The following is a 459,354-nucleotide window of genomic DNA, read 5'->3' on the forward strand; positions in this document are numbered from 1 at the left end:
AGACCAACCTGCTGGCGCTGAACGCCTCCATCGAGGCGGCCCGCGCCGGCGACGCAGGAAAGGGGTTCGCCGTGGTGGCCAGCGAGGTCAAGGGGTTGGCCGAGAAGACCACCCGATCCACCCGGGAGATCGAGAGGGTGGTGGGCAACATCCAGCAGGCCAGCCGGAAGGCCGCCGCCATGATCGTCACGGAAACCGGCCTCGTCCAGACCGGCCTCACCAAGGCCGAGGAGGCTCGCCAGCGCCTTGAGAACATCAAGAGCCATGCCGTCGAATCGCGCACCATGATCGAACAGATTGCCACCGCCTCCGAGCAGCAGAGCGCCACGACCCAGGAGATTTCGGAGAAGATCCAGAGCGTTTCCACCACGGCGAACGAAACGTTTGAGCTGACCCAGGCGACCAACGAGGCGTTTGGGACCTTTTCGGACCTGGTGGAGCAGATCTACGGCACTGTGGGCAAATTCTCGGTCGGTAATTACCACGACACCGTCAAATCCCATATCCGCGGGATGGAAGGGGAGGTGCTGGAGGCGGTCGAGGCGGCGCTGCGCGACCGGACGATCACCCTGGAGGCGCTCTTCGACAGGAACTATGTCCCCATCCCCAATACCGAGCCGCAAAAGTACACGACCAAATTCGACGCCTTCTTCGACCGCGTGATCTCCTCCTTCCAGGAGAAGGCGGTGGGCAAGGACAGCAAGCTCCTGTACGCCATCTGCGTGGACAACAACGGTTATTGCCCGTGTCACAACCTGCGCTACACCAAGCCGCTGACCGGAGACCCGGGGGTGGACAAGAACAATAACCGCACCAAGCGGATCTTCAACGACCGCACCGGCATCCGCTGCGCCCGCAACACCGACGGCTTCCTGCTCCAGACCTACCGCCGCGATACGGGAGAGATCCTCAACGACATGTCGCTGCCGCTCCTGATCAACGGCAGGCATTGGGGCGGCATCCGCATCGGCTATCTGTCGCCGTGCGAGCTGGTCATCAAGCTGGACAGGAAAACCGCGGGCACCTGATTGACAGGCGCCTGGATCACCGACCATGTGAAAAGCCTTGTACGCCGTACGGGGCTTTTTGCGTTGTGCGGCATGGCACCGGCCGGATTGTCGTGGCCGGGGGAGGGGGACGAAGAACATTCGGGGCGATGGAGCGTTTTTTGCAATAATAACAATCAGGTTATATCCGCCATACCGCGTTCCACCGGGGAAGATATTTTATCTAGCTGATTTTGAACGCAAACTCGGGAACAGGACTCCGGAATGACGCGGCCATTTGTGCCGATGAACCGTTTTTTAACCATATCGGCAAGTTATATGAAGGATATCGTAGCCTTTTGACTGGACCGGGTTTTGTATCCGCAACATTCATCCCGAAGGAGACACAGTGAACATGTCGAAGGATTTATTGCTGCAAGCCATAAAACGGAGACTCTCGTGCGGTATGCTGCTGGCAGGACTGCTCTCGGTGGTATTCGCCCTTGCAAACCCTGCGGCGGCAATCTCCGCAACCGGTTTCCAGGGGACGGTGACCAACGCCTCGGGCGGCCTGGGCAGCGTGGAGGTCGCGGTTTTTTACAATACCGGCGATCCGGTTCCCAGCGTGACATCGGTTACCACCGCTGCCGACGGCACGTATACCTTCAGCGGGCTCACCGCCGGGAGCTACCTGGTGTCGTTCACGAGCGGTTCTTCGACGCTGTGGTACAAAAACAAGCTGTCCTATGCCCAGGGAGACCTGGTCACGGTGGTGGATGGCGCACTGACCCCCGACATCAATGCCTACTTCGGGACCTGGGGGAATATCTCCGGCCGGGTGACCAATGCGTCGAACACCGGCATAGCCGGGATACAGGTGACGGTCTGCGATGGGAGCGGCACGGCCATCTCCACGATACCCCCGGTCACCACCGCCAGTGACGGCAGCTATACGATCAGTGTCGTCCCGGTCGGCAGCAGCTACACGATCAAGTTCAGCGACAGCAGCAACACCTACGTGGACGAGTGGTATGACAATCACCTCAATTCAGGTTATACGGCAAGCGGTTTTGCTGCAACCCGCGTGACGGTCAGCGACGGCGAAACCACCCCTCTGGCGACGGCGGTTCTGGTGACGCCGAGCATCTCGGGGAAGGTGAGCAACCTGGCGGGAACGGCCCTGTCGGGGATTACCATCGATATATTCGATGCCTCCACATTCAATGCGGTAACGGACACCAACGGCGAGCTGATCACAACGGTTCAAACCCGTGCCGACGGAACCTACCTGTTGGGCGGGGTTCCGGCCGGGAGTTACAAGATCATTTTCAATTCCGCCGCGACGAACGGTTATGCCAAGCAATACTACAATAACAAGACGACCTCCCTGAGCTCGGCGGACACGGTTGTCGTCACGAGCAACGCGACGACAACCGCCATCAATGCCACACTAAAATCCACCACCGCCCCCACGGTCAGCACCTTCACCGTGCCGGCGACCTCCAATTCCCTGACCATTTCCGGCATCACCCTGACGGCCACCGGCCTCAACGGGGTCACGGGATACCTGATCACCGAAAGCTCGACGGTGCCGCTTGCCGCCGCCAGCGGCTGGACGGCCGCCGCGCCCACCAGTTATACCGCCTCCACCAGCGGCAGCGTCACCCTGTACCCCTGGGCAAAGGATGCCAACAGCCTGGTTTCGGCGGTCTACGGGAGCCCCCAGACCGTGACGATAGCCCTGCCGGTCAATGGCGCCTGCGGCACGGCCAACGGCGGCAGCTTCTATGTCGCCCCCACTGCCAACCTCTGCTCGACGGGAACGGCTTCAACGGTGAGCGGCACCGGCCCCTGGAGCTGGACCTGTTCCGGCACCAACGGCGGTACCGCGGCGAACTGTTCGGCCACGCTCCTGGCCGGCAGCGACACCACACCGCCGACCCTGGCCGTTTCCACCCTGGCCGACGGCGCCACCACGAACAATCAGGTATTGAACGTCAGCGGCACGGTGACCGATGCCGGGAGCGGCATCCAGAGCCTGACGGTCAAGGGGCAGGCTGCAACGGTCGCTTCCGACGGCTCCTTCAGCAGCGCGGTCAGCCTGGCAAGCGGCAGCAACACCATCGCCGTCGTTGCCACCGATGGCTCCGGCAACTCCACCACCGTCATCCGTACCATCACCTTCACCGCCAGCGCCCCCCTGTTGACCGTCACGTCACCGGCGGACAACAGCGCCAGCAATCAGTCATCCCTGACGGTCAGCGGTACTGTGGACAGTACCGCCACTGGCCTGACCGTCAACGGGACGAGCGTCGCGATCAGCGGTGGGGCGTATTCCACGTCGGTCAGTCTGGCAGCGGGCCTCAATACGATCAGCATCGTCGCCACTGCGCCTGGCGGAACGACCACCGCCAAACGTACCGTCAGCTACGACAGCAGCCGTTCGAGCCTGGCGGTCACATTCCCGAAACGTGATATCGCCACCACCCAGACCGGCATCACCCTCCTGGGCACGGTCAGCAGCGACGTCACCGCGGTGACCATCACCATGAACGGCCAGACCTATACCCCGGCCATCTCCAGCAGCAGTTTCCAGCAGGCGCTCGCCTTCAGCACGGCCGGCACCTATGCCATAACCGTCAGCGCGGCCGGACAGAACAGCACGACCACCACGGTCCAGCGCAACGTCATCTTCTCCACCACGGCGGTCAAGGCCGGCGACTGCGACGCTAGCGGAACAGTCACCATCGCCGAGGTGCAGAGCGCCATCAACATGTACCTGGGACTGAAGCAGGTCCAGGTATGCGTGGATCTGGACAACAGCGACGCGGTCAGCATTTCGGAGGTTCAAAAGGCGATCAATGCCTACCTTGGCTTGTAGTACGCGATGAAACAGCGTAGGCTGTTGAGGATTACGGACACAATTAACCGTCGAGGCGTTTGCGAAAAACGAAAGAATCAGGTTCGAGGAGGAAGTATGAGGTGCAGGATCAGCCTATTGATAGTGACCATAGTATTGGCGTGTGCCTTTCCCCTGGCAGCCGGCGCCGCGACCCTTGATCTCGGGAGTGCCAGCGGTACCGCCGGAACGACGGTTTCCATTCCGATTACCCTGACCAACAGCGGCGCCAGCATCGCAGCCGTCGGCATTGACATCGGTTATGATGCCACGCTGTTGTCCAGCCCGACGGCCGTCATCGGCGCGGCAGGCACCGCTGCGGGCAAGTCGGTATCAACGAGTACCCCGTCAACGGGGGTATTCAGGATTGGCGTAGCCGCCCTGAACACCACCGCGATCGGCGACGGCGTGGTTGCCACCGTATCCTTCACCATCTCCTCCTCCGCGCCGGCCGGTGCCCTGACTCTCACCAACACCCCATCAGCATCGGACCCGAGCGGCACTGATGTCACCATCACCGGTGCCAACGGGACGATTACCGTATCGGCCGCGCCGGACACCACCGCCCCGACGGTCACCGCCTTTGCCGTCACCACCCCGATCAACAGCCTGACCGTGCCGGTGACCAGCTTCACAGCAACGGATAGCGTGGGCGTTACCGGCTACCTCATCACCGAAAGCAGCACGGCGCCCGCCTCCAGCGCCACCGGGTGGACGGCTGCCGCGCCAAGCAGCTATACCGCCGCCAGCTCCGGCTCCAAAACCCTCTACGCCTGGGCCAAGGATGCGGCGGGCAACGTCTCGGCAAGCAGGAGCGCCACCGTACTCATCGACACGACCGCCCCGACGGTCTCGGCCTTTACCATGCCCTCGACCGCCACAACCCTTGCCGTGGCTGTTTCCAGTTTCTCCGCAACGGATACCGGCGGCAGCGGCGTAGCCGGGTACCTGATTACCGAAAGCGCCACGGCTCCTGCCGCCAGCGCCAGCGGGTGGAGCTCCAGCATACCCACCAGCTTCACCGCCACCAGCGGCGGCAGCAAGACCTTCTACGCCTGGGCCAAGGATGCGGCGGGCAACGTCTCGGCAGGCAAGAGCGCCAGCGTGACCATCACCCTGTCCGGCCCGACCTTGACGGTAAGCACCCTGCCCGACGGCACCAGCACCAAGAACCCGACCCTCAACATCACCGGTACGGTTACGGCCGGGGGCAGTGCGGTGTCGGGCCTGACCATCGCGCTCAACGGCGGCACGCCTGTTCCGGTTACTTTCGATGGCAGCGGCAATTTCAATACCGCCATTACGCTGACGAACGGAGCGAATGTCATTGTCGTTACCGCGACCGACGCCGGTAGCAACACCAGCACCAATACGCGTACTATTACGTTGGACCCGAACCTGGCCGACCTGACAATAACCCAACCGGCTACGAGCTCAAGTTTTACCCAGCAGAATTTTTACAATATCGTCGGTACTGTAGGTGCCCCGCAAACAACCAGTTCTGTGACCATCCAGGTCAACAGCGACACACCGGCTACAGCCGTACTGGATGGCGCGAATTTCTCGCTCACGGTCAGCCTTGCCTCCGGTCGTAATGACATCACCATTACGGCTACAGATTCCGTTAGCGGAACCCATACTGAACTCAGAACCATTACCTCTGACAGCAATGCACCGGTTTTGGCAGTAACCAGTCCAGCTCAGGACGTTACGATCCATGAAGCAAGCATAACACTGAGCGGCACGGTTACGGATGCCGTTACCAGCGCCGTGATCACCATCGCAGCAAACGGCGTGACCTATACCCCCACTGTTGGGACTGACGGCAGCTTCAGCCAGGTTATCCCGCTCCCCACGTACAAAACCTATGCAATCGATGTCACCGCCACGGATCAGGCGGCAAATACCGCCACTATTCGGCGCAATGTGATCAGGGCATACCCCACGGGTGCGTTGGATGGTACCTCGATACCGACCATTGCCGATGCCATAAAGGTACTGCGCTTTTCCTTGGGTTTGGACACGCCGACCGCTACCCAGTTGATCAACTGCGACGTCGGTCCCCTGGACAGCAACAAAAAGCCGTTGCCGGATGGCGTGATCGATATCCGCGATGTTCTGTTGGTCCTTGAGAGGGCTGTTGGAACGATTACTTGGTAAGTGTGCAAACAACCATTACGGAGAGATAGATATGAACGTTATAAAAGGCTTGGTTTTGCTTGGCATGGTACTCGCGCTTTCCGCTTGCGGCAGCGGCGATTACGGTAGTTCCTCATCTACTGTCGTCAGCGGCGTGGCCTCCGCCGGGATCATCTCGGGGGGCACGGTCAAGGCGTTTGTAGCCTACAGCAGTGCCAACGAGGTTAAAAAACAGCTCGGCAGCACCGGGACAACTGATGCAAATGGTGTTTATAAGATCGACATCGGCTCCTATGCCGGGCCAGTGATCGTCGAGGTTACGGGGGGGAGCTACACCGACGAAGCCACCGGCAACACCGGACAAAGCATCCCGACCGCCGCCCCCCTGCGCGCGGCAGTGAACGCGTCCAGCGGCGCCCTCAGCGTTGCGGTCACCCCCCTGACCGAACTTGCCCTCAGATTGGCGAAAACCGCTGGCAACAAGCTGACCAAGACAAATATCGATGCGGCCAACAGCATGATATCGCAACTGTTCAAGATGGACATCATTGCCACATTACCGGTTGCTCCTACGGCAACCGCGTTCAGTGCAGCCACCCAGGCCCAGAAGGACTACGCCCTGGCCCTGGCGGCCATTTCTCAATTTATGAAAACCAATTCTTCCACAGACCTATCGGCTCAACTTGAAGTCTTAATTGGGGGAATTAGCCTGACCTCCGGCATGTCAACAGGGACAACCTCTAATCTAACAACCGCGCTCAGCGCATTCCTTGCCGCCGATACCACCCTTAATCAAACCGGTGTTACAAGCCTTTACGACACAGGTCTGCAAAACATGGGTACCACTACCATGACATTGACCCTTGCTTTGAGCGGGACCAACGTTGCTTCGGTCAAGGCGATTCAAGCGACAATCAACCTGCCAACCGGGATCAAAGTCCGCGCTCACGCCATTACCAGTGGCGAACCTCTGGACGGCGTTCTTACCCCACTTGCGGGGGGTACGTCGCCATTGCTTAACGGGAGCTATACTTCTTCCACCACCCCAGCCACACTCAAGTTGAACTTTGCCACAACAGCTAACTTGGTTGCAGGCAATATCATCAGTGTGACCTTTGACGTTACACCGGGGACAGCAACCCCGTCAGCATCTGATTTTAGCTTGACTGGCATCGTTCTGATTGATGCCACCGCCGCGGATGTGAGTGGCGCGACGTTAAGCGTGTCGAAACTAGCCGCGCCGTAGGTCTGGCCGCGCCGGGCCCGCTGATTATGGGGGTCTGTCCGGCCGCCACACGCTGAGAGGTAAAAGAAAGAGCCGGGGCGCATAGTTGCCCCGGCTCTCGCTATCTGGTTCCTGACGTGCCTTGTTTCGCGGGTTCAGGGGATGAGAGGCGTAAAACGCTCCGCGTAGCGTTCCACCAAGCCCCGGGCCGTCTTCTTCATGCCGTTCTTGTAGGGCCCAACGGCCACCAGGTTGAGGTTTTGCGGCGCAAAAAGGGCGCGGGCCGCCTCCTGCAGCATCTCCGCCGTGATGCGGCGCGCCTCTTCCTGATCCTCCTCGATACTCCGTTTGACCCCCACCAGCTCTCCCCAGCCGTAGCGCACCCCCATCTCGTACGCCGAGTCGCGGCTGTATTCCAGATCGAAGATGTAGGACTGGCGGACCCGGTCCAGTTCCGCCGCGGTGATCGGTTCGTCCGCCATGCGCCGGAGTTCGTCCAGGGTGACCTCGATCGCCTGGGGCAGGTTCTCGGGGGCGGTGGAGAGGTCGAAGGTCAGGCATCCGGTTTCGTCATAGGCCCCCACGGCCCCCTCCACGGAGTAGATGATCCCCAGTTCCTCCCGCAGGCGCAGGTGCAGGCGCGAACTGCCGCCCCCCGCCAGAATCCGGCGCAAAAGGCGGACGGCCATGAAGTGGCGGTCGCTGCGGGGGAACCCCAGAAAGGCAAGTTGCAGATTCACCTGGCTGTCGGAATCGCGTACGAAGCGAATCTGGGGGGTGGTGTTGCGTTTCGTGACCATGGGGGTCGGCGGCGGAGTCCCGCCCCACCAGCCGTCAAAGACCTCGCCGGCAGCGGCGAAGACCTCGTGGCTGCGCACCGGGCCGGCAACCACGACCACCGTGGAACTGGGGACATAGTAGCGGTGCAGGTGCGCCGCCAGGTCGTCGCGGCCGATGGCGGCAATACTCTCCAGGGTGCCGATGGTCGGCATGCCCAGGGGATGGCGCGGCCAGAGGAGGCGGCTGGTGATGGTGTCGGGGTTGACCTCGTCCCCCTGCTCGTTCAGGTCCTCCCGCGCCTCCTCCGCGATGATGCGTTGTTCGACCTCGATCCCCTCCAGAAGCGGCCGCAGCAGCATGGAGGCGAAGATCTCCATGCCGTGGCGCACATGGGCCGGGTGGACACGGGAATAGTAACAGGTGGATTCGGCGTCGGTGGCGGCGTTGGGGGCCCCGCCGACGGCCTCGAAGGCGGTCTCGATGGCGAGCGACGAGGCGTAATCGGCCGTGCCGCGGAAGAGGATGTGCTCCAGGAAGTGGGAGAGCCCCTCCCTGCCGGGCGGGTCGTTGCGCCCCCCTACCTTGACGTAGATTGCCAGCTCTGCCGCGTGCAGATGGGGCATTTCCACGCACACGATCCGCAGGCCGTTGTTCTGGGTGTGGAGAAAGGGGCGGATCATGCCAGCGCCTCCCGTATCCGCTCGATGGTGCGGCGGTACGCTTCCGGCGTCAGAAGCGCCTCGTCATGGGGTTCGGACCAGATCGGGCGCGGCCAGAGCCGGTCCGACGCGAAGCGGGGCACCAGGTGCCAGTGCATGTGGGGGACCATGTTGCCCAGGAGTTCGTAGTTGATCTTGGCCGGCCGGAAGGCGTCGAACAGCGCCGCGGCCACCCGGCTGATCTCTTCCGTCAGCTCGCTCCGCACCCCGTGGTCCAGGTGGAACAGCTCGGTCACATGGGTCTTGGTGAACAGCAGCGTGTAGCCGGGAAAGAACTGGTCGCGGTTGAGGATGACATAGGAGTGCTCGAGTTCGGCGATGCGTAGGTCGGCGTCGCTCTCCCAACGGCCGCACATGGGGCAGGGTGACAGGGTCATGGATGGCTCCGGTACGTTCTCATTTTTTCCAGCGGGTGCGCAGGCGCGCCAGTTCCCTGCCGTCCCGCCGGCTGGCGATCTGGTGCAGGCAGCAGGTTGCCGGTTCCGTGTCCGTGACGGCGCAGCGGGATACGATGTCCTCGCCGCGGCGGACCTCGGCCCGGAAGGTGATCTCCAGTTCGGTCAGGCTGCCCGTGGCCACGGCATCGGGCACCGCCTCCAGCGCCCATCCTGCATAGATGGTGTTGTTGACGTGGTGATTCATGTCCAGGTCGCTGCGCAGCACCCGGAACCCCATCTCCGTGGCGGCGCTCTCGGGAAAGGGGGGCAGCGACTCGAAGTCGTCGTCGATCGACCGTTCGGGCACCAGCGGATAGGGGGGGAGATTCCCCTCCAACCGGACCGGGCGGCGGGTGGCGACGTTCATCACCGCCCACGACGTGGTCGCCCGCGCCACACGGACACCGTGGTGATCGCACAGTTCGAACTCGCGGCAGGTGAAGAGCCCCTGGCGGGTCGCCGGCCAGGTGCGGATCGTCACGGTTTCCCGGGCGCGGGGATAGCGCTCCACCAGCAGGTGGATGCGCGAGAGCACCCAGGTCAGCCCGAGCTCCCGCAGGTCGGCCAGGGAGACGCCCAGCAGGGCCGCATGCATCCCTGCCGTGTCCTGCAGGTAGTTGAGCAGGGTGGCCACCCGCAGGTTGCCGCAACTGTCCAGCTCATGGTAGCGAACCGGGAAATCTTTTATGAAAATATTAGGTTCCATTGGCGGTTACTCGTAGCGCAGGGCGTCGATGGGATTGAGCCCGGCCGCCTTGCGGGCCGGGTAGAAGCCGAAGAAGATACCCACCGCGCCGGAAAAGAAGAAGGCGATGCTGATGGATTCGATGGAGATGAGCGTCGGCCACGACAGGATCCGGGAAACGATCATGGCTCCTGCGCCCCCCAGACAGATGCCGATCAGGCCGCCGATCATGGTCAGGAGCACCGCCTCGGTCATGAACTGGAGGAGGATGTCGTTCCTGCGCGCGCCGATGGCCATACGGATGCCGATCTCCCTCGTCCGCTCGGTAACGGACACCAGCATGATGTTCATGATGCCGATGCCGCCGACCAAGAGGGAGATGGAGGCGACCGCGCCCAAGAGCAGGGACATGGCCTTGGAGGACTGCTCGGCCACGGCCAGGATCTCGGAGAGATTGCGGGTGGAAAAGTCCGGTTCCTTGCTGCCGGTGATGCGGTGCCGCTGCTTGAGGAGTTCGTTGGCCTCGTCTTCGGCCTTGCTCAGGAGGGCTTCGCTCCTGGCCTTTATCATGACCGCCCCTACGGTGTTGGGGAACTGGGAGCCGACCAGTTTGCGCTGGGCCGTGCGCAGCGGCACGAAGATCACATCGTCCTGGTCGGTCCCCTGGGGGGATTGCCCCTTGCGCTCCAGAAGGCCGACCACGGTGAAGGGGACCTTTTTGATGCGCACCATCTTGCCCACCGGATCGGTGGAGCCGAACAGGTTTTCGGCCACGGTCTGGCCCAGCAGGCAGACCTTGGCGGCGCCGTCCACGTCCTGCTGGCCGAGGCTGCGGCCGCTGGTTGCCGGCCATTCGCGGATGTCGAACATCTCCGGCGTGGTCCCGATGATGATGGTGGACCAGTTCATGTTGCCGTAGACCACCTGGGCCGTGCTGCGCACCGTGGGGGCGGCGGTCTCCACCGAGGGGCATTCGGCCATGATGGCCTTGACGTCGTCGCTGGTCAGGGTCTGGCTGGCGCCGCTGCCGATGCGGATGCCGCCGCTGGTGGTGGAGCCGGGGATGACCAGGATGATGTTGCTGCCGATGCTGGCGATCTGCTGGGAGATGACGTGGCGCGCCCCGGCCCCCACGGCCATCATGGCGATCACGGCCGCGATGCCGATGATGATCCCCAGCATGGTCAGAAATGAGCGCATCTTGTTGGTGCGCAGGGCCCGCAGGGCTATTTTCAGGGTTTGGAGAAGGTCCACGTATGCATTATCCCGCTCGCGGGAATCCCAATCCTACGGATTCGCCTTGGTATCGCCGATGATCGTACCGTCGCGGAAGGTGATCCTGCGTCCGGCATAGGCGGCCACATCCGGCTCGTGGGTGACCATGATGATGGTGATGCCGCGCCTGTTCAGGGCGGTGAACAATTCCATTATCTCCTCGCTGGTGGCACTGTCCAGGTTGCCGGTCGGTTCGTCGGCCAGAATCACCGCCGGGGCGTTGACCAGGGCCCGGGCGATGGCCACCCGCTGTTGCTGCCCCCCGGAGAGCTGGCTGGGGTGGTTGTTTTCCTTGCCCCCGAGGCCGACCTGTTCCAGGGCCGCCAGCGCCTTTGGGCGGCGTTCCTTCGTGGACAGGCCGGCATAAACCAGGGGCAGCTCCACGTTTTCCACCGCCGGGGTACGGGCCAGCAGGTTGAACCCCTGGAAGACAAAGCCCAGCTTCCTGTTGCGGATGGCGGCCAGCCGGTTGGGATCCATGCCCGCCACATCGAGGCCGTCCAGCAGGTAATTTCCCGAACTGGGGCGGTCGAGGCACCCCAGGATGTTCATGCAGGTGGACTTGCCGCTGCCCGATGCGCCCATGATGGCCACGAACTCACCCTCGGCCACACCGAAGGAAATGCCCCGCAGCGCCTCGAACTGCTGGTCGCCCATGGTGAACACGCGGCGGATATCCCTGAGGGAGATGACCTCGCCCATGGTTTAGAAACGCGGTCCCATGGGAGAGCCGCCGCTCTTCTTCCTGGTATCGCCCCCCACCTGTTCGACGATGACCGCGTCGCCCTCCTTCAGCCCCCCTCCCGTCAGCTCGATGCTGCCGGCGTCGGAGATACCGGTAGTGACCTTGACGGGAACCGGCTTGTTTTCCTTGAGGAGATAGACCTGTTGCCCCCTGTCCCGGCGTTGCCCCTTACCCCCTTCCGCCGGTGTGGGGCGTTCGCCCCGGGCATCGCCTTCCTTCGTCTTCGGCTTGAAGCGCAGGGCGGCCGGGGGGAGTTTGAGGATGTTGTCCTTGCGGGCCACCTCGATGGAGACGTTGGCGGTCATGCCCGGCTTGAGCTTCAGGTCGCCGTTGTCCACATTGACCACCACGACGTAGGTGACCACGTTCTGGGTGATGACCGGGGCGCTGCGGATCTGGACCACCTTCCCCCTGAAGGTCTGCTCCGGGTAGGAATCCACCGTAAAGGAGGCGTGCTGGCCGAGGGTAATGCGGCTGATGTCGGCCTCGTCCACGCTGACCTCGATCTGCATCTTGGTCAGGTCCTGGGCGATGGTGAAGAGGGTCGGGGTCTGGAAGGAGGCCGCCACGGTCTGCCCCACATCCACCGCGCGGGAGATGACGGTGCCCTCCACCGGCGAGCGGATGACCGAGTAGTTCAGGTTGGTGCGGGCCTGCATGAGCGCCCCGCGGGTCTGGACCACACTCCCCTCGGCCGCCTTGATCCCGGCCTTGGCCGATTGCCATGCGGTCTCGGCCACATCGTAATCGCTCTGGGAGATGATACCGTCGGCCAACAGCTTGTTGTTGCGCTTCATGGTCCGTTCCGCGTCGGCCAGCGTGACCCGCGCCTTCATCAGACTGGCCTCGGCGTTGCGGTAATTCCCCGCGGCCTGCTCCACCGCGGCCCTGAAGAGCGACGGGTCGATCTCGGCAATCGGCTGTCCCTTTTTGACCCGCGAATTGTAATCCACGTAGAGTTTCTGAATGGTGCCCGACACCTGGGTGCCGACCTGGACGGTGATGACGGCGCTCAGGTTGCCGGTGGCCGACACGGCTGCAACGATGGCTCCCCGTTCGACCCTGGCGGTTCGGTAGCCGATCTCGGGCGTACGCTTGAGAAAAAAGAAGGTCGCGATACCGGCCGCGAGCAGGATGGCCGCCAGGATGAGGAGATATTTTTTCATGCCGGTCTCTTTCGCTTTGCAGGCAGCAAGCCGGGGTGAAATGCCGTTGGTGCTCGAACCGGCATCATAGCAGATTACCTCCAAAAGAAAAGCCCCCTGTCCACAGGGGGCAGGGGGCTTTTCGGAAACGCCCGCCGCGGGTCACGCGGCGGGCCGGCTAGGGCAACCCTCTTTGCAGTGGGATACCGGGCGAATCCTGAATCGTGCAGTCCACATAATCGGATTCTCCTTTCATATACGGGTAACAGGACTAATTTTATCTTATACGGCGTCGTAAAAATGTCAACTCAAAAATTATTTGCGGTGGCAACTGCGGCAGAGCGATGAATCCTTTTGTCGCGAATAAACAAAGTAGTTGTAGGAGTTGTTCGCGTCAGAAACGTTTTTTGTGTTGTGCATATCGTGGCAGGTGGCGCAGGTAACGTACTTTCCCTCGAACAGGCCGCTTGCCACGGTAGTGGTGCCGTTGCCATCCTGCCAGAGCTCATTGGGAGGCTTGTAGTCATTCGGCTTTTCTTGGACGATTTTCAGATAATTGAAACCGATCGGGTGGTCGTTGCCGAGGTTGCTGCCAATCCCGACGCCTGTTCCGCCAAAGAGATCCGATTTCAAATTGGGATGGGTGTCGCTGGCGATAACCCCGTCATGGCAGGAAAGGCAGATCTTCGTGGGGCCGACAACGAGGTCTTCGATGACGGCATCGAATGTGGGACTTACATAGGGGATGAAGCTCTTGTTTTGCGTCCCGGCCCAGAGCGCCGGAGGCGTCAGCGTGGTGCCGACCTCGGCATGGTGGGGCACATGGCAGTAGACGCAGATGCGTTCTTGGGCATCCTGCTGGGCCGAGTACATGTTCAGGTCATGTTTTGACCCTTTAACGCCCGTCCCGGCCGCTTCTCCGCAAAAGGCCGCCCTGTCGTTCAGACATGCAAGGATTGACACGCATATAATGATGGTGATGGCTCTTTTCATGACATCCGTGACGGCCTTTGGGAAGTTGCTGCTCATCTGCAAGAGGCGGGCCGTTGGTGGCAAAGAATGCGGCTGCCCGGGCATATTCCATTAACCTGTCAGAAGCCATGGACCTTTCCCCCTACGTGGGTGGCCCTGATCTGTTCAAAGTCTGTTCTCCCGTTGCGCATGCAGTCATATCACCGGCATCCTGGTGGGGAGACACCCGCCAAATAACCAACCGACCTTGACATGCCGCCGGTTTCGGATTACAGAAATGAATAGCTGCTATTACAACCGCGATGGTTCTCAGGAGTACAAGGCATGTCACCACAGGTTTCTTTCGTCGGCGCGGGACCGGGGGCCGCCGACCTCATCACCATCCGCGGGGCGCGGCTCTTGCGCCATGCCGACGTGGTCGTCTATGCCGGCAGCCTGGTGGACCGGGAACTGGTCCGCCGCTATGCCGCCACGGCGGATGTGTACGATTCGGCCGGCATGACCCTCGACCAGGTCGTTGCCGTGATCATGGAGGCGGTCGCGGCGGGCAGGAGCGTGGTGCGGCTTCACACCGGCGACCCGTCGATCTACGGTGCCATCCAGGAGCAGATGGAGGCCCTGGATCACCTGGGGGTGGCGTACCTGGTGGTGCCCGGCGTGACCAGCGCCTTTGCCGCCGCCGCCGCCCTCAAACAGGAACTGACCCTTCCGGAGGTGTCCCAGACGGTGATCTTCACCCGCATGGAGGGGCGCACGCCGGTGCCGGAACGGGAACGCCTCAGCCGGATCGCCGGCATCGGTGCCACGCTGGTGATCTATCTCTCGGTGGGCATGATCGATCGGGTGGTGGAAGAGCTTCTGGCCGGGGCCTACACCCCGGAGACCGCCGCCGCCGTGGTCTGCCGCGCCTCCTGGGAGGACGAACTGGTCATCGAGGGCACCCTGGCCGATATCGCCGCCAGGGTCCGGGAGGCGGGCATCGACCGCCAGGCCCTGATCATTGTCGGCGATGTGCTGGCGGCGCGCCGCGAAGGGCTCAAGGCAAAGTCGCTGCTCTACGATGACGGCTTCTCCCACGGTTTTCGCGGCAGCGCCATAGGGTGACATGCGCGTCGCCGTGATCGCCATAACCCGCAACGGGGCGCAGTTGGGGCAACGGTTGCGGGGGGGGCTGCCCGCAGCGGAACTGCATGTTTCCAGCCGCTATGCCGGGCAGGCCGGAACGGTCAGGCGATTGTTCGACCCTGCCGACCTGAAGGCGCTGGCCGCCTCACTCTGGAAGGAGTACGACGGGTTCGTCTTCATCATGGCCGCCGGCATCGTGGTGCGCATGATCGCGCCGCTTCTGGAGTCCAAGGAAACCGACCCGGCCGTGGTGGTGATGGACGACGCGGGCAAATTCGCCATCTCGCTCATCGCTGGCCATCTGGGCGGCGCCAACGAACTTGCCGAGCGCTGCGCCTTCATCGCCGGGGCCCGGCCGGTCATCACCACCGCCACCGACGTCAATGGTCTCCCCTCCTTCGACCTTCTGGCCAAGGAACAGGGGTGGGTGATCGACGACATCGGCCGGGTCAAGGTGCTCAACCGGCTGCTCCTGGACGGCGAGGAGATCGCCGTCGTCGATCCCACGGGGAAGACGCGCTGCTGGTTGTGCGGCCGTGGCAAGGCCTCCTTTCACGACACCTTTGCCGAGGCCATGGACAGCCCGGCCCGGGGCTTCCTGTTCGTAACCAACCGACACCTCCCGCCCCAGACCCAGCCCGGCAACCTGCTGATCCTCCGCCCCAGCAATCTGGTGCTGGGCATCGGCTGCAACCGCGGCACCTCGGTGGATGACATCGACGCTTTCGTTACGGCCCAGCTCAAGCGGATCTTCCTCTCCCGCAAGAGCGTGCGGCTGGTGGCCACGGTAGCGGTCAAACGCGACGAGGAGGGGCTCATCGCCTTTGCCGAGCGCCTGGGGGTTCCCCTGGCATTTTTCGGGAGCGACGAATTGAATGCCGTTGCCGTCCCGTCGCCCCCCTCGCCCCATGCCATGGCGGCCGTCGGTGCCTCGGGGGTGGCGGAACCGGCGGCCATACTCGGTTCGGGCGGAGGCCGGCTGCTGCTGAAGAAGGTCAAGTCGGAGAACGTCACCCTGGCGGTGGCCGAGATGGAGGAGGGGGAACCCCATGTCTGAAAAAGCCCTGATAGCGATCACCATGGGTGATCCCTGTGCCATCGGGCCGGAGATCATCGTCAAGGCGCTGGATAATCCCGGGATTGCCGCGGGGTGCACGCCCCTGGTCGTCGGCGACAGGACCGCCCTTGACCGGGCGGTGCAGGTCTGCGGTTCACGGCTGGAGATCGTCGAAATCGCGGAGCCCGAGGAGGCGCGCCGGGTGCCGGAGGGGGCTGTGCCCCTCATGCCGGTTTCCCGCCTGCCCGAGGGCGATGTGCAGTACGGCAAGCCCACGTTGGCCGCGGGCGATGCCGTCTACCGCTATATCTGCACGGCGGCGCGCCTTTGCCTGGCGGGCCGGGTGGCGGCCATGGCCACGGCCCCCATCAACAAGGAGGCCATGAACCGCGCCGGCCATGCGTATCATGGCCACACCGAACTTTTGGCCGAACTGTGCGGGGTTGACGATTACGTGATGATGCTGGCGGGGGATGTGCTCCGGGTCAGCCTGGTGACGATCCATGAGGCGCTTCGTGCCGTTCCGGCCCTGGTTACCAGGGACCGGGTGCTGAAGACGATCCGGGTTACGGCGGACGGGGTGCGGCGCCTGACCGGCAAGGCGGCCCCGCGCCTGGCGGTGCTGGCGCTCAACCCCCACTGCGGCGAGGGGGGGATGTTCGGCAACGAGGAGGATACCGCCATCACGCCGGCCATCGAAGCCGCCAACCTCGAAGGTATCGATGCCCAGGGGCCTCTTGCGGCGGATACCCTCTTCCATTTCGCGCAGCAGGGCCTGTACGACGGGGTGGTGGCCATGTACCACGACCAGGGCTTGATCCCGCTCAAGATGCTCCATTTCGACGACGGGGTAAACATCACGCTGGGATTGCCGATCATTCGCACGTCGGTGGACCACGGCACGGCTTATGGTCTGGCGGGGACCGGTACGGCCTCGGAGATGAGCCTTGTGGCGGCTGTCAGGATGGCTATGGAGATGGTAAAGGAATGAAGGTGGGGGATCGAAGGGGAACCGTAACGCAAAAACCCCGCCGGCACCGGTGGGGTTTTTGCGTCAGTCCGTAAAGACGTTCAGCATCTTGGCGGCCACATCCTTGCCGCTGATATTGTAGGTGCCGGCCGCCAACTGGTCCCTGATGGAGGTGACCTTTTCCCAGCGGATCGTCTCTTCGGCAGGAGCGGCGGACAACAGCTTCCCCGTGGTGGCCGACAGTTCGACGCTGAAAGCGTCTCCCTCGTCCTGCGGCGAGGTGGCGTCGGCGCTCTTCTGTGAAGATACACCCTTCAGATTTTTACTCTGCGGCCTGGCCAGGGCTTGAACACCGGTTTCGATTTTCATGCGGCCTCCTCAACACATACTCTTCTGCTCTTATTAGATTACATCGGCAGAGGAGGGGCAAAGCTTTAGTCCAATTTGGCCCCCACCGCGGTTGCCCGGACAAAACTCCCGTATTTCTGGTCGGTTCCCCTGATATGGGTGATCGTCCAATCGACCAGGAAGTCCAGGGTCTTGACACTCAACTCCTCCCCGCACGTGATGCCGGTATGCAGGTCCTTGAGCCGGGAAACGAAAAAGTCGTGTTCCCGGCGGTGGTCCGCAAAGCCGGGAAAGTTATGGGCGAGCATCAGGCGTTCCTCGGCGGAGAAGTGTTCGTGCACGTAGTTGATCAGGTGCTGCAGGACATCGTCGATGATCCGGGCGCCTTCTTCCTTCTGCACCGCGTCGCCCAGCGCCTTGATCCAGGCGAGCAGTTGTTTGTGCTGAGTGTCGATGGCGGGAAGATGCAGCGCCATGTTTTCGTTCCATTCAGGAAGTGCCATAGTTCCTCTCTCCCTTATTTCTCAGGCTGCTGCCTGAGGTCCAGTTCGCGGACGACGCCGAAGGCGGCCAGCGGTTTGTCGAATTGGGCGGCATCGCCCACCACCACCAGCTTGAACGCCTCGGGTTTCAGGTGCCTCCGGGCGGCAGCCAGCACATCCTCCTTCGTCACCCGGGCGATGTTATCCCGGTAGCCTTCCAGATAACCGGGAGAATAGCCGTAGAACTCCAGCCGTGCCCGTTGGGTCACGACGGAGGCCGGGCTGGTGAAGCCGAACATGAAGGAGTTGATGATATATTCCTTGGCCGCCTGCAATTCCTGGTCGGTCACCGGCTCCCTGGTCATGCCGGCGATGATCTTCTCCATCAGGGAGATGGCCTTGCCGGTGGAGCCGGCCTTGGTCTCCGTCTCGGCGATGAAGGTGCCGGTGAAGCGCCGGCCCACGTCGAAACGGCTGTCCACGTTGTAGGCCAGCCCCTGGTTGGTGCGGACCTCCATGGTCAGGCGCGAGGTGAAGCTCCCCCCCAGGATATAATCCATGACGCGCAGGGCGTAGATATCGGGATCGGCCTTGGTGATCCCCAGGTGTCCCATGCGGATCACGGTCTGATTGACCTCCTTTTTGCCGTAGATCACCTCGGGCCGGAACTCGGCCTTCGGCTGGGCGACCTCCGGCAGCGTCGCCGGAGGGGTTGTGGCCGGTTTGCCGAAAACGGCGTTCAACTCCCTGAGCAGGGACTCACGGTCGAAATCGCCCGAAACCGCCAGGATCACCCTGTCCGGCCGGAAGAAGCGGCGGTGGAAATCCACCATGTCCTGGCGCGTGATGGCGTTGGCCGACGCAAAGGTGGGTACCGTGCCCAGGGGGTGCCCGGCGTAGATGGCCCGGTTGAGTTCCCGTCCGGCGATCTCCTTAGGATCGTCGTTCTGCCTCCGCAAGCCCTCGATCAGGTGCTTGCGGGCGATATCGACCCGCTTCTGGCTGAAATCGGGGCGCAGCAGCACGTCGCTGAAGATGCGCAGGGTCCGGCTGAAGTTCCTGGTGAGGGATGTCAGGGAAACCGTGCCCATGTCGGGGCCGATGCCGCTTTCCACCGCCGAAGCCATGAACTCCAGTTCGTCGTCCATCTGTTCCGGCGAGAGCCCGCCGGCGCCGCCGCTGCGCATCACGCTGCCGGTCAGGGCGGCCAGGCCGGCCTGGCCGGCCGGCTCGTAGACCGATCCGGTGCGGACCAGGGCCGTGATGTTGATGATGGGCAGTTCCGTGTCCCGCAGCAGGTAGACCGGCATGCCGCACTCCAGCACCACCCGTTCGGCGGTGGGGATCTGGAAGCTCAGTTCGGGGAAATTCATGGTGCGGGGGTCGGCCTTTCCGCCATCGGCGGCTGCTACCGTCGTCCATGCCGCAACAAGGAGCACGAGGGAGAGGATCAGTCGTTTCATTTGCCGTCACCCCCCTTTTTGGTAAGGAATCCAACCATGCGGTTCTCCTCGGTGAAGTACTGTCTGGCCACCCGCTGGATATCGGCGGCGGTGACCGACGCCACCTTGCGGCGGTACTCGGTCATGTAGCGCCAGGTGCCGGCGACCGCCTCGTACTCGGTCAGGTTGCGGGCCAGGCCGCCGTTGGTGCCCATCCGGCGGGCATCTTCGTACTCGATCTTGTTGAGGACGCGCTGCAGGTCGCGTTCGGCAACCGGTTCGGTCTTGAGCAGTTCCAGCTCATGGAGGATGGCCTCCTCCACCTCCCGGGTGGTATGGGGGGCGCGGGGATTGGCGTTGACGAGGAAGAGGTTGGGGTAGCGGCTGCCCGGGGCATCGAAGACCCCCACCTCCGTGGCGATCTGTTTTTCGATGACCAGCTTTTTGTACAGGCGCGAGGTCCGGCCGTTGCCCAGGATCATGCTGATCACGTCGAAGACGTAGTCGTCGGCCGCATTGATGGCCGGCTTGTGGAACCCGACCATCATGGTCGGTTCGGCCTCGGCCACCAGTTCGACGCGCCGTTCCCCCTCCTGCTTCGGTTCCTCGGCCGTGACCGGCGCCGGGAGTTTTCCGGGCTCGATGGCGCCGAAATAACGTTCCACCAGGGCGATGGTCGCCGTGGCGTCGATGTCGCCCACGATGGCCACGATGGCGCTCTGGGGGCCGTAGTAGGAGTGGAAGAAGCGCTCGGCCTTGGTGCGGGTCAGGTTCTCGATATCCGACATCCAGCCGATGGTGGGGTGGGCGTAGGGGTGGACCAGAAAGCCGGAGGCGACGAAGGTCTCCCACAGCTTGTTCTCCGGGTCGGCGTCGGTGGAACGGCGGCGCTCCTCCATCACCACGGCCCGCTCCGAATAGAACTCGCGCAGCACGGCGTTCTGCATGCGGTCGGATTCGATGGCCGCCCACAGCTCCAGCTTGTTGGCCGGCAGGTTGATCAGGTAGGTGGTGCCGTCCCGGCTGGTGAAGGCGTTGTACCCCACTCCGCCGTTTTTGGCGTAGAGTTCGAAGAATTCATCCTTGATGACATACCGGGACGCCTCCGTCTCCAGGGCCGCCAGCTGCTTCTCCAGTTCGGCCGTCTTCGCCCTGTCTCCCTTGTCCCCTTTGGCCTTCTCCGCGATCATCGCCTGGGCGGTCTGCTCGATCTTGTCCAAAAGCGGTTTTTCCGCGGCATAGTTCTTTGTTCCCAGGGTGGTGGTGCCTTTGAAGAGCATATGCTCCAGCATGTGGGCGATACCCTGTTCGTCGCTCCGTTCGTCCACGCTCCCCACCCGGAACCGGATCCAGGCCGCCACGGTCGGCGAGGTATGGCGCTCCACCAGCAGAAGTTTCATGCCGTTCTTCATGGTATGCTCGACGACCTTGTCTTCCAGCCCGGCGGCAAAGAGGCTGGTTGAGCACAGGCAGAGCGCTATGAGAAACAACCATATCCGTTTCATAGATTTTCACCTCTGGTTTTTCTTTTCGTTGGACAGGGTGCCGGCATCCGGCCGGCACCCTGTTTAATAATGGTAAGATGACGGGCGATTTAAAACAATGAGAATTTGATGTATTTGCGGGGATGCTCCTTGAAATCCTTCACCAGGGCGTCCAGGTTGTCCACCATGCGGTTCATGCGCTCGTACAGCTCCTTGTCGGTCACCAGCTTGCCGGCCGTCCCCTCGCCGCTCTTGATCCTGGCGGTGACCTCCTCGATGGACCTGACCGAATTGTCGGCCCGGCTCAGGAGCGACAAGCCCTTGTCGTAGAACTCCCGGTCGTTGATCAACAGGCCGAGGGTGCTGTCCTTGGAGGTGATTTTCTTGTTCAGTTCCCGCACGTAGTCGGCGGCGTCGTTGCTCTTTTCCGCCAGGGTGACCAATTTGTCGTAGAGCGCCTTGTCGTAGATCAGCTTGTTCAGGGTGCCGTCGGACTCCTGGATGTCCCGGAGCGTCTGGTCGGCCCGGTTGAGGATGCTGACCAGCCTGTTGTAGGGTTCGGGGTTGCGGTTCAGCTTGCCCAGGGTCCCTTCGCCGCGGTTGATGGTGATCGCCAGGGCGTGGAGCTCGCCGGTCAGGCTGACGATGTTGGTGTAGAGGCTGGCATCGGTGGTCAGTTTGCCCAGGGTCCCCTTGCCCTGGGTGATATTGTCCACGATCGTGTTCAGGCGGTCGAAGGTGGCGCCGGCCTTCTGCACCACGTCGTCCAGCTTCACGACCGGCGTGCCGCGCAGAACGGCGGCCGGTTTTTCGAAATATTGTTGCGACGGGGTGATGTCCACGTATTTTTCCCCCATCAGGCCGCGGGTCTTGATGGTGATCTTCGAATCGGCGCCGATCTTCTTCAGGGCCTCGTCATCGATCTCCAGGCGGATATCCACCTCGTTGGTCTTCTTGGGATCGGCAAAACGGATATCGGTCACGACCCCCACGTCCACCCCGGCCAGCCAGACCGGAGCGCCTTCCTTGAGGCCGGCCACATCGTCCATCACCACCTGCAGTTTCCCCTTGGGGACGAACATCTTGGTTTTCTGCCCCATCAGCAGCACCCCGCCGGCAACACATACCATCGCCACGAAGATGAACACGCCGGCGCGTACCTGGGCCCAGCCTATCTTGTTGCTCCGTTCCATATCTCATCCCACCTGTTTTGGTTCAAAGTATGAACTAAAAAACAATTTGCCACAGAGCCACAGAGGCACGGAGAAAGTCCTTTAATCAGGGCGTCGGACTATGGGGAAACTCTGTGATCCCTCCGCGTCCCCGTGGCTCTGTGGCAAAAATGCCGTATTTATACGAACAGCGACTCTTTCGTCGGCTGCAAAAATTCCCGTACCTCCGGGATCGTGCTGGCCCGCATCTCGGCCTCGGTCCCCTCGAAGATCATCCGCGCCTGGTGCAGAAAGGTGAAGCGCTCCGAGGTGGCGAAGGCCGTCGCCAGGTCGTGGGTCACCATGAGGGTGGTCTTCCCCTCGGCCTGCAGGCGCTGCATCAGGTTGCAGATGTTGTAGACCCCGATGGGGTCGAGGCCGGTGGTCGGCTCGTCGAAGAAGATGAAATCCGGGTTGGCCGCCAGGGCGCGGGCAATGGCGACCCGTTTCTTCATGCCGCCCGACAGTTCGGCCGGGTAGAGGTTCACGGCCTGCTCCACCCCCACGAAGGAGAGCTTTTCCAGCACGATCCGCTCGATTTCCCCCTCGGAGAGCCGCCCCTCCTCGAAGAGGCGGTAGCCCACGTTCTCCCCCACGGTCATGGAATCGAACAGCGCCCCTCCCTGGAAGACGATGGCGATGCGCTTGCGTTGTTCGCTGAAGGTTGACTCCGGTTGGCCGGTGATGCAGACGTTGCCGATGCAGACCCGCCCCGATTGGGGGGGGAGCAGGCCCAGGAGCAGCTTGAGGATGGTAGTCTTGCCGGCGCCGCTTACCCCCAGGATGGTGCGGTTGACGCCCCGATCGAGGCAGAAGTCGAAATCTTCCAGAATCTTCCGGCCCCCCACCGAGTAGGACAGTTTCTCCATGCGGATGGAATCGCTGCCGTTCATGGGGCCTCCGCTCCGCCCATGATCAGAATGGTTCGCCACTCCTCGGCCGTAACCGGCTGGATCGAGAGGCGGCTGCGTTTGACCAGCGGCATTTCGGCCAGGAGGGGGTTGGCCTTGATCTGTTCCAGGGAAACCGGCCGGGGCAGCGGCTCGCCGTAGCGTACGTCCACCATGTACCAGATAGGATTGTCGGGTGACGCCTTGGGGTCGAAATGTTCGCCGGCGGGATTCATGGCCGTGGAATCGGGGTACCCCTCCCGCACGACCTCGGCAATGCCGACAACGGCCGGCTCGGGGATGTTGCTGTGGTAGAACAGCACCCGGTCGCCCGGCTTGATGCGGTCCCGCAGGAAATTGCGCGCCTGGTAGTTGCGCACCCCGTCCCACGGTTCGGTCATGTTCGGGCGCGCCTTCAGGTCGGCGAAGGAAAAACAGCCCGGTTCGGTTTTGAAAAGCCAGAACGCCATGGTTACCCTATCCCCTGAAGACCACGAAGATCTTGGTCAGAAAGAAATCGAACATCAGGATCAGCACCGACGAAACCACCACCGCCTGTTTGGCCGAATTGCCCACCCCTTCGGCGCCGCCGCGGGTGTTGAGCCCCACGTAACAGCCGGTCATGGCAATCAGAAAGCCAAAGACGGCCGGTTTGACCAACCCCTCGATCAGGTCCTGAAAGACCATGAACTGGGGAATGCCCTTGAGGTACATGGTGGGGTTGATGCCATAGCCAGAGGCCATGATATAGCCGCCCAGGAGCGAGACGGCGTCGGCCACCGCGGTCAAAAGCGGTAGTGCCAGGAGCATGGCCTTCAGCCGCGGGGCCACCAGCCGTTTGACGATGTCGGTCCCCTCCACCCGCATGGCGTCCACCTGCTCGGTGACCACCATGGTGCCCAATTCCGCGGTAATGGCGGAGCCGACCCGGCCGGCCACCATGAGGGAGGCCAGCACCGGCCCCAACTCCTTGATCATGGTCACCGCCACCATGCCTCCCACATAGCTGGTGGCGGCAAAGGGCTTGAGCTGCACCAGTGCCTGCAGGGCCATGACCATGCCGGTGAACAGGCCGGTCAGCATGCAGATGAACAGGGAGGAAAAGCCGAGCTTGTCGAACTGCACGGCGAATTCGCGGTAATAGTAGGGGCGGCGGAACATGCGTGCGAAGCTCGTGGCCGCCAGGGCAAACCACCCCTGAAGCTCGGCGAAGAAACGCAGCATAACCCGGTCGATGACGGCGATGTTCATTCAAGTACCTTCTGAGAGGTTGTTGAAAAACAGCCATATCGCCGCCGTCCTCGAAAGCCCTTTTGTGCGGCGTAGCGCCCGGCCTTCGCAGCCAAGGCTGCTTCGGCGGAGTAGGCCTGCTACGCCTCCGCAGGGCTTGTCGAGCGGGTGCGACGATCTGACTATTTTTGAACAACCTGAGTGTTTCTACAGCCTGTTACAGCGCCACGGCCAGCGCCTCGGCGGCTTCGTGGATGAAGGTGAACTCCAGTTCCGTGCGCACGTTCTCGGGGATGTCCTCCAGGTCGTCGCGGTTGCGGTCCGGGGCGATGATCTTCCTGACCCCGGCCCGGTGGGCGGCCAGCACCTTCTCCTTGAGGCCGCCGATGGCCAGGACCCTGCCGGTCAGGGTGATCTCGCCGGTCATGGCCACATTGCGCCTGGCCGGCCTGTCCGTCAGGAGCGACACCAGGGCCGTGACCATGGTCACGCCGGCGGATGGGCCGTCCTTGGGGATGGCGCCCGACGGGACGTGGATGTGAATGACCCTGTTTTCGAAAGCGTCCGAGGCGATGCCGAAATCGCCGTAATGCGCCTCCACGTAGGAGAGCGCGGCCCGGGGATCGGGTCGAGCTGGTTGGCGGTGGTGATGAACATGACCTTGGACAGATCAAAGGGGACGTCCAGGTAATGGTCGTTGAAGGAGAAGTTCTGCTCCGGGTCCAGCACCTCCAGCAGCGCCGAGGCGGGGTCGCCGCGGAAGTCCAGCCCCAGCTTGTCGATCTCGTCCAGCATGAAGACCGGATTGTTGCTGCCGCAACGGAAGAGTTCCTTGATGATCCGGCCGGGCAGGGCCCCGATGTAGGTGCGGCGGTGGCCGCGGATCTCGGCCTCGTCCCGCACGCCGCCCAGGGAGATGCGTACGAACTTGCGCCCCAGGGAGCGGGCGATGGATTTGCCCAGGCTGGTCTTGCCCACGCCGGGAGGGCCGACGAAACAGAGCACCGGCCCCTTCATGTTCTCCTTCAGGGAGCGCACCGCCAGGAACTCCATAATGCGTTCCTTGACCTTTTTCAGGTCGTAATGGTCCTCGTTGAGGATCTCCTCGGCCCGGACCATGTCCAGGCTGTCTTCCGTGCTCTTGTTCCAGGGCATGCCGGCCAGGTAGTCCAGGTAGGTGCGGGACACGGTGTACTCGGGGGATGCCGGGTTAATCCGCTCCAGCCGTTTGAGTTCCTTGTCGGCGATCTTGCGGACCTCTTCCGGCAGGCCGGCATCCTCGACCAGCCGCCGCAACTCGTTCATGTCCGAGGCGCGGGGGTCCTCCTCGCCCAACTCTTCCTGGATATGCTTCATCTGCTCGCGCAGGATGTATTCCTTCTGGTTCTTGCCGACCCGGCGGGTGACCTCGCTGGAGACCTCGTTTTTGATCTGCATGCGCTGGACCTCGTTGGTCAGGTGCACATAGACCTTTTTGAGACGGTCCAGGGGATCGACGGTTTCCAGCAACTCCTGCAGATCGGCGGCCGGCAGGTTGACGTACAGTGCCACCAGGTCGGACAGGCGTGCCGGGTTGTCGATGTAGTCGATCATCTTCATGACATCATCCGGCAACGGCTTGCCGTGGGACAGGGAGATCTTCAACAGGGCGTTCAGGCTCTGCACCAGCGCCTCGGAGACCAGGCTCTTCTCCACGAATTCCCGCACCAGTTCGCAGGTGGCCAGCATGACCGGGGTGGTCTGTTCGATGCCCAGGATGCGCAGCCGGGCCATCCCTTCCAGGGTCACCTTGAACCTGCCGTCGCCCAGTTTTTTGATCTGGTTGACGCGGCACAGGGTCCCGATCTCGTTCATATCGGCCAGGGTGCCGGTGCCGGCGGCCTCGGGGCGGAGCAGCACGATGGCCACGTATTTATCGTAATTGTCCGCTTCGGAGAAGGCCCGCAGTTCGCGCTCGTCCACGTAGAGCGGGAAGATCATGTAGGGAAAGGGCACCATCTCCTTCTGGGGGTAGAGCGGCAGCCTTTCCGGTATCTCGATATTGGTATGGGGCATGGAGAGCGGTTCCTTGTCTGAAGAGATGATCAGCAGCGCCTTATTCTTTTAACATATTTTCGGGGCTTATTCAAAAATCTAAACCCGGAAATGACGACCCCCGTCGCTTTTTGCCGGTTAATCGCAGCAAAATCAAACTGTTGTCGTGTCGCGGCGGTATGCTTTCGGCCGCGCTCCCGGGCGCTGCGGCGCGCCTAAATCGGCTGCCCGTCCCGCACCTTGACGCCGACCACCCGAACGCGGGCGCCCGGCCCGGCCAGATCCCGATAGAGCAGCGCCAGGAAGCGAACCGTCACCAGCCGGTGGATGGCCGCCTGGGAAAGGCGGTAGAGCAGGCGGCGGAAGCTTGAAGGTGCGGGGCTGCCCAGGAGCAGCGGGCAATATTCCGAGAGTTCCAGCGAGACGCGGATGCCGTCCGGCAGCTCCGTGACGCCGAAGCGCAGTTCGCCCCGCTCGCACTGCCCCGGCTGCACCAGCATGCCGCCGCAGATACGCAACACGACGGCATGGCGCTCCGCCACCGGGGGAAGAAAGCTGATCAGGCTCCAGCGGCTGGCGAACAGGCGGAACTGAATGCCCGGGGCGGAGCAATGGGGGCGGATGACGGTGGCGGTGCAGCGGCGGATGTAGGCCAGGTAGCGGTCCAGGAGTATCCCGGGCGTGAGTGGTGCCGCAAGGGTGGCCGGGAAGACGCTCCACTGGATGGAGAAGACCGACGAGTCGTCCATCAGGACCTGCTGACAGGCGATCTCCTGGTCGCGTGACAGAGACACCGCCTACTCCCGGGTCAAGCGCCTGATGAGCGCTGCGTGCTGGGGGAAGAGTCCGGTCAGGTCGGCCTGGCCGGCCAGTTCGAAATCGCTGAAATCGAAGCCGGGCGCCACGGTGCACCCCACCAGGGCAAAATCACCGGGCCCGGCTGCTACCTCGGCCCCAAACCAGCAACCAGCCGGTGCCACGGCCTGGAACCGCTCCCCCTTTTCCGGGTCGCGCCCCAGCCGAAGGGGGCGGTACTGGCCGTCCGGCGTCATGAGGTGCACCGTCAGCGGCCCGCCGTCATAGAAGTGCCACACCTCGTCGGACTTCAGACGGTGCAGCGCCGAGAAGTCATCCCGCTCCAGCAGAAAGTGGATGGCGGTGGAGAAGGCCCGTTCGCCCTGGAACCGGGTCGGCAGGCCGGCCTCGGGGATGGTTTCGGCGGCGCGGTAGGTCTCGCGGAACCACCCCCCCTCGGGGTGGCGGAGGAGGTCCAGCTTTTCGGCCCAGTATGCGGCGGTGTGGCTGTGCATGGTCGTTGCCCCGTTCTTTGCCGGGATTGATGCCGGCGGTTGGCCGCGCATACGCCGCAGGCCCCGGAGAGGGGGGAGCGGGATCGGCCGTGCCCCATTCTGCCATCGGCAGGGGATAATGCAATCATTTTTCAGGGGGGAGGTGTCGGAATTTGGTATTGCAAACACCCCGGCGCTGTGGCACCGTGCGCTGAAGTCTACCGTGAGGTGTCGGGAATGCCGCACAAGCCACGCCTGTTCGCCATCGGCGATATCAATGCCTTTTTCGGCCTGATGCTGGACAACATGTCGGGCCTGGTCGTCATGAGCGCCATCCTGACCGGCGCCTTCGGCATGCCGCGGGAGATCGTGCTCTACCGCATGCTGCCCGGCAGCGCCATGGGGGTCCTGGTGGGCGACCTCCTGTACTCCTTCATGGCGTGGCGCCTGGCCCGGCGCACCGGACGGTCGGACGTGACCGCCATGCCCCTGGGGCTGGATACTCCGTCCACCTTCGGCCTGGCCTTTGGCGTCATCGGCCCCTGCTACCTGGCCAGCAGGGATGCCTCTTTCACCTGGCAGGTGGCCATGGGGGTCATCGTCCTGATGGGAATCTTCAAGATTGCGGTTTCCTTTTGCGGGCCGGCCCTGCGCCGCGCCATTCCCCGGGCCGGCCTGCTGGGGAGCATCGCCGCCGTGGCGCTGCTTTTGATCGCCTACCTGCCGTTTCTCAAGCTGTTCGCCTCGCCGGTGGTCGGTTTCCTCTCCCTCGGGATCGTTTTCATCTCGCTTCTGGCCCGGTTCCGGCTCCCACTGCGCATGCCGGGAGCGCTGGCGGGCATCCTGTGCGGCACGGTTGCCTATTATCTTCTGGGCGCCTTTGATCTGCTCCCCGGTGCGGGCCAGGCCATCCTCCCGCCGTTTGACCCCTCCTTTCACCTGCCGTTGCCGACCCTGGCATTCGTACCCGGCCTGACGCAGGCCCTGGCCTACTTGCCGCTGGCGATCCCCTTTGCCCTCGCCACGGTGGTCGGCGGGGTGGATGTCGCGGAGAGCGCGGCCGTGGCCGGCGACGACTACAATACCCGGGACGTGCTCCTGGTGGAAGGGATTGCCACCCTGGTGGCCGGCGTCTGCGGCGGCGTGATCCAGTCCTGCCCCTATATCGGCCATCCGGCCTACAAGGAGATGGGCGGGCGCTCCGGCTACACCATCGCCACGGCACTGTTCATCGGCCTGGGGGGGATCGTGGGCTACCTGTCGTTCTTCGTTAATCTTCTGCCCGAGGCGGCGGTGGCGCCGATCCTGATCTTCATCGGGGTCGAGATCACCGCCCAGGCCTTTGAGGCCACCCCGCACCGGCACTACCGGGCCATTGCCATCTCCTTTGTCCCGGCAATCGCCTGTCTCGTGTCGATCCAGTACGGCCGGATGCTGGGCGGGCTGGGCAAGAGCGGCGCCGATCTGTCGGGGGACCTGCTGGCGACCTATACCGCCACGACCCTTTTGGGGAACGGTTTTATCGTCACGTCGTTGCTCTGGGGGGCCGCCTTTTCCCATGTCCTGGACCATCGGCCGGGTCGGGCAGCGCTCTATCTCGTCGTCTGCGCCCTCTGCTCCCTGTGCGGGGTGATCCACTCGCCGCTCGCTTCGGGGGCGCTCTTTTCGCCCCTGTCGCCCCCTGCGCCGATCGTCTGGCATCTGGCCGCCGGTTACGGGGCGATGGCCCTGGCCTTCGGGGTGCTGGAATGGGTGCGCAAACCCCACCCCTTGCCATCCGGTGAAGTTGTGTCACAATAATCTCCTCATGGAGATCCAGCACAATGTCGTCCTCATAACCGGTGCGACCGGATTCATCGGTCGCCGGCTTTCCAGGAGCCTGCTTGAGCGGGGCTGCAATGTGCGCTGCATGGTGCGGGGGGCCGTCGCGGGCATTCCCGACGCCGCCGAGGTCGTGCGGGCCGACATGCTGGCGCCGTCGTCGCTGGCGCGGGCCCTGGAAGGGATCGACAGCGTCTATTACCTGGTGCATTCCATGGCGGGAGGGCGCGCCGGCTTCGAGCGCCGGGACCGGGAGGCGGCCGGCAATTTTGTGCGGGCCGCCGACAAGGCTGGGGTGCGGCGGGTGATCTATCTGGGGGGGTTGGGGGAAACCGGCGATACCCTGTCGGAACATCTCAAGAGCCGCCGGGAAGTAGCCGGGATTCTGGCCTCCGGGCATTTTGCCATGACCTTTCTGCGGGCCGCGGTAATTATCGGAGCGGGCGGGGCCTCGTTCGAAATGGTCCGGGCGCTGGTGAACCGCTTGCCGGTGATGATTACCCCGCGTTGGGTTTCGACCCGTTGCCAGCCTATCGCCGTGGATGACGTGATCGCCTATCTGGGTGGCTGTCTGGCGGATGAACGCACCGCCGGGCGAACCTTCGACATCGGCGGTCCAGAGGTGCTGACCTACCGGGAGATGATGGAGCGCTTTGCCCGCATGGCGGGGCGAACCATCCATATTCTGCCGGTGCCGGTGCTCACCCCGAAACTTTCGTCCTACTGGGTCGGACTGATTACGCCGGTACCCCCCTCGGTCTCCATGCCGCTCATCGAAGGGTTGGGCAACGAGGTGGTCTGCCGCGAAGACGCCATCCGCGAACTGATTCCGCTGCCCCTTACCTCCTACGACGAGGCGGTGCGCCGGGCGTTGGCCGAAAACAAGCGATAGGGGTGGGTTCGTGCGGTGCCCGTGATCAAATGCTGCCGCTCGAGCCATCAGGCCGTTGAAACCATAATCACGAAGGAGGAAGTGCTATGAAAAAGATCGGTGTGGTGCTTTCGGGATGCGGCGTGCGCGACGGCAGCGAGATCCATGAGGCGGTCTTTGCCCTCCTGGCCATTGACCGGAACGGGGCCGAGGCGGTCTGCATGGCGCCCAATGCCGATTTCCCCGAAACCAATCACCTGACCATGCAGGAAACCGGGAACAAGCGCAACGCGCTGGTGGAGGCCGCCCGCATTGCCCGCGGCAATATCCGCGACATCGGCGAGATACGAGCCGCCGACCTGGACGCCGTGGTCCTTCCCGGCGGGTTCGGGGCGGTCAAGAACCTGTGCGACTTTGCCGCCAAGGGGGCGGGGGCCACGGTCCACCCCGAGGTGGCCCGCCTGCTCCGGGAGATGGCGGCGGCGGGCAAGCCGATCGGCGCCATCTGCATCGCCCCGGCCGTTGTGGCGGCGGTGCTGGGCAAGGACAAGGCGCCGACCCTGACCATCGGCAATGATGCGGGCACTGCTGCAGAGATCGAAAAGACCGGCGCCCGGCACCAGGAGTGCCCGGTCACCGAATTCGTCGTGGACCGCACGAACAGGATCGTGTCCACCCCGGCCTACATGCTGGCCCGGCGTATCTCGGAGACGTACGAGGGGATCGACAAATGCGTCAAGGAAGTGATTGCATTGCTGTGACGATGTGAGATATGGTTCTCCCCCTCTGGAGAAGCCTGCCAGTCCATACTCGACCATATGCAAAGAAGGCACGGGGTACTCTCCGTGCCTTCTTTACGGTCCGGAAACGAAAGAAGGAAGCCCACCGATGAAATTGGCCCTGTTCATCCTGTTCGCCCTGGTCACCGCTTTCACCTACTGGTTGCGTCACATCAACCTGCGTCACCTGAGGCGGTACGGCTCGGCCGTGCCCGAGGGGTTCGAGGGGGATATCGACGGGGACAAACTGCGGGCCAGCACCGCCTATACTCTCGACAGCAGCCGGCTTGGGCTGTGGGAGTCGCTGTTCGACAATGGGCTTGTGCTCCTGTTCCTGTTTGGCGGCCTGATCGTGACGTATGACCGATTGGTCATGGGTTTCGGCGGGGGCGCCATCACCTCGGCCATCCTCTATTTTCTTCTCCTGACCTGGCTCCAGACCCTGCTGGGCATCCCGTTCGACCTGTTCGGCACCTTCCGTATCGAGACCCGTTACGGTTTCAATACGACTACGCCGCGGTTGTGGCTTATGGATTTTTTCAAGTCCCAGGCCATTGGCGCCCTCCTGTTGACCGTGCTGGTCGCCGTGGCCTTCCGGCTGATCCAATGGAGTCCGCACCGCTGGTGGATCTGGGTGTGGGCCTTCATGGCCCTGTTCAGCCTGTTCATGATGTTTATCTCCCCCTATGTGATCGAACCGCTGTTCAACAAGTTCGAGCCGGTCACCGAGGAGGGGTTGGAGGCGGAGATCCGTGCCATGATGGAGAAAGCGGGACTTAGGGTGGGGCGGGTGATGCAGATGGACGCCTCCCGGCGCAGCAGGCATTCCAACGCCTACTTTACCGGCATCGGCAAGGTCAAGCGCATCGTGCTGTTCGACACGCTCATCAAACAGATGACCCACGGCGAGATCGTGGCGGTGCTGGCCCACGAAATCGGCCACTGGAAGAAGGGGCATATCTGGAAACGGCTGGTGACGGCGGAACTGCTGGCCCTTGGCGGGGCATGGATCAGTTTCAGGCTGCTCACCTGGCCCCCCCTGCCCGGCCTCCTGGGGTTTGATGGCGACCTTTCCCTGCCGTCCCGCATGGTCATCGTGGGCTTTATCGGTTCATTGGCGCTGTTCCCCGTGACCCCGCTTTCGGCGTGGCGCTCCCGGTGCCACGAACGGGAAGCTGACCGCTTCGCCACCGACCTGACCGGCCGTCCCCAGGACCTGGCCTCGGCCTTGGTCAAGTTGTCGGCCGAGAATCTCTCCAACCTTTTCCCTCATCCCTGGTATGCCGCGTTCTACTATTCCCATCCGCCGGCCGTGGAACGGGTCCGGACGCTGCGGAACGCAATCCCCGGGGCCGGCAGCGGAGACCGGGCCCCCTGACACGGGGGAGGTCCGGTCTCCGCTGCGGCCGCTCCCGTTGTTTTCTTATGCCCGCACAAAAAAATCTTGACAGGGCGGATTCGGAATCCTATTCTGAATGAGTGATCATTCAGAATGGAGAAAAAAATGTCCTGCAAGCGTGACGACATTTTTAATGCAGCACGAAAGCTCATCGTCGAATGCGGCTTCCATGGGGCCTCGGTATCCCTGATCGCGGACCGGGCCGGGGTCGGCGCCGGCACGATCTATCTCTACTTCAAGAGCAAAGACATCCTCATCAACGAGCTTTACCGGGATATCGAGCAACGGGTGTCGGCCTTCATCCTCAAGAGCTATCCGGAACGGGGCCCCATCAGGGAGCGGTTCATCCATCTCGGGATGCGGCTCATGACGTACTTTATCGCCAATCCCCTCGATTTTCGCTACGGGGAGCAATATTACAACTCTCCCTACGGCATGGCCTATCGGCGGGACAGAATAATGGGCGAGCCGGGCAAGCGTACCATATATAACGAATTGTTCGAACAGGGCATTGCCCAGCAGGTCCTGAAAGACCTGCCGTTCTTTGTCATCGATTCGCTGGCGTTCGGTCCGCTGCTCGCGGTGATGCGCGACCATATCCTCGGGTTTATCGACCTGGACGGGCACCTCATAGAGGAGGTCGTCGCCGCAAGTTGGGATTCCGTACGGCGTTAGCCGTACAGCGGCGGAGCGGTTGCCGCTACGTCGTATTTTTTTTTGCTCCCGGGCTTGAATGAGTGTTCATTCTAAGGGAATTTTAAGGTGATTTCACTATGGTTGCCCCGCAGGGCGTAACCATTCAGGCGCCGCAGGCGTCTGCCGTTGCACGATACAAACAACACGATTCGCCTCAACGCTGTGGTTGAGCCGGAAATTATTCGATCAGAGGTGTTCCATGCAAAACAATGTAAGAATCATGCTGATTACCCTCATGGGGGTTTTGGTTGGCGGGCTGCTGCTGACGGGCTGCGGGAAAAAGCAGGCTGCCGGTGGTGCGGCAGCAGCACAGGCCGCTCCCCCCGAAGTGGGTGTGGTGAACATTCAACCGCAGCATGTTGCCCTGACCACGGAATTGCCGGGGCGTACCGCGGCCACCCTGGTTGCCGAAGTCCGCCCCCAGGTCAACGGGATCATTCAGAAACGGATTTTTACCGAGGGGAGCGATGTCAAGGCCGGCCAGGTACTCTACCAGATCGACCCGGCGACCTATCAGGCGGCCTACGCCAGCGCCAAGGCGGCGCTTGCCAAGGCGGAAGCCAGCCTCGTGAGCGTCCGGCTGAAGGCGGAACGCTATAAGGAACTGGTCAAGATCAAGGCGGTCAGCCAGCAGGACTACGATGACGCCGATGCCGCGCTCAGGCAGGGAGAGGCCGATGTGGCCGCCAACAAGGCCGCGGTGGAAACCGCCCGCATCAATCTGGCCTATACCAAGGTGACGGCCCCCATCTCCGGGCGCATCGGCCGCTCCAGCGTGACCGCCGGGACGCTGGTGACCGCAAATCAGACCACGGCACTGGCCACCGTCCAGCAGTTGAGCACCATGTATGTGGACGTAACCCAGTCCAGCGCCGACCTGCTGCGCCTGAAACAGAGCCTGGCCAGCGGCATCCTGAAAAGCAACACGGCAACCCAGGCCCGGGTCAAACTGATGATGGAGGACGGCAGCGCCTACCCGTTGCCCGGCACCCTGAAATTTTCGGAAGTCACCGTAGACCAGAGCACCGGCTCCGTCACCTTGCGGGCGGTCTTCCCGAACCCGAAACAGACGCTGCTGCCGGGCATGTTTGTCCGCGCCATCCTGGAGGAAGGGATCAACGAAAACGCCATCCTGGTCCCGCAACGCGGCGTGACCCGCAATCAGAAGGGCGAAGCCACGGTCATGGCCGTTGGAGCGGGAGAAAAGGTGGAGCAGCGGGTCATCAAGGTCGCCCGGACCGTCGGCGAGAACTGGCTGGTCAGCGATGGTCTCAAGGCGGGTGACCGCGTCATTCTGGAAGGGCTGCAGAAGGCGCGTCCGGGAACACCGGTCAAGGCCGTTCCCTTCGGCAGCACGCCGGCCGCGGCCCCCGCCGGAGCGCCCCAACCCGCCGCAGCAAAAAAATAAAGGAGATCCTCCATGCCTCGTTTTTTCATCAATCGCCCGATCTTTGCCTGGGTGATCGCCATCATGATCATGCTGGCGGGCCTCCTGGCAATCAAGATGTTGCCGGTCTCCCAGTATCCGCCGATTGCGCCGCCGCAGATCACCATCAACGCCACCTACCCGGGGGCCTCGGCCCAGACGGTGCAGGATACGGTTACCCAGGTCGTCGAACAGAAGCTGAACGGCATCGACAACCTGATCTATATGTCGTCCACCAGCGACTCCGCCGGAGCCGTCGCCATCAACCTGACCTTCAAGGCCGGCACCGACCCGAATATCGCCCAGGTGCAGGTGCAGAACAAGCTGCAACTGGCCACCCCGCTTCTGCCCCAGGTCGTGCAAAAACAGGGGATTTCGGTGGTCAAGTCCACGAGGAACTACCTGATTCTGGTCGGGCTTACCACCGAGGACGGCTCCATGGACCGCTACGCCCTGACCGACTACCTGGTGTCCAATGTGCAGGATATCGTCAGCCGGCTCGAGGGGGTGGGTGAATTGCAGGTGTTCGGTTCCCAGAACGCCATGCGCATCTGGCTGAACCCGGCCAAGCTGAACAACTACAAGCTGACCTCCACTGATGTGAGCAACGCGGTCACGGCCCAGAACGCCCAGGTTTCGGCCGGGCAGTTCGGCGGCACCCCCTCCGTGCAGGGGCAGCAGTTGAACGCCACCATCACCGCCCGGACCCTGCTCCAGACCCCGGAGCAGTTCGGGGAGATCATCCTGCGCACCAACAGCGACGGTTCCACGGTCAAGCTGAAGGACGTGGCCGAGTGCAAGATCGGCACGGAAAGCTATGATATCAACGGTTTCTACAAAGGAAAGCCGGTAGGCATGATGGCCATCAGGCTGGCCGCCGGCGCCAACGCGCTGGACACGGCCACCCGCATCAAGACGAAGATGGAGGAGCTGTCCAAGTTTTTCCCCGCCGGCGTCAAGGTGGTGTACCCTTACGACACCACCCCCTTTGTGAAGATTTCCATCGAAGAGGTGGTCAAGACCCTGGTTGAAGCGGTCTTCCTGGTCTTCGTCATCATGTTCATCTTCCTGCAGAACATCCGGGCGACGCTGATCCCCACCATCGCGGTGCCGGTAGTGCTCCTGGGTACCTTCGGGGTGCTGGCGGTCTGCGGTTTCTCCATCAACACCCTCACCATGTTCGCCCTGGTCATTGTCATCGGCCTTCTGGTGGACGACGCCATCGTCGTGGTCGAGAACGTGGAACGCATCATGAGCGAAGAGGGGTTGTCTCCCAAGGAGGCGACCATCAAGTCCATGGGGCAGATCACCGGCGCCCTCTGGGGGATCGTCACCGTGCTGACGGCGGTCTTTACGCCCATGGCCTTTTTCGGCGGCTCCACCGGCGTCATCTACCGCCAGTTCTCCATTACCATCGTCTCCGCCATGCTCCTCTCGGTGCTGCTGGCCATGACCCTCACCCCGGCCCTCTGCGCCACCCTGCTCAAGCCGGTGGCGAAGGGACATAGCGCGGGCGAATCCGGCTGGTTCAAGGGGTTCTTCCGCCTGTTCAACAGCTGGTTTGACCGCCGCAGGGAACAGTACGAGGGGATCGTGGGCCGCTCCTTCGGCAAGCCGGTGCGCTATCTGCTGGTGTACGGTGCGATCGTCGCCTGCATGGTCGTCCTCTTCCTGCGCCTGCCGACCGCCTTCCTGCCGGATGAGGACCAGGGGTTCATCATCTGCCAGATTCAGTTGCCGGCGGGTGCTACGGAGGAGCGGACCATCCAGGTCATACGGCAGATCGAAAAGCACTTCAATGACGTAGAACAGAAGACGGTGGAGTCGGTGGTTACGGTGGCGGGCATCAGCTTTGCCGGCCGCGGCCAGAATATGGGACTTGCCTTCGTGAAGCTCAAGGACTGGAAGCTCCGTCAGTCCCCCGACCTGAAGGCGCCGGCCATTGCGGGGCGGGCCATGGGGGCCTTCTCCCAGATCAAGGACGGCCTGGCGTTTGCCATCTCCCCTCCCGCGGTTATCGAGCTGGGACAGGCCAACGGTTTCGACTTCATGCTCCAGGACCGTAGCGGGGTGGGCCACGAAAAGCTGATGGAGGCCCGGAACCAGCTTTTGGGCATGGCCGCGAAGAACCCGAAACTGGTCGCGGTGCGCCCCAACGGCCAGGACGACTCCCCCCAGTTCAAGCTGGATATCGACGACGTGCGGGCCGGGGCCCTGGGGATTGCCCTCACCGATGTGAACAGCGTGCTGTCCACCGCCTGGGGTAGTTCCTACGTGAACGATTTCATTGAAAACGGGCGGGTCAAGAAGGTCTACCTCCAGTCCGATGCCAGATACCGCATGGTGCCCGAGGACATCAACACCTGGTATGTCACCAACAAAAACGGCGAGATGGTGCCCTTCTCGGCCTTCGCCACCGCCCGCTGGCAGTACGGTTCGCCACGCCTGGAACGGTATAACGGTATTTCCTCCGTGGAGATCCAGGGGAACGCCGCGACCGGGGTGAGCACGGGGACGGCAATGGCCGAGATGGAGAAGATGGCCGCCAAGCTGCCTCCGGGGATCGGCTATGAGTGGACCGGCCTCTCCTACGAGGAGAAGCAGGCGGGTGCCCAGGCGCCGGCGCTTTACGCCATCTCGCTGCTCGTGGTGTTCCTCAGCGTGGCGGCACTGTATGAAAGCTGGACCATCCCGTTCGTCAACCTGCTGATGCTGCCGCTCGGCCTGGTGGGTGCGGTGACGGCGGTCAGCCTGCGGGTGCTCCCCAACGACATCTATCTCCAGATCGGCCTGCTCACCACCGTGGGGCTTTCCACGAAGAACGCCATCCTGATCATCCAGTTCATCAAGAGCGAGATGCACCAGGGGCTGGGATTGGTCGAGGCCACCCTGGCGGCGGTGAAGATCCGGCTCAGGCCGGTCCTCATGACGTCACTGGCGTTCTTTTTCGGCACCCTGCCGCTGGCCCTCACCAAGGGGGCGGGAGCCGGGGCCCAGAACGCCATCGGCACCGCCGTCACCGGCGGGCTTCTTTCGGCAACCTTCATCGACCTGATCTTTATTCCGTTTTTCTTTGTCCTGGTTTCCCGCCTGTTCGGGAAGAAGCAGTACCACCTCCCCTCCCCAGAACCGGACGTTGCCGCCAAACCTTCGGAGGTGAACTGATATGAGAGAGAGCAACTACACAACGACCGTACGCTGCCTTGCTGTGGGACTGTTCCTCGGCCTGGCCGGCTGCTCGACCATGGCGCCCACCTACACGCGTCCCGAATCTCCCGCCCCGGCCGCCTGGCCGAGCGGCCCGGCCTACAAGAACAACGAGGCCAAGCCGGGCGAGCGGGCGGCTGCCGACATCCCCTGGAAGGATTTTTTCCAGGACGGCAACCTGCGGAAGGTCATCGACCTGACCCTGGCCAATAACCGCGACCTGCGGGTGGCCACGCTCACCATCGAGAAGTACCAGGCCATGTACCAGATCCAGCGGGCCGAACTGTTTCCCACGGTCAACGCCTCCGGCAGCGGGACGGTCCAGCGCTACCCGGCCAGCGTTTCCAGCAGCGGCAATGCCTATATTGCCCGCTCCTACAGCGCCAACCTGGGCTTCAGCTCCTATGAACTGGACTTCTTCGGCCGGGTGCGGAGCCTCAAGGACCAGGCGCTGGAGCAATTCCTGGCCACGGAACAGGCGCGGATCAGTACCCAGATCTCCCTGGTGGCCCAGGTCGCCACCAGCTACCTGACCCTGGCCGCGGACCGGGAGCGCCTGCAACTGGCCAAGGATACGCTCGCCAGCCAACAGGCTTCCTACGACCTGACCAAGCGTCGCTACGAACTGGGGGCCTCTTCGGAACTCGACCTGCGCCAGGCCCAGACCAGCGTCGATACGGCGCGGGGGGATATCGCGAAGTATACCAGCCAGGTGGCCCAGGACGAGAACGGCCTGACCCTGCTGGTCGGTTCGCCGGTCCCGGCGGAATTGCTCCCCGCAAAGCTCGGCACGACGGCCATGGTGAAGGAAATCGGCCCGGGGGTCCCCTCCGAGGTGCTGCAACGCCGTCCCGACATCCTCCAGGCCGAGAGCCTGCTCAAGGGGGCCAACGCCAACATCGGGGCTGCCCGCGCCGCCTTTTTCCCGCGCATCTCCCTGACCGCCTCCGCCGGCACCACCAGCGACCAGCTTGCCAACCTCTTCGCACCCGGTTCGGCCGCCTGGGCGTTTGCTCCCCAGATATCCCTGCCGATCTTCGATGGCGGGGCAAACCGCGCCAATCTGAACGTGGCTAAGGTGGACCGGGATATTTACGTGGCCCAGTATGAAAAGGCGATCCAGACCGCGTTCAAGGAGGTGGCCGACGCCCTTGCGGAGCGCGGGACCCTGGGCGACCAATTGGCGGCCCAGCAGTCGCTGGTCGAGGCCACTACCGTGAGTTACAACCTGTCCGATGCGCGTTACCGCAACGGGGTCGAAAACTATCTGAGTGTGTTGGATTCCCAGCGCTCCCTGTACTCGGCCCAGCAAAACCTGATCAGCGTGAGCCTTTCGCGGCTGACCAACCTGGTGACGCTCTACAAGGTGCTTGGCGGCGGGGGGATGTAGCAGCCGCGCCCCGCTTCTCCGGCAGCAAGCCGAATGGGCCGGGAACGGGGTACCGGGGACGGACCATGCAACCTCGCAAAGATGTGATATATACATAAAGTAGTGTGAAAAAAACGACAGTGTCCGGCCGGCAATTGCAGAGAAGCAGTTTGCCAGTGCCGGGCACTGTTGCCGTACCAGGGGCGTTGTCATGAAAGATCTCAAGGCCTATTTCTTCCCCCGCCACTATCCGGCACTGCGCGACATACTGATACTGGTGATCCTGTTCGGCGGGGCCTTCTTCCTCTTTCTCGGCAACGCCGGACTGATCGAGCCGGACGAGGGGCGTTACGCGGAAATCCCCCGCGAGATGCTGGAACGGGGCGATTTCGTCACCCCGACGCTCAATTATGTCGCCTATTTCGAAAAACCGCCCCTGCACTACTGGCTGAACGCCATCTCTTTCAAGCTCTTCGGGCTCAACGAATTTGCCGCCCGGTTTGCCGGTACGCTGGCGGGGCTTTTGACCGTGCTGCTGGTCTACCACACCGGCCGCAAACTGTTCGGCAGGCGCGAGGGGGTGTTCTCCGCCTTCATCCTGGGCACCTCCACCGGGTTCGTCGCCCAGTCCCGCATCAATCTGACCGACATGACGTTGACCTTGTGCCTGTCGGCGGCCCTCTGCTGCTTTATCCTCGCCGCCGATGACCGGGAACGGCACAAAGGGCGCTACTACTATGCGATGTACCTTTTCTCGGCCCTTGCCGTGCTCGCCAAGGGGGTGGTCGGCCTGTTCTTCCCCGCGGGCATCATCGCCGTCTACCTCGCAACGACCCGCCGCTGGCATCTGCTGAAGGAGATGCGCCTTGCCGGCGGCTGTACGCTCTTCCTGGCGGTGGCGGCCCCCTGGTTCGTGCTGGTCTCCCTGCGCAATCCGGAATTCGCCCGCTTCTTCTTCATCCACGAGCACCTGGAGCGCTTCCTCACCACGGCCCACGGCCGTTATCAACCGTTCTGGTTCTTTGTCCCCATCCTGCTTTTGACCATGTTCCCCTGGTCGTTATACGGCGTGCGGGCCATTGCGCGGGCGTGGGCCGAACGGCGCAGCCCAAACGGGGAACGTCTGTCGTTCCTGCTCGCCTGGGCCGTTTTCGTCTTCCTCTTTTTCTCCGCGTCCCACTCCAAGCTGATCCCCTATATCCTCCCCATGTTCCCCCCCCTGGCGCTGCTGACCGGAAAGATGTTCTCCGACCTTGTGGAGCGGGAGGAACAGCGGGCATTGGGGCGGGAAAAGGTCTTCCTGGGGGTGCTCCTGGCCGTGATGACCGTAGCGGCCCTCATCTATCCCCACGTGCGGGAGCTTGCCCCGGTCCTGACCGGGGCCGGGCTGGTGCGGCCCGGCGCTTCGCTTGTGACGAAACCGCCGATCCTGTCGCCGGTGGGGGGCGTTGTCGTCGCCTGCCTGTCGTTGCTCATGGCGGCGGCGGTGTGGCTGGCCGGCCGGAAAAGGGACCTGCTGATCCTCTTCGCCGGGCTCTGCCTCAGTTCATACTTTCTTGAAACCATGGGGCTGCAACTGTTCCTGGAGAGGATCGAGCTCAAGAAGTCGTCGAAAGAGCTGGCCCTTTTGGGGCGGCAGGCCACCTCCCGGGGGGGCAGCCTGGTTTCGTTCGGCTACGAGCAGTCGCTGCCGTTTTATGCCGAAAAGCGGGTGGTGGTCGTGGGGGGAAGGGTGAGCTGGAGTTCGGGAGCAGGCAGGGCGACCAGTCGGCCTGGTTTGTGGAGGATGTGGATTTCCTGCGGCTGTGGCAGGGGGAGCGGCCGGTTGCCGCACTGCTCAAGCGGGCCGACTACGAGCGGATTGCCCCCCGGCTCGTCCCTGCGCCCGCCGTTCTGGGCACCAAGGGCAAAAAGATGCTGATCTGCAACCGGAGCGCAGCAACGGTCTCGGAGGGTGCGCAGAGCGCCTCCGGGGAGCGGCGGGCGGCCGACGACTAGGAAGCGGGGGCGGGCGGCGATGCGTCCTCCTCCGTCCCGGCGTCAATCCTTGGTATAGAGCACCGCCACCGCCTTGGCTTTTTCCTCGCCCACGGCCACCCAGCCGTGGGGCTGGCTGGAGTCGTAATAGATGCTGTCGCCGGCGCGCAGGCGGATGATCTCGTTGTTGTAGTGGAGGTCCAGTTCCCCTGCCACGATGTAGAGAAACTCCTCATCCCCCTCGTGCTTGAAGAAGAGCCGTTCGTCCCAGGGGCAGGTATCGAACTCCACCACAAAGGGTTCCATATGCTTGTGCCGCATCCCCTGGGCCAGGGAATGGTAGACATAGGGGCGTGAAACATCGTTGACGACCGGCCGCTGAACCGCTTCGAACTCCCGGAGCGTCTCCCGTCTGGTCAGGACGTATTTCTGGCGGTTGCTCTCGTCCTCGAAGAAGAAATGGATGCCGACCTTGAGTCCTTTGGCGATCTTGAGCAGCGTTGCCAGGGGGGGACGACCTGCTCGTTTTCGATCTGGGACAGAAGCGGCTTGGAGAGGGTGGTCAGGTCGGACAACTCCTGGAGGGTAAGCCGTTTCTGCTGCCTGAGTCCCCTGATCTTCTGGCCGATGCGGAATTCCTTGATCTGTTCCTTGATGTCGGTCATGTGCCCCTCCGAATGTTTGGGTGTATGAAATTATTTTTACACAAAACCCGTACTGTTTACAATAACATTATTATATCAGGTAAAACATGGAGTGAGGGCACTCCTGCCGCCCTTGAATTCCGTTGACATACGACTTATACTTGAACAATAGTTTTTAAGCCGAATCCAATGAGGGAGTGCATACGAGAGCCCTATGAAACTGAAAACCTGTTCCCACGTAGTGCTGTCCGCCGTCATCGGTGCGCTGTTTCTCGGCGGCCTGGCGGCCTGCAGCGGCAAGAGCGATTCACCCCTGTTCCTCGAATCGAAACGCAAGGCGGGCGAGGCGGAGGCGCCGGTCAAGGATGTCCCCGCGGATATCCTCTCCACCCAGAAGGCCTTCAGCACGGTGGCCAAGAAGGTTACCCCTTCCGTGGTCAACATCTCCACCATCAGCAAGAAGAAGGTGCAGCCGTTCTTCCAGATGTCGCCCTTTTTCGACGACTTCTTCGGGGATGGCGCACAACCCCAGTACCGCCGCGACAAGAGCCTGGGGTCCGGGTTCATCATCAGCAAGGATGGCTACATCGTGACCAATGACCATGTGGTGCGCGATGCCGAGTCGGTCCAGGTCAAGCTTTCCAACGACAAGGTCTACGATGCCAAGGTCGTCGGTGGGGATCAGAAGACCGACATTGCCGTGATCAAGATCAATGCCACCGACCTGCCCACCGCGGTTTTGGGCGATTCCGACAAGCTTGAGGTCGGCCAGTGGGCCATCGCCATCGGCAACCCCTTCGGCCTGGACCGGACCATGACGGTCGGCGTCATTTCCGCTACGGGACGGTCCAACGTGGGCATCGAAACCTACGAAAATTTCATCCAGACCGACGCCTCCATCAACCCGGGCAATTCAGGCGGACCGCTGCTCAACATCTACGGTGAGGTCATCGGCATCAACACCGCCATCGTGGCCGCCGGGCAGGGGATCGGTTTCGCCATCCCCGCGAACATGGCCAAGCCGATCTTCAGCCAGCTTATCCAGAAGGGGAATGTGAGCCGCGGCTGGATGGGGGTGACGATCCAGCCGGTCACCGAAGAACTGGCCAAGTCCTTCGGCCTGAAGCAGACCAGGGGAGCCCTGATCAACGACATCATGAAGGGGAGCCCGGCGGAGAAGGCCGGCATTCGGCAGGGAGACGTGATCGTCGCCTTTGGCGGCACCGACGTCAAGGACCCGTCGCACCTGCAGCGCCTGGTGGCCGAGTCCGGGATCGGCAAGCCGGTCAAGGTGACGGTCTTCAGGGACGGCAAGGCGCTGGAGGTGACCATGACCCTGACCAGTTCCGACATGGCGGCCAAGCAGCGCCGCGGAACGGGCGGCGAATCCCAGGGGCGGGGCGATCTGCTCGGCCTTGCGGTGGACGACTCGGAGGAGGGTGACGGTGCGGTGGTCGTTGACGTGGCCCGGGGCGGGGCGGCCGCCGAGGCCGGCATGCGGCGCGGCGACGTGATCATCTCCGTCAACCGCACGAGGGTGACGGGCAGTGCCGATTACCAGCGCGCCATCCGGCAGGTGCGGCCGGGGAGCACCCTGACCATCCTGGTGCGGCGCGGCGACGCCAACATCTACTTTGCCTTGCGCCCAAGGTAGCGGCGCTGGTATAGTCTGTCATGTTTCTGGAGTTTTGTTCCGATGTGTGGGAGTATGAGCATATAAATTTCGACAAACGGGGAAAGAACGCTCATGAACATGATTGACAATCCCGATCAGGCCAAGCGGCTGGCACGGGCCATCATCTCCGATGTGGCCATGTACAACAGCGAAAAGGTGGAGAGCGGCATCAAGAACGACAATATCTTCGATGTCCTCCGGGAGGAGCTGGAAGAGGGGCGCCAGCATTTCTTTTCCCGGGTCTCCCCCGAACTCGGCCCCGAAGGGATCTACGACATCGCCGTGGTGGACGTGCTCATCAAGCGGGCCGGCAAGATCGAGTCGAACATCTGGTAGGCTCCCGGCCACGGCAGCGGTTCTTTTCCGGAGGCGCGCCCCTGTTCAGGGGATGCGCCTCTGCTTTTTTGACACCCAGGGAGTGCAAACGCTTATGAATCAGACCATCATCATCTGTCCGCCGGACACGGAGCCCCTGCGGCTCGACCTCTACATCTGCCGGGAGTTGGGGGGGAGACCCGCGCCACGGTCCAGCGCCTGATCGAGGCGGGCAATGTGCTGGTTGACGGCAGGACGGCCCGGCCGTCCCTGAAACTCAAGGGGGGGGAGCGTATCCAGGTGGAGATCCCGCCGCCCCAGCCCGCCGAGCCGCAGCCCGAGGCGATCCCGCTGGAGGTGCTCTACGAGGATGCCGATCTGATCGTCATCAACAAGGCAGCCGGGATGGTGGTGCACCCGGGGGCGGGCAACAGCACCGGGACCCTGGTGAACGCGCTCTTGGCCCACTGCCGCGACCTGTCGGGCATCGGCGGCGAACTGCGTCCCGGCATCGTCCATCGTCTGGACAAGGATACCTCGGGGGTGCTGGTGGCCGCCAAGAACGACCGCGCCCACCAGGCGCTTTCCAACCAGTTCAGCGTCCATTCCGTCAAGCGCATCTACCAGGCCCTGATCTACGGGAGCCCCAAGGAGGATACGGGCAAGATCGAGGGGATCATCGGCCGCCATCCCACCGAGCGGGTGCGCCTGTCGGGCAAGGCCAAGAGCGGCAGGCACGCGGTGACCCGCTGGCGGGTGAAGGAGCGCTACGCCCGCGTATCCCTGGTGGAGCTGCGCCTGGAGACCGGACGCACCCACCAGATCAGGGTCCACCTTTCCGAGGCCGGCTTTCCCCTCCTGGGGACCCGCTCTATTCCGACGGGGGACGCTTCAACAACCTCGCCGATGCGCAACTGCGCAAATTGATCACGGCCCTGGGACGCCAGGCGCTGCACGCCCATACCCTGGGGTTCATCCACCCCGCCACGGGCGACTATCTGGAGTTCACCACCGAACCGCCTGAGGACATGGCGGCGGTGATCGACTATCTCCGCAAGAGTTCCGCCTGAGGGGACTCCCCTTCGCGGCATCCCCCTGGCGTCGACTCCGTGCGACGCCATTTTTCATGTAACGCGCCCCCATTTTTATCGTCCCCGCCCATTGCGCCACGGTATTTCCCCCGGGACGCCCCCTTCACCAAACGGCAACGACCATTCATGCGCGAAAACATGCCGCTCGGGCGGCGTATACGGCCATTCGGCATATTTTTATTATGGGGTCGCCCCGGCCGGATTACATTTGTGCCCACACCGAACAGGTGGCAATCATCAGGAGGTTTCATGACGGTAGCAAACAAGCTTTTGTTTCTCATGGTGGGCAGTCTGGCGGTACTGGTTTTTGTCGCGGCGCTCTCCTGGTCAACGGCCAGTTTCATAGAGGGGAGCTACGATGAAATGTTCCGCAGCGATTATCGTCAGGCCCAACTCTCCATGGATGCGCTGGACCGCATGGGCATGGCGATGCGGGCTTACAAGAATTATCTGATCCGGGGCAAGGCCAAGCACGTGGAGGAGTTCCGGGCGGAAACCGGAGCCATCGAGAACGATCTCAAGGAGTTCCTCAAGCTTTCGGATGAAGATGACCGGAAAGGCGCGGAGCAGGCGTTGCAGCTCCTTGGCGGCTACCGGGCCAGCATGGACAAGCTGGTCGGCCTCCGGGAGGCCAACGCGAACGCCACCGAGGTTGACACGCAACTGGGGCATGGCTTCGACATGGAGGTGCGAAAGGCGCTGGTCGTCTTGGCGGACACCAACAAGAAGGCCATGGAGAAGACGCGCGAAACGGTGCGGGCGCGGGCGCAGCAGCGGGTCTACGTACAGATGGCATGCGCGGGCGGCGCGGCCGTTGTTCTTCTGGTCTTCAGCACGCTGCTGGGGCGGGGGATCAGGAAGGGCCTCGCCGATTTTTCGGCAGTCATAGACCGGGTCGCCGATAACGACCTTACGGTACAAGCGGCGGTGAACGACCGCGACGAGTTTGGTCAGATGGGCATCCGGCTGAACGCCATGCTCGGCGGTCTGCGCAGGATCATCCACTCCATGAATGAAAGCGCCCTCCAGGTTTCCGCCGCTTCGTCCCAGCTTTCGGCGAGTTCGGTGCGGATCGCCACGGGTGCCGAAGAGGTCGCGGCCCAGGCCAATGCCGTGGCTACCGCCAGCGAGGAGATGGCCGCCACCAGCGGCGAGATCGCCCAGAACTGCGGCCGCGTGGCGGATGGCGCCCGCCAGGCCAGCGACTCTGCGCGGGATGGCGTCCAGGTGGTGGAGTCGACCATCTGCGGCATGAGCCGTATCAGCGACAAGGTCTCCGAATCGGCGCGCACGGTGGAGGCGCTGGGAAAACGCTCCGACCAGATAGGTGAAATCGTCAGCACCATCGAGGATATCGCCGATCAGACCAATCTGCTGGCCCTGAACGCCGCCATCGAGGCGGCCCGCGCCGGCGAGCAGGGGCGTGGCTTCGCCGTTGTGGCCGACGAGGTGCGGGCGCTTGCCGAACGCACCACCAAGGCTACCCGCGAGATCGGCGAGATGATCAAGGCCATCCAGGTGGAAACCCGCGGTGCCGTTGCCATAATGGAAGAAGGGGTGCGTGAGGTTGAGCGGGGAAGCGAGGGGGCGGCCAGTTCCGGACAGGCCCTGCATGTGATCCTCGACAAGATCAGCGAGGTAGCCATGGAGGTGAACCAGATCGCCACGGCCGCGGAGCAGCAGACGGCCACCACCCATGAGATTGCCGGCAATATCCAGCAAATGGGCCATGTGGTGGACGACACCGCCCACGGCGCCCAGGAGTCGGCCCAGGCCGCGGCGAATCTCGCCCGCCTGGCGGCAACACTGCAGGAGGAGGTCCGAAGGTTCCGCCTTGCCTAGAACGTGTGGAGTACAATGAGGATAACAACGAGGCCCGCCAAAAGCGGGCCTCGTTACTTGTGCCCTGGCCCGCTAGCCCCGCAACTCCTCCAGTTTTTCCGTGATCACCCGCAGGTGCTCGACCTCCTCGTTCCTGAGGGTCTCCAGCATCGCCCTGCCGTCCGGGTCGCCGGTTTTGGCGATCAACTCCTCATAATAGGCCATGCCGCGCTGCTCGATCTTCTGGGCGATCTTCAGGGCCTCCAGGTCGTCGGTGTCGAAGCCGACCTGCTGCTCATGGCCGTCGGCCGGCTCCAGCTCGAAGCCCGAGCCGCCGTAAAACACCCAGCGGCCGCTTTCGTGCAGGGAGTGGTACAACTCGGTCAGCTTCATGTAGTGCTCTTCCTCGGTCTTGGCCAGCCACTTGAAGAACCGCTTTCCGGCCGGGTTGAAGGTCTTGTGCTCGGCCTTCACGTACAGGTCGAAGGTCTCTTTTTCAAGCTCGATGGCGCGCATGACGGCGTCGAGCATTTCCTTGCTTTGGGTCATGGGTTTGCCTCCTTTGTCGTTGCGGCCCGGGGAGGGCCAGGGGGTGTCATTGCAGCAAATCCTCCAGCCGCAGCAGCTGTTCGATGCTCTGGCTGAGATAGACCGGGCAGCCGCGCTGCTCGGGCAGCCGCAGGTCCACATCGTAGCGGTCTCCGACGAAGAGCGCCTCGGCGGGGGACAGCCCGAGGCGGCCCAGCACGTGATCCAGCAGGGTGTCGTCCGGCTTGGCGAGCCACCGGTCGTCGATGGCGAAGGTCTGCCGGAAAAAGCCGTCCAGCCCCAGGTAGCCGGTTATGCGGGCCGCCAGGGCGCGGTTGTTGTTGGTGAAAAGGGCGAGTTCAAAACGCCGGGCCAGGCGTTCCAGCAGGGCAATGACCCGCTCATCCCGCACCAAATATGATTCCGGCCGCAGCCGGGCCTCGAAAATTGCGTGCAGCTCCCGGATGCTGCCGCCCAGTTCGGTGCAGACCGCCGAGAGGGTCGGGGTAATGTCGTACACTTCGGCAAGCCGTGAGCGGGTGGCGGCCATGAGGGCGCCGGCCTCATGGCCGCTGATCCCCTTGAGAGCCGCGATGTAGCCGGCCGCCGTTTCCTGGATGGTGGCCGCAAACGGGTCCGACACGTACAGGGTGCCGTCCAGGTCGAAGATGATGCCGCGGATGGCGGCCAGGTCGGGGGCCGGCATTCAGCCTCCTATCCGGCGCTGGCAGAGCAGGCGGGGGTTTTCAACCCCCTTGGCCTGGATCAGGACCCGGAAGGTATCGCCCATGCCCCCCTCGGGCATGATCAGCTTTTTCAGGGCCAGGCGTACCTTGAGCTTTTCTTCTTCGGACGCCGCCGAACGTTCGGATTCCTCGATTTCCTCGACAATGCCGGCCGAGAGCAGGAAGCGGCACTGCTCCCCGAACCAGACCGGCTCCAGGCCCACCTCTTCGCCCCGGCGCATCAGGCTGGTGAAGTCCACATGGGAGGTGATGTCCTGTCTCCCCAGGCGGATATAGGGGTCATCCTCCACCTGGTGGCGATAATAGCAGAGAAGCGTCCCCCGCTTGCGCTGGGGAGCATAGAGCTCCTCCGCCGGGTAGCCGTAGTCGATGGTCAGGACAAAACCGCGCTTGAGCGACCGGGCAGCCGCAGCCAGCCACTCCGGGGCGGCCAGGTTGACCTCGGCCTGCTGGCCCGGCAGCAGCGTGACCTTGATGCGTTCCAGGTGGGCGGCGATGGCCGGCGTGGACAGTTCTCCCGTTTCCTCGGCGAGCCGCCCCTCCCGGAGCGTGACATAGATCTCCCGCAGTCCCTCGGTGGTCATCACCACCCGGTGCACCGGCAGGGCGTCGATCAACTCGTTGGAGTAGAGGCAGCCGCTGAAGCTGAAGCCGTCCGTGCCGAAGGCCTCGGGCGGAAGCCAGCGGAGCCTGTCCCGATGGCGGGCCAGAAGCTCGGCCTGGGCGGTCTGGAGGGAGGGCTCCCGCTCCACCAGCACCAACTCCAGGCCGGCGTACATCTCCGGCTCCCGCTCGGCCAGGTAGTCCATGATATCGCACGCCAGGCGGCCGTTGCCGGCGCCGCACTCCACCAGGGTGAACGGGGCGGGCGAACCGAGGCCGCGCCACATCTGGGCGGTTTCCCGGGCGATGACCCGGCCGAAGGCGGCGTGCACCGAGATGCTGGTGTAGAAATCCCCCTCGGCGCCCACCTTGCGTCCCGGCGAGGTGTAGTAGCCCAGTCCCGGTTCGTAGAGGCAGGCCTCCATGAAGGCGGCAAAGGTAATCCTGCCCATTGCCGCCAGGCGTTGGATGAGTATGTCGTGAAGCTGGGTGTCGTCTGCCATCGGTTCCGGCCCGTGTCTCTGAATACAAGTTATTTTTTGCAGTGTTGTGGTTATAATTCACGCAACCGGCAAAGTCAAACGGGCCGTTTGTCGCCCTTCTCCGGTTTTTTCTCCTTGCTGCGGTAGTACTGGCGCATCTCGCGCACCTGGCGCTTCACCTCCCGCCGCAGCTCGGGCGGGTCGAGCACCTCGGCATGCATGCCGTAGGAGAGTATCCAGGAGACCAGTTCCATCTCCCCGGCGGCCTCGAATTCGAGGGTCAGCCGGCCGTCCTTGTCGGTCCTCATCCTCTGGTCCGGCATCCAGATGCGTTCCTTTACGGCATGGGCCACCTCCGGCGAGAAGCGGACCCTGACCTGCATGGGGGTGTCGCTGACCAGGCCGAAGGCGCTTTTGAAATTGGCCTCCGGCTGGTAACCCTCGGGGATCTCGAACCGCTGCCGGGTGACCTCGATCCCCCGGACCCGTTCCAGGGCGAACAGGCGCATGGCCTTGCGGTTGTGGGCATATCCCAAGAGATAGATGCCTCCCTTGTGGAACACCAGGGTATAGGGATCGACTTCGTACTCCTCATGTTCGCCCCGTCCCTTTTTGGCATAGCTCAGGCGGACCCGGTACTGGTGCAGCAGGGCGCGCTGCAGTTCCTCGAAATGGCCGGCTGCGGCGGAGTAGTCCCTGGCTCCGTGGAGAATCGGCAGGGACACCCGCGCGATCCGTTCCAGGTGGGCCGCGTAGCGGTCGGGCAGGACCGAGGTGATGGCGCGGAACAACTCTTCGATTTCGGCCTGGAAGGGGGTGCCTGCCAGGTAGACCCCCAGGGAGCGCAGCAGGTAGAGAGACATCAGCTGGGGGAGGGTAAAGGTGATGGGGGGGATGTTGCGGGATTTGGTCAGGAAGCTGTAGACCTTTTTGCCCCCCTGCCACTCGGAGGTGAGGGTGTAGCCCGCCTCCTCCACGGCATTCAGGTCGCGGTGAATGGTGCGCCGATCGACGCCGCATTCCTCCGCCAGGTCGTCCAGGGTCATGCCCCGCCGGGCCTCGAACAGCCGGATAATGCTGTGCAGACGGCCCGCCTGGGAATACTTCTTGGCCGGTTTTCCTTTCTGCATGCTTCCCCCCTTGCCGAATTCTGAATAATCGCTACAATGTGATCACGGATACGGAATGGAACGGGAGAATATTGTAAACGATTGAGCCATTTTGACAATACATTTCTGACATATACTGTCATGGCGCGCGACTGGCTCAATCAGCCGGGATATATGGCCCTTTTCACCTTGAGCTTCCTGGCTTCGACCCTTGTACCGCTCGGTTCGGAGTGGCTGCTGGTGCTGATGCTCACCAGGGGGTATGAGCCGCTGGCGACGGTGGCGGCGGCCACTGCCGGCAATTATCTGGGGGCGGTGACGACCTGGTTGATCGGCATGTATGGCGGACGCTGGCTGATCGAGAGGGTCCTGCGCGTGTCTCCGGAACAGGAGGAGCGTGCCCGCAGCCACTACCGCCGGTACGGGGCCTTTTCCCTGCTCTTCTCCTGGCTGCCGGTCATCGGCGACCCGCTCTGCATGGTGGGAGGGATGATGCGCATCAACTTCGGGCTCTTTTCGGTCCTGGTGGCTTCGGGAAAATTGCTGCGCTACGCGGTGACCGCCTGGATAACCTTACGGATAGCCGGCTGACGGGGATTCCGGCCGGGGGCGGCTTATGGACGAAATTCACGAGACTGAACACTACCCAAGCTTCCGCCAGCGTTATGCGGGGTACGACCGCATCATGGGCAATATCTCCTGGCTTTTGATCGCCCTGGTGACGCTGGACATCAAGCTGATGCCCACCGAGAGCGCCAGCCTGGTCTTTCTGGCGGCCTTCTGCGTGCTGCTGTTTTTTTACAACATCAACGCCCGCTACGGCGCTCTCTCCCGCACGTACAGCCCCTTCAAGACCTTCGTGGACCTCATGGTCTTCCTGGCGTTCATCGTGGCGGTATGCTGGTACACCGGCCGCATCACCAGCCCTTTCATGTCGCTCATCTATCTTATCCTGATGGCCACTTCCCTGACCCAGGGCAGGCGGGTGACCTACTTCATGGCCGTCCTGGCCATCAGTTCCTATATTCTTCTGGCTTCGGAGGAGTTCAAGGGGATCAACGATTTTTTAACCCATACCCTGGAACTGTTCCCGTTCATGCTCATCGCCCACCTGGGGGCCATGCTGGCCGGCGAGACGGAGAGCGCCCGCCGCGAGGTGGAGCGGCTTTCCCTGACCGACGAGGTGACCGGCATCAACAACATGCGCAATTTCTTCATCCTGGCCGACGCCCAGGAACGGCTCGCCAGGCGCTACATACGCCCCTATGCGATCTGCATGATCGACGCCGACAACCTCAAGAAGGTCAACGACCGGCACGGCCATCTGGCCGGAACCGAGCTGATCCGCCAGGTGGCCGCCACGATCACCTCCTCGGTCCGCGGTTCCGACATCTGCGCCCGCTATGGCGGCGACGAGTACGTCATCATGTTCAACGAGGCCGCGAAGCAGGACGTGATCCCGGTCGTCGAGCGCATCGTCTCCCGCATGGCGGCGACCCCCTTCGAGTTCGAGGGGGTGACGCTCTCCACGACCCTTTCGGCCGGCCTGGCCGGGTACCCCGAGGATGGCGGCGACGTGCGCACGGTCATGGCCAATGCCGACGAGGCCATGTACATCAGCAAGCGTACCGGCAAGAACCGCCTGACGGTCTTCAACGGCACGACGTCTGAAACCTCCTTCGGGAAACAGGATACGGGACAAGCGCCCCCATGACCGAAAGCCTTCAACTGACGTGCCTGGACCGGCACTTTGCGGATTTCATCCAGCGCATCGACCCCTGCCCCTGCGAAGAGCTCTGGCTGGCCGCCGCCCTGACGAGCAACGCAACCTGCCGGGGGCACATCTGCCTCGATCCGGCTGGGCTTCGCGGGACGGAGATCGTGTCGCAGCCCCCTGCCGACCGGCAATGGCGCATATCTGACCCCTCCCAGTGGTTGAAGGCGCTCGAACCGTGCGCAACGGTCGGCCGGCCGGGGGATTATGCGCCCCTGGTGGTGGATGACGGCCGCCTCTACCTGCACCGTAGTTGGGACAATGAGCGGCAGGTGGCCGACGGCCTCCTGGTGCGCAGCGTGGTGCGCACGGTGGACGAGAGCCTTCTGGCAGCCGCCCTGGAGCGCTATTTCCCTTCCGCAAACGACGGTGAACCGGATCAGCAGCGGGAGGCCGCCCGGTTGGCCCTGACCCGGGGGGTTGCCGTCGTGTCCGGCGGCCCCGGCACCGGCAAGACCGCCACCGTGGCCCGGATCCTGGCCCTGGTCGCCGAACTGGCCCCCCAGCCGCCGCGCATCGTCCTGGCGACCCCCACCGGCAAGGCCGCCATGCGCCTGAAGCGCTCCATCATGCAGGCCGTGGAGCACCTGCCGATCCCGGGGAGCCTGCGGCAGATGCTGCCGACGGAGGTGGTCACCATCCACCGCCTGCTGGGGGCTGTGCCGGGGAAGGCCTCCTATCGCCACAACCGGGAAAACCGGCTGGCCTGTGACGTGCTGGTGGTGGACGAAGCCTCCATGGTCGATCTGCCGCTCATGGCCCGGCTGCTGGAAGCATTGCCCGACAACGCCCGCATGGTCCTGTTGGGCGACCGGGATCAGCTCGCCTCGGTGGAGGCGGGCGCCGTGCTGGCCGACATCTGCTCGGGATCGTCCGCTCCCGGCCCGATGGAGCCGGGCCGCCCTGCGGTGGTCCAACTGTCCAGGAGTTACCGTTTTGGCCGCGACAGCGGTATCGGCAACCTGAGCCGCCTGGTCAATGCGGGTGACGGCACAACGGCCCTGGAACTGCTCACGTCCGGGGAGTACGGCGATGTGGCCTGGCGTCCCTTGCCATCTGGCCCCGCCTTTGGTCCGGCCTTCAGGGAACGCGTACAACTCGGCTACAGCGTCTACCGCCGCGCCCGGACCCCTGCGGAGGCCCTGGATGAGTTGGACCGCTTCCGGGTCCTCGCCCCCCATCGTGAAGGGGCCTGGGGGGTGGAGAACCTGAACCGGCTCTGCCGGGAAGCCCTGGGCCTGCACGGCCGGGATGACCGGTTGCTGCCGGTCATGGTGACGGGCAATACCTACGAGCTGGGCCTGTTCAACGGCGACACCGGCGTGCTGATGGACGACCCGGTTTCCGGCGACCTGGCCGCCTGGTTCAACGATCCGGAGGGGGCGCTCCGCCGCCTTTCCCCCCTGCGCCTGCCGCCCCATGAAAGCGCGTTTGCCCTGACCGTCCACAAGAGCCAGGGGTCGGAGTTCGACCGGGTCCTCCTGATCCTGCCGGAGCGCGTTTCGGAAACGCTGAGCCGCGAACTGCTCTATACCGCGGTTACGCGGGCCAGGTCCCATGTGGAGATCTGGGGGGGCGAAGAGGTCTTTCTCCGCGCGGTGGAGCGGCGCACCGTCAGGAGTTCGGGGCTTCGGGAGCGACTGTGGGGCGAAAAAACACCCCGGTAGCGGTTTGAGCCCCGCCGGGCAGCGGAGTCGCGCGCTCCGATATGCCGGCAGTTTGGTATCTTTGCGCGGTTGTCCGCCCAGGGGCGGGGGGGGGCAGCGCAGGGCTCGGGAGGGCGCCATGAGGGTATTCATCGCAGGTGGAACCGGTTTTGTCGGCGAACATGTGTCCCGTGAACTGCTCCGGCGGGGGCATCAACTGCGCCTGCTGATGCACCGGCGCGGCGCGGTCTCCGCGGGGGTCGAGCAGGTGGAGGGGGACGTCACCCGGCCGGATACGTTCGAGCAGGCCATGGGCGGATGCGACGCCGTGATGAATCTGGTGGGCATCATCCGCGAGTTCCCCGGCAAGGGGGTGACCTTCGAACGGCTGCATGTGCAGGCCACGGCCAACATGCTGGCTGCCGCCAGCCGGGCCGGCATCCGGCGCTATGTGCAGATGTCGGCCCTGGGGACGAGGCCGGATGCCGTTTCGGCGTACCACCGGACCAAGTTCCGGGCCGAGGAGCTGGTGCGCGCCAGCGGCCTGGACTGGACCATCCTGCGCCCCTCCCTGATCTTCGGCCCCAAGGACGCCTTTGTCGGCATGCTTGCCCGCCAGGTGCGCCTGGCGCCGGTGGTGCCGGTCATCGGCAGCGGGGCCTACCGCCTCCAGCCGATCCATGGCGACGACGTGGCCCGCTGCTTCGCCCTGGCCCTGGAGCTGCCCGCGACCATCGGCCAGTGCTTCGAGCTGTGCGGCAACGACCGCCTGAGGTATGTGGATCTGCTGGATGCGGTCGCCGCTGCCCTGGGCAAGCCGGCACCGTTCAAGCCGCGCCTCCCCCTGGGGCTGATGAAGCTGGCCATTCCGGTCCTGCAGGGCATTCCCCAATTCCCCCTCACCATGGACCAGTTGCAGATGCTGGTGGAGGAGAACATTTGCGACGGCCGCTGGAAGCAGACCTTCGGTTTTGAGCCCAAGGGGTTCAGGGAGGGGATTGGCGAATACCTCGTCACGTAGTCCCCGGACGTGCGGCTGACAGCGGTTTTGCCCCGGACTTGACACGGCGATTGTTTTATTGTATAAAACGTCGTACGGAGATTTCGCTATGACGGGACGCCCAACCATATATATCTTTGCCGCCCTGATCGCGCTGCTGGTCACCTGTGCCGCCGCCACGCCTTCCGTGGCCGCCGGGACGGAGCCGGCCAAGCTGGAGGAGGTGCTCGAGGGGCTGATCCTGAAGAGCAGCCCGCTGGAGCCGATGGAAGGGTTCGCCTCCTACTACGCCAAGCGCTTCGAGGGGCGCAGGACCACGTCGGGCCACCGCTATCAGCCCGACAAGCTGACCGCCGCCCATGAGAGCCTCCCCTTGGGCACCGTGGTGCGGGTCGTCAACCCGGCCACCCATCAGGAAGTGCATGTTACGATCACCGACCGCTGTGCCAGAAAGGCTTTCCACTTCATCGACCTGTCCCGCGCGGCGGCCAAGAAGATCGGTTTGTGGGGCAAGGGCAAGATCAAGGTCGTGATCATCCCCCTCTTGCAGGAAAAACTGGAACGGCCCACCTAGTCTCCCTTTTTTCATCCCTGTTCCGTTATCTCCCCTTACTGTCCGCCCGGCCGGGCCGGTGAAATCGTTTTGACAAAGCCGGGGCGACATGGTACGCTGATACTCCTTTTATTGCTGGAAAACGCCGCGTTCTGCCAACTCCCCGTTTGCAGGCGGCTATGATAGCCGGGCCCCACGCAACGGTACGCCGTGAACTCCGCCAGGTCCGGAAGGAAGCAACGGCAGCGGCTTCCCCGTGTGCCGTGGGCAAGCCCGGCTATCATAACCGCCTGCAAGCAGGTTTGTGAAGGCGTTGCATCCCCGGGCCGGCTTGCAGCGAGAGTCGCGCCCTGTCGGCACCGCACCTGGTTTCATGACCTCCGAACGCAGCCCTTGTGAGGTAACGCCCCTTTGTCCTACGTTGTTCTCGCCCGCAAATATCGCCCCCAGACCTTCTCAGAGCTGACCGGCCAGGAGCATGTCAGCCGTACGCTGCAAAACGCCATCGACACCGGCCGGGTGGCCCACGCCTTCCTGTTCACCGGCGCCCGCGGCGTCGGCAAAACCAGCTCGGCCCGCATCCTGGCCAAGGCGCTCAACTGCGAGCAGGGGATGACCACCGAGCCGTGCAACGCCTGCCCGGTCTGCAAGGAGATCACCGAGGGCACCTCCACCGATGTCTTCGAGATCGACGGCGCCTCCAATACGGGCGTGGACGACGTGCGCGACCTGCGCGACAACATCAAGTATCTCCCCTCCCACAGCCGGTACAAGATCTTCATCATCGACGAAGTCCACATGCTCTCCACCAGCGCCTTCAATGCCCTGCTGAAGACCCTGGAGGAGCCGCCGGCCCACGTCAAGTTCATCTTTGCCACCACCGAGCCCCACAAGGTCCCGGTCACCATCCTCTCCCGCTGCCAGCGCTTCGATTTCAAGCGCATCCTCCTGCCGAAGCTGATCGAGCGCCTGCGCTTCATCGCCGGCGCGGAGGGCATCGCCATCAGCGACGCCGCCCTGGCCATGATCGCCCGCAAGGGCGACGGCAGCATGCGCGACTCCCTGTCGGTCTTCGATCAGGTGCTGGCCTTCTGCGGCAACAGCGTGAGCGACGAGGATGTGGCCACCATGATCGGCGCCGTGGATCGTCGCCTGCTGGCCGAGATCTCCGCTGCGGTCTTTGCCGGCGATACCCAGGGGGTGCTGGCCGGCGTGAAGCGGGTGGACGGGGTCGGCTACAATATGCGCCAGTTCTGCCAGGAACTGATCGACCATTTCCGCAATCTCCTGGTGATCCGCTCGGTGAAGAACCCCGAGGAGATCCTCGACCTGGCCGAGGCTGAGTTTGAAGAGTTGCGCCGCCAGGCGGGGGGCTTTTCGGCCCAGGAGATCCAGCGCCGCCTGACCCTGCTCCTGAAGGCGGAAGCCGAGATGGCGTACGCCACGTTCCCCCGCCTGATCCTGGAGATCGCCCTGCTCAAGGCGGCCACCCTCGTTCCGGTCATCCCGATCCAGGAGCTCTTGGAAAAGGTCAAGGGGCTTGAAACCGGGGCGGTCCACACCCCTGCGCTCCCCTGGGATGCCGCCCGGCCGGCCGCTGCCGTCCCTGCCGTCCCTGCCGCGCCGTCGCCCCGCGCGGAGGCGCCCCGTGGCGAGCAGACGCCGTCCCCGTCCTCCACCCCCGTCGCCCCCCGCCCCCCTCGTCTCCGCCACCGCGGGGGGGTACGCCGACTGGGAGCGGTTCGTGGCGTTCAGCGTCGAAAAGCGCCCGGCCCGCGCATCGGTACTGGAGTACGGCAGCCCGCTCAAGCTGGAGCCGGGGCAGATGGAGATCGGCTTCCCCCCCGGCTACTATCTGGACATGGCCCAGGACGCCGATTTCATCGCCGAGATCACCACCCTGGCCCGGGAGTTTACGGGGCATGAGACGGCGATCAGGATCAAGGCGATCAGGCCCGAAACCGGCGAGACCCCCCGGTCGCTGGCCGAAAAAAAAAAGAGCGATGACGAACGCCTGATGGCGGACCTGAAGCGGGAGGTCGCGGAACATCCGGTGATCAATGAGGCGGCGCGGATCTTCGGCGGCACCGTGATGGATATTCGCAAAGCGTAACGCCCCGGCGGGGAAACAATCAATATAACCAGGTTTTAGAGGTATTTCACACCCAGGAGGGACAGATGTCAAAAGGTTTGGCAAGCATCATGAAACAGGCCCAGATGATCCAGCAGAAGATGGCGAAGCTCCAGGAAGAGGCGAGCCAGCGGACGGCCGAAGCATCTTCGGGCGGCGGCGCGGTGAACGTCCAGGTCAACGGCAAGAACGAAATAGTTTCACTTTCGATAAAAAAGGAAGCCGTCGATCCGAACGACGTGGAGATGCTGCAAGACCTTATTATCGCTGCGGTAAACGAGGCCATGAAAAACGTCCACAGCGAAATCTCCGAGGAGATGTCCAAGATCACCGGCGGCATGAGCATCCCGGGCCTCTTCTAGCTTTCGCGGGCGGCAGGCTGCCGTTGCCGCCATCGCGGCGGCAGCCGGTATTTTTAATTTGACTAAAAATTTTAGTTCGGCTAATAGTCAGTAGCGTATACGGCAAAGTCCGTTACCGTCCTACTGCGGGCATAAAAGTCATTAATACGTGCTCCTCCAGGGTGTTCGGTCGTCTGCCGGCCCGTTTCGCGCCGGGGGAGCATATTTTTTATCCATGCTATAATTTTAAAAAAATGTTTTATTTGTGTCGGGAAATATGCTAACAAAATCTTCCTCATTGATGCGTCTGGTTGGAGAACTGAAGAAGCTGCCCGGTATCGGCGAGCGTACGGCCCTGCGGCTGGCGTTCCATCTTCTCAAATCTCCCCATAACATGACGGCGCTGGCGGAATCCCTGCAGGAGGTCCGCACCAGGGTTCACGCCTGTTCCAACTGCTTTGCCGTTACCGAGGATGACCCCTGCGCCATCTGTACCGGCAACCGGGATGCCGGCACGATCTGCGTGGTGGAGAACTCCCAGGATCTGATGGCCCTGGAACGGAGCAACGCCTACCAGGGGATGTACCATGTCCTCGAGGGGGCGATCTCGCCCCTGGGGGGCGTCGGCCCCTCCGATCTGCGCATCGCCGAATTGCTGGAGCGGATCGGGCGCGGCGGGGTCAACGAGGTGGTCATCGCCACCAATTTTACGGTGGAGGGGGAGGCGACGGCCCTCTATCTCACCAAGGCGCTCAAACCGTACGGGGTGAAGGTTACCCGCCTGGCCCACGGCATCCCGCTGGGAAGCGATATAGAATTCGTCGATGCGGCCACGGTGCAATGGGCGCTCCAGGGGAGAAACGAGCTGTAGCAGAGCAGGTTGTTGAAAAACAGCCATCAGGCCTTCGTCCTCGAAAGCCCTTTCGTGCGGCGTAGCGCCCGGCCTTCGCAGCCAAAGCTGCTTCGGCGGAGTAGGCCTGCTACGCCTCCTCGGGACTTCCTGCGGGTGCGACGATCTGACAGTTTTTGAACAACCTGAGTTTTTCAACAGCTTATAAAGCCGTAAAGGCATGGTAAAATATATCGATAACACCTCGAATTGAACGAATAGCCAGGATAATCACAAACAGGAGGAACCCATGAGCAGAAAAATGGTAACCATCGACGGCAATACCGCTGCTGCCCACGTGGCGCACGCCACCAACGAGGTCATTGCCATCTATCCGATCACTCCGTCATCGGTGATGGGTGAGATATCCGACGCCAAGAGCGCCGCCGGCGAGAAGAACATCTGGGGCAACATCCCCACCGTGGTGGAGATGCAGTCCGAGGGGGGGCCGCCGGTGCGGTCCACGGCGCGTTGCAGGCCGGGGCGCTGACCACCACCTTCACCGCCAGCCAGGGGCTTCTGCTCATGATCCCCAACATGTTCAAGATCGCCGGGGAGTTGACCTCCACCGTGTTCCACGTCTCGGCCCGGGCCATCGCGGCCCAGGCCCTGTCCATCTTCGGCGACCACTCGGACGTCATGTCCTGCCGCTCCACCGGCTGGGCCATGCTCTGTTCCAACAACGTGCAGGAGACCATGGACTTCGCCATGATTGCCCAGTCCGCCACCCTGCGCGCCAGGGTGCCGTTCCTGCACTTCTTCGACGGCTTCCGCACCTCCCACGAGGTCCTCAAGGTCGAGGAGCTTACCTTCGACGACATGCGGGCCATGCTGGACGACAAGCTCATTGCCGAGCACAAGGGGCGCGGGCTCTGCCCCGACCGTCCGGTGATGCGCGGCACGGCCCAGAATCCCGACGTGTACTTCCAGGGACGTGAGACGGTCAACCCCTACTACCCCAAGTGTATTGACATCGTCACCGAGGAAATGGCCAAATTCGCCAAGCTGACCGGCCGCAAGTACAAGCTGGTGGATTACGTGGGGGCCAAGGACGCGGACCGGGTGGTGGTGGTGATGGGCTCGGGCGCCGACGTGGTGCAGGAGACCGTGGAGAACCTGGTCAAAAAGGGGGAAAAGGTTGGTGTGGTCAAGATCCATCTCTACCGCCCCTTCCCGTTGGACGCCTTCATCAAGGCGTTGCCCAAGACCGTCAGGAAGATTGCCGTGCTCGACCGCACCAAGGAGCCGGGCTCCCTGGGCGAACCGCTCTACCTGGATGTGCGTACCGCCATCGGCGAGGCCATGGCCGAGAAGAAGTTCTCCTTCGATGGCTACCCGGTCATCGTCGGCGGCCGCTACGGCCTGGGCTCCAAGGAATTCAACCCGGCCATGGCCAAAGCCGTGCTCGACAACCTCAAGGTCAAGGCCCCCAGGAACCACTACGTGGTCGGCATCGAGGAGGATGTCACCAAGTGCAGCCTGAAGGTTGACCCGGACTACAAAAACCCCATGGACGGGGTCTACCAGGCCATGTTCTACGGCTTGGGCTCGGACGGCACCGTGGGCGCCAACAAGAACTCCATCAAGATCATCGGCGAGGAGACCAAGAACAACGCCCAGGCCTACTTCGTCTACGACTCCAAGAAGGCCGGCTCCATGACCACGTCACACCTGCGCTTCGGCAAGAAGCCGATCCGCGCCCCCTACCTGGTCCAGGAGGCCGATTTCGTGGCGTGCCACAATTTCTCTTTCCTGGAGAAGTACGACATGCTCTCCAAGGCCAAGAAAGGGGCCACCTTCCTGCTCAACGCCCCCTTCGACCACGACGAGGTGTGGGACCGCATACCGAAAGAGGTGCAGCAGCAGATCATCGGCAAGAAGCTCAAGTTCTACGTGATCGACGGCGTCAAGCTGGGCAACGAGATCGGCCTGGGACCCCGCATCAACGTGATCATGCAGACCTCCTTCTTCAAGATCTCCAACATCATTCCGCTCAAGACCGCCGTGGCCTCCATCAAGAGCGCCATCAAGAAGTCCTACGGCAAGGCCGGCGAGAAGGTGCTGGAGATGAACTACCAGGCGGTGGACGCCGGCCTGAACAACCTGTACGAGGTCAAGGTCCCGGCCAAGGCCACCAGCAAGCTGAAGATGGCCGCCGCCGTCTCCGCCAAGGCGCCCAAGTTCGTCAAGGAGGTCACCGGCGTGATCGTGGCCGGCCTGGGCGACGACCTGCCGGTGTCCAAGATGCCTGCCGACGGCACCTTCCCCACCGCCACCTCCCAATACGAGAAGCGCAATATCGCCATCGACATCCCGGTGTGGGACGAGAAACTCTGCATCCAGTGCGGCATCTGCTCGTTCGTCTGCCCCCACGCCGTGGTGCGCATGAAGGCCTATGACGCCAAGCTGCTCAAGGGGGCCCCGGCCAGCTTCAAGTCCGCGGATTGCAAGATCCCCGAGATGGCCGGCAAGAAGCTCACCGTCCAGGTGGCACCGGAGGACTGCACCGGCTGCGGCGCCTGCGCCCACAACTGCCCGGCCAAGGACCGGCAGAATCCGGATCACAAGGCGCTGGACATGCACTTCCAGCCCCCCCTGCGCGCCCAGGAGGCTGAGAACTTCGAGTTCTTCCTCTCGCTGCCCGATGTGGACCCGACCCAGGTGAAACTGGAAACCCTGCGCAGCAACCAGCTGGTGCGCCCGCTGTTCGAGTTCTCCGGCGCCTGCGCCGGCTGTGGCGAGACCCCGTACCTGAAGCTGCTCTCCCAGCTCTTCGGCGACCGGATGCTGATCGCCAACGCCACCGGCTGTACCTCCATCTACGGCGGCAACCTCCCCACCACCCCCTGGGCCCAGCGGGCCGACGGCCGCGGGCCGGCCTGGTCCAACTCCCTGTTCGAGGACAATGCCGAGTTCGGCTTCGGCATGCGCCTCACCGTGGACCAGTTCAACAAATCGGCCCTGGAGTATCTGCACGAGCTTGCCGGCAACAAGGCCTTTGCCGCCAGCGCCAAGCTGTTCAAGGAGATCATCGGCGCGGACCAGTCCACCCAGGCCGGCATCGAGGCGCAGCGCGGCCGCATCGACAAGTTGAAGGCGGCGCTGAAGGGCAGCAAGGACCAGACCGCGCGGCTATTGGTTCCCATCGCCGACTACCTGGTGAAGAAATCGGTGTGGTGCGTCGGCGGCGACGGCTGGGCCTACGATATCGGCTACGGCGGCCTGGACCACGTCATCGCCTCGGGCAAGAACATCAACCTGATCGTGCTGGACACGGAGGTCTACTCCAACACCGGCGGCCAGGCATCCAAGTCCACCCCGCTGGGCGCCGTGGCCCAGTTCGCGGCCGGCGGCAAGTCGGTGGCCAAGAAGGACCTGGGCATGATGGCCATGGCCTACGGCTCGGTCTACGTGGCCACGGTGTCCCTCTCCAACCCGGCACAGTGCGTCAAGGCCATGCTGGAGGCCGAGGCCTACGACGGCCCGTCCCTGATCATCGCGTATGCCCACTGCATTGCCCACGGCATCAACATGACCACCGCCGTGGATGAGCAGAAGAAGGCGGTGCAATCCGGCTACTGGCCGCTCTACCGCTACAACCCGGCCCTGGCCGCCGAGAGCAAAAATCCGTTGCAACTGGACAGCAAGGCGCCGACCATCACCCTTGAAGAGTACGCCTACGGGGAGAATCGCTGGAAGGTGCTCCAGAAAAGCAACCCCGACGCCGCGGCCAAGCTGATGAAGCAGGCCAGCGCCTTCACCGCCAGCCGCTTCGCCTATTTCCAGAAGTTGGCGGCGCTTACCTACGACGAACCGAAATAGGGGTGTCATAACCGCCCGCATCACAACGAGGCCCCGTGGCATGCGCACGGGGCCTTTTTCCTGCTAACGCTATTGGCGGACTGCTATAGTGAGGCCGCGAGGGGCGTGATGATCTCTGTGGGACGCCGACATTGCATGATCCGCATGGCAGGGTGGCATCTGCTCACGCTGCTCGCGGTCTGGGGCGGGAACGCCTGGGGCGGGGAGCCTGCTGCACCCCGCTATGCCACACCCCTGGCGGGGGACGCCGGTTCGGTGGACCTCTTGGGACAGCAGGTCCGGATTCCGGCCCGGGACCGGGGCAACACCCTGGCGCTGACCCTGGGAGGGACGCTCTTTGCGCCGGCCCTGGGCAGCGCGGACGCCCTCCCGGTCGCCGCGCTCTATGGGAGGCGGGAAACCCCCCACTCCCGGAGCCGCCTGGTGTTCGGCGTCTTTGTCAACGAGCTGGACCACGCCCATAAATTCGACAATTTCGAAATCCTGGCACATCTGGAGAATACGACCGTTCCCTTCCCGGCGACGGAGATCGTGGGGGGAAGGGAGGTCAGGGCCAGCAGCGTCGTCTGGGGGCAGGCGGCCGCCTGGGTAGGGGCGGGCTACCGCCTGCCGGTCGCTCCCTTGCAGGTGGATAACGACCTGCGGCTGCAACTGTTCTACGAAGGGGGCTACCTCTACTCGTCACGCACCGTGGACAGCGGCGCCGATGTCAGGCTGCCGCCCGACACCGTCACCCACGGCGTACGCCTGCGCGGCCGCTACGACGGCATGCGCCGCAATATCATGGAATTGCTGCACCAGGGGGTGGCGGGGGGGCTGGACGTGGAGTGGCAGCGGCGGGCCCATTGGGCCGATGCCAACTACGGCGGGGCCGACTATAGGAAGGATGAGACCCAGGAGTTCGTCAAGCTGTCGGGCTACCTCATGGCTGCCGCGCCGGTGCCGGGGCTTTCGGAGCGCGACCGGCTGATCTTCAGCGTCTACGGCGGCACCACGGCGGAAAACGACCTGGACCGGTTTTCGGCGTTCCACATCGGGGGAGGGCCGTTTCCCTGCGAGAGCGACGATCTGGCCCGTATCCCCTATCCCGGCGCGGAGTTCAACCAGTTCCCGGTGTCGGATTACATTGTCGGGACGGCCGAGTACCGGCGGGAGCTCTTGTTCTTTCTCTACCTGCATCTGCGGGGCACCTTTGCCTGGGCCAACCGGGACGTGCTCTCCACCCATCCCCTGCGGTTCCACGAGAGCCGTGGCCAGGCGCTTTCCGTGGGGCTTACCAGCGGACTTCCCTGGGATTCGACGCTCTACCTGGAATACTCCTACGACAGCGGCATACTCAGGAACGGGGTCTCCGGGAGCAGCCTGTCCCTGCTCTGGTCGAAGTCGCTGTGAAGCGTAATGTGACGATCTGACTATTTTGGGACAACCTGGATTTTTCAAAAGCCTAAAAATGCGAGGAACCATGAAGAGCATGTTCATAGCCGGTTGCGGCTACATCGGCCGGCGCGTCGCCCGCCTGGCGCGGGACGCGGGATACGAACCGACCTGCCTGGTCAGGTCGGCGGAGCATGGCGCGGCCTTGGAACAGACGGGTTTCGGGACGGTCATCGCCGCGCTGGACGACCCGGCCGGGATACCGGTGCCGGAGACGGCGGCCGGCGGGGTGGTGCTGTACTGCGTGCCGCCGCCCGGGGGCGGGCTTTCCGACACCCGGGCCAGGAACTTCTGCGCCGCCCTGGCCGCCCTGTCGCCGCCTCCCGCCGTGATCGTCTACCTGGGCGCCACCTCGGTCTACAGCGAGACTCGCGGCGGCGTGGTGACGGAGGATTCCCCCACCGCCCCGGCCTCGGCCATGGGCAAGCGTCGCCTCGATGCCGAGGCCGCCTTCCGGGAATTCGGGGCGGCTCACGGCACGGCGGTGGTCATCCTGCGCATCAGCGGCATCTACGGCCCCGGCCGCCTGCCGCTGATGCAGATCAGCCAGGGGCAGCCGCTTCTCAAGGAAGCGGAGTCAGGCCCCAGCAACCGCATCCACGCCGACGACTTGGCGCAGGTCTGCCTGGCGGCGGTGGAGAAGGGGGAGGATGGCGATGTCTTCAACGTAAGCGACGGCCATCCCGCCAGCATGACCAGCTACTTCAACGCCGCCGCCGACGCCCTGGGCATGCCCCGCCAGCCCCAGGTGACGCTGGAGGAAGCGCGCCAAGCCATGTCCCCCCTGATGTTCTCCTACGTGAGCGAGTCGCGGGTGGTGGACAATTCCCGCATGTTGGAGAAGCTGGGCGTCAGGTTGCGCTACCCCACCATGGCCCAGGGGCTGCCCGCCTCGATCGAGGCGGCATGAAGGCCCTGACCACGGCATCACTCTCCCCCACCGGCGAACGGCTCAAGACGGTTTTCCTCCACCTGCTGGAACGCTTCGGCCCCCGCTTCTGGTGGCCGGCCGAGACCCCCTTTGAGGTCTGCATCGGGGCGATCCTGACCCAGAACACGGCCTGGACCAATGTGGAAAAGGCCATCAGCGCCCTGAAAGGTGCCGATGTCCTGACCATGGAGGGGATTGAGGCTCTGGAGGCGGGCCGCCTGGCGGAGCTGATCCGGCCGGCGGGCTACTACAATGTCAAGAGCGCCAGGATCAAGGAGTTTGTGGGGTGGCTCCGGGAGCGCCACGGCGGCTCCCTGGATGTGCTGTTCAGCGGAGCGTGGCGCGAGGTGCGCCGGGAACTGCTCAAGGTGCGCGGCATCGGCCCGGAAACCTGCGATGCGATCCTGCTCTACGCCGGCAACAAGCCAACCTTTGTGGTGGATGCCTACACCCGGCGCCTCTTCCACCGCCTGGGCCTCGTGCCGGCCGATGCGGGCTACGACGAGACCCGCCTGCTGTTCATGACGCACCTGCCCGGCGATGTCCCGCTGTTCAACGAGTACCACGCCCTGATCGTGGAACAGTGCAAGGTCTTCTGCCGCGCCCGCCCCCTGTGCACCGGCTGCCCCCTGGCGCCACAGTGTCCCACCTCCCGCTCCGGCGGCCACACCTGACCCTGACCGATCTGCTGGGCTTTCCCGCCATTTACACGTAATACCGAATTGTTAGGCATTTTTTCCCGCTTGCCAGGGTAGGGGGCGTCTGGTAAAATATAATCACAGAAAACATTGCGAGGGTTCCCTAAGAACCCTCATTTGCCCTGGTGACTTTCCCTCCTAGTTGCCGGGGTGTTTTTTGCCGCCGCCCTGAAATCTCCGTTCCCCGCATCATTGTCAAACGGCCCGCGGCCATCAGGGGAAACCTGATGGCCGCGGAGTGAAGCTTGCACTGTGTTGACCAGCGTCCTGCCGGAATCACCCTACTGATAGACAATCTGTGCCGTTACGCTGGTGGTATTGCCGGCCTGATCCTGGGCGCTGACGGTAATGTTGTTTGCCCCGGCCGCGAGGGAACTTACCGGGCAACTCCAGGTGGTGGCGTCCGGGTAGGTGACCCCGCCGATGACGGCCGCAGTATCGGCACTGAGCGAGACGATGGTTCCCGTCTCTCTTGTGCCGGTCAGCACGGCGCTGGCCTGGCTGGTCGGGCTGGTAACCGGGTCGATGGTCAGGCCCGGCTTGGTGACATCGTACACCACATTACGCTGTGCACTAGTGCTGACGCCTGCTTCGTTGGTGGCGGTGACCACGATGGCGTAGCTCTTTTCAGTGGTAAAGGTGACGGCCTGTTCAAACTGCCCGTTAACTACGGCAGGGGTGTAGGTCTGGCCGTCCATGGCAATGCTGACGGTCACATCGGTGTAGGGATCGGAGACGGTCCCGCGGATGGTAAGATTGGCTTGGTTGGTGCGGCTGTCCTGGGATGGTATGGTGATCGCCAGGTTTGGACTCTGGTCGTCGTAGATGACGGTCCGCTTCAGGGCGTTGGTTTTGCCGGCCAGATCGGTGGCGGTTACTACGATGGTGTTGATGCCGGGGACAAGCGTCACATAGGCGGTGTAGCTTGTGCCGTTCATGGCGGCGTTTATGATTTCGCTGCCCAGTTTTACGGCTACGGAGGAGTTTTCATCCACGGTGCCGTTGACGGTGGCCAGGGCCGTGGCGGTCTTGCTGTTGTCGGCCGGAGCCGCGATCAACAGGTTGGGTGCGGTCAAGTCCAGGGTAATGGTCCGGCTGTCTGTTGAGGTGTTACCGGCCGAGTCGCTGGCAACAATTTTGATGGTATTTGCTCCGCTGTCAAGGATTGCTCCCAGATTGAAACCGCCGTCGGAGTCCACCGGAATCTGAACGAGATTGACCTTGAGCCACTTGACGCTAACATCGTCGGTGACCGTGCCGGTGATGTTGAGCATTTCGTTGTTGGTGACGCTGCCGTCGGGCAGGGTGGAGATAGTGAGCACCGGCGCCGTTTTGTCAACGATCTTGAACGTGCCGCTGGCCGTGCCTTGGTAGTTGGCATCGCTGATTGTGGCAACGACAGTGTAGGTGCCGACATTGATCGGTATCACGACGCTGCCGTTATAGGTATAGGTGAAGGTGACGGCCAGTCCGGTCGGATTGGTGATGGCCGTGGCCGATTTTGCCGTGCCGTCGTGGGTGGCTGTCAGGTCGCTCAGGGTGATGGCGGCGGTGGCTTTGCCAATGACCAGCGTGCCGCTGGCCGTACCCTGATAGTTGGTATCGCTGATGGTAGCGACGACATCGTAGCTGCCGGCATTGGTTGGCGCTGTAGTACTGCCGTTGTAGGTGACGATGACGGCCTTACCCGCCGGATTGGTGGTGACGGTGACGGCCTTGGGGGTCCCGTCGTAGGTGGCGGTCAGGTTGCTCAGGGTGACGGTGGCTGCGGCTTTGTTGATGACCAGCGTACCGCTGGCCGTTCCCTGATAGTTGAAATCGTTTATTGTGGCAACAACAGTATAGCTACCGGCATTGGTCGGCGCTGTACTGCTGTCGTTGTAGGTGATACCGACGGCCAGTCCTGCCGGGTCGGTGGTGACGGTGGCAGCTTTGGGTGTACCGTCGTAGGTGGCGTTAAGGTCACCTAGGGTGATGGTGACGGTGGTCTTGGAAAGCTGATAGGCGTAGGCGGCACCCGCTGCGGAGGGGGTACCTGCCGCCGATGAGTTTTTTCCACGAGCCCCGACCAAGGCCCCGGTGCCGTCGCCGCTCAGAGCTGTGGACCAGCCGAAATTGTCATATGCCGCAGCATCCGTGGCGGCCAGTTTCTGTTGCTGGCTCCATGCCGCTCCGCTCTTTGTAAAGACATAAGCAGAACCTGCATAGGAGGCACCTGCTGCGGAACTCTTATTATAAGCGCCAATCAGTATCGTGGAACTGTCACTGCTCAGGGAAACAGAAAAGCCGAATTGATCGGCTGCCGTCGAGTCTGAGGCGGTCAGTTTCTGTTGCTGGCTCCATACTGTTTCGCTTTTCGTAAAAACATAGGCTGCACCGCTTGATGAGCTTTTGTAACGAGCTCCGACCAGGGCCGTATTGCCGTCTCCACCTAGGGACACGGAAATGCCAAACTGGTCGGATGTTGCAGCATCAGAAGCGGTCAGTTTCTGCTGCTGGCTCCACATCGTTTCGCCCTTCGTAAAGACATAGGCTGCGCCCATGGATGAATTTTTTAAATTAGCCCCGATTAGGGCCGTGGTGCCATCACGGCTCATGGATACGGACCAACCAAAATAGTCGCCTGTCGCAGGGTCAGAAGCGGTCAGTTTCTGCTGCTGACTCCACGTCGTTCCGCTTCTTGTAAAGACATAAGCTGCGCCGTATGCGCTGGTAGACGATGAGTTTGCCCTGGATGCACATGCCCCGATCAAGGCGGTGATGCCGTCACCGCTCAGGGCCACGGAAATACCGAATCGATCATTACCGAGGGCATCCGAGGCGGTTAGTATTTGTTGTTGCCCCCACGTTCCTCCGCTTTTTGCAAAGACATAGGCCACTCCCTTGGTGGAGTTTTTCCCTACTGCCCCGATCAGGGCCGTGGTGCCATCGCTGCTCAGGGAGACTGACCAGCCGAATTGGTCGCTTGCCGCAGCGTCCGAGGCGGTCAGCTTCTGTAGCTGGTTCCACGTTCCTCCGCTTTTTGCAAAAACATAGGCTGCTCCCTTGGCGGAGTTTTTATTATACGCCCCAATTAGGGCCGTGGTGCCGTCGCCGCTCAGAGCAACGGAAGCACCGAACCAGTCGGATACCGCAGGGTCAGATGCGGTTAGTTCCTGCTGCTGAACCAAGGGATCTATGGTGATCGGATACTGGGCCCCACTGTCGTCCACCCGGATCTGCAAGCCGCTCCGCCCGGTTTCGAACCAGGCCCGGAGGCTTTTGCCCGTGGCGTCCCAAGCGGCAAGTTTGCCGTAGCTGAGTGACGATGCGTCCCCCTGGCCAATCATTGAAACATCGGTCTTGTTCTCTGCTACGCGGGCCTGCATCTTGTCCGGCAGTTGCAGGGCGAGGGATAGTGTCCCTGCCCCCCTGCTTTCCGGTGCGCGGCTGAGGGTGAAGCCTTGCTCGAGCCCCAACGGGCCGTTGACATACCACTCCGTGACATCGCCACGGCGGTATTCGACCCGGTTGGCCTTCGCCTCCGGCGAGGCCGATGGAAGAGCCTGCCGCTCATCGCCACGGCCTATGCCGCACAGGGAAAGCCGCCATCCGGAGACGACGGCGCCGTCAGCCCGGAACTGGGCCGCCAACTCTTGCTTGACGCTTTTGAGTTGATAGCCGCCCACGATCTTCGTTGCATGATAGGCTGCATTGTCACGGCCCACTGCCTCCGACACCGCCGCCTGGGCCGCCTCCGGCAGATCGGCGACCGTTTTTCCTCCCTGCTGTACCGCCACGGAGGCGATATCGCCGGCATTATGAGAGAATGCCGGCGACGGTCCCGCCATGAAGGTCACGACAACCACTGCACACAGCGCCATCAACCTCACAAGTGCCCGCATAAACCATCTACACCTACGTAGAGCTTCCATACGATCCCCCCTGTTTTTTGGCAGTACAAAGTTATAAACCGCATGCAGGTGAAACTTGGGCCGTGCACCATTTGGCGCGTATTTTTCTCATTAAATACACGGTATAAAAAATCAAATCAACAGAAAAGTGGGAAAATATTATTATAAAACAATACGATAACCATGGAGGGGCGTTAATTTTTTTAACACTTTGCTAATTAATGAGTGATCACGGTGAGATGTAACCGGCAATTTTCGCGTCGAAATGAGAAATAAACCGGAATGGACGTGGAGATGGGAGAATTTAAACCACAAGGTAACAATCGGCTTTCGGGCTTACGTTAGTTAATCCGTAACCGCCCGGGGACAGACCCCGGCGATGGCGCACTCCAGGCAGCGGAGGGGATCGTTGCCGGTGCAGCCTTCGCTGATGCCCAGGTGAGCCAGGGAGAAGTCGTATTTGACCGGATCCGCGGGATCGAGCAGGCGCAGGCTGGCGGTGATCTCTTGGGCCATGCGCCAGTCGGCGGTCTTTCTGTGGGTAAAGCCCAGGTAGGAACAGATGCGGCTGATGTGGGTATCCACCGGGATGACGAGCTGTGCGGGCGAGATCCCCTGCCAGAGCCCCAGGTCGATGCCGTCGGCCGGGCGGACCATCCAGCGCAGGAACATGCAGAGCCGCTTGCAGGCGCTGCCCGAGGCGGGAGCGGGGAAGAAAAAGGGGAAATAGGAGCCGGCGGGGATGGCTGCCGTGCCGAACACGGGGCGGTAGTCCAGGCCTCGCACGGCCGAGGCATAGCCGTTGAGGGCGGCCGTCACATCCTCGGCCCCGCTAGGGTGAAAGCGCGCAAAGAAGGCGTTGATGCTGCCGCTCTCCTCGATCATCAACCGGCAGGACCACAAAAGGGCGCACAGGTCGCGGTCGTCGTTGAAGCGGTGCTTGAAGCCGCTGAACGTCCGCACTCCCCGCTTCGGATCGAAACCCTCCACGAACCGGCGCGGCGACGGGCCCAGTTCGGCAAAGACCCTCCCCAGGGTGCGCAGGATGATCTTGACCCCGCCATAGGCGAAGGAGGAGGCGATGACGGCGGCCACCTCCCGATCGGCCGGTTCCTTGTAGCGGTGGCAGAAGGAGAGCGGGTCGTTGGCCAGATGCGCCGCTGAGCGGGCGGCGTACAGATCGTCCAGGACGGTTTTCAGGTCAGGGGTTCGTGGCATTGGGGCTCGGGGTAGAGTAGTAATCATGACGGTTTCCCGGCCCGCTCCCTGTGACGGGAGGCGGGCCGGGAATTGCGGCGGTTCGCCACGGGCGGCGACGAGACGTTACTCCTCCACCACCTGGAGCACCATGTCGCCGTACTGGTCGGAAACCGGCTCCTTGACCCGCAGCAGTTGATACCATTTGACAAAGGCGGCGATGAAGACGATCGCCATGAGGACCATCAGGATCACCGAGAGGACCGCCAGCAGGGTCAGCCCCTTGGGCAGGTAGTTCTTGGTGATGTTGAGGTAGCCGGCGGACATGGTGACCGGGATCATGAAGATGCCCGGGATGGCGGTGACCCAGGCGTATTTGGCCTTGCCGAGCCGGATCAGCATGGTGGTGCCGATGATCAGGCCGCTGGTGGCCAAAAGCTGGTTGCTCATGCCGAACAGGGGCCAGATGGTGGTGATGTCCCCGGTATAGACCAGATAGCCCCAGGAAGCGGTGAAGAGGAAGCTGGTGATGGCGATGCCCGGCTTCCAGGTGAAGTCGCCGAATTTCGGGGCTACCTTGCTCAGCATTTCCTGGAGCAGATAACGGCCCACGCGGGTGCCGGCATCCACGGCGGTGAGGATGAAGACCGCCTCGAACATGATGGCAAAGTGGTACCAGTAGGCCATCATGCCCTTCATGAAGGGTACGGCGGAGAAGATGTAGGCCATGCCGACCGCCAGGGAAACGGCGCCGCCCGGCCGCCCCTGCACCTGTTCGCCGACCTCGGCAGCCAGTTCGGGCAGGTGCACCGGCACCATGCCAAGGGCCTGGAAGGCCTTGGGGGCGGCATTGATGGCGAAGTAGTCGGCCGGGACCAGCACACAGGCGGCGATGAGGGCCATGATCGCCACAAAACCCTCGGTCAGCATGGCGCCGTAGCCGACAAAGAGGATCTCCTTCTCGTTGCCGATCATCTTGGGGGTGGTGCCGGTGCCGATGATGGCATGGAATCCGGAGAGGGCGCCGCAGGCGATGGTGATGAAGATGAAGGGGAAGACCGCGCCCGGGATGATCGGGCCGCCGCCGGAGATGTATTTGGTTACCGGCTCCATGGAGAGGTTCGGGTGGACGACCACGATCCCCAGGGTCAGCATGACGATGGTGCCGATCTTCAGATAGGTGGAGAGGTAGTCCCGCGGGGTGAGGAGCAGCCAGACCGGCAGGACCGAGGCAAAGAAGCCGTAGATCGGGATGAACAGGGCGATTTGTTTTTTGCTGAAGGTGAACAGCCCGGCCAGGACCGGATCCTGGGCAATGAACGGGCCGGTGACGATGGCGAAGAAGAGCAGCACCACGCCGATCACGCTGGCCCCCTTCACGTCGCCGGGCCGGATCTTCTGGAGGTAGATGCCCATGAGGATGGCGATGGGGATGGTGCAGAAGACGGTGTAGGTCCCCCAGGGGCTGGAGAACATGGCGTTGACCACCGCGATGGAGAGCCCGGCCAGGGTCAGGATCAGGATGAAGAGCACGGCAAAGGAGGCCACAGTGCCGGTGGTCTTGCCGATTTCGTACTCGGCGATGCGGGCCAGGCTCTTGCCCTTGTGGCGCACCGAGGCAAACAGCACGATGGTGTCGTGGACCGCGCCGGCCAGCACACAGCCGACGATGATCCAGAGCGCGCCGGGGAGAAAGCCGAACTGGGCCGCCAGCACCGGCCCCAGGAGCGGTCCGGCCGCGGCGATGGCCGCGAAATGGTGGCCGAAGAGGATGAACTTGTTGGTCTTGACATAGTCGTGGCCGTCGGCCATGGTCACGGCGGGAGTTTCCCGGTCTTCCTTGAGTTCGAGCACCCTTTTTGCGATGAACAGGCCATAGAAACGGTAGGCGATGGCAAAGATGCAGAGGGCGGCGAAGACCAGGGTGAGTGCGTTCATAACGAATCCTCCTGAGAGTGGGGTCGCGGCGTGTTATTCCCGCGCGATTCTCATTTCAATATGCCGATTACGCCATGCTGTCAACGTTGTTTACGGGGCGTTGCGTCATACGTCCGCTTCCCGCAGGAAGCTGGCCGCATCCTCGGGCGACGTGGGATTGATGTAGAACCCGGTGCCCCATTCGAAACCGGCAACCTGGGTCAGGCGGGGCACCAGTTCGATATGCCAGTGGTAATCCTGTTCCAGCGAGTTCCAGTGGGTCGGTTTTCCGGGCCGCCGGTGCATGGGGGGCGCGGTGTGGAGGATGAAGTTGTAGGGCGCATCCCGCAGCACGTTCTTGATCCTGAGCAGCATATCCTTCATGGCCACGGCCAACTCGGCCAGTTGGGCGTCGTTCATCAGGGCGAAGTCGTGGCTGTGGCGTTTGGGATACAGCCGCACTTCGAACGGGGAACTGGAGGCGTAGGGGGTGAGGGTGACGAAGTTGGAGAACTCCCGCACCACCCGTTCGTTGCTGCTCAGTTCGAACGCAATGAGATCGCAGAAGATGCAGCGCTCCTTGGTGTCGAAATAGTTGCGCGCCACCTTGAGCTGGGTGGCGGCCACCGGCGGCAAAAGCGGCACGGCGATCAACTGGCTGTGGGAGTGGTGCAGGGTCGCCCCGGCACGGAGCCCGTGATTCTTGAAGAGCACCATGTAGCGGAAGCGGAAATCCTTGCGCAGGTCCAGATAGCGGGCGCGGTAGGCGGTCAGGACGTCGGTGATCTCGTGGATGGTGAGATCGGCCATGCTGCGGTTGTGGTCGGGGGTCTCGATGATCACCTCGTGGGCGCCGATGCCGTTCATCACGTCGTACAGCCCGTAGCCGCGGTTGTTCAGCTCCCCCTCCACCCTGAGCGCCGGGTATTTGTTGGGGATCACCCGCACCCGCCAGTTGGCCGCGTTGGGCATGCCGCTGGGGCGGATGGCGAAGATCTCGGGCGGCGTCTTATCCTCGTTGCCGTAGCAGAAGGGGCAGGCGGTCATGCCATCCCCCTCCGGCTCCACGTGGAAATCCCGCGGCCGCCGGCCGCGCTCGGTGGCGATGATAACCCAGTGCAGCTTTATGGGGTCCCAGCGAAGTTCTGACATGGTAGGCTCCTTCACCCGTGTATCGTAGTAAATTCCAGCAAAGCGGCCCAAAGGCCCCAATACCATCTGCCTGTACGTGCCACGTTCGGCAACGTCAGATTTGAGATGATGACGGTGGCGGCGAGGAGGAAGCGACAGGGGCATAGCAGCGCTATGCCGACAAGCTTTCGACGAGCCAACGCCGTCAGCGCTCAAATATGGCGTTGCCCTATATGAGCCAGTTGTCCAGCTCGATCTCCTGCCCCGCATAATAGATCATCAAAGGCGCGTCCGTGGGCCAGCGGCCGATCTCCTCGTTGTCGCGCACCAGGGTCACCGAGGCGAACAGCTTGCTCTTGGGGGCCGGCTTGATGGCCTCCAGCGGGACGCTGACCTCGCAGGTCTTGGCGATCTTCCAGCGGCAATGGCCCCGGGTCGGCACCCAGACGTTGTTTTCCCTGACCTGCAACAGCCCCTCGTCGGTGCGCATCTGGAGGGGGAGCCGGTATTCCCGGTCGTAGATCAGGTGCAGGTTGAGCACGTCGATCTCCCGCAGCATGCGGGAGAGCTCCTGGATGCCGTCGATGCGGAAGAACAGGTGGTCCCTGTTGTAGCCGTAATAGAAGCTCTGCAGCATGCGGTCCGAGGAGTGCATGGCCGACCCCTGGCGGGTCAGGTCGTAGAGGCCGGCGGCCAGCCATTCGAAATAGTCGCTGATCTTGCCGTTGATCTCGGGATCGATGAAGCCGGCCGGCTCCCGGATCAGCCCGGCCGGGCTCTTCTTCTTGATCGCTTCCAGGAGCTCGAGCGGCGTGTCGATCCCCAGCAGGCGGTAGACGTTCATCAGGTGCTGGCGGAACAGCCGGTCAAAACGGTCGCTGTGAGGCGAAAAATGGTCGTCGCCGTACCACCAGAACCAGTCGCTCCCCTCGGCGGCGTAGAGCGAACGGCAGACGGTTTCCACTGCGGCATCCGCAGCCGGTTTTCCGCTCTCCAGCGCTTCGGCCACGGACGGGCTATGGGAGACGGCGGCGTTCCGCGCCGCGGCCAGCAGGTCCCAGGCCCGGTTTTCCTCCGGGTGGCCGATCCAGATGCCGTAATTGGCGTTGATCCACGAGCCGGGATGGATGCCGTGCAGGCGGCCGTCGAAGCTGCTGCGGGCCAGGACGTCGGAGCAGACGGTCAGGTTGAGGGCCGGGGAGCCGGCGATGCCCCGGTACAGCCCCTGGAGGAAGTCGTAGGCGTTGTTGGGGTAATATTCCCAGGCGTTCTCCCCGTCCAGGCAGATGGGGATCACCCGCCCCTCGCCGCTGGCGCGCCCCTTGATGGCGTGCAGCCGTCCGCAGAAGTCCGCCACGGCCCTGCCCGCATCCCACTGGGAGTAAGTGAAGCCGACCAGGTCGGAGAGCTGGTGGTCACGGAAAAAGGCGCCGATCTCGCCATGCCGGCAGGCGAAGCGCCAGGGGCGGTAGAGGCGTTCCTTGTGGTCTCCCAGGCCCCCTTCGAGGCTTTTGACCAGGATGTCTTCATCCGTGGCGATCCAGCCGATGCCGTTGTCGGCGATGATCTCCAGCGCCTCGTTGCTGACCGATCCCTCCGACGGCCACATGCCGGTGGGGGTAAAGCCGAAGACCTGCCGGAAGTAGTCGATGCCGCGCCGGATCTGGGCGCGGGCGTCTTCGGGATGGCGGAACACGGCCGTGGGCAGCGTGACGCGCGGCATGGCGGTCCGGGCACTGCCCACATCGCACAACAGCGGCAGGATGGGATGGTAGTAGGGGGAAACGGCCAGTTCCGCCCGTCCGTCCCGGTGCAGGCGCTGGTAGCACGGGATGATGGCCTGCAGCAGTTCCCGCTGGGTGGCGAAGAGCAGCTCCTTGTCGGCAGCGGTGAACTCCTCGCCCTTGGCGGCCAGTTCGGCAAAGGCCGGATAGCGCCGGCGGGACGCCTCACCGGTCCAGGCCAGGAAGAACAGGACCTGGAGGTCCAGCAGGTCCTGGTCGCTGAAGTGGCGCACCCGGTCCCGGGCGCTCCCCGGCTTCCCCTCGCCGGCCATGTAGAGCAGTTCCAGGTAGCGCCGCGACGGCTCGATCATGCGCTGCCGGTTGGCGGAAAAGAAATTTTCCAGCAGGAAGATGCGGTCGTCCTCCTCCAGGTCGGCGGGGGCCGCCTTACCCCGCTCCAAGAAGGGATCGACGGCGGTGCCGGCGGCATAGTCCAGGATCTGCTCGATCAGGGAGGGAACCAGGTTGAAGACCGCCCGTGCCCCCGGGGTATCCTCCACAATGGCCGGCATGTCGAAATAATCCTTGATGCCGTGCAGATAGGTCCAGGGGAGCGCGTACTCGTTCTTGAGCGGATCCTTGTAGTATGGCTGGTGCATGTGCCATATGACGACCACATCGAGCGGAATCGGCATCTCAGGCGGCTCCTTGTCTCTTGGCAGGTTGTTGAAGAACAGCCATCAGGCCTTCGCCCTCAAAAGCCCTTTCGTGCTGCGTAGCGCCCCTCATCCTATCCTTCTCCCAACGGGAGAAGGGATACTGTTAGCCTCTCCCTCCGGGAGAGGGTGGCCAAAGGCCGGGTGAGGGCCTCCGCGGGGCTTGTCGAGCGGGTGCGACGATCTGACTATTTTTGAACAACCTGAGTTTTTCAACAACCGCTTAGATCGCAGGTGTCCTGACGGGAAAGACATCACTCCAACTCCTTCTTCCACCCTTCCACCTTTTTCTGGTACTCCGTCAACAGCCTCTGGGCCGCCTTCAGGTCCTTGGCCTCGGCCACGATGTGGGTATGGGGGGTGTGCTGGTCCGGCAGCACCAGCACCCATTCGTCGCCGAAATGCACCTTGATGCCGTCGATGAAGGTTGCCTCCTTGTCCAGGCTGTCCTCGCTCATCTTGCGCATGATGCCCCCCTTCATCTCCCAGGCGCAGGGCACACTGGCCTGGAGGAACGCCTTCGACGGCACGTCCGCCAGGACGCTGGAAAAGGGGACGGCGCCGGCGGCACCCAGTTCCACCAGCTTGGCGATGGCGAACATGCCGTCGAAGGATGCCTGGAAACGGGGAAAGGCGAAACGGCCGTCAATGGTGCCGGCCAGGATGGCTTCGGAGGAGTTGGCCGCCTCCAGCATGGCGCGCTCGCTGCTCTTGGTGCGGGTGACCTGGCAGCGTTTCTGGTTGGCCAGCTGTTCGATGGTGGAGGGGGCCTGGACCGGTACGGCGATGACCCCTTTCTGGCCGCTGTTCAGAACGAGCGCCGTCATCAGGGAGAGCAACTCCACGCCGCTTAGGATGCGGCCGTCCTCGTCCAGAAGGGCGATGGCCTCGGCCGTGGGGTCGAGCCAGAAGCCGGCCTGCGCCCCCAGCGAGACGACGATCTTGGAGAGCTGGCCCATTCCGGCCTGCTTGTCCATGGCCCTCTTGCCGCCGCGCCCCTCGTCCACATAGGCGTTCAGGGCGATCACGTTGCACCCCAGTTCGTTGAGGATCAGGGGCAGGATCTGGCTGGCCGGCGAGAAATTGAAGTCCACCACCACGGTCCAGGCCGCCCTTTTGACCATCTCCCGGTCCATGGCCCGCAGGAAACCCTCGCGGTAGAATTCGACCACGTTGTTGATTTCGATGATGGCGCCCGGCTCGCTGTGGTGAGCGCGGCGGAAGTTTTCCTTGTAGTAGATGCGCTCCACGTTCTTGGCCATGCCGCTGGAGAAATCCAGGCCGTCGCCGTCCAGAAAGACGATCTCCAGGGCGGCCGGGTCGTCCAGCGCCTGGCGCAGGTAGAACCCCCCCACCTCGCCGAAGGTCTTCAGCTTGTAGCGCAGGATCGGCAGGGGGGTCATCTTCATGTCGCGCACATTGACCCCCGCCGAGAGGATGCCCCCCACAAAGCAGCGCTTGAGCATGCGCGAGGAGAGGTTGCAGTCCCGCCCCCCCAGGACGTAGCTCCCCTTGGGCAGGGTCGTGCCGTAGGCGCAGCCCAGTTTCGCCACGAATTCGGGCGTCAGCTCCACGTTGGAGAGCCCGGAGATCATGGCCCCCTCGAAGAGCGCCTTTTTCCACTTCTCGCCCCAGATCAGGTTGGCGGTGACGATGGCGCCGGCCTCGATCATCTTGCGCGGCCAGATCTTGACCTCGCTCTTGATGACCGCCTCGTCGCCGATGGAGGTCTCGTCGGCGACGATGACCCCCTCCTCCAGTACGGCCCCCTGGCCGACCCGCACGTTGGAGCAGATCACGCTGTCGCTGATCCTGGCCCCCTTCTTGACGTAGGAGTTGTCCCAGAGCACGCAGCGGTTGAGTTTGACCCCGGCCTCGACGGTGCAGTTGCGGCCGATGACCGAATCCTTGATCCGCACGTCGCCCAGGATCTGGCTGTTGTCGCCGACGACCACCGTCCCCTCGAGGCCGGTGGGGTACTCCAGGGTCACGTCGGCACCGATGCGCAGGTCCTTGCCCAGGAAGTCCTGCTTGGGCTCGTCGATCTTCAGGTTGATCCTCCCCTTGAAGATGTCGTGGTAGGCCTCGCGGTAGGAGTCGGTGTTGCCGATGTCGCGCCAGTACCCCTTGGCCGGGAAGCCGAACAGGGCCTCCTTGTTTTTCAGCATGGCCGGGAAGAGGTCCTGGGAGAAATCGAAGTTTTCCCCGTCGGGGATGCTTGCCAGGATCTCCGGTTCCAGCACGTAGATGCCGGTATTGATGGTGTCGGAGATGACTTCGCCCCATCCCGGCTTCTCCAGGAACTGGGTGATGCGCCTTTCCTTGTCGGTGATGACCACCCCGAACTGGAGCGGATCCTTGACCGAGGTCAGGGTGATGGTGGCCTTGGCCCTGCTGTCGGTGTGGAAATCGATGATCTTCCTGAGGTTGAAGTCCGTCAAAAGGTCGCCGCTGATGACCAGAAAGCGCTCGTCCAGGTACTTTTCGGCCGCCTTGACCGCCCCGGCCGTGCCCATATCCTGCAAGGGGGTCACGTAGGTGATCCTGACCCCGAAATCGGCGCCGTCGCGGAAGAAGTTCTTGATGACGAACGGCTGATGGTAGAGCAGCATCACCAGATCGGTGATATCGTGCTTTTTCAGCAATTCCACGATATGGAGCATGATCGGGCGGTTGAAGAGGGGGATCATCGGCTTGGGAATGCTGCTGGTGAGCGGCTGGATGCGGGTTCCGAATCCGCCGGCCATGATGACGGCTTTCATACGGTGGGCTCCTTGCGTGAAATAATGATCTCGTACCGCTTTGTAACGAGGGGGGGCAGGCATCCGTGGGCGATCCCGTCCCTCTGCGGCAACGGAGGGGATTTACAGGCCGGCCCTCTGCCGTTGGGCCTTCTTGGCCAGGACCCGGGCGATCTCCTGCTTCAGTTCGCTCAGGTCGCCGGATTTGACCACGTAGCCGTCCGCCAGCCACGCGGAGAAGTCGTCCTTGTAACAGGAAAAGGCCGAACAGAGGATGACCGGCATGTCGTGGCGCTCCTTGACCAGTTTCTGCAGCAGGTCGATGCCGCTCTCGTTCTTGAGTTTTATGTCCAGCACCACCAGGTCGAAGGCCGCCTCCCGGAGTTTTTCCACCGCCTCGGCGGTTCCGGCCGCCGTCACCACTTCATACCCCTCGTCCGCCAGCTCCTCGGCATACAACAGCCGGATGTTGGCTTCATCGTCCACCACAAGTAACCTGTTCATTTACTGTTCCTCCTTCCGGATGGGAAGTACGATCGTGAAGAAAATGCCGTTTTCGGGCACTGATTGGGCATTCAGAGGGATTCCCTGCTTTTCCAGCATGGTCTTGCACAGGGCCAGCCCCAGGCTGGCCCCCATCTCCTGGGTGGATGAAAAGGGCATCATGATGGTGTCCAGCTCCGCCTGGGGGAGGTACCGGCCGTGGTCCTGGATGCGGATGACGATGGCGTCGCCTTCCCGGTGGGTGCGGATGTGCATGACCCGCCGGCGTCCGGTGCCGTTCAGGTCGCATTGGATGATGGTACGCAGGCAGTAGGACACCTGCTTGAAGTCGATATAGGCCGGCGGCAGCTCGCTTCCTGCCGAAAACGTGCTCTCGTAGCCCCGGGCGTGCAAGGCGTCGGCCGAGTCGCGGAGCGCGGTTTCCACCAGTTGGTTCACGTCCCAGAAATCCTTGGTCGGGTAGAGGGAGTCGGAGTAGTTGAGGATCTCGTCCAGCACCCCCTCAAGCTGGCGGGCCTCGCTGACGATGGATTCGATGAAGTTGCGCTTGGGATCGCCGGCCGGGGTGTTTTTCAACATGGAGCGTGCGAACCCGCCGATGATCATCAGGGGGTTGCGGATGGAATGGGCGATGCTGGAGGTGATCCGTCCGACGAGGGCCATCTTTTCCATCCTGACGATCAGTTCCTGCTGTTCCTTCAGCTTGGTATGGGCTTCCGTGACCCGGTTGAGCTCCTCCTGGAGCCGCTCGTAGAGGGAGGCGCGCTCTATGGCGAAGGCCACGGGGAAGGTGAAGGTCTCCAGGGAGTGCATGTCCTCCGCCGTGATGCGGCGATGGGTGATGCAGTTGTCGGCGATGATCATGCCCACCCGGCGGTTGCGGGAGACGAGCGGCATGAGCAGGAAGGTATCGACCCCCAGCAGCCGGGCAAAAGCCGGGTCCACGTCGGGATGGTGGTAGGCGTCCTCGATCAAAAGCGGCTGTTTCCCGTCCAGGGCCTTGATGAGGATATGGTCGGTATTGGCGAGCGGAACCGAGATCTGCTCCAGGATGTCGTGGAATTTTGCCCGTTCGGCGGAGAGTTTGTTCTTGCGGAAGCTCTGGGCCAGGGTCTGCAGGTCCATGTCGTTGCTGGCGATCTCGTCCCAGACCTGATGGGCCTCCTCGAAGTTGCGCGGCCCGATGGCCAGGTATCCCTGAAGGTGATCCCGCTGGTGATCGGTCATCAGCAGAAAGGCCCGGTTCATGCCGAACCCCCTCCCGGCGGTGATGGCCGTCAGGGCCACCGACAGTACCTCCTCCAGGTCTACGGAACTCTGCAGGACGGAACCGAGTTCGTGGAAGAAGCGGATTTCGAGGCTCTTGCTGTCCAGGAAGCTGAGCAGGGACTGGATGTGGATCTTCTGGCGGCGATATTCGTCGTGGATCAGGGAGAAAACCGGCCCCAGAGGGTGGCCGCTGGTTTGGAAGCGCTCCAGGTCGCGCCTGAAGTTGGGACAGTCGCAGCATTTCTCCAGGATGCGCCGCCGCGGGGACTCCAGCAGGTCTTCATCGCCCTCGCGGATGTTCGGGCAATCGCCCAAGGCGACCACATCTCTGTCCCAGCAGCACTCCCAGTCCACGCGATCCCTCGTTTATGCCACGTACGTTCAAGATAAAGCGTAACTAATTATACCAGGAGACCGGCACTCTTCAAGTGACGACGGACAAATTCGCGGCGGGGCGCGCTACCGTATCTTCCAGGTGGTGCCCTGGGCGGAATCGAGCAACTGTATCCCCTTTTCCAGGAGCAGGTCGCGGATCTCGTCGCTTCGCTTGAAATTCTTGGTTTTGCGGGCTTCGGCCCGTTCTGCGATCAGTCCCTCGATCTCCGCCGGGGAGATGTGGATCTGATCCGCCTTGGCGCTCTTGACCCCCTCCAGCCACGTCGCCGGGCGGCTGCCGAACAGGCCCAGAACCCGCCCCACCTCGGTAAAACGGTCGCGCGTCCGGGCGATGAGCGCCAGGCCGGCCGGCTCGGGTTCGCCCATTTCCGCGAGGAAACGGTTGGCGGCGCGCACGGCGTCGAACAGCACGCCCAGGGCCTGGGCGGTGTTGAAATCGTCATCCATGGCCTCGCAGAAACGGGGGATGAGGTTCTCCTGCCGGTCCTGCAGTTCCAGTCCGGCCCCCGCCGGCGGCTCCCCTGCCGGCACGCCGGCAGGGACGGGATGTGCCGTCAGGACTTCGTCCAGGGCCGCCAGGCAGGAGTAGATCCGTTCCAGGCCCGCCTGGGCCTCGTCCAGGTTCTGGTCGGAAAAGTCGATGGGTGAGCGGTAGTGGGCCGACAGGATGAAGAAGCGCAGGGTCTCCGGGTCGAACTTCTCCAGCACCTGACGGATGGTGAAGAAGTTGCCCAGGGATTTGCTCATCTTCTCCGAGTTGATGTTGACGAAGCCGTTGTGCAGCCAGTAGCGGACGAACTGGCAGCCGTTGGCCGCCTCGGACTGGGCGATCTCGTTTTCGTGATGGGGGAAGACCAGGTCCTTGCCACCGCCGTGAAAATCGAAGGTCGCCCCCAAAAATTCCATGCTCATGGCGGAACACTCGATATGCCAGCCGGGGCGCCCCTTGCCCCACGGCGACTGCCACCACGGTTCCCCGGGCTTGGACCCCTTCCAGAGGGCGAAGTCCATGGGGTGGCGCTTTTTGTCCCCCACCTCAACCCGCGCCCCGGCCTTCATCTCGTCCAGGTTGCGCTTGGAAAGCTTGAGGTAGTCGGGGAAGGTCTCCACGGCATAATACACGTCACCCTCCGACTCGTAGGCGTGTCCCTTGGCGATCAGGGCCTCGATGATGGCGATGATGCCGCCGATGTGGTCGGTGGCCTTGGGCTCCACCGTCGGCTTGGCCAGCCCCAGACGTTCCATGTCCTCGTCGAAGGCCTGGATGTAGCGGTCGCTGATGGTGCGGTAGTCCACCCCTTCCCGATTGGCGCGGTTGATGATCTTGTCGTCGATGTCGGTGTAGTTGCGCACATAGGTGACATCGTAGCCGGCATACCCCAGGTAGCGGTAGATGACGTCAAAGACCACGTTGGCCCGCGCATGGCCGATGTGGCAGTAATCGTAGACCGTTACCCCGCAGACGTACATTCCGGCCCTGCCGGGCGTGATGGGTACGAAGACTTCCTTTTCACCGGAAAGGGTGTTGTAGACGCGCAGTGCCATGGTACGGCTCCCATAAGAAAATTTGTTGTTCGTTTTCGTGCTGCGGCCCGGCACCGGAGGGGCGATATCCGCCCCGCGCCGTCGTATGCCGGAACTCCCGGCGCAGGCCGGGGAAAGGGTTACTTCACCACGCTGGGGCCCTGGGCCGTGAGGGTTACCACGGTTACGCCCCGGCGGTTCTTGCGGCGGCCCTCGGCCGTCTTGTTGCTGGCGACGGGGATGGAGCAGCCATAGGCGTTGATGCTGATCCGCTCGGGATCGACGTCCCCGTTGTGCAGGATCTGGTTCTTGATATTGACGGCCCTGACCCGGGAAAGGGTCATGTTGTAATCGAACGGCCCCGTGTAATCGGCATGCCCTTCCACATGGGCGGATACCTGGGGATTCTTCTTCATGAACTCGGCGATCTCCCTGATCTTCGCGTAATATTTCGGGTTGATGTCGGCTTTGTCCACCTTGAAGTTGATGACCAGCTTCATCAGCGGTTTTTCGTCGTACACGATCCTGCTGTCGGGGACGGCGGGGCAGTTGTCCGTGGCGGCGGTAAAATAGCCTGCGCTGGACATGCCTTTTCGCGGCAGGAGCGGCTTTACGGGAACCTCGATCAGTATGGGCGTCCGCTCCGGGGGTGCGGGCGCCGCTTCCGGTTCCGGCTTTTTGGGTGCCGGCGCGGCAGGGATTGCCGCCGCGGGCGGCGTCGGCCGTACGGGTGCCGTGGCCCGTGGCGGCTCCGGGACCGCCGGGACGGCAGCGGCCGGGACCGGGACCGGGACCGGAGCGGGAGCCGCCGGAGCACGGGGGGACGGAGCAGGCTGAGCCTGAGCCGCAGGTGCCTTCGCGGCTCCGGCGGGCGCAGCGGGAGCGCTCCCCGTCGGGCAGCCGTCCTTGTCCACCGGGGTTCCCCAGGGGGTTCCGGGGCATTTGTCCAGATAGTTGGGCACCCCGTCGCAGTCGGAATCCAAAAGGGTTACGCCATTGAGTCTGGCGATGCAATCCGTCGTGGCTGTCCCGGGGGGAGGTTCTTTCCGGGCCGCGGCGGCTGGCGGCTCGACCACGGGTGCCGCGGCTTTTGGTTTTTCCTGGCCGGCCTCCGCCCCTGCCGGGGGCGCGGCGGTTTCTGCCGGTTCCGTGGACCTGGCCGGGCAGCCGTCCTTATCGACCTTGGTATTTTCCGGCGTTCCGGGGCACTTGTCCAGGTAGTCGGGCACGCCGTCGCCGTCGCTGTCCAGGGGGCAACCGTTCTGGTCAACCTTGACCCCCGGCGGCGTTCCGGGGCATTTGTCCAGGTAGTCGGGCACACCGTCGCCGTCGCTGTCCACGGGGCAGCCGTCCCGGTCCACCTTGATCCCTTTCGGGGTTTCCGGACATTTGTCCAGATAGTCGGGCACGCCGTCCTTATCCGTATCCACCGGCGGCACCCGTCTCAGGTTCTTGTCATAGCCCAGAAGAAACGACAGGCCGAGGGTCGACTCGAAGTTGCTGCGGGCGGCCATGTCCCGGTACACGAAGATGTGGCGCAGGTCCATCCGCAGCGCCAGATAATCCTTGAGGAAGTATTTGACACTGGCACCGTAGTCGAAAAAAGCGCTCGTGGAAGAGGGACTGCCGTCGCCGTTCACGTACATGCCGCCGACGCCGACGGCAAGAGAGGGGACGAACCGCTCCCGGGGCAGCAGGGAGTAGAGCGCCTCGGTACGCAGGAGATAGGCGGTTGCGGAGTTTTTGTTCGATTTCAGGCGGGTCATGGCCACGTCGAGCCCGGCTTCGACCGCCAGGCTGTCGATGGCGTTGCGGCCGATTATGTCGTATCCCAGGCGGATGCCGTAGCTGGGGCTTGCCTCCAGGTTGCTGTGGCCGTCGAATACGAGCACGCCGACCGCCGGGGTAAGGGAGAGTGAAGGGGTGACGGCGGCGGATTGGCGGGGTGCGCGAAAATCCACGACCGCCAGGCAATCCCTGTGTGCGGACACGAACGCGATGCCGAGGAGTATGGATACGATGAACCTGCGCAACGATTTCTCCGCCCACAGTTAGAGATTCAAACTGTTACCATATACTACGTATAGCCACCTACTTTCAACCAAAACCGCTAGTTCGCGCGGTTCGGTTGTCAATTGAAAAAATGTGCGGCCGGAGTTCCCGCCGGTTTGCAGGCCGCGGCTGGCGACGCATGGACACCCGTTTAAGAATTTGACACCGTACCCCCTTTTTGATATAGACCATAGAAGGTTCAAGTATTTAAGTACTGTGCCACCACCTATTCAGCGGGGAGTCGCAGATGATTATCCAGTGTGAACAGTGCTCCACGAAATTCAGGCTCGATGAGGCCAAAGTCAAGGATAAGGGCGTCAAGGTCCGTTGTGCCAAGTGCCGGCATGTCTTCACCGTCACGAAACAGCAGGATCTGGAATCCGCGGGCGGCGCCCTGGCCGGCCTTGATCAGCCGTTTGCGCCCGGGCTGGATGACGCTTCGACTCCTGGTGCCGCCGTTCGGGAGGAGGGGCCGGCCAGCCAGCCGTTTGCCGCTGGAGACCCTGATGATGTCTCATTCGCTCCGCCGGCGGTAGAACCGCCCCCGGCTCCGGCAGGGGCGGCCGATTTCGGTTTTTCCTTTTCGGATGAAGCGGCTGATGCCGCCGCCGGTCATGAGAAAGCCGCGGCTGCCGCCAACGAGGCCGATTTTTCCGATTTCGATTTCGGGGACGTGGCTGCGGCCACGGCACCGGTGAGTACGCCTCAGGCCCTTGATTTCAGCGGGGGAGAGCTTTCTGCCGCGGCGCCGGCATCTGCACCGGATGCCGCCGGTTTCGACTTCGGCGATGAAAACCTGTTCGGCGATGCCGTTGCCCCCCCCGCACACGAAGAGCCTGCCGAACCGATCTCCTTCGATTTTTCGGTCGATGACTTTGCCGATTCCCTGGGGGCGTCGGAAAAGGCGCCGGCAGGGAAGGAAGCAGCGAGCGGCAGTGCTGCGGCCAAGGCCGACGAACCCTTCAGCCTGGGGGAAATCGATTTCGGCGACGAGTTGACCTCGGTAGCCGTGCAGCATGTCAATCCCGAGGAACTCAAGCCGGCTCAGGAGCTGCTTTTTGCCCCCCTGGCCGAAGCGCAGGAAAAGAAAGGCCCCGCCGTGGGAGAGGGACCAGACGCAGCGGCCTTTTTGTCTACGCAGGATGAAGAGCTGCCGCCGCTTTCCATCTCCTCCCGCCGCAAACAGAGCCCCGTCTTCATGGGGGTGGCCGCTGCGCTTGCCGTGGCTGCCGTGGCACTGCTGGGTTATGCGGGGTACTCGATGTTCGGCGGGGAAAAGGTGGCAAAGGAGAGCGGGCGCATTACGGTGCGTGGTATCAACGCCGCTTTCGTCAAGAACAGCACCGCTGGTGAGCTCGTCGTGATCAGCGGCGAGGCGGTCAACGAATTTGCGGGTCCGCGGGCCGCCATACAGGTGAAGGGGATGATCTACGGCCCGAACGGGCAGGTGCTGGCAAGCAAGAGCGCCTTTTGCGGCAACCCGCTGACCAGGGAGCAGTTGGCCGGCATGCCGCTGGACAAGATAGAGGCGGCCATGGCCAACCAGTTTGGCGATTCGCTGGACAACCTGGAGGTGTCGCCGGGGAAGGCGATCCCCTTCGTCATCGTGATTGCCAAGGCACCGGCGGACGCCAGGGACTACGGCGTGCAGCCGGCCGGTTCCACGGTGGCCACGGAGAAACAGAAGTAACCGTCCCCCACATGGGCGGAGGAAAGAAAAATGGCCGTGGAGCAATTCCACGGCCATTTCTTCTTTTCGGGGAGGCGAAAAACCCTAGAGTATCTCCACCAGCTTGATGTCAAAGGTCAGGTCCTGCCCGGCCAGCGGATGGTTGGCGTCGAGGGTGATGGTGGTGTCGGTCACCTCGGTTACCATGACCGGCATCGTCGAGCCGTCCTGGAGAACGACCTCCATATGCTGCCCCGGCTCCGGGTTGATGTCGCCCGGGATCTCGCTGCGCTCGATTACGGCCACCAACTCCTCGGCCCGGGCCCCGTAGGCCTCCGCCGAGGCTATGGCGACCTGGACCCGCTGGCCCGGTTCAAGGCCGATCACGGCCGCTTCGAATTTTGGGATCAGGTGCCCCTCGCCGATGACGAATTCCATCGGCGCGCCGGCCTGGCCGCCGCATCCGCACGCGTCGTCGCTGCATTCGTCGGCGCCTTTTTCCGAGCTGTCGAATATGGAGCCATCCTCAAGCGTGCCGGTATAGTGCACGCGAACCTTGTCGCCGTTTTTTGCCTGTGCCATGTGTGTTTTCCTTTCGTTGTTTGATTCAGCCATCTGACAGATAGGTGGGGAACAGGCATAATCCGTAAGGGCCGATGCATGTATGATGTGTTCGGTCAACGCTGCTGCGAGATCAGTTCTTCCAGCGTTCTTCTGAGCAGTGCGGGCTCCTTGCCGCCGATCTTGACGCGCTTGTGGCGCGAGGTTTCGCCGGAAACGATCTCCACCGCCGATTTGGCGACATGGAACCGCTCGGCCAGGAATTCCCGACAAAGCTTGTTGGCGGCGCCATCCACGGGCGGCGAGGTCAGGCGGATCTTCAGGGCGTTGTCCTGGATGCCGCATACCTCGTTTTTGGATGCCCGGGGCTGGATGTGAAGGGTGATGATGATGCCTCCGTCCGTATCGGTACAGAGGGGCGGGTCAGCTTTGCTCATCGCCGGAGAGCTGACGGGCATGGCTGTCCAGGAGGGCTTTGAGGCTTATCTCGAACTGAACCTTCTGGCGGCGGACCTCTTCGATGCGGGCCTTGAGGTCGCCCAACTGGCGTTCGGCGTCCATCACGATCCGTTCGGCCTTGAGCTCGGCCTCGGAAACGATCAGCGCCGCCTCTTTCTGGGCATTGGCTTTCATCTCCTCGGTGATCCGCTGGGCGGCCAGCATGGTTTCGCGGAGGTCTTTCTCCTTCTCGCCCATCTCGGCCATCTCCCGGTTGTGCCGGGCCTGCTGCTCCTTGAGTTCGTTGTTTTCGCGGATCAGGCTTTCCATTTCCGAGGCGATGGATTGCAGGAAGGCGTCCACATCTTCCGGGTCAAGGCCTCCCAGCATCTTGCCTTTGAACTGCTGCTGCTGGATGTCGAGCGGGGTGATCTTCATCGCTGGTTAACCTCTCAATTTGAGTGACATGCTGGCCGTCATGAGGTACTGGTAGGCGGTATCGAACACCACGATCTGCAGCACGTAGATCAGGGCAAAGGCCACCAGGGGGGACAGGTCGAGCATGCCGGTGTCGGGCATGTGGCGTCTGATCCTGCGCAGGAGCGGGTCGGTGACGCGGTAGATGAAGTTGACGATCGGGTTGTAGGGGTCGGCGTTCACCCACGAGATGATTACGCTGGCCAGCAGGATATACTTGTAGATGGTCAAAAGGCCGTTGCCCAGTTCCACGATCTTGGCCAGCGCCAGGAGTATGTTCGCAAAGAGTACCACGTCTGATCGCTCCGTATGGTGCCCGGTCGGCATGATTTTATACGATAAACGGGCTAGAATATGCCTCAAAGTAGGTGTAATGTCAAAGCAGAAAGACAGATGCTTGTCAGGGAACCGCGAGTCTGGTATAAACGGTCCGGCAAAGGCGGCGCATCCGGGCCGCCTTCTTTTTATGGCGAGGTGTGACGATGAACGAGTACCGGCAGTACCTTGATTGCGCCGTGACGGCGGCCCTGGCGGCGGGAAGCTTTCAGCGCCACCGTTTCGCATCCCGTCTGGAGATCGACCTGAAGGGGGACAAGAACCTGGTGACCGAGGTGGACCGAGAGGCCGAGCGGCTGATCGTGGAACACCTCCTGGACCGCTTTCCGGGCCACACCGTTATTGCGGAAGAGGGGGAGTATCCGCCGGGGGACCCGCAGTTCCGCTGGATCATCGACCCCGTGGACGGCACCACCAATTACGCCCACGGCTTCCCCTGGTTCTGCGTCTCCATCGCCCTGGAGGCGCAGGGGGAACTGGCGGCCGGGGTGATCTACAACCCCATGTCCGACGAACTCTTTACGGCCACCCGGGGGGGCGGCGCCTATTTGAATGGCCGCCGGTTACGGGTTTCCGCCAATTCACCCATCAGGAACACCCTCCTGGGCACCGGTTTCCCCTACGACTGCGCCACCGACCCGGCCAACAACTTCGCCAGCTTCATCGCCTTCCAGAAGGCGGCCCGCGGCATCCGCCGGGCCGGCGCCGCCGCCCTGGACCTGGCCTTTGTGGCCGCCGGCCGCCTGGACGGTTTCTGGGAGCTGAAGCTCAAACCGTGGGACGTGGCCGCCGGGGTCCTGCTGGTCCGTGAAGCGGGGGGGACGGTGACCACCTTCGACGGCTCGGCCTATGACGTCTTCAACGACCGCATCCTGGCCACGAACGGCCTGATCCACGACGACATGACGGCCTTGCTTGCCGCAACCGCCGCGGGAGCCGCCCCATGACGCGCAAACGGACGGCACTCCTGCTCTCCGCCTTTGTCCTGCCCGGCCTGGGCCAGCTCTACCTTGGCCGCAAGGTGGCGGGCATCGCCATCATCATGGTGCTCAACCTGCTGCTGCTCCTGGCGCTGTTCGTGGTGCTGAAGGGGCTCGGGCCGGTGATTGCCGCCAAGATGGCCGCCGGTGCGGTTACGGTCTCGCCCGGCGAGGTGATGGCGGCCCTGGAGGGGGCCTCCGGTTTCGGCAAGGGGCTCTTGGCCGCGTTTGCCCTGGTGTGGGCTTGTTCCGTTGCCGATGTCCTGCGCTGCCGCGACGGGGAATGATTGCCGGGCGTCCTGTCTTTGAACTGTGTCGTTTACACAACATTCCGATTGACAAACAGTGTTATTTTGTGAGAAATTCAGAAAACTTTACTATTGCGGAGAGCAATTGCACGGCACGTGCAACAGCGGGGATATCATGATTCATTCGCAGGTCATCGGCAGCGGAGCGTATTCACCGGAACGGGTGGTCAAAAACGAGTTTTTCGAAGATCTGGTGGCGAACGCCGACGAATGGGTGTTTTCCCGCACCGGCATCCGCGAGCGCCGGTTTGCCCGGGAGGACCAGGCGACCTCCGACCTGGCGACCATTGCCGCAAAGCAGGCCCTGGAGGCGGCCGGCATCGACGCCTCCGAGATCGACTGCCTTGTGGTGGGTACCTCGACGCCGGACATGATCCTGCCGGCAACGGCCTGCATCGTCCAGCACAACATCGGCGCCGCCAACGCCTTCGCCTTTGACGTCAATTCGGTGTGCAGCAGTTTCGTCTATGCCATGGAAGTGGCCGACAACTTCATCAAATGCGGCAAGTACAAGACGGTGATGGCCATCGGCGCGGACACCTACTCCAAGATCCTCGATTTCGAGGACAAGTCCACCTGCCCGCTGTTCGGCGATGGCGCCGGGGCGGCGATCCTGAGGGCCACCGAGGAGGACAGGGGGGTGCTCTGCACCTACATGCGCAGCGACGGCAGCGGCTGGCCGCTGATCCAGGTACCCTCCTCCGGGTCGCGCAAGCCGGTCACCGCCGAAACCATCGCCGCCCGCGAGAATACCTTCAAGATGGCCGGCAAACAGGTCTATATCTTCGCCACCGAGGTGATCCCCGAGATCATCGTGGAGATCTGCCGGAAAGGGGGCATCCAGACCTCGGATCTGGACTATATCATCCCGCATCAGGCCAACGTGCGCATGATCGACTTCATCGCCAAGAAGTTCGGCTATCCCAAGGAACGCTTTCTCCTGAACCTGGACCGGTGCGGCAACACCTCGGCCGCCTCGGTGGCCCTGGTGCTCGACGAAAACCTGCGTAACGGCACCATCAAACCGGGCAACCTGGTCCTGACCATGGGCTTTGGCGGCGGCCTCTCCTGGGGCGGGCTGCTGATCAGGTTCTGATGCCGGCCAGACAGGCCCTCTGACGCCATCCGCACCGGGCAAGGCCACCATCGTTATGGTGGCTTTGCTTTTTTACCCCCCATGGTGTAACCTTCTGGGTGCCCCCGTCGTCTAATATGCAGAAAAAGCGCATGGACGGACAGGGATGACGCCAGGGGGACGCCCCCGTACACCCTCTCACCACGCGCCATGACCAGGGATATTTCAACGATTGTGACCAGTGTGCCAGAGCAGACTTCCGACGAAAGCCTGATCAGCGCTACCCTTGCGGGTGACGATGGGGCCTACGCACGGCTGGTAACCCGCTACAAGCGGCGCATCTTCGCCCTGACCGCGCGTTTTGCCCGCGACAGCGACGAGCTCGAGGACATTTGCCAGGAGGTATTCATCAAGGCCTTTGAAAACCTGGCGTCATTCCGGCATGATGCCCCCTTTGAGCACTGGCTGACGCGCATTGCCGTGCGGGCGAGCCACGATGCGCTCCGCCGGCGGCGGCGTGAAAAGGGGCAAAGCGGTTTTGACGACTATGTTTTCGAGGTGCGGGACTCCGCCGAGGAGGCGCACCGGGAGGCGCGCGAAGCCCGTGAAGTGCTGAAGTGGGCGTTTACGCGCCTCAAGGCGGACGAGCGGATCGTCATTACCCTGCTGGAACTGGAGGGGCATTCGGTACGGGAGATTTCGGCATTGACCGGGTGGAGCGAGACAAACGTGAAGGTTCGTGCCCATCGGGCGCGTCAGGTGTTGAAGCGGGTACTGGAGGAGAGCGATGAACGATAACGCGGATGAAAGATTGGACCGGCTTTTTGCGGCGACGCGTACCGTACCGGTGGACACCTCCGCCCTGGAGGAGCATTTTGAAACCAGGCTGATGGCCAGGCTGGCGGAACGGCGCAGGAACGCCATCCCGTGGTATGTCATGATGTGGCGCATGGTGCCGCTGTTTGCCGTCCTGGTGGCCGTCATCGCGGTGTACGGCACCAGTTTCAGTTCGTCGCCTTCCGATGACCTGTTTGCCGCCATCAGCACCGGTCAGGAAGAGTATCTGGCGCAGAACATCCTGACGGGGGAATGATATGAAGAACTTCAAGGCGATAGCGGGAATCCTGCTGGTGTTCCTCATGGGCGCCGCAGGCGGGGCCTTGGTAACCCACATGGTCCAGAAGGCCCATTTTGAGCAGTCCATCCTTGCCAATCGCAAGATGAGGGAAGAGGTGATCGTCGAGCGGCTCACCAGGGAGCTCGGCCTGGACGGCAGCCAACAGGAGCAGGTCAAGGCCATTACCCATGAAACCCATGAAGGGATCGGCAGGCTGAAAAAACAGATCCATCCCCAGATCGAGGCCCTGCTCGCAACGGGGCAGCAGCGCATGGAAGCGGTGCTGCGGCCGGACCAGCGGGAAAAGTTCAAGAAGCTCGTCGCCGAACGGCGGGCGGACAAACACCAGAAGGATGATGACCGGGGCCGCAAGTGAGACGACGCTAGCGCTTCACCCCCCCAACCCCTGCGCCGGCCACGATGGGGGCGAGCCCGGCAGAAGTTAACAATGCCTGCACCTCATGGTGCGGGCATTGCTGTTTCCACCCCCCGTGGAAGCTGTCGGCCGCCAGCAGGATTCCACTCGGCCCGAGGAGCGCCACCAGATTTTCCACAACCCGCCTGACGTCACCCCGTTTGTTGATGATTGGCCCCCCCAGAAGTCCGTTGCAGAGGATCAGTCCGAAGGGGCGCTGCTCTCCGGACATGGCCAGGAGGTCGGCCTGCCGGAAGGAAATGGCCCGCTCCGCGCCGGCGGCGAATACCGGCGCCACCCACTCCCTGAAGGCTGCCTGCCGCGCCGGGTCGTGGGGAAAGGTGGCATGGGCCGCCGCCCACACCTCCAGCGGATCGATCGTCCAGCCCTCGATCTGGAAATTCCCAGGTGGTATGCCATGTGCGAGCAGCAGGCGCGCCAGGCCATAGGTCGCGGCGCCGTCTCCGCAGGCGGCATCCAGGCAGCGCAGCGGTTGTCCCGTTGCCGTGCGTTGTTCCAGCCACAGCCGGATGCTCTCGGTCTGGTGCGGATAACGGTCCATGGCCCCGCCGTAGAACCGTTTCGGCATGCCGGACCAGAAGAGATAGCACCGGCGCGCCTCCCCATCGGCTAGCAGCCGGTGCAGCAGACGCGCCGGGGTCGTGCAGGCGGACAGGGCCGGCGGCAGGGCCGCCGCCACGCCGGCCCAACTGGCCGCGTCGCCGAAGGCCCCGGCCGTAGCCGCCGGGCACGTGAGGGCTGCCCGCTGGAAGCGGTTGAATACCGGCCGCACCTCGGCCAGGGGGAACCAGAGCTCGCTCTGGTAATGGGTCTCAGGGGTCGGGCAGAGGCCGGGGGCGGGCCAGGGGGGTGGACAAAAGGCGGCACAGGCGGCTGACATGCGCCTGAGCCGTTCAAGATCGGCTTGGAATGGGGCAACGTCCAGCCGGGACGGGATGAGTTCTTCGAGACGGCACTCCGCATCCCCGGGGGCGAGGGACGGGGTGAAGCGGATCATGGGAAGCTGGCGATGGGCCGGTAGAGGGTATCCCGCTCCACGGGGGTCCGGCCGGCCTTGCCGATCATGCGGATGATCCCCTCCTTGGTCAGGGCCTGGGGGCTCCGGGCCCCGGCGTCGTGGCCGATCTTTTCCTCCACCACGGTGCCGTCCAGGTCGTTGACCCCGAAGGCCAGCGCCACCTGGGCGATCTTTTCCCCCAGCATGACCCAGTAGGCCTTGATATGGTTGAAGTTGTCCAGGAAGATGCGGGCAACGGCCAGGGTTTTCAGATCGTCCAGGCCCGAGGTCCCCTTGATGTCCAGTTTCAGGTCCGAGTTCTCCGGCTGGAAGGCCAGGGGGATGAAGGCCTGGAAGCCGCCGGTGCGGTCCTGCAGGTCCCGCAGCAGCTCCATGTGCCTGACCCGGTCGGCCGGGCTTTCCACGTGGCCGTAGAGCATGGTGGCGTTGGTCTTCAGCCCGGCCTGGTGGGCCAGGCGGATAATCTCCAGCCAGCGGGCCCCGGAGATCTTCTCCGGGCAGATCCTGTGGCGCACCTCCTCCACCAGGATCTCGGCGCCGCCCCCCGGCATGGAGCCGAGCCCGGCAGCCTTGAGCCGTTCGAAGACCTGTTCGATGGCCAGCCCGGAGATGCGCCCGAAATAGTCGATCTCCACGGCGGTAAAGGCCTTGATGTGCAGGCTTGGCGCGGTCTGGCGGATGGCGGTCAGGACGCGTTCGTAGTGCTCGAAGGGGAGGTCGGGGTGGAGCCCGCCGACGATATGCACCTCGGTGGCGCCCTCCTCTTCGGCCTGCCTGGCCTTGCGGCACACGTCGTCCAGGGCCAGGGTATAGGCACCGTCGTCCCCCGGGGTGCGGGAGAAGGCGCAGAAGGCGCAGCGGTTGACGCAGATGTTGGTCGGGTTGATGTGGCGGTTGACGTTGAAGAAGACGTTTTTGCCGTTCTTGCGTTCATTGGCCAGGGCCGCCAACTCGCCGATGGCCAAGAGGTCGGTGGAGTTGAACAGGAAGAGCGCCTCGTCGGCGTCGATGCGCTGGCCGGCGCGGACTTTTGCGGCTATGCTTTCAAAGTTGCTCATGGGAAAACCTTCGCGTGGGTTACGGGGAGACCGGCCGGGCCGGCATTATCCCTTGGGTTCCAGGAGTGCCACGGCATGGGCGGAAATCCCCTCGCCGGTTCCGGTGAAGCCGAGCCCCTCCTCGGTGGTGGCCTTGACATTGACCTGTTCCAGGCCGGCGTGGAGCACGCGGGCGATGTTCTCCCGCATTCCGGGGATGTGGGGTGCCATCTTGGGGCGCTGGGCGATGATAGTGGCGTCCAGGTTGCCGAGCCGGTAGCCGCGGCGGTCGGCGACCGTCATGACGTGCTCCAGCAGTTTAAGGCTGTCGGCCCCCTCGAAGGCAGGGTCGGTGTCCGGGAAGTGCTTGCCGATATCACCCTCGCCGATGGCGCCCAGAATGGCGTCGGCAATGGCGTGCAGCAGGACGTCGGCATCGGAATGCCCCAGGAGTCCCTTTTCCCAGGGGATCTCCACCCCCCCCACGATCAGTTTTCTTCCCTCCACCAGGCGGTGGACGTCGTAGCCGTGCCCTATGCGCATACATCCAAACCTTTCCACAGCTTATTCTAGAAAAAAACATTTGCCACAGAACCACTGAGATAAACATTTCAGTGAGTTAGACAATATTTAGGTCAAATTTTTCTTTACCATTTAAGGATTTGTGAATATTTGAAAGAACTCTGTGATTTTTCTCTGTGTCTCTGCGTCTCTGTGGCAGAAGTGCCTTTTTAGGTTTATTCAGCCTTCAGATCCCGCGCCATCAGTTCCGTAACCGCCTGGCGGGCGGGTTTGTCCTCGTGGAGGATCTGGTAGGTCTTCTCGACGATCGGCATCTCCACACCAAGGCGCAGGGCGAGCTGATGGACCGACTCCGCCGTTTTGACCCCCTCCGCCACCATGCGCATCTCCCCCAGGATATGGGCCAGGCGCATTCCCTGGCCGAGCTTGAAGCCGACGGTGCGGTTGCGCGAGAGGTCGCCGGTGCAGGTCAGGACCAGGTCGCCCATGCCGGCCAGGCCGGCGAAGGTCGCCGGCTGCGCCCCCATGGCGCGCCCCAGGCGGTTCATTTCCGCCAGGCCGCGGGTGATCAGGGCTGCCCGGGCGTTATGGCCGAAACCGAGGCCGTCGCAGATGCCGGCGGCGATGGCGATCACGTTTTTGACCGCCCCTCCCAGCTCCACGCCGATCACGTCGTTGTTGGTATAGACCCGGAACTGGGGGCTGCTGAAGGCCTCCTGCATGCGCCGGGCGTTGGCCTCGACGCGGGATGCGGCTACGATCAGCGAAGGGAGTTCCTGGGCCACCTCACGGGCAAAGGTCGGCCCCGACAGGGCCACATAGCCCTCGGCCGCCTCCGGCGGCAGCAGGTGGCCGCAGATCTGGGAGACGGTCTGGAGCGTCTCCAGTTCGATCCCCTTGGAGGCGTTGGCGATGACGGTCCCCGCCCCGATGGCGGGGGCGATCTGCTTCAGCACCCCCCGCATGACCTGCACGGGGGTCACCAGCAGGATGATGCCGCGGCCGTCGATGGCCCCGCGGAGATCTCCGGTTGCCACCAGCCCAGGCTGCAACGGGATGCCGGAAAGATACAGGGAGTTGGTGTGGGCGGTGTTGATCTCCCGGACCAACTCGTCCTCGTAGGCCCACAGGAGGACGTCATGACCGTTGGCGACCAGGCGGTTGGCCAGCGCCGTCCCCCAACTCCCCCCGCCGATGACGGCTATCTGTTCGCTCTTACTCTTCATCGTTGTTATAACCTTCCTCCAGTCGCAGGTCGTACCCTTCGGCCAGGGCCTGGCGGGCGGTGTCCACGCTGTCCAGCACCAGGCGCCGGATAAAGGGGTGGCGGCTCTCGGGCAGGAAGCCTCCCACTAGGCTTAAGGCCGTGGCCAGGGTGCGTTGGACCGCATCGTCCCCGCTGCCGGTCTGTTGCATGTAATCGGCGGTCAAGAGCAGCCGCTTGATGATCTCGGCCCGGCGCGGGATGATCATCTCGTCGCAGAACAGGTTGATCTCGGCCTCCAGCGCCTCCGCCGTCACCCCATCCACGCCGTCCTTCTCCTCCAGGGCCATGAAGCGTTCGGCGGCGTCGTAGACGGCCGGTTCGGACAGGATCCATCCCTCCAGGCTCGGGTCGTCCAGCAGTTCGTTGCTGGTCATGACGTAGCCGGGGATCTTCTCGACGATGCCGTCCAGGTGGTTCAGGCTGAAACGGGGGATGTAGGCCTCGGGCTTGAGGGAATCGGGCCGAAACAGGCGCATGTCCACGTAAAAGTCGGGCGGCAGGTAGAAGCCCTGCTCGCGGCTGCGGTGGAGGGCTTCCCGCAGGGAGGCCAGGGCATAGGCGGGTGCGACCGGGAGCAGCATCTCGCCGTTGATCAGGTCCTTGAGGACGAGGTTGTATTCCTTCTCGTCCCGCATGCGGTAGCTGACCGCATTCAGAAGCCCGTCGGACTCTCCCGTCAGGAGCAGCAGGGCGGCAAAGGCGGAATCGTCCAGCTTCCAGGCGAACCAGAGGGAACGGGCGCCATAGAAGTCGATGGGGCCGGCCTGCACCTCGTGGAACGGGAGCGGCGCGGGGAATGACTGGGGGAGTTCCGTCGGTTCCCTGATGCCCATGAAGGAGAGTCGCCGGATGCTGCGCCGGATCAGGTCGGCTGCAGCGCCCTCGTGGCGCCGCTCGGCCCTGGTCAGCACGTCCAGCGCGCAGCCGCTCTTGATCCGACCCAGGGCCAGGATGGCCTCTTTGACGATCTCGGGCCGCTCGAAGGAGAGCAGGATCTCCAGAAGCGCCACGGCGTCGGGAGAATCGAGTTCGGACAGCCGGTGGATCATCCGCTCGCGAAATTCGTCGGCGACGTCCAGAAAATTGTCGATGAAGCGCACCAGGCCCCGTTCGCCGTCCTTGAGGCAGTCGTCGATGAACCCGTCCAGGGATGCGGCGCCGTATCCGGTCAGGGAGGCGAAGGGGGGGGCGGTTACGTCGATGCCGCTGTCGTGCAGGAGGTCCAGGAGGGCCAGCTTGCCGTCCTCTTCCAAATCCTTGCGCTGGATGGTGATCTGGATCAATTGGTCCATCCAGGCCGATGCGTCGAAAAAGTCCAGCATGCAGGTGTAGCGGTAGATGGCGGTGCCGTTGTGTTCCTGCCACAGCTTGCGGACCAGCGGGTTGAGTGCGCGTTTGCCCGATTTCTGCAGGCGCCGGCCGATGCGCTCCATCTGGTCGCCGGTCAGGTCGTCCCGTTTGAGGAAATCCAGAAGACGCATGATGCGCCGCCGTTCCCGCAGGGATCTGTCAATTTTCAAAGCTCTGGTCATAATGATCTTTTTTACCACGGAGGACACGGAGGGACAATCTGGGGAAAGCAAAAAAAGAAGAAAGGTTCTTATTTTTTTGTTAACGCTCTTTGCACTCCTCCGTGTACCTCTGTGTCCTCAATGGTGAATGCTTTTCAGCTTTTCAGCCGTTACTCGGTTTCTTCGCCGCTTTCGTCCGTCCCGTCGTCGAGGTCGTCCTCTTCCTTCTCGGCCAGCTTGGCCACGGCCACCACCTTCTCCTTCTCCTCGGTGGTGATCAGGCGTACCCCCTGGGTATTGCGGCCGATCACCGAGAAGCCGGAGACCGGCACCCGCAGGATCTTGCCGTTGTCGGTGATCACCATGAGGTCGTTGTCGTCGGCCACCTGCATGACGTTGACCACGCTGCCGTTGCGCTCGGTGGTCTTGATGGTGATGATCCCCTTGCCGCCGCGGCTCTGATCGCGGTATTCGTCCAGATCGGTGCGCTTGCCGTAGCCGTTCTCGCAGACCGTGAAGATGGTGGAGCCGACGGCGGTGTTGTCAACGATCTCCATGCCGATCACCTGGTCGTCGTCGGACAGGTTCATGCCGCGCACGCCGCGGGTGACGCGTCCCATGGAACGGGCGTCCCCTTCGTTGAAGCGGATGGCCTTGCCGTTCTTGGAGGCCAGGAAGACGTCCTTTGTACCGTCGGTCAGGGCCACGGAGATCAGGCGGTCGCCGTCGTCCAGCTTGACGGCGATGATGCCGCCGCTGCGCACGTTGGAGTATTCCACCAGCGGCGTCTTCTTGACCACGCCGTTACGGGTGGCCATGAACAGGAAGGTGTCCTCGCTGAACTCCTTGACCGGCAGGATGGTGGTGATCTTTTCGTCCATGGCCACGTTGACCAGGTTGACCACCGCCTTGCCCTTGGTGGTGCGGCTTCCTTCGGGGATCTCGTAGACCTTGAGCCAGTACATGCGGCCGGCGTCGGTAAAGCAGAGCAGGTAGTCCTTGGTGGAGGCGATGAAGAGCTGTTCGACGAAATCCTCTTCCTTGGTCTTCATGCCGGTCTTGCCCTTGCCGCCGCGCCGCTGGGAACGGTATAGATCCACGGCGCTGCGTTTGATGTAGCCGGTGTGGGAGATGGTCACCACCATATCCTCGTCCTCGATGGTGTCTTCGAGCGTGATGTCGGCGGTCTTGTCCACGATCTCGGAGCGGCGCTTGTCGCCGAACTTGTCGCGGACCTCGGTCAGTTCGGCCACGATGATCTTGAGGATCTCGGCGTCGGAAGCCAGGATCTCCCGCAGCCGGGCGATGAAGGCCAGCACATCCTCATATTCGGCGACGATCTTGTCCCGCTCCAGGCCGGTCAGGCGTTGCAGGCGCATCTCCAGGATGGCCTGGGCCTGGATCTCGGTCAATTGCACCGCAGTTTCGTAGCCGGCAGGGCGGGGCAGGTCGAGGCGCTTCAGGTATTCCGGGTCGGCGAACCGCCCTTCCATCAGCCCCTGCTTGGCCTCGGGGGGGTCTTGGACTCGCGGATCAGCTCGATGACCGCATCCAGCCAGTCCAGGGCGATCTTGAGACCTTCCAGGATATGGGCCCGGGCCAGAGCCTTCTTCAGTTCGAAGTTGGTGCGGCGGGTGACCACCTCGCGGCGGTGATCGACGAAGCAGTCCATCATCTCCCGCAGGGTCAGCACCCGAGGGCGGTTGTGGACGATGGCGATCATGATGATGCCGAAGGAGGTCTGCAACTGGGTATGCTTGTAGAGCTGGTTGAGCAGCACCTCGGCGTTCTCGTCGCGCTTGACCTCGATGACGATCCGCATCCCCTCCCGGTCCGACTCGTCGCGGAGGTCGGTGATCCCCTCGATCTTCTTCTCCTTGACCAGGTCAGCGATGCTGGAAACCAGCTTGGACTTGTTGACCTGGTAGGGGATCTCGGTGATGATGATGGATTGGCGCTCCGATTTTTTCTGGACCTCCACGTGGGCCTTGGCGCGGATCTGGATGATGCCGCGGCCGGTGGTATAGGCGTCCCTGATCCCCTGGCGGCCGTAGATGGTGGCGCCGGTGGGGAAGTCGGGGCCGGGCACCAGTTCCAGCAATTCCTCGAAGCCGATCTCGGGGTTATGAATCACGGCGATGATGCCGTCGATGACCTCCACCAGGTTGTGCGGCGGTATATTGGTGGCCATGCCGACGGCGATGCCGGCGGAACCGTTGACCAGCAGGTTGGGGAATTTGGAGGGGAGGACCGACGGCTCCAGCAACTCGTCGTTGTAGTTGGGCGTCATGTTGACGGTTTCTTTGTCCAGGTCGGCCAGAAGCTCGTGGGTAAGCTGGCGCATGCGGATCTCGGTATACCGCATGGCTGCCGGCGAATCGCCGTCCACCGAACCGAAGTTCCCCTGGCCGTCCACCAGCGTGTAGCGCAGCGAAAAGTCCTGGGCCATGCGCACGATGGTGTCGTAGGCCGCCGTATCGCCGTGGGGGTGGTATTTGCCGATCACGTCGCCGACCACGCGGGCCGATTTCTTGTAGGGCTTGTTGTAGTCGTTGCCCATGTCGTACATGGCGTACAGGCAGCGCCGGTGCACCGGCTTGAGTCCGTCGCGCACGTCCGGCAGCGCGCGGCCGATGATGACCGACATGGCGTAATCCATGTAGGAGCGTTTCATTTCGTCTTCGATATTGACGGATATCTTGTTGTGCGGCGTGGTGGGAGCGTTAATCATCGATTCCTCTTTCAGTGGCTTCTGTTCCGGCGGTCCGGCGCTTTCCGCCGTGGGTGCCGCTTTTTCGACCAACGGCGAATCCTATCACATTATTCGCGATTTGTCTCTAGTTCATGATGCGGGGGGCGTGGGGGGATTTTTGCGGAGGGGAGGGATCAATACCGGTAGCGCAGTTCCATCTTGAACAGCTGGTTCGTCCGCTGCGCCCCGTCCACCAGGTTCAGGTTGCTGATCTTCTCGACCCCGTATTCCACCTGGGCGTCCACGTCGCCGTGGACCGGGACGGTCCAGAAGATGCGTCCGGCGTGCTTCGATTCCATGACTTGGCCGGGCACGCGATTGGTCCGCCCCCGTTCGGTGTAGAAATATTCCAGGGCCACGTTGTTGCGTACGCCGAACCAGTGGGAGTAGCGGCCGAAGAATTCCTGGGCGTTGGTGCCTTGCGAGTGGCCGGGGGTCATGTTGTGATAGACGTAGCCGGCCGGAAATTTCCAGTCGCCATACAGCATGACGCTGCCCAGGAAATATTCGAAGCGAAAATCGTCCCGGCCGGACGACGTGAGTGTGGGAATGAAGATGCCGGCCACATAGCTCTCGACGATCGGCCAGACTTTGCCGGCGTTGTCCTCGCCCGAATACTCGGCATAAAATTCGGTATTGCGCAATTGGGGAACCCGGAACCGGAGGTCGAAGCCGGCTATGGAATTGTTGTGGTTGGTATAACCCCCGCCGAAGATGTCATCAGTGAGGCTCGCCTTGCTGGTGAAGCCGGGACCTCCCTGCTGGCGGATGAAATTGATGCCGTATTCGAACCAGTCTCTCGGCTTGACCGCCAGCTTGAATCCTATGAAATAAGGTCGCCGCAAGGTATCGCCGCTTCCGGTCTGGTCGAAACGCGAAACGATCAGCGCATATTTCAGGTCACCCAGCCAGCGCTTGACCCAAGCCACATCCAGGGGTTCGGGGCTGGACAGCTTTATCTGGTCGAAATTCTGGGCATTGTTGGTGAGAACCGTGGACCCGCGATAACCTGGGCCGAACCAGTTTTCGTCGCGTCCGGCCAAAAGTTCCAGCCCGCCTCCGCCAAGCTTGATGTAGCCCCGGTTCAGGCGCAGCGTGATGTCATCCTGTGAAGCGAGGAGTGATGGCTCCAGCAGGCCGGTCACCTTGTCGCTGAGATACCCCTCGGCCGCCCAGCGCAGTTCACCGCTATTGCCTTTGGGGTGGATCACGCCGTTATTGTTTTCCAGGAGCGGGGTCCCCTCGGTGCCGGTGGTGTGCACGATGCTGGAAGACAATGGCCGCAGGTCGCCGCCGATGAAGCCGAAGGCCGATTGATGCCCGGGATCGAGGGAGTCGCGGTTGTAATCGCGCGGCAGGCCATCCAGGTAGACGTATCGTAATCGGATGGATGACACGGGATTATAGTCGATAAACGCCGGCTTTTTGCCGGGCCGTTCCCGCAGGGACACCTCACGGGGTAGCAGGTCCCTGACCCGGCTGATCAACTCTTGGGCAAATGTCGGGGCGGCCAGGTCCTGCGCGGCCAGGTTTTTCTCCGCCTCCACTACCAGCCGGGCCGCTTCGGCCTTGGAATATGGTCGCAGCCCGTGGACATCGGACCTGACAAGGCCCATTCCGGCCAGTTTGTCAAGATAGCTGTAGATTGGGCTGTCCAGGGGGACGTTGGCGGAGGAGAGAGCCCAGAGTTGCGTTACGTCGAACGCCAGCAAAATCAGAACGACAATTACAATTTTTTGCATGATATCCTGCTTTTTGGGGCCTTATTCATGATTATAAAGATACATGATCAACGCGCCCCTCGCCCGGCTATGACCACCCAAATTGTTTTGAAGAGCAGCTTGATATCAAGCCACAATGACCATTGCTCGATATAGCGGATATCAAGCCGAACCACCTCATCAAAATCCTGTATCTGATTTCGTCCGCTCACCTGCCACAAACCGGTAATGCCCGGTTTGATACAAATACGTTTGCGCTGCCAGTTTTCGTAGGTTGCGACCTCATCGGGCGTTGGCGGCCGGGTACCCACCAGGCTCATCTCACCCTTGAACACATTCCAGAACTGGGGTAGCTCATCAATGCTCGTCTTACGGATGAACCGACCCACTCTGGTTACCCGGGGGTCGTTCTCCATCTTGAACATGGCACCATGCATTTCGTTGCAGTCAAGCAACTCATTCTTGTGCTCTTCCGCGTCTACGGTCATCGATCGAAACTTCCAGCACCTGAAAGTGCGGCCATTTTTCCCCACTCGTTTCTGTCCAAAAAAGAGCGGACCCGGCGAATCGAGCCGAATAGCCAGTGCTATGAAAGGAAGCAGCACCCCCGTGATGAGCAGGCCAACAAGCGAACCGAAAATATCCAGGCACCGTTTAAGAAAGAGTTGGCTGGCGTCAAACGCCTTGCTGTAGTAGGTCAGCATGGGGATTTCGTTATGGAACATCGAGAGTTCTTTGATTGAGGTGGGGGCGTCATACAGGTCGATTACCATGCGCACGGTGATCCCCATCTCCTGCAGTGGCCCCAAATAGTCGTCCACTTCGTCAAGGTGTTCCCGCGGTAACGAAAATACAACCTCATCGACCTGATTCTGTTTGCAGATATCTATCAGGTCATTCACATTGCCGAGGTTCGTACAGCCTTGCACATCTTTATCGTCAGCCTCACCGCAAAAGCGCACCACGCCTGAAATAACCAACCCCCATGCAGCGTGCCGGCGGCAGAGACTAATAAATCTGAAGACTTTATCGCCAGACCCGACGATCAAAATGTGCCTGACGTTGTATCCTTTACGCCGGAGGTAATGGAGCAATAGCTTAATACTGCCCTTGACCGTAACGATTAACACCAGCGAGATGATGGCGAAGCTCCCCAGCAAAAGTCTACTGAAGCCCTTGGGGTCGATGAGGTAGATACATGATGCGGTAATGACGACGCCGATGATGTGAACTTTGACGAGGCTGCCAAACGTTTTTGAGAGTGCTTTGGTGCGCATGGAGGCGTAAAGGCCGGAATGGGCCAGCAGAAAGAGCCAAACGGGCACAATAACCATAAGTACCCAGCTGTATTTATGGAAGTTGCCGAGGCGGCCATCAAATTGCTGGATGAGATTATATGCCAGCACGAATGCCGTTATAATTGCCGCGGTATCAGCTACCGCCGCAAGTTTTGTAAATAATTGTGCTTGTTGTTTGAGCATCCAGTGGTTTCGCTTTGTGTATAAGGAGAGAAAATATTACTATTTTAACAGTATAGCATGAACCCTCTGGAAGGCAAGGAAAGCAAAAGGTTAGCCAAGCCCCGGAGCGTTCACCGGCCATCGCTGCAGAAAATGCAATTCTTAGGCAAACGGTTTGATGCCGGTCAGAGTCCCGTGATCAATCATGCCCAAATAATTCCGGCACGGAAAACTGGTTGACATAGGAGGTATAAATGCCCCGCCCCCCCTGTTCTTGTACCTTTTTAGCAATAAAAGGATCATTTATCGGATGTGTAAATACGGAAATTTTCTCAGAAAACTTTCCCTCATGATTAAAAAAACGTTGCGTTGTGAGTGTTACGGCGCGAACGTCGTATGTTTTTGCTGCATCAAAAATCTGGCGATTGGTTAACGCACTGCGATAGGAAGTGAATATCTCGCCGGCAAAAAAATTGCCCTTCCGAATATCAGGTAGTTGCTCGAAGTCGTATACTTGGGGGATGAATGACTTGCCTAAGCTTGGGTCGCCGATTTCGTGCCTGGCCATAGCATAGGCATCATAAAATCGATTTTTGACATCAAGGACGAACCGTGTTTCGGGATGTTGGCGAGCGTAGCCGACAATATCGGAAAAGCGGCATGGTTGGTGACCTTCTGCTTTCATTCTTTTAAGATAGTCAGCATAAGATGTCTTGTCGATTTCTCGCTCCTCGCCGCCATGATAACAGACTAGATGGTTATCTGAGGTAACGGACAAATCAACCTCAAAGATGCGGAATCCCCTTTCCCAACCTTTTTCGAGCGTTTTTAAAGTGTTTTCACCACCATATAGCTTTGGCCCCAAGCCATGGCCTATAACAAGAAACGGTTCAGCATCGAGCCAGGAATAATCATTTGCGGCGTGTGCTGTTATGGATGCCATATTGTTGCGGGGCATTTGTTGGTGATGTCGCCACCGACGTAACGCACCGTTGAAAAGTACTGCATCTGAACGAAGCAGAAACTGTTTTACTGTGGCCCGGTTTTCTGGTTGTAGCAGGCCGAGAATTATAATTGCAAACTGAACAATAATCAGTGTGCTTACGAAATATAACCTCATCGTTTGCTTTCCAGTACCTTGGGAATAATCTCAACCATCGGGACAAATTGTCTGTTGTACAGTCCTTCTTTTGAGCGCATCAGGAAAGGGGGGCTGTGGTCTCCGACGATAATAAACCGCGTCGGTGGAATATCGGGATCGGCAATCAGGCTTCCAAGCGCTGAAAACGTTGAGTAGAGTGTCCCGGAAAGATTGCATACATCCTGATATCGAGAAGAGAGATCAAATGATTGACATGCGAAGGAGGACGGGTGATCGGGGACAGCATAGGGATAATGCGAATTGAGCGTCAGCCAGTATATAAATTTGGGAACAGTTGGAGTGGCTCCCTCTGACGATATGAGCAGTTGTTTAATGAGTGATGGCATTTTGTCGTCGCAGATACCCCGGAAATTAGCGGATCCACAGCGTTCATGGGAGGGCAGCAGCTTATCAATGTCATCAATAAACAGGCTGCTACGAAACCCGGCCTGAGGATACCACTCGTTTCTGCCAAAAAACATCGACATAAATCCGTGAAGTGAAATGGTTTCATAGCTTTTTGCTGCAAGCAGCGCTGGGAGGGACGATTCTGATAGGACATCATCCGGGTCCGAAGCCTGACGTGCATACAGTTCACGGAGTTCGGCCGATACCGTTGCTCCATGGAAGGGTATCGTAGTATGACGCACCTGATAGCGTGATGACAGCTTGGGGTCGATAAGCGGCGCAACTAAGGCTTGGTTAAGGGCGGGATCACTGGAGAGCCCCCATGACTCCACAATCACCAAAACAATATGCTGCGGCTTCAAGGTGTCTGCAATGAGATCGGCATGCACGCCAGACGTCGCATATTCCATTTGACCAAGTTTTTTGGGTGGTATTTTTTGTCTCGTAAGGGTTGCCTTTACGTCCCGGCTCACTTTCACCAAGGCCGACCCTGCAATATTATAGCTGAAATGGGTTACATCACCCCAGCGTACAAGACCATTCGAACCATTCATTATGTCCAAAAGAATGAAGCATATGGGGACAATCACTAAAACGCTTCGGCCACGAAAGCTGGCTTTGGGTGGAGAGGCTGTCTCTCTTTTGAAAGTGAGGTACCACATACCCAAAAGGGGGGCGACTACGAGAACCAAAAGCAATGCAAGGGCTGCTGGTTTGAATGCAGACAACTCGCGAAAGATTGTCAAAATTATCATCGGTCTTAGATGATAGGTGGGGGCAAACGCGGCCAGTAGATCAAGGATAAAAAAAACGAGATACATGGCCGCAGCCCAGTACCTGCCAATAATGGGCGAGCAGAGTCCGACCAGGCAATAGTCAAGATTGATCAGGGCGCGCGAGGATGTTGCGATGGCACTGAAGATGCCGAATATGAGATTTGGTACTAGAATGTAGCGAAAAAAATAGCTCATCTATATTAATTTTCCTATAATATAAAAATTTTCACAATTATACCACTGTCAAGTAGACGCTTTCTGTCTGTTGGGCAATCACATCCCAGTTGAATTCGTGCTCAATTCGCCGTCGTGCGGCAGCTGCTTTGCATGGCGCTGCCACCATTTGTTCAAGTCTCTGCGAGAGTATAGAAACATCGCTGACGGGAAACGTTTCACTTGCCTCGGCAAGTTCTAAATTTGCTGGAATATCACTTGCGAGAATTGGCAAATTATAGCTAATGGCTTCCAGCAATGCGATCGGCAGGCCCTCATGATAGGAGGGTAGTACAAACAAGCCGGCATTTGAGAATATTTCCGCAAGCTCCTTGCCACGAATAAAGCCGGTCATAACGATACGAGAATCGAGTGCAGCCTGCCGCTTCAACTCGCGGCTATAATGGTCTTCGTGGTCAGCATCCCCGGCAATTACCAGTTTCCAGTCAGTTTTGCACTTCGAAAAAGCCCCTATCAGGTCATGAAAGCCCTTTTCTGGCACAAAGCGACCAACCGCTAGAATGTATTTTTGCGGCTCAAGCTGATGGCTGGCAATCATGGCCTCAGGCGGTATAACCGGTGGCAAGTTAACACCATTAGGAATATACGGCGCCTTCCGATGAAAACGGATTTCAATAATCGTGGCAATATGACGGGACACAGCAATAACTGTATCTGCAAAATGACAACCTGCCACTTCACCCATGCGCAGCACGGACTTCGCAATCCATCCCCATTTTCCGCGATTATAGTCAGGGCCGTGGTGAGTCATTACAACCGGAATGCCACATAATTTTGCAAAAGGGATCAGTAGCGAGGGACCTACGGCATGGATATGGAGCAGATCAAACTTTTTGCGGTTTACGGCAACTTGCAGAATACCTAAAAACGTCTGAAGAATGGCTTCAAGACTCTTCTTTTTGGGAGCCCAGAGCGGAACAATAGAAATTCCAAGGTATTCATATGGCGTTTTGCTGTTAAGATAAGGGGCTCTTCCAAACAAAGTGACATGGTGGCCGAAAGCAGCCAACCGTGGGTACAACTCCTGACAGTGCGTTTCTATCCCGCCCATTACGCCGGGGATTCCCCTTGTTCCCAATACGGCGATCCGCAAAAATTTCTTATTTGCTGGCATCGTTCCTGCCTCTGCACAGCTTCTGCTTGATAATCCACTTGAGTGGTGTCAGTTTGTCTTTTCTCATCGCTGGTGCGACACTGCCAATCATCCAACAGTTTTTTTTGCAAGCTTTTACGGATTCTCGCACCTTGCGTGCCTGCTCACTTTGCCAAATCTCTTCAAAAGTCTGAGTTGTTAGATCTCCCATCGGCATTTCAGTATCCGTTCCGTTGCAGGGCATTACTTTTCCGCAAGGATCGACAAAAAACATATCTGTTCCCACCTCACAAGGTAGCAAACGTTTACCGCCACGAACGTAATTAGCCATGCCGTAGTTAAAATAAGCACGGAACCAGTTTTTTATTCGTTTCGTTTTTAGTAGCTCCCGTGACAAACGTTCAAATTCTTGAGCCACCATTTCGGGATCGCTAAAAACATTGTCAGCTTTATGAAAATAATAGGAATTATGTGTTGAGGCAGTGGCGAACTCCAAGTCCATGGCATCAGCTAAGCGGTACAACTCGATCATGTCTCTTGCATTAATATCAGAAACAGTAATCCCGAACCCAATATCTTTCAATCCTAGGGCCTTTAATTCAAGTAGTGAGCGTAGGCCTCGATCAAAGCCCTCAGATATTCCGCGCAGTTTATCGTTAGTCGCGGGTAATCCCTCGATGGAGATACGTATGCCAATGTTTGGAAACTGTTTGGCCAAGGCAACCATTCGGTCAGTAAAGTAGCCATTGCTAGAAATGACCAGGCGCTTTGTCTTGGTAAGAGCTATAGCGACAATCTCCGCCAAGTCTTGGCGAAGGAACGGCTCTCCGCCGGTTATGTTAATAAAATCGAGCGTGTTCGGAAGTTTTTTTATGATATCCGGCCCTATTTCCATTGCCGGTTTTGTTGGATATTGCCACGTGTTGCACATGTGGCATTTGGCGTTGCAGCGATAAGTGACGATGATGCAGGCTTCCATGTCAATCCTTTATTTAGTAGAATAATAGCGATTATACACGTTTTTGAAGACCTCGACAGACTTCCGTGCGGAGTCTTCCCACGAAAAGCGGGAAAGGTTCCTGTACCCACTCTGTATCAGCTTCGTTCTCAATAATGGCTCATGCACGATATGGGCTATTCCTTCTGCCATTGCCTCTATGTCATCTGGATCGCATATAATCGCAGCATCACCCGCAACCTCGGGAAGAGATGACTTGTCAGACGTAATTACCGGGAGACCGTATCGCATAGCCTCCAGTACCGGGAGCCCGAATCCTTCATATCGAGAGGTGAAAATGAATAGTTGAGCACAGGCGTAAAGCCGGAAAAGCTCGGCATCGGTTACATACCCTTTGTATATGATATCTGAAGCAAAAGGCGAACTTTTCGTCGCCCCGGCTACCGTCTCAAAACCTTTCCCAGGCATGCCACATATCACAAGTTTCAGGCTATCATCATATTTGTTTTTGTATCGTTCAAAAGCCTTTATCGTGTTAAAGACGTTTTTACCGGGGTGGTCGACCGTGCCAACATAGAGGATGTACTTTGAATCAACAGGTGAAACGACCTCCTTCTCATGGCTGAACTTCCCGGATACTGCACAATAGGCAACGGTAATTTTTTTTTCATCTACACGAAATAATTCAATAATATCGCGCTTTGAGCTTTCCGATATGGTGATTATGTGGTCGGAGAGCTTTGCCATGCGCGGCACTATAAACTGGCGGTATAATGTCCGAAGCTTTGAAAACTTATTGTGAAGTTTGAACTCGATTGTATCATAGATCACTGATACCGTTGGCCTTACTTTGAACAGCAATGGCGAGAAATTGGGAATGTAGACTATGTCGGCCCTTTCCCGCAAGATAATCAGGGGGAACATAAATCCATTGAAGAGGAGATTAGCGACAGGTCGCATTTTCGATATGCCGTAGGGTCTAATGGATATATTGGGATTGTTGAAATTATATTCAAGCAGCTCAAAATTATCCACATTGGTATAAATGACAAATTCGATACTTGGATCAATTTTAGAGATTGCATCGACAATCTCAAGAAAATACCTGCCAATGCCGGTCATCTTTTTTCCCAGATAAGCATTAGCGATGATTCGCATTTGCTGTCAGCCCCTCTAGCGTTGTCAATATTGTTTCCATCATTTTATCCCAATCGTATTTTTTGATATTTTCATAGCCTCTCTGGATAAGGCAAGCGCGCAGTTCCGCATCGGAGAGAACCCGTGTGAGTGCCGCGGTAATCTGCTCTTGGTCAGCCGGGTCAACAAGTAGTGCCGCATCTCCGGCCACATCCTTAAGCGATGAGTTATTGGAGGTTATGACCGGACAACCGCACCCCATCGCTTCGACGACGGTCAGGCCAAACCCTTCGTAGAACGAGGGATAAACATAAGCTAATGCAATCCGATAAAAGCTTGCAAGGCGTTCATCGTCAAGATAACCGACAATGTGAACGTAATCTTGGGCCCCTTCCTTCTCGGCAGTCTGCATGATTTGCTCTTCGCAATGATCATTTTTCCCCGCTACAACAAGATGAAATTCTTGGCCGAGAAAGGTGTTGGCTGCGGCAAGGGCCTTGATGACCGAATCCAGATTTCTGCGTGGTTCGGCGTTACCGACAAACATGATGTACTGCAAGTCCTGCGGGAGCTGGTGCTCTGCAAGAAACTCGCGATTTGCACCGTTCGCATTAAACACAGTTCGATCATATCCAAGCACGATTTCTGTGATAGGTATATCGGTATTAAATGACGGTATATAACGTGGGATATCGCAAGCGGTGTTCGCAGATATCGAAAAGAGTTGCACATTTTTGTTAATGGAGTAAGGAAGCAGAAAACGCCATAACCGCCCCCAAAGCCCTGTCCATTCTGGATACACAAAGAAAATAAGATCATGGACAATAACGATGCATTTACTACCAAAGACCGTATTTATGGGGTCAAGCGAAAAGGTGTAATCGCATTTATGCCATATCGCCAAGAGGCGGATGTGAACGGTCTTCCACCACAAAAACTCAATAAGCCTTCCTGGTTTGGTGTTGAAAAGCCTGGATTGACTGGGCCTTGCCACAATAAATTCGATATCGGTGTCAGCGGTATCTAGCCGTGAAATTATTTTCCTGGCAACAACACCAATTCCGGACTTGTTTCTTACCGCTTCTCTTGCATCAATTAATATTTTCAAAGCTTACCTTCCGAAAATGTATGCATGCTACTGGCTATGACAGCGTTCGTATTCCATAAGTATATTTGTTATACACATATCCTATGTATATCCAGCTCATATATGAATCAATTATCGTATAGTTTTCGCGCGAGAATAAAGAACCAAGTAGGTTGAAAACAAGTAAACATAAGGCAATCTGACTCTCGATACGATTATTTGATAAACAAAATGCCTTAATTTTTTTGAATTGTATGAAGAAAAGAAAAACAAACACCATGAATCCAAAAATTCCAATCCTTGCAAAGACGTCGACAAGGAAGCTTTCACCGCTACTAAATCCCATTCCATAACCAAAAATTTTGTTTATTATTATATCGTATAATACAAGAATGCTGACAAGGTGAGCGGCAGATGATTGGTCAACACCGGTAAAATCGAATGCCGAAGTCTTGCCCTCCATGAAGTAACCAATAAGAATACTCTTAAATACAAGCAGTGAGGCCAACAGGCTTAGTAAAAGTATGCTGGCCGCAACAATTTTTGCCATTTTTCTTTTTGATATGAGATACCATACAAAAATAGGAGAGATTATTAAGAGTATCCATACGCCTCTAGTAATAGTAGCTATGATTGTGGCAAGTATTACAATCATGTAGGTGCGTTTTTTTCTATAAAAAGCAATAATAAAACCTATTGATGAAAAGTAAGCCATCCCGATTCCAGAATAAAATATTGAAAAAAACCTTTTTATATATCCTAATGTGTCTCGAAGAATAAAACTATAACTAGATGCCGCAATTTCTCCTATAAATTGGCTTTCATTCATACCTACTGATTCGATTGAATATGCTTTTGGTGATAGGTAATAAGTATTTAATTTGTCGAATACAAAATACATCGCGATGCCGACAATAATAACTATAATACACAATCTGAGGTAAATTATTTCCAGTGTCTCAATCTTGATTTTTGCCAGATAAACTAATTTGCCTAGAATAAGATAGATCGCAAAAGGCACCATCTGCATGTAGTTTGCCATTTTGGTGCCTTCTACGTCATCACCTACAAAATAATAAACAGTACAAAAAAATAAATATACTAAGATAGTGTAATCAAATATATCAAATTTATATTTTTTAAAATTATTTATTAGTAAGACTGTTACAGGAACAATAATAAAACATAGTAACTTTATGGCGGCAATTAATTTGAAGTTATTTAAAAATAATTGCGTATTATAAAGAAATACTGTAATTATGTAGGTAAAAGGTGTAGCTATTACAACAAAGTATATGTATAATTTCGGCTGTAGAGCTGAAAAGCAAGCTAGTGGTAATATTATTAACAACGATAAGAACAGTGCATCATTTTTTATTAAAGAAGCAAGAAACAATAGAAATAATGATATGGATGCAATTATAGAATATTTATCATTATATTTGAAATTTAATAGCTTTGATTGCATATTTCGAGGCACTCACTAAACAAATCATCAATACTGATATCCATAATGCAATTCATTCTGTCACAGCCTTTGGCCTCATAACAAGGGAAACAATCATCAGACTTATATATGACCCTGGCATTCTTTCCGAGTGGCCGCCAATGTTGTATATTATTTATCCCTGTCATGAGTGTTATTGATGGAGTATCAAATGAAGCGGCAACATGGCCTCCTGCTGAGTCAACGCCAATATATAATCGAGCGCCAGCAACTAAAGATACGAATTCTTTCCAATTGAGTTTATTGCAGAGATTCTGGCAATTTTTGACGTCAAGGCCGATTTTTTCGTTAATGGCATATTCCCTCGCACCATGGCCAGTGAGCATTACGGAGTAGCCGTTCTCTGCCAATTTCTGTACCAATTGACGCCATTTCAGGCTATCCCATTCTTTGTTTCGTTCTCCCGCACCCGGATGCACAACAATATACTTTCCAGCAGTTTTGTCTCCTGTGCTCTGCTGAGAATTGGAATGAAGATGATAATGTAGAGGTCTATGATAGTCTGCAACTTTTGGAAGCAGGCACGCCAAGGCGTAATGATATTCCGCAATATGCTGATCGCGCATTTGCCAATTCAAGCGCTTTGTCAGTAGAGGGCCGTACCCGCCGCTATCATAGCCAATGGTTGTTGGTATTTTCGCTTGCTTTAGCAGAATTATGCTATTCGTGAAATATGGACTCAACTCTATGGCAATATCATAATCCAATTTGCGAATTTCGTGTAATGAGTGCCACCATGATTTCAGGTGAATCGAAAATTTTTTAAACCTGTTGATTTGAGCCCTATTTAGTTGTCTCACATCATTGTGGTGAATCCAGGAAATGTCCGGATGTCCTTCCAAAACACAATGTGCCCAGCTTCCAATAAGAAAACCTATTTTACAATTCGGGTAAACATCTTTAAGTACGGGAATCAAGGCTGTTGAAATAATTATATCACCAAGGTGTCCACTGTTTGAAATAAGTATTCTTGCTGGTGTCCTTAACTCCACTTGTCTTTCTTTGGTAATTACTCCAAGTATTTTATCTATAAAAACCTGGAGATAATATCTGTTGCTATTGATCAAATAGCCTTTGTTAAGCGGTGTGGCAGCCAAAGGAATGCCCTCTATACTTTTTTATCAGTTTTTTCATGGTCAATCGGTAAGCCTTGCGAGCAGCGCGGAAAGCCAAACTGGGAACAGCAAAGACGGGGACAGTTATCAGCCAGAATTTCGGCAACATCCAATATGTTCGCAAACACATACTAAAGGCCTTCATGAAAAAAACGACCGGTAAACCATCCAGTTTCGCCCCCATGACGGCGTAGCGGACATGTACGGTTGAGACTGTCGACAATAGCGCGCCATAAGGCCGGCTGAACTTGCCGAAGAGTGCAGCGGCGATCTTTTCATATCCCTCAACATCAATTCTTAGTCTTCTCAACCGCCCCTCAGTTAGGAATGAGTCATTTCCACTTCGCCACCCCACACACTTGTCATGGACATAAAGCCAGCACGGTTTTTTTTGTAACATCCGGCCTATAACATAAATGTGAATATATGCGTTATAAAAAGATGACAGTTCATATTCAGTAATAATTTCATCCCAGAGCGATTTGTTTACAACTTGACCTGCAATATATCCAAAATAATCTCCCAGTATTGAGAATATTTCTTCGCACCCATTAAGTAACACAGTCGATTTTAGTTTGCCACCAGTAATAGGTCTTGTAACAATTCTATGAGACATGTCAGGGGAATACCCATAAATATTTAGGCTCATTCCTGCGATATTCTCAAATTTCTTCAAAGAAGCAAGAATTTGTATGACTGCCCCTTGCTCTGCAATGTCATCGCTCCCCATAAACCAACAATATTCTCCCTTGGCTAGTTCCACTACCTTGAGAAAATTTCTATCTGCCCCCATGTTTTCAGGCCACCGAAAATAGGTTATCCGCGGGAAACGATCACGAAAAGATTCAACGATCTGCCGTGTGTCGTCCTGCGAAGCATTATCGCTGACGACGATTTCGACTTCGTCAGTTGCTTGGCTGATGACACTCTCCAATGTCTCGCCAATAAAGGCTCCGCGATTATAAGTCGGTATACAAATTGATAAAAGGGGCTTCATTCAAGACTCCGCATGCTTGGCTCTGATACGCTTGACAGCCAAAGGAAGCAGCCAGGCAACCGTGAAAAGGTAGGACAATATCAAGCCGATAAGTACACCGTATTTCCCGTAATAACGTGAAAATACAAATTGACATATGATACTGAGTACGGCTTGAATGGGCACGATGATGATAAACGGCCTGATTATGCTCATACTCTGCAAAATCATAGCATATGTATCAGCCCAGACTCTGAGGCAGAAATAGAGGCCGAAAACCCCAAGGAATGCAACGGGCACGACAATTTTTTCTCGTGTTGAAAGGAGACCTACCACCTGTGGCATTGCTGCCATTAACAACAATGTGGCGCTGACGACAATAGCAAAGCCAGCCATCAATGCTTTTGCGACTATAGCGTCGACTGTTTTCCAATCTTTTGCGGCAAGGCTCTCGGAACATGATGGCCAGATCGCGAGGATAATAGCGTTATAGATGAAGAAAACTATCCCGAATACTTTCGACGCGATGTTGTACTCTACGATGTCTTTGGTCGTTAACACCTGAGAAATAATAATATAGTCAACCTGGAGCGTTAAGGATGCCATGATCCCAAAGAAGAAAAATCTGCTGGATCGCTTTAGTATGGGCTTAAGTAATGCTTTTTCAAACCTTCCGCCGTTATTGTAAGAGGTACGATAAATCGTAAGCAACGCAATCGCCGGAAATAACGCTTGTGGAATAAATTGAGAAAAAACGGAAAGTTGCAGGCGCATGTCCCCCGCATAAAGCTACAGAGCCAAACCAGAATTAGGCCTGCAATTGACGAGGCTGCCAAAACCATATTTGCCCAGTACCCTTTTTGTTTACCATACCATATACGTACTGCCATCCCACCAACGCCGGCAATAGTCGATATTACAACCGTAAACGTAAAGAGAGCGCCGGAAAGCTGCGCAGAAACATTACCGATGTCTTTTAGGTACAAAGGAGCTAGAATACTAGCGCTTGATACAAAAATAAGCAGAATCAATAAACCAAAAGACGCTGCAGCAATGGTTCCAGTTACTACGAGGGAATCGTAATCGTCTCCCGTTGCACGGCGTTCAGAAATGAAGTTTTGAAGACTCACCCCCAACCCAAAGTCGCTTAGCTGGAACCAGGGAATAATTGCAGCCAGCAGCACATAAAAGGCATACTGATTTGTTCCTAGGTTTCCTATCAGTATGCGGATGGCAATAAGCTGACATATGGCAATAACAACCCTGCTACCCCAGGCGCTGGCGGCAACAAGCAAATGAGTCGGGATGCGACGAGCGAACCTTGGTTCAGGCAAGTGCTAACACCCATTCCAGCATCCGTTTTACCCCATCCCGCGCGGATACTTTGGGCTCCCATCCGAGGAGCCTCAGGCATTTAGCAATATCTGCCACAAACACCCGTTGATCACTTTCACGCGGGGCGAGCTTGGTATAGGTAAGCTTTACATCGCTGAATTCCTCCAACAACGCAAAGAGTTCGAGTAATGACAGGCTATTGGTAATGCCACCACCTACATTGAAAGCGTTTCCCTGTGCTGCTTGTATATTCTTCAACGCAGCAAAATAGAGGGTAATCATGTCATCCGCATGCAACACATCTCGTACCTGCTTGCCGTTGCCGGAGATGGTGAAAGGCTCTTTGAGCAATCCTTTTTGAGTTGCGGCAGCTTGCTGGCAAAACCAACCCACCCACCCCTGGTCATAGGTAGCGAACTGCCGGCCGCCGTACATGGATGAATGGCGGAACACGACGGTTTTAAGGCCAAAAATACGGGCGTAATCAAGCATATATTGGTCTGCAGCACCTTTCGAACAACCGTAGGGAGAATGAAAATCCAATGGTGTGGTTTCGTCAAATCCGTCAGGCCTATCAGTGCACTCATAGCGCGTTTCTGTCTCGCGATAGGCGTATTGTTCCAGATCTCCATAAACCTTATTCGTTGACGAATAGATGACTACTGCTTCTGGGTTGTAAAGGCGTACTGCTTCGAGAAGATTGTGGGTTCCCAGTGTGTTAATCTCAAAATCCATGCGAGGGTTCGCAATGGAGGTAGTCATGGCTACTTGGCCAGCAAGATGAAAAACGGCATCCGGACGATTTTCTGCAATTAACCTGGCAACATCATTGGCATTGCGAATATCGCCATGGATAAAGTTGAATCTGCCTTGCGACTTGAGCCAGTTCAAATTTTCGCGCGAACCCTCGCGGTAGAGATTGTCAAATACCGTCAGTTCGTATCCGGTTGTCAGTGCGTGGGCAGCCAGATTGCTCCCGAGGAATCCACATCCACCTGTAATCAGGATTTTCATGAGTTCTTACCCTTCACTTGCTTTTCCTGCTGGATAGTCATTTCTAGACCTTTCCTCAGAGGATAGTGACACTGCCACCCGAGCTGTTTCATTGCACTCGTGTCTGCCACTGATGCCATTACCTCATTGTCCCGGTAGGGGACAGCGCCAAAAAAAAGCTGTGTATTGGAGTTAGTCAACTGGTGAACTGTTTGCACAAATTCTCTGATAGTAACGGCGTTGCCACTGCCTAATGCGTAATTTTGGTAATATTGTCCGCATGTCGCTGAATTGAGCAATAGTGAAAAAGCGGCACTTACATCATCAATGTGGATAAAATCGCGGTATTGTTCGCCAGATGTCAACTTGAGTTCCGGAATATTCGTAAGACAACTTCGGATGACGTATGAGGTAAACTTGGAATCGTCATCGCCGGCGCCATAAAAATGCTCAAGTTTAACGTTGAGCAACCTGATCCGCTCTTGGTGAGCAAAAAGAATACCCCATTCCTGGAATTGTTTTTTCGAGAGTGAGTACCCGTTGAGCATGCGCGGCAGGCTTGTGTCAGCATTAATAAATGTTTCTACACCGTTACGAATTGCTGATTCAAGGAGGGCAAGAGGGAAAAGTGTATTACCTTTGCAAAGGTCCGCCATGCTTTCGTTGTGCCGCCCGTATGTGGTGGCAGCGTGTACCACAACGTTGATTCCAGGTTGTTCAACAAATAGCTCGTCCAGTTTAACCAGGTTGCTATCATAACAAGTAACCTGGGGCATTATGTCATTAATTCTGTGGCAGTCCGAAGTAATGCGTTTCAGAAGTACCAACTCATGTCCTTCGGTAAGAAGCCTGTGGGCCAGGTGGCTGCCAAGAAAACCGGTTGCACCGGTAATAAGTATTTTCACTTTTCCGCAAGCTCCAATATGGTCGTGAGCATATGCTCCACAATCTCCTCCGTCATTCCTGGATACACCCCCACCCAGAATGTATCACGCATGATACGGTCTGTCGTTGCCAGGGTCCCCACAACGCGGAACCCTTTTCTTTCCTTGCGCATCTCATCAAAACAGGGATGTTTGATCAGGTTGCCGGCAAAGAGCATGCGGGTCTGGATGCCCTTACTTTCAAGCTGGTTGACGATGCGTTCACGGCTGAGGCCGTTCTTCCCATCACGTACGGTCAACAAGAACCCGAACCAAGAAGGATCGGAGTTTTCCGTCGCCTCAGGCAAGATGAATCTGTCTTCCAGACCTGCCAGCCCATCACGCAGAAGTTTCCAGTTTTTTTGCCGGGCCGCGATAAAATCGGGCAGTTTCACGAGTTGGGCACAGCCGATGGCGGCCTGCATGTCGGTGACCTTGAGGTTGTAGCCGAAATGGGAATAAACGTATTTGTGGTCGTAGCCGAAGGGGAGTTCACCAAACTGCTGACCGAAGCGGTTGCCACAAGTATTGTCTCTGCCGGACGGGCACCAGCAGTCGCGCCCCCAGTCGCGGAATGATTCCACGAGTCTCTTGAGTAGCGTATCGTTTGTGTAGACTGCGCCACCTTCTCCCATGGTCATATGATGGGGTGGGTAGAAGCTGGATGTGCCGATATGGCCGACAGTGCCGGTATAGCGCCATTGACCGTTCAGGAGGTAGCGGGAGCCAAGGGCGTCGCAGTTATCTTCGATCAGCCAGAGGTTGTGCTTGTCGCAAAACGCCTTGACCGTTGCCAAATCAAAGGGGTTACCCAAAGTGTGGGCAACCATGACGGCCCTGGTCCGGTCGGAAAGGGCAGCAGCCAGTTGGGTAACATCCACATTATAGGTGGGCAGCGATACGTCTACAAAGACCGGTAGTGCACCGTACTGGATGATGGGGGCGACCGTCGTGGGGAAACCGGCGGCGACCGTAATGACCTCGTCGCCCGGCCTGATTCTGCGTTCACCAAGCTTGGGTGATGTCAGCGCCATGAAGGCCAACAGATTGGCGGAGGAACCTGAATTGGTAAGGGAACAGTGCTGTACGCTGAGGAATTCGGCAAACTCCTTTTCGAAGCGCTCGGCATAGCGGCCGGTGGTCAGCCAGAAGTCGAGGGACGAATCGACCAGATTGCTTATTTCCAGTTCGTCAAACACGCGGCCTGCGTAGGGAATACGGTCGCCGGCGGCAAAGACTTTTTTTCCGGCGTGGGCATGGCGGTAATATGTGATCGCAGCCTCGATGGCCTGCTTGCGTAATTGAGCTTCCAGTTCGTTGTCCACGTTTACTCCAGTATCTGATTTTCATAACGTTCAATTTGTTCCAGACAAACTGTGCGTAGGTCTGAACCAGCGCGATAGGCTTGGGTCCATTCCACAATGGAGTCAAGCGAGTTCGCTAAATCCCAGCGTGGTCTCCAACCAAGGCGCATACGTGCTTTTGAACAATCCAGCTTGAGATAATTGGCTTCATGGGGGTGATCACCCTCATTGATAGCATAGCCGGCATTATCACCCCAGAGAGCGCACATCTGCTTGACAATCCACTCCACCGGTTTTGCATCCTCATCGGCGGGCCCGAAGTTCCACCCTTCGGCATAGTCGCAGCCATGCTCATACAGATGACGGGCCAAGGCCAGATAGCCTGAAAGCGGTTCTAGTACGTGCTGCCAGGGGCGGATGGCATGGGGATTGCGGATGGGGATGGTTTCGCCCGCCAGCAGTGCCCTGATGCAATCCGGTATCAAGCGATCCGTTGCCCAATCGCCACCGCCTATAACGTTGCCGGCGCGCGCCGAAGCGAGCCCTACGCCATGTTCTACATGATGTTGGGGATGAAAAAAAGAAGTCCGATAAGCAGCAGTCACCAACTCGGAGCAGGCCTTGCTGTTGGAATAGGGATCAAAACCGCCCATGGGCTCGTTTTCCCGGTAGCCCCAGACCCATTCTCGGTTTTCGTAACACTTGTCGGTAGTGACATTGACAACCGCTTTGACCGACGGGCAGCTACGCACCGCCTCAAGAAGATGCACGGTGCCCATGACGTTGGTTGCGTAGGTCTCCACCGGAATGCGGTAAGAATCTCGCACCAATGGCTGGGCTGCCATGTGAATGACGACTTCCGGCTGTGCCTCTTTCAAAGTGCGGAGCAACAATCCACTGTCCCGCACATCGGCGATGCGGGAATCGACCAATTCCTTTACGTGGGTCAATTCAAAGAGGCTGGGGGTTGTCGGCGGAGCGAGGGCATATCCGGTGACGCGGGCTCCCAGGCGGTTCAGCCAGAGGCAGAGCCATGACCCCTTGAACCCGGTGTGGCCGGTGAGAAACACCTTTCTGTTGTGCCAAAACGCCGTACTCTTCACACAATCACCCCTCACCACAGCTTCCACGGAGCGGCCCCGGATTTCCACAACTCTTCCAGGTGATTTTTGTCGCGCAAGGTGTCCATGGGCTGCCAGAAGCCAGGGTGCTTGTAGGCCGTCAGCTGTCCCTCGCGGGCCAGCCTTTCCAATGGGCTACGCTCAAGGATTGTGTCGTCACCCTCTAGGTAGTTGAATACCTCAGGTTGCAACACAAAGAAACCGGCGTTGATCCAAGCACCATCCCCTTTGGGCTTTTCCTGGAAACCGAGCACGTGGTTGCTGTTATCGAGGTTAAGGGCGCCGAAGCGGCCTCCCGGTTGGGTTGCGGTCACCGTGGCCAGTTTGCCGTGGTTGTTGTGGTAGGCCACCAGTTGGGCGATATTCACGTCGCCCACACCATCACCATAGGTCAGCAGGAACGGTTCGTCTCCAACATAGGGCTGGACGCGCTTGACCCGCCCGCCGGTCATGGTTTCAAGGCCGGTATTGACCAGAGTAACCGTCCAGGGCTCGGCTGAATGGTGATGGATCATACGCTGGTTCTGGTTCCTGAAATCAAAGGTGACATCGGCTTCATGGAGGAAATAATGAGCGAAATAATCCTTGATGCAGTACCCCTTGTAGCCGACGCAGATGATGAAGTCATTGAATCCATAACTCGAATATATCTTCATTATATGCCAAAGGATCGGGCGTTGGCCTATTTCAATCATTGGTTTTGGTTTCAGGTGTGATTCTTCGCTGATACGGGTGCCGAAACCACCTGCTAGTATGACAACTTTCATGTTTCAATCTCTCCACGTAATCTTGATTATGCCATTGCCACTATTTGCGGTCATGCCAAGTATCAGGTATTACAGCCCGTAATACCCCCGATACCACTCCACAAACCGTCCAATCCCCTCTTCAATGGAGGTGGCCGGCTTGAATCCCACATCCTGCATCAGATCATCCACATCGGCATAGGTTGCCGGCACGTCGCCTGCCTGGATCGGCAGCAGGTTCTTCTCCGCCTTTTTGCCCAGGCATTGCTCCAGCGTCTCGATAAAGCGCATCAGCTCCACCGGGTTGTTATTGCCGATGTTGTAGATCCGGTAGGGGGCGTAACTGGTGCCGGGGTCGGGCTGGCCGCCGCTCCAGGATGAATTTGCCGTGGCCACATGGTCCGTCACCCTGACAACCCCCTCCACGATGTCGTCGATGAAGGTGAAGTCCCGCTGCATCCTGCCGTGGTTGAAGACGTCGATCGGTTTGCCTTCAAGGATCGCCTTGGTGAAGAGAAACAGGGCCATGTCCGGCCGCCCCCAGGGGCCGTAGACGGTGAAAAAACGCAGGCCGGTGGTGGGGATGCCGTAGAGGCTGGAATAGGTGTGGGCCATCAGTTCGTTGGCCTTCTTCGTGGCGGCATACAGGGACACCGGATGGTCCACGTTGTGGTGCACGGAGAAGGGCATCCGGGTATTGGCGCCGTAGACCGAGCTGGAAGAGGCGTAAACGAGGTGCCCCACGTCGGTGTGGCGGCACCCTTCCAGGATGTTCGTGAAGCCGACGATGTTGCTGTCGATATAGGCGTGGGGATTTTGGAGGGAGTAGCGCACCCCGGCCTGGGCGGCCAGGTTCACGACCTTGTCGAACCGCTCTTGGGAAAAGAGGCGGGCCATGGTCTCCCGATCCTCAAGGGAGGCCCTGACGAACCGGAAGCCGGGCCGCTCCTCCAACTGCTTGAGCCGGTCATGCTTGAGCCGGACATCGTAGTAGTCGTTCAGGTTGTCGAGGCCGATGACCTCGTCTCCCCTCTCCAGGAGACGCATGCTGAGATGAAAGCCGATAAAACCGGCAGCGCCGGTCACGAGAATCTTAGTCATGGTTTTCCTTTTTACCCAGTGGGCAATCCGCGTCGCCCAGGTACGACGGGCCGGAGGCAGCTTAGCCGTCGGCCCGTTTTTCCCTCTCCGCCTGCTTCAGATCACTGTCCACCATCATGTTTACCAGTTGATCGAAGCTTGTTTTCAGTTCCCAGCCCAGCTGGCGTTTCGCCTTGGAGGGATCCCCCAGCAGCAGGTCAACCTCTGCCGGGCGGAAGTATTTGGGGTCAATCCTGATGACGACCTTGCCGCTCGCCGTGTCGATCCCCTGTTCATCAGTGCCGGTTCCCCGCCACGTTAACGGCATGCCGAGCCGCTCGAAGACCTTTTCGGCAAAGGTGCGCACCGACCAGGTTTCACCGGTGGCTATAACGTAGTCGTCGGCCTGGTCCTGCTGCATCATGAGCCACATGGCCTCAACGTAGTCGCCGGCAAAGCCCCAGTCGCGCTTGGCATCCAGGTTGCCCAGGTAGAGACACTCCTGTACCCCCAGTTTGATGCGGGCCGCGGCGCGGGTAATCTTGCGGGTGACGAAGGTTTCGCCCCGGCGGGGCGATTCGTGGTTGAAGAGGATGCCGTTGCAGGCATACATGTTGTAGCTTTCGCGGTAATTCATCGTGATGTAAAAGGCGTAGGCCTTGGCGCAGGCATAGGGCGAACGCGGGTAGAACGGCGTGGTTTCCTTCTGGGGCGTTTCCACCACCTTGCCGTAGAGTTCCGAGGACGATGCCTGGTAGAATCGCGTATTCAGGCCGGTCTCGCGGATGCCCTCCAGGATGCGCACCGCGCCCAAGGCATCCACCTCGCCGGTGTATTCCGGGACATCGAACGACACCCTGACGTGGCTCTGGGCGCCCAGGTTGTAGATTTCGTCCGGCTGGATCGAGCGCAGCAGGGTGTTGATGGAGCTGGCATCGTTCAGGTCGCCGTAGTGCAGGAACAGGCGGACATCCTTTTCGTGCGGGTCGCGGTAGATGTGGTTGATGCGGCCGGTATTGAAGGATGAGGAACGCCGGATCATGCCGTGGACCTCGTATCCTTTTCCCAACAGCAGTTCAGCCAGATATGAACCGTCCTGACCGGTGATGCCGGTGATGAGTGCCCGTTTCATTCTTTACTCCCAATAGTAAAATGGTGTGTGTCGTGCCTGCGCGAAGCGGTCCATCCATATTTGAATTTTACCATATACCATACTGGTGTGAAGGATTACAAAGCAAAATTGATTAAATGTCGTGAATTTACTGGGTTATGAACAGAATTTTCCCGTGTGCCCCCCAGGACCTCTACAGGTAGGGCGAAAAGAGCCGCGCGCAGTTGTCCCTGAGCCTGATGGGCAGGGAGCGGCCGTCGATCTCCTCCTGGGTCACTTCGTGGGAGGTGGCGAAGGCCCGTTCGAAGTGCCGTTTGAGGCTGGCGGCAAAGGACTCGTCGAAGACGCTCAGGTTGAGTTCGAAATTGAGGCGCAGGCTGCGATGGTCGAGGTTGGCCGAGCCGACCAGAGCCCAGACGTCGTCTACCAGAAACAGTTTGGTATGGACAAAGGGGGGCGGCTGGTAGAAGACCCTGATGCCGTTTGCCAGGAGTTCCCACAAGAGCCCGCGGGTCGCCCAGTGAACAAAGGGGAGGTTGTTCACGCCGGGCAGGACGATGCGCACGTCCACCCCGCGCAGGGCGGTGGTGATCAGTGCCGCGATCATCGGCCGGTCGGGGATGAAGTAGGGGGTCATGATGCACACGGACTTCCTGGCGCAGGAGAGCACCCCCATCATGATGTGCTCGAGCTTGCGGAAATCCTTGTCCGGTCCGTCGCTGATGGCCCGGGCCAGGGCGCTGCCCCGGGGGGCGAGGGGGGGAAGAAGGAAGGGGTGTCCAACCGCTCGCCGGTAACAAAATACCAGTCTTCCAGAAAGGTCCTTTGCAGGTCGGCCACCACCGGACCCTGAACGAAAAAGTGCATGTCCCGGATGCCGGTGCATCTGTCGGCGGAGGCCGGCTGGTGGCGGCTACGGATGTTCATGCCGCCGGTAAAGGCCTCGCGGCCGTCGATGATCAATAATTTACGGTGATTGCGCAGGTTGATGTAGGCGCCCCGACTCAGGGGGAGGTAGCGGACCAGGCGCACCTTGGTGCCTGCCAGGGCCGTGCGGGGAAGGTGGCGACTATACTTCTCCCCCAGGGCGTCGATGATAATCCGCACCTCGACGCCCCGGGCGGCCGCCTCCCTGAGCTGATCGACGAATTGGGCGCCGATGCCGTCGGCATCGAAGATATAACTGCTCAGGTTGATGCTTTCCCCGGCCCGTTTGATGGCCGCCAGCATGGCCGGGTAGGCCTCCTCCCCATCCACCAGCGGCATGATGCGGTTTCCCTCCCGCAGCCTGGTGCGCACCACCCGGTCGCCCAATACCCGCAGGTCATCCAGGTGCGCCGCTGCCGGAGGAAGCCGCAGAGCCGCGCCGCTCTCCTCCTCGAAGGGGTGTATCTCGCCTCCGCTGAGCCTGCGGCCGCTTTCCTGCCAGCGCCGTGCCCGGCGGGAGATGCGGTTGACCCCCAGGCACCAGTACAGGAATGGGCCGAGCAGCGGCAACGTCAGGCTGATGCTCAGCCAGCCCAGGGCCGAGCGGGAATCGCGTTTGTGGAGCAGGGCGTGCCCCGCCGTGGCCAGCGAGAGCAGGCAGGTGCAGAGGGCAAACAGGGCGATGAAGACATGATCCATGGAGCGGTCTATGCCGGATCGATGAGGATGGCGTCTCCGCTGATCTGGACGGGAAAGGTCTTCAGGGTGAACTCGGGGTGGTCCGCGCATGTGCCGTCGGTCAGGCTGAAACGGTAACCGTGGCGCGGGCAGGCGATATACCCCTCCTTCACGATGGCTGCGTTCATGGGGCTCCCCTGGTGGGGGCATTCGTTCTCGCAGGCGTAGATGGTCCCTTTCACGTTGACCAGGAGAACCTCCCGGCCCGAGGCGGAAACGACCTTCTTGCCGAAGTTGGGAACCTCGCCGACCTTTGCCACCGGTGTCATGGGAGCACCTCCTTGAAGGGATGAATTTGGCTAACCTACCTTAAAAAGGCTAAAAAGACAAGGAACATCACATGGTTTAAGGTCTGTAGCTACAGGGAAAACCTGACGCGGCGAAAAAAGTGCCGGCGGTGCACAGTGCCGGGTCCGTTGGTCACGGCACAAAAAAAAATCATGGGGCAAAAAACTGATCAAAAAACAGGCAATTTGAAGGGTCGTTCGGTAGGTAAAAGAGCAGTGGTCTATGGTCGATGTGCTGCATGTATTTGATATTGTTGTTAAATACAATGTGGCATGCTCTGTGCTAAAGAGATTTCCATAAAGCGAGGTGCAGCGGACAAGACAAATACATATATTCACGCATTCTACTCTACAGAACGTGCATCGATGAAACCAATGTCGCTTTCATCCAATCACCGTTCAAAATCAACGATGAAAAGGAGAGGAAAGATGAGGATTGGTAACGTAGTAGCAACAACAATGGCAGCACTGGCCCTTGCCTGTGGTACGGCACTGGCTACCCCTTCAACACAGATTTGGATCCCTTCCCCCGATGTCAAAGGCTTCAAAGAGATTCACGTCGATATCGACAATTATACCCGTTTTTCCGGAAAAACCGAAAATGGCTTCAACCCCAATCTGTACAATATCGGCCTGAGCGCCGGCGTACTGCCGTCGGAAAACGTCAAGCTGGAGGTCGGGGTTGACTTTCTCAAGTCGGGTTACCAGAACGATGCCATTTACGGCTATGACCGGGCCCCCTTCTATTTCAACGCAAAACTGGGTACGCCCGAAGATGCATTCGGCGTCAAGGGGCTGCCCCAGTTCGCCATAGGCGCATATAATCTCGGCACCTACGAAAAGCTGGAGAAAGGGCTCTCCACCCGGCAGAATATCGTGTATGGCCTGGTCGGGAAAACCCTGCCGGTCGTAGGCCGCTTCTCCGCGGGTGGCTACTACGGCTCCGAGCGGGCTCTCGGCAAGGGTGCCAACAGCGGCGTGATGGCGTCCTGGGACCGCACCATGAGCGAGATCTCCGACAAGCTCTGGCTGGCGGTCGATTACATGGGTGGCAACAACGCCAACGGCGAGGTTTCGGTGGGCGGTTCGTGGGCCTTTTCCAAACAGGTCTCGTTGATCGTCGGCGTTGTCTTTTTCAACCCGTTCTACACCACATCGGCTGCCGACCCCAGCAACGGCAACGGGGGCAATATCAACCCCGGCGGCAAGCCGGCCTTGACCACCCAACTGGATATCGCATTCTAAGCTGTCCCTCCTTACAATTCGGGGGCGGCTGCCCGCGCCCCCGCCTTTTTCCAGGAGTGGCCCATATACGCGAAAACAAAGGAGGCAGACGCAATGAAACTCATCGAAGCCATCATAAAACCATTCAAATTGGACGAAGTTAAGGATGCCCTCAATGAAATCGGCATCGAAGGTATAACGGTCAGCGAGGTCAAGGGATTCGGCCGGCAGAAAGGGCACACCGAACTCTACCGCGGCGCAGAGTATGTGGTTGATTTCATCCCCAAGATCAAGATCGAGATCGCGGTGAGCGACGATCTGGTCACCAAGGTGGTGGAGACGATTCAGAATACGGCCAAGACCGGCAGGATCGGCGACGGCAAGATCTTTATCATCTCGCTCGAAGAGGCCGTAAGGATCAGGACCGGTGAAAAAGGTACGGACGCGATCTAACAACCATATCCGGATATAACCACTTACCTACGGAGGACTATCATGAAGCTCAAACTGTATTTTGCCGCAATAATGCTCGTCATCCTGGCCGGTCTGCTACCGATCTGCGCCATGGCCGAAGAGAAGCAAGATGCCGCCCCGGCCGCCGCACCTGCTGCAACCGCTCCTGCCGCGGCACCTGCCGCCGCCCCGGCAGCAGCGCCTGCTCCGGCTCCGGCAGCCGCCGCTCCGGCCACGCCACCTGACGTCAAGCCGGTGCTCAATACCGGCGACACCGCCTGGATGCTGGTTTCCGCAGCCCTGGTACTGCTGATGATCCCCGGCCTGGCCCTGTTCTACGGCGGTATGGTCCGTCAGAAGAACGTGCTCTCCACCATGATGCATTCGTTCGTGGCCATGGGTATCGTCGGCGTGCAGTGGGCCGTTATCGGCTACTCCCTCGCTTTTGCCCCCGACCTTGGCGGTGGCCTCCTGGGCAACTTCAGCAAGTTCATGCTGAACGGCCTGATCATCATGAAGGATGCGGCCAGCGGCACAGTGGACTGGGCCCTGTTCCAGAACTACGCCAAGGAGCCCGGCGCGATCCCCGAAATAGTCTTCGCCATGTACCAGGCCATGTTCGCCATGATCACCGTGGCCCTCATCTCCGGCGCCCTGGCGGAGCGCGTCAAGTTCTCGGCCTACTGCCTGTTCGTCCTGCTCTGGACCACCCTGGTGTATGACCCCCTGGCCCACTGGGTCTGGATGACCGACGGCTGGCTGTTCAAAAAAGGCGCCCTGGACTTTGCCGGCGGCACCGTCGTCCACCTCTCCTCCGGTATCTCGGCCCTGGCGTTCCTGGTCTTTCTCGGCAAGCGTCACGGCTTCCCCACCGAGCGCATGGCTCCCCATAACCTGCCGCTGACCCTGCTGGGCGTCGGTCTGCTCTGGTTCGGCTGGTTCGGGTTCAACGCCGGTTCCGCGGTTGTCGGCGTCAACACCTCCGATGCCGCCGGCGGCCTGGCCGGCCTGGCCTTCGCCACCACCACCATCGCCCCGGCTGCCGCCGGCCTTTCCTGGATGTTCGCCGAGTGGTTCCATGCCGGCAAACCCAGCGCCCTCGGCTTCGGTTCGGGCGTCGTGGCCGGCCTGGTCGTCATCACCCCGGCAGCCGGTTTCGTACAGCCTGGCGCGGCCCTGATCATGGGCATCGCGGCTGGTATCGTCTGCTACCTGGGCGTGCTGCTGAAAGCCAAGCTGAAATACGACGACTCCCTGGATGCCTTTGGCGTACACGGCATCGGCGGCACCTTCGGCGCCATCGTGACCGGCATCTTTGCCACCGTCGGTGCAACCGGCCTTCTGGCCGGCAATGCCAAGCAGCTCATGATCCAGTTGATCGCCGTTCTGGCTGCCGGCGCCTACGCCTTCATCGTCACCCTGATCATCTCCTTTGTCCTCGACAAGACCATCGGCCTGCGCGTGGAGAAGGAAGACGAGATCATGGGCCTCGACCAGACGCAGCATTCCGAGTCCGGCTACAATATGTAACAGTCCTTTCAACCTCAGCATCAACCAAGAAGCGGAAGCCGTCCCCCGGGGCGGCTTCCGCACCTGTCACTCACTCTGACGAATCCTCCCGGAGATCAGTATGGAAACCCCGGCAGACAGGCATATCGACGGAGCCATCAGTCAAGAGCTTCTCAAACAATTGGCATACAACGAGAAGATGTCTGAACTCGGTAGGATCTCCGCCGGCGTGGTGCATGAACTGAACGCGCCGCTTTCAGTCATCATCTCGGCCTCCCAGTTGATCATGCGGGAAGCCGACGTGCCGGAATTCGTGCGGGAGATGGTCGCCCGGATCAGTTCCGAGGCCATGCGCCTTTCCCACATGACGCGGGGGCTGCTCAATTTCAGCAGCCAGGAGGAAGCGGAATCGGGCGGGGAGGCGGACGTCAATCTTACGGTGGAGTTCGTGCTGGACTTTCTCGATTACGAGGCGGCGCGGCGCGGCGTAACCCTTTTGCGCAAGCTGGACTACCATCTGCCGGTGGTGGAGGTCGGCGCCAACCTCTTGAAGCAGGTCCTGCTCAACATCATCATGAATGCCCTGCAGGCCATGGAAGAGCTGGAGGGAGGGAGCCTGATGGTCGAAACCGTGGAGCCGGAGCCGGGAAAGGTGAGCATCGTCATCACCGATACCGGGCCCGGAATCCCGGCCGCAGCGCTGACCAGGATCTTCGACCCCTATTTCACCACCAAAAAGCCGGGTGAAGGTACCGGGCTCGGGCTGTTCGTCACCAGGACGCTTGTGGAAAATCTGGGGGGGAGCATCGGAGTGCGGAGCACGGAAGGTGAGGGGACGACCTTTACCGTGACCTTCGCCGCTGAAGAGTCCTGAGGCGTCTTGCCGCCCACCCTGCCGTCCAACCGTTGTCCTACAGGCCGTGTTCGGCCAATTCCTCCACCAGCCTTTTCTGCTCCGCACTCAGAGAGCCCGGCACCTGGATGGTGACCTTCACGTAAAGATCCCCCTTGGTGTTCGATCCCAGCGGTTTTACGCCGCACCCCTTCAGACGGATCTTCGTACCGGCCTGAATGCCTGCCGGCACCTTGATGCGCTTATCCCCCTCCAGGGTGGGCACATCCAGCGATGTCCCCAGGCAAGCCGCACTGAACGGTATGGAGCGCTCCACGAACAGGTCGCCTCCCTCGCGGGTAAAGACCGGGTCGGCCAGCACGCGGATGATCAGGTAGAGGTCGCCCGGCTGCCCGCCGCTCTCCCCCGGCCCCCCCTTGCCGGCAATGCGGATCTTGCTGCCGTTTTCCACGCCTGCGGGGATTTTAACCTTGAGCTCCTCGCGGTTGCCGTTCCTGCGGAAAGCCACCAGCTTTTCAGAGCCCTGGGCGGCATCGCGGAAGCTGACGTCGGTTTCCATTTCATGGTCGGCGCCTTTTTGGGGCGCCGCCCGGAAGCCGCTCCGCCCGCCGCGGCCAAAGGCCCCCCCGAACAGGCGGGAAAAGATGTCCTCTCCTCCCCCCGCCCCCATATCCTTGTAGGCGTTGCCGAAGTCGAAACCGCGGAAGATGTCCTCCTGGCTGTACTGGCGATGAAAACCGCTGGAGCCGAAGGTGTCGTACTCTTCCTTCTTCTTGGAATCGGAGAGCACGGCATAGGCCTCGTTGATCTCCTTGAATTTATCCTCCGAGGCCTTGTCCCCCGGGTTGCGGTCGGGGTGATACTTGACCGCCAGCTTGCGGAAGGCTTTCTTGATCTCCTCCGGGGTGGCGTTCTTATCGACTCCCAGCGCTTTGTAATAGTCTGTCTGTGCCATGGTTTCCATCCTTTATCATGCGTCGCTCTCAGCAAAATGTAATTGCTGGGCGCGCTCCTGTCAATGAATCCCTTTGCACGAGGCTGCACATCTTGCCGCCCATCCGGGGAAAGTTTGCACACTCTTAACCGGACCTTAACACCATCATCAGGGATTGTCTGGTAGTAACACATATCTCGGTTAGGGACGCATCCAGGCCTTTTGCCCCCTGGATGTCGCCCGCAGACACGGGGCAAAAACATTACATGAAGGAGGAGATGAACGTATGTCGCAGAACAATGACAAAAACGGTGAACTGGAGAATTCCCCGATAAAGGGTATCGACCGGCGCGAATTCATCAAGCGTACCGCAGCCGGCGCCGGTGCCGTCGCGGTGGGCATGGTCATGGGGGGCTGCGGGACATCGTCGTCTGCCGCCACGGCCAGTACGGTCGCGGCAGTGGTGCCGTCCAAGAGCGCCTGGAAGTTCGCCGTCATGAACGATACCCAGTGGACCCAGACCGATGACGGCTACAACCCCGACGGCACGCCGGTGGGCATCATCGCCAAGTTGAACCAGGAGTTCATCAACAAGGGGGTCAAGTTCGTGGTGCAGACCGGCGACCTGACGGAAAAGGCCAGCTCGACCGGCACCACCACCGCCACCAAGACGGTCAACGGCACGACCACGACCTACACCTACTCCAATACCGCCGCCGAGGACATGCGGGCGCTCTTTGCCCAGACCCTGTACAATGCCGGGATCGGTTTCTTCCCCCTGCGCGGCAACCATGACAGCGCGGCAACCACGGCCACCGAGTTCCAGCGGGCCTTCCCCCAGGCCCAGAACGGCCAGATGAACACGACGCCGGCGGACGTCTTAAGCCTCACCAATCCCGATGCCGATCTCCAGCCCTCCCCCGTCAAAACCGGTTCCGCCTTCACCGTCGGTTCCAACTTCAGCAGCCCCAGCAGCAGCGTGAACAACCTGAAGGGGCTCTCCTACTCCTTCGATTACAACAACGCCCGCTTCGTGCTGCTCGACCAGTTCAACACCGTCGATGGCTTCAACGCCGACGGGACCACCGCCTACGCCGTCGGCACGACCATCGCGGGACAGCAGAGCTGGATCGACACCGCCCTGGCCGGCAAGCCCAGCAGCGGTCACGCCTTTGTCTTCAGCCACAAGGGGATGATCACCGAAGACCACGTGGACGTGCTCTTCGGCTCCGACCCGTCGGCCACCAACTCTCCGGGACTGGACGCCTTCATCACCAGCCTGAAGAACAACAACGTCGGGTATCACTTCTGCGGCCACGACCACATGTACGACCGCAGCCTGGTGGCGACCTCCGACGGCACGACCGCCAAGGTGATGCAGATCGTGGGCGCCTCCAACAGCAGCAAGTTCTACTACCCCGCCAGCCCCTCCAACGACGTGACCTACTGCAGCGGCAAACGCCAGACCCTGGTCAAGCAGGAGTTGAACACCATCGGTTATTGCCTGGTGACCGTTGACGGCTCCCACGTGACGGTGGAGTACTACTCCGCCCCCGCCTATCCCGCACCGGTCAACGGCGGGGTGATCGCCACCACGCCGACCCTCACCTTCACCAAGCGGGAGACCTTCGGGTACAGCCTGAACGGCACCCAGTTCGTGGTGGCGGCCGGTTCCGCCTATACCACGGTACAGGATACGAGCACGGCGGGCAGCGGCACGGTCGCCAAGGTCCTGGCCGGTTCCAACGGCTACACGGTGACCGATCCCTCGGGACGCTTCTTCAGCGCCGTGGTCACCACCGGCTGGTACGCGGCCAACGCCACCGCCAGTGACATCCTGTTCCTGCGGGGCATGTCGGCCTCCCTGGGGAGCAGCCAGACCGACATCTTCGCCCTCTCCCTGACCTACGACAAGACCAAGGTGACCGACGCCCAGATCCAGGCCGGCTCCTTCGCCCTGGCCGCGCCGGACGACAGCGGCAACTGGACCAACGCCGTGAACAAAAGCACCGGCGGCACGAAGAAGTTCGTGCTCGGCGCCTGGAAATCCAGCTACCCCCTGGGTACCTACGGCGTGGATACGACGAGCGGCACCGTCTGGGCGGTCGTCAACTACAACGGCTACTTTGCCGCCGTGGCCGGCGTCTAGGACGCGGAAAGGGACACCATGTTCGGATTCGGCGTACCGGAACTGCTCATCGTCCTCGCCATCGTCGTGGTGGTCTTCGGCGCCGGCCGCCTGCCGGAGCTCGGCGGTGCCCTAGGCAAGACCATCCGCAATTTCAGGAAGGCGTCCGAAGGCAGGGACGAGATCGAGATCAAGGCGAAAGAAGCATAGCGATCGCCACTGCCTTTAACGGCAAAGGCCCGCGCATGGTCATCATGTGCGGGCCTTTTTAATGGGACGCGCTGACCTCTGTATGTTTATGTTGGCTGAATAAGCTGCTAAAGGCTCGGAGAAGGGGGCGACCTGCGAGCTTGGGTTTTATGTTTGACGTAAAGCGTAAAGCGGGCTACATTGATTACCATGATCCGGTCATTCGCCTGCAAGCAAACTGAAAAGTTCTATCACGGCGAACGCGTCCCGCGTTTTCAGGCTTTTGCCCAACAGGCTGAAAAAAGACTGCAAATTCTCGAAAGCGCCACCTGCGTGGAAGATTTGATGAACCTGCCAAGCAACCGCTTCGAGGCTTTGGGTGGCGACCGGAAGGGCCGGCAAAGCATACGCATCAACCAGCAATGGCGGATCTGCTTCGAGTGGCGGGAGGATGGCCCGTACAACGTGGAGATTGTCGATTATCATTGAAAGGGAAAATCTTTATGAATGCCATGCGCCCCATACACCCCGGCGAAATCCTGAAGGATGAACTTGCCGAGATCGACATGACGGCCAACGCCTTTGCGCACGCCCTGCATGTGCCCGCAAACCGGATTACGGCCATCCTGAACGGCACCCGTTCCATCACTGCCGACACCGCGCTGCGCATCTCCCGTTATTTCGGCACGACGCCGGAATTTTGGCTGAACCTCCAGACGGCATACGACCTGAAGGTTGCCCGGCAGACCGTTGGCGACAAGATTGAGCTGAGTGTAACCCCGATGAAGCAGGCGGCGTGAGGGGGATCGTAGAATTATGACATTACCATTATTTATTCCCAGTAACGTCTGTCATGGTTCCCCACGGTAGCTCAAAATCCTTTTTTCGAGGGCAGCCCCCACAGTCCTGCATGGATACCACGCTTATTTAGGTGATAGAAAGAACCACACGACGACCAAGCTAAGCCCACATATATCTCCCGCCACTGTACTCCATGGGTTTCCAAACTGATCTGCTAGCCACTGTTTTCCGGTGACCTGGGACTCCGTTCGCATTTTTGCGCATTCCCGCGAATGTCGGAAATCTTTGGATATTGAAACGATCAATAACAACACGGATGCGAGAAGCGGCACAATAGTAAATGACCCAGGGCCAACGACCCAATTAAAGATACACCATCCAAAAGCGACCGCAGCCGCTACTCCTCCGACACTTCCAATAAAGCCAGCGACAGTGGAACGCAGCCAAACGGATGCTTTAGTGAGTGCAAAAGCAATTGGAGCACCAGCTACAAGCGCCCCCAACCTGGACATTACGAGTGATAGCGGCAGTACAATGATGTAGGCCAGTATAGTTCGCATTTACATTCCTCTTCTTGAAAAACTCCCGAAAGGATTTGGTCGACAATTTCCATCTTGTGTGGAAAAAATGAAAAATGGAGGGGACACCCACCCGATCAAAACGGGATATGTAGGCGCGGCCCCATAAATATTTCCTACCCTTGCTCAACTTCCGCCTTGCTATTTCTTTCCCTCTTGAAATTCCCATCATCCTGACACCATGCCAAGGCGTCAAAAATGACCTCCGACAACCGCATGATACTTTCCGGCTTATCCAGAACAACACTGTTGCCGCCTGTCCCAAGCACAAGCCCTCTCTTGGCGATTCCCGCCTTGTGCAATTCAGTCAACTCAATGGGAAAATACGCCAGTGGTTTGGCGCGGTCGCCCAGATAGCGTACAATCCAGCGGTTGACCTTGCCCTGATATAGTACGGTGTAGTATGATTCCGTATCTTTTCCAACAACTTCGTCCGTGTTGACCACTCCGTTCAACATGTCTTTCAAAATAGACAATAATTTCAACTCTGCAGCGGTTGTAATTATTCTGGGGTTGCTTGGATCGGCAACACTCTCCTGGGAGTCCTCGGGGACTGGTGCTAGTTCCGGCGCTGTATTGAATGGTACCGGCGGCGCGGAAAGTCCGGTAACGACCATTTTGCTGATGGCATCGGCAACTGCTCGCTTGATCAAGGGGGTTATGGTGTCCAGTACCCTTGGTGTGAGCTTTGCGACGAGTTTTGCACGGTTGGCCACGAAGCGGACGAATTCTTGATCCACATCGCGTAGGCAGCTTTCAATTACTTCCTGGAACTGTTCCTGATAGACTCTTTCTTCGGCGAAGGTTCGCAGTTGATCGGGCCGAAAACACCCATAACGGAATTGGGCAAGTTGCTCCATATCTGATTCTGACAAGGCATCAAAATTTACTTTCAGGAACGGGCTTTCATCCATCACGTTGGGTAGTTTCAAATCAGTGAAGAAGCGCCATTCACGGCCATTAGTGATCGCAGCGACGGAGACACCGGGGGTGGAGTTAAAGTAACGGGCGAGTTGTCCGGCATGGTTGGTCAGTTTTTCATTGAAAGATTTGGCTTCGACAAACATGACCGGATTGCCGTCGGAGAAGAGAGCATAATCTACTCGTTCATTGGCCTTTACTCCCGGCAGGTTTGCACCGTATTCGGCTTTCACTTTTTGTGGATCAAAAGGACTGAAGTCGAGGATGTTGAGGAAGGGGAGTATCAAGGCCTGTTTGGTGGTTTCCTCCGTCGAGCAGTGGGGGCCAACCGTCTTAATGTGCTCCACATGGGCCAGCAGTTTTTCCTTGAACTCTTGCATGATCCCCCCTCCGTTGATTGGAATTCATAGGCTAGTGTTTCAGAAAAACTTTATCTGTTGCTACTCGTCGTCTTGTTTTGTACCCCCTCTTATTAAGGCAAATCCACTTGTACTCCCTGTAAACGCAAATTTCAATCGCAAAATCAGTATGTTAAAACAATTGACACTCTTCCGAAAATGTTAAAAAAATTAACATAAAAAGACTGTTTTAGCCGCCTTCTTCAAACTGCCTGTTATCATTCAAAAAAAACTCCAGTAACCTCCAGAAACCCCTCTTTGTGTCATTTTGACCCATGCCCCCATCCCCCGGATTCCCGAGGTGGCGGGCGGCCAGCTCGGATCAAGGCGTAAATCCGTAGCACCCCGCCGCCCGTTTTTCCTGCTTGACAATCACACTTAATAAAACTAACATTTAGTTATCCGAACAATTCGGGTAGCTATTTTTAACCGCAGGACGGATTATGGAACAGATCGAGCGCATAGCCCAGCTCTACCCGGTCATCATGCGGGTCATGGGGAGGATCAGGAGCATCGTCCACGAGGGGATGGACCTGACCTACAACCAGTACAAGATGCTCTTGACCATCTACGACCGGGGCAACTGCACCCTGAACGTGCTGGCCAAGGAACTCCAGATCGCCATGAGCTCGGCCAGCGAGATGGTGGACCGGCTGGTCAACCTGGGATTCGTGTACCGCACCGTGGATGAGGACAATCGCCGCCAGGTGATGATCTACACCACGGAAAAGGGCGAGGAACTGATCCGTGAGCTGCGCCGGGGGATCGTGGAGAATTACCGCACCCTGCTGGATCGGCTGCCGCCCCGGGACCAGGAACGGCTGGTGGTTGCCTTTGAAAGTCTGGCGGAGATTCTCGGAAAGCTGGAATAGGGCAGGTACCGACTTTGACGGCAAGAAGGAGGCTGTGATGAAAAAGGTGATCGTGGTTGGCGGCGGCATTTCGGGGTTGGCGACGGCCTGGCTGCTCAGGGACAAGGCGCGCGCGGCGGGGGTGGAACTGGAGCTGACCCTGTTGGAGAAGGAAGAGCGGGTCGGCGGCAAGATCTGGAGCATCAAGGCCGACGGCTATACCTGCGAATGGGGCCCCAACGGCTTTCTTGACAGCAAGCCCCAGACCCTGGAACTCTGCTCGGCCATCGGCGTCAACGGCAATCTGCACCGCAGCAACGACAACGCCCGCAAACGCTTTATCTTCTCCGGGGGGGAGCTGCACCGCCTGCCGGAGAACGGCCCCTCCTTCCTGAAGAGCCGGCTGATCTCCTGGCCCGGCAAACTGCGCCTGGCCCTGGAACCGACGCCGTTCATCGCCAGGGCCCCCGAGGGGGTGGACGAGACCCTGGCCGCATTCGGCCGCCGCAGGCTGGGCAAGGAGGCGCTGGACAAGCTGATCGCCCCCATGGTGTCGGGCATCTTTGCCGGCGACCCGGAGACCATGTCGCTCGTCTCCTGTTTCCCGCGCATTGCGGAACTGGAGCGGGAGTACGGCGGGCTGGTCCGGGCCATGGTCATGCTGGCCAAAAAGAAAAAGCGGGAACGGGCCGAGGGCAAGGCGGTCTCCAGCGCCGCCGGGCCGGGCGGCGTCCTGACCTCGTTCCGCGAGGGCATCCAGTACCTGACCGACGCCCTGGCCGCATCCCTGGGAGACATCGTGAAGCCGTCCAGCCCGGTGGTGGCCGTGGAGAAGGGGGAGAGCGTCCCCTACCGCGTGCGCTGCGCCGACGGCAGCGAGCAGGAGGCGGACGTGGTCATCGTCGCCGCCCCCGCCTTTGCCACGGCCGAGATGCTTGCCGGCCTGGACGCGGGGATTTCCGGGGTATTGCGCCAGATACCCTATGCCACCATGACCGTGATCTGCTTCGGCTACGAGCGCGACCGCATCGCCCACCCCCTGGACGGCTTCGGCTATCTGGTCCCCAAGAAGGAGGGGCGCAGCATCCTGGGCACCCTGTGGGATTCCAGCATGTTCGAGAACCGCGCGCCCGAGGGGAAGGTGCTCCTGCGCAGCATGATGGGCGGTGCCTGTTTTCCGGAGTACATCAACCTGAGCGACGACGAGGTGGCGGCGCGGGTCAAGCGTGACCTCAAGGATATGATGGGGATCGACACCGACCCGTCGTTCGTGCGGATCTTCCGCCACGAACAGGCCATCCCCCAGTACACGGCGGGGCACGGCAAACGCCTGGAGGCGCTGGGGGCGGGGCTTGCGGCCCATCCCGGCCTGATCCTGACCGGCAACTCCTACCGGGGCATCGGCTTGAACGACTGCGTGGCCGCGGCCCAGCGGGCCTCGGACGAGGCGCTGGGACTGGCGTAACTCGTACGCGCACCATCATTGACCACGGAAAGGGCCCTGCTACGGGCCCTTTTCTTATGCGGCCAATCTCCCGAGAGCCGTTATTGCTGCGGGGACCGGCGCGCCCGCTGGTTGGAACCGTAGATGGTGTCCCGCTCCGGCGCGGTCCCGGTTGCGACGGCGTCAAGCCACTCCCCGGTCGTCATCACCGCCGCGAAGCGCGACTGCATGACCACCAGGGTCACCCGGTGGATCTCCTCGGCGCTGGCGCTCCCCACGCGGTTGGCATAGGGGAGCGAGCCGGTGGCGTCGGAGAGGAACTCGACGCCGAACCCGGCGTGCACTGCCTGCACCGCGGTGGAGAGATCGCAGTTGTGGGTCATGTAGCCGGCGATGACGACGGTATCGACCCCCCGTTCCCGCAGCCACGCTTCCAGGCCGGTGCCGGTGAAGGCGCCGGGCATGTTCTTCCTTATAGAGTGGTCCCAGCCGCGCGAGGCGACCACCTCGTGCAGCTCGGCACCGGGCGTCCCTTCGGCCATGAACGGCGCCTGCGCCGGATTCACGTTCTGCACCGCCACGACCGGGATGCCCGCCGCCTTGGCGGCATCCATGGCTCGGCCGATATTGGCCAGGGACAGCTCGACCGGCGGATATTCTATGGGCAGGTTGCCTCCTGCATAGTCGTTTTGCACATCGATCACGATCAAGGCACGGCTCGGTTTGTTTGTCATGGTGGTTCTCCTTTCCCTTGGCTTTTAAGAGGATTATTCATCATTTTCTCCTTGAAAAGAAGTGGCCTGAATGACAATATTCGATTGAATCGGGCCAAATGCGTGCCCCACCGCCGGGAGGTGCCATGGACGCAACAACCATCGCCGTCATCGCATTCGACGAGATCAGTCCCTTTCATTTGTCCGTGCCCTGCATGGTTTTCGGTGAAGAGCGGGATACCCCGGACGGGCCGCGCTTCAATCTGCTGGTCTGTGCCGCCGGGAGGCGGGTGCTGCGCAGCAGTGCGGGCTTTGAGATTCGGGCGCAGCATACCCTCCGGGATGCCGAACAGGCGGACATCGTGATCGTGCCCAGTTGGCGCGACACGGACGAGCTTCCCCCGGAACGCCTTCTGCACTTCCTCGCCGGGGCTCACCAGCACGGCGCGACCGTGGTGGGGCTGTGTCTCGGCACGTTCGTCCTGGCCGCCGCCGGACTGCTGGATAACCGGCCGGCCACCACCCACTGGGGATGGGCGGACGACCTGGCGCGCCGCTACCCGTCGATAGTGGTCAAACCCGACGTGCTCTATGTGGACGACGGCGACGTGATCACCTCGGCCGGCGCGGCTGCGGGCATCGACTGCTGTCTCCATATCCTGCGCCGGTTGCACGGCGCCGAGGCGGCCGGCCGGGTGGCGCGCCGCATGGTGGTGCCGCCGCACCGGCAGGGGGGGCAGGCCCAATACATCGAGATGCCCATCAGCGTCACATCCGGCGAAGACCGGTTTTCCCGCAACCTGGAATGGGTGCAGAGGCATCTGGACCAGGCCCACAGCATCGACACGCTGGCGGATCGTTTCATGATGAGCCGCCGCAGCTTTACCCGGCGCTTCCGCCGGATGACCGGAACCACCGTGGGTGCCTGGCTGCTCGGCCAACGCCTGGCCCTGGCGCAACGCCTCCTGGAGGCCACCTCCACACCCATCGCCATGATCGCGCAACAGGCCGGCTTCGGCTCCGAGGCCTCGTTGCGCCAGCATTTCAGCAGGGAGCTGCAGACATCGCCGTTCCGCTACCGCCGGGAGTTCCGGGGGCGTGACAGCACCCGAACCGCATCTTTCCTGCGTAAATGCGGCGCTCCTTGACAGCCGGCCCCATCTGGCGTACTTTGTGGGCAGTTGCGTTACGATTCGCTCGCATGGGGTGAGGAGATGGTTTCACGGGATGAAGCCCTATAGGCCGGATGAAAAGCCGCTCGGGTCAGCATATATGCTGGTCGGGCGGCTTTTTTATTGGCCGGGCGCTCCCCGCTCCCGATCTTTTTTCCCCAGGTTCCCCACCGTTAGCCATAACAACCCCGCAAGCCGCAAAGGAGGCTTCCCATGTACAGCTCTGACAACGTCGGCAGGAACACGATCGCAATGGTACTGGCCGGGGGGAGGGGAGAGCGGCTCAGCCCGCTGACCATGCGCCGGGCAAAGCCGAGCGTCTCCTTCGGCGGCAAATACAAGATCATCGATTTCGTGCTCTCCAACCTGTTCAACTCGGGCATCAAGAAGGTCTACATCCTGACCCAGTACCGGGCCTATTCGCTCAACAAACATATCCGGGAGTCCTGGGGCAAGTGGACCGGCCTGGGGGAGTTCTACGTGGCCATCTCGCCGGAAACCAGCAGCGAGAGCGAGGAGTGGTTCAAGGGGACCGCCGACGCCATCCTCCAGTACCTGCGGTTCGTGGAGTCCTCGGATGCGGATTACGTGGCCGTGTTCGGCGGCGACCACATCTACAAGATGGATATCGGCCAGATGATCAACTACCACCGCATGAACCGGGCCGATATCACCATCGCCGCCCTTGAGGTGCCGGTGGAGGAGGCCAAACGCTTCGGCGTCTTTTCCGTGGACGACGATTCCCGGGTGACCGCCTTTGCGGAAAAACCGGACAGCCCGGAAACCATCCCCGGGCGGGAGACCTGCTTTGCCTCCATGGGCAACTACATCTTTCCCACCAAGAAGCTGATCGAGGTGCTGCTGGAAGGGAAGAAGCAGCACGAAGACCTGGATTTCGGCAAGCACGTGATCCCCATGATGCTGGAAAAGGGGGACAGGGTGTTCGCCTATAATTTCAACGACAACCTGATTCCCGGCATGAAGGCCGAAGAGCGGGGGTACTGGAAGGATGTGGGCACCATCGACTCCTACTACGAGGCCAACATGGACCTGATCCATGTATCGCCCCAGCTCAATCTCTACAACTACAAATGGCCGATCCTCACCAACCAGGGCAACCTGCCGCCGGCCAAGACGGTCTTCGACGACGACGACCGCCGGGGCCAGAACATCGACTCGTACGTCTGCGCGGGTTGCATCACCAGCGGCGGCACGGTCCGCAGGTCGATCATCGGGCCCTTGTGCAAGATCAACAGCTACAGCCTGGTGGAGGATTCGATCCTGTTCGAAAACGTGAACGTCGGGCGGTATGCCAAAATCAGACGGACGATCATCGACAAGGGGGTGGTCATCCCGGACGGGACGATCATCGGCTACGACCGTAAGGAGGACCTGCGCCGGGGCTATACCGTGACCGAATCCGGCATCGTGGTGGTGCCGCGGAAGGACCGGTAATCGGGTGAAAACGGGGGCCTGGCCCCCAGGACCGCCGCGCGGCTTGTCCGCTCCCCGGACGGGAACCGCGCGTCAGGCCAGGCGTGGTTTATCCATCCATAAAACAAATGCAAACAGCAAATGTCATTCATTATACCAATTTGCCTTTTGTGCATACTTCTCTTACCCTTCATGCTGGTTTCCGAGAACCAACGACCCGACAACAGATAGAGGAGGAAGTATGATGAAGGACATCAGGCTTTTTTGTTCCATGGCGGCACTCTTCCTGGCAATGGCTACGGCGGCCCTGGGCGCGGAACAACCGGTAGCCGGCGCGAAGACCATTTCGACGGAGCAACTGAAGCTGCTCCTTGAAACGGCCAAGCCGAAACCGCTGCTCATCGACGCGCGCAACCCGGAAGAGTACGAAGAGGTGCACATCAAGGACGCGGTCAACATCCCCATCGCCAAGCTGGAAAAGGACCCGTCCCTCCTGCCGGCGGACCGGGCACGCAAGCTGGTCTTCTACTGCAACGGCGTCAAGTGCGGCAAAAGCAAGAAGGCGGCCACACTGGCCGTTGCGCACGGCTATGGCGACGTGTTCATCTATGCCGAGGGGATGCCGGTCTGGGAAGAGAAGGGGATGCCGATCTTCGCCGGCGCCAGCTATGAAAAGAGGGTGGAAACGAGCAAACTTTCTCCCCGGGAGCTGAAAGCGCTCATGGACGCGAAGCCGGGGAGCCTGGTGATCGTGGACGTGCGTGACAAAAACGAATATGCCGCGGGGCACATCCCGGGTGCGATCAACATCCCGGTCACGGCTTTTGCCGCCGGTTCGGGCGTACTTGAAAAAGAGAAGCGGATCGTCGTCTACTGCAATTCCGGCGGCAGGAGCTACAACGCCTACCGCAAGCTGCAGAAGCTGGCCTACCCCACCATCAGCCAGGCCATTTTCGCCGACTGGGAGTTCGAGGGGCTGCCGGTGGAAAAATAGCCGCTCCCCGGCGATGGCATCAAGCCCCGGGCATGATGAGTGTCCGGGGCTTAGCCGTTCAGTTCCCGCCAGCGGAAGCAGTCCACGGTATGGTCGTTGACCATGCCGACCGCCTGCATGTGGGCGTAGCAGATGGTGGTGCCGACAAAGCGGAAACCGCGCCGTTTCAGGTCGCGGCTCAGGGCGTCGGACACCGGCGTGCTGGCCGGAACCTCCTTGATGCTCCCCCAGCCATTCCGTACCGGCCTGCCGTCCACGAAGCCCCACTGGTAGGCCGCGAAGGAGCCGAACTCCTCCTGGACCTTCAGGAAGGCGCGGGCATTGGTGATGGTGGATTCCACCTTCAGGCGGTTGCGGACGATGCCGGGGTTGGCCAGCAACTCCGCCACCTTGTTCTCGTCGAACCGGGCCACCGCCTCGGGATCGAAACCGGCAAAGGCGGCCCGGTAAGCCTCCCGCTTGCGCAGAATGGTGATCCAGGAAAGCCCGGCTTGGGCGCCTTCCAGCGTCAGGAACTCGAACAGCACCCGGTCGTCACGCACCGGCACGCCCCATTCCCGGTCGTGGTAGGCTTGGTAGAGCGGGTCGCTGCCGGCCCAGGCGCAGCGGATCACGGCACCGGCCCCCGGTGCACTCTGGCCCGCTGCCGCTTGGGCGGTTTCGTTCGTTTCCATGCCTTTTCCCTCCCCGGCCATTCTCTTTTTTCCTTCGCGGCGTCTCTCGCCGCTACAAAAGTCCCCGCTCCACGAAACTCACGTACTCGCCGTCGCCGATGACGATATGGTCCAGCACCCTGATCCCCATGATGTCGCCGGCCTCGCGCAGGCGGCGGGTGACGGCCACGTCCTCGGTGCTGGGGGCCGGATCGCCGGTGGGGTGGTTGTGGACCAGGATCAGGGCTGCGGCGGATTCCTTGACGGCCGGGCTGAAGACCTCGCGGGGGTGGACGATGCTCTGGTTGAGGGAGCCCTCCGAGATCTGGACGCGGCGGATGATGCGGTTCTTGCCGTCCAGGAGCAGCGCCAGGAAATATTCCTTGCGGCTATCGCGGAATTCATGGTGAAAGTAGTCGAAGACCTGCCGGGGCGAGGTGAAGCGGTCGAAACTCTCCAGCTTGCGGGCCTGAAAACGCGAAGCCAGGGTGAAGGCGGCCTTGACGCCGGCCGCCTTGGCCAGTCCCATGCCTTTGATGGCGGTGATCTCGGTGAGGTCGGCGCTGCCCAGTTCCCGCAGGTTGCTGCCGAAGTGGCCGATCAGCGTGCGCCCCAGGTCTATGGCGCTCTGGCCGGTGGCCGGGTCGCCGCTCCTGACGATGAGGGCCAAAAGCTCGGCGTCGGTCAGGCCTGCCGCCCCCTGTCTGAGCATCTTCTCCCGAGGACGTTCATCCCGGGGCCACTCCTTGATCCCGCCGCTCATGACCACCTCCCGCAGTTGGATGTGCCACGCTCCCTTCCGGGAAGGGATTATCCTGCCATGACGAGGGCGATCACCGCGGCGCCGACCAGCAGGCGGTACCAGACGAACGGCGCGATACTCCGTTTCTGGACCATGCGCAACAGGAAGGCCACGCTGATGTAACCGGTGATCGCCGAGACCGCAATGCCCACCAGCATGGGAAGGCCTTCGCCGGCCGGGATGCCGTGCCTGGCCACGTGCAGGGTTTTGAGCAGGGCCGCTCCGGCCACGATGGGGAGCGAGAGCAGGAAGGAGAAGCGGGCCGCGCTCTCGCGGGTGAAGCCCAGCATCAGGCCGGCGGTGATGGTGATGCCCGAACGGGAGACGCCCGGGATCAGCGCCAGGCACTGGAACAGGCCGATGGTCAGGGCGTTGCCCGTTTTGACGTCGCTCAGGCCGTAGCGTTTGCGCCCCCAGCGGTCGGCCAGGCCCAGGATGACGCCGAAGACGATCAGGAAGGCGGCGATCAGCAGGGGGCTCTCGCGGAAGACCTCCTCCATGGTCTGTTCGAAAAGCTTGCCGACCACGGCGGCAGGCACCGTGGCCGCCAGGATCAGAAACGGCAGCCGTTTGGCCGGCGTGTCCAGGGAGCGTGTCGCCACGGCGTCAAGGGCGGCCACCACCAGTTGGACGATATCCCGGCGGAAATAGACCGCCAGGGCGATCAGTGTGCCAAGATGCAGGGCCACGTCGAAGGTCAGGCCCGATTCGGGCCATTTCAGAAACCAGGGCACCAGGATCAGGTGGGCGGAACTGCTGATGGGGAGTACTTCGCAAAATCCCTGGAGAGCGCCGAGGACGACGGCGTGCAACATGTTCATGAACGATTCCTTTCTGGCAGGGGAACGGCTATGGCAGGCTGCCCCGCTCCCCTTGAAACGGGCAGAATACTGCAAGACCGCCCCAAAGGCAACCGCCTAAACCGCCCCACGGCAATACCGTGACGCATCCGTGACATTTCTGTGGGAAGCGGAACAAAAACATGGTATATATGATAGGTTTTTATATTAAACGTAGCGGCTCTACAAGGACGGGAGGCGGAATGTTCGGATTGATCCCCAAGGAAGAGAAGTTCTTCCAGCTTTTCAAACAGATGACGGAAAATACCATCGTGGGGGCCAAGGCCCTCAAGGATATGCTCGACAATTTCGAGAACCCCGCCGCCAGCCAGCGCAGCATCAAGGATATCGAACACAACGGCGACTCGCTGACCCACGAGATCATCCAGAAGCTGAACAAAACCTTCGTCACCCCCTTCGACCGGGAGGACATCTACGCCCTCTCCAGCGCCCTGGACGACATCCTCGACCTGATCGACGCCTCGGCCCAGCGGATCATCATGTACAACGTGGAGACCATCCCCCACGAGGCCAAGTCCCTGGGCTTCATCATCCTCCAGTCCTGCCATGCCGTGGACAAGGCGGTTGCCATGCTGGGCAAGCAGTCCAACGAGCACATCTTCGAGGCGTGCGTGGAGATCAACGCCCTGGAGAACGAGGCCGACCGGGTATCCCGCGAGGCCATCAGCCGTCTGTTCGACGAGGAGAAGGACCCGATCCAGTTGATCAAATGGAAGGAGATCTTCGAAACGCTGGAAAAGGCCACCGACAAGTGCGAGGACGCAGCCAACATCCTGGAGAGCGTGGTGGTGAAAAATGCTTGACCCGGTTCTGGTGATGCTCTGCCTGGTCATCCTGGCGGCGCTGCTGTTCGACTACATCAACGGCTTCCACGATACGGCCAACGCCATCGCCACCTGCGTTTCGACCCGGGCGCTCTCGGTCAAGGCCGCCATCTGCATGGCCGCGCTCCTCAACTTCGCCGGCGCCATGATCTCCACCAAGGTGGCCTCCACCATCGGCAAGGGGATCGTGGACAGCTCCAACATCACCCAGATGGTGGTCCTGGCCGGCATCGCCGGTGCGATCATCTGGAACCTGATCACCTGGTACTACGGGCTTCCCTCCTCGTCCTCCCACGCCATCATCGGCGGCCTCATGGGCTCGGTGTACGCCCATGCCGGTCTCGGTGCCCTCAAGTGGTCCGGGCTGGAAAAGATCGTCCTCGCCCTGCTGATTTCTCCCGTCTTGGGGACCATCGTCGGCTTTATCTTCATGCTGATCCTCTACCGCCTGTTCCACAACAGCGCCCCCAGCGGGCTCAACAAGCATTTCCGCCGCTTGCAGGTCCTCTCGGCGGCCTTCATGGCCTTTTCCCATGGGACGGCCGATGCCCAGAAGTCCATGGGGGTCATCACCATGGCGCTGGTCAGCTACGGTTTCCTGAAAACCTTCGAGGTCCCCTGGGAGGTGATGGTGGCCTGCGCCACCGCCATGGCCTGTGGAACGGCCGTCGGAGGGTGGCGCATCATCAAGACCGTCGGCCGGGATTTCGTCAAGCTCCAGCCGGTGCACGGCTTCTGCGTGGAAACCGCCTCGGCCGGCGTTATCCTGGGGGCATCGGCCCTGGGCATGCCCACCAGCACGACCCATGTCATCACGTCCACTATCCTGGGGGTCGGGCTTTCCAAACGGCTCACGGCGGTCAACTGGAAGGTGGCCCAGCGCATCGTGCTGGCCTGGGTGCTGACCATCCCGGCTTCAGGGCTGGTGGCCTATCTGACCTATCAGGTGCTGAGCCCGCTGCTCGGCAGGTAGAGGCCGCTTTCCGCGCCGCATGCACACAAAAAAGGCGGGCCATCTGCCCGCCTGCTCACCCTATTCCAGATCTTCCCCCACCTCTTCCATCTCCCTCGTTATCTCGGTCATCGATGCATCCCGGCGTCGGAAGACGACCACCAGCCAATAGCAGAGAAAATAGGCCGCCACAGCCGAAATGAACCCGATGATCGAGCAACCCAGCAGCAGGGATTTGGCGTAGGGCTTGATATACTGCCATTCCAGCCCCTTGAGCGCCAACTCGTTCACCGGCTTGCCCCGCAGGAACCTGCCGAGCTTGTAGCTGACCGCCAGGGCGGGCACCACGGTAAGCGGCGTGTTGACCCAGGCGCCGCTGATGCAACTGAGCTTGTTGAGGCGGAAGATGAAGGCAAGGGCGATGGCCAGGGGGGTGTGGAGGCCGAAGAAGGGGGTGAAGCTGATGAAGACGCCGACGGCAAAACCGGCCGCAATGTGGCCGGGATGGCCGTCCAGGGAGAGGATGGCCTTGAAGCGTTGTATGAGTTTTTCCTTATTGAACATTATTACTCCAAGCGCATGTAACTCTAAAGCCTCCATGTCGCTCTTGTCAACTTTTCCGGCCTTGTGGGGCCAAAATAGTTGACGTACACATTTTTTTCATATTATCCTACTTACCGATAGGTAGATAACCGTAAAGGCGCAGTGCCATGGCACAACAGCATGACATAACCTCTCCGCAGCCGGAGACCCGCGGGCGGTTGCTGCGGGCCGCGCTCGACCTCTTCACCCAGCGCGGCTACAGCGCCACGTCGGTACGCGAGATATGCGCCGCAGCCGGGGTGACCAAGCCGGTGCTCTATTACCATTTCAAGAGCAAGGAAGGGATGTACCGCGCCCTGCTGGAGGAACCCTTTTGCCGCTTCGGGGCCATTCTGGCGACCTTTTCCCATCCGGAAGGAAGTGCTGCCCAGCAGGTGCTGGACCTGTGCGACCGCATATTCACCCTCTTCAGCGAGCATCTCAACGTTGCGCGACTGATGCATGTCATCTATTATGGCCCTCCGCAGGGGGCGCCTTTTTTCGATTTTGAGGTGTTTCACCGCAAGCTGCACGATCTGGTGAAGGAACTGGTTGCCGCCGGCATCCACAAGGGTGAACTGCGCCCGGGCAATGTGGAGGACATGAGCTGGGTACTCATCGGCACCCTCAATGTGGCGCTGGAAGAACAGCTTTGCCAGCGGCGGCCGCGCCTTGACCGGGCCGGGCTCGGGCGGCTCATTCGGCTGGTCGTGCAGGGCTTCGCTGCCATGGGGCACGCGGACGCCAGGCCGGGCGATGAACCGCGGGATGGCGGCCGCGCAGTTTCAGGGGCGGGGACCTGGGGGCCCGGCGCGGCATAACGAAGGCGAGGTGACAAACGGTGGGTAATCTTTTTCTTGTCGTTCTGATGGTGTGCGGCGGCGTGGCGGTTGCGGTACAGCCATCCATCAATGCCCGGCTGGCCCAGAAGGTCGGCAGCTACGAGAGTTCCATGATCTCGTTTGCCGTGGGAACGCTGGCCCTGCTGGCGGTGGTCATGCTCACCGGTCGCGGGACGTGGCGGGGCGTCACCACCGCCGCGTGGTGGGAGCTGACCGGCGGCCTCCTGGGCGCCTTTTTCGTCACCCTGACCATCATCACCGTGCCACGCCTGGGCACGGCGGCGGTCATGGCCGCGATCATCACCGGGCAATTGGCCACCGGGGCGCTTTTGGACCACTTCGGGCTGTTCGGGTTGCGCCACCTGCCGCTTACCCCCCTGCGCTGTCTCGGCGTCGCCCTTTTGGCGGCCGGGGCCGCATTGGTCATCAGGCGCTAAGGCCTTGGCGTTTCCATAATCTGAACCGGGAAAGGAATGGTAGGAACGACATCATGAAGCAGAGCATACTGACGAAATGGCTGCCCAAGTCCATCCTGGCGCTCAAGGGATATACGAAGGGCGATCTTGCGGCCGACACGACCAGCGGCATCACGGTCGGCCTGGTGGCGCTGCCGTTGGCCATGGCCTTCGGCATCTCCTCCGGCGTCACGCCCCAGGCAGGCATCTATACGGCGATCATCGCCGGCTTCCTGATTTCGGCCCTGGGCGGCTCGCGGACCCAGATCGGCGGCCCGACCGGGGCGTTCGTGGTGGTTATTGCCGCCATCATCGCCCGGCATGGCCTTTCGGGCCTGCTGATGGTCACCATGATGGCCGGCATGATCCTGATCTTCCTGGGGCTGACCGGCCTGGGGAATGCGGTCAAATTCATCCCCCGGCCGGTTGTCATCGGTTTCACCAACGGTATCGCCATCCTCATCGCCTCCACCCAGTTCAAGGATTTCCTCGGGCTGCGGGTGGACGCCGCGGTGCCCAGCGAATTCTTGGAGCGGATGGGCTTCATCGCCCAGAACCTGGGCCGGGCGGACTTGGCCGCCATCGTGCTGGCCGTGGCCTCCCTGGCCGTCATCCTGGTCGTGCCGCGTTTTACCCGTCGCATACCGGGCTCGATCGTCGCCCTGGTGGGAGCCACGGCCTGCGTCGCCCTCCTGGACCTCCCCGTGGCGACCATCGGCAGCAAATTCGGCGGCATCCCCACCGGCCTGCCCCACCTGCAGATCCCCGAGTTCCACCGGGAACTGATTATCCCGTTGCTCCCCTCGGCGCTTACCGTGGCGCTCCTGGCGGCCATCGAGAGCCTGCTCTCGGCGGTGGTGGCCGATTCCATGAGCGGCGACCGCCACAACTCCAACGTGGAGCTGGTGGCCCAGGGGGTCGCCAACCTGACGGTGCCGCTGTTCGGCGGCATCCCGGTCACCGGCGCCATCGCCCGCACCGCCACCAACATCCGCTCCGGGGCGCGCTCGCCCCTTTCCGGCATCGTCCACGCCCTGACCCTGCTCTGCATCGTCATGTTCGCCGCGCCGCTGGCCCGCTTCATCCCGCTGTCCACCCTGGCGGCGGTGCTGTTCGTCGTGGCCTACAACATGGGAGAGTGGCGCGAGATACCCATGATCCTCCGCCTCAACCGGAAAGAGATCGCCGTCTGGCTGATCACCTTCCTCCTCACCGTGGTGGCCGACCTGACCATTGCCGTGGAAGTGGGCATGACCCTGGCGGCGCTTCTCTACATCTACCAGGTCTCGAGCACCACCGTGGTGGCGCCCCTGACGGCCGAGGCCATCGAAAAGGCCAAGGCCCACATCGTGCAGGATCACAGCATCCCCCACTACATCAGCATGTTCCACGTGCAGGGGCCGCTTTTGTTCGGCGCGGCGGAAAAACTGGCCCGCATGTCCCATTCGGTGGAGCGCCTGCAACCGATCGTCATCCTGCGGCTGCGCTACATGACCGCCATCGACGCCACCGGCTTGTACGCCATCGAGCAGTTCCACCAGAAGCTCCACGAGTCGGGCAGGGCGCTGATCCTGTGCGGCACGCGGGGCCAGCCCAAGAAGCTGATCTACACCTCGAACCTGCCCCATCTGCTGGGGGCGCGCAATATCCTGCCCAACATCCGGTCGGCCCTCCACCGGGCGGAGGATATCCACGGGCAGTTCGGCGGCATCGGCGAGGAGGCGGCCGCCGGGTTGGCGGAAGCCCCGGTATAGTGAGTGACCAGCGGCCGAGAACGGCCGTCAAGAAAGGAGCGAGAGTATGAAGACTCGATTCGTGACGATCACCCTGATTGCGTTGTGGGGGGCAGTGGTTGCCGGCACCTGCCGGGCCGATGACTATGCCGGCGTTACGTCCCGCAAATTGCTGAGTACCGCCACGGCCAGCAACGGCCAGAAGATCTCCTACCTGGCCACCGACCGGCCGGAGGTCACGGCGATGGTCGTGGAGCTCCAACCCGGCGGCGAGACCGGCTGGCACCTGCACAACGCGCCGGTCTACGCCTACGTGCTGTCCGGTTCCCTGGATGTGGAGATGGCCGATGGCAGGAGCTATGTCTTCAAGCAGGGGGACGCCATCGTGGAGGTGCAGAACCTTGCCCACAACGGCCGGACCGTCGGCAACGGCCCGGCCCGGCTGGTGGTTTTCTATGCCGGCGAGCAGGACCGCCCCAATGTGGTGAAGGTGGAGCGGCCGAAGCGGGGTCTTGAATAGCCGGGGATACCGTCCGGGACCATAAACACAACCCGCACCTGCCTGCCGGGAGGCCCGCTGTCGCTCCCGGTTCAGGCGCGCGCCCTGACGCGCACAAGGCCGGCCCTCCATTGAGGGCCGGCCTTGTACGTGGGGAACGGAACCGGGGCGGATCAGAACTTTATCTGTACCCGCTTTTTGCCGGCGCCCTCATCTTTGACCCAGAGAAGGGTCTTCTTCGAACGGTTGCACCATTCACGGACGTCGTTTTCGAACGTGGAGCAGTCCGCGACGACCTCCAGGATATCGCCCGGTTTCATCTTCGTCGCCAGGATGCTGACCTTCAGGGTCGGCTGCGGGCATTTCATGCCCAGGCAGTCAAGAACTTGTGTAGCCATTGTGAACCTCCCTCTGTGTGATGTTGTACCAAACCCCATTCAAACGGGATGTGTGGATGCGTCTGCGAAGCCGCTCATGGTGGACTCCCTTTCCTTACCGTCCTGAATCCGTGCCGGCCAACCCGCGAACGGCAGCGACGAAGTCGTTCGTCACCTGGGAAAACTTCTCCGCTTCTGCCGCGGAAACGTAATCGAAATAGAAACGCGCCGGATCGACGCCGAGTTGGGGCATCATCCGTTCCAGCAGTTCGGCGCGGCAGAAGGCCCGCAGGTTGCCTTCCTTGTAGTGGCAGTCGCCCGGGTGGCAGGCCAGCACCATCACCCCGTCGGCCCCTTTCTGGAACGTCTCCAGGATCAGGGTCGGTTCGACCCGGCCGGAGCACATGACGCGCACGACCGACACTTCGGCAGGGACCGGCAGCTGGTTCATGCCGGTCTTGTCCGCCCCGGCATAGGAGCACCAGTTGCAGAGGAAGGCCACGATCCTGACCTCGCCCGGGGCGGAGGCGGCCACCATCTCCGCGGCGGGGTGCGGTGCAACGTTCGGCATGGTGCGGCAGCTCATGATAACACCCCCTCGATCTCGGCGCGGAGCATGGCGCGGGAAAAGCCCTGGGCCGTTATGGCGCCCGCCGGACAAACCGCCACGCAGGTCCCGCAGCCCCGGCAGAGAATATCGGAAATATCGGCCGTCTTGGTGGCATCATCCCAGGATATGGCCTTGTAGGGGCAGACCCTGATGCAGCTTTTGCAGCCGGCGCACTGTTCCGCAGCCACGACGGCCACCTGGGGATCGACCGTCAGGTCGCGCCCCTCCACCAGTTCCGAGAGCGCAACGCCGGCCGCCGCGGTACCCGAGGCAAAGGCCTCGCGGATGTCCCCCGGCCCGCGGCAGGTGCCGGCCAGATAGACCCCCTTGAGCGGGCTGAGAAAGGAGCCGGAGAGGGCATGGATGGGGGCGATGAAACCGGCGTCGTCCACCCCGAGTTCCAGGAGGCGGGCCGTTTGCGTGGTCCCCTGGCCGGGAACCGTGGGTCCGCAGAGCACGATCATGTCGGCGGGAACCTCGGCGCCGTTCGACCCGCAGACGATAACGCGGCCGCGGTCCGTTTCGGCCACGGTCAGGTCCCCGAGCCCGCCGTAGCGGACCACCTGGCTGTGGTCATGACTGAAGAGCCGGGCGGCGTTGACCCCGGCAACCACTTGCTCCCTGACGAGACGGGTGACGGTCAGCCCCTCCTGTTTCGCGGCGGCGATATGGGCATATTTCAGGGCCGCCTGGCAGCAGGTGCCGGAACAGTAGGTGACGGCATCATCGAACGAACCCGCGCACTGCACGATGGCGAGGGAGGCGGGGGCGGCACCGTCCCCTTTGACCAGTTCGCCGCCGGAGGGGCCGGTCATGGCCAGCAGCCGCTCGAAGGAGTAGGCGGAGAAGACGTTGTCCTTACCCGCGAAAGCGGGCGGGGCGACCGGCAATTCCTCCGCCCCGGTGGCCACGATGATGGCGCCGGCTTCCACCACACTATCCCGGATTGTGTCGCCGAAGTCAAGGGCGCCCTCCACCGGGCATTCGGCCAGACAGGCACCGCACTCCTGACCGTTTAATTTCAGGCAGCGGGCGGCGTCCACATGGGGCAGGTTGGGGAGCGCGCCGACAAACGGGCCATCCACGGCGGCCAGTTCGCCGCCGCAGTTCCAGGGGTTTTCCCGGCGTTCCGGGCAGACGGCGGCGCAGACCATGCAGCCGATGCAGAGTTCGGGATTCACGTACCGGGGCTGCTGACGCAGGGAGAGCTGCCAATTGCCGAAGCTCCCCTTGACCTCGGTCACCTCCGTCAGGGTGAGGAGTTCGATATGTTCGCTTTCCGGGCCGTGGAGCAATTCGCCCATGCCCGGCTCAAGCAGACAGGGGCCGCATTCCAGGTTGGGGAACAGCTCTTCGAAGCGTACCGGCATGCCGCCGAAGAACGGTTCCTTTTCGATCAGCGTCACCCTGCGGCCGGCCCGGGCCAGGGTCAGGGCGGCCTGGATGCCGGCCGGGCCGGCGCCGATGACTGCCACGTCGGTCCGCACCGGGACGTGGCGTTCCACAAGCGGCTGGTGGTGCCGGACCCGCTTCAGGGCCGCGCCGATGAGACGCGCGGCCTTGCGCGTCGCCTCGCCGGGGTCGGCGGTAACCCAGGCCACCTGCTCGCGGACGTTGATCATCTGGAGGTAGTAGGGGTTGATGCCGGCCGAGGCCAGGAGGCCGCGAAAGGTCCGCTCGTGCTCCCGCGGCGAACAGGCCGCCACCACGACCCGCTCCGGCTGGTGTTCCTTCAGCCAGGCGGCCAGCTTTTCCAGGTTTTCGGCACCGCAGGCCAACTCGTCGGTCGTGACGACCGGCTTGTCCGGGTGCTCGGCCAATTGGGCCTGCACCGCGTCCCAATCGATCTTCTCGCTGATGATGCCGCTACAGGTACAGAGGATGACGGCGGTTCTGGGTTGCTTGTTCATGGCGCCTCCGCGGGTGAGCCCGCATTTTTCCGGGCGAGGATGGAACGGACGGCGGTGCAGGCACGCGGCACGGCTGCTTCAACCTCGGGAGTAAGATCTTCGCTGAATGTGGTCACATCCCTGGCGACCACGGCCACCAGGCTGATGTCCGAGTTGTCGGGAAGCGGCATCCCCATGGCGCGGCCGATGTCGAGCGCCTCGGGAAGGCCGCAGTCGTGGCTGCATGCCGCGTTGTGGGATGCCCCCTGGATACCGCTTACGACCACCTGGCCCGGGGGGAGGCTCTCGTCGAGCAGCGCATCGATGATGATGGCGTTCCGGGTGCCGGACAACTCCTCCAGGAGCAGCAGGCCGCCGGCATGTGCCTCCACGAAACGGACGCCGGGATACCCCTCGCCGGCAAGTTCGCGGACGATCCGGGGGCCGACGCTGTCATCCGTGAGAAACGGCGATCCCAGGCCGATGACCACCATCAAAGGCCCCGGCTGATCCGGTCGAGAATGGTCCCGTCGCCGGAGCGGCGGACCGTGACTTCCAGGGGCGCGGTGCCGATGGCGTGGGTCGCGCAGGAACAGCAGGGATCGTACAGGCGGAACGCCATCTCGACCCGGTTGAGGATGCCGTCGCTGACCACGCCCTTATGGATCAGCCCTTTGGCAGCCTTGGCGATGGACATGCCGATGGGTGCGTTGTTGTTGGTCGTCCCGACCAGCAGGTTGACGCTGGTGAGGATGCCGCGTTCGTCGCAGGTGAAATGGTGCGTCAGGGTCCCCCGGGGGGCCTCCACGGAACCGATGCCGACGCCGGCGCGGCAGGATACGGCCTGCCGCACCTCCGGGTCGCACAGCTCCGGGTGGTCGGCCAGTTCCTGCATCCGTTCCGCCGCAGAGAGCAGCTCGATCAGGCGCGCCCAGTGGGTGGCGAGCCGATGGTGAACCGGGCGATTGCGGCCGCCCGGGCCGTTGCCGCGGCAGCCGAAGGCGTCGAAGAACCGTTCGAACTCGGCCTGGGCGCGGGGGGTCGCCATCCGGTCGGCCACGTTGAGCCGCGCCAGGGGGGTCGCCTGGTAGACGCCGCTCTCGGGGCCGTCCACGAACCCTTTCCAGCCGATGTTCTTCAGGTAGGGGAACTTGACGTAGCTCCAGGGTTCCACATGCTCCGCGACATGGTCCAGGTACTCCTGGGGACGGTAGCGGACAAACTCGTTGCCCGCCGGGTCCACGACCCGGATGGTGCCGTCGTAGAAGTTCGGGGCGTTATGCGCGTCCACGGTGCCCATGGAATAGGTCTGGTGGGCGTAGAGGTCGCCCAGCACCAGGTCGCGGTAGGCCTCGTTGCCCAGGACGATCCGATGGAAGGTTTCCAGGGAAAACTGGGCGAATTCGATGTTCTGCCGGGCGATCTCCCGGGCTTCCCGGGCGATCTCAGGGGTGACCGCCATGCTCCAGCCGCCGGGGAGGGCGCCGCAGAGATGAACGCCCCGGCCGCCCAGCTTCTTGATCAGTTCGTGGTTGCGCGCCCGGCAGGCGATGACCGCCTTGCCCGCATCCAGGCCGACCTTGCGGATCACGCCGAGGATATTGCGCTCTTCCTTGGGGGCGTCGGGTCCCACGATGAAATCGGGGCCGCCGAGGCAGTAGAAATGGGTGGTGTGATCGGTGACGAAAAACGCGCTGTAAATCAGTTCCCTGATCCGGGCCGCCGCGGGGAGGCAGGGGGCTCCGAACAGTTCGTCCAGGGCCTTGGCCGCGGCAATGTGATGGGCTTCGGGACAGACCCCGCAGATGCGGTTGGTGATATTGGGCATCTCCTCGGCCTGGCGGCCGACGCAGAACGACTCGAAGCCGCGCAGCTCGGGAACCTGGAAATAGGCGGAAACCACCTCGCCGGCGTCGTCCAGGAAGATCTCGATCCTGCCGTGCCCTTCCAGGCGGGTGATGGGGTCGATGGTGATGCGTTGGTTCATGGTTCAACCTCCGGGCTACGGTCGGCAACCACGGTCGCTGCCAGGTTGTAGCGGTAAAAGGTGCCGAGCGGATCGGCGACGCCGGCCAGGGCGCTGCGCAGGCGGGCGTGGATGTCGGCCTCCGCCTTGCCGCCGGATTCTCCGGGATCGACCACCGCGGCAAGGGCCGACAGGGCGGCGGCACCGGGGTCGGCGTTCCGGTCGAGGGCACCGTAGCAACCGGTGCAGGGCATGGCGACGGCAGGGCAGAGGGCGCCGCAGCCGCCATGGGTGGCGGTGCCGATGCAGGGGAAACCCTGTTCGGCCAGGCACCAGCCCGCCTCGGGAACCGCCTCAAAGGGGCGTGCCAGGCGGGCGGCCAGGGAGCCGCGCTTCTCGCGGCCGCATTGGTCGCAGACGGCCCGTGCCGTGCAGCCGAGCAGCGTGCCGTTCTCCGGCAGCGGATTACCCGAGGCCACGTGGCGGATGACGGCGACGATCTGTTCCGGTTCGGGGGGGCAGCCCGGCATGGTGTAGTCCACCGTCACGGCTTCGTGCACGGCCAGCACCCGTTGGAGAAACGCCGGCAGTTCCAGTTCGCCGCCCGGTACGGGTGAACTCCCTCCCGGGATCGGGCCCGCGGCGTTATCGACGCTTGCCGAGGAACGGAAAACGGTTTCGAGCACATGGCCGATGCCGTGCTGGTTGGCCAGGGCCGGAATGCCGCCGCTGGCGGCGCAGGCTCCGAAGGCGACGAACAGTTGGGATTTGCGGCGCAGCAGTTCGGCCATTTCCAGGTTTTCCTCGGTCCGCAGGGCGCCATTGAACAGCGTCAGGAAGATCGCCCCGTCGGGCAGCGCCTCGATGTCTGCCCGCTTGGTGTCCAGAAGGCAGGGGCAGAACATGAAGTCGAAATAGGCATCGACCTCGAGGAGCGCCTCGTTGATGTTTGCCAGGGCGATCTCGCAGCCGCCGCAGGATGCGGCCCAGTACATGGCGAGTTTTGGTTTGAGGGTCGGCATGGCGCCTCCTTTGTGTGGTGGTCAGAGCCGGGCGGCGCTGCCGCATGCCTCATCGGCGGCTGCGGCGGGATAGACGGATATGCCCGCACGTGCCGGGGCCGGGGTGAAGGGAAAGACGTGGGAAAGACGGCGGGCCGTCGCAACGGTGGCGCTGCCGGAACTCCCTGTGAGGGGGGAGGGCGTGGAACCAGTTAAAGCCATGATCGGAGGTTGCTCCTTTCACTTGGACTGAAACGTATGAGTGCTCGTGCCGCCAGGACCCGGTGCCGACTGCCCGCCCGCCGGCCACCGCTTGGGGCGCCCGCCGCAGAATACGTGGGTATCCTAACACGGGCAGGAGCGTGTATTGCCTGTTGTCTGCGGCGGGTTGCATGAATTTAACCCGGCGGCGGCCACTCCGCCGAGTTAACGATCAACGCTTTTCAACGGGGGTGCCTGAGGCCGCAATCTCGGCGACCACCAGTTCGGCCAGTCCCGGAAGCTTGCCGGCCAGCAGGGGCGACAGCTCGGCTCCCGTGTCATAGGTAGTGGGGATGATGCCGAACAGGGTGATCTTCTTGGGGCAGCGATCGCGGATCTCGGAGAGTGCCAGCACCTCCTGGATGCCGATCTGGTGGGGCGACATCTTGATGGGCAGCTTGCCCAGCATAAAGTCGTCCTTCTCGTAGCGATAGACGTCTCCCGGCTCGCCCTTGGCCTCGATGGTATCCACCAGAAAGACCTGGTCGGCGTCCTCCAGCATATGGGAGACCATGATGCCGAGGGTACCGCCGTCGTACAGGGTGACGTCGGCGGGAAAGGTGTAGTGCTTCTGCAGGTACTGAATAAAGTGGACCCCAAAGCCTTCATCGGAGAAGAGCAGGTTGCCGGCGCCGAAGATAAGAGTTTTCATCGTAGTGTCCTTTTCCATCACTAAAAGGTCGCAGCAATCCACCGGGGGGTGTGCGCGCGGGCCATGCCGGCACGCACCACCTTACGGCAGCCCGCCAAAGACACAAAGAGCACAAAGGGAACTGACAACAGGAACATGTGACTCGGTTGCTCTAAGTCTCTTCACTGTTGTCAGCGCCCATTGTGCTTTTGTTGTGAGAGTTGCTCTGTAGCTGCTACATTACCTTGACGTTCGTGATCTCTTTCCCTTCCGGATCGATGGTATGCACCGCGCAGGCGATGCAGGGGTCGAAGGAGTGGATGGTCCGCAGCACTTCCAGCGGCTTGTCGGCCTGTGCCACGGGGTTGCCGACCAGGGACGCTTCGTACGGGCCGAGCACGCCCTTGTCGTCGCGCGGCGAGGCGTTCCAGGTGGAGGGAACGACAGCCTGGTAGTTCTTGATCTTGCGGTTTTCGATCACGATCCAGTGGGACAGGGTGCCGCGCGGTGCTTCGTGGAAGCCGACGCCCTTGTATTCCCCCTTGGGGATCTCGGTGGGGTTGGCGTAGACCTTGTCGCCTTTGCCCACGTTTTCCACCAGTTTGTCGAGGAACTCCAGGGAGTAGTCGGCCATCAGGTGGGCGCGGATGGCGCGGGCGCCGAGACGGCCCATGGTGGAGTGCAGGTCGTTCACGCCGACGCCGATTTTGGCGCAGCTTGCGTCAACCAGCTTCCGGACCTTTTCGTTGCCGCCGGCATAGGCGGCAAACAGTTGTGCCGGCGGACCGACCTGGACCGGTTTGCCGTCCAGGCGGGGAGCCTTGCACCAGGTGTATTTGCCGTTGTCCTGGAATTCGGTGTAGCTCGGTTTGGTTTCGCCGTCCCAGGGGTGCAGGGTGCCGTTTCCTTCGTACCAGGCGTGGGACACGTTTTCCTTGATGTTGGCGATCAGGTCCAGGTCCTGGTGGTTGGTGACGATGCGGGCCTTCTTGATGTCGCCGCCGCTGATGATGGCACCCGGCAGGGCGAACTTGGTGTTCTTGGTGTCTTCGGGCATCTCCGGCACGGCCAGGTAGTTGACCACGCCGCGGCCGTATTTGAACCAGTCCTTGTAGATGGAGGCGATGGCCACCATGTCCGGATAGTAGACCTGCTGGACGAATTCGCGGGTCTCCGCCATCAGGGTCTTCAGGGCGGCGATCTTCTCCATGTTGAGGGTGGCCAGGTTTTCCATGTTGATGGCGGTAGCGACGCCGCCGACGCACAGGTTCTGGATGTGGGGGTTCTTGCCCCCCAGGATGGCAATCGCCTGGGCTGCCTTGCGCTGGTAGTCAAGGGCGCTGAGATAATGGGCAACCGCCATGAGGTTGGCTTCGGGCGGCAGTTTCATGGCCGGGTGGCCCCAGTAGCCGGAGGCGAAGATGCCGAGGCGGCCGGTTTCCACGAAGGATTTCAGCTTCTGCTGGACAGCCTTGAATTCGGTTTCGCTGTTGCCCGGCCAGTTGGAGATGGACTGGGCCAGTTGCGCGGTCTTCTTGGGGTCGGCCTTGAGGGCCGAGACCACATCCACCCAGTCCAGGGCGGACAGGTGGTAGAAGTGGACGATATGGTCCTGCACCGAATGCTGGGCCATGATGATGTTCCTGATGTACTGGGCGTTCAGCGGGACATCGACCTTGAGGGCGTGTTCCACCGAACGGATCGAGGAGATGGCGTGGACCGTGGTGCACACGCCGCAGAAACGCTGGGCGTAGATCCAGGCATCCTGGGGGGGACGGTCTTTCAGGATGGTTTCGATGCCGCGCCACATCTGGGCGGACGACCAGGCGTTGGTGACAACGCCACCGTTTACTTCTGCATCAATTCTCAGGTGACCTTCGATGCGGGTGATCGGGTCAAGGGTAATGCGGGCCATGTATTTCCTCCGTTATCGGTTTTTATGTGTAGAATCCATCAACATGGAACGTGTGTATCTCGGTTTACGCCTTTTCTCCCATGGGGTGGGCCGCCGTGTGCTGATCACGGGTGTGCAGCTTCGGCAGGACCGGCAGTATCTTGACCAGCACCTGGTAGCCCAGAATCTCGAAGGCGACGATGCCGACCGTGATCATCAACTCGGCCAGGGAGGGGAAGTAGTGCCACCCCTTGCCGGGGTTGAAGCCGATCAGGTAGACGTTGAAGCGGTACAGCGCCCCGCCCAGCACGATCAGGGCGGCGGAGCTGAACAGCCAGCGGATGGACTCCCTCCGGCGCTTGCTGAACAGAATCAGGGAACCGCTGGCGATCAGGCAGAACTCGAGCAGGAAGAAGCAGGAGTAGAAGTCGAAGGAAAGCGCCTTGCCCAGTTGCCCGCGCCAGGCCAGGTCGCCGATGACGACGCAGAGCCAGATGACCGTCAGAAAGGGGATGATGCGTGCCAGCCCGGAAAGCTCCTTGGTTTCGAAGGGCCGTTTGAAGGCGTAGCACGAGATGACCGACTCCAGGATGGCGATGGAGTAGCCGATATACATGCAGTTGATCAGAAACAGCAGCGGCAGGAAGCCGGTATGCCACAGCGGGTGCAGCTTGGTCGATGCGATCAGAAGGAGCGAGCCCAGGGACGACTGGTGCATGGTCGGCAGGGTGATGCCCAGGACGATGATGAAGATCAGAACCTTGTCAAGCCGGGGACGGGCCCAGGCCGCCAGTTCCTTGACCTTGTCGAGCCGGTCGCCGATCCGTTCGGGGCGTTCCATGCCGAGACGGCCGTAGATCAGATCCAGCATATGCTGCAAGGTCTTCCATTCGGTTTTTTCCAGCGTCGTCAGGATGGCGGGCAGGAACTCCATGATCAGAACCGTGGTGTAGGCCATGACGCAGACGGCGACTTCGAACATGGCGGAGTTTACCTGCCATTTGGACGGAACGAAGAAGTTGTAGGCGTTCCAGGGACGTCCCACGTCCACCATGACCGAAAAGCCGGCCAGCCCGTATCCGAACATACTGGTCAGGATGGCGGAACGGATCATGGGGTGGTAGTGCATGCGGTTGCGGATGTAGATCAGGATCGCCATGGCGTAGCCGCCGCAGGCGATGGCCGTGCCGGTGGCGACGTCGTAGGTGATCCAGATGCCCCAGGGGTAGCCGTCGCTCATGTTGGATACGGCGCCGATCCCCTTGATGAAACGGAGTGCGATCAGGGCGAACCCGATCAGGGTCAGGGTCAGAAGAACTATGAACGAGGGGGTCAAGATCTTCGCTTCATGTACCTGGTACTCATCGTGTCCCATCAGTGATGGCCCCCCTTGTCGGTATTGGTGTCATGCCCGCCCTCTTCGCCGCCGTGTTTCTTCATGTTTTTCAACGCGATGAAGCAGAGCGTGCTGTAGAGCGCCACCGGGGCGATGAAACCCTTGTAGATGGTGTGCTGGATCTTTTCCGAAAATTCGGCGGGCGCCGCATCCTTGAGCGTCGGCAGGCCCAGTTTGTTGAACTGCATGCTGGCGAGATAGATGTGGTTGGTGCCGCCGAGTTCGTTTGCGCCATAAATGTGGTTGATGTACTTGCCCGGATTCTCCCGCAGCCGTTTTTCCGCCTCTTCCAGGAGGTCCTTGCGTTTGCCGAACATGATCGCACCGGCCGGACAGACTTCGGCGCAGGCGCTGATGCCTTTCTTCGGCAGGTTGGTGTTCTTGCACAGGTCGCATTTGACGATCTGGGGGAGTGCGCGGTCCCACTGGAACTTGGGGATGTTGAAGGCGCAGGCCACCTGACAGTAGCGGCAGCCGATACAGGTATTCTTGTTGTAGTCCACGATGCCGGTTTCCGGGTCGCGCGTCATGGCGGCAACCGGGCAGACCGAAACGCAGGACGGCTTCTGGCAGTGCATGCAGGAGTATTTGACGTAGGACCACTCCTGTTCGGACTGCTTGAAGAGCTTGATCAGGGTGCGGGTGCTGCCCGACAGGTCTTCGGGGGCATCCCACAGACCGTCGGTATCGAATTTGGCGCGCTCGTAGGAGAGGCTGCCGTAATCGCCGTTAACCCGCTTGCAGGCGGACATGCAGGCCTTGCAGCCGACGCACTTGGTGGCGTCGTACAGCATGCCGATGGTTTCATTGTTGATCTTGTGCCCCTCATTGGCCTTTGCCTGTTTGCCGGCCAAGAGGGCTGCGCCGGTGGCGCCCATGATCTTGAGGAACTGGCGTCTACTCGGTTTTCCCATGGTCATCTCCCTTCTCCGGACCGTCCGGCAGCTTCTTGGCCATCATGACACCCGCACCGATGGCGGCGCCGGCAGCAAGACCGATGACGCCGGTGGTCAGAGGATCAGGACCCTTGCCTTTTTCCTTCAGGTCGATCGGAGCATAACTATCGAACGGCGTCGGCTCGTGAATCTGAACCTTGTCGGCGATGGCGGTTTTGAAAAGCAGGTCCGGCTCGGTGCAGCCGATGCAGGGGTGCCCCACGGAAACCGGCCAGACCGCCACATCGTTGAAGCGCAGCACGGAACAGTTGGCATAGGTGGCCGGTCCCTTGCAGCCCAGCTTGTAGAGGCAGTACCCCTGGCTGTGCCCCTCGTCGCCGTAGGCGCGGGCGAAACGGCCGGCGTCGAAATGGGGGCGGCGTTCGCAGTGCTCGTGGATGCGGCGGCCGAAAGCAAATTTGGGGCGGCCCATCTGATCCAGTTCGGGCAGCTTTTTGAACGTTACGTAGTAGAGAACGGTCGAAAGGAAGTTGTAAGGGTTGGGCGGGCAGCCGGGGATGTTGATGATCGGCTTGTCCTTGACGATGTCGCGTACCCCTACGGCTCCGGTGGGGTTGGGGCCGACGGAAGGGATGCCGCCGTAACTGGCGCAGGTACCCATGGAGATGATGGCGGCAGCGCCCTCGGCGGCATGTTTCAGGGTATCCAGGGACGTTTTGCCGGAGACCTTGCAGTAGATGCCGTTGTCTTTGGTGGGGATGGCGCCTTCAACGACCAGGATATAATTCCCTTTGTTGGCCAGCATGGAGTCGTGGAGGGACTTTTCGGCCTGATGTCCCGAGCCGACCATGAGGGTCTCATGGTAGTCCAGGGAGATCATGTCGAGGATCAGGCTGGAGACGGTCGGATGCGTCGAACGCAGCAGCGATTCCGAGCAACCGGTACACTCTTGGAAATGGAGCCAGATTACTGCAGGCCTGTTGTCGCTCTTCTGGGCCGCTTGGGCAACTTTGGTAACCATCCCGTAGGGAAGCCCCAGCATGGCTGATACGGTCATGCAGGTCTTCATGAAGTCTCGACGGGTAACGCCGGGGAAAAGGCCCTCTTTTGTCATTGCATCCTCCGCTGTCATGTACTTGAGTATGTGGCTGGTTAAAAACCTTGTAGTATACGGCAACAGGCGTGCCAATCTTGCTTTTTGGGGCTATTTGTTACAACTATGTATAATTGCAGGATTTGTTGCGTTTACGGTCAGGCGGGTGAGCGTCAAAACAAAACAACGGTTGCGTCTTTTTGTCTCATGATGTATCTTTTTGTCCAGGCAGACCCCTCCTGCCCCCCTCTGTTTTCACGAGGGGAAAAACAGACCCTCCATCAAATATAACCAAGAGATTGCGAGCGTGTCTGCCCGCCGGTCTCCCAGGGGACCAGAGGAGGAGTGGTGCCACCGGTGTGAATAAGGAGCATGTCCTATGCCAACTGTGTTTGTTTGTGATGACGAAGCGGATATCCTCCGCTATCTTGATAAGCTCCTGAGTGCCAACGGTTATCAGGTGGAAACCTTTCTGCGCGGCAACGAGCTTCTGAAGCGGGTAAAGGCCCCGGATGCCCCGGAGTGCGACGTGATCCTCCAGGATGTGCGCATGCCCGACATGGACGGCCTCCAGGTCCTCAAGCACCTGCGCAACGAACGCCCGGAAGTTCCGGTGGTCATCATGACGGCCCACGGCACGATCGACGATGCGGTTCAGGCCATCAAGCTGGGGGCCTACGACTATATCACCAAACCGTTTCCCAAAGAGAAGCTGCTGACGGTACTGGACCGGATGCTCGACCATCACCGGCTGGCCAATGAGAACCTCCTGCTGCGCAAGGAGCTGCAGCGGGGAACCGGCCGTTCCGAAACAATGGTTTTCCGGAGCGCCCGCTTTCGCGAGGTGTACGACCTTACCCTCCAGGTCGCCTCCAGCGATGCCAACATCCTGGTCCTGGGAGAATCGGGCACCGGCAAGGAACTGATCGCCAGCACCATCCACGCCAACAGCCCGCGCGCCGGCAAACCGTACGTCTCCCTCAACTGCGCCGCCCTCTCGGATACCCTCTTGGAAAGCCAGCTCTTCGGGCACGTGCGCGGTGCCTTTACCGGTGCCGTGATCAACCAGAAGGGGCTGGTGGAGGAGGCGGACGGCGGGACGCTCTTTCTCGACGAGATCGGCGACGTCAGCCCGACGGTGCAGGCCAAGCTGCTGCGGGTCATCCAGGAAAAGGATTTCATCGCCGTCGGCTCGACCCGCCCCCGCAAGGTGGATGTGCGCTTTGTCGCCGCCACCAACAAGGACCTGGCCAACGAGGTCCGGGACGGCCGTTTCCGCGAGGATCTCTATTACCGCCTGAACGTCATCACCATCAATCTCCCCTCCCTGCGCGAGCGGCGCGAGGACATCGAGCCGCTCGCGCGCCACTTCCTGGAGATCTACACCACCAAGATGAAGAAAGAGGTGCACGATTTCGAGGACGAGGCCCTGGCCATGCTGCGGGACTACGACTGGCCCGGCAACGTGCGCGAGTTGGAGAACGTCATGGAGCGCGCCGTGATCCTGGCCCGCTCCAAGGCCATCACCGCCGCCCTGCTCCCCATCGGGCGGCGGCGCGAAACCGCGGCCGTCCCCCACGGGGCGGCCCCCTGGTGGCGCTGGACGAGGTGGAGCGGCAGCATATCAAGGCGGTCTTGAAGCGCACCGGTTTTCACAAGAGCCGCACGGCCGAGATCCTCGGCATCTCGCGCAAGACCCTGGACCGCAAGATCGTCGAATTCGGCCTCAATATCGGCCGGGCCGAGTAATGGCGGAGAGCGGTCCCCCGGGGCGTGAGACGGCATGAAATTCCTGCGGACCTCCATACGCTTCAAGCTGACGGTGGGCACCATGGTGCCGCTGATGGCGGCCATCGCCGCCTGCTGGGTCATCGGTTCCTCGATCATCATCACGCGCTTCATCAGCGAGGCGCAGCAGACGGTGGAGAGCAATCTCAGCTCGGCCAACGAGATCTTCCTGGGGGAACTGGCGCGCCTGAGCGACGTCATCCGGCTGGCCGGCCTCTCCCCGGAGCTGTCGGCCGCCCTGCGCGACAACAGGAATCTGCCGGCCGCCATCCCGCTCCAGTCCATACTCAGGAACGACCGTCTCAGCTTCCTGACCCTGGTGGACCGCTACGGTTTTGTCCGCTACCGGGCCGCCAACCCCGGCAGCACGGGCGATACGCTCCGTTCGGAGAAGATCGTCGCCGATGCCGCCAAGGGGATCGTCTGCAGCGGCATCTCCCAGTTGCGGCCCGAGCAGGTTGTCCGTGAAAATCCCCAGCTGCCCTCGCTGATGAATATCCCCCTCAAGCCGACCCCCCTTGCCAGGATCTATACGAAACAGGTGGAAAACCGCGGGCTGTTCCTGGTGGCCGCCGCCCCGGTCATCGCAGCCGACGGCACCGTTGCCGGCGTGATCTACGGGGGCATGCTGCTCAATGGCGAAAACAGGCTCGTCGACCGCATCACGCGGGTCATTTTCCAGCCCCGGGAAAACGCCGGCCAGCCGGCGGGCAGCGCGACGATATTCCTGGATGACGTGCGCATCGCCACCAGCGTGATGGACGAGCGGGGCGAGCGGGCCGCCGGAAGCACCATGTCCGCCGAGGTGTACAACGCCGTCAGCCGGGGGGAAAAATGGAACGGCAAGGCATTCGTTGTGGACAGGTGGAACTTCACCGCCTACGAGCCGCTCAGGGATTACCGGGGAGCCGTGGTCGGCGCGCTCTATGTGGGGATGCCGGAACAGCCCTATGCAGAGCTGCGTTCCCAGATCAACATGATCTTTTCCGGTGTTCTGATCTTCGTTACCCTGTTCGGCGTCCCGCTTTCCGCCTGGCTCGGCTCCAACATGGCCCGGCCGATCAAGGCGCTGGAAGAGGGGGCCCGGAGGATCGCCGCCGGCGAGCAGCAGTCCGACATCACGGTGGACAGCCATGACGAGATCGCCTCGCTGGCCGGCGAGTTCAACATCATGAAGCTCCGCCTGAAGGAACGGGAGCGGGAGATCCTGTCCCTCAACCACACCCTGGAAGAAAAGGTGACGGAACGCACCACCCAGCTGGAGGAAAAGAACGAGCAGCTGCTGCTCGCCCAAAAGGAACTGGCCCAGGCGGAACGCCTGGCGGCCATCGGACTCCTGGCTTCCGGCGTGGCCCACGAGATCAACAATCCCCTGGCCATCATCCGGGGCAACGTGGAACTGTTGGAGATGGGCAACGGTGCCGGCGATCACGGCCCCGAAGAGCTGGACACCATCATGCGCCAGGTGGCGCGGATCGAGCGGATCGTCAAAAACCTGCGGACCTTCTCGCGCAGCAGCGCCAAGCAACTGAGCCGTTTTTCCCTGGCGGAGGTCCTGGAGGACATCCTGGACCAGGTGGGGCACCAGGTGCTGCTCGATCCCTATACCGTCACCCGGCATTACCGCGGCAAGAAGATCATGATCGAGGCGGACGAAGACCAGTTGCGGCAGGTCTTCACCAACCTGATCGTGAACGGACTGCAGGCCATGGACGGGGGGGGGACGCTCTTCGTGGACATCGGCGCCGACCCGGAGGCGGGGCTGTGCCGGGTAGCGGTTGCGGATACCGGGCCCGGCATCAGCGAAGAGCAGGTGGAGAAACTGTTCACCCCCTTCTATACCACCAAGCCCCATGGGACCGGCCTGGGGCTGGCGGTGTCCTACGGCATCGTCAGGGACCACGGCGGCGAGATCGAGGTGTTGAGCGAGCCGGGTCAGGGCACGATCTTCAGCGTCATCCTGCCGCTCACACAACCCCACGAAGAGCCTGCGGCACAGGGGTAAAGACATCATCGCACAAGGAGCGCCATCCCATGCATGACCTGTTACCGGACGGAGAAGAACTGCGGCGCGCCATCAAGTGGATCGCCGGCCACCTCCAGGAAAATCCCGGCCAGCCCGTAGGACCGCTCGTCCAGGAGGCGGTCTTCAAATTCGACCTCTCCCCCCGGGATGCCGATTTTCTGATCGACTTCTACCGCAAGGCAAAAGAGGCACAGTAGCGGGCGGGGACCCGCCGGAGGAGACTGACATGCAGGAGATCCTGCCCGTGCTCGGCATTTCGGGCGCCATTGCCATCGGCGCAATGAGCCCCGGCCCGAGCTTTTTGATGGTTGCCCGCACCGCCGTGGCCGCTTCGCGTCCTGCCGGCCTGGCGGCCGCCCTGGGCATGGGGGTAGGCGGCGCCCTGTTCGCCGTTGCCGCCCTGGCGGGCCTCCAGGCGGTTTTTGCGGCGGTGCCCGGTCTGTATCTGGCATTGAAGGTCGTGGGTGGGCTCTATCTCGTCTACCTGGGGCAGCGGATCTGGCGGGGGGCCGGCCAGCCGCTTGCGCTCCGGCCGGAAACCGCCGAATCCGCACAACAGGGCGCCGGGCGCGCTTTCCTCTTGGCCTTGGGCACCCAGGTCAGCAACCCGAAGGCGGCGATCGTGTATGGGAGCGTCTTTGCCGCGTTCCTGCCCCGGGATTTTCCGTTGTTCCTCGCCGTGATCACGGTGGCGGTCATCTTCATGATCGAGGCGGGCTGGTACGCTCTGGTTGCCCTCGTCCTTTCGGCCGCCGGCCCGCGCGCGGCCTACCTGCGGTACAAAGTCTGGATAGACCGCTCGGCGGGCGGCGTCATGGCCGTTCTGGGAATCAAGCTGGTCGCCTCCGCCCGCCAGGTTTAGCGTCCGGTGCGGCTGCTCATCGGCCCGCCCCCTATCCCACCGTCTTTTTGAAGCGCCCCACCGCCACCATGAGCACCACGACGCCGATGGCCCCCAGGGCCGCCAACTCCCGCCAGAGCACCTCGATCCCCACCCCCTTGAGAAAGATGGAACGCAGGATGATCATATAATAGCGCAGGGGATTGACCAGGGTGATATACTGCACCGCAACCGGCATGTTCTCGATGGGGAAGGAGAAACCGGAGAGCAGCATGCAGGGAAAGATGACGAAGAAGGCGGTCATCATGGCCTGCTGCTGGGTGCTGCTGACGGTGGAGATCAAGAGCCCGGCTCCCAGGGAACTCATGAGGAACAGGCCGGTGCAGAAGGCCAGAAGCCCCAGGCTCCCCCGGATGGGGATGTCGAACCAGCGCACCGCCACGAAGGCCACGATGATCACATTGGCGTAGCCCATGAGGATGAAGGGGATCGTCTTGCCGAGGATGAACTCCCCTTTGGTGATGGGGGTGACCACCACCTGCTCGATGGTGCCGATCTCCTTCTCCCGCACCACGGCCATGCTGGAGAGGAGCATGGTCACCACCATCACCAGCATGGCGATGACCGCCGGCACGAAATAGACCCGGCTCTCCAGGTTGGGGTTGAACCAGGCCCGGGAGCGGAGCGTCACCCCCTCCGGCGGGACGACAACCCCGGTGCGGGCCAGCCGGCCGGCCAGTTCCTCGGCATTGTAGGCGCCGATGATCGAGGAGGCGTAGCCCAGCACGATCCCGGCCGAGTTGGCATCGCTGCCGTCCAGGATCAGGGCCAGGGGGGCCGCGCCCTCCTTTTTCAGCCGCCCCTGGAAACCGTGGTCGAAGACCAGGGCCGCCCGTATCCGGCCCCGGTCCAGGAGGTAGCGGATACGGCGCTCGTCCGCGACCCGCTCGGTGATGTCGAAGTACCCGGAGCGTTGGAACCGTTCCACGATCGCCCGGCTCTCGCGGCTGTTGTCCCGGTCCAGTATGGCGGTGCGGCTGTTGCGCACGTCGGTGTTGACCGCATAGCCGAAGACCACTACCTGGAACACCGGGAAGACGAAGATCACGAACCGGGTGCGCGGGTCCCGCAGCACCTGGATGAACTCCTTTATGAGCATGGCTTTCAGCCGTTCGAACATGCGACGTTCCCTTGCAGGTTGTTGAAAAACAGCCACCTCGCCGCATCCTCGAAAACCACTTCGTGCGACGTAGCGCTGCTACGCCTCCTCGTGGTTTTCTGCGGGTGTGGCGATCTGACTATTTTTGAACAACCTGAAAAATGAACCGATCTTTCTCCTAAAGATTCTCAACGCCAGCGTCTCTCATCCCACAACTTTTTCAATCGATCTTCTTCCTGAACTTCTTCACCGCCAACGCCAGCACCGCCGCGCCGAAGAGGGCCAGCACCAGCACCTGGGGTGCCAACTCCCCCAGGCCCGCGTCCTTGAGATAGATGCCGCGCAGGATGTGGACGAAATGGCGCGCCGTGACCACGTTGGTGACGACCTGGATCACCTGGGGCATGTTGTCGATGGGGAACATGAACCCGGAGAGCAGGAAAGCCGGCAGCATGGTGGTTACCAGGGCGAACTGGCTGGCCAGGAGCTGGCTCTTGACCAGGATGCTGATCAGGATCCCCAGGGCCAGCGCCCCCACCAGGAAGACCAGCGACAGGGCGAACAACAGCGCCAGATTCCCCCGGAACGGCACGCCGAAGACAAAGTACCCCACCAGCACGCACAGGACCAGGTCGATGATCCCGATCATGAAGTAGGGGATGAGCTTGCCGGCAACGATCTCCCCGCCGGTGAGCGGCGTGGCGATGAGCTGCTCCATGGTGCCGGTCTCCCATTCCCGCGCCACGGTCAGGGAGGTGAGCAGGGCCGCGATGACCATCATGATCACCGCGATCAGGCCGGGAAATATGTAGTAGCGGGACACCAGGTCGGTGTTGAACCAGACCCGGGGCCGCAGGTCCACCGGCGGCGGCGTGGGCGACCGGCCGGCCCGGCTGAGGCGCTGCACCATGACCCCGGTCGAGAAGGTGCGGGCCACCGTTTCCGCATAGGCCAGCACGAGGGTGGCGGTGTTGGCGTCGCTGCCGTCCAGGATGGCCTGCACCTCGGCCCGGCCGTGTCCTTCCAGGGTGCGGCTGAAGCCCTCCGGCACCACCAGGGCGATAATGGCGCGGCGGCTGTCGATGGCCCGCTCGATCTCCCCGTAGGACGAGGCGCGCTCCACCAGGTGGAAGTAGCGCGATGAGGCGAAGCGGGCGATGAAGTCCCGGCTGGCCACCGTGTCGCTCCGGTCCCAGACCGCCAGTTGGACCTTTTCGATGTCCAGATTGAGGGCGTAGCCGAACAGGAACAGCATCAGCATGGGGATGGCCAGGCCCATGATCAGGCTGCGGGGGTCGCGCAGCAGGTGCAGGCTCTCCTTGCGGGCCACGGCCCAGGTGCGGCGCAGTTTTATGGCGATGGGGCCCGTCATGGGTTCTCTCTTTGCACCCGGCTCGATCCCTCGGCCCGGTCCCGCGCCTCGATCAGGGAAACGAACACATCCTCCAGGGAGGGGAGCACCCGGCGCAGACGCACCTGTTTGGCCAGGGGCGAGGCGGCCAGGGCCGTTTCGGTGGCGGCGCCGTCTTCGGTCACCACGTGGGCGCCGCGGCCGAACAGGGCCGCATGACGCACGCCGGGGAGCCGTTCCAGTTCTTCCAGCAGGTCCTGGGGGCGTTCGCAGGCCGCTTCCAGAACCTCTTCGGCCATATGCCCCTGTTTCAGTTCCGACGGGCTCCCCAGGGCCACCAGCTCCCCCCGGTAGATCATGGCCAGTCGGTCGCAGTATTCGGCCTCGTCCATGTAATGGGTGGTGACGAACACGGTCACGCCGCCGGCGGCCAGGCGGTTGATCAGGTCCCAGAAGGAGCGGCGGCTGATGGGGTCCACCCCCGAGGTCGGCTCGTCCAGGAAGATCACCGGCGGCTCGTGCAGCATGGCGCATCCCAGGGCCAGCCGCTGCTTCCAGCCGCCGGACAACTCGCCCGCCTTGGAGCGGCGCCGCTCTTCCAGGCCGGCCATGGTGATCACCCATTCCGCACGCCGGGCCAGCTTTTCCGCGGGAATACGGTAGATACCGCCGTAGAAGGCGATGTTCTCCTCCACGGTCAGGTCCTCGTACAGGGAGAATTTCTGGCTCATGTAGCCGATGCGCGTCTTGATCTGTTCCGGCTGGCGCATAACGTCGCATCCCGCCACCCGGCCTTCGCCGGCGGAGGGTTCCAGGATGCCGCACAGCATGCGGATGGTGGTGGATTTACCGGCGCCGTTGGGGCCCAAAAAGCCGAAGATCTCACCCTGGGCCACCTCCAGGTCGATGGCGTTGACGGCAATGAAGTCGCCGAAGCGGCGGGTCAGGCCCCGCACCGACACGGCCGGTTCCCCGGTGGGAGGTTGTTGAAAAACAGCCATCTCGCCGCCATCCTCGAACGCCCTTTCGTGCGGCGTAGCGTCCGGCCTTCGCAGCCAAAGCTGCTTCGGCGGAGTAGGCCTGCTACGCCTCCTCAGGGCATTCTGCGGGTGCGACGATCTGGCTATTTTTGAACAACCTGAATTTTCCGAAAACCTGGTAGGGGGGGAAGACGACGGCTCCTGCTGCCTGTCCGCTTCGCCGATCATGGCGACGAAGCAGTCCTCCAGGGACGGTTCGACCGGTTCCAGGGCCTGCAACTCCATGCCGGCGCGCCGGAACAGTTCCCGCACCTCCCGGTCGGAGCGCTCCGGCGTCTCGCTGGTCAGGTGGAGCCGGTCGCCGAACAGAGCGACGCCCAGGTCGGGGCGCTCCCGCCGCAGCATCTGGGCCGCCCCACGCGCATTGGGGGTGACCAGTTCCAGCACGTTCCCGCCGGCCAGATGCCGCAGGGCAACCGGTTTGTCGCAGGCCAAAAGCCGCCCCTTGTGGATCAGGCCGACCCGGTGGCAGCGGTCCGCCTCGTCCAGGTAGGCGGTGGCCACGAAGATGGTCACCCCTTCCCGCAAGAGGCCGTAGAGGATGCGCCAGAAGTCCCGGCGCGAGACCGGATCGACCCCGTTGGTCGGCTCGTCCAGGAACAGGACCTTGGGGGTGTGGATCAGGGCGCAGGCCAGCCCCAGCTTCTGTTTCATGCCGCCGGAAAGGTTGGCGGCCTTGCGGTCACGGAACGGGGCCAGGTTGCTGAAGGCGAGCAGGTGTTCGGTCCGCTCCCGGCGCTCGCGGCGCGCCACGCCGAAGATGTCGGCATAGAACCGGATGTTCTCGGCCACGGTCAGGTCCGGGTACAGGCCGAAGCGCTGGCTCATGTAGCCGATATCGCCCCGGACCGGTTCCAGGTCGCGGCAGGGGCAGCCCAAGACCCGGGCATCGCCGCCGGTCGGGTCCATCACGCCGGTCAGCATGCGGATGGTGGTGGTCTTGCCCGCGCCGTCGGAGCCCACCAGTCCGAACAGTTCGCCGGGGGGCACGGACAGGGTCAGGCCGTCCACGGCGGTCAGACCGCCGAAGCGACGGGTAAGATCGGTGGCTACAATGGCCATGCAGGTTCGCCTTCTTTAACAGATTGTTGAAAAATAGCCATCAGGCCTTCGTCCTCGAAAGCCCTTTTGTGCGGCGTAGCGCCCGGCCTTCGCAGCCAAAGCTGCTTCGGCGGAGTAGGCCTGCCACGCCTCCGCGGGGCCTTCTGCGGGTGCGACGATCTGACTATTTTTGAACAACCTGAGTTTTTCAACAACCTGTCAATAGGGGAAAGGTGTGCGGCAAACAGGCCCGGCGTCAACGGTTGGCCCCCTGGGGTGCGTCCTTCCGGCTTCCGGTCTCGATCACCGCATCGGCCGGCATGCCCGGCTTCAGTTCCATCCTGGGGTTGGCCATGGTGATCTTGATGCGGTAGACCAGCTTGACCCGCTCCTTTTCGGTCTGGACGTTCTTGGGGGTGAACTCCGCCTCGGGCGAGATGAAAGATACGGTTCCCGCAAAGGCCCTGCCCGGCCAGGTATCCACCGTGACCCGCGCCGGCTGCCCCACCTTGACCCGCCCCATCTCGGCTTCCGGGATATAGGCCTTGAGCCAGACTTCGTCCATCTTGCCGATGGTGACCACCGGGGCGCCCACGGCCAGCATCTCCCCCTGCTCGGCGTGTTTTGCCAGGACCAGCCCCGTCAGGGGGGCGGTGAGCATGCTCTGGGAAAGGCGCGTTTCACTCAGGGCCAGCCCGGCCTCGGTGGCTTCTACATGCGACTTTGCCTGTCGCACTGCGTCGGGCCGGGGACCGATGCGCAGCAGCCTTACGCGCTGTTCGGCCTCGCGTACCGCGGCGGCCGAGGCGTCGCGCCCGGCCCGGGCGGCATCCAGGTCTTTCAGGGGGATCACCTCGCGCTTGAAGAGCGCCTCCGACCGGAGGGCATCCTTCCTCAAACGTTCGGCATCGGCCCGCAGCCGCGCCAGGACCGCCTCGGCCTGGGCGATCTCCTCCCGGCGGCTGCCGGCCTGCAGGTCGGCCAGGGCAGCCTGGGCGGCCCGTTTTTCGGCAGCCCGGGCGTTTTTGTCCTCTTTCAGCTCGTCATCCTCCAGGCGCGCTACCAATTGGCCGGCCGTGACCATCTCCCCCTCGTCCACCAGGCGTTGGGCCAGGCGGCCGCCGACCTTGAACGACAGCTCGACCGAGGTGACCTCTATGGTGCCGGAAACCTTGAGCGTATCCGACTCCGCCGGCTGGCGGCGCATGACGAAAAATACCGTCATTGCCACTAGGGCGACAATGACGGCGGCGATAATCATCTTCTTCCCGTGCATCAAAGGCCTCCCCGGGTGTTCAGTTCAATGCCAGACGGGCTGGAAAATCCTTCTGTACCGTCGCCGCAGCGGGATAGAGAGGGCTGCCGCCATCATCAGGGCAGCGGCCATGGCTACGGGGTGGACAACGGCCATGACAACCGGCGTCAGAACCAGCCGTGCCGCCCAGCGCAGGGTTTCGTGGCGGGCAATGACGTCGGCCAGCGGCGGGCTGAGGCGGTAATAGAGCCCCACAAAGGCCCGGCCGGGGGCGTTGGTCAGCAGGTAACGGTCGCGGAACTCGCGAAGTATCCGGACCTGGGGGTGGAGGTAGCTGCCGTAGGCGGCCGTGGCGATGAAGCAGCCGCCCCCGCCACCGCCGGAGGATGTGGCGGGGGGCGTCGAAACCGTCACGCTTGCCACCTGGGAAGCGGGACCAGTGAGCCCCGCCGTCGTGGCGGGCAGTACTGCGTAATAATAGGTGTGGTCGACGACCACGTCGCTGTCGGTAAACGAGGTTGCCGATGTTTCCTTGTAAAGGGCCAGGGAGGTGGAAGAGCTGGACGAGCGGTAGATCCGGTAGCTCGTCGCCCCGGTCACCGCGGCCCATGAGAGGGTAACGGCCGCCGGGGCCGTGGCGGCGGTGGCCGACAGGATGGTCGTTCCCGGCAGGGCGTAGGTGATTTGCGTCCCGTCGCTGCTGAATCCGGCAAAGAGGTTGTCGCTGCCGGTGGTGTTTGCCAAAAGGAGCACGACCTCGGTAGCCGTGCCGAAACCGGGTATGGTTATCACGTTGCTGCCGCTGCCGGGGGTGAACGAGGCGATGCTGCTCCCTGTTTTGCGGAACGCAACCGCCGAAATGCCGGCATCGGCGGTGAGGGTGATGGTCAGTGTGGCCGGCGAGGTTGCCGACGGCACCATGCGGAAGAAAGCGAACGAGTAATGGGGCAGGGTTATGGATGGGGAGGGAACGGAGGTAACCGTCACCGGGTAGGAGGTGAAGGTTCCCGTCATGGTCGGTGTCGGGATCAACCGCACCTCCGACGGGTGGGTGCTCCAGGCGCCGGTGTACAGCTTGCCGGCATACCCGAGGAAATCCGTGGCCAGGCTTGAGCCGCTGGCCTGCAACGAGGTGTCGATTATGGCTGCCATGGGGATATCGCTCTGGCCGGCCGGCGTCGTTGCCGCCAGGCGCTCCCAGATGCCGCGCACCATGCTCTGCCCCCCATGGGCCTCGGCAAGATGTCGGTTGAACAGCCAGCGGCCGTACCCGCCCCCCGTGGTGGTGTCGGCGGCGATGTCGAGGCTCAGGTTCGTGTTCAGCAGTGTCGCGTCGAGATAGGCGTAAAGCTGGTTCACGTTGTCGTACAGTTCATCCTCGTACCAGGTGGAGGTCGCCTCGGCGTACCAGATATCGAAGAAGAAGTTGTAGCCGTACTGGATGGCGTGGTGATACTCGTGGGCCGCGGTGATCTGGAGGCTCTGCAGGGGCGTGTAGACCAGGGGGTGAAAGACCGAACTGGTGAAATCCTTGTCGATCTCGATGTAGCTGCCGTAGGCATAGGCAAAGCCGGTGGCGGGCGACGAAGAGGTCGAGGTGGTCTGCCCGTAGATCCGCAGCGCGGCCAGGCTGCGCAGGTAGATGTGGTACGGGGTGCCCGGCGGCGGGTGGTAGCCGTCGGTGGTCATGTAGACTGCGTAGACGTTCTCGAAGGTGTCGGCCACGGCCTGCACCCAGGATGTGATGGTATACCCGGTGGCCGGTGTCGGGACATCGCTGCCCGATGTGGCATAGTGGATCAGGAAGTGCCCGCCGCTGGAAAGGATGGTCGCCTCGCCCGTCAGCGTCGGCGCGGCCAGTTGTTTGGCCAGGACCTGCCGGGTTGCCGACTCCAGCAGGTTCCAGTCCCGGCTGAGTCCATGTTTGAGCGGCGTCCCGCACTGGACGGCCCCGGCTGTTTCCGTCGCCGTGGACAGGATGGCCTTTTCCAGGGCGCTGCTGCTCTGTTCGTTGAATGCGGCCAGGTAATAGTCGTCAAGCTGTCCGGCCAATCCCGGCAGGGAGAGGCCAAGCACGCAGGCAAACGCCACTGCAAGCCTCGAGAGCGCCATTTTCATCAGTCCACCATCCTTTTGCCCACCCGTACCGCCATGAGCGTCGTTTGATCGTTTTCCACCCGCACTTCACTGGCCAGTGGGCCTTCCCCCACCAGATACCGCCCTGCCGGGAGCACGGCGATGAAATATCCCTGTTCGTCGGCCTGCACCGTCGTCACGACGTTGTTGCCCGCTGAGACCGGCAGGCGCATGGCAGGGGCGGCCAGGTAGCCGGTCCCGCCGGCCAGCTTGCCGCCCGCGCTCTGGATGTAACAGATGCCGGCCACGGCCCCGGTGCCTGCCGGCAGGCGGACCGCCTCGATCTTTGCCTCGGGAGGCGCCACCACCGGGCGGACCCCGGCCCGCACCGCCACGACGCGCTTCCCGCCTGCCGCCTGGCCGGCGACAAAGCCGTTTCCGTCGAAATGGTAATAATTCCAGAGGGCCGCCGGCCGTTTCGAGGCCGCAATGGCCGCACCCCCCAGGAGCAGGCAGACGATCACGGCGGACATGAGGGTGCAAGCGGTGGGCATGGGACGGCTCCGAAAGGGCGGTAATTCCCGAAATCCGTGCTATTGTGCAGTAAGTTGCGGGTGCGAGTCAAACGGAATGAAATCCGACTATCTTTGCTTGACAAATCAGACACATATTTATAAATTAACAGGTTCATTCTGCATATTTTATTTTGGGCGCCGATTCGATCGGTTCCAGGGTCTTATAGAGCAAATCATCGTCACCAGAGAGGAGTCCCGCTTCATGTCCGAAAAATTCATATTCACCTCAGAGTCGGTATCCGAAGGCCATCCCGACAAGGTCGCCGATCAGGTCTCCGATTCCATCCTCGATGCCATTCTCGCCCAGGACAAAACGGCCCGCGTGGCCTGCGAAACTCTGGTGACCACCGGCATGGCGGTCATCGCCGGAGAGATCACCACCAACGCCGTCATCAACTATTCCGAGATCGTGCGCAACACCATCAAGGAGATCGGCTACACCGACTCCGAGATGGGCTTCGACGCCGACACCTGCGCGGTGCTGGTTTCCGTCGACCGGCAGTCGCCCGACATCGCCCAGGGGGTCAACGAGGGTGACGGCCTGCACAAGGAGCAGGGCGCCGGGGACCAGGGGCTCATGTTCGGCTACGCCTGCAACGAAACCCCGGAACTCATGCCGATGCCGATCCAGCTGGCCCACGAACTGGTGGCCAAGCTGGCCGAGGTGCGCAAATCCGGCCAGTTGAGCTTCCTCCGCCCCGACTCCAAGTCCCAGGTTTCCGTCGAATACGTGGACGGCAAGCCGAGCCGCATCGACACGGTGGTCATCTCCACCCAGCATACCCCCGACGTGACCCACAAGGAGATCGAGGAGCGGGTGATCGCCGAGGTGGTCAAGAAGGTCATCCCGGCCGAGCTGCTGGATGCCGATACCCGTTACTTCATCAACCCCACCGGCCGTTTCGTGGTGGGCGGCCCCATGGGCGACTGCGGCCTGACCGGCCGCAAGATCATCGTCGATACCTACGGCGGCATGGGCCGTCACGGCGGCGGCGCCTTCTCCGGCAAGGACCCCTCCAAGGTGGACCGCTCGGCGGCCTACATGGGGCGCTATGTGGCCAAGAACCTGGTGGCCGCCGGCCTGTGCGAGCGGTGCGAGGTGCAGGTGGCCTATGCCATCGGCGTGGCCCAGCCGGTTTCCATCATGGTGCATACCTTCGGCACCGGCAAGGTGAGCGAAGACCGTCTGGCGGAACTGGTGCGCGAGGTATTCGACATGCGTCCCCGCGCCATCATCGAACAGCTCGACCTGCTCCGTCCGATCTACAAAAAGACCGCCGCCTACGGCCACTTCGGCCGTGAGCTGCCCGAATTCAGCTGGGAGAAGACCGACAAGGCGGCGATTCTCAAGACCAAGGCGGGTATCTAAGCGCCCCAGCCGCACAGCATTGCATACATCCTGCCGAATGGATGGCCAAGGCCGGGGCGGTTGCGAAACCGCCCCGGCCTTGTTTTCCGGTACGATACCCGCTGTTGACAAAACAGGGGTATAGAAATTAGTATACCACGAGGAACGATAGAGGAGATTTACATGGCACAGGCGTATAAGATAGCGGTTCTGCCGGGCGACGGCATCGGACCGGAGGTGATGGCCGAGGCGTTGCGGGTGCTGGACGCCATTGAAACGAAATATCAGGTGACCTTCGAGCGGACCCACGCCAATGTGGGCGGGGCCGGCATCGACAACGAGGGCAGGGCTCTGCCCGAGACGACGGTGAATATCTGCCGGGCCAGCGACGCCATCCTGTTCGGCTCGGTGGGCGGGCCGAAGTGGGAGACCCTTCCGCCCGACGAGCAGCCGGAGCGGGGAGCGCTGCTCCCCCTGCGCAAGATCTTCGGCCTCTACGCCAACCTGCGGCCGGCCATCATTTTTCCGTCCCTGACCGGCGCCTCGTCGCTCAAGGAGGAGGTCATCGCAGGCGGCTTCAACGTCCTGGTCATCCGCGAGTTGACCGGCGGCATCTACTTCTCCCAGCCCAAGGGCATCGAGGGGAACGGCCGGGACCGGATCGGCGTGGATACCATGCGCTACTCCGTGCCGGAGATCGAGCGCATTACCCACGTGGCCTTCCAGGCGGCCCGCAAGCGGGGCAAAAAGGTCTGCTCCATCGACAAGGCCAATGTCCTCTCCAGTTCGGTCTTGTGGCGCGAGATCGTCACCACGATTGCCAAGGAGTACCCGGACGTGGAGCTGTCCCACATGTACGTGGACAACGCCGCCATGCAACTGGTGCGCTGGCCCAAGCAGTTCGACGTGATCCTGTGCGAGAACATGTTCGGCGACATCCTCTCCGACGAGGCCGCCATGCTGACCGGCTCCCTGGGCATGCTGCCGTCCGCGTCCCTGGCCGAGGGGACCTTCGGCATGTACGAACCGTCCGGCGGCTCGGCCCCGGATATTGCCGGCCAGGGGATCGCCAACCCCATCGCCCAGATTCTTTCGGCGGGCATGATGCTCCGTTTTTCCTTCGGCATGATCGAAGCGGCCGACGCCATCGACAACGCCGTGGCCAAAGTCCTGGACCAGGGCTTCCGCACCCGCGACATCTACCAGAAGAAGGAAGGCGAAAAATTGGTGAACACGAAAGAGATCGGCGACGCCATCATCGCGGCGCTGTAACCTGAATCCGTGGCGCCTGAACGGCTCCTTTCGCTTACCATGCCTCAGTCCCGGCATTGCCGGCCGTGTCTCCACCGTTGCGGAGGACGCACGGCAAAGCCGGCATGATGCTGAATGGGCGGCGTTGGACTCCGGCATGTCGCTCGTTCCGCCGTTCACTCGTCACGGAGTCAGGTGTAACTAATCACATATTCGGGAAAAGGAACAGACTATGAAAGTCGGAATCGTCGGTTGGCGCGGTATGGTCGGCTCGGTCCTCATGCAGCGGATGCAGGAGGAGGGTGATTTTGCTACCGGTATCGAGCCGGTATTCTTCTCCACGTCCCAGGCCGGGCAGCCTGCCCCCATGAACGCCGGCACCCTCAAGAGCGCCGACGATCTCGCCGAGTTGAAGAAGCTCGACGTCATCCTCACCTGTCAGGGGGGCGACTACACCAAGGCCATCCACCCGGCACTGCGCAAAGAGGGGTGGAACGGCTACTGGATCGACGCGGCCAGCACCCTGCGCATGGAGCCGGAGGCGGTCATCATCCTCGACCCGGTCAACCGCAACGTCATCGATAGTGCCCTGGCCAAAGGACAGAAGGACTTCATCGGCGGCAACTGCACCGTATCCCTGATGCTGATGGGCCTGGGCGGGCTGTTCCGGGCCGGGCTGGTGGAATGGCTCACCTCCATGACCTACCAGGCGGCCTCCGGCGCCGGCGCCCCCAACATGCGCGAACTCCTGGCCCAGAAAGGGGTCCTCCACGACTCGGTCGCGCACCTGCTCAAGGACCCCTCGTCGGCCATTCTGGAGATCGACCGGAAGGTGACCGCCACCCTGCGCAGCGATGTCATGCCCAAGAAGGAGTTCGGCTACCCCCTGGCCGGGAGCGTGCTCCCCTGGATCGACCGGGAGGTGGAGGACGGCCAGAGCCGCGAGGAGTGGAAAGGGTTTGCCGAAACCAACAAGATCCTGGGCACGGCGACGCCGATCCCGGTGGACGGCATTTGCGTGCGGGTCGGCGCCATGCGCTGCCACAGCCAGGGGTTGACCATCAAGCTCACCAAGGATGTGCCGCTGGCCGACATCGAGCAGTTGATCGCCAACGACAACCAATGGGCCAAACTGGTGCCCAACACCAAGGCCGACACCCTGGCCCAACTCACCCCGGCGGTGGTGTCCGGCACCCTGACGGTTCCGGTCGGCCGGGTGCGCAAGATGAAGATGGGACCCCACTACCTGCAGGCCTTCACCTGCGGCGACCAGCTCCTGTGGGGTGCGGCGGAGCCGCTGCGGCGCATGTTGCGTATCCTTGTCGAGAAGTAATGAATGAGAACGTGCCTTTTGCGCAAGCTCCGCGTAAGTCTTCGGGCTCCCGCCTGCAACGTAGCGCTGCTCCGTCTCGGCGTGCCCCCTCGACAGCCTTGACCTTGCGCAAAAATCACGTTCTTTAGGTAATATCCGAGCGCCCCTCTCGTGGGGGCGCTTTCGCTTTTGCAAAGGTTGCCATGAACTCAGTAGTGAACAAACCCGAACTCCTGGCCCCGGCCGGGTCGCTGGAGTCCTTCTTCGCCGCCATGGAAAAGGGGGCCGACGCGGTCTATGCCGGCATGCGCGATTTCTCCGCCCGGGCCCGGGCCAAGAACTTCACCCTGGCCCAGATGGAACGGATGCTGGCCTACGCCCATGGCCACGGCCGGCGAATCTATATCACTCTCAACACCCTGGTCAATGAGAAGGAACTGCCCCAACTGGTGGAGACCCTGGCCGCCCTGGCGGGGATGCGGGTGGATGGGGTGATCCTCCAGGATCTGGCCGTGGCCCGGCTGATCCGCCGTCACTTCCCCACCATCCCGCTCCACGCCTCGACCCAGATGACCATCCACAACACGGCCGGTGTCAAGATGCTGGAGGAGATGGGGTTTCAGCGGGCGGTCCTGGCCCGGGAACTGGCCCTGGACGAGGTGGCGGCCATTGCCGCGGCCACGCCGGTGGAGATCGAGACCTTTGTCCACGGCGCCCTCTGTTTCTCGGTCTCGGGGCAGTGCTTCTTCTCCTCCTACCTGGGGGGGCACAGCGGCAACCGTGGGCGTTGCGCCCAGCCCTGCCGCCGCCTCTACAACCATCGCGGCAAAGAGGGTCATTATTTTTCCACCAGCGACCTGTCGGCCATCGACATGCTGCCGGAACTGGCCCGGGCCGGGGTGAAGTCCCTCAAGATCGAGGGGCGCATGAAATCGGCCGAGTACGTGGCCAGCGTGGTCGAGGCCTACCGCCTGGTCCTGGATGCGCCGGAACGGTCCCGCAAGGAGGCGCTGGCCGCCGCCAAGGAGATCCTGAAATATTCCTTCGGCCGTACCCCGACCAAGGGTTTTCTGGCCTCACAGCAGCCGGACGATATCGCCAACCCCTGGCAAAAGGGGGGGACCGGGCGTTTCGTCGGCCAGATCAGGGGAGTCAAGGGCAACCGCCTGACCTTCGAGAGCCGGGACGCCCTGTATGTGGGGGATCGGCTGCGGGCCCAGCCCAAGAGCGATATGGCCGGCCAGGCCTGGACCGTGCGCGAGTTGTTCGTGGGGCGCAAAAAGGTGATGGAAGCCCGGGCGGGGAGCGTGGTGGAGGTGGAGACCCCCTTCCGTTTCAGCGTCGGGGACTCGGTCTACAAGGTCTCTTCCCGCGAAGCCTTCACCCTGAGCGAGAACGCCTGCCTGCGGCGGTTGGAGTCGGTGCAGCGGGACAAGGTGCCGTGCCGGTTGCGGGCCGCCCTGCGCGACAACGTCATGCATCTGGAGGCCGAGGTCGGCGGCGTGCCGCACACCTTCCAGTTTCCCCTCGGCCCGCTGGAGCCGGCCCGCAGCGGCGACATGCAGGCGGTGCTCCAGGGGCAGTTCGCCAGGACCGGCGAGACCCCCTTCCTGCTGGAATCTCTGGAGGCTCCGGACTTTCCGGCGGTGCTCATACCGTCGGCCATCTTCAAGGAGGTGCGGCGGCAGTTCTACCGGCAACTGGACGAGGCACTTGCCACGGGGTTCCGGGAGCGGATCGCCGCGGCCCGGAGTGCGGCCCTGCGCGATGTGGCCACATTTCGCGCAGGGCCACCCCATGCCGCTCCCAAGGAGGCCCTGGCGGTGGTCATGGACCAGCCAAAGGAGTGGCGCTTCCCGTTGCAAAGCGGTGCCGACGCCACGATCCTGCCGCTTTCCCGGGCGGGCATCCACCAGCTCCCCGGGGTAATCCCCCGCATGCGCGGCCTGGAGGAGCGCATGATCTGGCAGCTCCCCTTCATGATCTTCGACCGGGACATGCCGCTGTACCGCGACACCCTGCGTCAACTGCACCAGGCCGGATTCCGGCGCTTCGAGGCGGCCAACCTCTCCCACTTCCATCTGTTCAAGGGACTGGCGGACCTGCGCATCTCCACCTGGCACCGCTGCTTTTCCCTCAACAGCCAGGCCCTTGCCGCCTGGCAGGAGTTGGGGGCCGAGACCTGCACCCTGTATATCGAGGACGACGCCGCCAACCTGGCGGAGCTTCTGGCCGCAGGGATCGACGTGGAACGGCGGGTGATCGCCTATGCGCCATTGCCGGTCATGACCACCAAGATCCGTATCAAGGACGTGCACAGCAACATTCCGCTTCACTCGGACCGGGGAGAGGCGTACAGTGTCACCAGCCGGGATGGCCTCCAGACCATCTCCGCCGCCACCCCCTATTCCCTGACCGCCCGTCACGGCGAGCTGCGCCGGGCGGGGTGCGGCTCCTATGTGATCGACCTGCGCCAGGCCCCCCGGGAGAGTTGGAACGGCATCCTGGCGGCCTTCAAGGCGGGGCGCGAGATTCCCGGTACGACGGAATTCAACTACGCTGCGGAACTGGTGTGATTGCCATGAAGATATTTTTCGTCGCCCTTGCGCTGTTCCTGGCCCTTGGTGCCGATGCCCACGCGGGGCGCATCATCGGCGGGATGGTGCGGGCGGTCTACGATGGCGACACGGTTTTGGTGGCTACCCGGGACGACAGCCGGCTCAAGGTGCGCCTGTACGGTATCGATGCCCCTGAAACCACCAAGCCGGACAGCCCGGGACAACCCTTCGGGGAGATCTCCCGACGGACCCTGATGTACAAGATCATGGGGCGCCAGGTCTCCGTGGAGGTCATGGATGTGGACCAGTATCACCGCACGGTGGCGGTCATCCGCCATGCCGGCCGCGACGTCAACCGGGACATGGTGGCGGAGGGCATGGCCTGGGCCTACCGCCAGTACCTGCAGGGGCCGTACGCCTCGGAGTATATCGGCGTGGAGGAGTTGGCCCGCGCCCGGCACAAAGGCCTGTGGCGGGACGCCAATCCGCAGCCGCCCTGGGAGTTCCGCCATGCCCAGGAGGGAAGCGGCAAGCGCCGCGGCCGCCGTTAGCCCGCATCACAACGGGAAGCTGCCTGCGCGGCCCCTAACAGGCTGTTTTTCAACAACCTGCTAATACTTGGCTTCCAGCACCTTGACATGAATCCTGCCGATGATGGTGACGATCGGCGCCATATCCTCCGGCAGATGCCCTTCCAGCAGTTTCAGGTGGGTCGGGTCGGCCGGCATCTGGTCGTAGGTCGGGTCGATGGCCACCCAGCGTCCGTTCAGCAGGCTCTCGGCCCAGCTGTGGTAGAGGAAGCCCTTGCCGTCCAGGTAGACCAGCCCCGAAACGAATCGGGTCGGGATGCCGGCCGCCCGGGCCAGGGCCGTATAGAGGCGCGCATGGGTCTGGCAGTTGCCGCTGCGGGATTTGAAGCTGGCAAGTGCCCCCCCGCCGTCTTCCACCGTGTCGCGCAGCCAGTCGGAGGTCCATGAGGCCAGGGCCTTGGCGACCTCCTGCGGCTCCTTCCTGCCTGCCGCAAGTTCCTTGGCCTTGGCCGTGATCTCCGGCGCATCGGATTCGATCTTGTCGGCCGGTTTCAGGTCGCTCTCCCGGGCTGTCGCCGCTTTGTCCTGGAGTGCCGTCTCCGGAACGGCCCGCCCGGTTTTGATGGCGATCCGCCCCTCGCCGCTTTTCTCAACCGTCTGACCCCCATCCCGCCGGAGCGGCAGATTGTCGTTCCAGCCGCTGATTTCCACACTGAGGCCGGTCAGTTTCTTGGAATCCTTGATGGGCGGTTCGGCCCGCACCAGGCTGAAATCATAGATCAGATCCTTCTTGGCCAAGGCCACCCCACCCACAAACGAACCGAGCTGCGTGGGCTCTTCGGCCCTGGTGATCACCAGGCCGTCCCGTACCGACTCCAGGAGAGTGTTCCCCTGGTCGTCCACCCAGATGTCGTTGTTGACGAAGGGATACAGGTTGTTGCGCAACTTGATGGCCGGTTGGGAGCTTGGCGTATTCTCCTGTCCCAGAACGCTGATCTTGACCTCCTTGACCTTGAGCTCCTCCGGATCAAAGGTCAGGGTGGTGTAGGATTTGCCGGGGGAAAGGTCGCGCATCAGGGGGTAGAGGTTGAGCGCCGGCCCGGGATAGACCTCGCCTTTATATTTGAGCTGTTTCTCCGTTTTTTTGCCGTTGGCCACGCTTGTGATGCGTATGATGTTGCCCCCCACCTTGCCGGAGATGCGCGAGGCGCTGCCGTTGATGGCCTGCTCCACCTCGAAGGAGCGCAGGGCGAGGCCTTTGCCCACCAGATAGGTTTCGCGCATGGACGATTCCTTGGAAAATCCCATGACCTTCATGCGTACGCTGCCGTCGCCCTCGATCCGGTAGCCGTCCGGGGCCTCGGAGATCGCCTGGCGATAGAAACCGACCCGCTCATTGTCCACGTAGATTCCGAACCAGCGTTCCGAAAGCGGCGGTTTGTCCAGCTTTTTGAATTGGGCGGCCGTGGCGGGGAATACGGCGGTCAGGGTGAGGGCCAGGGCAATGAGGACGCGGATGGCTATTTTCATGAATGCTCCTTTTTTCAAGAAGGGGTGCGGCAGATGGTGCTGTTGGGGCTGCCGATGCTGCGCCACAGGTGACGACCGCCTGCGGCGGACGCAGTAGTCGCAGGGAATGCAGGAAAGACGGAAGAGATTGGCATTCGGTTACAGAAGATCCGCAGGTCGCCTGGATACTATTCGGTAAAAAAGGGCGTTTTCTCCGCTTCCGGATGTGGCTCGGCACTCTTCAGCCGGCACTGATTCGTTGCCGTGTCGTTCTCGCCGTTCGTTTCGGTTCCGGCCTGGCGCAGCAGCGCCGCTGCGTAGGCCAGCAGGTCGTCCCTGCCCGTGGCGGTCAATCTCCGGTATTCGGCAATCAGTCGCTGTTCGTCGAGGGTCAGATCCATATTCAGCTCTCCTTCCGGTCGTAGGGGACGTGCCGCCTGGGGTACCGCGCTTGGCGTGCCGTGCCGCGGCATCGATCACGCACGGCACGGCCGAAGTCTGCTCAGGGGGTGTTGGTAAGGTATTCCACCCGGTTCCTGCCGTTGGCCTTGGCCCGGTAGAGGGCGTCGTCGGCCATCTTGATGAAGTTGTCAACCGTTGCGCCTTCGGGTGTCGGCAGCGTGGCGATCCCCATGCTGACGGTGATCGCCAGGGAAGCGAGCGCCCCGTTGAATTTGGTCCCCTGGACCGCCTGGCGGACCCGCTCGGCAACGAACAGCGCCTCCTTGAGCATGGCGTCCGGCAGGAGGGCGACGAACTCCTCGCCGCCGTAGCGGGCGGCGATGTCGTAACTGCGGAGTTCCTTCTGGAGTTGGAGCGCCACCTTGTTCAGCACGATGTCGCCCTGCAGGTGGCCGTAGGTGTCGTTGACCTTTTTGAAGTGGTCGATGTCGAGGATGATCAGGGAGAGGTTGCCCCCCTTGCGGAGGCTGCGCTGGAACTCTTTCTCCAGCGCCTCCATCAGGTAGCGACGGTTGAAGAGGCCGGTCAGGTGGTCGGTATTGGACAGCTCCAGAAGGAGCTCGTTGGTGCGCTTCAGGTCGTCCTGGAGGTGTTTGATCTTGAGGTGCACCTTGACCCGCGCCACCAGTTCCTCGGGATCGAAGGGCTTGGTGATGTAATCGCTGGCGCCCTGTTCGAGCCCCTTGAGCTTCAACTCCCGATCGTTCATTCCGGTCAGGATGATGACCGGCACGTCCTGCAGGTCGGGGCGCGCCTTGATCATATTCAGGAATTTGAAGCCGTCGATGCGGGGCATTTCCAGATCGCAGAGAATGACGTCCACGGGGGAGGAGAGCAGCTTCTTGAAGCCCTCCAGGCCATCGTCCGCCTCGTGGTAGCGGGAGAACAGCTCATACGACTCCAGCGTATGGATGATCCGTTCGCGAACGGTATCCGAATCGTCTATGATCAGAACGCTGTTGGACATGCGGGTATATTTACTCCAATTTACCATCAAACACAATTTCTAAAAACTGGGCCAGAATGGCTGCGGTCAGGCCCCAGATGTCGTCCCCGCGAAAATCGTAGTGGCGCACCATGAGGGACTTTCCCTGCCACTGGCGCGGCTCCATGCGCAGGACCGCGGGGTCGAGGAAATGGGTGATCGGCGCTTCGATGATGCGCTCGATCTCGTCCCGGTTGACGGCGTAGGGATAGTCTCCCGGGATGACCCCCACGAGAGGGGTCACCAGATAATGGTGGATGGAGTAGAAATCGTCCAGGGTTCCCAGGATCTCCACGTGGGAGGGATGGATGCCGACCTCCTCCCAGGTCTCGCGCAGGGCCCCCTGCTCCGGCTCTTCCTCCGGGTTGAGGGCGCCGCCGGGAAAGGAGATCTCCCCGCTGTGGTGCAGCAGGTGGTCGGTCCGTTTGGTGAAGAGCAGGTGGTAGTCGCCGTTGCGCAGGAAAAGCGGCAGCAGCACGGCGGCCGGTACCGGCCCCGCCTCCATGGTCCTGCGGCTCCGGGCCGCCAGGGCTGCGCGGGCGCGCTCCGGCAGGTTCAGAGCATCGTCTCCCTGGTCAGGCGCTTCATTTCGGCGATGGTGGCGGCGTAGTCCGGGCTGCCGAAGACGGCGCTGCCGGCCACGAAGACATCCGCGCCGGCATGGGCGATGCGGGCGATATTGGCGGTCTTGACGCCGCCGTCCACCTCCAGTTCCGCCTCGCCGCCGCGCCGGTCGAGCATGGCGCGCAGGGCCTGGATCTTGGGCAGGCACGCCTCGATGAAGCTCTGGCCGCCGAAGCCGGGGTTCACGGTCATCAGCAGCACCAGGTCCAGATCGGCGAGCACGTACTCCAGGGCGTTGAGGGGGGTCGCCGGGTTGAGGGATACGCCGGCCCTCTTGCCCAGGGAGCGGATCAGCTGCACGGTGCGGTGCAGGTGGTGGACCGCCTCGGCATGCACCACGATGATGTCGGCCCCGGCGGCGGCAAAGTCCGGAATGTAGCGGTCGGGGTTTTCGATCATCAGGTGCACGTCCAGCGGCAGGCTGGTCACCCGGCGAGCCGCCTCCACGATCAGCGGGCCGATGGTGATGTTGGGGACAAAGTGGCCGTCCATGACGTCGATGTGGATGTAATCGGCGCCGGCGGCCTCCACGGCGCGGATCTCGTCGCCGAGGCGGGAAAAGTCGGCCGAGAGGATGGAGGGGGCGATTTTTTTCATGGGAAAACTCCAGATTCGTTTTTGCCACGGAGCCACAGAGGCACGAGAAATCAAAACAAGGTCAAAATCTGCCACAGAGACACAGAGGTACTCGGAGAACGGCAGAAAAAACAGAGAGGCCACCTTCATCCGGAATTGCCGTATTGTGTTTGTCTTTCTCCTGGGTTTCCTCTGTGTCTCCGTGTCTCTGTGGCAGGTGTGCCTACAGCCTTCTCAGCCGCGCCGCGAAGAAGCCGTCCATGCCGTGGCGGTGGGGCCAGGCCCGGAACATCCCCTCGGCCGTGAAAAGTTCCCGGTTGTTCGGGAAGAGTTCATTCAGGTTTTCTAGCACATAATCGGGGTGGCGCGAAAGAAAATCCTGCACCACCTGTTCGTTCTCCTCCCGGGAGGTGGAACAGGTGGAATAGACGAGAATGCCGCCGCTTTTCACCAGGGCTGCGGCGTTGGCGCACATGACCTTCTGGGCGGCGGCCAGGCGCAGGATATCGTTCGGCGTGAGCCGCCACTTTGCCTCCGGGTTGCGGCGGATGACCCCCAGGCCGGAACAGGGGGCGTCCAGGAGAACCCGGTCGAAGGCCCCTGCCGGAAGCGTCTCGGGGCGGTGCAGGTCGGCGGTGGCGACGGTGAGGCAGGCGATGCCGAGCCGCAGGGCCGCCTCCCGGATCACCGGCAGCTTGGTGCGGGAGATGTCCGTGGCCAGCAGTTCGCCGCGGTTCGCCATCAACTGCGCCAGGTGGGTCGCCTTGCCCCCCGGCGCGGCGCAGCAGTCCAGCACCCGTTCCCCCGGCTGCGGGTCCAGGAACAGGGCGACCATCTGGGATGCCTCGTCCTGCACGCAGAACAGACCCTCCCGGTAGCCGGGCAGAGTGGGGATCTGGTGCCGCCCCTCTACCAGGATGCCGTGGGGGGAGTGGCAACAGGGGGCCGCGGACACGTCGTTCTCGGTGAAAAGGCCCAGCAGTTCGTCCCGCGTCGTCCGCAGGGTGTTGGCGCGCAGGGTGAGGGGCGGTTGTCGTGACGACGCCTCGGCCAGGGTCTCCGCTTCCGGGCGATCGAGCTGGTCGAGCCACTGGGCCACGAGCCATTCCGGCTGGGAGTGGCGGGCGGCAATGGCGGCGGCCGGATTGGCGACGGGATCGGGAAAGGTGAGGCCGTCCCTGCGGCGCAGGTAAGTGCGCAGCACGGCGTTGACCAGGCCGCCGGCGCGGGGCACCATCTCCTTGGCCAGGTTGACCGATTCGTTGACGGCGGCGGATTCGGGAATCCGGTCCAGATAGGCCAGTTGGTACAGTCCCAGGCGCAGGATCGTCAGGGCCGGGGGCTGGAGCGTATCGAGCGGTTTGTCCAGGAGTTGCGCCAGGATGTGGTCGAGGCTGCCCCGGCGGCGGAGCACGCCGAAGACCAGCTCCGGGAACAACCCCCGGTCCGGTCCGATCAGGTGTCCCTTCTCAAGTTCGTGGTCGATGAGCCGGTCGGCGAAGCCTCCCTCCTTGGCGATGCGGAGCAGGACCCGGCAGGCGGCCAGGCGGGGGTTGGCGGTGATGGGGGCCTGGCCGCTCAATAGCTGTGCGTCCGCGACATGTCCTGCAGACGCGCCACCCGCTCGAGGATGGGAGGGTGGGTGGAGAAGAGGGTCATCAGGCCGCCGCCGGTCAGGGGATTGACGATGAACATATGGGCCGTGGCCGTATTTGCCTCCATGGGGAGGCGCTGGTTGGCCATCTCCAGTTTCTGCAGGGCGTTGGCCAGGGAGAGCGGATTGCCGGAGATGCTGGCCCCGCCGGCATCGGCGCCGAATTCCCGCGAACGGGAGATGGCCATCTGCACCAGCATGGCGGCGATGGGGGCCAGGATGGCCATGAGGATCATGCCGAAGACGCCGCCCCCCTCGTCGTCGTCGCGCCGGCTGCCGCCGAAGATGGCGGCCCATTGGGCCATGTGGGCCAGGTAGGTGATCGCCCCGGCAAAGGTGGCGGCGATGGTGGAGATGAGGATGTCCCGGTTCTTGACGTGGGCCAGTTCATGGGCCATGACCCCCGCCAGTTCGTCATCGCCCAGGATGCGCATGATGCCGGTGGTGGCCGCCACGGCGGCATGCTCCGGGTTGCGGCCGGTGGCAAAGGCGTTGGGGGTGTCGGAGTCGATCAGGTACACCTTGGGCATGGGGAGGCCGGCCCGTTGGGCCAGGCGGCGCACGATCCCGTAAAAGCGCGGGTCGTCCGCCTCCTCGATCTGGCGGGCGCCGTACATGGAGAGGACCACCTTGTCCGAGAACCAGTAGGAGAAGAAGTTCATCCCCGCGGCCAGCAGAAAGGCCATGGTCATGCCCCCCTTGCCGCCAAGGGCGGCCCCGATGGTCACCAGAAGGACGGTCAGGAGTCCCATGAGCAGTGTTGTCTTCAGCATATTCATCAGAGTACCTCGCAACGTTCAAAATAAGCAGAGCAGATCTGTCCCCATCATAATAATCATTGCCGCTGAAAAGCGCAAGGGGAGGGCGGGCGTGGATGGCCTAACCGGCTAAATAAACTTGACAAGTGTCCGTGGCGATGCTATGTAACTCGATCACATTTTGAGACTATTGGAGGAAACAATGGAACGTACATTCGCCATCATCAAGCCGGACGCCGTCGAGCGCAAGCTGGCCGGAAAGATTCTGGACAGGATCGAGGCCAACGGCTTCGCCATTCGCGGCATGAAGAAGATCAAGCTGACCAGGGAGCAGGCCGAAGGTTTCTACTACGTGCACAAGGAGCGCCCCTTCTTCAACGATCTGTGCGCCTTCATGTCCCGCAGCCCGGTGATCGTGCTCTGCCTGGAGAAGGAAAACGCCATCGCCGACTGGCGCACCCTGATGGGCGCCACCAACCCGGCCAATGCCGAGGCGGGCACCATCCGCAAGGATTTCGCCATCAACATCGAGGAAAACTCGGCCCACGGTTCCGATGCTCCCGAAACGGCCGCTTTCGAGATCCCCTACTTCTTCAACGCCTTCGAACTGGTGTAGTCCCTTTTTTCCTGAAACCGACCGGAAAAGGCCCTTCGTTTGGAGGGCCTTTTTTTTATGGCGAAAATCGTTTCGTTCCTCATGGTCCGGTCCTGATGATCCGCCGCGCCTCCGCCAGCGGATCCCCCGCCCCGTCCACCCAGTGGATGGCCACCCCGTTTTTCTCCATCCTGCGGAACCAGGTCTCCTGGCGCTTGGCAAAGTCGTGGATGGCGCTGTTCAGTTTCTGGAACATGTCGTTGCGCGTCAGTTCTCCCCGCACCAGCATCCCCGCGTAACGGTACTCCAGGCCATAGTAATCCAGGCGCTCCCAGGCGATCCCCCGGTCGTGGAGCCCCCGGACCTCCTCGATCATGCCGCTGCCCAGTCTCTGCCGCAGGCGTTCCGTAATCCTGCGTCGCAGTTCGGTCCGTTCCCAGCGGATGCCGATCACCAGGGGGCGGATGGCGGGGAGCGGCTCCGCCGCCGTTGTCCGGCTCCGTTCGTGGCGGGCGATCTCGATGGCGCGAATGGTGCGCCGCCGGTCCGCCAGATCGGTGCCGTTGTGCTGCTCCGGCCGCAATTCCCGCAGCATGGCCGCCAGTTCGGCGTCGCTCTGCGGGGCCAGCTCCGCCCGCAGGGCCGGGTCCTCGGGCACTTCCGCCAGCCGGTAGCCGCGCAGGGCCGCGTCCAGGTACATGCCGGTGCCGCCGCACAGAAGCGGCAGGCGGCCGCGGGCGGTGATCGACTCGAACGCCTCGATGAACAGGCGCTGGAAGGCGAAGACGCTGAATTCCCCGCCGGCGTCCAGGATGTCGATCAGGTGAAAGGGGATCGTGCCGTACTCGTGCAGGTCCTTGCCGGAGCCGATGTCCATGCCCCGGAATACCTGACGCGAATCGGCCGAGATGATCTCGCCGTTCAGTTCCCCCGCCAGGGCCACGGCCAGGCGGGTCTTGCCGGAGGCGGTCGGGCCAAGTACGGTAAGGAGGTTAAAGGCAGGTTGTTCAAAAACAGCCGTCTCGCCGCCATCCTCGAGCGCCCTCTCGTGCGGCGTAGCGCTGCGGTCCCTCACCCAATCCCTCTCCCCGGAGGGAGAGGGCACGGCATGCTCTCCCCCTCTGGGGGAGAGATAGAGAGGGGGCTGCCTCCTCGGGGCATTCTCCGGGTGCGACGATCCGGCTATTTTTGAACAACCTGGGTTTTTCGACAGGTTCCTGGGGAAGGGGGCGTCAGTCATTGGGCGGGTCCTCCCCGTGCAGCCCGGCGAAGACCGTGGCGGCGATGGTTGGGTTCATCCCCGCCACCGCGGCGATCTCCTCCACGCTTGCTTCCTTCAGCCGTTGCAGGCTGCCGAAGTGTCTGAGCAGGGCGGTGCGCCGTTTGGCGCCGATGCCGGGGATCTGCTCGATGCCCGAGGCGGTCCCCTCCTTGCCGCGCAGGGTGCGGTGATAGCCGATGGCAAAGCGGTGGGCCTCGTCGCGGATGGCCGCCAAGAGGAGCAGCGGTGCCGAGTTCTGGCGCAGCACCACCGGGTTCTTGCGTCCCGGCAGGAAGACCCGCTCGTCGCTCTTGCTGATGGTGGCCGCTGCCGCATCCCGGGCCGTACGGCTCTTAGCCAGGGATACCAGGTCGAAGCGCCCGGTCAGCCCCAGGCCGGCGACGATCTCCTGGGCCGCGTTCAACTGGCCGATGCCGCCGTCCACCACCACCAGGTCCGGGAGCCCTGCCTCCGCCACCTTCTCTTCGCGGAAGCGGCGGGAAAAAACCTCGGCCAGCATGGCGAAATCGTCCTGCCCCTGCACGTCACGGATGCGGTACCGGCGGTAGCGGGCCTTGTCCGGCCGGGCATCGGTGAAGGCGACGCCGCTCCCCACGGAGTGGCGCCCCTGGATGGTGGAGATGTCGTAGCATTCGATCCGGTGGGGGAGCCGCGTCAGGTGGAGCCGCTGCCGCAACTCCTCCAGCACCGCTTCCGCCGACGCGGCGGCCTCGTCCCGCTCGCGCAGGGCGGCCGCGGCGTTTTTGCCGGCCAAGTCCACCAATTCCCGCTTGAGGCCGCGCACGGGGCGGGCTATGGCGACCTTTTTCCCCCTGGCCTCACCCAGCAGTTCGGCCAGCGCCCCGGCCTCCTCGATTTCCAGGGGGAGCAGAATCTCCTCGGGGATGAAGGTTTCGCCGCCATAGAACTGGTGCAGGAACGAGGCTACCCCCTCGGCATCGTCCAGTTCCCAGGTCAGGCTGAACAGGCGGCTGCCGCTCAGCACCCCGCCCCGGATGAACAGGAGCGCCACCTCCAGGCGCGTCCCGTCGCGGAAATACCCCACAACGTCGCTGTCCCCGCCCCCCCGCATGACCACCTTCTGCTTTTCCACCGTGACCTCGATGGAGCGGAGCAGGTTGCGCCAGCGGGCCGCCTCCTCGTAGCGCAGCGCCTCGGCCGCCTCGGCCATGCGCCGCCTGAACTCCGTCACCAGTTGTTTGCTCTTCCCCTCCAGAAACAGGGCGGCGCCCTCCGCCAGGGCGGCATAGTCGGCCGCGGAGATCAGGCCGTGGCAGGGAGCGCTGCATTGGCCGATCTGGTGGTAGAGGCAGGGGCGCTTGCGGGCCATGCAGGCCTTGAGCGGGTAGTGGCGCAACGGGAACATGCGGGTGATCTGGCGGAGCACCTCCCGCGCCGCCGAGGCCGATGCGTAGGGGCCGAAGTAACGGGCGCCGTCGCGTGGCACCTTGCGCACGATGGAAAAGCGGGGAAACTCCTCCCGCGGGTCGAGGCGCAGGGAAAAATAGGTCTTGTCGTCCTTCAGGTCCAGGTTGTAACGGGGATGGTGCTGCTTGATGAGGGTGTTCTCCAGGAGCAGCGCCTCTTTTTCCGTGTCGGTGAGCATCACCTCGATGTCGGCCACCTTGGCCACCAGGAACTTGACGTGGTAGCGGCCGTCGCCGGTCGCGCCGAAATAGGTGCGCACCCGCTGGCGCAGGTTGCGGGCCTTGCCGATATAGATGATCGCGCCCTTCCCGTCGCGCATCAGGTACACGCCGGGAGAGGTGGGCAGCTGCCGTATTTTGTCCTCAAGGCTCATGGCGCAATAGTACCGGCTTCTGCCCGGAATGAAAAGCCAATCGTTCGACAGGTTTTTGCATAAATATTGTGCATGCGCCCATTAAATAGGCATGGTGCGGGACCTGATACAAGTGCAAAACACATAATTACAGTATGTTGCCCAATCGATACGACATGGAAACCATTTTGCATGCACCAGACAATTTGCCCAACGGCGGGCATATTTCACGAATACCAATGGGGGTAGTCGAGCATGGAGACCATGTCAACGGTGACTGGCTTGAAGAGTAGCGGCGATGTACTTTTTCTGATGTTGGGGGCGGTGATGGTCTTTGCCATGCATGCCGGGTTTGCCTTCCTCGAGGTGGGCACGGTGCGCAAAAAGAACCAGGTCAACGCCTTTGTCAAGATCCTCACCGACTGGTCGGTTTCCACGATCGTCTATTTCGTGATCGGCTTTCCGATCGCCTACGGCATCTCCTTTCTGAAGCCGGCTGAAGAGCTGCTGGGCAAGACCCAGGGGTACGACCTGGTGCATTACTTCTTCCTGCTCTGTTTCGCCGCCTGCATCCCGGCCATCATCTCCGGCGGCATTGCGGAGCGGGCCAAGTTCTGGCCCCAGGTGACCGCCGGCGCCGTCTTCGCCGGGCTTTCCTATCCCCTGTTCGAGTCGTTCATCTGGGGCAAAAACAGCTCCCTGCTGCAGGGGATCTTCAAGGGCATCGGCGGGGCCGAATTCCACGATTATGCCGGATCGGTGGTGGTGCACTCCATCGGCGGCTGGATCGCCCTGCCGGCCGTACTCGTCCTCGGCCCGCGCATGGGGCGCTACATCCAGGGCAAGTCCCATCCTCTGCCCATCAGCAACATTCCCTTTCTGGCGCTCGGCTCCTGGATACTGGCTGTCGGGTGGTTCGGCTTCAACGTCATGAGCGCCGGCAATCTGGAAAAGATCTCCGGCCTGGTGGCGGTCAATTCCCTGCTGGCCATGGTGGGAGGGGTGCTGGCGGCCCTGGTGGCGGGCAAGAACGACCCGGGCTTCGTCCATAACGGCGCCCTGGCCGGCCTGATCGCCGTCTGTGCCGGCAGCGACATCATGCACCCCCTGGCCGCCTTCGTGGTGGGGGGCGTCGCCTCGGTCATCTTTGTCTACGGTTTCCACTACGAGCAGGAAGTCCTGAAGATCGACGACGTTCTGGGGGTCTGGCCGCTGCACGGCGTGATCGGCTCGTGGGGCGGCATCGCCGCCGGCATCTTCGGGCAGAAGGCCCTGGGCGGCATGGGCGGGGTCACCTTCGTCTCCCAGCTTGCCGGCAGCCTTTCGGCCATCGTCTTCGCCCTGGCCAGCGGTTTTGTGGTCTACGGCATCCTCGGCAAGACTGTGGGTATCCGGCTTGACGCGGAGCAGGAATACGCCGGGGCCGACCTGTCCATCCACAGTATCGGCGCCTATCCGGAGGAGCATGTCCGGTGACCGTCGGAACGCGTCCGGCTTTCCGGCGCACGGAGTTGCCTAACACATGGAAATAACCTTTTCTTTCGTTGACAAGGCCACGGAGAGATGCTATCTAAAAGGCATTTTACCTGACATTTCGCAGATCTCCGTGCGCCATTGCGCCGCGTGCTGGCCAAGAAGAGGTTACGTGCCGTGATTTTAATGAAATTTTGCCGCAATATTCTGTGTCGGCTTTTCCTCGTAGTGGCAATAATTTCAACGCTCATTGTCCCTCCCGGGTTCTGTCAGGAAACGGAAGACTCCCAGATTTTCATGTCTGGCTTCAACGCCTACCAGCAGAAAAACTATCCCGCCGCCATCAAAAGGATGAACGAGGTGCTGCAGAAGTACCCCGACTCCCCCCTGCGCGACATGGCCATCTTCTGGCTCTCCCGCTCCTACTACAAGAACGGCAATCTTCAGGATGCCGCCCGCTACATGTCCCGGTTCGCCAAAGAGTACCCCGATAATCCCCTGAGGGCGACCGTGGAGGACGAACTCCTCGCCTTGACGGCGCGCTATGACAAAGGGGAAACGATACCGGCCGGCGAGGCGCCCGTGAAACAGGTGCAGGCGCCGAAGGTGAAACCGGAAGCCGCCCCGGCTGAAAAGGAGCGCCAGGCCGCCGAGAAGACGGAGCGGGAACAGCAGGGGAAAGAGCAAGCGGCCAAGGCCGAGCTTGCCAGGCAGCAGGCCGAGAAGGAACGCCTTGCCAGGCTGAAGGCCGATGAGGAGCGCCAGGCCGCCGAGAAGACGGAGCAGGAGCAACTGGCGAAAGAACAAGCGGCCAAGGCCGACCTTGCCAAGCAGCAGGCCGAACAGGAACGCCTTGCCAAGCTGAAGGCCGAGCAGGAGCGCATGGTCGCCGAAAAGGCCGAACAGGAGCGTTTGGCCAAGGAACAGGCGGCCAGGGAGCAACTCGCCCGGCAGCAAGCGGAAAAGGAACGTCTCGCCAAGCAGCAGGCCGATCAGGAACGCCAGGCTGCCGAGAAGGTGGAGCAGGAACGGCTGGCCAAGGAACAGGCTGCCAAGGCCGAGCTTGCCAAACAGCAGGCTGAAAAGGAACGCCTCGCCAGGCTGAAGGCCGAACAGGAGCGCCTGACCGCCGAGAGGGCCGAGCAGGAACGTTTGGCCAAGGAGCAGACTGCCAGGGAACAGCTCGCCAAGCAGCAGGCCGGAATGGAACGCCTTGCCAAGCAGAAGGCCGACCAGGAACGCATGGCGATCGAAAAGGCCGAAGAGGAAAAGCTGGCGCAGGAAAAGAGTGTTCAGGCCCGGGCCGTTCAGGAAAAACAGGCCGCCGAACAGGCTGAAATAATGCGCCTTGCCCGGGAAAAGGCAGAACAGAAGCGCCAGGCGGTCCAGAAGGCGGAGGAAGAGCGCACGAGCGCCGAACAGGCCGCCCGGCAGCGTCAGGCTGCGGTACAGGCCGAACGCGAACTGCTGGCGGCGAAGAAGGCGGGGGAAGAACGGGCTGCCGCCGAGGCCGCCCGAACCGGACAGCAGGCCGCCGCCAGGGCGGAAGAGCAGCGCCAGGCACAAAATCGCCAGGCCGAGGAGCGGGCGCGTGCCGAAAAGGCGCTCCTGCGTGAAAAGGCCATTGCCCAGTACAAATCCATCATCGAAACCTACCCCGGCAGCAGCGCGGCCGTCACGGCAGCCGCCAAGCTGAAGGGATTGGGGGTTGCGGTCGCCCTGCCCCCCCAGGCCGCTGCGGTTGAGCGCCAGGAAAACGCCCAGGTCCTGAAGTTCGAAGTGGGACAGTACGTCGGCTTCGAGTTCAACCTGCTGGCTCAGCCCAAGGCCTACGAGGTCGCGCACCGGACCAGCATCCCGTTCGAGGTCATCAACCGGGGCAACGGTAGCGATTCCTTTGCGCTGGAATCGGCTTTCCCGGCCGAATTCAAGGCCGAGTTCGCGGCCGCCGGAGCACCTGAAAAGAATATCAGGGAAACGCCGAAGCTGGCTCCGGGCGAGGTGTTCCGGGGGGCGGTGAGCTTCGAGATCCCCGCCGCCAGCATCGATGGCCTGAAGATCACGCATCCCGTCAAGGCCGCCTCCACCCTCATGGCCGAGGCGAGCCAGTCGCGCGAGATCGCCATGACCGCCTCGGCCCCGCTTCTGCGGGCCGTGCTGAAAGCGGATAAAACGCACCTCCTGCCAGGCGGGCAGGTCGCCTACCGGATCGTCGTCCTCAACATCGGCACCATGGCCGCCAAGGATGTCACCCTCAACCTGAATTATCCCCCGCAGCTTGAGCCGCTCGATTATTCCGCCACCGGCTTCAAGCAGGGGATGAAGTCCGTGATGATCACCGACGGGCTGCAGATCAAGTCCGGGGAAAGTCGGGAGTTCAGCGTCGCTTTCCGCCTGAAGGACGATTCCCTGGCCGGCCAGGAGTTGATCACCCGTGCGGAATTGGTGAACAACCCGCTCCAGACCACGGCGGTTTTCGTTTCCAATCTGGCCTCCGTCGATCCGCAGCATGGCGTCAAGGTGCGCACCGCTTCCGAGCGGCTGGTGGTCATCCCGGGCCAGACCACGACGATTCCGTTCGTGGTGGCCAATACCGGCAACGTGGGCGAGAAATACCGCATAGCCTCGAACCTGAAGTCGGCCCCGGACATGGTCATCTACCACGACATCAACCGCGACGGCATCCGCCAGGCGAATGAGCCGGCCATCACCGAGATCGGCCCGCTGGCGCCCAAGGAAGAGGCCGCCATCATTGTGGAGATCAAAACCCCGCGGAGCATCGGCGACGGGACGGAAGACAACGTGCAACTCACCTTCACGCCCGAAGGGGATGCGGCCCGGCCGGCCGTGGCCTCCGCCCACCTGTTCTACTCGCGTCCGGTGCTGAAGCTGGCTATCGCCGCCCGGGACGGCCGGCTCAAGCCGGGCGAGGTGGCGTCCTTCGACTTGGTCATCACCAATGGCGGCTCCAACCTGGCCCGGATCGTGGAACTTCAGAGCGCCTGGCCCGAACAGCTTGAACTGGTCGGCGCCGACCCCGCCAACAGTTCCGTCGCCAACGGGAATATCCTCTGGAAGTTCAAGGAACTGGGCGCCGGAGAGAAGAAGGCCATCAAGGTCTCGTTCAGGGTCAAGCACGGCATCGGGGTCGGTACGAATATCCAGGTCAAGAACATCATGACCTATGAAGATCAACTGGGGAACAGGTACTGATATGGCGCGACGCCCATGGGGAACTGCTGTAGCAGCGCTGATTCTTTCACTTGCCGTCATTCCGGCCTGGGGTGAGCAGCAGTACCTCTACACGCCCAAGCCGGCCGGCCCGGAGGAACAGGGGCAGGCAAAGGACGGTATCCTGGTCCGCGAGGTGCCGGTGGAGAAGGGGGACACGCTCTCCGGCATCTCCCGCAGGTTCAGCGGCCACGGTTCCTACTATCCCCAGATACTGCTCTTCAATGATGTGAAAAACCCGAACCTCATCTACGCCGGCTCGACCCTCAGGGTCCCGGTGAGCGCGGGACAGGCGGCGGAAACTTCCGAGGCAAAACCGGCCCCCACGGCCGGGAAAAAGAGCGTCCGGCATGCCGGGAAAAAGGCTTCCCGCGCGGTTTTGCCCCCGTCCGCCGCGGTGCCGGCCAAGCGCAGGGCCACCGGCAAGGCCCCCGCGGGCGACCAGTCCATGGAGCTGTCCCCCAGCGACTTGAAACGGCTGGACAACGGAGCGGAGAAGAAGGCGGAGGCGCGGAAAAAGGCCGTGCCCGAGACGCGCAAGCGTGCCGGGGAGGCGGTGCGGCAGAAGGCCGGGCAGCCGGTTGGCGGGGAGCGGGTGACCACGAACGCCCCATCTGTTCCGGCGGCCACGGGCGAGGATGCCAGCCAGAAACTCTTTTCCCAGGCGGTCAAGGCCTACCGCCAGGACGACTGCCGCGCGGCTCTGGAACTGTTCGACCGCTTCCTGACGACGAACCCCAACTCCCCCTTGGCTGCCGACGCCAGTCTCTACAAGGCGGAGTGTTATCTGAAGCTCTCCAACTAGCACCAGCGCCGCCTTTGGAACAAACACAAACCGCCGCCGGCTTCCCTGCCGGCGGCGGTTCTTTTTGCACACCCTATCCCATCCCTTCCCGGTGGACTAACGCACGCCCCCTTACTGCCACGTCATGACAAAGGCGCGCAGGCGGCCCCCCTGCTCGTCCCGGTAATAGACCACCTTGAGGTTGTCGGCTATGCGGCCGCGCTGGATCTCGTAGCCATCCTTTTTCTCGGTCGCTTCGAGGACAAAGGCCGGTTTTTTCACCACCTGGCGGAGCACGCCCTTCATGAACGATTCGGGCACCCCCTGGCCGCCGCGGTCGATCACCTGGATGGCCTTGATGGATTCCTTTTCCCGGAACACCTTGAACTCGGTAACCTGCCCCTTGTAGCGCTCCCATCCCGGATTGGCGGCGCCGTAGCTCTTGTCCGCGCCGTAGCGGGGGATGAAATCCGGCAATCTGCTGGGGCGCGCACCCACTTGGGCCGGAGTGGGCCGGTTCCCGGCGATGTCGGACAGGACGGCCTTGTCGCTCAATTGGGGCGTGGCCTCGCCGCCCGCCGCGGGAGGAACGGCGGCAACCGGGGGGGCGGGAGCAGCGGCCAGCTTCCGGGCCGCCGTGACCGGAGGCTGCGCCGGGGCGGCCGGTTGGGCGGCCGGCTTCACCTGCTGCGCCGGCGGCTCGGCGGTGATTGCGACCGGTTTCTGCTCCTCCGGTTTGCGGTTCTGGATCACCGTGACGACCACGGCGACGATCAGGACCGGCGCCAGCCAGAGCAGGAAGGAGGAGGCCCGGGAGAGCTTCCTCTCCGGTTCGATGGTTTCCGGCTGCTCCACATTCCACCCGGAGAAATGCTGCCGCGCCGCTTCAACAGGCGGTTCCGGTTCCTGCATGCTCTCCACGGCACTGTCGAAGGAGCTGGTAAACTCCGAGTAGACCTTGACCCGTGAGCGGGGGGCATAGGTGATGCCCCGCTCCTCCAGGGACGGTTCGGGCGGGACGGCCAGGGGGGCGGCGAGGGCCAGGATGTCGCGGCTGGCCGGTGCGGCGGCCGGTTCCTGTTCCGGTTCGGCAGCGGCCGGCTCCGGAGCGGGCGCCGGTTGCACCGCGGCCGAGGTCGAAACGATGTCCTCCACCGCCAGGGCCGCCTCCACCCCGCTCTGTCCTTTCCGGGAGGCGGGGGTGGCGACCGTGCTCCGGATAGCGTCCAACAGCGCCTTTTCGTCCAGCGAGGTATCGATATGCCCCTGGTAGAGCTTGATGGTTTCGGCGCTGACCTGGGTGGGGGTGCTGAGCAGCACGAAGCGGCTGCGCTTCCTGCCGAGCTGTTTTTTGAGATGCATCAGCAGGATGTCGGCGGAAAGCCCGGAGAGATGGGTCTGGACAAAAACCATGGCCGGTTTCCTGGCGATCAGCTCCTCCACCCCTTTTTCGAGGCTGGATGCCGTACGCAGCGTGATGCCCTTGTCGTCCGCGAGCCGGTTGAAAATCTTTCTGAGGCGCGGTACATCGGTTATCAGCAGCAGGTCGGTCACGTGGTTTTCCTCCAATAACGGTAAATAGAATCCATTCTACGGCATGAACTATGCGTAATCAACATGATTGTTGGTCGCTGCGCCGCAAATGTGCCTTGCGCCGGACCGGGATAATCATGTATCGTAGACCCCGGACGGAAACTAACTGGAAAGGTATGCCGATGCTCGATTCACGGATTCTCGGCGAACTCGCCGCCATCGTCGGGACTGACAACGTCCTGACCGAAAAACAGGATATGCTCTGCTACTCCTATGATGCCACCCAGATGGAGTTTCTCCCTGCCGCCGTTGTCCACCCCGCGAACGCCCAGGAGGTGTCCGCGGTGCTCAAGCTGGCCAACCGCGAAGGCTTCCCCGTATTCCCCCGCGGCGCCGGCAGCGGTTTTTCGGGCGGCGCGCTTCCCAAGGCGGGCGGCATCGTGCTGGTCACTACCCGCATGAACCGCATCCTGCGCATCGATACGGAGAACCTGATTGCCGAGGTGGAGCCGGGGGTGGTCACGGAGCTGTTCCAGCAGGAGGTGGAAAAGCTGGGCCTGTTCTATCCGCCCGACCCGGCCTCCCTCAAGTTCTCCACCCTGGGGGGGAACGTGGCCGAGAACGCCGGCGGTCCCCGGGCCGTGAAATACGGCTGCACCAAAGATTTCGTCATGGGGCTGGAGGTGGTCCTGCCGAGCGGCGCCATCATCCGTACCGGCGGCGAGACCTACAAGGGGGTGGTGGGCTACGATCTGACCAAGCTCCTGTGCGGCAGCGAAGGGACCCTGGGGATCATCACCCGCATCATCTTCAAGCTGCTCCCCTATCCCGACGCCAAGAAGACGATGCTGACCATCTTCGACTCCATCGACGGGGCGGCCAAGGCGGTTTCGGCCATCATCGGCGGCAAGATCATCCCCACCACGCTGGAGTTCATGGACTACTCCACCCTCCAGTGCGTCGAGCGCCGCTTCAACCTGGGCATTCCCGCCGAGGGGCGCGCCGTGCTCCTGATCGAGGTGGACGGCGACCGTGACCTGATCGAGAAGCAGGCCGGGCAGATCCATGCGATCATCGAGCCGCTGGGGCTGGTCCAGTTCCGCGCCGCCGCCAACGCCGCCGAGTCGGAGCAGCTCTGGAAGGTGCGCCGGCTGGTGTCGCCGTCCCTGCGGGACATCAATCCGGACAAAACCAACGAGGACATCGTGGTGCCCCGCAGCAAGGTGCCGGATGTGATCAGACGGATCGAGGCCATCCAGCGGAAGTTCGACGTGCCCATCGTCAATTTCGGCCATGCCGGCGACGGCAACATCCACGTCAACGTGATGATCGACAAGCAGATCCCCGGCATGTCCGAGCGGGCCGAGGGGGCGGTGAAGGAGATCTTCCAGGCCGCCCTGGACCTGGGGGGGACCATGTCGGGAGAGCATGGCGTGGGGCTTTCCAAGGCACCCTATATCGAGCTGGAACTGACCCCGGACCAGATCGGGACCATGAAGGCCGTCAAGCACGCCCTGGATCCGAACAATATCCTGAATCCGGGCAAGATGTTCCCCGGGGAGGGGGAAAGCCATGCCGCAGGATAGCGGTAAGAGCCGTCAGGAGATCTCGCTCGTCGGGCGGATACTGTCCCTGGAGACCATGCTGCTCCTCATGGGGGTGGCATCGCTCGTCTACGGCATCGTCAACGGCGCGGAGACCAGCATCCTCTGGGGGATCATCATCATCCCCGGGGTTTTCATCCTGATGAAGGTGCGCAGGAAAGACTGGCAAAAACACTGGCAGGATCTGGAAGCGGAGCGGAAGGCCCACGACGGACGGAAAACTCCCCCTCCGGACACGCCCCCGGAGAAGTGACCCGTATGAACCATGGAACTATCGTTTTGGCCTCAGCCTCGCCGCGCCGCACCGAACTGATGGCCCTGGCAGGCATCGAATTCACGGTGGTTGCGGCGGATATCTGCGAAGATGCCCTGCCCGGCGAGAAGCCGTCCGAGCATGTCATCCGCCTGTCGCGGGAGAAGGCCGACGCCGTGGCGCGGACAACGGCCGGCCGCTTCTTCATCGGTGCCGACACCGTGGTGGTCCTGGACGACACCATCATGGGGAAGCCCGCCGATGACGATGATGCCTTCCGCATGCTGACCGCCCTGTCCGGCAGGAACCACGAGGTCATCACCGGCTTTACGGTCTTCGACGCGGTGAGCGGCATCCATCTCAGCCGGAGCGTGCATACGGAGGTCACCTTCCGCACCGTGGGCGAACACGAGATCCGGAACTACATCGCCAGCGGCTGCCCCAGGGACAAGGCCGGGGCCTACGCCATCCAGGGGGGCGCCGTCCATTTCGTCCGCTCCATCTCCGGTTCGTACACCAATGTGGTCGGACTGCCCATGGCGGAGCTGTACGAGGTGTTGCAGACGGTGGAGGCGCTTCCCTGATCGCGTCCGTCTTGGAGCACCTTTCCCCGTCCCTCAATCGTAAAATCCTCGACGTAGCCGGGCTACGCCTGCGGTTTAACTCAATCGGGCCAGGAAAATCTCCCCCAAAGCCGGGCGCGATACCTGAACAAAATCAGTTGCGAACACGTTGTTGATATTTTTTGATTCCGGCGGTGACACGCCGTCCGAAACGGGAAGAGCCATGTCGATTGCACAACGCCTCGAACAGATCCGGTCGCGGATCGCCGCGGCGGCCGCCAGGGCCGGTCGTGATCCACGCACGGTGCGCCTGGTGGCGGTCTCCAAGGTCCGCCCCCCGGAGGATCTGGTGGCGGCCTACCGGGCGGGACAGGTCGTCTTCGGCGAGAACTACGTCCAGGAGCTGACGGCCAAGGCGGCCGAAATAACCGAGCCGTTGGAATGGCACTTCATCGGCCACCTCCAGAGCAACAAGGTCAAATACCTGGCCGGGCTGGTGACGCTCATCCACTCGGTGGACCGCCTCTCCCTGGCCGAGGAGATCAGCCGCCAGTGGGGGAGGCTGGGCCGCTCGTGCGACATCCTGGTGCAGGTGAACATCGCCGGCGAGGCCACGAAGTCCGGCACGACCGAGGCCGGGGCGCTCAGCCTGGTGCGCGCCATTGCCCAACTCCCCAACGTCAGGGTACGCGGCTTGATGACCATGCCCCCTTTTTTCGACGACCCCGAGGGGGCCCGCCCCTATTTCGCCGAACTGAAACGGCTGTCGGAGCTGATCGCCGCCGCAGCCATACCGGAGGTGGAGATGGCGGAGCTTTCCATGGGCATGTCCGGCGACTTCGAGGCCGCCATCCGGGAGGGGGCGACCCTGGTGCGGGTCGGCACCGCCATCTTCGGTGAACGCTGATGTCCGCCCCGGCGCCCCGAACCGTCTCGACGAAAGCCCTGCGGATCATCCTTTTGTCGTTGGCGTCGCTCCTCCTCGGCGCTGTTACCCTTACCCCGTTTTTTTCCTCCTTTGAACTGAAATCCTACGACCTGCTGTCGCGCCTGCTCAACCGGGACCGGGGGAGCTCGGATATCGTCATCGTCCAGGTGGATCAGCCGAGCCTGGACGCCCTGGCCGCCGAGGGGGTTACCTGGCCCTGGCCGCGCCAGGTCTATGCCCCGGTCTTTGAACGGCTTGCCCAGGCCGACGCGGTCTTCGTGGATATCCTGTTCACCGAGCCCTCCTCCTACGGCGAAGAGGACGACCGGATTCTGGCCGCCGCCGTGGCCAGGGCCGGCAACGTCGTTCTGCCGGTCTTCGCCACCGCCAACCAGCGGGAAAACGACGCCGCGGGGCAGCAGTTCCTCGACCGCATGGCCGTCAGGGGGGTGCCCGCCCCCGCCCCGGCCCTGCCGTCGGCCATCACTCCCATCGCGCCCCTGGCCCGTGGCGCCCACGGCGGCGGCAACGTCATGATCAAGCCGGACCGGGACGGCGTCTACCGCCGCCTGCCGCTCCTGTTCCAGGCCGCCGGCCGCACCCTGCCGCACCTCGTGCTGGGACATCTCCTGGAACGCCGGGTCATTGCCGTACGCGACGGCCGCCTGGCGCGCGGCACCGAGCCGCTCCCCCTGGCCGGCGGCGCCCTGCTGCCCCGTTTCCCCCGCGGCGCGCAGCCGTACCAGGTCGTATCGATCCGGGAGCTGATTCGCGACGATGGCCGAACCCCCTATCCGGCTCCCTGGTTCAAGGGGAAAAAGGTCTTTCTCGGGCTGACCGCCGCCGGCCTCTATGACTTGAAGCCCACGGCCGTATCGGCGGTGACCTCCGGCGTGCAGGTCCACGCCGCCACTCTGGACGCCCTGCTGCACGGCACGTTTCTCAAACGGGTGCCGGACGCCCTCGCCATCGTTTTCATGGCCGCCATCGCCGTGACCGCCTGCGCCTTTATTCTGACCCACACCTCCATCGCCGCGAACCTGGCGCTCTTGGCCGGCCTGCTGCTGGCCTCCCTGGGGGTGCCGGCGCTTTCCTTCAGTCTGGGGTGGTATCTGCCGCTCATCCCCCCCTTGGCCGCCCTGGCGGTCGCCTTTGCCGCCGCCTCCACCTACAGTTATGCCACCGAGGGGCGGGAACGCCGCTTCGTGCGGCGCGCCTTCTCCCAGTACATGGACGAGACCGTCGTGGCCCACCTGCTGAAGCACCCCGACCTGATCAAGCCGGGGGGGCAGCGCCGGCGGGTGACGGTCTTCTTTGCCGACATCGCCGGCTTTACCACCATCGCCGAACAGTTTCCACCGGAGGAAACGGCCCTCATGCTCCATGACGTGCTGAACGCGGTGAGCGAAGAGGTCATCGGCCACCAGGGGGTGATCGACAAGTACATCGGCGACTGCGTGATGGCCTTCTGGGGAGCCCCACTGGCCCGGCCGGATGCGGGAAGCAACGCCTGCCGCGCGGCCCTGGCCGCCCTGGCCGCATTGGAACGGGTCAACGCCGATTTCAAGGCCCGCGGCCTGGGGACGATCTCCCTGCGCATCGGACTCCATACGGGGGACGCCATCGTGGGCAACCTGGGGAGCGACCGGCTCTTCGACTATACCGTGGTGGGGGACACGGTCAACCTGGCTTCCCGGCTGGAATCGGCCAACAAGTTCTTTGCCACGCGCATCATGGTCAGCGATGCGACGCTGCAGGAGGCCGGCGACGGCTTCCTGGTCCGGGAGTTGGGGCTGATCGCCGTCAAGGGGAAAGAGTTGCCGGTGCGCATCCATGAACTGCTGGCGGAGCGTGCCGGCGCACCGCCGGAACTGGCGGCGTGGGCCGCCCTGTACGGCCGGGGGGGCGATGCCTTTCACCGCCGGGAGTGGCAGGCTGCCGAGGCGCTCTTCGACGAAGCCCTCAGCCAGCGGCCCCAGGACGGCCCGGCCCTCTTTTACCGGGACTGGTGCCGGCGCTGCCGGGAAACTCCCCCGTTGACTGATGACTGGAATGTGATACATATGAAGGAGAAATGAAAACAATCACCCGTTGCATACTGTTCGTCTGGCTGCTGTCGGCCGTGGCTGCTGCCGCCGCCGGGACGGTGAGCGTCGTCACCCGGGACAACGCCATCCGCTCCGAGAGCCGTTTCTTTGCCCCGGTCAAGGCCAAGGTGCGCTACGGCGACCGTCTGACCGTCATCGGCCGCAAAGGGGACTGGTACCAGGTGAGCGCCAAGGGGGTGAGCGGCTGGGTCCACAAGAGCGCCGTTGAATCCCGCTCCTACTCGGTATCCGGGCGGGGGGGCGCCGCGGGCGGCGTGTCGGCCGACGAGGTCTCCCTGGCCGGCAAGGGGTTCAATCCCCAGGTGGAGGCGGGGTACCGCAACGCCAACAAGAACCTGAACTACGGCGCGGTGGACGAGATCGAGCGTCTCGTCGTGGGCGAGAAGAGCCTGGAGACGTTCATCCAGCAGGGAGGTCTGATCCAGCCATGACGCTCCCGTTGCCATCAATTGCCCGCCGTATGGCCTTTCTGCTGCTGGCCGGCTTCTCCCTGGCCGGTTGCCGGCTGGAGGACCTCACCCCCCAGCAGATCGGCATGATCGCCTCGTCGGTGCAGACCATCGGCAAGGCTGCGCGTCCCGTGTCCGATGAGGAGGAGTACTACATCGGCCGGGCCGTGGCGGCCCGGCTCACCGCCACCTATCCCCTCTACCGCAACAAGCGGCTTACCGAGTACCTGAACCTGGTGGGGCAGACGCTGGCGCTCCACACCGAACAGCCCGCCACCTTCGGCGGCTACCATTTCGCCGTTCTGGACACCCCGGAGATCAACGCCTTCGCCTGCCCCGGCGGCACCGTCCTGATCACCCGGGGGATGGTCGCCTCGGTGAAGAACGAGGATGAACTGGCCGCCGTACTGGCCCACGAATTGGGCCATGTCATCCATCGCGACGGCGTTGCGGCCATCCAGTCCTCCCGCTGGAGCCAGGCGCTGCTCATCATCGGCAGCCAGGCGGCCCGGGAGTTCAGTTCCAAGGAGACCGCGCAGTTGGTTTCCCTGTTCCAGGGCTCCATCGATGATGTGGTCAAGACCCTCGTGGTAAACGGCTACGGCCGGGAGCAGGAGAAAAACGCCGACCGGGCGGCCCTCGGGTATCTTGCCGCAGCCGGTTACGACCCCCAGGGGCTGGTGGGGTATCTGGAGCGGCTTCAGGAGGCGGGGAGAGGGTCCAAGGGGGGCATTCTGGCCACCCATCCCGGCACTGATGAACGCCTCGCGAATGTTCGCGAGGCGGGCGTCCCGGCCGCGGACCGTGCCGGGGTGCCCCGGCGCAGCAAACGTTTCGCGGAAACGGTTCCCTGATGCCCGGCGGATGGTGATGATCCCGCAGAACGGACAAAGGCCCTGGAGTATCTCTCCAGGGCCTTTGTCGTGTTGTCAGCCGCGCCGGCCGGGCCTTACATCTCGGGCGTCACCGGCACAAAAGCGCTCAACTCCGGCCGGTCCAGGTCTTCCAGGTATTTCAGCACGAAACGCTGCGCCGCTTCCGCAGCCCGCGGGATGTCCCAGGCGCTCATGTCGCGGTCGAGCACCAGGTTGCTAATGCCGCGGATCTCCAGGCAGTCCACGCCTGCCCGCAGGCACACCTGGGCCACGGCCGCCCCTTCCATGCTTTCGGCTATGGCGTTGAAGTGCCGCGCCAGGGCCTCGCCGCGCTGGCGCGTCCCGCTGCAGGTCGAAACGGTCACGAACCGCCCCCGCATCAGGAACACTCCGTAGTAGTCGGCAAGCTGCATGGCCTTTTCGGCGGCGTGCTTGGACAGGGGAATCTCGTTGTGATAGGCCCGTTTGCCCTGCACGAGGGATGGCAGCCCCATGAAGCGCAGATCCTTCCACCCGTCCGTTGTCTGCACCCCTTCATCCCCCAGGATTTCATTGCTGGCCACGGCCAGGCTGCCGACGGAAAGCCCGCTGCCCGGATAGGCGCCGGCGCAGCCGGTATTGATCACCAGGCGCGGCCGGCTCCGCTCGATCAGGGTGGCCGTGGCGGCGGCGGCGTTGACCTTGCCGGCCCCGCCTGCGCAGAGCGTTACGGGCAGCGTGCCGATGGTCCCCTCGGCATACTCGAACGTGGTTGCCGTCTGTCGGACGGTGTTGGTCAGGGCGTGCTCCAGCAGGGCCATTTCCTGGGGCACTGCCGCGATGATGAGAATCGGTTTCATGTCTACGGGAAAGCCTTTCTTGTGTGGCGGCCTAGCGGTTTTCAAGCCATTTGCTCAGGACCGCTTCCAGGTCCTGGACCAGCACCGGTTTTGAGAGGTAATCGTTCATGCCCGCTTCGATGCATTTGTCCCGCTCTCCGGCCATGGCGTTGGCCGTCAGGGCTATCACCGGCGTTTCATGGTCGAGAACGCTGGATTCGGGGTCGCGGATGATGGCGGTGGCGTCGTAGCCGTTCATCTCCGGCATCTGGCAGTCCATCAGCACCAGGTCGTAGGAGGCGCTTTCCAGGGCCTTGACCGCGTCGAGGCCGTTGGCCACGGCGTCGGCCTCGTAGCCCAGCTTGTTGAGCATCATCCTGATCACCCGCCGGTTGGTCGTATGGTCTTCGGCCAGCAGGATGCGGGCGCGCTGGGGGGCGTCGGCGTCACGGTTGAAGAAGATGGCCTGGTTGCCGCTTTCCCGTTTTTCCATAGGGCTGTACTCCTGTTTTTCGAACGGCAGGGCGATGCGGAAGGTCGAACCCGAGCCCACGCCGCTCACCACGTCGATGGACCCGCCCATGAGCTCGGCCAGTTGGCTGCTGATGGCCAACCCCAGTCCCGTGCCGCCGTATTTGCGCGTGCTCGAGCCGTCAACCTGAACGAACGGGGTGAAGATGCGGTCCAGGTACTCCGGGGGGATGCCGATGCCGGTATCGGTTACGGCAAACTGGAGGGTCACCTGCCCTCCATCTTCGGCCACGCGTGATACGTGGACCATCACCCCTCCCTGCCGGGTAAATTTGATGCCGTTGCCTACGATATTCCTGATGATCTGGGCCAGGCGCCCCGGATCGCCCCTGAGGTGCAGCGGCGCATCCGGTTCCACCGCCCAGTCCAGGCGCAGGTTTTTCTCCTCGGCCTGCAGCGAGAGTATCTGCATGGTGTCCTTCAGGACGGTCTTGAGGTTGAAGTCGCTTTTCTCGAACATGAGCTTCCCGGCTTCGATGCGGGCGAAGTCGAGAAGTTCATCGATGAGGTCCAGCAGGTCCTTGCTGCTTTTAAGGGCGATTCCGGCATACTCGAGCTGCTCGGAGGTCAGGTCCGTATCCATCAGAAGTCCGCTCATGCCGATGATGCCGTTCAAGGGCGTGCGGAGCTCGTGGCTCATGTTGGCCAGAAACTGGCTCTTGGCGGCATTGGCCGCGTCGGCGGCGTCCTTGGCCGAGATAAGGGCCTGTTCCGTCTGTTTCCGTTCGGTAATGTTCTGAAAGAACCCAATATAGCGGTCGTGGCCAAGCTTGACGGCCTGGAGGGAGACCCAGAGCAGGCTCCCGTCTTTTCGCACCAGGAGCGACTCCCGGCTGGCAGACCCCTCTTCCTTCAGCTTTTCGAAATTTTGCAGCCCCGTTTGCCGGTAGTCCGGGGGCAGCATATCCGTAATGGACATGCCGATGAGTTCGGCTTCCGAGTACCCCAGCATCTCGGCTCCAGTGCGGTTGGTCTCCACGTAGCGCCCCAAACTGTCGACAACGAATGCGCCGACGGGCGCAAACTCGATGTAGGAACGGAACTTGGCCTCGCTTTCCCGCAGGGAGTCGGTCATCTTCCGGCGTTCGGTGATGTCGAACATCAACCCGCGCAGGATCGGAGGGCGCCCCTCCTCAACAATCACCGAGACGGCATTGCGCAGCCACAGGGTGGTGCCGTCGGCAGCGATCATGCGGAACTCGAACTGCCGGGACGCGCCCTCGCACCCCATGCTTCGGCAGATATCCAGTACCCGGTCGCGGTCTTCCGGGTGGATATGAGCGTGGCAGAAGTCCGGGTCGGACAGCCAGGCCGACGCCGGGTAGCCCAGCAGCCGTTCGGCCTGGGCGCTGACGAACGTGAAACGGAGTGTATCCGCGGCCGCCTCCCAGACGATTCCCTCGATCGTATCCACCAGTCTCTGGTAGCGTTCCTGGGTGCGGAGCGCCTCCCGTTCCGTCGTCAGGTGATGCTCCCACAGCTCGCGGCCGTAGATATAGCCGAAGAGCGGGATGGCGAACATGTGCAGGCCGTGGCGGATCGGTCCGAGAACGGCGATGGTCTTTGCGGACGAGATGGCGCTTGCCAGGCCCAGGGCATCGTCGAGGAAGAAACCGCCGAAGGCGATCGACAACGCCGTTCTGCGCCATCCCGGAACGCGTCGCAATAAGACGAGAGCGGCGGCCAGCACGATGGCCCCGGCAAGGTGGAACGTCACGCCATACCGGCCGGCATGGAAGTTTGCCTCCGGAAACCTGCTGCTGAATGAGGCCCAGCCCCAGAAGGTTGCCAGATAGGCGGCAACCAGGCAGGCCACCCCACCTTTGAGGTACCGCCCCGCCAGGCGCGGGTCCAGCAGGCTGTCCAGATAGGCCGTTGCGATCCAGACCAGGGAGACGCCGGTCAGAAGCTGCTCCACCGGCTTGGTGAAGGGCTGCATGAGCGCATTCGGCACCGTGTTGCTGAAGGAGAGGAACAAAACGACGAACATGAAGAGTTCGCGCACCAGGCCGAGGGTGAAGCCGATCAGCAGCAGCCTGTTCCGCTGCGGGGTGTGGCGGCGCTGGCGCACGGCCGTCCAGATGAGCAGGGACCAGAACAGGGCGGCCGTGCCGAGGCGGACGAAGTGGTCGGGCGCGAAGTCGCCGCCGGCAAACTCGACCAATATTGCCATCAGATAGTCGGACATAGCGTCGCACTTCCTTTCAGGCGTTGCGCCGCGGCCAGGGTCTGGGGCGCCGTCTCCCGCGACGGCCGCTCCTGAAACGCCTCCAGGTCCTCACACGTATCGATATCCCGCCACGGCGGCAGGAGGGCGGTTCTGAGCCCGCAGAACCGGGCCCGTTCCTGGCTGGTCTGCAAAACCTCCGCACTGCTCCAGACGATATCCTCGAACAACTGCCGCTGGAAGCGCCGGAGGCCGAGCAGATAGTATCCCCCATCCTCGGCCGGACCGAAGACGACCTCTGCCTCTGCCCGCTCCAGGAGGGCAAAAGCCCGTCGGATGTACTCCAGGGGGAGATCGGGCGCATCGCTGCCGATGATGCAGCACGTCTCGCAACCACTGGCAAAGGCCGTTTCAAAGGCATTTGCCATGCGTGCCCCCAGGTCGTGCCCCTGCTGCTCGAACATCGTCGCTCGGGGCGGGACCGGAACAGCGGGGATGGCCCCGTTTTTCAGCGCCCAGAAGAGCAGCAGGCGGGTGTCGTCCAGGGTGGCGGCGGCGGCCAGCACATCGGCCAGCATGGCGGCATACAGCTCCGTTGCGAGACGATGGCTGCCCAGACCCTGGGCCAGCCGGGTCTTTACCGTGCCGACGAGCGGTTCCCGGGCAAAGATGATCAGTCCCCTGGTCATGCCCGGCGGTCGAGCTCCACGGCCGCATAGGCCGAATGATTGTGGATCGACTCGAAGTTTTCCGCTTCCACCGAGAACCAGACGATGTTGTCCACGGCCGCCAGCCGGGAATAGGCCTCCCGGACCATGTCCTCCACAAAGCGCGGATTGTCGTAGGCTTGCTCGGTGACGTACTTTTCGTCCTCGCGCTTGAGCAGCGAATAGAGCGGGCTGCTGCCGCACTGCTCGATCAACTCCACCAGGTCCTCGATCCAGATGAATTCCCGGTAGCGCACCCGCACGGTCATGACGCTGCGCTGGTTGTGGGCGCCGGCCCGGGAGAGCTCCTTGCTGCACGGGCAGAGCGAGGTGAGCGGCACCCGCACCACCAGCACGAAATCCAGGATGTCGCTCATGGACGCCTTGAACTCGCAACTGTATTCCATCAGGCTTCTGGCGCCCGAGACCGGAGCCCTTTTCTCGATGAAGTAGGGAAACTGGATCTCCATGTGGGCGCTGGTGGAGCCGAGCCGGGCCTTCACCTCGTCCAGGATCGGCTCCAGCTTGTCCAGGCCGATATGCTCGCGGTGGCGGTTGAGGATCTCCACGAAGCGGCTCATGTGGGTGCCCTTGAAGTGGTGAGGCAGGTCCACATACATGTTGATCCGCGCCACGGTGTGCTGCAGCGAATGGTTCTTGTCCATCACCACGATGGGGTAGGAGATGTCCTTGACGCCGACCTTGGCGATGGGTATCCTGCGGTGGTCGGGGCGTTTCTGCATGTCCGGCATGGCTGTTTTGTCCGCTGCCGTTTTCGTTGGTTGGTGCGCCATGGGATTGTCCTGTGGGTCGATTGGGATCTGTTCCGTATCCAAGGGGGATACCGTATGAATATCAGGGTTTCCGTCACGGTTTTCGGCCGCGTCCAGGGGGTGGCCTTTCGTCACTACACCAGCCGCCGCGCTGTGGAGCTTGGCGTCAGCGGTTGGGTCGGGAACCTGCCGGACGGCTCGGTTGCCGGTGTGTTCGAGGGCGATGAGAATGGGGTGAATGCCCTGGTTGAGTGGTGCCGTCAGGGGCCGCCCGCCGCCGCGGTGGAACGGCTCGACCTGCGCCGTGAGACCTGCACCGGGGAGTTCACGGGGTTCTCCATCAGGTCGTGACGTTCTCCAGCCCCGCCGCTTCCGCGATCACCCGCCATATCCCCTCGCGCCCGGCCTTGGACAGGGCCGAGAAGGGGAGGAGATCCTCCCGGTTGCGGCCGATGGCCGCCGCGATCACCCCGGCCTGGCGGGCCTGTTCGTTCTTCGACAGCTTGTCGCACTTGGTCAGCACGATGATCGGCGGGATGCCGTAGGTTTCCAGCCAGCGCAGCATCTGCAGGTCCCCATCCGCGGGGGTGCGGCGGATATCCAGGATCAGGACCACCGCCCGCAGGTTCTCGCGCCTGGCCAGGTAGGTCTCGATCATCGGCTGCCACTGTTTGCGCAGCTCGGGCGGCGCCTTGGCGTAGCCGTAGCCGGGGAGGTCCACCAGGACCAGGCGGCCGTTGACGTCGAAGAAGTTGATCAACTGGGTCCTGCCGGGGGTGGAACTGGTGCGCACCAGGCTTTTGCGGTTGACCAGCACATTGATCAGCGACGACTTACCCACGTTGGAGCGGCCCACGAAGGCCACCTCGGGCAGGATAGTTTCCGGGTAGTCTTTCGGTTTTACAGCACTTTTTATGAATTCCGCCTGGTGTACATCCATGTCAACGCTCTCCTTGGCGAGCGTATTATAGTGCGCCGCGTCATGGCTGTTCAAGCGCTTATTTCCCCCGTGCCGACAATTTGGAATTTATTCCCGCCTGCGCCCTCTCCTTTATGGGACGCCCGCGCCCGGCCCTCGGGCGCGAACCCGTGATGCGGCCATGCTCGGGCACTGTTTTTTCGACAGCTTCGGCCCGGAGATTTAATTTTCCCCCCGGAATTAGTCGGTGGCGTTCGATACGCTTTTGTGCTATATGAATAGCATTCCGTTGGTGTCCTCTTACATGCTCCCGACCAGGTTCCAATGACGGCATCCACTGTGGACATAGCGCTGTTTGCGGCAAAGCTGGGGATGATATTCTTCGTGATCCTCACCCTGGCCGCCTACTTGGTATTCGCCGAACGGAAGGTCCTGGCCTGGATTCAGGATCGCAAGGGGCCCAATCGCGTCGGCCCCTTCGGACTTCTCCAACCCCTCGCAGACCTGATCAAACTCCTCACCAAAGAAGATTTTTGCCCGCTGGCCGCCGATAAATGGCTGTTCTATCTTGCCCCGGCCATGGCCGCTATTCCGGCGATCCTGACCTTTGCCGTCATCCCTTTCGGCGCGCCGGTGACCATTGCCGGCCGCCGGGTGCCGATGCTGGTGGCAGACCTGAACGTCGGTCTGCTGTTCTTCCTGGCGCTCTCCTCCATCGCGGTGTACGGGGTTGCCATCGGCGGCTGGGCCTCCAACTCCAAGTATTCCCTGCTGGGGGGCATCCGCGGCCTGGCCCAGTTGATCTCCTACGAACTCTCCATGGGGTTGTCCCTGGTGCCGGTGGTCATGCTGGCCCGTTCCTTCAGCCTGGCCGACATCGTGGCCGCCCAGTCCCCCATCCCGTTCATCGTCTACCAGCCCCTGGCCTTTCTCATCTTTCTGGTCAGCATCACGGCGGAGTGCAAGCGCATCCCCTTCGACATCCCCGAGGCCGAGGGGGAGCTGGTTGCCGGTTTCCACACCGAATACTCCGGCATGCGCTTCGGCCTGTTCTTTGTGGGGGAATACATCAACATCATCGTGCTGGGAGGGCTGGCCACGACCTTCTTCCTGGGGGGCTGGCACGGTCCCTTCCTGGCGCCGGTGATCTGGTTCTCCCTCAAGACCCTGGCGTTTGCCTTTTTCTTCATCTGGATGCGCGGGACCCTGCCCCGCCTGCGTTACGATCAGCTCATGCACCTGGGGTGGAAGGTCTTGACGCCCCTGGCCCTGGCGAATATCCTGGTCACCGGTTGGTGGCTGGCGCTGCGGGGGACGGTATTGCCATAATGACGCTACGGACATCGACGTCCGGAACATAAACCAACCACGGGAGGAGTCGAACATGGAAAGTGTGAATGCCAAAGACCGTCACGGCCACACCCCTCTGATCAATGCCGCGAAAGAGGGGCAGAAGGACTTTGTTCAGGACCTGCTGCACCGGGGCGCGGACTTGACCGCCAGCAGCGACAAAGGTAAAACGGCCCTCCACTACGCCGCCGCCAACGGCCACACCGAGATCGTCAGGATGCTGCTCGACAAGGGCGCCGACGTTGACGTCCGCGACCGGGAAGGGCATACTCCCCTGATGCTGGCCGCCATCTATGGCTGCAACCTGACCGTGCAGGCCCTGCTGGACGGCGGCGCCGATGCGGGGCTCAAGACGCCCACCGGCAACACCGCCAGCCGTTATGCCGACAACAACAGTCACCCCCTGGCCTCGGCACTGCTCAAGAAGGCCGAACGGGCCAAACACGGTAACGCATAATATTCCATAACTCCCGAGCCGAGACGCCCCGTCGGGGCGTCTCTCATTTTGAGAAGAACGATTTTATGCCGATACTCTCCGACATACGAGCCATCCTGGGCGGTTTCCGTATCACCCTGGCGCACATGCTGCGCCGGTCGGTCACCATCCAGTATCCCGAGGAAAAACGCACCCCGTACCCGCGTTACCGGGCGCGAATCGTGTTGACCCGCGATCCGGACGGCGGCGAGCGCTGCGTGGCCTGCTACCTCTGCTCGGCGGCCTGCCCGGTGGACTGCATCTCCATGCAGGCCGCCGAAGGGGCGGATGGCCGCCGCTATGCCGCATGGTTCCGGATCAACTTCTCCCGCTGCATCTTCTGCGGCCTGTGCGCCGAGGCCTGCCCGACCCTGGCCATCCAGATGACCCCCGATTTCGAGATCTGCAAGCGGGACATCATGGACCTGGTCTATGAAAAGGAGGACCTGCTGATCAACGGCTGCGGCAAGGACGCTTCCTACAACTTCTACCGCCACGCCGGCATCGCCGTGACCCAGCCCCGGGGCGAAGGGCTGGAGGAAGAGCGGCCGGTGGATGCCAGGTCGTTGCTGCCGTAGCGGCAAAGCATCCACCACGGAGGACACGGAGGGAAACCTGAGGAAAGCAAAAACCATTGTTACCAGCGATATATTGGGAACCGGTTTGTGAGTATGAATAAATATCTTCAGGTCTCCTCCGTGCTCCTCGGTGTCCTCCGTGGTGCATGCTTTCAGGATTTTTAGAGAACTTATGGAACAAATCATTTTCTACATATTGGCCGGGGTAGCCGTTATCGGCACGATCCTGGCCATTACCGAGAAACACCCGGTGCACGCCATCCTGTACCTGGTCACCTCCCTGTTCTCCATCGCGGTGATCTTTTACCTGCTGATGGCGCCGCTGGTGGCGGCCTTCGAGGTGATCCTCTACGCCGGCGCCATCATGGTGCTGTTCCTGTTCGTGATCATGATGCTCGATCTGGGGCACCCGGAAAAGGGGGTGGCGCCCCAGTGGCGCCAGTGGCTGCCGGCCCTGGTGCTGGCCGGGGTGAGTATCGCCTGCCTGACGGTCGTCATCGTCTCCCGCCATGCCTCCCCGGCCGCACCACCAGCCCCGGCCCTGCCGATCCGCGTGGTGGCCCGCTGCCTGTTCAAGGATCATGGCCTGGCGGTGGAGCTGATCTCGCTGCAACTGCTGTTTGCCTTGGTCGGCGCACTCTATCTGGGTCGGCAAGGTGCTCCCTCACCCGGCCTTCGGCCACCCTCTCCCCAGGGGAGAGGGGCTGGGGGGGAGGGGGGACCGTCATGATCGTTCCGCTGGGACATATCCTCATCCTGGCCGGCCTGCTCTTCTTCCTGGGGATGGGGGGGCTTCTGGCCTGGCGGGCCAATCTGATCATGATGCTGGTCTGCATCGAGGTCATGCTGAATGCCGTCATGCTGGTCTTCGTGGGGGGCTCGGCCCGCTGGGGCACAGCGGACGGCCAACTGTTCGCCATCTTCATCATGGCCCTCACCTCGGCCGAGGTCTCCCTGGCCCTGGCCATGGTGGTCTACCTGCACCGGCGGCGCAAGACCGTGGATACGGACCGGTTCGGCGAGATGAAGGGGTAACTATCCGGTGTAAAAGCATTCACCACGGAGGACACGGAGAAAAGGCGGAGGAAATCAGACTACACAGCGGACCTCAAAATCTTTTGTTTTGGTCTCCTCTGTGTACCTCCGTGTCCTCCGTGGTAATGCTTTGTGATGTCAGAAGTTTTTTTAAACCCATCGATTTCGATGGGTTAAGCACTGATAAGGAAGGGTGGCGAGTCCGTATCTGAGTGCATACAGATGCTCAAAAGATTTACTATCGACGGGACAATGGCTATTCATACCAGCCTTGAAACATTGAGGATGTTTTAACCGAAAGAACCCATGAAACTTTACCTTGCCCTCATACTCCTTTTGCCGCTCATGGGCGGCCTCTGCAACGCCCTGCTGGGGCGGCTGCTGCCGCGTCGTGTGGGCGAGTCGGTGGCCTGCGGGGTGATCTGGGGGGCGTTCGCCTGCGCCGTAGTGGCGTTTGCCGGCTTCACCGGGCCGGTCAGGGTGGAATTGGGCTCCTGGCTGGCCGCATTCACCTTCCAGGCCCCCATCGCCCTGTACCTGGACCAGCTTTCCCTCAGCCTGACCCTGATGATCACCTTCGTGTGCGGCCTGATCCACCTCTACTCCGTGGGCTACCTGCAGGACGACCCGGCCTGGGCTCGCTACTTCGCCCTGCTGAATATCTTCGTTTTCGCCATGCTGACCCTGGTGCTGGCCGAGAACCTGCCGCTCCTCTACCTGGGGTGGGAGGGGGTCGGCTTCTGCTCCTACGCCCTGATCGGCTTCTGGTACACGGAGGAGAAGAACGCCACCGCCGGGCGCAAGGCGTTCATCACCACCCGCATCGGCGACACCGCTTTCGGCATCGCCATCGTCTGGATGTACCAGCTCTCCGGCTCCGTCTCCATCACCCACCTGAACAGCATGGGCGCGCTGATCCCCGTCGCCGTCGTGACGACCATAGGCCTTTTGCTCCTGGCCGGGGCTGCCGGGAAGTCGGCCCAGGTGCCGCTGTCGGTCTGGCTGCCGGATGCCATGGCCGGCCCCACGCCGGTGTCGGCCCAGATCCACGCCGCCACCATGGTCACGGCCGGGGTTTACCTGCTGGCGCGCATGTTCCCCCTGATCGGCTCCTCGGAGACGGTGCGGGCCGCCATCGCCCTGACCGGCGGCGTCACCGCCTTCTATGCCGCCACCTGCGCCTGCACCCAACGGGACCTGAAACGCATTCTGGCCTACTCCACCATCAGCCAGATCGGCTACATGGTGCTCGGCGTGGGGGCCGGAGCCTTGACCGGCGCGACCTTCCACCTGCTGACCCACGCCTTCTTCAAGGCGCTCCTGTTCCTGGGGGCGGGATGCGTCATCACCGCCCTGCACCACCAGCAGGACATCTTCCGCATGGGTGGGCTCAGAGCAAAGCTAGCCGCGGTCTACTGGCCGTTTCTGGCCGGGGCGCTCTGCCTGGCCGGGTTTCCCCTGACCGGGGGCTTTTTCAGCAAGGACGCCATCCTGGGTGGGTTGGCCGCCCAGGGCGGTCCCCTGTACGGCGGGCTGCTGCTCCTCGGCCTCCTTACGGCGCTTCTGACCTCCTTCTACACCTTCCGCATGGTCTTCGTGGTCTTTCATGGTGGGGAAGAGGCCCACATCGGCCCCCTCCCGCGGGTCATGACCCTGACCCTCATTCCCCTGGCCCTGCTCGGCCTGTGCGGCGGCCTGTTCAACCTGCCCGCCTACCTGGGCCATCAGGGGGTTCTGGACGGCTTCCTTGGTTCGATCCCCGGTTTTAGGGGTGTTGAGCAGACCCCCCATGCCGACGAGATCGCCCTGCAGATCGTCGCCGCCACCTTGAGCCTCACGGGTCTGGGCCTGGCCTGGTCCCGCTACACCGGCAGCCGCCGGGCCGCCGCCCTGGCCCGCGAGGACGCCGGCCGGCCGGGTGCCCGGTTCCTGCTGAACGGCTGGTACCTGGACAGCCTCTATTGGTCGCTGGTCGTCAACCCGTTCAACCACCTGGCGCGTTTCCTCTGGAAACGGTGGGACGAGGCGGGTATCGACGGCACCCTGGACGGCCTGGCCCGCCTTACCGCCCGCCTGGGCGGCCTGCCCGCCGCCTGGAGCACCGGCCGGGTGGCCACCTCCCTGTTCGGCCTGGCGGCCGGGGTCTGCGTAGTGCTCGCCTACCTTGTGTGGGTGGTGCTGCCATGATGGCCGATCTGCATCTTTTGACCATCCTGGTCTTCTTCCCCCTGGCGGGCTGCCTGCTGATGCTGCCGGTCTGGAAGCGTCCTGCGGCTGCGCGGCCTCTGGCCCTGGGGGTGATGACCGGAGAACTGTTGCTGGCGCTCTGGCTGTACGCCTCGTGGCACGGGCTGGCGGCGCTGCACCCGGCTTTGCCCGGTTACCTGCTGGTGGAGGACGCCCCCTGGATCAGGGACTTCGGCATCCGCTACACCCTGGGGCTGGACGGCATCTCGCTGCTCATGGTCATGCTGACCGCCTTCAGCTTCTGCGTGGCCCTGGCGGTGTCGTGGCGGGCCGTGGGCGAGAAGGTCGGCCTGTTCCTGGCGCTGCTTTTGGCCATGGAAACCGGCATCATGGGGGTCTTTCTGGCCCTGGACCTGGCACTGTTCTACCTGTTCTGGGAGGTGATGCTGATCCCCATGTTCTTCCTGATCGGCATCTGGGGCCATGGGCGGCGCATCTACTCCACGGTCAAGTTCTTCCTCTTCACCATGTTCGGCTCGCTCCTCATGCTCCTGGCGATCATCGCCCTGCACCTGCTCCATGCCCAAAAGAGCGGCGTTGCCACCTTCGGGCTGCACGAGCTTATCGCAACCCCCCTGCCGGCCGGTACCCAGCTCTGGCTGTTCGGCGCCTTTTTCCTGGCCTTTGCCATCAAGTTCCCCCTCTTCCCCCTGCACACCTGGCTGCCGGACGCCCATACCGACGCCCCCACCGCGGGGAGCGTGATCCTGGCCGGGCTGCTGCTCAAGACCGGCAGCTACGGCCTGCTCCGCTTCGGCTACCCGCTCTTCCCCCAGGCGGCCCATACGTTGACCCCCCTGTTCTATACCCTGGCCATCGCCGGCATCGTCTACGCCTCGCTGGTGGCCTTTGCCCAGGAGGACATGAAACGCCTCATCGCCTACTCCAGCATCGGCCACATGGGGTACGTGGCCATCGGCATCGCCGCCTGGCAACCGGTGGCCCTGTCCGGCTCCATCGTCCAGATGGCCAACCACGGCGTGACCACCGGCGCCCTGTTCGCCATGGTGGGCATGCTGGACGAACGGGCGCACACCCGGGAGATCGGCGCCTTCGGCGGACTATGGGGCAAGATCCCGCTCTGGTCGTTCTTCTTCCTGCTCTTCTCCATGGCCTCGGCCGGCCTGCCGGGGCTGAACAACTTCGTGGGCGAGTTCCTGGTGCTGTCCGGCACCTTCACCAAGTCGCCCCTGGCGGCGGGACTGGCCTTCACCGGCATCGTCCTGACCCTGGTCTACACCGTGCGCCTGGTGCAGGAGGTGATCTTTCAGACGGAACGCACGCCCTTGCCGCTGGCGGACCTGGAGCGCCGTGAAATCTGCCTTCTGGCCGTGCTGGCCCTGCTGGTGGTCTGGATGGGCGTGCACCCGGCGCCGCTGCTGGATCTGATCCACGGGCCGGTGCAACTCCTGACCGGGGGTGCGCCGTGACAAATGCCGACCTGATGGCACTCATGCCTTTGATCATCCCGGCCCTCGGCAGCGTGCTGGTACTGCTCATTGGCGCGGTACGCCCCGGCGGCTACCTGTACGGGGTGGCCGGGGCGCTGGTTGCGGCTTCCCTGCTGTGGGCCCTGTGCCTCCCGGCCAGCGCCCTCATGCCGGGTCTTGCCGTCACCCCCTTCTCCCGGTTCTTCGTTCTGTTCCTCGGCGGCACCTGCCTGGTGGCCCTGCTGCTGGCCGCCGGCTACAACAAACGGCGCGGCATCGTGGGGGAGGAGTACCCGGCAACGCTGCTCTTCGCCCTGGCCGGCATGGGGGCGGCCTGCGCCGCCACCGACCTGTTGATGCTGTTCCTCGGTCTGGAGGCCTTTACCTTTGCCTTCTACATCCTGGTGGCCGTGGAACGGGATTCGCCCCGGGGGGGCGAGGCGGGGCTGAAGTACCTGCTCAACGGCACCCTGGCGGCGGCCGTTCTGGCCATGGGGATCGCCCTGGTCTATTGCAGCCGCGGCACGCTCAAGCTGGCCGAACTGGCCCTGCAACCGGCCGCGCCCGAGCCGCTGTTCCTGGCCGGCGTCTGCATGATCCTTCTGGGGGTGGCCTTCAAGCTCTCCTTCGTCCCCGCCCATCTCTGGACCCCGGACGTATACCAGGGAGCCCCGGCCCCGGTGACGGCGCTCCTCTCCACCGCCTCCAAGGGGGCCTCGGCGGCGGCCCTGTTCCTCGTGCTACCGCTGGCCGCCGCATGGCGCGGCGGTCACGACATCCTCTGGTGCCTGGCGCTCGCCACTATGGCCTGCGGCAATCTGGCGGCCCTGGTGCAGACCAGCATCAAGCGCCTGCTGGCGTGGTCGTCCGTGGCCCAGATGGGGTATGTGGCCCTGGCTTTTGTGGCCCTGCCCGCCGGTGGGGCGCGGGCCGCGCTCTTCTACATGGTGGCTTACGGGGCGGCCGGACTGGCCTCCTTCGGCGCCGTGTCCGTCCTGTCCGATGGCTCGGACCGGGATGCCATCGAGCAATACCGCGGCCTGGGCTACCGCAATCCCCTGGCCGGTGCGGCCCTGGCCGTGGCGCTGTTCTCCCTGGCCGGGATCCCCCCGGCGGCCGGGTTCATGGCCAAGTTCGCGGTCTTCAGCGCCGCGCTGCGGGCCGGCGAAACCGCCCTGGCCGTGGCCGGCGTCCTCATGGCGCTCGTGGGGGTCTTCTTCTACCTGCGAGTGGTGGTTGCCCTTTATATGCGGCCTGCCGACGGAGGGGAAGCGCCGGTACGCCCCCTGTCCCTCTCCGAGGGCCTGGCACTGGCCCTCCCCACCGCCGCCATCCTCTTCCTTGGGCTCTATCCTTCCCCGCTGCTGGATCTGCTGGCCCATATCGTGAAATTTCCGTGAGGAGGTTTTCCTGATGCCCGGACGAATTGCGGCAATATTCTGCCTGGCCTTTGCCCTGGCCGCGTGCAGCACCGTTCCCATCACCGGGCGCTCGCAGCTCAACCTGATCCCCGGTTCGTCCATGATCTCCATGAGCCTGCAAGAGTACGATCAGTTCCTGAAGGAGCACAAGGTCAGCACCAACCAGGAACAGACCGGGATGGTCAAACGGGTGGGGGCACGGGTCCAGGACGCGGTGGAACGATATTTTGTCGCCAGCGGCCTGAGCGGGCATCTGGCCAGCTATAAATGGGAGTTCAACCTGGTGGAGGACAAACAGGTCAATGCCTGGTGCATGCCGGGCGGGAAGGTGGTTGTTTATACCGGCATCCTGCCGGTCGCCCGGGGGATGCGGGGCTGGCCGTGGTGATGGGGCATGAGATCGCCCATGCCATTGCGGAGCACGGCAACGAACGCATGAGCCAGGGGTTGATCACGCAACTGGGCGGAGTGGCGCTCTCCACAGCGCTTTCCACGAAGTCGGCCGCCACGCGGCAACTCTGGATGTCGGTGTACGGCGTCGGGGCCCAATACGGGGCCATCCTCCCCTACAGCAGATTGCAGGAGAGCGAGGCCGACCACCTGGGTCTGATCTTCATGGCCATGGCCGGTTACGACCCCAATGAGGCGGTTGTCTTCTGGCGGCGCATGGCCGCGCAGAAGGCGGGCCAGGCCCCCCCGGAGTTCCTCAGCACCCATCCGTCCGATGCCACCCGGGTCGCGGAGCTGGAACGCCTGATGCCGGAGGCCATGTCATACTACCGCAAATGAACGCGAAAAAGGCCGCCCGGGGATCGGACGGCCTTTTCGTATCGGGCGGCGGGAGCTTGCTCAGTAAAAGAGCAGCCAGGCATCCAGGAAGAAGAACAGCCACCCCAGGTTGCACCCCATGGCGATGTACCAGAGATAGTGGCGTTTGGTCAGGCTGGCCAGGGACGAGAGCATGATGGCGATCTGGAGGAAGATGAGGGCATAGGCGAAGTTCCCCCCCATCTCCTGGGCCTTGAGCTTGGTCTTGGCGATCGTCTCGGCCTTGTCCTTGATCTCCTTTTTGTCGCCATCGTAGCGCTTGATCTCCTCGCCGTATTTGGCCAGGGTCTTCTCGTACTCGGCGGCCACTGCGGGCGGCAGCCCCTTCTGGGCATGGTACTGCAACTCCAGCGCCTTCCTGCTCATTTCAAAGTTGTGCTGCTTGATGCTTTTGGCCTGATAATAGGCCCACTGGTCGCTCTCCTGCCCCTGGGCCATGATGGCGCGGGACGAGAATTTTCCCATGTAGAGCGTGGTCAGGGCGGCCAGGACCGCCACGATGGCCGTGGAAAGCGCCAGCCATCCCTGCCATTTTTCCTTCTCTTCCGACATGCAGAGTCCTCCTGAACAATGATGATGTGAGAATGCAGGATAAGCATCCCCCCGTGCTTTGTAAAGGGGGCTGAATCAGATGAAGAGCGCCGCCGCGGAGGCCGGGACGATGCCCGCCTTTTCGGCCCGCTCCATGAGGCAGTGAATGGCCCTCACCCCTTCGTCCCCCAGATCGTTGGAGAAGTCGTTGACATACAGGCCGATGTGGGCCGAGCAGACCTCCTCGTTCATCTCCTGGGCGTGTTCGTGGATGTAATGGGCCGCAGAGGCGGGATTGGCCCGGGAGTAGGCGACGCCGTCCTTTAGTGCGCCCTCGATGGCGGCGATGGTGTCGGCGCCGAGGGAGCGCCTGGCGACGATGCCCCCCAGGGGGATCGGCAGACCGCTTTCCCGCTCCCACCACTCCCCCAGGTCGAGCATCTTGTGCAGGCCGAACCCCTGGTAGGTGAAGCGGGATTCGTGGATGATCACGCCGGCATCCACGTTGCCGCTCAGGACGGCGTCCATGATCTCGTTGAAGGGCATGACCAGGAAGTTTTTCAGGGTGGGGTCGAACAGGCGCAGCAGGAGCAGCGCCGTGGTAAGGCGTCCCGGAACGGCGATGGTCTTGCCGCGCAGATCAGAGGGGTCGAGAGGGGCCTTTGCCACCAGGAGCGGCCCGCAGCCCCGTCCCAGGGCGCTGCCGGAGCGGAGCAGGGCGTACTCGTCGCGGATATGTCCCAGGGCGTGGTAGGAAACCTTGGTGACGTCCAGCTCATTCCTGAGGGCCAACCGGTTGAGGGTCTCCACGTCCTCCAACCGCTCGCGGTAGGAGATGCCGCGGGTGTCCACCAGGCCGTGGACGAGTGGGTAGAACATGAAGGTATCGTTGGGACAGGGGGAAAAACCGAGGGTGAGAGAATGATTCATGACAACTCCGTTCCGGGATCAGGGATCGGGTCCGTCTGCTCTGCCGCGTCTCGCGCGCCCGGCATGCGAACCCTCTATGACATCGTTTGGCTGGTGCGGGGGCATGCGGACTCCATCCGTTTGCCCGGATCGCTTTCAGCGGCGGTTAAACCAGCATCGTGCCGTCATCGATAATGACCCGTTCGCTTCCGTCGGCCATGATGGCCGTCAGGGTCGGGCGGTAGAAGACGTAATCCTCGTGGAACGGGGCGCTGACCCGGCCGCCGAAGCCCGAGTTGTCCCCCAGGGCGATGTGGATGGTGCCGAGAATCTTCTCGGCCTCCAGCACATTGTCCGGGCGGCTGGCCTTGTCGTTGGTGCCGATGCCCAGCTCGGCGATGTTCCGGCAGTTGGCGTTCTCGGCGAATTTGGCCTCAAGCTTGGCGCGGTGCGGGTCCGTTCCCTCCATCCGTGCCACAGTGCCGTTCTCCACGGTAAGCCGCAGCGGCTCGTCCAGTTTGCGGGTTGGCGCCCACTCGATCACCATGGTGCCGTGGCTCTTCCCCTCCAGCGGCGCAAGATACCCTTCGCCGGCCGGAAGATTGCCGAAGCAGCCGGGCGCGGTCAGCAGGCCGTCGTCCCCCCCGGCGTCGCGCCCCTGTTTGCAGATCATCATGTCGGTGCCGTTGGGGCAGGTGACCCGGACCCACTCCGCCCGGTTGACCGCAGCCACCAGTCGGGCGGTGCGCTCGGCCAGGGCCTGCCAGTCCACGGTCATGGAACTGTGGAACATGTCCGGGTCGAAGTGGGGCAGGCTGGCGAAGCGTGTGCCGGCGGCGCAGGCCAGGGCGCGGTAGCGGGTATGGCTGGTGGAATTGTTGGCAAGGGCGATGATGACGTCGGCCACGGCGTGCCGGTGGGTCAGGACCACCTCCCGGGCGGCGGCGATCTCGTCGGGCGAGGCCTGTTTTGCCAGGAGCTTTGCCAAGAGTCCCGATTGGTCCAGTTCGGCGATGGCGTCTGCGCCGAAGGTCGCCAGCCAGAGTTCCCGGGGCGGCTCGGCGCCCGAGGCGGGGGTGGCGGGGAACTCCACGAAGCCGCCGCTGCCGTAGGTCCGTGCGGCGAATGCCGCCGCCATGCGGGCGGTGGCGCTCAGGCGCACGCGCCGGTCCCGGTCGCCGGCGGAGACCGTTTCGTCGGTCCGGATCGTATCGGTGAACACCAGGACCCGTTCGTTGGCGCCGATACCCATATTGGTTTCAAAGAGTGAGCGAAATGCTCCGTCGAGAGAGGGCATGGCCATATCCTTCCGTTGCGTGGGGTGCTTCTGCCACCTTTTTATAGCACAGAAAGGTGCAAAGGTGAAACTGCTTGAAACCTGCGCCCGTGACGCCGGAATGCCGCAGTGGCTGGAAGAGCCGGTGCCCGGCCGCCGCAAACCGCTTATCATGCCGGTCCTCCGCCGTCCGGCTCGGTTGTCTCCACGACAACGGGGGAGAGGTCTTCCGGGCAAACGGGGGGGGTAGGCAGGCGTCACGGACGCGGGTGAAAGGCAAGGGGAGGCAAAGATTTTTTTCCCTTGATTTCTGGAACATTATTATGCTACTCATGCATACTGTATACACTTTATTTGTGTAGATTTAAACAATAATTGCAGCAGCTTAACACCTTGGTTCCCAGGGGCCGGTTTTCGGAGGTTCGAGTGTCTTCAGTACTCTTTTCCACATGGGGCAGGAACGTCGTTGACAACAGGAATGTTTCCGGTGAACCGCAGTCGGTCGCCTTCAAGCTGCCGGCGGCCTTTGACGGCGAACGTCCGTTGCGCGCGTTCATGGGGTGGGATGGTCTCATTCTGTTCGACAGGACAGTGGACGTGCCGGCCATGACGGCCGAGTACATGAAGCGCGTCCAGACCCTGTACTGCTGCGGCAAGTGCACACCGGGCAAGAAAGGCACCAAGGTGCTGATGGACCTGCTCAAGGGGGTGCTGGACGGTACGGCGCAGGAGAACGACCTGGACAAGGTCGGCGACCTGACGGAACTGCTCAAAAATTGCAAGTGCACCCTCTGTCAGAGCGCCACGGTCCCGGTCTTCGATGCGGTGCAGCACTACCGCGCCGATTTCGTCGCCCGCCTCCACGAGCGGCGCGCGGTCAACAGCGCCGATGCGTACCTCCACAAGATCACCGCCCCCTGCATGGACAAATGCCCGTCCCATATCGACATCCCCAAATATATCGAGGATATCAAGAATCTCCGTTTTTCCGATTCCCTGGCCACCATCCGCGAGAACATGCCGCTTCCAGCCGTCTGCGGGCGGGTCTGCCCGCACCCCTGCGAGAGCGCCTGCCGCCGCAAGAACGTGGACGATGCCATCAATATCATGGTGCTGAAACGGTCGGCCTCGGATTACGAGCGGCTGCACAAGCTGGCGCCTCCCATGCGGCCCAAGGCGCGGAAGAACAAGACGGTCGGCATCGTGGGCGCCGGCCCGGCCGGCCTGGCCGCCGCCTATTACCTGGCCCTGGAAGGGTACCCCTGCACCATCTACGAGGCGCTGCCGGAAGGGTACGGGGGCGGCATGATCGCGGTCGGCATCCCGGCGTACCGCATGCCGCGCACGATCCTGCAGCGCGACATCGATATCATCCAGTCCCTGGGGGTCGAGATCGTCTACAACTGCCGCGTCGGCACGGACATCTCCCTGGCGGACCTGAAGAAGAAACATGACTCGGTGTTCATCGCCCCCGGCGCCCACCGTTCCAAACCCATGGGGGTGGAAGGGGAGGACAAGGGGTACAAGGGCTTTCTCAAGGGGGGGATCGACTTCCTGCGCGAGGCCTACATGGGCAAGCCGACCGGCATGGGCGGGAAGGTCGTGGTGGTCGGGGGGGCAATACCGCCATCGACTGCGTCCGGGTGGCCCTGCGCGAGGGTGCCCAGGACTCCTACCTGGTCTACCGCCGCTCCCGCAAGGAGATGCCGGCCGATGTGTGGGAGGTGGATGGTGCCGACGAGGAGGGGGTCACGTTCGAGTTCCAGGTGCTCCCCACCCGGATCATCGCCAACGACCAGCACGAGGTGATCGGCGTGGAGTGCGTCCGCATGGAGTTGGGAGAGCCCGACGCCTCCGGTCGCCGTCGCCCCGAACCGATGGCGGGCAGCGAGTTCGTCATCGAGTGCGACACGGTCATCCCGGCCATCGGCCAGGACGCCGACCTGGGGTTCATCCCGCCCGACATGGGGATCGACATCAGCAAGTGGAACACGGTGGTAACCAGGCATCTGCCCCTCAAGGATGCGGCCGGAAAGGACCTCAAGGACGGCATGGGCAACCCGCTTTCCCGCTCCCTCATGACCGACTGCGACGGGGTCTTTGCCGGCGGCGACGCCGAGATCGGCCCCCTGACCGTGGTGGCCTGCGTGGGCAACGCCCATCGCGCCGCCCGGGTGATCCAGCGCTGGCTGGAGGAAGGCAAGGCCTATCTCACCGAGGACGACATCTTCGACGACCTCCTGACCTATCTGGGGGTGTACGACAAGGGAGAGAAGGTCGCCTGGCTCGATGCCGCAGGGCGTGCCAATCAGAAAGAGGTCCACGGCAAAGAGCGGGCCGGCCTCAAAAACTACAACGAGGTCGAACTCGGCTTCAGCGACAGCACGGCCCAGGCCGAGGCCGACCGGTGCCTGCGCTGCTACCGCATGGCCATGGCGGTGGTCTAACAGGTTGTTGAAAAACAGCCATCTCGCCGCCGTCCTCGAAAGCCCCTTTGTGCGGCGTAGCGTTGCTACGCCTCCGCGGGGCTTCCTGCTGGTGCGACGATCTGACTATTTTTGAACAACCTGGGTTTCCTCCGGTATCCCGGCAGGTGTGAACTCTTATATTAATCGCATTCAAACTTTGGAGTTGTGTATGGTTACGCTGACGATTGACGGCAGGCAGATACAGGCCCCCGCGGGGACGACTATCCTGGATGCGGCCGCCGAGCTGGGGATCAAAATTCCCACGCTCTGCTGGCTGAAGAAGGTTTCCACCACCGGGGCCTGCCGCATCTGCGTGGTGGAGATCGAGGGGGTTGACCGGTTCATGACCGCCTGTAACACCCCGGTCAAGGAAGGCATCGTTGTCACCACCACGTCGCCGAAGCTGGAGAAGGCCCGCCAGAAGACGCTGGAGCTGATGCTGGTCAACCACCCCTTGGACTGCCCGGTGTGCGATGCCGGGGGCGAATGCGACCTGCAGGACACCTGCTTTGCCCTCAAGGTGGACCGGAACGAGTACGCCGCCGAGCGGGAACCGCTCCCCATCATCTACGACTGGCCCCTGATCGAGAATTGCTCCACCCGCTGCATCCTGTGCGAGAAGTGCGTCAAGGTCTGCCACGAGATCGTGGGGGCCGACGCCATCGAGGTCAAGAACTGCGGCGACCGCTCCCTGATCGGCACCGTGGACGGGAAGCCGCTCAATTGCGATTTCTGCGGCAACTGCATCAACGCCTGCCCCACCGGCACGCTCATCAGCAAGCCCTTCAAATTCCGCGGCCGCCCCTGGACCTTCGACGTGACCAAAAGCGTCTGTGCCTTCTGCTCCTCCGGTTGCCAGATCGAATACCATTCCCGCGATGGCCGTGTGGAGCGGGTCACCAGTTCCGACGACGGCTTCAACCGCGGCAACCTTTGCGTCAACGGCCGTTTCGGCTATGCCGCCTTCAACTCCTCCGGCAGGTTGACCGAGCCGCTCCTCAGGGACAGCGCCGGCAAACAGCAGGAGACCGTTTGGGACCAGGCCTTGGGTACGGTGGCGGCCCGGCTGAAGGATATCGTCTCCGAGAGCGGCGGGGCCAGCGTGGCCGGTATCGGGTCGCCCCGGGCAACCAACGAGGAGAGCTATCTCTTCCAGAAGTTCCTGCGTGCCGCCGTGGGTACCAACAACATCGACTCCGAGGCGCGCCTCGGCTATTTCCCGGCCCAGCTCATCCAGTGGCGGATGCTGGGCTACAGCGGCGGGACCACCGCCATGGACGCCATCGAGCAGGCCACGGCGGTCGTGGTCCTGGGGAGCGACCTCAAGGCCGAATCGGCCGGTTTCGCCTACCGGACGATCCAGGCCGCCACCAAAAACGACGCCCGGCTGGTCGTGGCCGGTGCGCGCGCCAGTTGGCTCACGCCGTTCGCCAACGCGTTTCTCCACTATCGTCCCGGCGGCGAAGCTTGGCTGGTGGCGGGCCTCAACAAGGCCATCCTGGCGGAAGGGCTTGAAAACAAGACATTCATCGACACCCATACCACGGAGTTCGCCGCGTTCACTGCGGCCCTCGACGGGATTTCCTTCGAGCGGATCGACGAGGCGAGCGGCGTGGGCGAGGCAGAGCTGCGCGAAGCGGCCCGCCTCATCGGCGCCAACGGCCGCGTGGCCGTCATCTACGGCGCCGGGATCATGCGTGCCGCCGATGCCGCCGCTGCGGTGACCGGCGTGGTCAACCTGGCGCTGGTGACCGGGGCGGCCGGCACGGACGGGGCCGGCATCTACCCTCTGGACGAGAAGAACAATACCCAGGGGATGCTGGATATGGGGGTCTGCCCCGAGTATCTGCCCGGCTATCACGGCTACGACCATGCCGCCGCCCGTTTCGGCGCGGAGTGGAAAGCCACCGTTCCCGGCACGGCCGGCAAGGATCTCTTCCAGATCGTCGAGGGGATCGAAAAGGGCGAAATACGCGCGTTGTACGTCATGGGGAGCGACCCGCTGCACTTCATGCCGGACCGCGGCCGCATCCTGAAGGCCCTGCAGAAGCTGGACCTGCTGGTGGTGCAGGACCTGTTCCTGACCGACACCGCCCGTCTGGCCCACGTCGTGCTGCCCGCCGCCAGCGGGGCCGAGAAGTCCGGTTCCTTCACCACCGTGGACAACCGGGTACAGTGCTTCCCCCGGGCCGTGGCCCCGGCCGGCGAAGCCCGCACCGACGGCGAGATTTTGGCGAAGCTGTACGACTTGGTGGCGCCCGTAACCAATATCGCGGCCGTGTCGGCGGAAGAGCTGCACCACGAGATCGCCCGGCTGACCGGTCTCTACAGTGAGCAGTGCGATCACGAAGGGTGCCGCATGGGGCGGGTCAAGAACCGTCCGGCTTTCAGCGGCCAGCCGGCAACCTTTGGGCCGGTGACGCCCGCCCCCCCGGTCCGGCGGGATGGGGCCCACCCCCTGAACCTGATCATCGGACCGGTGCTGCACCATAACGGCACCTTCTCCACCTGGTCGGACAACAACATGGCCGTTGCCGGAGAGGCGTATGTGGAGGTGGCATCCCCGGACGCGCACAAGGCCGGCGTCGTCACCGGAAACGTGGTGAAGATCTCCTCGCCCCGGGGGAGCATCATCCTCACGGCCAGGGTCCTTGACGAAGCCCCGGAGGGCACGCTGTTCGTCCCGTCCCATTTCAGGGAGGCCCAGGTGAACCTGTTGACCCAGGGAGCGGGCGCCACGGTGGGGGTCAAGCTGGAAAAGGCCTGATCAGGGAGGTTGTTGAAAAACGGCCATCTCGCCGTCGTCCTCGAAAGCCCTTTCGTGCGGCGTAGCGCTGCTACGCCTCCTCAGGGCTCCCTGCGGGGACGACGATCTGACCATTTTTGAACAACCTGGATTTTCAGCAGTCTGAAGCGCCGTTTCCCACGGCGCTTTTTGTTTGCCTGTTCCCGAGCTGCGCCTGTATACTCCCCCCATGACCTGGAAGATCAGACAAAAACTGCGCGCCCTGCTGGATGCCGAGACCAGCCTCCGCCCCCATATGCGGGGCAGGGGCGGGCAATTGGCCGTCTGCCTCGTCTACCCCAATTCCTACCAAACCGCCATGAGCAGCCTGGGCTTTCAGACGGTCTTCGGGCTCCTGGCGGAATCGGCCGACATCCTGTGCGAGCGGGCCTTTCTGCCCGACCGGGAGGAGTTGGAGGAACACCGGCGCAGCGGCACGCCGCTCCTTTCTCTGGAGAGCCAGCGCCCCCTGGCGGATTTCGACGTCGTCGCCTTTTCCACCTCCTTCGAGCCGGACTACCTCCATATCCCCCTCATGCTGGAACTGGCGCGCATCCCGATTCTGGTCGCAGAGCGCACCGGCGGAGATCCCCTGGTCATTGCGGGGGGGGCGGCGTTTTTCATCAACCCCGAACCGGTGGCCGACTTCCTCGACGTGGTCTGTATCGGCGAGGGGGAGGAACTCGTGCCCGCCCTGGTGTCGTGCCTGATGTCGCCCCGGCAGGGGGGGAGGGGAGGATTGTTGTCCGTCCTTGCCGCCCTGCCCGGTTTCTATGTCCCGAGCCTCTACCAACCGCAGTACGATGCCGATGGCCGCCTGACCGGCTTTGAGGGGGCTCCGGGCGCCCCGCTGCCGGTGGTGCGCGCCTGCCCAGCCCTGGAACAATACCGTCCGGCAGCCTCCCTGATCCTGACCGACAACACGGAATTCGGCGACATGTTCCTGGTGGAGGTGAGCCGGGGGTGTCCGCGCGGCTGCCGTTTCTGTAGCGCTGGCTTCATCTACGGCCCGTTTCGCCAGCAGCCCTTCGCGCACCTCACGGCCGCGGTGGACGAGGGGCTCGGGCACCGCTCCAAGGTCGGACTGGTGGGGGCGGCGGTGTCCGACTATCGGGAGATCGGCCGCCTGTGCGCTTACATCGTGGGGAAGGGGGCCAAGGTCTCGGTCTCGTCCCTGCGCATCGACCGGCTGGACGGCGCCATGCTGGACGCCCTGACGCTGAGCGGCCACAAGACCATCTCCCTGGCGCCGGAGGGTGGCTCCCAGCGGCTGCGGGACCTGATCCGCAAAAACCTGAGCGAGGGGCAGATCCTGGACGCCTGCGACCTGCTGATCTCCCGGGACATCCTCAACCTGAAGCTGTACTTCATCATCGGCCTGCCGACGGAGACGGAGGCGGACCTGGATGAACTGCTCCGGCTCGTGGCGGCCATCCGCGAGCGGGTGCTGGAGCGGGCGCGAAGCAACAAGCGGATCGGCGAGATCATCCTGTCGGTGAACCCCTTCATCCCCAAGCCGTTCACCCCCTTTCAGTGGTGCGGCATGGAGCCCATCGCCTCGTTGGAGCGCAAGGTGAAGCTGCTGGAGGCGGCCGTGCGGGGCATGCCCAACGTGCGCCTCAAGGTGGAGAGCCTGCGGGAGTCCTATCTCCAGGCCCTGCTGTCCCGGGGGGACCGGCGGCTTTCGGGCCTGGTGGCCGCCATGGCGGCGGGGAGTTCCCTCAAGAAGGCGGCCAAACAGCGCGGGATCGATACGGACAGGTATGTGTGCCGCGAGATCCCCGGAGACGCCATCCTCCCCTGGAGTGTCATCGGCACGGCGGACCCGGGGCACCTGAGGAAAGAATACGAACGGGCCATGGGGGAAGGGGAGAGGCAGCCATGAAGCGATGCAGCATCTGCACGAAGGAGTTTGACGAGACCGCCGAGCGTTCGGACTATGCCCAGGCTGGGGAATGGCTGGCGGGGGAGGTGTGGCAGGACGCCGGGGAACTGTGCCCGCTCTGTCTGGAAAACCGGGCCAGGCTGGTGATGATGTACTGCCCGGAGTATAATTCGTAAAGCCGTTTATCTTTCTTCCTGAGTCCCTCTAATCATACACCTTCACATGGCAGCCGGCGCAATGGTAGGGCCCCGTATTCAGCTCCCCGTGGCACCCCTTGCAGTTTTTGTGCGCCCACTCCTTGCCGAAACCCGTGATTTTGCCCGGCCCTGCCTCGTGACAGTGCCTGCACGTGTGGGCGGCGACCATGTGGGCCTTGTGCCGGAACGTGACCCCGTTTTTCATGGGGATGATTTCTGGGATGGCACAGGCCGGGCCTGCCAGCAGCGCCATGGCCACGATGCTGGTGGCAGCGCACATAATGTTTCGGCCTGATGCGGTTCTGCTCCAATCCATGTGCGTCAACCTTTGTGCTCCGGGACATTGCAATGAAGGATTTTGGGGTACAAAAAACCCGGTTCTTCTGGAATGGCGCGAAGAAACCGGGTAGAAAGGAAGGGAGGCGTCGCTGCCTCCCTTCCTGGTATTGGTCTTGTTAATCCACTGACTTCCGCAGGAAGGTCGGGATGTCGTACTGGTCCTCGTCGTCCTCGATAAAGGAGACGGCCGGCCTGATGCGGGTGGTGCTCTCCGTCTGCTGACGGTCGCGGATATGGGTGGGGATGTCCAGCCACTTCTTGTTGGCCGGGGAGCTTTTCTCGCCCAACTGGGTGACGTTGTGCCGCAGGTCGCGGCCCCGTTCCATGTCGAAGCGGTCGCCGAAGCCGGTGACGATGGCGGTGACCTTGATCTCGTCGCCCAGGCTCTCGTCGATGACCACGCCGATGATGATGTTGGCGTCTTCGTGGACCTTCTCGTGGACGGTCTTGTTGACCGCGTCGAAGTCGTCCATGGTCATGGTGGCCGAGCCGGTGATGTTGACCAGCACGCCCTTGGCGCCGGAAACGTCGATATCTTCCAACAGCGGGCTCGAGATGGCACATTTGGCCGCTTCCACGGCGCGGTTTTCGCCGCTGGCGATGCCGATCCCCATCATGGCCATGCCGCGCTCGCTCATGATGGACTTGACATCGGCAAAGTCCACGTTGATGAAGCCGGAGGTGGTGATCAGGTCGGAAATGCCCTGCACAGCCTGGCGCAGGACGTCGTCGGACGGTTTGAAGGCGTCCAGGATGCCCAGGGAGCGGGGGGCGATATTGAGCAGGCGATCATTGGGGATGATGATCAGGGAGTCCACATGCTTCTTCAGCTCGCGGATGCCCTCTTCGGCCTTTGCCATGCGCTGCTTGCCCTCGCGGGAGAACGGCTTGGTGACGATGCCGACGGTCAGCGCCCCGGCTTCCTTGGCCGCTTCGGCGATGACCGGCGCCGCGCCGGTCCCGGTGCCGCCGCCCATGCCGGCGGCGATGAAGATCATGTCGGCGCCTTTGAGCATTTCGGTCATCTTCTCCCGGTCTTCAAGGGCCGCATCGCGCCCGATGTTGGGATTGGCACCGGCCCCGAGCCCCTTGGTCAGCTGTCCGCCCAACTGCAGCTTGACCGGTGCCTTGGAGTGGCGCAACGCCTGGGCGTCGGTATTGGCAACGATAAAATCGACTTTATGTATGTTATTGGCGATCATGGTGTTGACGGCATTGCCGCCGCCGCCGCCCACGCCGATCACCTTGATTACGGCACTTTGTTCAATCGTTTCATCAAATTCGAACATTGTGGTCCCCCCTTAATAAATGGCAGATGCTTCTTGTCCCGTTGACACTGAAATGTAACCGCAATTGGCGCAAGAATCAAAGGAAAAATCATTAAAATCTTCGTAAAAATGGGGTGCCGTCAAATTCGGTTTGTCAGGCTCTGCAAGGGGTGGCTGCCCACGCCGGGCAGATCTCGGAGGGCATCGCGGGATCGGACGGAGACGAGAGAAAAGGCGCATGGAGACTGTTGTCTGCAACGGTTGACGAACGGCCATCGTAACCCCTCGTTCGACAATATGATTCTGGGTTGCCGGGTTAACGGCGGCCTGTCAGAAAAACTCCCTGAACCATGTTTTCATCCGACGCACGGCGTTGCTGAAGATGCTGTCCTCCGACTTGCTGGTGGGGAATTCCCGGGCGCCGAAGTTGCGGCTGCCGTAGACGATGAGGCCGACGCCGGTGGCATAGACCGGCGAGTTGACCACGTCCACCAGGCCGCCGATCCGCTGGGGCAGGCCGCGGCGCACCGGCAGATTGAAGATCTGCTCGGCCAGTTCGGGCATCCCTTCCAGGATGCTGGAACCGCCGGTGATGACCACGCCCGAGGCGATGGAATCCTCCAGGCCGGATTTGATGATCTCCCGGTTCACCAGGGTGAACATCTCCTCCACGCGGGGGCCCAGGATCTCGCACAGCACGTTGCGGGACAGCTCCCGCGGCTTGCGGCCGCCGACGCTGGGCACTTCGATCTTGTCGTCCTTGCCCACCAGCGCCGAGAGACAGCAGCCGTACTTCTGCTTGATCTTTTCCGCCTCGGCCATGGGGGTGCGCAGGCCGACGGCGATGTCGTTGGTCAGGTGGTTGCCGCCGAGGGAAAGCACGGAGGTATATTTGATGGCCCCTTCGGAGAAGATGGCGATGTCGGTGGTGCCGCCGCCGATATCCACCAGGCAGACCCCCAGTTCCTTCTCGTCGGCCGACAGGACGGCTTCGGAGGAGGCCAACTGCTCCAGCACGATGTCGGCCACGTCCAGGCCGGCCCGGTTGCAGGACTTGACGATGTTCTGGGCACTGGCCACGGCGCCGGTGACGATGTGCACCTTGGCCTCCAGGCGGACGCCGCTCATGCCGAGCGGCTCGCGGATGCCGTCCTGTTCGTCGATGATGAATTCCTGCGGCAGGATGTGGATCACCTCGCGGTCCATGGGGATGGCGATGGCCTTGGCGGCGTCGATCACCCGGCGCACGTCTTCCTGGGCCACCTCGCGATTCTTGATGGCGATCACCCCCTGGGAGTTGATCCCCTTGATGTGGCCGCCGGCGATACCGGCATACACCGACTTGATCTCGCAGCCGGCCATCAGTTCGGCCTCGTCGATGGCCTTGCGGATGGAGGCAACCGTGCTTTCGATATTGATCACCACCCCTTTGCGCAAGCCGCTGGACGGGCTGGTGCCGATGCCGACGATGTCGATGCCGTCCTCCGTGACATTACCTACAATGGCACAGATTTTGGTGGTGCCGATATCGAGACCGACAATCAGATTATCTCTTTTGGTTGCTGACATGCGCCCCCCTGCCTCATATGAAAATAGTAGTCGTTACCCTTTTTTTACCACGATCTTGTCGTTGTAATCGAGATCGATGTAGTGCAGCGTGGCTCGCTGGGCCATGAGCTCGCGGTAGATGCGGGCGAACCGGTCGACCTTGGCGGCGAAGTCGCCGGAACCGATCTTCACCGGGAGTGCACCGGAAGAGGTAAACATGGTGAATCCGTAGCCCTTATCGTAATGAATCTCCGATACATCTGCAAGGATAAATGCGCCTTTTTCCCGCAAAATCGTGAGCAGGTCGCAGGTCGCTTTCAGGGCTTCCCGGGTCCCGGCCGGGTCGGTGTTCAGGTCCTCTTCGCTGAAGCCGGTGATCACCGGATAGTCCAGGCGGTCCCCCTGGTTGAGCACCTTGAAGATGTTGCCCTTGGTGTCCAGGTAGTAGATGAACCCCATGTTGACCACGGCCAGCGGCTCGCGCTCGGTGACGGCGATGGAAAGGCCGTCCGGGAGGTAGCGCCTGATGCGGACCGACTCGATCCAGGGGTTGCGCATGAGGTGCTCGCCCATGAGTTTCAGATTCATGCGCAGCAGGTCGCGCCCCGGTTCGGCGCCGGCGATGGCCAGGATCTCCTCCCGGGTCAGGCGCCGGGAATTGGAAACCTCCACGTTCTTGAGCCGGAAAAAGGTTGCGGAGGAAAAGGCCCGATAGATGCCGAAGCATACCGCGCAGACCAACGCCACACCGCTCAGGCCAAGGGCAACCTTGCCCAGGGGGCGCAGGTATTTCTTCAGGTCCAGCGGTTGGCGCTGGATCTTGACCTTGTTGGCGGCCACCTTTTTGCGGTGGTATGGCGAGGCTGCGAAATCGCGCATCTTCAGTCTGCCTTGATGGAGAGTGTTGCCGAATCGATGATGCGTGCCACCAGCGTCTCGAAGGAAAGCCCGGCGCCCTTGGCGGCGATCTCCGGCAAAAGCGACAGGGCGGTCATGCCGGGCAGGGTGTTGACCTCCAGGACGTAGCACTCCCCTGCCGCGGTGACCAACAGGTCAACCCGGCTGTAGCCGCTGCATCCCAGGGAACGGTGGGCCGCCAGACCGGTCAGCAGCGCCTTTTCGTACAGCTGTTTGTCCAGGCGCGCCGGAAAGATGTGCTCCGCCATGCCGTCGGTGTACTTGGCCTCGTAATCGTAGAATTCACCCTTGGGTACGATCTCGATGGCGCCCACGGGGCGGTCTTCCAGGATGCCGACCTGCACCTCCTGTCCCTTGATGTACTGCTCCACCAGGATCTCGTTGTCGTGGCGGAAGGCCAGCTCAAGGGCCGGCGCCAGCTGCTCCTCCTCCTTGACGATGGAGATCCCCACCGACGAGCCCTCCTGCACCGGTTTCACCACCAGGGGGAGGCCGAAGGGAAGCTCGGGGAGCCGCACCGCCTCGCCCCGGCGGAAATGGCGGAAAGGGGCCGTCAGGATGCCGTTCGCCGCGAAGGTCTGCTTGCTGAAGAGCTTGTGCATGGCCAGGGCGCTGGCCAGGACCCCGGAGCCGGTATAGGGGATCTGCAGCAGCTCCAGAAGCCCCTGGATGCAGCCGTCCTCGCCATAGCGGCCGTGCAGGGCGATGAAGGCCGCCTGGACCCCCTCCCGTTCAAGCACCGCCGCCAAGTCGCGGCCCACGTCGATGGCCACGGCGTCGTACCCCTGGGCGAGCAGGGCCCGGTGCACGGCCGCGCCGCTGTTCAGCGACACCTCCCGCTCCGCCGAGAGCCCACCCATCAGTACGCCGATTCTTTTGTCTCTCATGGTTCCTCTCCTACGATCCTGACCTCTTCTTCGAGCTGTACGCCGGATGCCGCCAGCACCGCCTCCTTGACCTTTTCGGCCAGTGCCAGGAAGTCGGCCGCCGTGGCCCCGCCGCGGTTGATCAGGAAATTGCTGTGCACTTCCGACACCTGGGCTCCCCCCACCGCGAGGCCGCGCAGGCCGGCCCCGTCGATCAGCCGCCAGGCGGCCTGGCCGGCGGGGTTCTTGAAGAACGACCCGGCGCTGGGAAAGCCCACGTTGTGCTTTGTGCGCCGCAGCTCCGTATCCTTGCGGATCTCCTCCTCGGTCTGCTGAGGGTTGCATGCCACGAGCCGGAACTGGGCTGCCAGCACGATCGCCCCTGCCGGCAGCGTCAGGCGGCGGTAACCGTAATCCAACTCCTCCCGGCGGTACTCGGCAACCGCGTCCCCCTCCAGGAGCGTCAGGGATTCCAGTCGTTCCAGTACCCCCGAACCGTAGGCCCCGGCATTCATTTTGACCGCCCCCCCCACCGTCCCGGGGATGCCGGAGATGTAGCCGATGCCCCCCAGGCCCCGCTCCTGGGCGAAGCGCACCAGCGCCAGGTTTTCCGCCCCGGCCTCGGCCCGCACCAGCCGTTCCCCCGCCTCGCTGATCCGGTTGAAGCGCGCCAGGGAGATCACCGCTCCCCGGATGCCGCCGTCCCGCACCAGCAGGTTGTAGCCCCGGCCGATGGCCAGCCAGGGTGCGCGCCGCTCTTTCAGGGCGCGCACCAGGGCCAGCAGGTCGTCCGCGTCCTCCGGCTCGGCGTACAGGTCGGCTGGTCCTCCCACCTTGAGGGAGGTATGCCGGCTCATGGGCTCGTTATGGAGCAGCAGGCCCCGTATGCTGACGTTCTCCAGGTTCAGGTCATGCCTCCAGCCGTTTGACCAGCGCCTCGCCCTGCTGCCAGATGCTCCCGGCCCCGAGGGTGATGACGATGTCCCCTTCCCTGACGATCCCGGCCAGGTGTTCGGGGAGCAGTTCCCGGTCGGCGATGTAGGTCACGTCCTTCTGGCCGTGGCGCCGGATCTCTTGGGAGAGCCGTTCGGCGTTCGCCCCCTCGATGGGCTGTTCGCCGGCGGCGTACACGTCGGTCAGGATCAGGACGTCGGCGTCGTAGAAGGCGGTGACGAACTCGTTGAACAGCTCGTGGGTGCGGCTGTAGCGATGGGGCTGGAAGGCCGCGATGATGCGCCGCTCCGGCCACCCCTGGCGCGCCGCCGCCAGGGTCGCCTTGATCTCGGCCGGATGGTGGCCGTAGTCGTCCACCACCATGATCCCGCGGGGTTCCCCCTTGACCGTGAAGCGCCGGCCCACCCCCCCGAAGGCGGCGAATCCCTCCTGGATGGCGGTGAACGGTATGTCCAGTTCCAGGGCCACCGCGATGCAGGCCATGGCGTTGAGCACGTTGTGTGAGCCGGGCATGGGAAAGGTGATCTCGCCCAGCCGGTACCCCTTGTAGTGGGCCACGAAGGAGGTGCTGAAGCCGTCGTGCCTGACATGGGTGGCGCGGATGTCGGCCTGGGAGGAGAGGCCGTAGGTCATGTAGCGCTTCTTCACCCGGGGCAGGATCTCCCGGATGTTCCTGTCGTCCAGGCAGAGCACGGCCAGGCCGTAAAACGGCACCTTGTTGATGAACTCCACGAAGGTGTCCTTGATCTCGTCGATGCCGCCGGCATAGTGGTCCAGGTGGTCGGCGTCGATATTGGTCACCACGGCGATGGTGGGGGAGAGCACCAGGAAGGAGCCGTCCGATTCGTCGGCCTCGGCCACCAGGAACTGCCCCTGTCCGAGCCGGGCGTTGGTGCCGATGGCGTTCAGCTTGCCGCCGATGACGATGGTCGGGTCGATGCCGGCATGGCCCAGGATGGAGGCGGCCATGGAGGTGGTGGTGGTCTTGCCGTGGGTGCCGGCGATGGCGATGCCGTATTTCATGCGCATCAGTTCCGCCAGCATCTCGGCCCGGGGGATGACCGGCACGTGCAGGCGCTTGGCCTCCACCACCTCGGGGTTGTCGTCGTGCACGGCAGAGGAGATCACCACCACGTCGCTGCTCTTCAGGTTTTCGGCCTTATGGCCGATGCCGATCTCGGCCCCCAGGGAGGCGAGGCGTTCCGTGGTGTCGGAGCTGCGCAGGTCGGAGCCGGACACCTTGTATCCCAGGTTGATGAGCACCTCGGCGATGCCGCTCATGCCGATGCCGCCGATGCCGACGAAGTGGATTCTTTCTATTTTACCGTACATGGGGGACACCTTCTTTGCCACAGAGCCACAGAGACACCGAGAACATCTGAAACAAATCATTCTTTTGGATAAACCCTAATCCCTTACTCATCAGGTTTCCTCTGTGTCTCCGTGGCTCTGTGGCAGATTTTGAATTTACTCAGCAGCAGATTTAAAGTTCTTTTATAGTCTCTTCATCATTTCATCCACGATGATCCGGGCCGCGTCCAGGCGGGCCAGCCCGAAGGCCAGTGCCCCGGCGCGCTGCACCGTTTCCGGGTTTTCGGCCAGTTCGTGGATGATCCCGGCCAAACGCTCGCCCGACAGCTCCCGCTCCAGCAGCATGAAACCGGCCCCCTTCTTGAGGAACGCCTCGGCATTCCTGCGCTGGTGGTCGTCCACCGCAAAGGGGAAGGGGATGAACAGGCAGGCCTTGCCGCAGGCGGTTACCTCGGCGATGGTGGTGGCCCCGGCGCGGCAGATCACCAGATCGGCCTGACGGTAGGCCGCGGCCATGTCCTGGATGAACGGCATGACGCTGGCGGTGAAGCCGTGGTCGCGGTAGGCCCGGGCCACCTCGGGCGCGTCCTTCTCGCCGGTCTGGTGGGTGATCTCCAGCCGGGCGGCGTAGCGTTCCAGATGGGGCAGCGCCCCCAACATGGCCATGTTGATGGCGTGAGCCCCCTGGCTGCCGCCGAAGATGAAGAGGCGGAAGGGGCCTGCCTCGCCGTTCCCGTTCAGTTGTCGGGGCATCTCCGCCAGGGAGGGGGGAGTCTGTTCCGCCACCACCTCCAGGATTTGCCGCCGCAACGGATTCCCGGTCAGGAGCGTCTTCCCCTTGGGGAAAAAATGGGCCGACTCGTCCAGGGTGATGAACACCCGGTCGGCAAACCGCGCCAGCAGGCGGTTGGTGAGGCCGGGGATGGCGTTCTGCTCGTGGATGAAGCAGGGGAGCCGCATGCCGCGGGCCGCCAGCACCATGGGCAGCGAGGCGTACCCCCCCACGCCCATCACCATGTCCGGGCGCCAGGCCTTCAGTATCTTGCGGGACTGGGCGTAGCCGTACAGCATCATGGCCGTCCCCCTGAGCTGGCTCATGCCCCCCTTGCCGCGGATGCCGGCCGCCGAGATCAGCTCCAGCCGGTAGCCGGCCGCCGGGACGGCGCGGGCCTCGATGCCCCGTTCGGTGCCGACGAACAGCACCTCGTTGGCCGGGTCCCGGGCCAGGAACTCCTCGGCTACGGCGATGCCGGGAAAGAGGTGGCCGCCGGTGCCGCCGCCGGCAATCAGCAGTCTCATGGTTCCTCCTTCAGGCTGATGGGTGCAATCTTCAGCCCCGAGGAGATATTGAGCAGGATGCCCACGGCGAACAGGCTGATCAGCAGCGAACTGCCGCCGTAGCTGATAAAGGGGAGCGCCAGCCCCTTGGTGGGGAGCAGGCCGGTCACGACCCCCATGTTGACCGTGGCCTCGATGCCGAACAGCACGGCGATCCCCAGGGCCAGAAAACGGCCGAAGATGTCGGGCGCGGCCACGGCGATGCGCATGGCGCGCTGCACCAGCAGGAAGAACATGCCGATGATCACCACCACCCCCAGAAACCCCAGCTCCTCCCCCACCACGGAGAGGATGAAGTCGGTGTGGGCCTCGGGGAGGTAGAAGAGTTTCTGTTTCCCCTCGCCCAGTCCCTGGCCGAAGACCCCGCCGGTCCCCAGGGCCAGCCAGGACTGGATGATCTGGAAGCCTTTCCCCTCGGGGTCGCTCCAGGGGTTGAGGAAGGCCTCCATGCGTCCCTTGTGGTAGCCCCGGCTCAGTTTGTACACCAGAAAGGGGAGGGCCAGGAGCAGCATGGAGAAGATGTACACCAGCCGCGTCCCCGCCGCGAAGAGCATGACCATGGCCACGAACGCCAGGGTGAGCGCCCCCCCCAGGTCCGGTTGGAGGACCAAAAAGCCGATGAGGAACATGAGCACGATCATGTAGGGGATGAAGCCGGCGGTCAGGGATTTGACCTTGTCCTGCTTCTTGTCCAGGGAATAGGCCATGTACATGATCAGGGCCAGCTTGGCCATCTCCGACGGCTGTAGGTTGAAGCCGGGCAGCTTGATCCAGCGGGACGAGCCGCCGGCCTTGCCGCCGATGCCCGGTATCAGCACCAGGACGAGCAGCACCAGGCAGAGCAGGAGCCCCGGCACGGCCACCCGCTTCCAGGTGTGGTAATCGACCCGCATCACCAGCAGCATGATGCCGAAGCCCAACAGGGCGAACAGCCCCTGGCGCTTGAGGAAGAAGAAGCCGTCGTGGAAGCGTTTGGCGGCCATGACCGACGACGCCGAATAGACCATCACCACCCCGAAGCAGGTCAGGGCAATGGCCATGAGCATGATCACCAGATCGTATTCGTCGAGTTTTTTGAACATGGTGCTGTTTCCCGTGGGCCCCCCTGCGGGGGCACCCTCCCCCCTGCTAGAGCGCCTGTACCGCTGCAATATACCGCTGAGCCCGTTCTTCATAGCCGCTGAACATGTCGAAGCTGGAGCAGGCCGGCGACATGAGGACGGTCCCCCCCGGTTCCGTGATCCGGGCCGCCAGGGCGACCGCCTCTTCCAGGGTCGCAGCCAGGCGGGTGTCGGTGAGCGCCCCCAGCTCGGCCTGCATGCGGCCGGCCGCTTCGCCGATCAGGACCAGGTGCCGCACCCGCTCCCGCACCAGGGGCGCCAGGGGGGCATAGGAGCCGCCCTTGTCCTTGCCCCCGGCGATCAGAGTGATGGTGTCGAAGCTCTCCAGCGCCTTTTCCACGCTCCCCACATTGGTGGCCTTGCTGTCTTCGTAATAGCGGACGCCGTTCTTCTCGGCCACGAACTCCATGCGGTGGTGCAGCGCCCCGAATCCGCTGACGGCCCGGAAACTGTCGTCCGGGCGGCAGCCCAAGAGCAGGCCGCAGGCCAGGGCGGCCATGATGTTCTCCAGGTTATGCACCCCCTGGAGGCGGATATCCCCGGCGGGGAAACGCTCCTCCCGGCCGTTGTGGCGGCAGACGATCACGCCGTCACGGTGGAAGATCCCCTCCGTCAACTCCTGCCTGCGGCTGAAGGGGAACAGGTGCGCCCGCAGCCCCTGGGCGTAGCGCCACACCAGCGCGTCGTCCCGGTTGACCACGGCAAAGTCCGTGGCTTCCTGGTTCTCGAAGATGCGCAGCTTGGCGTCGATATATTCCTGGTAGGTGGCATAGCGGTCCAGGTGGTCCTCGCTCAGGTTCAGCAGGGCCGCCACCCGGGGCCGGAAGGTGCCGATCCACTCCAGCTGGAACGAACTGATCTCCGCAACCACCCGGTCCACCGCTTCGCCCGATTCCACCAGTTCGATCAGCGGATTGCCGATGTTGCCCCCCACAAAGGTGCGATAGCCATTGGCTTTAAATATCTCGCCGGCCAGGGTGGTGGTGGTGGTCTTGCCGTTGGTGCCGGTGATGGCCACGAGCGGTGCGTCGATGAAGCGCGCAGCCAGTTCGATCTCGCTGACGATCTCCCGGTCGGCGGCCGCGGCCTTTACCAGCAGGGGGTGGTCTTGGGGCACGCCGGGCGAGACCACGACCAGGTCGGCACCGGTGAAGTCCCGCTCGTCGTGGCGGCCCAGCACCTTCCGGATGTCGCAGGCCGCCAGTTCCGCCAGTTGGGTCGCCAGGGCCGCTTCGTCGCGCATGTCGGTCACGGTGACGCGGGCGCCCCGCGCGGCCAGGAAGCGGGCGCAGGCGACGCCGGTCTTGGCCAGGCCCACGACGAGGATGTTTTTATTGCTCAGTTCCATAGGAATACCTTTATTTTTGCCACGGAGCCACAGCGGCCCGGAGAACATCTTTGCAAACCATTCAGACGTCTCTATTCTTCTTGCCCTTTACCTGCGGGATAGTAATTCATCCCTTTCGCAAAAAAACATCATGCGTCCAATAGAGGGATTTTCTCCAGCCTTTCTCCGCGTCTCTGTGGTTCCGTGGCAGATCGAATCTAGCGCATCTTCAACGTCGAGATCGCCACCAGAGCCAGGATGATCGTGATGATCCAGAAGCGCACGATGATCTTGGGTTCCGCCACCCCCTTCAGTTCGAAGTGGTGGTGGATCGGCGCCATGCGGAAGATGCGTTTGCCCCGGTACTTGTAGGAGCCCACCTGGAAGATGACGGACAGCGCCTCGACCACGAACACCCCGCCCACGATCACCAGGAGGATCTCCTGTTTGGTCAGAACGGCGATGACGCCCAGGGTGCCCCCCAGGGAGAGGGAACCCACGTCCCCCATGAAAACCTCGGCCGGGTAGGAATTGTACCAGAGAAACCCCAGCCCGGCGCCAACCATGGCGCCGCACATGACGGCCAGTTCGCCGGCCCCCGGCACCCGGGGAACCTGCAGGTAGGCCGACAGGGTGGCGTGACCGGCAATGTAGGCAAAGAGCATATAGGTGGCGGCATTGATGGCCACCGGGCCGATGGCCAGTCCGTCCAGGCCGTCGGTCAGGTTGACGGCATTGCTGGCGCCCACGATCACGATGGCCACGAACGGGATGAAGTATATCCACAGGTCGGGGTGGAAGCGTTTGAAGAAGGGGAAGTAGAGTTCCTCGCTGAAACCGGGCTTGAGGAACAGGAACACCGCCACCGCCACCGCCAGAAGCAGTTGCCAGAACATCTTCTGGCGCGCCGAGAGCCCCTTGGTGTTCTTCTCCACTACCTTCTTGTAATCGTCCACGAACCCGATCAGGCCGTAGCCGATGGTGATGAAGAGCGCCGTCCAGACATACTGGTTGGAGAGGTCGGCCCACAGGAGCGTGGGAATGACGATGGCGGACAGGATCATCACCCCGCCCATGGTGGGGGTGCCCTGCTTCTGCAGGTGCGATTCCGGGCCGTCGGTACGGATCACCTGGCGGGCCTGGAGGCTCTCCAGCTTGCGGATGATCCAGGGGCCGAGCACGAAGCAGACCACGAGCGCCGTAATCATGGCGTAGATGGTCCTGAAGGTCAGATACTTGAAGATATTGAATAATTTTACGTTCGCTGCCAGCGGGTAAAAAATGTGGTAAAGCATGGTTTATCCTTTTTCGTTGTGTGACATGGACTGTCTCAGGAGGGCCGCCGCCCGCTCCATGGTCATGCCCCGGGAGCCCTTGATGAGGATCACGTCTCCCGGCTGAAGCGACTGTTTCACCCCGTCGGCAAGCTCATCGTGGTTCCGGCAGCAGTGAACCGCTTCGGCCGGCAAACCTGCCTGCATGGCCGCTTGGGCGGCATGGCGATGCATCAGGGCGCCCAGCAGGAAGAGCCGGTCCACATTTCTTCCGGCGACCGCGCCGACCCCCTCGTGGGCCTCGGCCTCGTGTCCGCCCAATTCCAGCATGTCCCCCAGCAGGGCGACCCGGTGCCCCGCGGGGGCGATCTGGGCCAGGGTCTCCAGCGCCGCCTTCATGGAGGCGGGGTTGGCGTTGTAGCTGTCGTCCACCAGGGCGATATCGCCGATCTGTTCCAACTGGAACCGCCCTTTGTACGGCCTGAACGCGGCCAGTCCTTTGGCGATGTCGGTAAGGGATACCTTGTCCAGCAGGGCCGCCGTAGCGGCCAGGGCGTTGGATACGTTGTGCAGGCCGAACGCCCGCAGGTGCAGGTGGAACTCCCCCTTGGGGGTGACGACCTGGAACGATTCCCCCTCCAGCCCCAGGTGCTCGATCTCCTTGGCCCTGACCTCGCCGCGGCTGATGCCGAAGCTGATGCGCCGCGCCGAAGCGTTCTGCCCCAGGCCGCTGACCCGGGAATCGTCGCCGTTCACCACCGCCAGGCCGCCGTCGCTGATGCGGTGGAGCAACTCTCCCTTGGCGCTGGCCACGGCCTCCACCGTCCCCATGCTCTGGAGGTGGGCCGGAAGGGCGTTCAGCACGATGCCGACCCGGGGGCGGGCGATCTCCGCCAGGCGGTCAATCTCGCCCGGTTCGCTCATGCCCATCTCCAGCACGGCCCAGCGGTGTTCCCGCCTCAGGCGGAACAGCATCTGGGGCATGCCGATGAGGTTGTTCAGGTTCCCCTCGGTTTTCAGGCCCGGCCCGAGCTGTTCCAGGATGGTGGCCAGCATTTCCTTGGTGGTGGTCTTGCCGTTGCTGCCGGTTACGGCGATGACCGGGATGTCGAAGCGTTGCCGATAGGCCGCGGCCAAATCGCCCAGGGCCCGCAAGGTATCCTTGACCGCGATGCCCGTGCAGCCGGACGGGAGCGTGTGGTGGGCGAGCCATTTCTCCTCGGCCAGCACGGTGGTTATCCCCTTGGCGGCCACCTCGGCGATGAAGTCGTGTCCGTCGAAACGGTCGCCCCTGAGCGGCACGAACAACTCTCCCGGCGCAACGCTGCGCGAGTCGGTGGACACGGCCGTTACGCCGGTCCCGGCGCTGCCCTGGACGCGGCCGCCGGTGGCGGCGGCTATCTCTGCTGCGGTAAACATCTAGGCTGTTTTCTCCCCGAAGGCCGTGGCGGCCTCCTCGCGGTCGTCGAAGTGGTGTTTGGTCGTGCCGATGATCTGGTAATCCTCATGCCCCTTGCCGGCCAGGAGCAGGATGTCCCCCGGCCGGGCCAGGCGCGCGGCCAGCCGGATGGCGTCACGGCGGTTTTCCAGCATGACGAAGCCTTTTTCGTCCCATGCCGGTCGTGCCGCCAGTTCCCCGGGCGTGTATTCCCGCATGCCGAGAGGGGTGATGCCCTCCCTGACCTGGGCCAGTATGGCGAGCGGGTCCTCGGTCCGGGGGTTGTCCGAGGTGGCGATGGCCAGGTCGCTCATCTCTGCGGCGATCTTGCCCATGATCGGGCGCTTGCCCGGATCGCGGTCGCCGCCGCAGCCGAAAACGGTGATGATGCGGCCCGTGGCGATCTCCTTCAGGGTGGCGAGTACGTTGTACAGGGCGTCGCCGGTGTGGGCGTAGTCCACCAGGCAGGTGATGCCGAAGTCGTTGTCAACCCGCTCCAGTCGGCCCGGAACCGTGGCGTGCCCCTCGATGCCGGCCTTGATGGCCGCCAGCGGCAGATCCAGGGCGATGCCGGCCGCCACGGCCGCCAGGATGTTGGAGAGGTTGAAGCGTCCCAGCAACCTGGAGGCAAAGGGGAACTCGCCCGCGGGGGTCCTGATGGCCCCGCTGATGCCGTTGACGGTGATGGCCACCTCTACCGGACGGACGTCGCCGGGGTAATCTATGCCGTAGCGGATCACCGGGCAGGCGGCCTGCTCCGCCACCCGGGCGCCGTAGCTGTCGTCCATGTTGACGGCGGCCCGGCGGCGGGGCTTGGCGGCGGTGGGGTGCAACAGCTCGGCAAAGAGGCGCTCTTTGGCGTGCAGATACTCCTCCATGGTGCCGTGATAGTCCAGATGATCCCGGGTCAGGTTGCTGAAGATGCCCACGTCGAAATGGCAGCCGTCGGCCCGCTTCTGTTCCAGGGCGTGGGACGACACCTCCATGACGAAGGCCTTGGCGCCCGCATCGGCCAGCTGGCGAAACGCGGCCTGCAATTCGGTGGATTCGGGCGTGGTGCGGGACGCCTCGATGGCGGTTGCGCCGAAACGGTAGCTGATGGTGCCGAGCACGGCGGCCGGCCGGCCCGCCGCCGCCAGGATCGCCTCGATCAGGTAGGTGGTGGTGGTCTTGCCGTTGGTGCCGGTGATGCCGATCAGCGGGCGGTCCGCGGTGGGGTCGCCGTAGAACGCCGCCGCCATGCGGGCCATGGCCGAACGGCCGTCCGCAACCTTGATCCAGGGAATGCCGGCGGGGGCAGAGGCCGTATCCTCCAGGACCACGGCGGCTGCACCCGCCTCCACCGCCTGCGGGATAAAGCGATGGCCGTCGGCCGCCACGCCGCGCAGGGCGAAGAAGAGCGTGCCCGGTTTGATCCGGCGCGAGTCACAACTCAAGGCCGCGACCTCCGTGGCTTCACTGCCGTGGAGCTCGGCGTCCGGTACCGGGGCAAGGATCTGGGCAAGTTTCATGCGGTTCTCCAAAAAATGACACAACCTGCCGACGGGTGCAGGTTGTGACGGTTCATGCGGAAGGTGTGAATTTTATCCAGACCTCGTCTGCTCCCCGGATCGTCTGACCGGGGGGAGGGTTCTGTTCCACGGCCCGCCCGCTTCCCATCAGCTTGATGTTGATGCCGCGCTTCTCCATCACCTGCATGACCCGGCGCATGCTCATGCCCCGGAAATCGGGCATGACGGCGACCCCGGCGGTCGCATCCAGGGCGTCGCCCTCCGACGCGGCATCCGCTTTCGGGGGGGGCGGGGTCTGGGCGGCAATGACCTTGGGCGTCCTGCTGGTCTCTCCCTTGGGCGTGATTTTCAGATAGGCCAGCGCGTTCACGGCAATGGTGCGGAAAGCCGGGGCCGCCACGACACCGCCGTAGGGGCTGGTCTTCGGCTCGTCCACCACCACCAGGATCGTCAGTTTGGGCCTGTCGGCCGGGACGAAACCGATAAACGAGGCGGTCCTCCGGGTGGCGGAATAGCCGTGGGTCACCGGGTCCGCCTTTTGGGCCGTGCCGGTCTTGCCGGCCACGAGGAACCCGTCTATGGCGGCGTTGAGGCCGGTGCCCCCCTCGCTGGTGACGCTCTCCATCATCCTGGTGACCTTTTTGGCCGTATCCGCGGAGATGACGCGACGCACCGCCTGGGGTTCGAATTTCTGCACCTCGCGGCCGCTGTCGTCCAGGATGCGCTCCACGATGTAAGGCTTCATGAGCGTGCCGCCGTTGGCCACGGCGGAAACCGCGCTGACCAGCTGGATGGCCGAGGCCGAAACCCCCTGGCCGAAGGAGATGGTAGCCAGGTCAACCCCGTACCAGCGGCGTTTGTCCCGGAGGTTCCCCGGGGATTCCCCCGGAAGGTCCACGCCGGTGCGCTCGCCGAAGCCGAAATTCCGCAGATAACGGAACAGCCGCTCATCACCCAGTTTGAAGCCGATCTTGGCCGCGCCGATATTGCTCGAATACTTGAGGATGTCGGTCACGGACAGCCGGGCGTAGCTGTGGGTGTCGTGGATGGTTCGGTCGGCGATGGTATAGCGGCCGTTCTCGCAGTTGATGACGTCCGTGGGCCTGAGGACCCTCTCCTCCAGCGCCGCGGAGACCAGGAAGATCTTGAAGGTCGACCCGGGCTCGAAGCTGTCGGCGACGACCCGGTTGCGCAGCATGGCCTGGGGGTAATGGGCGTAGGCGTTGGGGTTGAAGGTGGGATAGTTGGCCATGGCGAGAACCCTGCCGGTATCCGATTCCATGACGAGCGCCATGCCGTTTTTGGCGCCGCTTTCCGTAACCGCCTTGGCCAGTTCCTTTTCCGCGATGTATTCGATGTTCTTGTCCAGGGTGAGCACGATGTTCTTGCCCGGCGAAGAGTTCTTGATGACCGTGTCCTTGAGGGCGATGTCGCGTCCCAGGGCGTCGCGCTCGGTCACCATGTAGCCGGTGTTGCCCAGGATGACGGAATCGTATTTGCGCTCCACCCCCTCCAGCCCTATCGGGTCCACGCCGGTAAACCCGACCACGTGGGACGCAACCTCGCAGTTGGGATAAAAGCGCTTCGACTCGGAAACAAAGCCGATGCCGGTCAGTTTGAGGTTCTTGATGCGGGCCGCCACCTCCGGGGTCAGGCGGCGTTCGATCCAGACAAACCCCTTGTCGCTGGAGAGCTTTTTGAGCAGCTCCTGCTTGGAGGTCCCGAGAAACGGCGCCAGCACCCCGGCCGTGCCGTCCATATCCCTGATGCGGCGCGGTTCGGCGTAGCAGGAGTCCATGTCCACGGACACGGCCAGGGGCGTGCCGTTGCGGTCCATGATGACGCCGCGTCCCGGGGTGAGCTGGACGATATGCTGGTGCTGCCGTTCGGCCTTCTTCACCAACTCCTCGTGCTGGAGTATCTGGAGATAGAACGCCCTGCCGGTGACGCTCAGGAACAACAGGCCGAAGATGGTCCCGATCATGACGATCCGGACCCGGGCCCATTTTTCCCGGTCATTCTTCATTTGACGACGATCACCTGTTGCTCGGTGGGCAGGCCCATGGCCAGGTCACTCTTGGCGATGGTCTCGATGCGGGCCGGGGTCTTGAGGGACGCCGCCTCGAGTTTGAGTCGTTTCTGTTCCTGTTCCGCATCCTTCAGCTGGCGGTTGGTCTCGGATATGCGCAGATTCAGGTCGATCAGCTTGAAGCGCGACCAGACATGAAAAACCGAGACGATCGTGAAAAGGACCATGCAGACCATCAGGAACTTGAACATGTCCACCCGCTGGGTGACCAGTTCGGTTCCGCTCAGGGGGCGCGGAGCAACGACCTTGCCGTATTCGGTTCTTGCCTGTGCCATGCTGTACCTCCAAATTCCGTATCTAAGAAAACCGCAGTGGGGCTGCCCGTTCGGAACAGTGCCCCGTTTATCGAAATTAACTTCTGTGCTACGCGACCGCTGCCAGCTTCTCCGCACCCCGCAGCTTGGCGCTGCGCGCCCGCGGATTCCGGTCGATCTCGGCCTCGCCGGCCGTGATCGGGCGGCTGGTCAGAACCTTCACCCGCGGCTTGCGTCCGCAGACGCAGACCGGGAGTTGGCGCGGGCAGGTGCAGCCGGTGGCGTACTCCCGGAAGATATGTTTGACGATCCGGTCTTCCAGGGAGTGGAAGGAGATGACCGCCGCCCGGCCACCCGGCTTCAAACGGTCGAGGGCGGCGCGCAGCCCCTGTTCCAGGCTTTCCAGCTCCCGGTTGACGGCGATCCGCAGGGCCTGGAAGGTGCGGGTGGCGGGGTGGATGCGTTCCTCCCACTTGGCCCGGGGGATGGCCCCCTTGATGACGTCCGCCAACTGCAGCGTGGTCAGGACCGCCTGCTCCGCGCGGGCCTTGACGATGAAGGCGGCGATCCTTTTCGCCCAGCGCTCTTCGCCGTAGTCCCGGATGATCCGCTCCAGCTCCTGTTCCGGCAACTCGTTCACCAGATCGGCGGCGGTCTCCCCGCGGCCGGTGTCCATGCGCATGTCCAGGGGGGCGTCCTGCTGGAAACTGAAGCCGCGTTCCCCGCTGTCCAACTGGTGGGAGGAAACCCCCAGGTCGAGGATGAAACCGTCCAGGGCGGCAACGCCCAGGGCATCCAGATGCCGTTCCAGGTCGGCGAAGTTGCCGTGGACCAGACGGACCGCCGTGCCGAATTCGGCCAGCCTTTGGCCCGCCGCCTCCAGTGCCTCCCGGTCCTGATCGATCCCGATCACCATCCCGTTTTGCGGTCTGCACCGGGCGGCGATCAGCGCCGTGTGCCCGCCCCCCCCAGGGTGCCGTCCAGGTAGATTCCGCCCGGCCGGGGCTGCAAGAGGGCGATGACCTCCTCCGGCATGACCGACAAGTGGTGGAAGGAGGCCATCTAGACGCCCATTGCGGCGAGCGCTTCCGAGTCCAGCGGGAAGTTCTTCTCGTCCTGCGCGTTGATGCGGCTGTAGGTCCCCTTGTTCCAGATATCGAAGCGCTGTCCCATGCCGACGAACCAGATGTCCCGCTCCAGCTCCGCGTGCAGCCGCAGGGCGGAGGGGATCAGCACCCGTCCGAGCTTGTCGGCGCTGCACTCCTCCGCCGGGTTGATGATCTGGCGCTTGATGCTGTTCAACTGTGCCGACGTGAAACCGCCCTCGTTGGCAAGGATCTTTTTCTTTATCCCGGACCAGGCGTCCAGGGGATACACGGAAAGGCCGCGGCCAAAGGTACCGTCGCCCAGGTCCACGGGGGCGGCCTTGGTGATGATGAAGCGCGCATCCTCCGACGGGCTGACGAGTGCATCCCTGAATTTGGCCGGGATGCAGGTACGCCCTTTACCGTCGATGGTGCTCGGGGTTTCCCCCCCGAATATGTCCATTGCCTCGATCATCCTGCCACCAATTTCCACTTTTTTCCACCTTCAGGGAAATTTATAGCGGCGGTCAAGGGGTATGTCAAGATAAAACGTGAGGTTGTAAAGGTTTTTACAACAAAAAACCTCCCCCATTTCCGGGGGAGGTCGAGAGCCGCAGGCATACCGGAACCACTATTTTTTTCGGCGATCCGAAAGCGAGATGACCTTGGGGTTGCCGGAGCTGTGCGCCGAACGCTCCCGCTGTTCCTTTGCGTCCTGTTCCTGCTGGAGCTGTTCCTGCTCCACCGGGGAGACGACCTGCTCCATGCGGATGGGGGTGCCCCCCATGGTGAAGTCGGCGCCGTCCAGTTGGAACTCGTCCAGTATCCAGGTGAACATCTGGAGCGGAAAGGTGAACACCATGAGGCGTACCTGCCACCATCCCGGCTTCACGTCGGGAGTGAGCTCCTCGATGCGGGCATAGAAGCCCGGTTTGCCGTCAACGTGGATCAGAACGATATCGTGGGTCGTGACCATGGGCATCCTCGCGATTCATTATTTTTGGAGTGGGTATTCACCGGCGCGGCAGGTCCGTGCCGTCGGGATGTTCGGCCAGCAGCAGAAGCGGCTGGCCGAGCCGCTGTCCCAGCAGGGCTTCCGCCCGGCGCACCCCCTGGCGCAATTCCTGCTCGAGGCGGGCCAGGGCATGTGTTGCCGGCTCTTCCAGGCGGTCTGCTATGGCATCGCAGATGAACAGGACGCAGTCGAGCGGCCGGAACGGCGCTGCCATGCGGCAGCCGTCGGCATCGCCATAGGGGCAGAACGGTTTCCGGGCGAAATCGGGTGCCGGCACCGGTGTCTGCTGCTCCAGCAGGGACAAGAAATCCAGGCCGCTGAAGCGGTATTTTCCGTTCTGGCAGCACTGCCCGCCGCAGGCGCGGCAGATGCCGCCGCTGCCTGTTGCCAGGGTCAGGGCCAGCATCTCTCCCTTGTGCCGGCGGTAGTCGGCGAGCACCGTTCCGAGCTGCTGGCGCACGCCGTGGGGAAGCCGGTCGTGGAGTGCCGCCATGAGCCGTGCCCCCCGTTCCCATGCCTGGTGGTCGTTCATCGGTCCTTCTCGTGAAAATTTTGGTTGAAGCAGTCCATAAGCCGGGTTCTGTTCCCGGATCGGGTTACCCCTCACCGGGCGATGGTCATTCATCTGGGACTGCCGTTGCCGACAGCCTCAAGCAGCCAACCCGGAGGCATGGGCGGGCAGCCCTTGGCGCCTCCCTATTTGGCCTTGCTCCTGACGGGGTTTACCTGGCATCCGGCGTCGCCGTCGGACCCGGTGAGCTCTTACCTCACCCTTTCACCCTTACCTGCCGTGGCAGGCGGACTTCTCTCTGTGGCACTCTGCCCTGGGGTCGCCCCCGCTGGACGTTATCCAGCGTCATGCCCTATGGAGCCCGGACTTTCCTCCCTTTCGAAAAAGAGCGGCCATCTGTTCTGCTTCAACCAAACCATAACCCCGGCCAACGTCCGCGCGGGCGGCGGGCGGGACCCTCATGGGGCAGCATCGGCCGGTCGGCTATTCCGCCGCCGGTTGCAGTTTCAGGATCAACACCCGCTGGCAGTGCGGGCAACTGATCAGTTCGTCCCCCTTGAAGAGGCTGTTGTAGAGCTGGGGAGGCAGGTTCATGTTGCAGCCCAGGCAGTAGCCGTCGCGGGCGCCGGCGACCGCCTGGCCGCGGCGTTGCTGGCGCAGGGCGTTGTAACGCTTGATCAGGTTGGCCGGCAACTCCTTGGTGATGGCTTCGCGTCGGGCACTGTCGGCATCGATATCCTGCTGGAGCTTGTCGATCTCGGCCTGCTTCTCGTCGCGGCGCTGGGAGGTGTTCCGCTCCAGTTCGGCAAGGGTCTCCTTGCGGGCGGCGATATCGGCGTTCAACTCCTCGATCTGGCCGACCTTCTGCAAGGTCTGCTCGTCGATCTCGGCGGCCTGCTTGCGGGCGGCGGCGATCTCCCGGCCAACGGCCTGGTACTCCTTGTTGGTCTTGATCTCTTTCATGTTGGTCTCGGAGCGCCGGATGTTTTCCTGCTCGACGGTCTGGCTGCTCTCCAGTTCCGTCTTTTCCTGCTCGAGCTGCGCCACGCGGCTTTCCAGCCCGGAAAGCTCCTGGCGGGCGTCGATCAGGGCCTGCTCGATCCCGCCCATCTCTTCCGTCAGCCCGTTCTGGGTGGTTTTCAGGTTGTCGATCAGATAATCGATCTCCTGGAGTTGTTCCAACATCTCAAGTCTCTTTTTCAAAATCAGCTTCCTCCCGGTACAGAAATTTGTGTGTCGTGTATGGTAATCAGACTCGTAATGGGTCGGATTCGATCCGGCAGGGCACGATCCGGCAGTTTTCGTAACCGGCCTCGGACACCATGCGGCCCAGGCGTTCGGCCACGTCGTCCACCATGATGATCTCGCTGGGGAAGTGTCCGGCATCGATCAGGGCGATGCCCAGGTCGTGCGCATCCCGGGCGTCGTGGTATTTCACGTCGCCCGTCACCAGGACGTCGGCCCCGCAGCGGACCGCGTCGCGCAGGAGCGATGCCCCACTGCCGCTGCACAGGGCCACTTTCCTGATCACGGCCGCGGGGTCGCCCGCATAGCGCAGGCCGGGGGCGGACAGCGTTTCCCTGATCCGGGCCGCATAGTCGGCCAGGGTCGTCTGCTGCGCCAGGGAACCGATCCGGCCCAGGCCGAACTGCCTGCCCTCGTTGAGCAGGGGATAGATATCGAAGGCCGGTTCCTCATACGGGTGGGCGGCCAGGAGCGCACGTACGGCCCGCGGCAGGTTGCGGCGGTCCAGGAGCAGTTCCAGGCGCTGTTCGGAGACCTGCTCTCGGTTGCCCACCGCGCCGATGAACGGCGTGGCGCCGGTGAGCGGGGTGAAGGTCCCTTGGCCGGGGGCGCTGAAGGAGCACTCGCGGTAGTTGCCCAAGGCTTCGGCCCAGGGAAGGAGCGCCCCGCGGACCCGGTCGAGATGGTCGCCCGGCACGAAGACCACGAGCTTGGCAAGCTCCTGGCCGGCAGCACTCTGGAGCGGCCGACAGCCGGAGACCCCCAGGCGTTCGGCCAGCAGGTCGTTCAGGCCCCCTTCGGCCACGTCGTAGCTGGTGTGGATGCTGATGACCGCCAGGTCGGACCTGATGGCGTCGTGTATGAGTTTTCCCTGGGGGGTGGCGGTTGAAATGGTTTTGAGCGGTTTGAACAGCAGGGGGTGGTGGGTGACGAGCAACTGGCAGGAACTGTTCCGGGCGGCTTCCATGACGGCCGGGGTGGCGTCCAGGGCCACCATGATGCGCTCTATCCCGGCATCCGGGTTTCCCACCTGCAATCCCGAGTTGTCCCATGATTCCGCCAACCGGGGAGGGGCTATTTTGTTAATGATTCCAAGTATGTCAGAGAGTTTTGGCGTCTTCATCGGGTACAAATAAAAAGAGTGCAACCCTTGGGTGTGCACTCTTGCGAAATTGGTGGTACGGGGCGTCCCGTTCGTAGTATTGCCGGCATCCGGCGCGTTTCCTTGCAAATGAAATGGTGGGCCCACCAGGACTCGAACCTGGGACCAACCGGTTATGAGCCGGTGGCTCTAGCCAACTGAGCTATAGGCCCGGAGGAGTCAATACTACGGAAGTGTGCCGGGAGTGTCAAGAACTTTTGAACCACGATCACCGTTGCGGGGACATTATTTGCCCACGGCGGGGTGGAGGCCCTTTGCCCCATGTATACCGCGTATACCTCCGTATACCGCACCCATGCTGGACAGGCGGATGGATTCTGCTATGCTCCATGAAGATCGCCTAAGGATGATGTGACCTATGGTCGTGGAACTGAACTGCGCCGCGGATGTCAGGGCGGCCCGGCAATTTATCGAACGGAGCGGCCTGGTCTTCGAAGAGGGATACGATGACCTGGCCGGCGTGTTCGAGAACGACGAACTCGTCGCCGTGGGCGCCCGGGCGGGCAATATCCTGAAGATGTTTGCCGTGGACCCGGCACGCCAGAGCGGCCCCTTGCTGGGGGAGGTGGCCACCGAACTGGTCAGGCACGGCTTCGGGGCCGGTTTCGACGCGCTCTTCGTCTATACGAAACCCGAATACGCCACCACCTTCGAGGCGCTGAACTTCTCGCTTCTGGCCTGCCATGAACGGGTGGCGCTCCTGGAGTACGGCAAGGGGCTGGAACACTGGCTCGCTGCCCTGCGTCCCCTGGTCCGCCCCGGCAATAACGGCGCGGTGGTGATGAACGGCAACCCCTTTACCCTGGGGCACCGCCACCTGGTGGAGCGCGCCGCCCGGCAGGTGGACACCCTCTACCTGTTCGTGGTGCGGGAGGAACGCTCCGTGTTCCCCTTCCCGGTCCGGCTGCGCCTGGTGCGGGCCGGGGTGGCCGACCTCGCCAACGTGGTGGTTCTGGACACCTCCCACTATGCGGTGAGCAGCGTGACTTTTCCCGCCTATTTCCTCAAGGAGCGCGACCCGGTGGCCGCAATCCGGATGGAGCTGGACCTGGTCCTGTTCGCCACGCGCATCGCTCCGTTCTTCGGCGTTTCCCGGCGCTTTGCCGGGACCGAGCCGTACTGCGACGTCACCGGGGGATACAACGAGGCCATGAAGCGGGTGTTGCCGGGCTACGGGATCGAGGTGGCGGAGATCGAGCGGCTTCGGGCCGGCGGGGCGGCCATCAGCGCTTCCCGGGTGCGGGAGCTCCTGGCGCGGGGCGACACGGAGGCCCTGGCGGAACTCGTGCCGGCGACGACCCTGGCCTTTCTTCGTTCCGACGAGGCGGCACCCATCCGGGAAGGGGTGAAGCGAAACAGGGGGAGGCACTGATGAGGATCGTGAAAAAGGCCCAGGCCGGCACCATGCAATCCAGCGACCTGATGGTGTTCGTGGAGCCGGGGGATGATCTGAGCGTGGAGATCGAATCCACGGTCAAGAAACAGTTCGAGCACCTGATCCGGCAGAAGATCGACCAGGTCCTTGCCTCCCAGGGGGTCACGGCGGGGACGGTGCGCGTCACCGACCGGGGGGCGCTGGACTATGCCATCGAGGCGCGGCTGGAAACGGCCCTCAAGCGGGGCGGGGAGGGGTGACCCATGGAAGGGCTCTGGTACAAGGAGTGCCGTCAGGGACGGCGCTTCATCATCAAGATCACGCCGGGAGAGAGCCTGGCCGACCGCATCCTCCAATTCGCCTACAAGGAGGACGTGCATAACGCGGTGATCGTCTCGGCGGTCGGCTCGGTGAAGAATGTCCGCCTGCGGGGCATCAAGACCGGCGCCAAGCTGCCCATCACCCCGGCCCGCATCAATGTCCACGAGTTGGAGGGGCCGCTGGAGCTGCTCAGCCTGGTGGGCAACATCGTGCCCGGCGAGGAGGTGCTCCTGGATTGCCACCTGCACATCATGGTGGGGAAATCATCCGGCGAGGTGGTGGGGGGGCACCTGTTCGACGCCGAGGTGTTCGCCACCTGCGAGATCATCCTGACCGAACTTGTCGTGGAGGGGATCGAGCGCCACGTCTCGAAGATCGGCGGCATCTCAACCTTCTACATCAACGAGGGGTAAGACCATGGCAGATTTCCGCTTGCGCCGTTCCCTGCTCTACGTGCCGGGCAACATGCCCTCCATGCTGCAAAATATCCACCTCTTCGAGTGCGACGGGGTGATCATCGATCTGGAGGATGCCGTCCCCCTCAACGAGAAGGATGCCGCCCGCACCCTGGTCAAGCGTTTCCTGGAAGAGTACACCGATCGCAACAAGGAAGTGCTGGTGCGCATCAACTCCCTGGAGAGCAAATGGGCCTACAGCGACCTGAAGGCGGTTCTCCCGGCCCTTCCCGACGGCATCCGCCTCCCCAAGGCCGACACCCCGGAGATCGTGGAGCGGCTCGACACCCTGTTGACCGAATTCGAGGAGGAGTTGGGGCTGGAGATCGGCCGCTTCGGCATCCTCCCCTCCATCGAGAGCGCCCGGGGGGTGATCAACGTCACGGAGATCGCCCGCACCTCGAAACGGATCGTCGCCCTGGCCTTCGGGGCCGAGGACTATACGGCCAGCATGGAGATCGCGCGCACCAAGGGGGGGAGGAGCTTTTCAACGCCCGCACCCAGGTGCTGTGGGCCGCCAAGGCGGCCGGCATCCAGGCGCTGGACAGCATCTTCGCCGATGTGAACGACATGGAGGGGTTGCGCCGCGAAACCGAACTGATCAAGACCCTGGGCTACACCGGCAAATGCCTGGTCAACCCGCGCCAGATCGACGTGGTCCACGAGGTTTTTGCCCCGAAGCAGGAGGAGATCGACTATGCGCTCCAGGTGATCGACGCCATCAAGCGGGCGCGGCTGATGGGGACCGGCGTCATCTCCCTGGGGGGCAGGATGGTGGATGCCCCGGTGGTCAAGCGGGCCGCCCGGGTCCTGCGCACCGCCCACGCCCACGGGCTGGTGGACGAGATCATCGACGAGGAGGCCATCCATGGCGCGGAATAGCCTGGGCCGTCAGATCCCCGAGACCTTTTGCGGCAGACCGTGTCTCCCCTACCGTGACCCCTGGTCGCTGCAACCGGCGTGCAGCCGGGCCGGCCGGGAGATCAGGCGGGTCAACCCCGGCCGGAACAAGCTCCTGGGGAGCCTGGAGGAGGCAATCCGGGCCGCCGGGCTGAAGGACGGCATGACCATCTCCACCCACCACGCCCTGCGCAACGGGGATTATCTGCTCAACCAAGTGGTACGGGAGATCGACCGCCTCGGGATCAGGAACATCACCATCGCCTCCAGTTCCATCCACCCGATCCACGCCGAGTTGATCCCCTTTATCCGCAAGGGGGTCATAACCGGGCTGGAAGGGGGGGTGAACGGCCTGATCGGCGAACTCATCTCCAAGGGGGATCTGCACTGCCCGGTGACGGTCCGCTCCCACGGCGGGCGGGCCCGCTCCCTGATCACCGGCCAAGTCCCGGTGGACGTGGCCTTCATCGCCGCCCCCTGCTGCGACGAGTACGGCAACCTGAACGGTTTCTCCGGCCCCTCGGCCTGCGGCAGCCTGGGCTATGCCATGGTGGACGCCCTCCACGCCCGCACCGTGGTGGCCGTGACCGACAACCTGGTCCCCTATCCGGCCACGCCCATCAGCATCTCCCAGGCCAATGTGGACTACGTGGTGCCGGTGGAACGGCTGGGGGACCCGGCCAAGATCGTCTCCACCACCACCCGCATCACCACCGACCCCATCGGCCTGCGCATCGCCAAGTACGCGGCCCAGGTCATCGAGGCGTCCGGGCTGATGAAGGACGGCTTCTCCTTCCAGACCGGCTCCGGCGGCATCTCCCTGGCCGTGGCCGACCACGTCCGCACCATGATGCGCCGGGACAACATCAAGGGGAGCTTCGGCAGCGGCGGCATCACCGGCTATTTCGTGGACATGCTGGAGGAGGGGCTGTTCCAGGCCCTGTTCGATGTCCAGTGCTTCGACCTCACGGCCGTGGAATCCCTGGGCAGGAACCGCAACCACCGGGAGATGAGCGCCGACATGTACGCCAACCCCTTCAACGCCGGGACGGTGGTGAACCGGCTCGACTGCGTCATCCTGGGGGCCACGGAGGTTGACGTGGATTTCAACGTCAACGTGAACACCGAATCCAACGGCTATCTGCTGCACAACACCGGCGGCCACAGCGACTGCGCGGCCGGAGCCAGGCTCTCCATCATCGTCGCCCCCTCTATCCGGGGGCGCCTGCCGATCATCAGGGATGCCGTCACCACGGTCACCACGCCAGGGGACACGGTGGGGGCGATCGTTACGGAGCGGGGCATCGCCGTCAACGAACGGCATGCCGAACTGAAGGAGGAGCTGATCCGGCGCCGGGTGCCGGTGCGGGAGATCCATGAGCTGCGGGAGGAGATCTGCCGCGTGACCGGCATGCCGCGGCCGCTGGAGTTCGAGGATGAGATCGTGGGGCTGGTGGAGTACCGGGACGGGTCGATCATCGATGTCATCCGAAAAGTTGCACAATGACCTCCTCGCCGCCCGGGACCGGCGGCAGGAATTGCTGGCAGGCTGTCTGGACCACGGGTATCCGGCCACGATCTGCCTTTCGTTGAACATCCCCGGCCCGGACAAAAGCCTGCCGGGGGGCCAGGGGCTCTTTGCCTGGGCGCTCCGGAGCCTGGCCGGGGCGTTTCCCGGTTGGCGGATGCAGCGTCAGCCCGACGACCTCCTGGGGCCCTGGGGGATCATGCCGCTGGACCTGGAGGCGCCGGAGGTGAAGCAACGTTGCATGGCCGTGGAAACGGCCCACCCCTGTGGCCGGCTCCTGGACCTGGACGTGTACGACGCCCGCGCCAGGCAGGTGGATCGGGCCTCCCTCGCCCTTCCGCCGCGCCCCTGCCTCGTCTGCGGCCAGGCCGCCGGGGAGTGCATCCGTCTCGGGCGGCATGCCATGCAAGAGATACGGGAAAGGACCGATGAACTCCTCGCGCACTTCAGATATTGAGCTGTTGGCCATGTTTCTGGTCAAGGGCGTGGCCATGGAACTGTACCTGACCCCCAAACCGGGGCTGGTGGACCTGAACGACTGCGGCTCCCACCACGACCTGTCCCTGGCCATCATGGAACGTTCGATCCGGATCGTTGCCGACTATCTCGACCAGCTCTGCCGCTCCCTGGCTGCCGGCGAGGAGTTCGCCCGCCAGGCCGCCATCGGCAGGCGGGCCGAGCAGACCATGCTGGCAAGCCTGGGCACCAATACCCACAAGGGGTATCTCTTTCTGAGCGGTCTGCTGCTCGTGGCCGCCTGGCATGCCCCGGCGGCCGACGAACGGAGCTTTCGGGACCGGGTCGCCGCCCTGGCCGGGGACTTCTTCGCCGCCCAGGGGGAGCAGGCCACCCATGGGCAGCAGCAGAGGGCTCTGCACGGTGCGGGAGGGATCGTGCGGGAGGCCATGAACGGCCTGCCGGCGCTCTTCGACGAGGCGGTCCCGGCCTACCTTGCGGCCCTGGAGATCCACGAGCATCCCAAAATGGCCTCGTTCGCCATGCTGGCCCGCCTGATGCAAACCGTGGACGACACCACCACGCTCCACCGGTGCGGCAGCATGGGGCTCTCCCGCATCAGGAGGGATGGCCGGCAGCTTGAGCGGCTCATCGCCATGGGGGAGGAGTGCGAGCCGTTTCTCCAGAGTCTCAACAGGGAGTATATCAGGATGAATCTCACCATGGGGGGGGTGGCCGACATGCTGGGGCTCTCCTACGGCTACCTGCTCGCCTGCGGATGTCTCCTGGGCTTCCCGGAACGGAACACCCCTCTTGAACGCAAAAGCGGCCGCCGGAATCCTTCAGAGGGGTTTTCCGGGGCCGCTTGACAGGGTTTTTCTTCCCGTTGTATCTCAGGCCCGCGATATGAACCTGCCGTCGCGGGTATCCACCTTGATCTTCTCCCCGGTTTCCAGGTACGGCGGAACCTGCAGCTTGAGGCCGGTTTCCAGGATGGCTTCCTTGGTCTGGGCCGTGGCGGTGGCGTTCTTGAGCACCGGCGCGGTTTCCGTGACGACCAGTTCCACGGTCATGGGCAGTTCCACGTTGACCAGGCGCCCCTCGAAGAGTCCCAGCACCACCTCGGTCCCCTCCAACAGATACGGGGCCAGCGCCTCGAACGCCTCCTCCGCCACCTCGAACTGCTCGTAGGTTTCCAGGTCCATGAAGACCCCCTTGGCGCCGTCGGCATAGAGGAACTGGCCCTTGTTGCGGCCGTAGTCGGCCTCGTCCACCTTGTCGCCGGAGCGGAAGGTCTTGTCCAGCACCTGGGAGGTGATCAGGTTGCGGTAGCGGGTCTTGACCATGGTGTTGGCGCCGCGGGCCGACGGGGACTGGAAGGTGACGTCGAGGATCAGGCAGGGTGCCCCGTCCAGCTGGATGACGAGCCCCTTTTTGAAATCGGATGTGGTGAACATGGTACTCTCCTTATTAAATAAAATTGGAAATCTGTTTTATTCAAAAATCAACATCTGCCGCAGAGACACGGAGACCCAGAGGTTCACAGAGAAAAGCGAAACGTCATTGGGTAAACCAAAATGAGGCTTCGTTGTTTTTTGTCTGTCTTGCTTCTGGTTTTCTCTGAGTCTCTGTGTCTCCGTGGCAGATTTTAAGTTTATTCCTTACGGTACTCGGCCGTGGGCCAGAAGGGGATGCCGCCCCGGGGGGTGAATTCGCCCCGCACCGTCAGCCAGGCCGGTTCGAGCAGCTTGACCAGATCGTTGCAGATGCGGTTCACGCTGGCCTCGTGGAATTCGCCGTGCATGCGGAAGGAACCCAGGTAGAGCTTGAGGCTCTTGCTTTCGACGCACAGCCGGTCCGGTTGGTAGTCGATGACGATCTTGGCGAAGTCCGGCTGCCCGGTCATGGGACAGAGGCAGGTGAACTCGGGGCATTCGATGTGCAGCGTGCCCACGGCCCCGGCCGGGTTCATGTCCGGTTGGGCAAAGGGGCTGGGGAATGATTCCAGCAGCCCGGCGTCGGGCCGGTCGTAGCGGTAGGCCGTTGCCCCGGCTCCCAGTGATTTCAGATTCTCGTGAAGCGCCATAACTCATATCTCCCTTGCGATCGGTCCAAAACGAGCGCCACAATACCATTACGCGGTGTTTCAGGCAACCCTTTGCACTACTTCCTCCGGGGCCCGCGGTGGTGGTGTTGCCCAGGGGATATTATACCGGCCCACGCCGAAATTGCGCTGGAAAATACACCAGATTGGCCGCGAATGCAAAACAGTATGTCTAACCGGATAAACAGCGTGTATACTTACGGGGATACGACCCCCGAAGCGGCACCACGTCCTCGGGGGATGGAGCGTTGATGGACGTCATAACCACCCACACCAATGCCGATTTCGACTGCCTGGGCGCCATGGCCGCCGCGGCCCGGCTCTATCCGGGAGCCCTCATCGCCTTTCCCGGTTCCCAGGAAAAGGCGGTGCGCGATTTTTTGGCCGTGCGCCCCGAGTACCTCTCCGGCGTCGTCCGCGCCAAGGATATCGATCTGGACGGGGTTACCCGCCTGATCGTCGTCGATTGCCAGCATCGCGAGCGCATCGGCCGCTTTGCCGGCCTCCTGGACCGCCCCGGCATGGAGATTCACATCTATGACCACCACCCGGTCACGGAACAGAGCATCCGGCCGACCGGCGGCCTGATCTGTCCCGGCGGCTCGTCGTCCACCATCCTGGGCGGGCTCCTGATGGAGCAGGCCGTCGAACTCACCCCGGAAGAGGCCACCCTGATCATGCTCGGCATTCACGAGGATACCGGCCGCCTGCTGTTCGCCTCGACCACGCGGGACGACTATCGCGTGGCGGCCTGGCTCATGGAGCGGGGCGCGCGGGTGAACGTGGTGGCCGAGGCGCTCTCCCAGGAGTTGAGCAGCCAGCAGATGGGGCTTTTGAAACGGCTGCTGACCACGCTCAAGACCACGGCCATCAACGGGGTCAACATCTCCATCGCCCATGCAGCGAGCGATCAGTACGTAGGGGATATCGCTGCCCTGGCCCACCTGATGCGGGACATGGAGAACCTGGACACCCTCTTCGTGGTGGTCGCCATGGAGAGCCGCGTCTACCTGGTGGCGCGCAGCCGCATCCTGGAGGTGAACGTGGGTGAGATCCTGCGCCGCTTCCACGGGGGCGGCCACGCCACCGCCGCCTCGGCCGTGGTGCGGGACCAGACGCTGCACCAGGTGTTGCAGCGCCTGGAGGAACAGTTGCGGGTCGAGGTCAGCCCCCGGTTCTGCGCCGGCGACATCATGTCCGCGCCGGTCAAGACCATGCCGGAGGGCGTCACCATCGCTGAGGCCCGTGACCTGTTGACCCGCTACAACTGCAACGCCATGCCGGTCATGTCCGCAGGGCGGATGACCGGGATCATCTCCCGCAAGATCGTGGAAAAGGCGCTTTACCACGATCTGGGTGCAGCCCCGGCCGCCGACTTCATGCACACCGAATTCATGCGTGCCTCTCCCGCCACCCCCATCGCCGACATCCAGGCGTACATGGTGGAGGGGAACCGCCGTTTCGTGCCGGTGTTCAAAGGAGACGAGCTTGCGGGCGCGGTGACGCGCACCGACCTGCTGCGCCACATGTACGGCGGCCGGCGGGGCGAGCCCGGCGCCCTCTACGATGTGGGCGCCCTCGGCTTCTCCCCCAAAAAGCGCTCCGTCGCCGGGCTTCTGGGCAAGCGGCTTCCCGCGGCCGCCGGCCGGCTCCTCCACGACCTGGGGGCCACCGGCGACGACCTGGGGCTGGCGGTGTATGCCGTGGGCGGCTTCGTGCGCGATCTGCTGCTGGGGGTGGCAAATTTGGACATGGACGTCACGGTGGAGGGGGACGGCATCTTCTTTGCGGAACAGTTCGCGGCCCGCCACGGCTGCCGGGTCCGCAGCCACCGGGCCTTCAGCACGGCGGTGGTGATCTTCCCGGACGGGGGCAAGATCGACGTGGCCAGCACCCGCCTGGAATACTACGAATCCCCCGGCGTGCTCCCCACGGTGGAACGTTCCTCGCTGCGCCACGACCTGTACCGGCGGGACTTCACCATCAATACCCTGGCGGTGTGCCTCAACGACGCGTCGTTCGGGCGTCTGACCGATTACTTCGGCGGCCAGCAGGATCTCCAGGAACGGCTGGTCAGGGTGCTGCACAACCTCTCCTTCGTGGAGGACCCGACCCGGGTCTTCCGGGCGATCCGTTTCGAACAGCGCCTCGGTTTCCATATCGCCCCCCACACCGAGAACCTGATCCGCAGCGCGGTGCGGATGAACGTTCTGGACCGGGTCGGCGGCCTGCGCCTCTTGAACGAGCTGATCCAGATCCTGCGGGAAAAGGAGCCGGCCGGGGCTATTGCCCGCATGGCCGGTTTCGGCCTGCTGCCGTTCGTCCACCCCGCCCTCAAGCTGCTCCCCGAGACCAGGCGGGTCGTGGACGAAACCGGACGGGTCCTGGCCTGGTTCCGCCTGTTGTACTTGCCGGACGCCTGCGAACAGTGGCAGGTCTATTTCCTGGCCTTGGGGGACCGGCTCACCAACGACGAGTTTCATGACGCCTGCCGCCGGCTGGCGGTGCCGGGCCGGATCTCGGCCAGGGTCTTCAGTCACCGCCGCCAGGCGCTGAGCACCCTGGATGCCATTCAACGCCGCCTGCGGCGCAATCCCGAGGTGCGCAACAGCGAGATCTACGCCTGGTTTCACGGGCTGCCGCTGGAGATGCTCCTGTACCTGGCCGCGCGCGCCAACCGCGAGGAGGTCCGGCGCTTCGTCTCCCACTACGTCTCCCGCCTGCGCCAGGTCCGCTGTTCCCTTGACGGGAACGGGCTGGCGGCCCTGGGGCTGGCCCCGGGCCCCCGGTTTCGCACGATCATGGAGCGGCTGCTGGTGGCGCGCCTCGACGGCACCGTTGCCGACGACGAGCAGGAACGGGCCCTGGCGCTGCTGCTTATTGCGTCAGATGACGGGAGTGGTGTTGCAAAAACGCATCACTGAGCGATGGCTACGGCAGCGACATGTCCCGGTTTTCTGCCGGGGCATGTCGCCGGTATTCCCCTAACTTGCCGTAAATGCGATTCATTACGAATGATGGGGGCGCGGTGCGCTTATTTGGCGCTATCCTTGCATTTAAATAAAACCAAATCCATCCCGAGGGTACTGCATGAAATCAATGGCGCGTCTCATCTCCCTGCTCACCTGCTGTGCCGTTCTGGCTACGGCGACCTCGGCCCTTGCCGGCGACAACGCCTTCCGCGAGGTGTTCGAGGACGCCTTTTACGGTGGTGCTGCGGGGGCGCTGGTGGGCGCCGCCTTGATGGCTTTTGCCAAGAAACCGGCCGATCATCTGGATTACATGGCCTATGGGGCCGCTTCCGGCGTTCTGGTCGGTTCCGCCTATGGCCTGGTGAAATCGACCCGCTCCCTGGCCCGGATGGATAACGGCAGCATAAAGTTCGCCCTGCCCACCGTCCTCCCCGACCTGGGCGAGTCGCCCGCCACCCGCCAGACGACCATCACCTGGCGGGCCGAACTGTTGCGCGGGACCTTCTGGTAATGGCCCGCTGACGCGGCACGGCATGGCTCTCGGAAACCGACGCCTGTTGCAAAATTGCAACAGGCGTTTTTTTTCTTTGCGTCCCCCGGCAGGTTGTGCATAAATACCACGAAAAAAATCAGGGGGGTGTAAATGTCGCAATTTTCGAACGTCTCGGTAGTCAAAAAGGCCAATATCTATTTCGACGGCAAAGTGGTCAGCAGAACGGTGCTGTTCCCCGACGGCAGCAAAAAGACCCTGGGGGTCATGCAACCGGGCGAGTACGAGTTTTCCACCGGAGCGGCCGAAGAGATGGAGATCCTGGCCGGCGAATTGGAGTGGCAGGTGAAGGGTGAGCAGGAGTGGCAGAGGGTTTCGGCCGACCAGGCCTTCAACGTGCCCGCCCACTCCACGTTCCTGATGCGGCTGGAAACGGTTGTGGATTATTGCTGCTCATTTTTGCCGTAGCCGCTCATCGCGGCGCCCCTAAGGGGAACCCCAACGCAGAGGAACACCCACATGAGCGTCCATGAAGTCAATCACCCCATGGTGAAACACAAGATCGGCCTGATGCGCGAGGCCGGCATCAGTACCAAGAAGTTCCGCGAACTGACGGCGGAGATCGCCTCTCTGCTCTCCTACGAGGCCTGCCGTGACTTTCCCCTGGAGGGCAAGACCATCGAAGGATGGGACGGCAGTCCGGTGCAGATCCAGCAGATCAAGGGGAAAAAGGTCACGGTGGTGCCTATCCTGCGGGCCGGGATCGGCATGCTCAACGGGGTTCTGGACATGATCCCCAACGCCAAGGTGAGTGTGGTGGGCCTTGCCCGCAACGAGGAGACCCTGGAGGCCCATACCTACTATGAAAAGTTCGTCGGCCGCCTGGACGAGCGTCTGGCCCTGATCATCGATCCCATGCTGGCCACCGGCGGCTCCCTGGACGCCACCATCGTCATGCTGAAGAACAACGGCTGCCGGCAGATCCGCGTGCTCTCGCTGGTGGCTGCGCCGGAAGGGCTCGCCCGCATCTCGGCGGCCCATCCCGAAGTGGATGTCTACGTGGCGGCCATCGACGAGCGGCTCAACCAGAGCGGCTATATCCTGCCCGGGTTGGGGGACGCCGGCGACAAGATCTTCGGCACGAAGTGACAGGCCCCTCTCTCATTCTTTCTATCCCGTCAAAGGAGTAGCCGCATGTCCCATTCCCCAGAACCGGTCTGGCGCCAGGCGCTGGCCGGCGCTCAAATCCTCTTCGTCGCCTTCGGCGCCCTGGTGCTGGTGCCGATACTTACCGGCATGAGCCCCAGCATGGCCCTCTTGGGCTCCGGCATCGGCACGCTGCTCTTCCAGGCCTGCACCAAGCGCACGGTTCCCATCTATCTCGGCTCGTCCTTCGCCTTCATCGCCCCGATCATCTACAGCATCCAGACCTGGGGCTTCCCGGCGACGCTCTGCGGGCTCTTTGCCGCCGGTTGGCTGTACCTGGCCCTGAGTGCGGTCATCTACCTCAAGGGGGTCGGCTTCATCCACAGGATCATGCCGCCGGTGGTGGTGGGGCCGATCATCATGATCATCGGCCTGGGATTGGCCGGCGTGGCGGTGAACATGGCCATGGGCAAGACCGGCGACGGCAAGGCGGTGCTGATGGATTACTCCACCGCCCTCCTGATCGCAGGCGCCTCCCTGGCCACCACGGCGCTGGTGGCGACCAAGGCCAAGGGCATCTTCCGGCTCCTGCCGATCCTCTCCGGCGTGGCGGTGGGGTATGGCATTTCCGTCTCCCTGGGGCTGGTGGATTTCAGCAAGATCGCCGCGGCCCCCTGGATCGCCCTTCCCCATCTGGTGGCCCCCCAATGGAACTGGTCCGCGGTGCTGTTCATGATTCCGGTCGCCCTGGCTCCGGCCATCGAGCACGTGGGGGATATCGTCGCCATCGGGGCCGTCACGGGGCACGACTACACGGAACGCCCCGGCCTGCACCGCACCATGCTGGGGGACGGCCTGGCGGTCTGCTGCGCCGCACTCATCGGCGGGCCGCCGGTGACCACCTACGCCGAGGTGACCGGGGCGGTGATGATCACCCGCAACTATAACCCGGTCATCATGACCTGGGCGGCCTGCTTCGCCATCCTGATGGCCTTTTTCGGCAAGTTCAACGCCATCCTGCAATCCATTCCCGCCCCGGTCATGGGGGGCATCATGATGCTGTTGTTCGGGAGCATCGCCTCCGTGGGCCTCAATACGCTGATCCACGCCCGGGTCAACATGCACCACCCGCGCAACCTCATCATTGTCTCGCTGGTGCTGGTGTTCGGCATCGGCGGCCTGACGATCCAACTGGGCGGTTTCAATCTGCACGGGGTCAGCCTGTGCGGCATCGCCGCGATCCTGCTGAATCTCATCCTGCCCCGCGACAAGGAACACGATCCTGAACAGCAGCACGCTTCCTGATCGCGGGGTACGTGCAGAAAAGGACCCGCGTAGAACATCCCGACAACACGTTCCTCCCCCCGGAGGCCCTTGAGGGCCGCCGGGGGAGGATTCACCCCCCGGCACCCTCGCCGCATCATAAGGCGTCCCCATCTCCTGCAGAGCATCCCCGTAGATCTTCCATCCATACCACAGCCGCACTGGCAGGCCCGCTCTCCACGGAGCCGGGGCGCCGGCATGCCCACTCCGGGCCGCCCTTCCGAATGCTCGCCGCAACGATACAATTCTTCCCCGGCTCACCTTCCCGTACCTTTTCAAATTGAGAAGCAGCTTGTCAAAACAAGAACGTTTTTGACGTAATTTCACAAAAAAAATAAGCTATTTCAATGTGTTGTGCATATATTTTTACATGGCACATTCGTTGCTAACACTCTTGTCAGCCATTCTCGGATAACCGGTCCGGGGCTTAGTGGCCGAAGCCGACATCAGGATACTGTGGATAAACCGATAGCCATTACTCTGCCCCATAACGTCTGCATGATGTTTGCTGTTGAAGCTATAAGGGATGATCAGAAGGACTTTGAGCATCTATCACCATATGGGAGGGGCAATAAAAAGAAAGGAGGTGCAAGAAAAAGAGACGTGCAGGGTTTTGTAGTTAAATATTACTAAAGAAGGGATGGGTGAAACGATGAAAAAAGAATGGAAAGTACAAAATGAAGATGGATCCTATACCGTCAGGACTTGCGGCTGGTCGCCGCCGGGTGACCATCCGGTTGGGTGCGGTATGTTTCTGCACGTCAAGAACGGCAGGCTGGAAAAGGTAGAGGGCGACCCCGAACATCCGATCACCAACGGCAGGCTCTGTGTCCGTTGTCTGACCTTGCCGGAGTACGTGCATCATCCTTCTCGTATTACCTCCCCTATGAAAAGGGAATTCAAGGATCGCGGTAAGGACAAGTGGACCAAGATCTCCTGGGAAGAGGCATGGGATATCATCGTTCCCAAGGTCAAGCAGCTGAAAGCCGACCATGGGGCGGAATCCATCATCGTCTTCGGTGGTACCGGCCGCGAAGCGTGCTTGTACTATTACCCGCTCGGTTTTGCTTCACTCGGAACTCCCAACGTATGCTATCCCCTCAGCGGCTGGTCCTGCTACGGCCCCCGTTGCGCCATCACCGACTACATCCTCGGCGCCGGCTACCCTGAGATCGATAACGCCGGTTACTATCCGGACCGTTATGACAACCCCGCATATACGTTGCCTAAATATATCATGGCATGGGGCAAGAACCCCCTCATGTCGAACCCGGACGGCTTCTTCGGCCACTCCTACATCGACATGATGAAACGCGGCACCGAGCTGATCTGCATCGACCCGCGCATCACCTGGCTCGGTTCCCGGGCCAAATATGTCTGCCAGCTCCGTCCCGGTACGGATACCGCCCTTGCCCTGGGCTTCCTCAACGTCATCATCAACGAAGACCTGTATGACCATGACTTCGTCGATAACTGGACCTACGGCTTCGACGAGTTGAAAGAGCGTGTTCAGGAATATCCGCCCGAGAAAGTCGCGGAAATCACCTGGGTGCCGAAAGAAAAGATCATCGAAGTCGCCCGTCAGTTCGCGACCAGCAAGCCCTCCACCATCCAGTGGGGTCTGGCCGTGGACGAAAACCCGAACGGCGTCCAGCTGGGCCACTGCATCCTGACCCTGGCCGCCATCACGGGCAACCTGGACGTTCCGGGCGGCATCACCCTCGGACCCCCGGCCGCCCTGCTCGGCAAGTGGCGCGTGGAAACCCGCCGCAACCTGTCCGACGAGCTCTGGGACAAGCGTATCGGCGCCAAGGAATGGCCGGCACTCAGCACGGCTCTGGCCACCACCCATCCGGACGAAACCCTGGATACCCTGGAAACGGACAAACCGTACAAACTGCGCATGGGCTGGTTCAACAGCAGTAACTTCATCACCCCGACCTGTTCCGTTGCGCCGCAGCGGTGGCACAAGGCCCTCCAGAAGCTCGAATTCTGCGTTGTGCAGGATTGCTTCATGACGCCGACCGCCATGGCATTCGGCGATATCTTCCTGCCGCTGCCGACCTTTGCCGAGCATGACGGCGTCGTCATCACCCACTTCGGCCGTAACTCCGTGTTCCTCGGCGCCATCAACGAAGCGCTGCGCGTCGGCGACACCAAGTCCGACATCGAGGTCTGCATCGAGCTCGGCAAGAAGCTGCACCCGGATATGTGGCCGTTCGATGACGTGCCCGACTTCTTCACCAAGCAGATCCAGCCCGAACTGGGCATCAGCTTCGACGACCTGCGGGAACTGGGCGTATACCAGCCGGCATACACCTACCGCAAGTTCGAAACGGGCGGTCTCCGTTCCGACGGCGAGCCGGGCTTCAACACGGTTACCGGCATGGTGGAACTGACCTCGACCCTGTTCGAAGCATGGGGCGACGATGCACTCCCCTACTTCAAAGAGCCGCCCTACAGCCCGATCAGCACGCCGGAGCTGTTCAGCCAGTACCCGCTGGTGCTTACCACCGGCGCACGTAAATTCACCTCGTTCCACTCCGAGCACCGGCATGTCGCCACGCTGCGTGAGATCGATCCCGGCCCCATCGTCGAGATGCACCCGGATACCGCCAAGAACCTGGGCATCATCGAAGGCGATAGCGTCATGCTCGAGAACCCGTTCGGCAAATGCAAGATGAAGGCAAAGGTCACCCCGACCATCCATCCGAAGGTCGTTCACGCCACCCACGGCTGGTGGTTCCCTGAGAAAGAGGCCGAAGAGCCCAGTCTGTATGGTGTTTGGGAAGCCAACATCAACACCCTGGTGCCGCACAAACATATCGGGAAACTTGGTTTTGGCGCTCCGCTCAAACAGATGATCTGCAAGGCTTACCGGGTGGATTCTGATTACACCTTTAGCCTGTAGTTGCTCGGTAATACCCCCCCCGTGCTGCCGGGGGGGTAACTTAACAGAAATAATTGAGACTGGAGGCAAAACAAATGTCTAAGCGCAACGGATTGTTGATAGATTACCAATACTGCACAGGCTGCCACAGCTGTGAAGTTTCCTGCAAAAACGAGCACAAGATTCCGCGTGGCCAATGGGGCATCAAGATGACCGAGGTTGGCCCCTTCCAGATCACCGCCGATAAGTGGGAATGGAACTACGTCGCCGTTCCGACCCAGCTCTGCGACCTCTGCGCCGACCGGGTCGCCGAAGGCAAAGTGCCCTCGTGCGTTCTCCACTGCCTGGGCGGATGCATGGAATACGGCACGGTTGACGAACTTGCCAAGAAGATGCAGGAAAAAGGCAAAAAAGTCGCCCTCTTTGCGCCCTAAGCGCAGGAGAAGTACGGTATAGTGCAGGATGTAACACAAGAGCCCCTCTGGATATGAGGGGCTCCTTTAAAAAGAACGCGCGGTTGTGTCAATCGTTATTGTCGTCCAGCGGGGTGTGATACTTGCACGCTTCGATTGGCGCCCCCTTCTCGACGGCCTTTTTATGCTTGTTGCAGGGGGTGGCGCACATCTTCCCGATATAGAGGCACATGACCGGTGTGGGCTTCGGCAGCTCCGGCAAGACGGTGCCGCACCGTTTGCAGGTCTTCAGTTCGGGAAAGCAGTAGGTGTTGCAGGTAGGGCATTTGAACGGTTTTGGTTTTGGCGGCTTGCAGCCGCCGCAATAAGGATTGCATGACCAGCACATAGTACTACCTTTCGAGATCAATTTGATTTATGAAGTTTCGGTTGATAAATATTATTTTGCAGCTATTTTACCGTCTACATATTACGTATTATAGGTATGCTTATAATGTGAGTCAACAGCTTATGGTAAAATAGTTGACTAGCTGCAGCTGTTATGTATAATAAATCAACTCAACTTATGCAGATTAAGTCAACATGTTTTATTTTTTTGTAAACTGATCTGTCAATAATACATCAAAAGCCTTATTGCAAGTTTGGTGTTATTGAAGGTCGGGCTTTCTGCAAAGTTGGGAAATTAAACCGAAAAGGAGATGGGAAAATGGCTGACGATCAAACGACAAACGTACCACCGCGCAAGAAGATTGAAAAACCCCTCAATCCGCTGGCCGCAAAACCGGGCCAGAAGTATGACTCCGTAAAATTTCAGCCTACCAAAGAATATGATGGCGGGAAGCTGAAGGACAGTGGCGACAAGACGATCGGCGGGATCGACGTCGTCGAGGAAGCTGCGAAACAAAAGCAGTAGTGAGGGCGCATGCCATCCATGATGGCATATCCATCGGCTTCAGGTTTAGTTGCTGCTGTAATATAGATTTTGCACAATGCAATGCAGCCTATTGGTTGATTGGTCGCGTTCCCAGCCGGCATCCGGTCTCTGCGGAGACACGTTGAGGGTGCGGTGGGTAATGCGGCGGTCATGATAGGCTGCATTTGTTTTTGCCGGCTTTTCCCGTGCTTGCATCCTGGCGTCCCCGTCGCTTCTTGTCCCCGCCCCGTTTCCCCGATTTATCGTTTTGAGAAAGACACTGTCAAAACAAGAATCACGAAAAACGCTCGTTAATGATATCCGTAACAATTAGGCAGAGTTGGGCGAATTTTACGTACTGGTATATTCGTTGCATTTGCCTGTGCAGCGGCATGTGTTGGCCTGGCAGTGCCCACCCGGCAGCAGGAGTGCGGCGGCAGCCCGCCCCGTTACGGCACGGAAGGGCGCCCATCCTTTGACGGCACGACCGGATTGATTTCACGGTACCGGTGAGATACCATATTGCAGGAGAAATTCTTACTACAGGAAAGGATGGCACCAATGTTCACAACGAAATTCGAGGGTAACGACCTTACGATCAATATCGAGGAAACGGCGCAAAAGGCGCTGCTGGCGAAAGGCATTAACCCGGTCGAGGTTTCCCGGCTGATCGAGAGTTTCGCCGGCAAGATGCTTTCCTCGAAAAAAGACGAACAGCTTCAGATATCCAACGCCGATACGGGCGCCAGTTTTGGGCTTGACGTGAAGTGGGAATCGGATACCAAGGCAACGGTTGAGGTGTCGATCATCAATCTCGACAATCTTACCCTTGACGGAAAACCGAAAGCCAAGGTCAACCTGGCAGAGCTTGCCGCAAAAGAATAGCAAGGCGCACTGATGCAGTGTCTCGGCGGTTTGATCTGAAGATGCGGTGCCCTGATGGCATAAGGCGTGGCGCGGAAATCGACTGGTACGGGGGTGGCGGGCAGTGGTAAACGCGGTTGTGGTATTCACGAAGGTCCCCAAGGCCGGCGAAACAAAGACGCGGCTGACTACGGAGCGGGGCGGGGTTCTGGCTCCTGAGGATGCCAGGGATTTCTATGAGGCCTGCCTGCTGGATGTGCTCGACAGTTGCATGGCAGCGGCATGCAGCGATGTGTACGTGTGCCACAACTCGGATGGGGACGGCGCCTATCTGCGGCAGATGCTGGACAAGGTTGCCGACCCCCGCGCCATAAAGGAGGTTTTCCCCGATAGGGGGGGCACCTTCGACAAGGGGATGCAGTATGCCGTGGATTATATCCTGAAAGGCGAAGGGGCAGGCCGGCGGGCCGATGCGGTCCTGATCGTCGGGGGCGATATGCCTTCGCTGCAGCCGGCTACGGTCCGGGAGGCATTTCGAAAACTCGAGCGCCTGGCGTCCCGAGGCGCCGGATCGGGAGACGGCGCGCCTGGCCGGCGCATAGGACCGGCCATGGTTGTCTCCGCCGATCAGGAGTGCGGTTTCAACCTTCTGGGCTATACCTGGTCAACGCCCTTCGATTTTGATGGCGTATTTTACAATCAGGATGGCGTCACTGCGCTGGACATGGTTTCATACAAGGCAAAGGACCGGGGAATCCCCCTCGGTATCCTGGAAATCGTTCCGGATATCGATGTTGTCGTGGATTTTGCCGGTTTCATCTCCGTGGTGAAAACCATGCAGCTGGCGGCGAGGTACGACTCGGCCATTTCGTTGCCCGCACGAACCATTCAAGCCCTGGAGGCGCTGGGGCTCGAGGCTTCCGCCCCGGTACCCGACGGATACCGGGCGGCGTGACGAGGGCGCAAGCAGCAACCGCCCGCAACATTCTTCACCGGCAGAACGATTGATACCATGAGAAAGGAAGGACTATCACGATGGAACAGACAAAATACGATTGCGGCAACCTGAGGGTTGTGATGGAGGACGCTTTGGTAGCCAGCCTCACGGACCGGGGGGTTATGGTCGATGAAGTCAAGCGGTTGGTCGAAAGTTTCGGGAACAAGCTGCTGATGACGAAAGCCGCCGGCGAGATCGACTTTACCAACAAGACTTCGGGCGCCAGCATGAAGCTCGACATGCAGTGGGAGTCCGACATATCGGCTGTGGTGTATGTCAAGGAAGTGAACATGGAAGGCAAGAAGCGCGAAGTCGCCGTGAATTGATGTCCGGCTGCGGGCCGGCCCGGTTTGTGGCTGGTCCCGACACCCTGGGGTAGCGGCGTCGCCGGCGGTATGGTGTTCTTCATGCCGCCGGCGGCCGGTGGCCCCTTTGGCCTGTGCCCGGTGAGGATTGCAGAAGACGCAGGGTACCCGGTACCGTGCGGGATGCTGTGATGCTGCTTGAACCATCTGCAGGCCATGCCTTCTCTGCAATCGCGCCAACCCCCACCCGTTTTCGATCTCCACGGTCTGGCCGTCCGCTGCACGAGCGGTGGGTCACGTCCTTCCCCGGCAGCGGACAAACCGCTACCCTTCCCCTGTGCGTCTCACCTCTATCCCGCTGTATCCCCGTTCTCCCGACGATTTTTTGTTTCCCGTTTTTCCTGCGTATCCCGCAGCGGCAATAATAGTGTCATCAATATGTTGTCCTCCCGTGTCTTTTCAAATTGAGAGATGCCTTATCATATAAAGAACATTTACGGGGATTTGATCCGTATAAATTTAATAAAATCGGCATGTTGAATGCTGTTTTGTGCGTGGCATATTCGTTGCACTAAAAATTGCAATCCAAGGTGGCTGTCCTCTTTGGAGGTAGTTTGGAAGTCAGCCGACAGTAGATATGTGGCGGGGTGCAGTCTAACGTGTGCCGCCAGCAAGGTTAGTGACCATAAGGCCTCTCATATAAACGTTTTGAACAGAAGCAAGCCGCCTACAGAGGTTGAGTAATCAAACTGAAAAGGAGGTGACGAGAATGGCTGACAACCAAAAAAGAAAGGAGCCACGACACAAAAAAACTATCAGCCCATTAACCCGGAAGTACGGCCAGAAGTATGGTTCGACGTGATACGGGCAGGCCGGGTGACGCCAAGCGGCAAGACTGGGCGTTCCGGTAAAAGAATGAACTGAAAGCTGATACATACGGCTGGCAACATGTTTAATGACTTCACGCCCTACATTTTTATTCGTTTGGTACCATTGAAACTATATTGGTACCATAAAGTTAGGGGGTAGCAGTGCGGGATGTGATTGTGATTAAGGCGTTGCAACAAATCAACGAGCAGGGACTCAAGTTTACAACGGCCGGACTGGCGCAAAAATTGGGAGTAAGCAAAAGGGCGCTCTATCAACATTTCAATTCCAAGGAGGATCTTTTGGGAGCGGTCTTCGATTCAATTCTCAATGACCTGCGGCAGCAGATCAGCCGTATCGCTCTTGATGAACACCTGGACTCCGTCGAAAAGTTGAAAGCTTTGATGTTGGCATCACCGAAGGCACTGGGGCCCCTCACTGAACAGGTTCTCAACGATGTCAGAAGATTTATGCCGAACCAGTGGGAAAAATTCGAAAAATATTTTGAGGATAAATGGGAAAAGATTGAACTCGTGATTAACCAGGGAGTTGAAAGAGGTTTGTTCAGACCGGTAAATCTCACTATCTTGCAGAAGATATATATGGGTACCGTTGAAAAACTGTCTGACTTCAACTTTCTCATGCAGAACAACAGTACATTGCGAAATGCTATTACCGAAACTGCCGAAATATTGATTTACGGTATTATGGCCCCGGATTGCCGGGATACTCACCCTTCAGCGCAAGCCCTGTGAGGGCAGGTTGGCTTGCCTGGAGCGGAAATACGCAGGGGTTTTACGGGCCAGTCGTGTCCTGCGGAATATTCACAGGCAATCCGTTTTCAGGAAACATGTTTTATGCAATCGGCAGCCGGCGCCCGTGTGCGACTGGCTGCAACACCGACAGGCAGTGATTGTTGTTGGCTTCAGCAATTTGAATAATGGCAAGGAATTCGATTCCCACTCTCAAGGAGGTCAGGTATGAGTAGAACTGTTGACGTTAATGAGGTATTCGACAACATTCCTTTTTCACCGTATCAAATCGCGGTCTGCGCGCTCTGTTTCTGTATCGTGTTTCTCGACGGCTTCGACTTGACGGTCATCGGGGTGGCGCTGCCCAAAATCGCCGAGCATCTCCACGCCAAACCGAGCGAGCTGGGCCTGGCGCTGAGCGCCGGCCAGTTGGGTCCCATGATCGGCGCTGTTTTCCTCGGCATGCTGGCCGACAAGGTGGGGCGTAAAAAGACCATGTTCTGCTCCGCTCTCGTGTTCGGCTTCTTTACCTATATGACGGCACACATCAACACCGTCGAGGAGTTGGCCCTGTATCGCTTCCTCGCCGGTCTCGGCATGGGCGGCGCCATCCCCAACGCCCTGGCCTTCGGCAGCGAGTACGCGCCGGCCAGGGTCCGCGCCGGCCTCTCCCTGTACATGTGGGCCGGCATGCCCACCGGCTCGACGATAGCGGCCTTTGCCGCCTCGTACCTGCTGCCGAACTACGGCTGGCAGTCTGTCTTCTATGTGGGCGGCATTGCGCCGGTCGTCATCGCCGTGGCGGTACTGTTCCTGCTCCCCGAATCCCTGCACCATCTGGTCAGGACCGGCACCGACAAGGCCATCGCCCGGGCGCGGGTGATCCTGGCGCGGATCGATAAGAATACGCCGGTAACCGCGGACGTCCAGCTTACGGTCGTCAGCCAGAGCAAGGAAAAGGGCGGTTCCATCAAATCGCTGTTCACTGGCGATCGTCTGCTGACCACACTCTTGTTGTGGGCCCTGTTCTTCATGAGCTTCTACCTCCTCTGGATCCTCTTCTCCTGGGTTCCCACCCTGCTCAAGAAGAGCGGCGCCACGGTGCAGCAGTACAGCATCGGTTTTGCCTTCATCCACTTCGGTTCCGTCATCGCCTGCCTCTGCATCGGCAAGCTGATGTCCACGTTCAATAAGCTGAACGTCGTGAAAAGCCTTTTCATCGGCGCCTTCATCGCCATGCTCGCCTTCGGCTATTTCTCGCAGGGGTATCCGTTCGTCATCGTTCTGCTGGTCTCCATCTTCACCGGTATGCTGGTGAACGGCGGCAACTCTTCGCTCATGGGCATGGCATCGGCCGTGTATCCTTCGGAAATCCGCGCCACAGGGATCGGCTGGGCATATGGCCTCGGCAAGATCGGTTCTCTCGTTGCCCCGGCCGTTGGCGGTTTCTACTTGGCCCGCAACTGGAGCGTCTTCAAGATCTGCGCTGTCAATGGGACGAGCGCCCTGGTGATCGCCGTGTTCGTCGTGATTCTGCAGCGGCATATGAGGTCGTCCGCCTCTGGCGAGGTGTAACCTCGGAGCTTGCGCCCGGGCGAGCCCGGTGGCGTTCCGTTTGCCGGCCTGCCGTTTAATCGGCACCGGCCATGAACGCTGGCCGGCCAGGGAGGCATTGCCGCTTCCGCGCGCCTCGGCATGACATGCCCCATGACGCACGAAAGGGTCCTGCAATCGTAATGGTTGCAGGACCCTTTTTTTGTGCCTGTCCACGTTTTGCCCCGAGGGCAGGCCACTGGCTTCCCGCTCACGGCTTCAGGCCGAGGCCGTTTCCCCGCACTGATTCTGCAACTTGTGCCACGAAACAAGGCGCTCCCAACACCCTCAGCTACAGTCCCCCCTTGGTTATGGCCAGGTGTCGGCTTTTGCCGGTGATCTCTAATTGAAAAACGGATTCCCATTCTGTTCTCAAAATGAGAGTGGGCTGGGAATAAAATTAAACGGGTGAAATTGTATAAACTCAGCAATTAAGCCATGTTAGCTTTGTGTAAACGTCTTGGCCCACTTGTTGCTATGGGATAGCAACACCACATTATACGGGCTGGAAAAGCCGATCGCGGCCTGATTCGTATCGGAGGGGAAAACGAATCGGCAATCGCCGTGGGTGCGATTGCCTGAAATATCTGATGGAGGTCGGTATGGTTTTTCATTATTCGCGGATTGAGGAGGTAGTGAAGGATGAACAATGATTCACAAAGGTGGGTGTCGCTGATCGCTTGTATGATCGCGAGTATGTGTGCCGGGTTTGCATACGCCTGGAGCGTTTTCATGAAACCGCTGATCACCATGTTTCACTGGTCGCCGGCCGATGTTTCCCTCTCGTTTACCCTGATCATGTCGACGGCAGCCTCGACGGCAATCTTCGCGGGCAAGGCCCTGGAGTATGTCACGCCTCGCCAGCTGCTACTCTTCGGCGGCGTGCTGTTCGGGGCCTCCATCGCGTCTCTCGGGTACATTCAATCCTTGAGCCAGCTCTACATCTGTGCCGTTCTGGCCGGCGTCGGGCTGGGAACGGTATACCCCGGTGCCACCATGACCAACACGGTGCGCTTCTTTCCCGACAAACGCGGGATGGCCTCCGGCCTGCTGACGGCCGGCTATGGTTCCGGCCCCATTGTCTGGGCGCCGGTATCCGCTATCTTGATAAACCAATACGGCATCCTTTCTGCGCTGAAAATACTGGGAGTCGTCTTTCTTGTGATCATTAGCGTAATGTCTCGCCTGCTGAAAATCGCTCCCGAAGGCTACTGTCCTACGGGTTGGACACCCCCTGTCACGAGCGGTCAGGCCTCGGCCTCGGAAAACAAGAACTGGAAGGCGATGATGCAGACCCCGACCTTCTATGTGCTCGCCTGCATCTTCATCCTCGGGACGACCTCCGGGATGATGGCGGTCGGGCACGCCTCCCCGATCGTGCAGGAGATACTGAAGGTTACCCCCCAGGGCGCGAGCGTTCTGGTCGGCTACCTGGCGGTGGGCATGGTCGTCGGCAAGGTCTTCTGGGGAGTGGTATCGGACAAGATCGGCCGCTATCCGGTGTTTGTCGTCCTGAACCTGCTGGCCGGAGGCGCCATGGTCGGCATGGCAACCATCACCACCTACATCCCGTTCGCCATCGCCATCACGGTGACGGGCCTTTGCTACGGCGGTTTTCTCTCCCTGATGGCCCCTGTTACCGCCGACGCCTTTGGCCCCAAATACCTGGGCATCAACTTCGGGATCATGTTCCTGACCATCGCCATCGCAGCCTATGTGGGGCCGCTGTTGGCGTCGGTGGTCAAACAGGCGAATCATGGTGATTACACCAAGGCCTTTATTATCGGCGCAGTAATCAACCTGGCGGGTCTGCTCCTGGTCGGCGGCTTCATGCTGCTGCGGAAAAAGAGCGTTCCGGACGAAAAGATAGCAACGGCATGCGCAGAATCTTCGGAGAGTGTTTAGTCAAGAAAGCGAAAGGCATATCCGATCCAACAATGCCTGAAAGGTGACAAGATGAGTAAAAAAATCGATTTGGAACAAGAGGGTGTGGAAGTAAAGAAGTCGGCCTGTTACTTCTGCCACCAGAACTGCGGCGTGCTGGCCTACGTCAAGGACGGCAAGGTGCTTGCGATCGAGGGCGATCCCGATTTCCCCACCAACCAGGGCGGCCTGTGCTGCCGGGGGAACATCGCCCTGCAGCACCTGAACCACCCGGAGCGGGTGAACTATCCGCTCAAGCGCGTCGGTAAGCGTGGTGAGGGAAAATGGGAGCAGATCCCCTGGGACCAGGCAATCCAGGAGATCGCCGCCAAGCTGAACCAGATCAAGGGGGAGTTCGGGGCGGAAGCCGTGGCCACTGCCGGCGGGACGCAACGCACCGATGACTGGGCGCGTCGGCGTTTCATGAACCTGTTCGGCAGCCCGAACGGTTTCCATAACTCCCACCTGTGCTGGATTCCGACCTTTATGGTGGAAACGGCCATCTACGGCTGGTGCCCGTTCGAGCTGGACATGGGCACGAGCCGCTGCCTGATCCTCTGGGGACAGAACCCCGGCGCCGCCGGTATGCCGGAGATGCACCACATAACCGAATTCCAGTCCAAGGGGATGAAGGTTATCGTCATCGACCCGCGCTACAGCGAAACGGCCGCCAAGGCCGACCTCTGGCTGCCGCTCCGTCCCGGTTCCGACCTGGCCCTGGCCCTGGCCTGGATCAACGTCATCATTTTCGAAGGCCTGTACGACCAGGAATTCGTGGCCAACTGCTGCGAAGGCTTCGGCGAGTTGGCCGACCATGTGGAGCAATTCACGCCGGAATGGGCAGCGCCCCTGACCTGGCTGACGCCGGAGCAGATCCGGGCCGGCGCCTACATGTATGCCATGAACAAGCCCGGCAATATCCAATGGGGCACCTCCGTGGACCAGATCGGCAAGCCCGCCGGCTCCACCATGCATGCCCGGGCGCTCCTGCGCGCCATCACCGGCAACCTGGACGCCCCCGGCTCTGACCTTCTGACCGGTCCCAGCCCCGACTTCATCACCGATGAGGAGATGGAAGCCAACGACCAGTTGCCCGAGGCCCAGAAAGCCAAGCAGATCGGCTCCGACCGTTACAAGCTGGTCACCTGGCCCGGCTATACCCGCATTGCCGAAGAGACCAAAAAGGTGTGGGGCAAGGCGCCGACGGCCGAATGGATGTGCGAGGCCCATCCGCCATCAGTATTCCGGTCGATCCTGAACAAGGAGCCCTACCAGGTCAAGGCCATGCTGGTCTCCGCCACCAACCCGATCAACTCCTACGGCGAAACCAAGCTGGTACTGGATGCGTTGCGGGCCGTGGATTTCATGGTCACCTGCGACTACTGGATGACGCCGACCGCCGCACTCTCCGACTACGTGCTGCCGATCGCCGGAGCCCTGGAGCGGCCGACCATCACCAGCAGCTACGGCTGCTCCGACTTCCTGCTCGCTTCGCAACGCGCCATCCAGCCGATGTACGAGCGCCGCAACGACTACAACTTCTGGCGCGATCTCGGCATCGCCACCGGCCAGAGGGACCAGTGGCCCTGGGAAACCGTGGAGGATGCGTACTACCACCGCATCGCCCCCCTGGGATATGACGTCAGCACCTACGACGAATTTGTCGAGTTCTACCGTTTCCATTTTCCGGAGCGGGAGTACTTCAAGTACCAGCGGCAGGGATTCGCCACGCCTTCCGGCAAGGTCGAGCTCTATTCTTCCGTGCTCAAGGACCTGGGCTATCCGCCGTTACCCCCCTATATCGGACCTTCGGAGAACGAGGTTGACGACCCCGAACTGGCCAAGGAGTTTCCGCTCGTCCTGACGACCGGCGGCGGCTTCATGCCCTATCACCACTCCGAGCACTTCCAGATCAAAGAGGTGCGCTTCCTGCGCCATGAGCCCTACATGGACATCAACCCGGCAACGGCTGCCGAGCTGTCCATCAAGGATGGCGACTGGGTCTGGATCGAGACCAAGCGCGGCCGCATCAAGCAAAAGGCCAACCTGACCCAGGGGATACACCCGCGCGTCGTGTACACCCAGCGTGGCTGGTGGTACCCGGAGCGGGACATGCGCGATCCGGTACTGGGCGGCTGCCTGGAATCGAATACCAACGTGCTGACCAGCACCGCCGATGAACATTGCGACCCCTACAGCGGTTCATGGGCAAACCGTGGCTTGCTCTGCAAGGTTTACAAAGTAAATGCTTCCGATTTGAAGGAGGGTAAATAGATGGCACGTTACGCAATGGTTCTGGATACACGGCGTTGCATCGGCTGCCATTCATGTACAGTTGCTTGCAAGGTACATAATGAGCTCCCGGTGGACATGATCTATAACCCGGTCACGACCGTTGGTCCGACAGGCGTTTACCCCAACCTCCACCAGACGCACATCCCGCTGTTGTGCATGCACTGCGCCAACGCCCCGTGCGTTGACGCCTGCCCGACGCGCGCCTCGCAGAAGCGTGACGACGGGATCGTTTTCGTCGAAGACCCCAAGTGTGTCGGCTGTCTGGCCTGCGTCATGGCCTGTCCCTATGGGGCGCGCATCCCCAATCACGAAACCGGGGCGGTACAGAAATGCGACTTCTGCAAGGATCGCGTCGATGTGGGCAAGAAACCGCACTGCGTCAACACCTGCCACCAGAAGGCCCGCGTCTTCGGTGATCTGGATGACGAAACCAGCGAGGTATACCGGCTGGTCAACAGCGAGAATGCGGTTCGCCTCCTGGGTGAACTCAATACGGAACCGTACACATTTTACATCTATGGATTGGAGGTGAAGAATCCATGAAAACCAAACATCAAGGCTGGGGTTGGATGTTGGCGGTAGACTTCTTCTTTGCGGGCATGGGCGGCGCAATGCTCGTACTCACCGGCATCATAGAGCTGTTTGTGGGAGAGGGAAGGACCTCCTTGGTCGGTAACGTGATGGGACCGGCTTTCATGGGCATCGGGTGCTGTTTCCTGGTGTTCGAACTGGGACGTCCCTTCCAGTCGTGGCGCGTGTTCATGAATCCCAAGGCGATCCTGACGGCCGGCGCCTGGATCATGTCCATAGCGATGGTCGTCGGCCTTGCCTACGCCTCGTTTGGCCTCAATCCCGCATGGTTCGGCGTGGAGAAGCTCTTCTGGCAGGATATGTTCCTGGTGCGCAAGCTCCTGGCGGTCATAGGCGTATTGACCGGGCTGGTCGTGGCCACCTATCCCGGCGTTTTGCTGGCCCGGCATAAGGGGCGTCCCTTCTGGGTAGGGCCGGGCATGATCACGCTCTTCCTCCTCTCTTCCCTCGTTACCGGCGTATCGGCGCACTTTTTGAGTGCCCTGGTCATGCGTCCGACCGTCGTACCGGGCATCTGGGGCAATCTGCCGGCGTTTGCCGCCGGGCTCTTGTTCTTCCAGTTGGTCATATGGTTCGGGTACCTCTGGGTCAAACGCACCGGCGCCACCGAAGCCGAGGCGGTGAGCGCCCAGAGATGGATCAGCGGCGACATCTCCGGAAGCTTTTTCTTCGTCTTCCTGTTCATCGGGACCCTGGTGCCGCTGGTGTTGTTCCTGCAGCCGGCGCCGCTTCTCCAGGGTGTCGGCGCGTTGCTCGTCCTGTTGGGCGGCGTCACCATGCGCTGCCTCGTGGTCCGCGCCGGCCAGGACCGGACATGGCTTCCCGGCGAGGTGAAGTACCGGGGGCGCCTGCCCCTGGGCGACGAGGCGTTTCTCAAAGCCTGGAACAAGTAATGGCAAAACCGGTCCGACGCTCAGGCAGGCCTGCGCGTCGGACCGGCCACGATAAAATAGGCTCTTTATGGGAGTCGATGTTCTTTGAAACGGTTTCATCCGCCTCGATGACCTTTGCTTTTGGGTCGTCGAGGCATTTTATCTCCATGGTGCCGCCGCGCCGGAGTTTCGGCGAATTCAGGGTGCGTTCCGGCAACAGGGAGAAGGGTGTTTTTCCGTTTCGGGCGATGGCCGGAGCCGACCCCGACAGCCGGAATCCTCGCCGGAAACGGCGTAGCTCCGGCAGCACAAGGCTGTGACAAAGTCGAAAAATCTGCCGCCAGGGAGGGAAACGGTCCCATGTTTACCACCAGCCTTATCCGCAAGGTGCTTGCCATTATCGGTCTTACCCTCTGCTTTGGTTTTGCCGGAATGGGGCTGCTTACCATCTACCTCCAGTACAATGCCACCATAGACCTGCAAAAGAAGGCCGCCCAACAGTTAACCGACACCATCGCCCACGACATCCTCGCGCTCATGATGCGGGGGGACTTGAAGGAATACGACGCCTACGCAGGGGATATACGGAAGCGGGGTACCGTCCTCGACATCAAGCTCTTCGACGCCGACGGCAAGGAACGGGGTGGCGGGGCGCCCAGCGATGATATGAAGCGGGCACTGGGTACGGGCAGGCAGCTGCATATCCAGGGCACGAAGGATGGGCAGCGGGTAGTGAACGTCGTGTTGCCCCTGGCCAACGAGGAGCGTTGTCGCGGCTGCCACCAGCCCCGGTCCAGGTACCTGGGCGGCGTGGTCCTCACCTCCTCCATGGAGCCGGGCTTCAGGAGCGCCCTGCGGCTGGCGCTGGTCATGTCGGCGGTGGGAGTATCCTTTTTCTGTGCCATACTGGTCGCCCTGTACGTCTGTTTCAAACGGATGGTCGTGGAGCGGATCAGCGGGCTTGGGGCGCAGGTCGCCCTGCTGTCGGGGGGGATCTCTCCCGGGATATGGCTGTTTCCGGCAGCGACGAGATCAAGCAGCTCGCCATGGGCATCAATACCTTGATCGCCTGGCTGCGCAGCATGATCACCACCCTCTACGATCAGGGGGAACATGTCGCCGTCAAGGTCTGTGAGATGGCCAGAACGACCAGGGGTGCGGTGGTTACCGCGGCCACCCAGAAGGAGGAGTCGGTGGCGGTGGCGGTGGCTGCCGAGGAGATGGCTTCGACCCTGAACGGAGTTGCCAACAACACCCACAATGCGGCCGAATTGGCGTCTTCCGTCGATCAGGCCGCCAATAGCGGCATGAACGCCGTGGAGACGGCCTGCCAATGCATGGAAGGGATCAGGGAAAGCGTTGAGGTGACGCGCGGCACCGTGGAGCGTCTGACCAGTTCGTCGGAGAAGATCGGTGAGATTGCCGGGTTGATAGAGGACATCGCCGACCAGACCAACCTGTTGGCCCTCAATGCGGCCATAGAGGCGGCCCGGGCCGGCGAACACGGCCGCGGTTTCGCCGTGGTGGCCGACGAAGTCAAGAACCTCTCCGCCAAGACCGCGGCCTCCACCCGTGAGATTGCCAGTATCATCGGCGCCATACGCCAGGAGAGTCAGCAGGCCCTCGCCGCCATGCATGAGGAGTACGCCCGGGTTGCCGATGGGGTATCCACGGCCCGGGAAGCGCGGGATCGCCTGGCGCGTATCCTCGGCTTGGCCGGAGAATCGACCGACATGATCAACCAGATTGCGACGGCAACGGAGGAACAGAGCGTCGTGACGTCGGAGATCACCGAAAAGATCCAGCGCATCTCGAACATGGCCCAGGAAGTCAACAGCCAGATGATTGTTACCGACGACACGCTGTTGCAGCTTTCGGAGGTTGCGGAACAGATTTTTTCTTCCGTAGGGTATTTCAGTGTCGGTACCTACCATGATGAAAAGCGTGCTGTTGCCACGCAATTCCGCGACCAGGTGGTGGTTGCCCTGGAGAATGCCCTGGAGAACGGTATGATTGGCATGGATCAGCTCTTTTCGCGGAATTACACCCCCATACCCAACACGGACCCCCAGAAGTATACGACAGCCTACGACGCATTGTTCGAGCGGATCATCTCGCCGATCCAGGAAGAGGTGTTCGCCGCCAATCCCGGTCTGGCCACGGCGACCTGCTTTGACGACCGGGGCTATCTCCCGTGCCATCTTCTCAAATTCAGCAAGCCGTTGACCGGAAACAAGGAACTTGACCGGGTACAAAACCGTACAAAACTCATCTTCGATGACCGGACCAGCGTCAGGGCCTGCAAGAACACCGCCCCGTTCCTGCTCCAGACCTTCATGCGCGTATCGGGTGAGATCATCATCGACCTCGCCTGCCCGGTCGTCATTCACGGGAGGCATTGGGGCAATGTGCGGATTGGTTACTCTCCCCGCGAGGTGATAAAGTAAGGCCGTGCGGCTTCCGGTTTTTATTCGCGGGCAGATATGCTATTACTAAGGGCCGAAAGGCCATGCGGCAGGAGAACAGCCGCAAAGGTCAGGCCGCTTTCGAGGCGGGGGTGGTGCCTTTCTTCGGGATGCCACCCCGGCCGCGCGTATGTCACTTTCATAATCGACAGGTAGGAGATGTGAACCTATGAGTGTTTCTGAAACAAAACCGGATGCCGCACTGCTGAGTACTACGCACAGCGTCTGCCCGGTCTGTCTGGGGGTCGTTGGTGCCCGGATCGTTGCCGAAGGCAAAACCGTCTATATGAACAAGGAGTGCCCCGAACACGGGAGGTTCAAAACCTACCTCTGGCCGGATGTGGAACATTACACCTGGATGAACTCCTTCAAGTTCCCCTTTGTCAAGCCGGAACAGCCTGTGCCGGCATCGCAGGGATGCCCCCAGGATTGCGGATTGTGCACGTCGCATCTGCGGCATCCGACGCTGGTGGAGATCGAGCTCACGCAGCGGTGCAACCTGCGCTGCCCGGTCTGTTTCATGGCGGCCGAAGCGGTGCAGGCTGCGGCGCAGCCGGGGCCGGACCTGGCTGCGCTGGAAGCCATGTACCGGGCGATCATGGAAAAAACCGGCCCATCCACCAGCATTCAGCTTACCGGCGGTGAACCGACCATTCGCAAGGATTTGCCGGATATCGTCCGTCTGGGCAAGCGTGTCGGTTTCGAAGCCATCGAAGTCAATACCAACGGCGTGGTGATCGCCCAGCACCCGGAGTTTGTGACGGAGTTGCTCGAAGCGGGAATAAGCGGCATCTACATGCAGTTCGACGGCCTGACCTCCGAGGTGTATGACAAAATCCGCGGCGGAGACCTGCTGAAGATCAAGCTGCAGGCCATCGAAAACTGCCGAAAAGCCGGCGTCCAGGTCGTTCTTGCTATGACGATCATCGAGGGCATCAACCATGACCAGCTTGGCGCGGTGCTGCAGTTCGCTCTGCAAAACCGCGATGTGATTGCCGGCATTGCCTATCAGCCGGCCTTTGGCTCCGGGCGCTTCGACGTCTCCAACGAACGGCGGCTTACCATGGGGGATGTGGCCAACCTTCTGGCTGAACAGAGCGACGGCATTCTGACTCCCTACGACCTGTGGCCCTTGGGCTGTTCCCATCCGACCTGCGATTCTGCAACCTATATCGTTGAAGACCGGGGGCGGTTCAGGCCGCTTACCGGCATGATCACCACCAAGGAGTACGTGGAGCATTTCGATCCTGCCAGCCCCCAGGGGTCCGTGCTCCCGGATATCGCCGACAAGATGTTTCCCGAACTTGGTCCGGGCCTGTCCATTGTCGTGATGAGCTACATGGATGCCATGAACATGGACCTCAAGCGTCTCAAGGAGTGCAGCATGACCGTGGCCGGGCCGAATGGGGAACTGATCCCGTTCTGCTCATACCAGTTGACGAATATCCATGGCAAGAAGAGGTCGGAGATCGGCTCCGGGAACGCGGCATGAAAGAGACGGTAAAGACAAATTGCCGTTTTTGCGGCTATCAATGTGGACTGATGGCAACGGTTGACGATGGCCGGGTCGTGGCGGTGGAGCCCGACCCGACCCAATACCCCGGCGATGCGACGATCCAGCGCGGCTGCCACCGGTGGCGTCTCGTGCCCGAGTTCCTGGATCATCCCGAGCGGGTCAACCATCCCCTGAAGCGGGTGGGGGAGCGGGGCAGTGGGAAGTGGGAGCGCATCACCTGGGACCAGGCCCTGGACGAGATCGCGGGAAAACTGGCCCTGCTCAAGGAACAATTTGGTCCCGAGACCCTGGCGAGCTGCATCGGCGGCCCTCATGCGGTCTTCTGGCCCCTGCACCGGTTCATGACCCTGTTCGGCAGCCCCAACAACGTGGGCATCGGCCAGATTTGCTGGAATCCGGGCACATTGATCAATTCCGTGACCTATGGCTGGACTATCGACAATGAACTCGACCCGCAATTCACCAAGTGCGCCATACTCTGGGGCGTCAATCAGGCCGAGTCGGACAACTCGTTGCTCTGGCACCAGATAATGAAGTTCAGCCGTACGGGGAAGCCCCTGGTCGTGATCGACCCGCGGCGCACCCGGACCGCCGAGCGGGCTACCCATTGGCTGGCGGTGCGTCCCGGTACGGATGCCGTTCTCGCCATGGGCTTCATCAACGTCATCATAACCGAGCGGCTCTACAATACGGAGTTTGTGGACGCCTGGTGCCACGGCTTCGACCGTTTGGCGAACCAGGCGGCTCCGTACACCCCGCAGCATGTGGAAGCCATTACCGGAATCAAGGCGGAGGTTGTTGCGGAAGTTGCCCGCCTTTATGCCGGGAACACGCCGTCGTCCTTGTTCCCCGGGCGTGGTGTGGACCAGATCGGGCGAAACAGCGTCCCGACACACCACGCCTTTGCGGCATTGCGGGCAATTACCGGGAACCTTGATGCAAAAGGGGCATCGCACCTGACGGAAATGCCGGATTTCATCCCGGAGCTCGACCTTGAGTTGAGCGAGCAGTTCCCGGAATCGTTGCGCGCCAAACAGCTTGGCGACCTGAAGCTGCAATCCTACGCGACCTACGACCGCATCCGGCAGTTGACCCTGAAACACGGCAAGCGCCTCCCCATGCGCTACCTGACCTCGGCCCAGCCGAATCTCGTCTGGCGGGCCATGCTGACGGGAAAACCGTATCCCATACGCTCGCTCATCGTCATGGCGACCAACCCGCTTCTGACGCAGGCTGACGCCGGTCTGCTGTATGAAGCGCTGAAAAGCCTGGATCTTCTCGTGGTCCTGGAACTGTTCCAGACCCCCACATCGATGCTGGCGGACTATGTGCTGCCCAGTGCCGGGGCGCTGGAACGGCCGCTGTTCGAAACAAAGGCCGGCACGTCCAACCTGATCTATGGCGGCGCAAAAGCCGTGGCGCCGTACTACGAGCGTCGTTCCGACTTCGATTTCTGGAGCGCCCTGGGTCGCCGGCTCGGCCAGGAAGCCCATTGGCCGTGGGAAAGCTTCGAAGAAAGCCTGGAGGCAACGCTGGCTCCCACGGGGGTAAGTTGGGACTTATTCTGTCAGTATGGCCTGTATAACCTGCCGGAAGAATACGGCAAGTACGAGCAAATTGATTTCCAGAGCGGCAAGCCTGCCGGATTTGCCACTACCACCGGCAAGGTTGAGCTGTACAATGAACTGCTTGCGGAGATCGGCGGGGACCCCCTGCCGTCCCCCAAGCCGCTTGAACAACCGGGGGAGGATTTTCCGCTGCACCTTATCACCGGGGCGCGGTATCAGCCGTTTTACGCCTCCAGCTTCCGCCAGTTCGGCTCGCTGAGACCGCTTCATCCCGAACCGTGGGCCGAAGTCAGCAGCACTACCGCAACGAAACTGGGGCTTGAGGACGGTTGCCGGGTATGGGTCGAGACCGGGCGGGGCAAGGCGCAATTTGTCCTGAAAGTTTCCCAGATGTGCGATAATGTGGTAAGTGTGGAATACGGCTGGTGGTACCCTGAACTGCCCGCCTCGGAGCCATCCCTCGGCGGCCTGTGGCTTGCCAATGCCAACGTGCTGACCAATGCCGATTATGAAGCCTCGGACCCGCTGGTCGGCACGGCGACCTACAACGGCATCCCCTGCCGCGTGCTGGAGATATGAAAAAGAAGCGCTACCTTCCGCAGCGCCATGCATGGTATTTTACAAGGCCTCCACGACGGGGCCGGCAAGAGAGTGTGTCTCCATGATAGAAGCAAATGTGCTGTTACTCTTTTTTACGACCTCGCTGCTCCTGTCCCTGTCGCCCGGGCCGGACAACCTGTTTGTCCTGGCGCAGGCGGCACAGCAGGGGGTGAGGGCCGGGTTTCTGGTTACCTTGGGGCTGTGCGGCGGGCTTGTGGTCCACACCACCGCGGTTACCTTCGGGCTGGCGGCGGTCTTCGCGGCGTCCGCCACCGCTTTCACCGTCCTGAAGTTCGCCGGCGCCGGGTATCTGCTCTACCTGGCCTGGCAATCGTTCCGGGCGGGTGCCCAGACCGGGCCGGCGAACAAGGTGGACCAACTGAGCCCGGGCCAGCTCTTCCGACGCGGCATCATCATGAACGTCACCAACCCCAAGGTGTCCATCTTCTTTCTGGCGTTTCTCCCCCAGTTCGTCGATCCGCACAGGGGGCCACTGGCCGTGCAGTTCCTGCTGCTGGGCTGCCTGTTCATCGTCGCCACGATTCTGGTGTTCGGAGCGGTCAGCCTCCTGGCCGGGGCGCTGGGGGACAAGCTCAGGCAATCCGCCCGGGCGCAACTGCTGTTGAACCGCATCGCAGGTACCATCTTTGCCGGCCTTGCCATCAAGCTGGCCACGGCCCGGCGTTTTTGACGCCGCACACTCCAAACACAGGTGAGGACCATGAATTTCAACCATTTCGATGATCGCGGCAATGCCATTATGGTGGATGTGAGCGGCAAGCAGGAAACCTTACGGACGGCTACGGCCGCGGCGGATGTACACATGTCCGCCAAGGTGCTTGACGCCATTCTGAACAGCACGGTCGCCAAGGGGGATGTGCTGGGGGTTGCACGCCTGGCCGGCATCATGGCGGCAAAACGGACGCCGGACCTGATCCCGCTTTCCCATCCGCTCTCCCTCCATTCCGTGGCGGTGGAGTTCGCGCCGGACAGCACCGCGGGCAAGATCGAGGTGCAGTGCACCGTCCGCGCCTTCGAGCGCACCGGCGTCGAAATGGAAGCCATGACCGGCGCCGCCCTGGCCGCCCTGACCATCTATGACATGTGCAAAGGGACCGACAAGTCCATCAGCATTGGCGACATACGGCTTCTGTACAAGGAAGGCGGCAAAAGCGGCGTGTACCGCCGGGAGGAGGGGCAATGAGAGCGGCCATCCTGACCTTGAGCGACAAGGGATCGCGGGGCGAACGCGTTGACGAGAGCGGGCCGGCCCTGGCCTCATGGCTGGCGGAGCGTGGGGTGACCACGGTGCAGACCGAGGTCATCCCCGACGATCTGGAGCAAATCGTGGCCGTACTGAGTGCATGGGCCGATGCCGATGCGGCCGACCTGATCCTGACCACGGGGGGCACCGGCGTTTCGCCGCGGGACGTAACCCCGGAAGCAACCATGAAGGTGGTTGAGCGCCTGATTCCGGGCATCGGTGAACTGATGCGCCTGAAGAGCCTGGAAAAGACCCCCATGGCATCGTTGTCGCGGGCTCTGGCCGGGATTCGTGGTCAGACGCTGATCATCAACCTGCCGGGGAGCCCCAAGGGAGCACGGGAGAATCTGGAGGCGGTCTGGCCGGTTATCGGCCATGCCGTGGAAAAGATTCGTGGCGACGAGAGCGATTGCGGGGGAAAATTTTCCCACTGATCCTGTTCTCTCCTGCTTGCCGGGGAAAAACGGAGGGGGGCGGACTGGCTGGCCTGGAGGCCCCTTCGGGTCGGTTCGTCAGCCCGCAACGGGGGGCAGGCCGACCGCAAACCGGCCGTAATCTGCATCCGATTTGAGAATATGTTCCGATAGCCAGCTCCCAAGGAAGTTCATCACCTCGAGGGACAGGTCCCCCTTTCCCATGTGGAAATTATTCTGGATTTCCACGATCCTGCGGTAGAACTTGTCGTGTTCCTCGCAGTGCTGACGGAATTGAGGATATTCGTGCAGCCCCATCCGGAGCTCTTCCGCGGCGAAATGGTTCATGGCGTAGTCTATCAGCATATCGAGGACGATGCCCAGCGCTTCCCTGTCGGAACCGCCCGCGAAATCGTCATAGACCTCATTCAGCAGGCTCACTAAGTGCTTGTGGTGCTCATCAAATGGTTGCATGCCAAGTTCGAATTTTTTATCCCACTCTATAATAGGCATTACTCGTTACTCTCCATCTGGTCTCGGATAGTTCAAATCTCTGCACATGCGAAATCGTTTTTCGCTGCTATTCGGAGGAAACCGGCGGTTTCCGTTCACCATGGCGTGCCGGCGTGCTCTATTGCACCGTATCCTGGGCCTCGTATTCCTTGAGTTTGCGGTAGAGCGTGGCCAGGCCGATGTTCAGCTCGCTGGCGGCCTGGGCCTTGTTGTCCCCCACCGCGTGGAGCACCCCCAGGATGTAGTCCCGCTCGATCTCCTCCAGGGGACGGATGCAGCCCGACACCACCGGCTTCAGCAGCATGGCCCGCAACTCGCACGGCAGGTCGCTGATGTCGATCTGGCTGTCCTGGCACATGGCCACGGCGTACTCCACGGCGTTCTGCAACTCCCGCACATTGCCCGGCCAGTCGTAGCGGAGCAGTTGGTCGGCGGCGTTGGGGGTGAACCCGGTGATGGGCCGCCCCTGGCCGTGGGCGATCTTGGTAAGGAAGAAACGGGCCAGGGGGAGGATGTCCTCGTTGCGCTCCCGCAGGGGGGGGACCTGCAGCTCGATCACCCGCAGGCGGTAGTACAGGTCCTGGCGGAAGCGGCCGGCGGTGATCTCGTCCGCCAGGTTGCGGTTGGTGGCCGCCACCACCCGCACGTTGACGGGGCGGGACTTGTTCTCGCCCACGCGCCGCACCTCGTGCTCCTGCAGGGCGCGCAGCAGCTTGACCTGCATGCCGGGGGACACCTCGCCGATCTCGTCCAGGAACAGGGTCCCCCGGCGGCCGCCTCGAAGAGCCCGACCCGGTCCTTGTCCGCGCCGGTGAAGGAGCCCTTGGCGTGGCCGAACAGCTCGCTCTCCAGGAGGGTCTCGGTGAGGGCGCCGCAGTTGACGGCCACGAAGGGGCGGGCGGCCCGGGCGGACTGGTCGTGGATGAAGTGGGCCATGAGCTCCTTGCCCACGCCGCTCTCCCCGGTGATCATCACCGCGGAATCGACCTTGGCCACGCGCCAGGCGATATCGACGGCATTGCGCATGGCCTGGCTGCGGGTCATGATGAGGGGCGGGGTATCGACCCCTTCCAGGAAGGCCAACTGCTTCTGCCGTTTTTTCAGTTTGCTCTCCGTACAGCGGAGCTTGTCGCTCAACTCCTTGAATAATGCCGGGAAAGACTCCATTCGATAATAAACCAGGTGGGGCTCGATCTCCGGTCCCCAATTCTCCTTGAAGCGGGCCGTGACGTGGCAGGTGGCGTCCCCCTTGCCGCAACACTGGTCTTCAATGAAAATAACATCCCGCCCCTCGACGTAGGATGAAAAACCGCTGGCAAAGGCCACCTCCGTCCAGCAGACCGGTTCATCCGCTTTTCCGACATGCAACAGGTGCTGCTCTGCTTCGTAGCTGTCATCCCATGAAGAGGATATGAGCGGTTCGTCCCCGTCCCCGTCGGTGCGCGTATTGTGATGGACCCCGATCAGGCCGGTCAGCGAATGGAGCTTCGAACCGGCGTATCCTTTCGAATCCTTCCATACCTCCGGCATGTTGAGGCGGATGTTCATGGCCGTGCGCCAGCCGTTGGCATAGCCGAAGCGGGTGAGGATGCTCCGCGCGGCGAACGTCCCCAGGGTATCGATGAGTTCCTTGCGAAGGAGTCCCATGGCGAACGCATTGAGCAGGATGGCCCTTTCTCCCAACAGCTCGATCACGCCACCTTCGGGATTGAAGGAAAGCAGCTCCCGCAAGTCCAAATCTCCAAGTCTCATCACATGCCCCCTCTGGGTTGCCAAGATAATTTGTCACTTGTTTTGTATACGGTAAATCAATGCATTAGCCACGCAATACGCACACCATATATAAGAATATTACTGCTATGCAAAAAGGTGCCCAAAATCGTCATTCAGGTCTATCTGTAGAAATATCAAGCTGTTAGAATTGCATGTGCCGAGTGATGCGGGGTGGCAGCAAAACCAAGGGGCCTAATAAGCCCCTTAATTTTTTTCATAATGATAAGGGCCATATCAAAACAAGAAAATTATGTCTAGGCAATTATTAAATAGGTTAAGGAAAACAGATTGTTACATATTTCAATCGAGTGGCATGACTGATGCTAATATGTGTGGCAGGTGGAAATACGAATCCTGGTGGACTCGGGGAGGAGGGGCGGTAAAGCGGATTATATGGATTTCCTGTGCTATGTCTGACCGATTGGCCTTTTGTGCCAATGGGTAAATTCACCATAAGGAGACGAGAATGAAGAGAGGGATTGTTGGAGTGGTAGCATGTGCGGCGTCGGTGGCGCTGTCTGTACCCGCGTTGGCGGTGGACTTCAGTGGTTACGGTGCGGTCCGGGTTGGTACGTACTGGACGCAGAACCAGTATTACAGTGCCACTGCGGGAGCGAGCTATGGCGCTCGGAGGAGCGACAGCGACTTCAGCCTCGACCTGATGGGCGACAGCCTTGTGGGCGTCCGCGTGAAGGAAGGGGACTTTTCGGCGGTGGCTGAAATGGGCGCTTTCAACCCGAAGGCCGCGAGCTCCGGTCCTGAAGTTCGGTTGCTGTTTGGTGAATGGGATTTCGGGAAGGGCAAGATTCGCGTGGGTAAAGCGCCCAGCCCGTACGTGTACCGCACGCAGATGACGTGGGACAGCGACGGCGGTATGAACGCCTACGGCTCGCTGTGGGACGGCCGTTACGCCCAGATCAAACTGACCATGAACAACGGCTTTTACTTCACCCTGATGCAGCCGCGTGCCGGTGCCGGCAGCGTCTACACCAGCAACGCCGCTGGTGCCGGCAGCAGCCTTGCGGCCTTCTCCGAGACAGCCAACACCTACGCCACGACGTACACGAACTACAACACCATCATGCCGAAGATCGTGACGGGCTACGAAGGCAAACTGTCGAACTGGACCTACGGCGGCGGCGTATCGTACAACCTGTACAACCTTGAGCGTGTCACGGCTGCCAACGCCACTCCGATCAAGACGGACATCCACTCGTACCTGGTCTTCTTCCACGGCAAGGTTGACGTAGCACCGGTTGAATTCAGCTACAACCTTTTCACGGGCCGGAACCTGGGCGACCTGATGAGCTCTGCGGCGAGCGCCTATGTTGCGACCTCTGCGACGTTCAGCACGACGGGCACGGCCTCCTACTATGACGTAACGAACGACGCGAACGCGTACACGTACGGTGGCTGGGGCCAGATCGGCTACACGGTGAACCCGAAGCTGAAGATCTATGCGGGCGCGTCCTACGTATCTGACGACAACCGCAAGACCCGTGCGGACGAGCGTTTTGCCGCTTTCGTGAACGCGCATTACCAGGTGAGCAAGAACTTCAAGATCGTGCCTGAGATTGGCTACATGAACGACATGACGAACACGCTTGGCAACAAGGAGCCGCGGACGCTGGAAGCCGGCGCCAAGTGGGAAATGAGCTTCTAGTCAACGATAGCTTCACGAGGCTCGCAACCAGAACCTCCTTCATGTAATGGGGGGGAGAAATCCCCCCGCTTCTTTATGAACCCGTTTCATCAAAAGGAAGTACTTGTGTCTGTCTGCATGAGATGTACTATCTGCAAATAATGGAATTCGCTAGTGTCAGGACCTGAATAAGCCAGTTAACAGCCGTTTTTGCATGTTTTATATACAGAAGAAAGTTAAGATTAACAGCGGATGGTACCATTTCCGCATATCCAAAAGGAGGTAGTAAAATATGTGTTTTAGACCTGCAGGAGTAAACAAACCCCAAGAGTGCCCGAATTGCCATAAGAAGCTTGCTTCGATAGGTGGTGTCAAACAGAAGATCTGTCCGTTCTGCAAAACAGATTTGACCGTCGAGCCGAAGGTGGATCCGATTGTTCTTGAACTGGAGCCGGGTAATTACCTCCGCTGCACCTGCGGAAAATCGAAAACGATGCCGTTCTGTGATGGCGCCCATGCCGGGAGTGGAGCAACTCCCCTTGCTTTCGAGATCACGGAGAAGAAGACGGTAAGTCTGTGCAACTGCGGCAAGACCGCCAACGCTCCTTTCTGCGACGGAAGCCACGCAAAGTAACGGCTGGACCCGGATAGCGGAAAACTTTCATCTGGAAGCTGGGGATGAAAAACAACGGAAGTAATGTTGTTGGGCTAAACTTAACCAAGGTCGTCTTGGCGACCTTGGTTAAGTAAACAGCGAATGAGGGCTGTACCATTTCACGCAAGCGCCATCAGGTGCCAGGGGTAACGATGATCGCACATGCCATTTCATTCGTCGCAAAATCGGGGACCGGCAAGACCACCCTGCTGGAGAAGGTGATTGCCGAACTCAAGAGCCGGGGCTACCGCATCGGCGTCATCAAGCATGATGCCCACCAGTTCGACATCGACCATCCGGGCAAGGACAGCCACCGCCTCACCCAGGCCGGCGCCGACACCATGCTGATCACCTCCCCGGAGAAGCTGGCCATGATCAAGAAGCACGAGGCGTCGCCCCCCATCGAAGAGTTGATCGCCGCCTACTTCGGCGATGTGGATCTGGTCCTGACCGAAGGTTTCAAGAAGAGCAGCCTCCCCAAGATCGAGGTCCATCGCCGGGAGCGGAGCGCAACCCTGCTCTGCCGGGGCGAGGAGCATGACCCCACCCTGCTGGCGGTGGCCAGTGACGAACCCCTGCAGGTGGACGTGCCGGTGCTGGATCTCAACAACCCGTCCCAGATAGCCGATTTCGTGGCAGAACGGATCATCCATGCAACTGACTGACTCCCTCGGGAGAACCATAAACTATCTGCGTCTTTCGGTGACCGACCGCTGCAACATGCGTTGTTCCTACTGCATGCCGGCCGAAGGTGTCGCCCGGAAGTGCCATGACGACGTCCTGCGCTACGAGGAGTTGCACCTGATCGCCGAAACCGCGGTGGGCCTGGGGATCGAGAAGATCCGCATCACCGGCGGTGAGCCGCTGGTGCGTGCCGGCATCGTGGAATTCCTCTCCCGCCTCTCGAACATCGACGGCCTGCGGCACCTGGCGCTGACCACCAACGGGCTGCTGCTGGACAAGATGGCCGCAGATCTGTATGAGGCGGGGGTGCAGCGTCTGAACGTCAGCCTGGACTCTCTGAAGAGCGAGACCTTTGCCGCCATCACGCGGGGCGGTGACCTGGACCGGGTCCTGGCCGGGCTGGATGCGGCGGAGAAGGCCGGTTTCCCGCCGCCCAAGATCAACATGGTGGTCATGCGCGGGGTGAACGACGGGGAGATCCTGGACTTCGCCGAACTGACCCGGAGCCGCGGCAACTCGGTGCGTTTCATCGAATACATGCCGGTGATCAAGGAAGAGGGATGGCAGCGCTACTGCATCTCCGGCGAGGAGATCCTGGAGCGCATCGCGGCCCGGCATACGCTGGAACATGTGTGCAAGGGTGCCTTTGCGGGTCCGTCGCGGGACTTCCGCATCCAGGGAGCCCGGGGCACGCTGGGGATCATCACCGCCGTTTCGGGTCACTTCTGCGGTGAGTGCAACCGCATCCGGGTGACCTCCACCGGCCAGGGCAAGGGGTGCCTGTTCTCCGATGAACAGGTCAACCTGCTTCCCTTCCTGCGGCCGCCGAGCCCGGCAAACCTGGCCCGCGCCCTGCGGGGTATCGTCATGGCCAAGCCGCAGGGGCACCACATCACCAACAACGGGTATGAACACCAGAATTTCACGATGGCACAGATTGGAGGATAGGATGGCACAGGTTGTCGCCGTCTGCATCAGCGAGAAGAAAGGCGAGCGCAAGACGCCGGTGGCAGAGGTCACCGTGAAGGAGAATCACGGCATCGTGGGGGACGCCCATGCCGGCGACTGGCACCGCCAGGTGAGCCTTCTGGCCGAGGAGAGCATCGACAAGATGCGGGCCCTGGGGCTGAACGTCACTGCGGGGGATTTCGCGGAGAACATCACCACCAGCGGCATCGAACTGGTGACGTTGCCCATCGGGACCCGGCTGCGGGTGGGGGAGACCCTGCTGGAGGTGACCCAGATCGGCAAGGAATGCCACACCCGCTGCGCCATCTACTACCAGGCCGGCGACTGCGTCATGCCCAAGGAGGGGATCTTCGCCAAGGTCATTACCGGCGGGGCCATTCATCCGGGGGGAGCGGTACAGCGCATCGACTGACCTCGGGGCCGTGGGGCCTGCCGTCTTGCCCCCGTCCTCACGGGAAGGGAACCCCGGAAGGCGCCCACGCAATCCCGCGGCCTGCACGGGCTGTGACTGTACACAGAAGAGTACCACCATCAACATCAGGACGCAGGCAATCCACCGTGTCCACTATTGACGCCTGACCTCGCGGGCAGGAATCACCACAAGGAGAACATAGATGGCTACAGCAAGTGCACGTCACATTCTGGTCAAGACAAAAGAAGAATGTGAAAATCTGAAAGCGAAGATCGAGGCAGGCGCCGATTTCGGAGCGGTTGCCGAGGAGCACTCCCTGTGCCCCTCAAAAAGGAAGGGCGGCGCACTGGGGGAATTCCGCCCCGGTCAGATGGTCAGGGAGTTCGACCAGGTAGTCTTTTCGGGAGAAGTCGGCAAGGTTCTCGGCCCGGTGGAGACCCAATTCGGCTATCATCTTATCGAGATCACCAGCCGTACCGAATAAATCTGAGCATATGCAATGACGTTTGCACTGATTCGGGGCAGTCGTCAGGCTGTCCCGAATCAGGTCCCGGACTGTCTGTCGCCGGGGCATGTGCGGCGATGGTCTTGCCCTTGACAATCGGGTAGTGACGACCTTGCAGGCAGTTGAGGTGGCCGCATTTTTGTCTTTCCTATGTCCGGCTGATGCCCAGCTTTTTCATGCGGGCAAACAGCGTCGTCGGCTTCAGTCCAAGGATGAGCGCTGCGCCTTTTGGACCGGTAACCCGCCAGCGCGTGGCGTTCAGGACCTTTTCGATATGCTCCCGCTCAACGTCCACCATTGGTGCCAAAAAGGAATCCCCCCCGGCCAGCGAGCCTCCCGCGGCCTGCTCAATCCCCGAAAAATGGGTTTTACCATCGGTGCACAGGACGACGGCCCGCTCCACCGAATGCTTCAACTCCCGAACATTGCCCGGCCAGGTGTAATTCATCAGCTTGCGCAGCTCGTCGGCGGGGATATGCCCCGGCTTTTTGCGCATCTTGCGGCTGGACAGGACGAGGAAATGCTGGGCCAGGGGGCGGATATCCTCCAGCCTCTCGCGCAGCGGCGGCACCTGGATCGGGAAGACGTTCAGCCGGTAGTACAGGTCCTGGCGGAACGTCCCCTTTTCCACCTCCCGCGCCAGGTCCTTGTTGGTGGCCGCCACCACCCGGAAGTCGGAACGGATCGCTTTCGAGCTCCCAAGCCGCTCGAAGCTCCCCTCCTGGAGGACGCGCAGCAGCCTCACCTGGACGTGCAGCGGCAGGTCGCCGATCTCGTCCAGGAAGATGGTCCCGCCGTGGGCCAACTCGAAACGCCCCTTGTACAGGTCCCCGGCCCCGGTGAAGGCCCCCTTTTCGTGGCCGAAGAGTTCGCTGACGAAGAGCTCGGCCGGGATGGCCGCCAAGTTGACCGGGATGAAGGGGCCGTCCTTGCGGTTGCTCAGGTTGTGGATGGCCTTGGCGACGAGTTCCTTGCCCACGCCGGTTTCGCCCATGACCAGCACCGAGCTGTCCGTGGGCGCCACCTGGCGGATCGCCTCCTTGACCGTGGTGATCCCCGTGGAGGTGCCGACGATGGTCTCGATGGGGTTGTCGATCCCCATCTCCCGCTTGTAGAAGACCGCCTCGTCCTGATAGCGGTCCTTCAGTTCCCGGATCGCCTCGTAGGCCTCGATGTTGGACAGCCCTACCGCCATCTGGCTGCACAGAAGCCGCAGATAGAGAAGCTGGTTTTCGGAGAATCTCCCCCCTGTGAACCGGTTGTCGAGATACAGATACCCCTGGACCGTATCATACAGTTTCGCCGGCATGCAGATGAGGGACGTGATGCCGTCCCGGGCCAACCCTTCATCCGTGACGGCGCCCTCTTCGCCCGGCCCCGGCACGAGCCGTTCCGATGCCGTCCGGGCCGCCCGGGCTACGACCTCCTTGATCCGTTGGAACTGTTTGGTCGTGAAGAACAGCGGATCGATATTCCTGCTGGCCACGACCCGTGGCTCCCGGTCCGGCTCCGTGCTGAAGAAGGCCCCGCGGGTGGTCATGGTGAAATCCAGCGCCGCGCTGATCACCTGATTGATGAACGGTGTTTTTTCCCTGATATTTCCCAAGGACTCGTTAATGGCGATGATCCTGTTAATCGCAATCTCATTCCGTTTTTCAAGAGGCAGAATTGTCAGCAGTTCCTGGGGGAAAAGTTTTTTGTCGATCTTGGAGAAGATGAGCCACGCCTTTTCCAGGTAGCTCTGGGCGTTCTTCAGGTCGTCCCGCTTCAAGCTGGCGCGTCCCAGGGCGATGCGGGTCCGGGCCAGCTCGATCTCGGCGCCGGCCCGCTCCAGAAGACTCTCGCTCCCGTGCAGGTCCGCCAACACCCTTTCACACGGCTCGTGCCGCTCCAGGCTGCGCAGGGCCCGGTAGCGCAGGCCGACCCCCTTCATGTAGATGTCGTGTCCCCTGAGGACCCGCTCCACCTCCCCGTCGTAATTCATCTCTTCATGGATGAACCCCTGTTTTTCCAGGGCGTCCATGTATTCGAAGCTCCAGGGGAGCTTCTGCTGAACAAAGCCGCCGTACCGGGCGTATTCCGTGGCCTTTACGTGGTAATCGAACGCCTCCCGGTACTTGCCCTCGCCGCACAGGAAATAGGCGCGGAGAAGGCAGAGTTCGCGCAGCTGGTAGTGTCCAAGCAGTTCATTCGGCAGCGTGAGCATGGCGTCGACGTAGGCCTTCGCCTCGTCGAGCCTGCGGATCTCGAGCAGCGACACGATGAGCATCCGGTCCACGAACACCACCAGCCGCCGGGACATGATGTTGAGCAGGTTGGTCTTGAGACGCACCGCCTCGATCATCCCCAACCCCTGGGCCGCCCGGCCGGAGATGACGTAGCTCAGCCCCAGCGCAGCCCCGGCCCACAGCGACGGCTTGTCGTCCCCGAAGGTCTCCAGCTTCTCCACCGACTCCTCGTAGCGCCGGACCCCCTCCGCCACTTCGCCCCGCCAGCGGTGGATCTCGCACTGCCACATGGCCGCCATCTTGATCATCCGCTTGTCGGCCAGCCTTTCGGCCAGCTTCATGGTCGCGGAAACATAGTGGGCCGCCTTTTTGATGTCGCCCTGCAGGAGCAGGCGCCAGATCAGCTCGAACTGCGCCCGCGCCAGGAACTGCCACTGCCGGTAGCGCCGGGCCACCGCGCAGGCCTCGAACACCTGGGAGACGATCTCGTCCACCGGGATCCATTGCCCCGTGGTTTCGATCTTCCCCATGAAACCGGACAGGTAGAACTCCGCATTGCCGGCGTTCAGGCCGGCAGCGGCAACGGTGCGCACCAGGTAGTCGTAATAGGCCAGCGCCTTGTCCGGCTGGTCGGTCTGGAGGAAGAAGTCGGCGGCGTTTCTCACGTAGCTCAGCCCTTGTGGGCATTCGCCGTTTTCCAGGTACAGTTTCGCCAGGGCGAGGTCCTTGTCGTGCCCCTCGTCGAGGAATTGATGGTAGGTCCTGATCATGGCGCACACGGCTTCCCGCATGGCCTCCTCCGGGACGTATTCCCGGATCTGTTCCCCCAGTTGGCTTTCACAGAGGAAATAGGTGCCCTTGGGGCATTCCTTTTTCTCGCAGACGACCTTTTTCTTTTTGAGCTTGTCCATCACCGTGAGTATTTCCACGGGGGAGCGCGCCGACAACACGCAGAGCAGGTCGATGGAGACCGGTGAAATGCCCTGGACCAGATACAGCAGGACATCTCTCTCCCATTCTTCCATCTCAAACCATAATTTGCGTAATTCCATTCAATCTTTTCCTTTCCGGCCCGACCCCGAAAAGAACGCTTTCCGTGGAGCGGCAAATGAAAGAGGGTAATTTATATTATGTTACGGTTTTTACAATATATTGTGAAATTTTGTTTATTGTAAACGATATTTAATTTTAATGCAAAGTAATATCAATATGTTGTATTTGCGGGCACAGACGTTGCTTTATATTGCTGTCGCTTCTGCTTTTGCCGCAGCTGCCTTCTTTGGTCAAGCAATCGTGTCTGAAGAAAAGTACAGACGGTTTATTAGTAATGATTTATTTTATTGATATACTGTCTACTGGCCGGGAGCATCGGGAAAGCGGAAGCTGCCAGGGCATACGGAAGGAGCGGGGCAAGGTTTGTGATGGTTTTACCACTGGCTGCAGGTGCTTTGCCGGCATGTGGCCGCACTGTATGCAGTCGTAACCCGTCAGTTTTGCAGCAGCATAACCAGAGTGAGGAGGGCAGTTTGATGGTTGAAGACAACTCAGAGGAGGTAAGAGGAATGGCTCACGACACAACGAACGAGGAGAGTGGTATGGATCAGTACACTAAGCATGTGCTCGAACAGGGCATCTCACGGCGGAGCTTCCTGTCCCGCACGGCAATGGGCGCCGCCGGCGCCGGCTTGCTGGGTCTCGGCGGTTTTGCCGCGAAGGATGCTGAGGCGGCGGTGGAAAAAGGCGGGCAGTTCGCCAAGAGTTCGGACGGTGGCGCGACGCTCAATTTCATGCCGAAGCCGAAGCCGATCACGGACAAGGAGATCGCGCATACGGTGACGTTCGACGTCGTGGTGGTCGGTGCGGGCGCCGCGGGTGTCCCGGCGGCGCTCTCCGCCGCCGAGAACGGCGCGAAGGTTGCGGTGGTCCAGAAGCACCCCATGCCGATTTCCCAGGGCAATACCGGTTCCGGCATCGATCTGGCAAAGAGCGACAAGGCCGGCGTGGAGGCACTGGTGGCACGGCTCATCGCCGACAGCGCCCACCGCTGCAGCCCGTCGCTCATCAGGCAGTGGGCCTACAACTCCGGGGAGGCGGTCAAATGGGTCATCGATCGCGCCAAACAGGCCGGCTCGCCGGTCGTGGACCAGGGAAGCGGCCCCCAGGTTGCCATCCGCAAGGTCAACGGCTACACCCTGAATTACGTCACCTCGTTCTTCGGTCCGAAGCCCTATACCACGGGCGACGGCATGCGCCACCTGGCCAAGACCGCCGAGAAGGCCGGGGTCAAGTTTTTCTTCAACATGCCGGCCGTGCAGTTGGTCCAGACCAAGTCCGGTGAAGTGATCGGCGTGATTGCCAAGGGGCGGGACGGCAAATACACGAAGTTTTTGGCCAAGAAGGGCGTCATCCTGGCGACCGGCGACTACCAGAACAACAAGGCCATGTGCGAATACTTCATCCCCGACCTGAAGAACTTCGGGCGCAAGCAGATGGACCGCACCGGCGACGGTTTTGCCATGGCCTACTGGGCGGGCGGCGTGATCGAGCCCATCGGCCACACCAAGATGCTGCACGACTTCGACGCCGGTCCGGCCACCATGTGCGACATGCCGTTTCTGGCCGTCGACCGCCAGGGGAAACGGTTCGTCAACGAGACCGTGGAGATGTCGCTGCTCAACAACTACCTGCGCGATGAAAAGAACGCCGGCCACTACTCGCAGGTCTTCGATTCGGACTACATGACCCAGGCCGCGACCTGGCCGGGCAAGCTGGTTCCGCCCGAAGGGCTGAAGAACTACATGCCCGACGTTCCGGGCCCCAAGAAAGGGGTCTTCCCGTCGCTTATCAACACCCACGTGGCGGACACGCTGGAAGAGCTGGCCAAGAAGCTGGAAGTCGACCCGGCCACGTTCGTTGCGACGGTCAAACGCTACAACGAGGTGGTTGCCTCCGGCCAGGACAGCGATTTCGGCAAGCCCGCCGACCGCCTGGTCCCGGTCCTGAAGGCCCCGTTCTACGGCATCCATCGCCGGGTGCGCGTCTCCACGATCTGCTCCGGCATGCTGATCAACGACGACCACCAGGCCCTCAATGCCGACGGCAAGCCGATCAAGGGGCTGTATGTGATCGGCAACCTGGGCGGCGGCTTCTACGGCGGGGTGGACTATCCGCTCACCGTCTTCGGGCTCTCCCTGGGGCGTTGCTACACCTTCGGCTACCTGACCGGAAAGCACGTGGCGAAGCTGTAGTCCGGAAGCATCCTGAAAGATCGGGAACGGCTGCTGCCGTTCCCGGCACCACTAAAGTCACCTATTTACGAGAGGAGAAAAGATGAAGAACAAAACCATACAAACGTTCTTGTGTGCCATTTCACTGGTTGTGCTTCTGGGGGGGCTTTTGACGGCGGGGGCCTTTGCCGCGACTGCGCCGAAGGCGAAAGACGGCGAGTTGGGCAAACTGCATGCGCAAAAGGGCGTCAAATGCGCCCAGTGCCACGGCAAAGCCAAGACCCCCGGCGCGGTGCCGATGGCAACGTGCGTGAGCTGCCACGGAGAGACGGCAAAACTGGCCCAGAAGACGGCCAACGTCCAGCCGCGCAACCCGCATGAGAACCGCCACTACGGTACGGAAGGCGATTGCAACCTGTGCCACCACCAGCACAAGAAGTCGGAGAATTTCTGTCTCCCCTGCCATGAACGGTTCGACTTCATTGTTCCATAAACCTGACGAGCCCCTGGGGAGAGCTTGACCGCCCCGCGGCATGCTGACGTTGTCACCCCGCTGCTTGCGGCGGGGTGATCCGTTCGTCACTACCCGATGTGGCTCTCACCGCGCGGACACGGTTGTTGTGCCCGTGTCCGCGCATCGGGTAATAGGCAACAATGAATTAAGTTCGTGTTTTATATGACCCGATTGGCCTTTTTTGCCAATGGGTAAATTCACCATAAGGAGACGAGAATGAAGAGAGGGATTGTTGGAGTGGTAGCATGTGCGGCGTCGGTGGCGCTGTCTGTACCCGCGTTGGCGGTGGACTTCAGTGGTTACGGTGCGGTCCGGGTTGGTACGTACTGGACGCAGAACCAGTATTACAGTGCCACTGCGGGAGCGAGCTATGGCGCTCGGAGGAGCGACAGCGACTTCAGCCTCGACCTGATGGGCGACAGCCTTGTGGGCGTCCGCGTGAAGGAAGGGGACTTTTCGGCGGTGGCTGAAATGGGCGCTTTCAACCCGAAGGCCGCGAGCTCCGGCCCTGAAGTTCGGTTGCTGTTCGGTGAGTGGGATTTCGGGAAGGGCAAGATCCGCGTGGGTAAAGCGCCCAGCCCGTACGTGTACCGCACGCAGATGACGTGGGACAGCGACGGCGGTATGAACGCCTACGGCTCGCTGTGGGACGGCCGTTACGCCCAGATCAAACTGACCATGAACAACGGCTTTTACTTCACCCTGATGCAGCCGCGTGCCGGTGCCGGCAGCGTCTACACCAGCAACGCCGCTGGTGCCGGCAGCAGCCTTGCGGCCTTCTCCGAGACAGCCAACACCTACGCCACGACGTACACGAACTACAACACCATCATGCCGAAGATCGTGACGGGCTACGAAGGCAAACTGTCGAACTGGACCTACGGCGGCGGCGTATCGTACAACCTGTACAACCTTGAGCGTGTCACGGCTGCCAACGCCACTCCGATCAAGACGGACATCCACTCGTACCTGGTCTTCTTCCACGGGAAGGTGGATGTAGCGCCGGTTGAATTCAGCTACAACCTTTTCACGGGCCGGAACCTGGGCGACCTGATGAGCTCTGCGGCGAGCGCCTATGTTGCGACCTCTGCGACGTTCAGCACGACGGGCACGGCCTCCTACTATGACGTAACGAACGACGCGAACGCGTACACGTACGGTGGCTGGGGCCAGATCGGCTACACGGTGAACCCGAAACTGAAGATCTACGCCGGCGCATCCTACGTATCTGACGACAACCGCAAGACCCGTGCGGACGAGCGTTTTGCCGCTTTCGTGAACGCGCATTACCAGGTGAGCAAGAACTTCAAGATCGTGCCTGAGATCGGCTACATGAACGACATGACGAACACGCTTGGCAACAAGGAGCCGCGGACGCTGGAAGCCGGCGCCAAGTGGGAAATGAGCTTCTAGTCAACGACAGCTTCACAAGGCTCACAAACGAGCCTCCTTCATGTAATGGGGGGGAGAAATCCCCCCGATTTTTTTATCCGGCACATAAGGATGTGGTTGTTTGCCGTAAAGACGGGACACCTGTCCGGTGAGCTTGGCGCCTTGGCCGCCCGGTCCAGGCTCCCCGGGAGGGGGGAGTGCCCTGCGTTTCGACCTTTACGCCCGGTCCGTCATGTGATAGAGAAATCATGAAGCACTAACTGACCACGTTGTCCAGGAGGAGCATAGGTATGTTACGCACGCTACGGGCCACTTCCTTTCTACTCGCGCTGTTCCTGTCTGTCACCGTCCTGAACGCCTCGGCGGCCTTTGATGAGGCGCTGGTGCGTGATTTTGCCCCGCTTTCCGGCTACGTCATCCAACCGGCCGGGAACGAGTTCATCATCGATCTCGATGCGCGGCAGCAGATTGCCGTCGGCGATATTTTCAGCGTGGTGACCCCCGGTGAAAAGATCATTCATCCGGTGACCAAGGAAGTGCTCGGCACCCAGGACACCGTGAAAGGTATCTTGCAGGTCACCCGCATCAAGGCGGGCTATTCCTATTGCCGCCCCCTCGGGGCCGTATCCGGCATCAGAAACGGGGATGTCATCCGCCGGTTCCAGAATATCGATGTGGATTTCTGGGACTATACCGGCCAAGGGGAGCCGTTGTTCAAAGAACTGCAGACGACCCTGCCCCATCTCCCGTGGCAGGGATACGCGGCATCCCAAAAGAGCAGACCAGCAACCCCCGCCCTTCCTGCGGGGAAATCTCCCGCCCTCTACTTTGTCCTCACCAGCCAGGGGCTGGAAGTACGCTCCCCTGACTTTGAAATAATCCATGCCTATCCGACCCCCGGCACGCAGCAGGCGCGAATCAGCACTGTCACGGCCAACGCGCCGGCAGCCGAGAAGAGCGAAAGCGCCATGATCAGCCGCGTCTTCGATTCCGGTACGGAAACCTACTGGACCAGCCCTCCCATGAAAGGTACGCCGGTGGGTGTGGAGACAGGGGATTTCGACGGGGACGGCAAGCAGGAGGTTGCCGTGGCTTTTGGCGACAGGGTGGAGATCTATCGCCTGGCCGGCGGAAATTATCAGCAGTTGGCCACGATCCCCCTCGGTGTCGCCATGAGGGCCTATCACTTGGATGGCTTCGATCTGAAAGGAAACGGCCGCCCGCAACTCTTTGTCTCGGCCGTTACCGATGCCGGAAATCTTTCGGGGGTCATGATAGAATCGCAGGATGGTCGGTACCGCATAGCCCGGAAAGGGATTCCCTGGCACATGCGCAGCCTCATGCTGCCGGGAGAGGGGCCCATTCTGCTTGCCCAGGAGATGGGGGTCCAGGGACGCGAGTTTTCCGGGCCGGTATTCCGGGTCAGGCTGGCGGGCACCGAACTTGCCAAAGGTGGGGCAGCCGAGGTGCCTGCCAAGGCAAACCTGTATGATTTTACCCCGTTCCGCTTCAAAGACCGGAAGCTGTTCGCCTGCCTGGGAGCTGACGGCTATCTGAATATCGTCGCGCCGGACGGCCAGGTCGTTGGCAGCAGCGTGGACAAAATGGGGGGAAGCGAGTCCTACCTGGAGATGACCGAGGATGTCCAGAGCGGCGGGGAAAGCCGGATTTCGTACCTGCCGTCCCGCATCGTGGTGAACGAAAACGGGGAGATTGTGGTCCCGGTCAACACCGGTTTCAGTCTGCTTTCCCGGGTAAGGATGTTCTCGAAATCGGAGATGAAGGCCATGACATGGGATGGTTCGACCCTGCGTGATGCCTGGCATTCGATACAGGAAAAGAGCTACCTGGCCGACTTCCGCCTGGCGGATGCGAACAACGGGGGAAGCAAGGCGCTTGTAACCGTTGTGGCGTTTCCCGATTACAATCCCCTTGCGGCCCGCAGGGCTGCGCTCCATATCTACAAGCTGCCCTGACGACCGGCAGCAAGGGATGCATGAAAAAGCCCGGCTCGATGTGCCGGGCTTTTTTGTTTGAAAGGGGGCTTGTATTTTCCAAATTGATACACGACTTATCAAAACAAGAAGCCTTTGAGCGGCTTTTGTAAATAAATGCAATAATTCATGATGGTTATTGGTGCGTATTCAATGGCATGCTCGCTGCAATCTGAAACAGCGTCTCACTCGAAAAGCTGACCCGAGACGGTTGCAAGCGCAGAACCCGGGGCCGCCGAACCCCTTTCTGCGTGCATGGAGCCCGTGGAGTGACCCTCCCTCCTCCACGGGTGTTCTTGACACATGGATGATTCGGCAGTCAAGGTGCGGCGCCATGCCGTATCGAAACGCCACCGGAAACGGTCTGTCCGGGTACGAGGGAGGCCCGGCATGGGAACCGGGCTGTCTGCCGGCGGGTCTCTGATGAAAAAGGACACGGATTATGGAACTGCACACCTACGGACAATGCAGCAGTCCCCTTCCCGGCATGATGGTTGACCCGTTGCCGCTGGGCGCGAGAAAGCTGGCCTGCGACAGCCGGTACCGGAGCATCATCGGCCAACTGGATGCCATGATCGGACTGGTTCGCCGGGAACCGGGCCGCAACCTGGTGCTTGAAGTGGATCATCTTCTGGAGGCCATGATGGATCATATCGGCTCCGAGAACAGTTACATGGAGTTGGTGGGGTTCCCCCAGGCCGTACAGCACGGTCTGCACCACCAGACCATCTGCATCACCACCGCCGAGTTGCGGCATCGCTTCAGCAAAGGGCAGAGCGTGCTGCCCGACGAGTTGGCCGCTATCCGCCTGCTCTGGATGGAACACATCCAGGTCCATGACCGCGCCTTTGCGGAATTTCTGGTTTCCTAGGGCTGGCGCCCCGGACCAGGGAACACCCGTGGTTGCTCAGCTCATTTTTCGCGAGAAACAAAGAGCCAAATAGGTTACTATGCGGCTGCTTCGAAAACTTATCGGCAGATATCCTGGGTCGTGCCAAACCATCGGTTTGTGGCACCCGGGTCGCCAGGAGACATAATGGACAGACCCTCCCGCGGGCAGGAGATTCGAGGGCCGCTTGAAGGCATAACCGGTGTGATTCTGGCCGGCGGCGCATCCAGTCGCATGGGCAGGAACAAGGCCCTGCTGACGCTGGACGGCATGCCGCTGATCGAGAAGATCCACCGCACCATGGCCCAACTCTTCCGGGATGTGGTGCTGGTTACCAATACGCCGGAGGTGTATGCCTTTCTGCCGTGCCGCACGGTGGCTGACGTCTATCCCGGTTTTGGTTCCATTGCCGGCCTGCATGCAGGCCTTGCGGCCAGTTCCGATGAATGGATATTTGTTACGGCGTGTGACGCCCCCTTCATCAACCCGGAAGTGATACGAATGATGGCCGCCGTCTCCCCGGGGCATGATGCGGTGGTGCCGATCAGCGAGGGGGGCAAGGAACCATTGCATGCCCTGTACGGGCGGCGCTGCCTGGCGGAGGTGGAGCACCTCATCCGGCAGGGTGACCGGAAACTTTTGATTCTGTTGGATCGTGTGCGGACGAGATACGTCACATCGGAAGAACTTGCATCCATCCCCGGAGCGGAACGTTCGTTTTGCAATGTGAATACGCCGGACGAGTACGCTGCCATGGTGGGGATGCGGAGGCCCTGAACCCGTCGGCCTTGATGGCGCGCCCCGCCGTCGAATAACGAGGCACACAGATGTGACCCGTCTGTGGCGATGGCCCCAGATGCAATTTGTTTGACCTATCGATATATAATAATGTATATAGCGAAATGGGTAGAATCTCTCCGACCAGCATCACCCAAGGCGCTGTGAGCTATGGTGGTCGGGTGTGGGCGTCGCCGGAAACAGCGCCGCCTCCCTGGTTTGGAAAGGAGCGGACACTACGGCGCAAAGGCCGACGGGTGTGGTGCTCCGTCGGTTTTTGTATTGTAAGGCAATGGCGGCCGGTGGTGGTATCCCTTCCAGAGAATGAAGCCGTGCCGGACAATCCCACCAAGGAGAACGACTATGACAAATTACGACAAAGCGCGATCCAGTATCCTTGAGAAGATCAATGTACTGGAAGCCGTGGAGCAGCCCCTGATGGACTGCATCGGCCAGGTTTTGGCGGAGGACGTTTATTCGGAATACGATCTGCCCCAGGTGGACTCTTCCGCGCCGGACGGCTACGCGGTAAGGTCCGTCGATATCATGCGCGCCAGTAAGGCGAATCCCGCCATACTGCAGATCATCGAGACGGTCAGGGCCGGAAGCCTGCCGAAAAAGAAGATCCGCAGCGGTACGGCGGCGAGAATCATGACCGGATCGGCACTGCCCAAGGGGGCGGATTGTGTCGTACGGTTTGAAGACACGGATGAACCGGCAGACAAGAACGGCCCCAACAGCGGCAACCCTTCCGAGGTAAAGGTCTATCTCAGGGTTGCACCGGGAAGCAATATCCGGAAAGCGGGGAGCACGATTGCGAAAGGCGCCCTGGTGCTGCCGAAGGGGGCACTTATCGGCCCGGCCCAAATATCTGCGCTCACGGCAAACGGAAAAAACCGGATCCGGGTGGTCCGGCGTCCGGTCATTGCGGTCATCTCCACCGGCGACGAATTGATCGCCGCCGGTCGGAGACTGTCCCCCGGCAAGGCCTACGATTGCAATAGCGCCGCAATCGCTTCGCTCATTTCCCACTACGGCGGCATACCGATGGTGCTGGGGATTGCCCGCGACAACGAAGAGTCGGTTTCGGCCATGATGAGAAAGGGGGCCATGGCGGATGCGATCATCACCAGCGGCGGCGTTTCCAAGGGGGACTATGACCTGATCCGGCTGGTGATAGGCAAAATAGGCGAGTTGCATTTTTCCCGGATCAAGATGGGGCCCGGCGCCTCTTTTGCCTTCGGCCAGACGCACGGGACCCTCGAGGGAGGCACAGGCGGTCCCATCCCGGTATTCGCCCTGGCCGGCCCCCCGTCCGGCTGCCTGATCAATTTTGAAACCCTGGTGCGGCCGGCCTTGCTCAAGATGCTCGGCTATACGAAGATCAAACATGCGACGGTCAAGGCGACCGCCCTGGATTCATTGCCGGACCGGAAAGCGATAGCATTCGTAAAATGGAGCAAGCTTCACGATTCCCGCGGCGAATACCGGGTCAAGCTGAATTGCTCCGAGGAAACGGGAACGCTGGCATCCATGGCAATGGCCAATTCGCTCACCATCATCCCGGAAGGGGCGAAGGTCGAGGCCGGCGACCGGATCCAGGTCCTGCCACTGGACTGGTGTCTCGGCCCCGTTCACCAAGACTGAGGAAAGGCGAAAGCCGCCGTGGCACGACGTGGCGTTTTATCAATTTGATAAGCCCTGTGTCAAAAGAAGAACCATTCCGGCGGGTCGCGGCCGCCGGGTAAAGGATTCAGGCCCTTTGGGCTCCTGTCGATAATGGCACATTCGTTGCTGCCCGTTACAGGGCAAGGATCGGATGTGACCCATGGAATCACGAGAGCATACCGCTGCCAGGCTGCTGCTGGTCGCCTGCACCATCAGTTTCGTCAGTTACCTCGGTTCGTACATGCGCTTGCCGATTGTGCCGCTGTTTGCCGCGTCCCTGGGCGCCGATGCGGTCCAGGTCGGGATGATCAATGGCGCCTTCATGCTCATGGCGGCCGCCCTCTCCATACCGTCGGGTCTCATTTCCGACCGGCTGGGCCGTCGTCCCCCCCTCCTGGGCGGTCTGCTCATCCTTACCGGCTCGTCGCTCCTGCTTTACTGGAGCAACAGCCCGCTGCAGATCGCCTTTATCTATCTGGCCTTCGGCGTAGGGCTGTCAACCCTCTCGCCGTCACTCATGGCCTCCGTGGCCGACGTCACCACCCCTGCAGCGTTGGGACGTGCCTATGGCTGGTATACCATGGCGATGTACACCGGCATGGCCCTCGGGCCTGCCGTCGGAGGTTTCCTGGGCACCGCCCTGGGGCTGCGGATGGTGTTCCCCGTGGCGGGGGGACTTATCTTTGCCATGTTTTTCGTGGCGCTCTGTCTGCTCCCCCGGCATGCCGGCCACCGTCGTGGTGGGAGCTCCCCCGCCATCCGGCCCGCGCTGAGGGTGCTTTGGGCCAACCGCCCCTTCGCCGCCTGCCTCGTCGCCACCCTGGGAAGCAGCCTGGGGTACGGGATGTTCGTCACCTTTATGCCGCTCGCCATGAAGGGGCAGGGGATGACCACAACGCACGTGGGGTTCGTGTTCGCGATCCAGACCCTGGCCAATGCCCTGTCCCGCTACCCGTCGGGATGGCTGTGCGACCGGGTTGCCGACAGGGGGCGGCTCGTGGCCGGCGGCCTGGCCCTGTTCTTCCTGGCCCTGGCCGCCTTCGGGCCCTGCACCTCCGTGGGGCCGCTCATGGCGGTCGCCGCGCTGATGGGAGGCAGCATGGGGGTCGCCTATACGGTCATCTGCGCGCTCATTGCCGACGTTGTGCCCCGGGAAGTGCGCGGGCTTGCCATGGGGTGCTACAACACCTGCGTCTATTCCGGCATGATGCTGAGTTCGGCCGGCATGGGGCCGATCGTCCGGGCAGAAGGGTTCAGGGCCGGTTTTTTCGTTATCGGGGCTGTGGGAGTCGTGGTACTGTTCCTGTTCACGGCGGTGTACCGCGGCCATCCTGCGGCCCGCTGAATGCTTTTCCGCACATTGCGGCTGTTCCCGGGGACCGCAAATGAGCGGTTGGCTGAAGGAGTGCCGGGAAAAGCGAGAGGAGGGACGTGTATGAAGAACATCTGCATCTATGGCGCCGGGGCGGTGGGCGGGTTCATAGGCGCCCAATTGGCCCGCGCGGGTTTCGCCGTCGGCGTGGTCGATCAGGGGGCCACGCTGACGGCCCTGCAGCAGCACGGACTCAGGCTGCATACCGATAATGAGACCTTCACGGTGGCGGTCAATGCGGTGGCCGAACCGGAGGCCCTCGGCATACAGGACCTGGTCATCATCGCCGTCAAGGCGACCGCCATGGGGGCCATTGCCCGGCGGATCGCCCCGTTGATCGGCCCCCAGACCATGGTCATGACCGCCATGAATGGCGTGCCGTGGTGGTTTTTCAACGGCTTCGGCGGTGACTTTTCGGGGATGAGCCTCGAATCCGTGGACCCCCAGGGGACGATTGCCGCGGCCATACCTGCGGGCAACGTCGTGGGAGGGGTCGTCCACGGCAGTTTTGCGCTGTTCGAGCCCGGCTACGTGAAGCATGTTTTCGGCAACACGCTCATTATCGGCGAGCCCGACGGGACCCTGTCGGAGCGTATCCGTTCCCTGGAGCAGCTGCTCACGGCGGCGGGGCTCCATATCGTCGTCTCCCGGAATATCCAGCAGGACATCTGGTTCAAGCTCTGGGGAAACATGACCATGAACCCTGTTTCGGCACTTACCGGCGCAACCTGCGACAGGATCCTCGACGACCCCCTGGTCAACCGGTTTTGCCTGCGGGTCATGGAGGAGGCGGCACAGATCGGCAGGGTCATCGGCTGCCCGGTGGAGCAGAACGGGGAGGAGCGGAACGGGGTCACCCGCAAGTTGGGCGCCTTCAAGACCTCCATGCTCCAAGACGTGGAGGCCGGCCGGGCTGTGGAACTGGATGCCCTGATCGGTTCGGTCCGTGAAATAGGCCAGAAGATCGGCATGCAAACGCCGAATATCGATGCCCTTTTAGGGCTTGCGCGGCTCCATGCGTCGGTGCGGGGCTTATACCGATAGCGGCCGCCCCCATCCCCGCGAACAACTCCAATGAGGAAGGCAGATGTCAGATCCTGAAGATACCGGCGTACCGCCCTGCTTGTCCGAAATCATCCGGGATCTGCCCGAGATCGAACAACAGCTTGTCAATATCCTCAACGGCTTGCAGGAGAAAAACGGCCACATCCCGGAAGAGGAGCTGCGGAGCCTGGCACTGCTGACCCGGCAACCGGAATCCGCCTTGCACGCCCTGGTCGGTTTTTTCGATTCCTTTCGCACCTGCCCCCTGGGGAGGAACCATCTGTCCGTCTGTTACGGCACCGCCTGCTATGCCCGGGGCGCCGACCTGGTCTACGACCGGCTGGCCGGCGAAGTGGAACTCGATGCCGACGGCACCTCCACCGACGGTTTCATCACCCTGGACAAGGTGCAGTGCGTCGGGGCATGCAGCCTGGCACCGGTGATACGTGTCAATGGCAAGCTCGAAGGGCCGGTGAAATCGCATCGGATGTCTGCCCGGCTGCGGGAGCTGAAGAAGGACGATGTCCTCCCCGACTGAGAAAACCGCGGCCGGCGGCGGGGTATATCGCGGCGTGCAGCGGGGGACCGGGCAGGAGAGCACCCCGTCCGCCCGCCCCCGTGCTGCGGAAGAGATCGCGCAGCTCCTGGCCGCCCGGGCCGGTTTGCGGAATATCCCCCCCGTGCTCGTGGAACTGGCCCAACAGGGGCACCGGCTCCTCTGCCCAACCACCATGTCCCGGATCGGCGTGGGCGCAGCCACCTGCGGCCTGGCGGCCGGAGCCGGCGAGCGCTTGGCCCTGCTGGCCGCCCGCCCCGATTTCAAAGACAGGGTCGTGGTACGCCATGTGGGGTGCCTCGGTGCCTGCTTCGGGGAGCCGCTGGTGGATGTCCGCACCCCGGACGGCCGGCATTACCTCTTCGGCAGGGTCGGCAGCCACCTGCATTGGCCCATCATCCGCACGGCCCAGATGGGGACGTTGCAGAAGGGGGCCTGGCTGGTCATGCGTGAGCGGGAGCCGGGTCTGCTCACCGGCTATGAGGACCTGGAAGTCGAAACGGTCATCGACGGCAATTTCGCCGCCTTTTTCGAACATCAGACGCGGCGCGTCAGCGGCAACTGCGGCCTCATCGACCCCACCAGCCTGCCCGAGTACGTCGCCGCCGGCGGGTATTTCGCTTTTGCGAAGGCGTTGCTGGAACTCAGTCCCTCCCGGGTGATCGCCGAGGTCACCGCCTCGGGGCTGCGCGGCCGGGGGGGCGGCGGTTTCAGGACCGGCCACAAGTGGGAGAGCGCGGCCGCCGGCGCCGACCGGCAGCGGATCGTCATCGCCAACGGGGACGAAGGCGACCCCGGCGCCTACATGGACCGGACCCTCCTGGAAAGCGACCCCCACCGGGTCCTGGAGGGGATCATGCTGGCCGCCTATGCCGTCGGCGCCGACCAGGCCCACATCTTTGTGCGCCGCGAGTATCCGCTGTCGGTGGAGCGCCTGCGGCGGGCGATCGCCGATGCCCGGGCCGCCGGGCTCCTGGGGGGGAACATCCTGGGAACGGACTTCTCGCTCCGGATCGGCATCACCCAAAGCGCGGGGGCGTTCGTCTGCGGAGAGGAAACCTCCCTGCTCCGGGTCATGGAAGGACATCGCGGCGAACCCGCGCCCCGCCCGCCGTACCCGGCCCAGAGCGGTTACCGCGGCCATCCGACGGTGATCAACAACGTGGAGACCCTGGCCAATGTACCCTGGATAATCGCCCGCGGCGCCGACGACTTCCGTGGGGCGGGCAACGGCGACAGTCCGGGGACCAAGATCTTCTGCCTGACCGGCGACATACCAAACGCCGGCTTCATCGAGATCCCCCTCGGTACGGGCGCCCGGACCGTCGTGGAGGGGATCGGCGGCGCAGCGCCCGGCAACGTCAATGCATTGCAGATCGGCGGCCCCTCCGGCGGTATCGTGCCCTACGACGATTTTCCCCTGGATTTCTCTGCGGTTGCCTCCGTGGGCGCCATGATCGGTTCCGGCGGCCTGGTCGTACTGGATGCAACCCGCTGCCTGGTGGACCTTGTCCATCATCTGGTCAGCTTCATGGCTGCCGAATCGTGCGGTCAATGCCTGCTGTGCCGGGACGGCCTGGCCACGCTGGAAGGGATGCTGGCGCGTCTCACCGCCAACAGGGGGACCCCGGACACGATCGAAAGGATGGAGGAGTTGGCCCATGCCATCCCGGACCTCTCGCGGTGCGGGCTGGGGCGCTCGGCGGTCAATCCGCTGCTGACGACGCTCCGCCATTTTCGGGGAGACTATGCCGCACACCTTGACGGGGTTTGCCCCGCCGCTTCCTGCAAGGCTTTGATCCGGTTGGAGATTATTCCCTCCCTCTGCACGGACTGCCTCGGCTGCTACGAGGCGTGCCCGGTCAATGCGGTAAAATTGCACCCGGGCACGAGGGGGGCGGCCCGCTATTCCTTTGACGACGATCTCTGCGTCCGCTGCAGGATCTGCGTTGAAATCTGCCCCCATGGCTGCATCGTCGCCGTCCCCCGGGGGAAGCCATGACGGAGCCGCGCATCCGGATAACGGTGGATGGCCAGCCGCTCCAGGTCGAGCCCGCTCTCCCCCTGCTGACGGCCCTCAGGGCACTGGGCTTCCCCATACCGGGACTCTGCCACCATCCCCGCACGGGGGAGCAGGGACGGTGCAGCCTGTGCATCGTCGAGGTGCGTGACCGGGATGGCTGGCGGGCGGAGCATGCCTGTCTGCTCCGTTGTGAGCCGGGGCTCACCGTAAGGACGGTTTCGCCTCATATCCACCAGCTGCGCTCCTGGGCCGCCCGGCTGTTGTTGGCGCGCGGTCCCTTTAACGAACCGGCCGTCGAGGTGATGCTGCGGGCAGTGCTGGCGGCGGCGGAAAAGGGGGACAACGGGGGACAATACCCCGATGCCGCGCTGCCACCCCTTTCCGCTGACGGCACTGACGCCGCCACTCCGGCAATGCCGCCCGGCTGCATTCTCTGCGGGCGGTGCATCGGCATGTGCACCGGCATCGGCAAGAACAAACTGGCATTCCTGGGCAGGGGTAAACGGCTCAGAATCGGGTATGTCCACGGCCCGTCGGATACCGGGGCATGCGGCACCTGCCACGCCTGCCGTGGCGTCTGCCCCACCGGTTTCATCCGTTCCAATGGCCAGGCTGCTTTTAGCGCACGGCTTTACCGCAGGCGTGGGGTGCCCCGGAACAACGGGGATTGAGCGGGTACGAACTCAATTCCTCCCCTCGAGCCGACGTCTGCCGGTCCCCGGTGAAATATCCAACAATCTCGAAACTTTCCTGATAATTTCGTAAACATTTCAAATTGAGAAACGCCTTATCATAAAAAGAGCATCCCTATCGGTTTCCGATAGACAAATCGTGCGATTTCAGGCTGTTGTATCCATGTCCCCCTATGGCACATTCGCTGCAACTGACAAGCGCACGAGCAGGTAAGTTGGTGCCGGCAACCGCCATGACGAAGCACGGCGCACGGCGTGTCCTGCCCATGCGTGGTGTGACGACGGAAAACGTCACGGTTGTGGGGACCTCCTTTCGCGTTTACTTCGCCCATTGCCCCGATTTCCCTTCCCTTGACGACCGGCAGGTTTGCCTTGACACTCCGCGGCCACGGAACCGGCATGCCGGGAGGTCGTCGCATGGTCGGGGGCCTTTCCGTTTGGCCGGTGATTTATACCGCCCCCGGTTGTGGGGCTATTCTGCTGAATTCGGAGGTAGTGATGTCTGTGCATAAGAATGCCCGGGTAGGGACGAAGCTTTTTGCCGGTTTCCTGTTTCTGGCCGTTATCGCAACGGCGGTTAATGTGGTGAATGCGCTGCGCTTGTCCCACATCAAGGGGATGCAGCAGCAATTGTACGCACAGGACATCAAGCCGATGAAAGACCTGGTCGATCTGACCGAAGCCTTCCAGAAGATGCGGGTGGCCACCCGGGACGTCACCATCGCCCAGACCCCGGAAGCCAAGCAGAAGGGGAGCGCCCTCCGGAGAGACAGCTTCAAGGCCGCAAACGACGCATTGATCGCCATTGCCGCCAGCTCCAGCGAAGCGAAAGACGCCGCGGAGGAGTTGCGGAAGTCGATCACCCAGTACAATACCCTTCTTGACAAGATCTACGAGATGATCGTCGCGGGCAGGGCCGCCGAGGCGGATGCCTACGGCAGAACACCCGAATCGATCCAGATCGTGAAGAACTGCACGGAGCAGTTGAAGGCGCTGACCGCCGCCAGGATCGCCCACGGCAACAAGGGGACCGAGGCGGCCATCGCCATCACCGATTCGGCGCTGATCCTGTCCATGGTCTGCACCGTGGTCATGCTGGCGATTGCCTTTGTCTTCGGCGTGGTGAGCACCCGCCTGATCACCCGGCCGGTGCACAGGCTGGTGCAGCAGGCGGAAAAGATCGCCGCCGGCGACCTGACGGTGAAGATCCAGCAGGAATCCCGGGACGAGATCGGCGTGCTGGCCGCCTCCTTCGCCACCATGACCGAGAGCCTGCGCGACACCCTCCAGAGGGTCAACGACACCTCGATCCAGGTGGCGACCGCGTCGAACCAGCTCCAGTCCACATCGGAACAGATCGCCACCGGGGCGGAGGAGGTTTCCGGCCAGGCCCAGACCGTGGCGACCGCCAGTGAGGAGTTGTCGGCCACCTCCGGCGACATCGCCCAGAACTGCCACGCTGCGGCCCAGGGGTCCCGGCAGGCGACCGGCGCGGCCCAGACCGGTGCCGAGGTGGTGGCGCAGACGGTGAGCGTCATGACCCGCATCGCCGAGCGGGTCACCGCGACGGCCCAGAGCGTGGAAGGGCTCGGCGCCCGGTCGGACCAGATCGGCGCCATTGTGGGGACCATCGAGGACATCGCCGACCAGACCAACCTGCTGGCCCTGAATGCGGCCATCGAAGCGGCCCGGGCCGGGGAGCAGGGACGCGGTTTCGCGGTTGTCGCCGATGAGGTGCGGGCCCTGGCCGAACGCACCACCACGGCGACCAAGGAGATCGGCGCCATGATCAAGGCGATCCAGACGGAGACCAAGGGGGCGGTGGCCGTGATGCAGGAGGGGGTCCGGGAGGTCCGGCAGGGTACGGAAGAGGCCTCCAGATCAGGCGCTGCCATCCAGGAGATCCTGGACCAGATCAATACCGTCACCATGCAGGTGAGCCAGATCGCCACGGCGGCGGAAGAGCAGTCGGCCACCACTTCGGAGATCACCAACAACATCCACCAGATCTCCGATGTGGTCCACCACACGGCCCGGGGCTCCCAGCAATCGGCCGCCGCCGCCGGGCAGCTCGCCCGGTTGTCGGACGACCTCCGTTCCCTGGTCAGGCAGTTCCGGTTGGCATAGCAGGGGGCGTCTTTGCTAGCCCCATGAGCGGTATCAGGCGTACCGGAAGAACGGAACGGCGGCCGGAAAGCCGCCGTCTCTTTTTGACGACGACTGGTGGCGACACGACGGCGTCGCATGAACGGAAAGGTGCTTCGGCACGATACGAGCGAGGAGGAGGCAGTGCAGCAATGATTTCACAACAGTTGATCATCTCCGGAGTGAACGGCCAGGGGATTCTCTTCATCACCCGGCTTTTGGCGGAGACCGCCATTGCCAAGGGGTTGCCGGTAATGACCTCCGAGACCCACGGCGCGGCTCAGGTCGATGGTGTCGTCATCTCCCACCTCAAGGTGGGGGCGTTCTCCAACCGGCTGGTGCGTCCGGGTAGAGCCGATGGCCTGATCGCCCTCAAGCCGGGCAACGTGGAGCTCCACGGCTCCTTTCTGAAACCGGACGGGTGGATAACGGCCAATGCCGGGGCCGCCGTTCCCCCCGCGGAAGCGGCGACCGTCAACGCCGACACCCTGGCCGTGCAATTGGGCAACCCCCAGGCGGTCAATCTGATCGTCCTCGGCCGCGCCCTCTCCACGGGGCGTCTTTTCTGCACGGCAGAGGAACTGGCCAGGACCATCCGGCGGAAACTGCAGGACAAACCCGCCCTGCTGGAAGAGGCCCTGGCGGCCTTGGACGCGGGGGCCGCCGCGGCCTGCTGACGGAATTTTTTACCGGCGTGCGTCTACACCTGTACGATGCACGCCGGGCTGTCGAAACGCGGATTGTTGATCAGGTCGGGCACCTTATGCGCCTGGAGCAATTCCGGAGGGTAGGGGTGGTAGAGGTGGCGGAACTCTTCCGGCTCCTGCCTGTTGTGGTCCAGCCAGAAGGAATAGCCGTCGGGGGCCAGGATCACCGGCATGCGGTCATGGATCGCCTCCATGGACGTGTTGGCGGAGGTGGTGAGGATGCAGACGCTTTGCAGCATATCCCCTTCGGGGGTTCGCCACTGCTCCCATATCCCGGCAAACCCCATGGGCGAGTCATCCACCGGGTGGATGTAGTACGGCTGCTTGCCCCCCTCGGCCTGCTGCCACTCGTAGAAGCCGGACGCCGGGACAATGCAGCGCTGGTGCCTGATCGCATGGCGGAACGCCGGCTTCTCGTGGACGGTCTCGCACCTGGCGTTGATCATGTGGCGGCCCAGATCCCTCCCCCTGGACCATGACGGTATGAGTCCCCATGTCATTTCGTCAAGCCTGTTGCGCCCATCGCCCGTCCGCCGGACGACATTCACCGCCTGGGTCGGCGCAATGTTATAGCGCGGTTCCAGGTCCGCCGGGGCGGTCACATGGAATATGGCCGCGAGGGTTTCCGGAGAGAGGATGGAAGTGAATCGTCCGCACATATGGCCAGTCATTGCTCCGTTCCGAATATCTTGGCTCGTCTCTGCATAAATTCTACCCGCTATTTCAGAAATTCATACCAGTCGTTGCTCAAATTGCACCGCAATCGGTCCAACACGAAGAAAAAACAAGGGAAAAGGTTTCTTGCAGGAGTGTGGGCTCGTTGGTGGGGGATCGGTGCACGGGGCGAAAAAATGCGCCCGGTTGCCGCCAGGCCCGTGTCGTTTCCAGGGCATGCGGCGGCGGGCGGGTGATGCCGCTTTCACATCAAGGCACCGGTTTCGTCCCTGATCTGAAAGCGGCCTCATGAGCCAATCGGCAGGGCGTCCTAGGCCTGCATCTCCTGCAGCTTGCTTCGGATCTGTTCGCGCTCGGGTTCATCGATCAGTTCCAATCCCGGCGCGTAGGCCTGCCCCAGGCAGTCTCCCAGGGCGTAATAGGCCCTGTCGCCGGAACTGCCGATGAGCGGGTCGATCTTCCCGGCAACCGGCAAGCCATTCTCGCCAAGTACTCCCTCGTCGGATTTCACATCGATGATCTGGCCGATGAACTGGGTATGGGAACCGATCTCAATGGAGTAGAGCATCCGGCATTCCATGACCAGCGGGAACTCGTCCACATAGGGGGCGTCCACCAGATCGCTCTTTACGGCGGTCAGTCCGGCCGCCGGAAATTTTTCGACGTCGGCACCGGAAACGATGCCCAGATAGTCTGTTGCTGCAAGATGCTCCCTGGAGGGGACACTGATTGTGAAGGCGTTGTGTTCCAGGATATTGGCGTGGGTCAACCGCGTCGACTGGATGGAGATTGCCACGCAGGGGGGCATGGTGCAGCAGATCCCCCCCAGGAGGCAACCATGATATTGGGCCGCCCGTCGGGACCGTAGCTGCCGATCACCCATACGGGCGAGGGCACCGCCAGCGGCTTGGGGCCAAGGGAATTCTTCATGTCGTTTGGTCCTTTCTCTGTCAAAGGGTAATCTTCATGCCGTCATGGGCCGCCAGCACATTGGGGTGCCGTGAGACCGTCTCCTGCAACTCCCCGGCGGTGACCGGCCGGCTGTAGTGGATCGACATATGGGTAAGCACCGTCGTCCCTGCCCCCACCTCCCTGCCCAGGCCGATGGCCTCATCCACCGACATGTGGCTGTGGGGAAACCAGTTGTCCCCATGGAACGTGGCATCGCAGACCAGCCAATCCACACCCGCCACTGCCCCTGCGGTTTCGGCCGGCAGACCGGCGGTGTCGGGAAAATAGGCGAGCCGCTTTCCGGCCGAGGCCACCAGAAAGCCCGCGGTCTCTATGCCGTGATTGGCGGGGAGCGGGGTAATGGTGACGCCGTCGAAGGGGTGCGGTTCGTTGAACCGCCAGGCGGTTACGGCAAATACCTCGTCCAGGTCGGGAAACGCCCTTGCGAACTGCTCCACGGCCGTGGGGGGCAGATAGAGCGGTATCGGCTCTTTCCGCTGCAGCTTGACATAGTATTCCAGTTCGCCGATCCCGCCGAAATGGTCGTAATGCCAGTGGGTGAGAAATACGCGGTCGATGGCTTTGATTTGCTCCCGGACCAATTGGGCCCGCAGGTCGGGCGGGGTGTCCAGGAGGATCTGCGTCTGCCCGGCGGTGACGAGCGCCCCGCTCCGGGTCCTGGCATGGGCCGGGTTCTCCCGGGCGTCCCGGCATCCCGCGCAATCGCAGAAAAAGGACGGTGCCCCCGGTCCCGCGCCGGACCCCATGATCCTGAAGGTCGCACCGCCGCTCATGGGGCGCCCCCACCGGCGGCGCATTCGGGCCCGTTGTGCGCCACGCATCCGGCATACCTCATGGGTACCGGGTTGCAGTTGTCCCGGTCCGGGCATTCGCGGCACTGCTCGTCGAACGGGGCCGCCAAGTCGCTAAAAGCGCAGGTCACAAAACCGTTTTTCCGGTAAAACCCCGAGCTTTTCCCCTTTGCCGCCGTCGTGACCGTATAGGCCCCGATGGGTGCCGACGTGCCGTTGCGGGAGTAGCGCCACGGCTGTCCGATCAGCTCCCTGAGCAGGATGCTGCCGGCGCCGTGGCTGCGTGCGCTCCCCTTGACCGCAAACACCAGCAGGTGAAACTCCGCCTCGCCGGTTTGGGTCAGCATGCCCCCGCCGATGATCTCGCCGGCCTCTTGTATCAGGACGTGCTCCTGCATCTCTCCGGCAATATCCATGTTCTCGTCCAGGAAGATGCCCCGCAGTTCGGTCTCGTCCTCGTCTGTCGCAAACACGATGTCATACACGCAGGTATCCTCCCTGTCCGGTGCCGTCATTTCTGCCGCAGTTCCAGTTGGATCGCCTTTTGCGGGCATTGGCCGACACAGGTATAACAGGTGCAGCATTTTTCGGGCGCGGCCGCCACGGCCTTCCCGCCCCCTACCGTGGTCCGCATCTCGAGCACCGCCTCCGGGCAGAAGGCCACGCACAGGCCGCAGCCGTTGCAGCGCTCATCGTCGATGTGCACCTGTACGCTGTAGTCTTCGGGATGTTCCGATGGCCTGACATTGTCCATGACCGGCGGCATGTAGATCTTGCGGCGCGCCTCCGGGATGCTCTTGACCGCCAGTTTTTCCAGCGACGCCACAAGGGCGGGGAGTTGGTGGTACGGGACGGAAAGGTAGGCCTCGAAATCGTTGATGTCGCTGATGGCCCGGGCCCCGTAGCAGCCGAAGGAGATATTCATCTTTTGGCTTTTCATGACCTGCACGGTCAGGTCGGCGCAGGTGGAGTTGTACCCCGAGGTATGGAACACCTGCCGTTCACCGCTGCCGTAGCTGGAGGCGCAGCAGAGCCACATGATCTGCTCGGGATAGATGGTGAAGATCACCACGTCCGGTTCGAACCGGGCATCCTCCAGGGGGGCGACGACCGATGCCCGATACGCCCCCGCCTCGAACTCCGGCCGTGAGGCGATCATCTTCTGCGCGATTTCGATGTTGGGCAGCTTCTTGAACAGCAGGTACAGTTCGCCGGAGCGCAGTTTGGGCGACATGGGAACCAGCCCCATGATCGCGGAGCCGTCGGGGCAGGCGTGTTTGCTGGGGGCATATAGATGCTGTTCCCCCGTCTGGCGGCCGTTATGGCCTGGCAGTGCCGGAGGGGCAGGGAGGGCTCTGCAACGCCCTCCGGTGCCTCTTCGCCCGGTTTCAAAAGCTTTACGGCAACGGGCGACCAGCGGAGCGTCAGCAGTCTTTTACATGATTCGGCAAGTTCGCTATTGTTCACGGACATCTCCCTCATCGGCGGTCTCTTCCCGGTTCTTTCCCCGCAGGGCGCTGTCTACCGCTGCGGCGGCTGGGCCGTGCTCTCCAGCCCGATCTCCTCGAGTATCCCGATGGTATGTGCCGGGACCAGGATGTTTTCGTCATTGGCGGCGGCCAGTTTCAGCGCCTTTACCACCGGGATCATGCTCGCCAGGTCAACGGGGATATCCACATCCGGGACCGCTTCGACGACCCCCAGCGGCAGGTTCTTGCCGCTCGCCTTGGCCACCAGCATGTCCAGCGCCGTTATCCCGTCCTGGTTGTAGAATACGCCCTTGAAATCGAAGGGTGTGGTGTAGGTGTACCCCACGATGGAGAACCCGCCCTCCTGGCAGGCCCCTTCCACCACGGCCGCCCCAAGGGGCTGGTCTGCAGCATTGTCCTTTTTTGCCGCCAGCCCGGCCTTGCTGCCGGCAAGTCGTCCCAGTTTCGCGACCGCGTCCCGGATGATGTACGGCTGGAGGGTGGGGATATCCCCGCCGACGATGAGAATGCTGTCGGCCGCCCGGTCCGGGGCGCCGTCCTTCAGGATGTAGTCGGCGGCATACTGCATGCAGTCATCGAAGTTCCCGGCCTTGTCGGCATAAACTTCCTTGATCTGCGAGCGGTCCGAGACCTTCGCCAGCAAGGCCTCCAGGTAGTCGGCATCGCCCCCGTTGTTGTAGCAGATCCGTACCTCGCCGCTCTTTGCCGCGATACAGACATTTATCACGTCCAGGAGGCACCCTTCGTACAGCGCCACGGCCTCCTCAGAGGTGAGGATTCCCCCCCGGTCTGTCGTAAGGCGAGTCTTGGTCTCCCCCGGTTTCGGCACCTTGGTGAAAACGATTATTGTGTTGCGCATTGGCTACCCCCGATTATGTTATGCCGCTTCCAAACCAAGGCGTTCCCTGCATTGGCCCATCATAGCCGCCCTGGTTCGTGCCGGCATTATACAACAAAGCGTTTTATCAAACCAGATCGATATGGCTACCGTAGAAGTGCACGTCCACCTCGTCGCCGGCGGCGAACCGGGTGCTCTCGACCGGCAGCACGGCGATGGCCTCGGCGTCCACCATGGTCTTGAGGATCGCGGTCTGCTGGTTGCCGGCCGACGTGGCGTACCAGCGCCCGTCCTCCCGCTCCAGGCGGATGCGCGCGATCTGGACCTTGCCCGCCTTCTTGCGCAGCTCCTCGCGCAGGATGGCCTTGAAGAGTGGCCGCAGCACCCGGCGGTGCCCCTGCATCCTGAGCAAGGCCGGCCGCACGAACTCCTCGAAGGTGATCATGGTGGAGACCGGGTTGCCGGGGAGGGAGAACACGAGGGTCGTGCCGTGGAGGGCAAAGGCCGTGGGGCCCCCGGGCTTGGTCCCGACCTTCCAGAATACCTGCCGCGCCCCCTGCTCTTCCAGCATGGCACGCACCAAGTCCCGGTCACCGGCCGAAACGCCGGCCGAGGTGATCAGGACGTCGGCCTTCAATCCTTCCCGCAGCTTCTCCTGGAGGCTTTCACGCACATCACGGGCAATGCCGATGAGCAGCGGAACCGCCCCCGCCTCCCGCACCGCCGCCGCCAGGGAAAGGGCGTTGCTGTTGACGATCTCCCCCGGCCCCGGGGTGGTGCCCAGTTCCACGAGTTCGTCGCCGGTGGAGAGGATCGCCACGGTGGGGCGGCGATAGACCGGCACCAGCGCCATGCCGAAGCTGGCCAGCATGTTCACCTCCGGCGGGCGGATGACCGACCCGGCCCGGAGGAAGGTCACCCCCGCGGCCACGTCCTCGCCCCGGAAACGGATGTGCTGCCCCTTCTGGACCGGTTCGTTGAGCACGACCTCCCGGTCGCCGTTGTCGGTCTCCTCCACCGGCACCACTGCGTCGCACCCCTCGGGGGCGGGGGCGCCGGTCATGATCCTGACGGCGCAGCCCGGTTCCACGCGCACGCCGTCGGCCTTGGCCCCTGCCGGCAAAAAGCCGTTGACCCGCAGTGTGGCGGGGGTTGCAGGGCAATCAGCGGACCTGACGGCATAGCCGTCCATGGCCGAGTTATCCCACAAGGGCATGTCCCACGGCGCGGCCACATCCTCGGACACCACGCGGCCCACGGCATCCAGCAGGTGAATCCGCTCCGTGCCGACGGGTGTGACGGAGGACAGAATGACGTTCCGGGCTTCTTCGAATGAAACCATGCAATCCCTCCTGATCGAAAATAGAGAGGACAGCGGCAGGGCTCGGGCCTCCACGTTCCTGGCCCGTGGCGGCGGCTGGGACCCGTCATCTGTCCTGTGTGTAGGCAGGCTTCCGCAATGGCTCTCGGGACAGGCGTCCCATGAGGGTTATAACGGGTAATTGCAGTGAATGTGCCATTGGCTATGGTTGCGCAACTGTCGGCGATTGTTGCGTTTGTTCTGGAAAGCCTTGTCAAGGTATTCTTGTTTTGATAGGGTCGTTATCAATTTGATAAAACTGGAGCGCCTCGTCGGGGAGGGTGACTTCCCATTATGGGAGGCGGCAAAAAGCGGGCTGCGGGTGTGCCGAACAGCCTGCCGCTCCCGCCTCTATCCGGACCGTCAGGCTTTTTGCTCGCCGTGGCGCCAGAATTTATGTTATAAGTCAATCGGTTTTGTACTTGAATACCGCATTGGATGCTTCGGTGGTTCTATGGATGAAATGGTAGGCCTGTCCCTTGACCTCTTTGAACGGCTGGGGATTCTGGCGGTTCTCTTTTTCCTCATGATGAGATTCGAGCCATTCCGGCGGCTGCTGACCGGTAAAGTCGCCACGGCGAGCAGCCGCGAGAAGCTGTTCCATGCCGTCTATTTCGGGGCGGCCGGTATTTTTGCCACCTACTGCGGCTTTCCGGTGCACGGGGCGATCGCCAATCTGCGTACGGTTCCGGTGGTCATCGGCGGCATACTGGGAGGCCCCCTGGTCGGCCTGTCCGCCGGGGTCATAGCAGGGGCGCATCGCTATTTCTACGATATCGGCGGGGTGACCTCCGTCTCCTGCGCCATTGCGACGCCATTGGCGGGGGTTGTCGCCGGTCTGCTCTACCGCAGGCTGCACCGGAGGGCCTTCGACCCGCTGATGGCCTTTTTCATCGGCATCGTGGCCGAGTCGATCAAGATGGGGCTGATCCTGCTCCTGGCCCATCCCCGGGAGGCCGCCCTGAGCGTGGTGCATACCATCGGCCTCCCCAGCATCCTCTCCAACGCCTTCGGCATCGCGGTGCTCGTGGAGGTGCTTGCTTCCGTCGCCCGCGAACAGGAACGGGCCATGGCGCAGCAGGCGCAGACCACGCTCAATATCGCCTTCAGGACCCTGCCGTATCTGCGCCATGGCCTAAACCGCGAGTCGGCCGTGGAGGCGTCGCACATCATCCGGGAGATGACCGGCCTGGACGCGGTATCCATCTCCAGCGAGAACGAGATCCTGGCCCACGAGGGGCTGGATGGCGACCAGCATGCCCCGGGCGGGCATGCCCTGCCCCCCGCCGCGCGGCGGGCCTTTGAAACCGGCACGGTGGTGATCGCGTCCACGAAGGATGCCATCGGCTGCGCCAGCCAGGGGGGGAGGCTCGGTTCGGCCATCGTGGTGCCGCTCAAGAAATGGGACAAGACCGTGGGGGTCATGGAGTTGTACCGCCAGAAGGAGCACGCCATCAGCCAACTGGACGTGGAACTGGCCAACGGGCTTGCCCATCTGTTCTCCAACCAGCTTGAACTGGGCGAGATCGAACTCCAGCGCAAGCTGGTGGCCGAGGCGGAGATCAAGGCCCTGCAAGCCCAGATCAACCCCCACTTCCTGTTCAACGCCATCTCCACCATCATCAGCTATACCCGGACCGACCCCCAGACCGCATCCTGCCTGCTGGTGAAGCTGGCCGACTTCTTCCGCAAGAACATCAGCCCCACCGCCAACAAGGTGCCGCTGTCGGTGGAGCTGGAACACTGCGAGGCCTATATCGCCATCGAAAAGGCCCGCTTCGAGGAACGGCTCGCCATCGTCTACGAGATCGACGACGAGGCCCTGTCGTGCAACGTTCCCTCGCTGATCCTGCAGCCGCTGGTGGAAAACGGCGTGCGCCATGGCATCCTGCCCAAGGAGGGGGGCGGTGTGATCCATATCGGAGCCAGAAAGGGGGGTGACGGCCTGGTCATCTCCATCAGGGACAACGGCGTGGGCATGTCCCGGGAACGTATCCGCAGCCTGCTGTCGGAAACGGCGGCGTCCCATGCGGGGAGCGGGTTGGGGCTGGCGCTCAGGAACGTCAACAGCCGCCTGGCGGCCCTGTACGGCAAGGAGAATGGTTTGAAGATCGAGAGCGAGCCGGGTGAGGGGACCACGGTCTACTTCCGGGTGCCGGTGAACGCATGACGATCACCGTATTCATCATCGACGACGAGGCACCGGCCCGCAGGGAGCTGCGCTACCTGCTCGGGCAGGTGGGCGACGTGACGGTCCTCGGCGAGGCGTCCAGCCCTTCCCAGGGGTTGCAGGGCATCCGGGAGACCAGGCCGCAGCTGGTGTTCCTGGATATTCAGCTGCCCGGACTGAGCGGGATAGAATTGGCCCAGGTCATCAGGGAACTCCCCGACAAGCCGCTGGTCGTCTTCGCCACCGCCTTCGAGCAGTTTGCCGTTCAGGCCTTTAACGTGGATGCCTTCGACTACATCCTCAAGCCGTTCACCCTGGAGCGGGTGGCCAAGTCCATCCACAAGGCCGGCAGGGCACTGGATACCCAGGTGCAGGCGCACAAGCCCCTCCAGGAGCTCCACGGCCCGGACAAGCCCGACATCAAGCGGATCCTGGTGCATAAGGGGGGCAAGATGATCCCCGTGCCGCCCGAGAGCATCGTCTTCATCCGGGCCACGGAAGGGGAGGCCCAGGTCCATACGGCAGACGGCGTGTTCACCTCCAAGAGCACCCTCAACACCCTGGAAAGCGTCCTGGAGCCGTACTCCTTCGTCAGGGTCCACCGCAATTCCCTGGTCAACCTGAACTGCATCATCGAGATCATCCCCTGGTTCAACGGCAGTTGCAAACTGGTCATGAACGACAACGGCGGCAGCGAGGTGCTGGTCAGCCGCTACAACGCCAAGGACCTGAAACAACGCCTTATCCTGAGCAAATAGCCCTTCCCCCCGGCATCTTCCGGGTGTCTGGTCCCCCTTCCCGAGGGGGAGGACCATTCAACCGGAATTTTTGCCATTCAACCGCCATTTTGTGCCATTCGGTACAATTGCCTTATCCATAACGCCGCAGTCGGGTATTGTCGCAGGCAATCAAGGAGATTGTGGGGGACCGGCCGTTGGGCCGGCCGTCCCGTCACCACACATTGAAGGAGGCTGGTATGTCCGAAGAATTGATCGAATCTGCAGAGCAGGAAAGCGCAGGGGTGAGCCGCCGCAATTTCATCAAGACAGCGGCAGTGGTGGGGGCCAGCGTGCTGGCGGTGCAGGCCGTCGGCCGCACCGAGGCCCATGCGGCCGAAGATGCGAAGAAGGAAGCCAAGGCGGCCTCGGCAGCCGCTGCCGGCGGTGGCGCCAAGAAGCTTTCCGACGTGCTCAAGGTCGCCCGCGAGAAGATGTATCCCCGCTGCCGGGTCTGTCCCGAGTGCGACGGGGTCGCCTGTTCCGGCGAAGTGCCGGGCATGGGCGGCATCGATTCGGGCAAGGCCTTCAGGAACAATCTCCAGGCCCTTGCCAAATACGACCTGCAGATGCGCACCTTCCACGACGTGAAAAAACCGGACACCACCCTGACCCTGTTCGGCGCCAAGCTCTCCATGCCGATCCTCTCCGGCGTAACCGGCGGCGTGACCTATAACATGGGGCTGGGGGGCAAGGTCGGCGAAGAGGAGTACGCCGAAGGGATCATCGGCGGTTGCGTCCAGGCCGGCACCCTGGGCTTTGCGGCGGACGGCATCGGCGACCCGCTTTCGGTCTACGAGACCAGGCTGAAGACCGTGGCCAAGTACCGCGGGATGGCCGTGGCCCAGATCAAGCCGCGCACCCAGGCCGAGATCATCGAGCGCATCCGCCTGATTGAACAGACCGGCGCGCCGTTCTTTGCCATCGACATCGATTCCGCCGGCCGTGCGGGGCGCGCCCTGCCGGGCAAGACCGTCGAGCCCAAGACCCTGAAGCAACTCCGGGAGATCGCCAAATCCACCAAGCTGCCATTCCTGATCAAAGGGGTCATGACCCCCGAGGAGGCGCTCATGGCCCTTGAGGCCGGTGCCGCCGGCATCGTCGTCTCGAACCACGGCGGCCGGGTCCTGGACCACACGCCGGGAACCGCCCAGGTGCTGCCCGCCATTGCCGACAAGGTCAAGGGGCGGATGGTCATCCTGGCCGACGGCGGGGTGCGCTACGGCGCCGACGTGCTGAAGATGCTGGCCCTGGGCGCCAATGCGGTGCTGATCGGCCGTCCCCTCGTCCGGGGTTCGGTGGGGGGCGGCGCCGAAGGGGTGGCGCTCATGCTCAAGAAGTTGCAGGATGAGTTGGTCGTGGCCATGACCCTCACCGGCACCGCCGACGTGAAAAAGGTGAGCAGGAACATTCTGGCATAATCACTCATTACCTGATGGGCGTGACGGGGGAGCGCCGGGAGGCACCCTGTTGGCAAATCCCCTGCCATGCCCATTGTCCGGAGATAACCATGCGAAACGTGTTAGCAGTAGGTGTGATCGCCCTGGCCCTTTGCGCCCTGGGCAGCGTGGTGTTCGCCACCAGCGACAAGGCGCTGTTGTACGGAGGAGCGGGGCAGGGCAGGGTTATATTTGACGGAAGGCTCCATGCCTCCAGGGGGCTGGTGTGCAAGGACTGCCACAGCGCCATCTTCGATACGAAAAAGAAGGCCCTGATGACCATGGATGACCATTTCAAGGCCGTGGCATGCTTCACCTGCCATGACGGCACGAAGGTGTTCAACGATTGCGAAAAATGCCACCGGAAACTTTGATGCCGGGTCAGTTGCAACGCTATCCAACTCAGAGAGGAGAACTACCCATGAAACGTATGTTCCGGTTGCAGGGCGGCATCCTGGCCGCGGCCATGACCTTCTGTCTGGCACAGGGGGCTTTGGCCCAGGAGGTCAGGCTGAATGGGGCGGCCAGCGTCGTCACTGACCTGGTCGCGCCGCACCAGGCCGCCGTGGAAAAGGCCACCGGCCACAAGCTGATCGTGGACAAGAGCAATGCCGGCAAAGGCTTGATCGACCTCATCGACGGGAAGTGCGACGCCGCCATGGCGTCGGCCTCCCTGGACGCCACCGTGAAGGCGGCCAAATCGGCCGGTCTCACCAAGGCGGTGCCGGATCTGAAGATGCATGTCATCGCAAAATCGGAGGTGGTTTTTGTCGTGCACCCCTCCAACCCGGTGAAGAGCCTTACCTGGGAGCAGATCAAGGACATCCACACCGGCAAGATCGCCAACTGGAAGGACGTGGGGGGCAAGGACCTGCCGATCACCGTCTATACCGACGCCAAGGCCAGTGCCACCCGCGGGCTGATCAAGCAGGTCGTCATGGCCAACAGCGAATATGCGGCCAGCGCCAAGGCGGTGGGATTCGTGAAAGAGGTGAACGACAAGGTGGCCGTGGATGCCAGCGGCATCGGCGGTCTCGGCCTCGGTTTCGTCGATCCGGCCCAGGTGACGGTCGTCGCCACCAAGAAGATCGAACGGCCGCTGGGCTTCATCACCGTCGGCGCGCCGTCCGCGCCGGTGCAGAAGGTTATGGACGCCTTCCGGGCGGCAAGCGGCAACTAGGGCGCAACATCCATCGGCAGCACCAAGCGAGGCCGTTCCTTCCGGGAACGGCCTCGTTGTTTTGGGGCCATTGGTCTGCCGCAGCCGTGTTGTGGCAGGCAGCTACTCCACCAGGCCGGCCTTTGCCGCAAAAGGGTCCCACGATGGGTCGCGATGGGCATCGTACTCGGTGACGCGTTCGAGCCAAGCGGCAATATCCTTGCCGTACAGACGCGAGATGACCGCCAGGCTCATGTCCATCCCCGCCGAGACGCCGGAAGAAGTGACAACCGTGCCGTCGTCCACCCAGCGCGCTTTTTTGACCCATTTCACCTTGGGTCCCGGCGCGGTCGAAGGGCGAAAGGCCATCTTGTTGGTTGTTGCCGGCCGGTCATCGAGAATACCGGCTGCAGCCAGCAGAGAGGCGCCGTTGCAGACCGACATGACGATTCCGGCCTTCCCCGCCTGCGCCCGCAGCCACTTCATCGTTGCCTGGTCCTTCAGCAGGGGGAACACTCCCAAACCACCCGGCACCACCAGAAAATCAAGCGGCGGTGCATTGTCGTAGCTGAAATCGGCAACGGTTTTCGGCCCTTGGTTCGAGGGAATTTCTCCCCGTTTGGCGGCGATGGTGACCAACCGCACGCCGACCCTTTTCTCCTCGCCACCCCATACCTTGGCCGGCGCATGCTTCAGGGTACCCCACATCTCCATGGGGCCATAGGCATCCAGCATCTCGAAGCCGGGGAAAATGAGCACACCGACGGTTACCTGTTTGGCGGCGGGTGCAGGTTGCCGCTCATACAGCGTTTCCTGCGCCGCCGTCGGCTCGTCCGTCCGGGCCGCGGCGGGCAAAGCCGCGGCAATGAACGCCGACATGATCAACAAGCGTATAACGATACCCTGAAGGCGTATCTGTTTCATCGTATCCTCCATTACAGATTATTCGGTTCCTGACCGGAACCGTTCCCGGTACTGACCGGGGGTGATCCTGAAGAAGCGTACAAAAGCCACCCTGAAGTGTTCTCCAGACTGAAAACCGCACTCCCGGGCGATGGTTCCCAGTGCCTGGTTCGTTTCTTCAAGGCGCTTGACCGCTGCTTCAAGGCGAACCCGTTCGATAAAATGGGCCGGCGTCGTGCCGGTCTCCCGCTTGAAGATGCGGGCGAAATTGCGCAGGCTCATGGAAGCGTGGTCGGCCAGCGCTTCATTGCTCAGGTGGCGCCGATAATTGTCGCGTATCCACTGCATGGTCGGAGCAAGGGAGCCTTCTTCGTGAAATTGGGCCAAAAGGCCGGTGCTGAATTGGGACTGCCCCCCGGGCCGTTTGAAATACAACACCATCAACCGGGCAACATTCAGCGCCAGCGCGCGGCCGAAATCCTCCTCCAGCAGCGCCAGCGCCAGGTCTATTCCCGCCGTTACCCCAGCCGAGGTATAGACGGAGCCGTCCTTGATATGGATGGCATCCTCATGGACGTCAATATGCGGATAGAGGCGGCGAAGCCGTTCGACGCTGGCCCAATGGGTGGCCGCCCGTCGTCCTTCCAGCAGCCCTGCCCGCGCAAGAATGAAGCTGCCGGTGCATATCGACCCGACCCGCCGCGCCAGGGGCGCCGTCCGGCGCAGGCAGTTCACCAGCTCTTCCGGCGCTTGTTCCGCTGCCGGACCGCCGGCCACCAGCAGCGTATCCGCTCCGGAACGGTCTGGCCAGGACGTATCGGCCAAAAGCCTGATGCCGGACGACGTCACCACAACGGCGTCTTTTGCCGCCGCCGCAATTTCGACCCGATAGAGTGGTCCCTCGCCGCCATTTCCCCGGTGTACGGCGTTGGCAAGGGCAAAAACTTCCAGCGGACCGGTTATGTCCAGGATCTCGGCGCCGTCGTAAGCGGCCATCGTTACGAGCAGTGGCGTGTCCATGGCGGTGGATGTGCGGGGCTGATGTTTCATGGCCCCACCTTAGCCCAGGAAGCTGTCTGGCACAATGACAATAAACAGTGAATTTCGGCCAAATGGGGGCCGTTTATTGTATCCTTGGTGGTCAAAACTCGGTAAGGCCGCCCCGGATAATTTTTTTGTGTCAAAGTGACACAAACGACGGCGCCCGAACAGGTTTCAAGCGCAGTTTCATGCGTAAAAACAGGGTGATAGATGATAGTTGAGTTTGTGTTAAATTTATTAACATGCTGAAATTGCGTTGAAATGTGCGTTTTCATGGAGTAGAAGGGACAAATAAAGAGACAGAGGGCAAATTGTGATAAATGAGGATAGATGCCAAGACTCAGCTTGGGTGATAGCCGACAACTGTTTATCACCTGATCAAAAGTGTAATTGCTGCCTGTCCTTTTATTGCGCTTAAATAAGAAGGAGAAATCATATGGATACAGCATCGAATAAGTTTCTGGCTGTCGGGATTTTTCTGGGTGTTGTAATTGGCTCATTTATTTTTGGGCACTCGGTGCAAGAGGCGAGAAAGGGAGAACGCTACGTCACCGTTAAAGGAGTTTCTGAACGCGACGTAAAAGCTGATTTGGCCGTATGGCCAATAAAAATAAGCGTTGCGGGAAACAATCTTGCTGATTCAAGCCAAACACTGGAATTAACAAGAAATAAGGTAGCGCAATTCTTGAAAAAGAACGGATTTACCGATGAGGAGATATCCAATGAGGATTTAAGAGTAACGGATCGGCAGGCGGGCCAATTTTCACAAAAGAACATTAATGAAATGTTGCGTTATGTTTTAGATGCAACGGTGCTTCTTCGCTCCAATAAGATTGACAAGGTTTCACAGGTGAGCAAGATGACTGATGAGCTTGTGAAAGCCGGTGTAGTCCTTTCTTCTAAGAACGACTGGCAAGGGATAGGCCCCAAGTACATATTTTCCAAATTGAATGAGATAAAACCGGCAATGATGGCTGAAGCGACAAAGAGTGCGCGTGCAGCAGCAACACAATTTGCGCAAGACAGTGGAAGTAAGGTTGGTTCAATCCGAAGAGCGAGTCAAGGACTGTTTTCAATCTCCGATAGAGATCAACCTTCTCAGGTCCAAAATGAAGGTGGAGAAGGTAATTATTCAGGAATCTCTGACCCTAACAAGCGTGTTAGGGTGGTTGTTACAGTTGACTATTTCTTAGACAAATAGAGGACAAATAAGATGACGGGCACCAAATTGTGATAAATGAGGATAGATGCCAAGGTCAGTCAGGCGATAGCCGACTTCTTCTGTCACCTGATTAAGAGAGTGATTGGTGCCTGTCTCTTCATTGTGCTCTGGGACTGAGAAGCGCCCCGGTGCAGGTCAAGGGTGCATGTCGTTGTCAAAGTTTAAGGAGGTACAGTGGAACCATTGTTTGTAAGCGAAAATTTCAGATGGTATGAGGCAAGTAACGAGTTTGTGGATATTAGGGATAAGTCTCGATACCCGGATACAGAGTTTGAAGTGAAGGTAAAAGTGTATGAGGATCGTGTGACCAATTGGTTTTTAGGATTAGCTAAACCAATGGTTAAATATCAATCTCCTCATGACTATGTAGCCTTATCGATAGCTCTATCATACATTGAAGGAGTTGAGCAATTCCGTGAAGGAAAAAGCACTCCAAGAGTAAAATCCGGAGCGTGGTTTACAAAAAGTGCAAAACGAATATTCCCGACGGCTGCTGAAGATGCAATCAAGCGCCTTTGGGAAGAAGCGCGATGTGGGCTGTTTCACTGTGGGTTTACAGATGGAAAGACGTATGTTTCTCATAATCACAGTGAGGCATTGGAAATCGTCGGAGATCACTTAAACATAAATCCTCAAAAGTTTGTTGAAGCTACAATTCTAGACTTTGAAAAGTACATAATCCACTTATTTAAAAGCAAAAACGGTGACGACATTCGTCATAATTTCATAACTCACTGGGATGATCGTTGGGAAAATTCCTGAGATCATGACAACCAGCGCTACGACCGACCGAAAGAGCCAGACGGTCAGGATTAGAACGTTGAGTGATCATCGAATTATTTTGAAAAGTTATGTGAACATCTCAAGGTCCCCAACACACTTGCATAATTTGGAGCCTAATAGAAAAGTGAATTTACGAAAAATTACCAAAAGACAATTCGACTCCTACTGCTATTCCAGAAACCCCCTTTTAAGAATGCTTTCTATGGAAGTATCCTGGTATGAAGCGTTTGACAGAAAAATATTAGCTGTCGTTGTTTTAGACTACACCGACAAAGATTATGGCTACGTGATCTTAGGGCGGGATGCTTCTAAGATGTTCCGCTGTATAGATATGGGAAGTGAGTTCTATAAAACTCCAGAAGATGCAGAAAAAGCTTTGGAGTCTGTTGTTTTGAAATTCAACAACGATGGGCAGGATCTTTACCCACAGGGTGATGAAAAGCAAATTCCAAATGAAATACTGATTCCATGCGTAAAGAACCAGCAACTTCACCCTTACTTCAAGGTTTTAATAACAGAGCCCAGATTTGAGGCAGCTAAATATTTAATCAACGAGATAGCTTATAGTTATATAGACGTAGACGGTAATTACATAAAAGAATTTCAAACTAACGGATTTGATTCTCGCCTTTGGGAATTATATTTGTATGTATATTTGTACGACACAGGAGCCTCAATTATTAGAGATTGTGTGGCTCCTGATTATCACATTTCTGTATTTGGAGAAGAGCTGTTTATTGAAGCAGTAACGGTTAATCCTAGCCAAAACAAAGAAAGGCCCGATCCTGCTCCCCCAACAACAAACGAAGAAGCGGCTATACTAATTAGAGACTACCTACCAATAAAATATGGAAGTACTCTTTACTCAAAATTGCAAAAAAATACTGGGACAAACCACATGTCACCGGAAAACCGCTTATCTTTGCCATCCACGATTTTCATATGCCAGGTTCTATGACATGGTCACGAACAGGATTGTGTGACTATCTATATGGTGTTCGAACCCGTGTGACTAAACGCGATGATGGCGAGTTTGAACCTATTATGGAAAAAATAGAGAACCATACATGGGCGGGAAAGACTATACCATCTAATTTCTTTGCACAACCAGGCTCTGAAAATGTGAGTGCGGTATTGTTTTCCAACGCAGCAACGATAACTAAGTTTAACAGGATGGGCAAGCTTGCTGGAATTGTCAGCAAGAATGTCAAAATGATAAGATGTGGTTTCTTGTATAATCCTGATCCAAGGGCTCTATTTCCTACTCCTTTCTCCATCGATGTAGATTCTGAAAAATATGAAGAATCATGGTCTGACAGCCTCACAATGTATCACAACTCTAATGCCAAGCACCCGCTTAATCCAAAGTTATTCCCTGATATCAGCCATATCTGGTATGACGACAGAAAAGGATTTACAGGAATAACAACCCCATATGACGTGCTATCATCCATGACCGTAACCATATCTTCAGACGGATCAAGACCAGTGGAAGAAGAGAGACGAACCCTGGAGGGGTAGCAGGGTGAAGTAGGTTATTCGATTGTTTTGGATTACTCGCAATGCTTGATAGGCCTCTACCTCCTTCTTGAGATACCACACAATCCCGTTTTTTCCTCACCGAGAAACATTCTTTTCATCTCGCCACACCTGACAATACGATCCAACGAAGAATGGGCACAACGTCACCCTGAGGCCAATTCATTGGGCGACGGATAGGGTGCTTTTGTTTAGAACGGGTATGCTTCATAATGCCCCCCCTGGATGTCAACAGGTTTGTTAAGTCTGATTCTGCGTTTAGAACTGGTCGGGCAAAGTTCGGTGACGGTGCAACTACAAATTTCATCTTGCATTATCCATAACTATACATGATAATTATCATATAAAAATCAGATGCGAGGTTGCCATGAGTGCCCTTCTTGAACGTTCGGATCAAGCTGTATCCGTCACAGATGTTTCCCGCTCGGCAAAGACGATCTTTGACCGGTTGAGCAGCGGCAAGCAGCAGAAATATGTCGTTATGCGCAACAACAGCCCCGCTGCCGTCATGCTGCCGGTCGAGATCTACGAATCCCTCATGGATGAACTGGATGATCTGAGGATCGAACTTACGGCGCGGGAGCGACTGAACAGCTTTGACCGTTCCAGGGCCATCAGCCATGACGAGATGATGAAACGCTTTGCCGGTAATGATTAACCATGGCGTGGCAGGTAATCTATCATCATGAGGTGGCGAACGACCTCGAAGCGCTCGGACGCAGCGAAGCAAGGGCAATCCTGGGCGTAATCGAAAAGCGCATTCGGCATGGAGAGCCGGACAAAACCGGCAAGCCGCTGTCGGGCGATCTTTCGGGGTGCCGCAGGATCAGAACGGGCGACACGAGAATCGTGTACCGGGTCAATGCGGATACAATTGAGGTCCTGATTGTTGCCGTCGGGCCACGGCGAAATGATGAGGTCTATAAAGCGGCACAAAAGAGGGTGTAGCTTTCCAGTGGGCAAATCCCCCTGAATCCCGCTTTTTTAGAGGGGGGCCTGATCATCAGGGAGCGGCTGTATCCCGCCATGGGAAATATGATATGGTGCGCCCAAGCGGCAACGATGGATGACAAAGGTCATGTCTTCCCTCCGCCGGGCCGCATCCGAAGAAACGGGAAACTCCTGCATGTCCGACGAAATCCCCAAGCCACCCGTGGGCCGGTTCGCTCCGTCACCCACCGGCGCTTTACATACCGGCTCCCTGGCCACCGCCGTGGCCAGCTGGCTCATGGCCAAAAGTGCGGGAGGGCGCTGGCTGCTGCGCATCGACGACCTGGACGCCCCGCGCCAGGTGCCGGGCATGGCCGACGACATCATGGAGACCCTGGAACTCTTCGGCCTGCACTGGGACGGGGAGATTTCCCGGCAAAGTTCCAATCGCGAAGCATACCGGCACTATTTCAGCGAACTGCTTGCAACCGGCCTGGTCTATCCCTGCGGCTGCTCGCGCCGGGAGATCGCCCAGGCCGCGTCGGCGCCCCACCCGGACGACGACTGCCTGCCGTACCCCGGCACCTGCCGGAACGGGATGCGGGAGGGGGCGACGGTGCGTTCCTGGCGCCTGCGGGTGCCGGACGAGCAGGTCTGTTTCAACGATCTGCACAGAGGGCCGGTCTGTCAGCATCTGGGTGAGCGGTGCGGGGATTTTGCGGTGCGGCGCGGGGACGGGGAGATCGCCTACCAGTTGGCGGTGGTGGTGGACGACCACCTTACGGGGGTGACCCAGGTGGTGCGGGGCGAGGACCTGCTCCCTTCCACGCCGCGGCAGGTCTACATCCAGGGATTGCTCGGGCTTGCGCGGCCCGTCTACTGCCATATCCCCCTGGTGACCGGGCCGGGCGGGGCCAAGCTCAGCAAGCGGGATAACCTGGTTTCCCATCATCTGGGGAACTGGCGTGGCAAGGAGGGGGCGCTGCTGCTGGGGGTGCTGCGTTTTCTGGGGCAGGAGCCGCCCCATGACCTGGCCGGTGCGTCGTGCGACGAGATCCTCCACTGGGCCGCAGATTGCTTTGACCACGCCCGCCTGCCGGCCGCAGGAGGGGAGTTGATCATTTCACCGGGAAGTTGAACCTGGAAATAGCTTTGCCACGGAGCCGCAGAGGCACGAAGGTTATTGAAAAACTCAGGTTGTTCAAAAATAGTCAGATCGTCGCACCCGCAGGAAGCCCCGCGGAGGCGTAGCAGTGCTACGCCGCACAAGAGGGCTTTCGAGGACGGCGGCGAGATGGCTGTTTTTCAACAACCTGCTACGGGCGGCGCTGCCGCTCGCTCCAGAACTCGGCCAAATGCTCTCCGGCCAGGCTGAAATCCTCCAGGTCGATCTCCGCGTCCGGGGTCCAGGGACGGTTTTTGTAGTAGAGCCGGTCGTAGTAGTGTTCGATCAGCCCCCGGGCAACCCCTCCCACGTCCCAGCGCTCCAGGAGCGCCGTGATTTCGGTGTACCGCACCCCCCCCAGCTTTTTCCTGATCCGTTCCAGGGCCACGGCCATGGACTCCCGGTACTCCACGCACGCATACTCCGCGGACAACCGCTGCACCCGGGTCTCCAGGGAGGCATGGCACCAGATCTTGCACCCCTTGCCCATGGTCTCATAGACGCTGCCGGGGAGCGATATCCTGCCGATGCGCTGGCTTTCCCCCTCCACGACGATCGGGCGCCCCTCGGGGGCGTTGCGGAATGCGTCCCACAGGATGGTGTCGAAGTGTTTCTGGCTGATTGCCTGCACGAGCCCGACCTCGCCAAAGGCGGAGCCGCGATGGCAGGCCAACCCTTCCAGGTCGATCACGGTCCACCGATCCCGGTCCAGGCCGTTGATGAAGGTGGTCTTGCCGGTGCCGGTCATGCCGTGGATGACGAGCAGCGGCCCGGGGGGGGCGAAATTCTCGAAGTAGGAGACGACCTGGTTGCGGAAGGCCCGGTAGCCTCCCTTGAGCTGCGCCACCGGGTAGCCGCTCATCTCCAGCAGTATGGCCATGGAAAGGCTGCGCAGGCCGCCGCGCCAGCAGTAAACCAGCACCTGCCGGCCGGCCGCATGGGCAACCACCTCGTGCACCATGGCGGCAAAGCGGCCGCAGGTCAGCTCCAGGCCGCGCATGCGCGCCTGCCGGGGACCCGCCTCCTTGTGGAGGGTGCCGATCTCGGCCCGTTCCTCGTTGGTCAGGATCGGGACGTTCACGGCGCCGGGCAGGTGGTCCTCGGCGAATTCCAAGGGGGTGCGGACATCAACGATGCAGTGCGTGTCCAGCAACGCGGGTGTGAATGATATGACGTGGGGCATGGCTCTCGACTCCGAGTGGCCGATTATAGGCGATGCGTCCCGGTCTGGCAACAGGGAAGTGCACTGTTTACTCCTTGATTCCGGGGCGGTTACATGATATTTATAGACGGCTGTATACGGGCTGAAAAGCTCCGTGATTTCAAAAGAATACAGCACTGGCATGTTATGGCGGGATACCGACACTATCGATAAAAGGAGGGTGGTATGGCTTACACGGCAGATTTCGAAAAAGCGCTTCAGGTGGGGCGTCCCCCCACTATCTGCGCTCTCTTTCCCAACTCCAAGGCGCTGATCGTCAGCGGCAAGGTCATCGACCGGGCCATGCTTGCCAAGGGCAAGGCGGTGGCGCTGGCCGCCAACGGCCGCAACTACTTCGTCATCCGGGGCGCGCTTGCGGCCGCCCAGCGGGCCAATGCCCCTCTCATCATCGAGATCGCCAAGTCGGAGGGCGGGCAGAAGGCCTACTGCGCCGTCAACTACTGGAATATGGCCCGCATCGTGGATGCCCTGTGCAACGAACTGGGGATCACCGTGCCGGTGGCCATCCACGCCGACCACTACGGGATCAAGAACGACAAGGACCTGGCCGCCGCCAAGGTGGAGGTCCCGACCATGTTCGAGGCGGGGATCACCTCCATCGCCATCGACGCCTCCCACCTCCCCGACGACCAGAACCTGCTGGCCAACCTGGAGATCAACCCGTTCATCCCCGCATGGGCGGGGCTTGAGACCGAGGTGGGCGAGATCAAGGGGAAAGAGGGGCTTTCCACCGTTCCCGAGGCCAAGTTCCTGATCCAGGGGCTAAACGCCCATGAGATCTTCCCCGACTGGATCGCCCTGAACAACGGGACCACCCACGGCCTCGAAGCGAGCGACGCCGGCATCCAGGTCGGCCTGACCGCCGACATCCATCACGCCCTGGCCCCCTACAAGTTGAGCGGCGCCCAGCACGGCACCTCGGGCAACAGCTCCGAGCGCCTGCGGGAGATCGCCCAGAAGACCGCCACCACCAAGGCCAACGTGGCCACCGCCCTGCAGATGATCTCCTGGGGGTTGGAGGTGAACGACTACGGCAACGCCCAACTGGACGGAAACGGCAACTTCATCAAGGTGCCGGGCGAGGGGATGACCGAGGAGTTGTGGGCCGAGATGGTCGCCTATGCCGAAGCCAAGGGGTGGAAGAAGGGGGACTACAAGAACCTGAACCTCCCCTTTGAGAACAAGCTCCTGGCGCAGCCGAAGGCGGTCAGGGAACGCATGGCCAAACGGGTCGAGGAGTTCGCCTACAAGATGATGACCGAGGTGTTCAACAGTCGGGATACGGCGCCGCTGGCCCTGGAGGCGATCCTCAGGGCCGGCTCCCACGACCTGGGCCCCAAGGGGAGCCAGGTGGAGGACCCCGCCCACTGGACCAGGGAGCAGATCGTGGAGCGGGCGAAAGCCATTGTCGGCGACAAGGGGCCGGAAGGCAATTTCGAGGACTGACCGAAAGAGTCGTTCGGCGCAACCACACGCCGGGTGCGGTCGGTGGCTGCGGAGGCACTGGCCGCGCCGGCACGAATTCAGGAGACACTTCCATGAGTAGTACGAGAAAGTTTTCCCGCGTCCCCTTCCGGGTCAATGCCACCGTGAAAACGGCGGACCGCCAGTTTTACGGCAACGTGGAGAACCTCAGCATGAGCGGCATGCTGCTCATCACCGAGGAACGTTTGCCGGAAGGCGAGCCGGTGGAGATCACCATCGTCCTGACGGGAACATCCCCGGAGCTGTTTGTGGGCTTCAGCGGCAGGGTAAGCCGGGAGGCCGAGAACGGCATCGCGTTCTCCTTCGAGAAGATCGACCTGGACTCCTACACCCACCTGAAGAACATCATTGCCTATAACAGCGAGGATGCCGAGAAGGCAATGGAGGAGATCTACCACTCCATCGACGAAAAGTTTACCACGGAAAAGTGAGAGACGACCATCGTGCGTAAAGAACCCATGGCGAGAAAACGCTCCAAGGCCTTGGCGCTGTCCGGCTTCCTACTCGGCAGCAGCGCCCCCATCGGCTGGATCATCATCCGCACACTCTTGTTCTACGATAGCGGAAAGCCGCTGTTGGGGCAGATCTCAGGCGATATCTTCGCCTCGTCCGAACATCTTGTCATGTACAACTACATGGGGTTCGGGACCGCCATCGTTCTGGCCGCCCTGGGCTACCTGATCGGCCGGAACGACGACGAACTGCGCGAGCGGGCCACGGAATTGAACGCCCTCCACCGGGAGGTCGCCTCCCAGAAGGAGATCTTCGAGAACCGTTACAAGGTGCTGGACAACAACATCAAGAATTTCCACCAGATCAGCAGCAAGCTGCAGATGTCCCTCGATCTGGATGAGATCCTGCGCCTGTGCGCCGCGGGGCTTCACGAAGTGCTGGGCTATGAGCGGGTCAACGTCCTCATGGTCCAGAACGGGACGGAACTCCGTTTCGTCACGACCGCCGGTACGGACGATTTCGACGCCGGCGGCGTGACGCTGCCCCTCGACGGGCAGATCGGCGTGGTCTACAAGTGTCTGGCCGAGAGAAAGGTCTTCCTGGTGGACGACATGTCCCGCTATCCCGACGAGTACCACCTGCAGGCCCCTTACAACAGCCTGGAGCCGCTCCGCTCCCGGAGCTTCATCCTCTGCCCCATCGTGGTCAAGGGCGAAGCTCTCGGCGTTTTCGGCATCGACAACAAATCCAGCCGCCGCGCCCTGAACGATTCCGACGTGGATACGATCATGCTCTTCGCCGATCAGGTGGCGTCGGCCATTACCCGCATCAACCTCCTGGCCTCCATCGACACCCTGACCTCGGAGATGGAAAACTCCTTCGCCTTCCTGCTGAGCAGCCGCGAACAGCATTTCAAAAACGTCCAGAACCTGGAGGAAAGCGTCGAGTCGGTTGCCGACGGATCGGCTGTCATCGCCTCGGCCGCCGAAGGGGTCATGGCCTCGGTGGATGAGACCAGCACCGCCGTCAGCGAAATCTCCGTAACCATCGAACAGGTCACCCGCAATCTGGACCACCTGACCGGCATCGTACTGCAATCGGCATCGGCCATGGAGCAGATCAGCAGCACCATCAGCAGCGTGGAGCAAAGCGCCGCCATCTCCCACGAGGTCTCCAGCCAGGTGAAGTCCAATGCGGACGAGAGCCGCGCCGTGGTCGCCGAGACGATCGCCTCCCTGGCCGAGATCCAGTCCTCGGTCGTGCTCTCCTACGAGGCCATCACCCGGCTGTCCGAGAACAGCAACCGGATCGAGAACATCGTCAACGTGATCAACGACATCACCAAGCGCACCAACCTGCTGGCCCTGAACGCCTCGATCATCGCCGCCCAGGCGGGGGAGTACGGCAAGAGCTTCGGCGTGGTGGCCGAGGAGATCCGTACCCTTTCGCTTCAGACCGGCCATTCCACCAGCGAGATCACCTCCATCATCGAACAGATCATGAGCGAATCCAGGACCGCCGCCAACAACATCACCGCCACCAAGGGGCTGGTGCAGCGCGGCGTGGAACTGGGCAATTCCACCGGAGAGACCCTCAAGGCCATTTTCGACCGCTCGGTCTGCTCCATGGACATGACCCAGCAGATCAAGCAGGCTACGGAAGAGCAGGCCATGAGCGTCCATCTGGTGGCAAAGTCCATGGAGGACATCAGCGCCATGACCACCCAGATCTTTGCGGCTTCCACCGACCAGTCCAAGGCCACCCGGAGCATCGCCCGCTCCATCGAGACCATCAAGGAGATGGCCCACGAGATGGTGGATTCCACCTCCCATCAGGTGGAGGACGGCCTCCGCATCAGCCGGATCGTGGAGTCGGTCGGCGCCATGGTGAAGGAGATGTTCGACAACATGGAGACCCGCCGCGACCAGAGCGCGGAAGTGATCAAGGAACTGGAGTCCATGAGGAGCCGGCATACCTGACAGGCTGCCGGAATCCCCGCAGGGCTCCTCTCATGCGGGTTTCCCCGGCAATTCCGCTCGGCCGGGTAAAACGACGTATTTTTTTGTAGCCCTTTTATAGGCTTTTTGATATAAAGAGATGTTCGGTTCTCATGACGGCTACCCACAGGGGGTCGATCAGCCACGGGACCGGAGAGCAGGATCATATACCGCCAGGATTCGAGAGCGAACCGGGACGGAAGGGAATACCCGACAGTGCATCGCATGGCTTGTGCACTGAACGATATCGCGCCTTTCCGGCGCGTTTTTTGTTTCCGGGGACGGAGGAGCGCATGAGAAAGAAAACGACCATACCGGATATCTTCCAGATGAAGCAGGAAGGGCGGCGCATCACCATGCTGACCGCCTACGATTTCCCCTTTGCCCGCCTCGTGGACCAGGGGGGGTGGACATGATCCTGGTGGGGGATTCGGCCGGCGTCGTGGTGGCCGGTCACGACACGACCCTGCCGGTCACCATGGATGAGATGCTCTACCATACGAAATCGGTCCGGCGCGCCGACCCCAGGGCCCTGGTGGTGGCCGACATGCCGTTCATGTCGTACCAGACCGGTATCGAGGATGCCTGCCGCAACTGCGGCAGGATGATCAAGGAGGGGGGCGCCGAGGCGGTGAAGATCGAGGGGGGCGTGAATATGGCCTCCGTCATCCGCGCCGTATCCGCCATCGACATCCCGGTCATGGCCCACATCGGCCTGACCCCCCAGTCGATCCACCGCATGGGGGGGTACAAGGTGCAGGGGCGCAAGGACCAGGCCGAGCGGATTATGGAGGATGCCCGGGCGGTCCAGGAGGCCGGCGCCTTTTCGGTGGTCCTGGAAGGGATACCGGCCCCGCTGGCGGCCCGGATCACGGCCGAACTCTCCATCCCCACCATCGGCATCGGCGCGGGGCCGGAGTGCGACGGCCAGGTGCTGGTGATCCACGACATCCTGGGGCTGTGCGAAAAGTATTCGCCCAAATTCGTCAAGCGCTACGCCGAACTGACACCGATCATCACCGAAGCGGTCAAAAGCTACGTGGAAGAGGTGCGGGGGGGAGAGTTCCCAACTGCCGAGCATTCGTTCAATTAGGGCCTGAATCCGATGACGCCTTCACGGCTCCGCTCGCTCGGCATGCCTCAGTCCCGACATGGTTGGCCGTGTCTCCACCGTGGCGGAGGACGCGCGGCACATCCGGCATGCTGCGGCGCGGCGGCGTTTGGACTCCGGCATGCCGCTCGCTCCGCCGTTCAGGCGTCATCGGATTCAGGTTACGAGTAAACGCCCCCCTTAAGGAAAGGGGGAAGCATACAACAGGAACGCTATGAAGATTATTTCGACCATCGATGAGATGCAGCAAACCGCCCTGGACCTTAAACGCCAGGGCAAAACCATCGCCTTCGTTCCCACCATGGGCTACCTGCATGAAGGGCATGCCTCGCTGCTCAGGGAGGGGCGCAGGCGGGGCGATATCCTGGTGCTCTCCATCTTCGTCAATCCGATCCAGTTCGGCCGGAACGAAGACCTGGACAGCTACCCCCGGGACCGGGAGCGGGATTGTCGTACCGCGGAGGCGTGCGGCGTGGACATCGTCTTCACCCCCACGAGCGCCGGCATGTACCCGCCCGGTTTTCAGACCGGCGTGGCGGTGCGGGAGCTTTCCCGACCCCTGTGCGGCGCCAGCCGGCCGGGACACTTCGACGGCGTGGCCACGGTGGTGACCAAGCTGCTCAACATCGTCCAGCCGGACGTGGCCCTGTTCGGCCGCAAGGATTACCAGCAACTGGCCGTCATCCGGCGCATGGCGGCCGACCTGAACCTGCCGCTGCAGGTGGTCGGCATGCCGATCGTCAGGGAGGCGGATGGCCTGGCCATGAGCTCGCGGAACAGCTACCTTGCTCCGGCGGAACGGCAGGCGGCCCTCTGCCTTTCCCGTGCCCTGATGAGGGCCCGGGATCGGTACGCCGCCGGAGAACGCTCCGCAGCAACCCTGAAAGACGAGGTCCTGGCCGTTATCGCCCGGGAGCCCCTGGCCACCATCGACTATGTGGAAGTGCGTGACGGCGCCACGCTGGAACCGTCGCAGACCGTGGACAGCGGTACGCTCGTGGCGCTGGCGGTCAAAGTTGGACAGACGCGACTGATCGATAACACCATAGTGGGAGAGGAGTTGTAACCATGCAGAGAATCATGTTGAAGAGCAAGATCCACCGTGCCACCGTGACCGGAGCCGACCTCCATTACGAGGGGAGCGTCACCATCGACCGTGACCTGATGGATGCGGCGGACATCGTCTCCTACGAAAAGGTGGCGGTATGGGATGTGACCAACGGCAGCCGTCTGGAAACCTATGCCATCGAGGGTGAGCGCGGTTCCGGCGTCATCTGCCTCAACGGCGCCGCCGCCCGCCTGGTGGCCCCCAAGGATCTGGTCATCATCGCCAGCTTCGTCACCATGGACAACGAGGCGGCCCTCAGCCACGAGCCCAAGCTGGTTTTCGTGGACGAGCAGAACCGCATGCTGCCGACCCGCAAGGAAGATGCGGGGCAGTCCAAACTGAAGTGCGTGCACTAATCCTGATCGGATAGGGGCGATTCGGGCAGGGGGCTTCGGCTTTCTGCCTGTTTCTTTTTATGCGGGTTGTGGGTATAATTGACCATCGCCGTCCCGGTCACGGCGAACACCGCGCTGGGGGTAGCACATGTCCGAATCCACCATCTACGCCGCCTCATGGCTGATCAATCCCGCCGCCCCCCCGCTCGCCGGCGGGGCGCTGCTGGTGCGCCGCGGCACGGTGGCCGCCGTCGGCACGCTCGCCGAACTGCGAAGCGCCCATGCGGTCCCGGTGGTGGAATTCCCCGACAGCGCCATCATCCCCGGCTTCGTCAATGCCCATACCCACCTGGAATTGACCCATTTCTCCTCCTGGCGGCTGCGCACCCATGTGGAGTACAACCCGCGCCGCTTCGTGGACTGGATCATTCAGTTGATCAAGATCAGGCGCGGCCTCAAGGATGAGGATATCCTCGCCTCGCTGCGGGAGGGGGTTCGCATGTGCCTGGAGTCCGGCACCACGGCCGTGGGGGAGATCGTCACCAACCCCGCCCTGGCGCCGCGCTACCAGGCTTCGCCCCTCGGAGGGCGCCTCTTCTTCGAACTGCTCGGCCACGACCCGGATCGGTTCCGCGGCACGCTGGAGGCGGCACTCGCCGCCTGCGAACAGGGCGGCGAGCGGCTCGCTGCCGGCCTGTCGCCCCACAGCCCCTACACCATCGGCGAGGGAAACCTGGAGCAGATCCGCGCGGCGGCCTCCTCCCGGACGCTTCCCTTGGCGATCCACGTCTCCGAATCCCGCGAGGAGGCCGACTTCGTCTTCGACACCGCCGGCCCGCTGGCGGAGCAGTTTTACCCCTTCGTGGGATGGCAGGGACTGCTGATGCCGCCCCGCCGGTGCAGCTCCACCGAACTGCTGGATCGCTTCGGCCTGTTGACCCCCTCTACCCTGGCCGTCCACTGCGTCCACGTCACCCCCTCGGACGGGGAGATCCTCAAAGAGCGCGGCTGCTCCATCGTGCTCTGCCCGCGCAGCAACGAGCGCCTCGATGTGGGCACGGCACCGCTGCACCTGTTCAGGAAACTCGGCATCCCGCTGGCGCTCGGCACCGATTCCCTGGCCAGCAACGACTCCCTCTCCCTGTGGGAGGAGATGCGCTTCGCCCTGGACCTGTTCCGCCACGACCTCTCAGTGGCGGAGGCTTTCCGCATGGCGACCAGCGGCGGTGCCGCCGCCCTCGGCCTGGCTACCCTCTGCGGTTCGCTGGAGCCGGGCAAGCGCGCCGACTTCCAGGTGGTGGAGAATGGTGGGACAGCGGCGGAAAGGGTGCTGGAGCGGGTCGTTTGCGAGGGGACGGTCCAGGAGGTCTATGCGGGCGGGGAGCGCTATGCGGGAGGGATATCCGGGTAGCGGGCAGACAAATCTCCGATTTGTCAAGTCCCCCTTTAGAAAAGGAGGATTTGCCTGAACCGCCCCCAATCCGAAAAATTTACAAGCGACGGCCGAATTCTGCTATCCTTCCGCCTATGAACACCCTTGAAACCGCCATCGTCCGCCTGCTGCGGGACAAACCGTTCTACGGCCATTTCATCCTCAACCTGCGCCGGGCGGAACAGCCGACGTCCAACCACGCCGCCGGCGTGACCATCCGGGACGGCGTGCCGACCCTCTCCCTGAATCCCCCGCTCTTTGCCGCCCTGTCCCGAGAGGGGCAGCAGGCCCTCCTGGAGCACCTGGTCAAGCATCTCCTCCATCTCCACCCCTTGCGGCGCAAACAGCGCAACAGCCACGATTGGGACATTGCCTGCGACCTGGCCATCAACCCCGGCATCGCCGGGCTGCCGGACGATGCGCTCGTGCCGGAGCGGTACGACCTGGAGGCGGGGTTGGCGGCCGAGGAGTATTACACCCTGCTGGTCCCCCCTTTCGATACCGGGAATCTGGACGGCAGCGGCTACGGCGATGGGGAGCGGGACGACCGGGGGGCGTCCGGGCAAGGACGGGCCGCCGTGCAGGACGGGGCGACCCTGGACGACCATGGGATCTGGAGCGACGCCGACAGCACCCCCCTGCCCCTGGGGGAGGAGATGGTGCGGAGCATCACGCGGGACAGCCTGCGGGGGAGCGACGGCGAAGCGCCGGGAGATATCCGGGCGCTGGTGGAGGGGCTATTGCGGCCGTCGCCCATCCCCTGGCGCCAGCTGCTGCGCCAGTTTGTGGCCACGGCCGGGCGGGTGGGGCGGAAGAATACCTGGATGCGGGAACATCGCCGCTTCGGCCACGAGAGCCCCGGCATCCGCAAACGGCGGCGGCTCAACCTGCTGGTGGGGATCGATGTCAGCGACTCCACCAATTGCGTGGAACTGCGCGAGGCTTTTGCCCGGGAACTGGTGCAGATCGCCCGGGGGCGGGACGCCCACATCACCGTCTTGTACGCCAACAGCCGCATCCAGCGCGTGGAGGCCTTCAACGGCTCGTCGTTCGTGGCCCAGCGGTACGACGGCGGCGGTTTCACCGACCTGCGGCCGGTTTTCGAGTACGCCCGGGGGATGCATCCGTTACCGGCTGCGGTCATCTACTTGACCGACGGCATCGGCCCGGCCCCGGAGACTATGCCATTCCCCACCCTCTGGGTGCTGACCCGGGAAGGGGAGCGGCCGGTACCGTGGGGGGTGGAATTGCGGCTGGACGTATAATTAACAAATCTGCCACAGAGACACGGAGACACAGAGAAAACCCCACAACAAATTTACATGGATGAACAGGATGAAGGGGATAAAGCCTTAAACCCGGTTGTAAGTAAAATCTTTGTCTTTTTTGTGCTGTTTATCCTGTTCATCCATGTAAAGATTGCTTTTCTCTGTGAACCTCTGTGTCTCCGTGTCTCCGTGGCAGATTTTTTGAAGGGAACTTTTATGGACGAATTCAAACCGATGACCGCGGAGTCGGTCGGGAGCCTGCTGGAAGAGGCGGGGGCCGAGGTGATGGTGCGCTCCGGGAGGAGCGAGAGCTATGGTGCCCCGCGGGAGTTCTCCTTCGAGGTCAAGGCCACGTTCCCCAACGGCATGGGGCTGCACGTGGTGGCGCGCCAGTTCAACTACCGCGACCCCTGGGAGGCCCGGGGGAGGATCAACGACATGGTGGATGTGTCGCTGCTGCGTGCCGGCAGCTATACCTGTCTACCCAAGGGCTTCGATTATTTCCAGGGTGTCGATGAGGAGTGCGGGCTGGATGAGGAACGGCTGAAGGAGGTGATCGCCTGCGTCAGCGGCCTGAACCCCAAGCTCTACCTGTTGCAGGAGATGACCGGCGATCTATGAGGTTGTTGAAAAACAGCCATCTCGCCGCCATCCTCGAAGACCCTTTCGTGCGGCGTAGCGCCCCTCATCCTATCCTTCTCCCAGAGGGAGAAGGGATACCATTACCCTCTCCCTCTGGGAGAGGGAGGCCAAAGGCCGGGTGAGGGCCTCATCAGGGCTTGTCGAGCGGGTGCGACGATCTGACCATTTTTGAACAACCTGGATTTTTCATCAGCCCGCTACAGCAGGCTCCACAGCATCTTGGTCGCCATGACGATCAAGAGCAGGGCGAAGAATTTTTTCAAGCGGGGCACCGGCAGGCTGTGGGCCAGTTTGGCACCCAGGGGGGCCGTGGCGAAGCTGGCGCAGGCCACCCCCGCCAGCGCCGGGAGATAGACGAAACCGATGCTGTGGCTGGGCAGCGCCGCGGCCGACAGGCCGTTGACCCCATAGCCGACCGCCCCGGCCAGGGCGATGGGAAAGCCGACCGCAGCGGAGGTGCCGATGGCGCTATGCATGGGGACGTTGCACCAGAGCAAAAACGGCACGGTCATGGTGCCGCCGCCGATACCCACCAGGCTGGAGACGCCGCCGATCAGGCCGCCGACGCCGGAGGTGCCGACCGCGCCGGGGAGTTGCCGGCGGGCTTTGGGCTTGATGCCCAGCAGCATCTGGCTCGCCACGTAGTACAAAAACGCCACGAAGAACCCCTTGAGAAAGCCGGTGGTGAGGCGTGCCGCCAGCCAGGAGCCGAGGAGGGTCCCGGCCAGGATGCCGGGGGTTATGCGCCGGACCACCCCCCAGTCGACCGCCTTGCGGCCGTGGTGGGCCCGCATGCTGGAAACCGAGGTGAACATGATGGTGGCGAGCGACGTGCCCAACGCCAGGTGCAGGATATACGCGGCCGGCAGCTGCTGGGCCGTGAACAGGAAGGTGAGCATCGGCACGATCACCAAGCCGCCCCCCACCCCCAAAAGCCCCGCCAGGATGCCGGCAAAGCCGCCAAGGGCAAGGTACGAAAGCCAGAAGGTCAACATTTGAGTCTCCCGCCACCGGGGCCTGACGCCCTCAACTTCAACAGACTTTTGAAAAACACTGGTTGTTCAAAAATAGTCAGATCGTCGCACCCGCAGAAAGTCATGAGGAGGCCCTCACCCGGCCTTTGGCCACCCTCTCCCAGAGGGAGAGGGTAATGGTATCCCTTCTCCCTCTGGGAGAGGATAGGATGAGGGGCGCTACGCCGCACGAAAGGGCTTTCGAGGACGAAGGCCTGATGGCTGTTTTTCAACAACCCCCTACGCCTTTGCCTGTTTCTGCCGCTGTTCCTCCCGCAGCATGTCCAGCGCCAGCAGGGCCACGCCGACGCAGATCAGCGAGTCGGCGACGTTGAAGGCCGGCCAGTGGTGCGCTTTCCAGTACACATCCAGGAAATCGATGACCTCGCCCAGGCGGACCCGGTCCACGAGGTTGCCCACGGCACCCGAGAAGATCATGGCCAGGGATACCTGGGCCAGTTGCTGGTCGTTGCGCAGGCGGTTGAAGGCGATCACGATCACCACCGCGGCGATGGCCGAGATGGCGATGAAGAAGGGCAGCCGCCAGGAGGCGTGGGAGAGGAAGCTGAAGGCGGCCCCCTTGTTGCGCACATAGGTGATGTTGAACAGGCCGTCGATGACCGGGATCGACTGGAACATCTGCATGCTCCGGTCGATGTACAGCTTGGTGATCTGATCGGCGATCAGACCGATAACAGCTATAACAGAAAAAATAACCCAACGATTTTTCACTCAATTACCTCCGGAGAAAGGTGGATTTTTTACAGGATCAGGGAGCGCCTGCGAAAAAGCCGCATTTCTCATTGCTAGACCACCGCCTTGGTGCATTTGGGGCATATGGCAGGATGCGACGCATCCTGTCCCAGCTCCTCGCTGTAGCACCAGCAGCGCTCGCACTTCTCGCCCGGCGCTGCCGACACCTGTACCCGCAGGCCGGGGAGGATTTCCGCCGTATGGCTCTCCCCTTCCATGACGTCAACCAGACTGACCTTGGAGACGATGAAGATCGCGGCCAGGTCGGCGGCGTATTCGCGGAGAAAGGCCAACAGCTCCGGCTCGGCGCAGATGGTCACCCCGGCGTCCAGGGAGTGGCCGATGGTCTTGGCCACGCGAGCCTGTTCCAGGGCCTTGGAGACCTCGGCCCGCACCTTCATGATCCGCTCCCAGCGTTCCACCAGTTTGTCGTCCTTCGCCTCGGGCTGCAGTTTGGGGAAGGCGGCCAGGTGGACGCTGTCCTCGTGCTCGCCCGGCAGGTACTGCCAGGCCTCGTCGGCGGTGAAGGAGAGCACCGGCGCAATCAGGCGCAGCAGGGTGTCCAGGATACGGTACATGACGGTCTGGGCGCTGCGCCGTTCCAGGGAATCCTTCCTGCTGGTGTAGACCCGGTCCTTGAGGATATCCAGGTAGAACGAACTCATCTCCACGGTGCAGAAGCCGTTCACGGCATGGTACAGGACGTGGAACTCGTACTCGCCATAGGAGGCCAGCACCTTTTCCTTGAGCAACTCCAACTGGTGCAGGGCCCAGCGGTCGATCTCCGGCATGTCGGCGTAGGCCACGCTGTCCCGGGCCGGATCGAAATCGTTGATGTTCCCCAGGATGTACTTGGTGGTGTTGCGGATGCGGCGATAGGACTCGGACAGACGGCTCAGGATCTCCTGGGAGATGCGGATGTCGTCGCGGTAGTCCTGGGCCGCCACCCACAGGCGGAGAATCTCGGCGCCGAACTTCTTGATGATCTCCTCCGGGGCCACCACGTTGCCCACCGACTTGCTCATCTTGCGGCCGGAGCCGTCCACCACGAAACCGTGGGTCAAGACGTTCCTGTAGGGGGCACGGCCGCGGGTGCCGACGCTCTCCAGCAGCGAGGAGTGGAACCAGCCGCGGTGCTGGTCGCTCCCCTCCAGGTACATGTCGGCCGGCGAGGCCAGCCCGGGATTGGGCTCCAGTACGGCGGCATGGGAGACGCCCGAATCGAACCACACGTCCAGGATGTCCATCTCCTTCTCGAATTCCGTAGCTCCGCATTTCGGGCATTTCGTACCCGGGGGCAGAAGCCGTGCGGCCTCCCAGTCGAACCAGACGTCGGCGCTGTGCTCTTTGAAGTGCCCGGCCACGTGGTCCATGGTGGCGCCGTCGGCCAGGTATTCGCCGCAGGCCTTGCAGGAAAAGGCGGTAATCGGCACGCCCCAGCTGCGCTGGCGCGAGATGCACCAGTCCGGGCGGTTTTCAATCATGCCGTAGATGCGCTCCTTGCCCCATTTGGGGATCCACTGCACCTGGTCGATGGCCTCCAGCGACTTCTTGCGCAGGTCGGCGGCCTCCATGGAGATGAACCACTGCTCGGTGGCCCGGAAGATGATCGGTTTTTTGCAGCGCCAGCAATGGGGGTAGGAATGGACGATGTCGGCCTGCCCGAGCAGCGCCCCGACCTCGGCCAGCTTCTCGATCACGGCCGGATTGGCGGCAAAGACGAACTGGCCGCCGAAGAATTCCAGGTTCTGGAGGTACTTGCCGTGGTTGTCCACCGGGTTGTAGATGTCGAGCCCTTCCTTCAGGCCCAGCTCGTAGTCCTCCTGGCCGTGGCCGGGGGCGGTGTGGACGCAGCCGGTGCCGGCCTCCAGGGTCACGTGCTCGCCCAGAAGGACGATGGAATCCCGGTCGTAGAAGGGGTGTTTGCAGCGCTTGCGCTCCAGGGCGGTCGCCTTGAAGGTGGCGATGACCTCCCCCGTCAGGCCGACGGCCTTCAGGAACGTGTCCTTCAACCCTTCCGCCACGATCAGGACCCCCTTGTCCGTATCCAGGGCCACGTAGTCGAACTCGGGGTGCAGGGCCACGGCCAGGTTGGCCGGGATGGTCCAGGGGGTCGTGGTCCAGATCACCACAAAGGCCTGCTTGCCGGCCAGGGCCGGGATGGCGGCGGAAACGTCGTCCTGCAGGGCAAAACGGACATAGATGGACGGCGAGGTGTGGTCCGCATATTCCACTTCGGCCTCGGCCAGGGCCGTGACGCAGGAGGAACACCAGTGGACCGGCTTCTTGCCGCGGTACAGCCCGCCGCTCTTGGCGAACTTGGCCAACTCGCGCGCGGTCTGCCCTTCGTACTCGTAGTTCATGGTCAGGTACGGGGCGTCCCACTCCCCCAGCACGCCCAGGCGTTTGAACTCATCCCGCTGGATGGCGATGAATTTTTCCGCGTATTTCCGACACTCGCGGCGCATCTCCAGTTTGGAGATCTCGTGCTTTTTCGACCCCAGGTTCTTTTCCACCTGAAGTTCGATGGGGAGGCCGTGGCAGTCCCAGCCCGGCACGTAGGGGGCGCGGAACCCCTCCATACGCTTGCTCTTCAGGATCACGTCCTTGAGGATCTTGTTCAGGGCGTGGCCGATATGGATATGGCCGTTGGCGTAGGGGGGGCCGTCGTGCAGGACGTAGAGCGGTTTATCCCTGCCGCTTTCCTCCAGGCGGGCATACAGCCCGGAGGCTGCCCATTTGTCGAGGATTTCCGGCTCCCGCTGGTTCAGGTTGGCCTTCATGGGAAAGTCGGTTTGGGGCAGATTGAGTGTGTCTTTATAATCCATGGTGCTGTCTCCTCGCAGAGGTCTGCTGGTTGTGCAAATTTTACAAACCTATCGTGATTGCAGAGAAATGTCAAGGAATGCCCTGTGTCCGCCGGCGAAGGCGTAGAAGCCCCCCTTGGTTGCCAGGAGGAGTATCCGTGTTAAAATTATTAACACTATTGCCGGCCATTGTCTGGCCGTGAGCATGCGGTGCCGAGGTGAAACGGATGGGATTGTCGCCCATGAGGATCATTACCGCCACGCTCGTATTGGCCGCCGTCCTGGCGGCGGACCACGGCGGGGCGCAGGCCGGCCGCGAGGCTTCCGCTCCCGAGGGCCGCAAGGTCATTGCCGCGGTGCCCGCCGATTTTCCCCCCACCTATTACCGGGACGGCAGAACCGGACAGGCGGCCGGTTTTGCCGTGGACGTGATGAACGCGGTCGCCCGGCGGGCCGGAATACGGGTCGAATATGTCTTTGGCCAGGCCTGGGACGAGATCCAGGAAATGGTGCTGAGCGGCAAGGCCGACGTCATCCCCAACCTGACCATGGACGCGGCGCGCCAGAGGCGTTTCATCTTCACCTCGCCGGTTGAAACCCTGCCCGTCTCCCTCGTTGTCCGGCAGGAGGAGAAGATCGACCGCCTGGAGCGGGGCATGAAGGTCGGGGTGATGAAGGGGAGCGTTTCCCTCGCCTACCTGCTGGAACGGGGCGATATCGTGCCGATTCCCTACGACAGCCTCCAGAAATTGCTCTTCGACCTGTTGTCCGGCCGCCTGGACATCATCATGACCGCCGCCCCCAACCTCATGAAGCTCGCCATGGAGGCGGGCATCGAGGATAAGCTCAAGGTCCTGGAACCGCCGTTGATCGAGGCGAAGCGCGGCATGGCGCTCCGTCCGGCGGACCGTGAGCTGGCCGATCGGCTCAATCGGGCGATCAACCAGTTCGTCGGCACGCCGGAATACCGGGCCATCTACGCCACGTGGTGGGGAAAGCCCAAGCCGTTCTGGACGACGCGGCGCGTCGCCGAAATGGCGGCGGTGCTGGTGGTGGTCACGGCCCTGGCCATGGCGGGGTGGCGCTACCATTCCATTTCGCACCTCAACGGGGAGTTGGAGAAGGCGCTGCACGCCGCGCGGAACGAGCGGAGGAAGGCCCAGGCGGTGCTCGATTCCTTGAGCGACGGCATCAGCATTCACGGTCCCGATTTTCGGGTGTTGTACCAGAATCCGAGCAATATCCGGCAGGTCGGGGCGCATGGCGGCGAACACTGCTATCGGGTGCTGTACGGCCGGGACCGGGTCTGCGACACGTGCCCGGTGGGAGAGTGCTTTGCGGACGGCCTCGTCCACTCCACCGTCCGGGGACAGGCCGGGGAGGGCGGCCAGAGATTTTTCGACGTGGCCATCTCGCCTCTGTTCGGTGAAGACGGTTCGGTGGAGCTGGTCATCGAGAGCGTCCGGGACATTACGGTGCGCAAGCGGATGGAGGAAACGCTCCAGCAGCAGGCGGCCCAGCTCGAACAGGAGATCGCCGAACGGGAGCGGGCCCAGGAGGGGCTGGCCGCCAAACAGCGCGAGCTCGAAGGGGTGAACGAGGTGCTCGCCAAGGGGATCAACGAGGCGGTGGCCGAACTGCGCCGCAAGGATCAGGTCATGATCCAGCAGAGCCGTCTGGCTGCCATGGGGGAGATGATCAGCAACATCGCCCACCAGTGGCGCCAGCCGCTCAACAATATCGGGCTGATCGTCCAGAACCTGCAGCTGGCCTACGATGCGGGCGAGGTGGATGCCGCCCTGGTCGACCAGGAGACCGGCCGGGCCATGGATGTGATCATGTACATGTCCCAGACCATCGACGACTTCCGCAAGTTCTTCCGCAGGGACCAGGAGAAGCATGCCTTCGTCGTCAACAAGTCGGTTGCCAAGCTGCTCAAGATGGTGTCGGCCTCCCTGGAGGACGCCCATATCGGGGTGGAGCTTGAGGCTGAAGAGGCGGTGACCGCTGTCGGCTATCAGAACGAGTATGCCCAGGTGCTGCTGAACATCCTCGGCAATGCCCGGGATGTCCTGGTGGAACGCCACGTGGCGGATCCCCGCATCCGGATCCGGATCGGCCGGGAGAACGGCCGTGCCGTGGTGGTCATCCGCGATAACGGCGGCGGCATGAACGGGGATGTCCTGCCGAAGATCTTCGATCCGTATTTTACCACCAAGGAGCCGGGCAAGGGCACCGGCATCGGGCTCTACATGTCCAAGGTCATCATCGAACAAAACATGCGCGGCCGCCTTCTGGCCCGCAACGTGGATGGGGGCGCCGAATTCAGGGTCGAGGTCTGAGAAATCAGATTCCCCCTTGCATTTGCCGCCCCCCTCTGCTAGCATATTTAGCCTTTTCCCGAACAAAAACCGGACCCCTGTACGAAAGGATCGAAAGAATAATGCTGAAGATATTCGATTACCTGTTTGGTATGTTTTCCAATGACCTGGCCATCGACCTGGGGACCGCCAATACCCTGGTCTACCTGAAGGGCAAGGGCATCGTGGTGCGCGAGCCGTCGGTGGTTGCGGTCCAGAAGATGCCCAACGGCCAGCAGAAGGTGCTCAAGGTCGGCATGGAGGCAAAGCAGATGCTCGGCCGCACCCCCGGTTCCATCACCGCCATCCGCCCCATGAAGGACGGGGTCATCGCCGACTTCGACATTACCGAGGAGATGCTGCGCTACTTCATCCATAAGGTCCATAACCGCAAGACCCTCGTGCGGCCCCGCATCGTGATCTGCGTTCCTTCCGGCATCACCCAGGTCGAGAAGCGCGCCGTCAAGGAATCGGCCGAATCGGCCGGCGCCCGCGAAGTCTACCTGATCGAGGAACCCATGGCCGCTTCCATCGGCGCCGGCCTCCCCATTACCGAGGCGTCGGGCAACATGATCGTCGATATCGGCGGCGGCACCACCGAGGTGGCGGTCATCTCCCTGGCCGGCATCGTCTACGCCCAGTCCACCCGCATGGGGGGCGACAAGATGGACGAGGCCATCGTCCAGTACATCCGCAAGAAGTACAACCTCCAGATCGGCGAGCGCATGGCCGAGAGCATCAAGATCGAGATCGGCGAGGCCTATCCCGGCCCCGATGTCCTCTCCATGAGCGTCAAGGGGCGCGACCTGGTGTCCGGCATCCCCAAAACCATCGAGGTGAACTCGGATGAGATCCGCGAGGCCCTCAAGGAAGCGGTCAACGCCATTGTGGACACGGTGCGCATCTGCCTGGAAAAGACCCCGCCTGAACTGGCGGCCGACATAGTGGACAAGGGCATCTTCCTGGCCGGCGGCGGCGCCCAGCTCCGCAATCTGGACATGCTGCTGCGCGAGGTGACCAAGGTGCCGGTGCTCATCGCCGAGAACCCCCTGGACTGCGTCGTGCTCGGCTCGGGCAAGGTCCTGGACGAATTGAACCTCCTCCGCCGGGTCGCCGTCACATCGTAACCGTGCCGGTCCCGGGGGACGTGAAGAAACTCTCCATGAGCGGGGATGGACAGGGTAGTCGGGATGCGCCGCGAATCGCCGTCCCCGGTGAGCCTGTCCATCCCTGTTTTCGTTTTACTGTGCCGATATGACCAATCCCGCCATCGACATAATCGTTCCGGTCTGGAACAGCCCCTTTGAAACCCGCGCCTGCCTGGCCGCGATCATCAGGCACTCTCCCGGGGCGCGCATGATCATCGTGGACAACGGCAGCAGCCGGGAAACCGAGCTGATGATGGAGGAGTTTTCCGAGCCGCTGGGGGAACAGGGGCTGTTCATCAAGTCCGAGCGCAACATCGGGCTGGTGCCGGCCATCAATATGGGACTGGCCCATTCCAACAGCGACCTCGCCGTCGTTGTCCGTCCCCATGTCCTGGTCAGCCACGGGTGGCTGGACGGTCTCAGGGAGGCCGCCCTGGGCGTCCCGGGTCCCCCGGTCGGCATCGTCTCGCCGGTCTTCAGCGGCAGCGGGGCCGCGCCGCTCCTTGCCATCAACAACAGGCGCGACTGCCCGTCCATTGAAACCTTCTCGGTGTCGTTTTCTGCCCTGCTGCTGAAGCGTGAGATGCGCCTGCGGATCGGCGATTTCGACGAAGGGCTGGACAGCGGCGAATGGTGCCTGACCGATTATGTCCGCCGGGCCTGGAGCAAGGGATACCGTACCTGCGTCACGTCGCGCTCCCACCTGGTGTGCGGTCAGGAGCCGGTCTTCGGCTCGGATGAGCGCCGGGAGGGCAAGGCCCGCATCGGCAGGGAGCACTATCAGGAACAGTGGGGCGTCAGCCGCCATTACGGCGTCTATTTCGGTGCCGACACGGATGCGGCCTCCCTTGCCGATGCCGTGGCAACCATCCGGGCAGGGGCGCGCCAGGGACATCGCTTCACGCTGGTGCTGCATCGCCGCCAGGCCCGGGAATTTTGCCGGTGCGGCTGGAATTGCCTGCATGCCGGCATGGAAATCGCCCGGTTGTCCCTGCTCATGCCGCAGCGGGACCTGGTGCGCACCATCGGGTCGCTCCGGGAGAACGTCCCCGGGATGATCATGGTACGCTGGGAAGACGATGCGCCGGTCGCAGGCATGGAGATGGCCATTCCCTTTGCCGAGATGGCGGCGCTCCTCGGGAACGTATGACGAATAACGAAAAAGACGCGGTGCCGGGCAGCCCGGCCCGGAGCGGAGGTGATCCATGGTTGGAGATGTGAAGGCCCAGTTGCAGGCCCATCGGGCTCTGTTTGAAGTAATGGAGCGGGATATGGCGCCGTTGATCGCCGAGATGGCGGCCCTGCTTACCTCCGCCCTCAAGAGCGGCGGAAAGCTGCTGGTGATGGGCAACGGGGGATCGGCCGCCGACGCCCAGCATTTCGCGGCCGAGATCGTCGGCCGCTTCAAAATGGAGCGCCGGGCCCTGCCGGCCGTGGCGCTCACCACCGACACCTCCATCCTCACCGCCATCGGCAACGACTACGGTTTCGAGGCGGTCTTCAGCCGCCAGGTCGAAGCCCTTGCCGCTGCGGGCGACGTGGTGGTCGGCATCTCCACCAGCGGCAACTCCCCCAATGTGCTCAAGGCCTTCCAGGCGGCACGGGAGCGCGGCTGCCGCACCGTCGGCCTCCTGGGGCGCGACGGAGGGAGCATCAAGGGCGGCTGCGACCTGGCGCTGGTCGTCCCTTCCGACGATACCCCCCGCATCCAGGAGGGGCACATCGCCATCATCCACATCGTCTGCGACCTGGTGGAACGGTCGCTGTTCGGGTAACTCGGGAAGAGTTTTTTGCCACGGTGCCGCAGAGGCACGGAGAAAGCCAAAAGCAGAACCGCTTTTACAAGGATGGACAGGATGAAGGGGATAAAACCTGAAATTCTGTTACCAACAAAATCTTAAAGCTTTTATCTCTGTTCATCCCTTTTGTCCCTGTAAATAAGGTTTTCTCTGTGCCTCTGCGGCTCCGTGGCAAATTGTTTTACCAAGAAAGGTTACGCCATGAAGCTTCAGCCCATCGATCTCTCCGCCGTCACGACCTACCCCATTGCCGAACGTAAAAACAAGGTTTCCCTCGAGCGGGATTTCGCCGCTGCCGTCACCTCCGGCATGACCGTGAGCGCCCTTTTGGTGGCCATGCCCAAACAGTTGGGGGCCGAGAACCTCAATGCGGTCATCGACGCGGTCGTTGCGGCCCGCCGCAAGGGAAAGCCGGTGGTTATCGCCATTGGCGGCCATGTGATCAAATGCGGCCTGCAGCCGGTGCTGAAGGCGCTCATCGACGCCGGCGTCGTGACGGCGGTGGCCATGAACGGCTCCGCCTCGATCCACGATTACGAGATTTCGCTGATCGGCGAGACCAGCGAGGATGTGGGCGCCGTGCTGCACTGCGGCACCTTCGGCATGGCCGAGGAGACCGGGCGCGACATCAACCGGGCGCTCAAGGCCGGGGTGGCCGAGGGGTTGGGCTACGGCGGGGCTCTCGGACGCTTCATCCACGAAAACCGCAACCCCCATGCCGAAGCCAGTCTCCTGGCGACCTGCCATGCCAAGGGTATCCCCGCTACGGTGCATGTGGCCATGGGCACCGACATCGTCCATCAGCACCCGGAGGCCGACGGAGCCGTGCTGGGGCAGGCCACGTTCACCGATTTCCGGCTCTTCGCCTCCGTGGTGGCGACCCTGGGCGACGGCGGGGTCTTCATCAACATCGGCAGTGCCGTGATTATGCCGGAGGTGTTCCTCAAAGCGCTCTCCATTGCGCAGAACATGGGTTTCCACGTGGACCATTTCACCACCGCCAATTTCGATATGCAGCAGCATTACCGCCCGCTGCAAAACGTGGTCAAGCGGCCGACCGCCGGCGACAGTCGCGGCCTGGCGATTACCGGACACCACGAAATCATGATTCCGCTCCTGGCGGCGGGGATTCTGGATAAAATCGGCCCGCGCCGGGACTGAAACAGATTGAATTATTCCGATTTTGTTTTATACTGTGACGTACCCTGGAACCCTTGAAAACGTTAGCCGGAGAAAAAAATGACCCTGACCGGAATTGTGCTGATCATCATCTCGGCGGCGCTCTGCATCATGGTGCTCGCTTTCATTCCGACGCTGCTGGCCGTGAAGCGGACAGCGATCTCCCTGGGGGCGCTGTCGGAAATGGTACATAAGGAGCTGAAACCGGCCCTTCAGGAACTGACGGCGGTTTTGACCGAGTTGAAGACCGTGGGCGGCGGCGTGGCCGAACACACGGACGATGTCAAACGTTTCATGACGGCGCTGGGCGAGGCCGGCGACAACCTGCACACCATAAACCGGTCGGTAGGGGTGGTTACCGGGGTGCTCAACACCACCTCGACCTGGGCGGTCGGCGCCAAGGTGGCGGGGCAATACCTGGTGGAACGCTATCTAAAAAAACGGGGAGGAAAATGACCATGTCTGACGACGAAAAAGGAATTTCCGCAGGGACGGTAATGGTGTCATTTCTGGCCGGAGCGGCTCTCGGCGCCGGGCTGGCGTTGCTGTATGCGCCCAAGAGCGGCAAGGAGATGCGCGAAACCATCGCCGATCTGACCGAGGATGCGGTTGACAAGATCAAGGAATACGCCAAGGAAGCCCAGGACAAGATCAAGACGGCCATTGAGGACGGCAAGGAAACCATCGTGGAGAAGAAGTCCATCCTCGCCTCGGCCATCGAAGCGGGCCGGGAAGCGATGCACAAGGAGAAGGAGCGCACCTCCGCGTCCTGATTGATGGTCTACCGAATTGGAAAAGAGCCCGCTATGCCGGGCTCTTTTTGTCTGTGGTCACCCTGTCCGCCTTCATGGCCTAAACCGCTCCGGTGGGAGCGCCGCTGCCCGGATGTTTATCGGGACGGCCGCCCCCGCCGCAGCAGGCGACCCGTGGGGCAATGGCGCGCAAACGCCCATGCCGCAAGGATTCCCCCGCCATTGACTTTCCGTGGCAACTCCTTTATAATTCCACTTCTTTATTGAGAAAACAATGCGTCGGACCTCCGGCGACGGCACAACACAGCAGTGTCGTGTCCATCGGGAAACGTGTGAAGCATATCGTCATTGCCATAGCCCTGGTCGCCTGCTCGCTGCCGGCAGGCGCCACGGAGCCGGTCCAGCCCCTGCTGACCGAGCTGACCAGCCCCACTGTCCCGTCATTGCCCGCGTTGGAGCAGGTGGCGCTCGTCCCGCGCGACGAGTTGACGGATGATGAGGAGGAGCCGCAGCAGGACGCCAGCGAACTCTTTACCCTTGAGGAACTCAAGGACAAAGGAGGCGACGCGGCCGAACTGGCACTGCCCGATGTGGAACTCCCCCAGGCCGACATCCCCCTGGCCCTCAACAGCAAGGTCGAATATTTCCTCACCTATTTCCAGACCAGGGGGAAGCAGTCCTTCTCCCGTTGGCTCTCCCGGTCATCCCGCTATATCCCCATGATGAAGGAGATTCTCAAGCGTGAGGGGATGCCGGAGGACCTGGTCTACGTGGCCATGATCGAAAGCGGTTTCCATCTGCAGGCGCGTTCGGTGGCCAACGCCGTGGGGCCGTGGCAGTTCATCTCCGGCACCGGCCGGCGCTATTCCCTGCGCATCGACCAGTGGGTCGACGAACGCAAGGACCCGCTCAAGGCCACGGTCGCCGCCGCCCTGTACCTGAAGGAACTCTACGGCATGTTCAACGGCGACTGGTATCTGGCCGCCGCCGGCTACAACGCGGGCGAAAACAAGATCCTGCGCGCCATCAGCATGTACAACACCAGCGACTTCTGGGAACTCTCCCGCGGCTCCTATCTCAAGCGCGAGACCAAGGAGTACGTCCCCAAGCTCTTGGCCGCGGCCATCATCGCCAAGGATCCCGCCCGCTACGGTTTCTCCGACGTGGCCTACCTGTCGCCGATCGAGTTCGATACCGTCAAGGTCCCTTCGCGCACCGACCTGGAGTTGGTGGCCAAGCTGACCGGCACGACCTATGAGACGATCAAGGAGTTGAACCCGGATCTGCGCCATTGGTCCACCCCCCCCAACTACCCCGACTATGAACTCAAGGTCCCCAAGGGGACGAAACTGCAATTCGAGGCCGCTTACGCCAAGGTCCCCGAGGGGCAGCGCTACACCGAAAAGACGCTCTACACCCACTATCGGGCCCGCAAAAAGGATTCGCTCAAGGGGATCGCCCGCCGGTACAGCACGACCCCGGATGTGCTGGCCGAATTGAACGGGCTTTCCAGGAAGAGCCGTATTGCCGGCAAGACGCTGGTCGTTCCGGCCCGGCAGACGGTTGACTTCAGCCATGAGGGGCGTTCCGCCGCCGCCGAAGCCAAGGGCGGCTATGCGAAGTATTATACCGTGAAGAAGGGCGACACCCTGACCTCCCTCGCCAAGCGTTTCAACGTTTCCTCCAAACTCCTCTCGGTCTGGAACAATCTGAAGGGCAAGGTTGCCCTGAAGCCGGGCCGGCGCATCATTATTGCCAAGTTTACCGAAAAGAACGGAGAAATGGTGCCTGAAGCACGGAAAAGCTGACGGTTTTCGCCCTGTCCGTCTCATCATGAAAGGAAGGACCGATGTATAACATCCTCATTTCCGCCGCGTCGGGCGCAGTCCTGTCCCTGCTGCTCCTTGCCGTCAAGCTCCCCTGGTGGGCGGCGCTCCTGGTCGGCCTGGTGACGTTCACCGCTGTCTTCGTGGGCGTTTCCCGCGTCATCATGAAGAAGGTCATGGCTTCCATCGAGACCGCCGGCAAGGATCTCCAGGCACAGCCGCCCCGTTTCGAAAAGGCGGTCCGCGAATTGAAGGAGGCCCTGCAATACGGCAAATGGCAGGTCTATGTGGAGGGGCAGGTCAACTCCCAGATCGGCATGATCTACTACATGAAGCGCGATTTCTCCAACGCCTTCCCGTATCTGGAGAAGTCGTTCTTCAAGAACTGGGCGGCCATGGGCATGCTGGCCATCTGCTACATGAAACGCCAGAAGAAGGACAAGATGATCAGCACCTTCGACAAGGCGGTTCAGTGGAACGTCAAGGAACCGCTGCTCTGGGGGCTGTACGCCTATTGCCTGAACGAGTGCGGCGATGTGTCGAAAGCCAAGGAAGTCCTGGGCAAGGGGCTGAAGAAGCTGCCCGGCGATGCGACTCTCGCGGATAACCTGGCCTGCCTGGAACAGGGCAAGAAGATGAAGATGAGAAACTACGGCGACATGTGGTTCCAGTTCCATCTCGAAAGCCTGGGGGCCTTGCAGAAACACCAGATGGCGGCCATGGGCGGCCGCATGCAGCGCCGTATGGTGGCCAGAAGGTAAGACCCCTGCCAGCAGATACCATCCCTTTGAAAGCCGTCGCGAGACGGCTTTTCTTTTTCTCATCCCTTTTGGTAAAAATATCGTACTATATAGATACAATCGTGTGCCTCGGAGTCGGCCACATGGAGAGACCGAAGAACGCGCTTGCTGCCTTGCACGGTGGCGGAGCGGGCGTTTTTCGAGGCGAGGCACCGGCGGCGGGGTTTCGTATGAAGATAAGGGGGCGGGTGATAGTCGTCGGCCTCGGCGTAATGGCGGCAGCATTCACGATGGCCCAGCGGGCCGAGGCCACCTTGGGGGGGACCGCCGATTCGGTCACAACGGACCGCGCGGCGCTTTCGGCCGCGCGGCGCGCCACGACGGTCTTGCCCAATTACACGGTTCAGGAGATCGTCTCCGATGCCGTCCGCATACGGGAATACGTCTCCTCGGCCGGCGTGGTGTTTGCAATTTCCTGGGATGGCCTGATTCATCCCGATCTCACCACCCTGCTGGGTTCATATGCCAGCGAATATCGGCAGGCGGAGCACGACACGCCGCGTCACATGGGGGTGCGGCGCCGGGAGGTCCGGGGGAGCCAGGTCGTCGTCGAAAAATGGGGACATATGCGGAACCTGCGGGGGCGGGCCTATGCCCCCGCCTTGGTCCCTGCGGGGGTAAGCCTCGATGAACTCAAATAAGAGAGCCGTATGGCTGTTTCTCATGCTTGTGGTCATGGCCGGCTGCGGCGGTGGCTCGGGGGGCGGTGCCGCTTCACCTGCCCCTGGGGTGGGCGGTCCCTCCGCTTCCGGGAACAACGTGGTGAGCGTCACCGTGAACGGTTCCCTGTGCTCGGTCAGCAATTCCTATCCCAACAAGCCGTGCGTCAGCGTCACGATCTGCACCCCCGGCAGCGCCACCTGCCAAACCATCAACGATATCCTGCTGGATACCGGCAGCTATGGGCTGCGCATCTTCAGCCAGGCCCTGAGCGTCCCGCTCCCCCAGGTGAGCGGCGGTTCCGGGGCGGTCGCCGAATGCGTCCAGTTCGGGGACGGCTCATCCCTCTGGGGGCCGGTCCAGACAGCTGACATCATCCTGGGCAACGAGCCCGCCGTGCGGGTCCCGATCCAGGTTGCCGACGCGACGTTCGGCTCCCGCCCCACCGCCTGCCAGAATGCGGAAGCCACACCGACCACGGCCGGCTTTAGCGGCATCCTGGGGGTCGGGCTCTTCAGCCATGACTGCGGGACGGCATGCGTCAACAGCAGCAGTGTGGGCATCTATTACGCCTGCAGCGGCACGGCCTGCGGCGGAACGACGGTCCCCCTCGCCAGCCAGGTCATGAACCCGGTCGCGGCCCTTCCGGCGGACAACAACGGCGTGATCGTGCAACTGCCCGCCGTTCCTGCGGGCGCTGCGGGGTCAGCCAGCGGCTCGGTCATACTCGGCATCGGTACCCAGGCCAACAATGTCCCCTCCGGGGTGACCCGGTACGGGGCCGATCAGTTCGCCGAGTTCACCACCATCTTTAACGGCACCACGTATGCCGGCTTTCTGGACACCGGCTCCAACGGGCTCTTTTTTCCCAGCCCCTCCGCCAGCCAGCTTCCCGCCTGTGCCTCCCCCTATACCGCCTGGTTCTGCCCTGCGGCCACGGCCGACTTTTCAGCGACTACCAGAGGCGCCGGCGGTTCGCCGAGCGGTGCGGTTTCCTTCCGGATCGGCAACGCGGCCGGTCTGTTCGGTACATCGAACAGGGTGTTTGCAGAGCTGGGCGGTGGTGCCGCCAACAGTTTCGATTGGGGGCTTCCCTTCTTCCTGGGGCGCAGCGTCTATGTGGGGATCGATGGGGCGGGGTCGAGCCTGGGAACCGGTCCCTACTGGGCGTATTGACCAGGCGAAGCGATGCGTTTTTTGCTGTCGCGGCGCTTGTGCCGGCTCAGTAACGTCGCTTTTTGCCGCAAGCTGGAGTATGGTTTTTCCATGGTTTACCGAAGGAGGGGCGCACCGCTCTGCGTCCCGTATCCGTTCGAACCAGACGGTCATGGGATGGAGATGCGCTATGGACACCCTTGAAGCGATACGCACCAGGAGAAGTGTTCGCCGGTTTTCCGACCGGCCGGTGGAGGCGGAGAAGCTGCGCAGCGTCCTGGAGGCGGCCCGCATGGCGCCGTCGTGGGCCAACATGCAGTGCTGGAGATTTGTGGTGGTGCAGGACCCGGGCGTGAAGCGGAGGATCAGCGAGCATGCGGTGGCGGATTCCTTCAACACGGCGAAAGGGTACAAATCGAATCCTTCCCAGCGGGCGCTTGCCGAGGCGCCCGTGGTGATCGTCGCCTGCGCCGAATGCAACCGGTCCGGGGACATGGGGGGGCAGCAGTACTATATGACCGATGTGGGGATGGCCGTGGCAAGCCTGATGCTGGCCGCCCATGCCGTGGGGCTGGGGAGCGTCTTCGTCGGCATCTTTGACGAGAAACAGGTGGGGAGCCTGCTCGGTATTCCGGCTTACATCAGTATCGTGGGGCTCATACCCCTGGGGTATCCCCTGGATGCGCCCGAGTGCGGAGCCCCGCGGAAATCCCTGGACGAAATCGTGCGTTACGGAACCTGGGGCGACTAGCGGACCATGCCGTGGCATGACCGTCTTGCATTTGTGCCGGTAGTTTGGTATATATCAACAAAGAGCTGTAAGTGTAACTGTAGGAAGATAAAGGATTTTTAACGAAAACGGGCCGCCCGCACGGAGGAAGCCATGCTTATCCACGTTCTCTACGACGACAATAGATATGATTACGTCAAAGGTTTCCAGCTCGACAGGCTGCTGGAGGCGAAGAAGGTTCAGAGGTTCAAGCGAAGTACGGGGTGGGTCACCGTCGGGGTGGACCCCATCCGCTGGAGAAAAAGCCCGAATTACCACGGCGTCGAGCGGAGAGCGGCCTAGCCCTTTCGGCGTGGCGGCGAAAAGAGCGACGGGGGCATGAGTCCTGGTGCCGGCTCCCCGCCGGGCAGTCCAATAGAACTTTGTGATGCACACACCCCGCCGGAGGCCTTCGGCGGGGTGTCGTGTTATGGAGCGCCCGGGATCAGAATCTGATCCCCACGCCGCCCCCCAGGAAGTTCAACTTGTCGTCGAACTGGCGCCGGTACTCCGCGTTGACGAAGAACGGCCCGAAGAGCAGGTCGCCCCCGGCCAGGGCCACGGGGGTGCCCTTGGCGCCCCGTTTGTCGTGAAACACCAGTGCCGCGCCGAGGCCGGCATAGGGTTGGAAAAAGGGGATCGGGGCGTGGACCTTGAACAGGGCCGTGATGGGCAGGGATTCGTCGCGCCTGATGGATTTGGCGTCGTCCCTGTCGAGCATGACGTAGGCCACGGTGGCGCCGATGGATACCAGACGGTTGAGGTAGAGGTCGGCAAACGCCTCGGTGAACCTGCTGGTGCGGTCGGTGGCGGCGCCGCCGCGGATGCCGATCCCCAACGAGTTTGCCGCCATGGCGTTTGCGGCCAGGGCCAGGGTTATGAGCAGGGCGATGACGGTTTTCATGGACGTTTCTCCTTGTCGAGGAATGTGTGCGTCTGACCGGCCTGAAATGGCCGGTCTGCTAACGCCGTGCCTCTTCGCTGATGGCCCTGATGGCGTCGAAGACGACGGCGTCGTATTTGTCCTGGCTGATGGCCTGGGCGACCGCGGGGATCTTGAGCAGCGTTTTGACGAAGCCGAACCGCAGGTCCCGGGGGAGGCAGGCGATATAGGCCACCAGGTGCTCCTCCTGCTCGGGCGCCAGGACCGGCGCGGCCTGGAGGAAGGCTGCCAGGTCGGTCATGGTGGCGGCCTGGATGTCGTCGCGCTGGGCCGCCGCTGTGTCGGCCACCCGGGGCCAGTTGTCCAGGATGTCGGCGGCCGTCAGGGGACGGTGGCGCTCGTCGGCCAGCCACCGCATGAACATGATGGCCGCCTCCCTGCCGACGATGCCGGAATAGACCTCCATCTCCAGGTCGCCGGGAAAGCGGCAGTTCCTGCGCAGGACGCTGATCATCTCCCAGGCCCGTTCCGTCGGCTCCACCTGAAGGTCCATGGGGGCCCCCTGGCTGGCCAGCAGATTGGTGTTGGCGGACAGGAATCGCCGCACCCCGTCGTCAAGCCCCCGTTCGCCCGCATAGCGCGACCAGCAGGCATGGTCGCTCTCCACGTAGAGCATCACCATGCGGTCGATCAGCGCCCGGTCCAGGGTGGCCACCTGGTAGCTGCCGTCGGGGGGATTGATGGTTACCACCACCTTGTGGCGGGGGGCGAGCCGGTGGGTGTGCAGGGCGCGCGGTTCCCCCTCGACGGGGGGCTCGACGAACTGGAAGATGGCCTGGAGGGTGTCCTCCTGCTGGGCGCGGTTCAACTCGTCGCAATGGACCACGGTGGGCGGGGCGTCGTCGGCCGGCCACCAGGACGGGCGCGACCAGTGCATGACGGCACCTTCGCGGTAGGGGATGCCCACCAGGTCGCCGACCTCCATCTGCCCGAGGCGCAGGGAGGCGTAGCGCCAGTTGTCCTCGCGGCACACCTGGATGATCCCGGCGGTCTTGCCGACGCCGCGGTGCCCGACGACACACGGCGTCAGATCGGTTTTTGCGAGGATCTCCCGCAGGACCAGCTTCATCTGGGCAATATTCACGCGCTTTCCCCCGGGGTGGTTGGTTTTCTGATCATAGCCGCAAATGGCGTATGCTTCAAGTCCGCAGACGTTTTTTTGCGGGCCGTTCGGGAAACGCCTTATCATGGAAGACAAAGTGTGGTATAGACAAGGGAATTTCAGGCAGTCGTGCGCCGGGGGGAACAGTCATGGGTGAGCGGGGGCGGCGCCTTACATACAGCGGCAAGTCCTTGCTGCTGCTGGCCGCTCTGATCGCAGCCGCTTTCGCCGGAAATTTCTTCTCCCTGCGCCTGCTCGCCGGTTTCAACTTCCTGTTCGGCAGCATCGCGGTACTTCTGACGGTCCGCCTGTTCGGCATCCGCTGGGGCCTTGCGGCCGGGCTGGCGGCCTCGTTATGGACCATCCCGCTCTACGGGCATCCCTATGCGGTGATCTGGCTCTGTGGCGAACCGCTCTTTGTGGGCTGGCTGTTGCACAAGGGGAAGAGGCGCAACATCCTCCTCTACGACGCCTGCTATTGGCCCCTGGTGGGGGTTCCCCTGGTATGGCTCTTCTTCCGGCACGCCATGCAGGTTTCGGTGCTGGGAACCGTGGCCGCCATGCTGACCTACTGGGTGGTGGGCATCGCCAACGCGCTGGTCGCCAGCCTCCTGTTGACCTACATCCCCCGCATCGCTCCGCTGTACGGCCTGGACATGCCCCGCACCATACCGATCCACCACCTCATCTTCAACATCCTGATGGCGGTGGTGCTGATACCGTCCATCGTGGTCATGGTCATCCACGGCAAGGGGGCTGAGGGACGCTACCTCCAGGAAATGTACCGGGATATCGACGGCAGCCTGAAGGTCGCCGGCTACGAGACCCGTCTCAAGCTCCGGGAGCTGGCCGCGAACTCCGGTGAAGCCGTGCCGCGCGGCACGGAAGTCGCCGGAACCCTGCGGGGCATTCTCCTGGACGCGCGGGGCGGGCGGCCGTGGCGCGTCATCCTGGTGGACGATGCCGACCATGTCATCGCCGCCACCGACAGCGCTCCGGGGGGCACGCCAAAGTACGATTCCTGCCGCAACGGCTCGCTGGAACAGGTAGGGGAGAGCGGCATCTACCGCTGCCTGCCCACGGCAGACCGGCCCGTACCGCTCCTGCAGCGGATGCACGATGCGACCTTCCTGCGCCGCGCCCCCCTGGCGGGCACCACCTGGAGCATGGTGGTGGAATCGCCGTTTGCGCCCTACCAGCGGGCGCTGCTCCACGATCATGTCAAGTCGCTCTTGATCGTGCTCGGCCTGAACATGTTCGTCCTGGTCATCTCCCTCTCCCTGTCCCATCGCCTGGCCGCCCCTCTCTACCGGCTGTCCCAGGTGACGACCGACCTGCCCAAGCGCCTGCTGCGGGAAAACATCAGCGCGTGGCCGGAGAGCATGGTCAGCGAGATCGACCAGCTGATCGGCAACTTCAAGGTCATGGCCATCGCCCTCAGCCAGCGTTTCCAGGAGATCACCTACACCAACGAGACCCTGGAGCACCACGTTGCGGAGCGCACCGGGGAGTTGACCCGGGCCAACGAGGAGCTGCAGAGGGAGATTGCCGAGAGGAAAACGACCGAACGCCAGCGGGATCACCTGATGGAGGAACTGGTCAACCAGCTCCGCTTTCTGCAAACCCTCATCGATACCATCCCCAATCCGATCTTCTACAAGGATGCCGATGGCATCTACCAGGGGTGCAACCGGGCCTTCGAGGAAAGCTGGGGGCTGGCCCGGGACGGCATTGTGGGCAAGACGGCCCACGACCTGTTCCCCACGCGTGAGGCGGAGATCCTCCAGGCCGCCGACCGGGAGCTGTTCGCCCTGGGGGGGGTCCAGGTCTATGAAGAGCAGATCCGCTACAGCGACGGCCAGATGCACACGGTCATCATCTACACGGCCACCTACGACGATATCAACGGCATCCTGGGCGGCCTGGTGGGAACGGCCATCGACATTTCCGTGCGCAAGAAGGCGGAGAACGAGCGGGACCGCCTGATGGTGGAGCTGCAGAAAAAGAACAAGGAACTGGAGGGGATCGTCTATGTGGCGTCCCACGACCTGCGCTCGCCCCTGGTCAATGTGCAGGGATTCAGCCGCAAGCTGGCCAAGAACTGTGCCGAACTGGACGAGTTCATGGCCGGGCTGGTCCTGGACGAGGCCCAGCGGGCCCGTATCGAGCCCATATTCAGGGAAACCATCCCCAGGGCCCTCGGGTTCATCACCCGGAGCATCGAGAAGATGGACAGCCTGTTGAACGGCCTGCTGCGGCTCTCCCGCCTGGGGAGAACGGCGATCTGCTTCGAAACCCTTGACATGCGCCAGTTGTTATCAAATATTATTGCTTCCATAACCTACCAGATCGAATCCGCAGGGGCGCGGGTCGAACTGGCCCTGCTTCTGCACCCCTGCGTCGGGGACAGCGTCCAGGTTACGCAGATATTCAGCAATCTGCTGGATAACGCCCTGAAATACCGCTCTGCCGCCCGTCCCCTGGTGGTGCACGTCGCAAGCGAAGCGTTCGACGAGGGGGTGCGCTATTGCGTGGAGGACAACGGCATCGGCATCCCCCGCGACCAGCAGGAGAAGATCTGGGAGATCTTTCACCGCCTCAATCCGGGGGATACCCAAGGGGAAGGGCTGGGGCTGACCATGGCGCGCCGCATCGTCGATCGCCTGGGGGGCTCCATCTGGGTGGAGTCGGAACCGGACGCGGGCAGCCGCTTCTATGTCGTCCTGCCGTGCGCACCCAAAACTGACGATCATATGACCGCAGGAGCATGAGATGATCAATGACGGGTTCAAGAAGGAAGTCATCATCCTGATTGCCGAGGACGATGACGGCCACGCCGAGCTGATCCAGGACAACCTGCAGGAGGCGGGCCTCAGAAACCCCATCATCCGGTTTCGCAACGGCCAGGAAGCCCTGGACTTCTTCTACGGCGGGGCGGATGGCCACGGGCCCCGCTGCGAAAAGGGGCAGGCCTATATGATGCTCCTGGACATCCGCATGCCCAAGGTGGATGGCGTGGAGGTGCTCCGCCAGATCAAGTCCGACCCGGAATTGAAGAACATGCCGGTAATCATGCTGACCACCACCGACGACCCCCGGGAGATCCGCACCTGCTATGGCCTGGGATGCAGTTGCTACGTCACCAAGCCGGTGGATTACCAGAAATTTGCCGAAATGCTGAGCAGGCTGGGGCTGTTCCTGCTGGTGGTGCAGGTGCCGGACCTGGACGGGGCGTAGGCAATACAATCTTTAAACGGCAGTCAGGCCACTGAGCCACAAAGGCACAGAGAACATCACGGAGTTTTATGCTAAGATGATTCGCCGAAACGGAGGATTATCAATAAATTCTTAAGGATGTAACATTCGTTTTTGTTGCCTTAGTGTCTCTGGTACTCGGTGGCAAATATTTTTCAGGACTACTTAATTTCTGGAGGAATCTGCTATGTGCGGAATTGTTGGCTATATCGGCGGGCAGGAGGCAACGCCGATCATACTGGAAGGGCTCAAGAAACTGGAATACCGTGGCTACGATTCGGCGGGCATCGCCACCCTGGCTGACGGCGAATCGGGCGTCCGGCGCAGCGAAGGCAAGCTGTCCAACCTGGAAAAACTGTTGCGCCAGCAGCCGCTCTCCGGCGTGATCGGCATCGGCCACACCCGCTGGGCTACCCACGGCCGCCCCTCGGAGATCAACGCCCATCCCCACAAGGCAGGCCCGGTCATCGTGGTGCACAACGGCATCATCGAAAACTACCTGCCGCTCAGGGAGGCGCTCAAGCAGGCCGGCCATGTCTTCAAGAGCGAGACCGATACCGAAGTCATCTCCCACCTGGTGGACGAAAAGCTCAAGGGGACCTCCGACTTCGTGCTGGCGGTCCGGCAGGCCCTGGCCGAACTGCGGGGCGCCTACGCCGTGTGCATCCTCAATGAGCGCGAACCGGGCACCCTGATCGCCGCCAAGCTGGGGTCCCCCATGGTGGTCGGCCTGGGGGAAGGGGAGTTCTTCGTCGCCTCGGACATCCCCGCCATCCTGGCCCATACCCGGGAGATGGTCTTCATGGAGGACGGGGAAATGGCCGTGTTCCATGCCGGCACGGCCGCCTTCTCCACCATCGCCGGCAGCCACCTGGACAAGAAGGCGCGGCACATCGACTGGTCGCCGCTCATGGCCGAAAAGGGGGGGTACCGGCACTTCATGCTCAAGGAGATCCACGAACAACCCCGGGCCGTGCGCGACACCATCGCCGGGCGGCTTTTGGAGGATGAAGGGGATGTGTACCTGGAGGATCTGAAGTTCAGCGACGAACAACTGGCGGCCGTGAAGCGGATCGTCATCGTGGCCTGCGGCACTTCCTGGCACGCCGCCCTGGTGGGCAAGTTCTACATCGAGGGGTATTGCCGCATCCCGGTGGAGATCGACATCGCCTCGGAATTCCGCTACCGCAGCCCGGTCATCGACGGCGATACGCTGGTGATGGTCATCTCCCAGTCCGGGGAAACCGCCGACACCCTGGCGGCCCTGCGGGAGGCCAAGTCCCACGGCGCCATGAACCTGGCCATCTGCAACGTGCTGGATTCGTCCATTGCCCGGGAATCGGCCGGCGTGGTCTACACCCATGCCGGTCCCGAGATCGGGGTGGCCTCCACCAAGGCCTTCGTCACCCAGCTCACCGCCCTCTACCTGTTCACCATCCGGCTGGGGCGGGCCGTCGGCGCCATCGACGCCGCCACCGGCCGGCGCATGATCGCCTCCCTCAAGAAGGTCCCGGCCCTGCTGGAGGAAGCCCTCAAGCTCAACGCCGATACCGAGCGCATCGCCCGCAAGTACATGAACGCCCGCGACTTCCTCTACCTGGGACGGGGCAAGAACTTCCCCATTGCCCTGGAGGGAGCGCTCAAACTCAAGGAGATCTCCTACATCCACGCCGAAGGCTATCCGGCCGGCGAGATGAAGCACGGCCCCATCGCCCTGATCGACGAGGATATGCCGGTGGTCATGCTCGTCCCGGAGAACAGCGCCTTTGAAAAGACCCTGTCCAACATGGAGGAGGTCATCGCCCGCAACGGCCGGGTGATCGCCCTGTGCAGCGAAGGCGATCATGAGGTCAAGACGCGGGCAGAGGATACCATCGAAATCCCCCGCATCGACGAGGACCTGGACCCGTTCCTGCTCTCGGTGCCGTTGCAGCTTTTGGCGTATCACATCGCCGTGTTGAAGGGGACCGACGTGGACCAGCCGAGGAATTTGGCAAAATCCGTTACTGTGGAGTAGGGAGAGGATTTTGGTGGTGATTGATGAATTTGAAAAATAATGCTGGCTACTAATAAATAGCGTCGGCTACTGCATTGAAAACTGAAGGGGTCTCACTTGAGGCCCCTTCAGTTTTCGCGAAACGCGGAACGGGCTGTTGAATTTCCCTTTCTTCAACAACGGCCTTGATCCTGATGGGTGACTGGTGCAGCAAAGGCTGGCATCGAAAAGAATGAAATAACGGCAATGGTAACGATGGCGGTAACTATCAACAAGGCCAGGAAAACCTTTTTCTAGCAGTGAGGAAGTTTGTGCCATTGACAGCAGCCCTTTAATGGGTGACTCCACATGATTTCCTCTGTGGTGAATTCGCATTCTCAACATAACCCACGTTTGCAAGGGGTAGGCCATCAATTTTCAACTGTCAGCCATCATGGCTAAAGGCCATTCGGATTTCACGGCCTTGCAAGGATAAGGACGTTAATCTTGTTTCCTTGTCCGGATTATGATATAAATACAGCTTAGTCTTCCTAGAAACAAAAGCATCAACAAATCTCACCATGCGACACAAGGGTGCTTTTCAAGCTTCCAAATCGGCAATTGCGTGCGGGGTTTGGCTTCGAGAGAGGGCCGCACGTGGCTCGGAAACGGGAGTGAAAAGGCGACCTCAAGCAGGTCGCTTTTACATTAAAATGGATGATCTAATTTACTTTCGGACACCTAATTCAAAGATATCCTATCTATCCCGAACCTTAAAAGATGGCCCAGAAAAAGATCTCGTTGAAGAATTTATTTCTATTCAGAAACAAAAACTGTCGTCAAGCTCCCGGCACGGCTATACCCTTTTCATAGAACCAAAGCTTGATGTTGGGTTTCCAGATGTTGTTATTGTAAGGTTCTCACGCTCGGTTATGGCTAAATGGTCACCATCGAGGATGCCACTTGACCTGACGTCATTGAAGATACTCAGTCACCTCTTTTATGCAGGCCCAATTTCAATAGATAAACTCAAGACTGATCTTGGCTTTGTAGACCCAGTTTTAGGTCAAAGGCTGAACTCTCTTCAAGAAGCAAAGCTAATATACAGAAAAGGCGATTTGTATAGGGCATACTCATTCCGTGAAACATTTGCAGTCAGAGAGGTTATTGCAATTGAGGCAAAAATGTCTGATATTTTTGGCGCAATTTGTCAGGCATCAAAAAACAAATGGTTTGCAACTTCATCTTACATTTTAACTCCAAGCCTAAGACCTACCCCTAGAGTCGCTTCACGCTGCGGTGATCTTGGTATTGGAATTTACGGACTGAAGCGACTTGATTTTACTGAGATATTGAGACCACGTCCTCATGAACTGCCAAAATCATATGTAACTCTTTTGCTTAACGAATGGATTGGCAGGAAAATTTTTGATGGCTCTGGAGTTTAATCAATGGCACTGCCCACTGAACCAGAAATCCTCGCCTCAATTCCGACTCTCAGCAACTTGACCCTCCTAAAAACCTGCGGCCAAAAAGCCGTTTACCGCGGAAATGACGATCGCTTCGGCGAGGTAGTTGTCAAAGTCATACTAAGCCAAACAGCTGATGAACGGACGAAACGCGAAATTGATGTAGCCCAGGCAAACAACATTGCATATGTCCCGAAGATACATGCGCATGGAGAAATAAGACACTCGTCGGGAATGAATTACTACCTTATGGAGCAATACATCGATGGAGGGTCCCTTGAGGATTTCTACTTAAGTGGCCGTAAGCTGTCCTTTCCGCAGTCCATCCTTCTTCTGGAAACCTTACTAACCCTAGCTGTCGCATGTGAGAAGTTACATATCGTTCACCGCGATCTGAAGCCTGGGAATATACTGTTCGATTCCAAAGGTATTTTTTGGGTCATTGACTTCGGCATCGCTCGACACCTTGACCTCCCCTCCATAACTGGATCGGCAGATGCCTTTGGCCCTCACACCGCTGGATATGCCCCCCCGAACAGTTTAGGAACATCAAAGACGACGTAGACATACGAGCCGACCTCTTTTCCATTGGGGTTGTCATATATGAGGCTCTAACAGGGGGTAATCCTTTCCGTGAAGGCGCGAGGAATGCTCTGGAGGTTCTTTACCGCACTGAAAGTGTTATCCCTGTGCCTCCTACTATTCCTGAAGATACTAATGGAATGCTCGCACAGTTTGTTACTCTAATGATGAACAAGTTTATTTCTCGCAGACCAAAGACAGCTGCTGAAGCTTTAAAATGGTATAGTTCTTTTAAACAGACACTAAAAATGTGAGGTCTCCGATATGCAAATGCTCCTTCAGTTTGGCTACGGGATGATGACACATTGCAAAGAACTCATAAAAGAATGGGGCAATGGAACAGTAATTTTAAGCCCTCGTGACTTAACATCTGAGCAGATGGTACAGCTATCAAAAGATCTGAAAAAGGTCGGCGGTGGTGTTTGTCTTGATCCTCAGTTTTATGATCCGAGAGCTGATCACCCTCGATTGACGGACCATGATTTTTGGCCCGAGTCTTATGAGACCAGTTCGTTTTTAGACCGGGGCATCGATCAGCTTCTTATCGACCTCAAAAGTATAAATACCTCGACAAACACAGACTTTTATATACTCCCCGGACTGTTTTACCAATTCGGAAAGGATGAGTGGTTTATAGCGCAAGATGCGATTATTAAAAAAGGTGTGCGGGTCTTGAATGACAAAGAAACTTTCGCAACCATTGCGCTATCGTCAGATGTCGTAAGAGATGAGTCGAAACTTGAGCAGATTCTGAGTTCTGCGGAGACGTGGCCTGTTGATGGTTACTACGTGGTGCCCGAACATCCTTCATCTCAATACTTGGTTGAGGATCCGATTTGGCTCTCTAACCTTCTCGCCTTTCTTGCTGGACTCAAGCTTCTAGAGAAAAAAGTCATTCTTGGGTATGCCAATCATCAAATGCTAGCTGCTGGCCTAGCAAATGTGGACGCTATTGCTTCGGGCACATGGCTGAATGTGAGGTCTTTCTCTGCTAAAAAATTCAGCCAAGCAGAGGAAGGGACAACTAGTCGAAGGGCGACTTGGTACTATTGCCCGCACAGCTACTCTGAATACAAAATTCCTTTTCTTGATATCGCACATCGCTCTGGCATTCTAGACCAGCTCAAGCCTATCAATGGTATGGCAAATGATTTCTGCTCGCCCCTTTTTACAGGAGCCATACCTTCTTCCGTTGCATATACTGAATCTAAATCCTTCAGGCATTATCTGGACACCCTACGCAAGCAATCTTTGACCGCTAAACTTGCATCTTTTGATGACACTGTGAATGCGTATAATATGAGACTGGACAGTGCCAGTGACTTCATTTCCACCTTCCATCGTCATGGTGTCCGTGGGCAGGACAGGGATTTCGCACCCTTTATAGACATCAATCGTGCCGCAATTAGCCAGCTCATTAGGTCTCGTGGTTTAGCCCTCTCAATGTCCTGGAACTAGTATGTTTTTCTTTGCTACGGATATTGGTAGAAGGCGCAGCAATAATCAGGACGCCGTTTTAATAAGTGAAGATGATAAGGTTGTGGTGTTAGCTGATGGAATGGGCGGCCATAGTTGTGGTGAGATAGCAAGCAATTTGGCCGCTGATGTTGCATTTTCCTCCATCTGCAACGAATTGTCAAAACTACGCCATTCGGCTAATGACAGGGTCTTTGAGGTCCTATTAAATGCCGGTGACAATGCCAACAATGCTGTTATAACACACTCCAGTGCTTTTCCTGAGTGTTCACAAATGGGGACAACTCTGGTTGAAGCCATAATAATCAAAAACAAGTTATACCTTTACAACATTGGAGACTCTAAGTGTTTCTTGCTTCGTGGTAGTTTGATGCAGCTCACTGAAGATCATACTATCGCCAACATGCTCAAAAGACACGGGACTTCACCGCTTAACATACCGTCAAATGCCCATCATGCTCTAACCCAAGCCATTGGGCTGAACGAGACTCTTTTCCCGGCAACAAATATAATTTCGTTAAGAAAAAATGATCTTTTGCTGTTCTGTACTGACGGCCTAACAGACGCGCTGAACAACCGTGAACTCACAAACATACTTCTTCTCCCAATAACTATACAGGAAAAAGGTCATCTGCTAATTGAAAAGGCAAATGCCGCAGGTGGGCATGATAATATCACCTTAGTGATCTATCACCATGGTTAGACGTATTTGGGGAAAAGAGGAGGGGCAGGCCGGCGACTCGCTACACATCCCCGTCATTTTAGCCTCTCCTGTCACGATAACGCAATGGAAACCTTCGGGGTCAACTTTGACACTTGAACATTTGACCGGTGTTGACGATAAAATCGACTTGAATGTTTAAATGTCAAAGTTGACCCCCTTCGCGCCCTTTCCCTGCCAAGACGCCATGCCGCGTAGCGGCTTCGGCATGAGCCGAAAAAAGTGAAAAAATAGTTTGAACAAACAGCGTATGTGATATATCATTGGTATATATCAAGGGGGCTTTATGAATAGAGTCGCTAAAATATTCCAAAACGGCCGGAGCCAGGCAGTACGCCTCCCAGCAGAATTCCGTTTTTCCACTCATGAGGTCTTTATCGAACGCCAGGGGGACGCCATCGTACTCAGGCCCAAGCCCGAGAGTTGGGACGACTTTTTTGCCCGGCCGTCCAAGGTACCGGCTGACTTTCTTGCCGACCGGAAAGACGTGCCGCCTGAAGCAAGAGAGCTGTTTTGATGCGGTATATGCTCGATACCAACATATGCAGCTACATCCTCAAGAGCCATCCTGCGGCGGTCAGGCAGAAGTTTGAAGAGGTCGGCCCCGAAAACATCTGTATATCCTCAATCGTCCTCGCCGAGCTGTACTACGGCGCGGTCCGGCACCCAAAGGGCGTTGTTATCCGCCACGAGATTGACGATTTCGCGGCCAGGTTGATCGTGTTGCCGTGGGATGAAGCGGCTGCCGATCACTATGGGGCGATCCGGGTGTCTCTGGAGAAGGCTGGTACCCTCGTAGGAGCGATGGATATGCTGATAGCGGCGCACGCCAAAAGCTGCGGCGCCACACTGGTGTCCAACAACCTGCGGGAATTCGACCGGATCAAAAGCCTGGAAACGGCTAATTGGGCATAACGAGATGCAACCTGCCTGAAATCAAGTTCTCTCGTGAAATGGGTCGCGCATGTTTGCGGCCCATTTTATTGGCCTTCTCCCCAAAGAACAGACCGGTTCTCGCGGAGAACGTCATGACTACATTTACAGATGAGGTGGCGGTAACAGGATGAAAAAGGAAAAGAGCCGTTCGGTGATCATCGCCCGCCAGGAACATGGGGTCTCCCGCAAACTCATGAGCCCGAACGCCCTGCGCACCCTCTACCGCTTGAGAGATAACGGCTTTTTCGGCTATCTCGTCGGCGGCTGTGTGCGTGACCTCCTGCTCGGCCGGGAACCAAAGGATTTCGACGTGGTAACCAACGCCACCCCGTCCGAGGTGAAGCGGTTGTTCCGCAACTGTCGCCTTGTCGGGCGGCGTTTTCGCCTTGCGCACATCCATTTTCAGGATGAGGTCATCGAGGTGGCGACCTTTCGGTCCCAGGTTTCGAACGAGCCGGAGTCCGAGCCGAAAGAGGCAAGCGGGTCGGAGCGCCGGCAGCGGCCCCCGCGGATGCTGAAGGACGACGATGGCATGATCCTGCGCGACAACGTTTACGGCACCCCTGAAGAGGATGCCCTGCGCCGTGACTTCACCATTAATTCGCTTTCCTACAATATCGCCGATTTCTCGATCATTGACTACGCTGGAGGCCTCGCCGACCTCAACGCCGGCATCGTCCGCACCATCGGCGATCCCGCTGTCCGCTTCCAGGAAGACCCGGTACGAATGCTGCGGGCGGTGCGGTTTGCCGCCCAACTCGCTTTCACCATCGAGGAACATACCCTGAAGGCGCTGGTTGCCGCCACTGATACCATTGTCAGGGCTGCACCGCCGCGCCTCTACGACGAGGTGCTCAAGCTCTTCCTCTCGGGGGCGGGAGCAACGTGTTACGGACTCCTCCGCCAGACCGGGCTTTTTGCTGCGCTTTTCCCTTGTTTCTCGAACTGGCTCAACGCCGAAAGCGAAGGCTTTCCCCACGCCCGGTTCGGGGAAATGCTCTGCCAGGTCGATTCCCGTATCCAGCAGGGGGGCATGGTCTCCCCGCCGCTCCTCCTGGCACTTCTTTTTGGTGAGTACATTGACGGGAAGGCAGCGCATTTCCGCCGACAGGGTGTGCCCTGGCAGCAGAGCGTCAACGCGGCGGTTGCGGAGTTCATGGGCGAAACCTGCCCGATCGTTATGATCACGAACCGCGTCGGACTGGCGCTCCGCGACATCATCAGCCAGCAGATGCGCCTGAAAAAGATCCCCGGTCGCCGGCCGGAGTCGTTCATCGCCCGTCACGATTTCAATGACATCGTCGATTATTGCCGGGCAACATGCGGCGGCACAAGGGATGTCGTCAAACAGCTCGACTGGTGGGCGGCCCGGGCAATGCAGCAGGCGTCGGTGTCTCTTCCTTCCAGGCTCACCGAAGAAGCCGGGGCGCCGCAACGAAAGAGGAGGAAACGCCGCCGGCGGAATCCGCAGGTGAAAAACCGGACGGAAGGGGTATAATGAAAGCGGGGTCAAAGCCAAGATCTCGATGAGAAGTTAGATGCCGATCCAGGAACAATGTTTCCGTTCGGGTCACAAAAGTACTTCAATACATGGTCAATTGTTTTGGCCTTTTTCCCGTAGGCTGGTTGTCATCACATACAGAGGTGTTACAAAGGAATTATCATGCGATATGTAATTTGCCTGTCCCTGGCGGCGGCTTTATTCCTCGCCGCTGCCGGCACCGCCTGCGCAGCAGGCGCCGCCGTTGGCTATGGTGTTGAACTTGAAGGCTTCCCCTATCCCTACGCCGTCGAGCATTACCGGTTTGCCTCCCAGGGGCGCGACCTCCAGATGGGGTATATGGACGTCAGGCCCAAAGGCAAGCCCAACGGACACACGGTGGTGTTGATGCATGGGAAGAACTTTTGCGGTGCCACGTGGGAGGCCACGATTGCCGTCCTGGCCGACGCGGGATACCGGGTCGTCGCCCCTGATCAGATCGGCTTCTGCACCTCCACCAAGCCGGCGTATTACCAGTACAGTTTCCAGCAGCTTGCCGCCAACACCATGGCGCTGTTGAAGCACGTGGGTGTGTCCCGTTCCATACTGGTCGGCCACTCGACCGGGGGGATGCTGGCGACCCGCTTTGCCTTGATGTATCCGGAGGCCGTGGAAAAACTGGTCATGGTCAACCCCATCGGGCTGGAAGACTGGAAGGCACTGGGCGTGCCGAGCCGGACCGTGGACCAATGGTATGAGCGGGAGCTGAAAATCTCGGCCGCCGGCGTGCGCCAGTACGAGAAGTCGGTCTATTACGGCGGGCGCTGGAAAGCGGAATACGACCGCTGGGTGGATATGCTGGCCGGGCTCAATCAGGGGCCGGGGCACAAGGCGGTGGCCTGGAATTCGGCGCTCATCTACGACATGATTTTCACCCAGCCGGTGGTGTACGAATTCCCGCTGCTGAAGGTGCCCACCACCCTGATGCTCGGCGATGCCGATACCACCGCCATCGGCAGCGACATCGCCCCGCCCGGGGTGAAGGCGAAGATCGGCCGCTACAAGCTATTGGGCAGGGAGGTCATCAAGACCATTCCCCACGGCCGCTTGATAGAGTTCCCCGGTTTCGGGCATGCGCCGCAGATTGAAGACCCGGCAATGTTCCACAAGGCCCTGCTCGATGAACTGGCGGGCGTAACAAACTAGGCGGCGGCGATGGCCAGCCGTTCGCTGCTTCGGTTTGCGGTGCAGACCGGCGATACTGAAAGAACAAAGGGGTTCCGCACGGCCCCCTTTGTTCTTGGCCGGATGGCATCCCCATGATGCGTCCCGGAAGATCTCTCCGTCTGGTTCTCGTGGTTCTGGCGACGCTCCTCGTCCCCGCCGGCGCCGGCTCGCCGGTCCGGCTCAGGATCAACACCAGCCATGGGCTGGAAAACGCCCTCGGGGCGGTGAAGGATGCCGGCCTGAGCGTAACGACGGACGTGATCGTCACCCCGTCGTCGGAATTCAACGGGCGCCCCTTTCTCCCCCCGGGCAAGCTTGCCCTCGATGCCCGGTCGGCCCAGGCGACCATCATGTCGTCCAGTTTTTCGGGCTGGGATTATCTCTTCGACCCCCTCTCGTATCAGATGTTATCGAAAAACGGCCTTGTGCACGTCTACGCGTATGAGCCGAGGAAGGCCCAGCCCATCGGCGCCCCCCCTCCGGCGGTGTTCGTCACCGTGAATATTTATGGCGGAAAAACGGGCGACGGCATCGAGTTCGGCGTCCCCCGGGGTACATGGGGGGGCAGGGGCAGGACGGCACCCCCTCGGGGGTCACGGCGCAACTGGCAGGCCTCATGGCAAGCCTCAGGTATCGGCATCCCGACTGGAACTGGTTCGACATCAAGGCGGCCCTGCGGGCGACGGCCTCCAACTTTCCGGAGGGCTACGACCCCCGGAAGTCGGGCTACGGCGCCATTGATTACCGCGCGGCCAACGCCTTGACCGATGCGGGCCGTTTCCCGCTGTTCCCTCCGGCGGCCCTGATGCGCATCGCCAAGGACAACACGGTGATCTTTGCCGTCAATTCCTTCAAACAGTCGCGCAGGGTGGCGGACGTCCTGTTCCGGTTCCGGGAGCGCCCGGCACCGACCCGGCGGGAGCTCTCCCTGGAGGAGCTGCACGCCATGGGGGGACAACTGCTGTTCGCCGGGGATAATTCGGAAAGGACCAACTCCTTTGCCCTGCGCCTGGCAAACGATGCGCCGGTCTACTTTGTCTGGCTGACCAGGGACGCCGGGGGAAGGCATTCCCGCATCGAGCCCTATTCCATACTCGGCCCGGTCCGGTTCGCTCCGCACGACGGACCGCCCTACGGGCCGCTCCGTGCCCCTGCGCCTCCGGCGACAGCGAAATGAGGGGGGCGGCGAGGGTGGTCACGGTGGGAAAATAACGCTATTTCATGGATATAATGGACGGGAAGAGCATTTTAGTATTGCCGAATGGACACGGCTGTGCGATAACCACTTGAAATATCGTGCGAGTTGGCATCACGTCCGTGCCGCTTGCCGATGGGCACCGGCAGCTACTCTCAATTGCAAGGAAAATGCCGCGGATATATTATGGAAAGCCGACTCGTCCCCCGCCACAGCTCCGACCTGCTGCCGGACTCCCTGTCCACGGTCCTGCTCGTATTGCCCGACAGGTTCGAGATCGAAACGCAGCTCGTGGATATCAGCAGCCAGGGGATGAAGCTCTCCATCCCCCCGACCGCCGTCCCCCTGGCCATCCCCCGAAAAGCCGAGACCGTCGAGGTGGTCTTCCGCGCCTCGGGCCTGCGGGTTACCTGCCGTTGCATCTACTCCTCCTACAACCCGGACGGCAGCATCTCCATGGGGATGTACGTCTTTGACCCGGGGCAGCAGGACCGGTTGCGCACCCTCCTCGCCGAAATCCCGTAATCCCGCCGCCAACCACACCCGGCACCGCACCGTGCGGTTGGGGGGAGGGGGTCCGCACGGGACGCTAAGTGCCGACCGCCACCAGGATGCTGCACGGAGCCCGCTCCAGAAGGGATATGCCCACCGATCCCTTCCACCAGCGCGAGGCGAAGGATGTCTGCTTCCGGTGCCCCAGCACGATCAGGTCCACCCCCAGTTCGGCCGCCAGACGGCAGATCTCTTCCACCGGCTCCCCGCAGGCCAGGTGGCCATAAGCGCTGTACCCCCCCTCGCGCAGCAGGGCGACCCCATCGTCGATGGTCTCCCGGATGCGTTGCCGTTCATCCTCCATGACCGTGTCCGGGACGAAACCCTCGGCGAGAAATACTCCCGACGGTACCCGCATGACCGCCAGCAGGTGGGTTTCCGCGCGGAGCAGGTGGGCGATGTCGGCGCATTCGAGCAGGGCCACCCGCCCCTCCTCGGTGCCGTCATAGGCGAGCAGGATCTTTTTGTGCATGATGGTCTCCTTTCCTTTGCATGAACCATGCGGGTAGAAGCGCCAGCCCAAAGATCACGGCAACAGCCAGGAACGAGTCCTGGAAGCCGGCTATGCGGGCCTGCAGGTGTAGGGATTGCAGCAGCTGCGCAGGGGGGGGATTGCGCCCTTCAGCTGCATCTGCACGGCTTCGAGGGAAGCGGCAGTCCGCCAGTCCAGAAACGACGATACCATGGTGACCCCGAATGCGCCACCCAGTTGGCGTACGAAGTTGACCGCCCCCGATCCCTGGCCGAGCAGTTCCGGCTTCAGGGTCTGGACCGCGCCCGCGTTCAGGGCCGGGATGACCAACCCGAGGCCGAGCCGCCCCAGGACGATCCACCACGCCATGGTCTGGAACGCGGTCGTGCCGCTCACTCCGGCGAAGAGGCAAAACGAGACGCCGAAACAGGCCAGGCCGGCAATGACGATGCCGTGGGCCGAATATTTATCGGTAAGGCGCCCCGCAATGGTGATGGCTCCCGCCAGTACCACCCCTCCCGGAAACAGCAGCAGGCCCGACCGTATCGGTGTGTAGTGGCAGATAGTCTGCACGAAGAGCGGTATCAGGTAGGTGGAGCCGTAGATGCCCATGCCGTAGGCGAATGAGACGGCCGCCGCCGCGCTGAACTGCCGGTTGGCGAAGATGCGCAGGTTCAGCAGGGGATGGCGGCACGCCAGTTCCCGCCAGGCAAAACCGAGGCATGCCAGGGCGGCGGCCGCCGACAACGACAGCGCCGGTGCCGAGTTCCACCCTGTTCCCCGCCCCGTTGCCAACCCGGCCAGGAGCGAGGTCGTGAAGGCGGCCAGCAGGGCAAACCCGGGCCAGTCGAAGGCGGGGCGCTCCTCGGAGCGGTCCCGGCCGACGAGGAAAAAGGGGGCCATGACGGCACCGAGCAGGCAGAAGGGGAGCACCACGAAGAAAACGGCGCGCCAGCCGAAATAGTGGGCCAACAGGCCGCCGAGGGCCGGCCCGATGGCGGGCGACAACACAACCCCCAGACCGTAGATGCCCATGGCCCGCCCCCGTTGGTTGGCGGGGAAAACCTGAAAGATGGCGATCATGGCCAGGGGCTGGATGATCCCCCCCGCGGCCCCCTGGATGATCCGGGAGACGATCAGCACGGAGGCGCTGTCGCTCAGCCCCCCCACCAGCGACAGGGCGATGAACAGTATGATGGCGGCCAGGTAGGTCCGCCGCTGTCCGAAGGCCCTGACACACCACGACGTCATGAGCATGGTCGTGGCCATGGCGGCGAGGAAGCCGGTGGAAAGCCATTGGGCGCGCCCCTGGCCCATGTGGAAGGCCGTCATGATATCCGGTATGACCACGTTGACGATGGTGGTGGCGAGCACCATGGAGGTGGTGCCGAGCATCACCGTCAGGACCACCAGCCAGCGGTACCACCGGCCGTATCGTCGGAACATGCCTTCGAGCGCGGCCGTTTCTGTAGGCTTGGCGTTGCCGTTGTTCAGTGGCCCCCCGTGGCCGGGGGGCGTTCTTTCGTTATTCAAGGTTGCTCCAGACTTTGTTGAGGGTGCCCTTGAGGCTTGCCAGTTCCCGTTCCGATATCCCCCGGCACGCGTCTTCCCGTACCTGCCGGCTGATGGCCATGAGCCGCTCCAACAGGCGCCGGCCCGCATCGGTCAGGTGGATGTGCAGGGCGCGCCGGTCCGCCGGACTGTCGCTCCGGCTGATCAAGCCCTTCTGCTCCAGCTTGTCGAGGATGCGCGTCGTGTTGGGCTGATCCTTGAAGATCCGGTCCGCCAACTCCTTCTGGGTCAGGCCGTCCTGCTCCCCGAGCCGGTACAGCGCGACCCACTGCTCGGGCGTTACGTCGCAGGGCTTGAGGCGGCGCCCCAATTCGTTCTTATAGCGCATGGAAGTCCTGGTGATGATGAAGCCCAGGGTCTCGTCGAGTGGTTGATCCAACATGGCGCCTCCCGTAATATCTTATGACAATACTTGTCATGACAATTATTGTCAAGGTCGCCGTGCGCTTGTCCGGCACTCCCGGCCGGTGCGGGGTGTTGCGCTTTTTTTACATTTTTGTTTTTGGAATTGCCGCTGTTTGAGCTATTCTGGCAGCGTTTTGCAGCACAGCACAAAGAGGTGGCGTATGAGTGTGGTTTCACGACAGATGATTGTCATCCCCCTGATGATGGCGGCAGCCATGCTGGTTCAGCCGGTTTCCGGCCTGCCGGCGACTTCCGCCGCGGGGAGCGATTACGAGATACCCCTGAGCGAACTTAAGAAGGTGGAGAAGAAAAAAGCGAAGAAAGCGGAAACCAGGAAGCGGGCGGAACGGAAAAGGGTTCGTGCGGCTGCCCAGGAAACGACCCGCGCGGCATCGGAACCGGCTGGCGCCCCTGCTGCCCAGCCCGTCCCCGCGCCGCCGGCGCCCCGGAGCGTTGAGGCGGCCCCGGAAACGCCGGACAGCGTCCACATCAGCCACGAACCCTACAGCTACGTGGTGCCGGGCAAGCGGACCATCGTCAAGGCCGTGGTCAGCCTGGACGGGGTGCAGGCCGTTCGGTGCCGCTTCCGTGCCGGGGAAAAGGGGGGGGACGCCCTGGTGTCGATGACCAGGGCCCCAGGCAGTCAGTTCACCTACGGCGCAACCCTGCCTCCCCTGGAGTCGGGGGCCATGGCGCTCCGCTACCGTTTCATCGTGGTCGATGCCACGGGACATGAGATCCATAGCCGGGAATTCGTCACCCCCGTGAAGATCACCCCGGTCGTGCCCGGCTGGCAGCAGGACCCGGCAGGGGAACCGGTCCGGGCCGTCCTTGAGAACCCCCGGCAGCCGCTCGAGGGATTCTCGGGCGTGGTCATGGAGAACGCCGAACGGAAATGACGGCGCCGCGAAAAGAAAAAGGGGCACCCGGGCCCCTTTCGTCATGACGTCCTTCCCCTCGTATTTTCACTCCCCCGATCCTCCTGCTCCGGCAGGGGGAGGAGCCCCCTCCGTCACTGCCGCCCCCCCGCCAACACCTGGGACATCCTTTTCATGAACGCTTCCGTCGTGAACGGCTTGGCGATGAAGCTGATCTCCTCCAGCGCGCCCCCGTGGACGATCACGTTGTTGGCGTAGCCCGACATGTAGAGCACCTTCAAGCCGGGGATGAACTCCGCCAGGCATTCCCGGAGTTCCGGGCCGTTCATCTGCGGCATGACCACATCCGACACCAGCAGGTTGATGGAGCGCCCCTTGTCCCGGGCGATGGCGATCGCCGCCTCCGGCGTGTCGGCGGCATACACCACGTGGCCGTGTCCTTCCAGCAACTCCTTGACCAGTTCCATCACCATGCGGTTGTCTTCCACCAGCAGGACCGTGGCGGCGTGTATGCCGGCAACCGGGCAGGGTGCGGCCGTACAACTGGTCGGCACCGCTTCCGAGGTATGCAGCGGCAGGTAGATGCGGAAGACGCTCCCGTGGCCGACCGTGCTCTGGACGTCGATATAGCCGTTGTGCTGCTTGACGATGCCGTACACCGTGGAAAGGCCCAGGCCGGTGCCGCTGCCGGACGGCTTGGTGGTATAGAATGGTTCGAAGATGTGGGAGAGGGTCTCGTCGTCCATGCCGCTGCCGCAATCGCTGAAGGCCAGCATGGCGTACTCCCCCGGAGAGGCGCCGGGGTGCAGTTGGCAGTACTCGTCGTCCAGGATCAGGCTGCCGGTCTCTATAGTGATCAGGCCGGTGCCGTTGGTGGCGTCCTGGGCGTTGACGGCCAGATTGATCAGGACCTGTTCGATCTGGATCCAGTCGGCACGCACCGGGCAGGGGGCCTCGCTGAGCATGGTGCGGATCTCGATGCTTTCGCGGATCGTGCGCCGCAGGATATTCATGAAGTTGGTGATGATTTCGTTCAGGTCGTGGCGCTGAAAGGAGAGGGCCTGTTTCCTGCTGAAGGTGAGCAGCTGCCGGATCAGGTCTTTGGATTTGTCGGCGGCCTCCAGGATCAGGGAGGCGTAATGGGTTGACGTATCGTCGGGCTCGGATCGCATGGCGATCATCTCGGCATAGCCGTAGATCGGCGTGAGCATGTTGTTGAAGTCGTGGGCGATGCCGCCGGCCAGAAGGCCGATGCCCTCCAGTTTCTGCTGCTGCATGACCAATTGCTCCAGGCGGCGGCGCTCGGTGATGTCCTGGCCGACGCACAGCAGTTCCCGTACCTCCCCCTGGGCCGTGCAGAGCGGTTTGTTCGACCATCCGACCCAGACCCGCTCGCCGTTTTTCCGGATGTTTTCGTTTTCGTTGTAATAGTGTTCCCGCGTGGTCAGCACCACCCGGATCCTGGCCCGCATATCGTTGCCATCGCTGTCGATTTCGGGGACGATGGTGCCGATCAGGTTCCGGCCGATCAACTCGTCGCGGGGGTACCCGAAAAAGGATTGGGCGTATTCGTTGCAAAACAGGATGGTGCCGTCGAGTTGCAGCCTGAGGATGATGATGTTGGCCTGTTCCACCAGTTCACGGTACTGTTCCCTGCCCGTGCGCAACTCCTTCCCGAGGCGCCGGTTGGCTTCCAGTTCCCGGCGCAGTTCCGTTGTGCGGCGCCTGAGCCTGAGCAGCAGGGGGATGAGGCATGCCAGCGCAAGCGCTGCACCCCCGAGGCCCCAGGGGACGATCTCGTGCCACCCTTGCATCCCGGCCGTGTCGGCGCACCAGCCCGGAAGAGGCGAGAGCGCCACGACCGGCACAACCAGGGCAAGCGCGCCCGCCAGCCATTGTTTTTTCAGCGACACGGCCATTGCGAATCCTATCTGTTCCATCGGCCTTGACGGCCTTTGGGAGGGGATTCTAGTTCATGTGCCGTTGACAACGCAATAAAAAACAGAAGGTTAGCTTCTGTTATGGGGATTTGGAAGGGTTTTTCCCCCCTTCCGCCGGTTGTACAGCACCGGCAGGAGCGCGAACAGCCCCAGAAGGGCGAGCGAGCCCAGCACCCGGGGCGAGGCGATGCCGGAGAGCGAGGAGATGCCGGCCAGGCTGGCCCCGGCGTTGACATACACGAAGCCGCCGGGGATGATGCCGATCATGGTGCCGAGCACGAACGTGCGCAGCGGCAGGCGGGTCAGGCCCGCCGCCAGGTTGATCAGGAAAAAGGGGAACAGCGGCACCAGCCGCAGAAAGAGCAGGTAGTTGAAGCCGCGGGCCTCCAGTTCCCGGTTCAGGGATTCCAGCCGTGGGCCGAAGCGGTTCTGGACCGCGTCGCGCAGCAGATGGCGGGTAACCAGAAAGGCCAGGGCGGCGCCGATGGTGGCGGCAATATTGGCGTAGACCGTCCCCAGGAGCGGGCCGAAGATGGCGCCGGCGGCCAGGGAAAGGACGGCTGCGCCGGGGAGGGAGAGGGCGGCCTGGATGATGTAGACCGCCATGAAAGCGGCTGCCATGGCGGCCCGGTGGGCGGCGTGGTACGCCACCAGGCCCTGGCGGTTGGCCTTGAGGGCCTCCAGGGTCAGGAAGCGCCCCAGGTCGAACCAGAGGAACAGACCCACCCCGAGCCCGGCGGCCAGGGCGATCAGGACCTTTTTCCCTCCCATGGCGGCATCCCCCTTCAGCCCTTGGCTGCCTCGCCTTTTGCCGCCACCCGGGCGCTGAATTTGTCCAGGGTGACCGTTACGCGCTCATGGGTGCCCCTGCCGATGACGTCCACCTCGTCCCGGGCCTCGATCTCCCACACCGTGCGCTTCCCGTCCACCTGGATGCAGCGGACCCGGGCCGTCACCTCCATGCCGGGGGGCGTGGCGGCCTGGTGGGTGACATTGACCAGGGTGCCCAGGGTCCGCTCCCCCTCGTCCAGATAGGGGCGCAACGCCTCCATGCAGGCCCATTCCATAAAGCCGACCATGAAGCCGGTGGCAAAGACCTCGGGCATGTCCCGGAACAGGTCCGACTCGGGGTAGAGGAAGGGGACGGTCTTCTCCCGCGGCACCCGATAGCTGAAGGTATGTTCCAGTCCCACTGTTAGTGTCGTTTTCATGGTGTCTCACCTCGTGTTGCCTGATAATCACGGAAAAAACATCTGCCATGGAGCCGCGGGGATAGACCTTTCAAAGGATTTCGGTTTCATATCGCCTCACAATTCCCGATGTGAGAATACTTGAAAAACTCTGTGATTTCCTCTGTTGCTCGGTGGCTCCGTGGCAAAAATGCCGTTTGCAAGCGTTTCACTCAATTCCCGCCCCGCTGCCAGCGCAGCCAGCCGCCGAGTGTCCTCCTGAGGAGCGGCGTCAGGCGGGTGCGGTTATGGGCGTCGGCCAGTTTTTTGATCGCTTCGGCCTGGGTCGGGTAGGGGTGGATGGTCCGGGCGATGTCACCCAGGCCGAGGCCGCCGGTGATGGCCAGGGTGAATTCGTTGATCATCTCCCCGGCGTGGCGGGCCACGATGGTGGCGCCGATGATCCGGTCCGTGCCGGCGCGCAGGTGGACCCGGGCAAAGCCCTCGGTTTCGCCGTCCAGTACGGCCCGGTCCACCTCTGTCAGGGGGACGGTCAGGGTGGCGACCGGGATGCCCTTCTCCCGCGCGTCCCGTTCATACAGCCCCACGTGGGCGATCTCCGGGTCGGTGTAGGTGCACCACGGGATGACCAGGCCGGATGCCTTCTGCCGCCCCATGAACAGGGCGTTGGCGATCAGGATGCGGGCCAGGGCGTCGGCGGTGTGGGTGAACCTGAAGGGGAAACAACAGTCTCCGGCGGCATAGATGCGGGGATTGGAGGTTTGCAGGGTGTCGCTGATCGTTATCCCTCCCGGCCCGTGGGCGACGCCGGCCGCCTCCAGCCCCAGACCCTCCACGTTGGGGAGCCGGCCGGCCCCTACCAGGATGGCGTCGGCCGCGACCTCCATTTTCGAGCCGTGCCGTTCCAGGCGCAGTACCTTGTCGCTGCCCCGCTGTGCCACGGCCAGGACCTTCACGCCCGTCAGCAGGTCGATCCCTTCACGCGTCAGGACATTCTGCAGAATCCCGGCCGCATCCCGGTCCTCGCGCCCCATGATCTGCGGTGCCGCTTCGATCAGCGTCACCCGGCTGCCGAAGCGGGAGAACGCCTGGGCCAGTTCGCAGCCGATGGGGCCGGCGCCGATCACCGCCAGGCGGTGCGGCAATTCGGTCAGGGAGAATACGGTTTCGTTGGTCAGGTACCCGGCCTCGGCCAACCCCGGGATCGGTGGCGCGGCCGCCCGCCCGCCAGTACAGATGGCGGCCTTCTTGAAGGCAATCTCCCGCCCCTCCACCGCCACCCGGTCGCGGGCGATGAAGCTGGCCTCCCCCAGGAAAACGTCAACCCCCAGTTCATCGCGGAACCGCCGGGCCGAATCGTGGCGGCTCAAGGAGCTGCGCAGCCGCCGCATCCGCTCCATGGCCGCACCGAAGTCGAAGCCGGCCTCCGCGCCACCCCCGATGCCGAACCGGTCCCCGTTGCGCACGTCGAACAGCGCCCGCGCCGCGCGGATAATCCCCTTGGAGGGAACGCAGCCGTAGTTGAGGCAGTCGCCCCCCATGAGGTGCCGCTCCACCAGAGCCACCCTGGCGCCCAGCCCGGCCGCTCCGGCGGCGCAAACCAAACCTGCGGTCCCGGCGCCGATCACCACCAGGTTGTAACACCCGGCCGGTTGGGGGTCGGCCCAGCCGGCCGGGTGGACATTATCCCGCAGCTCCCGGTTTTCCGGGGTGTCGGGCGCCATGTCCGGCGTCCCGTTCATGGCGTTTTGTCGAACTGCATGGCCGCCGAGTTCATGCAGTAACGCAGCCCGGTCGGCGGGGGGCCGTCGTCGAAGACGTGCCCCAAGTGCGCTCCGCAGCGGCTGCACACCACCTCGGTGCGTTTCATGAAGAGGCTGTTGTCCGGCCGCAGGGCCACGTTTTCCGCGGCGACCGGTTGCCAGAAGCTGGGCCAGCCGGTGCCGGATTCATACTTGGCCTCCGAGCTGTAGAGATCGTTGCCGCAGCAGACGCAGCGGTAGATCCCCTTCTCGTGGTTGTTCCAGGTGGCGCCGGTGTAGGCCCGCTCGGTCCCCTTTTCCCGGGTGACGTGGTATTGCTCCGGGGTGAGGAGCCTGCGCCACTCGGCCTCGCTCTTGGTGACCTTGTCGCTCATGATATACCCTTTCCGGGCCACGGAGTAGAGCCGGACCCGGCTCGCCGAGCCCGCCGAAGCGCTTTGGGCGGTTTGGCCAGCCGTCGTGGCCGCTGGCGTGCCGTTGCCGTTGCTGCATGCGCCGGCCACCGAACAGATAATGACGGCGGCCGGAAGGATGTGATGCCGTTTCATGGGATGTCCTCCCGTGCCGTGGGGCGGGGCCGCATGCTCAATGTCCCGCCGCGTCGCCCCACAGTTCCTTGAGCCGCTTGTCGCGGCCGCAACTGGTGCGATAGAATTTGTAGCGGATCGGATTCTTCTTGTAGTAGTGCTGGTGGTACTCCTCCGCCGGGTAAAAAGCGCCAGCCGGGGTGATCTCGGTCACGATCGCCTCCCGGAAGGGCTTGCTTCGCGCCAGCGCCTCCTTCGACTGCTGGGCCAGGCGGCGCTGCTGCTCGTTGTGGTAGAAGATGGCGCTGCGGTACTGGTGCCCGCTGTCGCAGAACTGGCGGTCCTTCACGGTGGGGTCGATATTGTGCCAGTAGACCGCGAGGAGCCTGTCGTAGCCGATCCGGGCCGGGTCGTAGACGATCTGCACCGATTCTGCGTGGCCGGTGCCGCCGGCGGAAACTGCCTCGTAGGTCGGGTTCCTGGTCTGGCCGCCGGTATAGCCGGAGGTCACCGAGATCACGCCCGGCAGTTCGTCGAAGGGATGCTCCATGCACCAGAAACAGCCGCCGGCGAAGGTGGCCTTTTCGAGGGTGCCCGCGGCTGCGGCTGCCGTTCCTCCGGAGAGCGGGGCGAGCATGAACCCCAGTGCGAACCCGATCAACGCCCGTTGTAATTGCCGCTTCATCTGCCCAACTCCTTTCTCCGGATGCGGTGTGAACCTCTTGGTGTAATTATACCTCTTTTATCCTGTTTGTGGCTGCGGTATTGACAGAGAAAAACGCCTTGACAAGGTTTGTTAAATGTAATCTACTGAAACGGAGCATTCATTCCGCTTGAGGACGGGCCATGGCACAATCGGAAAAACGCGGTGAGATCGTTCGTGCGACAATGGAACTGGTCGCGGAGTGCGGGTTCCATGATGCCCCCATAGCTGCGATCGCAGCCAGGGCCAATGTGGGGGCCGGGACCATCTACCGCTATTTTGCCAATAAGGATATATTGATCAACGAGATCTACCTGGAGATCGAAGAACGGCTCATGGCCCATGTCCTTGCAGGGTACCGGCCCGAGCGCCCCATCAGGGAGCGTTTCCTGCACCTCGGGGGGGGCGTGCTCTCCTATTTCATCCATCATCCGGTGGAATTTCACTATTTCGAACAGTTTCACATCTCTCCCTACGGCGGTGCATTCCGCAGGGAGCGGCTTTTGGAGCGGCCTGAGCATCACGATGTCTTCGTGGCCCTCTTTCGGGAGGGGGCGGAGCAGCAGGTCGTGAAGAAGCTCCCGCTGATGATGCTCGTTTCCCTGCTGTTCGGACCGTTGTTCACCGTTGCCCGGGATCATATCCTGGGTTTTGTCCCCCTGGACGATCACCTCGTGGAAACTGTGATTGCCACCTGTTGGGATGCGATACGGCAGTGACGGCTCTATTTTTTTGGCGCCATGCGGAGTGAATGTTCATTCCGTATGGCGCCCTGGAGGATGATGGTCATGGCATTGAAACGGGAACCGGAAAAACACCCCAACCACGAGCGCTGGCTGGTTTCGTATGGCGACCTGCTGACCCTGCTGCTGGCGGTCTTCGTGGTCCTGTACGCCATGTCCCTGGCCGATAAGAAGAAGGTTGAAGAGGTGGCGGAATCGCTGCGGGAATCCTTCGGGTATTCCAAAGCGTCCCTCGGGGCAAAGCCGGTGGTGATCGAATCCGGGAATATCAGCGTCATTCCGAGTATCAAGCCCCAAAGTCTGCCGGTGCAGCATCAGGCTCAGGGGCGGCAGCGAACCCATGCGACGGAGAAGGACTTCGGAACGATCAAGGCGTCCCTGGACGCCTACCTGACCAAGAGCGGCAACAGGGAGAAGGTGAGCATCGACATCACCCGCAGGGGGTTGGTGGTGAGCCTCAAGGAGGCGGGGTTCTTCGATTCGGGCCGCGCCCGGGTCAAGGAGGAATCGGAGGAGCTTTTCCGCGTGATCGCCGAATCCCTGTCCCATTATTCCAATCCCTACCGGATCGAGGGGCATACGGACAATGTGCCGATCCACACCGGCCAGTTCCGTTCCAACTGGGAACTTTCAACGGCACGTGCCACCAATGTCCTCCAAATACTGGTGGATTCCTACGATTTCGATCCGGCCGCCATGTCGGCGGCGGGGTACGGCGAGTACCGCTCCGTGGCCGACAATGGCGTTGCGGAGGGCAGGGCCAGGAACCGGCGGGTCGATATCGTGATGCTGTCGTCGGGAGGCGAGGCGGATGAGCCGGGAGTCGGCGGGAAGCCGCAGGCGGACAGGGGCGCCGGGAGGCGGTAACCGGCTTGTGGCGGCTTGCCGTCGTGTGTCGCGCTCACCCCGTGTGCCTGCGGTGGCGCTATACCCCGATCCAGGCGGCGCCGAAAACGCCGGCGGAATCGCCCAGGCGGTTCTTCAGGATCGGTGTGGCCAGGTGCTCGTGGAAGGCGTAGTGCCGTACCCGTTCGATTCCGGTGGTGTACAGCTCGATGATGTTGGACAGGCCGCCCCCCAGGACGACCGCGTCCGGGTCGAGGATCGAGATCAGCCCTCCCAGGCAGCGGCCGAAGTCGTCCAGGAAACGGTCGAAGGCGGCGCGGCAGCGCGGCTCGCCCGTCCGGGCGCCGGCCACGATCCGCTCCATGGACAGGCGTTCGCCGTATTCCCGGACAAAGGCCGCCTCCACCCCCGAACCGCTGATCTTCGTCTCCACGCATCCCCGGTTGCCGCAGTAGCACACCGCTCCGGCCGGGTCCACCGACAGGTGCCCCCATTCCCCGGCGATACGGTGCGGCCCCGGGCGCACCCGCCCGTCGATGCAGATCCCGCCCCCGCAGCCGGTCCCCATGATGACCCCGAACACCAGCCCGTATCCGAGCCCCGCTCCCTGGCGGCACTCGGCCAGGGTGAAGCAGTCGGCATCGTTGCACAGGGTCACGGCCCGGCCCAGTTCCCATTCCAGATCCCCCTGCAGGGGCCTGCCGATGAGGCAGGTGGAGTTGGCGTTGCGCACCAGCCCGGTCCGTTCGTCGCTGGAACCGGGGATGCCGATCCCCACCGTGCAGGGCGCCCCGGCCGGGACCCGGGCCATGGCTTCACGGACGGCCGTGGTCACGGTTGCCAATACGGCGCGGTACCCTTGGTCGAGGGGGGTGGCACGGCGCTCCCGGAGCAGGACCGCCCCGTCGGGCGCCAGGAGCAGCGCCTCGGTCTTGGTGCCCCCCAGGTCGATGCCGATGCGGAAAGGTGTCTGTTCAGAGGCAGAGGTCATCATGGCATGGTTATTTGTCATAGGTGCTGGCGCCAACCATGTCCACGATAAACGGTGAACGACGCCACAGCGGTCGGCATTGAAAAAATTCAGGTTTGTTTTTCAACAACCTGCTACAGCATCTTGCGCAGGTACTGGCCGGTGTAGGACCTGGTGACCTTGGCCACCTGCTCCGGGGTGCCGCTGGCGATGATCTCGCCCCCCCGGTCGCCCCCCTCGGGACCCAGGTCGATGATGTGGTCCGCGGTCTTGATCACGTCCAGGTTGTGCTCGATGATGACGATGGTGTTGCCGGCGTCCACCAGGCGCTGGATCACCTCCAGGAGCTTGCGGATATCCTCGAAGTGGAGGCCGGTGGTCGGCTCGTCCAGGATGTAGATGGTGCGGCCGGTGGCGCGCCGGGAGAGCTCCTTGGCCAGCTTGACCCGCTGGGCCTCGCCCCCCGAGAGGGTGGTGGCCGACTGCCCCAGCTTGATGTAGCCCAGGCCCACCTCTTCCAGGGTTTTGAGCTTGTTCTTGATGCGCGGGATGGCCCCCATGAATTCCAGGGATTGGGAAACGGTCATGTCCAGCACCTCGGCGATGGACTTGCCCTTGTAGAGCACCTCCAGGGTCTCCCGGTTGTAGCGCGCCCCCTTGCAGACCTCGCACTCCACGTACACGTCCGGCAGGAAGTGCATCTCGATCTTGATGATGCCGTCCCCGGAGCAGGCCTCGCAGCGTCCCCCCTTGACGTTGAAGGAGTAGCGCCCCGGCTTGTAGCCGCGCAGCTTGGATTCGGGCAGGTTGGAGAACAGGTCGCGGATATCGCCGAACACGCCGGTGTAGGTGGCCGGGTTGCTGCGCGGGGTGCGGCCGATGGGTGACTGGTCGATGTTGATGACCTTGTCCAGATGCTCCAGGCCGCGGATATCCTTCACGGCCCCGGCCTTCTCCCGGCTGCGGTAGAGCCGCTGGCTCAGCACCTTGTGCAGGGTGTCGATCACCAGGGTCGATTTTCCCGAACCCGAGACGCCGGTCACGCAGGTCATGATGCGCAGGGGGATCTCCACATCCACGTTCTTCAGGTTGTTCTCCGAGGCGCCGACGATCTTGAGGTGCTTGGTCCCCTTGCGGCGCTTCTTCGGCACCGGGATGGTCAGGTCCCCGGACAGGTAGCGGCCGGTGAGGGAGTCGGGATTTTTCATGACCTCGGCCGGCGTGCCCTGGGCCACCACCTCGCCGCCGTGGACTCCGGCTCCCGGTCCCATGTCGATCAGGTGGTCGGCCTCCAGGATGGTTTCTTCGTCGTGTTCCACCACTAAGACGGTGTTGCCCAGGTCGCGCAGATGCTTGAGGGTGTCCAGCAGGCGCGAATTGTCCCGCTGATGCAGGCCGATGGAGGGCTCGTCCAGGATGTAGAGCACCCCCACCAGGGACGAGCCGATCTGGGTGGCCAGGCGGATGCGCTGCCCCTCGCCGCCGGAGAGGGTGCCGGAGGTGCGGTCCAGGGAGAGGTAGTCCAGCCCCACATTGACCAGGAACGACAGGCGCTCGCGGATCTCCTTGAGGATGCGCCGGGCGATCTCCTTCTCCTTGTCGGAGAGGTCCAGCCCGTCGAAGAAGGCCAGGCAGTCGCGGATGGAGAAAGCGGTGACGTCGCGGATGGTGCGCCCCCCCACCAGCACGTGCAGCGCTTCGGGGCGCAGGCGCGCTCCCTGGCAGGTGGGGCAGGGCATGACGTTCATGTACTTTTCCATCTCTTCCCGGGATGCGTCCGATTCGGTCTCGCGCCAGCGCCGCTCCAGGTTGTTCAGCACCCCCTCGAACTCCTTCTGGTAGGTATGGCGCCGCCCGCCGTCCTCCTCCCACCAAAATTCGATCTTTTTGCCCCCGGAACCGGTCAGGATCACGTCCCGCACCTGTTGGGGCAGGTCCTTGAAGGGGGTGCGGATGTCGAATTTATAGGCCTTGGCCAGCGCCTCCAGAATCAGATGGAACCAGCCGGAGAGCCGCTTTTCCCACGGGGCGATGGCCCCCTCCCGCAGGGACAGCTCCGGGTTGGGGATCACCAGTTCGGCGTCGAAGTACATGCGGGTACCCAGGCCGGTGCAGTCGGGGCAGGCGCCGTGGGGGTTGTTGAAGGAGAAGAGCCGTGGCGTGACCTCCTGGTAGGAGATACCGCAATCCACGCAGGCCAGTTTCTCGGAGAAGATGTGGGTTACCGGCTTGGGAGGTTTCCTGCCCCCCTCCTCGTCCGGTTCAGCCGTGGCCGGCAGGACGGTCTCCACCTTCACCACCCCTTCGGCATGGTGCAGGGCGGTCTCCAGGGAGTCGGCCAGGCGGCGCTGCACCCCCTCCTTGACCACGATGCGGTCGATGACGATGTCGATGTCGTGCTTTTTCTTCTTGTCCAGTTCGATCTCGTCGGCCAATTCCTGCAGGGTGCCGTCGATGACGACCCGGGTGAAGCCCTCCTTGCGCAACTGGTTGAGTTCCTTTTTGTACTCCCCCTTGCGGCCCCGGATCATGGGGGACAGCAGGGTCAGTTTGGCACCGGCGGGCAGCGCCATGATCTGGTCCACCATCTGGGAGACGGTCTGGGAGGTGATCTCCTTGCCGCAGGAGGTGCAGTGGGGATGGCCGACCCGGGCGAACAAGAGGCGCAGGTAGTCGTAGATCTCCGTGACCGTGCCCACGGTGGAGCGGGGATTCTTGCTGGTGGTCTTCTGTTCGATGGAGATGGCCGGGGAGAGCCCCTCGATGGACTCCACGTCCGGTTTTTCCATCTGTTCCAGAAACTGGCGGGCGTAGGCCGAGAGGGACTCCACGTAGCGGCGCTGCCCCTCGGCGTAGATGGTGTCGAAGGCCAGGGTGGATTTGCCCGAGCCGGAGATGCCGGTGATGACGACTAACTGGTCCCGCGGGATTTCAACATCGATGCATTTGAGGTTGTGTTCGCAGGCGCCTTTGACGATTATGCTGGAGTGTGCCATGGGTCAGTAGTTCAGTCCGTTTTCGAGAATTTTGGTGATCTCTTCGGCCTTGGCCGGCCGGGAGAAGAGAAATCCCTGCATCTCTGCGCAGTTGCGGGAGGCGAGGAATTCCATCTGGGGACGGGTTTCCACCCCTTCCGCGGTGACGCTGAGCTTCAGGGTGTGGGCCATGGAGATGATGATCTCCACGATGGCGGCGTCGTCCGGATTGTTGACGAGATCCCGCACGAACATGCGGTCGATCTTCAGCCGGTTGATGGGGAAATGCTTCAGGTAGGAGAGGGACGAGTAGCCGGTGCCGAAATCGTCGATGGCCAGGCTGATGCCCATGTCCTTGAGCTTGTGCAGCATGCGGGTGTTGCTGTCCGGGTTCTTCATGATGGTGCTTTCGGTGATCTCCAGTTCCAGCCAGCCCGGATCGAACCCGCTCTCCAGCAGGATGGCGGCGATGGCCTCGTCCAGGTTCCTCTGGCCGAATTGCTTGGCCGACAGGTTGACCGCCATGCGCAGCGGCGGGAACCCCTGCTGCTGCCAGGCCTTGGCCTGGAGACAGGCGGTGCGCAGGACCCATTCCCCGATGGGGATGATGAGGCCGGTCTCCTCCGCCAGGTAGATGAACTTGTCCGGGACGATCACCCCCAGGTCGGGGTGCCGCCAGCGCAGGAGCGCCTCCAGCCCCGTGATTTTGCCGGTGCGGGTATCCACCTGGGGCTGGTACAGCAGGAAGAGGTCCTCCCGCTCCAGGGCCTTGCGCATGGAATTCTCCAGCATCATCCGTTCCAGCGCCTTGATGTTCATCTCGCTGGAAAAAAACTGGAAGTTGTTGCCGTCCCGCTCCTTGGCCTGGTACATGGCCTGGTCGGCGTGCTTGAGCAGGGTGGAGCCATCCTCCCCGTCCATGGGGTAGACGGCGATGCCGATGCTGCCCGTGGTGTAGATCTCGTGGCCGTTGATGTAGATCGGTTCGGAGATCAGCCCCAGGATCTTCTTGGTGATGGCGGTGATGGCCTCTTCGCTGGAGACGCCCATCAGGACGATGGCGAATTCGTCGCCGCCGATGCGGGCCAGGGTGTCGGTCTCCCGGACGCACGCCTTGAGGCGTTTGGCGATGGTCTTGAGCAGCTTGTCCCCGGCCCGGTGGCCGAGGGTCTCGTTGATCCCCTTGAAGCGGTCCAGGTCCAGGAACAGCACGCCGACCATCTGACGGTCCCGCGACGCCTGGGCAATGGCGTGCCGAAGGCGGTCCTGGAGCAGGGTGCGGTTGGGGAGGGTGGTCAGGCTGTCGTAGTTGATCAGTTGCTGGATCTCGTTCTCGGCCCTGATGCGGGCCGTGATGTCGAGCGTCGTGCCGGAGACGAGCAGCGCCTTGCCGTCGCCGTCGCACTCCACCTCGGCCTGGCTGTTGACCACCAACTCGTCGCCGGTGCACGATTTGATGCGGTAGATCAGGCTGAACGGCTGGCACTGCCGGGCGGCGTTGGCTATGGCCTTCTTGAAGGCCGGGCGGTCGGCCTCGTCGATGAGGTCGGCGAACCACTCCATCTCCACCTGGCGGGGTTCGCCGGGGGTGAACCCGAAGATGCGGTACAACTCGTCGGACCAGTAGGTTTCCCCGGTCTGGGGGTTCCATTCCCAACTCCCCATGCGGGCGATCTTCTGGGCCCGTGCCAGGCGGGTCTCGCTCTGGCGCAGGGACTGTTCGGCGCGGTGCAGCCGTTCGCGGGTCTCGGCGTCGTGGAGGGTGCGCAGGACCGCTGCCGGCAGGCGGTCCAGAAAGGTTGTGTCTTTCAGCAGGTAGTCGCAGGCGCCCGTCTTCATCATCTGGACCGCCAGCAGGGCGTCGTCCCGGCCGGTCACCATGATGAACGGGACGGAAAGCCCGCGGTCGGCAATCTGTTCCAGGATGGCGACTCCGGTCATGTCGGGCAGGCAATAGTCGAGGATGATCAGGGAAGGGATCGTGGCGGAGAGCAGTTCCAGGGCCTCCTGGCCGCTGGTCGCCCCGATGGCCTTGAAGCCGTGTTCCTGGAGGGTGCCCGATGTCAGTTCGGCAAAGGCGACGTCGTCCTCGATGATGAGGATGGTGCTCCCGGCCTGTATGGTGTAAGGGGATCCCGTCATGCGCTCTCTCTTCGTCACCCGTTGAGCCGTTTGGGGACTACTTTTTTTTCAGCCGCCAGCCGTCCTTGTTCACCTGCGGCACCCGGGCGATCGCCAGGGAATCGGGCGGCACATCGATGGTGACGGTGGTCCCGGCCGCCACCAGGGAGTTGCGCCCCACGGTGACCGGCGCCACCAGTTGGACGTCGCTGCCGATGAACACCTGGTCCCCGATGACGGTGCGGTGCTTGTTGACCCCGTCGTAGTTGCAGGTGATGGTGCCGCAGCCGATATTGACGTCGCGGCCGATTTCCGCATCCCCCAGGTAGGTCAGGTGGGACGCCTTGGAGCCTTCGCCCATGACGATCTTCTTGGTCTCCACGAAGTTGCCGATCTTGACGTGGGCATGGAGCACGGTACCGGGGCGCAGGTGCGCCATGGGGCCCACGGCCACCGCCTCGTGGAGTTGGGAATCCTCCAGGACCGATCCCGCCTTGATGTGGCAGTTGTCGGCGATGCGGCAGCCGGAGATGGTGACGTTGCCGTCGATGACGCAGCCGGAGCCTATGACCGTTGTGCCGTCGATATGGCAGTTGGGGTGGACGATGGTGTCGGCGCCGATGGCGGCCCCCTGGTCGATGTAGGTCTGGTCGGGATCGATGATGGTCACCCCGGACAGCATCAGCTCCCGGTTGATGCGCCGGCGCAGAATGCGCGCCGCCTCGGCCAGCTGGCCCCGGTCGTTGACCCCCATGATTTCCTCGGCGTCGCCGCTCTCCAGGGCCAGGCAGGCCAGCCCCTTGTTCACGGCCACGGCTACCAGGTCGGTCAGGTAGAACTCCTTTTGGGCGTTGTCGCTCCCCACGCTGTCGATGTTGTCGAACAGGAAGGCCGCATCCATGCAGTAGATGCCGCTGTTGATCTCGCGGATGGCCAACTCTTCCGGAGCGGCGTCCTTCTGCTCCACGATGCGCAGCACCGCTCCGCCGTCGTTGCGCACGATCCGGCCATAGCCGTGGGGATCGTCCACGGTGGCGCTCAGAACGGTCAGCGCCGCCCTGTGGGCGCGGTGGAACTCGATCAGTTTTTTCAGCGTTTCCTCCCGCAGCAGGGGGGTGTCCCCGCACAGGATGAGCACCGTGCCGTCGAAACCGGCCAGGGCCTCGCGGGCACAGGCCACGGCATGGCCGGTGCCGAGCTGTTCCTGCTGGAGCACGCAGCGGATATCCCCTGCGGTGTGGAAATGGCCCTGCACCGCCTCGGCCTGGTGCCCGACCACCAGTACCACCGGGGCCGCCCCCGCGGCCCGGGCCGCCATTACCGGATAATCGATCATGGGCCGTCCGGCCGCCGGGTGCAGAACCTTTACCAAGCTTGACTTCATGCGGGTGCCCTTGCCTGCGGCAAGGATGATTGCGGCAACGTTGTCCATCTGAGTGAGTGCTCCCGATTGTCTAAGAAGAGGGTATGCAACGCCTGACCGTGCAGTTTATGTGATGCGGGAAACGCCGTCAAGCATTCAATAGGTACCCCTGCTGGTGGGCCAATTGTCCGGAACCGCGGCCGAATTTTTATTGCCAAGGGCCGGTTGTTCTGCTAACCTTCCGAAATAACGTGAAAATAATCGAGGAGTCCCTGTCTGATATGAATGATACCTGGCTGGAGGTGGCCTGCGAGCTGCCCAACGAACTTGCCGATATCCTGGCGGAGTACCTGGCCGACGTCTCGGGCGCCGGCGTCTGCGTCGAAAACCTGAATGTGGATGCTTTTTCCCCTGCCGAAATAACCCACAGCCCGCTCATGACCGTCAAGGCCTACTTCAGCGCCGCCGACGACATGGCCGCCCGGCTGGCGGAGATCTCGGCCTTTCTGGATGACCTGGCCGCCGCCAACCCGGGCGCAGCCATCGGGAAGCCGGTGGTGGCGACGGTGAAAAGCGAGGACTGGAGCACGAGCTGGAAGGCCAACTTCAAGCCGCTCCGCGTGGGACGGCGGCTTTTGATCGTGCCGTCCTGGGAAGTGGTCGAGGCCGGGCCGGACGACATCGTCCTGAGCCTGGACCCGGGCATGGCCTTCGGCACCGGCGGGCACGAGACGACCCGGCTCTGCCTGGAACAGTTGGAGGCGGTCCTGCTGGGCCGCCCGGCCGGTTCTCCCCCCTCGGTGCTGGACCTGGGGACCGGTTCCGGCATTCTGGCCATGGCCGCGGCGCGCCTGGGCGCGGGCCGCGTCTGTGCCGTGGACATCGACCCGGATGCGGTGGAGGTGGCGCGGGAAAACCTGGCGATCAACGGCCTGGCGGAGCGCATCGAGTGCAGCGCGACCCCTCTGGAGGCCCTGGCCGGTCCCTTCGACGTCATCCTGGCCAACATCCTGGCCGAGGAACTGGTTCGGCTGGCTCCCCAGCTTACGGAGCGGCTGGCTGCGGGCGGCGTGCTGATCCTCTCCGGCATCCTGGCCGAGAAGGAACCCCTTGTGCGGAGCGGGTTCGCGGCCCAGCCCCTGGCCTACCGGGAAACGGCGCGCCAGGGGGAGTGGGTGGCGATGCTCTACCGTAAGGATGTCGCACCGGCATGAGCCAGCGGCGTTTCATGATATCGTCCCGCACGATCCGTGACGGGTATGCCTCCTTCGACGGCGACCTCTTCAACCACATGGTGCGGGTGCTGCGGCTCGGCACCGGCGACGGCGTGACCCTGGTGGACGAAGCGGGCAACGAACATCAGGGGGTCATCGACCAGGTCTCCCGGGAATGGGTCGCCGTCAGGGTCGAAGCGCCCCGGCAAGCGGCCCCGGCCAGGGGGGAGGGGGTGCGGATCACCATCTGCCAGGCCCTGCCCAAGGGGGAGAAGATCGACCTGATCCTTCAGAAGGGGACCGAGTTGGGGGTCCACGATTTCTCCCTGTTCGGCGGCCGGCGGTCCGTGGCCCGGGTGCGCGAGGAGCAGCTCATCGCCAAGCTGGAACGCTGGCGGCGGATAACGGCCGAGGCGGCCCGCCAATGCAACCGGCGCTCCATTCCCGCCGTCACCTGGTCGCCGACGGCGGCCGGGGCGGCCGGCGCCACGTCCCAGGAGCTCCGGCTGCTGCTGTGGGAGGGGGAACGGAAGCAGGGGCTGAAGTCGATCCTCGCCGACCGTGCCTGCCCCGCTTCCGTCATCGTGGCCGTGGGGCCGGAGGGGGGCTTCGACCCCCTCGAGGTGCAGGAGTTCCTCCGGCAGGGATATCTGCCGGTTACCTTGGGAGACCGGATTCTGAGGACCGAAACCGCCGCTATTGCCATTACCGCAATTTTACAGTATATTTGGGACACTCTGTAACCAGACTTGAAGGTCGCAAGGAGCCGGCGATGAAATGCCCCAAGTGCGGATATAACAGCTTTGAGTACAATGACAATTGTCCCAAGTGCCTCAATGACCTCACCGGCTACAAGGCGACCTACGGACTCAAGGCCATGGCGCTGCCCCTGGCGGCCCGGACGGACATGGCCCGGTCCATGGCGAGCGAGCTTCACGCCGACAGCCATGCGCCGGAGGATACGGACATGGCCTCCGATATCTTTTCCTTCGACCTGGGGGACGATGGGCCGGAAACGCCCCAGGGGGGCGGACCCGTCCATGACCCCTTCAGCTTCGACGACGAGCCGGGCGATGCCTTCGGCTCCGGGTTTGGCGGTTTCTCCTTCGGCGACGAGCAGGAGGGACAGAAGTCGGCCCAGGCCAAGGCCGAAGAGGACGCCTTCGCCAGCCTGCTGGAGTCAACCCCGCAGAAGAGCGCCGCGGCGCCGGCCGGCAAGCCCGCTGCCGCGGCCGCTCACGATGAGTTCGATCTGGAGAATTTCTCGTGGGACGACACGCCCGATCCCGCCAGTGACGATAAGGGGGGCGCACCCCGCGAGGATGACTTCGGCAGCCTGTTCGGCGGCACCAAGAAGTAGTCCCGCCGCGTGCCGGCCCGCTGGCCCCAGGCCCGTTCCCCCTCTCGTTCCAGGGCGGACGGGCCTTGACGTATCCACCGCAGGCAGTCCCGAATGAAAAACGTTTCCCCGGAGTCCCCACGTGTCCCAGCGCATCGCCATCCTCCCCGAAACCATTACCAACAAGATCGCCGCCGGCGAAGTGGTCGAGCGGCCCGCCTCGGTCATCAAGGAGCTGCTTGAGAACTCCCTGGATGCCGGCGCAATCGATATCTCCGTGGAGATCGCCGCCGGGGGGCGGCGGCTGATCCGCATCACGGACAACGGCCACGGCATGTCCCGTGAGGACGCCCTGCTTTCCCTGGAACGCCACGCCACCAGCAAGATCAGGACCGACAGCGACCTGGACGGCATCCTGACCCTGGGGTTCCGCGGCGAGGCGCTCCCTTCCATCGCCTCGGTCTCCCGTTTCCGGCTGGCGACCCGTGAAGCCGGCAGCCTGGAGGGAACCGAGATCGTCGTGGAGGGGGGGCGGGTCAGGGACGTGAAGGCCTGCGGCATGGCCCCCGGCACGGTCATCAGCGTGGAGCAGCTGTTCTTCAACACCCCCGCGCGCCTCAAGTTCCTGCGGAGCGCCGAGACCGAGACGGGACACGTGGGGGACACGGTGGCCCGCATGGCCGTTTCCCGCCCCGATGTGGCCTTTCGTCTGACCAGTGACGACCGGGAACTGCTGCGGGTGCAGCGCAGCGACCTGCGCCGGCGCATCGCCCAGACCGTGGGCAGGGACGCCGCTGCCGCCCTCCACGATGTTGCCAGCACCGAGGGGGGCATCACGGTCACCGGGTTCATCTCCGGCCCCCACGCCGTCCGCTCCACCACCTCGGCCATGTTCACCTACATCAACGGCCGGTTCGTCCGGGACAAGGTGGTACAGCACGCCATCATGCAGGCCTACCGCGGCGTGATCGACCGTGGCCGCTATCCCATCCTGGCCCTGTTCATCGAACTCCCCCCCGGCGAGGTGGACGTCAACGTCCATCCCACCAAGCATGAGGTGCGTTTCCGCCGCCAAGCCGCCGTGCACGACGCCCTTCAGGCGGCCCTGGAGGAGGTGCTGCGCCGGTCCCCCTGGCTGGCGCACCGGCCGGAACCAGCGCCCCCGGCACCGGCCGCCCCGGCCGGCGGCCAGGCCTACCGCGAGCGAATCGCCGCCGCGGCCCAGGCATCCCTCAAGTTTGTGGAACAACCGCCGCGTACGTCCTTTTCCCCTGCCGCCGCTTCCGGAGAGGGCACGCGTACCGCGCCGGTTGCCGCAGTCGCCCCCTCCGGCACCACCGTTTCGGTCCGGGAGCCGGCGGAACCGTTCCGGCCGGAGCCCGCGCCGGCGGAAGCCGCGGGCTATTTTTCCTCACTGGCGATCATCGGCCAGTTCCACGGGGAGTACATCCTGTGCCAGTCCGGCGCCGAACTGGTGGTCATCGACCAGCATGCCGCCAGCGAGCGGGTCGCCTACCAGCGCCTGCGGCAGCAGTTTCGGGCCGGCGGTGTGGAATCGCAGCGGTTGCTCTTTTCCGAGACCCTGGAGCTTTCTTTCGGCGAGGCGGCCGTGGTGGGGCGTTTCCGCGACGATCTCGCCCGCATCGGCTTCGATCTCGAGCCGTTCGGCGGCGCCACCGTCGTGGTTGCCGCCCTCCCGCGCCTGGCCACGGGGCGGGACGGCATGCAGCTGGTGCGGGACATCCTGGCCGAGCTTGCCGTACTGGGGACCAGCGCCGCCTTCGACGGCGCCATCGACGATCTGCTGGCCCGCATCGCCTGCCACTCGGTGGTGCGCGGCTTTCATCCCCTGGAGAACCGCCAGATCACCGAACTGCTGCGGGCCATGGACGAAACCGACTTCGCCGCCAGTTGTCCCCACGGCCGCCCCGTATCCCACACCATCACCCTGGGGGAGTTGGAAAAGATCTTCAAGCGGACCTAACCTCTTCCGGCTGCCGCGGATGCTCGGGAAGGGCGAACGAAAAACCCCCGGCAAGCAGCGCGGGTGCGCGTTTGCCGGGGGGCTTGTCTGCGGCCGTTCCCGTGGCTGAGCGGCTCCGCCCGGGCGGAGCCGGCGATCACAGCCTGAACTGCCGTACCAGGGTCTGGAGGTGCTCCGCCTGCTGCGCCATCTGCGAGGCTGCGGCGGCCGATTCCTGGGCGCCGCGGGAAGTATCGTGCACCACCTGGGTGATCATGTGGATATTGTTGGTGATCTCGCTGGTCGTGGCGGTCTGTTCCTCGGCGGCCGTGGCGATCTGGCTGACCTGCATGGTGACGGCGTTGACCTGTTCCAGGATCTCGTTCAGGGCCGTTTCCAGCTGGGCGGCCTCGGCGGCTCCCCGCTCGGTGCCCTTGACCCCCTCCTCCATGGAGACGATGGCCTCCTTGGTCTGCCCCTGGATCGCCTTGATCATGTCGCCGATCTCCTTGGTGGCGCGGGTGGTGCGCTCCGCCAGGGCGCGCACCTCGTCGGCGACCACCGCGAAGCCGCGCCCCTGTTCGCCGGCACGGGCCGCTTCGATGGCCGCGTTCAAGGCCAGGAGGTTGGTCTGGTCGGCGATGTCCTCGATGGTGGCCACAATGGCCCCGATCTGGTCCGAGCGCTCTCCCAGCGACTCGACGATCCTGGCGTTGGCGCGGGTGCCGTCACCCCGCTGGCGGATGCCGTCCACCGTGTTCTTGACGACCTCGAACCCCTTGCTCGTCGTGGCTGCGGCCTGTTGTGCCCCCCCGGCGGCCATGTGACAGTTGTTGGCGATATCCGAGGAGGTGGCCGCCATCTCTTCGCTGGCGGTGGCGACGGTTGCGGCCTGGGCGGCAACCTCTTCGGTGCCGGTGGACATCTGCGTGGCCGTGGCGCTGACCTGGGCGGCGGCCGACGATAGGTGTGCCGCGGTCTCCATGACCTTGCCGATAAGTTCCCGCAGGTTTTTCACCATGGCGCCGAAGGCGGCGCTCAACTGGCCGATCTCGTCCCGGGAGTCCAATTCGATTTCGACTCCCAGGTCACCGGAGGCGATCTGGTCCGCCTTGTGGGCCAGGCTGCGCAGGGGGGCGCTGAACAGGCGCGCCAGGATGACCGCCTCGAGCAGGCCGATGGCGATGCAGACCGCCAGGGCGATCATGACCCAGGTGCGGGCAGCGGAGCTGATGGTCGCCATGCCGCGGCTCTCCGTCGTGGTCTGTTTCGCCTGATTCTCCACCGTGGCATCCAGGGCCTTGAGCGCCTGGTTGAAATACTTGCTCGATGCCCCCCGGATCAGTTCCCCGGCCTCGATATCCTTGTTCTGCAGGGCCATTTCGGCTACTTTGGGGGTCTCGGCCAGGTACAGTTGCAACGCCTTGGTGAACTCGCCGTAGAGTTTGCGTTCCTCGTCGGTGTCGATCATCTTCTCATAGGCCGCCTGCTCCTTCCTGAGCTTCTCGGCGGTTTCCTGGTTGCGTTTGATGTATTTGTCGATGTCTTCCGGGTTGTTGGAGACGACCATCAGCAACTCTCCCCGCCGGAGACTGCCGAAGAGATCGCTGATGCGGGCTACGGAGAGGATGCCCGGCACCTGCTTTTGGGCCACGTCCTCGGCACTGGTGCGGACCAGGTTCAGCCTGCCGATCATGAAGATGCCCAAAAAGACCGTGAGCAGCAGGACCAGCAGGAATGACATGATGAGTTTTGCGCCGATCGAGAGATTCTTGAGCCACATACATCCTCCTTCATTTATAGAAGCATGTGAGATTGCACGGGAGTATTGGGGAGCTTTGATCGATTGCGGCAGATTGTGACAGAATTGTGCACGAATTGTGGCCGAATATAACACCAAAAAAATCACATGAAAACCCATTTAATGATTGCTATAGTGCTTACAGGAAGTTACCGTCCCTTATGGAATCCGGTCCGGGAACGGCAATTAAGGGCGTACAGGTGACATGAGCGTATCGGGCAAACCAAAACTGCTGGTGGTCGTCGGCCCCACCGCCTCGGGCAAGAGCGAGCTGGCCCTGCGCCTGGCCCGAGAAGTGGATGGCGAGATCGTCAACGCCGACTCCATGCAGGTCTATCGCGGCCTGGATATCGGCACCGCCAAGCCGTCGCCGGAGCAGCGTGCCGGCGTGCCCCACCACCTGATCGACGTGGCGGAACCGGACCGGCTTTTTTCAGCGGCCGATTTTGCCGAGGCGGCCGACGCGGCCATCCGCGACATAACCGGCCGCGGCAAGCGGGTCATTGTGGTCGGCGGCACCGGGCTCTACATCCGTGCCCTGCTCAAGGGGCTGGTGGATTCCCCCAGCGGCGCGGGCGCCATCAGGAGGGCGCTGCAGGAAGAGGCGGCGCACCTGGGCAACGAGGCCATGCTGGAACAGTTGCGCCAGGTGGACCCGGAGTCGGCGGCGCGCATGCACCCCAACAACCTGGTGCGCATCATCCGCGCCCTGGAGGTGCACCGCCTGACCGGCGTCCCCCTCTCCCGCCATCAGCAGGAGCACGCCTTCGGCACCCAGCGTTACGACAGCCTCCAGATCGGCATCCGCGTCGACCGCCAGGAGCTGTACCGGCGTATCGAGGCCCGGGTGGACCAGATGCTGGCGGCGGGGTTGGTGGCGGAGGTGGGGGGGCTCCTGGCCCGGGGATATGACCGCCAGTCGAAAGCCATGCGGGCCATCGGCTACAAGGAAACGGCCGCGTATCTGGCCGGGGAATGCGGCCTGGACGAGGCCGTGTGGATCATGAAGCGGGACACGCGCCGCTATGCCAAACGCCAATTGACATGGTTCAATGCCGACCCGGACATATTATGGTTTGAATATCCGGGAAAGTTTGCTACTATTTTACGGCATGCTATTGAATTTTTTTGAATAACAGGAGGAACGCCCCTCATGGCAAAAGCACCCTTCAACATTCAGGACCAGTACCTCAATCAGGCCCGTAAGGAGCGTGTCCGCGTGGTTGTCACCATGATGTCGGGCGATAAGCTGGAAGGACATATCAAGTCATTCGACAACTTCTCGGTGCTGCTGGATTACAACGGCGACATCCTGATCTACAAGCACGCCATCTCCACCATCACCTCGGCCGACGGCGCCTTCCGGCTGCACCAATGACCAGTTCAGCCGTCTCCGGGGACGTTGCGGCCCCGGAGACGGCCCCATGAATCAGGTTCCCATGAACAAGAGTACCAAGATCCTCCTCGCAACGGCCCTGCTGCTTGCGGCCCTGGCGGCGGTCATCCTCTATTTCTCGGCCTCCGTATTCCTGCAGCTGTTCATCGCCTTTGCCCTCGCCTACATGCTCAACCCGGCGGTGCTCTTTCTGGAGCGCAAGGGGATGGGGCGCATCCCCAGCATCCTGGTCGTCTTCTTCGCCGCGCTGGTTGTCTGCGTCGGCATCGCCGTGTTCTTCGTGGTATCCCTTGGCAGGGAATTCTCCAGCATGCAGCTCAATCTGCCCGCCTACGCCCAGCACCTCTACGAGATCACCCCGGCGGCGGTCAAGTCGTACCTGGGGGTCGAGACCCCGGACAAGCTCTCCCTGCGCCTGAATGACGCCCTGGCCCAAGCCCGCAGCGTTGCGCCGGACATCGTCAAGCCGCTGCTGAGTCTCCTCCGGGAGGCGTTTTCCTCCACGATCTCCTTTGTCCTGGCGCTGTTGGGCTACTTCATCATCCCGGTCTATCTCTTCTACCTGCTGGCCGACCTCCCCCGGCTGAAAGCGTTCGTTCAGTCGTTCGTCCCCGAGCGCCACCAGCACGCCTACAACGAAAGGCTTGGGGAAATCGACACGGTGCTGGGCGGGTTCATCCGCGGCCAACTTTCGGTCTGCGCCATCCTGGCGGTACTCTACAGCATCGGCCTGTATTTCATCGGCATCGACCTGGCCGTCGCCATCGGCACCCTGGCCGGCATCACCTTCATCATCCCCTACGTGGGCACCATCATCGGCATCTGCCTGTCGGTCGTCATGGCGCTGCTCAAATTCCACGACATCCTCCACCCCCTGCTCTGCCTGGGGTGGTTCGGCCTGGTCCAGGCCCTTGAAGGGGCGGTCATCACCCCCCGGGTGGTGGGGGACACGGTCGGCCTGCACCCCCTGGTGGCCATCATCGCGCTTTTGATCGGGGGGCAGATATTCGGCCTCATGGGGATGCTGCTGGCCGTGCCGGTCACCGCCGTGCTACAGGTGTTCCTGCGCTCGCTGGCCGCCTGGTACCGCGAATCCGACTTTTACCGGGAGGGGCGATGAACGGGCTTGTCATCGAAGCGGTCGCGCCCGGCTCCATCGGCGGGGAGATGGGGGTGGAGCCGGGGGACCGGCTGCTGGCGGTCAACCACCATCCCCTGCGGGACATCATCGATTACAGCTACTACACCGCCGCCGACGACGAACTGCTGCTGGAGGTCGCCAAGCCGGACGGCGAGGTGTGGGAGCTTGCCATCGAACGGGAGCCGGGGGAGCCGTTGGGGCTCACCTTTCCGGCCCCGGAGCCAGCCCGCTGCCGCAACAACTGCGTCTTCTGCTTTGTCCACCAACTCCCCCGGGGGCTGCGCAAGCCGCTCTACGTCAAGGACGAGGACTACCGCCTCTCCTTCCTCAACGGCAACTACGTCACCCTGGCCAACCTGAAAGGAGCCGAACTGGCCCGCATCATCGAACAGCGCCTCTCGCCCCTGTACATCTCCGTTCACGCCACCAACCCGGCGTTGCGCGAACAGTTGCTGGGCCGGCCGGGCATCCCCCCCATCCTCGACCAGTTGCGGGAGTTGGCCGCCGGGCGCATCGGCATGCACACCCAGGTGGTGCTCTGTCCCGGCCTCAACGACGGTCCCGAGTTGGAACGGACCGTGGGCGACCTGGCGGAACTCTACCCGGCGGTGCAGTCCCTGGCCGTGGTGCCGCTGGGATTGACCCGCCACCGCGGGCGCCTGCCCCGGCTCACGCCGGCGGACGCCGACTATGCCCGCGCTTTCGTCACCGCCTGGGGGCCGCGGGCCACGGCTCTGAAAAAACGCCTGGGCGAACCGTTCCTCTTCCTGGCCGACGAGTTTTATCTCAAGGGAGGCGTCCCGTTCCCGCCGCTGCGGGAGTACGGCGACCTGCCCCAGATAGAGAACGGGGTCGGCATGGTGCCGCTGTTCCTGCGGGATGCCGCCCAGGTGCTGCGGACGGCCCGGCCGGTGGGCGACCTGCGGGTTACGGTGGTGACCGGCGTCTCGGCCGTGGGCTTCGTGGGAGAGTTCCTGTCGCGGCTGGGGGAGCGGACCGGGGCCCGGATTGTGCCGGTGGCGGTGGAAAACCGCCTGTTCGGGGAAAGCGTGACGGTCAGCGGCCTGGTGGCGGGCAACGACATCATGGCGGCGCTCGCGGGGGTGGAGATCGGCGCGGGGCTCCTGGTGCCGGACGTGATGCTCAAGGAGGGGGAGGGGCTGTTCCTGGACGACGTGTCCCTGGATGAGGTGCGGGGGCGCCTCGGTTGCCCGGTGCTGACCTTCGACGGTACGCCCCGCGGGTGCTACCGGGCCCTCCGGCAGTTGGCCCGCCCGGGGAACCCGCTGTCCCGGGCGCCCGGTTCGTAGTCGCACCCCCGCCTTTCGGGGCCGGTGCCGTCGTTGCGGCACCTTGATGCCGCCCCTGCCACACCGGCCGCACCAGCTCGCCGTTACTCCCCGCGGCACCGGCGCGGAGCGCTAGGACAAAAGCTCCCTGACCTTTGCCAACAGCGCGTCCGCGGAGAAGGGCTTCTGGATGAAGTTGCGCTCTTCGTCGAACAGGCCGTGGTTGACGATCACATTGTCGGTATAGCCCGACATGTAGAGCACCCTCAGGCCGGGCTGGGCCACCGCCAGCCGGGCGTAGAGTTCGGGACCGCTCATCCTGGGCATGACCACGTCGCTCAGCAGCAGATCGATGTGCTGCTCCCCGGTCAGCTTCAGGGCCACTTCGGGGCTCTCCGCCACAAGGACGGCATATCCGTCCTCCTTCAAGAGCTCAGAGGCCATATCGCGCACCATCTCGTTGTCCTCGGCCAACAGGATGACGCCCCTTCCCTGTCCTGTCGCCAGCACGCCCGGCACGGGCGCCGACTCCTGGTCGGGGGCGCGCCCGGCCAGGGGGAAGTAGATCTTGAAGACCGTACCCCGCCCCGGCTCGCTGTAGACCCAGATGCTCCCATTGTGCTGTTTGACGAGCCCGTAGACCGTTGCCAGCCCCAGGCCGGTGCCGAGGCCGCTTTCCTTGGTGGTGAAAAACGGCTCGAAGATCTTTTCCTGGGTTTCCGGGGTCATGCCGTGCCCGGTGTCGGTCACGGACAGCATGGCATGCCAGCCCGAAACGATGCCGGCGTGGTGCCGGGCATAACCTTCGTCAAGCATCACCATGGCGGTTTCGATGGTTATGGTGCCGTTTTTTTCAATGGCGTCCTGGGCGTTGATGGCCAGGTTCATCAGGATCTGCTCCACCTGGGTCCGGTCGGCGCGGATGCTGGGCAGCTCCGGGGCGAGGTGCAGGCTGATCTCCACGCTCTCCCGGATGGTCCTGCGCAGAATGCCGGAAAAATCCGCAATGACCGTATTCAGGTCAAGAACCCGCATGGTCAGCCGCTGTTTCCGGCCGAAGCTGAGAAGCTGCTGGGTCAGCTCCTTGGCCCTGGATGCGGCCAGCATGATCTGCCCCAGGCGCGAGCTGGCCCGCTCGTTGTCCGACAAGTCCCGCATCAGGAGCTGGACGTACACGATGATGGGAGTCAGCAGGTTGTTGAAGTCGTGGGCGATTCCGCCCGCCAGCCGGCCGACGGATTCGATCTTCTGGGCCTGGGACAGCTGCTCGGACAGAATCTTCTTCTCAGCCTCCGCCTGCTTGCGGTCGCTGATGTCCCGCCCCGCCACGATCAGCCGTTCGGCGGCGCCGAGCATGGCGCGGCGTATGTTGATCTCCAGCCAGAACAGCTCGCCGTTCTTGCGTTTGCCCAGCCATTCGAATACCTGCGGTTCCCCCGCTGCCGCCCGCCGCATCCATGCCATGGCCTCGGCCTGGGAATAGGGGGGCTCGCCGGCGCTGATGGCCTCCACGTCGAGCCGGCTGGCCTCTTCGCGGCTATAGCCGAACAGGTCGCACATGGTCTGGTTCACTTCCAGGATCGCCCCGCTCTCCAGGTCGTGGATGAATACGGCGTCGCCGATCAGGTCGAAGATGGCGCGAAAACGCTCCTCGCTCTCCCGCAGGGCCTTCTCGGCCCGCTTCAGCTCGGTGATGTCGAGAATCACGCCGACCAGGCCGCGTACCGTGCCGTTTGCGCGCAGGATCAGGGACTTGTAGAACACCACGTCATGCAGCGTCCCGTCGCCGTGGCGGAGGGCGGCCTCGTAGACCTGGGTCCCTCCCAGGGCCAGCAGCTCAAGGTCGGCGCGACGGTAGGTGTCGGCCAGTTCCCGGGGCGCCAGGTCGTATGCCGTACGGCCGATGATCTCCTCCTTGGAGAACCCCAGGTAGCGGGCAAAGGCCGCATTGCAGTTGAGATAGACCCCGTCCAGGTTCTTGTGGAAAACCGGGTTGGGGATGGAGTCGATGACGTTGGCCAAAAGCTCGCGGTTTTCCTCGAGCTCCTCTATCTTGTGCTGCAGTTCGGGGAAAAAACTCTTGCGCCCCGACATGCTGCCCAGGCCGATGACGGCATCGCGCTGTTGTTGCCAATCCGGATCCATCAGAACGCCTCTTCGTAGATGACTTCGATATCCCGCTGGCTGGGGCGTCGCGGGTTGGTGACCATGCAGGCGTCCCGCAGCGCGTTGGCCGCCAGGTCACCCAGGTCGCCGCTCCGTACGCCCCGGTCCCCCAACCCCCCGGAGATGCCCGCTGCCGTGCGCAGCCGGTGCACCTCGGCGAACAGCGCCGCCCGGCACTCCCCTCGGTCCATGCTCCCGGTATCGAGGCCGAGTGCCTGCCCCACATCGCGGTAACGGTCCCCGGCCTCGGCGAAGTTGTAGGAAATGACGTGTTCGAGCAGCATGGCATTGCACTCACCGTGGGGCAGGTCAAGACGCCCCCCCAGGCTGTGTGCCATGGCGTGCACCGCGCCCAGGCTGGCGTTGGAGAAGGCCAGCCCGGCCTCAAGGCTCCCCAGCATCATCTGGCTGCGGTGGTCCAGATCGTCCGGCGCGGCGATGGAGGCAAGCAGGTGGCGCGCGATCAGGCGGATCGCCTGGAGGGCGTGGTTGTCGGTGAGGGGGGAATGGGCGTTGGAAACGTAGGCCTCGATGGCGTGCACCAGGGCATCCATGCCGGTGCACGCGGTGAGGTAGGCGTCCATGGTGGTCAGGGTCTGGGGGTCGATGATGGCCACGTCCGGGACCACCGCCTTGCTGATGATCGCGATCTTGGTGAGGCGCACCCGGTCGGAAATGATGGCGAACTGGGAAACGTCGGCCGACGTTCCGGCGGTGGTGGGGATGCAGAGCAGCGGCGGCATGGGAACCGGAATCCTGTCGATCCCCTCGTAATCAAGGATGTTTCCCCGGTTGGACACCACGATGCCGATACCCTTGGCGCAATCCAGCGGGCTGCCGCCCCCCACCGCCACGATCAGGTCGCAAGCCGCGCTTCGGTGCACTTCGGCGCCGGACATGACCTCTTCGGTGCGCGGATTCGGCGAAACCCCCGAGAAGAGCACGTGGCAGACACCCGCATCGTTGAGCGCCGCCAGCACGCGTTCGGTCCACCCGGCCGCCATCACGCCGGGGTCCGAAACCACGAGGGCCTTGCGGGCGCCGTACAGGGCAGCGTACTGGCCGGCCCGCTCAATGGCACCGGTACCGAAGATGATCTCGGGCGCTACGAACTTCCGCAGTTCCATCGCACTCATCCGTATCTCCTCCCGTCTGCCGGCTTCACGGTAAAAACTGATAACAATTACGGTGTTATAAGGGAAATGCGTCATGGCGGCGTTTCTGTATAAACAACAATATAGAACAAGGTTACATTAAAATCCACATATAAATATACGCCTACCCATCTCGGTCAAGCCGGTCGGCGAAGAGGCCGCGAAAGGGGCCTGCCGTGCGGCAGGCCCCCATGGGTACTGACGGTGTGTTCAGTGGGTGACCTCGGAGCATTCCCTGCGTTCCCACGAATCCAGTTCGCCGTTTTCAAGCCGCACCTGAATGGTTTCGCCGGCGTAGGTGCAGCCGAACGAATAGCCGAGTTGCCCATTCTTCAGGTTGCGGAGGGGCACGTGTTCTTCGCGCTGCTCGGTCCAGTAGCAGACCTGGTCGTATTGATTCGTCTTCATGGCATTTTCCCCCTTCTGGATTTATTGTATCTCCCCGGGCCGCGCTCTGCAAGCCCCCGCCCTTTCCCGGCCGGCTGCGCCGCAAAGTTGCCCACATGTTATCCTTTTTCCACCTGACCGTAACAATCCGCAGGTAAGTAGATTGCCATAAACATGCAAAGGAGCATCGCCATGAAAATTCGCCCCGATGAAGACTATTACTACTGGTGTTGCGATTGGTGCGACACGGAAAATCTCGTCCTCTGGGCGCGGCTGCACACCGGCGCCTACTGCGGCGCCTGCCACCGCCCCCTGGCCCTGCCCGACAACCCGGGCATCGCCACCGACACCTCCATCGCCGCGGGTCTCTGCTGACGCGGCGGGTTGCCGGGCACCCCCTCGCACATTTACGTCTGGATATAACCTGAAACCCTGGTATGATGCTGGGGCAACTCCATGGACGGTGCCCGCCCGGGAGGCCGTCCTCACTCTGCCAAAGGTATGCTGCCCGCCGCTGTGGCCGGCAGCGGAACGTCCGGACCCATGCCCACCACGTTTCTGATCATCAACCCCGCTTCCGGCAGTTTCAGCCGCCGGCGCATCGCGCAGGTGGTTCACAGCCTCACGCGTGCCGGTCTGCCGCCGATCATCCATCCGGTCAGGAACCCCGCCGAGGCGTACCCCTGCTGCCAGGCCATCCGCCGGGTGCGCGAACATCCCTTCATCATCGTTGCCGCCGGAGACGGCACGTTCAACGCCGTCTTGAACGGGCTCGGCCCCGGACCGGCAACCCTGGCGGTACTCCCCCTGGGCACGTCCAACGTCCTGGCCGCCGAACTGGGGATCGCCTCCCTTGCGGACGGCATCGCCCGGATATGCGCAGGCAAGACCGGGCCGCTGGCGACGGGGCTCCTGGAGTTTGACGCGGGCCGCCGCTATTTCGCCCTCATGGCGGGCAGCGGTCTGGACGGCGCCGTGGTGGGCGGTGTCAGGGCGGGGGAAAAGCGGGTGCTGAAACAGGGGGCCTATGCCCTGTCGGCTTTCAGGGCGGCGCTTGGGTGGGACCGGGGTATGCAGGAGATCGTCGCGGACGGGAAGTGCTGCCTCTGCCACACCGCGGTGGTGTGCAACGCCTCGCGCTATGGGGGGAACTTCAGGCTTTCGCCCGGCAGCAGCCTGTTCCGCAGCGGCTTTGAAATCGCCTGCGTTACGAAGGCCGACAGGCGGGGATACCTGGCGATTGCCCGCAACCTCTTCCTGGGGCGGCCGATGCCGGATACGGCCATTACCTGGCTCACCGCCACCGAGATCGAACTGCGGGGAACGAAGCCGATCCAGCTCGATGGGGATTTCGTCGGCCACGGTCCGGCGCGCATCACGGCTGTGGCCGATTTTGCCCGGCTCATCATGTAGCCCGGCTCCCCCCGGCTGCCCGCATGCCCGGGGGCCGGCAGCGGAAGCGCTCCCGTTGCGCCGACCCGCCCCGTTTATTTTGCCCCTTGACAGACAGCCCGCAAGAACGTATTGTCTCTTCGCTAGGAATGATTCCTGATTAGGGGCAGGCCATCAAACGGGAACAGATCAAAAAAAGCATTATCCAGGGGCTCAGGGACAGGGGGTTGAAACTGACCTCCCAGCGCCTTGAGATCATAGGCGTGCTTACCCGCGACAGAAGCCATCCTTCCGCCCTGACCATCTTCAAGAAGGCGCGGGAGAAGTACCCCAACATAAGCCTGTCCACGGTGTACTATACCCTGGCCCTCCTCAAAAAGCACCGGCTGATCAGGGAGCTGGAGTTCGAAACCATGGACAACCGGTATGATATGGACACGGCCAGCCATCTCAACCTGATCTGCACCAATTGCGGAAGGATCGAGGACTTTGCCGACGCCGCGCCCGTACCGCCCGAGGTGGTGGAGCGCGACACCGGCTTTGCCCCCCACGACATGCGTTTCGAGTATTACGGGCTGTGCCGGCAGTGCCGCACGTCCTAGTGTCTTTTGCCGGACAGACCGGAACCGTTCCTGCTTGCCCCGGAGTTTCCCGCTTCATCCATAAACGCCGAAATTGCCCGCAGCATTCCTCCGAAGGAACCCACACCAACCACAGAAAGGAACAGGACAGATGACATTGAAAGGAAGCCGCACCGAGAAAAACATCCTCACCGCATTCGCCGGCGAAAGCCAGGCCCGCAACCGCTACACCTATTTTGCCGCCCAGGCGAAAAAGGACGGCTACGTGCAGATCGCCGAGATCTTCGAGGAAACGGCCAATCAGGAGAAGGAGCACGCCAAGCGGCTGTTCAAGTTCCTGGAGGGGGGCGATGTGGAGATCACCGCCGCTTTCCCGGCCGGTGTGATCGGCACCACCGCGGAAAACCTGCTGGCCTCCGCCCAGGGGGAGAACCACGAGCAGACGGAGATGTACCCCGAATTCGCCGCCATTGCCAAGGAAGAGGGCTTCCCGGCGCTGGCCGCCGTGTTCACGGCCATCGCCGTTGCCGAAAAACAGCATGAAAAACGCTTCCGGGCCCTTTTGGCCAATATCGAGAACGACCGGGTGTTCCGGCGGGACGAGCCGGTGGTCTGGAGATGCCGTAACTGCGGCTACCTCCACGAAGGGCCCGCCGCCCTGGAGCTGTGCCCCGCCTGCGCCCATCCGAAAGCCCATTTCGAACTGCTGGCCGAAAACTACTGACCCGCAGCAGCAACCGCCCGCAGCGGAAGGGAACACACCGCGCCCCCCGCCATGCCTTTAGCGCACTGGTGAAGCGCCGTTCCCGGTGTGGACCTTGCCGCTGCGCGAAGGCTGCCGCCGTAACGAAACCGCCCCTGTTTCCGCCCGGTACCGGCGGGAAACAGGGGCTTTGCTTTTTTACCCTGGGGGAGTGCCGTCGCGGCGGTAGATGGCCGCCAGGGCGTGGCTGCGGTAGTAATGGCTGACCCGCCGCATCCCGTGGGGAGCGAGCATGAGGTCCAGCTCGCCGTGGCTCAGGGTCTTGGCGCACGTGCCGGGCGACAGGCGGGCGTCGCAGGAGTGCCCGCACACCTCGTCCGGCCGGCGGCAGCGCACCTCCATCATCAGGTAGCCGCCCGGCTTCAGGTTGGCGACGGCGGTCTGCAGGTAGGCGTGCCGCTCCTCCTCTGCCATGATGATATTGAAGACATAGGTGGAAAGCACCAGATCAACGCCCAAGCGGCTGCCGGAAAGCTCGTCCGTGGCCAGCAGGCGCTTCACCTGCCGGGCGGCGGGGCGGCTGCGCAGCTTTGCCACCTGTTCCGGCAGGTCCGCCGCATAGACCGTAAAACCCCGCTCCGAGAGATAGCAGGCGTTACGCATGGTGCCGGTGCCGTAGTCCAGCACCTTCACGGCGCGCTGGGTTTTGAAGAAGCGGCTGTAACGCCGCACGCTTTCGGCTGCTGCGCACATGGAACCTTCTCCCTCTCAGTTCGTCTCTTCCGCAACCGACCCATAGCGGGTCGGGCCCCCGTCCGCGCGAATGTCCCTGGCGAGCCCCGATCCGGCAAGCAGTTTCAGGGTGCGGTACACCGTGACGTAACCTATGGCGTGGCCTTGGGCCCGCAACTCCCGGAAGAACTCGTCCGCGCTCAGCCCGTGCCCGTGGGCAAGGAACGCCGTCAGGATGAGCCGCCGCTGCCGGGTCAGCTTGAGGCCCCGGGCGCCCAGGTAATCGTAAAATTGCCGGTCATGGTCCGGTCTCACAGGCCCCCCTTTCTTTCCTGCGCAGCGGCCGGATGGACGATGCCGGCACTTCCGGCGCCAAGGGCGCCTCCGGGACGACGAGCAGCACCGTGCGCACCTCGTCCCGCATCCTCGCCAGAGCCCGTGCCACGGCAGGGTCGAACTGGGTCCCGGAGCAGCGGCCGATCTCGGCGACCGCCTCCTCGAAGCTGCACCCCGGCCGGTAGGGACGGTCCCGCAGCAGGGCCGAAAGGGTGTCGGCCACCGCCACGATCCGTGCCCCCAGGGGGATGGCTTTGCCGCCCATGCCGGAAGGATACCCCCTGCCGTCGTAGCGCTCGTGGTGGCTGAGGATGATGTCGGCCACGTCTCCCGGGCGGTTGAACGCAGGTACCGGGCGCACGATCTCCGCCCCCATCTCGGGATGCCGTCTCATCCAGGACCACTCCTCCTCGTCCAGGGCTCCCTGCTTGTTCAATACGGCATCGGGGATGCCGATCTTGCCGATGTCGTGCAGGTGCCCGGCGATGTGGATCACCTCCACGAGACCGGGGGAAAGCCCCATGCCGGCCGCCAGGATGCGGCCGACCTCGGCCACATCGCGGGAATGGTGGTAGAGCTGCGGGTCCTTGGCATCCACGGCGTTGCCCAGCGCCTCGGCGAACTGGTGCAGGGTGGGGCAGGCGGCGGCGCAGGCCGTCTGCCCGGAAGCGGCTCCGGGAAGCGGCGTGCCGTTGGACGTGGCGCCGGGTCTGTTCCCCAGGAGTTTCAGCATAACGCCACCCGGTTCCTCCCCTCCCGCTTGGCGCGGTACAGCGCCGCATCGGCGTCCGCAACCAGGCGGGCGAAATCCTTCCCCGGGGGGACCGCGGCGCCGCCGATGCTGACCGTGACCAGGCCGCACCGGTCGAAGGGGGGGAACAGCGCCGCGGCGACCCGTTCCCGAAAGCGTTCCGCAATGCGCTGCGCCTCTTCGGCCAGCGTCCCCCGCAACAGGATCAGGAATTCCTCGCCGCCCCAGCGGCACAAAAGGTCGGAACGGCGCAGCCCCTGGCGGGTAAGGTCGCAGAACCTCTTCAGGACGCTGTCGCCGGCTTCGTGACCGTAGGTGTCGTTGATGGTCTTGAAGTGGTCGAGATCGGCCATGAGGAGCGCCAGCGGCAGGCCCTCGCGGGAGAAGCGCTCGACCTCGCTGCGCATGATGGTCCCGGCGGCATGGCGGTTGAGGCAGCCGGTCAGATTGTCGTAATGGGCCATATCCCGGATGATCTCGAAATGTTCCTTGATGGGGCGCACCATGATGTGGGCGGCCAGGCCGGCATCGAAGGCGAGGCGCGTACCGTCGGCGGCGATCACCGCCTTGCGGGAAGCCAGCGGGTCGTAGTACAGAAGGTCGATCAGTTTGCCTTCCCTGAGCCCCATGTTCTTCAGTTGTCTGATCTCAGGTGTCGTCTCGCTGAGGGAAACGACCTCCGCCGTTTCCCCCACAAACATCTCATCTGCGAATATCAGGGGCATTGCATCCCTCCCGGCGCTCCGGCGGCGGGGCGTCCACCACCCGCCGCCGGGCTAACCTGCCATCCCGTCTCACCGCTCGCCGCAACTGCCGCCGTCGCAACCGTGGCAATGCCCCTTTTTCTTCCAGAGGGAGCGGTAGAGCAGCCAAGCCGCGCCGACCAGTATGGCGGCCATCAGCACGATATCCCATGTTCCCATGTCACACCCCCCATCCCAGGAGCCGTCCCCCCTGGTAGACGATCAGCGCCATGCCCCAGGCCAGTGCGCTCTGGTAGACGAAAGCCACCCCGAACCATTTCCACGAGCCGAACTCCTGGCGCATGGCGATGGCCACCACCACGCACGGCATGTAGAGCAGGACGAACACCATGAAGGCATAGGCGGAAAGGGGGGTGAAGGTCTGCTGAATCGTGGCCTTCAGGGGGCCCCGGTCCTCCTTCTCGTCAGCCGAAAGGCTGGAGACGCCGAAGGTGGAGACCACATTGGAGGCCGCTTCCCCGGCCGCCTTGCCGAAGGAGACGGCGATCTCCCGCAGATCCTCCCCGAAGCTCGCCTCGGGTTTTTTCTGCTCATCCTTCTTGGGCGCGTAGATCTCGCCCATGGTGCCGACCACGATCTCCTTGGCGATGACGCCGGTGATCAGGGACGCCGCCGCCTGCCAGGTGCCGAAGCCCAGTGGGCTCAGGACCGGGGCCATCACCTGTCCCGCCTGTCCCAGGTAGGAATCCTTCTTCTGCTCCACCCCCCAGGGGAGGTTCAGGAGGAACCAGACAAAGATGGAAACGGCGAAGATGTAGGTACCGGCCTTGATGAGGAAGTGTTTCCCCTTCTCCCAGGTGTGCAGGCAGAGGCTGGTGAAGGAGGGCATCCGGTAGGGGGGCAGTTCCATGATGAACATGGGGGCCTCGCCCCGGAAGAGGGTCCGCTTGAAAAGAACCCCCATGGCAATGGCCAGGGCGATGCCCAGCACGTACAGGGACCAGATCACCGTGCCCGGATTGTTGGGGAAGAAGACCCCCACAAAGAGGACGTAGACCGGCAGCCTCGCCCCGCAGGACATGAGCGGGATCAACAGGGCGGTCAGCACCTTGTCGCGAGGATTCTCCAGGGTCCGGGTGGCGTAGATGCCGGGCACGTTGCAGCCGAAGCCGAGCAGGAGCGGGATGAACGATTTGCCGTGGAGCCCCATGGCGTGCATGGCCCGGTCCATGACGAAGGCGGCCCGCGCCATGTAGCCGCTCCCTTCCAGGAAGGTGATGAAGAACATCATCATGAAGATGACCGGGACGAACACCAGCACGAAGCCGACCCCGGAGATGACCCCTTCGGTGGCCAGGGAAACCGTCCAGTCGGGGGCGCCCACCATGCCCAAAAGGAGTGCCGCCCAATGCTTGAAGGGGCCGCCGGCCATGTCGCCGATCCAGTCCCCGAACGGTTTGGAAAGGTCGAAGGTCAGCTTGAACACCAGCCACATGGCGGCCAGGAAGATGGGGATGCCGAGAAAGCGGTTGAGCACCACCCGGTCGATCCGTTCGGTCATCTCGACCCGGCGTCCCTCCTTCTTGAAGAGGACCTCCCGGGCCAGCCCGGCGGCCTGGGAGTAGCGGGCGTCGGCCATGAGCGCCTCCAGGTCTTCCCCGTGAGCCCGGCGCAGGTGGTGGAAGATTTCCTCCGGCAGGGCGTCCTTGCCCAGGTTGATCTCCCGGTGCAGGCGCTCGTCCCCCTCCATGAGCCTGAGGAGCAGCCAGCGCTCCGGATAGAGGCCGAACAGGGCCGGGTGCTCCCGGCGCAGGGTGTCGTGCAGCAGGGCCACGGCGGTCTCGATGTCGTCGCCGTAGTTGAGGATGCGCGGGGCATGGTCGGCCGGGTGTGCGGCCGTATCCAGTACCTTGTCCAGCAACTCCGTCAGGCCGTTTTTGCGGGTGGCGGAGGTGGGGACCACGTCGATGCCCAGCATCATCTCCATATCGTGGAGATTGAAGCGGTACCCCTTGCCCTCGGCCTCGTCGTAGATGTTCAGGGCCATGACCACCGGGATGCCCAGTTCCAGGAGCTGCACCGTCAGGTACAGGTTACGCTCCAGGTTGGTGGCGTCCACCACGTTGACGATCAGGTCGGGCCGCTGTTTCACCAGGTAATCCCGGGCGATGATCTCCTCCTGGGTGTAGGGGGAGAGGGAGTAGGTGCCGGGCAGGTCCACCAGCCGGATCTTCCGGCCGTTATGCTCGAACAGGGCCTCCTTCTTTTCCACGGTCACGCCGGGCCAGTTGCCGACCTGGAGCCGGGTGCCGGCGATGGCGTTGATCAGCGTGGACTTGCCCACGTTGGGGTTGCCCGCCACGGCCACCACCAGGGGGCGCGTCTCCGGCGGCGCAGCGGCGTCGCGGCCGGGGTGCTGTGCCTGTTCCGTCATGGGGCCACCTCCACTTCGATCCCTTCCGCCTCCTTCTTGCGCAACGAGAGGCTGTAGCCCTTGATGGTCACCTCCATCGGGTCCCCCAGGGGGGCCACCTTTTCCACCCTGACCGGTTCGCCGGCCAGCACCCCCATGTCCATCAGCCGCCGCTTCATGGGGCCGATGGCCGTCCCGATGCGCACGATCCTCCCCTGTTGTCCCGGTTTCATCATCGCCAGATGCATCCCCTACCTCCGTATCTTTATTTTCATGGCCACGCCGCGATCAACGGCAATCCGTGATTCGTCCACCTTCAGCAGCACCAGGCTGCCGCTGTTGTTCAGCATCTCCACCTGCTTGCCGACCCTGAGCCCCATGTCCTCCACCCGCACGTCCCCCGGTTTGCGTTCCTTGGTGCAGCGGCATTCGCCACATTCCGGCGTACACTGCCCGACCTCGACGATCTCGCCCCGCTCTCCGGGGCCCATCAGTCCCAATGGCATCATTGGCTCGACTCCCTTTCTTCGCCCGCTCCCCGGGGGGAGCGGGCGACATGGCTCGCTAGAATTTGAGCACCACCCCGTAGAGCAGGGCCAGATCGTCCTCAGGCGCGGTGAGCCCGACCTTGACGCCGGCGTCCACATCCAGGAACGGGAGCACCTCGTACCGGGCGCCCACCAGGCCGTAGCTGCACAGTTCGCTGGTTGCTTTGTCCTGGGCCGTGGACAGGCCGAGGTCGGCCACCAGCGTCAGCCCCTTCATGACTTGGGCCTCGCCGGCCAGGGAGCCGGACCAGAGGTCGGAGCGGTTCTCGTCCCTCTGGATGTCGGTGCGGAAACCGTGGTGCTCATACCCCAGGTTGGCGTGGAGCAGGTACTTCCCCTCCGCGAATTCCCGGGTGGCGATGAGCGCACCGCCAAAGCCCCATCTGCCGTCCGAAAGCCCGGTGCTGTATTTGCCGGTGGGCAGAAGGATGGCCGGCTTGATGGCAAGGCTCAGCCCTTCGTGCTCGAAGAAGCGGTACTTCAGCTCCAGGGTCATGTCGCCGAAACCGTCGTTGGTCCCGGCCAGTTGGCCATCCTCCCTGACCCGCTCGCTGAAGAGATAGGGGACCGCCAGGGACACGCCCAGATCCTTGGTGATGCCGGTGGTGATCTTCATCTCGCCGTCGAAGGCCTCGCGGCGCGTGGCGATCCCGTTGCCCGACTCCTTGTCGTAGGCGTAGCCGCCGTTCAACTCCACTTCGGCATGGCCCGGCTCCACGGTTCCGGTATCGTCCGTGACGAGCGGCGGCCCGGCAAAGGACTGGGCCGCGCCCAGAGTCACCATGCCCAGCAGTGCCACCGCTGCGATCCCCCTCCGCATCATTTCCCCCATGCCGTTTTTCCCCCCTGTGATGATGGCCTCAGGCATCCTTCATTCCTCCTTTATGGTTGATGATATGCATGCATTTCAGGCACTCGCGGAGCGTGCAGACCCCGCAGGCGTGGTGCATGAAGACCGGGATATCGTTGGCGCGGGCCGCCGTCATGGCCTCGTTCTTGGCCCGGTGGGACACCTTGTTGGTGAAGATCACCACGGCGTCGGCATGTTTCAGTTTCGCGGCGATGCCGTTCTGGGCGGTGGTGAACACGCTCAACTGCACGCCGGCTTTCTCGGCCTCCCTCAGATACTGCGGCTCCAGGCGGTCCATCCCGCCGATCAGCACAACGCTCATGGTCCTCTCCTTTCTCTGGTAAATGGATATTGATAATCGTTATCAATAAAAGGGCAAAAGAAGGGCAGTGACGCCCTTCGGAGTGCGTAGGGATCAACTCAACTGTTCAGATTCTCGCCGGTGAGATTGCTGCTGTGAAAGCGGCCGGACAGGCCACAAGGGTCGGCTTCTCCGCCGATGCCCCCCTGCCGTGGGGTGTTTCCATGGTCGGCACGCCCGGTGCGCCCGCTGCCCGCATGCTGCGTTCTGTCCGTATCTGTCGGGCTTCCGGTGTGATGAACCATGGGTGCCGCTTCCTCTGTGTGGGGTGGTGGTACTGCTGATGTCACAATATGATATTGAAAACTGAAATCAATATATCGATCGGCAGCCGGGCTGTCAAGGACAAAAAACAGGGCGCAGAAAAAATGCCCCCGCCGCGCCCCGAACAGCCACACAACTATTGCAGAGCCACAACATGTTTGTAATCTTCGCCTGCTACCATCCCGACCATGCGAACCTACAAAGCAGACCTGCACGTCCATTCGAGCCACTCCAACAAGCCCACCTACTGGGCCATGCGCAAGTTCAACTGCCCCGAAAGCTACACCTCGCCCGATTATCTCTACCAGACCGCCCGGAGCCGGGGCATGGACTTCGTCACCATCAGCGACCACAACAGCATCAACGGCGCCCTGGAGATTGCCCACCTGCCGGGTGCGTTCGTCAGCTCCGAGATCACCGCCTACTTCCCGGAAACCGGCTGCAAGGTCCACGTGGTGGTGCTGCACATCACCGAGGCCCAGTTCCGCCAGATCATGGAACTGCGCAGGAACATCTACGAGATGGTGGCCTATCTCCACCGGGAGGGGATTGCCCACTTCCTGGCCCACCCGCTCTACGCCCAGAACGACAAGCTGACCACCGCCATCATCGAGAAGTCCCTGGTGCTCTTCACCACCTTCGAGGTGAGAAACGGGTGCCGGGCACGGCGGTTCAACGCCTTTACCGAGCAGATCGTCACCGGCCTCGACCGGGAGATCCTGGAACGGCTCGCCGACCGGCACGATATCCGCCCCTACGGTGCCACGCCGTGGATCAAGGGGATGGTGGGGGGCTCGGACGACCACGGCGGGCTGTTCATCAGCCGCGCCCACACGGCGGTGGATGGCGCCGACGGCGTGGATGGCTTCATCGAGGCCGTGAAGGCGGGGCGGAGCCGTCCCGAGGGGGAGAGCGGTGGCCCCTTGACCATGGCCCACAGCATGTACGGCATCGCCCACAGTTTCTACCGGGAGCGCTTCGGCGACCGCCGGCACAGTTCGACCCCCTTCATCAGCGCCCTCTTGAACCGCTTCTTCAATGTGGGCTCGGCCCGGGAATCGTTCGTGGAAAAGCTTCGGCTGTTCATCCTCAAAAACATCCCCGCGTCCCGGAGCCAGCGGAGCCGCAGTTTCGAGGAGGTCCTGGACCGGGAGGCACGGACGCTGCTCAACGACGGCGTCTTTCTGGCCACGCTCAAGGGGGCCGACCAGAACCGCACCATCTTCGCCGTGACCAGCTATCTGGCCAACCGCATGATCTACATCTATACCAACCGCCTGATGTCGCTGCCCCTCTCCGCCGGGTTCTTCGACTACGTCACCACGCTGTCCACCATCGGCCTGGTGCACCTGCTGGTGACCCCCTACTACCTGGCCTTCCACCATCAGCACAAGGGCAAGGACATCATGCGCGGCCTCAAGGAGACCTTTCCCCATGCCGGCGACGGCGGGGTAGAGAAGATCGCCCTGTTCACCGATACCCTGGACGAGATCAACGGGGTGGCCATCACCATCCACCGCCTGATCCGGACCGCCCGCAACCGGGGGGTGGAGTTGACGGTGATCACCGCCGGGAATGCCGACGCCCCGCTCCCCGAGGGGGTCAAGCGTTTCGAATCGGTGGGCGATTTCGTGCTGCCCGAATACCCGGAACTGAAATTTTCCTTCCCGCCGATCCTGGACGTCATGGATTACATCGAACAGGGGGGCTTCACCCGCATCCATGTCAGCACCCCCGGAACCGTCGGCCTGTTGGGACTCCTGATCGCCCGCATGATGGACATCCCGGTGGCCGGCACCTACCACACGGACATCCCCCAGTACGTGCGCAGCCTGACCAACGACGAGTTCCTGGAACAGGCCGCCTGGAGCTACATGATCTGGTTCTACAACCAGATGGAGGAGGTCATGGTGCCGTCCAACGGGACCAGGCAGCAGCTCCTCTCCCGCGGCCTGGCACAGGAAAAGATGCAGCCGCTGCCGCGCTGGGTGGACACGGAGCAGTTCACGCCGGTCAGGCGCCGGGCCGATTTCTGGACCAGCCGCGGCATCCCGGAGGGGATCAGGCTCCTCTACGTGGGGCGGGTATCGCGGGAAAAATCGCTGGAACTGCTGGCGGATACGTTCGCCGAACTGATCGACTCCGGCTTCGACGCCTCCCTGGTGATCGTGGGCGACGGGCCGTACCGCCAGGAGATGGAGGCGCGTCTTGTGGGGTATCCGGCCTTCTTCACCGGCTATCTGGCGGGGGAGGAGCTGCAGGACGGGTACGCCTCGGCCGACCTGTTCGTCTTTCCCAGCGCCACCGACACCTTCGGCAATGTGGTCCTGGAGGCCCAGTCCTCGGGATTGCCGGTGATCGTCTCCGATGCCGGCGGCCCGAAGGAGCTGATGGCCGACGGCGAGACCGGCATGGTCTTCGGCGCCGGCAGCGGGGCGGAATTGGCCGCCGCCATCCGGTACTTTCTCAACAACCGGGCGGTGCTGGCCGAGATGAGCCATAACGCCCGCAGGTTCACCCTGCTCCGGGCCCCCGCCAGCGGCGCCGCCTACAGCACCATCCTCCAGAGCGGCCGGGCGGCCTGACCGCAGGCAGCCTGCCGCACCAGTTGTTCCCCCCATGTTATGCCGGGATCGAAGTCGTGGTCCCGGCGCTTTTTTCGCGATCGCAACAGAATCTTCACCAACTGTTGCCCGTTCGCCGCCGGTGCGTAACGTTGCCGTGCTTTACTGGCGGGAGCAGGCACGAAGATCAGGAGGCGACATGAAATCCGTTTCGTTAAAGACCGGCCCGGCGAAAGAGACCCACCCCGTACTTGTTTCGGCAGCGACCATGGCACACGGCTTCATGCGCTCCATGGCCATCAAACCTTACGCCCCGCGGGACCGGCGCCGCGAATTCGGCCTGATGAAGAGCGTTCACAATATGCCCAGCGTCCGGTGCCAACTGTTCCGGGAAAAGGGGGCCGGGTCCCTGCCGACCATCGTGGTCGCCGGTTTCGTGCCGGACGCCACGGAAACGATCGAATTCCAGCGCCCGCTGTTGCGCCGCTACGGCAGCATCTACTATTTCAACTATCCCCGCAACGGCTTCTCGGCCGCGATGTTTTCCGCCCAACTGTCCGACCTGATCGACGATATCCACGCCCGGGGCACCAAGCCGCTGATCATGAGCGTCAGCTTCGGCTCCGGCCTGCTGGTGGATTTTCTCCGGCGGGCCGACGAACAGATCCACGAGAAGATTCGCGGCCTGCTCCTGGTCAGTCCGGTCATCTGCACCGACGACCTGATCCGCCCCTCGGGGGAGAAGCGGGACGGCATCCGTTTCCTGGAGAGCAGCCTGCAGAAGATCATCACCGCCGACCCGGCCAAACGGGACGAACTGGAGAAGCAGGTGGAACGCTCGCGGCGCTGTTTCCAGGCCCTGTTCGCCGCCGGCGCCGAAAACCGGGTGCTGAGCAGCAAGCATTTGGCCATTCGCCGCAAGATCATGGATGTCCTGGCCCATACCTCGGCCCTGGGGGGGTACGAGCGGGTCAAGGCGCTGCGGGAGCTTGCGTTCCCCACCCTTGACGGCTCGGTCTTCGCCGGGCCGGTGCTGACGCTTTTGGCGGAAAACGAGGGGGATATCCTGGTGCCGCTGTCGCCGACCCTGGCCCTTTTTGCCGATTCGTGCCGCTACACCAGGCTGTTTCCCAACTGCCGGGTGAAGAAGGTCATCTCCAAGAACGAGGGGGACAGCGTGCCCCACGCCTCCATGATCTTCCACCACGACGCCTACAACCCCCTGCTGGAAAGCTGGTACAGCAAGCTCTCGGCGCCGCTGCTCCAGATGGCGGTCTGATCCATGGCCCTTCTCAGGCAGGCATTGCGGACAGGCCCCGTGCAGGGGCTCATCAGACAGACGGCCGCCTTTAGGGCCCGGCGCTTCCACCAGCGCGACCCGCTCGCGACCCAGCGGGCCATCTTCCAGCAGCTCGTCGGCACGGCGGCCGGGACCCGGTTCGGCCGCGACCACGACTTCCCGGTCCTGGCGCGCCTCCCTTATGACCAGGCCTACGCGCGGTTCCGGCAGTTGGTGCCGATCCGCACCTACCAGGAGTTCTGGGACGACTATTTCCAGGCCGGCTGCCGCATCGGCATGGACGGCACAAAACGGATCTGCCTGGATGACGTCACCTGGCCCGGCAGGGTGCGGATGTTCTGCGAGACCTCCGGCACCACCGCCCCGACCAAGTACATCCCGTTTTCCGGCCGGATGTTCGACGAGAACCGCCGGGCGGCCACGGATATGATCTCCTGCTATCTCGCCGCCCAGCGGGCGTCGCGCATCGGTTCCGGCAAGATTCTCTACATGTCCGGCTCCACCGAACTGAACGACATGGGGGAGGGCATCTGTTCCGGCGACATGAGCGCCATCACGCTCCGTTTCCGGCCCCGCTGGCTCGACCCCTTCGTGGAGCCCCAGGCCCCCGTGTCGGCCCTCCCCTGGGAGGAGAAGCTCCAGGCCATGGCCGAACTGCTGCTGGGCGACCCGGACATCCGGGTCATCTCCGGCGTGCCCCCCTGGATTCTGTTGCTCCTGAAACACTGCGCCGAGATGGGGGGCAGGCCGCTGACGGAGCTACTGCCCCATCTGGAACTGATCATCCACGGCGGCACCAGCATCAAGCCCTACCGCAGCGAGTTCGAGGCGTTGTTCCCGGGGCGGCTCCCCCATCTGCTGGAGCTTCTCCCCTCCTCCGAGGCCTTCATGGCGTTCCAGCGGCAGGGGGACGCCCAGATGCGCCTGACACCCTTTTACGGCGCGTTCTTCGAGTTCGTGCGCTTCGAGGATCTGGACGAGCAGGGGAGGCCGGCGCGGGACGCCGTGGCGATCCCCCTGGAAGAGGTGCAGACGGGCCGGCGCTACGCCGTGATCCTCAGCACCTGTTCCGGGCTGTGGCGCTACCACATCGGCGACACCATCCGTTTTACCTCGCTCGCACCGCATTTCATCGAGTTCACCGGCCGGGACCGCTTTCTGGACAAGCTGGAGGAGAAGGTGACCCAGGGGGAGGTGGAACGGGCCATTGCGGAGCTGAACGCCCTCGGAAGCTGGAATGTGCGGGAATTCATGGTCGGGGCCGACGTGCCGGCCCGGCGGCATGTGTGGGTGCTGGCCACGGCGGGGGCGGGCGGGAACACGGAGCAGGCCGCCCATCTGCTGGACATCGCCCTGTGCGACATGAACGCCGATTACGCCACGTTCCGCCGCCAGGGGCGCATCCACCCGCCCCAGGTGGTGACGGCAGGTGAAGGGACGATCTACGAGTGGTCCAGGACGGTGCGCGGCAAGCTGGGGGGCAGACCAAGATTCCGCACATCGACCCGACCGCCGATTCGTCCATGATCGCCAGCCTGCGGGAGTTCGTCGGGCGAGGCTGAAGCGGACAGGCAGGCCTGAAGCGGCAAGGGCTGCCCGATCGGCAGCCCTTTTGCGTGCGTCATGCTTGGGGGGTAATCTTTTGATACAGAGGGGTGGAGAGGCAGGCCGGGGGGTAGGAGGCTATCGTTGGCAGCGGGGGCAGAAGACCGTGCTCCGGTTCCCCAACCGGATCTCTTCCAGCGCCCCGTTGCAGCGGGTGCAGCTCCCTTTGCCCCGCCCGTACACGGTGAACTCCAGGGGATGGTAGGCGGCCGAGTCCTCCGCCACCCGGTAGGTGCTCCCCTGGTCGATGGATTCCTGCAACACCTCCCGGATGGCGAGGGCCAGCCGCTCGCACTCCGGAAGGGAGAGTGAGGAGGCGGTCCGGTCGGGGCGCAGCGCGGCGCGGAACAACGCCTCGTTGGCGTAGATGTTGCCGACCCCGGCCACCGTGGCCGCGTTCATGATGTACTGTTTCACCGCAACCGTGCGGGAACGGCTCGCCTGGAAGAGGTAGTCGCCGTCGAAGGCGGGGGTGAGCGGTTCCGGGCCGATGCCGGCCAGGAGCTGATGCCCCGCCGGGGCGTCGGTGGTCCAGGCCACGGTGCCGAATTTGCGCGGGTCGTGGAAGCGGAGCGCCGAGCCGCCGGCAAAACGGATATCGAGATGATCGTGCTTGCCGGGCGGCGTGATGTGGGGGAGGAACCGGAGAAAGCCGGTCATGCCCAGGTGGATGATGAGCCACCCCGCCTCGCAGTCCAGCAGCAGGTACTTGCCCCGCCGTGCCACGGAACGGATGGTCCGCCCCGGCAGGACTGTTGCCAGTTCTTCGGGAATCGGCAGGCGGAGCTTCGGAGCCCGCACCTCCACACGTTCAACCCTCTTGCCCATCAAATCCGGTTCCAGCCTGCGTCGGGTCAGTTCCACCTCGGGGAGTTCCGGCACCCTTACCTCCTGCGGCGTTCCCGCCGTAATTCTTCATTTTAATTGTGACTGTTCGAATAATACGGCATTGTCACGCCTATTGAGAGTGCTTTTTTGCGACAATTATTTTGTCTGTTAAATTGATTTTTCAGACAAGATGTGTCATTAATAGTGTCGGAAAACAAGGGCCATGGGGTAACAAGGTGATCAAGACTATTGCCGATAACGAGTTGACATTAATTGAAAAGTGCATTGCCGGGCACCAGGAAGGCATCGGCGTCTCTGCATTAGAAGCTGAGCTTTCGGTGCATGGATTTGCAATGCAGCGGCGGACTCTGTTGCGCCGGCTCGTGGTGCTGCATGACCGGGGCCGGATTGCCCCGGTTGGAGAGAAAAAGGGGCGTGTATACTTGCCTGTCAGGCAAGATGCGCTTTTGCATGCTGAAGATGCAAAAGCAATCTCCTCTGCCGACATAATCGCTCTTGAACAATACGTGCCTCTATCGCCTGAAGGTGAGGAAATCATGGCATATGTCCGCCAGCCTCGCCAGATGCGCAAGCCTGTCGGATATGACCAAGGTTTTCTCGAAGCGTATTACCCTAACGAGACCTGCTACCTAACGGTCGAACTGCGGGAACAGCTTCGTCAGATCGGCACGCCACCCGAAGATGAACATCCGGCCGGGACCTTTGCCAGAGATATTCTGAACCGGCTGCTGATCGATCTTTCCTGGGCCTCTTCACGACTTGAAGGCAACACCTATAGCCGCCTCGACACACAGCGGTTGATTGAATTCGGTCAGGCGGCCGAAGGGAAGGATGCCCTTGAAACACAGATGATCCTCAACCACAAGGCTGCCATCGAGTTGCTGGTGAATGAGGCAGATCTGGTCGACGTTACCCCGCTCACCATCTTAAACCTGCATGCACTTCTTTCTGATGGGCTTCTGGCACACGGCAGCGCCTGTGGAAGGATTCGTCACCGTCCGGTTGACATCGGCGGAAGTGTCTACCTGCCGATTGCCATGCCGCAGCGGCTTGAAGAACTTTTCAGGATAATTCTCTCCACGGCCCAGGAGATCAGAGACCCATTTGAGCAGGCTTTCTTCCTCATGGTGCATCTGCCATACCTGCAACCGTTTGAAGACGTTAATAAGCGTGTTTCCAGATTGGCCGCCAATATTCCCTTGATCCGGCACAATCTCTGCCCTCTTTCATTCATCGACGTTCCGGCACGTGCGTATGTAGAAGCCATGCTCGGGGTGTACGAACTGAACAGAGTCGAACTGCTGCGTGATGTCTTTGTCTGGGCCTATGAACGTTCTTGTCAGCAGTATCTGGCAATCCGCCAGGAACTCGTGCCGCCGGACACCTTCCGTTTGCGGTACCGGCAGGCACTCGGCGAAACAGTCAGGGCGATTGTCCTGCAACAGCAACGGCCGACCAAAGAAACAGTGACAGCGGCCATTCCTCTCTCGGTAAGCGCAGAAGACCATAACACGTTCGTAGAGCTTGTCCTCGAAGAGTTTGAAAACCTGCACGAAGGGAATGCGATACGTTTCGGCATCCGCCCTTTGGTATTTGCGGCATGGCAAGAGAAGGTCAAGCCGTAAAACGGCCCGGGGATAGTCGCTCGCTTGGGCGTCTGCCAAAGCCAGGATGGGTTGAAACCGTCAAACTTACAAACAAAAAGCAGGGATCATCTCGCCGCACTTTCCGAATAAGAGCTTGTACGGTTGAGCAGGTTCTCGACCTCCGCTTTCGTCAAGGCCTCGCCGAAAAGGGTTTTATAGGTCCCCTCTCCGGCCAGTTCGGCCGCAATCCTTGCGGTGCCTGCCAAGGCCGCCCGGAATGCCCCGGGGCCGATGCTCAGACGTGCCACCCCCATTTTATTCAGTTCGGGAACACTTGGGGTAACGGGTGTGGCGAAGATATTGAGAGGCGCATGGATCGTCGCAACCAGGCGCGCTATCAGGTCCCTGTCGAGCCTGCCGGGGACGAAGATGCAGTCGGCGCCCGCCTCGCGGTAGGCATTGGCCCGCTTCACCGTCTCCCGGAATTGCGTCTCCGGGTCCTGGAAGGGGGTCAAATAGGTGTCGGTCCGGGCGTTGATGACCAGGGGGATCCCGAGGGCGTCGGCGGCTTCCCTGACGGCGTGCAGTTTTTCGCACTGAACGCCCGGCTCAAAGAGCGGCCGCCCGGGGTCACGGGTGGCGTCCTCCAGGTTGACCCCCACGGCCCCGGCCTTGATCACGCTCCTGACCGTCCCGGCAACCGCGGTGATAGCCGTGCCGTAGCCCGACTCTATGTCGGCGTTGACCGGAAGGTCGGTATGCCGTGCGATGCGCTCGATCACCGCCACCATTTCCGGGAAAGGGATATGTTCCCCGTCCGGGTAACCGAGGGAGGCGGCAATGGCGTTGCTCGTCGTGCCGATGGCCTGGAACGACGCCTGTTCGAAGATTTTGGCGCTCGTCACATCCCAGGCATTGGGGAGAACCAGGGTATCCGGACCTTGGTGCAGCCCGAGAAAGACCGCTGCCTTCTGCCGTTGTCGATCGGACGGGGCGCCATCCCGGGGACCATTACGTGCGGGGCCGCTCATGTCAGCGTCTCATTCATGGAGGCCTTCCGTTCTTTCCGCATGCGCCGTTGCACCTCGCCGAGTTGGGCGTTGACCTTGCCGGCGGCAACCGCCATCACCACGCCCTGGACGGCGCCGATCTCCTCGGCCGTGATCCCGGCCCCCTCCACCTGCCCCAGGTAATACTCCATGCAGGGGGAGCAGCCGAACGCCATGGCTGCCCCCAGGTGGAGCAGGAGCGTGGTCTTGGGATCGAGGATCCGATTTTCCCTGACCGTGTCGTAAAACTCTCCGAATGCCTTCTGCTGTTGTTCCGGCAACATGGTTCCCTCCGTAATGGTCGTGGTTTCGACGCCGGTACCGCAACGCATCAGGAACAGCAGGTGCCGCTCGGCGCGCGCAGTTTGCGTTCCTGGAGCCACTCGTTGATCATCCCCGAGGCGCAGCCGACCCCGGCGTCCACCGTGATGGCCTTGACCGGACAATTGAGGGCGCAGGCGCCGCACTCCATGCAGGCGTCCCGGTCCCGGAGGGCCGCCTTCTTTTCCGCCAGGGAGAACACCTGGTGGGGGCAGACCTCCAGGCACCTGCCGCAGCCGGTGCAGGCCGCCCGGTCCAGCTCAAGGGTTACCACGTCGCGCAAATATCGGAAGCCTTTCATGGCTCGCTCCTTCGTAATTACAGAAATTTTCCCGCCAGGAGCAGCACCACGCTCGCCAGCAGCGCGCCGCCCATGGCCGGCAGGGCGATGCGCATCTCCTTCTTCACCCCCGAACGGGAGGTGTAGGTGCTGCACCCGGTAAAATTGAGGGTGTGGAAGGCGCTCACCGCGGGCAGCGCCAGGAAGAGGGCGCCGATAGCCGGCATACCCCAGGCGGGACCTCCGGCCAGAAGGTAGAACGCCCCGCCCCAGATCACCCCCGCCACGGCCCCCTTGACGGCAAAACTCTTGCCGGGGAGCCAGGGGAGGAGCAGCGGCCCGACGGCGACCCCGGCCACGACCGCACCCACATAGGCGAAAAGGGCCGTCACGCCGGCCGTGAGGCCCCCCGCGGCGGCTACGAGCAGCAACACGACACCTGCGATGACGGCGACGGATTTGAGGGCCATGACCAGTTCCACCGGCACCAGCACCAGCCGTTCGTAGAGGGTGAAGGTCAACTGCCGCATGGCCGGGGTGGTGGCCATGCCGTTGTCCAGGTACTCCGGCAGGTCGGCGGCCCTGATGGCGGCGAAGCTGACCGTGAAGCCGCAGCGCCGCGTCACCTGATACCCCGCCACGCCCGCCGCCCCCAGGATCGGCAGGATCAGGCGGCGGTGGCTGACCACCTTGCCCAGCCCGGTGGCCGCGACCCGGCGCACCACTTCGCCGGTGCCGAAGGTTCCTTTGCCGGCCGCGCACCAGACGTTGATGCCGTAGGTCTCCAGCACCAGCAGCCAGACGTTGCGTCCCGCCAGGGTACGACGGATGATGTCGTAACTCATCTTGTAGTTCGCGGTCACCACAACCGGATCGGCCGCCGTGGGCCGCCCGATGGCGTAGATGCCGGGCGGCACCATGTAGTTCATCCTGCCGATGCCCCAGCGGGCCTTGCAGGCGCCCAGACGGTCCCGGAATCCGAGTTCGGACGCGATTCTGGGCACCCGGCCGGCCGGGGTTTCCAGCCACTCGATGAAACCGGGTACCTTGTCCGTGATCTCTCCGCCCCCGGCGGAGGTCGGGGGGCCTCAGCAGGGGGGCTTGTCCAGCCCGTCACCGGAGGCTTCGCCGCAAGTGGAGGCAGCCGGGGTGCGGTCCGCCTCCGTGGCCCTGCGGATGCTCGTGATCTTCATGGGGCCGCCTGTCCCGTTATTTAGTTGCAACATGCAATTTTACCTCCCTGCTGTGAGGCGTCGTCGCCGGCCTTGGCCACCGCCTCGTTCAAAAGCTCCAGCGACCTGACCACCGTGTCCCGCTCGAAGCCGCTCATGTGGGAGAAGACCCGTTCAAGGGTGGCCGCCATGTAGCCGTCGATCTTTTTCAGCACCTCGGCCCCGCCTGCGGTCAGCCCCAGGAGGCTTACCCGCCGGTCGTCGGGCGAAACCTGCCGCGTGATGAGGCCTTTTCCTTCCAGGCTCTTGGCCTGGCGGCTGAAGGTGGTGACGTCTATGCCCAGTTCCTCGGCCACCTGCTGCATGGACGGGCTCCCCATTCTCCTGATCTCGAACAGGATGTGGCTCTGCACCATGGACACCTGCTCGCCGCAGCATTCGTCGCAGCAGGAGGCGTTCAGCAGGCCGAAGCGGCGTACGAATATCTGCAGTTCTTCCCGGATGGATTTCATCGGTTGTTCTCCTGTGGGTAACGTTACACAATTTAATTGCATTTTACAACTAAATTGTGTAGCGTTTATGGCGACAGGCTTGGCTGTGGCCAAATTCAGGTTTCAGGAGCATACATCATGGGCGAACACGTATCCCGCAAACTTTCGTTTCTCGACCGCTGGCTGACCCTGTGGATCTTCGCCGCCATGGCCCTGGGCGTGGGACTCGGCTGGCTCGTGCCGGGGGTGGAGGGCTTCATCGACAGCTTTCAGGTCGGCGCCACAAATATCCCCATTGCCGCGGGGCTGATCCTGATGATGTATCCCCCTTTTGCCAAGGTGAAGTACGAGGAGATGCCCCGGGTCTTCCGAAACGGGAAGGTGCTGGGGCTGTCGCTGGTGCAGAACTGGTTCATCGGCCCGCTGCTGATGTTCGTGCTGGCGGCCGTCTTTCTGCCGGACAAGCCGGAGTATATGGTGGGATTGATCATGATCGGCCTGGCGCGCTGCATCGCCATGGTGATCGTCTGGAACGAGCTGGCCAGAGGGAACACCGAGTACGCCGCCGGGCTGGTGGCCTTCAACAGCATCTTTCAGGTGCTGTTCTACAGCGTCTACGCCTGGTTCTTCATCACCGTGCTGCCGCCGCTGATCGGCCTCAAAGGGGTGGTGGTGGATGTGGGGATCGGCCAGATTGCGAAGAGCGTTTTCATCTACCTGGGCATCCCCTGCATCGCCGGGGCCCTGACCCGTCTGGTCGGCGTGAGGCTGGTGGGCAAGGAACGCTACCACGCGAATTTTGTCCCCCGGATCGGTCCCATCACCCTGGTGGCGCTGCTCTTCACCATCGTGGTCATGTTCAGCCTCAAGGGGCAGCTGATCGTGCAGTTGCCCCTGGATGTGCTGCGTATCGCCATCCCGCTTTTGGTCTATTTCGTGGTCATGTTCCTGGTGTCGTTCTGGATGGGCAGGCGCCTGGGGGCTGACTACGGCAAGACCACCACCCTGGCCTTCACCGCGGCCAGCAACAACTTCGAGCTGGCCATCGCCGTGGCGGTGGCGGTGTTCGGGCTCAATTCCGGGGCTGCTTTCGCCGCCGTGATCGGGCCGCTGGTGGAGGTGCCGGTGATGATCGGCCTGGTCAACGTGGCCTTCCGGTTTCAAAAACGGCTGTTTGCCGGCGGCGCCTGAACGCCGTACGGGATGCCGCCCAATCGCGCCGGCGGAAACGGCACACCGGATGACCATACCGCGCCTGCGGCACGGGTGGGGCCATACACCGTCCGCAATCGTCGATTCAGCGCCCCGCCAGTTTACTCTCCCACCGCCAGGCGTCGGCGACGATCGTCCGCAGGTCGTCATACCGGGGCTGCCAGCCGGTCAGCCGCCTGATCCTGTCGGCCTTGGCCACCAGCGAGGCCGGGTCGCCGGGACGGCGCCCCGCCTCTTTCACCGTGAAATCCACCCCGCTGACCTCCTTGACCATCCTGAGCACCTCCCGCACGCTCCCCCCCCGGCCATAGCCGACGTTCATGGCGGTGGGCTCGCCCCCCTCCTCCAGGTACTGCAAGGCGCAGAGGTGGGCGGCGGCAAGGTCTTCGATATGGATGTAGTCGCGGATGCCGCTGCCGTCCGGGGTCGGGTAGTCGGTGCCGTAGATGGCTACGCTTGCGCGCATTCCCAGGGCGGCCTGGCAGGCCACCTTGATCAGGTGGGTCGCCTCGGGGGTGCGCTGCCCCATGCGGGCCCGGGGATCGGCACCGGCCACGTTGAAGTAGCGCAGGGCCACGTACTGCATGCCGTGGGCGGCGGAAGTGTCCCTCAGCATCCACTCGCTCATCAGCTTCGAGGTGCCGTAGGGGTTGATGGGCGCCAGGGTGCTCTCCTCGGAGGCCGCGTCGCCGTCGGGGATGCCGTAGACCGCGGCGGTGCTGGAGAAAATGAAGCGCCGCACCTCGAACTTCGTGCAGGTCTCCAGAAGCCCCAGGGTGTTGCGGGTGTTGTTGCCGTAGTATTTGAGCGGCAGGGAAACCGACTCCGGGGCCACGATGGAGGCGGCGAAGTGCAGGACCGTGGTGAAGCGGTGGCGTTCAAACGCCGCCTCCAGGGTCTGGCGGTCGGCCAGGTCCCCCACGATCAACTCCTCTCCGTGGATCAGGGCGTCGCGGAAGCCGGTGGAGAGATTGTCGTAGACAACGACCCTGCGCCCCGCTTCGCTGAGTTGGCGGACGACGTGGCTGCCGATGTAGCCGCAGCCGCCGCTGACGAGAATGGTTTCCGGCATGTTCTGGCTCCTCACAGATAGTTTGGGATAGTCTTCAGCGCCCGTTGCAGGTGTTCGATGCTGTGGGCCTCGATGGTCCAGGCGGCGTCGGGCGCGTAATGCTTCAAGAGGCCGAAAAACAGGTCGAGGTCGATCTCCCCCTCGCCCGGCGGCAGGTGCTCGTCCGTCTGGCCGTGGTTGTCGTGGATGTGGCTCTCGGCGATGTACGGGCCGAGTTCGGCGAACCACTCCTCCATGCGCACGGTGGTGAACATGTTCCAGTGCCCCACATCGAAACAGTGCCGGAAGCGGGGATCGTCGATGCCTTCCAGAAGCGCCCGCAGGGTGGAAGGCTCCTTTTCGAAGATGTTTTCCACGGCCAGGACCGTGTCCAGTTCCCGGGCGCAGGGGATGAACTCCCGCCAGAACTCGATGCTGTTGCCCAGCCAGGCCAACCGGTTATCGCCGTAATGCAGGTCGTCGAACCCGGGATGCACCACGATCACCCGCGGCCGCAGCAGTTCCGCAGCCTTGAACACCTGGTGGAACCGCCGCCGGGTCGCCTCCCGGATGCCGGCATCCAGGGCGCCGGGGCTCAGATCCATGAAGGGGGAGTGGATGGTGACGGCAAGTCCCGCCGTGTGGATGGCGTGGGCCTGGACGGCCAACTCCTCCCAGGCCATGCGGTCCAGCGCCTCGGCCGGCAGGTAGATCTCGGGGTTGATGTGCCGCTCCACCAGATAGGGCAGGTATTCGGGCAGTTGGGGATAGGGGACGTGGGCGTGGATCCTATTTTTCATGGTCGCTGTGCTCTTTCCGGTGTTGTTTGATGACCTCGTCCGTGGCGGTGCGCGCCACCAGGTCGTCCAGTTTGGTGATGGCGCCCGGCTCGCCCAGGACGATCAGGGTATCGCCCCCCTCGACCTTGGCCTGGGAGTGGGGGTTGAAGACCATCTTGCCGTGGGCCTTTTTGATGCCGACGATGATGACGCCGATCTCCTTGCGGAAACCGGAACTGACCAGGGTTTCCCCCACGAAGGCGGAGTGGGGGGGGATGGTGATCTCCTCCATCTGCAGGTCCATGTGCTCGCTGCCGGTGGCGATCTCGATGAAATCGACCACGTTGGGGCGCAGCACCGACTGGGCCATTCTGCTGCCGCCGATGAGGTAGGGGGAGACCACCTTGTTGGCCCCGGCCCGTTTGAGTTTGATGTCCGACCCTTCCTCGCCGGAACGGGCCAGGATGTACAGTTCGGGGTTGAGGCCGCGGGCGGTGAGGGTGATGTAGACGTTTTCCGTGTCGGAAGTGACCACCGAGATGAGGCCGCGGGCCCGCTTTATGCCGGCCTTGAGCAGGCTCTCGTCCTGGGTGGCGTCCCCCCTCATGTGCAAATATCCTTCTTCCTTGACTTTTTCAAGCGTATCGCCGTCTTTTTCCACCACCACGAAGGGGAGGCCATTGGCCTTGAACTCCTTGCAGATCAGCGAGCCGATCCGGCCGAAGCCGCAGATGATGTAATGCCCCCCCAGTGCCTCGATCATCTTCTCCACTTTTTTCCTCCCGATAACCCGTTGAATCTGCCCCTCGAACATGATCTGGGCCAGGCTGCCGACGATATAGCCCAGGACGCTCACCCCCACCACGATCAGGCACATGGTGAAGATCTTGCCGCCGTCGGATAGATCGTGTATCTCCCTGAACCCCACGGTGCTCAGGGTGATGACCGTCATGTAGAGGGCGTCGAGCGGTTGCCACTTCTCGATGGTCATAAAGCCGGTGGTGCCTGCCGATACCAGGAGCAGGAGCACCAGCACGGATATTTTCAGGTGGCGGACGGGGTCCATTCAGCGGGTCTCCTCAAACAGCTTGTCGGCAATCTCCTGCGAGGCCGTTCAGCGGCAACCTGGCAAATTTTAAGAAGATTACCCGCAGCGCCCGTAAAATTCAAGGATGATTATTCTTTTTCATCCATTTCCCAAGGAGTGTCCCGCGCCCCGGGCACGCCAAAACCGTTCCTTAGTGGCACTAAATATACAATAAACTGCAATACCGTAAGGTTGCGGTTGACAAATAATGCATACTGTATACAATACGTGAAAACTTTTGGAGCCCGGCCACCCATGAAAAAAACGATGGAGAAGCATCTCACCCTGCGGGAAAAGATACTGGAAAATATCCGAGACGCCATCATCTCCGGAGCCCTCAAGGCCGGTAGCCGGGTTTCTGAACCGGACCTGGCCGAACGCTACGGCATCAGCCGGACCCCTATCCGCGAGGCCTTCCGCCAGCTGGAGTCGGAGGGCTACCTGACGGTGATCCCCCGCAGAGGGGCGGTGGTCAGCGATTTCAGCGAGAAGGATGTGGAGGATTTCTACGCCATAAAGAGCATTCTGGAAGGGTATGCCGCCCGGCGGGCCTGCGAGAAGCTGACCCCCAGGGAACTGGACCGGCTGCAATCGATCAATGACCGCCTGGCCGAGTTGGCCGCGCATAACGACATCAAGACCTTTTTCAAGGTCCACAACGATTTTCACGACGTCTTCATCAAGGCTGCGGACAACGAAAAGCTTCGCGAACTGATCAACAGCCTGGTGACCCGCTTTCAGCGCCTGCGCCTGATGTCGCTCTCCCTGCCCGGCCGCATGGACAACTCTGTGCAGGAACACGAAAAGATCATCGAGGCCTTCCGCAGCAAAAATGTCGAGGCCGCCGAGATGCTGGTGCGCAAGAATGCCGTGTACGGCGGCCAGGCGCTCATGGACTGCGGTATGACGATTTTTCCCCCATCCGACGCCATGCCGATGGATCTCTGAAAAAGGCGCTCCGGGCGACCAGCGCCTGGGGCGGAAGCTGAAATCCCCCGCGGTCGTGCCGCCTTCGTAGCATCCCCATGCCGTTATCCCGCGATTCCTTTTGCACTTTCCCTATTTGTATGGTTTAATCAATCCTGCTTCGCTGTATGATGTCCCGTTTTTTTCCTGCTTTATCCACAATCCCGTGGTACACGAATGATCAAGGCCGCCACTGTGCACAAAGAGACATTGAAGCAGATACCGAAGGTTGACCGTGTCCTGGCATGGAGCCTGATGGCGCCGCTTGCGGCGTCGCATCAGCGCCCCGAGTTGCTGGTGGCCATACGCTCGGTGCTGGACCGGCTGCGTTCTGCCGTCGGCAACGGCGATCCCGTCGATTTTTCCGAAGAGCGGGTCGTCTCCCTGGTGAAGGGCGAACTCGACCGCCGTTCCGCGCCCAGCCTCCGCGAGGTCGTCAATGCGTCCGGCGTGGTGATTCATACCAACCTGGGGCGCTCGCCTTTGGCCGCTTCGGCTGAAGAAGCCATCCACCGGGCCTCCCGCGGCTATTCGAACCTGGAGTTCGACCTCTCCACCGGCGAGCGGGGCACGCGCTACGCCCACGTGGAGGGGCTCATCTGCGAACTGACCGGGGCCGAGGCGGCACTGGTGGTCAACAACAATGCCGCAGCAGTCATTCTGGCCCTGTCGTCCCTGGCCCAGGGGCGCGACGTGATCGTTTCCCGCGGTGAACTGGTGGAGATCGGCGGTTCGTTCCGCATCCCCGAGGTAATGCTTCAGAGCGGGGCCCATCTGGTGGAGGTCGGCGCGACCAACCGCACCCACCCCCGGGACTACCGTGGTGCGATCGGCGACGCCACGGCGCTCTTGCTCAAGGTGCATACCAGCAATTTCGCGGTGGTAGGCTTCACCGCCGAGGTAGCGGTGGAAGAGATGTCCGCCCTGGGGCGCGAGACCGGGGTCCCGGTCATGGTGGATGCCGGCAGCGGTTGCCTGATCGACCTGGCCCCCTACGGTATTGCCGGAGAGCCGACCGTGCGCCGTTATCTGGCCGCGGGTGCCGATGTGGTGACCTTCAGCGGCGACAAACTCCTGGGCGGTCCCCAGGCCGGGATCATCGCCGGCCGCCGGGACCTGGTGGCCCCCATGAAACGCCATCCCCTCCTGCGCGCCTTGCGCATGGACAAGCTCACCCTGGCGGCGCTGGAGGCCACGCTGCGGCTCTACCGTGACGAACGACACGCCATCCAGGAGGTTCCGACCCTCTCCATGCTGACGGCCACCCCGGCCGCTCTGTCGCGGCGAGCCGACCGTATCCTCGCCATGTTGCGCCGCCGGCTCCCCAAAACGGTCACCCTGGTGAAGCAGCCGGGTGAATCCAGCGCCGGCGGGGGATCGCTCCCCCTGCTCCGCCTGCCCACCAGCCTTATCGAGGTGCGCATTGCCGGCGCCTCCGTGCAGCAGATCGAACAGAGCCTGCGCCGGACATCGACCCCGGTGGTGGGCCGTATCCAGCGGGACCGTTTTCTGTTGGATGTGCGTACCATCCTCGACCACGACCTGCCCGGCCTGGCGCTCTCCCTCGGCGAGGCGGCGGCCTCATTGACGGAGCAGGACCGATGACCGTTTCCAGAACCTTTGCCGTGATCCCGGCCGCCGGCATGGGCAAGCGCATGGGCGCTTCCATCAACAAACAGTACCTGCAACTGGCGGGCATGCCGATCGTCGCCCGGACCATCTCCGTATTTGAAAGCGCCCCCTGTATCGACGGTATCCTGCTGGTAACCCCGGCCGACGAGATTCCCTACTGCCGCGAGCACGTGGTCGCGGCCTATGGGTTCCGCAAGATCGTGGCGATCGTGCCGGGTGGCAAGGAACGGCAGAACTCGGTGATGAACGGTTTGCGGGCACTCCAGGGGCGGGTGGGGGAGGATGACGTGGTGTTGATACACGACGGGGTCAGGCCGCTCATCACTCCGGAACTGCTGCAGGAGGCCATCGATGTGGCCCGCGTCTGTGACGGCGCCCTGGTGGCGGTTCCGGCCAAGGACACCATCAAGACGGTCCGGGACGGACTCGTTACCGGTACCCCGGACCGGGAGACCCTCTGGCAGGCCCAGACGCCCCAGGCATTTCGTTATGGCATTATCTACGCAGCGCATTGTGCCGCGGAACAGGAAGGATTCATGGGAACCGACGACGCTTCCCTGGTTGAGCGGAGTAGCGGCGCGGTCCGCATCGTGCGCGGCGACTACCGCAACATCAAGATTACGACGCCCGAAGACATTGTCCTGGCCGAGGCGTTCCTGGCCGGCAGCGGGCAGAATGGAGTTCTCTGATGACCGCACAGCAACCTTCCGAAAAGATTCTGGTGGTGGACGATCAGGCCGATATTGCGAAACTTATCGTACTGCAACTCCAGGAAGCCGGTTTCACGGCCGACTGGGCGGGGAACGGCGAGGCGGCCATCGGCATGCTGGATGGGGATGACTATTCCCTGGCGCTCCTGGATATCAGACTGCCCAAGGTCAACGGAATTGAGGTGCTCAGTCATATTCGCGAATCGGGCAAGGACACGGCGGTCATCATGATGACCGCCCACGGCAACGAAAATCTGGCGGTTGAGTGCATGAAGGCCGGGGGGGTGGATTATCTCTCCAAGCCGTTTGCCATGGACGATATGCTCCAGCGGGTCATGCGCGCCATAACCAACCGTCGGGTGCTGCTGCAAAAACAGCGTCTCGAGCAGGAAAAGGATGATTTCGTCTCCATGCTCTCCCACGATATGAAAAACCCCCTGACCGCCGTGATCGGGTCCATCGACATCATCCGCGAGGGGCGGTTGGGGGCGGTGAACCAGGAGCAGGCGGAGTATCTCCATGCGGCCATCGACAGTTGCAATGAAGTCATTGCCATGATAGACAACCTGCTGGACATCCACCGCTTCGAGGCGGGCCGCATGCAGATCAAGATAGCCGCCTACAGCGCCCTGGAGGTCTTGCGGGGGGTCACGCGCCGCTTCACGCGGATAGCGGAACACGACGGCATCAGGCTGAGGGAGCGTCTTTCCCACGAAACGCCCAGGATTGCCGTTGACAAAAACGCCTTCAGCCGGGTGATCGCCAACCTGCTGGCAAACGCCGTCAAATTCACCCCCGAGGGGGGCGAGATCGTGGTGTCCTGCCGCTGCCTGAAAAGCGCCGAGGTCCCCTGGGCGCGCCTGCCCAGCTACGTGGCGGTGCCCGCTGGCTTTGCGGAGCAGGATTGCTTCGTGCAGGTGAGCATTCGTGACACCGGCAGCGGTATCCCGACAGACGACCAGGGGCGCATCTTCGAACGCTATGTCCAGTCGCGCGGCGGCGTCGGGCGGGAGCGGGGCGGGGCCGGACTGGGGCTGGCGTTCTGCAAGATGGCGGTGGAAAGTTGCGGAGGGATCATCTGGGTTGAAAGCGAGGCCGGGCTCGGGAGCATCTTCGTCATCCTGTTGCCCTGTTATTCAGACGACACGGAGTGTAGCGGACAATGAACAAAAAAAAACGTTTCTTCGCCTGTTTCAGCGGCATATCCCTCGTGGTTGCGGCACTGGTGTTGTGCGTCGGGGCGGCGTCCGCCTCCGGCATCGATTTCGACAAGGCGATCATCATCGGCTCCGGCCCCAAGAAGGTCATTGAGTTCACCGATCCCGACTGCCCCTTCTGCCGCAAGGCGGCCAGGTATTTTGCGGGGCGCAGCGACGTAACCCAGTATATCTTCTTCTGGCCGCTTCCCCGCCATCCCAAGGCAAAGGAGAAGGCCCAGTACATCCTCTCCCAGCATGACAAGGCCAAGGCCTACCATGAGGTCATGGCAGGGCGGTTGGACGGCCAGCAGAGCTTTGCCGTTACGCCCGCCGGGGTCAAGCTGCTGGAGGAGCAGGCTGAAATCGCCAGGAAGAACAAGGTCTCGGCCACGCCGACCTTCATGCTGTTCGGCAGGATCATCGAGGGTTTCGATCAGAAGAAGATCGAAGAGGCGCTGGGCAGATAGATCCGGGGATTCCGGCAGCCGGATACGTGGACGGGAGCGGGCTTTAAAGCCTGCTCCCGTTTTTTTGTGCCCGGTTTCTTCTGCCGATTTGCCGAGCCCCTGTCTGTAGGATTTTCTCCACAGGTTGTCGCATATTCGGTAACGATACAACCGGGGGTAAAGAGGCGTAGTGGCAAAATAATGTAGTTATTAATGATGGTTACGTGAATAGTTCCGGTTTGGCATGTTCATTGAAATACCCTATGACATCAGATCAATCTGATCATATTTCCATCCAGAAGGAGAGCGACACAATGAAAAGGGATCTTGTCATGGGAATTGCCATTGCGCTGGGGGTGCTTTCAATCGGCGTAGTGTCAGCTTCGGCAGCCACAACCGCATCCTGCTGCAATGAGGAGGGCGCCTGCCTCGATAAATCGTCCGCACAGCAGTATAAGCAGGAGACTGCTGCATTGTCCGATGCCGTGAGAGTCAAGGAGATAGAGTTGTCCCAACTGCTTGGGTATGATTCCACGATTATCGAAGCACGCCAGCTTGAAGCCGAGATTAAGGAACTCAAGGATAGGATCGGTGTCGTGGCGCAAAAACACGCTATGCAGGATTGCTGCCGCGGTTGACGATGATACGGCACGAGATGAGCCGGGAGGCTCCCCGGCTCATCCGGTTTAAAATTCCGCCGGCATGGCCTTGACCTGTTTCGCCGTGAACACCGGGCCATCCTTGCAGACATAAACATTGCCCACGTTGCAGCGGCCGCATTTGCCCAGGCCGCATTTCATGCGGTTCTCCAGGGTCGTGTAGACCTGCTCGTCCGTAAAACCCAGCCGCTCCAGCACCGGCAGGGTGAATTTGATCATGATCGGCGGACCGCATACCAGAGCGATGGTGTTCTCCGCGCCGGGGGCTGTTTCTTCCAGGATGGTCGGCACGAAACCGACCCTGCCGTCCCAATCCGGTCCGTTGCCCCCCGGATCCACGGTCTTTACCAACCGCACGTCTGCCCGGTCTTGCCATTCCTGCAGTTCCCGCTTGTAGACCAGGTCTGCCTCGGTGCGGGCCCCGTAGACGATGGTGATGTCGCCAAACTTGTCGCGCCAGTCCAGGCAGTTCCAGATCAGGGTGCGCAGCGGCGGCAGGGCGATGCCCCCCGCCACGAAGACCAGGTTTTTGCCGAAGAACTCCTCGATGGGGAAGGAGTTGCCGTAGGGACCGCGCACCCCCATGGTGTCCCCCGGCTCCAGGCGCCGCAGGGCCTCGGTCACGCGGCCCACGGCGCGAAAACAGCACTCGATGGAGCCGGTGCGGGTCGGCGAAGAGGCGATGCAGAAGGTGGATTCGCCGGCGCCGAAGGCGGAGTACTCGGCAAACTGCCCGGCACGAAAGGTGAAACCGTCCCTCAGCGCCTCGTCCTGGAAGACCAGCCGCAGGGTGCGCACGTCCGGCGTCTCGTCGATGACCTCGGCAACGGTGGCCAGGTGGGGGAGGTAGATGTTCTTGTTGTGATCACACATTTCTAAAAACCTTTTTGCCACAGAGACACAGAGACACAGAGACACAGAGGAAAAACTAGAGAAAAACCAGGCAGCAAACAATCTTTTGGGTTAAACCAAAGGCACACAATCTTCTTTGGGGGGAAACCATAAGCCTTTGTGTTTTGATTTTCTCCGTGTCTCTGTGTCTCCGTGGCAGATTATGAAGTTTATAATTTTGCAGCCATCTCGGTAAAGGCCTGGGCCTTGACCTTCAACTCCACCGGCCGGTTGTTGTCGCCGAAGCCGATGGTGATGACGCCTCCCACCAGTTGATGCTCCATCTCGGCGAACAGGATCGCCGCCGGGTCCACCAGCAGGTTGCCGGACTGGATGAACCCCCGCTCCCGGAGCGCCGCCACGAACGCCTCCTGCTCGACCTTGGACACCTTCTTGAAGAGCTGCTTCCTGACCACCGGGCCGCCGAACCACACATCCATCATGCGGGTGGTGTCCGACACCAGAGGGTTGTCCTCCGGGGTGGTCATCTGGGCGGCGATGACGTGCCGTATATTGATGAATCGTTCCATGTAAGACCTCGTTTTGGCCTCTGTGGCAAATATGGCGTTCTTTTATTTCTTGCTTATCTCGGAAACAATCGCAGCGATATCGATCCCCACCGGGCAGAAGCGGATGCATCTGCCGCAGCCGGTGCACAGGGTCTGGCCGAACTTGTCGTCGTAGTACTTGAACTTGTGCATGATGCGGTTGCGGTAACGCTTGGGCTGGAGGTCGCGCGGGTTGTGGCCCGAGGCGTGGTGGGTGAATTTCCAGAAACCGCAGGCGTCCCAGCTCTTGCGGCGTTTGCCCGCTTTCTCGGTCCCCTCGTCCACGATGTCGAAGCAGTGGCAGGCCGGGCAGAGGAAGGCGCAGGCCCCGCAGCCGACGCAGCGCACGGCGATGCTGTCCCAGGCCGGGTCCTCGAAATGGTCGTCCAGCCACGCCTTGACCTTTTTCAGGTCGAACTTTTCCGTCTGCGGTTCGGCCAGGGGGAGCGCCGGTGCGCCGCTCGGTTCACCGAACAGTTCCTTGTGGCTGTTGACCAGGGTCTCTCCTTTTTCCGTGAAGGTCTCGCAGGCGTAACCGCCCCCTTCCACCGGGGTCAGGAACAGGTCGCTCCCCTTGGGATCGGCCGGGGAGAGCCCCACGGCCGTGCAGAAACAGGCGTCGTCGGCCTGCGTGCAGGCCAGGCCGACGATGGTGGTCTTTTGGCGGCGTTCCAGGAAAAACTCGTCCTGGTAATCCCAGGAGAACACGGCGTCCAGTACCGGGACCGCAGCGGCGTCGCAGGGACGTACCCCTACCAGCACCGTTTCCGGGAAACGTGCGGGGTTTACATCGGTCAGGGTGACCTGCTGCCCCTCCTTGCCGTAGGACATGATGTCCTCGCAGACCGGGAAAAAGGTCTCCTTGGCCGAGCGGCGGGGCAACTGGCCGAGCACGATCCCGGCGGAATCCGCAAACGGCCCGTAGAGCGGTGTGCCGGCCTCCATGCGCGGCGCCACGACACGCTTGCCGTCGGCGATCAACTTGTCCAGCAGGTGGCCCAGGTTTTGTTGTGAGATGAATTTCTGCATGTTAACACCTTTAAAATCTGCCACAGAGACACAGAGACACAGAGGAAAACAAAGAGAGAAAACCAAAACATTTTCAGGGAAAACCAAAGTCTGAAAGATTCGTTGTGTGTAACCCACAATAACTTTGTTTTTTGCTTTTCTCTGCGCCTCTGTGGCTCCGTGGCAAATAATTATTTTATAAAACTCTGGTCATCCTTCTCGTCGTACATCGCCAGCGGTCCTTTTTCCCGCACCTGGAACCCGGCCTCGTAGTCGTACAACTCTTTCAGCTCCTTGGCCATCTTGCGGTTCAAGAGATTGAGCGGGATGTCCATGGGGCAGACGCGTTCGCACTCGGCGCAGCCGGCGCAGCGACCGGCCAGGTGCATGGCCCGGACGATGTGCCAGGCCGTGTTGCCGGCCGGGCGTGGGGTGGTCTCCACCATCTGGGGCTTGTTGCGGTCGCACAGGCACTGCTCGCAGAAGCAGAACGGGCAGACCTGGCGGCAGGCGTAGCATTTGATGCATTTCTTGAACTGCTCTTTCCAGTAGGCCCAGCGCTCGGCCGGGGTCATGGCCTCCAGGCGGGCGATCTCGGCACGGTACTTTCCCGCCAACTCTGGGGTGGCCGGCTGCCGATCCGGCACGAAGTCGCATTCCTGCGGCAGGTGGGCATCACATTCGCGGCACTTGGGGGCGATGGTGTCGCCGGTCAGCTCCTGGGCGGGCTGGGCCGTGGAGGCCAGCACCCCGGCGCAGGGGACGCCGATCAGGTACAATTCCTCCCGCTTCAGTTGCGATTCCCCCATCAGTCCCACCAACGCCTTCAGGTCGCACCCCTTGACCACGATGCCGATCTTGCCGGTCTTGGGAATTTCCTTCTTGGCCTTGGTCAGGTAGACAGCCAGGTTGTTGACGCAGGCGGCGGAGAAGATCAACTCTTCCGCCCGTACAGCATCGGTGATGACCACCGGCTGGGCAGAGCCTTTGCGCCGGGCGGCGGCATACCCCACAACGGCGGAGACGTGGCCTTCCGACAGGATACGTCGCGCCTCGCCCTGGATGGCCTCGGTAATGGCGGCGTAGATGGATGTGTCGATGGTGTTTGTCATATAAAACCCTTAAAATCTTGAAATCTGCCACAGAGACACAGAGGAAAAACAAAGAGAGAAAACCAACCACTATTTGAGTAAAGCCAAACGCCAAAACAGTTGCGAGGTATAATTCTTCAGAGCCTTTTGTTTTCCCTTCTTGTTTCTCGTCTTTGAATTTCTCCGTGTCTCTGTGTCTCCGTGGCAGATGTTGATTTTAAATAGAATCGTACGCCTCTTGCAATTCCGGTGTATCGATAGCCCCGGACCACTGTTCCTCCAGGGCCAGTTCCTTGAACTCCTGCATCGGCCCCATGCCCCTGACCCGCTCGGTCAGGTCGGTGACCATCTCCACCCATTTGCCCCCTTCGGCGGCCGAAACCCAGGAAAATTGGAGGCGGCCCAGATCGACCCCCACGAACTCCAGAAGCTTCCTGAAGGCGGCGAACCTGCGGCGGGCGTGGAAGTTGCCGGCGATGTAGTGGCAGTCCCCCGGGTGGCAGCCGGACACCAGGACGCCGTCGGCCCCCTGCTGGAAGGCCTTGAGGATGAAGACCGGGTCGATGCGTCCGGTGCAGGGGAACTTGAGCACCCGTACGTTGGCCGGATACTGCAGGCGGCTGGTGCCGGCCAGGTCGGCCCCGGCATAGGTGCACCAGGTGCAGACAAAGGCAATGATCTTCGGTTCGAAGGCGTGTTTTTCTTTATGGTGCATTGAGAACTTCCTTCTTAAAGCTCGAACCACGGAGGACACAGAGGATCACGGAGGAAAGACAAAATCAAAGTCCTGAATATTTGGGGGTGAACCGAAAACAATTCGATTTGTTTTCGCCTTCCTCCGGTTTCCTCTGTGTCCCTCCGTGTCCTCCGTGGTGAATAATAATTTTTAAAGCGCTTCTATCATAGCCACGATCTGCTCATCGGTATACCCGTCCAACTCCACGCTCTTGGATGGGCAGGTGGCCTGGCAGGTGCCGCAGCCGCCGCATACGCCGGGATTGACGTAGGCCACCACCTTGACCAGGTTGCCCTGGCGGTCGCGGATCTCCTTCTCCTCCACTGCGCCGTAGGGGCAGACCTTCTGGCAGTAGAAGCACCCCACGCAGCCGGCCTCCCGCACTCGGGCCACGATCGGCTCCCGCTCCAGCTTGTCCTTGGCAAAGAGGGTCATGACCTTGGCCGCGGCGGCCGAGGCCTGGCTGACGGTGTCGGGGATATCCTTGGGCCCCTGGCAGGCGCCGGCCAGGTAGATGCCGGCCGTGGCGCACTCCACCGGGCGCAGCTTGGCGTGGGCCTCGGAATAGAAGTGATACTTGTCGTAGGAGATGCCCAGCTTCTGGGCAAGGGTGTCGGCCCCCTTCTGGGGCTGCACGGCCGTAGCCAGCACCACCATGTCGGCCTCGATCTCCACCTGCACCCCCACGGCGATATCGCTCCCCATGACCACGATCTTGTCCCCCTTCTGGTAGAGACGGGAGACCATGCCCCTGATGTAGACCGCTTCTTCCTCCTCGATGGAGCGGCGCCAGAATTCGTCATAACTCTTGCCCGGCGTACGGGCATCCATGAAGAAGACGTAGGCTTGGCCGTCGTGTACCTTGTGGTGGTAGAGCATGGTGTGCTTGGCGGTGTACATGCAGCAGATCTTGGAACAGTAGGAGATACCCTTTTCCCGGGCCCGGGAGCCGACGCACTGGATGAAGACGATCTGCTTCGGTTCCCTGCCGTCGGAAGGGCGGAGGATCTTGCCGCCGGTGGGCCCGGAGGCGGAGGCCAGGCGTTCGAAGGTCATACCGTCGATCACGTCCGGAATCTTGCCGTGGCCGAATTCTCCGTACCCCTTGATGGCGGAGCCCTTGGGCTTCTCCTCGATGGAGTAGAGATCGAAGCCGGTGGCGACCACGATAGCGCCCACCGGTTCCACGATCAACCGGTCTTCCTGCTCGTAATCCACGGCGCCGGGGCCGCACACCTTCTGGCAGACCCCGCACTTGCCGGTCTTGAACTTGGTGCAGTTCTCCCGGTCGATAACCGGCGTGTTGGGCACCGCCTGGGGGAAGGGTACGTAGATGGCCGGGCGCATGCCCAGGTTCCGGTCGAAGGTGTTGGGGATCTTCTTCTGGGGGCATTTGGTCATGCAGATCCCGCAGCCGGTGCACTTGTCCTCGTCCACCGACCGGGCCTTCCGGCGCACCGTGACCTGGAAATTGCCGATGTACCCCTCCACCTGTTCGATCTCGGCATAGGTGTAGAGCGTGATCTTGGGGTGGTTCGCCACGTCCACCATCTTGGGGGTCATGATGCACTGGGAGCAGTCCAGGGTCGGGAAGGTTTCGGAGAGCTGGGCCATGTGGCCGCCGATGGAGGGTTCCCGCTCCACCAGCACCACCTCGTGGCCGGCGTCGGCGATGTCCAGTGCCGCCTGGATGCCGGCGATGCCGCCGCCGATGACCAGGGATCGTTTGGTGACCGGCACGGTGATGGTGGGGAGCACGCGGTTCTTCTTGACCCGCTCCACCATCATGCCCACGATCTCGATGGCCTTGGCCGTGGCCTCGTCCCGGTCCTCGTGGACCCAGGAACAGTGTTCGCGGATGTTGGCCATCTCGCACAGGAAGGGGTTCAGCCCGGCGGATTCCACCGCCTTGCGGAAGGTTTTCTCGTGCATGCGGGGCGAGCAGGCCGCCACCACCACGTGGGAGAGCCGCTGTTCCTGGATGGCCTTTTTCAGGAGCCCTTGACCGGGGTCGGAGCACATGTATTTGTAATCGGTGGAAAAGGCCACGCCGGGCAGTGTGCCGACCTGGGCCGCGACCCGCTCCACATCCACGGTCCGGGAGATGTTTTCACCGCAATGGCAGATAAATACGCCTATTCTGGACATCGATGATTCCTTTTACCATAAAGGCTTTTGCCACAGAGACACGGAGACACAGAGAAAGGCAGGAGAAAATCAAAATCCTTTTGTTGGGAAAAACGAAGGCTGAAAAACTCTATTAAGCATTAACCCTAAAGCCTCTCGTTTTTGCTCTTGACGTTCTCCGTGTCTCTGTGTCTCTGTGGCAGATTTTATAAAAGCTGTTTTTCCTTCAAAAGCGGCATGGGGTTGACGATCAGGGCATCCAGGCCGAGCTTGTCCGCGCCCAGGCCGGTGGCCAGGCCCACCAGTTGGGTGATGTAGAAGACCGGCATGGCGTACCGGGTGTCGTAGACCCCCTCGATCTCCTCCTGGCGGATATCCAGGTTGCCGTGGCATAGGGGGCAGGCTACCATGATGCAGTCGGCGCCGGCCTCCTTGGCCGAATCCAGGATGGCGTGGGAGAGTTGGATGACCACGCCGGGGCGCGACAGGGTGAAGTTGGCGCCGCAGCACTCCAGGCGGTGGCTCCAGGCTACGGTTTCGGCCCCCACCGCTTTCAAGACGTCCTCCATGATGGTCGGCGCCTCGACGCAATCCAGGTTCGGCACGTCGGTGGGCCGGGTCAGGAGGCAGCCGTAGTAGCAGGCCACCTTGAGGCCTGCGAGCGGCTTGGTGACGGCCTGTTTCAGGCGATCCAGCCCCAGGTCGCGGGCCAGGATGTCCAGCAGGTGCTTGACGTTGCCCTTCATGGGCACCGGGGCGTCAATGGCCTTTTCCACCTGCTTGCGTTTGACGTCGTTTTCCGAGAGGACATGCTGGGTGGTCTTGAGCCGTGAGAAACAGGCGGCGCAGGCGACCGCCAGGTCTCCCCCCACCTTTTCCGCCAGTTCCATGTTTTTGGCGCACAGGGAGAGGGAGAGCAATTCGTCCACGTTGTGGGCCGGGGTGGCGCCGCAGCAAAACCAGTCCGGCACCTCGGTCAGGCCGATGCCGAGCTTTCTGAACAGTTCCCGGGTGGAAAGGTCGTATTCGCCGGCCGAAGCATGGAGGGAACAGCCGGGGTAGTAGGCGTAGCTGAGGGTGTTCCTGGAGGTCACAGGGCCTCCCCGTTCCTACGCATCTCCTCGATGCGGCCGAAGATCTTTTCGATCTCGGTCATGTTCTTGTTTTTCTGATGGAACATCTTGAGTTTGCCCTTGGTGATCAGTTTGGGGCCCAGCATCAGATCCTTCAGAAACTGGCCGGATTTGACGTTGAACACGGCGGCCAGGCGCATCTCGTACTGGCGGCCGTAGGTGCGGATGTTCTGCAGGAAGAGCCGGTTGGCCAACTGCACGTAACTCTCCTTGGAGGGCCCTTCGGCATCCCAGGAGAGTTTGCGCAGGGCATCCATGATGGAAGCCAGGTGCACCTTGTTGGGGCAGCGGGTGGAGCAGGTTTCGCAGGATGCGCAGTACCAGATGGAGCGGCCGGCCAAGATGCGTTGCCACTGGCCGAGCTGGAGCAGTCGCACGACCCGGTTGGGGGGGTGTTCCATGAAAGTGGCCATGGGGCAGCCGGCCGAACACTTGCCGCACTGGAAGCAGCGCCGCACCGAGGTCCCTGAAAGGGCTTCGACCTTGCGGACGAAGTCAACATCCATGGTCTCGGTCGAAAGAAGCATCTTCTTCTTTTTCACAGGAATACCCTTTTTAGTTAAACTAAAATTCCACCAGTCGGTCGTTGACTGGTGGACATGCGTGCCGCAAAATGTGTCTAACTGTGGAGTTTACAACATAATTTGATACAGTTATTATTGTTTACACAAATGCTTTGAAAAATGCAAGTCAAAATTGCTACGGCCGTGGTGTGTTTAGGAAGAGTAAAAATATGTCGCGCCCTGCGTCGCGATTCGGCCAGTGTAATGTTCCCGGTGGGCAAGCGGATAAAAAAACTCAAGCCACACAAACATGTTGGCCTTTCGTAACACAATCGCAATAATACTATGTTACAAGAAAGCAAAAAAAGTAAAATACAAGAAAAATCTTTCTGCTGCGCCTCAGGGAGGCCCCGATGAAAAATATCCTGATAATCGAGGATGAAAAGGATCTGACCGAGCTGCTCGTGTTCAACCTGGAGAAGGAAGGGTTCAAGATGCAGTGGTCCTATGACGGCCTGGAAGGGCTTGAGGCGGCGCGCCGCGACCCCCCGGACCTGATCGTGCTCGACCTGATGCTGCCGGGCATGATGGGGACGGACGTGTGCAAGGAACTGCGCAAGGACGGCCGCACCAGCCAGGTGCCGGTACTGATGCTCACCGCCAAGGGGGAGGAGATCGACCGGGTGGTCGGCTTCGAGGTGGGGGCCGACGACTATCTGGTAAAGCCGTTTTCCATGCGGGAGTTGCTGCTGCGTATCCGGGCGATCCTGCGGCGATGCGACAGCCAGCCGGCCTCCTCGGCCGAGGGGGGGATCTCCATCGGGGACATTTCCATCGAGACCGAACGCCACCGCGTGCTGAGCGCCGGGAACGAGGTGGAGCTGACCAGCACCGAATACAAGCTGCTGCTGTACCTGGCGGAACGCCCCGGCCGGGTGCTGAGCAGGGAACTGCTCCTGCAGAACGTGTGGAGCTACAACAATGTGGGGGACACCCGGACCGTTGATACCCATATCACCCGCCTGCGCGGCAAGCTGGGCAAACCGGGCGACCTGATCAAGACCGTACGCAGCTTCGGCTACAAGATAGAGGAGTGAAGATGGGATTCCGCCTGAAATTGATGTTGTCGTACCTGCTTTTGATCGTGGCGATCGCAGGGAGCTTTTACCTGTACATGGACCATGTGCTGGAGACGAACCTGGTGGAGGAGAGCCGGACGAGCCTGCTCGGCCAGGCCAAGCTGGCCCGCCTCCTGGTGATGTCCGACCACCTGAAGCTGCCTCCCCAACAGTTGGCCGAGACGGTGGGTGCCACCATCAGGGAGCGCCTGACCCTGATCGCCCCCGATGGCCGGGTCATCGGCGATTCGGACGTCAGCGGCGCCAAGCTCGGCGAGTTGCAGAACCACCTGGACCGCCCCGAGGTGCAGGCGGCCCTCGCCACGGGAACCGGAGTGGCCATGCGCTACTCCGAGACCCTCAAGACCGACATGCTCTACGTGGCCATGACCTACGGGAGCGGCAGGACCGACGGCTTTGTGCGCCTTGCCATGCCGTTGTCCTACCTCACCAACTCCAGCAAGGCCCTGCATCGCGTGGTGGGCATCGCCGTGCTGCTGACCACCCTGGCGGCCCTGATCCTGAGCTATATCCTGTCCAATCTGACATCCCGCCCCCTGCGGACCATGGCGGCGGCGGCGGCCCGTATCGGGCGCGGCGAATCGCCGGTCAGGATGCCGGTGACGACCCATGACGAGGTGGGAGAATTGGCGCGGGTGCTCAACGACATGAGCGAGCGGATCGAGCAGCAGATGCAGCGGCTCTCCTCGGAGAAGCAGCAGTTGGACACGATCCTGCGCGGCATGGGGGAGGGGGTCATGGTCACCTCGCCCGACGGGACGATCGCCCTGGTGAACCCGGCGTTCCGCAGGCTCTTCTCCCTTGCGGGCGATGTGGAGGGGAAAAAGCTCATCGAGATCTCGCGCCATCCCGACCTCCTGGCGGCCTTCAATGCCCTGGACGCCGCCGAAGGGGAGGAGTTGATCAGGGAGATCACCATCCAGCCGGGAGAGATCACCCTGTTGACCCACTGGGCGCCGCTCACCGTGGACGGCAAAAAGAGCGGGGTCGTGGCGGTCTTCCACGACATCAGCGACATGAAGCAGGTGGAGAACATCCGCCGCGATTTCGTCGCCAATGTGTCCCACGAACTGCGCACCCCGGTGTCGGTCATCAAGGGGTACGCCGAAACCCTTCTGGACGGGGCGTTGCAGTCCGATGGGGATCGGGCCGCGCGCTTCGTGGAGATCATCCTCAGCCATTCCGAACGGCTGACCGCCCTGATCAACGACATCCTCACCCTCTCGACCCTGGAGTCCAAGGGCCTGATCCTGGACCGCCATCCGCTGGACATCTCCGGCACCATGCGCAAGACCTACATGCTGCTGGAGGAGAACGCCCACAAGAAGGACATCAGGATGCAGATCGACATCCCGGCGGGGCTGCCGCGGGTGCTGGCCGACCAGGGACGCGTGGAGCAGGTGATCGTGAACCTTTTGGACAACGCCATCAAATACACCCCTCCCCAGGGGATGGTGACCCTGTCGGTCCGCCCGGGCGACAACCCGGGGTTCCTGAAGATCGCCGTTGCCGATACCGGCATCGGCGTCCCGTTCAAGGACCTCCCCCGCATCTTCGAGCGTTTCTACCGGGTGGACGAGGCCCGCAGCCGCGACCAGGGGGGAACCGGGCTGGAGCTGGCCATCGCCAAGCACATCGTCCAACTGCACGGCGGGGAGATCTCCGTGACCAACAATGAATTCGGCAAGGGGTCCATCTTCTCGTTCACCCTGCCCATTGCCGCTGCCTGACCCGGCCCGGTTTCTGTTGCGGATAATTTGCCTGTCCGTAACGTCACTGTAATATTTCTCCTGTATTGTTTTTGTAACGATTACATAAACAAAGGAGGATTATGATGTTTGCAACCGTTCGTAAATCTGTTCTGACCCTCGCCCTGCTGGCGGTGGTCTGCACCGCGGGCCAGGCCGCCGCGGAGACGCTGATCAACGGGGCCGGGGCCACCTTCCCCTATCCGCTCTACTCCAAGTGGTTCAGCGAGTACGCCAAGATCGACACCTCGGTGAAATTCAACTACCAGTCCATCGGCAGCGGCGGCGGCATCAAGCAGATCACCGCCGGCACCGTGGACTTCGGCGCCAGCGACAAGTTCCTCTCCGACGCCGAACTCAAGGCCGCCCCGGGCAAACTCCTGCACATCCCGACCGTCATGGGCGCCGTGGTCGTCACCTACAACATCCCCGGCGTGCACAAGGGGCTCAAGCTCCGCTCCAGCGACGTGGCCGACATCTTCCTCGGCAAGATCACCAAATGGAACGACAAGCGCATCGCCGACGACAACCCGGGCGTGAAACTCCCCAACGAGTCGATCATCGTGGTGCACCGTTCCGACGGCAGCGGCACCACCAGCATCTTCACCGACTACCTCTCCAGCGTTAACCAGGAATGGAATGGGAAAGTCGGCAAGGGCGCTTCCGTGAACTGGCCCATCGGCCTGGGCGGCAAGGGCAATGAAGGCGTCGCCGGCCAGATCAAGAACACCAGGAACTCCATCGGTTACGTCGAGTTGGCCTACGCCTTCGAGAACAAGCTCCCCTATGCCACGCTGATGAACAAGAGCGGCAAGTTCGTGGAGCCTTCCATCAAGACCACCAGCGCCGCCGCAGCCGGCGCGGTCAAGCACATGCCGGCCGACTACCGCGTGTCCCTGGTCAATCAGCCGGGCGACGACGCCTACCCCATCGTCGGCTTCACCTGGCTCCTGGTGTACGAACACCAGAAGGATGCGGTCAAAGGGAAGAAGCTGGTGGAGTTTCTGAACTGGGAACTGCACAAGGGGCAGAAGATGGCCCCCGAGATGCTCTATGCGCCGCTTCCCCCGGCGGTCGTGAAGATGGTTGAGAAAACCATCAAAACCATCAAGCACTGATCGGCCATGGGGCGAGCGTTCGCCCCGCCATCCCGAAGCGCGGGCCGCCACTACGGCGCCCGCGCTTTTTTCTTGCCGGCACCCCCCGGCTCCTGCCGAATGCCGTCGGGAAGGTGCCAAAAAGCACGGCTCCCCGGCCGCCCCCCGCAATTTGACAAAACGGCGACATGTTACAAACTTGATAATGTTGCCGGATAGTTCCTGCCTTGTAACATGTCCGTAACATGATCTTGATAGGATCCAAACAGATAGAGACGAGTAAAAAGATAGGAACCAGACATGCAGAACAGCGCACACGGCATCAAGGGGGACGCCATCTTCCGGGGCTTCACCCTGCTCCTCGCCTGCAGCATCATCGTCATCCTGCTGCTCATGACCGCCGAGATGGTGAAGGAGAGCCTGCCGGCCATCAAACGTTTCGGCTGGGGCTTCATCGGCGGCAGCACCTGGGACGCCGTCCAGGAGGAGTTCGCCTCGCTCCCCTACCTTTACGGCTCCGTGGTCTCCTCCATCCTGGCGATCCTCCTGGCCACCCCGCTGAGCATCGGCACCGCCCTGTTCATCACCGAACTGGCGCCCCGCAAGATCGGCGCCGCCACCGCCGCCCTGGTGGAACTCCTGGCCGCCATCCCCAGCGTCATCTACGGCCTGTGGGGCATCCTGGTCATGACCCCCTGGCTCCAGAGCACGATCCAGCCGTTTCTCGTCGATCACTTCGGCTTTCTCCCCTTTTTCCAGGGGGCACCCTACGGGGTCAGCATGCTGGCCGCCGTCTTCATCCTGATGATCATGATCGTGCCGATCATCACCTCCATCACCAAGGAGGTCCTGATGGCGGTGCCGGCGAGCCAGAAGGAGGCGGCCGTCGCCCTGGGGGCGACCCGCTGGGAGATGATCCGCATGTCCGTGCTCCCCTACGGCCGCTCCGGCATCCTGGGAGCGGTGATCCTCGGCCTCGGCCGGGCCATCGGCGAGACCATGGCGGTCACCATGGTGATCGGCAACACCCCCAAGATCTCCCTGTCGCTTTTGTCGCCGGCCTACACCATGCCCAGCGTCATTGCCAACGAATTCGCCGAAACCACCACCAAGATGCATGCTTCGGCGTTGATGGAAATCGGCCTGATCCTCCTGTTCGTGACCCTGGTGATCAACTTCCTGGCACGCATGCTGCTCTGGAGCGTCACCCGCAAGTGGAAAGGAGGCGTGGCATGATCCTGCGTTCCATTGCCCTGCGCCGCACGGCCAACCTGACCGCCACTCTGCTGATGGGAGCGGCCACGCTCCTGGTGCTCTTGCCGCTCATCATCATCTTCTACCATATCGTCAAGATGGGCATCAGTTCCATCTCCCTGGACTTCTTTACCCAGATCCCCAAGCCGACCGGCGAAGCGGGGGGCGGCATGGCCAACGGTATCGCCGGCTCGGCCATCATGATCGGCATGGCGTCGCTGGTGGGGCTCCCCATCGGCATCTTCGGCGCGGTCTACCTGACGGAATACGGCACCGGCAAGCTCTCCACCGCGATCCGCTTCTGCGCCGACGTCCTGTCCGGCATCCCCTCCATCATCACCGGCATGGTGGCCTACAGCATGCTGGTGGTGCCGCTCAAGGGCTTTTCCGCCCTGGCCGGTTCCTTCGCCCTGTCGCTCATCATGATCCCCATCGTGCTGCGCACCACCGAGGAACAGCTCAAGATGGTGCCGGCCACCCTGCGTGAGGCGTCCCTGGCCCTGGGCGTGCCCCTGTGGCGCACCAGCATCAAGGTCACCCTGAGGAGCGCCCTGACCGGCGTCATCACCGGCATCCTCCTGGCCATCGCCCGGGTGGCCGGGGAAACGGCGCCTCTGCTCTTTACGGCCCTGGGCAACCAGTTCTGGAGCAAAAAACTCACCGAACCCATGGCTGCGCTGCCGCTGCAGATCTTCAACTTCGCCATCTCGCCGTACGAGGATTGGCACCGCCTGGCCTGGGCCGGCGCCCTGGTGCTGGTGGTGCTGATGTTCGGCCTGAGCCTGGCCGCCCGCTGGCTCGGCAGAAGCAAACATTCCTGAAGGGGCATTTCATGAACCGCAAACTAGCCATACAAGATCTCAACATCCATTTCGGTGAAAACCATGCCGTCAAAAGTGTCGCCATGGAGGTCGCCGAGAACAGCGTGACCGCCATCATCGGCCCGTCCGGCTGCGGCAAATCCACGGTGTTGCGCAGCATCAACCGGATGCACGACCTGACCCCCTCCGCCCGGGTGACCGGCACCATCATGCTGGACGACACCGACATCTACGGCCGCGGCGTGGACCCGGTCACGATCCGCCGCCGGGTCGGCATGGTCTTTCAGAAGCCCAACCCCTTTCCGGCCATGTCCATCTACGACAACGTGATCGCCGGCTACAAGCTGAACGGCGTGCTGAAGAAGGGGGATGCGGACGAGATCGTGGAGTCGAGCCTGAAGCGTGTGGCCCTGTGGGACGAGGTGAAGGACCGTCTGCGCACCGGGGCCGTGGAGTTGTCCGGCGGGCAGCAGCAGCGCCTCTGCATCGCCCGGACCATCGCCGTCAAGCCGGAGGTGATCCTCATGGACGAACCGGCCTCGGCCCTGGACCCGATCTCGACCCTCAAG

Annotated in this window: 414 protein-coding genes, 1 tRNA gene, 2 other RNA genes, 12 pseudogenes and 1 riboswitch (2 of these 430 cut by a window edge); of the genes and pseudogenes, 229 read left to right on the forward strand and 200 right to left on the reverse strand. The window is 62.0% G+C overall.

What is annotated here, in order from left to right; translation table 11 throughout:
* The 4 genes from FO488_RS00580 to FO488_RS00595 form a co-directional block, all read left to right on the forward strand.
* A protein-coding gene (locus FO488_RS00580) for a methyl-accepting chemotaxis protein (RefSeq protein WP_168205817.1) crosses the window boundary here: on the forward strand, positions 1-1,028 show its final stretch. 1,099 nt of this gene lie to the left of the window's left edge; the window shows 1,028 of its 2,127 coding nt (coding positions 1,100-2,127); the start codon falls outside the window, past its left edge; the stop codon is at positions 1,026-1,028.
* A 373-nt stretch (positions 1,029-1,401) separates the two neighbouring features.
* On the forward strand, positions 1,402-3,867 hold the full coding sequence (locus tag FO488_RS00585) for a carboxypeptidase regulatory-like domain-containing protein (RefSeq protein ID WP_149208747.1): 2,466 nt from the start codon (positions 1,402-1,404) through the stop codon (positions 3,865-3,867).
* Positions 3,868-3,963: 96 nt separating this feature from the next.
* Complete coding sequence (locus tag FO488_RS00590; RefSeq protein ID WP_168205818.1) at positions 3,964-6,045, forward strand: cohesin domain-containing protein; 2,082 nt, start codon at positions 3,964-3,966, stop codon at positions 6,043-6,045.
* Positions 6,046-6,076: 31 nt separating this feature from the next.
* Positions 6,077-7,270 (forward strand): hypothetical protein, encoded by a 1,194-nt coding sequence (locus FO488_RS00595; protein WP_149208749.1) that lies wholly within the window; start codon positions 6,077-6,079, stop codon positions 7,268-7,270.
* A gap of 134 nt (positions 7,271-7,404) precedes the next feature.
* Here the strand turns inward: FO488_RS00595 and FO488_RS00600 are convergent, their stop codons facing one another.
* The 7 genes from FO488_RS00600 to FO488_RS00630 form a co-directional block, all read right to left on the reverse strand.
* Entirely contained in the window at positions 7,405-8,709 is a 1,305-nt protein-coding gene (locus tag FO488_RS00600; RefSeq protein WP_149208750.1) for a pitrilysin family protein, read from the reverse strand.
* Positions 8,706-9,125, reverse strand: coding sequence for an HIT family protein (locus FO488_RS00605; RefSeq protein WP_149208751.1), 420 nt, complete (start codon positions 9,123-9,125; stop codon positions 8,706-8,708). The genes FO488_RS00600 and FO488_RS00605 overlap by 4 nt, the downstream gene beginning before the upstream one ends.
* 19 nt (positions 9,126-9,144) lie before the next feature.
* Positions 9,145-9,891: an acyl-[acyl-carrier-protein] thioesterase gene (locus FO488_RS00610; protein WP_149208752.1), complete on the reverse strand. Its 747-nt coding sequence runs from the start codon at positions 9,889-9,891 to the stop codon at positions 9,145-9,147.
* A 6-nt stretch (positions 9,892-9,897) separates the two neighbouring features.
* Positions 9,898-11,070 (reverse strand): ABC transporter permease, encoded by a 1,173-nt coding sequence (locus FO488_RS00615; RefSeq protein ID WP_168206112.1) that lies wholly within the window; start codon positions 11,068-11,070, stop codon positions 9,898-9,900.
* Positions 11,071-11,157: 87 nt separating this feature from the next.
* Positions 11,158-11,847: an ABC transporter ATP-binding protein gene (locus FO488_RS00620; protein WP_149208754.1), complete on the reverse strand. Its 690-nt coding sequence runs from the start codon at positions 11,845-11,847 to the stop codon at positions 11,158-11,160.
* A gap of 3 nt (positions 11,848-11,850) precedes the next feature.
* Entirely contained in the window at positions 11,851-13,056 is a 1,206-nt protein-coding gene (locus tag FO488_RS00625; RefSeq protein WP_149208755.1) for an efflux RND transporter periplasmic adaptor subunit, read from the reverse strand.
* Between the two features lie 294 nt (positions 13,057-13,350).
* Positions 13,351-13,998 carry a hypothetical protein gene (locus FO488_RS00630; protein ID WP_205743318.1) on the reverse strand — a complete coding sequence of 216 codons (648 nt, stop codon included), beginning with the start codon at positions 13,996-13,998 and terminating at the stop codon, positions 13,351-13,353.
* Positions 13,999-14,331: 333 nt separating this feature from the next.
* On the opposite strand from FO488_RS00630, the gene cobM reads away from it, so the two are divergent.
* From cobM to pdxA, 3 genes are read left to right on the forward strand one after another with little or no spacing between them, the layout of a single operon-like run.
* Positions 14,332-15,111 (forward strand): precorrin-4 C(11)-methyltransferase, encoded by a 780-nt coding sequence (cobM, locus tag FO488_RS00635; protein ID WP_149208757.1) that lies wholly within the window; start codon positions 14,332-14,334, stop codon positions 15,109-15,111.
* A 1-nt stretch (position 15,112) separates the two neighbouring features.
* Complete coding sequence (locus FO488_RS00640; protein ID WP_149208758.1) at positions 15,113-16,189, forward strand: cobalt-precorrin 5A hydrolase; 1,077 nt, start codon at positions 15,113-15,115, stop codon at positions 16,187-16,189.
* Positions 16,182-17,180 carry a 4-hydroxythreonine-4-phosphate dehydrogenase PdxA gene (gene pdxA, locus FO488_RS00645; RefSeq protein ID WP_240732095.1) on the forward strand — a complete coding sequence of 333 codons (999 nt, stop codon included), beginning with the start codon at positions 16,182-16,184 and terminating at the stop codon, positions 17,178-17,180. Before FO488_RS00640 ends, pdxA begins: the two co-directional genes overlap by 8 nt.
* 63 nt (positions 17,181-17,243) lie before the next feature.
* Here pdxA and flgM read toward each other — a convergent pair whose 3' ends face one another.
* The 11 genes and pseudogenes from flgM to FO488_RS00700 all read right to left on the reverse strand — a co-directional run bounded on the left by flgM (position 17,244) and on the right by FO488_RS00700 (position 27,590).
* Positions 17,244-17,528 (reverse strand): flagellar biosynthesis anti-sigma factor FlgM, encoded by a 285-nt coding sequence (gene flgM / locus FO488_RS00650; protein WP_149208759.1) that lies wholly within the window; start codon positions 17,526-17,528, stop codon positions 17,244-17,246.
* A gap of 65 nt (positions 17,529-17,593) precedes the next feature.
* The gene (locus FO488_RS00655; RefSeq protein ID WP_149208760.1) at positions 17,594-18,010 is read right to left on the reverse strand and encodes a bacteriohemerythrin; all 417 of its coding nucleotides are present in this window, start codon (positions 18,008-18,010) and stop codon (positions 17,594-17,596) included.
* Between the two features lie 14 nt (positions 18,011-18,024).
* Positions 18,025-19,452, reverse strand: coding sequence for a pitrilysin family protein (locus tag FO488_RS00660; RefSeq protein ID WP_149208761.1), 1,428 nt, complete (start codon positions 19,450-19,452; stop codon positions 18,025-18,027).
* Positions 19,449-20,936, reverse strand: coding sequence for a pitrilysin family protein (locus FO488_RS00665; RefSeq protein WP_149208762.1), 1,488 nt, complete (start codon positions 20,934-20,936; stop codon positions 19,449-19,451). The genes FO488_RS00660 and FO488_RS00665 overlap by 4 nt, the downstream gene beginning before the upstream one ends.
* An 89-nt stretch (positions 20,937-21,025) precedes the next feature.
* Positions 21,026-22,108: an MlaD family protein gene (locus FO488_RS00670; protein WP_149208763.1), complete on the reverse strand. Its 1,083-nt coding sequence runs from the start codon at positions 22,106-22,108 to the stop codon at positions 21,026-21,028.
* Between the two features lie 158 nt (positions 22,109-22,266).
* Positions 22,267-23,019, reverse strand: a complete 753-nt coding sequence (locus FO488_RS00675; RefSeq protein ID WP_149208764.1) for an ABC transporter ATP-binding protein — start codon at positions 23,017-23,019, stop codon at positions 22,267-22,269.
* Positions 23,016-23,486: an EVE domain-containing protein gene (locus FO488_RS00680; RefSeq protein ID WP_149208765.1), complete on the reverse strand. Its 471-nt coding sequence runs from the start codon at positions 23,484-23,486 to the stop codon at positions 23,016-23,018. Before FO488_RS00680 ends, FO488_RS00675 begins: the two co-directional genes overlap by 4 nt.
* Positions 23,487-23,493: 7 nt before the next feature.
* The gene (locus tag FO488_RS00685) at positions 23,494-24,267 is read right to left on the reverse strand and encodes an ABC transporter permease (RefSeq protein WP_149208766.1); all 774 of its coding nucleotides are present in this window, start codon (positions 24,265-24,267) and stop codon (positions 23,494-23,496) included.
* A gap of 196 nt (positions 24,268-24,463) precedes the next feature.
* A pseudogene (locus FO488_RS00690) lies at positions 24,464-26,301 on the reverse strand (S16 family serine protease).
* Between the two features lie 194 nt (positions 26,302-26,495).
* Positions 26,496-27,074, reverse strand: a complete 579-nt coding sequence (locus FO488_RS00695) for a hypothetical protein (RefSeq protein ID WP_240732097.1) — start codon at positions 27,072-27,074, stop codon at positions 26,496-26,498.
* Between the two features lie 3 nt (positions 27,075-27,077).
* Positions 27,078-27,590, reverse strand: coding sequence for a cupin domain-containing protein (locus tag FO488_RS00700; protein ID WP_240732099.1), 513 nt, complete (start codon positions 27,588-27,590; stop codon positions 27,078-27,080).
* Between the two features lie 216 nt (positions 27,591-27,806).
* On the opposite strand from FO488_RS00700, the gene FO488_RS00705 reads away from it, so the two are divergent.
* The 9 genes from FO488_RS00705 (at position 27,807) to FO488_RS00745 (ending at position 41,058) form a co-directional block, all read left to right on the forward strand.
* The gene (locus FO488_RS00705; protein WP_149208768.1) at positions 27,807-29,369 is read left to right on the forward strand and encodes an MFS transporter; all 1,563 of its coding nucleotides are present in this window, start codon (positions 27,807-27,809) and stop codon (positions 29,367-29,369) included.
* A gap of 7 nt (positions 29,370-29,376) precedes the next feature.
* Positions 29,377-30,282, forward strand: coding sequence for an NAD(P)H-binding protein (locus FO488_RS00710; protein ID WP_149208769.1), 906 nt, complete (start codon positions 29,377-29,379; stop codon positions 30,280-30,282).
* 86 nt (positions 30,283-30,368) lie between these two features.
* On the forward strand, positions 30,369-31,022 hold the full coding sequence (elbB, locus tag FO488_RS00715; RefSeq protein WP_149208770.1) for an isoprenoid biosynthesis glyoxalase ElbB: 654 nt from the start codon (positions 30,369-30,371) through the stop codon (positions 31,020-31,022).
* 127 nt (positions 31,023-31,149) lie between these two features.
* Positions 31,150-32,418: a M48 family metallopeptidase gene (locus FO488_RS00720; RefSeq protein WP_149208771.1), complete on the forward strand. Its 1,269-nt coding sequence runs from the start codon at positions 31,150-31,152 to the stop codon at positions 32,416-32,418.
* Between the two features lie 126 nt (positions 32,419-32,544).
* Positions 32,545-33,114 carry a TetR/AcrR family transcriptional regulator gene (locus tag FO488_RS00725; protein ID WP_149208772.1) on the forward strand — a complete coding sequence of 190 codons (570 nt, stop codon included), beginning with the start codon at positions 32,545-32,547 and terminating at the stop codon, positions 33,112-33,114.
* 220 nt (positions 33,115-33,334) lie between these two features.
* Positions 33,335-34,543, forward strand: a complete 1,209-nt coding sequence (locus tag FO488_RS00730; RefSeq protein ID WP_149208773.1) for an efflux RND transporter periplasmic adaptor subunit — start codon at positions 33,335-33,337, stop codon at positions 34,541-34,543.
* A 12-nt stretch (positions 34,544-34,555) separates the two neighbouring features.
* Positions 34,556-37,726, forward strand: coding sequence for an efflux RND transporter permease subunit (locus FO488_RS00735; protein ID WP_149208774.1), 3,171 nt, complete (start codon positions 34,556-34,558; stop codon positions 37,724-37,726).
* Between the two features lies 1 nt (position 37,727).
* Positions 37,728-39,158 (forward strand): AdeC/AdeK/OprM family multidrug efflux complex outer membrane factor, encoded by a 1,431-nt coding sequence (gene adeC, locus FO488_RS00740; RefSeq protein WP_149208775.1) that lies wholly within the window; start codon positions 37,728-37,730, stop codon positions 39,156-39,158.
* A gap of 190 nt (positions 39,159-39,348) precedes the next feature.
* Entirely contained in the window at positions 39,349-41,058 is a 1,710-nt protein-coding gene (locus tag FO488_RS00745) for a glycosyltransferase family 39 protein (protein WP_149208776.1), read from the forward strand.
* Between the two features lie 119 nt (positions 41,059-41,177).
* Here FO488_RS00745 and FO488_RS20530 read toward each other — a convergent pair whose 3' ends face one another.
* Both FO488_RS20530 and FO488_RS20535 read right to left on the reverse strand, forming a co-directional pair.
* Positions 41,178-41,420: a cupin domain-containing protein gene (locus FO488_RS20530; protein ID WP_370514298.1), complete on the reverse strand. Its 243-nt coding sequence runs from the start codon at positions 41,418-41,420 to the stop codon at positions 41,178-41,180.
* A 110-nt stretch (positions 41,421-41,530) separates the two neighbouring features.
* Positions 41,531-41,779, reverse strand: a complete 249-nt coding sequence (locus tag FO488_RS20535) for a helix-turn-helix domain-containing protein (protein WP_370514299.1) — start codon at positions 41,777-41,779, stop codon at positions 41,531-41,533.
* A gap of 193 nt (positions 41,780-41,972) precedes the next feature.
* Here FO488_RS20535 and FO488_RS00755 point away from each other — a divergent pair, with 193 nt between their 5' ends.
* The 4 genes and pseudogenes from FO488_RS00755 (at position 41,973) to FO488_RS00770 (ending at position 46,681) form a co-directional block, all read left to right on the forward strand.
* Positions 41,973-43,412 (forward strand): DegQ family serine endoprotease, encoded by a 1,440-nt coding sequence (locus tag FO488_RS00755; RefSeq protein ID WP_149208777.1) that lies wholly within the window; start codon positions 41,973-41,975, stop codon positions 43,410-43,412.
* A 93-nt stretch (positions 43,413-43,505) separates the two neighbouring features.
* The gene (locus FO488_RS00760; protein WP_149208778.1) at positions 43,506-43,769 is read left to right on the forward strand and encodes a hypothetical protein; all 264 of its coding nucleotides are present in this window, start codon (positions 43,506-43,508) and stop codon (positions 43,767-43,769) included.
* A 94-nt stretch (positions 43,770-43,863) separates the two neighbouring features.
* Positions 43,864-44,818 (forward strand): annotated as a pseudogene (locus tag FO488_RS00765) (RluA family pseudouridine synthase).
* 270 nt (positions 44,819-45,088) lie between these two features.
* Positions 45,089-46,681, forward strand: coding sequence for a methyl-accepting chemotaxis protein (locus FO488_RS00770; RefSeq protein WP_168205820.1), 1,593 nt, complete (start codon positions 45,089-45,091; stop codon positions 46,679-46,681).
* 72 nt (positions 46,682-46,753) lie between these two features.
* Here FO488_RS00770 and FO488_RS19240 read toward each other — a convergent pair whose 3' ends face one another.
* The 4 genes from FO488_RS19240 to FO488_RS00785 all read right to left on the reverse strand — a co-directional run bounded on the left by FO488_RS19240 (position 46,754) and on the right by FO488_RS00785 (position 50,149).
* The gene (locus tag FO488_RS19240) at positions 46,754-47,209 is read right to left on the reverse strand and encodes a ferritin family protein (RefSeq protein WP_168205821.1); all 456 of its coding nucleotides are present in this window, start codon (positions 47,207-47,209) and stop codon (positions 46,754-46,756) included.
* A 46-nt stretch (positions 47,210-47,255) separates the two neighbouring features.
* The gene (locus FO488_RS19245; protein WP_168205822.1) at positions 47,256-47,894 is read right to left on the reverse strand and encodes an HAD family hydrolase; all 639 of its coding nucleotides are present in this window, start codon (positions 47,892-47,894) and stop codon (positions 47,256-47,258) included.
* Entirely contained in the window at positions 47,895-49,040 is a 1,146-nt protein-coding gene (locus FO488_RS00780) for a class I SAM-dependent methyltransferase (protein ID WP_149208780.1), read from the reverse strand.
* A gap of 74 nt (positions 49,041-49,114) precedes the next feature.
* Positions 49,115-50,149, reverse strand: a complete 1,035-nt coding sequence (locus tag FO488_RS00785; RefSeq protein WP_149208781.1) for a YafY family protein — start codon at positions 50,147-50,149, stop codon at positions 49,115-49,117.
* Between the two features lie 120 nt (positions 50,150-50,269).
* Here FO488_RS00785 and FO488_RS00790 point away from each other — a divergent pair, with 120 nt between their 5' ends.
* The 14 genes and pseudogenes from FO488_RS00790 (at position 50,270) to FO488_RS00850 (ending at position 65,323) form a co-directional block, all read left to right on the forward strand.
* On the forward strand, positions 50,270-50,719 hold the full coding sequence (locus FO488_RS00790; RefSeq protein ID WP_149208782.1) for a YqaA family protein: 450 nt from the start codon (positions 50,270-50,272) through the stop codon (positions 50,717-50,719).
* Positions 50,720-50,744: 25 nt separating this feature from the next.
* Positions 50,745-51,842, forward strand: coding sequence for a GGDEF domain-containing protein (locus FO488_RS00795; protein ID WP_149208783.1), 1,098 nt, complete (start codon positions 50,745-50,747; stop codon positions 51,840-51,842).
* Entirely contained in the window at positions 51,839-53,569 is a 1,731-nt protein-coding gene (recD, locus tag FO488_RS00800) for an exodeoxyribonuclease V subunit alpha (RefSeq protein ID WP_149208784.1), read from the forward strand. Before FO488_RS00795 ends, recD begins: the two co-directional genes overlap by 4 nt.
* Positions 53,570-53,687: 118 nt before the next feature.
* Positions 53,688-54,569: a complex I NDUFA9 subunit family protein gene (locus FO488_RS00805; protein ID WP_149208785.1), complete on the forward strand. Its 882-nt coding sequence runs from the start codon at positions 53,688-53,690 to the stop codon at positions 54,567-54,569.
* 88 nt (positions 54,570-54,657) lie between these two features.
* The gene (locus FO488_RS00810) at positions 54,658-55,122 is read left to right on the forward strand and encodes a septal ring lytic transglycosylase RlpA family protein (protein ID WP_149208786.1); all 465 of its coding nucleotides are present in this window, start codon (positions 54,658-54,660) and stop codon (positions 55,120-55,122) included.
* Positions 55,123-55,285: 163 nt separating this feature from the next.
* Positions 55,286-55,383, forward strand: an RNA gene (ffs, locus tag FO488_RS00815) — signal recognition particle sRNA small type.
* A gap of 129 nt (positions 55,384-55,512) precedes the next feature.
* Positions 55,513-57,027 (forward strand): DNA polymerase III subunit gamma/tau, encoded by a 1,515-nt coding sequence (dnaX, locus tag FO488_RS00820; RefSeq protein WP_240732101.1) that lies wholly within the window; start codon positions 55,513-55,515, stop codon positions 57,025-57,027.
* Entirely contained in the window at positions 56,963-57,214 is a 252-nt protein-coding gene (locus tag FO488_RS19770; protein ID WP_240732103.1) for a hypothetical protein, read from the forward strand. The genes dnaX and FO488_RS19770 overlap by 65 nt, the downstream gene beginning before the upstream one ends.
* 65 nt (positions 57,215-57,279) lie before the next feature.
* A complete protein-coding gene (locus FO488_RS00825; protein ID WP_149208787.1) occupies positions 57,280-57,594 on the forward strand; it encodes a YbaB/EbfC family nucleoid-associated protein in 315 nt (104 codons plus the stop codon).
* Between the two features lie 256 nt (positions 57,595-57,850).
* Positions 57,851-58,444: a recombination mediator RecR gene (gene recR / locus FO488_RS00830; RefSeq protein ID WP_149208788.1), complete on the forward strand. Its 594-nt coding sequence runs from the start codon at positions 57,851-57,853 to the stop codon at positions 58,442-58,444.
* Between the two features lie 268 nt (positions 58,445-58,712).
* Positions 58,713-62,284, forward strand: a pseudogene (nifJ, locus tag FO488_RS00835) (pyruvate:ferredoxin (flavodoxin) oxidoreductase).
* Between the two features lie 135 nt (positions 62,285-62,419).
* The gene (locus FO488_RS00840) at positions 62,420-63,676 is read left to right on the forward strand and encodes a hypothetical protein (protein WP_149208789.1); all 1,257 of its coding nucleotides are present in this window, start codon (positions 62,420-62,422) and stop codon (positions 63,674-63,676) included.
* A 70-nt stretch (positions 63,677-63,746) separates the two neighbouring features.
* Positions 63,747-64,628: an SDR family oxidoreductase gene (locus FO488_RS00845; protein ID WP_149208790.1), complete on the forward strand. Its 882-nt coding sequence runs from the start codon at positions 63,747-63,749 to the stop codon at positions 64,626-64,628.
* Positions 64,625-65,323, forward strand: a complete 699-nt coding sequence (locus FO488_RS00850) for an endonuclease III domain-containing protein (RefSeq protein WP_149208791.1) — start codon at positions 64,625-64,627, stop codon at positions 65,321-65,323. Before FO488_RS00845 ends, FO488_RS00850 begins: the two co-directional genes overlap by 4 nt.
* 305 nt (positions 65,324-65,628) lie before the next feature.
* Here FO488_RS00850 and FO488_RS00855 read toward each other — a convergent pair whose 3' ends face one another.
* From FO488_RS00855 to FO488_RS00900, 10 genes are all read right to left on the reverse strand, one after another.
* Positions 65,629-69,210 carry an MBG domain-containing protein gene (locus tag FO488_RS00855; RefSeq protein ID WP_168205823.1) on the reverse strand — a complete coding sequence of 1,194 codons (3,582 nt, stop codon included), beginning with the start codon at positions 69,208-69,210 and terminating at the stop codon, positions 65,629-65,631.
* 375 nt (positions 69,211-69,585) lie between these two features.
* Positions 69,586-70,458 (reverse strand): TIGR02757 family protein, encoded by an 873-nt coding sequence (locus FO488_RS00860; RefSeq protein WP_149208793.1) that lies wholly within the window; start codon positions 70,456-70,458, stop codon positions 69,586-69,588.
* Positions 70,459-70,563: 105 nt separating this feature from the next.
* The gene (locus FO488_RS00865) at positions 70,564-72,375 is read right to left on the reverse strand and encodes a carbon starvation protein A (protein ID WP_149208794.1); all 1,812 of its coding nucleotides are present in this window, start codon (positions 72,373-72,375) and stop codon (positions 70,564-70,566) included.
* Between the two features lie 105 nt (positions 72,376-72,480).
* Positions 72,481-73,506 carry a galactose-1-phosphate uridylyltransferase gene (gene galT, locus FO488_RS00870; protein ID WP_149208795.1) on the reverse strand — a complete coding sequence of 342 codons (1,026 nt, stop codon included), beginning with the start codon at positions 73,504-73,506 and terminating at the stop codon, positions 72,481-72,483.
* A 208-nt stretch (positions 73,507-73,714) separates the two neighbouring features.
* Entirely contained in the window at positions 73,715-75,904 is a 2,190-nt protein-coding gene (locus FO488_RS00875) for a glycoside hydrolase family 57 protein (RefSeq protein ID WP_149208796.1), read from the reverse strand.
* Positions 75,905-76,179: 275 nt separating this feature from the next.
* Entirely contained in the window at positions 76,180-78,687 is a 2,508-nt protein-coding gene (locus FO488_RS00880) for a mannose-1-phosphate guanyltransferase (RefSeq protein WP_149208797.1), read from the reverse strand.
* A gap of 102 nt (positions 78,688-78,789) precedes the next feature.
* Complete coding sequence (locus tag FO488_RS00885) at positions 78,790-79,170, reverse strand: response regulator (RefSeq protein WP_149208798.1); 381 nt, start codon at positions 79,168-79,170, stop codon at positions 78,790-78,792.
* Positions 79,171-80,793, reverse strand: a complete 1,623-nt coding sequence (locus FO488_RS00890; protein WP_149208799.1) for a sensor histidine kinase — start codon at positions 80,791-80,793, stop codon at positions 79,171-79,173. It lies immediately after the preceding gene.
* A 105-nt stretch (positions 80,794-80,898) separates the two neighbouring features.
* A complete protein-coding gene (cysS, locus tag FO488_RS00895; protein ID WP_149208800.1) occupies positions 80,899-82,380 on the reverse strand; it encodes a cysteine--tRNA ligase in 1,482 nt (493 codons plus the stop codon).
* 119 nt (positions 82,381-82,499) lie between these two features.
* Positions 82,500-84,350, reverse strand: a complete 1,851-nt coding sequence (locus FO488_RS00900; protein ID WP_205743319.1) for an OmpA family protein — start codon at positions 84,348-84,350, stop codon at positions 82,500-82,502.
* A gap of 308 nt (positions 84,351-84,658) precedes the next feature.
* Between FO488_RS00900 and FO488_RS00905 the strand changes: the two genes are divergently transcribed.
* Positions 84,659-86,101 (forward strand): DUF3426 domain-containing protein, encoded by a 1,443-nt coding sequence (locus FO488_RS00905; protein ID WP_149212030.1) that lies wholly within the window; start codon positions 84,659-84,661, stop codon positions 86,099-86,101.
* Between the two features lie 84 nt (positions 86,102-86,185).
* On the opposite strand, the gene FO488_RS00910 is transcribed toward FO488_RS00905, so the two are convergent.
* From FO488_RS00910 to FO488_RS00925, 4 genes are all read right to left on the reverse strand, one after another.
* Positions 86,186-86,662, reverse strand: coding sequence for a peptidylprolyl isomerase (locus tag FO488_RS00910; RefSeq protein ID WP_149208802.1), 477 nt, complete (start codon positions 86,660-86,662; stop codon positions 86,186-86,188).
* A gap of 95 nt (positions 86,663-86,757) precedes the next feature.
* On the reverse strand, positions 86,758-87,078 hold the full coding sequence (locus FO488_RS00915) for a DUF167 domain-containing protein (protein ID WP_149208803.1): 321 nt from the start codon (positions 87,076-87,078) through the stop codon (positions 86,758-86,760).
* Positions 87,065-87,517, reverse strand: coding sequence for a DivIVA domain-containing protein (locus FO488_RS00920; RefSeq protein ID WP_149208804.1), 453 nt, complete (start codon positions 87,515-87,517; stop codon positions 87,065-87,067). Before FO488_RS00920 ends, FO488_RS00915 begins: the two co-directional genes overlap by 14 nt.
* Positions 87,518-87,523: 6 nt before the next feature.
* Positions 87,524-87,850, reverse strand: a complete 327-nt coding sequence (locus tag FO488_RS00925; protein WP_149208805.1) for a YggT family protein — start codon at positions 87,848-87,850, stop codon at positions 87,524-87,526.
* 188 nt (positions 87,851-88,038) lie between these two features.
* On the opposite strand from FO488_RS00925, the gene FO488_RS00930 reads away from it, so the two are divergent.
* The 6 genes from FO488_RS00930 to FO488_RS00955 all read left to right on the forward strand — a co-directional run bounded on the left by FO488_RS00930 (position 88,039) and on the right by FO488_RS00955 (position 91,748).
* A complete protein-coding gene (locus FO488_RS00930; protein ID WP_149208806.1) occupies positions 88,039-88,839 on the forward strand; it encodes an inositol monophosphatase family protein in 801 nt (266 codons plus the stop codon).
* Complete coding sequence (locus FO488_RS00935; protein WP_149208807.1) at positions 88,836-89,159, forward strand: hypothetical protein; 324 nt, start codon at positions 88,836-88,838, stop codon at positions 89,157-89,159. Before FO488_RS00930 ends, FO488_RS00935 begins: the two co-directional genes overlap by 4 nt.
* 136 nt (positions 89,160-89,295) lie before the next feature.
* Entirely contained in the window at positions 89,296-90,276 is a 981-nt protein-coding gene (locus FO488_RS00940) for a beta-ketoacyl-ACP synthase III (RefSeq protein ID WP_149208808.1), read from the forward strand.
* A 222-nt stretch (positions 90,277-90,498) separates the two neighbouring features.
* Positions 90,499-91,053 (forward strand): RNA polymerase sigma factor, encoded by a 555-nt coding sequence (locus tag FO488_RS00945; protein WP_240732105.1) that lies wholly within the window; start codon positions 90,499-90,501, stop codon positions 91,051-91,053.
* Entirely contained in the window at positions 91,043-91,348 is a 306-nt protein-coding gene (locus FO488_RS00950) for a hypothetical protein (RefSeq protein WP_149208810.1), read from the forward strand. Before FO488_RS00945 ends, FO488_RS00950 begins: the two co-directional genes overlap by 11 nt.
* A gap of 1 nt (position 91,349) precedes the next feature.
* A complete protein-coding gene (locus FO488_RS00955) occupies positions 91,350-91,748 on the forward strand; it encodes a hypothetical protein (protein WP_149208811.1) in 399 nt (132 codons plus the stop codon).
* Positions 91,749-91,755: 7 nt separating this feature from the next.
* On the opposite strand, the gene FO488_RS00960 is transcribed toward FO488_RS00955, so the two are convergent.
* From FO488_RS00960 to FO488_RS01090, 28 genes and pseudogenes are all read right to left on the reverse strand, one after another.
* Positions 91,756-92,805 (reverse strand): CheR family methyltransferase, encoded by a 1,050-nt coding sequence (locus FO488_RS00960; protein WP_149208812.1) that lies wholly within the window; start codon positions 92,803-92,805, stop codon positions 91,756-91,758.
* On the reverse strand, positions 92,802-93,884 hold the full coding sequence (mqnE, locus tag FO488_RS00965; protein ID WP_149208813.1) for an aminofutalosine synthase MqnE: 1,083 nt from the start codon (positions 93,882-93,884) through the stop codon (positions 92,802-92,804). The genes FO488_RS00960 and mqnE overlap by 4 nt, the downstream gene beginning before the upstream one ends.
* 45 nt (positions 93,885-93,929) lie before the next feature.
* The gene (ispF, locus tag FO488_RS00970; RefSeq protein ID WP_149208814.1) at positions 93,930-94,406 is read right to left on the reverse strand and encodes a 2-C-methyl-D-erythritol 2,4-cyclodiphosphate synthase; all 477 of its coding nucleotides are present in this window, start codon (positions 94,404-94,406) and stop codon (positions 93,930-93,932) included.
* Positions 94,407-94,600: 194 nt separating this feature from the next.
* A complete protein-coding gene (locus FO488_RS00975; protein ID WP_149208815.1) occupies positions 94,601-95,611 on the reverse strand; it encodes an NAD(P)H-dependent glycerol-3-phosphate dehydrogenase in 1,011 nt (336 codons plus the stop codon).
* A complete protein-coding gene (locus FO488_RS00980; protein ID WP_149208816.1) occupies positions 95,601-97,172 on the reverse strand; it encodes a HEAT repeat domain-containing protein in 1,572 nt (523 codons plus the stop codon). The genes FO488_RS00975 and FO488_RS00980 overlap by 11 nt, the downstream gene beginning before the upstream one ends.
* Positions 97,173-97,333: 161 nt before the next feature.
* Positions 97,334-99,894 (reverse strand): annotated as a pseudogene (gene gyrA / locus FO488_RS00985) (DNA gyrase subunit A).
* A gap of 155 nt (positions 99,895-100,049) precedes the next feature.
* Positions 100,050-101,657, reverse strand: a complete 1,608-nt coding sequence (locus FO488_RS00990) for a capsule assembly Wzi family protein (RefSeq protein ID WP_149208817.1) — start codon at positions 101,655-101,657, stop codon at positions 100,050-100,052.
* A 47-nt stretch (positions 101,658-101,704) separates the two neighbouring features.
* Entirely contained in the window at positions 101,705-103,117 is a 1,413-nt protein-coding gene (locus tag FO488_RS00995) for a sugar transferase (RefSeq protein ID WP_149208818.1), read from the reverse strand.
* Positions 103,118-103,295: 178 nt separating this feature from the next.
* The gene (locus FO488_RS01000; RefSeq protein WP_149208819.1) at positions 103,296-104,216 is read right to left on the reverse strand and encodes a glycerophosphodiester phosphodiesterase family protein; all 921 of its coding nucleotides are present in this window, start codon (positions 104,214-104,216) and stop codon (positions 103,296-103,298) included.
* Positions 104,213-105,616: a sulfatase-like hydrolase/transferase gene (locus tag FO488_RS01005; RefSeq protein ID WP_149208820.1), complete on the reverse strand. Its 1,404-nt coding sequence runs from the start codon at positions 105,614-105,616 to the stop codon at positions 104,213-104,215. Before FO488_RS01005 ends, FO488_RS01000 begins: the two co-directional genes overlap by 4 nt.
* Positions 105,617-105,653: 37 nt before the next feature.
* Positions 105,654-106,769, reverse strand: a complete 1,116-nt coding sequence (locus tag FO488_RS01010) for a glycosyltransferase family 4 protein (RefSeq protein ID WP_205743320.1) — start codon at positions 106,767-106,769, stop codon at positions 105,654-105,656.
* Positions 106,756-107,727 carry a radical SAM protein gene (locus FO488_RS01015; RefSeq protein ID WP_149208821.1) on the reverse strand — a complete coding sequence of 324 codons (972 nt, stop codon included), beginning with the start codon at positions 107,725-107,727 and terminating at the stop codon, positions 106,756-106,758. The genes FO488_RS01010 and FO488_RS01015 overlap by 14 nt, the downstream gene beginning before the upstream one ends.
* A gap of 9 nt (positions 107,728-107,736) precedes the next feature.
* Positions 107,737-108,864, reverse strand: a complete 1,128-nt coding sequence (locus FO488_RS01020; protein ID WP_149208822.1) for a glycosyltransferase family 1 protein — start codon at positions 108,862-108,864, stop codon at positions 107,737-107,739.
* Positions 108,848-109,951, reverse strand: a complete 1,104-nt coding sequence (locus FO488_RS01025) for a glycosyltransferase family 1 protein (protein WP_149208823.1) — start codon at positions 109,949-109,951, stop codon at positions 108,848-108,850. Before FO488_RS01025 ends, FO488_RS01020 begins: the two co-directional genes overlap by 17 nt.
* 34 nt (positions 109,952-109,985) lie before the next feature.
* Positions 109,986-111,398, reverse strand: coding sequence for a hypothetical protein (locus tag FO488_RS01030; RefSeq protein ID WP_149208824.1), 1,413 nt, complete (start codon positions 111,396-111,398; stop codon positions 109,986-109,988).
* On the reverse strand, positions 111,380-112,534 hold the full coding sequence (locus FO488_RS01035) for a glycosyltransferase family 9 protein (RefSeq protein WP_168205824.1): 1,155 nt from the start codon (positions 112,532-112,534) through the stop codon (positions 111,380-111,382). The genes FO488_RS01030 and FO488_RS01035 overlap by 19 nt, the downstream gene beginning before the upstream one ends.
* The gene (locus FO488_RS01040) at positions 112,515-113,549 is read right to left on the reverse strand and encodes a glycosyltransferase family 2 protein (protein ID WP_149208826.1); all 1,035 of its coding nucleotides are present in this window, start codon (positions 113,547-113,549) and stop codon (positions 112,515-112,517) included. The genes FO488_RS01035 and FO488_RS01040 overlap by 20 nt, the downstream gene beginning before the upstream one ends.
* A complete protein-coding gene (locus tag FO488_RS01045; protein WP_149208827.1) occupies positions 113,550-114,302 on the reverse strand; it encodes an MATE family efflux transporter in 753 nt (250 codons plus the stop codon). It lies immediately after the preceding gene.
* Between the two features lie 552 nt (positions 114,303-114,854).
* Positions 114,855-115,877, reverse strand: coding sequence for a GDP-mannose 4,6-dehydratase (locus FO488_RS01050; RefSeq protein ID WP_149208828.1), 1,023 nt, complete (start codon positions 115,875-115,877; stop codon positions 114,855-114,857).
* Positions 115,874-116,761, reverse strand: a complete 888-nt coding sequence (locus FO488_RS01055; RefSeq protein WP_149208829.1) for an NAD(P)-dependent oxidoreductase — start codon at positions 116,759-116,761, stop codon at positions 115,874-115,876. Before FO488_RS01055 ends, FO488_RS01050 begins: the two co-directional genes overlap by 4 nt.
* Positions 116,758-118,065 carry a lipopolysaccharide biosynthesis protein RfbH gene (rfbH, locus tag FO488_RS01060; RefSeq protein WP_370514335.1) on the reverse strand — a complete coding sequence of 436 codons (1,308 nt, stop codon included), beginning with the start codon at positions 118,063-118,065 and terminating at the stop codon, positions 116,758-116,760. The genes FO488_RS01055 and rfbH overlap by 4 nt, the downstream gene beginning before the upstream one ends.
* A gap of 41 nt (positions 118,066-118,106) precedes the next feature.
* Positions 118,107-119,186, reverse strand: a complete 1,080-nt coding sequence (rfbG, locus tag FO488_RS01065) for a CDP-glucose 4,6-dehydratase (RefSeq protein WP_149208831.1) — start codon at positions 119,184-119,186, stop codon at positions 118,107-118,109.
* Between the two features lie 11 nt (positions 119,187-119,197).
* Positions 119,198-119,971, reverse strand: a complete 774-nt coding sequence (rfbF, locus tag FO488_RS01070) for a glucose-1-phosphate cytidylyltransferase (protein WP_149208832.1) — start codon at positions 119,969-119,971, stop codon at positions 119,198-119,200.
* Between the two features lie 69 nt (positions 119,972-120,040).
* Complete coding sequence (locus FO488_RS01075; RefSeq protein ID WP_149208833.1) at positions 120,041-121,051, reverse strand: NAD-dependent epimerase; 1,011 nt, start codon at positions 121,049-121,051, stop codon at positions 120,041-120,043.
* Between the two features lie 61 nt (positions 121,052-121,112).
* Positions 121,113-122,162 (reverse strand): GDP-mannose 4,6-dehydratase, encoded by a 1,050-nt coding sequence (gmd, locus tag FO488_RS01080; RefSeq protein ID WP_149208834.1) that lies wholly within the window; start codon positions 122,160-122,162, stop codon positions 121,113-121,115.
* Between the two features lie 172 nt (positions 122,163-122,334).
* Entirely contained in the window at positions 122,335-122,820 is a 486-nt protein-coding gene (locus FO488_RS20540; RefSeq protein WP_370514300.1) for a phospholipase D-like domain-containing protein, read from the reverse strand.
* Positions 122,817-123,767, reverse strand: a complete 951-nt coding sequence (locus tag FO488_RS01085) for a phospholipase D-like domain-containing protein (RefSeq protein ID WP_370514301.1) — start codon at positions 123,765-123,767, stop codon at positions 122,817-122,819. The genes FO488_RS20540 and FO488_RS01085 overlap by 4 nt, the downstream gene beginning before the upstream one ends.
* An 8-nt stretch (positions 123,768-123,775) precedes the next feature.
* Positions 123,776-124,075: a Rieske (2Fe-2S) protein gene (locus FO488_RS01090; RefSeq protein WP_149208835.1), complete on the reverse strand. Its 300-nt coding sequence runs from the start codon at positions 124,073-124,075 to the stop codon at positions 123,776-123,778.
* A gap of 477 nt (positions 124,076-124,552) precedes the next feature.
* On the opposite strand from FO488_RS01090, the gene FO488_RS01095 reads away from it, so the two are divergent.
* The 4 genes from FO488_RS01095 to FO488_RS01110 all read left to right on the forward strand — a co-directional run bounded on the left by FO488_RS01095 (position 124,553) and on the right by FO488_RS01110 (position 128,153).
* Positions 124,553-125,338, forward strand: coding sequence for a hypothetical protein (locus FO488_RS01095; protein WP_240732107.1), 786 nt, complete (start codon positions 124,553-124,555; stop codon positions 125,336-125,338).
* A 93-nt stretch (positions 125,339-125,431) separates the two neighbouring features.
* On the forward strand, positions 125,432-125,770 hold the full coding sequence (locus tag FO488_RS01100) for a P-II family nitrogen regulator (protein ID WP_149208837.1): 339 nt from the start codon (positions 125,432-125,434) through the stop codon (positions 125,768-125,770).
* A 42-nt stretch (positions 125,771-125,812) separates the two neighbouring features.
* The gene (locus tag FO488_RS01105) at positions 125,813-127,300 is read left to right on the forward strand and encodes an ammonium transporter (protein ID WP_168205825.1); all 1,488 of its coding nucleotides are present in this window, start codon (positions 125,813-125,815) and stop codon (positions 127,298-127,300) included.
* Between the two features lie 100 nt (positions 127,301-127,400).
* Positions 127,401-128,153, forward strand: coding sequence for a sensor histidine kinase (locus FO488_RS01110; RefSeq protein ID WP_149208838.1), 753 nt, complete (start codon positions 127,401-127,403; stop codon positions 128,151-128,153).
* 37 nt (positions 128,154-128,190) lie between these two features.
* Here the strand turns inward: FO488_RS01110 and FO488_RS01115 are convergent, their stop codons facing one another.
* On the reverse strand, positions 128,191-129,087 hold the full coding sequence (locus FO488_RS01115) for a DnaJ C-terminal domain-containing protein (protein ID WP_149208839.1): 897 nt from the start codon (positions 129,085-129,087) through the stop codon (positions 128,191-128,193).
* A 265-nt stretch (positions 129,088-129,352) separates the two neighbouring features.
* On the opposite strand from FO488_RS01115, the gene FO488_RS01120 reads away from it, so the two are divergent.
* From FO488_RS01120 to FO488_RS01135, 4 genes are all read left to right on the forward strand, one after another.
* Entirely contained in the window at positions 129,353-131,215 is a 1,863-nt protein-coding gene (locus FO488_RS01120) for a metallophosphoesterase (protein ID WP_149208840.1), read from the forward strand.
* An 18-nt stretch (positions 131,216-131,233) separates the two neighbouring features.
* Positions 131,234-131,404 (forward strand): twin-arginine translocase TatA/TatE family subunit, encoded by a 171-nt coding sequence (locus FO488_RS01125; protein WP_149208841.1) that lies wholly within the window; start codon positions 131,234-131,236, stop codon positions 131,402-131,404.
* A 189-nt stretch (positions 131,405-131,593) separates the two neighbouring features.
* Positions 131,594-131,872 carry a type II toxin-antitoxin system RelE/ParE family toxin gene (locus FO488_RS01130; protein WP_149208842.1) on the forward strand — a complete coding sequence of 93 codons (279 nt, stop codon included), beginning with the start codon at positions 131,594-131,596 and terminating at the stop codon, positions 131,870-131,872.
* Between the two features lie 14 nt (positions 131,873-131,886).
* A complete protein-coding gene (locus FO488_RS01135; protein ID WP_149208843.1) occupies positions 131,887-132,183 on the forward strand; it encodes a HigA family addiction module antitoxin in 297 nt (98 codons plus the stop codon).
* A gap of 695 nt (positions 132,184-132,878) precedes the next feature.
* Here the strand turns inward: FO488_RS01135 and FO488_RS01140 are convergent.
* Complete coding sequence (locus FO488_RS01140; RefSeq protein WP_149208844.1) at positions 132,879-134,063, reverse strand: type I restriction endonuclease; 1,185 nt, start codon at positions 134,061-134,063, stop codon at positions 132,879-132,881.
* Between the two features lie 461 nt (positions 134,064-134,524).
* On the opposite strand from FO488_RS01140, the gene FO488_RS01145 reads away from it, so the two are divergent.
* Entirely contained in the window at positions 134,525-134,953 is a 429-nt protein-coding gene (locus FO488_RS01145; RefSeq protein WP_149208845.1) for a MarR family winged helix-turn-helix transcriptional regulator, read from the forward strand.
* Between the two features lie 37 nt (positions 134,954-134,990).
* Entirely contained in the window at positions 134,991-136,397 is a 1,407-nt protein-coding gene (gene hemG, locus FO488_RS01150) for a protoporphyrinogen oxidase (RefSeq protein ID WP_149208846.1), read from the forward strand.
* Between the two features lie 80 nt (positions 136,398-136,477).
* Here the strand turns inward: hemG and FO488_RS01155 are convergent, their stop codons facing one another.
* Positions 136,478-137,110, reverse strand: a complete 633-nt coding sequence (locus FO488_RS01155) for a cysteine hydrolase family protein (RefSeq protein ID WP_149208847.1) — start codon at positions 137,108-137,110, stop codon at positions 136,478-136,480.
* A 125-nt stretch (positions 137,111-137,235) separates the two neighbouring features.
* On the opposite strand from FO488_RS01155, the gene FO488_RS01160 reads away from it, so the two are divergent.
* From FO488_RS01160 to FO488_RS01170, 3 genes are all read left to right on the forward strand, one after another.
* Positions 137,236-138,237 (forward strand): helix-turn-helix domain-containing protein, encoded by a 1,002-nt coding sequence (locus FO488_RS01160; protein ID WP_205743321.1) that lies wholly within the window; start codon positions 137,236-137,238, stop codon positions 138,235-138,237.
* Positions 138,238-138,474: 237 nt separating this feature from the next.
* Positions 138,475-139,716, forward strand: coding sequence for a glucose-1-phosphate adenylyltransferase (gene glgC / locus FO488_RS01165; RefSeq protein WP_149208849.1), 1,242 nt, complete (start codon positions 138,475-138,477; stop codon positions 139,714-139,716).
* 220 nt (positions 139,717-139,936) lie between these two features.
* Positions 139,937-140,689, forward strand: a complete 753-nt coding sequence (locus FO488_RS01170) for a rhodanese-like domain-containing protein (protein WP_149208850.1) — start codon at positions 139,937-139,939, stop codon at positions 140,687-140,689.
* A 50-nt stretch (positions 140,690-140,739) separates the two neighbouring features.
* Here FO488_RS01170 and FO488_RS01175 read toward each other — a convergent pair whose 3' ends face one another.
* Genes FO488_RS01175 through uppP form a run of 3 tightly spaced genes read right to left on the reverse strand, consistent with a single transcriptional unit; the run spans position 140,740 to position 142,965 of the window.
* Positions 140,740-141,363: a DNA-3-methyladenine glycosylase I gene (locus FO488_RS01175; protein ID WP_149208851.1), complete on the reverse strand. Its 624-nt coding sequence runs from the start codon at positions 141,361-141,363 to the stop codon at positions 140,740-140,742.
* A gap of 52 nt (positions 141,364-141,415) precedes the next feature.
* Complete coding sequence (gene radC, locus FO488_RS01180) at positions 141,416-142,105, reverse strand: DNA repair protein RadC (RefSeq protein ID WP_149208852.1); 690 nt, start codon at positions 142,103-142,105, stop codon at positions 141,416-141,418.
* Positions 142,106-142,152: 47 nt separating this feature from the next.
* A complete protein-coding gene (gene uppP, locus FO488_RS01185) occupies positions 142,153-142,965 on the reverse strand; it encodes an undecaprenyl-diphosphatase UppP (protein WP_149208853.1) in 813 nt (270 codons plus the stop codon).
* Positions 142,966-143,186: 221 nt separating this feature from the next.
* On the opposite strand from uppP, the gene FO488_RS01190 reads away from it, so the two are divergent.
* Complete coding sequence (locus FO488_RS01190; protein WP_149208854.1) at positions 143,187-143,807, forward strand: DUF47 domain-containing protein; 621 nt, start codon at positions 143,187-143,189, stop codon at positions 143,805-143,807.
* Positions 143,800-144,801, forward strand: a complete 1,002-nt coding sequence (locus FO488_RS01195; protein ID WP_149208855.1) for an inorganic phosphate transporter — start codon at positions 143,800-143,802, stop codon at positions 144,799-144,801. Before FO488_RS01190 ends, FO488_RS01195 begins: the two co-directional genes overlap by 8 nt.
* A 60-nt stretch (positions 144,802-144,861) precedes the next feature.
* Here FO488_RS01195 and FO488_RS01200 read toward each other — a convergent pair whose 3' ends face one another.
* Complete coding sequence (locus FO488_RS01200; protein WP_149208856.1) at positions 144,862-145,344, reverse strand: DUF2062 domain-containing protein; 483 nt, start codon at positions 145,342-145,344, stop codon at positions 144,862-144,864.
* 146 nt (positions 145,345-145,490) lie between these two features.
* Between FO488_RS01200 and FO488_RS01205 the strand changes: the two genes are divergently transcribed.
* The 4 genes from FO488_RS01205 to FO488_RS01220 are packed head-to-tail and all read left to right on the forward strand — an operon-like array spanning position 145,491 to position 148,912.
* Positions 145,491-146,183 carry a TetR/AcrR family transcriptional regulator gene (locus tag FO488_RS01205; RefSeq protein ID WP_149208857.1) on the forward strand — a complete coding sequence of 231 codons (693 nt, stop codon included), beginning with the start codon at positions 145,491-145,493 and terminating at the stop codon, positions 146,181-146,183.
* Between the two features lie 20 nt (positions 146,184-146,203).
* On the forward strand, positions 146,204-146,641 hold the full coding sequence (locus FO488_RS01210) for a DMT family transporter (protein ID WP_149208858.1): 438 nt from the start codon (positions 146,204-146,206) through the stop codon (positions 146,639-146,641).
* A gap of 53 nt (positions 146,642-146,694) precedes the next feature.
* On the forward strand, positions 146,695-148,413 hold the full coding sequence (locus tag FO488_RS01215; RefSeq protein ID WP_149208859.1) for a SulP family inorganic anion transporter: 1,719 nt from the start codon (positions 146,695-146,697) through the stop codon (positions 148,411-148,413).
* A 46-nt stretch (positions 148,414-148,459) separates the two neighbouring features.
* Positions 148,460-148,912, forward strand: a complete 453-nt coding sequence (locus tag FO488_RS01220; protein WP_149208860.1) for a cupin domain-containing protein — start codon at positions 148,460-148,462, stop codon at positions 148,910-148,912.
* 152 nt (positions 148,913-149,064) lie between these two features.
* Here the strand turns inward: FO488_RS01220 and FO488_RS01225 are convergent, their stop codons facing one another.
* The 12 genes from FO488_RS01225 to FO488_RS01280 all read right to left on the reverse strand — a co-directional run bounded on the left by FO488_RS01225 (position 149,065) and on the right by FO488_RS01280 (position 160,926).
* Positions 149,065-149,289 (reverse strand): sulfurtransferase TusA family protein, encoded by a 225-nt coding sequence (locus tag FO488_RS01225; protein ID WP_149208861.1) that lies wholly within the window; start codon positions 149,287-149,289, stop codon positions 149,065-149,067.
* 94 nt (positions 149,290-149,383) lie between these two features.
* Positions 149,384-149,854, reverse strand: coding sequence for a hydrogenase iron-sulfur subunit (locus FO488_RS01230; RefSeq protein ID WP_149208862.1), 471 nt, complete (start codon positions 149,852-149,854; stop codon positions 149,384-149,386).
* Complete coding sequence (locus FO488_RS01235; protein ID WP_149208863.1) at positions 149,851-151,788, reverse strand: CoB--CoM heterodisulfide reductase iron-sulfur subunit A family protein; 1,938 nt, start codon at positions 151,786-151,788, stop codon at positions 149,851-149,853. Before FO488_RS01235 ends, FO488_RS01230 begins: the two co-directional genes overlap by 4 nt.
* Positions 151,785-152,261, reverse strand: a complete 477-nt coding sequence (locus FO488_RS01240) for a hydrogenase maturation protease (protein WP_149208864.1) — start codon at positions 152,259-152,261, stop codon at positions 151,785-151,787. Before FO488_RS01240 ends, FO488_RS01235 begins: the two co-directional genes overlap by 4 nt.
* Entirely contained in the window at positions 152,261-153,754 is a 1,494-nt protein-coding gene (locus FO488_RS01245) for a Ni/Fe hydrogenase subunit alpha (RefSeq protein ID WP_149208865.1), read from the reverse strand. The genes FO488_RS01240 and FO488_RS01245 overlap by 1 nt, the downstream gene beginning before the upstream one ends.
* Positions 153,751-154,755, reverse strand: a complete 1,005-nt coding sequence (locus FO488_RS01250) for a hypothetical protein (RefSeq protein ID WP_149208866.1) — start codon at positions 154,753-154,755, stop codon at positions 153,751-153,753. Before FO488_RS01250 ends, FO488_RS01245 begins: the two co-directional genes overlap by 4 nt.
* 21 nt (positions 154,756-154,776) lie before the next feature.
* The gene (locus FO488_RS01255) at positions 154,777-154,956 is read right to left on the reverse strand and encodes a hypothetical protein (RefSeq protein WP_149208867.1); all 180 of its coding nucleotides are present in this window, start codon (positions 154,954-154,956) and stop codon (positions 154,777-154,779) included.
* Between the two features lie 211 nt (positions 154,957-155,167).
* Positions 155,168-155,647: a HyaD/HybD family hydrogenase maturation endopeptidase gene (locus FO488_RS01260; RefSeq protein ID WP_149208868.1), complete on the reverse strand. Its 480-nt coding sequence runs from the start codon at positions 155,645-155,647 to the stop codon at positions 155,168-155,170.
* Positions 155,648-155,861: 214 nt separating this feature from the next.
* Entirely contained in the window at positions 155,862-157,541 is a 1,680-nt protein-coding gene (locus FO488_RS01265; RefSeq protein ID WP_149208869.1) for a nickel-dependent hydrogenase large subunit, read from the reverse strand.
* Between the two features lie 64 nt (positions 157,542-157,605).
* Positions 157,606-158,895 (reverse strand): Ni/Fe-hydrogenase cytochrome b subunit, encoded by a 1,290-nt coding sequence (gene hybB / locus FO488_RS01270; RefSeq protein ID WP_149208870.1) that lies wholly within the window; start codon positions 158,893-158,895, stop codon positions 157,606-157,608.
* Positions 158,895-159,830, reverse strand: coding sequence for a hydrogenase 2 operon protein HybA (gene hybA / locus FO488_RS01275; RefSeq protein ID WP_149208871.1), 936 nt, complete (start codon positions 159,828-159,830; stop codon positions 158,895-158,897). Before hybA ends, hybB begins: the two co-directional genes overlap by 1 nt.
* Entirely contained in the window at positions 159,814-160,926 is a 1,113-nt protein-coding gene (locus FO488_RS01280; protein ID WP_149208872.1) for a hydrogenase small subunit, read from the reverse strand. The genes hybA and FO488_RS01280 overlap by 17 nt, the downstream gene beginning before the upstream one ends.
* Before the next feature lie 358 nt (positions 160,927-161,284).
* On the opposite strand from FO488_RS01280, the gene FO488_RS01285 reads away from it, so the two are divergent.
* Genes FO488_RS01285 through FO488_RS01300 form a run of 5 tightly spaced genes read left to right on the forward strand, consistent with a single transcriptional unit; the run spans position 161,285 to position 165,581 of the window.
* Positions 161,285-162,544: a sigma-54-dependent transcriptional regulator gene (locus FO488_RS01285; protein ID WP_370514304.1), complete on the forward strand. Its 1,260-nt coding sequence runs from the start codon at positions 161,285-161,287 to the stop codon at positions 162,542-162,544.
* The gene (locus FO488_RS20545; protein WP_370514305.1) at positions 162,499-162,654 is read left to right on the forward strand and encodes a helix-turn-helix domain-containing protein; all 156 of its coding nucleotides are present in this window, start codon (positions 162,499-162,501) and stop codon (positions 162,652-162,654) included. Before FO488_RS01285 ends, FO488_RS20545 begins: the two co-directional genes overlap by 46 nt.
* A 34-nt stretch (positions 162,655-162,688) precedes the next feature.
* Positions 162,689-164,698 (forward strand): cache domain-containing protein, encoded by a 2,010-nt coding sequence (locus tag FO488_RS01290; RefSeq protein ID WP_149208873.1) that lies wholly within the window; start codon positions 162,689-162,691, stop codon positions 164,696-164,698.
* Positions 164,699-164,727: 29 nt separating this feature from the next.
* A complete protein-coding gene (locus FO488_RS01295) occupies positions 164,728-164,916 on the forward strand; it encodes a hypothetical protein (protein WP_149208874.1) in 189 nt (62 codons plus the stop codon).
* 29 nt (positions 164,917-164,945) lie between these two features.
* On the forward strand, positions 164,946-165,581 hold the full coding sequence (locus tag FO488_RS01300; protein ID WP_149208875.1) for a LysE family translocator: 636 nt from the start codon (positions 164,946-164,948) through the stop codon (positions 165,579-165,581).
* A 31-nt stretch (positions 165,582-165,612) separates the two neighbouring features.
* Here FO488_RS01300 and FO488_RS01305 read toward each other — a convergent pair whose 3' ends face one another.
* From FO488_RS01305 to FO488_RS01335, 6 genes are all read right to left on the reverse strand, one after another.
* Positions 165,613-166,740 carry an ABC transporter permease gene (locus FO488_RS01305; RefSeq protein WP_149208876.1) on the reverse strand — a complete coding sequence of 376 codons (1,128 nt, stop codon included), beginning with the start codon at positions 166,738-166,740 and terminating at the stop codon, positions 165,613-165,615.
* A gap of 199 nt (positions 166,741-166,939) precedes the next feature.
* Positions 166,940-168,073, reverse strand: coding sequence for an ABC transporter permease (locus FO488_RS01310; RefSeq protein ID WP_149212033.1), 1,134 nt, complete (start codon positions 168,071-168,073; stop codon positions 166,940-166,942).
* 14 nt (positions 168,074-168,087) lie between these two features.
* The gene (locus FO488_RS20550) at positions 168,088-170,172 is read right to left on the reverse strand and encodes an ATP-binding cassette domain-containing protein (protein WP_370514306.1); all 2,085 of its coding nucleotides are present in this window, start codon (positions 170,170-170,172) and stop codon (positions 168,088-168,090) included.
* Between the two features lie 235 nt (positions 170,173-170,407).
* On the reverse strand, positions 170,408-171,427 hold the full coding sequence (locus FO488_RS01325; RefSeq protein ID WP_149208877.1) for an efflux RND transporter periplasmic adaptor subunit: 1,020 nt from the start codon (positions 171,425-171,427) through the stop codon (positions 170,408-170,410).
* A gap of 24 nt (positions 171,428-171,451) precedes the next feature.
* Positions 171,452-173,524 carry an MXAN_6640 family putative metalloprotease gene (locus FO488_RS19570; protein ID WP_205743322.1) on the reverse strand — a complete coding sequence of 691 codons (2,073 nt, stop codon included), beginning with the start codon at positions 173,522-173,524 and terminating at the stop codon, positions 171,452-171,454.
* Entirely contained in the window at positions 173,524-174,036 is a 513-nt protein-coding gene (locus tag FO488_RS01335; protein ID WP_240732110.1) for a hypothetical protein, read from the reverse strand. The genes FO488_RS19570 and FO488_RS01335 overlap by 1 nt, the downstream gene beginning before the upstream one ends.
* Positions 174,037-174,259: 223 nt before the next feature.
* Between FO488_RS01335 and metK the strand changes: the two genes are divergently transcribed.
* From metK to FO488_RS01360, 5 genes are all read left to right on the forward strand, one after another.
* Positions 174,260-175,426, forward strand: coding sequence for a methionine adenosyltransferase (metK, locus tag FO488_RS01340; protein ID WP_149208878.1), 1,167 nt, complete (start codon positions 174,260-174,262; stop codon positions 175,424-175,426).
* Positions 175,427-175,588: 162 nt separating this feature from the next.
* Positions 175,589-176,677, forward strand: a complete 1,089-nt coding sequence (gene leuB, locus FO488_RS01345) for a 3-isopropylmalate dehydrogenase (RefSeq protein ID WP_149208879.1) — start codon at positions 175,589-175,591, stop codon at positions 176,675-176,677.
* A 211-nt stretch (positions 176,678-176,888) separates the two neighbouring features.
* Complete coding sequence (asd, locus tag FO488_RS01350) at positions 176,889-177,989, forward strand: aspartate-semialdehyde dehydrogenase (RefSeq protein WP_149208880.1); 1,101 nt, start codon at positions 176,889-176,891, stop codon at positions 177,987-177,989.
* Between the two features lie 182 nt (positions 177,990-178,171).
* Positions 178,172-180,544 carry a U32 family peptidase gene (locus tag FO488_RS01355; RefSeq protein ID WP_149208881.1) on the forward strand — a complete coding sequence of 791 codons (2,373 nt, stop codon included), beginning with the start codon at positions 178,172-178,174 and terminating at the stop codon, positions 180,542-180,544.
* Positions 180,545-180,549: 5 nt separating this feature from the next.
* Positions 180,550-181,077: a thermonuclease family protein gene (locus FO488_RS01360; protein ID WP_149208882.1), complete on the forward strand. Its 528-nt coding sequence runs from the start codon at positions 180,550-180,552 to the stop codon at positions 181,075-181,077.
* A 60-nt stretch (positions 181,078-181,137) separates the two neighbouring features.
* On the opposite strand, the gene FO488_RS01365 is transcribed toward FO488_RS01360, so the two are convergent.
* The 7 genes from FO488_RS01365 to htpX all read right to left on the reverse strand — a co-directional run bounded on the left by FO488_RS01365 (position 181,138) and on the right by htpX (position 187,645).
* Positions 181,138-182,586: a transglutaminase family protein gene (locus tag FO488_RS01365; RefSeq protein ID WP_149208883.1), complete on the reverse strand. Its 1,449-nt coding sequence runs from the start codon at positions 182,584-182,586 to the stop codon at positions 181,138-181,140.
* 167 nt (positions 182,587-182,753) lie between these two features.
* The gene (locus tag FO488_RS01370; protein ID WP_149208884.1) at positions 182,754-182,966 is read right to left on the reverse strand and encodes a hypothetical protein; all 213 of its coding nucleotides are present in this window, start codon (positions 182,964-182,966) and stop codon (positions 182,754-182,756) included.
* Positions 182,967-183,067: 101 nt separating this feature from the next.
* A complete protein-coding gene (locus tag FO488_RS01375; protein ID WP_149208885.1) occupies positions 183,068-183,994 on the reverse strand; it encodes a diguanylate cyclase in 927 nt (308 codons plus the stop codon).
* A gap of 10 nt (positions 183,995-184,004) precedes the next feature.
* Positions 184,005-184,517, reverse strand: a complete 513-nt coding sequence (locus FO488_RS01380; RefSeq protein WP_149208886.1) for a CoA pyrophosphatase — start codon at positions 184,515-184,517, stop codon at positions 184,005-184,007.
* Between the two features lie 50 nt (positions 184,518-184,567).
* Positions 184,568-185,233 (reverse strand): ribulose-phosphate 3-epimerase, encoded by a 666-nt coding sequence (rpe, locus tag FO488_RS01385; RefSeq protein ID WP_149208887.1) that lies wholly within the window; start codon positions 185,231-185,233, stop codon positions 184,568-184,570.
* Between the two features lie 202 nt (positions 185,234-185,435).
* Positions 185,436-186,794 carry a 16S rRNA (cytosine(967)-C(5))-methyltransferase RsmB gene (gene rsmB, locus FO488_RS01390; protein ID WP_149208888.1) on the reverse strand — a complete coding sequence of 453 codons (1,359 nt, stop codon included), beginning with the start codon at positions 186,792-186,794 and terminating at the stop codon, positions 185,436-185,438.
* On the reverse strand, positions 186,791-187,645 hold the full coding sequence (gene htpX / locus FO488_RS01395; RefSeq protein WP_149208889.1) for a zinc metalloprotease HtpX: 855 nt from the start codon (positions 187,643-187,645) through the stop codon (positions 186,791-186,793). The genes rsmB and htpX overlap by 4 nt, the downstream gene beginning before the upstream one ends.
* Before the next feature lie 181 nt (positions 187,646-187,826).
* On the opposite strand from htpX, the gene ndk reads away from it, so the two are divergent.
* On the forward strand, positions 187,827-188,240 hold the full coding sequence (gene ndk, locus FO488_RS01400) for a nucleoside-diphosphate kinase (RefSeq protein WP_149208890.1): 414 nt from the start codon (positions 187,827-187,829) through the stop codon (positions 188,238-188,240).
* Positions 188,241-188,319: 79 nt separating this feature from the next.
* On the opposite strand, the gene miaA (FO488_RS01405) is transcribed toward ndk, so the two are convergent.
* Both miaA (FO488_RS01405) and uvrC read right to left on the reverse strand, forming a co-directional pair.
* Positions 188,320-189,294, reverse strand: a complete 975-nt coding sequence (miaA, locus tag FO488_RS01405; RefSeq protein ID WP_255516540.1) for a tRNA (adenosine(37)-N6)-dimethylallyltransferase MiaA — start codon at positions 189,292-189,294, stop codon at positions 188,320-188,322.
* Positions 189,295-189,451: 157 nt separating this feature from the next.
* Positions 189,452-191,302 carry an excinuclease ABC subunit UvrC gene (gene uvrC / locus FO488_RS01410; protein WP_149208892.1) on the reverse strand — a complete coding sequence of 617 codons (1,851 nt, stop codon included), beginning with the start codon at positions 191,300-191,302 and terminating at the stop codon, positions 189,452-189,454.
* A gap of 234 nt (positions 191,303-191,536) precedes the next feature.
* Here uvrC and FO488_RS01415 point away from each other — a divergent pair, with 234 nt between their 5' ends.
* From FO488_RS01415 to FO488_RS01425, 3 genes are all read left to right on the forward strand, one after another.
* Positions 191,537-192,757, forward strand: coding sequence for an ammonium transporter (locus FO488_RS01415; protein WP_149208893.1), 1,221 nt, complete (start codon positions 191,537-191,539; stop codon positions 192,755-192,757).
* A gap of 294 nt (positions 192,758-193,051) precedes the next feature.
* Positions 193,052-195,967, forward strand: a complete 2,916-nt coding sequence (locus FO488_RS01420) for a tetratricopeptide repeat protein (protein WP_240732112.1) — start codon at positions 193,052-193,054, stop codon at positions 195,965-195,967.
* Position 195,968: 1 nt separating this feature from the next.
* Positions 195,969-196,790 (forward strand): LysM peptidoglycan-binding domain-containing protein, encoded by an 822-nt coding sequence (locus FO488_RS01425; protein WP_168205826.1) that lies wholly within the window; start codon positions 195,969-195,971, stop codon positions 196,788-196,790.
* Positions 196,791-196,901: 111 nt separating this feature from the next.
* Here the strand turns inward: FO488_RS01425 and FO488_RS01430 are convergent, their stop codons facing one another.
* A complete protein-coding gene (locus tag FO488_RS01430) occupies positions 196,902-198,323 on the reverse strand; it encodes a hypothetical protein (RefSeq protein ID WP_149208896.1) in 1,422 nt (473 codons plus the stop codon).
* 161 nt (positions 198,324-198,484) lie between these two features.
* On the opposite strand from FO488_RS01430, the gene FO488_RS01435 reads away from it, so the two are divergent.
* The 7 genes from FO488_RS01435 to FO488_RS01465 all read left to right on the forward strand — a co-directional run bounded on the left by FO488_RS01435 (position 198,485) and on the right by FO488_RS01465 (position 205,061).
* Positions 198,485-199,888 carry an FAD-binding oxidoreductase gene (locus FO488_RS01435; RefSeq protein WP_149208897.1) on the forward strand — a complete coding sequence of 468 codons (1,404 nt, stop codon included), beginning with the start codon at positions 198,485-198,487 and terminating at the stop codon, positions 199,886-199,888.
* On the forward strand, positions 199,875-200,159 hold the full coding sequence (locus FO488_RS01440; protein ID WP_149208898.1) for a hypothetical protein: 285 nt from the start codon (positions 199,875-199,877) through the stop codon (positions 200,157-200,159). Before FO488_RS01435 ends, FO488_RS01440 begins: the two co-directional genes overlap by 14 nt.
* 5 nt (positions 200,160-200,164) lie before the next feature.
* Entirely contained in the window at positions 200,165-200,743 is a 579-nt protein-coding gene (locus tag FO488_RS01445; protein ID WP_149208899.1) for a Maf family nucleotide pyrophosphatase, read from the forward strand.
* Positions 200,744-200,945: 202 nt separating this feature from the next.
* On the forward strand, positions 200,946-201,629 hold the full coding sequence (locus FO488_RS01450; protein ID WP_149208900.1) for a YggS family pyridoxal phosphate-dependent enzyme: 684 nt from the start codon (positions 200,946-200,948) through the stop codon (positions 201,627-201,629).
* A complete protein-coding gene (locus tag FO488_RS01455) occupies positions 201,629-203,728 on the forward strand; it encodes a CHASE2 domain-containing protein (protein WP_149208901.1) in 2,100 nt (699 codons plus the stop codon). Before FO488_RS01450 ends, FO488_RS01455 begins: the two co-directional genes overlap by 1 nt.
* Complete coding sequence (locus FO488_RS01460) at positions 203,725-204,189, forward strand: SH3 domain-containing protein (protein WP_149208902.1); 465 nt, start codon at positions 203,725-203,727, stop codon at positions 204,187-204,189. The genes FO488_RS01455 and FO488_RS01460 overlap by 4 nt, the downstream gene beginning before the upstream one ends.
* Before the next feature lie 29 nt (positions 204,190-204,218).
* Positions 204,219-205,061 (forward strand): M48 family metalloprotease, encoded by an 843-nt coding sequence (locus tag FO488_RS01465; RefSeq protein ID WP_240732114.1) that lies wholly within the window; start codon positions 204,219-204,221, stop codon positions 205,059-205,061.
* A 95-nt stretch (positions 205,062-205,156) separates the two neighbouring features.
* Here the strand turns inward: FO488_RS01465 and mqnB are convergent, their stop codons facing one another.
* Genes mqnB through folE2 form a run of 4 tightly spaced genes read right to left on the reverse strand, consistent with a single transcriptional unit; the run spans position 205,157 to position 210,057 of the window.
* A complete protein-coding gene (mqnB, locus tag FO488_RS01470; protein WP_149208904.1) occupies positions 205,157-205,921 on the reverse strand; it encodes a futalosine hydrolase in 765 nt (254 codons plus the stop codon).
* 31 nt (positions 205,922-205,952) lie between these two features.
* Positions 205,953-208,619, reverse strand: a complete 2,667-nt coding sequence (locus tag FO488_RS01475; RefSeq protein ID WP_149208905.1) for a PAS domain-containing hybrid sensor histidine kinase/response regulator — start codon at positions 208,617-208,619, stop codon at positions 205,953-205,955.
* Positions 208,604-209,287, reverse strand: coding sequence for a TIGR04282 family arsenosugar biosynthesis glycosyltransferase (locus FO488_RS01480; RefSeq protein ID WP_149208906.1), 684 nt, complete (start codon positions 209,285-209,287; stop codon positions 208,604-208,606). The genes FO488_RS01475 and FO488_RS01480 overlap by 16 nt, the downstream gene beginning before the upstream one ends.
* Positions 209,284-210,057, reverse strand: coding sequence for a GTP cyclohydrolase FolE2 (folE2, locus tag FO488_RS01485; RefSeq protein WP_149212036.1), 774 nt, complete (start codon positions 210,055-210,057; stop codon positions 209,284-209,286). Before folE2 ends, FO488_RS01480 begins: the two co-directional genes overlap by 4 nt.
* A gap of 96 nt (positions 210,058-210,153) precedes the next feature.
* Here folE2 and FO488_RS01490 point away from each other — a divergent pair, with 96 nt between their 5' ends.
* A complete protein-coding gene (locus FO488_RS01490; RefSeq protein WP_149208907.1) occupies positions 210,154-210,429 on the forward strand; it encodes an acylphosphatase in 276 nt (91 codons plus the stop codon).
* On the opposite strand, the gene yihA is transcribed toward FO488_RS01490, so the two are convergent.
* A complete protein-coding gene (gene yihA, locus FO488_RS01495; RefSeq protein ID WP_149208908.1) occupies positions 210,419-211,018 on the reverse strand; it encodes a ribosome biogenesis GTP-binding protein YihA/YsxC in 600 nt (199 codons plus the stop codon). The genes FO488_RS01490 and yihA overlap by 11 nt on opposite strands.
* 303 nt (positions 211,019-211,321) lie before the next feature.
* Here yihA and nuoH point away from each other — a divergent pair, with 303 nt between their 5' ends.
* The 9 genes and pseudogenes from nuoH (at position 211,322) to FO488_RS20555 (ending at position 220,322) form a co-directional block, all read left to right on the forward strand.
* On the forward strand, positions 211,322-212,326 hold the full coding sequence (gene nuoH, locus FO488_RS01500) for an NADH-quinone oxidoreductase subunit NuoH (RefSeq protein WP_149208909.1): 1,005 nt from the start codon (positions 211,322-211,324) through the stop codon (positions 212,324-212,326).
* 55 nt (positions 212,327-212,381) lie between these two features.
* Positions 212,382-212,804, forward strand: a complete 423-nt coding sequence (locus FO488_RS01505; RefSeq protein ID WP_149208910.1) for an ankyrin repeat domain-containing protein — start codon at positions 212,382-212,384, stop codon at positions 212,802-212,804.
* Between the two features lie 65 nt (positions 212,805-212,869).
* Entirely contained in the window at positions 212,870-213,400 is a 531-nt protein-coding gene (gene nuoI, locus FO488_RS01510; RefSeq protein ID WP_149208911.1) for an NADH-quinone oxidoreductase subunit NuoI, read from the forward strand.
* A gap of 172 nt (positions 213,401-213,572) precedes the next feature.
* Positions 213,573-214,130, forward strand: a complete 558-nt coding sequence (locus tag FO488_RS01515) for an NADH-quinone oxidoreductase subunit J (RefSeq protein ID WP_149208912.1) — start codon at positions 213,573-213,575, stop codon at positions 214,128-214,130.
* The gene (gene nuoK / locus FO488_RS01520; RefSeq protein WP_149208913.1) at positions 214,127-214,435 is read left to right on the forward strand and encodes an NADH-quinone oxidoreductase subunit NuoK; all 309 of its coding nucleotides are present in this window, start codon (positions 214,127-214,129) and stop codon (positions 214,433-214,435) included. Before FO488_RS01515 ends, nuoK begins: the two co-directional genes overlap by 4 nt.
* A gap of 306 nt (positions 214,436-214,741) precedes the next feature.
* Positions 214,742-216,622 (forward strand): NADH-quinone oxidoreductase subunit L, encoded by a 1,881-nt coding sequence (gene nuoL, locus FO488_RS01525; protein WP_149208914.1) that lies wholly within the window; start codon positions 214,742-214,744, stop codon positions 216,620-216,622.
* Positions 216,622-218,112, forward strand: a complete 1,491-nt coding sequence (locus FO488_RS01530; protein WP_149212037.1) for a NuoM family protein — start codon at positions 216,622-216,624, stop codon at positions 218,110-218,112. The genes nuoL and FO488_RS01530 overlap by 1 nt, the downstream gene beginning before the upstream one ends.
* Positions 218,109-219,512: an NADH-quinone oxidoreductase subunit N gene (locus FO488_RS01535; RefSeq protein WP_149208915.1), complete on the forward strand. Its 1,404-nt coding sequence runs from the start codon at positions 218,109-218,111 to the stop codon at positions 219,510-219,512. Before FO488_RS01530 ends, FO488_RS01535 begins: the two co-directional genes overlap by 4 nt.
* Positions 219,513-219,525: 13 nt before the next feature.
* Positions 219,526-220,322, forward strand: a pseudogene (locus FO488_RS20555) (M48 family metallopeptidase).
* 60 nt (positions 220,323-220,382) lie between these two features.
* Here FO488_RS20555 and FO488_RS01545 read toward each other — a convergent pair.
* The 3 genes from FO488_RS01545 to FO488_RS01555 form a co-directional block, all read right to left on the reverse strand.
* Positions 220,383-220,913: a DUF4337 domain-containing protein gene (locus FO488_RS01545; protein ID WP_149208916.1), complete on the reverse strand. Its 531-nt coding sequence runs from the start codon at positions 220,911-220,913 to the stop codon at positions 220,383-220,385.
* Positions 220,914-220,988: 75 nt separating this feature from the next.
* The gene (locus tag FO488_RS01550; RefSeq protein WP_149208917.1) at positions 220,989-221,822 is read right to left on the reverse strand and encodes a 1,4-dihydroxy-6-naphthoate synthase; all 834 of its coding nucleotides are present in this window, start codon (positions 221,820-221,822) and stop codon (positions 220,989-220,991) included.
* Between the two features lie 145 nt (positions 221,823-221,967).
* Positions 221,968-223,098: an aminopeptidase gene (locus tag FO488_RS01555; RefSeq protein WP_149208918.1), complete on the reverse strand. Its 1,131-nt coding sequence runs from the start codon at positions 223,096-223,098 to the stop codon at positions 221,968-221,970.
* A 64-nt stretch (positions 223,099-223,162) separates the two neighbouring features.
* Between FO488_RS01555 and FO488_RS19585 the strand changes: the two genes are divergently transcribed.
* The 5 genes and pseudogenes from FO488_RS19585 (at position 223,163) to FO488_RS01575 (ending at position 230,391) form a co-directional block, all read left to right on the forward strand.
* On the forward strand, positions 223,163-223,327 hold the full coding sequence (locus FO488_RS19585) for a hypothetical protein (protein ID WP_205743325.1): 165 nt from the start codon (positions 223,163-223,165) through the stop codon (positions 223,325-223,327).
* Positions 223,328-223,503: 176 nt separating this feature from the next.
* Positions 223,504-225,524: pseudogene (locus FO488_RS01560) on the forward strand (FAD-dependent oxidoreductase).
* Positions 225,525-225,714: 190 nt separating this feature from the next.
* Positions 225,715-228,312 (forward strand): molybdopterin-dependent oxidoreductase, encoded by a 2,598-nt coding sequence (locus FO488_RS01565; protein ID WP_149208919.1) that lies wholly within the window; start codon positions 225,715-225,717, stop codon positions 228,310-228,312.
* A 208-nt stretch (positions 228,313-228,520) separates the two neighbouring features.
* On the forward strand, positions 228,521-230,215 hold the full coding sequence (locus FO488_RS01570; RefSeq protein WP_149208920.1) for a radical SAM protein: 1,695 nt from the start codon (positions 228,521-228,523) through the stop codon (positions 230,213-230,215).
* Complete coding sequence (locus FO488_RS01575; RefSeq protein ID WP_149208921.1) at positions 230,212-230,391, forward strand: hypothetical protein; 180 nt, start codon at positions 230,212-230,214, stop codon at positions 230,389-230,391. The genes FO488_RS01570 and FO488_RS01575 overlap by 4 nt, the downstream gene beginning before the upstream one ends.
* Positions 230,392-230,419: 28 nt before the next feature.
* On the opposite strand, the gene FO488_RS01580 is transcribed toward FO488_RS01575, so the two are convergent.
* The 23 genes and pseudogenes from FO488_RS01580 to FO488_RS01685 all read right to left on the reverse strand — a co-directional run bounded on the left by FO488_RS01580 (position 230,420) and on the right by FO488_RS01685 (position 253,138).
* Positions 230,420-230,692, reverse strand: coding sequence for a cytochrome c3 family protein (locus FO488_RS01580; protein WP_149208922.1), 273 nt, complete (start codon positions 230,690-230,692; stop codon positions 230,420-230,422).
* Positions 230,693-230,867: 175 nt separating this feature from the next.
* Positions 230,868-232,040 (reverse strand): cell division protein FtsZ, encoded by a 1,173-nt coding sequence (gene ftsZ / locus FO488_RS01585; RefSeq protein WP_149208923.1) that lies wholly within the window; start codon positions 232,038-232,040, stop codon positions 230,868-230,870.
* Between the two features lie 309 nt (positions 232,041-232,349).
* Positions 232,350-233,588: a cell division protein FtsA gene (gene ftsA, locus FO488_RS01590; protein WP_149208924.1), complete on the reverse strand. Its 1,239-nt coding sequence runs from the start codon at positions 233,586-233,588 to the stop codon at positions 232,350-232,352.
* A 33-nt stretch (positions 233,589-233,621) separates the two neighbouring features.
* A complete protein-coding gene (locus FO488_RS19250; protein ID WP_168205827.1) occupies positions 233,622-234,446 on the reverse strand; it encodes a cell division protein FtsQ/DivIB in 825 nt (274 codons plus the stop codon).
* 2 nt (positions 234,447-234,448) lie between these two features.
* Positions 234,449-235,372, reverse strand: a complete 924-nt coding sequence (locus FO488_RS19255) for a D-alanine--D-alanine ligase (RefSeq protein ID WP_168205828.1) — start codon at positions 235,370-235,372, stop codon at positions 234,449-234,451.
* On the reverse strand, positions 235,369-236,208 hold the full coding sequence (gene murB / locus FO488_RS01600) for a UDP-N-acetylmuramate dehydrogenase (RefSeq protein ID WP_240732118.1): 840 nt from the start codon (positions 236,206-236,208) through the stop codon (positions 235,369-235,371). Before murB ends, FO488_RS19255 begins: the two co-directional genes overlap by 4 nt.
* Before the next feature lie 52 nt (positions 236,209-236,260).
* Positions 236,261-237,637 (reverse strand): UDP-N-acetylmuramate--L-alanine ligase, encoded by a 1,377-nt coding sequence (gene murC / locus FO488_RS01605; RefSeq protein WP_149208926.1) that lies wholly within the window; start codon positions 237,635-237,637, stop codon positions 236,261-236,263.
* Positions 237,638-237,799: 162 nt separating this feature from the next.
* Entirely contained in the window at positions 237,800-238,915 is a 1,116-nt protein-coding gene (gene murG / locus FO488_RS01610) for an undecaprenyldiphospho-muramoylpentapeptide beta-N-acetylglucosaminyltransferase (protein ID WP_149208927.1), read from the reverse strand.
* The gene (ftsW, locus tag FO488_RS01615) at positions 238,912-240,036 is read right to left on the reverse strand and encodes a putative lipid II flippase FtsW (protein ID WP_149208928.1); all 1,125 of its coding nucleotides are present in this window, start codon (positions 240,034-240,036) and stop codon (positions 238,912-238,914) included. Before ftsW ends, murG begins: the two co-directional genes overlap by 4 nt.
* A 46-nt stretch (positions 240,037-240,082) precedes the next feature.
* Complete coding sequence (gene murD / locus FO488_RS01620) at positions 240,083-241,423, reverse strand: UDP-N-acetylmuramoyl-L-alanine--D-glutamate ligase (protein ID WP_149208929.1); 1,341 nt, start codon at positions 241,421-241,423, stop codon at positions 240,083-240,085.
* A gap of 197 nt (positions 241,424-241,620) precedes the next feature.
* Entirely contained in the window at positions 241,621-242,697 is a 1,077-nt protein-coding gene (gene mraY / locus FO488_RS01625; RefSeq protein ID WP_149208930.1) for a phospho-N-acetylmuramoyl-pentapeptide-transferase, read from the reverse strand.
* Positions 242,698-242,700: 3 nt separating this feature from the next.
* Positions 242,701-244,095 carry a UDP-N-acetylmuramoyl-tripeptide--D-alanyl-D-alanine ligase gene (gene murF / locus FO488_RS01630; protein WP_149208931.1) on the reverse strand — a complete coding sequence of 465 codons (1,395 nt, stop codon included), beginning with the start codon at positions 244,093-244,095 and terminating at the stop codon, positions 242,701-242,703.
* On the reverse strand, positions 244,096-245,625 hold the full coding sequence (locus FO488_RS01635) for a UDP-N-acetylmuramoyl-L-alanyl-D-glutamate--2,6-diaminopimelate ligase (RefSeq protein WP_149208932.1): 1,530 nt from the start codon (positions 245,623-245,625) through the stop codon (positions 244,096-244,098).
* 52 nt (positions 245,626-245,677) lie between these two features.
* A complete protein-coding gene (locus FO488_RS01640; RefSeq protein ID WP_149208933.1) occupies positions 245,678-247,651 on the reverse strand; it encodes a penicillin-binding protein in 1,974 nt (657 codons plus the stop codon).
* Positions 247,648-247,989, reverse strand: a complete 342-nt coding sequence (gene ftsL, locus FO488_RS01645) for a cell division protein FtsL (protein ID WP_149208934.1) — start codon at positions 247,987-247,989, stop codon at positions 247,648-247,650. The genes FO488_RS01640 and ftsL overlap by 4 nt, the downstream gene beginning before the upstream one ends.
* 88 nt (positions 247,990-248,077) lie before the next feature.
* Positions 248,078-249,030 (reverse strand): annotated as a pseudogene (gene rsmH, locus FO488_RS01650) (16S rRNA (cytosine(1402)-N(4))-methyltransferase RsmH).
* Positions 249,031-249,516, reverse strand: coding sequence for a division/cell wall cluster transcriptional repressor MraZ (gene mraZ / locus FO488_RS01655; protein WP_149212038.1), 486 nt, complete (start codon positions 249,514-249,516; stop codon positions 249,031-249,033). It abuts the pseudogene before it with no gap.
* A gap of 168 nt (positions 249,517-249,684) precedes the next feature.
* Positions 249,685-250,029 carry a hypothetical protein gene (locus FO488_RS01660; protein WP_149208935.1) on the reverse strand — a complete coding sequence of 115 codons (345 nt, stop codon included), beginning with the start codon at positions 250,027-250,029 and terminating at the stop codon, positions 249,685-249,687.
* A 37-nt stretch (positions 250,030-250,066) separates the two neighbouring features.
* Entirely contained in the window at positions 250,067-250,600 is a 534-nt protein-coding gene (locus tag FO488_RS01665) for a hypothetical protein (RefSeq protein ID WP_149208936.1), read from the reverse strand.
* Positions 250,601-250,621: 21 nt separating this feature from the next.
* Positions 250,622-250,988, reverse strand: an RNA gene (rnpB, locus tag FO488_RS01670) — RNase P RNA component class A.
* Between the two features lie 74 nt (positions 250,989-251,062).
* On the reverse strand, positions 251,063-251,782 hold the full coding sequence (locus FO488_RS01675) for a zinc ribbon domain-containing protein (protein WP_149208937.1): 720 nt from the start codon (positions 251,780-251,782) through the stop codon (positions 251,063-251,065).
* 46 nt (positions 251,783-251,828) lie between these two features.
* On the reverse strand, positions 251,829-252,947 hold the full coding sequence (locus FO488_RS01680; protein WP_149208938.1) for a Nif3-like dinuclear metal center hexameric protein: 1,119 nt from the start codon (positions 252,945-252,947) through the stop codon (positions 251,829-251,831).
* Positions 252,948-253,061: 114 nt separating this feature from the next.
* Positions 253,062-253,138: transfer RNA gene (locus FO488_RS01685), tRNA-Ile, on the reverse strand.
* A 206-nt stretch (positions 253,139-253,344) separates the two neighbouring features.
* On the opposite strand from FO488_RS01685, the gene citC reads away from it, so the two are divergent.
* From citC to FO488_RS01720, 8 genes and pseudogenes are all read left to right on the forward strand, one after another.
* Positions 253,345-254,358, forward strand: coding sequence for a [citrate (pro-3S)-lyase] ligase (citC, locus tag FO488_RS01690; RefSeq protein ID WP_149208939.1), 1,014 nt, complete (start codon positions 253,345-253,347; stop codon positions 254,356-254,358).
* A complete protein-coding gene (gene citD / locus FO488_RS01695) occupies positions 254,358-254,621 on the forward strand; it encodes a citrate lyase acyl carrier protein (RefSeq protein ID WP_149208940.1) in 264 nt (87 codons plus the stop codon). Before citC ends, citD begins: the two co-directional genes overlap by 1 nt.
* A 3-nt stretch (positions 254,622-254,624) precedes the next feature.
* On the forward strand, positions 254,625-255,095 hold the full coding sequence (locus tag FO488_RS01700) for a PPC domain-containing DNA-binding protein (RefSeq protein ID WP_149208941.1): 471 nt from the start codon (positions 254,625-254,627) through the stop codon (positions 255,093-255,095).
* Between the two features lie 61 nt (positions 255,096-255,156).
* Positions 255,157-255,719: pseudogene (locus FO488_RS19775) on the forward strand (CoA ester lyase); the annotation flags it as partial.
* Positions 255,708-256,019 (forward strand): HpcH/HpaI aldolase/citrate lyase family protein, encoded by a 312-nt coding sequence (locus FO488_RS19780; protein ID WP_240732240.1) that lies wholly within the window; start codon positions 255,708-255,710, stop codon positions 256,017-256,019. The pseudogene FO488_RS19775 and the gene FO488_RS19780, both read left to right, overlap by 12 nt.
* Complete coding sequence (citF, locus tag FO488_RS01710) at positions 256,006-257,544, forward strand: citrate lyase subunit alpha (RefSeq protein ID WP_149208942.1); 1,539 nt, start codon at positions 256,006-256,008, stop codon at positions 257,542-257,544. The genes FO488_RS19780 and citF overlap by 14 nt, the downstream gene beginning before the upstream one ends.
* The gene (locus tag FO488_RS01715) at positions 257,519-258,022 is read left to right on the forward strand and encodes a citrate lyase holo-[acyl-carrier protein] synthase (protein ID WP_168205829.1); all 504 of its coding nucleotides are present in this window, start codon (positions 257,519-257,521) and stop codon (positions 258,020-258,022) included. Before citF ends, FO488_RS01715 begins: the two co-directional genes overlap by 26 nt.
* Positions 257,994-258,890 (forward strand): triphosphoribosyl-dephospho-CoA synthase, encoded by an 897-nt coding sequence (locus FO488_RS01720; protein WP_149208944.1) that lies wholly within the window; start codon positions 257,994-257,996, stop codon positions 258,888-258,890. Before FO488_RS01715 ends, FO488_RS01720 begins: the two co-directional genes overlap by 29 nt.
* Before the next feature lie 24 nt (positions 258,891-258,914).
* On the opposite strand, the gene FO488_RS01725 is transcribed toward FO488_RS01720, so the two are convergent.
* A complete protein-coding gene (locus FO488_RS01725) occupies positions 258,915-259,478 on the reverse strand; it encodes an elongation factor P (protein WP_149208945.1) in 564 nt (187 codons plus the stop codon).
* A 197-nt stretch (positions 259,479-259,675) separates the two neighbouring features.
* Positions 259,676-260,107: a preQ(1) synthase gene (gene queF, locus FO488_RS01730; RefSeq protein ID WP_149208946.1), complete on the reverse strand. Its 432-nt coding sequence runs from the start codon at positions 260,105-260,107 to the stop codon at positions 259,676-259,678.
* 269 nt (positions 260,108-260,376) lie between these two features.
* Here queF and FO488_RS01735 point away from each other — a divergent pair, with 269 nt between their 5' ends.
* The 8 genes from FO488_RS01735 to FO488_RS01765 all read left to right on the forward strand — a co-directional run bounded on the left by FO488_RS01735 (position 260,377) and on the right by FO488_RS01765 (position 269,380).
* A complete protein-coding gene (locus FO488_RS01735) occupies positions 260,377-263,049 on the forward strand; it encodes a CBS domain-containing protein (RefSeq protein ID WP_149208947.1) in 2,673 nt (890 codons plus the stop codon).
* Between the two features lie 166 nt (positions 263,050-263,215).
* On the forward strand, positions 263,216-263,608 hold the full coding sequence (locus tag FO488_RS01740; protein ID WP_240732124.1) for a hypothetical protein: 393 nt from the start codon (positions 263,216-263,218) through the stop codon (positions 263,606-263,608).
* 132 nt (positions 263,609-263,740) lie between these two features.
* On the forward strand, positions 263,741-264,055 hold the full coding sequence (locus tag FO488_RS01745) for a pyrimidine/purine nucleoside phosphorylase (RefSeq protein WP_149208948.1): 315 nt from the start codon (positions 263,741-263,743) through the stop codon (positions 264,053-264,055).
* Positions 264,056-264,106: 51 nt separating this feature from the next.
* Positions 264,107-264,736: a uracil phosphoribosyltransferase gene (gene upp / locus FO488_RS01750; protein WP_149208949.1), complete on the forward strand. Its 630-nt coding sequence runs from the start codon at positions 264,107-264,109 to the stop codon at positions 264,734-264,736.
* 45 nt (positions 264,737-264,781) lie between these two features.
* Positions 264,782-266,038, forward strand: a complete 1,257-nt coding sequence (locus tag FO488_RS01755) for a uracil-xanthine permease family protein (RefSeq protein ID WP_149208950.1) — start codon at positions 264,782-264,784, stop codon at positions 266,036-266,038.
* A gap of 474 nt (positions 266,039-266,512) precedes the next feature.
* Positions 266,513-266,689, forward strand: coding sequence for a hypothetical protein (locus FO488_RS19260; protein WP_168205830.1), 177 nt, complete (start codon positions 266,513-266,515; stop codon positions 266,687-266,689).
* A gap of 19 nt (positions 266,690-266,708) precedes the next feature.
* The gene (locus FO488_RS01760) at positions 266,709-268,967 is read left to right on the forward strand and encodes a molybdopterin-dependent oxidoreductase (RefSeq protein ID WP_149208951.1); all 2,259 of its coding nucleotides are present in this window, start codon (positions 266,709-266,711) and stop codon (positions 268,965-268,967) included.
* A gap of 74 nt (positions 268,968-269,041) precedes the next feature.
* On the forward strand, positions 269,042-269,380 hold the full coding sequence (locus FO488_RS01765; RefSeq protein WP_149208952.1) for a 4Fe-4S dicluster domain-containing protein: 339 nt from the start codon (positions 269,042-269,044) through the stop codon (positions 269,378-269,380).
* A gap of 88 nt (positions 269,381-269,468) precedes the next feature.
* Here FO488_RS01765 and FO488_RS01770 read toward each other — a convergent pair whose 3' ends face one another.
* On the reverse strand, positions 269,469-269,747 hold the full coding sequence (locus FO488_RS01770; RefSeq protein ID WP_149208953.1) for a hypothetical protein: 279 nt from the start codon (positions 269,745-269,747) through the stop codon (positions 269,469-269,471).
* A gap of 318 nt (positions 269,748-270,065) precedes the next feature.
* Here FO488_RS01770 and FO488_RS01775 point away from each other — a divergent pair, with 318 nt between their 5' ends.
* The 10 genes from FO488_RS01775 (at position 270,066) to nrfD (ending at position 281,352) form a co-directional block, all read left to right on the forward strand.
* Positions 270,066-270,272: a hypothetical protein gene (locus FO488_RS01775; RefSeq protein ID WP_149208954.1), complete on the forward strand. Its 207-nt coding sequence runs from the start codon at positions 270,066-270,068 to the stop codon at positions 270,270-270,272.
* 561 nt (positions 270,273-270,833) lie between these two features.
* A complete protein-coding gene (locus tag FO488_RS01780) occupies positions 270,834-271,157 on the forward strand; it encodes a hypothetical protein (protein ID WP_149208955.1) in 324 nt (107 codons plus the stop codon).
* Positions 271,158-271,260: 103 nt separating this feature from the next.
* Positions 271,261-272,091: a DUF2064 domain-containing protein gene (locus FO488_RS01785; RefSeq protein WP_149208956.1), complete on the forward strand. Its 831-nt coding sequence runs from the start codon at positions 271,261-271,263 to the stop codon at positions 272,089-272,091.
* Positions 272,092-272,171: 80 nt separating this feature from the next.
* Entirely contained in the window at positions 272,172-272,459 is a 288-nt protein-coding gene (locus tag FO488_RS01790; protein WP_149208957.1) for a hypothetical protein, read from the forward strand.
* Between the two features lie 1,010 nt (positions 272,460-273,469).
* Positions 273,470-274,060: a TetR/AcrR family transcriptional regulator gene (locus tag FO488_RS01795; protein ID WP_149208958.1), complete on the forward strand. Its 591-nt coding sequence runs from the start codon at positions 273,470-273,472 to the stop codon at positions 274,058-274,060.
* A 225-nt stretch (positions 274,061-274,285) separates the two neighbouring features.
* Complete coding sequence (locus tag FO488_RS01800; protein WP_149208959.1) at positions 274,286-275,632, forward strand: MFS transporter; 1,347 nt, start codon at positions 274,286-274,288, stop codon at positions 275,630-275,632.
* Between the two features lie 714 nt (positions 275,633-276,346).
* Positions 276,347-277,555, forward strand: a complete 1,209-nt coding sequence (locus FO488_RS01805) for an OFA family MFS transporter (protein ID WP_205743326.1) — start codon at positions 276,347-276,349, stop codon at positions 277,553-277,555.
* A 51-nt stretch (positions 277,556-277,606) separates the two neighbouring features.
* A complete protein-coding gene (locus tag FO488_RS01810; protein WP_149208961.1) occupies positions 277,607-279,847 on the forward strand; it encodes a molybdopterin-dependent oxidoreductase in 2,241 nt (746 codons plus the stop codon).
* Complete coding sequence (locus tag FO488_RS01815; protein WP_149208962.1) at positions 279,848-280,411, forward strand: 4Fe-4S dicluster domain-containing protein; 564 nt, start codon at positions 279,848-279,850, stop codon at positions 280,409-280,411.
* Entirely contained in the window at positions 280,408-281,352 is a 945-nt protein-coding gene (gene nrfD, locus FO488_RS01820; RefSeq protein WP_205743327.1) for an NrfD/PsrC family molybdoenzyme membrane anchor subunit, read from the forward strand. Before FO488_RS01815 ends, nrfD begins: the two co-directional genes overlap by 4 nt.
* Here the strand turns inward: nrfD and FO488_RS19590 are convergent.
* The gene (locus tag FO488_RS19590) at positions 281,333-281,548 is read right to left on the reverse strand and encodes a hypothetical protein (RefSeq protein WP_149208964.1); all 216 of its coding nucleotides are present in this window, start codon (positions 281,546-281,548) and stop codon (positions 281,333-281,335) included. The two genes, nrfD and FO488_RS19590, sit on opposite strands and share 20 nt — an antisense overlap.
* Before the next feature lie 143 nt (positions 281,549-281,691).
* On the opposite strand from FO488_RS19590, the gene FO488_RS01830 reads away from it, so the two are divergent.
* From FO488_RS01830 to FO488_RS01860, 7 genes are all read left to right on the forward strand, one after another.
* Positions 281,692-282,396 (forward strand): hypothetical protein, encoded by a 705-nt coding sequence (locus FO488_RS01830; RefSeq protein ID WP_149208965.1) that lies wholly within the window; start codon positions 281,692-281,694, stop codon positions 282,394-282,396.
* On the forward strand, positions 282,339-283,778 hold the full coding sequence (locus FO488_RS01835) for a methyl-accepting chemotaxis protein (RefSeq protein ID WP_149208966.1): 1,440 nt from the start codon (positions 282,339-282,341) through the stop codon (positions 283,776-283,778). The genes FO488_RS01830 and FO488_RS01835 overlap by 58 nt, the downstream gene beginning before the upstream one ends.
* Before the next feature lie 187 nt (positions 283,779-283,965).
* Positions 283,966-285,288 carry a radical SAM protein gene (locus FO488_RS01840; RefSeq protein WP_149208967.1) on the forward strand — a complete coding sequence of 441 codons (1,323 nt, stop codon included), beginning with the start codon at positions 283,966-283,968 and terminating at the stop codon, positions 285,286-285,288.
* Entirely contained in the window at positions 285,285-287,459 is a 2,175-nt protein-coding gene (locus tag FO488_RS01845; protein WP_149208968.1) for a molybdopterin-dependent oxidoreductase, read from the forward strand. The genes FO488_RS01840 and FO488_RS01845 overlap by 4 nt, the downstream gene beginning before the upstream one ends.
* Positions 287,460-287,541: 82 nt before the next feature.
* A complete protein-coding gene (locus FO488_RS01850; protein WP_149208969.1) occupies positions 287,542-288,171 on the forward strand; it encodes a LysE family translocator in 630 nt (209 codons plus the stop codon).
* Between the two features lie 30 nt (positions 288,172-288,201).
* Positions 288,202-288,684: a cyclic pyranopterin monophosphate synthase MoaC gene (gene moaC / locus FO488_RS01855; protein ID WP_149208970.1), complete on the forward strand. Its 483-nt coding sequence runs from the start codon at positions 288,202-288,204 to the stop codon at positions 288,682-288,684.
* Entirely contained in the window at positions 288,681-289,178 is a 498-nt protein-coding gene (locus FO488_RS01860) for a molybdenum cofactor biosynthesis protein B (protein ID WP_149208971.1), read from the forward strand. Before moaC ends, FO488_RS01860 begins: the two co-directional genes overlap by 4 nt.
* 78 nt (positions 289,179-289,256) lie before the next feature.
* On the opposite strand, the gene FO488_RS01865 is transcribed toward FO488_RS01860, so the two are convergent.
* Both FO488_RS01865 and FO488_RS20560 read right to left on the reverse strand, forming a co-directional pair.
* Entirely contained in the window at positions 289,257-289,670 is a 414-nt protein-coding gene (locus tag FO488_RS01865; protein ID WP_149208972.1) for a bacteriohemerythrin, read from the reverse strand.
* A 118-nt stretch (positions 289,671-289,788) separates the two neighbouring features.
* Positions 289,789-291,422, reverse strand: a pseudogene (locus FO488_RS20560) (sigma 54-interacting transcriptional regulator).
* A gap of 487 nt (positions 291,423-291,909) precedes the next feature.
* On the opposite strand from FO488_RS20560, the gene FO488_RS01875 reads away from it, so the two are divergent.
* The 6 genes from FO488_RS01875 (at position 291,910) to FO488_RS01900 (ending at position 296,289) form a co-directional block, all read left to right on the forward strand.
* Positions 291,910-293,106, forward strand: coding sequence for a hypothetical protein (locus FO488_RS01875; protein WP_149208973.1), 1,197 nt, complete (start codon positions 291,910-291,912; stop codon positions 293,104-293,106).
* A 271-nt stretch (positions 293,107-293,377) separates the two neighbouring features.
* Positions 293,378-293,719, forward strand: coding sequence for a CDGSH iron-sulfur domain-containing protein (locus FO488_RS01880; protein ID WP_149208974.1), 342 nt, complete (start codon positions 293,378-293,380; stop codon positions 293,717-293,719).
* A gap of 173 nt (positions 293,720-293,892) precedes the next feature.
* A complete protein-coding gene (gene mobB, locus FO488_RS01885; protein WP_205743328.1) occupies positions 293,893-294,405 on the forward strand; it encodes a molybdopterin-guanine dinucleotide biosynthesis protein B in 513 nt (170 codons plus the stop codon).
* On the forward strand, positions 294,392-295,372 hold the full coding sequence (gene moaA / locus FO488_RS01890) for a GTP 3',8-cyclase MoaA (RefSeq protein ID WP_149208975.1): 981 nt from the start codon (positions 294,392-294,394) through the stop codon (positions 295,370-295,372). Before mobB ends, moaA begins: the two co-directional genes overlap by 14 nt.
* Before the next feature lies 1 nt (position 295,373).
* Positions 295,374-295,805, forward strand: a complete 432-nt coding sequence (locus FO488_RS01895) for an MOSC domain-containing protein (protein WP_149208976.1) — start codon at positions 295,374-295,376, stop codon at positions 295,803-295,805.
* A 202-nt stretch (positions 295,806-296,007) separates the two neighbouring features.
* Positions 296,008-296,289, forward strand: a complete 282-nt coding sequence (locus tag FO488_RS01900) for a peptidylprolyl isomerase (RefSeq protein WP_149208977.1) — start codon at positions 296,008-296,010, stop codon at positions 296,287-296,289.
* A 169-nt stretch (positions 296,290-296,458) separates the two neighbouring features.
* Here the strand turns inward: FO488_RS01900 and FO488_RS01905 are convergent, their stop codons facing one another.
* Positions 296,459-299,590: a sigma 54-interacting transcriptional regulator gene (locus FO488_RS01905; RefSeq protein WP_149208978.1), complete on the reverse strand. Its 3,132-nt coding sequence runs from the start codon at positions 299,588-299,590 to the stop codon at positions 296,459-296,461.
* 139 nt (positions 299,591-299,729) lie between these two features.
* Between FO488_RS01905 and FO488_RS19265 the strand changes: the two genes are divergently transcribed.
* The 15 genes from FO488_RS19265 to FO488_RS01975 all read left to right on the forward strand — a co-directional run bounded on the left by FO488_RS19265 (position 299,730) and on the right by FO488_RS01975 (position 317,508).
* Positions 299,730-299,882, forward strand: a complete 153-nt coding sequence (locus tag FO488_RS19265; RefSeq protein ID WP_168205833.1) for a hypothetical protein — start codon at positions 299,730-299,732, stop codon at positions 299,880-299,882.
* Positions 299,883-300,133: 251 nt separating this feature from the next.
* Positions 300,134-301,786, forward strand: a complete 1,653-nt coding sequence (locus FO488_RS01910) for an FAD-binding protein (protein ID WP_205743329.1) — start codon at positions 300,134-300,136, stop codon at positions 301,784-301,786.
* A gap of 82 nt (positions 301,787-301,868) precedes the next feature.
* On the forward strand, positions 301,869-302,258 hold the full coding sequence (locus FO488_RS01915) for a cytochrome c3 family protein (RefSeq protein WP_149208980.1): 390 nt from the start codon (positions 301,869-301,871) through the stop codon (positions 302,256-302,258).
* A gap of 237 nt (positions 302,259-302,495) precedes the next feature.
* Positions 302,496-303,692 (forward strand): hypothetical protein, encoded by a 1,197-nt coding sequence (locus tag FO488_RS01920; protein WP_149208973.1) that lies wholly within the window; start codon positions 302,496-302,498, stop codon positions 303,690-303,692.
* 269 nt (positions 303,693-303,961) lie between these two features.
* Positions 303,962-305,647 (forward strand): VCBS repeat-containing protein, encoded by a 1,686-nt coding sequence (locus FO488_RS01925; protein WP_149208981.1) that lies wholly within the window; start codon positions 303,962-303,964, stop codon positions 305,645-305,647.
* Positions 305,648-306,107: 460 nt separating this feature from the next.
* Positions 306,108-306,536 carry a hypothetical protein gene (locus FO488_RS01930; protein ID WP_149208982.1) on the forward strand — a complete coding sequence of 143 codons (429 nt, stop codon included), beginning with the start codon at positions 306,108-306,110 and terminating at the stop codon, positions 306,534-306,536.
* Positions 306,537-306,701: 165 nt separating this feature from the next.
* Positions 306,702-307,331, forward strand: coding sequence for a molybdenum cofactor guanylyltransferase (locus tag FO488_RS01935; RefSeq protein ID WP_149208983.1), 630 nt, complete (start codon positions 306,702-306,704; stop codon positions 307,329-307,331).
* 126 nt (positions 307,332-307,457) lie between these two features.
* A riboswitch (molybdenum cofactor riboswitch) is annotated at positions 307,458-307,578 on the forward strand.
* A 116-nt stretch (positions 307,579-307,694) separates the two neighbouring features.
* On the forward strand, positions 307,695-308,978 hold the full coding sequence (gene glp, locus FO488_RS01940) for a gephyrin-like molybdotransferase Glp (protein ID WP_168205834.1): 1,284 nt from the start codon (positions 307,695-307,697) through the stop codon (positions 308,976-308,978).
* 181 nt (positions 308,979-309,159) lie between these two features.
* On the forward strand, positions 309,160-310,344 hold the full coding sequence (locus FO488_RS01945; protein WP_149208985.1) for an MFS transporter: 1,185 nt from the start codon (positions 309,160-309,162) through the stop codon (positions 310,342-310,344).
* Positions 310,345-310,434: 90 nt separating this feature from the next.
* Positions 310,435-311,415: a 2-dehydropantoate 2-reductase gene (locus FO488_RS01950; RefSeq protein WP_149208986.1), complete on the forward strand. Its 981-nt coding sequence runs from the start codon at positions 310,435-310,437 to the stop codon at positions 311,413-311,415.
* Between the two features lie 43 nt (positions 311,416-311,458).
* On the forward strand, positions 311,459-311,953 hold the full coding sequence (locus tag FO488_RS01955) for an NAD(P)H-dependent oxidoreductase subunit E (RefSeq protein WP_149208987.1): 495 nt from the start codon (positions 311,459-311,461) through the stop codon (positions 311,951-311,953).
* Positions 311,937-313,973 (forward strand): NADH-ubiquinone oxidoreductase-F iron-sulfur binding region domain-containing protein, encoded by a 2,037-nt coding sequence (locus FO488_RS01960; protein ID WP_149208988.1) that lies wholly within the window; start codon positions 311,937-311,939, stop codon positions 313,971-313,973. The genes FO488_RS01955 and FO488_RS01960 overlap by 17 nt, the downstream gene beginning before the upstream one ends.
* Positions 313,970-314,665, forward strand: a complete 696-nt coding sequence (locus tag FO488_RS01965) for a 2Fe-2S iron-sulfur cluster-binding protein (RefSeq protein ID WP_149208989.1) — start codon at positions 313,970-313,972, stop codon at positions 314,663-314,665. Before FO488_RS01960 ends, FO488_RS01965 begins: the two co-directional genes overlap by 4 nt.
* 519 nt (positions 314,666-315,184) lie before the next feature.
* The gene (locus FO488_RS01970; protein ID WP_149208990.1) at positions 315,185-316,813 is read left to right on the forward strand and encodes a methyl-accepting chemotaxis protein; all 1,629 of its coding nucleotides are present in this window, start codon (positions 315,185-315,187) and stop codon (positions 316,811-316,813) included.
* Positions 316,814-316,983: 170 nt separating this feature from the next.
* On the forward strand, positions 316,984-317,508 hold the full coding sequence (locus tag FO488_RS01975; protein WP_149208991.1) for an indolepyruvate oxidoreductase subunit beta: 525 nt from the start codon (positions 316,984-316,986) through the stop codon (positions 317,506-317,508).
* A 23-nt stretch (positions 317,509-317,531) separates the two neighbouring features.
* Here FO488_RS01975 and FO488_RS01980 read toward each other — a convergent pair whose 3' ends face one another.
* From FO488_RS01980 to glp (FO488_RS02010), 8 genes and pseudogenes are all read right to left on the reverse strand, one after another.
* Positions 317,532-318,197, reverse strand: coding sequence for an SOS response-associated peptidase (locus tag FO488_RS01980; protein WP_149208992.1), 666 nt, complete (start codon positions 318,195-318,197; stop codon positions 317,532-317,534).
* 326 nt (positions 318,198-318,523) lie between these two features.
* Positions 318,524-319,143: pseudogene (locus FO488_RS01985) on the reverse strand (flavin reductase family protein).
* Positions 319,144-319,163: 20 nt separating this feature from the next.
* Positions 319,164-319,958: an MBL fold metallo-hydrolase gene (locus FO488_RS01990; protein WP_149208993.1), complete on the reverse strand. Its 795-nt coding sequence runs from the start codon at positions 319,956-319,958 to the stop codon at positions 319,164-319,166.
* Complete coding sequence (locus tag FO488_RS01995; RefSeq protein ID WP_168205835.1) at positions 319,955-320,491, reverse strand: GNAT family N-acetyltransferase; 537 nt, start codon at positions 320,489-320,491, stop codon at positions 319,955-319,957. The genes FO488_RS01990 and FO488_RS01995 overlap by 4 nt, the downstream gene beginning before the upstream one ends.
* The gene (locus FO488_RS20565) at positions 320,488-320,742 is read right to left on the reverse strand and encodes a ferredoxin family protein (RefSeq protein WP_370514336.1); all 255 of its coding nucleotides are present in this window, start codon (positions 320,740-320,742) and stop codon (positions 320,488-320,490) included. The genes FO488_RS01995 and FO488_RS20565 overlap by 4 nt, the downstream gene beginning before the upstream one ends.
* Positions 320,743-320,856: 114 nt before the next feature.
* Positions 320,857-321,458 (reverse strand): annotated as a pseudogene (locus tag FO488_RS20570) (DUF169 domain-containing protein); the annotation flags it as partial.
* 39 nt (positions 321,459-321,497) lie between these two features.
* On the reverse strand, positions 321,498-322,325 hold the full coding sequence (locus tag FO488_RS02005; RefSeq protein WP_149208995.1) for a DUF2064 domain-containing protein: 828 nt from the start codon (positions 322,323-322,325) through the stop codon (positions 321,498-321,500).
* Positions 322,326-322,431: 106 nt separating this feature from the next.
* Positions 322,432-323,646, reverse strand: coding sequence for a gephyrin-like molybdotransferase Glp (glp, locus tag FO488_RS02010; protein WP_149208996.1), 1,215 nt, complete (start codon positions 323,644-323,646; stop codon positions 322,432-322,434).
* Between the two features lie 472 nt (positions 323,647-324,118).
* Between glp (FO488_RS02010) and FO488_RS02015 the strand changes: the two genes are divergently transcribed.
* The 5 genes from FO488_RS02015 to FO488_RS02035 all read left to right on the forward strand — a co-directional run bounded on the left by FO488_RS02015 (position 324,119) and on the right by FO488_RS02035 (position 329,229).
* Entirely contained in the window at positions 324,119-325,834 is a 1,716-nt protein-coding gene (locus FO488_RS02015) for a sensor histidine kinase (RefSeq protein ID WP_240732131.1), read from the forward strand.
* On the forward strand, positions 325,831-326,592 hold the full coding sequence (locus FO488_RS02020; protein WP_149208997.1) for a LytTR family DNA-binding domain-containing protein: 762 nt from the start codon (positions 325,831-325,833) through the stop codon (positions 326,590-326,592). Before FO488_RS02015 ends, FO488_RS02020 begins: the two co-directional genes overlap by 4 nt.
* A 218-nt stretch (positions 326,593-326,810) precedes the next feature.
* Positions 326,811-328,031, forward strand: coding sequence for an alpha-hydroxy-acid oxidizing protein (locus tag FO488_RS02025; RefSeq protein ID WP_149208998.1), 1,221 nt, complete (start codon positions 326,811-326,813; stop codon positions 328,029-328,031).
* An 89-nt stretch (positions 328,032-328,120) separates the two neighbouring features.
* Positions 328,121-328,423, forward strand: a complete 303-nt coding sequence (locus FO488_RS02030) for a c(7)-type cytochrome triheme domain-containing protein (RefSeq protein ID WP_168205836.1) — start codon at positions 328,121-328,123, stop codon at positions 328,421-328,423.
* 47 nt (positions 328,424-328,470) lie between these two features.
* Positions 328,471-329,229 carry a substrate-binding domain-containing protein gene (locus FO488_RS02035; RefSeq protein WP_168205837.1) on the forward strand — a complete coding sequence of 253 codons (759 nt, stop codon included), beginning with the start codon at positions 328,471-328,473 and terminating at the stop codon, positions 329,227-329,229.
* A 102-nt stretch (positions 329,230-329,331) separates the two neighbouring features.
* Here FO488_RS02035 and FO488_RS02040 read toward each other — a convergent pair whose 3' ends face one another.
* On the reverse strand, positions 329,332-330,132 hold the full coding sequence (locus FO488_RS02040) for a DJ-1/PfpI family protein (protein ID WP_168205838.1): 801 nt from the start codon (positions 330,130-330,132) through the stop codon (positions 329,332-329,334).
* An 18-nt stretch (positions 330,133-330,150) separates the two neighbouring features.
* Complete coding sequence (locus FO488_RS02045; RefSeq protein ID WP_149209002.1) at positions 330,151-331,161, reverse strand: GlxA family transcriptional regulator; 1,011 nt, start codon at positions 331,159-331,161, stop codon at positions 330,151-330,153.
* A 427-nt stretch (positions 331,162-331,588) separates the two neighbouring features.
* Here FO488_RS02045 and FO488_RS02050 point away from each other — a divergent pair, with 427 nt between their 5' ends.
* The 7 genes from FO488_RS02050 (at position 331,589) to gluQRS (ending at position 336,764) form a co-directional block, all read left to right on the forward strand.
* Positions 331,589-332,353 (forward strand): SIMPL domain-containing protein, encoded by a 765-nt coding sequence (locus FO488_RS02050; protein ID WP_149209003.1) that lies wholly within the window; start codon positions 331,589-331,591, stop codon positions 332,351-332,353.
* 195 nt (positions 332,354-332,548) lie between these two features.
* Entirely contained in the window at positions 332,549-333,136 is a 588-nt protein-coding gene (locus tag FO488_RS02055; protein WP_149209004.1) for a hypothetical protein, read from the forward strand.
* A 223-nt stretch (positions 333,137-333,359) separates the two neighbouring features.
* On the forward strand, positions 333,360-334,115 hold the full coding sequence (locus FO488_RS02060) for a hypothetical protein (RefSeq protein ID WP_149209005.1): 756 nt from the start codon (positions 333,360-333,362) through the stop codon (positions 334,113-334,115).
* Between the two features lie 50 nt (positions 334,116-334,165).
* Entirely contained in the window at positions 334,166-334,678 is a 513-nt protein-coding gene (locus FO488_RS02065) for a hypothetical protein (RefSeq protein ID WP_149209006.1), read from the forward strand.
* A 385-nt stretch (positions 334,679-335,063) separates the two neighbouring features.
* Positions 335,064-335,354, forward strand: a complete 291-nt coding sequence (locus FO488_RS02070; protein ID WP_149209007.1) for a type II toxin-antitoxin system Phd/YefM family antitoxin — start codon at positions 335,064-335,066, stop codon at positions 335,352-335,354.
* Positions 335,355-335,356: 2 nt separating this feature from the next.
* Positions 335,357-335,644 carry a type II toxin-antitoxin system RelE/ParE family toxin gene (locus FO488_RS02075; RefSeq protein ID WP_149209008.1) on the forward strand — a complete coding sequence of 96 codons (288 nt, stop codon included), beginning with the start codon at positions 335,357-335,359 and terminating at the stop codon, positions 335,642-335,644.
* A gap of 178 nt (positions 335,645-335,822) precedes the next feature.
* Complete coding sequence (gluQRS, locus tag FO488_RS02080; protein WP_149209009.1) at positions 335,823-336,764, forward strand: tRNA glutamyl-Q(34) synthetase GluQRS; 942 nt, start codon at positions 335,823-335,825, stop codon at positions 336,762-336,764.
* Between the two features lie 178 nt (positions 336,765-336,942).
* On the opposite strand, the gene mnmH is transcribed toward gluQRS, so the two are convergent.
* Positions 336,943-337,974 carry a tRNA 2-selenouridine(34) synthase MnmH gene (gene mnmH / locus FO488_RS02085; RefSeq protein ID WP_149209010.1) on the reverse strand — a complete coding sequence of 344 codons (1,032 nt, stop codon included), beginning with the start codon at positions 337,972-337,974 and terminating at the stop codon, positions 336,943-336,945.
* A 204-nt stretch (positions 337,975-338,178) separates the two neighbouring features.
* Between mnmH and FO488_RS02090 the strand changes: the two genes are divergently transcribed.
* The 9 genes and pseudogenes from FO488_RS02090 to FO488_RS02130 all read left to right on the forward strand — a co-directional run bounded on the left by FO488_RS02090 (position 338,179) and on the right by FO488_RS02130 (position 347,823).
* Positions 338,179-339,459 carry a class II fructose-bisphosphate aldolase gene (locus FO488_RS02090; RefSeq protein WP_149209011.1) on the forward strand — a complete coding sequence of 427 codons (1,281 nt, stop codon included), beginning with the start codon at positions 338,179-338,181 and terminating at the stop codon, positions 339,457-339,459.
* Positions 339,460-339,551: 92 nt separating this feature from the next.
* Entirely contained in the window at positions 339,552-339,929 is a 378-nt protein-coding gene (locus FO488_RS02095) for a PilZ domain-containing protein (RefSeq protein WP_149209012.1), read from the forward strand.
* A gap of 27 nt (positions 339,930-339,956) precedes the next feature.
* Complete coding sequence (locus tag FO488_RS02100; RefSeq protein ID WP_149209013.1) at positions 339,957-341,930, forward strand: methyl-accepting chemotaxis protein; 1,974 nt, start codon at positions 339,957-339,959, stop codon at positions 341,928-341,930.
* Between the two features lie 311 nt (positions 341,931-342,241).
* Positions 342,242-343,041, forward strand: a pseudogene (panB, locus tag FO488_RS02105) (3-methyl-2-oxobutanoate hydroxymethyltransferase).
* 232 nt (positions 343,042-343,273) lie between these two features.
* Positions 343,274-344,125: a pantoate--beta-alanine ligase gene (gene panC, locus FO488_RS02110; protein WP_149209014.1), complete on the forward strand. Its 852-nt coding sequence runs from the start codon at positions 343,274-343,276 to the stop codon at positions 344,123-344,125.
* Between the two features lie 2 nt (positions 344,126-344,127).
* On the forward strand, positions 344,128-344,523 hold the full coding sequence (gene panD / locus FO488_RS02115; protein WP_149209015.1) for an aspartate 1-decarboxylase: 396 nt from the start codon (positions 344,128-344,130) through the stop codon (positions 344,521-344,523).
* A 127-nt stretch (positions 344,524-344,650) separates the two neighbouring features.
* Positions 344,651-345,913 (forward strand): amidohydrolase family protein, encoded by a 1,263-nt coding sequence (locus FO488_RS02120; protein WP_149209016.1) that lies wholly within the window; start codon positions 344,651-344,653, stop codon positions 345,911-345,913.
* 116 nt (positions 345,914-346,029) lie between these two features.
* Positions 346,030-347,199: a VWA-like domain-containing protein gene (locus FO488_RS02125; RefSeq protein WP_149209017.1), complete on the forward strand. Its 1,170-nt coding sequence runs from the start codon at positions 346,030-346,032 to the stop codon at positions 347,197-347,199.
* A 219-nt stretch (positions 347,200-347,418) separates the two neighbouring features.
* Entirely contained in the window at positions 347,419-347,823 is a 405-nt protein-coding gene (locus tag FO488_RS02130) for a hypothetical protein (RefSeq protein WP_149209018.1), read from the forward strand.
* Between the two features lie 218 nt (positions 347,824-348,041).
* On the opposite strand, the gene FO488_RS02135 is transcribed toward FO488_RS02130, so the two are convergent.
* The 3 genes from FO488_RS02135 to ileS form a co-directional block, all read right to left on the reverse strand.
* Positions 348,042-348,839 carry a sulfite exporter TauE/SafE family protein gene (locus FO488_RS02135; RefSeq protein ID WP_149209019.1) on the reverse strand — a complete coding sequence of 266 codons (798 nt, stop codon included), beginning with the start codon at positions 348,837-348,839 and terminating at the stop codon, positions 348,042-348,044.
* 258 nt (positions 348,840-349,097) lie between these two features.
* A complete protein-coding gene (gene lspA / locus FO488_RS02140; protein ID WP_149209020.1) occupies positions 349,098-349,589 on the reverse strand; it encodes a signal peptidase II in 492 nt (163 codons plus the stop codon).
* A gap of 74 nt (positions 349,590-349,663) precedes the next feature.
* The gene (gene ileS / locus FO488_RS02145) at positions 349,664-352,438 is read right to left on the reverse strand and encodes an isoleucine--tRNA ligase (RefSeq protein ID WP_149209021.1); all 2,775 of its coding nucleotides are present in this window, start codon (positions 352,436-352,438) and stop codon (positions 349,664-349,666) included.
* Between the two features lie 221 nt (positions 352,439-352,659).
* Between ileS and FO488_RS02150 the strand changes: the two genes are divergently transcribed.
* The 13 genes from FO488_RS02150 to FO488_RS02210 all read left to right on the forward strand — a co-directional run bounded on the left by FO488_RS02150 (position 352,660) and on the right by FO488_RS02210 (position 365,168).
* Complete coding sequence (locus FO488_RS02150; RefSeq protein ID WP_205743330.1) at positions 352,660-354,759, forward strand: transporter substrate-binding domain-containing protein; 2,100 nt, start codon at positions 352,660-352,662, stop codon at positions 354,757-354,759.
* A gap of 101 nt (positions 354,760-354,860) precedes the next feature.
* Positions 354,861-355,904, forward strand: coding sequence for a rod shape-determining protein (locus FO488_RS02155; RefSeq protein WP_149209023.1), 1,044 nt, complete (start codon positions 354,861-354,863; stop codon positions 355,902-355,904).
* A gap of 127 nt (positions 355,905-356,031) precedes the next feature.
* Entirely contained in the window at positions 356,032-357,075 is a 1,044-nt protein-coding gene (locus FO488_RS02160) for a glycosyltransferase family 2 protein (RefSeq protein ID WP_149209024.1), read from the forward strand.
* 55 nt (positions 357,076-357,130) lie between these two features.
* Positions 357,131-357,700, forward strand: coding sequence for a D-sedoheptulose 7-phosphate isomerase (gene gmhA / locus FO488_RS02165; RefSeq protein WP_149209025.1), 570 nt, complete (start codon positions 357,131-357,133; stop codon positions 357,698-357,700).
* A 225-nt stretch (positions 357,701-357,925) separates the two neighbouring features.
* Positions 357,926-358,885, forward strand: coding sequence for a hypothetical protein (locus tag FO488_RS02170; RefSeq protein ID WP_149209026.1), 960 nt, complete (start codon positions 357,926-357,928; stop codon positions 358,883-358,885).
* Between the two features lie 78 nt (positions 358,886-358,963).
* Entirely contained in the window at positions 358,964-359,359 is a 396-nt protein-coding gene (locus tag FO488_RS02175) for a DUF948 domain-containing protein (RefSeq protein WP_149209027.1), read from the forward strand.
* Positions 359,360-359,361: 2 nt separating this feature from the next.
* Complete coding sequence (locus FO488_RS02180) at positions 359,362-359,676, forward strand: YtxH domain-containing protein (RefSeq protein ID WP_149209028.1); 315 nt, start codon at positions 359,362-359,364, stop codon at positions 359,674-359,676.
* 311 nt (positions 359,677-359,987) lie between these two features.
* Positions 359,988-361,463: a lytic transglycosylase domain-containing protein gene (locus tag FO488_RS02185; RefSeq protein ID WP_240732132.1), complete on the forward strand. Its 1,476-nt coding sequence runs from the start codon at positions 359,988-359,990 to the stop codon at positions 361,461-361,463.
* A gap of 41 nt (positions 361,464-361,504) precedes the next feature.
* A complete protein-coding gene (locus tag FO488_RS02190; protein WP_149209030.1) occupies positions 361,505-362,242 on the forward strand; it encodes a tetratricopeptide repeat protein in 738 nt (245 codons plus the stop codon).
* Positions 362,243-362,451: 209 nt separating this feature from the next.
* Positions 362,452-362,922 carry a DUF2844 domain-containing protein gene (locus tag FO488_RS02195; protein ID WP_205743331.1) on the forward strand — a complete coding sequence of 157 codons (471 nt, stop codon included), beginning with the start codon at positions 362,452-362,454 and terminating at the stop codon, positions 362,920-362,922.
* The gene (locus FO488_RS02200; protein WP_149209031.1) at positions 362,909-364,117 is read left to right on the forward strand and encodes a DUF3443 domain-containing protein; all 1,209 of its coding nucleotides are present in this window, start codon (positions 362,909-362,911) and stop codon (positions 364,115-364,117) included. Before FO488_RS02195 ends, FO488_RS02200 begins: the two co-directional genes overlap by 14 nt.
* A gap of 169 nt (positions 364,118-364,286) precedes the next feature.
* Positions 364,287-364,847 (forward strand): nitroreductase family protein, encoded by a 561-nt coding sequence (locus tag FO488_RS02205; RefSeq protein ID WP_149209032.1) that lies wholly within the window; start codon positions 364,287-364,289, stop codon positions 364,845-364,847.
* A gap of 132 nt (positions 364,848-364,979) precedes the next feature.
* Entirely contained in the window at positions 364,980-365,168 is a 189-nt protein-coding gene (locus tag FO488_RS02210) for a GSU3473 family protein (protein WP_149209033.1), read from the forward strand.
* A 142-nt stretch (positions 365,169-365,310) separates the two neighbouring features.
* On the opposite strand, the gene FO488_RS02215 is transcribed toward FO488_RS02210, so the two are convergent.
* Together FO488_RS02215 and FO488_RS02220 are read right to left on the reverse strand one after the other, a co-directional pair.
* Positions 365,311-365,769, reverse strand: coding sequence for a hypothetical protein (locus tag FO488_RS02215; protein WP_149209034.1), 459 nt, complete (start codon positions 365,767-365,769; stop codon positions 365,311-365,313).
* A 58-nt stretch (positions 365,770-365,827) separates the two neighbouring features.
* The gene (locus FO488_RS02220; RefSeq protein ID WP_149209035.1) at positions 365,828-366,892 is read right to left on the reverse strand and encodes a hypothetical protein; all 1,065 of its coding nucleotides are present in this window, start codon (positions 366,890-366,892) and stop codon (positions 365,828-365,830) included.
* A gap of 167 nt (positions 366,893-367,059) precedes the next feature.
* Between FO488_RS02220 and FO488_RS02225 the strand changes: the two genes are divergently transcribed.
* The 11 genes from FO488_RS02225 to FO488_RS02280 all read left to right on the forward strand — a co-directional run bounded on the left by FO488_RS02225 (position 367,060) and on the right by FO488_RS02280 (position 380,010).
* On the forward strand, positions 367,060-369,681 hold the full coding sequence (locus tag FO488_RS02225) for an ATP-binding protein (RefSeq protein WP_149209036.1): 2,622 nt from the start codon (positions 367,060-367,062) through the stop codon (positions 369,679-369,681).
* A 1-nt stretch (position 369,682) separates the two neighbouring features.
* A complete protein-coding gene (locus FO488_RS02230; protein ID WP_149209037.1) occupies positions 369,683-370,147 on the forward strand; it encodes a response regulator in 465 nt (154 codons plus the stop codon).
* Between the two features lie 205 nt (positions 370,148-370,352).
* Positions 370,353-372,182, forward strand: coding sequence for a glutamine--fructose-6-phosphate transaminase (isomerizing) (glmS, locus tag FO488_RS02235; protein ID WP_149209038.1), 1,830 nt, complete (start codon positions 370,353-370,355; stop codon positions 372,180-372,182).
* Positions 372,183-372,853: 671 nt separating this feature from the next.
* Complete coding sequence (locus FO488_RS02240) at positions 372,854-373,588, forward strand: hypothetical protein (RefSeq protein ID WP_149209039.1); 735 nt, start codon at positions 372,854-372,856, stop codon at positions 373,586-373,588.
* A gap of 3 nt (positions 373,589-373,591) precedes the next feature.
* Positions 373,592-374,173, forward strand: coding sequence for a protein kinase (locus FO488_RS02245; RefSeq protein WP_149209040.1), 582 nt, complete (start codon positions 373,592-373,594; stop codon positions 374,171-374,173).
* Positions 374,174-374,455: 282 nt separating this feature from the next.
* Positions 374,456-375,649 (forward strand): hypothetical protein, encoded by a 1,194-nt coding sequence (locus tag FO488_RS02255; protein WP_149209041.1) that lies wholly within the window; start codon positions 374,456-374,458, stop codon positions 375,647-375,649.
* A gap of 1 nt (position 375,650) precedes the next feature.
* A complete protein-coding gene (locus FO488_RS02260; protein WP_149209042.1) occupies positions 375,651-376,370 on the forward strand; it encodes a PP2C family serine/threonine-protein phosphatase in 720 nt (239 codons plus the stop codon).
* 304 nt (positions 376,371-376,674) lie between these two features.
* Positions 376,675-376,905 carry an antitoxin gene (locus tag FO488_RS02265; protein WP_149209043.1) on the forward strand — a complete coding sequence of 77 codons (231 nt, stop codon included), beginning with the start codon at positions 376,675-376,677 and terminating at the stop codon, positions 376,903-376,905.
* Positions 376,906-376,913: 8 nt separating this feature from the next.
* Positions 376,914-377,303 (forward strand): type II toxin-antitoxin system VapC family toxin, encoded by a 390-nt coding sequence (locus FO488_RS02270; protein ID WP_240732133.1) that lies wholly within the window; start codon positions 376,914-376,916, stop codon positions 377,301-377,303.
* A gap of 148 nt (positions 377,304-377,451) precedes the next feature.
* Positions 377,452-378,822 carry a polynucleotide adenylyltransferase PcnB gene (gene pcnB, locus FO488_RS02275; protein ID WP_149209045.1) on the forward strand — a complete coding sequence of 457 codons (1,371 nt, stop codon included), beginning with the start codon at positions 377,452-377,454 and terminating at the stop codon, positions 378,820-378,822.
* 165 nt (positions 378,823-378,987) lie between these two features.
* The gene (locus tag FO488_RS02280; protein ID WP_149209046.1) at positions 378,988-380,010 is read left to right on the forward strand and encodes an alpha/beta fold hydrolase; all 1,023 of its coding nucleotides are present in this window, start codon (positions 378,988-378,990) and stop codon (positions 380,008-380,010) included.
* Here FO488_RS02280 and FO488_RS02285 read toward each other — a convergent pair.
* Positions 380,007-380,231, reverse strand: coding sequence for a hypothetical protein (locus tag FO488_RS02285; RefSeq protein WP_149209047.1), 225 nt, complete (start codon positions 380,229-380,231; stop codon positions 380,007-380,009). The genes FO488_RS02280 and FO488_RS02285 overlap by 4 nt on opposite strands.
* A gap of 356 nt (positions 380,232-380,587) precedes the next feature.
* On the opposite strand from FO488_RS02285, the gene FO488_RS02290 reads away from it, so the two are divergent.
* Positions 380,588-381,208 carry a hypothetical protein gene (locus FO488_RS02290; RefSeq protein ID WP_149209048.1) on the forward strand — a complete coding sequence of 207 codons (621 nt, stop codon included), beginning with the start codon at positions 380,588-380,590 and terminating at the stop codon, positions 381,206-381,208.
* A gap of 204 nt (positions 381,209-381,412) precedes the next feature.
* The gene (locus FO488_RS02295; RefSeq protein ID WP_168205839.1) at positions 381,413-381,751 is read left to right on the forward strand and encodes a PilZ domain-containing protein; all 339 of its coding nucleotides are present in this window, start codon (positions 381,413-381,415) and stop codon (positions 381,749-381,751) included.
* A gap of 64 nt (positions 381,752-381,815) precedes the next feature.
* Here the strand turns inward: FO488_RS02295 and FO488_RS02300 are convergent, their stop codons facing one another.
* The 3 genes from FO488_RS02300 to FO488_RS02310 all read right to left on the reverse strand — a co-directional run bounded on the left by FO488_RS02300 (position 381,816) and on the right by FO488_RS02310 (position 384,204).
* The gene (locus tag FO488_RS02300) at positions 381,816-382,250 is read right to left on the reverse strand and encodes a universal stress protein (protein WP_149209050.1); all 435 of its coding nucleotides are present in this window, start codon (positions 382,248-382,250) and stop codon (positions 381,816-381,818) included.
* Positions 382,251-382,340: 90 nt separating this feature from the next.
* Complete coding sequence (locus FO488_RS02305) at positions 382,341-383,696, reverse strand: MDR family MFS transporter (protein WP_149209051.1); 1,356 nt, start codon at positions 383,694-383,696, stop codon at positions 382,341-382,343.
* A 79-nt stretch (positions 383,697-383,775) separates the two neighbouring features.
* The gene (locus FO488_RS02310) at positions 383,776-384,204 is read right to left on the reverse strand and encodes a MarR family winged helix-turn-helix transcriptional regulator (RefSeq protein WP_240732134.1); all 429 of its coding nucleotides are present in this window, start codon (positions 384,202-384,204) and stop codon (positions 383,776-383,778) included.
* A gap of 184 nt (positions 384,205-384,388) precedes the next feature.
* Between FO488_RS02310 and FO488_RS02315 the strand changes: the two genes are divergently transcribed.
* A complete protein-coding gene (locus tag FO488_RS02315) occupies positions 384,389-385,126 on the forward strand; it encodes a hypothetical protein (protein ID WP_149209052.1) in 738 nt (245 codons plus the stop codon).
* A gap of 113 nt (positions 385,127-385,239) precedes the next feature.
* On the opposite strand, the gene FO488_RS02320 is transcribed toward FO488_RS02315, so the two are convergent.
* From FO488_RS02320 to msrA, 6 genes are all read right to left on the reverse strand, one after another.
* Positions 385,240-387,045 carry a PAS domain S-box protein gene (locus FO488_RS02320; protein WP_149209053.1) on the reverse strand — a complete coding sequence of 602 codons (1,806 nt, stop codon included), beginning with the start codon at positions 387,043-387,045 and terminating at the stop codon, positions 385,240-385,242.
* Positions 387,046-387,114: 69 nt separating this feature from the next.
* Entirely contained in the window at positions 387,115-387,816 is a 702-nt protein-coding gene (locus FO488_RS02325; RefSeq protein WP_149209054.1) for a TVP38/TMEM64 family protein, read from the reverse strand.
* Positions 387,817-387,830: 14 nt separating this feature from the next.
* Complete coding sequence (locus tag FO488_RS02330; RefSeq protein WP_149209055.1) at positions 387,831-388,256, reverse strand: thioesterase family protein; 426 nt, start codon at positions 388,254-388,256, stop codon at positions 387,831-387,833.
* A 191-nt stretch (positions 388,257-388,447) separates the two neighbouring features.
* The gene (locus tag FO488_RS02335) at positions 388,448-389,977 is read right to left on the reverse strand and encodes a mercuric reductase (protein ID WP_240732135.1); all 1,530 of its coding nucleotides are present in this window, start codon (positions 389,975-389,977) and stop codon (positions 388,448-388,450) included.
* The gene (gene msrB, locus FO488_RS02340; protein WP_205743333.1) at positions 389,974-390,546 is read right to left on the reverse strand and encodes a peptide-methionine (R)-S-oxide reductase MsrB; all 573 of its coding nucleotides are present in this window, start codon (positions 390,544-390,546) and stop codon (positions 389,974-389,976) included. The genes FO488_RS02335 and msrB overlap by 4 nt, the downstream gene beginning before the upstream one ends.
* Positions 390,547-390,583: 37 nt before the next feature.
* Positions 390,584-391,162 carry a peptide-methionine (S)-S-oxide reductase MsrA gene (gene msrA / locus FO488_RS02345; protein WP_205743398.1) on the reverse strand — a complete coding sequence of 193 codons (579 nt, stop codon included), beginning with the start codon at positions 391,160-391,162 and terminating at the stop codon, positions 390,584-390,586.
* A 209-nt stretch (positions 391,163-391,371) separates the two neighbouring features.
* Between msrA and FO488_RS02350 the strand changes: the two genes are divergently transcribed.
* The gene (locus FO488_RS02350; protein WP_149209057.1) at positions 391,372-391,947 is read left to right on the forward strand and encodes a TetR/AcrR family transcriptional regulator; all 576 of its coding nucleotides are present in this window, start codon (positions 391,372-391,374) and stop codon (positions 391,945-391,947) included.
* Positions 391,948-392,016: 69 nt separating this feature from the next.
* Positions 392,017-392,838, forward strand: a complete 822-nt coding sequence (locus FO488_RS02355; protein WP_149209058.1) for a flagellar motor protein MotB — start codon at positions 392,017-392,019, stop codon at positions 392,836-392,838.
* 58 nt (positions 392,839-392,896) lie between these two features.
* Here FO488_RS02355 and FO488_RS02360 read toward each other — a convergent pair whose 3' ends face one another.
* From FO488_RS02360 to glmU, 4 genes are all read right to left on the reverse strand, one after another.
* Positions 392,897-393,829: an ROK family protein gene (locus tag FO488_RS02360; RefSeq protein ID WP_240732136.1), complete on the reverse strand. Its 933-nt coding sequence runs from the start codon at positions 393,827-393,829 to the stop codon at positions 392,897-392,899.
* A gap of 92 nt (positions 393,830-393,921) precedes the next feature.
* Entirely contained in the window at positions 393,922-396,783 is a 2,862-nt protein-coding gene (uvrA, locus tag FO488_RS02365; RefSeq protein ID WP_149209059.1) for an excinuclease ABC subunit UvrA, read from the reverse strand.
* 3 nt (positions 396,784-396,786) lie between these two features.
* Positions 396,787-398,904 carry a bifunctional diguanylate cyclase/phosphodiesterase gene (locus tag FO488_RS02370; protein ID WP_149209060.1) on the reverse strand — a complete coding sequence of 706 codons (2,118 nt, stop codon included), beginning with the start codon at positions 398,902-398,904 and terminating at the stop codon, positions 396,787-396,789.
* Between the two features lie 37 nt (positions 398,905-398,941).
* On the reverse strand, positions 398,942-400,315 hold the full coding sequence (gene glmU / locus FO488_RS02375) for a bifunctional UDP-N-acetylglucosamine diphosphorylase/glucosamine-1-phosphate N-acetyltransferase GlmU (RefSeq protein WP_149209061.1): 1,374 nt from the start codon (positions 400,313-400,315) through the stop codon (positions 398,942-398,944).
* A gap of 212 nt (positions 400,316-400,527) precedes the next feature.
* Between glmU and prmA the strand changes: the two genes are divergently transcribed.
* From prmA to mutL, 4 genes are all read left to right on the forward strand, one after another.
* Positions 400,528-401,460 (forward strand): 50S ribosomal protein L11 methyltransferase, encoded by a 933-nt coding sequence (gene prmA, locus FO488_RS02380; protein WP_149209062.1) that lies wholly within the window; start codon positions 400,528-400,530, stop codon positions 401,458-401,460.
* Positions 401,457-402,203 carry a 16S rRNA (uracil(1498)-N(3))-methyltransferase gene (locus tag FO488_RS02385; RefSeq protein ID WP_149209063.1) on the forward strand — a complete coding sequence of 249 codons (747 nt, stop codon included), beginning with the start codon at positions 401,457-401,459 and terminating at the stop codon, positions 402,201-402,203. The genes prmA and FO488_RS02385 overlap by 4 nt, the downstream gene beginning before the upstream one ends.
* Before the next feature lie 29 nt (positions 402,204-402,232).
* A complete protein-coding gene (locus FO488_RS02390) occupies positions 402,233-402,820 on the forward strand; it encodes a hypothetical protein (RefSeq protein WP_149209064.1) in 588 nt (195 codons plus the stop codon).
* Between the two features lie 121 nt (positions 402,821-402,941).
* The gene (mutL, locus tag FO488_RS02395; protein WP_149209065.1) at positions 402,942-404,783 is read left to right on the forward strand and encodes a DNA mismatch repair endonuclease MutL; all 1,842 of its coding nucleotides are present in this window, start codon (positions 402,942-402,944) and stop codon (positions 404,781-404,783) included.
* A gap of 136 nt (positions 404,784-404,919) precedes the next feature.
* Here the strand turns inward: mutL and FO488_RS02400 are convergent, their stop codons facing one another.
* Entirely contained in the window at positions 404,920-406,545 is a 1,626-nt protein-coding gene (locus FO488_RS02400) for a methyl-accepting chemotaxis protein (protein ID WP_149209066.1), read from the reverse strand.
* A gap of 223 nt (positions 406,546-406,768) precedes the next feature.
* On the opposite strand from FO488_RS02400, the gene miaA (FO488_RS02405) reads away from it, so the two are divergent.
* From miaA (FO488_RS02405) to FO488_RS02420, 4 genes are read left to right on the forward strand one after another with little or no spacing between them, the layout of a single operon-like run.
* Positions 406,769-407,695 (forward strand): tRNA (adenosine(37)-N6)-dimethylallyltransferase MiaA, encoded by a 927-nt coding sequence (gene miaA / locus FO488_RS02405; RefSeq protein WP_149209067.1) that lies wholly within the window; start codon positions 406,769-406,771, stop codon positions 407,693-407,695.
* A gap of 21 nt (positions 407,696-407,716) precedes the next feature.
* Positions 407,717-407,941 (forward strand): RNA chaperone Hfq, encoded by a 225-nt coding sequence (hfq, locus tag FO488_RS02410; protein ID WP_149209068.1) that lies wholly within the window; start codon positions 407,717-407,719, stop codon positions 407,939-407,941.
* 46 nt (positions 407,942-407,987) lie between these two features.
* Positions 407,988-409,079, forward strand: coding sequence for an AI-2E family transporter (locus FO488_RS02415; protein WP_240732138.1), 1,092 nt, complete (start codon positions 407,988-407,990; stop codon positions 409,077-409,079).
* Positions 409,076-410,410 (forward strand): DUF512 domain-containing protein, encoded by a 1,335-nt coding sequence (locus FO488_RS02420; RefSeq protein ID WP_149209069.1) that lies wholly within the window; start codon positions 409,076-409,078, stop codon positions 410,408-410,410. Before FO488_RS02415 ends, FO488_RS02420 begins: the two co-directional genes overlap by 4 nt.
* A gap of 111 nt (positions 410,411-410,521) precedes the next feature.
* Here FO488_RS02420 and FO488_RS02425 read toward each other — a convergent pair whose 3' ends face one another.
* The 3 genes from FO488_RS02425 to FO488_RS02435 form a co-directional block, all read right to left on the reverse strand.
* Positions 410,522-412,534, reverse strand: a complete 2,013-nt coding sequence (locus FO488_RS02425) for a PAS domain-containing sensor histidine kinase (protein WP_149209070.1) — start codon at positions 412,532-412,534, stop codon at positions 410,522-410,524.
* Positions 412,534-413,691, reverse strand: a complete 1,158-nt coding sequence (ercA, locus tag FO488_RS02430) for an alcohol dehydrogenase-like regulatory protein ErcA (RefSeq protein WP_149209071.1) — start codon at positions 413,689-413,691, stop codon at positions 412,534-412,536. Before ercA ends, FO488_RS02425 begins: the two co-directional genes overlap by 1 nt.
* 228 nt (positions 413,692-413,919) lie before the next feature.
* Positions 413,920-414,117 carry a hypothetical protein gene (locus FO488_RS02435; RefSeq protein ID WP_149209072.1) on the reverse strand — a complete coding sequence of 66 codons (198 nt, stop codon included), beginning with the start codon at positions 414,115-414,117 and terminating at the stop codon, positions 413,920-413,922.
* A 171-nt stretch (positions 414,118-414,288) separates the two neighbouring features.
* Here FO488_RS02435 and FO488_RS02440 point away from each other — a divergent pair, with 171 nt between their 5' ends.
* The 4 genes from FO488_RS02440 (at position 414,289) to rbr (ending at position 416,793) form a co-directional block, all read left to right on the forward strand.
* Complete coding sequence (locus tag FO488_RS02440) at positions 414,289-414,471, forward strand: hypothetical protein (RefSeq protein ID WP_149209073.1); 183 nt, start codon at positions 414,289-414,291, stop codon at positions 414,469-414,471.
* Between the two features lie 168 nt (positions 414,472-414,639).
* Entirely contained in the window at positions 414,640-415,509 is an 870-nt protein-coding gene (locus FO488_RS02445) for a diacylglycerol kinase family protein (protein WP_149209074.1), read from the forward strand.
* Between the two features lie 206 nt (positions 415,510-415,715).
* Positions 415,716-416,090, forward strand: coding sequence for a Fur family transcriptional regulator (locus tag FO488_RS02450; protein WP_168205842.1), 375 nt, complete (start codon positions 415,716-415,718; stop codon positions 416,088-416,090).
* A gap of 130 nt (positions 416,091-416,220) precedes the next feature.
* The gene (rbr, locus tag FO488_RS02455; protein WP_149209076.1) at positions 416,221-416,793 is read left to right on the forward strand and encodes a rubrerythrin; all 573 of its coding nucleotides are present in this window, start codon (positions 416,221-416,223) and stop codon (positions 416,791-416,793) included.
* Positions 416,794-416,970: 177 nt separating this feature from the next.
* Here rbr and FO488_RS02460 read toward each other — a convergent pair whose 3' ends face one another.
* The 10 genes from FO488_RS02460 to FO488_RS02505 form a co-directional block, all read right to left on the reverse strand.
* A complete protein-coding gene (locus tag FO488_RS02460; RefSeq protein ID WP_149209077.1) occupies positions 416,971-417,525 on the reverse strand; it encodes a bifunctional 2-polyprenyl-6-hydroxyphenol methylase/3-demethylubiquinol 3-O-methyltransferase UbiG in 555 nt (184 codons plus the stop codon).
* A 15-nt stretch (positions 417,526-417,540) separates the two neighbouring features.
* Positions 417,541-417,819, reverse strand: a complete 279-nt coding sequence (locus tag FO488_RS02465) for a Fur family transcriptional regulator (RefSeq protein ID WP_168205843.1) — start codon at positions 417,817-417,819, stop codon at positions 417,541-417,543.
* On the reverse strand, positions 417,803-418,573 hold the full coding sequence (locus FO488_RS02470) for an HD-GYP domain-containing protein (protein WP_149209079.1): 771 nt from the start codon (positions 418,571-418,573) through the stop codon (positions 417,803-417,805). The genes FO488_RS02465 and FO488_RS02470 overlap by 17 nt, the downstream gene beginning before the upstream one ends.
* Positions 418,567-419,316 (reverse strand): GGDEF domain-containing protein, encoded by a 750-nt coding sequence (locus FO488_RS02475; RefSeq protein WP_149209080.1) that lies wholly within the window; start codon positions 419,314-419,316, stop codon positions 418,567-418,569. Before FO488_RS02475 ends, FO488_RS02470 begins: the two co-directional genes overlap by 7 nt.
* Positions 419,317-419,385: 69 nt before the next feature.
* Entirely contained in the window at positions 419,386-419,514 is a 129-nt protein-coding gene (locus FO488_RS02480) for a FeoB-associated Cys-rich membrane protein (protein ID WP_149209081.1), read from the reverse strand.
* Between the two features lies 1 nt (position 419,515).
* Entirely contained in the window at positions 419,516-421,729 is a 2,214-nt protein-coding gene (gene feoB, locus FO488_RS02485) for a ferrous iron transport protein B (RefSeq protein ID WP_149209082.1), read from the reverse strand.
* A complete protein-coding gene (locus FO488_RS02490; RefSeq protein WP_149209083.1) occupies positions 421,726-421,956 on the reverse strand; it encodes a FeoA family protein in 231 nt (76 codons plus the stop codon). The genes feoB and FO488_RS02490 overlap by 4 nt, the downstream gene beginning before the upstream one ends.
* A 3-nt stretch (positions 421,957-421,959) precedes the next feature.
* On the reverse strand, positions 421,960-422,217 hold the full coding sequence (locus FO488_RS02495; RefSeq protein ID WP_149209084.1) for a FeoA family protein: 258 nt from the start codon (positions 422,215-422,217) through the stop codon (positions 421,960-421,962).
* A 55-nt stretch (positions 422,218-422,272) separates the two neighbouring features.
* Positions 422,273-423,124, reverse strand: coding sequence for a transporter (locus tag FO488_RS02500; protein ID WP_240732139.1), 852 nt, complete (start codon positions 423,122-423,124; stop codon positions 422,273-422,275).
* Positions 423,117-423,428, reverse strand: coding sequence for a DUF2325 domain-containing protein (locus tag FO488_RS02505; RefSeq protein WP_149209085.1), 312 nt, complete (start codon positions 423,426-423,428; stop codon positions 423,117-423,119). The genes FO488_RS02500 and FO488_RS02505 overlap by 8 nt, the downstream gene beginning before the upstream one ends.
* Before the next feature lie 491 nt (positions 423,429-423,919).
* On the opposite strand from FO488_RS02505, the gene FO488_RS02510 reads away from it, so the two are divergent.
* The 3 genes from FO488_RS02510 to FO488_RS02520 all read left to right on the forward strand — a co-directional run bounded on the left by FO488_RS02510 (position 423,920) and on the right by FO488_RS02520 (position 429,122).
* A complete protein-coding gene (locus FO488_RS02510) occupies positions 423,920-426,316 on the forward strand; it encodes a glycosyltransferase (RefSeq protein ID WP_149209086.1) in 2,397 nt (798 codons plus the stop codon).
* A 178-nt stretch (positions 426,317-426,494) separates the two neighbouring features.
* Complete coding sequence (locus FO488_RS02515; protein WP_149209087.1) at positions 426,495-427,574, forward strand: alpha/beta hydrolase; 1,080 nt, start codon at positions 426,495-426,497, stop codon at positions 427,572-427,574.
* Positions 427,575-427,577: 3 nt separating this feature from the next.
* Positions 427,578-429,122 (forward strand): GH3 auxin-responsive promoter family protein, encoded by a 1,545-nt coding sequence (locus tag FO488_RS02520; RefSeq protein WP_370514309.1) that lies wholly within the window; start codon positions 427,578-427,580, stop codon positions 429,120-429,122.
* A 156-nt stretch (positions 429,123-429,278) separates the two neighbouring features.
* On the opposite strand, the gene mutM is transcribed toward FO488_RS02520, so the two are convergent.
* Entirely contained in the window at positions 429,279-430,082 is an 804-nt protein-coding gene (gene mutM, locus FO488_RS02525) for a bifunctional DNA-formamidopyrimidine glycosylase/DNA-(apurinic or apyrimidinic site) lyase (RefSeq protein ID WP_149209088.1), read from the reverse strand.
* A gap of 182 nt (positions 430,083-430,264) precedes the next feature.
* Between mutM and FO488_RS02530 the strand changes: the two genes are divergently transcribed.
* Positions 430,265-431,674, forward strand: a complete 1,410-nt coding sequence (locus FO488_RS02530) for a Fic family protein (RefSeq protein ID WP_240732140.1) — start codon at positions 430,265-430,267, stop codon at positions 431,672-431,674.
* Between the two features lie 86 nt (positions 431,675-431,760).
* Here the strand turns inward: FO488_RS02530 and FO488_RS02535 are convergent, their stop codons facing one another.
* Genes FO488_RS02535 through FO488_RS02555 form a run of 5 tightly spaced genes read right to left on the reverse strand, consistent with a single transcriptional unit; the run spans position 431,761 to position 434,969 of the window.
* Entirely contained in the window at positions 431,761-432,666 is a 906-nt protein-coding gene (locus FO488_RS02535) for an isocitrate lyase/phosphoenolpyruvate mutase family protein (RefSeq protein WP_149209089.1), read from the reverse strand.
* Positions 432,663-433,067, reverse strand: a complete 405-nt coding sequence (locus FO488_RS02540) for a carboxymuconolactone decarboxylase family protein (protein ID WP_205743334.1) — start codon at positions 433,065-433,067, stop codon at positions 432,663-432,665. Before FO488_RS02540 ends, FO488_RS02535 begins: the two co-directional genes overlap by 4 nt.
* Positions 433,016-433,306 carry a mercury methylation ferredoxin HgcB gene (gene hgcB / locus FO488_RS02545; RefSeq protein WP_149209090.1) on the reverse strand — a complete coding sequence of 97 codons (291 nt, stop codon included), beginning with the start codon at positions 433,304-433,306 and terminating at the stop codon, positions 433,016-433,018. The genes FO488_RS02540 and hgcB overlap by 52 nt, the downstream gene beginning before the upstream one ends.
* A gap of 17 nt (positions 433,307-433,323) precedes the next feature.
* Positions 433,324-434,478, reverse strand: a complete 1,155-nt coding sequence (gene hgcA, locus FO488_RS02550) for a mercury methylation corrinoid protein HgcA (RefSeq protein ID WP_255516542.1) — start codon at positions 434,476-434,478, stop codon at positions 433,324-433,326.
* Between the two features lie 20 nt (positions 434,479-434,498).
* Complete coding sequence (locus FO488_RS02555) at positions 434,499-434,969, reverse strand: MarR family winged helix-turn-helix transcriptional regulator (RefSeq protein WP_149209092.1); 471 nt, start codon at positions 434,967-434,969, stop codon at positions 434,499-434,501.
* A gap of 117 nt (positions 434,970-435,086) precedes the next feature.
* On the opposite strand from FO488_RS02555, the gene arsB reads away from it, so the two are divergent.
* Positions 435,087-436,139, forward strand: coding sequence for an ACR3 family arsenite efflux transporter (gene arsB, locus FO488_RS02560; RefSeq protein ID WP_149209093.1), 1,053 nt, complete (start codon positions 435,087-435,089; stop codon positions 436,137-436,139).
* A gap of 106 nt (positions 436,140-436,245) precedes the next feature.
* On the opposite strand, the gene galE is transcribed toward arsB, so the two are convergent.
* Genes galE through FO488_RS02575 form a run of 3 tightly spaced genes read right to left on the reverse strand, consistent with a single transcriptional unit; the run spans position 436,246 to position 439,056 of the window.
* Complete coding sequence (galE, locus tag FO488_RS02565) at positions 436,246-437,232, reverse strand: UDP-glucose 4-epimerase GalE (protein ID WP_149209094.1); 987 nt, start codon at positions 437,230-437,232, stop codon at positions 436,246-436,248.
* An 11-nt stretch (positions 437,233-437,243) separates the two neighbouring features.
* Positions 437,244-438,011, reverse strand: a complete 768-nt coding sequence (locus tag FO488_RS02570; RefSeq protein ID WP_149209095.1) for a sugar phosphate isomerase/epimerase — start codon at positions 438,009-438,011, stop codon at positions 437,244-437,246.
* A complete protein-coding gene (locus FO488_RS02575; RefSeq protein WP_149209096.1) occupies positions 438,001-439,056 on the reverse strand; it encodes a TrkA family potassium uptake protein in 1,056 nt (351 codons plus the stop codon). Before FO488_RS02575 ends, FO488_RS02570 begins: the two co-directional genes overlap by 11 nt.
* A 276-nt stretch (positions 439,057-439,332) precedes the next feature.
* Here FO488_RS02575 and FO488_RS02580 point away from each other — a divergent pair, with 276 nt between their 5' ends.
* The 6 genes from FO488_RS02580 (at position 439,333) to FO488_RS02605 (ending at position 444,668) form a co-directional block, all read left to right on the forward strand.
* Positions 439,333-440,025, forward strand: coding sequence for a GntR family transcriptional regulator (locus FO488_RS02580; RefSeq protein ID WP_149209097.1), 693 nt, complete (start codon positions 439,333-439,335; stop codon positions 440,023-440,025).
* A 195-nt stretch (positions 440,026-440,220) separates the two neighbouring features.
* Positions 440,221-441,648, forward strand: a complete 1,428-nt coding sequence (gene selA / locus FO488_RS02585) for an L-seryl-tRNA(Sec) selenium transferase (protein ID WP_149209098.1) — start codon at positions 440,221-440,223, stop codon at positions 441,646-441,648.
* Positions 441,645-442,364 (forward strand): 2-C-methyl-D-erythritol 4-phosphate cytidylyltransferase, encoded by a 720-nt coding sequence (gene ispD, locus FO488_RS02590; protein WP_149209099.1) that lies wholly within the window; start codon positions 441,645-441,647, stop codon positions 442,362-442,364. The genes selA and ispD overlap by 4 nt, the downstream gene beginning before the upstream one ends.
* The gene (locus FO488_RS02595; RefSeq protein WP_149209100.1) at positions 442,364-443,551 is read left to right on the forward strand and encodes a response regulator; all 1,188 of its coding nucleotides are present in this window, start codon (positions 442,364-442,366) and stop codon (positions 443,549-443,551) included. The genes ispD and FO488_RS02595 overlap by 1 nt, the downstream gene beginning before the upstream one ends.
* Positions 443,548-444,051: a thioredoxin fold domain-containing protein gene (locus tag FO488_RS02600; RefSeq protein WP_149209101.1), complete on the forward strand. Its 504-nt coding sequence runs from the start codon at positions 443,548-443,550 to the stop codon at positions 444,049-444,051. The genes FO488_RS02595 and FO488_RS02600 overlap by 4 nt, the downstream gene beginning before the upstream one ends.
* 293 nt (positions 444,052-444,344) lie before the next feature.
* The gene (locus FO488_RS02605) at positions 444,345-444,668 is read left to right on the forward strand and encodes a hypothetical protein (RefSeq protein WP_149209102.1); all 324 of its coding nucleotides are present in this window, start codon (positions 444,345-444,347) and stop codon (positions 444,666-444,668) included.
* Positions 444,669-444,716: 48 nt separating this feature from the next.
* Here FO488_RS02605 and FO488_RS02610 read toward each other — a convergent pair whose 3' ends face one another.
* The 8 genes from FO488_RS02610 to FO488_RS02645 all read right to left on the reverse strand — a co-directional run bounded on the left by FO488_RS02610 (position 444,717) and on the right by FO488_RS02645 (position 452,765).
* On the reverse strand, positions 444,717-445,562 hold the full coding sequence (locus FO488_RS02610; RefSeq protein ID WP_149209103.1) for an FAD/NAD(P)-binding protein: 846 nt from the start codon (positions 445,560-445,562) through the stop codon (positions 444,717-444,719).
* 188 nt (positions 445,563-445,750) lie between these two features.
* Positions 445,751-446,110, reverse strand: a complete 360-nt coding sequence (locus tag FO488_RS02615; protein ID WP_149209104.1) for a hypothetical protein — start codon at positions 446,108-446,110, stop codon at positions 445,751-445,753.
* A 42-nt stretch (positions 446,111-446,152) separates the two neighbouring features.
* Complete coding sequence (locus FO488_RS02620; RefSeq protein WP_149209105.1) at positions 446,153-447,157, reverse strand: 4Fe-4S dicluster domain-containing protein; 1,005 nt, start codon at positions 447,155-447,157, stop codon at positions 446,153-446,155.
* Between the two features lie 170 nt (positions 447,158-447,327).
* Positions 447,328-448,248, reverse strand: coding sequence for a 4Fe-4S dicluster domain-containing protein (locus FO488_RS02625; RefSeq protein WP_149209106.1), 921 nt, complete (start codon positions 448,246-448,248; stop codon positions 447,328-447,330).
* Positions 448,249-448,444: 196 nt separating this feature from the next.
* The gene (locus tag FO488_RS02630; RefSeq protein ID WP_149209107.1) at positions 448,445-448,942 is read right to left on the reverse strand and encodes a hydrogenase iron-sulfur subunit; all 498 of its coding nucleotides are present in this window, start codon (positions 448,940-448,942) and stop codon (positions 448,445-448,447) included.
* 171 nt (positions 448,943-449,113) lie between these two features.
* The gene (locus FO488_RS02635) at positions 449,114-451,111 is read right to left on the reverse strand and encodes a CoB--CoM heterodisulfide reductase iron-sulfur subunit A family protein (protein WP_149209108.1); all 1,998 of its coding nucleotides are present in this window, start codon (positions 451,109-451,111) and stop codon (positions 449,114-449,116) included.
* 185 nt (positions 451,112-451,296) lie between these two features.
* Positions 451,297-452,184, reverse strand: coding sequence for a CoB--CoM heterodisulfide reductase iron-sulfur subunit B family protein (locus FO488_RS02640; protein WP_149209109.1), 888 nt, complete (start codon positions 452,182-452,184; stop codon positions 451,297-451,299).
* Complete coding sequence (locus FO488_RS02645; RefSeq protein ID WP_149209110.1) at positions 452,181-452,765, reverse strand: 4Fe-4S dicluster domain-containing protein; 585 nt, start codon at positions 452,763-452,765, stop codon at positions 452,181-452,183. Before FO488_RS02645 ends, FO488_RS02640 begins: the two co-directional genes overlap by 4 nt.
* A gap of 374 nt (positions 452,766-453,139) precedes the next feature.
* Between FO488_RS02645 and FO488_RS02650 the strand changes: the two genes are divergently transcribed.
* From FO488_RS02650 to pstB, 6 genes are all read left to right on the forward strand, one after another.
* Complete coding sequence (locus FO488_RS02650) at positions 453,140-453,823, forward strand: response regulator transcription factor (protein WP_149209111.1); 684 nt, start codon at positions 453,140-453,142, stop codon at positions 453,821-453,823.
* Positions 453,824-453,825: 2 nt separating this feature from the next.
* Complete coding sequence (locus FO488_RS02655) at positions 453,826-455,595, forward strand: ATP-binding protein (RefSeq protein ID WP_149209112.1); 1,770 nt, start codon at positions 453,826-453,828, stop codon at positions 455,593-455,595.
* A gap of 104 nt (positions 455,596-455,699) precedes the next feature.
* Positions 455,700-456,731, forward strand: coding sequence for a phosphate ABC transporter substrate-binding protein PstS (gene pstS, locus FO488_RS02660; RefSeq protein ID WP_149212052.1), 1,032 nt, complete (start codon positions 455,700-455,702; stop codon positions 456,729-456,731).
* A 279-nt stretch (positions 456,732-457,010) separates the two neighbouring features.
* Entirely contained in the window at positions 457,011-457,946 is a 936-nt protein-coding gene (gene pstC, locus FO488_RS02665; RefSeq protein WP_149209113.1) for a phosphate ABC transporter permease subunit PstC, read from the forward strand.
* Positions 457,943-458,785 carry a phosphate ABC transporter permease PstA gene (gene pstA, locus FO488_RS02670; RefSeq protein WP_149209114.1) on the forward strand — a complete coding sequence of 281 codons (843 nt, stop codon included), beginning with the start codon at positions 457,943-457,945 and terminating at the stop codon, positions 458,783-458,785. The genes pstC and pstA overlap by 4 nt, the downstream gene beginning before the upstream one ends.
* Before the next feature lie 11 nt (positions 458,786-458,796).
* On the forward strand, positions 458,797-459,354 hold the 5' portion of the coding sequence (gene pstB / locus FO488_RS02675; RefSeq protein ID WP_149209115.1) for a phosphate ABC transporter ATP-binding protein PstB. Its footprint extends 201 nt past the window's final position; 558 of the gene's 759 nt are visible here — the first part of the coding sequence; the start codon lies at positions 458,797-458,799; the stop codon falls past the right edge of the window.

Source organism: Geobacter sp. FeAm09, from assembly GCF_008330225.1.
Classification (GTDB): domain Bacteria; phylum Desulfobacterota; class Desulfuromonadia; order Geobacterales; family Pseudopelobacteraceae; genus Oryzomonas.

Bases quoted from the DNA above. Each gene is read 5' to 3' on its own strand.
- FO488_RS02205 (WP_149209032.1), top strand. From the start codon at position 364,287: ATGGACACCCTTGAAGCGATACGCACCAGGAGAAGTGTTCGCCGGTTT.
- FO488_RS01005 (WP_149208820.1), bottom strand. From the start codon at position 105,616: ATGAGCTATTTTTTTCGCTACATTCTAGTACCAAATCTCATATTCGGC.
- folE2 (WP_149212036.1), bottom strand. From the start codon at position 210,057: ATGCCGGACATGCAGAAACGCCCCGACCACCGCAGGATACCCATCGCC.
- FO488_RS02015 (WP_240732131.1), top strand. From the start codon at position 324,119: ATGGATGAAATGGTAGGCCTGTCCCTTGACCTCTTTGAACGGCTGGGG.
- rfbF (WP_149208832.1), bottom strand. From the start codon at position 119,971: ATGAAAGTTGTCATACTAGCAGGTGGTTTCGGCACCCGTATCAGCGAA.
- arsB (WP_149209093.1), top strand. From the start codon at position 435,087: ATGGGCGAACACGTATCCCGCAAACTTTCGTTTCTCGACCGCTGGCTG.
- FO488_RS01355 (WP_149208881.1), top strand. From the start codon at position 178,172: ATGAACTCAGTAGTGAACAAACCCGAACTCCTGGCCCCGGCCGGGTCG.
- FO488_RS00615 (WP_168206112.1), bottom strand. From the start codon at position 11,070: ATGCGCTCATTTCTGACCATGCTGGGGATCATCATCGGCATCGCGGCC.
- FO488_RS01295 (WP_149208874.1), top strand. From the start codon at position 164,728: ATGCATGACCTGTTACCGGACGGAGAAGAACTGCGGCGCGCCATCAAG.
- FO488_RS02515 (WP_149209087.1), top strand. From the start codon at position 426,495: ATGAAATCCGTTTCGTTAAAGACCGGCCCGGCGAAAGAGACCCACCCC.
- FO488_RS00950 (WP_149208810.1), top strand. From the start codon at position 91,043: ATGAACGATAACGCGGATGAAAGATTGGACCGGCTTTTTGCGGCGACG.
- moaA (WP_149208975.1), top strand. From the start codon at position 294,392: ATGCAACTGACTGACTCCCTCGGGAGAACCATAAACTATCTGCGTCTT.
- FO488_RS00915 (WP_149208803.1), bottom strand. From the start codon at position 87,078: ATGAGCAAAGCTGACCCGCCCCTCTGTACCGATACGGACGGAGGCATC.
- FO488_RS01090 (WP_149208835.1), bottom strand. From the start codon at position 124,075: ATGACACCGGTGGCAAAGGTCGGCGAGGTTCCCAACTTCGGCAAGAAG.
- FO488_RS00795 (WP_149208783.1), top strand. From the start codon at position 50,745: ATGGACGAAATTCACGAGACTGAACACTACCCAAGCTTCCGCCAGCGT.
- FO488_RS01570 (WP_149208920.1), top strand. From the start codon at position 228,521: ATGACCTGGAAGATCAGACAAAAACTGCGCGCCCTGCTGGATGCCGAG.
- FO488_RS00710 (WP_149208769.1), top strand. From the start codon at position 29,377: ATGGAGATCCAGCACAATGTCGTCCTCATAACCGGTGCGACCGGATTC.
- FO488_RS01130 (WP_149208842.1), top strand. From the start codon at position 131,594: ATGATCCGGTCATTCGCCTGCAAGCAAACTGAAAAGTTCTATCACGGC.
- flgM (WP_149208759.1), bottom strand. From the start codon at position 17,528: ATGAAAATCGAAACCGGTGTTCAAGCCCTGGCCAGGCCGCAGAGTAAA.
- FO488_RS02090 (WP_149209011.1), top strand. From the start codon at position 338,179: ATGGCTTACACGGCAGATTTCGAAAAAGCGCTTCAGGTGGGGCGTCCC.
- FO488_RS00780 (WP_149208780.1), bottom strand. From the start codon at position 49,040: ATGGCAGACGACACCCAGCTTCACGACATACTCATCCAACGCCTGGCG.
- FO488_RS02600 (WP_149209101.1), top strand. From the start codon at position 443,548: ATGAACAAAAAAAAACGTTTCTTCGCCTGTTTCAGCGGCATATCCCTC.
- FO488_RS01010 (WP_205743320.1), bottom strand. From the start codon at position 106,769: ATGCCAGCAAATAAGAAATTTTTGCGGATCGCCGTATTGGGAACAAGG.
- FO488_RS02100 (WP_149209013.1), top strand. From the start codon at position 339,957: ATGGCGAGAAAACGCTCCAAGGCCTTGGCGCTGTCCGGCTTCCTACTC.
- FO488_RS01660 (WP_149208935.1), bottom strand. From the start codon at position 250,029: ATGGTCACGACCCACGATATCGTTCTGATCCACGTTGACGGCAAACCG.
- glmU (WP_149209061.1), bottom strand. From the start codon at position 400,315: ATGGACAACGTTGCCGCAATCATCCTTGCCGCAGGCAAGGGCACCCGC.
- FO488_RS01945 (WP_149208985.1), top strand. From the start codon at position 309,160: ATGGAATCACGAGAGCATACCGCTGCCAGGCTGCTGCTGGTCGCCTGC.
- cobM (WP_149208757.1), top strand. From the start codon at position 14,332: ATGTCACCACAGGTTTCTTTCGTCGGCGCGGGACCGGGGGCCGCCGAC.
- FO488_RS00790 (WP_149208782.1), top strand. From the start codon at position 50,270: ATGGCGCGCGACTGGCTCAATCAGCCGGGATATATGGCCCTTTTCACC.
- pstS (WP_149212052.1), top strand. From the start codon at position 455,700: ATGTTTGCAACCGTTCGTAAATCTGTTCTGACCCTCGCCCTGCTGGCG.
- FO488_RS00975 (WP_149208815.1), bottom strand. From the start codon at position 95,611: ATGAAGAGTAAGAGCGAACAGATAGCCGTCATCGGCGGGGGGAGTTGG.
- FO488_RS02460 (WP_149209077.1), bottom strand. From the start codon at position 417,525: ATGTGCGCAGCAGCCGAAAGCGTGCGGCGTTACAGCCGCTTCTTCAAA.
- FO488_RS02575 (WP_149209096.1), bottom strand. From the start codon at position 439,056: ATGGACCCCGTCCGCCACCTGAAAATATCCGTGCTGGTGCTCCTGCTC.
- FO488_RS01555 (WP_149208918.1), bottom strand. From the start codon at position 223,098: ATGCCCTCTCTCGACGGAGCATTTCGCTCACTCTTTGAAACCAATATG.
- FO488_RS01455 (WP_149208901.1), top strand. From the start codon at position 201,629: ATGTCCGCCCCGGCGCCCCGAACCGTCTCGACGAAAGCCCTGCGGATC.
- FO488_RS01910 (WP_205743329.1), top strand. From the start codon at position 300,134: ATGGATCAGTACACTAAGCATGTGCTCGAACAGGGCATCTCACGGCGG.
- FO488_RS20530 (WP_370514298.1), bottom strand. From the start codon at position 41,420: ATGGAACCCTTTGTGGTGGAGTTCGATACCTGCCCCTGGGACGAACGG.
- FO488_RS01875 (WP_149208973.1), top strand. From the start codon at position 291,910: ATGAAGAGAGGGATTGTTGGAGTGGTAGCATGTGCGGCGTCGGTGGCG.
- FO488_RS02625 (WP_149209106.1), bottom strand. From the start codon at position 448,248: ATGACAAACACCATCGACACATCCATCTACGCCGCCATTACCGAGGCC.
- selA (WP_149209098.1), top strand. From the start codon at position 440,221: ATGATCAAGGCCGCCACTGTGCACAAAGAGACATTGAAGCAGATACCG.
- ftsZ (WP_149208923.1), bottom strand. From the start codon at position 232,040: ATGTTCGAATTTGATGAAACGATTGAACAAAGTGCCGTAATCAAGGTG.
- FO488_RS02025 (WP_149208998.1), top strand. From the start codon at position 326,811: ATGTCCGAAGAATTGATCGAATCTGCAGAGCAGGAAAGCGCAGGGGTG.
- FO488_RS02440 (WP_149209073.1), top strand. From the start codon at position 414,289: ATGAAAATTCGCCCCGATGAAGACTATTACTACTGGTGTTGCGATTGG.
- FO488_RS01725 (WP_149208945.1), bottom strand. From the start codon at position 259,478: ATGTTCACCACATCCGATTTCAAAAAGGGGCTCGTCATCCAGCTGGAC.
- FO488_RS19265 (WP_168205833.1), top strand. From the start codon at position 299,730: ATGCAAAGTAATATCAATATGTTGTATTTGCGGGCACAGACGTTGCTT.
- FO488_RS00590 (WP_168205818.1), top strand. From the start codon at position 3,964: ATGAGGTGCAGGATCAGCCTATTGATAGTGACCATAGTATTGGCGTGT.
- asd (WP_149208880.1), top strand. From the start codon at position 176,889: ATGAAAGTCGGAATCGTCGGTTGGCGCGGTATGGTCGGCTCGGTCCTC.
- FO488_RS00990 (WP_149208817.1), bottom strand. From the start codon at position 101,657: ATGCAAAAAATTGTAATTGTCGTTCTGATTTTGCTGGCGTTCGACGTA.
- htpX (WP_149208889.1), bottom strand. From the start codon at position 187,645: ATGAATATGCTGAAGACAACACTGCTCATGGGACTCCTGACCGTCCTT.
- FO488_RS01140 (WP_149208844.1), bottom strand. From the start codon at position 134,063: ATGCAAGAGTTCAAGGAAAAACTGCTGGCCCATGTGGAGCACATTAAG.
- FO488_RS01745 (WP_149208948.1), top strand. From the start codon at position 263,741: ATGTCGCAATTTTCGAACGTCTCGGTAGTCAAAAAGGCCAATATCTAT.
- FO488_RS02215 (WP_149209034.1), bottom strand. From the start codon at position 365,769: ATGAAAACCGTCATCGCCCTGCTCATAACCCTGGCCCTGGCCGCAAAC.
- FO488_RS02510 (WP_149209086.1), top strand. From the start codon at position 423,920: ATGCGAACCTACAAAGCAGACCTGCACGTCCATTCGAGCCACTCCAAC.
- FO488_RS01450 (WP_149208900.1), top strand. From the start codon at position 200,946: ATGTCGATTGCACAACGCCTCGAACAGATCCGGTCGCGGATCGCCGCG.
- FO488_RS01970 (WP_149208990.1), top strand. From the start codon at position 315,185: ATGTCTGTGCATAAGAATGCCCGGGTAGGGACGAAGCTTTTTGCCGGT.
- FO488_RS00960 (WP_149208812.1), bottom strand. From the start codon at position 92,805: ATGATCCGCTTCACCCCGTCCCTCGCCCCCGGGGATGCGGAGTGCCGT.
- FO488_RS20565 (WP_370514336.1), bottom strand. From the start codon at position 320,742: ATGCCGCCGGTCATGGACAATGTCAGGCCATCGGAACATCCCGAAGAC.
- nrfD (WP_205743327.1), top strand. From the start codon at position 280,408: ATGAAAACCAAACATCAAGGCTGGGGTTGGATGTTGGCGGTAGACTTC.
- citF (WP_149208942.1), top strand. From the start codon at position 256,006: ATGGCGCGGAATAGCCTGGGCCGTCAGATCCCCGAGACCTTTTGCGGC.
- FO488_RS01160 (WP_205743321.1), top strand. From the start codon at position 137,236: ATGGACGCAACAACCATCGCCGTCATCGCATTCGACGAGATCAGTCCC.
- FO488_RS02195 (WP_205743331.1), top strand. From the start codon at position 362,452: ATGAAGATAAGGGGGCGGGTGATAGTCGTCGGCCTCGGCGTAATGGCG.
- FO488_RS01780 (WP_149208955.1), top strand. From the start codon at position 270,834: ATGTTCACAACGAAATTCGAGGGTAACGACCTTACGATCAATATCGAG.
- FO488_RS01440 (WP_149208898.1), top strand. From the start codon at position 199,875: ATGCCGCAGGATAGCGGTAAGAGCCGTCAGGAGATCTCGCTCGTCGGG.
- FO488_RS02095 (WP_149209012.1), top strand. From the start codon at position 339,552: ATGAGTAGTACGAGAAAGTTTTCCCGCGTCCCCTTCCGGGTCAATGCC.
- ftsA (WP_149208924.1), bottom strand. From the start codon at position 233,588: ATGTCAGCAACCAAAAGAGATAATCTGATTGTCGGTCTCGATATCGGC.
- FO488_RS00850 (WP_149208791.1), top strand. From the start codon at position 64,625: ATGAAGGCCCTGACCACGGCATCACTCTCCCCCACCGGCGAACGGCTC.
- FO488_RS01845 (WP_149208968.1), top strand. From the start codon at position 285,285: ATGAAAGAGACGGTAAAGACAAATTGCCGTTTTTGCGGCTATCAATGT.
- FO488_RS01960 (WP_149208988.1), top strand. From the start codon at position 311,937: ATGTCCTCCCCGACTGAGAAAACCGCGGCCGGCGGCGGGGTATATCGC.
- FO488_RS02270 (WP_240732133.1), top strand. From the start codon at position 376,914: ATGCTCGATACCAACATATGCAGCTACATCCTCAAGAGCCATCCTGCG.
- FO488_RS02125 (WP_149209017.1), top strand. From the start codon at position 346,030: ATGAACACCCTTGAAACCGCCATCGTCCGCCTGCTGCGGGACAAACCG.
- gmd (WP_149208834.1), bottom strand. From the start codon at position 122,162: ATGAAACGGGCACTCATCACCGGCATCACCGGTCAGGACGGTTCATAT.
- hfq (WP_149209068.1), top strand. From the start codon at position 407,717: ATGGCAAAAGCACCCTTCAACATTCAGGACCAGTACCTCAATCAGGCC.
- FO488_RS02005 (WP_149208995.1), bottom strand. From the start codon at position 322,325: ATGCGCAACACAATAATCGTTTTCACCAAGGTGCCGAAACCGGGGGAG.
- FO488_RS00725 (WP_149208772.1), top strand. From the start codon at position 32,545: ATGTCCTGCAAGCGTGACGACATTTTTAATGCAGCACGAAAGCTCATC.
- FO488_RS02480 (WP_149209081.1), bottom strand. From the start codon at position 419,514: ATGGGAACATGGGATATCGTGCTGATGGCCGCCATACTGGTCGGCGCG.
- FO488_RS02630 (WP_149209107.1), bottom strand. From the start codon at position 448,942: ATGCACCATAAAGAAAAACACGCCTTCGAACCGAAGATCATTGCCTTT.
- metK (WP_149208878.1), top strand. From the start codon at position 174,260: ATGTCCGAAAAATTCATATTCACCTCAGAGTCGGTATCCGAAGGCCAT.
- FO488_RS01105 (WP_168205825.1), top strand. From the start codon at position 125,813: ATGAAGCTCAAACTGTATTTTGCCGCAATAATGCTCGTCATCCTGGCC.
- FO488_RS01145 (WP_149208845.1), top strand. From the start codon at position 134,525: ATGGAACAGATCGAGCGCATAGCCCAGCTCTACCCGGTCATCATGCGG.
- FO488_RS00640 (WP_149208758.1), top strand. From the start codon at position 15,113: ATGCGCGTCGCCGTGATCGCCATAACCCGCAACGGGGCGCAGTTGGGG.
- FO488_RS01475 (WP_149208905.1), bottom strand. From the start codon at position 208,619: ATGTCCGACTATCTGATGGCAATATTGGTCGAGTTTGCCGGCGGCGAC.
- FO488_RS02635 (WP_149209108.1), bottom strand. From the start codon at position 451,111: ATGTCCAGAATAGGCGTATTTATCTGCCATTGCGGTGAAAACATCTCC.
- FO488_RS01770 (WP_149208953.1), bottom strand. From the start codon at position 269,747: ATGTGCTGGTCATGCAATCCTTATTGCGGCGGCTGCAAGCCGCCAAAA.
- FO488_RS01075 (WP_149208833.1), bottom strand. From the start codon at position 121,051: ATGACTAAGATTCTCGTGACCGGCGCTGCCGGTTTTATCGGCTTTCAT.
- FO488_RS02035 (WP_168205837.1), top strand. From the start codon at position 328,471: ATGAAACGTATGTTCCGGTTGCAGGGCGGCATCCTGGCCGCGGCCATG.
- FO488_RS02120 (WP_149209016.1), top strand. From the start codon at position 344,651: ATGTCCGAATCCACCATCTACGCCGCCTCATGGCTGATCAATCCCGCC.
- pstA (WP_149209114.1), top strand. From the start codon at position 457,943: ATGATCCTGCGTTCCATTGCCCTGCGCCGCACGGCCAACCTGACCGCC.
- FO488_RS00840 (WP_149208789.1), top strand. From the start codon at position 62,420: ATGATCCGCATGGCAGGGTGGCATCTGCTCACGCTGCTCGCGGTCTGG.
- FO488_RS01830 (WP_149208965.1), top strand. From the start codon at position 281,692: ATGTTTACCACCAGCCTTATCCGCAAGGTGCTTGCCATTATCGGTCTT.
- galT (WP_149208795.1), bottom strand. From the start codon at position 73,506: ATGTCAGAACTTCGCTGGGACCCCATAAAGCTGCACTGGGTTATCATC.
- FO488_RS01245 (WP_149208865.1), bottom strand. From the start codon at position 153,754: ATGAACCAACGCATCACCATCGACCCCATCACCCGCCTGGAAGGGCAC.
- FO488_RS01220 (WP_149208860.1), top strand. From the start codon at position 148,460: ATGAAGACTCGATTCGTGACGATCACCCTGATTGCGTTGTGGGGGGCA.
- FO488_RS01480 (WP_149208906.1), bottom strand. From the start codon at position 209,287: ATGACCAGGGGACTGATCATCTTTGCCCGGGAACCGCTCGTCGGCACG.
- FO488_RS02390 (WP_149209064.1), top strand. From the start codon at position 402,233: ATGAAATGCCCCAAGTGCGGATATAACAGCTTTGAGTACAATGACAAT.
- FO488_RS02285 (WP_149209047.1), bottom strand. From the start codon at position 380,231: ATGGCTGGTGTTGATCCTGAGCCGGACCGGCGAGCCGGCGCCGGCGGG.
- msrA (WP_205743398.1), bottom strand. From the start codon at position 391,162: ATGCTCGCCCCGCTCTCCGGAGGAACGGCAGCCGCAGCCGCGGGCACC.
- radC (WP_149208852.1), bottom strand. From the start codon at position 142,105: ATGAGCGGCGGGATCAAGGAGTGGCCCCGGGATGAACGTCCTCGGGAG.
- FO488_RS02470 (WP_149209079.1), bottom strand. From the start codon at position 418,573: ATGCTGAAACTCCTGGGGAACAGACCCGGCGCCACGTCCAACGGCACG.
- FO488_RS02360 (WP_240732136.1), bottom strand. From the start codon at position 393,829: ATGACAAATAACCATGCCATGATGACCTCTGCCTCTGAACAGACACCT.
- glmS (WP_149209038.1), top strand. From the start codon at position 370,353: ATGTGCGGAATTGTTGGCTATATCGGCGGGCAGGAGGCAACGCCGATC.
- prmA (WP_149209062.1), top strand. From the start codon at position 400,528: ATGAATGATACCTGGCTGGAGGTGGCCTGCGAGCTGCCCAACGAACTT.
- murG (WP_149208927.1), bottom strand. From the start codon at position 238,915: ATGAGACTGCTGATTGCCGGCGGCGGCACCGGCGGCCACCTCTTTCCC.
- FO488_RS01565 (WP_149208919.1), top strand. From the start codon at position 225,715: ATGGTTACGCTGACGATTGACGGCAGGCAGATACAGGCCCCCGCGGGG.
- FO488_RS00940 (WP_149208808.1), top strand. From the start codon at position 89,296: ATGATTCATTCGCAGGTCATCGGCAGCGGAGCGTATTCACCGGAACGG.
- miaA (WP_149209067.1), top strand. From the start codon at position 406,769: ATGAGCGTATCGGGCAAACCAAAACTGCTGGTGGTCGTCGGCCCCACC.
- FO488_RS00880 (WP_149208797.1), bottom strand. From the start codon at position 78,687: ATGAAAGCCGTCATCATGGCCGGCGGATTCGGAACCCGCATCCAGCCG.
- FO488_RS01900 (WP_149208977.1), top strand. From the start codon at position 296,008: ATGGCTACAGCAAGTGCACGTCACATTCTGGTCAAGACAAAAGAAGAA.
- nuoL (WP_149208914.1), top strand. From the start codon at position 214,742: ATGAAACTTTACCTTGCCCTCATACTCCTTTTGCCGCTCATGGGCGGC.
- pstC (WP_149209113.1), top strand. From the start codon at position 457,011: ATGCAGAACAGCGCACACGGCATCAAGGGGGACGCCATCTTCCGGGGC.
- ftsL (WP_149208934.1), bottom strand. From the start codon at position 247,989: ATGGCACAGGCAAGAACCGAATACGGCAAGGTCGTTGCTCCGCGCCCC.
- uvrC (WP_149208892.1), bottom strand. From the start codon at position 191,302: ATGAGCCTTGAGGACAAAATACGGCAGCTGCCCACCTCTCCCGGCGTG.
- FO488_RS19255 (WP_168205828.1), bottom strand. From the start codon at position 235,372: ATGAGAGACAAAAGAATCGGCGTACTGATGGGTGGGCTCTCGGCGGAG.
- FO488_RS01720 (WP_149208944.1), top strand. From the start codon at position 257,994: ATGAACTCCTCGCGCACTTCAGATATTGAGCTGTTGGCCATGTTTCTG.
- FO488_RS19770 (WP_240732103.1), top strand. From the start codon at position 56,963: ATGGCCCAGGACGCCGATTTCATCGCCGAGATCACCACCCTGGCCCGG.
- FO488_RS01435 (WP_149208897.1), top strand. From the start codon at position 198,485: ATGCTCGATTCACGGATTCTCGGCGAACTCGCCGCCATCGTCGGGACT.
- FO488_RS01465 (WP_240732114.1), top strand. From the start codon at position 204,219: ATGGCCTTTCTGCTGCTGGCCGGCTTCTCCCTGGCCGGTTGCCGGCTG.
- FO488_RS00720 (WP_149208771.1), top strand. From the start codon at position 31,150: ATGAAATTGGCCCTGTTCATCCTGTTCGCCCTGGTCACCGCTTTCACC.
- FO488_RS01895 (WP_149208976.1), top strand. From the start codon at position 295,374: ATGGCACAGGTTGTCGCCGTCTGCATCAGCGAGAAGAAAGGCGAGCGC.
- FO488_RS00865 (WP_149208794.1), bottom strand. From the start codon at position 72,375: ATGAACGCACTCACCCTGGTCTTCGCCGCCCTCTGCATCTTTGCCATC.
- FO488_RS01205 (WP_149208857.1), top strand. From the start codon at position 145,491: ATGGCACAACAGCATGACATAACCTCTCCGCAGCCGGAGACCCGCGGG.
- FO488_RS01955 (WP_149208987.1), top strand. From the start codon at position 311,459: ATGTCAGATCCTGAAGATACCGGCGTACCGCCCTGCTTGTCCGAAATC.
- FO488_RS00855 (WP_168205823.1), bottom strand. From the start codon at position 69,210: ATGGCGCTGTGTGCAGTGGTTGTCGTGACCTTCATGGCGGGACCGTCG.
- gluQRS (WP_149209009.1), top strand. From the start codon at position 335,823: ATGTCCGACGAAATCCCCAAGCCACCCGTGGGCCGGTTCGCTCCGTCA.
- FO488_RS00655 (WP_149208760.1), bottom strand. From the start codon at position 18,010: ATGGCACTTCCTGAATGGAACGAAAACATGGCGCTGCATCTTCCCGCC.
- FO488_RS01575 (WP_149208921.1), top strand. From the start codon at position 230,212: ATGAAGCGATGCAGCATCTGCACGAAGGAGTTTGACGAGACCGCCGAG.
- FO488_RS02400 (WP_149209066.1), bottom strand. From the start codon at position 406,545: ATGTGGCTCAAGAATCTCTCGATCGGCGCAAAACTCATCATGTCATTC.
- FO488_RS02260 (WP_149209042.1), top strand. From the start codon at position 375,651: ATGTTTTTCTTTGCTACGGATATTGGTAGAAGGCGCAGCAATAATCAG.
- FO488_RS01925 (WP_149208981.1), top strand. From the start codon at position 303,962: ATGTTACGCACGCTACGGGCCACTTCCTTTCTACTCGCGCTGTTCCTG.
- FO488_RS02190 (WP_149209030.1), top strand. From the start codon at position 361,505: ATGTATAACATCCTCATTTCCGCCGCGTCGGGCGCAGTCCTGTCCCTG.
- FO488_RS01050 (WP_149208828.1), bottom strand. From the start codon at position 115,877: ATGAAAATCCTGATTACAGGTGGATGTGGATTCCTCGGGAGCAATCTG.
- FO488_RS00845 (WP_149208790.1), top strand. From the start codon at position 63,747: ATGAAGAGCATGTTCATAGCCGGTTGCGGCTACATCGGCCGGCGCGTC.
- FO488_RS00995 (WP_149208818.1), bottom strand. From the start codon at position 103,117: ATGCTCAAACAACAAGCACAATTATTTACAAAACTTGCGGCGGTAGCT.
- glgC (WP_149208849.1), top strand. From the start codon at position 138,475: ATGTACAGCTCTGACAACGTCGGCAGGAACACGATCGCAATGGTACTG.
- FO488_RS00920 (WP_149208804.1), bottom strand. From the start codon at position 87,517: ATGAAGATCACCCCGCTCGACATCCAGCAGCAGCAGTTCAAAGGCAAG.
- rbr (WP_149209076.1), top strand. From the start codon at position 416,221: ATGACATTGAAAGGAAGCCGCACCGAGAAAAACATCCTCACCGCATTC.
- FO488_RS01045 (WP_149208827.1), bottom strand. From the start codon at position 114,302: ATGCGCCTGCAACTTTCCGTTTTTTCTCAATTTATTCCACAAGCGTTA.
- FO488_RS01290 (WP_149208873.1), top strand. From the start codon at position 162,689: ATGAAATTCCTGCGGACCTCCATACGCTTCAAGCTGACGGTGGGCACC.
- FO488_RS00760 (WP_149208778.1), top strand. From the start codon at position 43,506: ATGAACATGATTGACAATCCCGATCAGGCCAAGCGGCTGGCACGGGCC.
- FO488_RS01915 (WP_149208980.1), top strand. From the start codon at position 301,869: ATGAAGAACAAAACCATACAAACGTTCTTGTGTGCCATTTCACTGGTT.
- FO488_RS01170 (WP_149208850.1), top strand. From the start codon at position 139,937: ATGATGAAGGACATCAGGCTTTTTTGTTCCATGGCGGCACTCTTCCTG.
- FO488_RS02385 (WP_149209063.1), top strand. From the start codon at position 401,457: ATGAGCCAGCGGCGTTTCATGATATCGTCCCGCACGATCCGTGACGGG.
- FO488_RS02445 (WP_149209074.1), top strand. From the start codon at position 414,640: ATGCCCACCACGTTTCTGATCATCAACCCCGCTTCCGGCAGTTTCAGC.
- FO488_RS00745 (WP_149208776.1), top strand. From the start codon at position 39,349: ATGAAAGATCTCAAGGCCTATTTCTTCCCCCGCCACTATCCGGCACTG.
- FO488_RS02155 (WP_149209023.1), top strand. From the start codon at position 354,861: ATGCTGAAGATATTCGATTACCTGTTTGGTATGTTTTCCAATGACCTG.
- FO488_RS20540 (WP_370514300.1), bottom strand. From the start codon at position 122,820: ATGATGGGGGTGCTCTCCTGCGCCAGGAAGTCCGTGTGCATCATGACC.
- FO488_RS01215 (WP_149208859.1), top strand. From the start codon at position 146,695: ATGAAGCAGAGCATACTGACGAAATGGCTGCCCAAGTCCATCCTGGCG.
- FO488_RS01930 (WP_149208982.1), top strand. From the start codon at position 306,108: ATGGAACTGCACACCTACGGACAATGCAGCAGTCCCCTTCCCGGCATG.
- FO488_RS02245 (WP_149209040.1), top strand. From the start codon at position 373,592: ATGGCACTGCCCACTGAACCAGAAATCCTCGCCTCAATTCCGACTCTC.
- FO488_RS01530 (WP_149212037.1), top strand. From the start codon at position 216,622: ATGGCCGATCTGCATCTTTTGACCATCCTGGTCTTCTTCCCCCTGGCG.
- FO488_RS19245 (WP_168205822.1), bottom strand. From the start codon at position 47,894: ATGCCGGCCCCCGACCTGGCCGCCATCCGCGGCATCATCTTCGACCTG.
- murB (WP_240732118.1), bottom strand. From the start codon at position 236,208: ATGAGCCGGCATACCTCCCTCAAGGTGGGAGGACCAGCCGACCTGTAC.
- FO488_RS02030 (WP_168205836.1), top strand. From the start codon at position 328,121: ATGCGAAACGTGTTAGCAGTAGGTGTGATCGCCCTGGCCCTTTGCGCC.
- FO488_RS01335 (WP_240732110.1), bottom strand. From the start codon at position 174,036: ATGCCCACCGCTTGCACCCTCATGTCCGCCGTGATCGTCTGCCTGCTC.
- nuoI (WP_149208911.1), top strand. From the start codon at position 212,870: ATGCCGATACTCTCCGACATACGAGCCATCCTGGGCGGTTTCCGTATC.
- FO488_RS00860 (WP_149208793.1), bottom strand. From the start codon at position 70,458: ATGCCACGAACCCCTGACCTGAAAACCGTCCTGGACGATCTGTACGCC.
- FO488_RS02475 (WP_149209080.1), bottom strand. From the start codon at position 419,316: ATGCCCCTGATATTCGCAGATGAGATGTTTGTGGGGGAAACGGCGGAG.
- FO488_RS01840 (WP_149208967.1), top strand. From the start codon at position 283,966: ATGAGTGTTTCTGAAACAAAACCGGATGCCGCACTGCTGAGTACTACG.
- FO488_RS02495 (WP_149209084.1), bottom strand. From the start codon at position 422,217: ATGATGCCATTGGGACTGATGGGCCCCGGAGAGCGGGGCGAGATCGTC.
- FO488_RS00955 (WP_149208811.1), top strand. From the start codon at position 91,350: ATGAAGAACTTCAAGGCGATAGCGGGAATCCTGCTGGTGTTCCTCATG.
- cysS (WP_149208800.1), bottom strand. From the start codon at position 82,380: ATGGCACTGCGCGTCTACAACACCCTTTCCGGTGAAAAGGAAGTCTTC.
- FO488_RS02615 (WP_149209104.1), bottom strand. From the start codon at position 446,110: ATGGAACGATTCATCAATATACGGCACGTCATCGCCGCCCAGATGACC.
- mraY (WP_149208930.1), bottom strand. From the start codon at position 242,697: ATGCTTTACCACATTTTTTACCCGCTGGCAGCGAACGTAAAATTATTC.
- FO488_RS02175 (WP_149209027.1), top strand. From the start codon at position 358,964: ATGACCCTGACCGGAATTGTGCTGATCATCATCTCGGCGGCGCTCTGC.
- FO488_RS02355 (WP_149209058.1), top strand. From the start codon at position 392,017: ATGGCATTGAAACGGGAACCGGAAAAACACCCCAACCACGAGCGCTGG.
- FO488_RS01800 (WP_149208959.1), top strand. From the start codon at position 274,286: ATGAGTAGAACTGTTGACGTTAATGAGGTATTCGACAACATTCCTTTT.
- FO488_RS02040 (WP_168205838.1), bottom strand. From the start codon at position 330,132: ATGAAACAGATACGCCTTCAGGGTATCGTTATACGCTTGTTGATCATG.
- yihA (WP_149208908.1), bottom strand. From the start codon at position 211,018: ATGGATGTACACCAGGCGGAATTCATAAAAAGTGCTGTAAAACCGAAA.
- FO488_RS02330 (WP_149209055.1), bottom strand. From the start codon at position 388,256: ATGAAAACGACACTAACAGTGGGACTGGAACATACCTTCAGCTATCGG.
- FO488_RS01255 (WP_149208867.1), bottom strand. From the start codon at position 154,956: ATGGCTTTAACTGGTTCCACGCCCTCCCCCCTCACAGGGAGTTCCGGC.
- FO488_RS01980 (WP_149208992.1), bottom strand. From the start codon at position 318,197: ATGTGCGGACGATTCACTTCCATCCTCTCTCCGGAAACCCTCGCGGCC.
- mraZ (WP_149212038.1), bottom strand. From the start codon at position 249,516: ATGGACATATTCGGGGGGGAAACCCCGAGCACCATCGACGGTAAAGGG.
- FO488_RS02265 (WP_149209043.1), top strand. From the start codon at position 376,675: ATGAATAGAGTCGCTAAAATATTCCAAAACGGCCGGAGCCAGGCAGTA.
- FO488_RS00885 (WP_149208798.1), bottom strand. From the start codon at position 79,170: ATGAACAGGTTACTTGTGGTGGACGATGAAGCCAACATCCGGCTGTTG.
- FO488_RS01935 (WP_149208983.1), top strand. From the start codon at position 306,702: ATGGACAGACCCTCCCGCGGGCAGGAGATTCGAGGGCCGCTTGAAGGC.
- recD (WP_149208784.1), top strand. From the start codon at position 51,839: ATGACCGAAAGCCTTCAACTGACGTGCCTGGACCGGCACTTTGCGGAT.
- ispD (WP_149209099.1), top strand. From the start codon at position 441,645: ATGACCGTTTCCAGAACCTTTGCCGTGATCCCGGCCGCCGGCATGGGC.
- FO488_RS02200 (WP_149209031.1), top strand. From the start codon at position 362,909: ATGAACTCAAATAAGAGAGCCGTATGGCTGTTTCTCATGCTTGTGGTC.
- FO488_RS01240 (WP_149208864.1), bottom strand. From the start codon at position 152,261: ATGGTGGTCATCGGCCTGGGATCGCCGTTTCTCACGGATGACAGCGTC.
- adeC (WP_149208775.1), top strand. From the start codon at position 37,728: ATGAGAGAGAGCAACTACACAACGACCGTACGCTGCCTTGCTGTGGGA.
- panC (WP_149209014.1), top strand. From the start codon at position 343,274: ATGAAGATTATTTCGACCATCGATGAGATGCAGCAAACCGCCCTGGAC.
- FO488_RS01635 (WP_149208932.1), bottom strand. From the start codon at position 245,625: ATGAAACTTGCCCAGATCCTTGCCCCGGTACCGGACGCCGAGCTCCAC.
- FO488_RS01120 (WP_149208840.1), top strand. From the start codon at position 129,353: ATGTCGCAGAACAATGACAAAAACGGTGAACTGGAGAATTCCCCGATA.
- FO488_RS00605 (WP_149208751.1), bottom strand. From the start codon at position 9,125: ATGACCCTGTCACCCTGCCCCATGTGCGGCCGTTGGGAGAGCGACGCC.
- FO488_RS02240 (WP_149209039.1), top strand. From the start codon at position 372,854: ATGGATGATCTAATTTACTTTCGGACACCTAATTCAAAGATATCCTAT.
- FO488_RS02135 (WP_149209019.1), bottom strand. From the start codon at position 348,839: ATGTTGACCTTCTGGCTTTCGTACCTTGCCCTTGGCGGCTTTGCCGGC.
- FO488_RS01030 (WP_149208824.1), bottom strand. From the start codon at position 111,398: ATGCAATCAAAGCTATTAAATTTCAAATATAATGATAAATATTCTATA.
- FO488_RS01735 (WP_149208947.1), top strand. From the start codon at position 260,377: ATGGACGTCATAACCACCCACACCAATGCCGATTTCGACTGCCTGGGC.
- FO488_RS02500 (WP_240732139.1), bottom strand. From the start codon at position 423,124: ATGCCTGAGGCCATCATCACAGGGGGGAAAAACGGCATGGGGGAAATG.
- FO488_RS01265 (WP_149208869.1), bottom strand. From the start codon at position 157,541: ATGGCCCGCATTACCCTTGACCCGATCACCCGCATCGAAGGTCACCTG.
- ercA (WP_149209071.1), bottom strand. From the start codon at position 413,691: ATGAGTGCGATGGAACTGCGGAAGTTCGTAGCGCCCGAGATCATCTTC.
- FO488_RS02255 (WP_149209041.1), top strand. From the start codon at position 374,456: ATGCAAATGCTCCTTCAGTTTGGCTACGGGATGATGACACATTGCAAA.
- murF (WP_149208931.1), bottom strand. From the start codon at position 244,095: ATGTTTACCGCAGCAGAGATAGCCGCCGCCACCGGCGGCCGCGTCCAG.
- FO488_RS02425 (WP_149209070.1), bottom strand. From the start codon at position 412,534: ATGGATCCGGATTGGCAACAACAGCGCGATGCCGTCATCGGCCTGGGC.
- FO488_RS02050 (WP_149209003.1), top strand. From the start codon at position 331,589: ATGGATACAGCATCGAATAAGTTTCTGGCTGTCGGGATTTTTCTGGGT.
- FO488_RS00665 (WP_149208762.1), bottom strand. From the start codon at position 20,936: ATGAAACGGATATGGTTGTTTCTCATAGCGCTCTGCCTGTGCTCAACC.
- FO488_RS01460 (WP_149208902.1), top strand. From the start codon at position 203,725: ATGAAAACAATCACCCGTTGCATACTGTTCGTCTGGCTGCTGTCGGCC.
- FO488_RS01880 (WP_149208974.1), top strand. From the start codon at position 293,378: ATGTGTTTTAGACCTGCAGGAGTAAACAAACCCCAAGAGTGCCCGAAT.
- FO488_RS02060 (WP_149209005.1), top strand. From the start codon at position 333,360: ATGGAAGTATCCTGGTATGAAGCGTTTGACAGAAAAATATTAGCTGTC.
- FO488_RS00660 (WP_149208761.1), bottom strand. From the start codon at position 19,452: ATGAAACGACTGATCCTCTCCCTCGTGCTCCTTGTTGCGGCATGGACG.
- FO488_RS00735 (WP_149208774.1), top strand. From the start codon at position 34,556: ATGCCTCGTTTTTTCATCAATCGCCCGATCTTTGCCTGGGTGATCGCC.
- FO488_RS02225 (WP_149209036.1), top strand. From the start codon at position 367,060: ATGGGTGAGCGGGGGCGGCGCCTTACATACAGCGGCAAGTCCTTGCTG.
- pcnB (WP_149209045.1), top strand. From the start codon at position 377,452: ATGAAAAAGGAAAAGAGCCGTTCGGTGATCATCGCCCGCCAGGAACAT.
- FO488_RS01920 (WP_149208973.1), top strand. From the start codon at position 302,496: ATGAAGAGAGGGATTGTTGGAGTGGTAGCATGTGCGGCGTCGGTGGCG.
- FO488_RS00805 (WP_149208785.1), top strand. From the start codon at position 53,688: ATGAGGGTATTCATCGCAGGTGGAACCGGTTTTGTCGGCGAACATGTG.
- FO488_RS01380 (WP_149208886.1), bottom strand. From the start codon at position 184,517: ATGGAGGCGGGGCCGGTACCGGCCGCCGTGCTGCTGCCGCTTTTCCTG.
- FO488_RS01860 (WP_149208971.1), top strand. From the start codon at position 288,681: ATGAGAGCGGCCATCCTGACCTTGAGCGACAAGGGATCGCGGGGCGAA.
- FO488_RS02315 (WP_149209052.1), top strand. From the start codon at position 384,389: ATGAGTGTGGTTTCACGACAGATGATTGTCATCCCCCTGATGATGGCG.
- FO488_RS19250 (WP_168205827.1), bottom strand. From the start codon at position 234,446: ATGCGCGATTTCGCAGCCTCGCCATACCACCGCAAAAAGGTGGCCGCC.
- FO488_RS01865 (WP_149208972.1), bottom strand. From the start codon at position 289,670: ATGCCTATTATAGAGTGGGATAAAAAATTCGAACTTGGCATGCAACCA.
- FO488_RS01300 (WP_149208875.1), top strand. From the start codon at position 164,946: ATGCAGGAGATCCTGCCCGTGCTCGGCATTTCGGGCGCCATTGCCATC.
- FO488_RS02335 (WP_240732135.1), bottom strand. From the start codon at position 389,977: ATGAACGGGACGCCGGACATGGCGCCCGACACCCCGGAAAACCGGGAG.
- FO488_RS02310 (WP_240732134.1), bottom strand. From the start codon at position 384,204: ATGTTGGATCAACCACTCGACGAGACCCTGGGCTTCATCATCACCAGG.
- FO488_RS02170 (WP_149209026.1), top strand. From the start codon at position 357,926: ATGAAGCTTCAGCCCATCGATCTCTCCGCCGTCACGACCTACCCCATT.
- FO488_RS02075 (WP_149209008.1), top strand. From the start codon at position 335,357: ATGGCGTGGCAGGTAATCTATCATCATGAGGTGGCGAACGACCTCGAA.
- FO488_RS02295 (WP_168205839.1), top strand. From the start codon at position 381,413: ATGGAAAGCCGACTCGTCCCCCGCCACAGCTCCGACCTGCTGCCGGAC.
- FO488_RS01040 (WP_149208826.1), bottom strand. From the start codon at position 113,549: ATGAAGCCCCTTTTATCAATTTGTATACCGACTTATAATCGCGGAGCC.
- msrB (WP_205743333.1), bottom strand. From the start codon at position 390,546: ATGAAACGGCATCACATCCTTCCGGCCGCCGTCATTATCTGTTCGGTG.
- FO488_RS00700 (WP_240732099.1), bottom strand. From the start codon at position 27,590: ATGCACAGCCACACCGCCGCATACTGGGCCGAAAAGCTGGACCTCCTC.
- FO488_RS00930 (WP_149208806.1), top strand. From the start codon at position 88,039: ATGAACGAGTACCGGCAGTACCTTGATTGCGCCGTGACGGCGGCCCTG.
- FO488_RS01000 (WP_149208819.1), bottom strand. From the start codon at position 104,216: ATGAGGTTATATTTCGTAAGCACACTGATTATTGTTCAGTTTGCAATT.
- FO488_RS02435 (WP_149209072.1), bottom strand. From the start codon at position 414,117: ATGAAGACGAATCAATACGACCAGGTCTGCTACTGGACCGAGCAGCGC.
- FO488_RS02280 (WP_149209046.1), top strand. From the start codon at position 378,988: ATGCGATATGTAATTTGCCTGTCCCTGGCGGCGGCTTTATTCCTCGCC.
- FO488_RS01505 (WP_149208910.1), top strand. From the start codon at position 212,382: ATGGAAAGTGTGAATGCCAAAGACCGTCACGGCCACACCCCTCTGATC.
- hybA (WP_149208871.1), bottom strand. From the start codon at position 159,830: ATGGGAAAACCGAGTAGACGCCAGTTCCTCAAGATCATGGGCGCCACC.
- FO488_RS00705 (WP_149208768.1), top strand. From the start codon at position 27,807: ATGCCGCACAAGCCACGCCTGTTCGCCATCGGCGATATCAATGCCTTT.
- ileS (WP_149209021.1), bottom strand. From the start codon at position 352,438: ATGGATTATAAAGACACACTCAATCTGCCCCAAACCGACTTTCCCATG.
- FO488_RS01415 (WP_149208893.1), top strand. From the start codon at position 191,537: ATGGAGACCATGTCAACGGTGACTGGCTTGAAGAGTAGCGGCGATGTA.
- FO488_RS01815 (WP_149208962.1), top strand. From the start codon at position 279,848: ATGGCACGTTACGCAATGGTTCTGGATACACGGCGTTGCATCGGCTGC.
- FO488_RS01370 (WP_149208884.1), bottom strand. From the start codon at position 182,966: ATGGATCTGACCCTCGACGAACAGCGACTGATTGCCGAATACCGGAGA.
- FO488_RS00620 (WP_149208754.1), bottom strand. From the start codon at position 11,847: ATGGGCGAGGTCATCTCCCTCAGGGATATCCGCCGCGTGTTCACCATG.
- FO488_RS01950 (WP_149208986.1), top strand. From the start codon at position 310,435: ATGAAGAACATCTGCATCTATGGCGCCGGGGCGGTGGGCGGGTTCATA.
- FO488_RS01110 (WP_149208838.1), top strand. From the start codon at position 127,401: ATGGAAACCCCGGCAGACAGGCATATCGACGGAGCCATCAGTCAAGAG.
- uppP (WP_149208853.1), bottom strand. From the start codon at position 142,965: ATGAACATGTTGCACGCCGTCGTCCTCGGCGCTCTCCAGGGATTTTGC.
- FO488_RS01760 (WP_149208951.1), top strand. From the start codon at position 266,709: ATGAAAAAAGAATGGAAAGTACAAAATGAAGATGGATCCTATACCGTC.
- FO488_RS02520 (WP_370514309.1), top strand. From the start codon at position 427,578: ATGGCCCTTCTCAGGCAGGCATTGCGGACAGGCCCCGTGCAGGGGCTC.
- FO488_RS02490 (WP_149209083.1), bottom strand. From the start codon at position 421,956: ATGCATCTGGCGATGATGAAACCGGGACAACAGGGGAGGATCGTGCGC.
- FO488_RS02070 (WP_149209007.1), top strand. From the start codon at position 335,064: ATGAGTGCCCTTCTTGAACGTTCGGATCAAGCTGTATCCGTCACAGAT.
- FO488_RS02045 (WP_149209002.1), bottom strand. From the start codon at position 331,161: ATGAAACATCAGCCCCGCACATCCACCGCCATGGACACGCCACTGCTC.
- FO488_RS01360 (WP_149208882.1), top strand. From the start codon at position 180,550: ATGAAGATATTTTTCGTCGCCCTTGCGCTGTTCCTGGCCCTTGGTGCC.
- FO488_RS01420 (WP_240732112.1), top strand. From the start codon at position 193,052: ATGTCTGGCTTCAACGCCTACCAGCAGAAAAACTATCCCGCCGCCATC.
- FO488_RS01015 (WP_149208821.1), bottom strand. From the start codon at position 107,727: ATGGAAGCCTGCATCATCGTCACTTATCGCTGCAACGCCAAATGCCAC.
- FO488_RS01135 (WP_149208843.1), top strand. From the start codon at position 131,887: ATGAATGCCATGCGCCCCATACACCCCGGCGAAATCCTGAAGGATGAA.
- gmhA (WP_149209025.1), top strand. From the start codon at position 357,131: ATGGTTGGAGATGTGAAGGCCCAGTTGCAGGCCCATCGGGCTCTGTTT.
- FO488_RS01095 (WP_240732107.1), top strand. From the start codon at position 124,553: ATGGCAGCACTGGCCCTTGCCTGTGGTACGGCACTGGCTACCCCTTCA.
- FO488_RS00770 (WP_168205820.1), top strand. From the start codon at position 45,089: ATGACGGTAGCAAACAAGCTTTTGTTTCTCATGGTGGGCAGTCTGGCG.
- FO488_RS01490 (WP_149208907.1), top strand. From the start codon at position 210,154: ATGAATATCAGGGTTTCCGTCACGGTTTTCGGCCGCGTCCAGGGGGTG.
- FO488_RS01975 (WP_149208991.1), top strand. From the start codon at position 316,984: ATGATTTCACAACAGTTGATCATCTCCGGAGTGAACGGCCAGGGGATT.
- FO488_RS00905 (WP_149212030.1), top strand. From the start codon at position 84,659: ATGATTATCCAGTGTGAACAGTGCTCCACGAAATTCAGGCTCGATGAG.
- FO488_RS19240 (WP_168205821.1), bottom strand. From the start codon at position 47,209: ATGACCCAAAGCAAGGAAATGCTCGACGCCGTCATGCGCGCCATCGAG.
- moaC (WP_149208970.1), top strand. From the start codon at position 288,202: ATGAATTTCAACCATTTCGATGATCGCGGCAATGCCATTATGGTGGAT.
- FO488_RS00755 (WP_149208777.1), top strand. From the start codon at position 41,973: ATGAAACTGAAAACCTGTTCCCACGTAGTGCTGTCCGCCGTCATCGGT.
- mnmH (WP_149209010.1), bottom strand. From the start codon at position 337,974: ATGCCCCACGTCATATCATTCACACCCGCGTTGCTGGACACGCACTGC.
- FO488_RS01280 (WP_149208872.1), bottom strand. From the start codon at position 160,926: ATGACAAAAGAGGGCCTTTTCCCCGGCGTTACCCGTCGAGACTTCATG.
- FO488_RS01365 (WP_149208883.1), bottom strand. From the start codon at position 182,586: ATGAAAATAGCCATCCGCGTCCTCATTGCCCTGGCCCTCACCCTGACC.
- upp (WP_149208949.1), top strand. From the start codon at position 264,107: ATGAGCGTCCATGAAGTCAATCACCCCATGGTGAAACACAAGATCGGC.
- mqnB (WP_149208904.1), bottom strand. From the start codon at position 205,921: ATGAAACCGATTCTCATCATCGCGGCAGTGCCCCAGGAAATGGCCCTG.
- FO488_RS00935 (WP_149208807.1), top strand. From the start codon at position 88,836: ATGACGCGCAAACGGACGGCACTCCTGCTCTCCGCCTTTGTCCTGCCC.
- FO488_RS01425 (WP_168205826.1), top strand. From the start codon at position 195,969: ATGGCGCGACGCCCATGGGGAACTGCTGTAGCAGCGCTGATTCTTTCA.
- FO488_RS01085 (WP_370514301.1), bottom strand. From the start codon at position 123,767: ATGGATCATGTCTTCATCGCCCTGTTTGCCCTCTGCACCTGCCTGCTC.
- FO488_RS01250 (WP_149208866.1), bottom strand. From the start codon at position 154,755: ATGCCGACCCTCAAACCAAAACTCGCCATGTACTGGGCCGCATCCTGC.
- FO488_RS00600 (WP_149208750.1), bottom strand. From the start codon at position 8,709: ATGATCCGCCCCTTTCTCCACACCCAGAACAACGGCCTGCGGATCGTG.
- FO488_RS01995 (WP_168205835.1), bottom strand. From the start codon at position 320,491: ATGACGGCACCGGACAGGGAGGATACCTGCGTGTATGACATCGTGTTT.
- FO488_RS02595 (WP_149209100.1), top strand. From the start codon at position 442,364: ATGACCGCACAGCAACCTTCCGAAAAGATTCTGGTGGTGGACGATCAG.
- FO488_RS01805 (WP_205743326.1), top strand. From the start codon at position 276,347: ATGTGTGCCGGGTTTGCATACGCCTGGAGCGTTTTCATGAAACCGCTG.
- FO488_RS00625 (WP_149208755.1), bottom strand. From the start codon at position 13,056: ATGAAAAAATATCTCCTCATCCTGGCGGCCATCCTGCTCGCGGCCGGT.
- FO488_RS00875 (WP_149208796.1), bottom strand. From the start codon at position 75,904: ATGCCGATTCCGCTCGATGTGGTCGTCATATGGCACATGCACCAGCCA.
- FO488_RS01905 (WP_149208978.1), bottom strand. From the start codon at position 299,590: ATGGAATTACGCAAATTATGGTTTGAGATGGAAGAATGGGAGAGAGAT.
- recR (WP_149208788.1), top strand. From the start codon at position 57,851: ATGCTAACAAAATCTTCCTCATTGATGCGTCTGGTTGGAGAACTGAAG.
- FO488_RS01715 (WP_168205829.1), top strand. From the start codon at position 257,519: ATGTCATCCGAAAAGTTGCACAATGACCTCCTCGCCGCCCGGGACCGG.
- FO488_RS01230 (WP_149208862.1), bottom strand. From the start codon at position 149,854: ATGAGCTGCCGCACCATGCCGAACGTTGCACCGCACCCCGCCGCGGAG.
- FO488_RS01700 (WP_149208941.1), top strand. From the start codon at position 254,625: ATGGAAGGGCTCTGGTACAAGGAGTGCCGTCAGGGACGGCGCTTCATC.
- FO488_RS01375 (WP_149208885.1), bottom strand. From the start codon at position 183,994: ATGTCCAACAGCGTTCTGATCATAGACGATTCGGATACCGTTCGCGAA.
- FO488_RS02320 (WP_149209053.1), bottom strand. From the start codon at position 387,045: ATGGAACAGATAGGATTCGCAATGGCCGTGTCGCTGAAAAAACAATGG.
- nuoK (WP_149208913.1), top strand. From the start codon at position 214,127: ATGATCGTTCCGCTGGGACATATCCTCATCCTGGCCGGCCTGCTCTTC.
- galE (WP_149209094.1), bottom strand. From the start codon at position 437,232: ATGCCGGAAACCATTCTCGTCAGCGGCGGCTGCGGCTACATCGGCAGC.
- ndk (WP_149208890.1), top strand. From the start codon at position 187,827: ATGGAACGTACATTCGCCATCATCAAGCCGGACGCCGTCGAGCGCAAG.
- leuB (WP_149208879.1), top strand. From the start codon at position 175,589: ATGGCACAGGCGTATAAGATAGCGGTTCTGCCGGGCGACGGCATCGGA.
- FO488_RS02650 (WP_149209111.1), top strand. From the start codon at position 453,140: ATGAAAAATATCCTGATAATCGAGGATGAAAAGGATCTGACCGAGCTG.
- FO488_RS01305 (WP_149208876.1), bottom strand. From the start codon at position 166,740: ATGTTCGAACGGCTGAAAGCCATGCTCATAAAGGAGTTCATCCAGGTG.
- FO488_RS01835 (WP_149208966.1), top strand. From the start codon at position 282,339: ATGGCTGTTTCCGGCAGCGACGAGATCAAGCAGCTCGCCATGGGCATC.
- FO488_RS00595 (WP_149208749.1), top strand. From the start codon at position 6,077: ATGAACGTTATAAAAGGCTTGGTTTTGCTTGGCATGGTACTCGCGCTT.
- FO488_RS01640 (WP_149208933.1), bottom strand. From the start codon at position 247,651: ATGAAGAATGACCGGGAAAAATGGGCCCGGGTCCGGATCGTCATGATC.
- FO488_RS00610 (WP_149208752.1), bottom strand. From the start codon at position 9,891: ATGGAACCTAATATTTTCATAAAAGATTTCCCGGTTCGCTACCATGAG.
- FO488_RS01325 (WP_149208877.1), bottom strand. From the start codon at position 171,427: ATGCACGGGAAGAAGATGATTATCGCCGCCGTCATTGTCGCCCTAGTG.
- citD (WP_149208940.1), top strand. From the start codon at position 254,358: ATGAGGATCGTGAAAAAGGCCCAGGCCGGCACCATGCAATCCAGCGAC.
- FO488_RS01285 (WP_370514304.1), top strand. From the start codon at position 161,285: ATGCCAACTGTGTTTGTTTGTGATGACGAAGCGGATATCCTCCGCTAT.
- ispF (WP_149208814.1), bottom strand. From the start codon at position 94,406: ATGCGCATAGGGCACGGCTACGACGTCCACCGCCTGGTGGAGGGAAGA.
- FO488_RS01235 (WP_149208863.1), bottom strand. From the start codon at position 151,788: ATGAACAAGCAACCCAGAACCGCCGTCATCCTCTGTACCTGTAGCGGC.
- FO488_RS02605 (WP_149209102.1), top strand. From the start codon at position 444,345: ATGAAAAGGGATCTTGTCATGGGAATTGCCATTGCGCTGGGGGTGCTT.
- FO488_RS01175 (WP_149208851.1), bottom strand. From the start codon at position 141,363: ATGGAAACGAACGAAACCGCCCAAGCGGCAGCGGGCCAGAGTGCACCG.
- citC (WP_149208939.1), top strand. From the start codon at position 253,345: ATGGTCGTGGAACTGAACTGCGCCGCGGATGTCAGGGCGGCCCGGCAA.
- hemG (WP_149208846.1), top strand. From the start codon at position 134,991: ATGAAAAAGGTGATCGTGGTTGGCGGCGGCATTTCGGGGTTGGCGACG.
- FO488_RS01260 (WP_149208868.1), bottom strand. From the start codon at position 155,647: ATGAAAACTCTTATCTTCGGCGCCGGCAACCTGCTCTTCTCCGATGAA.
- FO488_RS02555 (WP_149209092.1), bottom strand. From the start codon at position 434,969: ATGAAATCCATCCGGGAAGAACTGCAGATATTCGTACGCCGCTTCGGC.
- FO488_RS02370 (WP_149209060.1), bottom strand. From the start codon at position 398,904: ATGACGGGATCCCCTTACACCATACAGGCCGGGAGCACCATCCTCATC.
- FO488_RS02150 (WP_205743330.1), top strand. From the start codon at position 352,660: ATGAGGATCATTACCGCCACGCTCGTATTGGCCGCCGTCCTGGCGGCG.
- FO488_RS02210 (WP_149209033.1), top strand. From the start codon at position 364,980: ATGCTTATCCACGTTCTCTACGACGACAATAGATATGATTACGTCAAA.
- FO488_RS02230 (WP_149209037.1), top strand. From the start codon at position 369,683: ATGATCAATGACGGGTTCAAGAAGGAAGTCATCATCCTGATTGCCGAG.
- FO488_RS00810 (WP_149208786.1), top strand. From the start codon at position 54,658: ATGACGGGACGCCCAACCATATATATCTTTGCCGCCCTGATCGCGCTG.
- FO488_RS01200 (WP_149208856.1), bottom strand. From the start codon at position 145,344: ATGTTCAATAAGGAAAAACTCATACAACGCTTCAAGGCCATCCTCTCC.
- FO488_RS02160 (WP_149209024.1), top strand. From the start codon at position 356,032: ATGACCAATCCCGCCATCGACATAATCGTTCCGGTCTGGAACAGCCCC.
- FO488_RS02305 (WP_149209051.1), bottom strand. From the start codon at position 383,696: ATGTTCCGACGATACGGCCGGTGGTACCGCTGGCTGGTGGTCCTGACG.
- mqnE (WP_149208813.1), bottom strand. From the start codon at position 93,884: ATGAGCAACTTTGAAAGCATAGCCGCAAAAGTCCGCGCCGGCCAGCGC.
- FO488_RS02130 (WP_149209018.1), top strand. From the start codon at position 347,419: ATGGACGAATTCAAACCGATGACCGCGGAGTCGGTCGGGAGCCTGCTG.
- FO488_RS02505 (WP_149209085.1), bottom strand. From the start codon at position 423,428: ATGAGCGTTGTGCTGATCGGCGGGATGGACCGCCTGGAGCCGCAGTAT.
- FO488_RS19780 (WP_240732240.1), top strand. From the start codon at position 255,708: ATGGAGGGGTTGCGCCGCGAAACCGAACTGATCAAGACCCTGGGCTAC.
- FO488_RS02325 (WP_149209054.1), bottom strand. From the start codon at position 387,816: ATGGGAGGGAAAAAGGTCCTGATCGCCCTGGCCGCCGGGCTCGGGGTG.
- FO488_RS00730 (WP_149208773.1), top strand. From the start codon at position 33,335: ATGCAAAACAATGTAAGAATCATGCTGATTACCCTCATGGGGGTTTTG.
- FO488_RS19570 (WP_205743322.1), bottom strand. From the start codon at position 173,524: ATGAAAATGGCGCTCTCGAGGCTTGCAGTGGCGTTTGCCTGCGTGCTT.
- FO488_RS00910 (WP_149208802.1), bottom strand. From the start codon at position 86,662: ATGGCACAGGCAAAAAACGGCGACAAGGTTCGCGTGCACTATACCGGC.
- panD (WP_149209015.1), top strand. From the start codon at position 344,128: ATGCAGAGAATCATGTTGAAGAGCAAGATCCACCGTGCCACCGTGACC.
- FO488_RS00680 (WP_149208765.1), bottom strand. From the start codon at position 23,486: ATGGCGTTCTGGCTTTTCAAAACCGAACCGGGCTGTTTTTCCTTCGCC.
- FO488_RS20535 (WP_370514299.1), bottom strand. From the start codon at position 41,779: ATGACCGACATCAAGGAACAGATCAAGGAATTCCGCATCGGCCAGAAG.
- mobB (WP_205743328.1), top strand. From the start codon at position 293,893: ATGATCGCACATGCCATTTCATTCGTCGCAAAATCGGGGACCGGCAAG.
- feoB (WP_149209082.1), bottom strand. From the start codon at position 421,729: ATGACGGAACAGGCACAGCACCCCGGCCGCGACGCCGCTGCGCCGCCG.
- FO488_RS01755 (WP_149208950.1), top strand. From the start codon at position 264,782: ATGTCCCATTCCCCAGAACCGGTCTGGCGCCAGGCGCTGGCCGGCGCT.
- FO488_RS02180 (WP_149209028.1), top strand. From the start codon at position 359,362: ATGTCTGACGACGAAAAAGGAATTTCCGCAGGGACGGTAATGGTGTCA.
- FO488_RS01115 (WP_149208839.1), bottom strand. From the start codon at position 129,087: ATGGCACAGACAGACTATTACAAAGCGCTGGGAGTCGATAAGAACGCC.
- FO488_RS00670 (WP_149208763.1), bottom strand. From the start codon at position 22,108: ATGGAACGGAGCAACAAGATAGGCTGGGCCCAGGTACGCGCCGGCGTG.
- FO488_RS00785 (WP_149208781.1), bottom strand. From the start codon at position 50,149: ATGCAGAAAGGAAAACCGGCCAAGAAGTATTCCCAGGCGGGCCGTCTG.
- ftsW (WP_149208928.1), bottom strand. From the start codon at position 240,036: ATGTTCAAAAAACTCGACGAATACGATCTGGTGATCATGCTCATGGCC.
- FO488_RS00585 (WP_149208747.1), top strand. From the start codon at position 1,402: ATGTCGAAGGATTTATTGCTGCAAGCCATAAAACGGAGACTCTCGTGC.
- FO488_RS01665 (WP_149208936.1), bottom strand. From the start codon at position 250,600: ATGAACGACCACCAGGCATGGGAACGGGGGGCACGGCTCATGGCGGCA.
- FO488_RS01850 (WP_149208969.1), top strand. From the start codon at position 287,542: ATGATAGAAGCAAATGTGCTGTTACTCTTTTTTACGACCTCGCTGCTC.
- FO488_RS02610 (WP_149209103.1), bottom strand. From the start codon at position 445,562: ATGTGTGATCACAACAAGAACATCTACCTCCCCCACCTGGCCACCGTT.
- FO488_RS02020 (WP_149208997.1), top strand. From the start codon at position 325,831: ATGACGATCACCGTATTCATCATCGACGACGAGGCACCGGCCCGCAGG.
- FO488_RS01550 (WP_149208917.1), bottom strand. From the start codon at position 221,822: ATGAATCATTCTCTCACCCTCGGTTTTTCCCCCTGTCCCAACGATACC.
- FO488_RS01965 (WP_149208989.1), top strand. From the start codon at position 313,970: ATGACGGAGCCGCGCATCCGGATAACGGTGGATGGCCAGCCGCTCCAG.
- FO488_RS01775 (WP_149208954.1), top strand. From the start codon at position 270,066: ATGGCTGACGATCAAACGACAAACGTACCACCGCGCAAGAAGATTGAA.
- FO488_RS01990 (WP_149208993.1), bottom strand. From the start codon at position 319,958: ATGAGCGGCGGTGCGACCTTCAGGATCATGGGGTCCGGCGCGGGACCG.
- murC (WP_149208926.1), bottom strand. From the start codon at position 237,637: ATGTACGGTAAAATAGAAAGAATCCACTTCGTCGGCATCGGCGGCATC.
- FO488_RS02300 (WP_149209050.1), bottom strand. From the start codon at position 382,250: ATGCACAAAAAGATCCTGCTCGCCTATGACGGCACCGAGGAGGGGCGG.
- FO488_RS01515 (WP_149208912.1), top strand. From the start codon at position 213,573: ATGGAACAAATCATTTTCTACATATTGGCCGGGGTAGCCGTTATCGGC.
- elbB (WP_149208770.1), top strand. From the start codon at position 30,369: ATGAAAAAGATCGGTGTGGTGCTTTCGGGATGCGGCGTGCGCGACGGC.
- FO488_RS00825 (WP_149208787.1), top strand. From the start codon at position 57,280: ATGTCAAAAGGTTTGGCAAGCATCATGAAACAGGCCCAGATGATCCAG.
- FO488_RS02535 (WP_149209089.1), bottom strand. From the start codon at position 432,666: ATGAGCGGCCCCGCACGTAATGGTCCCCGGGATGGCGCCCCGTCCGAT.
- FO488_RS01020 (WP_149208822.1), bottom strand. From the start codon at position 108,864: ATGCGAATCATCGCTAATGCTTATCTGGGAAAAAAGATGACCGGCATT.
- queF (WP_149208946.1), bottom strand. From the start codon at position 260,107: ATGGCGCTTCACGAGAATCTGAAATCACTGGGAGCCGGGGCAACGGCC.
- FO488_RS02290 (WP_149209048.1), top strand. From the start codon at position 380,588: ATGGGGGGGCAGGGGCAGGACGGCACCCCCTCGGGGGTCACGGCGCAA.
- glp (WP_149208996.1), bottom strand. From the start codon at position 323,646: ATGGTTTCATTCGAAGAAGCCCGGAACGTCATTCTGTCCTCCGTCACA.
- hgcB (WP_149209090.1), bottom strand. From the start codon at position 433,306: ATGAAAGGCTTCCGATATTTGCGCGACGTGGTAACCCTTGAGCTGGAC.
- FO488_RS01810 (WP_149208961.1), top strand. From the start codon at position 277,607: ATGAGTAAAAAAATCGATTTGGAACAAGAGGGTGTGGAAGTAAAGAAG.
- FO488_RS01125 (WP_149208841.1), top strand. From the start codon at position 131,234: ATGTTCGGATTCGGCGTACCGGAACTGCTCATCGTCCTCGCCATCGTC.
- FO488_RS02570 (WP_149209095.1), bottom strand. From the start codon at position 438,011: ATGAAAAATAGGATCCACGCCCACGTCCCCTATCCCCAACTGCCCGAA.
- FO488_RS02580 (WP_149209097.1), top strand. From the start codon at position 439,333: ATGAAAAAAACGATGGAGAAGCATCTCACCCTGCGGGAAAAGATACTG.
- rpe (WP_149208887.1), bottom strand. From the start codon at position 185,233: ATGAAAAAAATCGCCCCCTCCATCCTCTCGGCCGACTTTTCCCGCCTC.
- FO488_RS02420 (WP_149209069.1), top strand. From the start codon at position 409,076: ATGAACGGGCTTGTCATCGAAGCGGTCGCGCCCGGCTCCATCGGCGGG.
- FO488_RS01580 (WP_149208922.1), bottom strand. From the start codon at position 230,692: ATGTGCGCTGCCACCAGCATCGTGGCCATGGCGCTGCTGGCAGGCCCG.
- uvrA (WP_149209059.1), bottom strand. From the start codon at position 396,783: ATGGCACACTCCAGCATAATCGTCAAAGGCGCCTGCGAACACAACCTC.
- FO488_RS02350 (WP_149209057.1), top strand. From the start codon at position 391,372: ATGGCACAATCGGAAAAACGCGGTGAGATCGTTCGTGCGACAATGGAA.
- pdxA (WP_240732095.1), top strand. From the start codon at position 16,182: ATGTCTGAAAAAGCCCTGATAGCGATCACCATGGGTGATCCCTGTGCC.
- FO488_RS01155 (WP_149208847.1), bottom strand. From the start codon at position 137,110: ATGACAAACAAACCGAGCCGTGCCTTGATCGTGATCGATGTGCAAAAC.
- FO488_RS01740 (WP_240732124.1), top strand. From the start codon at position 263,216: ATGAAATCAATGGCGCGTCTCATCTCCCTGCTCACCTGCTGTGCCGTT.
- FO488_RS01680 (WP_149208938.1), bottom strand. From the start codon at position 252,947: ATGAAGACGCCAAAACTCTCTGACATACTTGGAATCATTAACAAAATA.
- FO488_RS01765 (WP_149208952.1), top strand. From the start codon at position 269,042: ATGTCTAAGCGCAACGGATTGTTGATAGATTACCAATACTGCACAGGC.
- nuoH (WP_149208909.1), top strand. From the start codon at position 211,322: ATGACGGCATCCACTGTGGACATAGCGCTGTTTGCGGCAAAGCTGGGG.
- FO488_RS01195 (WP_149208855.1), top strand. From the start codon at position 143,800: ATGCTTGACCCGGTTCTGGTGATGCTCTGCCTGGTCATCCTGGCGGCG.
- FO488_RS01225 (WP_149208861.1), bottom strand. From the start codon at position 149,289: ATGGCTACACAAGTTCTTGACTGCCTGGGCATGAAATGCCCGCAGCCG.
- glp (WP_168205834.1), top strand. From the start codon at position 307,695: ATGACAAATTACGACAAAGCGCGATCCAGTATCCTTGAGAAGATCAAT.
- FO488_RS01545 (WP_149208916.1), bottom strand. From the start codon at position 220,913: ATGTCGGAAGAGAAGGAAAAATGGCAGGGATGGCTGGCGCTTTCCACG.
- FO488_RS00685 (WP_149208766.1), bottom strand. From the start codon at position 24,267: ATGAACATCGCCGTCATCGACCGGGTTATGCTGCGTTTCTTCGCCGAG.
- FO488_RS20550 (WP_370514306.1), bottom strand. From the start codon at position 170,172: ATGGCCATTGTAGCCACCGATCTTACCCGTCGCTTCGGCGGTCTGACC.
- hybB (WP_149208870.1), bottom strand. From the start codon at position 158,895: ATGGGACACGATGAGTACCAGGTACATGAAGCGAAGATCTTGACCCCC.
- FO488_RS02655 (WP_149209112.1), top strand. From the start codon at position 453,826: ATGGGATTCCGCCTGAAATTGATGTTGTCGTACCTGCTTTTGATCGTG.
- FO488_RS02415 (WP_240732138.1), top strand. From the start codon at position 407,988: ATGAATCAGGTTCCCATGAACAAGAGTACCAAGATCCTCCTCGCAACG.
- FO488_RS01445 (WP_149208899.1), top strand. From the start codon at position 200,165: ATGAACCATGGAACTATCGTTTTGGCCTCAGCCTCGCCGCGCCGCACC.
- FO488_RS01100 (WP_149208837.1), top strand. From the start codon at position 125,432: ATGAAACTCATCGAAGCCATCATAAAACCATTCAAATTGGACGAAGTT.
- FO488_RS02620 (WP_149209105.1), bottom strand. From the start codon at position 447,157: ATGCAGAAATTCATCTCACAACAAAACCTGGGCCACCTGCTGGACAAG.
- murD (WP_149208929.1), bottom strand. From the start codon at position 241,423: ATGGAACTGAGCAATAAAAACATCCTCGTCGTGGGCCTGGCCAAGACC.
- FO488_RS01190 (WP_149208854.1), top strand. From the start codon at position 143,187: ATGTTCGGATTGATCCCCAAGGAAGAGAAGTTCTTCCAGCTTTTCAAA.
- FO488_RS00675 (WP_149208764.1), bottom strand. From the start codon at position 23,019: ATGAACGGCAGCGATTCCATCCGCATGGAGAAACTGTCCTACTCGGTG.
- FO488_RS01790 (WP_149208957.1), top strand. From the start codon at position 272,172: ATGGAACAGACAAAATACGATTGCGGCAACCTGAGGGTTGTGATGGAG.